This window comes from Achromobacter sp. EG18 (assembly GCF_059759395.1).
The window spans coordinates 3,203,833-3,647,552 of record NZ_CM186213.1 but is presented as its reverse complement, the minus strand read 5'-3'; the positions used below and the strand labels follow the sequence as shown (position 1 = coordinate 3,647,552).

Genomic DNA, 443,720 nt, shown 5'->3' with positions numbered 1-443,720 from the left:
GCCCCTTTGATCGTCTGCGAGCGCACCAACCCGGTGGTCGAGACCACCACGGGCACGGTCTGGCGCAGGCTGCGCCGCCTGCTGTACCCACGCGCCGACATGGTGACGGTGCAGGCGGCCGATACGGCCGGCCCGTTCTCGCGGCAGGTGCCGGGCATCAAGCGCCTGGCGGTGATTCCCAACCCGCTGCCCGCGCCGTTGCTGGACGCGCCGCGGGTCGTCCAGCGCGAAGACGCCGCGCCGCGCACATTGCTGGCGATGGGGCGGCTGGTGACGGACAAGCAATTCGATCTGTTGATCGACGTGTTCGCGCAACTGGCGCCCGAGTTCCCGGATTGGAACCTGCGCATCTGGGGCGAAGGCCCCGAGCGCGGCGCGCTGGAACGCCAGGTCGATAGCCTGGGGCTGCGCGAGCGGGTCAGCCTGCCGGGCCGCACCGAAGCGCCCTGGGAAGAATTGGCTCAGGGCCAGGCCTTCGTGCTCAGTTCGCTGGTGGAGGGTTTTCCCAATGTGCTCCTGGAAGCGATGGCGCTGGGCCTGCCCTGCGCCGCCTTCGACTGCCCCAGTGGTCCGCGCGAGATGACGCGCGATGGCCAGGACGCCTTGCTGGTGCCCGCCGGCAATCGCGATGCCTTGCGCGAGGCGCTGCGTCGCCTGCTGGGCGACGCGGGATTGCGCCGGCAGCTGGGCGAGCGCGGCGCCGATGCGGTGCGCCAGCGCTATGCGCTGGCCAGCGTGCTGGCTGAATGGGACCAGTTGTTCGAGGCCGTGAGGGAAGGGCGATGAGCGCCGCCGCGTTGCGCGTCGTGCACGTGATCACCGGCCTGGGCCAGGGCGGCGCCGAATCCGTGCTGTGGCGGTTGGCCACCTTCCCCGGACAGGACGTCGAACACATCGTCGTGTCGCTGACCGACGGCGGCATCTATGGCGAGCGGCTGCGCGCCGCCGGCATCACCGTGCATACCCTCGGCATGCCGCGCGGCCGCATCACGCTGCGGGGCTTCATGGGCCTGCGCCGCCTCATCGCCGGCGCCAGGCCTGGCGCGGTGCAGACCTGGATGTACCACGCAGACCTGATCGGCGGCCTGGCAGCCCGCCTGGCGGGCGTGCGCGCCGTCGCCTGGGGCATCCGCAATTCCGGCGCCCACCTCGAGCGCAGCAGCCGCTCCGCCCGCATGGTGCTGCGCGCCTGCGCGCTGTTGTCGGGCGTGCTGCCCGGCGCGATCGTGTGCGCGGCGCAGGACGCCGCGGAGCGCCATGCCGCGAAGGGCTATCGCCGCGACCGCATGGTGGTGATTCCGAACGGCTACGACTTGTCGCGCTATGCGCCCGATGCGGCCGCGCGCGCCCGGGTGCGCGCCCAATGGGGCCTGGACGGCGATGTGCCGGTGATCGGCTGCGTAGCGCGCTGGGATCCCTTGAAGGACCACGGCAATCTGTTGCGCGCCGTGGCCGCGCTGGTGCGCGATGGACGCGACGCGGGGCTGCGCTGCGTGCTGGTGGGGCGCGGCATGACGGCCGACAATCCGGAGCTGATGGCGCTGGTCGACAAGCTCGGCCTGCGGGAACGCCTGGTGCTGGCCGGTCCCAGCGATGAGGTGCCCGCCGTGATGAACGGCCTGGACCTGCACGTGCTGTCGAGCTGCGCCGAAGGATTTCCCAACGTCGTAGCCGAGGCCATGGCCTGCGGCGTCTACTGCGTGGCGACGGACGTGGGCGACGCCGCCTATATCATCGGAGACACCGGTGTGGTGGTGCCCCCCGAACAGCCCGAGGCATTGGCGCGCGGCATCGAGACCGCGCTGCGCGACGTGGCCTCGCGCGGCCAGGGCCGCGCCGGCGAGGCGGGCCGCGCCCGGGTGCTGGAGAATTTCGACCTGGGACGCATGGTGCAAAGCTATACCGCGGTGTGGCGCCGCCTTTCCGGAGGCGCGGCATGAGCGCGGCCCGTCGCTTGCTGTTCGTGGTCAACAACCCCGCGTTCTTCATGTCGCACCGGGTGCCCGTGGCGCTGGCCGCGCAGCGCGCCGGATACGACGTGCACGTGGCGACGATGGATGGCCCCGCGGTCGCCGACATCGAGGCGCTGGGCATGACCCATCATGCCATTCCGATGACGCGCAGCGGCAAGCATCCGTTGCAAGAACTGGGCACGTTGCTGGCGCTGCTGCGACTGTTCCGGCACGTGCGGCCACAGGTGGTGCACCTGGTGACCATCAAGCCGGTGTTGTATGGCGGTATCGCCGCGCGGCTGGCGCGTGTGCCGGGCATGGTGGCCGCGATTTCCGGGCTGGGCTTCGTGTTCCTGTCGAACTCGTTGAAGATGCGCCTGGTGCGCGCCGTGGTGGCGCGGTTGTACCGCCTGGCGCTGGGCCATCGCAATAGCCGGGTGATCTTCCAGAATGGCGCCGATCGCGATCTGCTCAAGTCATTGGGCGCGGTGCGCGATGAGCAGGTGGTGCTCATCCGGGGAGCCGGCGTCGATCTGGACTTGTGCCGGGCGCTGCCGGAACCGCCGGCGCCGCCGGTGGTGGTGACGATGGTGGCGCGCTTGTTGCGCGACAAGGGCGTGCAGGAATTCGTGCAGGCCGCGCGCCTGTTGCGCGAGCGTGGCGTGCCGGTGACGATGCGGCTGGTGGGCGGCGTGGATGCCGGCAATCCGGCTTCCGCCACGCCGGCCGAGGTCGAAGCCTGGCAGCGCGAAGGGTGCGTGGAGGCGCTGGGCGAGCGCGCCGACGTGCCGCAACTGTACGCGGACTCGCACATCGCGGTGCTGCCTTCCTATCGCGAAGGGTTGCCCAAATCGCTGATCGAAGCGGCTGCATGCGGCCGGGCCGTGGTCACGACCGACGTGCCTGGCTGCCGCGATGCCATTGACCCCGGCAAGACCGGGTTGCTGGTGCCGGTGCGCGACCCGCAGGCGCTGGCCGACGCCATCGCGCGGTTGGCCGGCGATGCGACGCAGCGCCAGGCCATGGGCGCGGCGGGCCGGGCGCTGGCCGAACGCGAATTCAATATCGAGCGCGTGGCCCGTATCCACGTGGACTTGTATGACACGCTGAGCGCCTGAGTCCGGCTCAATGGCCCAAGGCCGCGCCGTCGCGGCGCGGATCGGCGGCGCCATCGAGGCCTTGCGGCGTCACGCGTATCGCGGCGGCGCCGCTTTTCATGTCGACCTGCTCGAGCTTGTGGCCGCGGGCGGCCAATTGCGCGATGGTATCGGTCGCCACTCGACCCTTTTCCACCTGACTGCGGCCGCTGTTGCCGGCGACGTGCGGCAGCGCCAGCGCGTCGGCGGGGCGCAGCCCCCAGGCCAGGATGCCGACCACGGCCTGGGCGATGTAATCGACGATATAGCCGCCGCCGGCCGATCCGGTCACCAGCGCCAGCCTGCCATCGCCATCGAACACCATGGTGGGCGCCATCGACGTCACTGGCCGCTTGTTCGGCGCCATGGCGTTGGGCGCGCCCTTGCCGTGGGTCGACGAGAAATTGGTCAGGGCGTTGTTCAGGAAGAAGCCGTGCGGCATCAGCCATGAACCGAAGTTCAGGTTGATGGTGGTGGTCATCGACAACGCATTGCCGCGCGCGTCGACGATAGCGACCTGGCTGGTTTCGGTGGTGCCCGGCGCGTCGGCGCCGGCCGGTGCGGGCATGCCGGCGAACACCCCCGGGCGCGGGTCCGTGACCGCCTTGCCGGATAGCAGGGCGGCGCGTTCGCGCACGTAGCCGGGCGCGATCAGCTGGCGCACCGGCGGCTTGACCTGTGCCGGGTCGCCGATATAGGCCAGGCGGTCGGCGCGGGCGATGCGCGCGGTATCGATCAACAGGTGGTCGGCGGCGGCGGAGCCGGGAGCCAGTGTGTCGATGCGGCGGGCGGCCAGCATGCCCAGTTGCTGCAGCACCGATACACCGCCGAAGCTGGGGGGCGGAAAGGTGCAGACCTTCCAGGACAGGAAGGGGCCGCAGATCGGCGTGCGTTCGACCGGGCGGTAGGCCGCCAGGTCGGCGGCCTGGATCAGGCTGGGATACTTGCCTGCGCCGATGGCGGCCAGGACATCGGCGGTGAGCACGCCATGGTTGATTGCATCCGGATCGGCGGCGACCTTGCGCAGCGCGTCCGCCAGCAGCGGATTGCGGACCGTTGCGCCGACCGGCAGCACCTGCCCGCGGGCGTCATAGAACACATTGCGGATCGCGGGGTTCTCGGCCAGTTGCGGCAGCCGCTGCAGGCTGTCGTGCAGGTAGGGCGACATCGGAAAGCCGTCTTCGGCGCTGTGGATGCCGGCCTGGAACAGGCTGGCCCATGGCAGTTTTCCGTGGCGCTGGTGCGCCAGCGCCATGACGCGAACGGTGCCGGGTACGCCGACCGAGCGGCCCAGGCGCGCCACGTCCTTGAGGGGCAGGGTGGCGCCGTCGACGTCGGTGCGCAGGCTGGCGGTGGTGCGCGCCGGCGCCGCGGCCAGCCCGTCCAGGGCGGACAAGGTGCCGTCGTCCTGGTCCCACACCAGCATCAGCGTGCCGCCGCCCAATCCGGACGATTGCGGCTCGACCACGGTCAATACCATCTGTACCGCGATGGCCGCGTCCACCACGCTGCCGCCACGCTTGAGGGCGTCGAGCCCCGCGGCGGCCGCCAGGGGGTTGGCCGCGGCCACCATGCCGGTGGCGATGGTCTCGGCCTGCGCGCCGGCCGCGCCGCACAAGGCGAGGGCGGCCAGGAATCGTGCGGTGCGGCGGACAGGCATGCGCATGGGACGCTCCGGGTAGGACGACGGGCCATTATTCGCCCGTCGCCGAATCCTGTCCAGAGCGGCCCTGGCGGGACAGTGCCCGGCGGTTTTCGTCGACTCGCCAACGGCACACCCGGACACATCGGCGGCACACCCGGCGTGCCGATGGCGTCAGGAACGCCGGGCGATCGTGTCGATCCAGAAGCGGGTGGACGGATCCTGCGGCGCCACCTGCTGTGCCGGCGCGTCCAGTTCGCGGATGATGTTCTTGGCCAAGGCCTTGCCGAACTCGACGCCCCATTGGTCGAACGGGTTGATGCCCCAGATGACGCCCTGCGTGAATACCTTGTGCTCGTACAGCGCCAGCAGGGCGCCCAGGGTGTAGGCCTCGAGGTGCGGCAGCACGATCAGCGAGGATGGCCGTCCGCCGGGGTGCACCTTGTGCTGTGCCAGGAGCCGCGCGCGAGCCGGATCGGCTTCGGTGCGGGAAGTTTCGGCCAGCGCCTCGTCGAACGACTTGCCGCGCAACAGCGCCGCGCGCTGCGCCAGGCAATTGGCGATCAACAGTTCGTGGTGGCGCGCATAGGCGTGGTCGGGCTGCTCGCACAGGATGAAATCGACGGGCGCGCCGGCGGTGTCCTGGTGCAGCCACTGGAAGAAAGTGTGCTGGCAATCGGTGCCCGACATGCCCCAGACGGCGGGGCCGGTCGGCACGCCCGCCGGGCTGCCGTCGGCGGTCGCGACCTTGCCGAGCGATTCCATTTCGAGTTGCTGGGCCCAGGGCACGATGTGGTAAAGCCGCGAATCGTAGGGCGAGATGACCAGCGAGTCGAAGCCCAGCACGCTGCGGTTGACGACGCCGGCCAGGGCCAATTGCAGCGGGGCGTTTTCGGCCAGCGGGGCGTGGCGGAAGTGTTCGTCCATGGCGGCGGCGCCGGCCAGCAACTGGTCGAAGGTATCGTTTCCCATCGCCAGCGCGACCGGCAGGCCAATGGCGGACCACAGCGAATAGCGGCCGCCCACCCAGTCCCAGATCTGGAAAATATGGTCGGGCGAGATGCCCAGATTGAGCGCGGCCTCGACGTTGGCGGTGATCGCCACCACTTGCTTGATCGGATCGGCCACGCCGGCGTCGCGCAGCCAGTTCATGGCGACTTCGGCATTGGCCAGCGGCTCGGTGGTGGTGAAGGACTTGGAGGCGACGATGACCAGCGTGTCGTGGGGATCCAGCCGACTCATGGCGTCGGCGACCGAATGGGAGTCGACGTTCGAGGCGAAGCGCACCTCGCGACGCGCCCCGCCGTAGCGCAGTGCGCGGGTGATCAAGCGGGGCCCCCAGTCGCTACCGCCGATACCCAGGTGCAGGATGCAGCTGTAGCGGTTGGCGGCATCGGCATCGCGCACGAATTGGCGCATGCGCTCGCGTTCGGCCAATACGGCGGCGGCAACCATGGCCGGAGGCTGCGGCGCGCGCAGGGCGGTGTGCCAGGCCGGGCGTTGTTCAGTCCAGTTGGCGTCGCCGCCATCGAACAGCCGCGCGCGCGCGGCATCGAACTCCTGTTGTGCCAGCAAGGCGGCCGCCGCCTCTTGCAGCGCGGGGGAATACGCCTGCGCGCTCAGGTCCAGGCGCAACCCGGGGGCGTTGATCAGGCGCAGTTGCTCGCCGCGCAGGTCGGCGGATTTGGCTGCGGCGGCGAAGCGCCGCCAGGCTGGACTGTTGGGCAAAGACATCGGCGACTAGAAGGGCAGGGTGGCGTCGGGCGCCAGTTTAGCCAGTTCCCGCCGGAAATCGCCCTGGATGCGGGCCAATGCCTCGGCGGTCTGCGCTTCGAAGCGCAGCACCACGACTGGCGTGGTGTTGGACGGCCGCGCCAGGCCGAAGCCGTCGGGATACTCGGCGCGTACGCCGTCGATGGTGACCACGCGCGTGGCGCCGGGAAACTGGCCCTGCTCCTGCAGCGCCTGCACCAGCGTGAAGGGCTGGCCTTCCTCCATTTCAAGCTTCAATTCGGGCGTGGACACGTCCTGCGGCAGGGCCTCCAAGGGCGCGCCGGCATCGCTGAAGCGCGATACGATTTCCAGCAGGCGGGCGCCGGTGTACAGGCCGTCGTCAAAGCCGTACCAGCGCTCCTTGAAGAAGATGTGGCCGCTCATCTCGCCGGCCAGCGGCGCGCCGGTTTCGGCCAGCTTGGCCTTGACCAGCGAGTGGCCGGTCTTCCACATCAGCGGCTCGCCGCCCGCGGCTTCGACCGACAGGCCGACGTGGCGGCTGCACTTGACGTCGTAGATGATGGTGGCGCCAGGGTTGCGCTCAAGCACATCGCGGGCGAACAGCACCAGCTGGCGGTCGGGCCAGATGATCTGGCCGGATTTGGTCACCACGCCGAGGCGGTCGCCATCGCCATCGAACGCCAGGCCGATTTCGCAGTCGGTGGTGGCCAGGCAGTGGATCAGGTCCTGCAGGTTCTTGGGTTCGGCCGGATCGGGATGGTGGTTGGGAAAGGTGCCATCGACCTCGCAGAACAGCTCGGTGACCTCGCAACCCAGGGCGCGGAACAATTGCGGCGCGATCGCACCCGCCACGCCGTTGCCGCAGTCGATCGCGATCTTCATGGGCCGGGCCAGTTTCACCCCGGATGCGATCCGCGCGATGTAGGCCGCCACCAGGTCCAGTTCGCGCCGCACCCCGGGGCGCGGCGCGGGCGCGTCGGTGCCGCCGTTCATGCGGCGCGCCAGGGCCTGCACATCTTCGCCATACAGCGCGCGTCCGCCCATCATCATCTTGAAGCCGTTGTACTTGGGCGGATTGTGGCTGCCCGTGATGGCGACGCCGGAGCCGGTCTGCAGCGTGTGCGCGGCGAAATACACCAGGGGCGTGGGAACCTGTCCGATATCGACAGTGTCGACGCCGCCTTCCAGCATGCCTTCCTGCAGCGCCTGCGACAGCATTTCGCTGCTGAGACGGCCATCACGGCCCACCACCAGCGTCTGCACGCCCTGTTCGCGCGCGGTCGCGGCCAGCGCCGCGCCCAGGGCTCGCGCAAAGCGGGCGTCGATCAGGTCGGGGACGGTGCCGCGGATATCATAGGCCTTGAAGACGGCGGCGGGGAATTGCGAGTTGTCGGCCACGACGGCTCCTTGGGTGACGGGTTGCGCTGGCATGCCCCGGCGCCGGACGAGCCGGCCAAAAAAAAGGGCGCAAAATGGGATTATCCCCTATCGGCGCCGGATGCATCATCCCGCCAGTGGCTTAAGGCGTCCAGGGGCTTGCTCCGCGCCCGCCCCAGCCTGGTGCGCCGCGCTGGCGGCGGCGCGCCGTGGCGGTGCGTCGGCATGGGCCCCGAAGCCGGCGTCGGCGGGGGCATGCCGCTGGCATGGAACTTGCTCGCCATCCGAAGGTGATACGCTAGTCATGCAAGCAGAAAGACCGGAGGGGCCCATGAGAGCCAAAGTATCCACAGTCACGTCATCGGGCGGCGCCAGGCGCAGGCCGCCCACGGACTTCGCCGGCCCGGCGGCCGGGCGGGAACGCCGGCTCGACATTCACGTATTCATCTCACCCGAGGGCGAGCTGGCGACCGGCCGGGCCTGGGAGCGCTGTGTCTGGCGCGATGCCCGCGTGCTGATCGCCGAATGTCCGGCTCCGCATCTGCCGGCCTCGGTCGAGAGCGCCCTGCGCGCGATCGCGGCCAGCGTGGCGCGGGATCGCGCTTGGCAGGGCATGGGGACGGTGGCCTTTTCACTGGACGATCGCACCGGGGTGTTCCGCGTGATCCTTGCGGAATCGCGGCCGCGTTCGGGCGCCGCGGTGGCCGACTTCGAACCGGTCGCGGCGCACGCGCTGGAGGTGCGCATCGACGGTTGCGCCGACCGCCATATGCCTTGCACGCACCTGCTGGTCTGCGGCGCCACCCGCGGCGAAGCCTTGCGGCGCGCCTATCGCGCCCTGTCCGAAATGCCGGGTCCGGCCGGCGTCGATCGCGCGTTCCTGATGAACCGCATCGCCTCGCGCGCCTACTGCACCGGCCTGACCGGCACGCGCCTGGACCAGGCCGTGGGCTAGTGTGCTGTTGGACAGCACACTAGCGCAACCGGCGCGGCCGAGCTGCCTCTACAATAGTCCGCACCTCCCTTGAACAGCGCCCGGGCGCGGCCCGGCGCGCCCCACCGTGCGGCGCCTATGACCTTGCTGAGCGAATTGCAATCCCTCCTGGGCGAGTCCCATGTGCTGACCGGCGCCGATGCCGAGCCGTTCGCGCTGGATTGGCGCCGCCGCTATCGCGGCGTGGCGTTGGCGGTGATCCGTCCCGGTTCGACGCAGGAGGTGGCCGATGCCATCAAGCTGTGCGCGGCCCATGGCGTGCCGGTGGTGCCGCAGGGCGGCAATACCGGCCTCTGTGGCGGCGCCACGCCGGATGGCTCGGGCAGCGCGGTGGTGCTGTCGACCGCCCGCCTGAACCGCGTCCGCGCGCTCGATACCGACAACGACACCATCACGGTGGAAGCGGGCTGCATCCTGCAGGCGGTGCAACAGGCCGCGGCCGACGCCGGCCGGCTGTTCCCGCTCAGCCTTGCCGCCGAAGGCAGCTGCACCATCGGCGGCAACCTCGCCACCAACGCCGGCGGCACCCAGGTGCTGCGTTACGGCAACACGCGCGACCTGGCCCTGGGGCTCGAGGTGGTCACCGCCGAGGGCGAGATCTGGAACGGCCTGCGCGGCCTGCGCAAGGACAACACCGGCTACGATCTGCGCGACCTCTATATCGGCAGCGAGGGCACGCTGGGCGTCATCACCGCCGCCACGCTCAAGCTTTTCCCGCGGCCAGTGGCCTCCTGCACCGCGTTGCTGACGCTGGACAGCATAGACAACGCGGTCGAGCTGCTGTCGCGCGCCCGCGCCGGCTTCGGCGCCGCGCTGACCGGCTTCGAATTGATGAGCGGCCATTGCCTGCAGGCCGTGGTGCGGCTGTTCCCGCAGCAGCGCTTGCCGTTCGAAGGCGACTCCGCCGCTTCGCCCTGGTTCGCGCTGCTGGAACTGTCGGACAGCGAAAGCGAAACGCATGCGCGCGAACGCTTCGAGACGGTGCTGGGCGAGGCGATCGAGGCCGGCCTGGTGAATGACGCGGCCATCGCCGCCAACGTCGCGCAGAGCAAGGCCTTGTGGCACCTGCGCGAAAGCATCCCGCTGGCCGAGGCCGAGCTGGGCAAGTCGGTCAAGCACGACGTGTCGATCCCGATTTCCGCCATCGCCGGCTTCGTGCACCACACCAATGCGCTGCTGCAGGCGCGTTTCCCCGGCGTGCGCCACGTGATCTTCGGCCACCTGGGCGATGGCAACCTGCACTACAACGTGGCCAACGCGCCCGGCCAGACCGAGACCGAGTTGCTGGCGCTGCAAAGCGACATCTACGGCGTGGTGCATGACAGCGTGCACGCGCACGCCGGTTCCATCAGCGCCGAGCACGGCGTGGGCCAGCTCAAGCGCGACGAACTGCCGCGCTACAAGAGCGCGGTCGAACTGGCCCTGATGCGGCGGATCAAGCGCGCGCTGGATCCGCACGGCGTGATGAACCCGGGCAAGGTGCTGCAGGCCTGACCGGAGCGTTCAACCTTTCTTTCGATGGGGGTGCGAATATGGCAGCCAGTCCCGCGGCGGGCGCGAATCAGCGGATCCTGATCGTCGAGGACGATCACATCATCGCCGGCAACCTGTACACCTTCCTGGAAGCCCGCGGATTCCTGCCGGACGTGGCCTATAGCGGCCCCGCGGGCCTGCAGCGCCTGGAGGAACAGCGTTTCGACGCCGTGATCCTGGACATCGGCCTGCCTGGCATGGACGGCCATGCGGTGCTGCACGCGCTGCGCGCCGACAGGCGTCTGCCGGTGCCGGTGCTGGTGTTGACCGCGCGCGACAGCCTGGAAGACAAGCTGGCCGGTTTCTCGCACGGCGCCGACGACTACCTGACCAAGCCGTTCGCCTTGCTGGAAGTCGAGGCCCGCCTGCTCGCGCTGATCCAGCGCGCCAAGGGGTCGACCGTGGACACGGTGCGTGTTTTCGGCGACCTGGCCTACGACACCCGCAGCCGCACGGCGTCGATCGGCGGCAAGCCTGTCCACCTGACGCGCAAGGCGACCCTCATCCTGGAAGCGCTGCTGCGCGACCCGGGGCGGGTGGTCTCGCGCGAGGAACTGGAATCGCAGTTGTGGGGCAGCGAACCGCCGTCTTCCGACGCGCTGCGCAGCCAGGTGCACCTGCTGCGTCGCGCGCTGGCCGACGCCGGCTTCGACGGCATCGAAACCCTGCATGGCACGGGCTGGCGCCTGGTCGCCGACGGGAGCGCCGCATGAGCCGCTTCGCGGGGGGCGGCACCCTCACGCAACGCGTGGTGTGGGCGCTGACCGGCACCGTGGCCTTGTTCGTGACGGCGCTGGCGTTGCTCGCCTACCTGACGTTCGACCAGATGGAGGACGATCTGGTCAACGACATCCTCAATACCGAAATGGACCGCCTGGTGCAGCACGCGCGCACCAGCGACCAGTTCCTGCCGCGCCACGGCGCCCGTGAGCTGGGGGGCTCCATGCGCGCCTGGCTCAGCGCCGACGGCGAGGCGCCGGCCGGCATGCCCGAGGAGATACGCGGCCTGGACAACGGCCTGCACCTGATCGAGCCCGGAGCCTATACCTGGCACGTGATGGTGGCCGAGACCGGCACCGGCAAGGTCTACCTGCTGTACGACGCCACCGACAATGAGGAACGGGTGCACGATTTCGGGTTGATCGTGCTGGGCGTCGGGGCGATCTGCGTGGTGGGCGCGTATGCCCTGTCGCGGCGCGTGGCGGCGGTGGCGGTGGGCCCCTTGCTGGACCTGACCGACCGGCTCTCGACCTGGGCGCCCGGCTCGCCTGACCTGGCGGTGACGCGCGACGACGAGGCCGGCCGGCTGATCGAGGCCTTCAACCGGGTGCAGAACCAGGTCGACCGTTCCATCGCCCGCGAACGCGAGTTCGCCGGCAACCTCAGCCACGAAGTCCGCACGCCCCTGGCGGCGATCCGCTCCGACAGCGAACTGATGCTGCTGACCCAGGACCTGACGGCGGACCAGCGCCAGCGGCTGACGCGGGTCATGGACAACGTCGACGACGTCATCGTCTGTCTTGAAAGCGCGCGCGCCATGGCCCGCGACCAGATGCGTCCGCCGGAGCCGGTCGACCTGGCCGACTGCATGCAGGACGCCTGGCGCGGCTACGAATCCCAGGCCGGCGTGGCCCAGCTGCGTTTCGACAACCGCATCCCGCCCGAGCACATCCGCATTCTGGACCGTTATGCCTTGCTGACGGTGCTGCGCAACCTGGTGCGCAACGCCATCGAACATGCCGCGCCCGCCACGCTGACCGCCAGCCTGGGCGAGGATGGCGTGTTGCAGCTGGGCGACGATGGCAAGGGCATCGACGCCGGCGACCTGCCCTTCCTGTTCCGCCGCTACTACAGCGGGCGGCTGCGGGATTCGGCCGCCGCGGGCCGGGACGAAACCGCGCGCGGCCTGGGGCTGGCCATCGCCAAGCGGGTCTGCGACATGCAGGGCTGGACCTTGACCGTGGATTCTTCCCGCGAAGGCCCCCAACGCGGCACGCGCTTCAGCCTGCGCCTGAACGCGGCGGACGCGACGGCGTAGTCGGGGCGCAACGCCGGGGGCGAGGCTCCCCCCGGGGAGGCGAATTTGACGAATTTTCGACTATCGGCCGCCTAAGCTGTCCGCTTCGGCCGAGCGCCCTCCATCGCGTCCCACATGTCGTCCCTGTCCCCTCCCGCGGCCCCCCGGCCGACGCCCGCCGCCTACCTGGCCACGCACGTGCTGGGCGTGACGTTGTTCCTGGCGTGCCTGGCCTGGTGGGCCAATGCGTCGGGGTGGGACCTGGCCATCGCGCGCGCCCTGTTCAACCCGGCGTTGGACGATTTCCCATTGCACACCAACCGCTGGCTGGAACTGATTGGCCACCGCATGGTGCTGGCCCTGCCGATCGGCATCGGGCTGGGCGCCATCGCCGTCGCGGCGGCCAGCTATCGCATTCCCGCCTGGCGCTCCCTGCGCGGGCCGGCGCTGGCGTTGGCATTGACCTGTATGGCGGGGCAGCTGGCCATCACCCAGCTCAAGCACTACACCACGCTGCCGCGGCCCTACGACCTGGACACGCTGGGCGGCTACACCCCCTATCCGCAGTCGTGGTGGACCTGGGATCGTGGCAAGGCCGGCGGCGCGCTGCCCAGCGGCCATGCCGGCGCCGGCTATTCGCTGCTGGCCCTGTATTTCGCCGGCTGGGCCGTCGGGCGGCCGGGTTGGCGCTGGTGGGGGCTGGCGGCGGGCATCGCCGCCGGGCTGGCGTTTTCAGCCGTGCGCATCCTGCAGGGCGCGCACTTCCTCAGCCAGACGCTGTGGTCGGCCGCCCTGATGTGGCTGCTGGCCGCGCTGTTCTTTTGGCCGGTGCTGCACGGGACGGGCGGTCGCCCCGCCTCCGTATCGATTGCTCAATTGAGCAGCAGGCCTGGCAGCCATAGCGAGAACGCCGGCACGTAGGTGACCAGCGCCAGCGCGGCCAGCAACGCGCCGTAGAACGGCCAGATGGTCCGCATCACCGTGCCGACCGAGACCCCGCCGATGGCGCAGCCCACGAACTGGGTGGTGCCCACCGGCGGCGTGTTCAGGCCCAGCGCGCAGTTCAGCAGCATCACCATGCCGAACTGCACCGGCCCCATGCCGTACTGCATGCAGATCGGCAGGAAGATGGGCGTGCAGATCAGGATGGTCGCCGCCATGTCCAGGAAAGTGCCCAGCACGAACAGGATGATGTTGACCATCAGGAAGATCGCCCACGGGCTGGTGGAGATCGAGGCCATCAGCGCGCCGGTCTTCTCGGCCACGCCGTAGAAACTGATCAGATAGCCGAAGGTAGCCGAAATGCCGATCAGCAGCAGCACCACGCCGGTCGTCTTGACCGCCTTGCTGGCGGCGCGCACGAACTGGTCCCAGGTCAGCGAGCGGTAGACGAAGATCGTCAGCGCCAGCGCGTACAGCACGGCCACCGCGGCCGATTCCGTGGCCGTGAAGACCCCGCTCAGGATGCCGACGATGATCAGCACCACCACGAACAGCCCCGGCAGGGCGGCCACCAGCGAACGCGCCACGATGTGCCAGCCGGGGAAGGTGCCCGCCGGATAGCCGCGGCTGCGCGCCACGAAATACGCCGCGGCCAGGTTGCACAGCGTCAGGATCAGCGCCGGCACCACGCCGGCCGCGATCAGCGCCGCGATCGACACCTTGCCGCCCGCCGCCAGGGTGTAGATGATGATGTTGTGGCTGGTCGGCATCAGCGCGCCCACCAGCGCCGCGTGGGTGGTGACGTTGACCGCGTAGTCGGCGTGGTAGCCCTCGCGCTTCATCATCGGGATCATCACCGAACCCATCGCCGAGACGTCCGCCACCGGCGATCCGGACACGCCGCCGAACAGCGTGCAGGCCACCACGTTGGACATGCCCAGGCCGCCGCGCACGTGGCCCACCAGCGATTTGGCGAACGCCACGATGCGGTCGGCGATGCCGCCGTACAGCATCAGCTCGCCGGTGAAGATGAAGAACGGGATGGCCAGGAACGAAAACGCGTTCATGCCCGAGGTCATCTGCTGGAAGGCCACCGCCAGCGGCAAGTCCTCGTACATGATCGCGGTGATCGACGACAGCCCGATGGCGAACGCCACCGGCACGCCGATCACCAGGAAACCCATGAAGGTGAAGGAGAGTAGGGTCAGCGCCATGCCGGTACCACCTTTTGGTTGCGCAACAGGGCGATGACGTGCTCGACCGAGAACAGCGCGATCAGCACGCCGGACAGGGCCGCGGGCACGTACTTCCAGCCGTTGGAAATACCCAGGTTGGGAATCTTGTAGGCCCACACGGATTCGGCCAGCAGGGCGCAGTTCCACGCCATCAGCGCGCCGAACAGCAGCACCAGCAGGTGGATGAAGATCTTCAGGCGCCGCTGGCCGATCGCCGGCAGCACGTCGACCAGCGATTCGAAGCCGATGTGGCCGGCATCGCGCACGCCGACGGCGGCGCCGAGCATGGTGACGTACAGCACCAGCAGCAACGCCAGGCTCTCGGCCCAGGTGGGGGTGCTGTTCAACACATGGCGGCCGAAGATCTGCAGCGATACCGCGACGATCAGGCAGACCAGGCCGAACACGCTGGTCCACATGCACAGCCGCGCCAGCCGGGCGCAGCCCCGGGTGTAGGCGTCCAGCGGGGCAGCCAGGGCATGCGCCCGGCCCCCCGCCGCGACATCCGGGTCATTGGTGGAGGTAGCCAACATGTGGATTCCTTATTGGACGGCCTGGATCTTGGCGACCAGGTCTTTCATGTCGGGCGTGGTGACGAAGCGGTCGTACACCGGTTTCATCGCCGCCTGGAACGAGGCCTTGTCCACCTCGACGATCTGCGAGCCGGCCTTCTCGACCACGGCGCGCGACTTCTGCTCACGCTCGTCCCACAGCTTGCGCATGTAGGGCACCGACTCGCGCGCGGCCTCGCGCAGGACCTTCTGGTCCTCGGCCGACAGTTTGTCCCACTGGCGCTTGGAAAAGATCAGGATTTCCGGCGTCATGGTGTGCTCGGTCAGCGCGTAGTATTTGGCGACCTCGTAGTGGTGCGCGCTTTCGTAGCTCGGGTAGTTGTTCTCGGCCGCGTCCACCAGCCCGGTCTTGAGCGAGGTGTAGACCTCGCCCATCGGCATCGGCGTGGCGTTGCCGCCCATGGCTTCCACCATCGCCACCGACAGGTCCGACTGCTGCACCCGGATCTTCATGCCCTTGGCGTCGGCCAGCGTCTTGATCGGCTTGTTGCGCGTGTACATCGAGCGCGAGCCGCTGTCGTACCAGGCCAGGCCGACGAAGCCGGCCGACTCGCAGGACTTCAGGATCCGTTCGCCGATCTCGCTGTCCAGCACCTTGTGCAGATGCTCTTTCGAGCGGAACAGGAACGGCAGCGATGGCACGCGCGTGGTCTGGCAGATGTTGTGCATGGCGGCGCTGGAGACGCGCGCCATGGCCAGCGCGCCCAGCTTCACCTGTTCGATCGAGTCGTCTTCGTTGCCGAGCGCGCCGCCCGCATACACCTTGACGGTGATGCGGCCGTTGGTGCGCTGCTTGACCAGCTCGCCGAACTGGCGCACGGCCTGCACGGTGGGGTAATCGTCGGGATGGATGTCCGCCGAGCGCAGCTCGGCGGCATGGGTGGCGGGAATCAGCGTCAGCAAGGCGGCCGCGGCCAGGATGGCGCGGGTCAGGGTCGGGCGCAGCATGTCTACCTCCGGTCGGGAGTACGGCGTTTCGTTGAGGGCCGTTGCGGCCCCGAAGCTCTTTGATGTGTACGGACCTGCTCACTACTCGTGCATGGGCGCTTGGGGCGCCGCGGTCGGGTGCTAACCGGCGCTTGCGGTTTCCTCCAGGCCCCGCGCGCCGGGGCGCAGGATGAAGACGGCGCCGGCGATGGAATCGGGAGCGGCATCGGCGGGGCGGATCGAAGTGACCAGCAGCAGGTCCAGGTCGGGGCCGCCGAACGCGCACATGGCGACGCGGGCGGCCGGCACCTCCAGGCTGCGGTCAAGGCGGCCGTCCGGCGTGTAGCGGTAGATACGGCCGGCCTCGTTGCCGCAGATCCAGTAGCAGCCGTCGGCGTCGACCGCGGCGCCATCGGGGCGGCCGGCCGGTAGTTTCGGGATGAAGACGCGGCGGTTGCGGAGCGGGCCGCCGTCGATGTCGTAGTCGAAGGCCCAGACCACCTGCCGCGTCGGATGGGAGTCGGACAGATACATGGTCCGGCCATCGGGGCTAAAGGCCAGGCCATTGGGCACGATCAGGTCATCGACGATCGCTTCCAGCGGTTGGCCGGGGGCGTAGCGATACAGTTTGCCGGCGTTGCGGGCCAGGCCCATGTCCATGACCATGGTGCCAGCGAGGAAGCGGCCCTGGCGGTCGCAGCGGCCGTCATTGAAGCGCATGCCGGGCGCGCCGTGGCGCACCGGCGCCAGCGGCGCGGGCAGGCAGGGCTGGCCGGCTTGCAGCGGGCCGCAGGCGTACAGCCCGTCCTCCATCGCCAGCAGCCAGCCGTCGCCGCGCGGGGCGATGCAGCCGGCCATCTGCGGCAGCGCCCAATGATCCAGCCGGTCGCTGGCCGGCGTCCAGCGCCACAGCGCGCGGCCGGGAATGTCGGTCCAGTGGAACGACTGGTCGGCGCTGCGCCACACGGGGCTTTCGCCCACGCCGCAGAGCAGGGTTCCGATGCGTTCAGCGTGGGTCGCCATGATGGGCCGGGGACGAAATCAGCGCGGGGGAAAGGGGAAGGGGCCGGCCTTGACGAAGGCGCCGCCCTGGAAGCGTCCGGCGGGATCGTCGGCGGGCAGGGGCGCTTGCGCCTCGACCTGCGCGCGAAAGGCTTCGGAGGAATCCTTGGGCGCGAAACCCAGCGCGGCGGCGCGATGGTTGTCCCACCAGCTGTCGCGGTTGGCCGAGGCGCCATAGGCGATCAGGTGACCGACGTTCGGCGTGAACAGCGATCGCACCACCAGGTCGGTCAGGTCGTCGTAGCTGAGCCAGGTGACCATCATGCGGCGATCCTTGGGCTCGGGAAACGACGAGCCGATGCGCAGGCAGACCGTCTCGATGCCATAGCGGTCGTAGTAGAAGCGCGACAGGTTCTCGCCGTAGGCCTTGCTCAGGCCGTAGTAGCCATCGGGCCGCAACGGCGTGTCGGTGTCCAGCCGCGCGCCCTGTTCATAGAAGCCGATGACGTGGTTGGAGCTGGCGAACACCACGCGCCGCACGCCATGGACGCGGGCGGCTTCGTAGACGTGGTAGACCCCCTGGATATTGGCCGGCAGGATTTCCTCGAAAGAACGCTCCACGGAAACGCCGCCCAGGTGCACAATGGCGTCGGCGCCGCGCACCAGCTCGGAGACGGCGGCGGGGTCGGCCAGGTCGCAGGGCACGACTTCCTCGCCGGGGGCGGCGGGCGCCATGGCCGCGACGTCGGAAACCCGCAGCACGTCGGCGCAGGCCTTCAGGCGCGGTCGCAGTACCCGGCCCAGGTTGCCGGCGGCGCCGGTCAACAATAAGCGATGACAACGGGGGGAGGCAGGCATGCGGTCGACAGCTAGGCTCATGGCGCAACGCTCGGTGGGGTGGACTTGCCTGGTACGTTATCGTACAACTTGTCCAAAGTATAATAAGCACGAATTTTTGCAGTCAAGCGCCACGCAACCGCTTCCGGATAATCCCTGATGAACGCTCCTGTCGATACCCCCGTGCTGCCGCAGCGTCGTCCACGGAACCTGGCGCAAGGCCTGGTGGAAAACATTTCCGAACGCATCCGCGGCGGCGACATCCGCCCCGGCGACAAGCTGCCCACCGAATCCGAGATCATGCGGCAGTTCGGCGTCAGCCGCACCGTGGTGCGCGAAGCGCTGTCGCGGCTGCAGGCCTCCGGCCTGGTCGAAACCCATCATGGCGTGGGCACCTACGCGCTCGAACCTAGCGGTGGCGGCGATTTTCGCGTCGACCCGGCCGACATCGCCACGGTGCGCGATGTGCTGGTGCTGCTGGAACTGCGCATCTGCCTGGAAAGCGAGGCCGCCGGCCTGGCCGCCGTGCGCCGCAGCGAGGCCCAGCTGGCCGAGATGCGCCGCGCGCTGGACGCCTTCAAGGCCGCGCTGGACAGCGGCGGCGACACCATCACGCCGGACTTCCAGTTCCACCTGCTGGTGTCGCAGGCCACCGACAACCGTTATTTCGCCGATCTCATGTCGCACCTGGGTTCGGCCATCATCCCCCGCACCCGCATCAATTCGGCCAAGTTCGCGCACGAGGACCGTGCCGCCTACCTGTCGCGCGTCAACCTGGAGCACGAAGACATCTACAGCGCCATCATGCGCCAGGATGCCGAAGGCGCCCGCGCCGCGATGCGCACCCACCTGAGCAACAGCCGCGAGCGCCTGCGCCGGGTGCAATAGGCCCGCGCGGCCGCCACGCCGGATGCTGAAGAAATGAGATGTCGTACGACATGACAGGGTTGTCATCGGCCTCGTATTCGACATCGCGACTCCACCCGGCGGCGCTGCGGCGCGTCGATCCGCGTTAATCTTGGCCGTTTTCAATCACCGGATGGCAAGGCATGGTTTGGCTCGGTAAGCGTGGCGCGGCAACGGCGCGGGGTTTCGTTGGTAGTCGGAGGGCCGCCGCATGCGCCGGCTGACACTGCGCTTCATCCTGGCCGTGCTGGCGCTGCTGACGCTCAGCCGCCTTGGTCTGTCCTGGTGGATGTGGGACCGGGTCCAGGCGGCCGGCGGCCTGTGGCCGGTGCTGCTGGGCGGCCTGCGCATCGACGTCTGCCTGCTGTCCATGGTGATCGCGCTGCCGGCGGTGTTCTCGCCGTGGCTGGGGCACCGCCCGTGGGCGGCGCGCGTTACCGCCTGGTGGTTCCGCGTCTGGTGGATGCTGTACGTGCTGCTGGAAGTCTCCACGCCGCAGTTCATCGCCGAATACGACACGCGCCCGAACCGCCTGTATTTCATCTACCTGCTCAATCCGAAGGAAGTCGGCTCGATGCTGTGGCAGGGCTACAAGGGCGTGCTGTTCACCGCGCTGGTGGTGCTGCTGGTGGCGGCCTGGCTGGCGGTCAAGCTGTTCCCGGTGCGCGTGCGCGATCCCTTCCTGGCGTGGTGGAAGCGGCCGCTGGCGTCGCTGGCGATCCTGGCGCTGGTGGTGCTGGGCGCGCGCGGCACGCTGGAGCATCGCCCCATCAATCCGGCCAAGGTCGCGTTCAGCTCGGACGCGATGGTCAATTCGCTGGCCCTGAACTCGCTCTACAGCGTGTTCGATGCCGCCTACCGCATGCGCGACGAACGCTCGTCGGCCGCGATGTATCCGAAGATGCCGGTGGACGAGATGAACGCCATCGTGCGCGACAAGGCCGGCCTGACGGGGGCGCCGCTGGATCCGCGCTACCCCAGCCTGCACGAGCAGAAGGCCACGGTGCGCCGCGACAAGCCGCTCAACCTGGTGATCATCCTGCAGGAAAGCCTGGGCGCGCAATATGTCGGCAGCCTGGGGGGCAAGGACTTGACGCCCAACATCGACCGGCTTGGCAAGGAAGGCTGGATGTTCCATCGCGCCTACGCCACCGGCACGCGCTCGGTGCGCGGCATCGAGGCGGTCACCGCGGGCTTCCTGCCCAGCGTGGCCGACGCCGTGGTCAAGCTGCCGCGCTCGCAGACCGGCTTCTTCACCCTGGCGCAGGTGCTGGGCAAACATGGCTACCATTCGCGCTTCGTCTATGGCGGCGAGTCGCACTTCGACAACATGCGCGCCTTCTTCCTGGGCAATGGCTTTGACGAGATCGTCGATCGCCCGAAGTTCGAGAACCCGGTGTTCGAAGGCTCGTGGGGGGCGTCCGACGAGGACATGTTCACCCAGGTCGACCGCCTGCTGCGCGCCGACGGCGACAAGCCGGTGTTCACGCTGGCGTTCTCGGTCAGCAACCATTCGCCGTGGGAGTACCCGGCGGGCCGCATCCAGCCGGTGGGCGATCCGGCCAGCGTCGACAACACCGTGCGCTACGCCGACTGGGCGCTGGGCCAGTTCTTCGACAAGGCGCGCAAGGCGCCGTACTGGGACAACACCGTGTTCCTGGTGATCGCGGACCACGATTCCCGCGTCTACGGCTCGATCCCGGTGCCGGTGCGGCACTTCCAGATCCCGGCCCTGATCCTGGGCGCGGGCATCGCGCCGCGCCAGGACGAGCGCATCGTCAGCCAGATCGACATGGCGCCCACGCTGCTGTCGCTGATCGGACTGGACAACATCAATCCGATGCTGGGCGCCGATCTGACGCAACGCGATCCCAACCGCGCGCTGATGCAGTACGCCGACAACTTCGGCTACCTGCGTGGGGACAAGCTGCTGGTGCTGGAACCGTCCAAGGCGCCGCGCGAATTCCGCTACCGCGCCGCGCCGGTCGGGCAGGACGAGACCTACGATCCGGTCGAACCGGCGGATGACGCCCTGACCAAGGAAGCGCTGGCGCACGCGCTGTGGGCCAGTTGGGTCTATCGCGAAGAAAAATACCGCCTGCCTTGACTTCACCCCGTCCGGGCCTGGGGCCGGTTTGATCCCGCTCAAACCGGCCCCCGGGCAGTCCTCGCACACTCGCGTTCATGACTTTTCCCGATCCGCTGGCCGGCCCGATCCGGCCCCCTGTCGCTGACGCAGGCGACGCGCCCGCGTCCGCCCCGGCCGCGCGCTGGCGCGGTTGGCCCGTGCCACGCGGCCGCCTGGCCTGGCTGACCGGCGTGTTCAGCACGCTCCTGATCGGCGCCAGCACGCTGTTCTGGTGCCTGCTGCTGTTTCCCATGGCGCTGCTGAAACTGGCGCTGCCGTTCGCGGCGGCCAGGCGCCGCATCGACCCCATCCTCAACGGCATCGCCACGGCCTGGATCAGCGTCAACACCGCCTGGTTCACGCGCATCCAGCGCGCGCCCTGGGATGTGCGCGGCAATACCGGCCTGCGCTACGCGGACTGGTACCTGGTCAACTGCAACCACCAGTCCTGGGTCGACATCTTCGTGTTGCAGGGCGCGTTGAACCGCCGCATTCCGCTGCTGAAGTTCTTCCTCAAGCAGCAGCTCATCTACGTGCCGGTGATCGGGCTGGCGTGGTGGGCGCTGGATTTTCCCTTCATGAAGCGCCACGGCAAGGCCGACCTGCGCCGCAATCCCGCCCTGGGACGCCAGGACCAGGAAACCGCGCGCCGCGCCTGCCAGAAATTCTCGCTGGTGCCGACCAGCGTGATGGTGTTTGCCGAGGGCACGCGCTTTTCGCCGGCCAAGCGCGACGCGCAGGGAGCCCCGTATCGTCACCTGCTCAAGCCCAAGGCGGGCGGGCTGGCGGTGTCGCTGAACGCGATGGGCACGCGTTTTCGTTCGATGATCGATGTCACCATCGCCTATCCGGCGGGTGTGCCCAGCTTCTGGGACATGGCCTGCGGCCGCATGGGCACGGTGCGGGTGCGCATGCGCCAAGTGCCGGTGCCGCCGGCCTTCTGCGAAGGCGACTACAGCCGCGACAAGGCCTTCCGCACCGAATTCCACCACTGGCTGGGCCGGCAGTGGCAGGCCAAGGATGACGAGATCGAGGCGTTGACGACCGATGCGGCCGCCACGCCCCGATCCTGACAGACGTCGTTCAGACCCGCGCCGGCAGCACCGTGCCCGAGCATTCGCCGAAACCGATGCGCGGATAGCCCGCCTTGACGCATTCGGCGCGGATGATGACCTGGTCGCCATCCTGCAGGAAGGTGCGCTTCTCGCCCCAGGGCAGCTCGATCGGTTGCTTGCCGCCGTGGTTCAGTTCCAGCAGCGAACCGGCTTCCGACGGTTGCGGGCCCGACAGCGTGCCGGTGCCGAGCATGTCGCCCGGTTGCAGATTGCAGCCGTTCACCGTGTGGTGCGTGATCAGCTGCGCCACGTTCCAGTAGGCATCGCGGAAATTGCTGCGCGACAGGCGGGCCGGCGCCTGCTCGCCGGCGCGCGATTGTTCGGTGGTCAGCAGCACTTCCATCTGCACGTCGTAGGCGCCCTTGGCACGGTTGGCGTCGGAGGCCAGGTACGGCAGCGGCTGCGGCTCGGACGGCCCGCGGTTCCACTGCGTGCGGAACGGCTCCAGCGCTTCCATGGTGACGATCCACGGCGAGATGGTCGAGGCGAAATTCTTGGACAGGAACGGGCCCAGCGGCTGGTATTCCCAGGCCTGGATGTCGCGCGCCGACCAGTCGTTCAGGATGCACAGGCCGAACACGTGCGCATCGGCGTCCGCCAGCTTGATGCGTTCGCCCTGGGCGTTGCCGGCGCCGACGAAGATGCCCAGTTCAAGTTCGTAGTCCAGCCGCGCGCACGGGCCGAACTGCGGCGTCTCGCCTTCGTTGGCGGGGCGGGTCTGGCCGACCGGACGAGGGAACTTCTGGTCCACGCCGATGCTGGAGGCGCGGCCGTGGTAGCCGATCGGCACCCACTTGTAGTTCGGCAGCAGGGGATTGTCGGGTCGGAACTGCTTGCCGATGGCGGTGGCGTGATGCACCGAGATGTAGAAGTCGGTGTAGTCGCCGATGCGGGCGGGCGTGGTGTATTCGGCGTCGGCCTGGGCCACCAGCAGCGGCTCGACCGTGGCGCGCAGCGCGGCGCCTTCCCGCAGCGCGCGCGAGAGCGCCAGGCGCAGCGCGCTCCAGTGGGTATGGCCCAGGGCCATCAGCGCGTTCAGGCTATCGCCCTGGCAGGCGGCCAGCGCCTCGGCGGCCGCGCCTTCGAAGGGCTTGGCGGCGGCCAGCGCGGCCAGGTCGACGATCTGGTCGCCGATGGCCACGCCGGGGCGGAACGATTCCTGCGAGCCCTTGCGGCGGAACGCGGCGTAGGGCAGGTTCTGCACCGGGAAGTCAGAGGTGCCGGTGTTGGCGCTGGCGACCCAGCTCTTGAGGGACGGGTCGTGGGTTTCGTTGATGGCGGTGGTCATGGGGGAGTGTCTCGTTCAATGTGTTTGTAAGGGCGCGGCGGGCGCCGGAAAAATCCAAAGCCAAACGGCGATGCGCTTGCGCGCATCGCCGTGGGCGGGCGTGACGGCGGAAAGGCCGGTCACGCCTTGGCGGGATCGAAATGCTTCTGCAGGCCCTGCCAGCACCGGTAATAGTCGCCCTGCAATTCTACCGAGGCCAGCGCCTGCGCCGTCGGGCGGATCACGCGCCGCGTTTCGAACATGAAGGCCATGGTGTCGCGGATGTAGTGCGCGCTGCTGGTGTCGGCGCGCGAGGCCTTCTCGAAGGTCTCGGCGTCGGGGCCATGGCCGCTCATGCAGTTGTGCAGGCTGGCGCCGCCGGGGGCGAAGCCGTCGGCCTTGGCGTCGTACACGCCCTGGATCAGGCCCATGAATTCGCTGGCGATGTTGCGGTGGAACCAGGGCGGACGGAAGGTGTTTTCCATTGCCAGGATGCGCGGCGGGAAGATGGCGAAGTCCATGTTGGCCGTGCCCGGGGTATCGGACGGGGCGGTCAGCACCGTGAAGATCGACGGGTCCGGATGGTCGTAGCTGATCGAGCCGATGGTGTTGAAGTGGCGCAGGTCGTACTTGTACGGCGCGTGCGTGCCGTGCCAGGCGACCACGTCCAGCGGCGAATGGCCGATCGCGGCGCGCCAGAAGCCGCCGGTGAACTTGGCGATCAGTTCGAAGTCGCCTTCCAGGTCTTCGTACCAGGCCACCGGCGTCTTGAAGTCGCGGGCATTGGCCAGGCAGTTCGAGCCGATCGGGCCCAGTTCGGGCAGGCGCAGCGCGGCGCCGAAGTTCTCCAGCATGTAGCCGCGCGCGCTGTCGTCCAGCAGTTGCACGCTGAAGCGCACGCCGCGCGGGATCACGGCGATCTCCAGCGGCTCCAGGTCGATCAGGCCCAGTTCGGTGGCCAGGCGCAGGCGGCCCTGCTGCGGCACCAACAGCAGCTCGCCGTCGGCGTTGTAGAAATAGCGGCCCTGCATCGAGCGGTTGGCGGCATACAGGTGGATGCCGACGCCGCCTTGTTCATCGGGGCCGCCGTTGCCGCCCCAGGTCTTCACGCCTTCGATGAAGTCGGTGGGCACGGTGGGAATGGGCAAGGGGCTCCAGCGCAGTTGGTTGGGCGTGACCGGGCCGTGACCGAACGCGCTTTCCCAGCCCTTGACGCCGCCAAACGGCTCGAACGGCTTGTGCTGTGCGCCCGGGCGGATGCGGTAGAGCCAGGAGCGGCGGTTCTCGCTGCGCGGCGCGGTGAAGGCGGTGCCGGATAACTGCTCGGCGTACAGGCCATAGGGGCATTGCTGGGGCGAATTGCGGCCCAGGGGCAGCGCGCCGGGCAGGGCTTCGGTGGCACAGTCGTTGCCGAAACCGGTCTGGTAGTGCAGTTCCATGGAATCCTCCTGGGGTGGCGCGCGATGCGTGGCCGCGCGGTCTTGGTCCTGGCGCGCCGGAGCGGATTTCCGGTGCCGATATGCCATTGTCGGAAAAATCCCCCGCTATGGCTACGGGAATGCAAAAATACCAACTATAAATTTCGTGAATAGTAGGGGTGCCTGATGGCGGACTTGCGCGACGTCGACCTGAACCTGCTGATCCTGTTCCAGCACCTGCTGGAGGACCGCAACCTGTCCGCCGTGGCGCGGCGCCTGGACCTGTCGCAGCCAGCGGTCAGCAACGCCCTGCGCCGGCTGCGGCTGGCGTTTGGCGACGAGCTGTTCGTGCGCACCGCGCAGGGCATGTTGCCCACGCCGCGCGCGCAGCGCCTGGCCGGCCCGGTGAGCGAGGCGCTGGCCCTGTTGTCGCAGGCCTTGCAGGACCAGGAGGCGTTCGATGCCGCCACCAGCACGCGGCGCTTTCGCGTGGCCATGACCGATGTCGGCGAGATCCATTTCATGCCACGCCTGATGGAGGTCTGCGTGCAGGTCGCGCCCCAGGTGCGCATCGACTCGGTGCGGGTGCAGGGCCCCGATCTGCCGCGGGAAATGGAGGCGGGCCGCGTCGACCTGGCCATCGGCGCCTTCGACGAGATGGGGGCGGGCACCTTGCAGCGCATGTTGTTCCGGCAGGGGTACGCCACGCTCTTTCGCCAGGCGCATCCCACGGCCCACCCCGGCATGGGATTGAAGGCGTTTCGCGCCGAGCGTCACCTGATCGTGTCGCGCGCGGCGCCCTACGGGCAGGTCAACCAGTCCATGGAACGGGCCGGCGTGCCGCTCGCCGAGCACTTCAGCGTGCCGCATTTTTCGGCGGTTCCGTACATCGTCAGCGCCACCGACCTGCTGGCGACCGTGCCCGAAAAGCTGGCGGCGAGCGCCGCGCAGCCATTCGGCCTGCGCTACATGACGCCGCCGGTGAAGGTGCCGGCGCTGCAGACCAATATGTACTGGCAGCGCCGCTACGATCGCGATGGCGGCAACCAGTGGTTGCGCGCCCTGATCGTCAATGCGTTTGCGGTGGGTTCGACGCCGGCGTGACCGACGCGCGGGCTTGCGCCAGCGCCTCGCGCAGTACCGCCATGTCGCCCAGGTGGTTGGCCAGCAGCAGGATCAGCGCCGCGTTCATTTCCTGGCTCTGCTCGTTGCTCAGGTCGCGATGGGCGTCGATCAGCGCTTCGTAGAAGTCGTCCGGCGCGGCCAGGTTGGTTTCGGTGTTCAGCATGGAAAAGGCCTCCGGGTTCTTCAGGCGCGGCCGATGGCGCGGTTGACGGCCGACGCCACCGCGTCGGGCTGGAAGGCGCGCCAGCGCGCGGCGATGTGCTGGTCGGGACGGATCAGGTAGGCGGTGCCCGCCAGCGCGTCATAGCGCTGGGCCAGCAGGCCTTCGGTGTCGACCACCGCCGCCAGGTCGGACGGCCAGCCCGCGGTATCGCAACCCGGACCCGCGACCAGCACGGGCTTGACCGGCACCGCCGCAAGTCGCAGCGCCCGCAGGGCCTGCAGCGTCTGCGCGTCGGGCGGGGCATCGCCGCAGAAATAGGCCAGCGCGAAACCGGCGTCCAGTTGCGACAGCCACCACGGTGAATCGCCCGGACCCTGCACCGGCGCATCCAGCGCCACCGCGCCGGGCCGCATGCGGCCGGAGAAGGCGTCGGTATCCGGCGTGTTCAGCGGCGAATCGGCGTAGGTGGCCGGCAGCGACAGGCGACCGCTGTTGACCAGCGTGCGCGCGAACGCATGGGTGCGGGCCAGGTTCAGCACCGCATTGCGGAAGCTGCGGCTGATGTCGCTCTTGGGCGTGATGAAATCGGTGGCGCGGGACGAATTCAGGATGTTCTCGTCGGCGGCGTGCTCGCGCTCGGCGGCGTAGCTGTCGATCAGCGATTCGGGCGCGTGGCCGGCCAGCACCAGGCGCAGTTTCCAGGCCAGGTTCTCGGCGTCCTGCACGCCGCTGTTGGCGCCGCGCGCGCCGAACGGCGAGACGCGGTGCGCCGAGTCGCCGGCGAACACCACGCGGCCGTGGCGGAACTTGTCCATGCGTTCGCAGGCGAAGGTGTAGACGCTGACCCATTCCAGGTCGAACTGCGCGTCCGGGCCGAGCAGGGCGCGGATGCGCGGCAGCACGTTCTCGGGCTTGACGGCCTCGACCGGGTCGGCGTTCCAGCCCAGCTGGAAGTCGATGCGCCAGACATTGTCGGGCTGCATGTGCAGCAGCACGGATTGATTCGGGTGGAAGGGCGGGTCGAACCAGAACCAGCGCTCGGCCGGGAAGTCGGCCTTCATCTTGACGTCGGCGATCAGGAAGCGGTCGCGGAAGATGCGGCCATGGCTTTCCTGGCCGATCAGCTTGCGCACCGGCGAGCGCGCGCCGTCACAGGCCACCAGCCAATCGGCGCGCAGCGCGTAGCCGCCTTCGGGGGTGTCGATCGACAGCACCACGCCGTCGCCGGCCTGTTCCAGGCCCACCACCTTGTTCTTCCAGCGCAGGTCGATGTTCGGTTCCTGGCGCGCCTGCTCGTACAGGTAGCCTTCGGCGTAGTACTGCTGCAGGTTGATGAAGGCGGGGCGGCGGTGGCCGGGTTCCGGCAGCAGGTCGAAGCGCCAGACCTCCTGGTCGCGGAAGAAGACCTTGCCCACGTTCCACGACACGCCCTTGTCGACCATGCGCTGGCCGACGCCGAGGCGGTCCCAGATTTCCAGGGTGCGCTTGGAAAAGCAGATGGCGCGCGAGCCGGTGGACAGGCGGTAGTCGTCGTCCAGCACCACCACCCGCACGCCCTGGCGTGCCAGGTCCAACGCCGTGGTCAGGCCGACCGGGCCTGCGCCCACCACCACCACCGGGTGGCGCGCCTGCGTCGCGGCGGCCTGGTCGGCGTGTTTTTCATAGGCGAACTCCATCGCCTGAAAGTCGATGTCTCCCACGGTTGTCTCCTGTGTGGGTCATTTTGTTTTTATGCGCGGCTGCGCGCGTCGCCGGCCGACTTCGGTGGCGGATTGCGTGTAGCCGTTTCGATCTGTGGAACAGCGGCCGGCGCGCCGGCCGCGCGGGATCAGCCCTCCAGCTGGGCCCACATTTCCAGGTCGCGCTTGTCGGTCCAGATGCGCGGATGGACGTGGCCGGTGGCTTCGTCATAGGCGCGCGACACGTCGAACGGCATGCAGTGGTCGAAGATGACCCAGTCGCTGTAGCGCGGCTTCATGAAGTCGTAGACCTCGCGGTAGATCGTCTTCAGGTCCTTGCCCTCGGCCACGCCGCGGTTGACCGCGCCGTACAGGTCGGTCAGGAAGGCGCGCGTGCCGGCCAGGCCCTGGCGCACTTCGGTGGCGTTCTTCAGCGCCGGGCCGCGGCCGGGCACCATCTTCTCGGCCTCGAAGCCCGACAGCGCATCCAGCGTGCTGGGCCAGTCGCGGAAATAGGCGTCGCCGCAGTAGGGGGTGGACTGGTATTCGACCAGGTCGCCGGCGAACAGGATCTTCTGCTCGGGCAGCCAGGCGATGGTGTCGCCCTTGGTGTGGCCGCGGCCGACCTGCAGCAGCTTGACCTCGAGGTTGCCCAGGTTGACGGTCATCTCGCCCTTGAACGTCATGGTGGGCCAGACCAGGCCGGGGGGAATCGATTCGGCGTTGCGGAACAGGCGCGGGAAACGGCCGATCTCGCTGGCCTTGTCCTGCTCGCCGCGTTCGGCGATCAGGTCGTAGGTGTCGCGGCTGGCCAGGATTTCCTGGGCGTTGTAGGCCGAGGCGCCGAACACGCGCACCGCGTGGTAGTGCGACAGCAGGATGTACTTGATCGGCTTGTCGGTGACTTCGCGGATGCGGCGGATGACGTCCTGCGCCATGACCGGCGTGGCCTGGGTATCGACCACCATGACGGCCTCGTCGCCGATGATCACGCCGGTGTTGGGATCGCCTTCGGCGGTGTAGGCGTAGGCGTTGTCGGACAGCTTTTCGAACGACACGACCTTGTCGCTCAGGTCGGCGTGCGAAGCGAATTGCTTGCTCATGGAGGCTCCTTCCACTTTTATAGGAATAGGGTGTGTGGACGGACTATAGCGTGGCGTTAGTGGTTGTGCAATACGTTTGCTATAAACGAATTGACCCTTTTTGGCAGGGATTCCCCTTGGGTTTCCGGGACCGCCCAAATGCATCCGGGCCGCGCAGGGCGGCCCGGGATGGGAACCTTTCGGACCAAAGGAGGCCCCAGGGGCTGGGATGGCGTCAGGCGGGGGCGCTCAGGTCTTCTGGCACTTCGGGCAGTAGTAGGTGGCCCGCTGGCCCTGGACGATGCGCTTGATCGGCGTGCCGCAGACCCGGCAGGGCTGGCCGGCGCGTTCATAGACCGCGGCGTGGATCTCGAAATAGGCGCCCGGCTCGCCGGTGGCGCCGACGTAGTCGCGCAGGGTGCTGCCGCCGGAGGTCAGGGCGTCGGCTAGGGTGGCGCGCACCATGTCCGCCAGGCGGTCGCAGCGGGCGCGCGACAGCTTGTTGGCCGGGGTCTTGGGATTGATGCGCGCGCGGAACAGGCTTTCGGAGGCATAGATATTGCCCACGCCCACCACCGCCATGCCGGCCAGCAGCACTTGCTTGATCGCGGCGCCGTGGTTCTTGAAGTGATGGTGCAGCCAGGCGCCGTCGAAGCGCGGGTCGAACGGCTCGATGCCGAGCCTGGCCAGCAGGGGGTGGTTTTCGACCGGTCCGTCCGCATCGGGATGCCACAACACCGCGCCGAAGCGGCGCGGGTCGTGCAGGCGCAGCACCGCCTGGTCGAAGATCCATTCGACGTGGTCGTGCTTGCGCAGGAATTCACCGGGCGCCACGCTGCGCAGCGAACCGGACATGCCCAGGTGCACGATCTGGGTGCCGTGGTCGAAGCGCAGCAGCAGGTACTTGCCGCGGCGGCCGCATTCGCGCACCGTGTGGCCGCCCACCAGGGCGGGCAGTTCGGCCGGGATGGGCCAGCGCATCCGGGACTCATGGACGACCAGCCGCGTGAGCGGGCGGCCGGTGATGACGGCGTCGATTCCGCGACGCGTGGTTTCAACTTCAGGCAGTTCCGGCATGAGCCAGTGTAAGATCATCAATTGCGTGTACGAAGATTGTGCCACCAACCGGACGGGCCGCGTGAAGTCGTCTTTCAAACAAATGAATATCGGGATTGCCGCGCTGGCGCTTGCGTTGGCCTCCACCCTGGCCCCTCAAGCCCAGGCCGCCGACAGCCGGACGCGGGATGCGACCGGCCCCCGCATGGCGCCCCAGAACCGCCAGCCTGAAACCGAGGTGATCCGCCTGCGTCCCGGCCAGCTGCCCTACGTGTCGCTGACCGCCGACATCTTCTACCGCGTGCTGGCTTCGGAAATCGCCGCCCAGCGCGGCATGTACGGCACCGCCGCCAACACCATGGTCGGCCTGGCGCGCGACACCGGCGATCCCCGCCTGGCGCGCCGCGGCCTGGAATTCCAGCTGGCCGGCGGCAACCTGCCCGGCGCGCTGGACGCGGCCCGTGTCTGGGCCCGTCTGTCGCCGAACGATCTTGAAGCCAGCTCCACTGAACTGGCGCTGGCCGCGGCCAACGGCCAGACCAAGGGCCTGTCGCAGGCGCTGCGCAACCGCATCGAGGCCTCGCGCGACAAGCCGGCCGCCATCGGCCAGGCCCTGGCGGTGCTGAGCCGCCTGAACGACCGCCGCCTGGCGTTGCGCATCCTCGACGAATCCCTGAGCGACAGCGTGCGCAAGCTGCCGGCCGCCCATCTGGCGCTGGCCGACGTGGCCTCGGCCGCCGGCGACTACCCGCGCGCCGCCCAGGAGGCTCGCGCCGCGCTGGCCGCCGATCCCAGGTCCGAGCCCGCCGCCCAGCGCGTGCTGGAGTACGGCGCCAAGGTCGATCCGCAGCGCGCGCAGGCCGAGGCCCAGGCCTATATCGCCCGCAATCCCAACGCCCGCAAGGTGCGCCTGATGCTGGCCGGCCAGATGGCCGATGCCGGCGACTACAACGGCGCCCTCGCCGAACTGCAGGCCATGTCGCGGCGCTCGCCGGAAGACTTCGACCTGCTCTTCATGCAGGCCCAACTGGCCTACAAGGCCGGCCAACTGCCGCAGGCCAAGACCCTGCTGCAGCAGTACCTGGACGTGCAGAACCAGCGCCAGCGCGCCATCGTGCCGGGCGCCACCGACGCCGGCGCCGCCGCGGCCGATGCCCACGTGCTGCTGTCGCGCATCGCCGAAGACCAGGGCCAGTACGATGAAGCCATCGCCGAACTCGGCCGCATCGACGACCCGTCGCTGCGCTTCTCGGCGCGCATGCGCCAGGCCGCCCTGCGCGCCAAGTCCGGCCGTATCGATGACGCCATCAAGATGGTCGACGCCGCCGCGCCCCAGGATGAGGAAGAACGCACGCTGGGCGTGCTGACCAAGGCGCAGATCCTGCGCGACGCCGACCGCGTCGGCCAGGCCGTCTCGGTGCTGGAGGCGGCCGACCAGGCGCTGCCCGATACCGTCGAAATCAAGTACGAACTGGCCATGCTGTACGAACGCCAGGACCGCCTGGCCGACCTCGAGCGCATGCTGCGCCAGGTCATCGCGCTGGATCCCGAGCATGCCCACGCCTACAACGCGCTGGGCTACACGCTTGCCGATCACAACCAGCGCCTGCCTGAAGCCCTGGACCTGATCACGCAGGCGCTGGAGCTCTCGCCCAACGATCCGTTCATCCTGGACAGCATGGGCTGGGTCAAATTCCGCATGGGCGACCAGATCGCCGCCGCCGACTACCTGCGGCGCGCCTACAGCGTGCGGCCCGAGGCCGACATCGCGGCCCACCTGGCCGAAGTGCTCTGGACCCAGGGCAAACGCGACCAGGCGGTCGAGTTGTTGCGCGCCGCGGTGCAGAAGGATCCCAAGAACAGGACCGTGCTTGACGTCATCAAGCGCCTGGGAGTCAGCCTGTGACGGCAGCGTCGCGCGGTCTCGGCCTGGAATGGATGCGCTGGGCGCTGCTGGCCATGCTGGCGTTCGTGCTGGCGGCCTGCACCACCACGCCCAAGCCCATTGAAGGCGCCTCGCCCGACGCGTTCTCGCGCATCGGACGCTTCGCCATCACGGTCAACGAGGAAAACGGCAAGCAGAGCGCCGTGCAAGGCGGCTTTTCCTGGTCGGACGATGGCCGCCGCTACGTGCTCGACCTGACCAATCCGCTCGGCTCGACCGAGGCGCGGGTCGAAGGCCAGCCCGGCGCGGCCAGCCTGACCAAGGCCGACGGCACCCGCCTGGTGGCCGACAACCCCGATGCCCTGGCCGAAGACGCCCTGGGCAGCAGCATGCCGGTATCCGGCATGCGCGACTGGCTGCGCGGCAAGCTGCCGGGCCAGCCCGAGGCCACCGATGTGTCCAACGACGACCTGGGCCGCCCCGTGGCCTTCGAGCAGGGCGGCTGGCGCGCGCGGCTGTCGCGCTACGACACGCTCGGCCCGCAGATGCTGGTGCTGGAGCGCCAGGAGCCGGGGCGCCGCATCATGGTGCGCCTGGTCGTCAACCAGCCCTGATTGCTACCGCTTCGTGACTTCCTCGACGGCCCTGCGGGGCCGTTGTGTCGTCTGGCTGTAGCACGTCCGCCCCGCTTCAATCAGCAAATAAGCGTTGCAAAATCGACTTTGTTACTGATTGATAGATTCTGTTTAACCTGAATAATTCTTCCGACACCCGCGCGCACGACCCCCGCGCGCGGCATGCAAGGCCGGTGGCCGCGGATCGCGCCGCCGCTTTTTTACGGAGAATGCCAATGTTCAGGAATACGCGGATCGCGACGATGCTCTTGGGGATCATCGCGGTGTTTTTCACTTTCCAGCTGCTGGTGGGCGGCATGGGTTTCGTCGCCCTGCGGCAGACCAACCAGGACGTCGGCCAGCTCTATCGCCTTTCCTCGCAGCAGGTCAACGCCGTGAACACGGCCGCGTTGTCCCTGGTGGCGGCGCGCACCGACCTGAGCCGTTATGCCACCCGGGTGGCGCAGGGCAACGCCAGCGACACCACCGCACTGCGCCTGGCGCGCCAGCGCATTGCCGCGGGTGACCGGGCCTTCCAGGGCTTTGCCGGCGGTTTGTCGGCGCAGGAGAAAGCTGAGTCCAAGGACCTGATCGAGGCCTACGGCAATCTCAGCAACAACCTGCAGAACGTCGGCAAGGTGCTAGAGGCCGGTGACATGGACGCCTACTTCAAGCAGGGCACGCAGCAGGTGCAGGAGCTGCTGGTGTCCGAGCGCGACGCCTTCATGCGTCGCGCCGAGACCACCGGGCAGGAGGTGATGGACGAGATCTCGCTGTTTCACACCATCTTCAGTTCGCTGCTGGCCGGCATCCTGGTGCTGGGCCTGTTGATGGCGGTGGGCGCGCACGTGCTGATCCGCCGCATGATCGTGCGGCCGCTGCTGGAAGCCGGCGACATCTTCCGCCGCATCGCCGAGGGCGACCTGACGCGCCGCGTGGCCGATCGCGGCCGCAACGAGATCGGCGCGCTGCTGGGCGCCCTGCGCGCGATGCAGGACAGCCTGGTGCGCACGGTGTCCACGGTGCGCCGCGGCGTCGATGAGATCAACGTCGGCGCGCGCGAGATCTCGTCCGGCAATGCCGACCTGTCCAGCCGCACCGAAGAACAGGCCGCCTCGCTGGAGGAAACCGCCGCCAGCATGGAAGAGCTGGCGACCACGGTGAAGCAGAACGCCGACACCGCCCGTGAAGCCAACCGCATGGTGGCCGCCTCGGCCGCCGTGGCGCAGCGCGGCGGCGAGGCCGTCTCCAGCGTGGTCGAGACCATGCGCGCCATCCAGGGCAGCTCGTCGCGCATTTCCGACATCGTCGGCGTGATCGACGGCATCGCCTTCCAGACCAACATCCTGGCGCTGAACGCCGCGGTCGAGGCCGCGCGCGCCGGCGAGCAGGGCAAGGGCTTTGCCGTGGTCGCCAGCGAGGTGCGCACGCTGGCCCAGCGCAGCGCCGCCGCCGCCAAGGAAATCAAGCAGCTCATCGAGGACTCGGCGCAGAAGGTCGGCGTCGGTTCCGAGCAAGTGGAAACCGCCGGCGCCACCATGCGCGAGATCGTCGATTCGGTGCAGCGCGTGACCAGCCTGATGGGCGAGATCTCGGCCGCGTCGGAGGAACAGGCCACCGGCATCGACCAAGTCAACCGCGCCGTGACGCAGATGGACGGCGTGACCCAGCAGAACGCGGCGCTGGTGGAGCAGGCCGCCGCCGCGGCCGGCGCGCTCGAAGAGCAGGCGCGCCAGCTGGCGGGCGCCGTGGCGGTGTTCAAGCTGCCGGAAGGGCAGGTGATCGAGGCCCCGGCCGACCGCCTGGCCGGCCGCGTCGCGCCGCAGATCGCCTGATCCGCGTCCGAGGGCGGGGTCCAGGTCCGGGCAAGCCGGGGCCTATTCCCGTTGCGCCGTTCCTTGCGGACGATAGGATCGGTCTCCCGCCGGTCCCCCGGGACGCCAGCGGCCCTGTCATGGCGTCCCGGCGCTCGCCACCCCGGGCGGGTCGCTAAAATCGACGCATCCGTCCTTTTTCCCGATCCGCCGTGACCCTCTACGACGTACCCGCGCCCGCCAAGGTGAACCTGTTCCTGCACGTGGTGGGCCGCCGTCCCGACGGCTACCACCTGCTGCAGACGGCTTTTCGCTTCATCGACCTGTGCGACACACTGCACTTCGAGGCGCGCGCCGATGGCGTCATCAGCCGCGCCACGGAATTGGCGGGCGTGTCCGAAGACGACGACCTGACCTTGCGCGCCGCCCGCGCCCTGCAACAGGCCACCGGCACGCGCCAGGGCGCGCAGATCGCGCTGGAAAAGCGCATTCCGCAGGGCGGCGGCCTGGGTGGCGGTTCGAGCGACGCGGCCACCGTGCTGATCGCATTGAACCGCTTGTGGGGCACCGGGCTGTCGCGGCGAGAACTGATGGCGCTGGCCCTGCCGCTGGGCGCCGACGTGCCGGTGTTCGTGTTCGGCCAGTCCGCTTTCGCCGAGGGCGTGGGCGAAAAACTGACCGCGCTGGACCTGCCGGCGCGGGCCTATCTGGTGGCGCAGCCGGACGCGAGCGTGCCGACCGTTGGAATTTTTTCCGCACCCGATTTGACAAGGGATTCTTCTTACATCACAATAGCGGACTTTCTTGCTTCGCCTACATTTTCCTTCGGGAAAAATGATTTGGAGCCGGTGGTCTACCGACTTTATCCTGAGGTTCTCAGGGCATCGCGGTGGCTTGCAGAGCAGGGCGTGTTGAAAAACACGGGAACCCAAGTTCGCATGTCGGGATCTGGCGCGTGTCTATACGCCGAGTTTTCCGAGCTGTCGGAGGCCGTTTTGGCGAAAACGGAAATTACCGCTACAATGCGCGGCGCTGTTGAAGCAAACTGCAAAAACGCAGATGACACAGGCAGCACAACGCATCCACGGTTCCGGTTAGTGCAGGCATGTCCTGGGTTGACTGAACATCCGTTGCGGAATTGGATTGCAAGATAGTTGGGGAGTCGCCAAGCTGGTTAAGGCACCGGATTTTGATTCCGGCATGCGAAGGTTCGAATCCTTCCTCCCCAGCCAACCGAATACATAACAAAGCTGTTGAACACGCCTGTAAGACACTGGCTCGGGTTCAGCAGCTTTTTTATTTTCCGGTTTCAGCAGGTTCTCGCATCACCTCGTTAGTGTCTCGAAACGACCATCGCATCATCCATCATGGCAAACGATAGCTTCATGATCTTCACGGGCACGGCCAACACTCGGCTGGCCGTGGACGTAGTCAACCACCTCGACATGTCCCTGGGCAAGATGACCGTCGGTCGCTTCTCGGACGGCGAGGTGATGGTCGAGATCAACGAGAACGTGCGTGGCAAGGACGTCTTCGTCCTGCAGCCCACCTGTGCGCCTACCAATGACAACCTGATGGAAATCATGGTGATGGTCGATGCCCTGCGCCGCGCCTCGGCCGGCCGCATCACCGCCGCGATTCCCTATTTTGGCTATGCCCGCCAGGACCGCCGCCCGCGCTCGGCGCGCGTCGCGATCTCGGCCAAGGTGGTGGCCAACATGCTGCAAGTGGCTGGCGTCGACCGCGTCCTGACGATGGACCTGCACGCCGACCAGATCCAGGGTTTCTTCGACATTCCCGTGGACAACATCTACGCCGGTCCGATTTTGCTGGGCGACATCTGGCGCCGCAATTTCTCGAACCTGGTCGTCGTGTCCCCGGACATCGGCGGCGTGGTGCGCGCCCGCGCGCTGGCCAAGCAGCTCGAAGCCGACCTGGCCATCATCGACAAGCGTCGTCCGCGCGCCAACGTGTCGGAAGTGATGAACATCATCGGTGAAGTCGACGGCCGCACCTGCATCATCATGGACGACATGGTCGACACCGCCGGCACGCTGTGCAAGGCGGCCCAGGCCCTGAAGGACCGCGGCGCCGGCGCCGTTTACGCCTATTGCACGCACCCCGTGCTGTCGGGCGGCGCCATCGACCGCATCGAGGCGTCGGAACTGGACGAACTGGTCGTCACCGACACCATTCCGCTCTCCGAGCAAGGCCAGGCCAGCGGCAAGATCCGCCAGCTGTCGTGCGCCGCGCTGCTGGGCGAGACCATCCTGCGTATCTCGAACGCGGAATCGGTCAGCTCGCTGTTCGTCGACTGACGTCAGCCTCCCCGTTTTTTGTGTCTTGCTGGTCGCGGCAAGGCGCAAGCAACACGGCGCACCTGTTGTGCGCCGTGTCTTTAACCGGTGAAGTCCGCTTCGCCATTTTTTGTTTTTGGAGTTTTCCATGAAATTTACTGCCACTGCGCGTAGCGTCCAGGGTTCGAGTGCGAGCCGCCGCCTGCGCCGCGCGGGCCGCGTTCCCGCCATTGTTTATGGTGGTTCGGCTGCCCCGTTGAACATCGAACTCGACCACAACGAGATCTACCACGCCCTGCGCAAGGAAGAATTCCACGCTTCGATCCTGCAAATGCAGCTCGAAGGCGCCAAGGACGAACAGGTCCTGCTGCGTTCGGTTCAATGGCACGCCTACAAGCCGCAAGTCCTGCACGTGGACTTCCAGCGCGTCGACGCCAACCAGGCGCTGCGCACCAAGGTGCCGCTGCACTTCGTGAACGCTGAAGTCTCGCCGGCCGTCAAGCTGAGCGGCGCGATCATCAGCCACGTCGCCACCGAACTGGAAATCACGTGCCTGCCGTCGGCGCTGCCCCAGTTCATCGAAGTCAACCTGGCCGACATCCTGGCCGGCGCTTCGATCCACCTGGCCGACATCAAGCTGCCGATGGGCGTGACCTACGTCCCGCACGGTGGTGAAGAGAACCCGCTGCTGGCCGCTGCTGTCGTCAAGGGTGGCGCTGCCGCCGACGACGCCGACGCCGCTCCGGCTGCTCCCGCCGCCTAAGTCCTGCCGGAAAGCTTCGGCTTTCCCGCGGCTTGCGCCCGAAACCCTGCGTGTGCATTTGCATGCGCAGGGTTTTTTGGTTTAAACACCCCCCATCATGTCTATTCCCATACGCCTCATCGTGGGATTGGGTAACCCCGGTCCCGACTACGAAACCACCCGCCACAACGCGGGCTTCTGGCTGGCCGACCACCTGGCGGACGACCTGCGCGCCTCGTTCGCGCTGGAGAAGTCGTTCTTCGGCATGGTGGCCAAATCCCGCCTGGGGGCCGACAACGTCCTGCTGCTCAAGCCCAACACCTACATGAACCGTTCCGGCCAGGCGGTCGGGGCGCTTGCGCGCTTTTACAAGCTGACGCCGGAGCAGGTGTTGGTGCTGCACGACGAACTCGACCTGATGCCGGGCCAGGTGAAACTCAAGCAGGGCGGCGGCCATGCCGGCCACAACGGCCTGAAGGACATCCAGGCCGCGCTCGGCAGCCCGAACTTCTGGCGCCTGCGCATCGGCATCGGCCATCCGCGCACGCTCGGCCTGGCGCAGCAGGTGGCGGACTTCGTGCTGCATCCGCCGCGCCGCGAAGAACAAAAGGAAATCGAGGCGGTCATCGACCGCTGCCGCGCCGTGGTGCCGGCCATGCTGGCGGGCGACTTCGCGCTGGCCACCCGCCAGCTGCACAGCGGCAACGACGCCTGATGGACGGCGCTCCGGCTTTCGCCGAACCGCGCAAGCTGCGCTTCCGCAGCGAGCTGGCCGACTTCTGGCGCTTCGTGCGCCGGCCGCGCCCATTGCGGCGCCTGCCGGGGCGCGCCCCGGCGATCGGCTGGGTGTCGGATTGGTGGCCGGGCGTTGGCCCGGGGCGCCTGCTGGCCTGGGCCGCCTTGCTGTGGCTGATCAACCTGTTCGCCCTGGGGCCGGTGGCGGTCGCCGCGGCCGGCGTCGGCGGCGTCACGCATCGGCTGGACCCGGCCAACATCCCCTGGCTGACGGCGGTGATCTGGGCCCCGCTTGTCGAGGAAATGCTGTTCCGCTATGGCCTGCGACGGCCCAGGCAGGCGCTGTGGCTGTGTCCGGCGCTGCTGCCGGTGGTGCTGTACGGCCCGCGCATTTGGACTGGCCTTTTGTTGGCCGCTTTCGTGTTGCTGGCCTGCTGGTCGCTGCGTCCGCGCCCCGCGCCGCTCAATGGCTGGAACACCGCCTGGCGGCGCCATTACCTGAAACATTTCGGCTGGGTGTTCCACCTGGTGGCGCTGACCTTCGCCGCCGTGCACCTGACCAACTTCGTCTTCAACCACACGCCGTACTGGCTGCTGCCGCTGCTGGTGCTGCCGCAATGGGTCACCGGCCTGGTGCTGGGCTGGATCCGCATCCGCCGCGGCATCGGCGCGGCCATCGCGCTGCACGCCATGTTCAACGCCGGCCCCATTTTGCTGATCTGGGCCGTGATGCGCTGGGCCCCCACGGCGGCGAGTTGAGCCGGCCGTCCCCCTGGGCGCGGTCATCATGATGCGCCGCCTGGCGGGGTAAACTAGAACGTTAACGATCAATACCGTACTTACACAGGATTCCCATGGCTCTGCAATGCGGCATCGTCGGCCTGCCCAACGTTGGCAAATCGACACTCTTCAACGCTCTGACCCGCGCCGGCATCGCCGCCGAGAACTATCCGTTCTGCACCATCGAGCCGAACGTCGGCGTGGTCGAGGTGCCGGATCCGCGTCTGCAGAAGCTGGCCGAGATCGTCAAGCCCGAGCGCATCCTGTCGGCCACGGTCGAATTCGTCGACATCGCCGGCCTGGTGGCGGGCGCCAGCAAGGGTGAAGGCCTGGGCAACCAGTTCCTCTCGCACATCCGCGAAACCGACGCCATCGTCAACGTGGTGCGCTGCTTCGAGGATCCCAACGTGATCCACGTGGCCGGCAAGGTCGATCCGATCGCCGACATCGAAGTCATCGAAACCGAGCTGGCGCTGGCCGACCTGCAGACCGCCGAAAAGGCCCTGCAGCGCCACCAGAAGACCGCCCGTTCCGGCGACAAGGAATCGCAGCGCATCGTCGCCGTGCTGGAAAAGTGCGTGGCCCAGCTGAACGAAGCCAAGCCGATCCGCGCGCTCGACCTGTCCACCGAGGAAAAGGCCGACATCGCCCAGCTCTGCTTCATCACCGCCAAGCGCGCGATGTACGTGGGCAACGTGGCCGACGACGGCTTCACCAACAACCCGCTGCTGGACCGCCTGACCGAATTCGCCGCCGCCCGCAACGCGCCGGTGGTCGCCATCTGCGCCGCCATCGAATCGGAAATCGTCGACCTGGACGACGCCGACCGCCAGGCCTTCCTGTCGGACATGGGCATGGAAGAACCGGGCCTGAACCGCCTGATCCGCGCCGCCTTCAAGCTGCTGGGCCTGCAGACCTACTTCACCGCCGGCGTGAAGGAAGTGCGCGCCTGGACCGTGCCGATCGGCGCCACCGCGCCCCAGGCCGCGGGCGTCATCCACACCGACTTCGAACGCGGCTTCATCCGTGCGCAGACCATTGCGTATGAAGACTACATTGCCTACAAGGGCGAGCAGGGGGCGAAGGAAGCGGGCAAGATGCGGGCGGAAGGCAAGGAATACATCGTGCAGGATGGCGATGTGATGAATTTCTTGTTCAACGTCTGATCGTTTTCAAGCGCGTCAGGTCGCGCTTCATGGAAAGGGCAGGCCCTTGGCATCAAGGGCCTGCCCTTTCCATTTAGAACTTCGCCTGCAAGCTCAACGTCACCCGCCGCGGCTCGCCATAGATCAAGCCGTTGTAGAACCCATACTGCCGGTAGTACGTCTTGTCGAACAGATTGCTGACGTTCAGCATGGCCGACAGATGGCGGTTGATGTCGTAGCGCGCCATCGCGTTGAACAGCGCATAGCCTTTCAGGGGAATCGGCGAGTCGTCGAAGCCGCCGCGGCCGTCCGGCCGGCCGGGGTAGGGCTCGGACACCGTCTTGCCTTGCCAGGTCAGGCCGCCGCCGATGGTCAGCCCCCGCAGCATTCCCTGCAGCCGGTAGGTGGTGTTCAGCCGCAGCAGATGGCGCGGGTCGGGACGCTCGGCGGTGTCCTTGTTGCCGACGTCCAGATAGGTGTAGCCGAGGTAGACGTTCCATGCGGCCGTCACGGCGCCGGCGATCTCGGCGTCGAGGCCCTTGACGGTGACGCCGGTGCCGGGCTGGTAGGCCTGGTCGCCATCGGGCGTCAACCTGTCGCCGTCTTTCAAGGCGACGTTCTTCTGCTGGCTGCGGAATGCCGACACGGCGGCGTTGAGTGCGCCGTTGAACCATTCGCCCTTGATGCCGGCCTCGTAGCTGGCGCCCGTGATGGGCTTGAGGGTGTCGCCGCTTTCGTTCTTGTTGGTCTGCGGCGTGAAGACATCGGTGTAGCTGGCGTAGACCGAGTAGGTCGGTGTCAATCCATAGACCAGGCCGTAGTAGGGCGTCCAGGCGCGAGCGGCGTTTTCGCCGGTGCGCGCGCCGCGGACGCCCGCCGCGTTGTAGTTGTCGCTGTGGATCTGGTAGACGCTGCGGCGCAGCCCGGTGATCAGGGTCAGGTCGTCGGCGAGCTCGAAGCGTCCCGCGACGTAGCCGCCATAGAGTGTTGTCCGGGTGACGCGGCGGGCGTCGGTGCGGAACGCGCGGATGTTGCCGTATTCGTCGCCACGCCAGGCGCGCCAATCCGCGACGGGCAACTCGGTGCGGTATTGGCAGCGGCCCTTGAAGCCGGCGATGCCGTCGATGCTGCAGTTGCTGCTGTTGAAGGTCCAGGAGGGTTCGTCCATGCGCGAGCCGTTCAGGCCGACGAGCAGTTCGTGGCGGCGTCCGAACAGTTCCAGCGGTCCGGACAGATCCAGCGAGAACGCGTCGGTTTCGCCTTCCGTCTCCGAATGGATGGCATTGAGGTAGGCGCCGCTGCCGTCCTGCTTCCAATGGGGCCAGCGGACCTTGCCATTGTTGACCTTGACCGCGCCCTTGTTGTTCAGGTCCGCGCGCGAGGTGTGGGCATAATCGGCGCGCAGCTTCCAGTCGTTGTCGAAACGATGGTCGAGCGAGGCGAACAGCGTCTTCGCTTCCATGTCGCTCTTGCTCCAGTCCGCCGCCAGGTTGAGGCTGCGGCGGAAATGGGTCGGCGAGCCGTCCGCGAACCAGGCGGGCACGTTGGCGCCCCAGGAGGCGCCGTGGAAGATGCTGTGTTCGTACTGGAAGCCCAGGCCGACCTGCGTGCGGTCCGTCACGTCCATGGCGAAGCTGGACAGGAACCCCTGCCGTTCGATGCTCGAGTGGTCGCGGAACCCGTCGGAGTTCTCGCCGCTGAATACCAGGCGCGAGCGGATACGGCCGTCCGCCGCCAGCGGTATGTTGATGTCGCCGACGGCATTCTTCTTGTTCCAGCTTCCGGTGCGCACGGTCAGGCTCGCGCCGAGCGCGCGGCCAGGGCGCTTGCGCACCAGGTCGACGGTGGCGGAGGGATCGCCGGTGCCGCCCAACAATCCGTTCGCGCCGCGCACGATGCTGACGCGGTCGTAGAGATCCATGTTGATCGCGCCGCTGCCGCCGCCGTTGAACGAGGACCCGCCGATGATCGACAGGCCATCGACCTTGTAGTTGGTGATGTTGAATCCGCGGGCCCGGTAGGTGGTGCGCCCGCCGTTGTCCAACTCGACGAAAGTGATGCCCGTGGTGCTGCCCAGGACGTCGCCGATGGACTGCATGCCCTGGTCGTCCATCTGCTGGCGGGTCACCACCGACACGGACTGGGGCGTTTCCTTGGGGCTGAGCGTCAGGCCGGTCGAGGCGCGGGTCGAGGGCACGGTATAGGAGCGTGTCGCCTCGGTGGGCTCGTCGGCTTGCCCGCTCACTTCAATGGCCGGCAGCGTGGCCGGTGCGGACGACGTGTTGCCGGCGGCATCCGGCTGCCGCGCCTGGACCGGGGCGGCAGCGGATGCCAGGGCAAGCGTGATCAGGCCAAGCAATGCGGACGAGCCTGACGAGTGGTGATGCATGACAATTCATCCCTGTTCATATTGGAAAAAGAAGCGCCATTGATTTGCATTTTTATTTATTGAGAATGGCTGCCAGGGAATATGCCGGATATCACCCGGGTTGGATCGCATAACGCGCACAGGGCCGGCAAAAGAAGACTTGTTTAAGGGGCATGGCGAAGCCGCGCGAACGGGAGCGGGCGGGGCGATGGCGAGGAGTGCGGGGCCTCATCGCCATGCCGACGCATCGTTATCGTGTGGGCTCACCACGGTTCCAGCAGCCAACCCCCTTGCGTGGCCCGCAACCTGTCCGTGAGCGCCAGGTTGTCCAGGAACGCCTCGTCGTGCGACACCACGACCAGCGCGCCCGGATAGCCGCGCAGCATGCTTTCCAGGGCAAGCATGGAGGGCAGGTCGAGGTGATTGCCCGGTTCGTCCAGCAGCAACAGGCGCGGCGGCGGATCGGCGTAGAGCGCGCAAGCCAGCGCCGCCTTCAGGCGTTCGCCGCCACTGAGCGAGCCGCTGGGCGCCAGGATCTTGCGCGCATCCAGGCCGAGGTGGGCCAGGCGCGCGCGCAGTTCGCCTTCGGCCAGGTTGGGGTTGGCGGCCTGCAGCTGTTCGAGCACGGGCCGCTCCGATGCCAGGCCGGCCAGCCGCTGGTCGAGGTAGACGCTTTCGGGCGCCGCCTTCCTCTCGCCCGACAAGGGCGCGAGTTGGCCCGCCAGCACCTTGAGCAGGGTCGATTTGCCGCAGCCGTTGGGGCCGGTCACCGCGACGCGTTGCTGTCCGCCCAGCTGCAGGCTGACATGGCGGGTGGGCGCCACGATGAAAGGCAGCGTGACGTGGTCCAGTTGCGCCACGCGCCGCTGCGCCGCTTGCGCGACGGGCAGGGCATGCAGCGAGATTGCGGTGTCCTGTTCGACTTGCTCCGCGGCCTCGCGCACGGCCTGTGCCAAGCGTTCGTGGGCGACTGCGTGTTGCTGCCTCAGCCTGCCGGCCGAATCCTCGCTGCGGCCCTTTTGCCGGTCGAGCAGGATCCTGGCCTGGTTGGCCTGCTTGCCGTGCCGCTGGCCGCGCGCTTGGCGGCGCTCCTGCCGCTCGCGCTGGGCCTGCATCGCCTGCTCCTCGCGCCGGCGTTCGAGCTTGCGGTGTTCCAGCCGTTCCAGCGCGTTGGCGCGTTCATGTTCTTTGCTTGCGGCATAGGCACTGTAGTTGCCGCCGTAGCCGCGCAGGCCCAGCGAGGACAGCTCCACGATGCGCGCCAGGGTGTCGAGCAGTTGCCGATCGTGGCTGATGACCAGCAAGCCGCGCGGCCAATGCCGCAGCTGTTCGATCAGTGCCTCGCGGTTGCGGCGGTCCAGGTGGTTGGTGGGTTCGTCCAGGATGAGGAATTCGGCTTCGGACAGCATGGCGCTGGCCAGCGCCACGCGCATAGCTTCACCGCCGCTGAGGCGGCTGGCCGGCGTCGCGGCGTCGAGATGGCCCAGGCCGTCGCGTTCCAGCGCATGTTGCAGGCGTTGGCGAATGTCCCAGCGGTCGCCGACGCGCTCGAAGTCTTCCGGCGCGCTGCTGCCGGCCTCGATGCGCGCCAGCGCGTCCAGCGTGGCTTGCAGGCCGGCCAGGCTGGCGACGGTGGCGCCGGCGGGCGGGGAAACCTGTTGGGCCAGGTAGAAGACGCTGCCCGATCGCAGGCAGCGTCCGCTCGACGGCGGCAACTGTCCCGCCAGGATGCGCGCGAGCACGGTCTTGCCGACGCCATTGCGTCCGACCAGGCCGGTGGGGCGCCGGTCGAAGGTTTCGTCGAGTCCGGAAAAAAGCGGGCTGCCGTCGGGCAGCAGGTATGACACGCTTTCCAGCGTGAGATAGGGAGTCGTCATGCGTGATGCTTCCAGGGATGCCAGGAACTCCCCCTGCGAACGGGGGCGGGTGGAGACTGGCCGTCATTGCGACGGCGGCATCAATGGCGCATGGGACGAATACCTCGATGAATGTGATCCAGGCCGATACTTTAAAAGCCCTTGGCGGAATTGGCAAAACGCGCGCGGCAAGGCTGTCCGGGCCGACCGGGAGGCGCGCGCCGCTTCAGGCCTCGAGCGCCTTTGCCACGGCCCATCCCGCCAGATACAACCCCACGCCGAACGACGCATGCGCCATCAGGCTGCGCAGCCGTGCCACGCCGGGTTTCGGGGTTCTGGACGCCGCGATGCCGGCGCCCATGCCGGGTTGCAGGATCAGGAAGGGCGCGGCGACCGTGGCGATGCCGACGGTCAGCGCCGGCAGCAGCGTCGGTCGCGCGGCCCAGGTCGGGCCCCAGATTGCCAGCAGCAGGAGCGCGAACAGGATGCCGATGGCGTAGTGGGCGAACCAGCCGATGGCGCGTTCGCCGGTTACGGGCGCCGAGCGGGCGATGCCGGGGTGGGTCAGGCGTCCGCGTGGCAGATGCCCGAGCCAGCGGCCGACCAGGGCGTAATCCAGCGACGGCAGGCCGAACAGGCGCTTGAGCAGCAGCGCCCACAGGTCCATGACGAGCGTGGCGCCGGCGCCGATCAGTACGGCGCGAAGAAATAGGTCGGGCGGCATGTGCGGGTTCCGGGAAAACAAAATAACATTCAATAGATTAATTGAATGTTATTCAATAACCTTTCCGGATGTCAAATGTGGAGGGCGAACGTTGGGGCCGCGTTGGCGCGTCGGGCGCTCAACGAAACGCCTGAATCGGGGGCAACCGTTGGAGAGGGCGGAAAGCCCTGAAGGGGGCGATCGGCGGCTCATCGATGGCGGGACCGGCGCAATTCATCGCAGAGGCGGTCCAGCCCGACGCTGTCGGGTGCGCAGGCGCTCGGCCGCGGTGTTGAAGCGCCGCCATGGGCGCCCCGCGCGCGGTCATTCGCCCTTGTTGCCGCCTGCCGCGCGCAGGAAGTTGGCTTCCAGCACGTTGAGCACGCGGTTCAGCGTGTCGATATCCGAAGCCGACAGCCCCTTGAGCGATTCCTCGAAAAATGCCGCCCGCTTGGGCAGGGCTTCGTCGACCACGGCCTGGCCGGCCGGCGTGAGGCGGGCGTTGGTCAGGCGGTTGTCGTCGGGATCGACGGCGCGCGCGATCCAGCCGAGCTTCTGCATCGCCTGCAACTGGCGGGTGAGCGAAGCGGGGTCGAGGCGGCAACGTTCGGCCAGGTGCTTCTGCGAGCATTGGCCGCATTCATGCAGCGCCAGCAGGATGCGCCAGCGCGGCAGCGCGTGGCCGACCATGCCGCTGAAGGCGCTTTGCATGACCCGGTAGGTCTGGCCCATGTGCTGGATGACCTGCAGGCCCTGTTGTTGTTTGGGCAAAAGCTACTCTCCGACGGCGGCGGGCTCCGTTTTTGCGGGGCGCGCCAATTGCACCAGGGGGACGCGCCGCACGCACCACAGCGCCAGCACCGCGACCGCCAGGGCGATGAGCTGCCCCTCGTGGATGGCGCCGACCAGCGCCACCCGCGCGATCTCGATCAGCGACGTTCCATCCTGGCCTTGATGCGCCAATTGTGCCAGGAACTGTGTCTGGGCCTCGGGGTTGACCAGCATCTGCGGGTCGTCCAGCTGCGGTAGCCAGCGCGCCGAGGCGCCGCGCAGCGTCGATTCGACGCCGCTGAAATAGCTGTGGTTGACCATGGTGCCGACCACGGCCGTGCCCAGCATGCCGCCGATCATGCGCAGCGATTGCAGCAGCGCGGTGGCGATGCCCAGGTGGCTGCGGCCGGCGGTCTGCTGCGCGAACACGGTCAGGTTGGGCATGATGAAGCCCATGCCCAGTCCGGCCATGAGCATGTAGGCGGCGATCAGGCCGTGCGCGGTGTAGTTGTGGGTGGTGACGATGCCCAGACAGGACAGCGCCATCAGGATGAAGCCCGCGTACAGCATGCGGTTGGGATTGCGGATGCGGGTGATGATGCGGCCGTTGATGATGCTGCCCACGGTGATGAAGACCACCATCGGCGTGATCAGCAGCCCGGCATCCTGCGGCGACAGGCCGAAGCCGCCCTGCAGCAGCAGCGGCGCGTAGAACAGCAGCGAATACATGGTCACGCCCACCAGCAGCGCCAGTATGAACAGCATCGCCAGGCCGCGGTTGCGGAACATGTCGAACGGCAGCAGCGGGTGCGGGCAGCGCCGCTCCCACCAGAACAGCAGGCCGAAGGCGGCGATGCTGCCGGCGGCCAGCAGCACGATGGTGGCGCTCAGGCCTTCCTTGGGCAGCAGTTCCACCAGCAGTTGCAGGCTGCCGAGCGCGGCGGCGATCAGCAGCGCCCCTTGCCAATCCAGGCGCACCTTGCCGGAAGTATGGTTGCGCAGGTGCGGCAGGTAGCGCGCCACGAACCAGAGGCCCAGGATGCCGATGGGCAGGTTGACGTAGAACACAGAGCGCCAGCCGTAGTGCTCGGTCAGCGCGCCGCCGAGCGTCGGGCCCACCGCATTGGCGATGCCGAAGGCCGAACTGAGCATGACCTGCCAGCGCAGCCGCACGTGCGGATCGGGGAACAGGTCGGGAATGGAGGCAAACGCCGTGCCCACCAGCATGCCGCCGCCCACGCCCTGCAGCGCCCGCGCCAGCACCAGCGTGAACATGCTGTCGGCCGCGCCGCACAGCACCGAGGCCAGCGTGAACAGCACGATCGCCGCCACCACGAAGGGCTTGCGGCCGTAGTAGTCGCCCAGGCGGCCGAAGATCGGCACGGTGATGACGGAGGTCAGCAGGTAGGAAGTCGCCACCCACGCGTACAGTTCGAAGCCCTTGAGTTCGGCCACGATGGTGGGCAGCGCGGTGCCCACCACGGTCTGGTCGATGGCCACCATCATCATGACGAAGCACATGCCCAGCATGGCGAGCAGGGTCTGCCGGAAGGGAAGCACCTGGCCGGGTGAATAGGGCGTGCTGGGAGCGGGGGCGGGCATTGTTGGATCGATCAATGATTGATGGATCAATAATTCTAGCCCTACAATCCCGAAGACAGAAAACCGTCAGTTTCGGGTCGGACGCGCAGGCTGGCCCGATTTGTTACGATAGCGGTATGTGCACGCTGGTCATGCCGGCGTCTTCAGCAGGTCTTTCCATGGCAGTTCCTCCCCGCTTGGCGCCCCGGCCCCCGGCTTGGCGCACGCGGCGGCACGCGATCGAAGACGGACATATCAGGAAGCCACGCGCGCGGCGCGGCGGCAAAGCACCATTCCCGCGCCCGGCGCGGCGGATGGCATTCAAGGATTACCAGTCGAGGTACCGACGGGGCGGCAATGAAAACGTGGTTCAAGCGCATTCTGATAGGCCTGGTGGTGTTGGTTGTCGTGGCCGTCGTTGGCCTGGCCATCTTTTTGCTGACGTTCGACCCCAACGCGTACAAGTACAAGCTCGAAGAGCTGGTCCAGGAACGCTATCACCGCACGCTCACGATCGACGGCGAGATCGAGTTGTCGCTGTTCCCGCGCATCGGCCTGTCGGTGCAGGGCGTGTCGCTGTCCGAAGCCAATAGCACCGAAACGTTCGCTTCCATCGAGAGCACGCGCCTGGCGGTGGCGGTGTGGCCGCTGCTGTCGAACAGCTTCGTGGTGGATCACGTCGCCATCAGCGGCTTCAAGGCGCGGGTCGTGCGCGACAAGGACGGCCAGTTCAATTTCAGCAACCTGGTGGGCGGCACCGCGCCGGTGGTGGCCACGCCGTCCAATCCCGCCGAAGCGCTCGCGGGCGCGGCGCAGACCGCCGCGCAGGCCCTGACCAGCGGCACCTTGCCGCCATCGCGCAACAACATGCAGATCGACATCGCCGGCCTGGACCTGAAGGACGGCGAAGTCCAGCTGCAGGACCAGATGTCGGGCATGGCGGTGGCGGTGACCAAGATCAACGCCAATACGGGCCGGGTCACCTTCAACCAGCCGTTCGACGTGCGGCTGACGGCCCGCGTCGAAGGCGGCAACCCCCGCATGGACGCCAATCTGAATGGCCAGGCGTTGCTGACGCTCGATCCTTCGGCCAAGCGCTATGCGGCCCAGAAGCTGGACCTGCGCATGGACGGCAAGTTGCCGGGCGCGCAGGCCAAGAGCCTGGCGGTGCGCGGCAACCTGGCGTTCAACGGCCAGAAGTCAGCGCTGGACGTGGCCGGCCTGGAAGTCGTGTTCCAGGGCGATGTCACCGATCCGGCCGCGCCCGCCACGAATGTCGAAGCCAGCGTGGCCATGCCCAAGCTGTCGATCGATCCCCACAAGAGCCAGTTGCAGATCGAGAAGCTGGCGGTGCGTGCCAAGGGCGGCGTGGCCGACGGCCCGTTTGAATTCGCGGTCGATGCCCCGGCGCTCAACATCTCGCCGACGCAGGCGACGGGCGAGGCCTTGACCGGCCGCGTGCGCATCAGCGGCCTGGACGCCAGTTTTGGCCTGAACGGCATCAGCGGCAACGCCACCGAGCTGGATATCAAGGAGGCCAAGCTCGACAGCACCTCCAAGAAAGGCGAGCGCGTCGTCAAGCTGAATTTCGCTTCGCCGCTGTCGCTGAACCTGCTGCAACGCAAGGGCGGCCTGTCCGGCTTGCGGGGCGACGTCAATATCACCGATCCGGGCCTGCCCAAGGGCAGCCTGCAGATCCCGGTGATCGGCAGCCTCAATGTCGATCTGCTCAAGGACACTGCCAACAGCAAGATCAACGCCGTGCTGGAAGGCGGCAAGTTCGACCTGACCGCCGACATCGCCAAGCTGAGCGATGCGCCGCAGGTCAATTTCGCGCTGGCCGTGGATACGCTGGACCTGGACAAGCTGGTGCCGCCGGTCACTGCCACCGCGCCCGCCAAGCCGCCGGCCGAAGGCAAGAAGGACGAGACCAAGCCGGCCCAGCCGGCGCCGGCCGCGCCCGCGGACGATTCGATCAACCTGTCGGCGCTGGTCGGCCCGAGCGTGAATGGCACGCTCAAGGTCGGCAAGCTGGTGGTGCGCGGCCTGAAGGCCGACGACGTCGCCGCCGCCGTCAAGCTGGATCGCGGCAAGCTCGACATTTCCAGCCTGACCGCCGGCCTGTATGGCGGCAAGCTCGCGGGCGCGTTGTCGGTGGATGCGGCGCAAGGCAATCAGCTGGCCACCAAGATGTCGCTGGCTGGCATCGCCATCGAGCCGCTGTTGATGGACCTGGCGCAGCAGAACGTGCTGAGCGGCACGGGCAGCCTGGCGCTGGACCTGAAGACCGCCGGCGCCAACGCCTACGCAATGAAGAGCGGCCTGGGCGGCACGCTGCAGCTGCGCCTGCGCGATGGCGCGGTCAAGGGCATCAACCTGACGCAGACCCTGCGCGAGTTGAGGGCCGCGCTCAAGCCGGAATCGCAGGATGCGACCGTGGCGGCCGATACCAGCAAGCAGACCGCTTTCTCCGAAATGGACGCCGATCTCGCATTTGCCAAGGGTGTGGCCAACGTGAAGCGGCTGAACGTGGTGTCGCCGCTGCTGCGCGTGACGCAGGGCGAGCCGGCCACTATCGATTTCGTCAAGAACGAGCTGGACCTGGTGGCGCGCGCCCGTGTCGTCAATCCGGCGGCCGACCCGGAAGGCAAGGAACTGATCGACCTGAAGGACGTGACCATCCCGGTGCATGTCAAGGGCCCGTTCGACAAGCCTGCCTACACGCTGCTGTGGAAGGACGCGGTTGCCGGTATCCTCAAGCGCAGCCTGGAAAACAAGCTGCGCGAAGCCGTGACCGGCAAGGGCAAGGGCGGCGCGGCGGTGGACAAGGCGCTCAAGGGCCTGCTGGGCAAATGAGCGGCGCCACTTTCCAACCCATTGCCCAATGCGGCGAGACGTCGCAGGCCGAGGCCGCGCCTTATCACCGCCAGTGGCTGGTCGCCAATGATTCAGGCCAGTGGCTCAACCGCGAGCTGTGCCCGCGGCTGGCCGACGTGACGGTGGAACTGCGCCTGGGCTATCTGGTGCTGCGCGCGCCGGGCATGCTGCGCATGGATATTCCGCTGGACGTGATCGAGGACGACGACAGCGTGCGCTACAGCATGAAGGTCGGCGAGCAGATCATCGACGTAATCGACGAAGGCGAACTGGCCGCGGCGTGGATCTCGAATTTCGTGCAGGTGCCGTGCCGCATCATGAAGGTGCATCCGGACACGCCTGTGTCCGCCTGGCCGGACTGAGCCTGGCGGCGGGCCGCGTACGGCCGCGCGACGCGCCCGCGGTCAACGCGGGACGAACGCCGCATCAGGCCGCCGGCTTGCGCCGGTATTCGAACACGGTGTGGGCCAGCAGGCCTGCAACCAGGCCCCAGAAGGCCGAACCGATGCCCCAGAAACTGAAGCCCGACGCCGTTGCCAGCAGCGTGATGAGCGCGGCTTCGCGCCGCTGCGGATTGGCCATGGCGGCGGCCATGCCGCCCATGATGGTGCCCAGCAGCGCCAGCCCGGCCAAGGCTGCCAGCAGCGCGGCGGGTAGCGCCTGGAAGAACACCGCGACCGCGCCGGCCACGATGCTCAGCGCGAAATAGCTCACGCCGTAGGTGGCCGCCGCGATGTAGCGCTTGGACGGCTCGGCATGCGCTTCGGGACCCGTGCAGATGGCCGCGCTGATCGCGCCCAGCGTGACGCTGTGGGCGCCGAACGGAGCCGCCAGCAGGCCGAGCAAACCGGTGGCGGCCACCAGCCGCGAGGCCGGCGGGCGGTAGCCGGCGGCTTGCAGGATGGCCAGGCCGGGCAGGTTCTGCGAGGCCATCGCCACCACGAACAGCGGCACGCCCAGGCTGACCGCGGCCTGCATGCTGAAGACGGGCGTGGTCCAGACGAATTCGGTCAGGTGCCAGTCGAGCTGGTCGACCTGGATCAGGCCCAGGCCGGCGGCCATGGCCACCGCCACCGCCATCACCACCAGCACCGCGTAGCGCGGCGCCCAGCGCCGGCACACCAGGTAGGCGGCGCACATGGCCAGCACCAGCGCCGGCTGCTTGCCGACGTTGGTGAAGATGCCCATGCCGAAGTTGAGCAGCACGCCGGCCAGCATGGCGGCGGCCACCTCGCCGGGAATGCGGCGCAGGATGGGATCGATCCAGCCGAACAGGCCGCAGGCCAGCGTCAGCGCGGCGGCCAATACGAAGGCGCCGATGGCTTCGGGAAAAGGCACGCCGGCCAGCGCGGTGACCAGCAGCGCGGCGCCGGGGGTGGACCAGGCCATGACGATGGGCAGGCCGGTGCGCAGGCTGTAGGCCGCGCCGCCCAGGCCCAGCACCAGGCTGAGCGAGCCGATCCACGAACCGATGCGGGCGGCGTCCAGGCCGGCGGCATGGCCGGCCTGCACCATCAGCACGGCGGTGCCGCCGAAGCTGACCAGCACGGCGACCAGGCCGGCCGCGATCGCCGAGGCGGACAGGTCGCGGCGGGCGTTGGGGCGGGTGGAGGGGGTGTCGAAGCCGGGCTGGACGGTGTCGCTCATGCGGCACCGGTCAGGCGGCGGTACTTGGCCATCAGTTGTTCCTGGCCTTCCTTCCATTGCGGATGCAGTTCGATGCATTCGACCGGACAGACCACCTTGCATTGCGGCTCGTCGTGATGGCCGACGCATTCGGTGCAGCGGTCAGGGTCGATGACGTAGTAGTCCTCGCCCATGGAAATCGCGTCGTTCGGGCACTGGGGCTCGCAAACGTCGCAATTGATGCATTCTTCGGTGATGGTCAGGGCCATGATGGAGGGGCTACGGAATCCGGCAGGGATACTGCAATTGTACTGCCGGGCCCGCGCCGGCCCGGGCAAGCCCCTGGCGCCGACCTGCCCATGGCCCGCCGGATGCGGACAGCCAAAATGCAGGGAGGGCGCGCAAGGCGCCCTCCGGGAGGGTTCGGTGAGGCGGAGAGCGGGACGCTCAGCCCGGCCAGGATTGCTCGCGGCGTTCCTTGGCCTTTTCCTGCAGCCAGCGTTCCACCGACGGGAACACGAACTTGCTGACGTCGCCGCCCAGTTGGGCGATTTCGCGCACGATGGTGCCGGAGATGAACTGGTATTGATCCGACGGCGTCATGAACAGGGTCTCGACGTCGGGCAGCAGGTGGCGGTTCATGCCGGCCATCTGGAATTCGTATTCGAAGTCGGACACGGCGCGCAGGCCGCGCACGATCACGCGCCCGCCCTGGTCGCGCACGAAGTCCTTGAGCAGGCCGCCGAAGCTCTGCACTTCCACGTTGGGATAGTGCCCCAGCACTTCGCGCGCGATGTCCACGCGCTCGTCGATGCTGAAGAAGGGCTTCTTGTTGCGGCTGTGCGCGATGCCGACCACGACTTTGTCGAAAAGCGTGGCGGCGCGGCGGACCAGGTCTTCGTGGCCTCTGGTCAGCGGGTCGAAAGTGCCGGGGTAAACAGCGATGATCATGCGAGCTCCGTACCGTTATTAGTGGTGTACACCATCCTCCGAAGCTCGGATTATTGATCTATTTGCGCAATGCAGCAAATTCCAGCAGATGGTAGTGGACCGCCCCGGCCTTGTCCTGGCGCAGGATCTCGAATCCTTCGGGGGGCTCGATGGGGCTTTCGGCCTCGACGTAGACCAGTCCGCCCTCGGCCAGGATGCCGGGCAGGATCGGCCACAGGCGCGGCAGCCAGCCCTGTCCGAAGGGCGGATCCAGGAGGATGAGGTCAAATCGGGACGCATCCATTCTTTCGGCGACCTGCATCGCATCGCCCACATGGATGCGTATCATGTCGGCTTTGAGCTTGTCGCGCAGTGTCCGCAGCGCGGACGCGGCAGTCTTGTCGCGTTCCACCATCTGCACGTGCGCCACGCCGCGCGAGGCCGCCTCGAAGCCCAGGGCGCCGCTGCCGGCGAACAGATCCAGCACCTGCTTGTCGGCGAATTCGCCGCCCCACAGGTGGTTGAGCCAGTTGAACAGCGTTTCCCGCACCCGGTCGGGCGTCGGGCGGAGCGTCTCCACGTCGGGCACGACGATAGGGGTGCGCCGGTATTGGCCCCCGACGATACGAATATACTTGTTACCCATGTTTAGCCGCTTCTTCAAGAAAAAATCCCCTCCGCCCGCCGCGCCGGCCCAGCCCGCGCCGCCGCCGGAGCAGGTGGACGCCGGGATCGCGCCGCAAGCCGAGGCCGAGGTCCCCGCCCAGCCCGTCGAACCCGCCGTTCCGGCGCGCGAATTCGCGCCCGTCGCGACGCCCGAGGTGACCCTGCCGGTGCCGTCCGCCGAGGTGCCCGCGCCGGCGTCGGCCAGTGTGCCGCAACCGTCGCCGGCCGTGGTGCCGCAGCCGCAGGCCGCGGCACCCTTGGCTGCGCCCGTGTCCGCGCCTGCTGCCCCCGCGACGCCCAGCGCCGCTGCGCCCGTCGTTGGCGCGCCGCCTGTCGCTTCCGCGCAGGTCGCCGCGGCGCCCGTGCCGCAGCAGCCAGTGGCTCCCGCGCCGGCGGTTTCGCAGCCCGCCGCAACGCCGTCGGCGCCGGTCGTCGCCCCGGCTCCCGCCGCCATTGTGCCGGCGCCCGCCGCGCCCGAACCGGAAGCCGCGCCCAAGAAGGCGTCCTGGCTGTCGCGGCTCAAGCAGGGCCTGTCGCGCACCGGCCAGAGCATTGGCGGCATTTTCGTCGGCGTCAAGGTCGACGAGAACCTGTTCGAGGAACTCGAATCGGCGCTCATTATGGCCGATGCCGGCCTGGAAGCCACCGAGAAGCTGCTGGCCGCGCTGCGCGCGCGGGTCAAGAAAGAACGCATCGAGGACCCAGCCAAGGTCAAGGCCGCGCTGCGCCAGCTGCTGGCCGACCACCTGCGTCCGCTGGAGCGCGCCTTCGACCTGAAGCGCGCGCAGCCGCTGGTGGTGATGATCGCGGGCGTCAATGGCGCCGGCAAGACCACGTCCATCGGCAAACTGGCGCACACCTTCCAGCGCCAGGGCGCCAGCGTGCTGCTGGCCGCGGGCGACACCTTCCGCGCCGCCGCGCGCGAGCAGTTGATCGAATGGGGCAGCCGCAACAACGTCACCGTGATCTCGCAGGATGGCGGCGACCCGGCGGCGGTGGCGTTCGACTCGGTCAACGCCGGCCGCGCGCGCGGCATGGGCGTGGTGATGGTGGACACGGCCGGCCGCCTGCCGACCCAGCTGCACCTGATGGAAGAACTGAAGAAGATCCGCCGCGTCATCGGCAAGGCCGACCCGGCCGCGCCGCACGAGGTGCTGCTGGTGGTGGACGGCAACACCGGCCAGAACGCGCTGGCGCAGATCCGCGCGTTCGACGCGGCCATCAACCTGACGGGCCTGGTCGTGACCAAGCTGGACGGCACCGCCAAGGGCGGCACGCTGGCGGCGGTGGCGGCGGGCAGCCAGGGCGTGCGGCCGATCCCGGTGTACTGGATCGGCGTGGGCGAAAGCCTGGAAGACCTGCAGCCGTTCGTGGCCGACGAATTCGCCGGAGCCTTGCTGGCCGACTGATTCCTCCCGCTGATACCCGCACGGGCCTCGCGCCCGGCGCTGAAAACACCGCGCCCCACGTCTGCTGCATCGCAGGCGTGGGGCGCGGTGTTTGTGGCGGGCGCAAATGCGGTCCGCGAGGGACTGCGCCGCCTTATTTCCAGAACGGCTTGCTGCTTGCCAGGTCGTCGAAGGCGCGTTGCGCGTCCACCGCCAGTTCCTCCAGGCGCGCGCTGATCCAGCCCAGCGCGAACCAGGCCTGCGGATGCGTGGCCGTACACGACTCGTAGTAGTCCTTGGCGACGGCCAGGTCGTTGATCTCGCCCAGGATGTCCTGGACCCGCGACAGCAGCTTGCGGTAGCCGCGCAGCTTGCTCGGGGGCAGCAGCGATTCGGCGAAGGCCAGGCTATAGCGCAGGCGCTTGCCGCGCTTGCGCAGTTCGTGGCGCGTGGGGATGTCGAGCGTGGCGAACTGGGTGCCCTGGTCGGCCACCTTGCTGTGCCAGCGATGCAGGCGCCGCGCCAGTTGCTTGTGCAGCTGCTGCGGATCGGGTTCGGGCGCGAGCATGGGAATGATGGTGGGCTTGACGCTGGGGCCGGCGATGCCGCCTTCCAGGCGGATGGCCGGCTCGGGCGCCGCGTCGCTGGGCACGCCGTTGGCGATGGGCTGGCCGTCGCTGGCGGGCAGCGCGGGCGGCACGTCCAGGCTCCATTCCAGCAGTTCCAGCAGCCAGGCCTGGAAGGCCTTGCCGCCGGCGATGGCGCGAGCGTCCTGTTCGGGCGGCGCGGCTTCCATCGGGATGACCGGCATGCCGGCGCGCATCAGCGCGGGCGCCACGGTTTCGTTCAGCACGTCCTGGTCGCGGTTGGCGCCGAAGGCGGCGAAGTGGGTGCGCACGCCCTGCATGATGGCGTCGGGGACTGGCCCGATCCAGCCGTCGAACAGCTTCCAGGCCGAGCGCAGGCGGCGGATGCCGACGCGCAGTTGGTGCACGTGTTCGGAGTTGCCGGCGCGGTACACGCCTTCGGTGTCGACTTCGGCCAGCACGGCCGCGTTGCGGGCGATCTGGTCGAGGCATTCGGCGGCGATGCGGCCCATGGCCTGCGCCGCCGTCATGTCCTCGCGCAGCTTGACGGATGCGGCGCCGCGCGGCGCCCAGAACAGGGCGATGGCCTGGGCGCGGCGGCTGTCGAGGTCGTCGCCCGGGACGGCGTCGACGTCGGCCAGGCGTTGCGCCAATTGCGCGAGCGCGTCGCCGCGCTCGGACTTGCTGCGCGGGTCCAGCACCAGGCTGTGGCGCTGCTGCCAGCCGCGCGCGACCGCGAAGATGGCGGCGGGGCGGCCCGAGACCAGTTCGAATTCAAGTTCGGAGATCGGCAGTTCCAGCGCGCCGGCGCGCAGGATGCCGGTGTCGTAGGCCAGTTCGACGGTGCCGTAGCGCGTGCGCACCTTGCGCAGCATGCGCTGCACGTCGGTCTCATAGCGCAGGCCGAGTTCGCCCTTGATGGAGGCAAGCGCCGCTTCGACCTCGGTGCCGGCATAGACCGACAGGTCGAGCACGGGGCCCGGGCGCGGGTGGTTCAGTTCGATGCGGGTGATGGCGTTGACGCCGGGCATCTTCAGGGTCTGCACCCAATCGCGGCCTTCCTGGCGCAGGCGGATGGCGATGCGTGCCCGCGCCAGTTCGCGCTCGGGCGTGTCGAAGTACATCGCATGCAGGCGGATGCGGGTCGCCTCGCGTTGCTTGATCTCTCGCAGCACGGCCTGGCGCGAAGCCGTGGGCACGTGCAGTTTCAATTCCTGTTCCGACATGGCGGCGGGTGTCCAACGGCAAAAGCCGAGATCTTAATCAAACGGGGAGGGTGGTTTGATGACCGGTCATATTTATTTCACAAACGCTCGCATGGAGCATAGACGCGGTTGCGGTGCATCAACAATCGTTCCCGCGTGGGGCGCGGGATATTTTCCGCTTCGATTGCGTCCGCTCAATGACCCGGACAGGCAGAGACGCGCCGTGGGGGGGCTGTCAGATTGTAAATCCGGGGTGGGGCGTGCCTCGGCGGTCCGGGTGCGCGGGGTGGCATGCAGCCCCGCGCGAGGCGGGCAAAAAAAACCGCCCGTTGCCGGGCGGCGCAAAGGAACGTTCTTGGCGTGCGCGCGCAATGCTTCAGAGAATGCGTTTGCGCGCCTGGGTGATGAGGATTTCGGCCAGCACCACCACCACGAAGATGGCGACCAGCACCAGCGCCACGCGGTCCCACTGGAACAGGTTGAGGGCGGTGTCCAGCGCCATGCCGATGCCGCCGGCGCCGACCAGGCCGAGCACCGCCGATTCGCGCACGTTGATGTCCCAGCGCAGCAGCACGATGGACCAGAACGCCGGACGGATCTGCGGCCAGTAGGCGTACCAGATCACCGATGCCTTGCTGGCGCCGGTGGCGGTGACCGCCTCGATCGGGCCGCGCTGCGCTTCTTCGATGGCTTCGCCTACCAGCTTGCCGACGAAGCCGATGGAGCGGAACGCGATGGCCAGCGTGCCGGCCAGCGCGCCGGGGCCGAAGATGGCGATGAACAGCAGCGCCCACACCAGCGAATTGACCGAGCGGCTTGACACCAGGATCAGGCGCGCGAGCATGTTGATGGTCTTGCTGGGCGTGAGGTTGTTGGCCGCCAGCAGGCCCACCGGCACCGCCATGATCACCGACAGGATGGTGCCGAGCGTGGCGATGTGCAGGGTCTCGATCAGCGCGTCGTGCACGCCGCCGCGATAGTGGGCCCAGTCCACCGGCCACATGCGCTGGAACAGGTCGGCCATCTGCTCGGGCGCGTCGTACAGGAACTCCGGAATCACTTCGACGCCGCGGATGGCCTGCACGATGGCGGCGACCAGCAGCAGGTAGAGAGCGAAGCGCAGCAGCCGCTGGCCCAGGCTGTAGCGGTGCCAGACGCGCGGCGCGTGGTTGGCGGGCAAGGTGGGGGCGTGCGTGTTCATTGGTCCGCCTCCGCCTTGCGCGCGGCCTGGTAGGCCGCCTTCGACGCGCTCGAACCGATGCCGCGCGCGCCGGCGACGCGGCCCTGCAGGATGCGGTCAAAGCCCAGGTTGTCCAGGAAAACGGCGCGCACGAAGCCCGCCAGGATCTCGCCCAGCATGATGATGGCGATGAGCGTCAGCAGGATGGCGCTGACGAAGTCGTAGTCAAAGCGCTGGAAGGCCGAGAACAGCGTGCCGCCCACGCCGCCGGCGCCGACGATGCCGACCATGGTGGAGTTGCGCAGGTTCGAGTCGAACTGGTAGGTGGCAAAGCCGATGAAGCGCGCGAACACCTGCGGCAGCACGCCGAAGGCCAGCACGTTGGCGAACGAGGCGCCGGTGGCGCGCACCGCCTCGACCTGCTTGAGCGAGATTTCCTCGATGGCTTCGGTGAACAGCTTGCCGATGAAGCCGATCGAGGCCACCGTCAGCGCCAGGATGCCGGCCAGCGCGCCAAAGCCCACGGCCTTGACGAACAGGATCGCGACGATCACCGGATGCAGCGCGCGGCACAGCGCGACGATCGAGCGGGCCGGCCACGAGACCCAGGCCGGCATCAGGTTGCGCGCGCCCAAGAGGCCCACGGGCAGCGCGAACAGGATGCCCAGCACCGAGGCCAGCACCGCGATCTCCAGGCTTTCGGCGATGCCCTTCCACAGCGTGGCGGGCTTCTCGAAATTGGGGGGGAACATGCGCGCCAGGAAGGTCGACGCATGGCCCATGCCGCTTTCGAAGCGGGCCCAGCTGAAGTCCAGCTGCGCGGCCGCGTAGATTGTGTACAGCACCAGCAGCAGCACGCCGGCCTTGGCGCGGCCGGACAGCGCGAAGGGACGCGGGTGGGACGGACGAGGAGTCATTACGCCAGCCAAGACTCGCCTCCGTAGATGGTCTTGAGCATGGCGGCGTCCAGGCCATGGCCGTCGCCGTCATAGACCACGTGGCCGCCCGACATGCCGACGATGCGGCCGGCGTAGCGTCGCGCCAGTTCGACGTCGTGGATGTTGACGATCACGGGGATGCCGCTGGCGTCGCCCTGCGCCGCCAGCAGTTCCATGATCTCGACCGAGGTCTTGGGGTCGAGCGACGAGGTCGGCTCATCGGCCAGCAGCAACTGCGGGCGCTGCATCAGCGCGCGGGCGATGCCCACGCGCTGGCGCTGGCCGCCCGACAGGGCGTCGGCGCGCTGGTCGGCGAAGCCCGCCAGGCCGACGGTATCGAGCAGCTGGTAGGCGTGCTCGATGTCGTCGGCCTCGAAGCGGCGGGTCCAGGCCTTGAAGGCGCCGGTGTAGCCCAGCCGTCCGGTCAGCAGGTTTTCCATCACGGTCAGGCGTTCGACCAGGTTGTATTCCTGGAACACCATGCCGATGCGCCGGCGCGCGCGCCGCAGCGACGCGCCGCGCACCCGGGCCAGGTCGACCGCGCCGTCGCCGGCTTCGAGCACGATCTCGCCGCGGGTCGGCTCGATCAGCCGGTTGATGCAGCGCAGGAGCGTGCTCTTGCCGGTGCCTGACGGGCCGATGATGGCCGTCAGGCCGCGTCCCGCGATCTGCAGGTCGATGCCGTTCAATACCGGCCGGCCGGCCCGGTATTCCTTGACCAGGCCGGAAATGCGTAGCGACGTCGTCATGCTGGTTACTTCTTGCTCTTGGCGGATTCGCGGTCGTAGGCGGCGCGGTTGAAGCTTTCGCCTCCGGATTCGGCGACCTGGCGCACGATGGCCCAGTCCTTCTGGTAGGTCACCGGGTAGAAGCGGTCGGCGCCGTCGAAGGCCTTGGACATCTCGGCCGGGAAGCGGTAGTCGTAGAAGCACTTGAGCATCTGGTCGCGGAACTTCGGCTCCAGGTCGTGCGCGTAGGCGAACGACGAGGTCGGGAATTTCTCGCTCTTGTAGATGACGCGGAAGTCGGCTTCCTTGACCTGGCCGCGCTCGACCATGCGCTTGAACACGTCCGACGCCACGGCGGCGGCGTCGTAGTCGCCGGAATTGACGCCCATGACGGACTGGTCGTGCTTGCCCGAGAACACCACCTTGTAGTCCTTGTCGGGCGTCAGGCCTTCCTTGGGAAACAGCGCCACGGGCGCCATGTGGCCGGAGTTCGACGACGGCGCGGTGTGCGCCAGCTTCTTGCCCTTGAGGTCGGTGAGCTTCTGGTACGGGCTGTCCTTCTTGACGATGACGATCAGGTTGTAGCCCTGGAAGCCATCGGCGTAGCCCTTGACGGCGAACGGCACCGCGCCGGCGATGTTCACGGCGAAGGCGGTGGGGCCGGTGGAGAAACCGCCCACGTGCAGGCGGCCCGAGCGCATGGCCTCGATCTCGGCGGCGTTGCTCTGCACCTGGTAGAACACCACGCGCTTGCCGGTGCATTCGGACAGGTGCTTGGTGAACGGCTTGAAGATGTCTTCATAAACCGCCGGGTCTTCCACCGGGGTGTAGGTGAACACCAGGGTCGACGGCGTCTTGAGCTTGGCCGGATCGGTGGGCGTGTCGGCCACCAGGTCCTTGTTGGCGTCGCAGTAGTTCTGGTCCAGGTCGCCCCGGTTCGAGCAGGTGTCGGCGGCGTGGGCGGCGGATGCCCCGAACGCGAGCGCGGCCAGCGAGGCCGCTTGCAGTAGACGCAAGGCGCGCATCGTATGTCTCCTGTTATAGGTTTGAATATGACTGGTAACTGAATTCAAACATACAAGCGCGGGAGGCACACTCGGGAAAGTCCCTGTGTTTCTTTTCGTGTTTTGTTCGTTTTGTTCGCTTTGAGTTCGTTTTTGCGCGAACGGCGCGGCTGCCACGCGATCGGATCGTGAGATCCGTCGCGCGGCTTGCGGGTCAGGCGACAGGGGAGAAGGTCAGGCGCGGTAGCCCAACTTGCGCGAGATCTCGTGCGCGCAGGCCAGCAGCGGACGGGCGATGGCGCCGTCCCAGGATACGTCGAACAGGCCGGTGGGGCCCAGGCTGGTCAGCGCCAGCACGATGTTGCCGGTGTTGTCGAAGACCGGCACCGACAGGGCGTCCACGCCCGGCAGCGGGTTGCCCAGGGCGCGGGCCATGCCGTGCACGCGGATGTCGGCCAGTTGCGCTTCGATGTTGGCGCGGCTGACCTTGCGCGGCGGCGACACGCTGGAGATCACCGCCGTATCGCCTTCCTCGCGTGCGATGTAGTGCTCGCTGACCTTGGGCGGCAGCCAGGCCGCGAACACCAGGCCGGTGGCGGTGTGCAGCATGGACATCACGGTGCCCTTGCGCATGTTCACGTGCACCGGGTAGCTGGCCTCGGTCATGTGGATCATGGTGGGGCCGTGCGAGCCCAGCACCGCGATCCCCAGCGTGTGGCCGATCTCGGATTGCAGCTTGGCGATCTCGGGCATGGCGATGCGCACCGGATCCAGCCGTTGCAGGCTGACCAGGCCCATCTGCAGCGCGAACGGCCCCAGTTCGTACTGGCCGGTGATGCTGTCCTGCTGCACCAGGCCGACGCGGATGAAGCTGACCAGGTAGGGGTGGGCCTTGGCCGAGGTCATGCCGGCGCCGGCGGCCAGGTCGCGCAGGGTCAGCGGCTTGGCGGCGTCGACCAGGGCGGCCAGCAGCGGCACGCCCACTTCGATGGACTGGATGCTGCGGCGGCCGTCGTTGGCGGCGGGGGCGGAAGGTTTGGCGGTGGCCACGGTGCGTGCCTCAGGCGGTGACGGCGCGGGCGGCCAGCAGGCGGTCGGCCATCTCGGTGAAGCCGGCGCCGCCATGGAACGCGGCCACGTAGGCGGGGCGGTGCGTCAGGCGATGCAACTGCGACTGGATGTTGGCCACGCCGACCGAGACCGGGAAGTAGGCGAACATGGGCTCGTCGTTGGGCGAGTCGCCGATGAACAGCGTGCTGTCGAGCACGCCGGCCACGTCGATGCCGAATTCGCGCTGGAACAGGGTGCGCGTCATGGTCAGCTTGTCGTAGTCGCCGAACCAGCCGTTGACGTGGATCGAGCTGACCTTGGCCTGGGCGCCAGCGTCTTCGAAGATGCGCACGATGCGGCCGATATCGGCCTCGGGCAGGGGCGGCACGTCTTCGCAGAAGTCGATGGCCAGGTCGGCCACGCGGTAGTCCTGGTCGCTGGCCACGGCGGCGCCGGGCACCTCGGCCAGCACCCGGTCGCGGATCGCGTCCAGCTGCTTGCGGCTGGCCTGGCGCGAAGCCGCGTCGGTCCAATAGTGCGTGACCATGCGGCGCGCCTGGCGGTCGTACGCGTAATAGAACGCGCCGTTCTCGCCGACCACCGCGCGCACCGGCCACATGCGGGCGATGTGGTCGCACCAGCCGGCCGGGCGGCCGGTGATCGGCACCACCTGGATGCCGGCCTGTTCCAGGCGTTCCAGGGCGGCGTAGGCGTCGGCGGGCAGCCGGCCTTCGGTGGTCAGGGTGTCGTCGATGTCGGTGAGCACGACGCGGATCCCCGCCGCGACGGTCAAAGGCATGGCCGCAAGGGCTTGCATGGCGTTTTTCCTTGGTTTTATGGGGTGTTCTCCGGCCGAAAGTTTAACCGGATGGCCCTGTTTGGGCGGGGGCGGCGCGACCCGGTAGGGGATATGGCGCCGGGGGCGGTAAAATCCGGGCTTTCCCGCCTGGTTTGCGTGCCCGCCATGTCCGTCCAGTTGTCCCCGTTGCCCGGCTCCGAGCCGGAATCCTTCGATATTGCCTCGGTCGCCGAGATCATCGCCGAGCTGCGCGCCGGCCGCATCGTCATCCTGGTTGACGAAGAAGACCGCGAAAATGAAGGCGACCTCGTCATGGCCGCCGAATTCGTCACGCCCGAGGCCATCAACTTCATGGTCACCCACGGCCGCGGCCTGGTGTGCCTGACCCTGACCGAAGAACGCTGCCGCCAGCTGGACCTGCCGCTGATGGCGGCTCGCAACGGCACGCGATACGGCACCAATTTCACCCAGTCGATCGAGGCCGCCGAAGGCGTCGAGACCGGCATTTCGGCCGCCGACCGCGCCCGCACCATCCAGGTGGCGGTGGCGCGCGACGCCAAACCGTCCGACCTGGTCCAGCCCGGCCATATCTTTCCGGTGCGCGCCGTGCCCGGCGGCGTGCTGGTGCGCGCCGGCCACACCGAGGCCGGCTGTGACCTGACCGCCATGGCCGGCCTGACCCCGGCCGCGGTGATCTGCGAAATCCTCAAGCCGGACGGCACCATGGCGCGCCTGCCCGACCTGGTCGAGTTCGCCCGCGAGCACAACCTGAAGATCGGCACCATCGCCGACCTGATCCAATACCGCAGCGAGCACGAATCCATCGTCAAGCGCGTCGGCAAGCGCAGCATGCAGACCGCCTGGGGCACCTTCGAGGCCGTGGCCTACGAAGACGCCGCCACCGGCTCGGCCCACCTGGCGCTGGTGCATGGTACCGTGGCGCCAGAGGTCGAGACCCTGGTGCGCGTGCATGAACCGGCCTCGGTGCTGGACGTGCTGGATACCGGCGCCAGCCCGCACAGCTGGGGCGTGGCGCAGGCCCTGCAGGCCATTTCGCAGGCGCCGGCCGGCGTGCTGGTGCTGATGAACTGCCAGTCCTCCACCGAACACCTGTTCGCCCAGATCGCCGGCTGGAACGACCCCAAGGCCAATGCCAACCCCGCCAACGCCGACCGTTTCGGCCTGCGCACCTACGGCATCGGCGCCCAGATTCTGCGTGATCTGAACGTGGGCCAGATGAAGCTGCTGGCCCGGCCGCGCAAGATGCCCAGCATGGCGGGCTTCTCGCTCACCATTACGGGTTACGATTGCGACCCTCCGAACTCTCCCGCAACACACTGAAGGCCGACACATGAACCCTTACATCCTCACCCCCGACCTGAACGGCGAAGGGCTGCACATCGGCATCGTTCGCGCCCGTTTCAATGAAGAGATCGGCCAGGCCGAACTCGAAGCGTGCCTGAAGGAACTGGCTGAACTCGGCGTGGACGAGCGCGACGTGATGGTCGCCACCGTGCCGGGCGCCCTGGAACTGGGCGTGGCCCTGTCGCACATGGCCGAGACCTTCGAGTTCGACGCCCTCATCGCGCTGGGCGCGGTCATCCGCGGCGAGACCTATCACTTTGAAGTGGTCAGCAATGAAATGGCCACTGCCATCACCCGCATCTCCCTCGAGACCGGCATCCCGGTCGCCAACGGCGTGCTGACCGTGGACACCGACGAGCAGGCACAGGCCCGCGCCGCCGGCAAGGGCCGCGACTGCGCCCAGGTGGCCGTCGAAATGGCCAACCTGGTGGCGGCCCTGGAGCCCGAGGAAGAAGACGAAGACGACGAAGACGAGGACGAAGATTTTGACGACGAAGAAGACGACGACCAGCGCTGATAGCGCGGCGCAAGCCCGCGCCAACGCCCGCAGCGCGCGCCGCCGTGCGCGCGAATTCGCGCTGCAGGGCGTGTACGCGTGGCTGCTGCGCGGCGGCGAAGGCACGCAGGACGCCGGCGAGATCGATGCCCATCTGCGCGACACCGAGGAATTCTCCGAGGCCGACGCGCAGTGGTTCAAGACCTTGCTGCATGGCGTCCTGCGCGAAGCGCCCGCGCTGCGCGAGCGTTTCACGCCCTACGTCGACCGCCCGCTGGCCGAGCTGTCGCCGGTCGAGCACGGCATCCTGCTGATCGGCAGCTTCGAACTGATCCATCATGTCGAAGTGCCGTACAAGGTCGCCATCAACGAGGCCGTGGAACTGGCCAAGTCGTTCGGCGGCACGGATGGCTTCAAGTTCGTCAATGGTGTGCTCGACAAGCTGGCGGCGGACGTGCGCTCGCACGAAATGAAAAAGTAGATCCCCCCCCGAAGCGCTGCGCGCTTCCCCCCAGGGGGCGCCGCTGCGGACCGGCGGAGCCGGATCCGCGCGGCCCGGGTCTTGGGAGGCCCGTTTTTTGGGGGGAGGCGAGCTTCCTTTTGGGGCGTGCCTTCCGTCGCTTTGGTGCGATTTTCCCTTTGGAGCGGGACTCCAGAGGGGAGTCACTACCGGCCTTTGCGCCTGACTGCGGAGTTGTCGTGGCGTCCGAATTCGATCTGATCGCGCGCTATTTCACGCGCTCCGCCCCGGCGGGCCTGCTGGGCGTGGGGGATGACTGCGCGTTGTTTCCGGTGCCACCCGGCGAACAGGTGGCCACCAGCACCGATCTGCTGCTGGAAGGCCGGCATTTCTTTCCCGATGTCGATCCGAAGGCGCTGGGGCACAAGGCCCTGGCGGTGAACCTGTCGGACCTGGCCGCCATGGGCGCGCGGCCCATCGGTTGCGTGCTGGGGCTGGCGCTGCCGCGCCTGGACGAGCCGTGGCTGGCGGCCTTCGCCGACGGGTTCCATGCGCTGGCGGCGGCCCATGGCTGCCCGTTGATCGGCGGCGACACCACCCGCAGCGCCCATGACCTGGCCATCAGCGTGACCGTGTTCGGCGCCGTGCCGGCCGGCGCCGCGTTGCGCCGCGATGGCGCGCGGGCGGACGACGACATCTGGGTGTCGGGCGAACTGGGCGCGGCCGACGTGGCCTATCGCCTGCTCGACGGGCAGTACCCGGCCGACGCGGCGCGGCTGGCCGCGACCCGCGGCGCGCTGGAATGGCCCGAACCGCAGGTGGCGCTGGGGCTGGCGTTGCGCGGCATCGCGCACGCCGCCATCGATATTTCCGACGGTTTGCTGCAGGACCTGGGCCATATCCTTACGGCCAGCCGGGTGGGCGCGGTGCTGCGCGAAGACCGCATGCCCGTGGCCGCCGCGCTGGTCGGCATGCCCGCCGACCAGGCGCGCCGCGCCGTGCTGGGCGGTGGCGACGTCTACCAGCTTTGCTTTACCGCGCCCGCCGCCCGCCGCGACGCCGTGCTGGCCGCCGCGCAGGCGGCGGGCGCGCGCGTGACCCGGGTGGGCAGCGTCTCGGCCCGGCCGGGGCTGGCGGTGCTGGATGCCGGCGGGCAAGCGCTGGCCCGGCTGCCCGCCGGCTTCGACCATTTCCCCGCGGCCTGATTGGTCGTCGGCTTTGCCAAGCGCGCCGCCAAACCCTGGCACAATCGCTGCCACGGGCAGCGCCCGACAAGACCGCCATTTCCGTTGCCATTTTCCCTGCCATTGACGGGCCCGCATCCATGTCGTCCTTCTCTCCTCGCTCTCCCTCCATGCGCGAACGCTCGCGGGCCGTCTATCCCTCGCTGTCCTGGGTCTGCCGCGATCCGGGCCGGCTGATTGCCTTCGGCCTGGGCAGCGCCCTGATCCGGCCCGCCTCGGGCACCTGGGGCACGTTGCTGGCCTGGCTGATCTGGGTCGCGGCCGCGCCGGCCGCGTCCGACCTGGCCATCGGCATCTTCCTGGCGCTGGCCTTCCTGTATGGCTGCTGGGCCTGCGACCGTGTCGGCCGCGAACTCCAGCAACCCGATCATGTCGGAATGGTGTGGGACGAGATGGTGGCGTTCTGGCTGGTGCTGTGGCTGACGCCGACCGGCTGGTTGTCGCAGGCGCTGGCGTTCGTGCTGTTCCGCACGTTCGACATCGTCAAGCCGCCGCCCATCAAGTTCTTCGATGCCCGCCTGAAGGGCGGTTTCGGGGTAATGTGGGACGATATCGTTGCGGCCGGATACGCCTTGCTGATCATGGCGCTGGTCGTGCGCACAGGAGTCTTGGGATGAACCAGCAACACGAAGGCGGCCGGTCCAATCTGTCGGCCGAACAATTGGCGCAGGCCACCGCTTATGGACTGGCCGAGCGGCTGGGCGACACGCTGCGGCGCCAGGGCCTGGTGCTGGGCACCGCCGAGTCCTGCACCGGCGGCCTGCTGGCCGGCGCCGTGACGGCGGTGGCCGGTTCCAGCGAGTGGTTCGATCGCGGCTTCATCACCTACAGCAACGACGCCAAGGTCGCCGAGCTGGACGTGTCGCCGGATGCGCTGCATCACTTCGGCGCGGTCAGCGAGCCGGTGGCGCTGGAAATGGCCAACGGTGTGCTGCTCGCATCGCCGGCGGCGCAGGTGGCGGTGTCCACCACCGGCATCGCCGGCCCGGGCGGCGCCACGCCGGGCAAGCCGGTGGGCATGGTGTGCTTCGGCTTCGCGCAGCGGGTCGGCGACGGCATCAGCAGCCGCGCCGTCACCCATGTCTTCAGCGGCGATCGCGCGCAGGTGCGCCAGCAGGCGGTTGAATTCGCGCTGCGCGGGGTGCTGGAACTGCTGGGGGCGCCGGTCAACCGGCGTTGAGGAAGACCGCGCGCGTCATGGCGCGGTCCAGGGATACCGCGGGAGCCGCCTGGCCCCCGCGAGCGGCGCTCAGCGCACCGCGTTGATCGCGTCGCGCAGGCCGCGCGCGGCCTCGCCCGCGGCCTGGCGCCAGTCATCGCCGCCGCTGGCGTAGATGATGGCGCGCGACGAGTTGATCATCATGCCGCTGCGCGCGGCGTTGGCGCCGGCATTGACGGTGGCGGTGATGTCGCCGCCCTGGGCGCCGATGCCGGGCACCAGCAGCGGCACCGCGTCGCCGATGCGCTGGCGCACCGCGGCCAGCTCGTTCGGGAAGGTCGCGCCCACCACCAGGCCGCATTGGCCGTTGGCATTCCACTTGTCGGCCACCAGCCCCGCCACGTGCAGGTACAGGGGCTCGCCGTTGTCCATCTTGAGGAACTGCAGGTCCGACCCGCCGGGGTTGGAGGTGCGGCACAGCACGATCACGCCGCGGTCGCGCCAGGCCAGGTAGGGCTCGACCGAGTCCAGGCCCATGTACGGGCTGACCGTCAGCGCGTGCGCCTGGTAGCGCTCGTAGGCTTCGCGGGCGTAGTTTTCAGCGGTGGAGCCGATGTCGCCGCGCTTGGCGTCCAGCACGATGGGCAGGTCGGGGTGCTGGTCGCGGATGTGCTGGCACAGCGCTTCGAGCTGGTCTTCGGCGCGGTGCGCGGCGAAGTAGGCGATCTGCGGCTTGAAGCTGCAGGCGTAGGGCGCGGTGGCATCGACGATGTCGCGGCAGAACTGGAAGATCGCGTCCGGCTTGCCCTGCAGTTCACGCGGGAAGCGTTGCGGGTCGGGATCAAGCCCGACTTGCAGGAGCGAGTTGCTGGTGGTCCAGGCGTGTTCGAGTCTTTGGAGGAAATTCATGGGGAGTTCAGTGCAGTTTGACCCGGGGGCGCGTGCGCCGCATGAGCAGGCGCGCCAGGGCCAGGGAGGCGGTGCGTGAGATGCCCAGCACCGCTTTGTGGTGCATCAGGTGCAGGCTCATGTACATCAGGCGCGCCAGTGTACCGCTTACGAACAGTCCCCGTCCGGCCAGCTTGCCCATCAGGCTGCCCACGCCGGCGTCCTGGCCCAGCGAGACCAGCGAGCCGTGGTCTTCGTAGACGTAGGGAGCGGTGGGTTCGGCCGCGCGGCGCAGGCGCGCGGTGAGCTTCTTGCACAGGTAGTCGGCCTGCTGGTGCGCGGCCTGGGCGCGCGCCGGCACGGTGCGGCCGTCGCGCCAGGGCGCGGCGCAGCAGTCGCCCAGCGCCAGGATGTGCGGGTCGGCGGTTTCGAGCCGTTCATTGACCTCGACCTGGCCCAGCTTGTTCAGCGGCAGGTCCAGTTCGGCCAGCAGGGCCGGGCCCTTGATGCCGGCCGCCCACATGCACAGCCGCGCCGGGAATTCGCGGCCGTCGGCGGTCTTGACGGAATCGGCGGTGACTTCCGAGACCCGGCACGCGGTTTCGACGCGGATGCCGAGTTCGGTGAGCCGCGCGGTGGCGGCGGCGGAGATCTTTTCGGGCAGCGCCGACAGGATGCGCGGCGCACCCTCGACCAGCGTGATCGCCAGGTCGCGCTCGGCGCGGAAATTCGGCAGGCCGTAGGCGCTGACGACGTGGCTGGCTTCGGTCAGTTCGACCGCCAGCTCGACGCCGGTGGCGCCGCCGCCGACGATCACCAGGTCCAGCCGCGCCGACGGATCGCGCACCTTGGCCTGGTCGACCAGCGCCATGGCCTTGAGCATGGTCAGGCGGAACTGCTCGGCGTTCTCGGTGGTGTCCAGCGTGACGGCGTGTTCGGCCGCGCCCGGGGTATTGAAGAAATTGGAGGTGCTGCCCAGCGCCAGCACCAGCGTGTCGTAGGCCAGTTCGCGGCGCGGCAGCACTTCCTGGCCTTGCGCGTCGGCCACGGCGTCGACGCTGATCAGCCGGCGTTCGCGGTCGACGCCGACCAACCGGCCCTGGGCGAAGGAAAAGCCGTTCAGGTGCGCCAGCATCAGGTAGGACAGGCCTTCCTGGTGGATGTCCAGTGTGCCGGCCGCCGCTTCGTGCAGCGACGGCTTCCAGATGTGGAACGGCCGGCTGTCGACCAGGGTGATGTGCTGGCGGCCGTGGATGCGGCCGAGCTTGGCCGCCAGTTCGAGGCCGCCGGCACCCCCGCCGACGATGACGATGCGTTCCGAAGGGGCTGGCGTCGAGTTGGGCATCATGGCTCCCAGTATAGAGGCGCGGACCCCGGGGCGGGCAAGCCGGCGCCGGAATTCAGTGCATCACGAACCGGCTCACCGCCACGCCCACCCAGACGGCCACGGTGAACAGCAACAGCAGCATGACGGCCGCGCTGCCCAGGTCCTTGGCCCGTCCCAGCAGGGGATGGGTGTCGACAGACAAGGCGTCGGCCAGCGCTTCGACCGCCGAATTCAGCAGTTCCACCGCCAGCACCAGCACCACGGTGCCGATCAGGAAGAACACCTCGACGGTGGTGCGTCCCAAAAAGAACGCGGCCGGGATCAGCAGCACGGCCAGCGCCAGTTCCTGGCGGAAGGCGGCCTCGTACTTGATGGCGGCCTGCAGGCCCTGCAGCGAGTAGCGCAGCGCATTCAGGATGCGGCGCAGGCCGCCGGTGCTTTTGTAGGGCGAGTGGTGCGGATTGGTCGACATGGGAAGCGTAATAAGGCCGGGTGTGGCGGCTTTTTAACAGATATGGGTTGCCGGCGTGATTCGGCATGAGGCGGGTCAAGGATCCGCGGGTTTTTGCTGGTAATACTACGTTACTTTTTGCCTTCGTCACGACCATGCGATACCCTGGCGGCGCGCGGCATCGCGGCGTCGGCTTCGAGCCCGCCCGCCGTGTGCAATTCCCTACCAACGCGCCTTTTCCGCCTGTCCCGGGGTGGATGCATGACGGCGCCCTGAGACATTGCGATCCATGCTCGAACGCTTGAATACGGAGTCCTTGCCACGCCTGCCCGCGGACGTGGAGAAACCCGCCTATGACCGCAGCCGATTGACGCCGGGCATCGTGCATCTGGGGCTGGGCGCCTTTCACCGCGCGCACCAGGCGCTCGCCACGGACCTGGCCATGGCCGCCAGCCAGGACCTGACCTGGGGCATTCTCGGCGTGTCGCTGCGCAGCCCCGCCACGCGCGACGCGCTGGCGCCGCAGGACGGCCTCTACACTCTGGCGCTGCGCGACAGCGGCCCGGATGGCGCGGCGCGCGAGCAACTGCGCGTGGTCGGCGCGGTGCAGCGCGTGATGGTCGCCGAGGAAGACCCCCACGCGGTGCTCGAACGCATCGCCTATCCGCAGACGCGCATCGTCAGCCTGACCATCACCGAGAAGGGCTATTGCCACGACCCGGCCACCGGCCACCTGCGCTGGGACGATCCCGACATTCTGCACGATCTGGACAATCCGATCCGTCCGCGCAGCGCCATCGGCCTGCTGGTGCACGGCCTGGCGCTGCGCCGCGAGCGCGGCCTGCCTCCCGTGACGCTGCTGTCCTGCGACAACCTGCAGGCCAACGGCGACACCTTGCGCAGCCTGGTGCTGGCCTTCGCGCTGCGGCTGGACGTGGCCCTGACCAGCTGGATCGACACGCACTGCACCTTTCCCAATTCCATGGTGGACCGCATCGTGCCGGCCACGCGTGACGACGACCGCGCGCGCATCGCGCAGCGGCTGGGCGCGGAGGACGCCTGGCCGGTGATCGGCGAGCCCTACATGAACTGGGTGGTCGAGGATAAATTCGCGGCCGGGCGTCCGGCCTGGGAAGCGGTGGGCGCGACCTTCGTGGCCAACGCCGCGCCCTACGAGCGCCTGAAGCTGCGTATGGTCAACGGCCCGCACTCGGTGCTGGCCTACCTGGGCACGTTGCTGGGCGCGGCCACGATGCGCGAGGCCGCGGCGGTGCCGGCGCTGCGCGGCTTCGTCGACGACCTGATGCGCCACGAGATCGCGCCGACGCTCAAGGGCATCCCGGATGCGGGCCTGGAAGGCTATCGCCAGCGATTCCTGGCGCGGGTCGACAACGCGGCGCTGCCGCATCCGACCCGGCAGGTGGCGATGGACGGATCGCAGAAGCTGCCGCCCCGCCTGCTGGCCACGATCCGCGACCGCCTGCGCGGCGGTGACGACATCCGCAGGCTGGCGCTCGCCGTGGCGGCCTGGCTGCACTACCTGCGCGGCGAAGACGAGCACGGCGCGCGCTATCCCATCGAAGATCCGCTGGCCGCGCCGTTGTCCAGGCTGCTGGCGCGCGCCGATGTGGCGGCGCGGGCGGCTGCGCCCAAGCAGGCCGCGTATCGCCGCGCCCTGGTGCTGGCGGGCTATCGGCCGGTGTTCGGCGACCTGGGCGACAAGCCCGTGTTCGTCAACGCGCTGGCCGCGCAGCTGGAAATCCTGCGCGAACACGGGGCGCTGCATGCGCTGGAAGCGGTGGCGCGCGACCCCGCGCCTTCTGGTCCGGCCGATGCCGCGCCAGCGGCGGAGATGGCCGCGGGCGCTGGCGCCGAGGCCGCGCCACGCTCGCGGGAAGCGGCCGGCGTCGGCATGTGAGCCGGCGGCGCGACGGCCCCGGCCGCCGCGCTACACGCCCAGGTATTGCAGCAGGCGCGCTTCGTCGTCGATGAAGGCCTGGGACGTGCCGCTCCAGGCCACCCGGCCTTTCTCGATGATGGCGTGGCGATCGGCCGTGGCCAGCAGCGGCTCCAGGTTCTTGTCGATGCACAGCACCGCCAGCCCGGTGCGCTTGAGGCTTTCCAGCGCCTGCCAGATTTCCTCGCGCACCACCGGCGCCAGGCCTTCCGTGGCTTCGTCCAGGATCAGCAGGCGCGGGTTGGTCAGCAGCGCGCGACCGATGGCCAGCATCTGCTGCTCGCCGCCCGACAGATGGCTGCCCAGGTGGCGCGCGCGTTCGGCCAGCCGCGGGAACAGCGCGTAGACGCGTTCCAGCGTCCAGGGCTGCGCCAGCCCCTGGCGATTGTGCGCGGTGGCCACCAGGTTTTCGCGCACCGACAGGTTGGGAAACACGTGCCGGCCCTCGGGCACCAGGCCGATGCCGCATTGCGCCACCTTGTAGGCCGGCAGGGCGGCGACGTCGCGCCCGCCGAACGTGATGGCGCCCCGGCTGGCGCGGTTCAGGCCCATGATGGCCTTGACCGTGGTCGACTTGCCCATGCCGTTGCGGCCCAGCAGCGTCACGAACTCGCCCGCGGCGATATCCAGGTCGATGCCGAACAGCGCCTGGCTGGCGCCGTAATGCGCGGTCACGCCGCGCAGCGACAGCAGCGCGCTCATGCCGGCGCTCCCTGCGCGCGGCGGCCGGCGTGGCCGCGTTCGCTGCCCAGATAGCATTCGCGCACCTGCGGATCGTTGCGGATCTGGTCGGCATCGCCGCAGGCCAGCGCGCGGCCGTACACCAGCACCGTGATGCGGTCGGACAGCGCGAACACCGCCTGCATGTCGTGTTCCACCAGCAGGATGGTGTAGTGCCCGCGCAGCCGTTGCAGCAGGCGAGTCATGGCCTCGGATTCGTGCTGGCTCATGCCGGCCATGGGTTCGTCCAGCAGCAGCAGGGTGGGCTGGCAGGCCAGCACCATGGCCAGCTCCAGTTGCCGCAATTCGCCATGCGCCAGGGCGGCGGCGGGTGTGTCGGCGCGGCCGTCGAGCCCGGCCTGCGCGAGCGCCTCGCGCGCCGGCTCGCGCAGCGCCGGGGTCGACAGCACCGGCCGCCAGAAGCGGAAGCTGTGGCCGCGCCGCGCCTGCACCGCCATGGCCACGTTCTCCAGCGCGGTGAACGGCTTGAACACCGAGGTGATCTGGTACGAGCGCGCCAGCCCGCGGCGCACGCGCCGCTCGACCGGCAGGCGCGTCACGTCCTCGCCGTCGAGCAGCACGCGGCCGCCGTCGGGCCGCAGCTCGCCGCTCAACTGGCCGATCAGCGTGGTCTTGCCGGCGCCGTTGGGGCCGATCACGGCATGCAGCTCGCCCGGCCGGACGTCCAGCGACAGGTCGTCGGTGACGGTCAGGCCGCCGTAGCGCTTGACCAGGTGTTCGACGCGCAGCGCGCTCATCGCGGTTCTCCGGTGGGATGGGGCAGGGCGCGCGCGGCGCCCAGGCGCAACGGCTTGTCCGACAGGCCGCCATACAGGCCGCGGCGCGACACCAGCACCACACCCACGATCAGCAGGCCCATCACCAGCATCCAATGGTCGGTCAGCAGCTTCAGCCCTTCCTCCAGCAGCAGGAAGGCCAGCGCCCCGGCGAGCGGGCCGACCACCGTGCCCAGGCCGCCCAGCGCCACCATCACGATCAGTTCGCCGGACGTGGTCCAGGCCAGGTACGAAGGCGATACGTACAGCGTCAGGTTGGCCAGCAGCACGCCGGCCACGCCGCACACCATCGCCGACAGCACGTAGGCCGCCAGGCGATAGCGCAGCGTCGCGAACCCCAGCGCGCGCATGCGCCGCTCGTTGGCCTGGCAGCCGCGCAGGACCATGCCGAACGGCGCCTGCACCAGGCGGCGCAGCGCGGCCAGCGCCAGCAGCAGCACGCCGAACGCGGTGTAGTACAGCGCCAGCGGCGTATCCAGCCGGAACAGACCGAAGTCGCTGCCGGCGAACAGCGACATGCCGTCGTCGCCGCCGAAACCTTCCAGCCCGGTGGCCAGGAAATAGAACATCTGCGCGAACGCCAGCGTGATCATGATGAAGGCGATGCCGGACGTGCGCATCACCACGTAGCCGCTCACCAGGCCGACCGCCGCGCAGGCGCCCAGCGCGGCCAGCAGGTGCAGCCAGCCGTTTTCGATGCCGTAGTGGTTCAGCACGCCGACCGCATAGGCCCCCAGGCCCAGGTACAGCGCGTGGCCGAAGCTGACCATGCCGCCGTAGCCCAGCAGCAGGTTCAGCGCCAGCGCGGCGATGCCGTACACCAGCACGCGGCCGAACAGCGCCAGCAGGAAGGGTTCACCCTGCCATTGCGCATACAGCGGCACCAGCGCCAGGAGCAGCAACAGCGCGCCGGCGGCGAACGCGCGGGGAGAGAGTCGAAGCATGTGTTGGCCTCCTTGGGCGCTAGCCGTGCCGCACGGGAAACAGGCCCTGCGGCCGCAGCGCCAGCACCAGCGCCATGACGATGTAGATCAGCATCGAGGCGATCGCCGGCCCGGCCGCGTTGGCGGCGGCCGGCGGCAGCGCGGCGCGCAGCAGGGCGGGCAGCAGCGCCCGGCCCAGCGTGTCCACCAGCCCCACCATCAGCGCCGCCAGGAAGGCGCCGCGCACCGAGCCGATGCCGCCGATAACGATGACCACCAGCGTCAGGATCAGGATCGGTTCGCCCATGCCGGTCTGCGCCGACAGGATCGGCCCTGCCATCAACCCGGCCACGCCGGCCAGCACCGCGCCCAGCACGAACAGCAGCGTGTTCAGGCGCGCGATGTTCACGCCCAGCGCGCCCACCATCATGCGGTCGGTGGAGCCGGCGCGGATCAGCATGCCCAGCCGCGTGCGGTGGATCAGCACGTAGCAGCCCGCCGCCACCGCCAGCCCCGCCACGATGATGAGAAAGCGGTATAGCGGGTAGGTGACGCCCAGCAGGTCGATGGTGCCCGACAGCCACGACGGCAGGCCCATGCTGATGGGCGCAGGGCCCCAGATGATGCGGGTCAGCTCGTTGAAGAACAGGATGAAACCGAAGGTGGCGAGCACCTGGTCCAGGTGCTCGCGCGGATACAGCCGCGCCAGCGCGATGCGGTCCAGCAGCAGGCCTAGCAGCGCCATGCCCGCCACCACGGCGGCGGCCGCCAGCAGGAACGAGCCGCTGTGGCGGAACACGGTGGCCGCGATGAACGCGCCCATCATGTACAGCGAGCCGTGCGCCAGGTTGATGAAGTTCATGATGCCGAACACCAGCGTCAGGCCGGCGGCCAGCAGGAAAAGCAGGATACCCAGTTGCAGGCCGTTCAGGGCCTGCACCAGCAGCAATGTCGCGGACATGGCGCCTTACCTCGTTCTTGCCCGGCAGGCCGGCGTCATTTCATGGCGCACTGGGCGGCGTACTGGTCCGAGACCTTGGACAGGTCGGCGAAGATCGGGCCCTTGTTGACGAAGCCGACCTTGCCGTCCGCGCCCGCCGCCACGTCGGCGCGGAAGAAGCCGGCCGCCGGGAAGTGGTTGGGTTGGTAGCGGAACTCGCCGCGCACCGATGCGAAGTCGGCCGCCTCCAGCGCCTTGCGCAAGGCTTCCTTGTCGTCGGTCTTGCCGCCGGTGCGCTTGAGCGCCGAGCCGATCAGTTGCGCCGCGTCCCACGACTGGGCTGCATAGCTGGACGGCTCGCGGCCGTACTTCTGGCGGAAGGCGGCGGCGAAGGCCTTGTTGGCGGCGTTGTCCAGGTCGGGCGAGTACGGCACGTTGGTGACCGCGCCGAGCGCGTCCTTCTGCAGCGCGGGCAGGGTGGCGCCGTCGATGGTGTCGACCGACAGCAGCGGGATCTTGTCGAACAGGCCGGCCTGGCGGTATTGCTTGATGAAGTTCACGCCCATGCCGCCGGGAAAGAACACATAGGCGGCATCGGGCCTGGCGTCGGCCAGCGCCGCCAGCTCGACCGAGTAGTCGGGCTGGTTGACCTGGGTGAAGACCTCGTTGACCACCTCGCCCTTGAAGAAGCGCTTGAAGCCGGCCATGGCGTCCTTGCCGGCCTGGTAGTTGGGCGCCAGCAGGTAGACCTTCCGGAAGCCCATCTGGTTGGCCATCTCGCCGCTGCCTTCGTGGCGCTGGGTGTTGTTCCACGAGGTCGAGAAAAAGAACGGCGAACAGTCCTTGCCGGCCAGGTTGGTGGGGCCGGCATTCGAGCCCACCAGGAACACGCCGGCGCCCGTCACCGGCCGCGCCACGGCCAGCATCACGTTCGAATACACGATGCCGGTGATGATCGGCACCTTGTCGCTCTGCACCAACTTGCGCGCGGCCTGCACGCCGATCTCGGGCTTGAACTGGTCGTCTTCCTTGATGACCTGCACTGGCACGCCGCCGAGCTTGCCGCCGCCCTGTTCCACGGCCAGCATGAAGCCGTCGAGCTGGTCCTGCCCCAGCACCGAGCCCGGGCCGGTCAACGTGGTCAGCAGGCCGATCTTGACGTCGGCCCAGGCGGCGGCCCCGGGAGCCAGGGCCACGGCCGCCGCGGCGGCCAGCAGATGGATGCGTTTCATGGTGAATCCCCTTGCGTTGCCGTGTGTCACGGTCATGGTTGGCGGGCGGCTCAGCGATCCAGCCCGAAGAACGTCTGCGTGTTGGCCGCCAGGATCTTGTGCTGCACCGCGGGCAGCAGGTCGGAATTCGACACCAGCCGGCCGACCTCCTGTTCGCCCAGCGGGTACGGATAATCGGAGCCCAGCAGCACGCGGTCCTCGCCCATCACGTCGATCAACAGCCGCAGCGAGCGCGGATCGAACACGGCGCTGTCGACGTAGAAGCGGTCGGTGTACGACGAGGGCAGTTGCGGACAGTCCTGGCGCACGATGTCGCGGTGGCGCCAGGCGTTGTCCACGCGTCCCAGCAGGAAGGCGAAGCTGCCGCCGCCGTGGGCGAAGCACAATTTCAGGCTGCGCGGAATGCGCTCGAACGCGCCCGACAGGATCAGCGACAGGATGCCCAGCTGGGTTTCGGCGGGCATGGCGACCAGCCACGGCAGCATCCAGCGCTTCATGCGGCCGTCGGTCATCATGTCCCAAGGGTGCACCAGCACCGGGATGCCTTCGTCGGCGCAATGCACCAGGAACCGCACCAGCGTGTCGTCGTCCAGGTCGCGCGGGCCGACGTGGTTGCCGATCTGCACGCCCAGGTGACCGGCGGCGCGGGCCCGCGAGGCCTCGCGGCAGGCTAGCTCCAGGTCCTGCAGCGGCACCTGCGCCAAGGCCTTGAGGCGGTCGGGCGCGAAGGCGCAGTGCTCCAGCGCCAGGTCGTTCATGCGCGCGGCCCAGTCGGCCGCGGCCCGCGCGGGATAGCTGTAGCCGAACATCACCGGCGTGGCGCACAGGATCTGCAGGTCGACGCCGTGGCGGTCCATCTGTTCGACGCGCAGGGCCGGGTCCCACAACGTGGCATCGACCGGGCGGAAGGGGCGGTCGCCGGCCATGATCTGGCCGGTCGAGCCATCGCCGTCGCGCCGCAGCCAGGGCGCGTCCACCGGGTCCAGCGCCGCTGCTTCCTGCCGCGTGATGGGCGGGAAGAAGTGCGCGTGCATATCGATTTTCAAGGTCATGGAAAGAAAGTTGCGGCGGGTTGGGGAGGGCGTCAGGCGGGCGACGGCTGCGCGGCGGAGGCTTGCGCCTTGCCGGGGTGGAGCGCGCCGCAGCCGGGGCAGGTGCGCTTTTCCTCGCTGGCATAGAAGGCCTGGAACAGCGGCGGCAGGTCGGTCACGATGCTTTTGAGCTGCACCTCGACGCGGTGCACCAGGTGGCCGCAATGCGGGCAATACCATTCGAAGCCGTCCAGCAGCCCCTGTGGGCGCTGGCGCTCGATCACCAGACAGGCGCTGCCGGTCTCGGGGCGCTGCGGCGAATGGCGCACGTGCGGCGGCAACAGGAAGATGTCGCCTTCCTTCAGGTCGACCCGTTCGGGCTTCCCGTCGATCCACAGCGACAGCCAGGCGTTGCCGCGTACCTGGTAGAAGAACTCTTCCAGCGGATCGTCGTGGTAGTCGGTGCGCAGGTTGGGGCCGCCGACCACGGTGACGATGAAATCGGCGTCCTGCCAGATCTGCTGGTTGCCCACCGGCGGTTGCAGCAGGTGGGCATGGTCCTGGATCCAACGCTGGAAATTCAGGGGCGGGCCATAGGCGGGCATGACGGTCTCCGGGAGGCGCTTGCGGACTTCGCTGAAGGCAAGTCTAGGCGGGGGAAGGGGCCGCGGCACAATAGAAATTGCGCGGTTGGATATGCGGGGTATCTATCGCGGGGTTTCCCTGAACGGGATATCCCGGATGCGGTGGCCGGCGCTCAGGCGCTGGCGGGGCGCTGCGCGGCGATCTGCTTCAGGTAGTCGACCAGGCGCAGGCAGGCGGGCGTCAACGGCCGGTCGGCGCGGATCGAATAGCCGACGTCGCCAAACGCGCCGAAGGCGTCGGTGGGCAGGCGTGTCAGCACGCCCATGGCCAGGAACTGGGCTGCGGCGTCATACGGCATCAGCGCCAGCGCGTCGCTGTGCATCAGGATGCCGATATTGGTCAGCAGCGACAGCGATTCGACGTGGCGCGTGGGCAGCCGCACGCCGGCGTCGAAGAAGCTGCGCTCGATCGAGGCGCGCAGCGGCGAGGTGGGCGCGGGCAGGATCCAGATGTGGTCGGCCAGCTCGGCCAGCGTCACGCGCGCCGCGCCCGCCAGCGGATGGCGCGCGCCGGCCACCAGGCACAGATCCTCGCGGTAGAGCTTGTGGTGGTCGACGGCGACGCCCGAGATCGACGCCATGTCGGCGCCCGGCAGGCGGCCCACCACGATGTCGACGTCGCCGGTGGCCAGCGCCGGCAGCAACTGCGCCGACGGCCCCTCGCGCACCGTGACCTGGATGCCGGGGTGCTCGGTCATCAGCCGCGCGATGGCCTCGGGCAGCAGCTTGGCCGAGGCCGCGATCAGTGTGCCCACCACCACGTGGCCGCTGGCGCCGCCCAGCACCGCGTCGATGTCGTCGGCCATGTAGCGGATCTCGGCCATCATGGCGTGCACGCGGCGGCCCAGCACCAGCGCCAGCTCGGTCGGCGTGACGCCGCGGTTGGAGCGCTCGAACAGCGTCGCGCCGAAGAATGCTTCCAGGTCGTGGATGGCCTTGGTGACGGTGGGCTGGGTCAGGTGCATCTCGCTGGCGGCGCGCGACAGCGAGCGGCGCGTCAGCACGCGTTCGAAGATCTGCAGCTGGTGCAGCTTCAGTTTGTGGCTGAGCGCGTTGGGCGTGATGCGGAAGTTCGACATGCGCGCGGCCGTCCCGGCGCGGCGGCCGGGGCGGCGATCCTGTTCCGAAGGAAAAGCCGCAAGGCGGTCGGACGCCATGGCCGCGCGCGCCGCTCAGCGCGCCTGCGGCCTGTAGGCCACCGCCTTGATCTCAATCAGCAATTGCGGGTGCGGCAACTGATGCACCGCCACGGTGGTGCGTGCCGGTCCATCGGCGTCGAAGAACTCGCCGTAGACCTGATTGTAGCCACCGAAGTCGTTCATGTTGACCAGGAAAGTACTGATCTCGACCACGTCCGCCAGGCTGGCGCCGGCGCTGGCCAGGATGTCGCGGATGTTCTCGATCACCGCGCGCGTCTGCACGCGGATGTCGAGCGTGGTGGTGCCCATGGCGTCGACCTCGGCGCCGGCGATGCGGTTGTCGGGCAGGCGCGAGCTGGTGCCGGAGACGAACAGGAAGTCGCCGGCGCGCTTGATGTGGGGATACTTGCCGCGCGGCGTGGCCTTGCCGGCGACGACGGTGGCGCGGGTGGAAGATGAGGTCATGGCGGAGTCCTTGAAAGCGCTGTGGCTCACAGCTTGATGCAGACGTTGGTGGGCTCGGTATAGAAATGCAGCGAATGGCGGCCGCCCTCGCGGCCGATGCCGGACAGGCCGCTGCCGCCGAACGGCGTGCGCAGGTCGCGCAGGAACCAGCAATTGACCCACGCCAGGCCGACCTTCATGGCCTGCGCGACGCGGTGGCCGCGGGTCAGGTCCTGGGTCCAGACGGCGGCGGCCAGGCCGTAGCGGGTGTCGTTGGCCAGGCGGATGGCCTCCTCCTCGGTGTCGAACGGCGCCACGTGGCAGACCGGGCCGAACACTTCTTCCTTGATGCAGCGCGCGCGCTCGGGCAGGCCGGTCCAGATGGTCGGCTGCACGTAGGCGCCGGCGTCGCGCGCATCGCCGAACACCGGCACGCCGCCGCCGGTGACCACGGTGGCGCCTTCCTCGCGCGCCAGCGCAAAGTACGACAGCACCTTGTCGCGGTGCTCGCGCGACACCAGCGGCCCCATGCCGGTGTCCGCGTCATTGGGCCAGCCGATGCGCAACGCCCGCGCGCGCTCGGCCAGCGCGGCGACGAAGCGTTCGTAGATCGGACGCTGCACGTACACGCGTTCGGTGCACAGGCAGACCTGGCCGCAGTTGGCGAACACCGAGCGCGCGGTGCCGTCGACCGCCGCCTCGAAGTCGGCGTCGGCGAACACCAGCGCCGCGTTCTTGCCGCCCAGCTCGAACGACACCGGCTTCACGCCCGGCGCCACGGCGCGCATGATGGCCGCGCCGGTGGCCGATTCGCCGGTGAAGGTGATGCCGTCGATGTCCGGATGCGTGGTGATGAATTCGCCCGCCGAGCCCGGTCCGAAGCCATGCGTCAGGTTCAGCACGCCGGGCGGCAGCCCGGCCTCGTGCGCGACCTCGGCCAGCAGCGTGGCGGTGGAGGGTGTGACTTCCGACGGCTTCATGATGACGGTGTTGCCGAACGCCAGCGCCGGCGCCACCTTCCAGGTCAGCAGCAGCAGCGGCAGGTTCCACGGCGATATCACCCCGACCACGCCCAGCGGCTTGCGGTAGGCGTAGTTCAGCGCCTGGCGGCCGTCGGGCGTGTCGGTCATGTAGCTTTCCATGTCCAGCGTGCGCGCCAGCTCGGCGAAGGTTCGGAAATTGGCGGCGCCGCGCGGAATGTCGATCTGGCTGGCCCAGGAGACCGGCTTGCCGGTGTCGCCGATCTCGGCCTGCAGGAAATCGTCGAAACGGCGGTCGATGCCGTCGGCCAGCGCCAGCAGGTGGTCGGTGCGCTGGCCCACCGGCAGCGCGGCCCACGCCGGCAGGGCGCGGTGCGCGGCGGCGACGGCGCGGTCGACCTGCTCGCGGCTGGCTTCATGGGCCTGCGCGATCAGCGCGTGATCCACCGGGCTGTGTTTGTCGAAGGTGGACGCGCCGTCTTCGAAGCGGCCGTCGATATAGTTGCGCAGCTGGCGGATCGTCATGATCGGGATTCCGGGAAGGATCTCGCCTGGGGTCGGCGATAAAATACGTATACGTACTATTGTGGCGATATTAGGCAGCGCCTGGAGCGAAGTCAATGCAGGGTTTTGCCCAGGATGGCGGCGTCGGCGCCAGGGGCTGCCCGGAGCCGGCCAGCCGCCGTGCCGGACCCGCCGCGTACTGACCGCTGCGGCCTACAATCGCCAGGCCCTTTCCATGGAAAGCCCCATGACCGTTTCCCGTTCGACCTCTCGTCCGGCCCCGCCCCGCGCCTTGCGGGAATTCGACCTGACCCAGGTGGCCTCGCACCTGCTGCGCCGCGCCCACTTCCGCGCCGAGGCGCTGTTCGCGCAGGCCTTTCCCGACGAGGACCTGACGCCACGCCAGAAGGCCCTGCTGATCACGGTCTACCAGAACCCGGGCGCGACCCAGAACCGCATCGCCGAACTGATCGCGCTGGACCGCAATTCCTTCGCCGAGATGATCGCCCGCATGACCGCCAAGGGCTATGTGCGGCGCACGCGCTCGGCCGAGGATGGCCGCGCCTACGCGCTGGAGATCTCCGACGAGGGCATGGCGTTGCTGGCGCGGGTGTTGCCGCGTGATGCCGAGGTGGAGGCCCAGGTGCTGGCGCCGATTCCGGAGGAACTGCGGCCGGTGTTCCTGCGATGCCTGCGCCTGATGGCGGGGTTGGAGTCGCCCGCGGCGTAGTGGGCTACCGGGCGCCGCCGCTTCCAGGCTTGCCGGCGCAAGGCAGGCCGTGAGGCCGTGAAATGGCCGGATGCGGTCTCAGGGCGCGTCCGAAGGCGGAGGCCCTGCCGCAGACGTCGGGGCGGATGCCGCCGTCGCGTCCTTGCCCTTGGCCTCGCGCCCGAAGCGCAGCGCGAACTGCCGCGTGAACACCGCGCCGAAAAAGAAGATCTGCGCCGAATAATAGATCCACAGCAGCAGCGCGATCAGCGACCCGGCCGCGCCGTAGGCCGACACCGCCGCGCCCCGGCTCAGGTACACGCCGATCCCCCACTTGCCCACCAGGAACAGCGCCGCCGTGACGATGGCGCCGGGAATCACGTCGCGCCACGAAATCCGCGCGCTCGGCAGCAGCTTGAAGATCACCGCGAACAGCGCCACCACCACCGAAAACGAAAACAGGCTGGAAAGCCAGTCGGCCACCGTGGCCACCGCCGACGCGGCCCACAGGTCGCCGTAGTACTTGCGCGCGGCCCCCAGCGCCGCGTTCACGGTCAGCGAAATCAACAGGAACAACGCCAGCACCAGCACCAGGCCGAACGACAGCGCCCGGCTGCGGACCATGCCGTGGATTCCGCCCTTCTGGTTGCCGGACACTTCCCACAGGTCGTCGAGGCTGGCCTTCAGTTCGGCGAAGGCCGTGGTGGCGCTGAAGATAAGCACGAAGATCGAGATCAGCGCCGCGATCCAGCCGCCGCCGGATTCATGGGCGCTGGCCAGCACCGTCTGGATCACCTCGGCGCCGCGCTCGCCGGTCAGGTCGCGCAGCGACGAGAACAGCTCCGAGCGCACCGCGTCCTCGCCGAAGAAGGCGCCCGCCACGGCGATGACCAGGATCAGCATCGGCGCCAGCGAAAACACCATGTACAACGCCAGCGCCGCGCCCTTGCTGGAGGCGCGGTGGGTCGACCACTGGTTGGCGGAATCCATCAGCAACCCGCCGATCTCCGACGGACGCAGGACACGCAGGCTGTTGGGAAGGCGCATGGATCTGGGCTCGGGCTAGGGAGCCTTCATTGTAGGGACGCATACGCCGGCGCGAAACCATGAACTTGTTGGCAAACGTTCCGGGATTTGGCGCGACGGCCGGGTCCGTAAAAAGAAAAACCCCCGGGGCGAAGGTCCGGGGGTCTTTCGGGGTACTGCGTGCCCCGGCCGAAGCCGGGGAGGCCATGCAAGGGAAGCGGGACTTAGAAGTCCATGCCGCCCATGCCGCCCATGCCGCCGGGCATGGCCGGGGCAGCGGGCTTGTCTTCGGCCAGTTCCACAACGGCGGCTTCGGCGGTCAGCAGCAGGCTGGCGACGGAGGCGGCGTTCTGCAGGGCGGTGCGGGTCACCTTGGTGGGATCCAGCACGCCTTGTTCGACCAGGTCGGTGTACTCGCCGGTCGCGGCGTTGTAGCCGTAGTTGCCCTTGCCTTGCAGCACGGTGTTGACCACGACGCTGGCTTCTTCGCCGGCGTTGGTGACGATGGTGCGCAGCGGCTCTTCGACAGCGCGCAGGATCAGCTTGATGCCGGCGTTCTGGTCAGGCGTGTCGCCCTTCAGGTCGGTGATGGCTTGCTTGGCACGCAGCAGGGCCACGCCGCCGCCGGCCACAACGCCTTCTTCCACCGCAGCGCGCGTGGCGTGCAGGGCGTCTTCGACGCGAGCCTTCTTTTCCTTCATTTCGACTTCGGTGGCAGCGCCAACGCGAATCACGGCAACGCCGCCGGCCAGCTTGGCCACGCGTTCTTGCAGCTTTTCACGGTCGTAGTCGGAAGTGGCTTCTTCGATCTGGATGCGGATCTGCTTGACGCGCGCTTCGATCGACTTGCTGTCGCCAGCGCCGTCGATGATCGTGGTGTTTTCCTTGCCCACTTCGATGCGCTTGGCTTGACCCAGTTCGGCCAGGGTGGCCTTTTCCAGCGACATGCCGGTTTCTTCGGAGATCACCGTGCCGCCCGTCAGGATGGCGATGTCTTCCAGCATGGCCTTGCGGCGGTCGCCGAAGCCAGGCGCCTTGACGGCGGTGGTCTTCAGGATGCCACGGATGTTGTTGACCACCAGGGTCGCTAGGGCTTCGCCCTCGACGTCTTCGGCGATGATCAGCAGCGGACGGCTCGACTTGGCGACTTGTTCCAGCACCGGCAGCAGGTCACGGATGTTGCTGATCTTCTTGTCGAAGATCAGGACGAACGGATCTTCCAGCGCGGCGACTTGCTTTTCCGGGCTGTTGATGAAGTAGGGCGACAGGTAGCCGCGGTCGAATTGCATGCCTTCGACGACGTCCAGCTCGTTTTCCAGCGACTTGCCGTCTTCGACGGTGATGACGCCTTCCTTGCCGACCTTGTCCATCGCGTCAGCGATGATCTGGCCGATCGAGGAATCGCTGTTGGCCGAGATCGAGCCGACCTGGGCGATTTCCTTGCTGGTCGTGACCGGCTTGGATTGCTTCTTCAGTTCGGCGACGGCGGCGGCGACGGCCTTGTCGATGCCGCGCTTCAGGTCGATCGGGTTGAAACCGGCGGCAACGTACTTCAGGCCTTCCTGAACGATGGCCTGGGCCAGCACGGTGGCGGTGGTGGTGCCGTCACCGGCGTTGTCGGAGGTCTTGGAGGCAACGTCCTTGACCAGCTGGGCGCCGATGTTCTCGAACTTGTCCTTCAGTTCGATTTCCTTGGCGACGGAGACGCCGTCCTTGGTCACGGTCGGGGCGCCGAACGAGCGCTCCAGCACGACGTTGCGACCCTTGGGGCCCAGGGTGGTCTTGACGGCGTTGGCGAGGACATTCACGCCACGGACGATGCGCACGCGGGCGTCGTCACCGAACAGTACTTGCTTGGCAGCCATTTGTTAGCTTCCTTCGAAAATTCGTTTGAGGCAGGGTTTACTGGACCACGGCGAGGATTTCGTCCTCGCGGATGACGAGCAGCTCTTCGCCATCGACCTTGACGGCCTGGCCGGCGTACTTGCCGAACAGAACCTTGTCGCCAGCCTTCAGGTCGACCGGCAGGATCTTGCCGTCTTCGGTCTTCTTGCCGGGGCCGACGGCCACGACTTCACCCTGGTCGGGCTTTTCAGCGGCGCTGTCGGGGATGACGATGCCCGACGCAGTCTTGCGCTCGTTTTCGAGGCGTTTGACGATCACGCGATCGCCCAGGGGACGCAAGGCCATGAGGAACTCCTGTTACTAAAGAAGAAAGTGAATGATCGGTTGGGCCCGGGAGGACTGTTAGCACTCACCGGAGTCGAGTGCTAATTATAGGGATGATGTTCCGGGGTTCAAGGGGGAGAGCGGTGGCTGTTACATATGGGGCGGGCGGCAATGCGCCTTGTGGTGCGTCCCTTTTTTTGCGGATTGAGCTGATGTTGAAGTTCAATGGACTTGGAAATTTGGTCCCTCAATTTTGAAAAGTAACAATTGTGTGGATCTAAGGGTGGTGCGGCCTTCCGCCTCGTTCAGGTGAAGAGGCTATGTCTGTGGGATTGCGCAGGCGGGGAAAGGCGAGGTGAGCTTTCGAGTTCAGAATGAGTGGAAACACAGCTCCTCGCGTCGCTGAAGTTGGAATTCGCACTCGAGAGTTCGCCCAAGTTGGAAAGGCGTCGTTGTCACTATTCTGCGCTTCAACCCCGATTCTATTTGCCTCGCTAAGGCGATGTATTGACCACCACAGGGATGGCGCTGTCTCTGCCGAACGGTAGATATGAGGAGATTCAAGAAAGCGCTGCGAACAGCCGCGCCGGCAGTTTGATTCGACAGCGCAAGCCCCCTTGAGCTGTCTGTCCGCTTCCGACCCGGAAGGGACGTTCGATCTTGCCGGGAGCGGCCGTTCAATGCACCGCGGTCTTAAACGGATTCGTCTCCTTCCTGAAGGCTGTAAGTAACACCGTGCCCTACAGGTAGAAGCCTGATAACGTTTTGTACGGCTTGCTCGGTCTTGGGGCCCCAATCCCGGCGCATGAGATGAGTCATGCCGTCGTGCTCTAGTAGTCGTTTTTGATCTTTGAAATAGTGACGTTCGAGATTTAAACCGGCAGCTGTAGCCCTTGGCCCTTCCTGTCGGAGGAATTCATCTATCGGAAGCGAGCCTTTCGCAGACACGAAGAGGTCCCGCTTCCAGGGTATTGCTTCTTGAATCTGCTGAACCCCAACGTTCAATTCGAGCGCGATCTTCACAACGTTAAAGATTAAATCTCGTTTACTCAAGGAATCGAAGTCTTTGAACGATGTGTGAAGAGAGTACTTTGCGAGATTGCGTGCAACCCGCTCGCTTTCAGCTATTCTTTCAACAGCCACCTTGTTTCTGACAGCGATTTGATACTCCTCCGCTCCTGGTAGCGGTATAAAGCGATCGACGTCGAGGAAGACCTTGCCGTCATTGCTGTATGGCGTCAGTCGGGCGCATGAAATGTTGAGGCCCCTATCGTTGAGCCAAAGGACGGTCGATGTGATCTCCTTGTGGAACGTCGACGCAGCCAAAACTATGCGCACGGATTCGCCGAATTTCGCGTCGATTTCAAGAAAGTCGGCAATCTTCCGTTCGGCTCCGTCGCCAGGAATCCCACGGGAGCTCAGATAGGTCTGGTACGTGTCAATAGCCTGCGCAAGTGTCATTGTTGACACCATCGCAGCGTAGCGGAGCGCTTGTAGTTCCATGTGGCCTGCATCGTCTCGCTTTAGCTCAATAACCACCAGATCGCCCGTCTTGTGGACCCCGAGCAGATCGATTCGCCGGTTGCCTTCAGACCAACTATTGAATTCTTCAGAAATAACCAACGTGTCCGGTGAGATGACGTCGATGCATTCGCGTAAAAGGCGCTGAATGTCGGCCCGCTCATGCAAACCGAGGCTAGAAAACGTGACTTCCTGTAAAGGCCGAATCGTGTCACTGCGCATTTCATAAACTGGCATAGCTTCTCGAGTTAATTTTCGATTGAAACCCCTATTGTCGACGATCGTCGCAGCACGGCCGAACGGCCGGAGTTGGCCGTTGGTGGAAATTCGCCGCCGACCGCGGACGTCAGTATCCGCGAGAACCGGACGCTCCAACGGCGCGTTCATGAGCCACGGGGATATGCGGCCCACGATTCAATGCGATGCAACGATTCTTGCAAGCGTCGCGCAGGCGGTTTCTATGTTGTCGGGGTGCAGGTTCGTCACGCTGAGTAGCAAGCCACGTTGCGCGTGCCCGCGGCTAAGGTGCCAAGCGGAGAGCGCCGAGGGCGCGAGGCCATGTGCGCGGGCGATATGCACTACGGCGATGTCGTCGGCAATCTGCGGCAGCGGTGCGATCACGCCCAGGCCAGCCGCCAGCGTGCCCGGCAGAAGCCTGTTTACATGCGTTAGCGCGAGGTTGCGGCGCTCGGTATAGAGAGCCTTCATCTGCCGCAGGTGCCGCAGGAAGTGCCCGTTGGATAGAAACTCCGTAACAGCCAACTGGGTGATCCGGTTCGGAGCCGGGGCCAATACGGCGGCGACCTCGACCAGACGTTCCGCCAGCGAACGTGGGGCGACGACGAAACCGAGGCCGAGCGCCGGGCTGAGCGTTTTGCTGAACGACCCGATGTGGATCACACGCTCGGCGCCTGGGCCTGAGGCAAGGGCCGGTGCAGCCCTACCGTCGAGCTGAAGTTCCCCAAGATAGTCATCTTCGACGATCCAGGCGCCACTTGACGCCGCCCAGTCGAGCAAGGCGTGTCTTCGTGCGCGCGATAGGGTCACGCCTAGCGGCGCGTGTTGGCCTGGGGTGACCAGTGCCAGCATGGCGTCTGGGGCTCGGGCGATGCCATCGTCCACGCGCAGCCCCTCGGCGTCAACGGCCACAGGTTCGAGCGTGGCGCCGATCAGCTCCAGCCCGCGCCTTCCCAGCGGATAACCTGGTTCTTCGATCCACGCCTTGCGCCCCTGAGCGCGTAGCGCCGTGAGGGCAAGCAGCAGGCCCTGCCGGTATCCACCGGTGACGATGATTTGATCGGGATGGCATTGCATTTGTCGGCTGATGGCAAGGTGGCTCGCGATGTGGGCCCGCAGCACGGGTTCGCCTCGCGGGTCAGCGTAGGCCGTGTCAGTGCTCGCGTCGTCACGTAGGGCACGCGCTCGCATGCGAGCCCACAGCTTGGCTGGAAATGCGTCGTGAGCGGGTACGCCCATTTGGAAAGGCCGTGGGGCGCTCGAAAATGGACGGTTGAATGCCGCCAAAGGTCTGTCGATTGACACGTCGTCGACCGTTTCGATGGTAGGCGGCCGAGCGCATACGCGCGTTCCTGCGGGTCCGGCACCGAATACCAGGTTCTCGGCGATTAGCCGATCGTATGCCACGCGGATGGTGCCGCGCGCGACACCAAGCTGCGCGGCGAGGTCCCGACCGGAAGGCAAACGCTGTCCTGGCGCAAGCCGGCCGTCGAGGATCGCCTGTCGCAGGCTGGCATGGATCTGGTCGCCGATTGGCGCGACGGCGGCTCGGTCCACCTGAATCGACAGCGCATCGAACGTACTTAAGTCAGTCATCTTGGGTCAGTCGTTCCGGCAGTTTTTGGGCCTGTTTCTCCAACAGCAGGTGGAGTAAGGTCTGCTTATGACATGGATCGCGGTCGAAGTCGATAGGCGGCCTTCGGGGCTCGCCGGCCGCAATCCGGCAATCATCAACAACAGCAAAGGACTGTGATGACCCGCTTGAACTGGCAAGAGATTGCACCTGAAGGCGCAAAGGCACTTTTCGGTGTCCACCACTACGTAACGAGGAGGACGAACCTTCCGGAGGAACTCGTGCACCTCGTGTTCCTCCGCATTTCGCAAATCAATGGCTGCGCACACTGCATCGATATGCACAGTCGCGATCTAAGAAAAACCATGTCGATCGACAAGATCAGTTTGGTACCGGTATGGGACGAGGTGCACCATTTGTTCTCTGAGCGGGAGCGCGCCGCGCTGGCCTGGGCTGAAGAGGTGACCCGTGTCAGCGAGACGCACGCGTCTGATGAGGCGTATGCCGCCGCCTCGGCACAATTCGCGCCCAAGGATCTGGTTGACCTCACGATCACGATCGCCGCAATGAACGCGTTCAATCGGCTGGGAGCGCCATTTCGAGTTCCTGTCGCTGCCCAGTCGTGATCTGGTTTCCACACGCAGATTGGAAGTGATGCTTCACGGGCTCGAAGATTGCAGAACCCTAGGCGTCGATGATGCATTTCAGTCTGAGCTGCGCGAAGGGCTGCTTTGGAAAATCGCCTGCGAGCGTCTGCTTCTGGCCGGAAAGCGACCGCTCGCCGGCCGGGATGCATTAAACCTCGGTTTGCTCTGCGATTTCAAGAGCATCGTCGACCGGCCACGACGAGGCCAACCGCGCGGTGTTCCGCGCCCAGCCGGCCGACGACCTGGACCCGGCCGGCATCGCCCTGCGCGGTCCGAAAAAGGCGGTGGACAAGGCGGTCAAGGCGCAGTCGCTGCATCCTTGATGCTGTCGCTCTCGCCGTCGTTGTCGCTGTCGGACGCGGGACGCGCCGGCGCGCCGTCCCGGTAGGCCACCGAGACCATGGCGCCGACGACGAACGTCAAAATGATGAAGAGCGTCAGATAGGCCACGATCCAATACGGTCCGCCGTCCAGGGCGTAGCCCAGGTACTCGTACAGCGCGCTGTGGGCCAGGCCGCCCGCGCTCACCAGGATGCCCAGGGCCAGCATCAGCGGCCAGCGCGGGTAGGGCATGGCGGCACGCACGCCGCGCAAGCCGGTTGCGCCGGTCACGGCGGCGCGCGGCAGGGCGGGCGCCAGCAGCGCCAACCCGTACAGGATCGGCAGCCAGAGCACCAGCACCACGGGCACCAGCGCCGCGAAGAACAGGCCCGAGTCCGGGCCGTTCATCAGCGCGAACAACACGTAGGGCAGGTCGCCGGTGGCGCGCGCCAGCGTCGTCACGACCACCGCCAGCAGGCCCAGCATCACCAGGTGCCAGGCTTGCGCCGTACTGCCGGGGGCATCGATCCGCGTATCGTCCGCGCGCGCGATGACCCGGTGCCAGGCGTACGTCATGCGCGAGAATGCAATCAGGTTGACCAGTGCGAACAGCAGGAACAGGCCGCCCTTAAGCCAGTACAGCGACGCGGCCAGAATGGCGAACGGCAGCGATAATAGGAACACCGCCAGCGACCACGGCGCGGCCGCCAGCATCGCGCGGCCATGGCGCCGGATGGCGCCGGCCGTTGCGTTGAAGAATGAAAGCGCTCCGCGTGCGTTCGACAAGTCGTTCCTCTGTGGGCAATCGACAGGGCCTTGTTTATACCGCAGCCGGGCCGCCCGGACATCATCGTTTGCAAGCCTTTACCATAAGAGAGGAGACCCGATGGAAGTGACCTTGAGCGGCAGGGTGTAGCGCGCTCCGGCGTTTGAGTGGTCTGCTGTTACGCTACGACTGGCCCTGAAGATGCTTTGCGCTTGGTCATTCTCTGGCCGGAAGACACAGCTTGGCGCAGCGCCTTGGCCGAGGCGTTCTGGTGGGAAGCCAGCACTCGCGGGATCTCTGCGATCCCTAGATGTTTGGATGTAGAAATGGTGTTTTTCATCTTAAGTGGACATCTAAGGGAAAAACTCCATTCTTAATGGTTAGGCTGTGGCAACTTGAGTGGTGAAATGCTGCCTAAGTTATTGCTTCTTATAGATCCAGGGTTTTATCTTGAATGGACTTTAACAGTCGGCACGTGGACGAGAGAGAGACTTGCTAGCATGTGCTGTGCTGTACGCAATACATCATCGACATACAACTTGAGAAGATAGGATCATGACCCAGCCGCATTCAAGACGCCCACCCGCTTACGTACTGAAGACACGGTATACACCTGCGATGAAGCTTCTCTTTACGTTGGGCCTCGCAATGCTGGGGACCTACGCCCAAGCCGCCAGTTTTGATTGCAACAAGGCCGCGAGCACGACGGAAAAGTTGATCTGTAGCGATGCCGAGACCTCCGCGCTGGATGGCAAATTGCAGGGGGCCTATAAGGCAGCACTAGCCGCAACCGATGCCTATGGCAAGAAAGCGTTGGCTGAAGAACAGCGCAACTGGATCAAATACGCTCGTGGCATTTGTCAAGACAGCGCCTGCCTGCGGCAAGCATACACAAGCCGCATCGCCCTGCTGGCGCGTAATGAGAAACATATTGCCAATGGCAAGGTGTACTCGGACTGCAAGCTGCCGGGCAACCAAACCTCTAGTGGCGAATGCGTCAATGTTGTGCCGATTCGTGATCCCAACTCCCGCGTGGAATCGTTCAACCAATCGCTGGAGCAGCAGAAGCAAAACGGCCGAATCATCGGTTGTAGCCGGCTGATTGATCTGCCGGTTGGCGTCGCCGGAGGTAATCACAGTTTTGGCGGTTCCTGCATATTGCAGGAGGGTACGCAGCGCAAGGACGTGAGGGTCTGCAACGACGATATGTTCGGTCATTTCCAAGTAGAGCCGTCCACGCCCCAGGATGCCTCGGACAAGCGCCTGGTCGACTTTACTTACGCGCAATGCTATGGCGGTTGATGATAAGCGCCCGCGGCTCCTGGACCTGCTGATCGACCACCGCCGGCCGAACGACCTGAAGAACTGCTACGAGGGCCAGATGTTCAGCATGCGCTTGCCCATCAGGATTTGCGCCCGTTGAACGGCATGGTGCTGTTGGATCTGACGGACAACTACGAGCGACCTGGCCGACAAGAAGTCTGTGCGAAGCTGAGTGAGGTAGATATGGGCTGACGCCCATATATGGGGTACGGCGTCCGATCCGGCAGGGCAAAACGAGTCCCCGACGTACACTATTGATATTGAACAGGCTGGTCCCAGGGGCGGGAGAGTACGCCATGCTATCGACATTGATCTACCGCAGCCGAGTCTGTGAACCCTTGGATGCCGATGCGCTCGGCGTTCTCGTCCGAAAAGCCAGAGCGCGCAATGCGTCGTTGAACGTGACAGGGATACTGCTTTTTGATGGGGTCCACTTTGTTCAACTGCTGGAAGGGGGCGCCCAGGAATTGGCGGTGCTGTTCGATGCCATCCAGCGGGACGCGCGGCACGCGAATGTCGTGCATCTCCTGCGCGACCAGGGGCCATTTCGTCGCTTCGAGGGCGACCAGATGGCGATGGTCGATCTGCGTGAGCTCGACTCCAAGCGCGTGGCAGCGCTGATCCTCGAGAAAATGAAGCGGAAAGCCAGGTTGGCGGCCAGCGACGACCGGGTCATCAAGATTCTCTCGTGGTATGCGCTTGCGCGTGGCACAAGCCATATCGTTGAAGGGGAATGGGCGCGGAACTGGCGATTCGTGACAGAGGGCGAGGCCGCGCCCGGGCAGGGCTTGCTGGCGGAGCAGGCGTACCAGTTTGCCTTGCAGCCGATTGTGGAGCCCATGCGTCGAACGGTCACTTCCTTCGAGTTCCTGATCCGCAGCGGAACCGGCGGGTCGCCCGAACAGTTGTTCTCCACCGTCCCTCCCATCCAGCGCTACCGGATGGACCTGGAGTCCAAAGCATCCGCGTTCCGATTGGCGCGTCGCCTGCGCCTGGAAGACGTCAAGCTGTCGGTGAACCTGTTGCCCATGTCGTTGGTTGCCGATCCCGCGGCGGTGGAGCATCTGCTTGGCCAGATCGCCGCATGCGGCTTGTCGCCCCAACAGGTGATCGTCGAGGTTACCGAGCAGGAGGCCGTCGCCAACCAGGGCGATTTCGGCGCTGCCATCGAACGTTTGCGCAGAGCCGGGATCGGGGTGGCGATCGACGATTTTGGCGCGGGCTTTGCCGGCCTGTCCCTGCTGGCGGAATTCCAGCCCGACAAGCTCAAGATCGACCGCAAGCTCATCCAGAATATCCATTCGGACGGCCCTCGGCAGGCGATTGTGCGCGCGATTCTCGAGGCGTGCACGGCCATGGGCATCATGCCCGTGGCCGAGGGGGTGGAACGGATCGAGGAATGGTGCTGGCTGGAGGCGGCCGGCTTGAAACGCTTCCAAGGCTACCTGTTCGCCAGGCCCGCGCTGAATTGCCAGCCCGAAATCTGGTGGCCTGAACGGGTTGCCCCCAGCCAGATCGCCTGAGGGGAGTGGCGGTCAGCGCGCCACGGCTGCTGCTGCTGCTGCTGCTGCACGCGGTCGATCTCGAAGGCATCTATCTGTACTACGGTCGCCGCCCCGAACAGCCGCTGCGGGTGCGGACGTTCGTGGATTTCATGGTCAGGCAGCTGGAAGGGAACCGGCAGTTCTTCCTCGATCCTGGCGAGCTGGAGCGAGGGGTGGGCTAGCCGCCACGGCCTCGCGGCGGCTTCGCGGAGCCGACAACAATCATTGGCAACGCTGTGGCACCTTGCGCAGGGACTCCGTGTAGCCCAGCGCGGCGACGCGGTCTGCCAGGTGAGCGTAGGCGTCATCGCTCAGGCATGGCGTGCGTGCCATGATCCACACGTAATCGCGCTTGGAGCGGCCGATGATGGTGGTCTGATAGGCGTCGTCCAGGTAGGCGATGACGTATTCCGCCTGGATCGGCCAGATGAACTGCATGCCCCAGACCGCGTTGCCGGTGTCCGGCCGCACCGTGGCCACCGGGTGCATGGTGCTGACCTCGGCGTCGAAACTGCCTTTGCGGTAACGGAAGTCGGTCTGGATCCGGCCGTCCGGCAGCGGCCGGTAGCTCTCGACGGCATCGTAGGCGTTGCGTTCGGGCCAACTGGGGATGTGCGCGATGACATACCAGTCGCCCATGAAACGCGGCAGATCGACATGGGACACGGGCGGCATGGGCGCGGGCCCGGCGCAGCCCGCCAGCAGGCCCATCGCGGCAACACACAGGGCGCGCAACATGGCGGTCTCCTCAGGGACGGGTGAACCGGTAGTGGGTGACGCCCCATTGCTGGCCGTGGTCGTAGCCGAACAATTCGGCGCAGGCCATCCAGAACATGCGCCAGCGCTGATGCCACAGCGGCGCCAGCTGCGGGCCATAGGCCTGTTCCAGCACCGCCCGGGCCTGCGCGGCGCGGGCGTCCTGGTTGGCCAGCCAGTGGTTGGCTGTGCGCGCGTAGTGCGTGCCATCGAGAAACCACTTTTCCTGCAGTTGCAGGTCGCGCTGGAAATGCAGCAGCGTGTCGGCCGCCGGCATGATGCCGCCGGTGAAAAAGTGGCGTCCCATCCAGTTGCCGGCGCCTTCGGTCTCGAACGGATAGGCGCGCTCGCGGTGCGCGAAGATGTGCACGAACAGCTTGCCGCCGGGCCGCAGCCATTGGCCGATGCGCGCCAGCAGGTCCTGGTAGTTGCGCATGTGCTCGAACATTTCCACCGAGACGCAGCGGTCGTAGGCGGAGCCGGGCAACGACAGCGCGTTGACGTCGCGGGTGATGACCCGCACGTGCTCCCAGCCGCGTTCGCGGCAGCGCGCCTCGATATGCTGGCGCTGGGTAGCCGAGTTGGACACGGCGGTGATGCGGGCGTTGGGAAACTGTTCGGCCATCCACAGGGTCAGCGAACCCCAGCCGCACCCCAGCTCCAGGATGTCCTGGCCGTCGGCCAGCTCGGCGCGCTCGCCATACAGGCGCAGCATGGCGGCTTCGGCCTGGTCCAGCGTTTCGGCGCCGGTCGGGTACAGGCAGCCGGAATATTTCATGCGGGCGCCCAGGCAGAGCTGGAAGAACGCGGTGGGCAGCTCGTAGTGCTGCGCGTTGGCGGCGTCGGTGTGGATGGCCACCGGGCTGGTGCGCAGGCGCGCGATCAGGGCCTGGTCGCGGGCGGTCCAGGCCTCGATGCCGCCGGCGTACTCGGCCGTCAGGCGTTCGGCGCACAGGCGCCGGATGCCCAGGCGCAGCAGCGCGTCGGGCACCAGGCCGCGTTCGGCCAGGCCGAGCAGGCCGGGCGCGGGGCGGTCGGTGGCGAGCGGGAGGTCGTTCAGGCTGGCGGTCGTCATGGCGTGCCTCATCAGGATTTGGGGAACCACGGGAAGAAGGCCGAGGTGCGGCGCTGATACTCGCGGTAGTCGTCGCCGCGAGTGCGCAGGGCCTGCTGCTCGGTGAAGGGAATGCCGCTGATCCAGCGCAGGAAGACGTACATCAGCGCGGGGCCCAGCCACGCCAGCCAGGTCAGGGGCGAGCCCCAGGCCAGCGCGACGTAGCCGAACCAATGGCACCATTCGAAGAAATAGTTGGGATGCCGTGAATAGCGCCACAGGCCGTCGCGGCAGGTCCGGCCGCGATGGGCCGGATCGTCGCGAAAGCGGTCGAGCTGGCGGTCGGCGATGACTTCACCGGCCAGCGCCGCCAGCCAGATCGCCAGGCCCAGCGCGACGGGCAGGCCACGCGCGGGACTCGCGCCCACGGCCAGGAAGGGCAGGCTGAACAGCATCACCAGGCCGGCCTGGAACATGAACAGGCCGAAGAACTTGCCTTGATGGCCCGCCCAGTATTCGCGCAGCGCGCGGTAGCGTCCATCCTCGCCATGCCGGACCCTGCGCCACAGGTGCCAGGCCAGCCGCAGCGACCAGACGCCGGCCATCGCGGCCAGGCTGGCCCTGGGCGCCCAGTCGCCTTGGCCGGTGGCGGCGATCAGCAAGGCGCTGGCGCCCAGGCCCGCGGCCCAGACCACGTCAACGATGCCCGCGTTGGCGTGGCGGCGCTGCCAGCTCCAGGCCACCGTCATGGCGATGACCATGACGGCGGCGATGATCAGCCATTGCGACAGGGGATTCATGCGGCCTCCCGCGTCCAGCGGTGCGCCCGGCGCGTCAGCGCCGGCAGGATCAGCCCCCAGCCCAGCGCCAGCGCCGCGGTCGCGCGCCAGGCGGGCGCATCGAACTGCACCGCCTGCCAGCCGCGCGCGGCGCCCCAGTAGGCGAGCGGCCCGCCGATAGCGCCGAAAGCAAAGGCCAGCCAGCGGCGCGGCCGCAGGTAGGCCAGTGAATGGTTCAGTGTCAGCGCGAAGGCCGCCCACAGCGCCAGGATCCAGCGTGGCGCGGGCCAGGCATCGGCGGCGTAGACCGCCCAGCCCAGCGCGGACAGCGCGCCGTCGAGCAGGCAACCGCACAGCAACGCGGCGGCGGCCAGCTTCAGGTCGGCGCGCCACTCGGCCGAGCAGGCCAGTTGCGCGGCAATGAAGACCAGGGCCGAGACCACGCCCGGCCACGCCAGGCCGCGGCCCGCGCCGATGACGGCGCTGAACCAGACAAGCTGGTAGCCGAGCAGGTTGGCCCAGAAGCGCATCACACGCCCGCCTGGACCCAGCGCTCGCCGTCGCCGCGGGCGCCGGGAGGGGTCAGCAACAGGTGCGAGACGCCGATCGAGCGTTCGCGAAAGCCCCCTTCGCAGTAGGCCAGGTAGAACTCCCACAGGCGGCAGAAGCGGCTGTCGAAGCCCTGTTCCCGCGCCTCGGGCAGGCGCGCCAGGAAGCGGTGGCGCCAGGCTTGCAGGGTGCGGGCGTACGACAGGCCGAAATCCTCCAGGTGCACGAGGGCGAGGTCGCAGGCGCGCGTCTTGGCCCGCAGCATCGCCTCGACCGACGGGATGAAGCTGCCTGGAAAGATATGGCGCTTGATGAAATCCACTTCGCCCAGCGCCTGCTGGTAGCGATGGTCTTCGATGGTGATGGCCTGGATCAACGCACGTCCGTGCGGCGCGAGCAGGTCGGCGACCTTGGCGAAATAGGTCTCGAGGTACTGGGCGCCGATGGCCTCGATCATCTCGATCGACACCAGCTTGTCGTAGCGGCCCTGCAGGTCGCGGTAGTCCTGCAGCACCACACTGACGCGATCGTCCAGGCCCGCCGCGCGCACCCGCGTCAGCGCCAGCGCGTGCTGTTCGCGCGAGATGGTGGCGGTGGTGACGTGGCAGCCGTAGTGGCGCGCGGCGTGGATGGCGAATCCGCCCCAGCCGCTGCCGATTTCGACGACACGGTCGCCCGGGCCGAGTTCCAGCTTGCGGCAGATGGTGTCCAGCTTGCGCCGCGAGGCCTCTTCCAGCGTGTCGTCGGCGCCGGCCCAGAGCGCCGACGAGTACATCAGGTCCGGCGACAGGAACAGCGAGAAGAAATCGTTGCCCAGGTCGTAGTGGGCGGCGATGTTGCGGCGGCTGCCTTCGTGGGTGTTGCGGTTGCCGGCATGCCAGCGCTTGAGGGCCCAGCCGGCCACGCGCGCCAGCCCCGATTCCATGCCGTCCAGCGTGTCGCGATTGCGCACCAGCAGGCGCACCAGGGCGACCAGATCGTCGCAGGTCCACAGGCCGTCGCCGTACGCTTCGCCCGCGCCGACGCTGCCCTGGGTGGCCACCAGGCGGTAGAAGGCCATGTCGCGGATGGTCAGGCGCACCACCGGCTCGCCGTCGCCCAGCGTGACGCTGCCCAGGCTGTCCTCTATGGCCAGCCGGCCGCTGGTGAGCGTCGAGAGACGGGCGAACAGGCGTCTGCGCAACAGGCGCTCCAGCGCCCCGGGCGGACGGGTCCCCGCGATGGCGGCATGTTCGGACGGCGTCATGGCTTTCATTGTGGTTCTCCGTTGGGCGTGCGGGGATGGTCGTGGATCGGGTTGCGTTTGAGCCAGAGGCGCAGGGCCTGCCAGTGGATGCCGCCGATGACCTGCAGGGTCATCAAAGGGAAGCGCCACAGCAGGCGCGCCAGCGCAGCGCCGTCGAGTTCGCGGCGCTGCAGGCGCAGGTTGGCATCGAATTGCGGCTGGCCCTGGCGGTTGACGCGCATGTGCACCCGCAGATCCTCGCCCGGGGCGTTGAAGCGCCAGTCATAGATGCAGTCCATGGGCATGAAGGGGGAGACGTGAAAGCGTTTGTCGAAGCGCCAGGCCATGGCGTCGCCACGGCGCTCGGCCTGCGCGACCGGCAGGACGACGCAATGCCGTTGTTTCCATGGGGTGTTCGTGATCTCCGCCAGGATCGCGGCCAGGGTCACGCCGTCGGCTTCGTAGCAGTAGTAGAAGCTGACCGGGTTGAAGACATAGCCGGCGTAGCGCGGATGGGCCAGCAGTCGGATCGGCCCGGCGGGCGCCTCGCCCAGGCGCGCTCGCAGCCTGGCCCGCACCGCCTGCGCCAGCGGCTGCCCCGCCTCGCCGTCCAGATAATCGCTGCGGCGCCATTCGGCCAGGTTGGGCCGGTCCACCGACCACAGCCAGCGGCGCTGGAACACCTGGTCGATTTCGTCCAGGTCCAGGTACAGCTGCGCCATGCGGTAGCTGAAACCATGCGCGTGCGGCACGTGGCGCCTGTGCGTCACGCGGCCTTCGTAGAGGGCGCTGTGGCCGTTCATGCCGCCACCGCGGATAAGGCCGCGGCCTGCGACTGGATGCCCCGGACCACGTCCAGCGCGCTGGCCACGCCGTCCTCGTGAAAGCCCCAGCCCCAATAGGCGCCCGCGTACCAGCAGCGGTGGTGGCCCGAGATCTCGTCGCGGCGCGCCTGGGCGGCCACGGACGCGAGGGTGTAAACCGGATGGTGGTAGCGCATGCGGGCCAGCACCTGCGTCGGATCGATGGCTTCGCTGCGATTGAGCGTGACGATGAAGGGGCGGCGCGATTGCAGGCCTTGCAAGAGGTTCATGCAGTAGCTGACCGAGCACGGCGCCGACGGATCGGCCGGCACGTAGGCATTCCACGCCGCCCAGGCCTTGGGGTGGCGTGGCAGCAGGCGCGCGTCGGTGTGCAGCACGACGTCATTGTGCTGGTATGTGATCGCGCCGAGCACCTCGCGCTCGGCCGCGCTGGGCGCGGCCAGCAGCTTCAGGGCCTGGTCGCTGTGGCAGGCGAACACCACCTGGTCGTAGCGCGGCCGACCCTCGCACGAGGCCAGCGTGACGCCGTCCGCCTGGCGCGTGACCTGGTACACCGGGCAGTTCAGTCGCACCCGCACGTTCCAGCGTTCGCGCAGGGCGCGGATGTAGCTGCTGGACCCACCCTGCACCACGCGCCATTGGGGGCGCGCATCGACTTGCAGCATCTGGTGGTTGGCCATGAACTGCACCAGATAACGCGCCGGGAATTCGAGGATGCGCGCGGCGGGCGATGACCACAGCGCCGACGCCATCGGGATCAGGTGGTCGGCCTGGAATGCCTGGCCGTAGCGGTGCCGCGCCAGGTACTCGCCCAGCGTCGGGCCGGGCTCGTCGCCGGCCAGCAGGGCCGGGGCTTCGCGGTAGAAGCGCAACAGGTCGCGCACCATGCCCAGAAAGCGCGGCGACAGCAGGTTGCGGCGCTGGCAGAACAGGGTGTCGAGCGAGGTCGCGTTGTATTCCAGGCGGCCGGCCTCCTGGTGCACCGAGAAGCTCATGGTGGTGGGCTGCGAGCGCACGCCCAGCTCCTCCAGCATCGTCGTGAAGTGGGGATAGTTGACAGGGTTGTGCACGATGAAGCCGCTGTCCACCGCATAGCGGCGGCCGTCCTGCTCGACGTCGTGGGTGTGCGTGTGGCCGCCCAGGTAGTCGTTGGCCTCGTACAGGGTCACGTCATGGTCCTGGCCCAGCTTCCAGGCGCAGACCAGTCCCGCGATGCCCGAACCGATGATGGCGATGCGCATGGTCATTCCTTGGCGCGCGCCAGCACCCAGGCCGGCACGGGTTTCAGGTCCCAGATCAGGCCAGCGGCCGCCAGCAGGCGCAGGCCGTACCAGGTGAGGTCGATTTCCCGGGCGCGAAAGCCCTGGCGCGCCGAACCGGGATAGAAGTGGTGGTTGTTGTGCCAGCCTTCGCCGAAGGTCAATAGCGCCAGCCAGGCGTTGTTGCGGCTATCGTCGGCGGTGTCGTAGCGGCGCTTGCCGTAGCGGTGCGCCAGTGAATTGATGGTGACGGTCGCATGGAACAGCGCCACCGTCGAGATGAAGAAGCCCCATACCAGCATCTGCGGCCCGCTGGTGCCCAGGCCGGGCGCCAGGCGCGCGAGCGCGGCGCCCAGGGCATAGCACAGCAGCGCCAGCGCGATGGGCACGGCGGCGTCGAAGCGGTCCAGCCAGCGCAGTTCGCGGTAGCGGCGCAGATCCGGCACGCGCGCCAGGTCGGTGGCGAAGGCGCGCGGCGTCAGGAACCAGCCCATGTGGCTCCACCAGAAACCGTGGCGGGCCGGCGAGTGCAGATCCTGTTCGTCATCGGCGTGGCGGTGATGGTGGCGGTGGTGCGCCGCCCACCACAACGGGCCGCGCTGGGCGCACGAAGCGCCGAGAATGGCGAACACCAGCTGCATGGCGCGCGAGGTGCGGAAGGTGCGGTGCGAGAAATAGCGGTGGTAGAAGCCGGTCAGGGCGAACATGCGCACGGCGTAGAGCGCCACCGCCACGGCCACCGCCACCGGCGAAACGCCGGTCCATGCGACGCCCAGGCAGCCAACGTGCAGCAGCGCGAAGGGCAGGGCGCGGGTCCAGTCGATGCGGTCGGGCGGGCCGGCGGGCGCGCCCGCCGCCTGGGTATCGACCCAGCGGCGTATCGAAGTGGTCCAGTGAGAGGGTTCAGGGCGCATCATCGTGTCCTGTTCGAGGCTTGCGGGGATATACGGGCGGGGCGGGCGGACGGATGCGTAAGTGGAAACCCTTAGTCGCACCGTCCCGTCAACGGCGTGGCCGCCGCGGCGTCCATGTCCTGCTGGGTGGGCGGGGCCAGTTCGGCGTCGGCGGGGAATTCGATGCGCACGGTCTGCGTGCCGCCGTTGCCGTCGCGCAGGTTGCTGGGGCCTTCGAAGCGGCGCAGGCGCCGGCTGTCGCGGTCGTAGGTCACGCGCAGCGGCGGCGCGGCGAAACCGTACCAGGCATCCAGCCGCAGCCGGAATACGCGCTCGCGCCGTTCGGGCACGTCGCGCGCCTGGACTTCCAGCGGCATCAGAGCCAACCGGCTGGGCACCAGGAACTGCAAGGGGCGGTCGGGTGAGTCCCAGTGCGCGCGCAGCCAGGCGTCGAAGCCGGCGTCGATCACCGGGTCTTCGGCCTGCGGCAGCGCCTGGCTGCGCGTGGTCGCGCTGGCGCGCGCCTGCACGTAGGCGTGGCGCACGCCGCCGCGGCTGCTGACGCCTTCGCGGTAGCCGTCGCGCTGGTCCAGCAGGGCGAAATCGGGCGCGGGATCATCCACGCCGCCGCGCACCCATTTGCGGGCGAAGGCGGCGCCGTCCGGACAGCGATACAGCACCAGCCGGGTCTGCCGCGCGCCGTCCCTGACGACCCAGTGCTCCTCGCGGTAGCGCTCGGCGCCGCCGCGCTGAGCATAGGCGTAGCCCAGGTAGTGTTCGTTGGCCGCCAGGGCGCCAAGCGGCGCCAGCGGCAGGATCAGGGCGAGCAGCAGCGATGGGCGCATGTCATTCTCCCGGGGCGGAGCAGGGACGGGTCACGAACGCGGCCATGTCGTCCAGCACCGGCGCGCGCCAGCGCAAGGGCCGCGCCAGCGCGCCCACCAGCAGTTTGTGGCCGAGGTCGGGATACTCGACCAGGCGCGCGCAGGCGCCAGCGGCGCGCAGGGCGCGCGCCAGGCCGGCGCTGTTGCGCCGCGGGTCCACCGCGGTGTCGGCGCTGCCGGTCAGCAGCAGGCCCGGCGGGGCGGCGGCGCTGACGTGGCGGATCGGTTGCGAGTCGGCCGGCGTATCGGGAAACCGGAACACCGGCCGCACGTCACGCGCGACGATCGGCAGGAAGTCGTAGGGGCCCGCCAGGCCGATCCAGCCGGCCAGCGAGCCCGGCGCGGAGCCGGCATCGCGCAGCCAGCGCGGATCCAGGGCCAGCATGGCGGCGATGTAGCCGCCGGCGCTGTGGCCGGCCACGAACACCCGGACCGGGTCGCCGCCATAGGCATCGATATGCCGTTGCGTCCACGCCACCGCCAGCGCCGCGTCCTGCAGGAACGCCGGGTAGATAGCCTCGGGATAGAGGCGGTAGTCGGCGATGACGGCAATGATGCCGCGCGAGGCCAGCGCGTCGCCCGCGAAGCGATAGTCGGCGCGTTCGCCGCTGCGCCAGCTGCCGCCGTAGAAGAACACCACCACCGGCGCGCCGGCGGCGTCCAGCGGCGCATGGATGTCCAGGCGCTGGCGCGGCAGCGGGCCATAGGCCAGCCCGGACGTGGCGCGGCTGGCGCCGTCGGGCACGGCGCCGTTGAGCAGGGTCAGGGGCGAGCAGGCGGCCAGCAGGCCTAGCGCCAGGCTGGCCAGCAGCAGTATCTCGAGCAGGCCGCGCTGGCCCGGGCCGATCCAGGAAGACATGGGGTGCTCCGCAACGGGGACACCCCTCTATACGGGCACGGGCCCGCGTTGGATGCGGCTCAGATCTTCAGCACGTCGCCGCTCATGATGACCGGCCCGGTGGGCGCGCCGGTGGGCGAGCCGCCCGGCGGCTCCAGCGTGATGGCCAGTTGCTGGACGCCGGCCAGGCCCTGGGCGCGGCGCAGCGCCGTCAGGCCTTCGGGCGACACCAGCCCGACCGACTGCGGCGCCTGCCCGGGCGGAATGGCCCAGAGTTCCAGGGACTTGCCGCCGGCGCGCGTCGCCAGGTTCTGCAGCGCGTGGATGTGCAGGCCGCCGGCTTCGTCGGCGCGCACCACCAGCATGGCTTGCGCCTCTGGGCTTTGCAGCACGGCCATCAGCTGCGCCCGGGCGGCGCGGTCCACCTGCATGGGATAGATGACGACGCCGGCCACCAGCAAGGCGGCCAGCGCGCCGCTGGCGATGCGCCAGAACGCCAGGCCGCGCCACCAGGGCGCCGCGCCCGGGTGCAGGCGGGATTGGATCGCGCGCCAGACGCGGCGCGGGGGCGTCCTGCCGGGCAGCGACCAGAGCAGGGGGTAGATGTCGTCTTCCCAGCCCCGCACCTGCCGGCGCAGATTGGCGTCGGCGGCCATCAGGCCCTCGAAGCGGCGGCGGGCGCCGCCGCGCATGGCGCCCGAGACATAGTCGGCCGCCAGCCGGGCGCGCAATTGCGGATCGCGGTAGTTCATGACAGGCACCTCTTGAGCCGTTCCATGCCGCGCCGCACCCAGCTCTTGATCGTGCCCAGCGGAGCCTGCAGGCGGCGGGCGATCTCGCCGTGGCTCAGGTCGTCGAAAAAGGACAGCGCGATGGCCGTGCGCTGCTGGCCTTCCAGCTGCTTGAGGCAGTCGGCCAGGCGCCGGGCATCCTGGTCGGACTGCAGGCGCTCGAAGGGGCCGGGCGCGTCATCCGCCCAGGCCAGCGTCAGCTCGCCGTCGGCGTCCGGGCGCTCCAGGTCGGGCCGGCGCAGCAGGTCGATACAGCGGTTGCGCACGATGCGGGTCATCCAGGTCATGACTTGGCTCTGTTCCGAAGAATAGCGGGCGGCGTTGCGCCAGATATTGATGAAGCTGTCCTGGAGGACTTCTTCGGCCCAGTCGCTTCGTCGCAATATACGGACGGCAAGGGCAAACAGATGCGGGGACGTTTGACGATAGAGTTCGGCCAGCGCGGATTCCTGGCCGCGCGCGCAGTCTTGTATCAGGGCCTTCAGACGTACTGGGTCGGGCATGACGGGTATCCGGGGTCACATGGGGTGCGGCCGCAGAATGCGCGGAATGGGCGCCACGGCGGGACGCGCCGCGGCACCATCCGACATACTACCGAAAACTCCGGCCTCGTTGCGCGGCCCGGCCCTTGGCGGGCCGTTCTGACGCGGATCGATATCGTCAGGTCGAGGCGGTCGACGCCTGCCGTGGCAGCGCCACGCGGAAGCGGGTGATGCCGTCGCGCGATTCGGCGCTGATGCGGCCGCCGTGAGATTGCGCCACCTGTTGCGCGATGAACAGTCCCAGCCCCAGGCCGCGATGGCCCCCGGCCGGCCGCGCGCCGCTGCGGAACGGGTTGAACAGTTGCGGCAGCAGTTCCGCGGGAATGCTGCCGCCGTTGCTGACCGTGACCACGACCCGGTCGGCAATGGAACCATCCACCTCGACCCGCACCGGCACGTCGCGGGCGCCGTGGTGCAAGGCGTTGCCGAGCAGATTGGCCAGCACCTGGGCGATGCGCTCGCCGTCCCATTCGCCGACCGGGTCGCCATGGCATTCGGCTTCGATCTGGCGGTCGGCGAAGCCGGCGCGCAATTCATCCAGGGTGCGGTGGACCAGCGTGTCCATGCCGATGCGCGCCGGCGCCAGCGCCAGTCCGCCGGCCTGGCGGATGCGCGTCACGTCGAGCAGGTCTTCGATCAGGTGCTTCATGCGCTCGCTGCTCTGGAGCATCCGTTGCGCCACGCTGACCACGCGCGCGTCGCCGCCCTGGCGCGCCAGCATCGAGGCGCCCATGATGACCGCCTGCAATGGCGTGCGCAGGTCATGGCTGAGCACGGCCATGAACATGTCGTTGACCCGCAACGCCTCGGTGCGCGCCTCCAGTTGCTGCGCCAGCGCGCGCCGGCGCTCGTGCAACTCGAAGAACACGTTCGCCTTGCTGCGCAGCATGTAAGGGTCGACCGGCTTGTACAGAAAGTCCACCGCGCCGCTCTCGTAGCCGCGGAACTGCCAATTCTGTTCGCGCGAGCCGGCGGTGATGAAGATCAGCGGAATGTGGCGGGTGCGCTCGCTGCCGCGGATCAGCTCGGCCAGCTCGAAGCCGTTCATGTCGGGCATCTGCACATCGAGCAGCGCCAGCGCCACGTCGGGATGATTCAGCAGCAGTTCCAGCGCCTGCGGGCCGGATTGCGCTTTCAGCACTTCGACCCGGTCGCTCGCCAGCAGCGCTTCCAGCGCGACCAGATTTTCGGGCACGTCGTCGACCAGCAGGCACTTGATGCGGTCATCCGAGGGTTTGGCAGATGTCAATATCATGGTGTGGTGGAAGTGGGGGGGCAGGGCCGCGGCTGCGCGGGCAACTGCGACAGCAGCGCCGCGATGGCGGCGGGCGCCAGGACCTCCGGGGCATCGATGCGCGCCAGGGCGGCGTCGGGCATGGCGCGCATCGCGGCGGTGTCCGGCGCCTGGACCACGGCGCGGCCGCCCGCGGCGTGGATGGCGGCCAGGCCGGCGGCGCCGTCTTCGTTGGCGCCCGACAGCAGCACCCCCAGCAACCGCTCGCCATAGCCGTCGGCGGCGGACTGGAACAGCACGTCGATTGAAGGCCGCGAGAAATGCACCAACGGGCCGATCGACAGCGCCAGGCGCGGTCCACGGTCGACCAGCAGGTGGTAGTCGGGGGGCGCGAAATAGACGTGCCCCGGCTGGATGGGCTGCTGGTCCTCTGCCTCGCACAGCGGCAGCGCGCAGCGGTCGCGGAAGATGTCGACCAAGAGGCTGCGGCGGTCGCGCGGCAGGTGCAGCAGCACGATCACCGCCGCGCGCAGGCCGGCCGGCAGGGCGGGCATCAGCAGGTTCAGGACCTCGATGGCGCCCGACGAGCCGCCGATGACGATGGCGTCCCAGGCGCCCGCCGCGTCGCCGCGATCCGGTGTCGGGGCGGTCACAGGCCGGCCTTTTTGCGGTAGATGCGGTCTTCGAGCACGAAATCATCGAAGCCGTCGGCCTGGGCGGAAAAGCGCACCGATTCGCGCGAGCCCAGGCCCATGAAGCCGCGATGCACCAGCGCGTCATGGAACAGGCGCAATGCGCGGTTCTGCAGGTCGCGCTCGAAATAGATAAGCACGTTGCGGCACGAGACCAGGTGCACCTCCGCGAACACGCTGTCGGTCGCCAAGCTGTGGTCCGAGAACACCATGTGCTCGCGCAACTGCTTGTCGAACACCACGCGCCCGTAGCGCGCGGTGTAGTAATCGGACAGCGAGCTGCGGCCGCCGGACTGGGCATGGTTGCTGGTGAAGGCGGCCACCCGGTCCAGGTCGAAGACGCCCTGTTCGGCCGAGCGCAGCGCATGCGGATTGATGTCGGTCGCGTAGATCAGGGCGCGGTCCAGCAGGCCTTCCTCATGCAGCAGGATGGCGAGCGAATAGACCTCCTCGCCGGTGCTGCAGCCGGCCACCCACACCTTGATCGAGGGGTAGGTGCGCAGGATGGGCACCACTTCGCGGCGCAGCGCCAGGAAATAGCTGGGGTCGCGGAACATGTCGCTGACCTGGACGGTCAGGAATTGCAGCAGGCTGGTGAACACCGGCGGCTCGTGCAGCACGCGGTCCTGCAACTGCGACAGGGTCTTGCAGCCGAAGTGCGACAAGGCGCTGCGCAGGCGCCGCTTGAGCGAGGCCTGGGCATACTCGCGGAAATCGTAGTGGTACTGGTGATAGATCGCGTCGAGCAGCAGCCGCTGCTCGATATCGTCGGTCTGCGCCTTGTTCGGTGGGGACTGGGGCATGATCGCGGGGCCGCGTTACTTGCGCATCCAGACGCGCACCAGCGACAACAGCCGTTCCACGTCCAGCGGCTTGGCGATGTAGTCGTTGGCGCCGGCGGCCAGGCATTTCTCCTGGTCGTCCTTCATGGCCTTGGCGGTCAGCGCGATGATCGGCAAGCGGCGCCACTCCGGCCGCGTGCGGATCTCGCGCATGGCGGTGTAGCCGTCCATCTCGGGCATCATGATGTCCATCAGCACCAGGTCGATCACCGGGTGGCCGTCCATGCCGACGCGGTCCAGCGCCTGGAGGGCCTCGCGGCCGTTGCGCGCGATCTCCACCCGCAGGCCGGTCGGCTCCAGGATGCTCGACAGCGCGAACACGTTGCGCACATCGTCCTCGACCACCAGCACCGTGCGGCCTTCGAGCGCGCTGTCGCGGCTGCGGGCCAGCTCCAGCATCTGGCGCTGCTGCGGCGGCAGGTCGGCCTCGACCTGGTGCAGGAACAGCGTCACCTCGTCGAGCAGGCGTTCGGGCGAGCGCGCGTCCTTGATGATGATGGACTTGGAGAAGCGGCGCAGTTGCTGCTCCTCGTCGCGCGACAGCGCCCGGCCCGTGTACACGATCACGGGCGGGAACGACACGCTCTCCTGCTCGGCCATCTCGCGCAGCAATTCGTAGCCGCTGATGTCTGGCAGGTTCAGGTCCATGACCACGCAATCGAAGGTGGTTTCGCGCAGCAGCTCCAGGGCGGCGCCGGCGGTCGCGGCCGGCACGATCTCCACATCGTCGCGCGCCAGAAGCTCCCGCACGCTTTCGCGCTGGCGGTCGTCGTCCTCCACCACCAGCACGCGCCGCACGTTCTGGGTGAACTTGGCTTCCAGGCGCAGCAGCGCCTGGGTCAGTTCCTCGCGCTTGACGGGCTTGAGCGCGTAGCCGATCGCGCCGCGGCCCATGGCCTCCTGGGCGTAGTCGGCCACCGACACGATGTGCACCGGGATGTGGCGCGTGTGGGGGTTGCGCTTGAGCTGGTCCAGCACGCCCAGGCCCGAGAAGTCGGGCAGGTTGATGTCGAGCACGATGGCGTCGGGCCGGCGCTGTGCCGCCAGCGCCAGACCGTCGGTCGCGGTGTGCGCGGCCAGACAGCCGAAGCCCATTTCGTGCGCCAGGTCGCCGAGAATGCCGGCGAAGCGTTCATCGTCCTCGATGACCAGGATGGTGCGGCCGGCCTCGCCGGCCGGTTCCGGGTCTGGCTGGACCGGCTCGGCCGCAGGCGCGGCGGCGGGCACCGCCCAGGCGGGAATGGCGGGCGGCGTCGGGATCGGCGCGGGCAGGCTGGGGACGGGCGCCGCGGGCGTGGCCTCCAGGCGCATCGGCAGCAGCAGCGTGAACACGCTGCCTTGCCCCGGCGTGCTGACCAGCGACAGGGATCCACCCAGCAGCTTGGCCAGGTCGCGCGAGATCGACAGCCCCAGACCGGTGCCGCCGTGCTTGCGATGGCTGCTGCCATCGGCCTGGCGGAAGGCCTCGAAGATCAGTTCCTGCTGGTCGGCCGGCACGCCGATGCCGGTGTCCTGCACGGCGAACGACAGCATGTTGCGCGGCGCGCGCGACACCTTGAGAGCAACGCTGCCTTGCTCGGTGAACTTGAGGGCGTTCGACAGCAGGTTCTTCAGCACCTGGCCCAGCCGCTGCGGGTCGGTATGCAAAGACGCCGGCACGTCGGCGGCGATGTCCAGTTCCAGGGTCAGGCGCTTGTCCTGCGCGATCGGGCGCAGCGGATCCAGCAGCCGCTCGAGCGCCGGCGCGATGGCCACGGCCTCGACCTCCACGGTGGCCTGGCCGGCCTCGATCTTGGCCAGGTCCAGAATGTCGTTGATCAGCGCCAGCAGGTCGCTGCCCGCTTCGTAGATGGTCTGCGCATACTTGACCTGGTCGTCGCTCAGGTTGCCCGGCTTGTTCTCGGACAGCAGCTTGGACAGGATCAGCGTCGAATTCAACGGGGTGCGCAGTTCGTGGCTCATGTTGGCCAGGAACTCGCTCTTGTACTGGCTGGCCTGCGTCAGCAGCCGCGCCTTGTCGGTCAGCGCGCCCTGCACCCGCAACAATTGCTCGGTCTGCAGTTCCAGGCTGACGTTGGCCTGCTTGAGCTCGGTCTGCTGCACCTCCATGCGCGCCTGCGATTCCTGCAGGATGCGGCTCTGCTGTTCCAGCTCTTCATTGCTGACGCGCAATTCTTCCTGCTGGGTCTGCAGTTCTTCCGACTGGCGCTGGGTTTCCGCCAGCAGCGCCTCCAGCCGCGTGCGGTCCAGGCCGGCGCGGATAGCCGAGGCCAGCATCTCGGAGGCGCCCTCGAGCAGGCTGCGCTCGCTCTGGCCCACGGCGTGGGTGAAGCCCAGTTCGATCACGGCATAGACACGATCGTTCTGTATGGCGGGCGCGAGGATCAGTTCGGCCGGATTGGACGTGCCCGTGGCCGACGAGACCGGGAGGTGGCCGGGCGGTACGTCGCGCAGGTGCAGCAGCTTGCGCGAGCTGGCCGCCTGCCCGACCAGTCCTTGCGCGGCGGGGATCTTCTGCGCCAGGCGCTCGGCCGGCAGGGCGTAGCCGCCGAAGAGTTCCAGCTCGTCGCCGCCGTGGTTGACGACGTAGCCGGCGCCGACGCTGGCGTGCAGGTAGTCCGCCAGGTAGTCCAGCGCGCGCTTGCCGATTTCGTCCAGGCGATGATCGCCCCGCAAGCGCAGGCTCAGGCCGGAGAGGCCGGTCGTGACCCAGGCCTGGCGCGCCTTGGCGCGGTACTCACGGATGGTCACCGCGGCCGACGCCAGGATCAGCGCCAGAAGCAGCATCGACCCGCCCCATGAGTAATAGGTCGAGGTGGTCGAGGCCGCGGCCCAGGTTTCGCGTTGCTCCTCGACCTGGCCCAGCTGGCGCGTGTACAGATCGGCGACCAGGTCGCGCAACCGGTCCATCGCTTCCTTGCCGGCATCGGTGCGCACCACGGCCATTGCGCCTTCCACGTCGCCGGCCTTGCGCATTTCGATGGTCTCGCGCAGTTCCGTCAGCTTCTGCTGGGTGATGCCCGCGATGTCGTTGACGATGCGGCGCTGCGCCGAATCCGCGGTGGCCGCTTCCTTGACCAGCGCCAGGCGCTGTTCGATCAACGGCACCGAGCGCAGATAAGGTTGCAGGTATGCCGGGTCGCCCGTCAGCAGGTAGCCGCGCTGGCCGATCTCGGCATCCTTGAGCGCCGAGTTGAACAGGCTCAGTTGGCGCACGGTCTCGGTGGCGCGGTCCATGGCCCTGACCGCCTCCGTCCGGGTCTCGGCCGAGCGCACGTTGACGAAGGCGATGACCAGGGTGGCCAGCGCCGCCGTCACGAAACCGGCCATCAAGGTGCGCGGAAGGGTGTGGCGGCTGGCGGATTGTTGCGAATTCGGCATGAGAACGGTTTAAAGTTCGGGGGACAGACCGGTGGACTATACAGGGTATGGGGCACTCGTTGCGCCCGGATACAAATACTTAGCACATGAAGGGCCCGCATGTCCTAGGATTCGACCTCTCCCCTCTGTTTTGCCCGCCGGCGTCTTGAATGCGTGGCACCGACAACCATGACGAAAATCCTTTTGGTCGACGACCAGGCCGTGCTGGTCGCCCTGATGAGTGAATTCCTGAGTGGCGAAGGCTATGACGTCACGACGCACACGGACGGCTTGACCGCGCTGCGGCAAATGCTCGAAGTGCAGCCGGATCTGGTCATCACGGACTTCTCCATGCCCGGCATGGATGGCGGGGCCCTGCTGACCGCCATGCGCGAGAATGCCTACCTGTGCGACACGCCGGTGCTGGTGCTGAGCGGCCGCCCGGAATCCGAGATCGCCGCGGCCTGTGAAGGGCGCGCCACCCTGATGCGCAAGCCCGCCGAGCCGCAGGATGTGCTGGCGGCCGTGCGCCGCCTGGCGCCCGTCCCCACGCGGCGGCCGCGCGTTGATGCGGCGGTCTTCGCGGCTGGCGAGGCCCGCGAACTCGCAGCCCTGGCCGCGTAGCGCCGCCTCATCGCGCGCCCGACCTGGACCTGGCCTGCTTTGGGGGGCGTGTTTCCGTTGGCGTCGCGCGCTTCCCGCGGGCGCCCTGGGCCGGCGGGAGCTGGACCGGCGTGGCGTCGCCCCGTCCAAGGAAACCGACATGACATCGCGACCGCAACGCTTCCTGGATCATCTTGCCGCACAGGGCTGGACCTTGCGGCGGACCGCGTCCGAGCCGACGCCGGCGGTCGCGCCGCCGGGCGACCGGCACGGCTATGGCGCTTTCCTGGCGACGTTCACCGAATTGCACAACGCGGACCAGACACGCTGGTTCCTGAGCGCGGCCGACCATGACGGCACGGCGGACAGCGCTTTTGCCTGGCACACGCTGCGCGACATGAGCCTGGAGGCCGCGCTGGACGAGGCCGGCCGGCAGGCGGTCCTGGACTTCTGGCAGCGGCACACGCTGATCTACATGAGCGTTGCCGGTGAATACGAATTCCTGGCGATAGAGGGCGACTCGGGCCGCATCGTGCACGGCATCGAGCCGGAATTCGAGGACACCCGCGAGGTCGCCCCGAGCCTGGCGGCCCTGTTCGAAGACATGATGGCGGGCCGCGCCGCGGCGGCGCTGCTGGCCTAACGTCGTCTGCAACTCTTTGGCCGCGACGCACGCCAGGACTCAAAACCCGTCAAGCTGGTCGCGCGGGTGGAACTCGGGGTCGTCCTTGCCATCCAGCATCGTTTCCACCATGCGCTCGAATGCGCCGGCGGCATCGCCCTGCTCGTCGGGCGCCGCGAAGCGGGAGCCGCCCTGGCCGGACAGCCCGAGCGCGGCAACCGTTTCCCGCTCGCCTTCCTCGCCCCAGAGATAGTCGTGAACCACCGCAAGGCCATGGCCATCCGCCGCGAAAAAATCGGCCGCGCCACGTGCTACCGTGAAAAAGACGATCAGGTCGTAGAGGTTTTCGGAATAGGTCAGCGAGCCCGCAACGAAGTGCGTCCCCGCGCGATCGTAGGCCGCAATCTTGATGTTTTCCGCCTGCGCGGAGTTCAGGATGGCCTTCAGCGCCGCGCGATTGTCCGGATGGCGCGCCAGCATGGCATCGCATTCCGCAACGAGCCGGCCCAGGTCCTGATCGCTGGAGGCTGCCAGGTCCTTGCCTGCGCAGAGATACCACTGACCGCCGATGGCGCCCCAGTCCGACCATCTCGATGCCGCCGGCACAGGCGCGGCGAGCCATTGGGCGAGATGCCCGCGTGGGATCTGGAGTTTGAGAAAGGCGGAATAGGGTTCGGACATGGCGGCTATCGATTCCCGGGTTCGTTCGGCGGCATTTATCTTAGCGTGGCTCGAAGGCGCCGCGACGGCGTCGAAGCGCTTCCTGTCGACCTCATGCCCTCTCAAAAATCGTAGCGCAGCGTCACGCCGGCGAATCGTGGCGAACCGTAATGTCCATAACTGCCACCGATGCCCTGGTAGTAGGCCTTGTCGAACAGGTTGTTGATGTTCAACGTCGCGGCCAGCTTCTTGTTGAACTGGTAGCGTGCCATCAGGTTGACCACCGTGTACGCGTCCTGCTTGACCGTGCTGTCATAACGGCTGAAGTACAACGAGGTCTTCGACGTCCAGTCGACGCCGCCGCCCACCGTCAGCCTGTTCCACGCCCCGCCCAGCCGGTACGTGGTCCACAGGCGCAGCGTGTCGACCGGCTGCTGGGTCAGCAACTGCGCGCCTTGCGCGTCTTGGGTTTTGGCATGGCTGAATCCCGCATGCATGTTCCAACCCGGCAGGATTTCGCCGGCCACTTCCAGGTCGATGCCGGTGGTTCTCGCGCCTTTGGCCGCGCGGTAAGCCGCGTTGTCCGTGCCCGGCACCGTATAGCCCGCGTCCAGTTCGGCGACGTTGTCTTTCTGGGACCGGTAGATCGCCACGCTGGTGTTCAGGCGACGGTTCAGGAATTCCCCTTTCCAGCCCATCTCGTAGTTCTTGCCCACGATGGGGTCGAGCACGTTGCCATTGCGGTCCTGGGACGATTGCGGCTGGAAGATGTCGGTGTAGCTGGCGTAGACCGATTGCTCGGGCGTCAGGTCGTAGACAATGCCCGCGTAAGGGGTGATTTCGCCGCGCGCGCGCAGGGTGTAGGTTTGCAGGAAGCTGTCGGCCGGGCTTTCATAGTAATAGTCGTAGTGGTAGTCGGACCGTCGGGCGCCCAGGATCAGGTGCACGTCATTGACCGGGTTCAGACGCAGCGCCGCATAGCTGCCATTCTGGCGCGACTTCACATTGAAGATCTCGCCCACGGTTCCGGTGTTGCCCGGCCGCGCCATGTTGTTGCCCCAGGTGCTGAAATCGACCGTGGACACGCCTACGTCCCAGCCTTTGTGCTTGTTCTCGTAGTGCTGGAAATTGAAGCCCGCAATGAAATCATGCGTCCGACCGCCCAGATCGAACGGGCCCTGGATCGTCACGTCCACGCCGGTCTGGGTTTGCGTCGCGCCAGCCCGGTAGGCCAGCATGCCCGCGCGGCCCGTGGCCTGGTCCAGGAAGGAGCGGCCCGACCCCACCCGATACGAGCCGTTCAGGTTGGAGCGTTCCACATCCATGTGGTTGGCGGCGACCTTGAATTGCCAGTCATGCGCCAATGCCTGCTCGAAGTTCAGCGTGTAGTTGGTGGTCTTGAATTCGTCGTACATCCAGCGCGCGCCCGAGCTGGTCGAGCGCGTGAAGTCCGTCCGCTGGCCGTTGGTGTAGAGCAAGGGCACACCTGGCGCGCCCGTCGCCTTGTAGCGTTGGTGGTCGATGCCGAACCGCAGCAGCGTGGTGTCCGTCAGGTCGGCTTCGACCACGCCGTACAACACGTCCTTGTCCTGCGTGTAGGCGTCCATGAACGTGTGGTTGTCCTGCTTGGCGACCACCATCCGGCCCCGCAGCGTTCCGTTGCTGCTCAGTGGGCCGGAGATATCGGCTTCAGCGCGATAAAGGTCCCAAGAGCCCGCTCCCACCTGCGCGTAGGCCTGGAACTCGTGCGTGGGGCGCTTGCGGATCAGGTTGACGGTGCCGCTGGGGCTGCCGGCTCCCGTCATCAGGCCGGTGGCGCCGCGCACCACTTCCACGCGGTCATACAACGCCATGTCGAGCAAGGTGCTCGGCATGGTGCGTGACTGGTTCACCTGCGTGGTGGTCACGCCGTCCAGTTGATAGGTATCCATGGCGCTGCCGCGCGAATAGATGTTGAAGCGTTCGCCGCCATCCTGCGACATGGTGATGCCCGGGGTCTGGTGCAGCACGTCGGTCATGCTGTTGAGCTGCTGATCCTCGATCTGCTGCCGGGTGATGACGCTGATCGATTGCGGCGTTTCCCTGATCGACAGGTTCATCTTCGTCGCGGTGTTGCTGACGGGCACCGTGTAGCTGCCCGTGCCTTCGCTGACGGGCGCGTCGAAGCTGCCGAACACGGCGACCGGTTCCAGGACTGCGGCTGCGTTCGCATCAGCGCTCTCGGCGCGCAGGGTGTACGCGTTGTCGCTTTGCCGGACAGCCCGAAGCCCGGACCCGATGAGCAGGGCCTGGAAGGCTGCCTGCACCGTGTAGCGGCCCTGCAGGCCAGCCGTGGCCTTGCCTTGCGTGAGCGTGCCCGGCGCGGTCAGGAACACGCCGGCGTCCGCGGCCAGCTGGTTGAGGGCGGCGGTCAGGGGGCCGGCCGGGATGGCATAGTCGCGCGCGTCGTTGGCCTGTGCTTGCGCCGTCGGCGCCCACGCCGCCGCGCCGCCGGTCAGGCCGGCAACGGCCAGGTGCAGGGTAAGCGCGAAGGGCCGGATGGCAAAACGCGGGGCGGTGTCGGGCGCGCGGTCGGCGCGCAGGCGGGTACGGCGAAGCATGAGATGAAAGTCCCTCAAGGCGTGGTGGTGAGCAGCGAGAGGGAAACCGTCGGCGGGTAGGCCTGATCTTCTCTCATTCCGTAAATCGGATGAGATTCAAAAACCCGAACTGGTTCTCGGAAAAAATTTCTTGTCAGCGCGCGACGATCGATGTCCACCATGGCAGGGGCCGTTGCACGCGCACGGGCAGATTGCGTTCCAGCAAGTCCAGCGCGCGGTCGGGGTCGTCGGCGGGGAATACGCCCATGACGAGCATGTCGGCGACTTCCGGCGCCACGCCCAGATAACCCTTGCGGTAACGCCCCAGCTCATTGACGAGCGTTTTCAAGGGCAGGTTGTCGGCCAGCACGACGCCCCGGCTCCACGCTTGGCGTGCGGGGTCGGCGCGCGCGGTGGACAGGATCCGTTCGGCATTGAAGCGGGCTTGGCCGCCTGCCATGACGTTCACCGTCGCGCCGGCACGGTTGCGCACCGCCACTTCGCCGTCATAGACGTCCAGTTGAACCTGGTCTTGCGCCAGGCGCACGCTGAAACGCGTGCCCAAGGCCTGCATGCGTCCAAAACGGGATTCGACATAGAACGGCCGCCGCGCAGGGTCGGGCGCCGTAGCGATCAGGATCTCCCCGGCCAGCAGCGTCAAGCGGCGGGCGGCGTCGCGGTAATCCACATCCATTGCGCTTCTGGCGTTGAGCCAGATTCTGGATCCGTCTGTCAGCAGCAGGTCGCGCCGTTCTCCCGTGCCGGTGGCGTGGTCGGCCGCAAGCGCCAGTGCCTGATCACGCAGCGGCGTATGGCGCCACCCCTGCCAGCCCAACAAGCTCGTGCCCAGCACGATGGCGCCGCCGCCCAGCAGTCGACGCCGTTTGAGCACGCCCTTGCGCGCCGCGGCGGCGCCCGCCAGCGCCGCTTCGCCTCCACCCACGCGCAGCGGCTCGAACCGCTGGCTGACGGCTTGGACGTGATGCCATGCCGTGGCGTGCTCGGTTCGCTCGCGCAGCCAGGCCTGCCACGCCTTCCTATCCTGCTCGGTGACGCGATCCGCGCGCAACAGGGCAAACCAGTCGGCGGCCTGTTGCAGGCTGTCGAAATCGGCCGCCTGCAAGCGGCCCGGCGAGGGCGCGGCCCCATTGCCGGGAGGCGGATTTGGCAAGGGCGGCGCCATGCTCCTATCTGCCCAGCCCGGCATCGATCAAGGCGCATTGCAGCATGCCCTGGGCGACGTATTTCTGGACCATGCGTTCCGACACGCCGAGGTCCCGGGCGATGTCGCGGTAGGGCACGCCGTCCACCTGCGCCAGGATGAAGGCGGTGGCGGCCTTGTGCGGCAAGCGGCTCAGCATCGTGCCGATTTCCATCAGCGTTTCGATGACCAACGCCCGTTGCTCGGGCGACGGTTCGAACGATTCAGGGCGCGTGGCCAGTGTGTCCAGCCAGGCTTGTTCGACCTCGCGGCGGCGCCAGAAGTCCGCGCACAGGCCATTGGCCATGGCGCGCAAATAGCCCCGTGCCTCTGGAAAGCTCTTGAATCCTTGCGAGGCGGGCTTGCTGAGCAGGCGAAGGAAGGCGTCATGGGCCAGGTCGGCGGCGTCGGCCGCGTTGCCCAGGCGGCGTCGCAGCCACCCTTGGAGCCATTCGTGGTGATCGCCGTAGATCACGTCCATGGACGGTGCCGCACCGTATCCGTCAGCCTTCATTCCTGTTCAAGCCCGCGGCGCTGGGGCCTCTCCGTCTAGATTTTGCAAACGACTCTAATTCGCATTCGCAAGAATGGAAGCGAATCATACATCATGGCAAAACCCTTGGCATCAGCCTGGCGCGGGATTCCGCCAGGCAGCGCAATGAAGGCATTCGACAGTTGCGCCCAGCATGGCGTTGCGCTCTTGGGTCAATCCCATGCCGCGGTTGTCGCGCCTTATCCCGCGCCGTCCCGATCCAGCGACCGCAATCGTTCCGGAATCTGATAGCGCTGGCCGTCGAACTTCAGCGTGCGCGGCGTCTTGCCTTTGTCGACGACCTTTTCCTCGCAATCGCCGCGCACCACGGCCGCCCGGCTCGACTCGTAAGATTCGCTCGTGATGATGTCGCGGTATTCGTGGGTGACCGTGTCGGCCATGGACAGGGTGACGGCGCGGCTGGAGAACCTGCCTGCGCAGTTGGTGTCCCATTCGCCGCCGGAGCGGTGCACGATCAGGCCGTCCAGCACCATCGCCAGGCCCTTGGGGCCGATGTCGAACAGGCGCAGGCTGGTTTCGCCGAAGGGGTTGGCGCGCGAGGCGCCGACGCGGGAAATCCGCAGGCCGAAGGCGCGGCGGCCGGCCGTCACGTCGTAGCGGGCGGTGTCGAAGGACACGTCGGACAGGCGTACGGCATCATCCGACATCACTCCTTCCAAGCGGAGGTCGTGGCGAATCTTCAGGGTGGCGCGGTCCAGCACCAGGATGCGCAGGTCGCCCTGGTGTCCATCGTCCTGATTCGGCGTGTCCTGCATCAGGGGAATGGCCGCCAGCAGCAGGTCGGGTTTGGCGGGCCATGTCTTGCACGTCACGGCAAAGGGTTCGCCGTAGTCGGCATCGGCGATCCGCAGGACGATGTTGTCCTGTCCCAGGCGGATGTTGCCTTCGTTGTCGGCGCTCGGGGCCCGCGGGTAGGCCGCGCGCACGATGTCCGCGGCCTGCGGGCAGGCGTCGCGGGCCGCCTGGGCGGCGCCGGAGGCGAGCAACGCGGCCAGTGACGTGGCAAGGGCCAGATGACGGATCATGGGGTGAAGCTCTCCGGATTGGATGCGCCTTCGGCCTGCGCCTTCGGCGTCGCAAGCATAGCCCAGTTTATCGGCGCGGCCGCCTGCGCGCGGCCATCGCGGTGGCGCACGGATCCACTGCCGCTCATTGCACGTGCGTGGGCGTGGCGGTGCGCGAGGCCTGGTTGGGCATGGGCTCCTGCGCCAAGGTGCCTGGCTCGGTGGAGGAGGGCCGTATCACGACGGCGTTGTGGCTGTCGTTGGCGCCCAGCTTGGGCAGGTCGGCGGGCCGCGCGGCCTGGGTGGCGAAGGGCCCGCCGCCATTGGACGGCATGCCGTCCAGCGTCAGGTTGGCCGCCCACAAGCCGTCGCGGCGCGACAGCACCTGGTAGCGCTGGGGGCCGCCTGCCATGCGAGCCACTACATATAGCGTGCCATTGACGAGATGGATCGCCGGTGGCGAGGCGGCTTCGGCCTGCAGCCTGGCGGGCTTGCCGTGCTCGACCAGCCAGAGCGGCCCGTCCGCGCGTTCGAGGATCGCCAGCACCACGTTGCCTTGCGCATCGGCATCGACGGCGGGGCGGCCGATGTAGGGCACGCCCAGGTCGACGGGCGCGCTCCAGTCCATTTCCATGTCGGTGGTGTCGCCGGCTTCCTCCAGCCGCGTCAGGTGATTGTTGGCGCGTTGGCGGAAATAGAGTTCGACCCGGTGTTCGTGGTTGCGGATCGCGGCCAGCCCGCCGGCGGCCTCCGGCGCGGCCACGCGGCGCCAGGGCTGCCAATCGGGGCGCTGGCCCTTGGCGGCCGGCAATTGGCGCGTGTAGAACAACTGGCCGCCGCCCGCCGACGCAAACACGATGTAGCGGCCGTCGTCGCCGCGCACGACCGCGGGGGCGCCGGTGGCGCCGTCCAGCGGCGGCAGGCTTTGCCAGTGGCCCCAGCTGCCGTCGATGCCGGACGGCGCGATCCAGTGCAGCAGGCCGTCGTAGCCGAGCGCGACGGCGGCGGCTTCGCCGCGCGGCGCCACCGCCGGGATCTGGCTGACGCGGATCCCGGCCAGCGCCTGCCAGCCCTGCCAGGTGCCGTCGTGGCGCTGTTTGTTGGCCCACACGCCGCCCAGCGGATCGCGCGCCATCAACCCGGCGGTGCCGTCGGCGTGGCCGAAGGTGACCAGCGGACCGCCGGTGCGCCCGCCCAGGCTCTGCCAGCGGCGCTGGCCGGAATCCCAGCGATTGACGGCGGCATTGGTTTCGCCGGCGGCGTACACCACCAGGCCGTCGCGGCCATCGGGGTAGATCTGCGGTGGCATGTCCTGGCGCGAGACGTAGTAGGCGCGCTGCACCCAGGCGGCGGCGGGGCCGGCGGGTTCCTTGCAGCCGGTGGGGCCGGCGCAATAGTGGTAGTCGTTCCAGGCGTAGTGCTGGAAGATCACCGATTTGCTGGCGATCTCGTTTTCGGCGAGGTTGCTGGCGCGTTCCTGGCTGGGGTAGTCGATATAGCCGGTCTCGGCATAGTTGCCGGGTGCGCGCAGCATGGCCGCGCGCACCAGCCGCGCGCTGGCGATATGGTCGGGATGCCCGTGTCCGGCGCAGCGCCAGCACAGTTGCGTGTAGGGCACCGTGATGGTGTCGTCCAGGTGGCGCACGGTGGTCGGCTGGTACTGGCGGATCAGTTCGGCCAGGGTGTCGACCAGTTGCTCGCGCGAGTAGACCTCGGGGTAGGGCCCGAGCGTGTCCACCATCTGCCCGGGTTCCGATTCGGTGCGGCTCAGCGGGGTGAGGCTGCCCCAGCCCTTGCCCAGCCATGGGTCCTTCAGGCGCAGATGCCACAGTTGCACACGCGGGTTGCCGCTCAGGGTGAAGCGGGCTATCTGCCGTTGGCCCGCGTGGCCGGCGCTTTCCTTCCAGAGGTCGGGCTGGCGCGCCATGTAGGCGTAGGCGGCGCGCACGCCGCGCTCGCGGCCCAGCATGTAGGTGTCGCCTTCGCCGGCGTCGCTGGCCGTCAGGTAGACGACGCGCACGCAGCCGCCGGCCGCGATGTTGGACGCGATGTCCGGGTTCATGAACAGCAGGTCGTCATCCAGATGGGCGACGAAGGCCAGGTCCTTGATGCCGTTGCATTGCGCCAGCGTGGGCGGCGCGGCCAGGGTGGGCGAGACCAGGCAGGCGAAAAACAGCGCCTGCGCGGCAAGGGAGAGCAGGGTCGTGCGTATCCGCGTCAAGAGGCTTTGCTCCGGAAGGCTGGGATATGGAATTGCCGGTTGCGGGCATCTTAGCAAGTCATGGCGGCGCTTGCGCGGCACGCGCGGCGCCGGCGGGTCGCCGCTGCGCCGGTGCGCGCCGACGCCGGGCGCCGCCCCTAGCGCGCGCCGGCGGCCTGCAGCATCGTCGCGATGGCTTCCTGGCCGCGCTGGCGCGCATGCCACAACGGGCTGCGGCCGTCGCCGTCCGGCAGGTTCACGTCGGCGCCATTGTCGAGCAGCAGCCTGACGACCGCCTGGTGGGCGGGGCCGCCATCGCTCAGTATGATGGCTTCCAGCAGGCCGGTCCAGCCGAGCCGGTTGACATGATTGGGATCGACGCCGGCGCGCAGCAGCATGCGCACCGTGTCGACCAGGCCGCGCTCGCAGGCCGGGATCAGGGCGGTACCGCCATACCGATTGGTGCTGCGCAGGTCGGCGCCATGGCGCAGCGTCTCGGCCAGGATGCCGTTGTGGCCGCGCGCGCCGGCGTACAGGTAGGCGCTGTCCTGCATGCGGTTCTTGGCGTTGACGTCGGCGCCCGCCGCCATGAGCGCCGTGGCGACGGCTTCCTGGTTGGCCAGCGTTGCCCGCAGAAGGGGCGTATTGCCGTCGGCGTCGCGCGCTTCAAGCGGCGCGCCCCGGGCCAGCAGCGCCTGGACGCGCGCAAGGTCGCCGGCGCCGGCGGCGTGCAGCAGCTCGGCGCCGGCCTCGCCTGCGCTGGCCGCGCCACCCTCCGCGACCGCCAACAGGGCCGCCGCCAGGAACTTGCGCCAGGAACGGATGATGGACATGCCTGAGCCTCCTTGTCGTGGCAGGGAATGTGCCTCGATTATGCCGCCCTGGCGCGGCCGCGACGTGTCGTCGGCCCGCCCGGACGGCCACGCCCCGCGCCGATAGCGCTTGCTCCCGTTGTCCCCTCGCGGGCGATATGGTTTGGCGAATGCGGCGGATCGCTGCAGAATCGCGGGGTTTCCCCGCATCCGTTCCCGCCATGGACACCTTCAACTATATGCGCGCCTTCCGGCGCATCGTGGAACTGGGCAGCCTCGCCAAGGCGGCCGAGGACCTGGATATGTCGTCGGCCGGTCTCAGCAAGCAGCTGCGCGCCCTCGAAGCCCACCTGGGGGCGGTGCTGATCCAGCGCACCACCCGCAAGATGAGCCTGACCGACACCGGCGCCGCCTATTACGCCGAATGCTGCCGGCTGCTCGATGCGCTGGATGCGCTGGAGAAGTCCGTCAAGCGCCAGTCCGGCCGCGTTTCGGGACGGCTGCGCGTGAACGCGCCGGTGTCCTTTGCGCTGAGCGTGCTGTCGCCGTTGCTGGCGCGCTTCCTGCGCCAGTATCCCGAGCTGCGGCTGGATCTGGCCATGGAGGACCGGCTGGTCGACGCGGTGGGGCAGGGCTTCGACGTGTCGATCCGGCTGCGGGCGCAACTGGATGATTCCTCCCTGATCGCGCGTCGCCTGGCGTCGCTGACGCAGGTGCTGTGCGCGGCGCCCTCGTACCTGGAACGCCGCGGCCTTCCGGACAGCGTCGAGGCGTTGCGCGGGCATGACATCCTCAGCTATAGCCTGGCCGACAGCCCCGGTCCGGTTCCCGAGGAAGACGCTGGCCAGCCGGCCGATCCGCTGGCCGGCCCCGCGCTGATCCAGGTCAACAACAGCCTGATGCTGCGCGACCTGCTTGAGGCGGGGCTGGGGATCGGCGCCTTGCCGTCGTTCCTGGCCGGGCCCGCCCTGGCGGCCGGCAGGCTGGCGCGGGTGCTGCCCGAGCTGCCCGGCTCGCCGCGCCAGGTCTACGCCGTCTACCCGACCAGCCGCCACCTGCAACCCAAGGTCAAGGCGTTCGTCGACTTCCTGGCCGAGCACCTGCCCGCCGCCATGCGCGGCGATTCTTGACTGCCAGCGAATAAAGTCCTGCCGGCGAGCGCCTTACTCCCAGACCAGCCCGTCCGTAAGCTGGCGTCCATTGAAACGAGATGGACGCCAACATGTTTTCGACTTCGCCTTTCGCCACTTCCGCCTCCGCTTCCGCTTCCGCCGAAGCCGCCGCGCCCGCCACGCCGCTGACCGTGGATTTCTTCCATGACGTGGTCTGCGGCTGGTGCTACGTGATGTCGCCGCGCCTGCGCCAGGTGGCGGCCGAACTCGGCGTCACGGTGCGCCAGCGCAGCTTCGTGCTGCAGGAATCGCCTGAACAGATGCGCCGTGTGTTCGGCTCGATGGAACGCGCCAAGCGCGTGATCCTGGGCCATTGGGAGGCCTGCGCCCGCCATGATGACACGCCGCGTATCGACATCGAGGGCATGCGCGGCGAGACCTTCGACTATCCCAGCGGCCTGGCCGGCGCGCTGGCCTGCCAGGCCGCTCACCTGCTGGCCGGCGAGGCGGGCCACTGGGACCTGTTCGACGCCATCCAGCGCGCGCACCTGAGCGAGCATCGCAACGTCGGCGATACCGCGGTCCTGCTGGACATCGCGGCGGCGCTGGGATTCGACCGCGCCGACTTTGCCCGCGTGATGCAAGGCGAAGAAGCGCGGCGGCGCGTGCGGGAAGACCGCGCGGCCGCCGCGCGGTTGGGCATTGACTCCATTCCGACGCTGGTCGCGGGACCGCACCAGGCCCGCTTGCAGACCCTGCCGCTGGCCGATCTGCGCGATCGCCTGCTGGCGCTGATGCCGGCGCGCGCCTAGGCCCGCGCCTCGCCGTCAGGCCGGCTCATCCCCCATTTTCCATTCTTCCTGTCCGCCGGACGGGGATTTCACGCATAAGGTGCATCATGAACATCCGCCATACTTCCAGACTGCTCGCCGTGGCGCTGGGCGCTGCCATTGGTTTCAACGCTTTTGCGCATGGCGCGCCGGCGCGCGCGCCCGCCTCCGGGCAGGAGGTCGGCATCAGCCCGTGGGGGCCGGACGACGAGATCGGCCGCCTCAACCTCATCACGCCCGCCTCGCGCGCCGCCGTGATGTCGCGTGTGGCGGGCGACAAGGTCTATGACCTGGCCACGGAATACTACGTGGGCATGCCGAGCTGGCAGGATGCTGGCGATCCCCATTACCAGTTCTGGATGACGCACACGCCGCGGGGCACCGAAGTCGATGATCCGATGGGCGTGGGCAAGGACATGAACGCGATGCGCAGCTACACCGGCACCGCGTTCTCGATGTACAGCCACACCGGCACGCACATCGACGCGCTGAACCACTTCGGCATCCACGGCAGGATCTGGAACGGATTTCGCGCCGACGAACACCTGGGCGACCGCGGCTGGAAGCGCACCGGCATCGAGAAATTCCCGCCGCTGGTGGCGCGCGGGGTGCTGATCGACGTGGCCGCGCTGAAGGGCGTGGATATGCTGCCGGATTCGTATCGCATTACCCGCCAGGACCTGAAGGCGGCGCTGGCGCGGCAGAAGACCGCGCTGCAGCAGGGCGACATCGTGCTGATCCGCACTGGCCGCATGAAGCTGTACGACGACCCGGCCGCCTACATGGCCAAGCCGCCGGGCATGGGGCTGGACGCGGCCCGCTATCTGGTGGAAGAAGGCGGCGCCATGATCCTGGGCGCGGACAACCTCAGCTTCGAGACCTTCCCGTCCGAGGTCGCCGATGACTACGTGCCGCTGCATACCTACCTGCTGGCGCAGCAAGGCGTGCCCATCATCGAACTGGCGGCGCTGGACGAACTGTCGCGCGACAAGGTCTATGAGTTCGCTTTCATTGGCGGCCCGCTGAAGATCCGTGGCGGCGATGCGGCGCCATTGCGCCCGGTGGCGATGCCGTTGCGCTGAGGACGCCGGCACGCGCGGACGGGCCGCGCCTGACCGCCGGCCAGCGCGAAGTTGATTTTCACGCGACAACCCCCTAGGCTGGCCGCTTGCCTGCAACCCTTGCCAGGAGGCGTCGCCCATGAACCCTGTCCGCCATCCCGCGCGCGCACCGCAAGCGCCGGATTTCGAGGCCTTGATCGAGGCCGCCGGCGACCTGATCTACACGCTCGATCTGGAAGGCCGGTTCACCTACCTGAACCAGGCCGCCGAGCGCGTGCTGGGATTTCGCGCCAGGGCGTTGATGGGCCTGCCGTTCACCGAGGTGCTGACCGAGAACTCGGCGCAGATCGCCTCGCGCCACTACCGCCAGGGCGTCCTGGGACAGGACCGCACGCCGTTCTTCGAAGTCGAGGCGCGCCATCGCGACGGCCGTATCGTCCATCTCGAGGTGCGCGCCGGCCCGCTGATGCGGGGCGGGCAAGTGGTCGGGCGCCAGGGCATCGCCCGTGACATCAACGAGATCAAGGCGCTGCAGTCGCTGGTAACCGAGAAGTCGCAGCGCGTGACCCTGTTGGAGGAGCGCACGCGCATTGCGATGGCCATGTACGCGCGCATCGCCGAACTGGTGCACGGGGCGCCTGAGGCCGGCGAGGCGGGGGATGACAAGCTGCGCGAGGCGCAATGCATGCTCAGCCGTCTGGCCGCCGAAAAGCATGGGCTGACCGCCTCGGACCTGAAGATCCTGGGCCTGCTGGCGCAGGGGCGGTCCAATGCGGAGATCGCCGGCATCGTCCACCGCAGTCCCCACACGGTCAAGGACAGCGTCAAGAAGATCATGTCGAGGCTGGGCGCCAGGCGACGCGCCGAGGCGGTGGCCTGCGCCATCAAGGCGGGCCTGATCGCGCCGGGGCCGTGAGGCCCGGCCGGCGATCGCGGCCAGATACCCCGCTTTGGGGGAGCCATACCCCCCGTCGGTGGTCTGCCGCCAGGCGCGGCGCTGCCGCACAATCGCATTCAGTATCGGTAGAACTGGCACAAGATCACCGAAGGAGACAAGCATGAGCAAGTGGAGGAACCTGCGCGGCGTGTGTGGCGCGGTGGGATGCGTCTTGCTGGCGGCTTGCGCGTCCGGGCCGCAGGCTCGCGGCCCGCAGGCCTTGCCGGCGCAAGCCGCTATGAAGGTGGACGGACGCGAATTCCTGCCGCGCGAGCAGGTGCGCCGCTGGCAGGAGGAACTGGACGCCATGGGGCTACGCGACACCGGCTCGCCCGCGCACGAGCGCTACGTCGACCAGTTGCACGAGCGGCTGCTGGCGGCGGGCGTGCGTGACCTGCGCTTCGAATCGCTACCGCTGGCGCGCTGGTCGGCCCGGTACTGGGCCTTGCAGGCCGCGGACGGCGAGCGGATCGCCGTCGCGGGCTACGTGCCTTATTCGGGCAGAACCGGCGCGCAAGGTCGGGAGGCGGGGCTGGTGTACCTGCCGCCGGGCGCGGCGCCGGACCAGCGTGTCGCTGGCAAGATCGTGCTGTTCGACCTGCCGCGCGCCACGCTTACCGGCGATTTCTTCCATCGGTTGGCGCTGCGCGCCTACGACCCGGCCGGTTCGTTGCCGCCAGGCGCGCCGTATGCGCGGCCCTACCAGGTCCTGGAGGTGTTGACCGCGCTGCAGGAAAAACTGCAGGCGGCGGGCGCCGTGGGCGCCATCGCCATCATCGACGCGCCGGCGCAGACCGCCGAGGGACTGTATGCGCCCTACGACCGGGAGTTGCGCGCCGTGCCGGCCTTGTACGTGGACCGTGACGCGGGACGCCGCCTGAAAGCGCTGGCGGCCAAGGGCGCCGCGCTGCGGCTGACGCTGGACGCGCAGGTGGAGCAAGTGCGCACGCGCAACCTGATCGGCGTCATTCCGGGGGCGACGGATGAGTGGATCGTGATCAACAGCCACACGGACGGCACCAACGGCATCGAGGACAATGGCCCCAATGCCATCGTCGATATGGCAGGCTACCTGTCGCGCCTGCCGCGCAGCTCCCTGCCGCGCGGCGTGATGATCATGCTGTCCAGCGGACATTTCGCGGGTGGCGCCGGGGTGCAGGATTTTCTGGCGCGCCATCAGGGCGACGCGCTGGCCTCGCGCATTGCCGCCGTCGTGACCATCGAGCACCTGGGGGCGATGGAGTGGCTGCCGGACGCAACCGGCAAGCTGGCGCCAACCGGAAAATTCGAACCTGTCGGCGTATTCATGCCGCCAATCCCGGCGCTGGTGGACGCCGCCGAAGCGATGGTGCGCCAGGCGGACGCGGGGCCGGCCTTCATCATGCCACCGCTCAACCCCAAGGGGGATGGCGGCCCGAACAACGCTGTCTGGCCAGGAGAAGGGCAGTACTTCTGGGGGCGCGGCCGGATACCAACCATCAACTACATCTCCGGCCCCAACTACCTGCTCAATTACGGCGTGACCACGGCCGACAAGGTCGACTACGCGCGCATGCAACGTGAAACCGTGGCCGCCACGCAGCTGTTGCTGGACCTGTCGCGCGTGCCGTTCGGGCAGTTGCGTCCCGAGCCTGCCGCCGCTCGCTAGCCAGCGCCCGGCGGCGTCGCGCGCAGCAGGCCGCCCAATCTCCGTATATCCGCCGCCTTCGCCGCCGCCCCGCGCGCCGGCGCGGGGTTGGCCGTGCCTGGCCGATGGCGCGTGTTTCGTTTTTCCCTCAAATCCTGGATGGAGCCATGTCGTCGATGCAACCGAATCCCCCGCCGGGCCAGATGATGAACCGCCCCTTGTTGATTTCCAGCCTCCTGCGGCACGCCGACCAATGCTTCGGCAGCACTGAAATCGTATCGCGCCGCGTGGAAGGCGATATCCACCGCTATACCTATCGCGACTGCCACCGGCGATGCCGCCGATTGGCCAATGCGTTGGCCGGACTGGGAGTCGAGCCGGGCCAGCGCGTCGCCACGCTGGCCTGGAACGGCTACCGCCATCTGGAGCTTTACTACGCCGTGTCCGGATCGGGCGCCGTCATCCATACCGTCAATCCGCGCCTGCATCCGGAGCAGATCGCCTATCTGCTGAACCATGCCGAAGATCAATACGTGTTCTTCGACCTGGACCTGCTGGACCTGGTGAGCCGGGTGGCGCCGCGCTGTCCGGGCGTGCGGGGCTATGTGATGCTGTGCGGGCGCGAGCAGATGCCCGCTGCCGCGCCCTTGGCCGGCCTGTCGTGCTACGAGGACTTGCTGGCGGCCGCCGGCGAGGCCTACGACTGGCCCGAGCTCGACGAGAACACGGCCAGCGGCCTTTGCTACACCTCCGGCACCACAGGCCCGCCCAAGGGCGTGCTCTATACGCAGCGCTCCACCGTCCTGCACGCCTACGCCGCGGCGCTGCCGGACGCGCTGAATCTGTCGGCGCGCGAAACCGTGCTGCCGGTGGTGCCGATGTTTCATGTCAACGCCTGGGGGCTGCCATATGCGGCGCCGTTGACCGGGGCAAAGCTGGTGCTGCCCGGCCCCGCGCTCGATGGCGCCTCGCTGCACGCCTTGTTCGAAGCCGAAGGCGTGACCTCGGCGGCTGGCGTGCCGACGGTGTGGCTGGGCCTGCTGGACTACGTCGAGCAGAACGGGTTGGCGTTCAGCGCCTTCCGCCGCACGGTGGTCGGCGGCGCGGCATGCCCGCCGGCATTGATGCGGGCATTGCGCGAACGGCACGGTATCGACGTGGTGCACGCCTGGGGCATGACGGAACTGTCGCCATTGGGCACCAGTTGCACGCTGCGGGCGGCTGAGCTGGCGCTGCCGCAAGCGGCCCGGGACGCCATCCTGGAAAGCCAGGGCAATCCGGTGTTCGGCATCGAGTTGAAGATCATCGATGCTCAAGGCGTCGAGCTCCCGTGGGACGGCCAGGCGCGCGGCGATTTGCTGGCACGCGGGCCATGGGTGGCAGACGGCTATTACCGGGGCGGCGAATCGCAAGCTCATCCCGGTTGGTTCGCAACCGGCGACATCGCGTCCATCGATGTCGACGGCCGGCTGCGGATACGCGATCGCAGCAAGGACGTCATCAAATCGGGCGGCGAATGGATCAGCTCCATCGAACTGGAAAATATCGCGATGTCCCACCCCGCGGTGGCCGAGGCGGCATGCATCGCGGTGCCGCATCCCAAATGGGGCGAGCGGCCGCTGTTGGTGGTTGTGCCGCGCGCCGGCATGAACCTGTCGCGCGATGCCTTGTTGGCCTTGTACGAAGGGCGCATCGCCAAGTGGTGGATTCCCGATGACGTCGTCTGCGTCGAGCGGCTGCCGATGGGCGTGACGGGCAAGGTGCTCAAGCACGTGCTGCGCGAGCGGTTCAACGAGCAAGGCCAGCCCATGGGCTGAGCCGGCCGCCGCCCGCGGGCGGATCGAGGGGAAGACGATGGGCATTCCGGCCTGGAAGCTGGCCGCCTGCGCGCTGCTGTGCGCCATGGGAGCGTGCCGCGCGCAGGCGGCGGTGACGGTGTATGGCATCGTGGACGCTGGCCTGGCATACATCGACAATGGCGCGCGGCACGGCGCCAGCTCGGTGGCGATGCGGTCCGGCATACTCAGCGGCTCGCTGGTCGGGTTGCAAGGATCGGAGGAGCTTGGCGAAGGCCTGCGCGCGGTGTTCCAGCTGGAGACCGATTTCAACCTGGGCAATGGCCAGGCTGCCACGTACTACGGCGATCCCGCCAGCGCCACGGCGGCCGAGCCGCGTGGGCAACCGATAGCGGGCGGTTTCAACCGGCGCGCCTACGTCGGCGTTGAGAGCCGTCATGGCAGCTTGAGCCTGGGGCGTGACTACACGCCGCTGTACTGGTCGATGGTGGAAGTCGACCCGCTGAAGCTGGCGGGTTACGGCAACATGCAGCAGATCGTGCAATTGTCGGGCACCGGCTCCGAGCGCTTCGGCCGCGCCAGCAATGCGCTGTTCTACGCTACGCCTGTCACATCGGACGGCCTGCAACTGCGCCTGATGGGCAGCTTTGGCTCGCAAGGCTGGGGCGGTCCGGACCGACGGCCGGCCGATGCCAATCGCATGTGGGGAGCCTCGGTCGCCTACTACGCCCGCGGCGGGGCCGTGCTGACCACGGCCTACCAGCAGTTGCGCCTGCCGCGCGTGGCAGGGACGCCGCCGTTCTTCACCGGGGCGGCCGGCACCCGTCACGATCTGTTGGTGGGAGGGCGGTATCCCATGGGCAACGTGACCCTGGCTGGCGGATATTTCCGGGCTTGGCACCCCGAGCCGGGGCACGATGGCGGCACGGTTTGGGCGGGCGGAGTGATCCGGTTTGCGCGCGGTGTTCTCGCGGTCAACGTCCAGCGCGCAGTGCTGCAGCAACCGGACGGCCGCGCCCGCGCCACCGTGATCGGCGCGAGTTACGTCTATCCGGTGTCGCCCAAGATCTCGTTTTACCTGTCCTATGGCCTGTTGAACAACACGGCAGCGTCCGCGCTGACGCTGGGCGGTGTGCCGCCCGCCGGCGCGGGCGCTGACGTGCGCGCCTACGGCGCGGGCATGCGTTTCATTTTCTGAAAGGGGGCGCGGCATTCCGCGCGCGCGCCAAGCCGCCGCCACGCGCGCCATCGAGCCCGGCCAGCCGCTCGCGCCAGGCCGGCGCCGCCGAGGGATTGCATGCATGGGGCGGCAGTTCACCGGCGAGTATCGCCTCCACATTGCGCACGCAGGCCGGCGCGAACGAGGCATACAGCTCCTGGGTGTGCCCGGCCATATGCGGGGTCAGGATGGCGTTGTCCAGTTGCCGCAGCGGGCTGTCCGGCGGCAGCGGCTCCACCTCGAACGCGTCCAGCGCCGCGCCGGCGATGAGGCCGTCGCGCAGGGCCTGGTGGACGGCGGCCTCGTCGACACAGGCGCCGCGCGCGGTGTTCAGGAGGAAGGCGCCGGGCTTCATGCGCCGCAATTCGGCCGGCCCGATCAGGTGGCGGCTGCCCGGGGTGAGCGTGGTGTGCAGGCTGACGATGTCGCTGGCCTGGAGCAAGGTATCGAGCGCGACCGCTCGCACGCCGGCCGGGACCTGCGCCGGATCCAGGCGCGGGCTGCAGGCCAGGATCTCGACGTTCCAGCCGCGCAGCCTGTCGGCCACGGCGCGCGCGATGCGGCCGAAGCCCACCAGGCCGATGGTCTTGCCTTGCAGCATCCGCGCCCGCGGCGCGGCCGGGCGGGGCGCATTGCGGCGCAGCAGGTCCTCGGTGCCGCGCAGGTCGTAGCTCAGGTTCAGCATCAGCATGATGGTGGCTTCCGCCATGCTCTGGAAATTCTCCGGCGTGGCGCCGTTGGCCACCATCAGGCCGCGCCGGCCGGCGTCGGCCAGGTCCAGCGATTCGGTGCCGATGGAGGGGAACACGACGCCGCGCAGCCGCGGCGCCGCGTCCAGCACGGCGTCGTCGATCACGACGCGCGAAGTCGCCACGATGACGTCGGCGGCGCCGACGAGTTCGCCCAGGCGATCCGGCGGCAGCACGGTCTTGCGGCCGGGCACGGCGCGCGGGCCGCGCACCACGGTATGGCCCTGCTCGCGCAACCGGTCGGCCACCGAGTCCAGGGCCGGATCGAGCACGAAGTCAGCGGCGATGAAAATGGTGTGGGGGGAGGGCATGGACGCTCGGCCTCATCAAGGGTTGGCCGGCAAGGCGGCGAAAATGCGATAGAGCTCGGGCTGTTCCTCGAAGCCGATGCCGGGCGCGGCGGGCAGCGAGGCATGGCCGTCCGCGATTGCGACTTCGCGGCCGAAGCCGCCGAACGCGCCGAACAGGCCGGGATAGGATTCCGCGCCGCCCAGCCCCAAGCCGGCCGCGACGTGCAGCGACATCAGGTTGCCGCCATGCGGCATGATATGGGCCGCCGGCACGCCGTGGCGCCCGGCCAGGCGCACCATGCGGTGGAATTCGCCAATGCCGTAGGCCAGCGGCGGATCGGGTTGCAGCACCACCCGGTGCGGCGCCGGGCCATAGCGCAGGAAGTTCTCCGCCTCTTCCTTGGAATACAGGTTCTCGCCGCCGGCGAGCATGCCGGGATACTGTTCGCTGACGGCGCGGTAGGTGTCGAAATCGGCCGGGTCGCAGGGTTCTTCCAGCCAGCGCAAGCCGTACGGCGCCACGGCCCGCGCATATGCCAGGGCGCTGTCGCGGCCGAAAGCGCAACTGGCGTCCAGCGCCAGGTGGCTGCCGTCATGCAGCAGCGCCAGCGCGGACTCGATGCGCGCCAGGTCCTGCGCCAGCGGCAGGCCGCCGGCCTTGATCTTGACATCGCGATAGCCGGCGTCGAGATACCCCTGGATTTCGTCGCGCAGCCGGGCGCGGTCGTCGGTCGGTTTGTAGAACCCGCCGCCCGCGTAGCAGGCAATGGCGCGCGGCCGCCCGGCGCCGGCAACGCCGTAGCGGCTGGCCAGAACCTGGTACAGCGGCCGGCCTTCCAGTTTGGCGGCGGCGTCCCAGAGCGCCAGTTCCAGCGTGCCCACCGCCATCGAGCGTTCCGCGTGCGCGCCGGCTTTTTCGCGGCGCAGCAGCGCGGCCGCGACGCGGGGCGGATCGAGCCGCTGCGTATCCGGGTCCAGCAGGTCGGACGGCGGCGCGGCCAGCAGGCGAGGGATGAAGCGCTCGCGCAGCGGACCGCCGCAGGCATAGCGGCCAAAGGAGTTGAAGGCGTAGCCCACCACGCGCCGACCGTCGCGGAACTGATCGGTGGCGACGGCGACGACGGTGGCCGTCATCTCGCTGAAGTCCACCCGCGCGTTGCGCAGGTCGCATTCGATCGGGATGGTCTTTTCGCAGGCATGGACGATTTTCATGGCGTGACGGGCTGGCGGTGCAGGGAGAGTCAATCAAGGGAGGCGCCGGTGCGCCGGACGATATCGCCCCACTTCCGGTGCTCGGCGCGGATGAAGGCGCCGAACTGTTCGGGCGTTCCTTGCACGGCCGGGCTGCCGAGCCGTGCGATCTGCTCGCGCACCTCGGGCTGGTCCATGATGTCGCGCAAGGTCTGGTTGAGACGCGAGATGACCGGCGCCGGCGTCGCCGCGGGCGCCATCAGGCCGTACCAGGCCAGCGACTCGTAGTCCGGCACGCCGGCTTCGTCCAGGGTGGGAACGTCGGGCAGCAGCGCGGAGCGCTGCTTGCTGGTGACGGCCAGGGGACGCAGGCGGCCGCTGGTCAGGTTGGGCATGGCCGAGACCATGCTGTCGATGGCGAAGTCGATCTGGCCACCCATCAGGTCGATGGCCATCGGCGCCTGGCCCTTGTAGGGAACATGCACGGCGCGCGCTCCCGTGGTTGATTCCAACAGCGCGGAAGACAGGTGTTGGGGCGTGCCGTTGCCGGAAGAACCATAGGTGTAGCGGCCGGGGCTGGCCTTCAGTTCGGCCAGCAGCGCCTGCGCGTCGCGCGCCGGATTCGACTGGTTGACCAGCAGGACCAGCGGCACCGCCGCGACTTCAATGACGGGAGCCAGGTCGCGCAGCGGATCGTAGGGCAGCCTGGGGTAGAGCCACGGACTGATGGCCAGCGGGCCGCTGGAGGACAGCAGCAGCGTGTGGCCGTCGGGCTGCGCCTTGGCCACCACGTCGGTGCCGATGTTGCCACCGGCGCCGACACGGGCTTCGATGATGACGGGCTGGCCCAGCCGCGCTTGCAGGCGCGGCGCGAGGATGCGTGCCAGGATGTCGGATGGACCGCCCGCCGGATACTGGATCACGATGGTGATGGGCCGCGACGGATACGCGGACGCGTCGGCGTGGGCCGGCCGCGCCGACGCCGCGCCCAGCAGCAGCACAGCGGCCAGCAAGCGCGGCAACGCGTGCCGTAGGCGGGTGGGGATGAGGGGCATGATGTCTCCTTGGGTCGCACGTCCTGCGTGGGACGCGCTGTTGTGGTGGGCTCGCCGTCGTGGCGGCGCCCGGGGATCAGAGCGCGTCGATGGTGAACGACAGGCCCTGCAAGGCGTCGCCCAATGCTTGCCGTTGGCGCTCGTCCAGCGGCGTCAGCGGCGGGCGCAGGCGGTTCCAGCCGGCGTCGCCGGTGGCCTGCGCGATGGCGGCTTTCATGGCGGCGATCAGCGGATAGGCCGAGAACGCGCCGCGCAGCGCATTGAGCGCGTCCTGGCGGGCCTGGGCGTCGGCGTCGCGCCACGACCGCCACAGTTGCACGATGGGGCCGGGGTTGACGTTGGCGGTGGCGGAGATGCAGCCCGCGCCGCCCAGGCGCAGTGTTTCGAGCAACAGGGTTTCGGTGCCGGCGTAGACGCCGAAGCCCTCGGCGGCGAATTGTTCGAGGGTCCGCGTGGTGTAGGCCCAGTCGCCGCCGGTGTCCTTCATGCCCGCGACGACGACGGGATAACGCGTGAGCAGCCGTTCCACCAGCGCGTGCGAAAAGCCGACGTGCGCCACGGGCGGGATGTGATACAGGTAGACGCGCAGGCGCGCGTCGCCGACGCGCTCGATGAGTTCGCTGAAAAAGGCGAACAGGCCATCGTCGGTGATCGTCTTGTAGTAGAACGGCGGCAGGGCCAGCACGCCGGCGCAGCCGTGCGCCACCGCGGCGCGGCTCAGCCTGACCGCGTCGGGCAGCGCGCAACTGCCGGTGCCGGGCAACATGCGCGCGGCGGGGACGCCGGCCTCGACCGCGGCGTCCAGCAGGTCGAGGCGTTCGTCCACCGACAGCGAATTGCCTTCCGAGTTGGTGCCGAACATCGCCAGGCCGCAGTCCTGCCGCGCCAGCCACAGGCAGAGGCGCGCGAAGCGCCGTGGATCCGGCAGCAGATCGGCGTCGAACGGCGTCAACACGGGGGCGAGGACGCCGGGCGGGCGGGGGGCGGAGGGTTGCGGCATGGACGGTTCCCGGAAAGAAGGCGGATGCCCCATCGTAGTGGCGCCGAGGCCCGCAACGGTTGCCGAATCGCCGTGCTGGTTTGCGAAATCCGCAAATCACTCGTCGGAAAAGACGTCCCTGGAAATAAAGGCCGGAAGTACACTTTCGAGGTGATTCTCTTTGAGGAATACGCAAACATGATCGACCTCGTCGCGCTCAAGGATTTTCTGGTCCTGTGCCAGCTCAGGAGCTTCAGCCGGGCGTCCGAACGCTGCCACGTTTCGGTGTCCGGCTTGAGCCGCCGCATCCAGGGCCTGGAGCAGTGGCTCGGCGTGCCGCTGTTCGACCGTCGCAAGGCGGCGTTGGAACCGACCGACGCGGGCCTGCGCTTGCAGGCGGTGGCGACCGAGGTGGTCTATGCGCTGGAAGGCTTGCGCAAGTCGGTCCGCACCGACGCGCGTGACCGCCAGCAGCGGATCCGCTTTTGCGCGCCCCACATCATGTCGGCGGTGTTCTTCCCCGACTGGATTCCCCGCCTGCACAGCGATTTCCGGGACGCCAAATTCAGTGTCGAGTCCGACAACCTGCCGGAGTGCCTTGCCCTGCTCGACGAAGGCGCGGCCGACTATGCCGTGGCCCTGTTCGACGCCGGCGGGGCGGTGGCGCGGCGCGTCGGCCTGTCCGCCGAGGGCGGCGGACTGCGCTGGCTGGAACTGGGCGGCGAACGCCTGGTGCCGGTCAGCGCGCCCAATGCGGCGGGCCGGCCGCTTTACGACCTGGCGCGGGCCGGCGGCCAGGCCATCTCGTTCCTGGGCTATGCGGACGAATGCCATCTGGGCTGGTCATTGCGCCCCTTGCTGGATGGGCTGGACCTGGACCTGCAACAGAGCCACAACGCCAGCCTTACCGACGGCTTGCGGCTCATGGCGTTGTCGGGACTGGGCGTGGCATGGCTGCCGCTGTCGCTGGTGCGCGGCGACCTGGACGCCCGCAAGCTGGTACGCGCGGGTGGCGCGGCGTTCGAGGTGCCGCTGCGCCTGCGATTGCTGCGCGGGGAGGCCATCCTGGCGGAGCAGGCCGAGCGGTTGTGGCAACACCTGCAGGCGTTGTCGCGGCCGGCGGCGGACGCGCCGCTGGCCGAGCTGGTCGCGGGTTGAAGCGGCATGCTTGACAGTCAACCAACCAACTAGTAGATTGGTTGCCGTATGCAGCCGTCCGGATCCGTCCGATGCGGCTCGGGCGCCAGGGCATCTTGCCCCCCGCCAGTCACCACAGTGAATTCCCATGAGTCTGGAGCTTTCCCCCCGGGCCATCGAGATCGTCGAGCAGACCAAGCTGCTGCTTGCCGCCGGTGGATACCACGGATTCAGCTATGCCGACGTATCCGAGCGGGTGCATATCGGCAAGGCCAGTATCCATCACCATTTTCCGACCAAGGCGGAGCTGGTGCTGGCGGTCGTGGCGCGGCACCGCGCGCAGGCGCGTGAAGGCCTGGCCGGACTCGATCGGCACGTCGAGGATCCGCTGGCGCGGCTTACCGCCTATACCGAGTATTGGGCCCAGTGCATCCGCGAGGGCTCGCTGCCCATGTGCATCTGCGCGATGCTGGCTGCCGAATTGCCGATGATTCCCCCGGAAATCGCCGACGAGGTGCGCGCGTATTTCGGCGAGTTGAGCGGCTGGCTGGCGTCGGTGCTGGAAAAGGGCGTGGCCACGGGCCATTTCCGTCTTCGTGATGGCGTCCAGGCCGAAGCGCAGGCGTTCATGTCCACCGTCCACGGCGCCATGCTGACCGCGCGGGCCGTCGGCGACCCCGACGCGTTCGCCTCGATTACGCGCGCGGCCATCCGCCAACTGACCGCGCCTGCCTGACGATTCCCGCGATGCGCGCCGGCCGGCGCGCATTTTTTTGAACCATTAAATCTACCAACTAGTTGGTTGTTTTTCCTGGAGACTGCATCCATGCCTCATCCCATTTCCCCGCTGGGGGCTGCCCATACCCTCATCAGTCTCGTGCCCGCCATCGCGGGCCTGTACAGCTTCGCGCGTTATCGCGGAATCGACAGCGCGACAGTCGCCGGCAAGGTCTACCTGGGTGGATTGCTGGTGGCCGTGTTCACCGCCTTCGGATTGTCCAGCACCGGCGGATTCAACGCCGGCCATGCGCTGGGCATCCTGGCGCTGCTGTCGATCGCGGGCGCCTTGCTGGCGTCGCGCCTGCCGCCGCGCGTGCGGGCGCGGCCCTATCTGTCCCAGCTTGGGTTCTCGTTCAGTTTTTTCCTGATGTGGATTCCCGGCATTGCCGAAACGTTGACGCGGCTGCCGCTCTCGCATCCGCTTGCCGATGGGCCGCAATCGCCCTTGGTGCGTGGCGCGTTGGCGACGTGGCTGGCGCTGTTCGCGGTGGGCGTGGTGGCGCAGATGCTCTGGATCCGCGCGCAGCGCCGGCGCGAGCCCGCCATCCGAAGGGCGTCGGCATGAGCGCCAAAGCCATTGATCCCATGGGCTCGGTCCGGATCGACGATGTCCGCGATCCCTACCGTGCCGAACGCCTGCGGGCACAGGCTCGGACCGAGCGGGCGGGCTTCGCGCGCACGCAGGCCGCGGCGTTGGCGCTCGCGCAGGCGGGGCGTTCGCAGGCCGCGGCAACGGCGGCATCGCCGCAACGCGGCGCGGGCGCCGGCAGGCCGGCCGTCGGCGTGCCCCTTGACCGGCTGGGCGATCAATACACTGCCCATTGCCTGCGCAATGCGATCCAGGCGTTCCACGACGCGCAGGCCCGCCTGCTGGCGCGGGGCATCGCGAACAACCAGGCTTTGCGCGAGGAACAGGCGGCGTTGCGCGCGCGTGCCGACGCGGCCAATGACCTTGGCACCATCCAGGGCCTGCTGCCGTTGCAGGCGCATCGTATCGCGGCGGGCTTGTCGTTGCTTCTGCCACCACCACCGATGACCGCGGCCGGCGCCGCGCCGGCCGCGGTGGGACCGGTGGGCCGGGCCGCCACGTTGCGCAGCGCGACGGACGACGCCGGTGCGAGCGACCCGGCGGTCCGCGTCCGCGCCCGCCGTCCGCGACAAGCCGGGGCCTGAGGCGGGCATCTCAAAGCGCGATCGCGCTTCGAGATGGATGGGGCAGGATTCGCAGGTCCATCCCGCGGGGGCGTGGTCGGCCGAAAATCGCAGCGACGGTCAGTAGCCCGGCATGAACCAGGCCGCGTCGCGCGGCGCGAGATGCAGGACGTAGCCGCCATCACCAGGCGCAGCCGGCCGCCGTCGGCCGACACGCAATCCAGCCAGGTTTCCCGGGCGGGAATGCCATCATGCACGCAGGGTTGCAGCGTCGCGGATTGCGCCGTCGCCATCAGGCAGCCCCTTGGCCTTGCGGCCGCGATGATTCCCGGCGCGGCGGCGTCATGTCGCCGGACAGGCCTGCGACGTCCGCGCGTTTCACCGTGCCGCGGCGCCGGACAGGCGCTTCCAGGAATCGTTCGTGCAACTGCGTTATGCCGGCTCCGGTTCTGGGCCGCGGCGAATGGCGAAATGCCGGCGCGGTCTGCCATGATGCCATTTCCGGATCGCGCATTGAAGGCCCGCGCCGGGCAGGGGGCCGATGTATATACTCACTCGACATTTCAAGCGGCTCGTCTTCCGGCGGCCGTTCTCGATGCAAGGGGACCGTCGACAATGACAGACAAGGCCGCCAAATCCCTGTCGTTGAAGCAATTGGAACTGTTCATCGCGCTGGCGTCCTCGGACAACATCGCCAGCGCCGGCGCGCGCCTGGGGATGACGCCGTCGGCGACAAGCCATGCGCTCAAGACGCTGGAACTGACGCTGGGCGCGCCGTTGATCGACCGCAATGTCACCGGCGTCCAGCTGACCTACGCGGCGCAACAGATCCTGCCGCACGTGCGCGACGTGTTCGCGTCCCTGCAGGTGGTGCGGGCCACGGTCAGCGCCAGCGCGGGGCTGCGCGCCGGGATGCTGACGCTGGGATCGCTGGGCGCGAGTTCGTCGTTGAATATCCTTCCGCAGTTGCTGGAGATGTTCAAGGCGCGCTATCCGGGCGTCGACGTCTTCGTCACCGAAAAGCCCGATCCGGAAATGGAGCGCGCCCTGATCGAGCGCCGCATCGAGATCGGCGTGGTGGCGCTGCCCAAACCCGACTTCGATACGCTGCCCCTGGTGTCCGACGAACTCATGGTCGTGCTGCCGCAGGGGCATCCGCTGGCCAGGCTGAGCGTGATCGGCGTCAAGGACCTGGCCGCGTATCCGCTCATCATGACGCGCGCCGGCTCGCAGCCGGTGATCACGCGCATGTTCGAGCGCGCCGGCATCACGCCGCGCATCGCCCACGATCTCTCGCAGATCATGTCGATCCTGGAGTTCGTCAGGAGAGGCCAGGGCATTTCCGTGCTGGCGTCGCTGGTGTTGCCCGAGCGCTACGACGGCCTGGTTTATCGGAAGATCGGCCCCGCGGTCAAAAGGCGCATCGGACTGGCCTGTCTGAACGAACGGCGGCTTTCCCCGGCCGCCCACGCATTCTGGACCATGGTGCGCGAGGCCGCGCCCGGCATGACGTTTCCGGTGATGTGACGGCGGCTCACGCGGTTGGCGCGTGTTTTTTCCGGCTGCGCGATTTGGCCAGTTTCCAGAACGCCGCGGCCGCGGGCGACAGCCGGCTTTCGTTGAGACAGGCCAACCCGACCCTGCGGGAAGTGAGGGGCGCGATCGCCTTGTAGACCACGCCGTCGTACCTGGCCGGCAGGGCCAGCGACGCCACCACCGAAATGCCTTCGCCGCGCGCGACGAAGTCGAGGATGGAGAGCATCTGCGACAGCTCGTGGGTCACTTTGAGCGAAACGTCGGCCCGGCTGAACATCCTGGCCACCAGCCCCTGTGAACCCGCATGCGTGAGGATGAAGGGGAACTGTGCCAGCCGCCCGACTTCGATCGTGTCCAGGCTGGCCAGTTCGTGCCGCGCCGGCACCACGGCCACCAGCTCGTCGTTGGCGATCGTCACGGTGTCGAACTGCGGCTTGGGCAGCGTGACGACGCCGATTTCAAGGCGCCGCTCTATCAGGTCCTGCACGATGTCCGCGTCGGCCTTTTCGAAGACCCTCAGGTCGATGCCCGGATACAGCTTGCGAAACTGCTGCAACAGCGGCGGCAACAGCCGCAGCGACGAGCTCAGGCCGAACGAGCCGATCTTCAGCATTCCGCTTTTCAGGCCGACGCTGGCGTTGGCCGTGGCCTGGATCAGTTGCAGGGCCGCGAACACGTCGCGCACATGCGGCAGGATCTGCTCGCCCGCATGGGTCAGTTCGAGCTGCGGCGCATTGCGGTCGATCAGCAGCACGCCCAGAGTCGACTCCAGCGCGCGCAGGGCGTGGCTGGTGGCCGAGGGCGTCATGCCGATCTTGGCGCCGGCACTGGCGATGCCGTCGGCGCTGGCCAGGGACAACAGCAGTTCCAGCTGGCGCAGGGTGGGGACCTCGGGCCCGAGGGGCGAAATCATATTGAATCCAAATTCAATTGAGATTGAATCATGTGAATTCTAGACTGATTCCACCTCGTCAGGGATTCCGCCCATGTTCGCTCCCATCATCTCCGCTCTGCGCCTTTCCCCCATCCAGGTCATGGCGGAACGAACCCGCCAGGCCATCCAGCAGGGCCACAGTGTCATCGACATGACGCTCGGCGAGCCGGATTTCCCCACGCCGCAGCACATCGGCGAGGCGGCGATCCGCGCCATCCGCGATGGTGAAACCCGCTACACCCCCATCAACGGCAGCACGCGGCTGCGTGAGGCCATCGTCGCCAAGTTCAGGCGCGACAACGGCATCGACTGCTCCATCGCCGAGATCAGCGTGGGCTGTGGCGGCAAGCAGGTCATCTACCAGGCGTTCCTGGCGACCCTGAGTCCGGGCGATGAGGTCATCATGCCGGCGCCTTACTGGGCCTCCTACAGCGATATCGTCGCCATGAATGGCGGCGTTTTGCGCCCGATCATGACGTCGCCGCAGCGCGGTTATGCGCTGTCGGCGGCCGATCTGGCGGCGGCGATCGGCCCCCGGACCAAATGGCTGGTCCTGAATTCGCCCAGCAATCCCAGCGGCACCGCCTACGACCGGGCCCAACTGGCTGAATTCGCGCAGGTCATCCGCCAAAGCCCGCACCGGGATTTCTTCATTCTGGTCGACGATATCTACGAGCACATCCTGTACGACGGACGCGCCTTCCACACCCTGGCGCAGGTGGCGCCGGACCTCGCGGATCGCATCCTGACCGTCAACGGCGTGTCGAAAGCCTATGCCATGACGGGATGGCGCCTGGGCTACGCCTGCGGGCCGCGGCACCTGATCGAGGCGATGACCAAGCTGCAGATGCAGATCAATTCACACACCTCGTCCATCTCCCAGGCCGCGGCGGTGGCCGCGCTGGAAGGGCCGCAGGACGAAGTGCGGCGGCGTTGCCAGGCCTTCCAGCGCCGCCGCGACTTCCTGCATGACGCGCTGTCCGGGATCGCCGGGCTCCATACGCCGCGGCCCGAAGGCGCGTTCTACCTGTTTCCCGACGTGCGGGCCTGTCTTGGCCGCCAAGCGCCTGGCGGCGAACGCATCGCCGACGACGTGGCCCTGGCTGCCTATCTGCTCCGAGCCGGCGTCGCGGTGGTGCCCGGCTCCGGCTTCGGCATGCCGGGCTTCCTGCGGCTGTCGTACGCGACCTCGGACGAGAACCTGCGCATCGCCGCCGAACGCATGGCGTATGCCTTGGGCAACCTGACCTGAACGCCTTGCCCGATCGGCGCGGCCGGTCGGCATTCCTGCAACAAGGGGCGCGACGAGCCGACCGCATCGGCCCCGGAACCGCGTCCCGCTTTTTCCTGGATCATCCATGTCTACCGTTTCCCAGATCATCGGCCAGCGTCTTTATGAGGCGGGGTGCCGGCACGCGTTCGGCATCCCGGGAGGGGAGGTGCTGTCGGTCATGCGCGGCCTGGACGAAGCCGGCGTGAAGTTCACGCTGGTCAAGCACGAGAACTCCGGCGGCTTCATGGCCGAAGGCGCGTTTCATCGGTCCGGCGCGCCCGGCGTGCTGATCGCGACGCTGGGGCCGGGCGTCGCCAACGCCGTCAACGTGGTCGCCAACGCGCTGCAGGACCGGGTGCCGATGTTGTTCATCACCGGCTGCGTCGACGAGGACGAGGCCGCCACCTATACGCATCAGGTGTTCGACCACGCGGCATTGATGCGGCCGATCACCAAGGCATCGCTGCGCATGTCCGCCGGCGCCGCGCAGGCCATCATCGACAAGGCGCTCGCCATCGCCATGGACGACCCGCCGGGGCCGGTGCACGTGGATGTGCCGATTTCGGTGGCCCTGCAGGAAGTCATGCCCGCCAGGGGCGCGCGGCGCGTGCCGCCGGCGCCGGTGGCGCCGGCCGATACGGACCGCTTCCAGCAAGCCCGCGCCTGGCTGGCGGCGGCCAGGCGGCCCGTGATCATCGCCGGGGTCGAGGCCCTGCATCATCACGCGCAGGCGCAGGTCGAGGCGCTGGTGCGGGAGTTGAGGATTCCGCTGATCACGACCTACAAGGGCAAGGGCATCGTGGACGAGCGCAGCGACATGGTGATCGGCGGCATGGGGCTGTCGCCATTGGCAGACCAGGTCGTGCTGCCGCTCGTCCGCGAGGCCGACGTGGTCCTGCTGGCGGGCTACGACCCGATCGAGATGCGCGTGGGATGGCGCAATGTCTGGGCCGACGACGCGCGGGTGATCGAGGTGTCCGCGACCCGCAACACCCATTACATGCACCAGTCGGCGATCTCGTTCGTCGGCGATATCAGGCACAGCCTGGCCGCGCTGGGCGCCGGGCTGGCGGGGCAGTCGCAGTGGACCGAAGGCGCCGTCGCCGATATCAAGCGCGCCATCGCCGCCATCTACCGCGCCGACGAGGAATGGGGGCCGGCCGCGATCGTCGATGTGGCGCGGGCGTTGCTGCCCGCGAACACCGTGGCCTCGGTCGACAGCGGCGCGCATCGCATCCTGTTGTCGCAAGTGTGGCAATGCCATGAACCGCGGACCCTGATGCAGTCCTCGGCGCTGTGCACCATGGGCTGCTCGCTGCCGCTGGGCATCGGCGCCAAGCTGGCCGAGCCCGAACGGCCGGTGGCCGTGTTCACCGGCGACGCGTGCCTGGAAATGACGCTGGGCGAACTGGCGACGGCCCGCGACGCGCGGGCGCCGGTGATCGTCTTCGTCTTTGCCGACGAATCCCTGTCGCTGATCGAGATCAAGCAGCGCGCCAACGGCCTGCCCAACCTGGGCGTGGATTTCGCGGGCACCGATTTCGCCGGCGTGGCGCGCGCCATGGGCGGCCTGGGATTCGAGGTCGGCAGCCGCGCCGAACTTGCCGCCGCGATCCGCGAGTCGCTGGCGTCGGATCGCTTTGCATTGATCTCGTGCCGCATCCCGAGAAAGGCCTACGACGGCCGCATCTGACCGCTGTTTCGACGACCAAGCCCCTGCAAGAGGGGCTTTTTCATAACCGGAAGGGGAAAACACATGAAGCGCCGTCATTTCATCCAGGCTTGCGCGTTGTCGCTGGCCGCCGCGTCGCGGGTCCAGGCCCAGGACCGCGTCATCCGTATCGTCGTGCCTTTCGCGCCGGGGGGCTCGGCGGACCTGATCCCGCGCCTCATCGCGGGGGCGCTGGCGGAGCGCCTCGGGCAGAGCGTCATTGTCGAAAACAGGCCGGGCGCCGGCGGCGCGGTGGGCGCCCTGCATGTATCGCGCGCGGCGCCGGACGGGCTGACGCTGGGAGTGGCCACGGTCAGTACGCATGCGATCCAGCCCGCCGTCTCGGCCAGGCCCGGCTACCAGCCCCTGCGCGATTTTTCCCCCATCTCCAATCTGGCCGACGTCCCCAACATCGTGTCGATCAATCCGCGACTGCCTGCCGCCAATCTGGTGGAGTTCGTCGCGCTGGCCAGGCGCAAGGACGGCGAGCTGATGTTCGGATCGCCGGGCGTTGGCTCGCTTGGGCACATGATGGGCGAACTCCTGGCGCAGACGACCGGCGCGCGCCTGCGGCACGTGCCGTACCGCGGCGCGGGGCCGGCCTTGCAGGACGCGATCGCCGGCCACGTCGACGTGCTGTGCGATAACCTGCCGGCCTCGCTGCCGCACGTGCAGGGCGGACGCTTGCGCGCGCTGGCGGTCGCCTGGCCGGGGCGTGTCGCGCAACTGCCCGACGTGCCGACATTTGCCGAGGCCGGCATCCCGGCGCTCAACGATCCCGCGTGGTTCGGCCTGGTCGGTCCGGCGGGCATGCCCCCCGCTTTGGTGGCGGCCTTGCAGGAAGCGGTCATGGCGGCATTGAAACGGCCGGAGGTCGCCGCCCGGATCGTGGAATTGGGCGCCGTGCCGCGCGCCAATGCGCCGGAGGAATTCTCCAGGCAGATCGGCGCCGAACTTGAAAAATGGCGGTCTGTGGCGAAACGCGCCAACATTTCCCTGGAGGCGTGATGGCATCCTCTCTTCCTGATGGCCTGCGCGCGGCCCTGTCGTGGTTGGAGCGGCTGGTGGCATGCGAGACGGTGTCGGGCACGGCATCGAACCTGCCGTTGCTGGGGATGGTCGAGGAGGCCTTGCGCGGGCTGGGGTTCCGCATCCGCTACACCTACAGTCCGGATGGGCGGCGCGCCAACTTGTATGCCAGCCTCGGCGGCGATGTCGGCGGCATCCTGCTGTCCGGGCATACCGACGTCGTGCCGGTGGCCGGCCAGGAATGGTCGCGCCCGCCGTTCGAGCTGTCGCGCGAAGGCGACCGGGTCTACGGCCGCGGCGTGTGCGACATGAAGGGATTTCTCGCCTGCGTGCTGTCGGTGCTGGCGCGGCTCGACCTGAAGGCCTTGAAGCGGCCCGTGCATGTGGCCTTCACCTTCGATGAGGAGATCGGCTGCATCGGCGTGCGCAGTCTGCTGGAGGATCTGCGCGGACTCGGCATCCGGCCCGAGGCCTGCGTGGTGGGCGAGCCGACCGGAATGGCGGTGGTGCGCGCCCACAAGGGGCGGCACGCGCTGCGGTGCCGGGTGCTTGGCCGCGCGGCGCATTCGTCCCTGAGCGGCCTGGGCGTGAACGCGGCGCAAGTGGCCTGCGCCCTGGTGGCGGAAATCACGGAGCAGGCCGGGCAGCTGGCGCAGCGGGAGGTGGACGAGGATTTCTACGTGCCGTTCTCCACCATGGCGGTCTGCCGCGTGCACGCGGGGCAGGCGGCCAACGTCATCCCGGAAAGCGCCGAATTCGACTTCGACCTGCGTTTTCTTCCCGGCGTCGATCCCGATGCCGTGCTGGCGCCGATCCACGCGCGCGCGGCCGAACTACAGCGACGCATGCGCGACAAGGTCGAGGCCTCGCGGGTCGACGTCTTCCGCCGCACCGCGGTGCCGGCGCTGGTATCCCGGCGCGACGAGGACGGCATCGTCGCGCGCCTGTTCCAGGCGGGGGCGGGCAAGGGCGGCCACGTGGCGTTCACCACCGAAGCGGGCCTGTATCAGGCCGCGGGCATCCCGACGGTGGTGTGCGGGCCGGGCGATATCGCCCAGGCCCACACCGCGGACGAGTTCATTGCGGTGGAGCAGCTGGCGTTGTGTGAAGGGGTCCTGGCGCGCCTGCTGGCGCAATGACACCGGCGGACGGAATTCAGGGTTTGCCGCCCGGCGCGCCTTCCCGCGCTGCGCGGGCCAGGCGCTGGCCGCGCAGTTCCGCCCGGCGCCGGCCGACATGCATGAGCGCCATGCCGGAAATGGCCAGGGCGGCGCCGAGGAACAGGCTCTTGCTGGTGGGTTCGTCCAGCCACAGGCTGGAGAACAGCACGCCGAACACGGGCACCAGCGTGATGTAGCCCGAAGCCGCGCCGGCGCCCAGCGCTTTGACGCCCTCGAAGTACCAGGCATAGGCGACGGCCGTGGCGCCGAAGGCCAGGGCCAGCAGGCTGACCCAGGCATCCGCCGGCGCGCCGCGCAGCGCGCCCCAGGCCGCGGTGCCTTCGAATCCGATGCTGGCCAGCAGGAGCAGCAAGGCGCCGATCACGGTGGTGACCGTGGTGGTGGTCAATGCGTCCACGCCCTTGAGCACCAGCCGGCCGATCAGCGTGTACGCGACCCAGCAGGCCACGCAGCCCAGCAGCAACAGCTCGCCGATGCCGACCGAGCCGGGCAGGGCGGCGCTCGGTCCGTTGCCGCTGATCGCGATGTAGGCGCCGATGGCCGACAGGACCATGCCCGCCAGGATCGCCGGGTTCAGGTGCTCCCTGAACAGGATGGCCGCCAGCAGCAGCGTGGCGCCGGGATTGAGCGTCACCACGATGGCGGCCTTGCCGGCCGGCACCAGCTGCAGGCTCAGCATGAAGAAGGTCGAGTAGCCGAATACGCCCGCCATGGCCGCGGCGGCCAGGCCGAGCCACTGGTTGCGCGTCAGTTTCTTCAGGTCGCGCAGCGCGGACGCGCGATGCATCCACAGCACCAGCACCACGCTGGCGAACAGGAACCGCAGGCTGGCCGCGGCCAGCGGGGCCATCGCCTGCGCAACGACCTTGCCCCAGGACCACGACGCGCCCCAGAGCGCCGCCATGCCGACCAGGCGCAAGTGCGTGGCCATCAACGTATTTTTCATTTGTGCTTCGAAGGTGAGGAGGCGGTGGCGGCGAATCGGGACGATGCAAGCGTAGTGCGTCGTGGTGGCGTTGGCAACGTCAATTCGCGCGGGGCGTTCTTGAAAAAAATCTCAATTGAAGGTGAAGGGGCCGAATTCTAGACTGCCTCGACATCAATCGTGGAGACAGGCATGCAGTCGATGATCCCCGGCGCGCTCGACGGCGTGCGCATTCTTGACCTTTCGCGCATTCTGGCCGGTCCCAGCGCCACCCAGCTGCTGGGCGATCTGGGCGCGGACGTGGTCAAGGTGGAGAAGCCCGGGGAGGGCGATGATACGCGCAAATGGGGGCCGCCCTACGTTGTCGGCAAGGATGGCCGCGACACGGACGAGAGCGCCTACTACCTCAGCGCCAATCGCAACAAGCGCTCGATCGCCATCGACATCGCCACCGAGGACGGGCGCGCGCTGCTACACCGCCTGCTGGCCCGGGCCGATGTGCTGGTGGAAAACTACAAGGTCGGCGGATTGGCCAGGCATGGACTGGACTATCCCAGCCTGCGCCAGCGCTATCCCGGCCTGGTGTATTGCTCGGTCACCGGCTTCGGCCAGACCGGCCCCTACGCCCGGCGCGCAGGCTATGACTTCCTGATCCAGGGCATGGGCGGCATCATGAGCCTGACCGGCGAGACCGATGGCACGCCGATGAAGGTGGGCGTCGGCATCGCCGACGTCATGACGGGCATGTACGCGGCGGTCGGCATCCTGGCGGCGTTGCGCCATCGCGACGCGACCGGAGAAGGGCAGCAGATCGACATTTCGCTGCTGGACAGCCAGATCGCCTGGCTGGTGAACGCGGGCACCAATTACCTCGCCAGTGCAGAGGTCCCGAAGCGGCTGGCCAACGGCCATCCGAACATCGTGCCGTACCAGGTGTTCGAGACGGCCGACGGGCCGATGATCTTGGCGGTCGGCAACGATGGGCAATTCCGGCGCTTCTGCGAGGTCGCCGGCATCGAAGCGGTGGCGCGGGACGAGCGCTACGGCACCAACATCGCGCGGGTCCGGCACCGAGAGGCCGTGTGTGAAGCCGTGCAGGCGGCGCTGCGCACCCGCCCGCGCCAATACTGGCTGCAATCGCTGGAGGCCGTGAACGTGCCGTGCGGACCGGTCAACGATCTGCGCGAGGTGTTCGAGGATCCGCATGTGCAGGAACGCGGCGCCCATCTGCGCATGCCCTGCGACTGGGCGCGCGATGGCGCGGTGAGCCTGCTGGCCAATCCCTTGAAGCTGTCGCGCACGCCGGTGTCGTACCGGCGTGCGCCGCCGCGCCTGAACGAGCACGTCGACGAGATCCTGCGCGATTGGGGCGGCGGCGCGCGGGCATAGCGCCCGCGGCCGCGGGCCGGTATCCGAAGCAGAAGCAATCAGGCCCCGATCCGAGGGCCGATCCACCAGAGGAGACAGACATGGACAGGAGACAGTTGTTGTTGCTTGCCGCGGCCGCCCCGTTCGGCAGGGCGCTGGCCGCCAGCGGATACCCCTCGCAGACGATACGGCTGGTCGCGCCGTATGCGCCGGGCGGCACCGTGGACATTCTTTCGCGGCAGCTGGCGGAGCCGCTGCGCGCCGGATTGGGCCAATCGGTGATCGTCGAGAACCGTGGCGGCGCGGGCGGGACCCTGGGCGCGGACGCGGTCGCCAAGGCCAGGCCGGACGGCTACACCATTCTCTTCGGGGCTGTGCACCATGCGATCGCGCAGTCGGTCTATCCGAAGCTGGGCTACGACATCCGCGAGATGTCCGCGGTGGGTTTCCTGGGACGGGTCAATCATGCGCTCATCGTCAACAAGGACCTGCCGGCCGGCAATGTGGCGGAACTGGTCAGGCTGCTGAAGGCGGACCCGGAGAAGTACAGCTACGCCACCCCGGGCGCCGGCACCATGCAGCACCTGATGGCGGAGTACTTCAAGAGCGTGACCGGCACCCGGATGATGCATGTGCCGTATCGCGGCTCGGCGCCGGCCATCGTCGACATCATCGCCGGCAACGTGCACATGATGTTCGAGACCATGCCGTCGGCCATCCAGCACATCCGGGCCGGCAGCGTCCGCGCCATCGCGGTTACGTCCAAGGACAGGTCGGCCAGCCTGCCCGATGTCCCCACCGCCGCGGAGAGCGGCGCCGAAAACTACGACGCGACCAGCTGGTACGGCATCTATGCGCCGCCCGGCACTCCCGCGGATACGGTCGCGTCGCTGAACCGGGCCATCAACGGCGCCTTTGCCGACGCGCCGTTCGCGCGGCGATGGGGGGAGCTGGGCGCGGACGCCGGCGGCGGCACGCCCGCCGAGCTGGCGCGGTTGACCCGGGCCGAGGTCGCGCGTTGGGCGCAAGTCGCGGGCAACGCCAACATCAAAGTGGGCTGAGCGGCGCGCGCTGCGCTTTTTTTCAGCGGCAATCAGGAGAAATCATGGTGGTACTTTCGAAGGAACAAGCGGCGCTGCGGCAGCGCGCCCGGGAGCTGGCCCAGCAGGCGTTCAAGCCGACCGCGGCGCACACCGACCAGAGCGAGCAGTATCCGTGGGACAACGTGCGCCAGTTGTGCGACCAGGGGTTCATGGGGATGACCATCCCCCGCGAATACGGCGGCCAGGGGCTCGGCCACCAGGACACGATCATCGTGGTCGAGGAAATGGCGAAGGCGTGCGCGACCATGGGCCGGATCACGGTCGAGGCCAACATGGGCGCGATCGGCGCCATCATGCGGTACGGCACGCATGAACAGAAGCAGCGGGCCGCGGCCTGCGTGCTGGCGGGCGACAAGCCGGCCATCTGCATCTCGGAGCCGCAGGCGGGCAGCGCCGCCAGCGAGATGGCGACGCGGGCCGTGCGGCATGGCGACGACTATCTCATCAACGGCGAGAAGTACTGGATCACCGGCGGCGGCGTTTCGCGCCTGCATCTGATATTCGCCCGCGTCATCGAGGATGGGGTCGACCAGGGCATCGGCGCGTTCATCCACATCAAGGACGATCCCGCCCTCCAGGACGGGCTGGCGGTCACGCAGCGGTCGTACGCCATGGGGGTCAGGGGCATCCCGGAGACCTATCTGCGCTTCACCGACCTGAAGGTGCCCAGGTCCATGCTGGTCGTGCCGCCCGAAGGACTCAAGCGCGGGTTCGCTGGGTTGATGCAGGCATACAACGCGCAGCGCGTCGGCGCCGGCACCGTGGCGCTGGGCATTGCGCAGGGCGCTTTCGAAGAGGCGGTGGCATACGTGAAGCAACGCCACCAGTTCGGCCGCCCCATTGCCGAATTCCAGGGCTTGCAGTGGATGATCTCGGACATGGCCATCCAGCTCAACTGCGCGCGGCACATGCTGTACGCCGCGGCCAACAGCGGCACGCCGGAGACTTTCGGCTTTCCGGACATCTCGCTGGCCGCGCAGGCCAAGATCGTGGCGGCCGAGACCGCGCAACGCGTCACCAACGACGCCTTGCAGCTGCATGGCTCGTCCGGCTATGGGCGCGACCTGCCGCTGGAACGCCACGTGCGCGACGCGCGCATGTTCACCATCGCGGGCGGCACCGCGCAGATCCTGCGCACCCAGGTGGCGTCATCGATCCTGGGGATGAAGCTGCCACAGACGCGCGACGGCTATATCCGGGGGCGGTGACGGCATCGCGGTCCGGCCCGGGCCTGGCGGGATTTTGTTGCAATTGTCATGGATTGCCGCCCGGCCCCTGGCATAACGGTGTTGAATCTGTCGCGGAACAGGAACTGGGGAGTCTGGCGTGCCGCTAGAGTTCGCTCCGATCGAGTCGGCATTCATGGAGACGCTGCAGCAGGCCGGCCTTGTATGACTGGATGACAGTGCTGTGGGTATCATTGATTCCCTTGGCGTTGGCGCTGGCCGCATTGGCGGCCAGCGTCGCTGGCGCGCGGCGGCCCGGATAGCCCTTCGCGCGGCCGCGCCATCCCCCGATTTCAGCAACAGGAGTCCCCATGATTCGTCCGCATGCGCCCAGCCGCATCCTTTTCGCCCTGGCCGCCATGCTTGCCGCCGCCGGCAGCCAGGCCCAGGATCGGCCCGCCGTGCTCAAGGCGCTGGAGACGCGCGGCCTGCGCGTGGTGCAGGAATTCAAGGTCGACGGCAACCTGCGCGCCTTCGCCGGCGTGGCTGGCGACCAGCCCGTGGCGATCTATGTCACCCCCGATGGCAACGCCATCGTCGGCGCGCGCCTGGATGCCCAGGGCAAGCCGCTTGACGATGCCAGGATCGAGGCCCTGGTCAGCAAGCCGATGGGCGACCAGGCCTGGGCGCAGCTGGAAAAATCGACGTGGGTGCTCGACGGCCGGAAGGACGCGCCGCGCATCATCTACACCTTCAGCGATGCCAATTGCCCCTATTGCCACAAGTTCTGGGAAGCCGCGCGTCCGTGGGTGGATTCCGGCAAGGTGCAATTGCGCCATGTGCTGGTGGGCGTGATCCGGCAGGACAGTCCCGCCAAGGCCGCCGCCATCCTGGGCGCCGCCGATCCGTCTGCCGCGTTGATCGAGAACGAACACAAGTTCGACAAGGGCGGCATCACGCCTGCCAAGAGCGTGCCCGACAACATCGGCAAGATCCTCGACGACAACCAGGCGCTGATGGTGTCGCTGGGCTTTCGCGGCACGCCGGGCATCGTCGTGCGCGACGACAGCGGCGCGCTCAAGAAGTACAACGGCATGCCGCAGGCCGGCAAGCTGGCCGAGGTGTTCGGGCCGCGCTGACGCGGCCGCGCCTGGTTCAGTACGCGCCGGCGGGCAGGACGTCCGCGAGATACGCCCCGGGGTCCGGCGCCGGATTCAGCATATGCCGTACCCAGGCGTCGCGCTCGTGCGTGGTAACCACCAGTTCCCAGACGCAGGCCAGCGCTGGCGCCTGCACCGGCGCGTAATGGCCGGGCCGCGCGAGCGGCGCCGACAGCATGCGCTGGCAGGCGATGCCGCCCGTGATCCACCAGTCCACCAGCAGCCATACGGCTTCCTGGCCCACATGCACCATGCAGAAGCCCAGGCCATGGCTGCGGGCGTCCTGCGCATGTTCAGCCAGCGCCTCGCCCGCGGCCGCGCGCGCCGCGGCGGCGAGCGCGGCATCCAGCAAGGGCGCCGGATGGCGCGCATCGTGATGAATGGCGTAGGCCTTGAGGATATGGCCGGCCAGATTCCAATTGCCCAGTGGTTCGAAGCGCCGCGGCAGATAGGGTTCGGGGGGATGGGTCATGAGAGCCGGCCGGTGGAAGGACGAGGCCATTCTACTTTGCCATCGGCCAAGGACAGTTACCGCTACTCACCACTTCCTGTCTTTTGCGTATAGCCCTGCGATACCATCGAAGCATCCGGCCAAGCCTGGCGGTCGCCGGATCAGGCGGCTCTTTCCTACAGGAGAACCCTTGCAACTCGACCCGAGTTTGAAATTCCTGCCAGATCAGGGCGAGGTCGCGCGGCATCTGCGGCAACTGGATTGGGACTCGACTTCGATCGGGCCGCCCGCCCTGTGGCCGCAGAATCTGCGCACGGCATTGAGCCTGTGCCTGAGTTCCCGCTTTCCCATCCTGCTCTGGTGGGGCGAGGATTTCAGCGTCCTGTACAACGATGCCTATGTTCCGTTCCTGGGCGCCCACAAGCATCCGGCGGCCCTTGGCCGGCCCGGGCAGGAATGCTGGAGCGAGATCTGGCCCGAAATCGGCCCGATGCTTGCGGGTGTCTATCGCAGCGGCCAGGCTACCTGGTCCTACGACGAGGAATACTATTTCGACCGCCACCTGCCGCGCGAAGAAGTCTACGTCACCTTCACCTACGGCCCGATCCTGGCGGCGGATGGCGTCACCGTCCAGGGCGTTTTCTGCCCCTGCACCGAGACCACCGAGAAGATCGTCAGCGCGCGGCGTCTGGAAACCTTGCGCGAGCTCGGTGCGCAGCCGGTGCCGGCCGCCGGGCCGGCCGCCACGGCGGGGCGTATCTGCGATGTGCTGGCGCGCAACCCGCGCGACGTGCCGTTCTGCCTGATCTATCGATGCGGCGACCCGGACTTCGAACTGCTAGCCGCGACCGGCGTGAATGCGCAGTCGCGCCCGGCGGTCCACTGGCCCCTGGCTGCCGTCGCCGGCAATGGCGAACCGCAGACCGTGGCGCTGGCGTCGTTGGGGCTGGCATTGCCAGGCGGGCCCTGGCCCGATCTGGCCGCATGGGCGCGCATCCTGCCGTTGCGCTGGACCGCTGACGGCTCGGTCTCGGGCGTCATGGTGCTGGGCGTCAGTGCGCGGCGGCCGCTGGATAGCGCCTACCGCGACTTCCTCGACCTGGTCGCCCAGCATTCGGCCAGCGCCATCGCCAGCGCCGTCGCCTATGAGCAGGAGGCTCGGCGCGCCGAAGCCCTGGCGGAGCTGGATCGCGCCAAGACCATTTTTTTTTCCAACGTCAGCCACGAGTTCCGGACGCCGCTCACGCTGATTCTCGGACCGCTGCAACAGGCGCTGGCGCAGCCGTCGGCAGGCCTGGAACGCGAGACGCTGGAACTGCTGTTGCGCAATGCGCTGCGCCTGCAGAAGCTGGTGAACTCGCTGCTGGATTTTTCGCGTATCGAAGGGGGCGGCATGGTGGCGCGGCTGCAGCCCACCGACCTGGCCCGCGCCACCCAGGAGCACGCCAGCGCGTTCCGATCGGCGATGGAGAGCGCGGGGCTGGCCTTGTCGGTACAGTGCGACGCGGTGCCCATTGTGCTCATCGATCGCGACTGGTACGAAAGAATCGTGCTGAACCTGTTGTCCAACGCGTTCAAGTACACCTTGCGGGGATCGATCGACGTGGCCTTGCGCGACAGCGGCGATGAGGTGGTCCTGTCCGTGCGGGATACCGGTGTCGGCATCGCCCGCTCGGACCTGGCCAATATCTTCCAGCGCTTTCACCGCGGCCAAAGTCCGGCGGCCCGCAGCCACGAAGGCTCGGGTATCGGGCTGGCGCTGGTGCGTGAATTGGTCAAGCTGTTGGGCGGCGCCATCAGCGTCGATAGCGAGCCGGGCGTGGGCAGCGTGTTCACGGTCACGCTGCCCAAGAAACAGGCGAGCGCGGCCGATGGCAAGGTCGCCCACGAACCCGTCGCGGGCAATGCCACGATGCAGGCCCGGCAGGAAGCGTCGCGCTGGCTGGCCAACGCATCCCCGGCGCTTGCATCCGCGGGCGCCGCCAATCGCCCGCGGATCCTCTGCGCTGACGACAATGCCGATCTGCGCGAGTACCTGCGCAGCCTGCTCGCCGCTGATTACGATGTGCGCATTGCCGCCGATGGCGCGACAGCCCTGCGCAGCGCGCGGCAGGATCCGCCCGACCTGGTGATCACCGACATCATGATGCCGGGCATGGACGGGCTGACCTTGCTGCAGGCCCTGCGCGGCGATGCGCGGACGCGGACCGTGCCGGTGATCCTGCTGTCGGCGCGCGCCGGGCAGGAAGCGCGCGTCGAAGGCCTCGATGCGGGCGCCGACGATTATCTGGTCAAGCCATTCTCGCCCGCCGAATTGCAGGCGCGGGTTGGCGCGCATTTGCGGTTGGCGATGTTGCGCCAAGAAACCCAGGCGGCATTGCGCGACGCCAACGAACGCAAGGACGAGTTCCTGGCCATGCTGGCGCATGAACTGCGCAACCCGCTGGCGCCGCTGCACAATGGACTGCACCTGTTGCGGCATTCGGAGGTGGACGCCGCCGGCACGGTGCGCGTCCATGAGATGCTCGCGCGCCAGGTCAGCCACATCGCGCGGCTGGTGGATGACCTGCTGGACATCGCCCGCATCAACAGTGGCAAGATCCTGCTGCGCAAGGCGCCGGTGGACCTGGCGGAGCTGCTGCGCAACGCGCTGGAGGCAAGCCGCGGACAGATCGAGGCGGCCGGACACACCGTGAGCGTGACCCTGCCGGAGCAACCGGTGATGATGCAGGCCGATGCGGTGCGACTGACGCAAGTGGTCTCCAACCTGCTCAACAACGCAGCCAAATATACCGACCGGGGCGGCCATATCGTCCTGAAGGGCACCCAGGATGCGGCGGGCGAATTCATCCTTTCGGTGCGGGATAACGGACGCGGTATTCCGGTGGATATGCTGACACGTGTCTTCGAGCCTTTCGTGCAGGTCGATGGCCGGCGCGGGTCGGGCGGCCTGGGCGTGGGGCTCACGCTGGTGGCGCGCCTGGTGGCGTTGCACGGAGGCAGCGTGAGGGCGGCGAGCCAGGGACCCGGAACGGGCTGCGAGATCGTCGTGCGCCTGCCGGTGCAGGCCGCGTCGCCGCGCCAAGTGGCGCCGCAAGGCGGCCAGGCCGCGCCCAGGCAGAAACTTGGTCGTATCCTGGTGGTGGACGACAACACCGCTTCCGCGGACACCACCGCCATGGTGCTCCAGGCGTTCGGCGCGCAGGTTGGGGTTGCGCGCGACGGCCGGCAGGCGCTGGCCATGCTGGACGAGTTCGCGCCGGCCGTGATGCTGGTGGACATCGGCATGCCGGGAATGGACGGCCACGAGGTGGCGCGACGGGTGCGCTCGGCGCCGTCGGGCCAGGGCGTCGTGCTGATCGCCATGACGGGGTGGGGCCAGGACGAGGATCGGCGCCATTCCCACGAGGCCGGGTTCGACCATCACCTGGTCAAGCCGGTGGATTTTGCGGCGTTGGAACAACTGCTGGTTTCGCTGGCGCGCCGGCGGCAGCGACGGGGCCCGGCGGGGCTTGATGGCGGCGCGGCCGCTATCCAGGTCGGGAAAATTAGATAATAATAATCGTTCCCATTAAGTTCTATTGCCGCCGTCATGCCGTTGCCAGGCTGGCGGCCTCCTGCCTTGGATACCTCCGACTACGCGATCCCGCCCAGCGTGGAAACCCTTTACGGCGACCATCATTCCTGGCTCCAGGCCTGGCTGCGCCGTCGGCTCGGCAATGCCGCCGACGCGGCCGACCTGGCGCAGGACGCGTTCGTGCGGCTCCTGACCACGCCGCGCCGCTTCGGCAGCCTGCCTGAAGCGCGCGTCTACCTGCGCACCATGGCCGGCGGCCTGTGTGTCGACCTGTGGCGCCGCCGGCGTATCGAACAGGCCTGGCTCGACACGCTCACCGCCCAGCCCGAGGCGCTGGCGCCGTCGGCCGAACATCAGGCGATCGTGCTGGAGGCGCTGCAAGAGATCGACCGCCTGTTGCGCAGCCTGCCCGTGAAGGCGGCTCACGCCTTCGTCATGGCCTCCGGTTGCGGCATGAGCGAAACGGAAGTGGCGGCGGAGCTGGGCGTCAGCACCCGCATGGTGCGCAAGTACATCGCGCAGGCCATGCTGCATTGCCTGAAGACGCTTTGACGACGATGGGCATGCCGCCGCAACGGGGGCACGGGGAGCACGCGGTCCTGGAGCAGGCCGCGCAGTGGTTCGCGCTGCTGCAATCGGAAGAGGCCACCGCCACCGACCGCGAGGCGTGGCGGCGCTGGTGTGATAGCGCCGAGGCGCATCGCGCGGCCTGGGCCCAGGTCGAGCGCGTCGGCCAATTGTTCCGGCCCATCCAGACGGCGCCCGATCCCCATGGCGCGGTCGGCGCCTATCGTGCCGCCACCGCCAATGCAACCCGGCGCCGTGTTGTCCTCGGTCTGGCGCTGGTGGCCGGCGCCGGCCTGACGAGCGGGGTGGCCTGGCGCTACTCGCCGCTGGCCGGCCTGGTCCTGGCCCGCATAGCCGACCATCGCACTGCCACCGGCGAAGTCCGGGAGGTCTTGCTGGCCGATGGCACACGGGTCTGGCTGGGAACGGCAAGCGCCTTCGACACGGACTTCGGCCCGGCGCTGAGGCGCCTGCGGCTGGTCGCGGGCGAAATCCTGGTCAGCACGGCCGGCGGGCAGCAACGGCCGTTCGTGGTGGATACGCCGCAAGGCCGGCTGCGCGCGCTCGGCACGCGCTTCACCGTCAGGCTGGACGCCGGCATCACGCGTATCGCGGTCTACGACGGCGCCGTCCAGGCGCATGGGGCCGATGGCGCCGGCGTGGTCATCCCCGCCGGTTGGCAGGCGCGCCTGACGGCGACGGGACTGTCGCCGATCGAGCCGGTGGACCCGGCCAGCGAAGGCTCGACGCGGGGCTTGTACATTGCCCGCAATGCGCCCCTGGGCGAGGTCTTGCGCGAACTCGGACGCTATCGCGCCGGCCTGCTCAGCGTGTCGCCGGAGGTGGCGGATCTGCCGGTGTTCGGCAGCTACCCGATGACCGAACCCGAACGGGTACTGGCCATGCTGGCTTCGGTCATGCCCATCCGCGTCAGCCATCCCCTGCCGTGGTGGACCCGCGTCACCCCCCGTTGACGGGGCGCCGGCAGGGCGTGGCGGCGGTGGCGCATTTTTTTTGCAAAAGCGGTTCCTGTTTTGGGTGGCTCGTTCGATGAAGCGGGTGAAAGGTCTTCGGACCATCCCCCAATTGCCCATTTGAGGAAGCCCGCATGTCCATCCGAACCCTCCGGCCCCGTCACTTCACCGAGCCGGCGCGCCGCCCCGATGCGGCCCGCCGCGCGCCGCTCGCGCGCAGCCTGGCACAACTGGCCTGCGCCGGGGCGCTGGTGGCGATGGCGGGCGGATTGCCGGTCGCCGCCGCCCAGGAGGCCGGCGCGGTGACGGACGGCGCGGCGCGCCGCTACGACATCCCGGCCGGCCCGCTCGATGCCGTACTGGCGCGCTATGCGGCCGAATCCGGCGTGCTGCTTGCCAGCCCGCCCGGCCTGGTGCAAGGGCGCCACAGCCCCGGGGTGCAAGGCACCTACGATTCACAGGCCGCGCTCATGGCGGCGTTGTCGGGAACCGGCGTGGAAGCGGTCAGGGATGCCCAGGGCCAATACCGGCTGCGCGCGGCTACCAGCGCCGAGGTTGCAACCCTGGCGCCGGTCACCGTGCCGGGTCTGGGCATCGCCACCACCGAAGGCACCGGTTCGTACGCTTCGAACGTGGTGACGATCGCCAAGGGCGACCAATCATTGCGCGAGATCCCGCAGGCGGTCTCGGTGATTACCCGCCAGCGCATGGACGACCAGAACATTACCGATATCCGCGACGCGCTCAATCACGCGCCAGGCGTGTCGATGGTGGCGAACGAGCCGGGCGGGCAGTTTTATTCGCGCGGATTCTTCATCCAGAGCTACCAGTTCGACGGCGTGCCGCTGGAACGGCAGCTCTACGCGCGCGGTTCGGCCTTCAATTCCGATGCGGCTCTCTATGACCGCGTGGAAATCATGCGCGGTCCGCAAGGGCTTTTCGAAGGAGCCGGCGACCCGTCGGGCTCGGTGAACATGGTCCGCAAGCGGCCGACGCCGCAGCGCCAGTTCGTCTTCACCGGCAAGGCCGGCTCGTGGGACCAGTACGGCGCGCAGGCCGACCTGGGCGGCGCGCTCAATGACAGCAAGAGCGTGCGCGGCCGCGTGGTGGTGAACTACGACACCGCCGGTTCGTTCCGCGACTATATCAACTCCCATGACCGCACCTTCTACGGCGCGCTGGACATCGACCTGGGCGCCGCCACCACCGTCGGCATCGGCTACAGCCGCGAGAAGCCCTATGGCGTGATCGACTGGTCGGGCCTGCCCAACTATGCCGACGGGTCCATGCCCGACTATGCGCGTTCCACCAACCTGAGCGCGCCGTGGAACCATGCCTCGAAAACGCAGGACACCTGGTTCGCCGACCTGACCCACCGTTTCGCCAATGGCTGGAAATTCAAGGCCGCCCTGGTGCGCGTGCAAGAGGCCAACGACATCAAGTACCTGCTGCGCACGGGACGGTTGGGACCGCCCAATACCTACCGTGGCGACGCCTATGCGTTCGACATGGAGTCCAGGAACCTGGGCGGCGACACCTATCTGACGGGGGATACCACGCTGTTCGGCCGCAAGCTCGGCCTGACGGTGGGGGCCAACTTTTCGCACCTGCGCAGCAACGACACCTGGGGTTGGCTGCGCAACGTCGAAACCCTGAACCGCAGCCCGTATCAACGATTCACCGTGCCCGCCCTGAACAGCGACGAAATCATCGCGGCCAACCGCATGGACGATGGCTATCGTTCCGACAAAAAGGGCTTGTACGCCAGCGCGCGCTACCAACTGGCCGATCCGCTGCTGCTGGTGCTGGGCGGCCGCTACTCCTGGTACAAGCAGACCTACATTTCCAATGGGGTCTGGGGCTACAGCGAGACCACGGCCGAGGAGTCCGCGGAGTTCACCCCCTTCGTGGGGGCCGTGGTCACGCTCGACGACCAATGGTCGGCGTATGCCAACTACGCCGACATCTTCCGCCCGCAGAGCCAACGCGGCGTTTCCGGAGAATTCCTTGCGCCGGTGACAGGCCGCAACTATGAGCTGGGCCTAAAGGGTGAGTTGCTGGACGGCCGGGTCGATGTGGGTCTTGCGTTGTTCCGCACCGAGCAGAAGAACGTCGCCTTCGAGGATACCGACGTCCCGCAGGCCGTGGCCAACGCCCAGTGCGGCGGCACCTGCTACCGCCCCACGGCGCAGGTGCGCAGCCAGGGTTTCGAGGCCGAGATCAATGGCGAGGTGCTGCCTGGATTGCAGCTGTCCGCCTCATACACCTATACGCAGACGCGTCACCGGAGCGCCGATGTGCCGGCGGTGGGTTACGACATCTCGGCCAACACGGGGATCCCGCGCCATTTGGCGCGCCTGTGGGCCAACTATCGCCTGCCGGGGGAATGGAGCCGCTATTCGGTGGGCGCCGGCCTGACCACCCAGAGCAAATCGTCAGGCTTCGGCTATTACGGCCGCGAGCAGGGTGGCTACACCGTGCTGGACGCGCGCCTGGGCTACCGCGTGGACGAACGTCTGTCGTTCGCGTTGAACCTGGGCAACCTGACCGACAAGAAGTACTACAGCTCCATCAGCTACGACCACAATTACTACGGCGCGCCGCGCAATTACCTGCTGACGGTGCAGTACAGGATGTAGCGTCGGCGGCGCCGCGTTCGCGGTATAACCGACAGATGCAGCGCCGCGGCTCGCGCACCCCGCGCGAGCCGCGCCCGCCAGATCGGGAGACAGTCATGGCCGACATCGTCCAATTGCGTCCGGAAGGCTTGTATTGCGCCGCGGGCGGGTTCTACATCGATCCCTGGCGCCCCGTGGATGTCGCGGTCCTCACGCACGGCCATGGCGACCATGCCCGCGCAGGCATGGGCCGCTATCACACCAGCGTCGAGGGCCTGCCGATCCTGCGGTGGCGGCTGGGGGACCAGGACTATCGCGTCCATGCGTACGGCGAGCCCTTCACGCTGGGCCGCGCGCGCGTCTCGCTGCACCCCGCGGGCCACGTGCTGGGATCCGCGCAGGTGCGCGTCGAAGTCGATGGCCAGGTGTGGGTCGTGTCGGGCGACTACAAGCGCCAGCCGGACCCCACCTGTACGCCGTTCGAGGTGGTGCCTTGCGACACCTTCATCACGGAAGCGACCTTCGGCCTGCCGATATACCGCTGGCCCAGCGCCGCCGACGTGGCGCGCGACATCGTGCAGTGGCGCGACCACTGCGCGGCGCGCGGCGAGGCCGCCATTCTCTACTGCTATGCGCTGGGCAAGGCGCAGCGCGTGCTGGCCGAACTGATGCCTTTCATCGACCGCCCCGTCTACCTGCATGGCGCGATCGCCGCGGGCGTGGACGTCTATCGCGGCGCGGGCGTGGCAATGGCCGATACGCGCCTGGTCATCGACGCGGAAGGGGCGCCAGCGGCCGCGGGCACGGGATTTGCTGGCGAGCTGGTCCTGGCGCCGCCCTCGGCCGCCGGCAGTGCGTGGCTGCGGCGGTTTCGCAAGGCCCAGCATGGCCTTGCATCGGGCTGGATGCGGCTGCGCGGCAACCGGCGCCGGCGCAACATGGACCGTGGCTTCGTCGTGTCGGACCATGCGGACTGGCCCGATCTGCTGCGCACCGTCCGTCAGACCGGTGCGCGGCGCGTCATCGCCACGCACGGCGACACCGACGCGCTGGTGCGCACCCTGAACGAATCAGGCATCGCCGCCGAGACGCTGGCCACGCAGTACGGCGAAGACGACTAGGAGCCGTGCCCATCCGTGCTGGCAGGCCGCGGGACAGGCGCTTTTTTTTGGATCGGCAGGAGAACGGACGCAGGCATGAAGCGATTCGCGGCGTTGTATCAGGAACTGGACCGCAGTACCGCCACCTTGGACAAGCGCGCGGCGCTGGTGGCGTACTTCCGTGATGCGCCGCCCCGCGACGCGGCATGGGCGTTGTATCTGCTGGCCGGCGGCAAGATCACCAGCGCGCGCAGGAAGATCGCGGCGGTCGGCGAACTGCGCGCCTGGGTCGCGAGCGCGTCCGACACCGCGCCCTGGCTGGTGGATGCCTGCTATGACCAGGTCGGCGACCTGGCCGAGACGCTGGCGCTGCTGGTTCCCGACCCCGCCACCGCCGCGCCCGAACGCGGCCTGGCCGATTGGATCGAAGAGATCCTGTTGCCCGTGGCCAATCGCGACGAGGGCGAGCGCCGCGAGGTCATCGTGGCCGCATGGATGGGCCTGCCGTATGCGGAACGCCTGGTCTTCAACAAACTGCTGACCGGCGCCCTGCGCGTCGGCGTGTCGCAGCGGATGGTGCAGCAGGCGCTGGCGGAGATGTCGGGCGTGCCCATCGCGCGCATCGCGCAGCGCATGCTAGGCGCGTGGTCGCCCAGCCCCGCCTTCCTGCGTGACTTGCTGAGCGCCGAGGAATTGCCCGGCGACCGCCAGCAGCCTTACCCCTTCTTTCTGGCCTCGCCGCTGGAGGGCGATCCGGCGCTGCTGGGGCCGATCGGCGACTGGCTGCTCGAATGGAAGTGGGACGGCATTCGCGCGCAATTGATACGGCGGCGCGGCGAGGTGGCATTGTGGTCGCGCGGCGAGGAGCGGCTGGACGGCCGGTTTCCGGAGGTCGAGGCCGCCGCCGCGGCGCTGGATGTGGACTGCGTCATGGACGGGGAGCTGCTGGCCTGGCAGGACGACACAGCCGGTCCCATGCCGTTTTCGGCCTTGCAGACCCGCATCCAGCGTCTCAAGCCCGGGCCCAAGTGGCTGGCCGAGGCGCCGGTGCGCCTGCTGGCCTATGACCTGCTGGAGCTGGAGGGCGCCGATCTGCGCGACCTGCCGCAAACCGAGCGGCGCGCCCGGCTGGAAGTGTTGCTGCGCCGGCATCCGGACCCGCGCCTGCTGCTGTCGCCGATCGTCGCGCCCGAAAGCTGGGACGAGGCCCGCCTGCTGCGCGCGCAATCGCGCGAACGCGGCGTCGAGGGCTTCATGCTCAAGCGCGGCGCCGCGCCGTACCAGAGCGGCCGGCGGCGCGGCGACTGGTGGAAGTGGAAGATCGATCCGCTCACCATCGACGCGGTGCTGCTGTATGCGCAGTCCGGCCACGGCCGCCGCAGCACGCTCTACACCGACTACACCTTCGGCCTGTGGGATGGCGATGCGCTGGTGCCCATCGCCAAGGCCTATTCGGGCCTGGACGACAAGGAGATCCTGGAACTGGACCGTTGGCTGCGCGCCCACACGCGCGAGCGTTTCGGCCCGGTGCGCTCGGTTGATCCGGTACAGGTGTTCGAGCTGGGTTTCGAGGGCGTCAACCTGTCCAAGCGCCACAAGTCGGGCGTGGCGGTGCGTTTTCCGCGCATCCTGCGCTGGCGGCATGACAAGCGCGCCGACCAGGCCGACCAGCTCGACACGCTCAAGGCGCTGGCGCGATGAGCGCCATGCGCCGTGGCCGGGATGCGCCGCTGGCGGCATGGTTCGCGGCCCGCGGCTGGAAGCCCGCCCCGTTTCAGCGCGAGACGTGGCGGCGCTATCTGGATGGCGAATCGGGCCTGCTGCACACGCCCACGGGTAGCGGCAAGACCCTGGCGGCATTCGGTGGCCCGCTGCTGGAGGCCCTGGCCGGTGACGCGCCCATGGCCCCGGGTGAAGGGCCGCGGGTGCTGTGGGTCACGCCGTTGCGGGCGCTCGCCGCCGACACCACCCGCGCGCTGACGCAGACGGCGGCCGACATGGGCCTGGCGTGGACGGTGGCGCTGCGCACGGGCGATGCCAGCGCCCGCGACAAGCGCCTGGCGCGGCAGGGCAAGGCGCAGGCGCTGGTGATCACGCCCGAATCCCTGGCCCTGCTGCTTTCCTACGCCGACGCGTCGTCGCGTTTTCGCGCCCTGCGCTGCATCGTGGTGGACGAATGGCACGAATTGCTGGGCAACAAGCGTGGCGTGCTGCTGCAGCTATGCCTGGCTCGCCTGCGGCGCCTGTCGCCCGGTGTGCGGACCTGGGGCCTGTCCGCCACGCTCGGCAACCTGGAAGAGGCCCGCGCCGTGTTGCTGCCGCACGCGCCGGGCAGCGCCCTGGTGGCGGGCGCGCGGCCGCGGCGGATGCAGATATCGACGCTGCTGCCCGAGCGCAGCCGCGCCCTGCCATGGGCCGGGCACCTGGGCCTGTCGCAGCTGGAGCGGGTGTTCAAGCGCCTCTTCGACGTGCGCGCGACGCTCCTGTTCACCAATACCCGCGCCCAGGCCGAGCTGTGGCATCGCGCCCTGGAATCCATCTGGCCCGAGGCCCCCGCCACACTGGCGCTGCATCATGGATCGCTGGACCCGAAGCTGCGCGCCGCCGTGGAACAGGGCTTGCGCGACGGCACGGTGCGCTGCGTGGTGGCCACATCCAGCCTGGACCTGGGCGTGGATTTTCCGGCCGTGGACCAGGTCTTGCAGATCGGCAGCCCCAAGGGTGTGGCGCGCCTCCTGCAACGCGCCGGACGCGCCCGCCACCGCCCGGGGGAATCGGGCAACGTGGTCTGCGTGCCGGCACAGGCGCTCGAGCTGATCGAGTATGCCGCCGCCCGCCAGGCGATCGCGCGCGGCGAGATCGAGTCCAGGCCGCCACCAGTCGGCAGCCTGGACGTGCTGGCCCAGCATGCCGTCACGCTGGCGCTGGGTGGTGGCTTCGAGGCGGACGAGCTGTACCGGGAAGTCCGCGGCACCCACGCCTACGCCGCGCTCGATGGCGCGACGTGGCGGGCCGTGCTGGACTTCATCGTGCAGGGCGGCCGCGCGCTGGCGAAGTATCCGGATTACCAACGCGTCGTGCGCGATGACGATGGACGTTACCGTGTGCGCGACCGGCGCGTCGCGTTCCGCCATCGGCTGTCCATCGGCACCATCACCGCCGACGGCGCGGTGGCCGTGAAGTATTTGCGCGGGGGCAGCCTCGGATCGGTGGAAGAAGGTTTCCTGGCCCGCCTGCGGCGTGGCGACCGGTTCCAGTTCGCCGGGCGCACGCTGGAACTGGTGCGGCTGGAGGGCATGGTCGCCTACGTGCGGCGCGCCAAGGGCGGCGATGGCCCGGTCGCGACCTGGCAGGGCGGGCGCATGCCCCTGTCGACGCAACTGGCCAGCGAGGTGGAAAGCCTGTATTCGCATCCCGGTCCGCATCCGGAGATGCGCGCGGTCGAACCGCTGCTGCGGATCCAGGCGCAGGCCAGCGCGCTGCCGGATCGCGGCCGGCTGGTGGCCGAGCGGATCGGTTCGCGCCGCGGCATGCATCTGTTCCTGTTCCCGTTCGCCGGCCGAGCCGTGCATGAAGGCATCGCGGCAATGATCGCGCTGCGCTGGGGCCGACGGCAGGCCAACACGATCTCCTATACGGTCAACGACTACGGGCTGATGCTGACGCTGGCCGAGCCGGCCGCGCTGGACGACGCCCTGCTGCGCCAGCTGCTCAGCCCCGACAACATGGCCGATGACCTGCGCGACGGCGTGAACCTGGGCGAAATGGCGCGCCGGCAGTTTCGCGAGATCGCGCGCGTGGCGGGCCTGCTGACCCCGTCGCTCCCCGGCCAGGCGGCGCGTTCGCTGCGCCAGGTGCAGGCATCGAGCGGCCTGCTGTACGACGTCCTGCGCCGCTACGACCCGGACCATCTGCTGTTGGCCCAAGCGGAGCGCGAAGTGTTCGAGCTGCAGCTGGAAGCGCCGCGCCTGCTGGCGGCGTTGCACGACTGCCAGCGGCGCGAGCTGCTGTTGCGCGAACCGCGGGCGCTGACGCCGCTGTCGTTTCCGCTCTGGACGGAGAGCATGCGCGGGCAATTGAGCACCGAGACCTGGCAAGCGCGCGTCAGGCGCGCCGCGGCGCAACTGGAGAAGCGCTATGAACGCATCACCTGACGACGAGCTGGACATCGTGCTGGCGGGCGAGGCCATGGTGCTATCGGGGGCGCGGGCGATGTTCTGGCCCGCCCGGGGGCGCTTGATCATTGCCGACCTGCACCTGGGGAAAAGCCATGTCTTCCGGCGCGCGGGCATCGCGGTGCCCAGTGGCGCCACGCGCGGCGACCTGGACCGCCTGGCCGCCCTGGTTGCGCGCACGGCCGCCCGCGAGCTGTGGATCGTGGGCGACCTGTTGCACGGACCCGCCGCGCAGGCGGCCTGGCGCGACGCGTGGCTGGAATGGCGGCGCCAGCATGCCGGGCTGGACGTCGCCGTGCTGGCGGGCAATCACGACCGCGCGCTGGACGGCGGAGTCCTGGAAGTGCGACAGCTCGGTGATGCCTGCGTGGATGGTCCCTTCCTGTTCAGTCACATCCCGCGGGCGGGAGCGAACGGCCAGCACGTCATCGCGGGGCACGTGCATCCGAAGACGTCGGTGCCGGGAGTGCCGCGCAGTTGGCCGGCGTTCTGGCTGCGTACGGGCCTCACGGTCCTGCCGGCCTTTTCGGACTTCACTGGCGGTCACCTCGTGGATGGCGGTGAAGGCGGGTTGATCGTCGCCTGCGTGGCTGGCACGCCGATCCCCGTGGCGGGGCGCCTGCGGTGAGGGCTTCCACCTTGAGCGGCGCTGTGTGTCGAACGCCGCGGTTTCATGGACAGGTGGCCGCGCGCGGCGGGCGAGGTGTGCCTCAGCCCTGTTGCGCCAGCCACATCTGGCGATAGCGGCCCGGGACAGCCAGCGGTTGCGCGTGCGTGCCGCGCTGCGTGATGCGACCGTCCTCGAACACCAGGATGCGATCCGCCGCGACGATGGTCGACAGGCGGTGGGCGATCACGATGACGCTGCGGTCCGCGACCAGGGTATCGATGGCTGCCTGCACCGCCAGTTCGCTCTCGGTGTCGAGCGCGGCGGTGGGCTCGTCCAGGATCACGATCGGCGCGTTCTTGAGGATGGCGCGCGCGATCGACAGGCGCTGGCGTTCGCCGCCCGACAGCTTGCCGCCAGCCTCGCCCAGGCGGGTCTGCCAGCCTTGCGGCAGGCGCTCGATGAAGTCCAGGCAATGGGCGGCGCGGGCGGCGGCGTGGATGTCAGCCTCGCTGGCATCGGGCCTTGCCATGCCGATGTTGCCGAGCACGGTGTCGTCGAACAGGTGCACATCCTGGAACACGGTCGAGATCAGGCGGTTCAGGTCGGCGGCTGGCAGGCTGCGGATGTCCACGCCGCCGATGCGGACCGCGCCGCGTTGCGGATCGGCGTGCCGCATCAGCAGGCGCGTCAGCGTGGTCTTGCCGGAGCCCGAAGGGCCCACCAGCGCGGTCAGGCCTCGCGCCGGCAGATCCAGATCGATATCGCGCAGGGCTGGCGCACTGCCGCCGGCGTAGCGGAATTCGAGACCGTTGATACGGATGCGCGCCGGTCCGCCAGGGCCGCCCTCTGACGGCCATTGCGGCAGCGGCGCCACCGCCCGTACGTCTTCGATGCGGGCCAGGGCGGCCTCGATCAGCGCCAGGATCGTGGTGAAGTTCACGAAGGTCGCCAGCGGCTCGGCAAAGCGCGCCACCAGCACCAGTACCGCGCCGAGAGCCGCGGGAGCCAGGCTCCCCTGGGTGACCCACAGCATGCCGCAGCCCAGGATTGCCAGCATCCCGGATTCGACGATGGCGGCCACCATCAACGACGGCTTGGCGCCGCGCCGGTGATGCTCGCGCTGCAATCGTTCCACCTGCTCGAACCCGGCGCGCAGGCGTTCATTGGCGGCGCCGGCTCGGCCCGTCGCCAGGCACACGGGCAGCCCTTGCATGTACTCGAGCAGTTCCGCGTTCAAGGCTTCATTGGCGCGGCCCGTGGCCGCATGCCCGCGATCCAGCGCCGGCCGGCGCCAGCGGTAGAGCGGCACGATCACGGGAAACACCAGCATCAGCGCCATGCCCAGTCGCCAGTCCCAGGCCAGCAGCGCCAGCGCGGTCGTGGCCGGCGTAACCGCGGCGCCCAGGATCAGGTTGATCACCGTCAGCGCGTAGTTCATCTGCTCGTCGACGCCGCCCAGCAGCTTGGCGGCGATGCCGCCGGTGCGGTGGGCCTGCAGCGCCTCCAGCGGCATGCGCCGCAGTTGCTCGCCCAGCAGCACGCGCAGCTCGTGCGTGGCGCGCGCCATGTGGCCGCGATAGTCGAAGCCCTGCGCGCGCCAGCGCAGGATGATGGCGGCGGCTGCCAGCAAGGTGAAGCCCGCCAGCCAGCCCAGCGCGGCGCGCCAGGGATCGCCGCGGGTCACGTGGACGAACAGGGGCACGATGCAGGCCAGCGACAGGCCCTGGCACACGGCGGCGGCCAGCAACAGGCACAGGCTGGCGCGCAGGCGGCCGGCCTGGCTGCCTGCGCTGCGGAGAAGGCGGCGATAGGTGTCGCGCCAGGGAGCGGGAGGGGTCGTCATGAGGGTTGCTCGCCCAAGGTCCAGCGGCGGGCGCGTTGATGGTTGTTCCAGAGCTGGGCATAGAGGCCGCCCGCCGCGAGCAGGGTGTCGTGCGTGCCGGATTCGGCGAGCCGGCCACGGTCCAGCACCAGGATCTGGTCGGCGTGACGGATGCTGGCGAGCCGGTGCGCGACCATGATGACGGTGCGGCCGCGCATCAGCGCGGCCAGCGCGGCGCCGACCGCGCGTTCGTTTTCGGGATCGGTGGCGGCGGTGGCTTCGTCCAGCACCAGGATCGGGCGGTCCATCAGCACGGCGCGGGCGATCGTCAGGCGCTGGCGCTGGCCGCCGGACAGGTCCTTGCCGCCTTCGCGCAGCACGGTGGCGTAGCCGTCGGGCAGCGCGAGGATGAAGTCGTGCGCCTGCGCCGCCCGGGCGGCGGCCTCGATCTCGGCGGGGCGGGCATCGGGGCGGCCCATGGCGATGTTCTCGGCCACGCTGCCGGAGAACAGGAAGTTGTCCTGGAACACGAAGGCGACATGCTCGAACAGGGTCTCGCGTTCCAGGTCGCGCACGTCGACGCCGCCCACCAGCAGGCGCCCGGCATCGATGTCCCAGAAGCGGGCGATCAACCGCGCCACGGTGCTCTTGCCGGCGCCTGAACGGCCGACCAGCGCCGTCACCTGGCCGGCATGCGCGGTGAAACTCAGGTTGTCCAGCGCGGTATGGCCACCATAGCCGAAGCGCACATCCTCGAAGCACAAGGTGGCGTCGGCCGGCCGCCGCTGCGGCGCGCGGGCCGGCGGCAGCGGCGCGATCGCCAGCACCTGCTGGATGCGCGCCACGCTCAGCTTGGCCTGGTCGATCATGTGCGCCAGCGACATCATCGGGAACATGGCTTCGGCCATGCCCATGCCGAACAGCAGCAAGGCCAGCCAGATTGGAAAGCCGAGCTGGCCCTGCGCCGTCCACCAGGCGCCCAGCCACAGCAGCACCGCAAGGGTCGGCAGCGGCCCGAGCGCGGCAATCGCGAAGCGGGAACTGAAGCTGGCGCCGCGATACCAGTCGGTCAGCATCGCCAGGTAGCGCTCCAGGGCGCGGTGGTAGCGTCCGAAGGTGCTCTGGCCGGTATCGAAGGTGCGCACCACGGGCATGGCCTGCACGTATTCGATCACCGCGGCGCTGACCTGTTCGCGCGCCTGGTGGTAGCGCCGCGTCATGGCTCCGCGGCCGCGCATCGCCAGCGACAGGACCGCCACGCCTACCGCCAGCACGCCCACGGCGGCCAGTGCCATGCGCCAGTCCAGCGCGAACAGCAGCGCCGCGCTGAACAGCGGCATGGCGTAGGCGCGGGCGAACAGCGGCGTGCTGTCGGCCACGAAAACGTGCAGCGCCTGCACGTCGTTCTGCACCACCTTGGCCAGCGGGCCGCTGCCCAGCGCCTGCAATTCGCCGAAGGAAAGCCGCGCCAGGTGCCGCACCAGGTCGTTGCGCAGGATCACTTCCAGGCGGAAGGCGGCGTAGTGCGACTGGTTGAAGGCCTGCAGCCGCAGGAAGCAGGCCAGCAGGGTGCACGCCAGCGCGCCCAGGAACGCGGGCCAGGGATAGGTGTCCGGGGACAGCAGCAACTCGCGCATGGCCAGCGCCAGGCAGGCCAGGCTCGTCAGGCTGCACAGCACGCCGGCCACGGCCAGCCCCATGGCCAGGCGGATCCGGCCGCGCACCGGCCGCATGATTTCCCAGGACTTGTTCATGTTGCTTCCCGGGGAACCCAGCGCGCGGCGGCCAATAGGCCGCATACCGCCAGCACGACCGCCGCGCCGACCACGCCGCCGTAGCCGATGCGGCCGGCCAGCATGGTGCCGGCCGAGGTCAGCAGCATCGCGAAGAAGTGACTCACGCTCATTTGCAGCGTGTAGTCGGTGGCGGGACTGTGCGGCGACGACTGATCCATGATGAGCGTGCACAGCACCGTGGCGGCCGGCGTGTACAGCATGTAGTACAGCACTACCGCCACGCCCGCGACGGTGTGCGAGCCCCAGGCCATGGCGGGCAGCGCCAGGCCGCCAATGCCCACGGCCTGCAACAGCGCCGCCGCGAGCGTGGCGCCACGCCGCGACCAGCGCTTCAACAGGCGGCCGTAGGCCAGCGCCACGAGCAGGCCGGCGGTGGCGCCCACGACGTTGAGCACCAGGCCTATGTCGGCGAGCGACCATCCGGTATCGAGCAGCGATGGCATGATGACTGCGTAGCCGAGCGATGCGGAGGCGGGATAGAGCAACAGCACCAACAGCCAGTGCTTGCGTTGCGGCCCGCGCCAGAAGGTCAGCAGGCGCGCGTGGCTGGCGGGGCCGGCGTTGCGCGGCCATTGCGGTTCACGATAGCCCAGCAGCTGCAGCCATGACACTGCCGTGAGCGCCGCCAGCAACAGGCAGCAGCCGCGCCAGCCCAACCGCGGATAGAGCATCAACATCATGCCGCCGCCCACCAGGTTGCCGATCAGGCCGCCGGCGATCTGCAGACCGTTGCCGAAACCGCGATCAGCGGGGCGGGTCAGCACGCGGCAGGCCAGGCCGTCGAGCGCCACGTCCTGCGCGCCCGAGAACAGCGCGGTCGCCCAGCACAGCAGGTAGATCGTCGTGAAGTCGGCGCGCAGGTCGAGCAGGCCGATCAGGGCCAGGCACAGCACCAACCCGGCCTGGGTCGCCAGCAGCCAGCCGCGGTAATGGCCGCGCAGGCCAGTCGCGTGGCGGTCGATCCAGGGCGCGTACAGCGCCTTCAGCGGCCAGGCCATGCCCATCAGGTAGACCAGGCCGATGGTGTCCAGGCTGGCCCCGCCTTCGCGCAGGATGGCCACCATGGCGATGACGAAGAACATCAGCCCCAGGAACTGGGTACTGTAGAGACTGGCCAGCAAGGCCCAGGTACGGCGCGATGGCACGGGGAAGCTTCTCCGGAGGGATGAGTAGGCGGATCTCGGAAGTGCCTGGAGCGGCGGCGCGGGCCGCAATCCGGGATCGGATGCCGTGGATACATGGATGATAATGATTTTTATTGTTGTTTCTACCCGAATCCGATCATCTCGGCCTGAATCGGATAGACGGCCCATTCCATGTCCGGCGGCCACGCATGCCGCGCTTGAGGCTAGCGCCGGCGCTGATGCCCGGACGGCTAGCCTTCGTCCGCTTTTTTGGGACGGCGGCAGGGATATCCTCCCTTTGTCGCGGTCTTTATAATATAGTCCCCTACACTATATATTCCATTCCTCCGACCATGGCCCACACCATCCGCCAGAAGGAAAAACTCATCGCCCGCGTGCGGCGCATCCGCGGCCAGCTCGAAGGGCTGGAACGGGCGCTGGAGGCCGAGGCGGCTTGCGGCGAGGTGCTGCGCCAGCTGGCATCCGCGCGCGGCGCGCTCAGTGGCCTGACCGCCGAGGTCATGCAGGGCCATCTGGACGAGCATGTGGTGCACGCGCCATCGCAGGCCGAGCGGGTCGAGGCGGCGCGGGAAATGATGGACGTTATCCGGGCCTACATGAAATAGCGGTCCGCCGGCACGGGCCGCCGGTCACAGGCCCCGCGAGCAGCAGGAACAATCCCATGAATACTTCCCCGTCCCATGACCACGTCTTCCTGGGCCAAGACCACCGGCGCAACGAGCGCCGGGTGTGGTGGGTCATCGCCTTGACCGCCAGCATGATGGCCGTCGAGATCATTGCCGGCAACGTCTATGGGTCAATGGCGCTGGTGGCCGACGGCTGGCACATGTCCACGCACGCCGGCGCCATGCTCATCACCGCGCTCGCCTACGGCTACGCGCGCCGCCAGGCCCGCAACCCGCGCTTCACCTTCGGCACCGGCAAGCTGGGCGAACTGGCGGGATTCGCCAGCGCGGTCGTACTGGCGCTGATCGCCCTGATCATCGGCTGGGAAAGCCTGGTGCGCCTGATCGACCCGGTGCCCATCCGCTTCGACCAGGCCATCGCCATCGCGGTCGTCGGCCTGCTGGTCAACCTGGTGTCGGCCTGGCTGCTGAAGGATGACCATGGCCACGCGCATGGCCATGGCGGGCATGCGCACGGTCACGCGGGGCACGACCGCCACCACGGCCGCGCGCACCGCCACGATCACGATCACGACCACGACCATGACCATGACCACGACCACGACCACGACCATGACCATGACCATGACCATGACCATGACCACGCGTCCGCCGCGGGCCATGGCCATCCGCAGGTCCGCGACAACAACCTGCGATCCGCCTACATCCACGTGCTGGCCGATGCGCTGACTTCGGTGCTGGCCATCGTGGCGCTGCTGGCGGGCCGCAGCTATGGCTGGCTATGGGCCGACGCGGCGATGGGCGTGGTCGGCGCGCTGGTCATCGCGCGTTGGTCATGGGGCCTGATCCGCGACTCGGGCACCGTGCTGCTCGACGCCACGCCGCAAAGCGCCCGGCTGCGCCACGACATCGAGCGGGCGCTGGACGCCGGCGATGGCCAGATCGCCGACCTGCACGTATGGCAGGTCGGGCCCGGCCACTTCGCGGCGATCGTGTCGCTGGTCACGGCGCATCCGCGCGACAGCGCTTTCTACAAGGGCAAGCTGGCGCATATCGCGGGCTTGTCGCATGTGACGGTGGAGACCCAGGCCGTGCCGTGAGCGCGGCGGCCCGCGGGCTCAATCGCAGGCGCCGGCGTCGCGCCGGGCCGGATCGATGCAGCGCTTCCAGGCCTGCGCATCCAGCGCCGTCACGGGCAGGAAGCGGGTCATCTCGTGCACATACAGGAATACCCGCCCCGGGGTCTCGCGCAAGGCCTGGTGGAACGGCGCGATCTGCCCGGCGTCCAGGACCACCTGGCCCCGCGCATTGCTGAGTCCCTTGAGCAATACCGTCTGCACCTTCGGGTCCCAGGACGGCAGGCCATCGCCTTCGACCGTGTCGGCCGGCACCCGCTCGCCATGCAGGCCGAGTAGCACGCGCGGGCCGTCCTCGAACACCAGGAAAGGGTAGACGCCGCGTTCCTGCGTGCCGTCGGCCGGCTGGCGGTACGGCTTGTAGGCCTTTGGGGCGTTGAAAAGACGTTCCAGTTCGCCGCCGCCGTCCACATGCAGCTACCAGGCGCGCAGTGTCAGCGGGGCCTTGCCCGGCGGCGTGTCGGTGTAGGGGCCGCCATCGCCCGCCACCACCGACTGGCATCGACCGGCATGCTTCTACGCTTGGTAACGCACGCGGACCGTTGCCGGCGCTATGCTCGACCGGCAGCATCCCTGGCGCGCGTCCACCGGGCCTTGCGGCGCGTTCGCGTGTTTCCGTTTTTCATCTCAGGAGAGCGAAGATGGTCAGCAAGAATACGGTTTGCCTCTGGTACGACCGCGACGCGCTGGAGGCGGCGCGTTTCTATGCCCAGACCTTTCCCGACAGCGCGGTGGGCCGCGTCATGCACGCGCCCGGCGATTATCCGTCGGGCAAGGAAGGCGATGTCCTGACGGTGGAGTTCACCGTCGCCGGCATTCCCTGTCTCGGCCTGAACGGCGGCCCCGGCACCCCCCACAACCACGCCTTCTCGTTCCAGATCGCCACCGACGACCAGGCCGAGACCGACCGCCTGTGGAACGCGATCGTCGGCAACGGCGGCGCGGAGAACGTCTGCGGCTGGTGCCAGGACAAATGGGGCCTGTCGTGGCAGATCACGCCGCGGGTGCTGACCGAGGCGCTGGTGTCGCCCGATCGCGCCGCCGCCAAGCGCGCCTTCGAGGCCATGATGCAGATGGGCAAGATCGACGTCGCCGGCATCGAGGCGGCGCTGCGCGGCTGAATGAGTCGGTCTGGCGGCTGGCGCGCCCGCCGCCGTGCGGGCGCGCTGACGCGACCCGCGCAAATCCCATCGTTTCCGTTTTCCGGGCGCCGCAAGGCGCCCGTGTCGTTGTTGCCGCCCGTTGTAAAGGCCGCTCACGGCGCGCCGGCGCCGCCGGGTGTTCGTCCCGGGCACGCCAATTGCGCGAGGAGTGATCCGCCTACGCAGACAGAAGGAGCAACGACGTGCAAACCGTATCCGACTTCGTGCTGGACCGCCTCGGCCAGTGGGGCGTGCAACGTGTGTTTGGTTATCCCGGCGACGGCATCAACGGGCTGATCGGCGCCTTCGGCCGCAACGACACACTGGAATTCGTGCAGACCCGGCACGAAGAGGGCGCCGCTTTCATGGCCTGCGCCCATGCCAAGTTCACCGGGCAGGTCGGCGTCTGCATGGCGACGTCCGGCCCGGGCGCCATCCACCTGCTCAATGGCCTGTACGACGCCAAGATGGACCATCAGCCCGTGGTGGCCATCGTCGGCCAGCAGGCGCGCAGCGCCCTGGGCGGCGACTACCAGCAGGAGGTCGACCTCGTGAACCTGTTCAAGGACGTGGCGCACGAGTTTGTGCACATGGTGACCTCGCCCCTGCAGGCGCGGCACATGGTCGACCGCGCCATGCGTATCGCGTTGGAGCGGCGCAGCGTCGTCTGCCTGATCTTCCCGAACGATGTGCAGGACCTGGAGGCCGTGCCCGTGCCGCCGCGCGAGCATGGCACCGTGCACACCGGCATCGGCGTCACGTCGCATGCGGCGGTGCCGCCCGAGGCCGCCCTGGCCAATGCGGCCGACCTGCTCAACCGCGGCGAGCGGGTGGCGATGCTGGTGGGGGCCGGCGCCTTGTCCGCCGGCGCCGAGGTGCGCGCGGTGGCCGAGCGCCTGGGGGCGGGCGTGGCCAAGGCGCTGCTGGGCAAGGCGGTGTTGCCGGACGCGCTGCCGTACGTGACGGGCGCCATCGGTCTGCTGGGCACCCAGCCGAGCTGGGAAATGATGAACGAATGCGACACCTTGCTGATGGTGGGCACTACCTTCCCCTATGCCGAATTCCTGCCCAAGGAGGGCCAGGCCCGCGCCGTGCAGATCGACGTGGACGGCCGCCAACTGAGCCTGCGCTATCCCGTCGAGGTGGGGCTGGTGGGCGATGCCCGGCTGACGCTCGAAGCCTTGTTGCCGCGGCTGGAGCCCAAATCGTCGAATTCCTGGCGCGAGCGCATAGAGAAAAGCGTGCGCCGCTGGCGCGAGACCGTCACGGCGCGTGCCATGGTCCAAGCCAAGCCCGTCAATCCGCAACGCCCGTTCCTGGAGCTGTCCAGTCGACTGCCGCCGCACAGCATCATCACCTGCGACTCGGGCTCGGCCGCCAACTGGTATGCGCGCGACGTCCAGTTGGACGAAGGCATGATGGCGTCGGTCTCGGGCGGCCTGGCAAGCATGGGCTGCGGCGTGCCCTACGCGGTGGCCGCCAAGCTCGCCTATCCCGGGCGTCCGGTGATCGCGCTGGTGGGCGATGGCGCGATGCAGATGCTCGGCATCAACGAACTCATCACCATCGCCCACCGCTGGAAGGACTGGAGCGACCCGACGCTCGTGGTGCTGGTGCTCAACAACGGCGACCTGAACCTGGTGACGTGGGAGCAGCGCGTCATGGGTGGCGATCCGCGCTTTGCCGCGTCGCAGTGGCTGCCGGAGTTTTCCTACGCCGACTACGGCCGCATGCTGGGCCTGGAAGGCATCCGGGTTACGTCGCCCGACGAGGTGGGGCCGGCGTGGGATCGCGCCCTGGCGGCGGGGCGCCCGGCGGTGCTGGAAGTGGTGACCGATCCGGAAATGCCGCCGTTGCCGCCGCATGTGTCGATGAAGCAATTCGGCGCCTACATGACGGCCTTGCGCAAGGAAACCGGGGCGGCGGGCACGGCCGCGCTGCGCGCCACCATCAAGCAATGGTGGGCGAGCTGACCTGGCCGGCGGCACGCCACTTGCTGTAGGACCGGGGTCCGGGCTCGCGGTGAGGTTGGCGCGGACTTTTTTTCAAGGAGGTGTCATGGCTACACACAACGGCAACGGGACGTTGCGCGACCTGATTGCGGGAACCGAAAGCCTGCTGCGCAGCACTGCCAGCTACGGCGGCACGGAGATCGAAGCGGCGCGCGATCGTCTCAAGCAGCAACTCGACGCCGCGCGCGCCGAGGCGCGCGGATGGGAGAAGCATGCATGGCGGCGCGCCCGGGAAGTCTCGGCCGCGACCGATGGCTATGTGCACGAGAACGCCTGGAAGAGCATCGCCGGCGCCGTGCTGGTGGGCGCGCTGGCTGGCGCCTGCCTGATGTCGGAAGCGCGCCGCCGCTGATGCGGCGCAATCCTCGATTCCAAGATATGCAGCGGGTACGCCCGCGGGAGAAACGCGATGGAACAGCAATCGAATATCGTCGGTGGTCCGAAGTCCAAGGCGCTGGGGCCCGGCCCCGAAGTGATGGCCGCCAGTACCCTGGAAGGAAATGACGTCTACAACGCCGCTGGCGAAAGCCTGGGCGACATCAAGGCGATCATGCTCGATGTGCCGCGCGGACGCGTGGCCTATGCGGTGCTGGCGCGCGGCGGCGTGCTGGGGATGGGGGAAAAACTGTTCGCCATTCCGTGGGCGGCGCTGACGCTGGACACCGACCGCAAGTGCTTCGTGCTCAATGTCGACAAGGAAACCCTCAAGGACGCGCCGGGCTTCGACAAGGACAACTGGCCGAGCATGGCCGACGAGACCTGGGCGCGCGACGTGCACAAGTACTACAACCAGGACGTCTACTGGTAAGGGGCGCTTGCCGCGGCCGGCGGCCGGCATATCCGCTTGCGCGGACCTGCCGGCCGGACCCGGCGCGGCGGCGGCGTCAGCCGGCGTCGATCCAGCGGCCGAGGTCTGGCCGCACCTGCTGGCGCGCGCGGCCACGCCGCACCTGCTCATCGTCCAGCCGCGCGGCGCCCGCGGAATCGATATCGAAAGCGATGCCCAGCGCGCCGGCCACGCCGGGACCCTCGATGGGCAACTCCCACGTCAGGAACACCTGCGACAAGTCGCGGCTCTCCGGGAAGTCGGCCTCGTCGAACATGCTGGAACCCCGCGGCACCACGCCATGAGGCTGGCAGGTGTCGAACAGCACCGCGGTGCCGCGCGTCAACGCGATGCGCTGGCCGCTGTTGGCGAACAGCAGGTCCAGTCCCTTGTCCTCGCTCAGGAACAGATTGCAGAAGGCCGCGCCGCCATACTGGTCGCCGTCGTGGTGGTAGCGCGCGCCGCGGCAGGCCATCAAGGCGATATCGCTTTCGGCCAGCGCGTCGCCCAGGCCCAGCGCGCCGGTCCAGTCGCGCATGGCCTGCACGCAGGCGGTGTAACCGGGCCAGCGCGCGATGGTGCGCGCCAGCGCCATCTGTTCGACGTCGCCGGGGCCGAGTTCCAGGCGCGATGCGATGTCGCGCGCCCAGTCCGCCAGCAGGCGGTCGGGCGGCGCGGGCAGGGTGAGCGTGGCGCTGCGCACCACGTCGCTGACGCCGCGGCTGCGCAGGGCATCGCCGCTCCAGAAGTACGAGACCAGGCGGTCGGGGGACAACGGCATGATGCGCGGGGACCGGTTCATCCGCTCTGCACGTTTGCCCAGAGCCGCTGCCACCAGGAGCGCCGCGGCGGCCGCGGCCGGTTGCCGGTGTAGTGCTTCTGCGAGGCCTTGACCACGTCGCCAAAAGGGGACGCGCTACGGTAGTCGTCGAGCCGATGGCCGGCGGCCAACGCTTCCTGGTAGTAGCGGTCGAACAACTCGGTCAGGTCGATGCGCGCATGCGCCACCACTTCGCCGTCGAACCAGTGGCGGCGACCTTCCGCGCGCAGGCGCGGCATGGCGTAACGGTGCGAGAACTGCGTGCCCATGTCGGAGTAATGCAGGATGCGGATATCGTCGCGCGCCAGGCCGTCGCCGTCGATGCTGTTGTAGCGTGGGTCGAGGTACTGGACCAGGTGCGGCCGGCTGGCGAAATAGTGCGTCATGTCGTGGTTGGCGCGACGCATCGCGCGCAGCGCGTCGAGTGGCGGCAGATGGGCGCGGGCGCGCTCGCAGTCCCATAATGCCATGCATGAACGCCAGCCCTCTCCATCGCCTTCGCGGCGGGCTGCGACGATCGCTCCCTCGGCCAGCGGCATGTCCCAGATCTCTGCCAGGTCGCACAGCACCAGCATGTCCGCATCCATATAGAAGGCGCGGCCCTGGAAACCGGCCGCGGCCGGTACCGCCCAGCGCAGCGCGGAGAATGGCGTGGCCCATTTTTCGGTGCGCCAGCCCAGGCCGCGCGCCGGGTCGCAGTACCACGGGCTGGCAGGATCGCGCGACAGGCGCATCCAGGTGATCTCGACCGGCCGCGAAGCATGTTTGCGGGCGCTGTAGTCCAGCACCATCATCTGCTCCAGGTCGCAGTCGTTGGGGTCGCAGCCGACAAAAATCCTTATGGCGTCATTCATTTTGTCTCGTCATCCCGGGCGGCAGGGGCCGGTCCGCGCTGCCGGCTTTCCTGAATTTCCACTGAATTGTAATCGGGTTTTTCAGCGGGAAGGTCCGGCGGCTGCGCAGTCGCGCCGCGGTGTTGCATGCAGCGGACGCTTGCCGCGCGGGCGCCGCCGAGGGCGTGTAAACCGAATACAGTGCGCGACGGAGCCCGCGCCTCGCGGCGAGGGCAGACATCAAAAAAGGGAGACGAGACATGGATACGGCAGGAACGCTGGCCGCCCGCGTGCGCGAGCAGGTCGGCGAAACGGAATGGCAGGTGCGCAAGGATCTGGCGGCGCTCTACCGGCTGGTGGCGCTGTTCGGTTGGGATGACCTGATCTTCACCCACATCACCGCCAAGGTGCCCGGCACCGAGCATTTCCTCATCAACCCCTACGGCATGATGTTTGACGAGATCACCGCGTCCAGCCTGGTCAAGATCGACCTGGACGGGCGCAAGGTGATGGACTCGGCATACGACATCAATCCGGCGGGCTTCACCATCCACAGCTGTATCCACGCGGCCCGCAAGGACGCCATGTGCGTCCTGCACACGCATTCCATCAACGGAGTGGCGGTGTCGGCGCAGAAGGACGGCCTGCTGCCGCTGTCGCAGTTCGCGTTCATCGTGCTGCGTTCGCTGGCATATCACGACTACGAAGGCCTGGCGCTCAACCCCGAGGAACAGCCGCGCCTGGTGCGCGACCTGGGCGCCAGCCAGTACCTGATCCTGCGCAACCATGGCCTGTTGACGGTGGGACAGAGCATGGCCGAGGCATTCCAGGCCATGCACCGGCTGGAAGCGGCCTGCATGGTGCAGGTGCGGGCGCAGGCCGGGGGCGGCGAACTGACCCTCATCCCGCCCGAGGTGCTGGCGCGCGCCGCGGTGGAATCCCCGGCCGACCGCGCCCACAAGGCCGCGCTGGCCTGGCCGGGCCTGTTGCGCCGGCTGGACCGGCGCAATCCGGGCTACGCCGACTGACGACCCCAGCGGTCCGCCGCGTCCCGCCGGTGCGGCGGAGCGGGCGCGGCCAGGGTGGCCAAGGCCCGTGCGTTATTTCTTCCCGGGCTGCGGTTCCAGGAACTCGGCGCAGTCCGGCACCGGCGTGGCCGGCTGGTAGACCGAGCCGTCTTCCTTCCACTTGTAGGTCACCGTGTAGCTGCACTGCTTGTCGGCCTGCGGTTGCAGTTGCGCGGCCGTCGGCGCGGGCCGCTTGCTCGAATCGGCGTAGCGGCTGGCGTCGGCCGGGCTGCGCGTGGCCTGAGTGGTGACCTGCAGGTCCGGGTACGGCTGCTGGCTGGGCAGGGCCTTCACCGTGGCGTCATAGCGGTAATAGTCCATGCAGTTGCCTTCGCGGCGTTTCTCGTCGGCCTCGTTGGCGCAGGCGCGGATGCCGGCCTTGGCGGAGTAGGGCAGCAGGTGGGCCAGGGCCGAGGACTTGTCGCCCAGGTCCACCATGAAAAGGTACAGGTCGCGGCGCGAGAAGCTGCCGCCGGGAAACTGGATCTCTTCCTTGTAGTCCGGCTCGTTGGGGCCGATCACGCCGACCAGCGCGCGTTCCTCGCTCAGGCGGATGAGGTGCGGCCAGACCGTGAAGCGCGTGAAGTTCGGGATGTCGGGCAGGTCCCAGAAGCGGTAGTCGGCGCGCAGGGTGCGGCTGGTGGCGAACGGGCCGTTATCCTCGAAGCCGCCGTCGACCTTGATCCCCACGCACCAGTCGGCCTGCTTGTTGCAGTAAAGCTGGTTTTGCGGGTTGAGCGTCAGGGGCTCGACATCGGGCTGCACCGCGGACGCGGTGGCGGGCAGGACGGCGCAGAGCAGCGTCGCAAGGGCTTTGTTCATCGTGGTTCCTAATGGGTCGGGAAAAGCGCCGGCGCATTGTGGCTCGATTCCTCCGGCAAAGCGTCACCAATTGTATAAGGTGGTGCGAAAGTTCCGCGTCGGGCGGCGCGTCAGCGCGGCCCCTGCGCGCGGTGCCGCAGGATCAGGTCGTGCAAGGCCTGGGCGGCCGGCGACAGGTGCGCGCCCTTGCGGCTGATGAGCGAAAAGGTGCGTCTCACCACCGGCGTGTGCAGCGACACCACGCGCAGCCCCGGATACGAACCGGCCTGCCAGGCCAGCCGCGGCGCCACGGCGATGCCGGCGCCGGCCGCCACCAGTCCGACGGCGGTCGAACTGCGCTGCACTTCATAGAAGGCCGTCAGCCGCGGCGCCAGCTCGGCCAGCGCGTGATCGAGCAGCGGCCGGTTGTTGCTGCTGGCGCCGGGAAAGATCAGCCGATGGCCCTCCAGTTTTTCCCAGGGCAGCGTGCGGCGGCGCGCCAGCGGATGGTCCTCGCGGCAGATCAGCACGAAGTCGTCCTGCAGCAGCGGGATGCTCCGCAGCGTGGGGGCGTGGGTCTCGGCGATGTTGATGCCGAACTCGGCCTCGCGCGTGAGCACCGCCTGCGCCACGGCGCCGGAAGAGTGGTCCAGCACTTTGACGCGGTTCTGCGGATGCTCGGCGCTGTAGCGCTGCAGGATGTGCGGCAGGTAGTGCACGCCGATGGTCGGCACACACGCCAGCGTCACGTCGCCGCGCTGGGCCTTGCCGGTTTCCCGGATCTCGGTAAGCGCCGCGGCCAGGTCGGCCAGCAGGCGCCGCGCCTGCGGCAGGAAGCTGTCGCCCGGCGGCGTCAGCGCCACCGAGCGGGTGGTGCGTTCCACCAGCCGCACGCCCAGGAACGATTCCAGGTTCTGCAGCCGGCGGCTCAGCGCGGTCTGGGTGATGCTGAGCTCGCCGGCGGCGCGGCGAAAGCTCTTGTGATCCGCGATCGCCACGAAGGCCTGCACGCCGAGCACGTCGATTTTCATGAGAAAAACGCATCAATTGACTAATTAATATCATTTTACGGTCGGCAAGGCGGCGCTCACAATGCCCGCATCCTGGCAGGAGACAGACCATGAACATCACGATTCTGGACGACTATTTCGACACGCTGCGGGGCTTGCCCTGTTTCCGCAAACTCGACGGCCATGCCGTCACGGTCTGGAACGACCATGTGCAGGACGTGGACGCGCTGGCCGAGCGCCTGCGCGACACCGAGGCGCTGGTGCTGATCCGCGAACGCACCCAGATCCGCGCGCCGCTCATCGCGCGCCTGCCCAAGCTGCGGCTGATCAGCCAGCGCAGCGTCTACCCCCATATCGATGTCGACGCCTGCACCGCGCACGGTGTCATCCTGTCTTCCAACCAGCATGCCGGCACGCCGTCGTACGCCGCCGCCGAACTGACCTGGGGACTGGTGCTGGCCGGCATGCGGCGGATCCCGCAGCAAGTTGAGGCGCTCAAGAACGGCGTCTGGCAGACCGGCATGGGCCGTACCCTGCGCGGCCGCACTCTCGGTATCTACGGTTATGGCCGGATCGGCGCCGAAGTGGCGCGCTACGGCGCCGCCTTTGGCATGAAGGTGCTGGTGTGGGCGCGCGAGGCCTCGCGCCAACGGGCGCGCGACGACGGCTGGGATGTGGCGCCGGACAAGCAGGCGTTCTTCGAGGCCTGCGACGTGCTCTCGCTGCACATGCGGCTGGTGCCGGATACGCGCGGCATCGTCACGGCGGCCGATCTGGCGCGCATGAAGCCATCGGCGCTGTTGGTGAATACCAGCCGCGCCGGCCTGATCGAGCCGGGCGCGCTGGCGCAGGCGCTGCGCGCGGGCCGCCCCGGCATGGCGGCGGTGGACGTGTTCGAAACCGAACCGCTGCGCGATCCGAAGGACCCGCTGCTGCAACTGCCCAACGCGATCTGCACGCCGCATATCGGCTACGTCACCGAGGACGAATACGAGACCCAGTTTTCGGACGTTTTCGATCAGATCGTCGCCTACGCCGCCGGCAAGCCGATCCATGTGATCAATCCCGCTGTGCTGGCTTGACATCCGCTCGGCCGACGCGCGCCGGGACCGTTGTCCGCGAGCGGCGGCAACAATCGGTGGAATAATAGGGACAATGAACACAACCAAAGCGGAAACAGGCATGGATATCGGATTCATCGGCCTGGGCGTCATGGGCACGCCGATGGCGCTCAACCTGGCCCGGGCCGGCACGCCGCTGGTGGTCTGGAGCCGTTCCCCCGGCGGCTATGACGCGCTGCGCGCCGCGGGCGCGCGCGTGGCCGACAGCGCCAGCCAGGTCTACGCGCAATGCCGCACCGTCATCCTGATGCTGGCCAACGACGCGGCCATCGACACGGTGCTGGCGCGCGGCACGGACGACTTCGCCGCGCGTGTGCGCGACCACGTGATCGTCAACATGGGCACCACCTCGGCCGATTATTCGCGTCAGTTGGGCGCGGACATCGAGGCGGCCGGCGGGCGCTACGTCGAGGCGCCGGTGTCGGGCTCGCGCAAGCCGGCCGAAGCCGGGCAACTGGTGGTGATGCTGGCCGGCCATGACGACGACGTCGCCGCCGTGCGCGAACTGGTGCGGCCGCTGTGCCGCGACAGCTTCGTCTGTGGCGCGGTGCCGTCCGCACTGGTCATGAAGCTGTCGGTCAACCTGTTCCTGATCACCATGGTCACGGGCCTGACCGAGTCGGTGCATTTCGCCGAGCGTCACGGCATCGACCTGGCCCTGTTTGCCGAGGTGCTGAACGCCGGACCGATGGCCAGCGACGTGTCGCGCGTCAAGCTGGGCAAGCTGGTGACGCAGGACTTCTCCGTGCAGGCGGCGATCACCGACGTGCTCAAGAACAGCCGCCTGGTGGCCGAGGCCGCGCGCGGCGCCGGCATCGCTTCGCCGCTGCTGGACGCCAGCCATGCGCTGTACGGCGAGACCGAGGCCCAGGGCCTGGGCGCGTCCGACATGGTGGCGGTGATCCGCGCCATCGAGCGGCGCACGGACGCCGGCTGACGGCCGCCAGCCTTTCTTCTTTTTTTCCGTAGCACCATGATCACCCTGAGAACCTCCACCCCCGCCGACGGCGAACGCGTCGTCGACATCTGGCGCCGCGCCGTCGATGCCACCCACGATTTCCTCTCGCCGCAGGACCGCCACGATATCGAGGCCGAGGTGGTGGGCTTCCTGCCCGCCGCCACGCTCGATCTGGCGGTGGATGCGAACGACCGCGCGCTGGCCTTCATGCTGCTCGACGGCGGCCACATGGAAGCGCTGTTCGTTGACCCCGACGCGCGCGGCACGGGCGTCGGGCGCGCCCTGGTCGAGGATGCGCTGCGGCGCCATCCCGGCCTGAGCACCGACGTCAACGAGCAGAACGCGCAGGCGATCGGCTTCTATGAACGGCTGGGCTTCGAGCGCATCGGGCGTTCGGAGCGCGACGGCCAGGGACGGGCCTATCCGCTGATCCATCTGCGTCATCGCGGCGACGCGCCGGCATGAGCCCGGTCTTCAAGTCCGAGCGCCACGCCGAAGCCGTGCGCCAGGCCTATGCCGCCGCGCTGGCCCATTGGCCGGCCGATGTGCGGCGAGTGACGGTGCCGACGCCGGCCGGCGACACCCACGTGCTGGTGTGCGGCCGCGAGGACGCCCCGCCCCTGGTGCTGCTGCATGGCGCGCAGAGCACGGCCGCCAGTTGGCAGCGGCAGGCCGCGGCCTGGGCGCCGCATTTCCGCATTTACGCGATCGACCTGATCGGCGAGGCAGGCCCGAGCGCGCCGGCGCGGCTGCCGCTGGCGAGCGATGCGCACGCGGCCTGGCTGGAGGCCGTGCTCGACGGACTGGGCGTGGCGCGCGCGGCGTGCTTCGGCATTTCGCTGGGCGCGTGGCTGGCGCTGGACTTCGCCGTGCGGCGGCCGGCGCGGGTCGAGCGGCTGGCGCTGTTGTGCCCGTCCGGCATCGGCCGGCAGAAGCACATCCTGCCGTGGGTCCTGCCATTGCTGCTGCTGGGACCCGCGGGCCGCGCGCTGGTGCGCCGCCGCATCATCGGGCCGCTGGCGGCCGATCCGGCGCCTGCCGATCGGGCTCAGTTTGCGTTGATGCACGCCATCAATCGCGGTTTCCGCTCGCGCTTCGGCGCCATTCCCGTCTTTGACGATGAGGCGTTGCGTCAGTTGGCGCAGCCGCTGTACGTGGCGGTGGGCGGGCGCGATGTGATGCTTGATTCGCGCGAGACCTGCGAACGCCTGCGCCGCCTGGCGCCGCGCGCGCAGGTGACGCTGTTGCCGCGTGAGCGGCATTTCATCCGGGGACAGGACGACGCGGTGCTGGCATTCCTGCGGGCGGGCTAGGGCCTGTTCACACGATAAGGAGCCTCGCACAGGCCGGCAATCGGGCGCCAGGCGCGGTCGCGCCGCAACGGGGGCGAGATTGCGCCGTCAACGTGGCGCGCCCGGCGTCTCGGCCCGCAGCGGCGGCGGCTCGAAGGCCCGCACCGGCGGCGCGTCGCCGTGCCAGCGCTCCACCTGCACCAAGGCCGACAGCGCGCTCGGGCCCTGCGCCAGCCGCGACGTGCCCACGTCCACCGTCAGCACGTTGGGATTGCCGTGGCGTTCGAGCGAGCCGTCCTGCGGGTCGAACCAGGCGCCGGTGGGCATCACCACCACGCCGCGCAGCAGGTCGGCGCTGAGTTGCGCGCCGCCGAGGCAGGCGCCGCGGTCATTGAAGATGCGCACCACATCGCCCTGCGCGATGCCGCGTGCGGCGGCGTCGTCGGGATGCAGCAGCACCGCCTCGCGGCCGGCGACCTTGTGGGCGCGGGTGGCCGGCGCCGGGTCCAGTTGCGAGTGCAGCCGGTCGGCGGGCTGGCAAGTGACCAGGTGCAGCGGCCAGCGCGCCGCGCGTTCGGCGCCCAGCCATTCCACCGGCGGCAGCCAGGCCGGATGCGGCGGGCAGTCGTCATAGCCGAACTCGGCGATCGCCGCGCTGTGCAGTTCGAGACGGCCGGAGCGGGTCTTGAGCGGATGCGCGGCGGGATCCTCGCGGAACTGCTCGAACAGCACGAAGTCGCGCGTGGGCGGCGGCAGCGCCACGTGGCCGCGCTCCCAGAATTCATCGAAGGCCGGCAGCGTCAGTTGCGCCGCTTCCCAGGCCGGCCGCATCTGTTCGTAGATGTGGCGGATCCAGGCCATCTCGTCGCGGCCTTCGGTGAAGGCCCGCTCGAAACCGCCGCGCGCGGCCAGTTCGCGGTAGATGTCGAAGTCGTTGCGGCTGTGGCCCACCGGCGCCAGCGCCTGCCGCATCGCGAGCAGGTAGCGGTCGCGCGACGAGCCACCGATGTCGTTGCGTTCCAGCGTGGTGGTGGCCGGCAGCACGATGTCGGCGCGGCGCGCGGTCGGCGTCCACCATGGCTCGTGCACGATGATGGTCTCGGGCCGCGCCCAGGCCCGCATCAGCCGGTTCAGGTCCTGGTGGTGATGGAACGGATTGCCGCCGGCCCAGTAGACCAGGCGGATGTCCGGATAGATGCCGGTCCTGCCGTTGAACTCGTACGGCTCGCCCGGCCGCAGCAGCATGTCGGTCAGGCGCGCCACCGGGATCGACACGCCGGCAGGATTGAGGCCCGCGCGCATCTCCGGCGCGGGCAGGTCGGGGCGCGGATTGCCGGCGCCGTTCATCGAGCCATGGCCGAAGGCGAAACCGCCGCCAGGCAGGCCGATCTGGCCCAGCAGGGCGGCCAGCGCCACGCTGCCCCAGTACGGCTGTTCGCCGCGATGGCCGCGCTGCAGCGACCACGAGCACGACAGCAGCGTGCGGGTGCCGGCCGCGTCCCGCGCCAGCGCGCGGATGGTATCGGCCGGCACGCCGCAGATGCGCGCGGCCCAGGCAGCGTCCTTGGGCTCGCCGTCGGCGCGGCCCAGCAGGTAGTCGGCGTACTGCTCGAAGCCATTGCAGCAGCGGGCCAGGAAGTCGCGGTCGTGGCGGCCCTCGGCCAGCAGGGTGTGGGCCATGCCCAGCATCATCGCGGCATCGGTGTTGGGACGGATGGGGATCCATTCGGCCGCCAGCGCCGCCGGCGCGTCGCCGCGCGTGGGGCTGACCACCACGGTGCGTATGCCGGCCTGGCGCACCCGCGCCAGCCAGCCGGGGGCGCTGTGGTCGCCCGCGCCGCCCGAGGCGATCTGGGTGTTGCGCAGCGGGATGCCGCCGAACGCGACCAGCAGCCGCGTGTGCCCGACCACGCTGTTCCAGTCGGTGATGCGGCCGGTTACGGGCGCGTAGGTGCCGATGATGTGCGGCAGCAGGAACTGCGCCGCGCCCCAGCTGTAGTTGCCCGACTGGTCGACGCAGCCGCCGCCTGCGTACAGGAAGCGGTGCGTCAGCGTGCGCGCATGGTGCAGCCGGCCGGCCGACGACCAGCCGTACGAGCCGCCGAAGATGGCGGTGGGGCCATGCTGCGCGCGCACCCGTTGCAGTTCGTCGTGCACCAGCGCCAGGGCGGTGTCCCAATCGACCTCCACATAGCCGTCCACGCCGCGCAATTCGGGCGCGCCGCGGTGCCTGAGCCAGCTGGCGCGCACGGCGGGGCGGGCGATGCGCAGCGACGAATGCACCATGTCGGGCATCGCGTGGATAAGCGGGGACGGGGCCTGGTCGTGCGCGAACGGCTCGCAGCCCACGACGCGGCCGTCGCGCACCAGCGCGGTATAGGCGCCCCAATGGGACAGGGACGGATAACGGGAGATCGCTTCGGTCATGCGGGCGCCGCCATGAAAAGCGTATTGTTATGGAAATCCTCATAACTTAACCGCATTGCCTTAGAAAATCTTTGTCTTTCGGGCGCCCTGAAAGTGTGGAAAATAGAAAAATTTTCGGGGCCGCTCTTCCTATACTGCATAAGCAGCAAGGGGAATGGTCAGGTGCAGGCGCCAACCACCGCGCGCCAGCCTGGCTTTTTTTGATTGAGCAGTCCATCCGCATGTGGAGCAGGTCATGAGCAAAATGAAAATCCAGGGGTCCTTCGTCGCCATCGTCACGCCGTTCAATCGCGACGGCAGCGTCGATTTCAGCGCCTTCCGCAGCCTGTTGAAGTTCCAGGAAGACAACGGCACCGCCGCCGTGCTGATCATGGGCTCCACCGGTGAAGTCTCGCTGCTGTCGCCCGAAGAGCGGCGCCAGGTGATCGTCGAGACGGCCAAGATGAAGACCGGCAGGATGAAGCTGTTTTACGGCTGCACCGGCAACAACACCGACTCCACCATCGACTACCTGAAGTTCGCGCGCGCCAACGGCGCCGACGGCGCGATCCTGGCCGCGCCGGCCTATATTTGCGCCTCCGAAGCCGACACCGAAGCCTATTTCCTCGAAGTGGCCGACGCCACCGACCTGCCGCTGGGCATCTACAACAACCCGCCGCGGGTCAAGAGCGACCTGCACTGGGACCAGCTGTTGCGCATCTTCAAGCACCCGAACTACGTGGTGCACAAGGAATCGACCACGCGCGTGGGCCAGGTGGCGCAAGTGCTGCGCGGCCGTCCCGACGTGTCGGTGATGTGCTGCGACTCGCCCAACCTGGGCCTGGTGGTGCCCACCATGAGCCTGGGCGGCCACGGCACCGCCAACATGACCGGCAACATCGCGCCGGCCGAGATGGCCGAGATTTCGCGTCCCTGGGACACGCCGGACGTGTCGGTCAGCTTCCGCGAAGGCTACCTGGGCCTGCTGCCGATGCTGCATTACTCGTACTCCGCCATCAACCCCGTGGCGATCAAGTCGCTGATGAAGGCGGTGGGCCTGCCGGTCGGCGACCTGCGCCGTCCGCTGCGCGGCCTGGAGGGCGACGCCCTGGCCAAGGGCCTGCGCATCGTGCGCGAGCTGGGGCTGGACACCAAGTACGGCTTCAGCTCCGCGCAGCTCAAGGCGGCCTGATTCCCCTGTTCCGGCGGCGATAGCCGCCGGATTCATTTTTGACGACCCACGCCACCGGCCGCGAGCGTCGCGGCCGGTGGCGTGGGCGGCCCCTGCGCGCCCGAAACGGATGCGCCATCGCCAAGAGAGACCCCATCATGTTCCATTGCCCGTCCCGCCCCGCGCCGCTCAAGCGGCTGTTCAGCGCCGCCCTGCTGGCGTTGGGCCTCACCACCACCGCCGCCGCGCTGGCCGCCGACAGCTATCCGCAGCGCCCCATCACGCTGGTGGTGCCGCATCCGCCGGGCGGTTCCGTCGACGGCGTGGCGCGCCTGTACGCCGAGCAGCTGGGCAAGGAACTGGGCCAGTCAGTGGTGGTGGAAAACCGCGCCGGTGCCTCGGGCATGATCGGCGCCGCCTATGTCGCGCGCGCGGCGCCCGATGGCTACACGCTGTACCTGAATGCCTCCATCCACGCGATCAATCCGCTGCTGTACAAAAAGACCATCAAGTTCGATTCGGTCAAGGATTTCACGCCCATCAGCGAACTGGCGCAGGGCGCGCTGATCTTCAGCGTCAACCCCAAGGTGCCGGCCGACAACGTGCGGGACCTGGTCAAGCTGCTCAAGGCCGAGCCACAGAAGTACTCCTTCGCCACCACGGGTTTCGGCTCGGCCGGCCACCTTGCCGCGGCCTCGTTCCTGCATGAAAACGGCCTGGAGCAGATTCCCATCGTGCTGTATCGCGGCGGCGGCCCGGCGCTGTCGGACCTGGTCGGCGGCCAGGTGCAGGGGCTGATCGACCCGATGCTGTCGTCGCTGCCGATGGTGCGCGCCGGCAAGCTCAAGGCGGTGGCGTTGACCGGCGCCGACCGCAGCCCCCTGCTGCCGGACCTTGCCACCATGAAGGAGCAGGGCCAGAAGAACTTCGAGTTCTATTCCTGGTACGGCGTGTGGGGGCCGGCCAACCTGCCTGAACCGGTGCTGCGCAAGCTGGAGGCGGTGTCGGCCAAGGTGATGGCCAGCCCGAAGATCGTCGAACAACTGAACGGGCTGGGCTTCGAGCCGTCGGTGAAGAACTCGGCGGCGTTCGCCAGGTTCATCGATGCCGAGATGAAGCGCTACCAGGTCATCATCGACCAGGCCAACATCCACATCACGGAATGAAGGGCGTCGCACCGCCCCGATACTGCGACGGGCTGAGGCCGTAGCGGCGTTGGAACGCCTTGGCCAGCTGCGTTTCCGAGCGAAACCCGGCAGCCCGCGCCAGGGGCTTGAGCGGCTGGCCCGCGTCCAGCCCCGCGCGCACCGCTTCGAGCCGTAGCGCCTCGAGAAAAGCCCGTGGCGTATAGCCGGTGTCGCGCGTGAAGCCGCGATGGAAGGTGCGTGGCGCCTGGCCGGCCAGTGATGCCATGCGTTCGACATCGATGGCTTCGGCCAGATGGTCGCGCAGCCAATCGACCAGTTCGCCGTAGGCGCCGGCCTGCCCCTCGAGGATCGTCGAGTATTGCGCCTGGTTGCCGCTGCGCCGCAGCGCCAGGTTCAGCTGTCTTGCCACTCGCGCCGCCAGCCAGCGGCCCGCGTCCTGTTCGACCATGGCCAGGCACATGTCGATGCCGGCAGTGACGCCGCCCGAGGTCCAGAATCGGTCGTCCTGAACGTAGAGCGCCTCCGGCTCCACCTGCAAGCCATCGAAGTGGCGCGCCAGCAATTGTGCCGAAGCCCAATGCGTTGCCACCCGCCGGCCGGCCAGCATGCCCCAATGGGCCAGCAGGAAGGCGCCGGTGCACACCGAAGCCAGGCGCCGCGTCCGCGTGCCGGCCTGGCCAACCCACGCGCGCAGGGTTTCGTCAACGGCGGCCTGCATCAGCCCTTCGCGCTCGCCGCCGGCGATGATCAATGTGTCGACCGTGGCCGGGTCGATGCCAGCCACTGCCTCGGTCTGCAGCGTCAGGCCGTTGGACAGCGTGACCGGTCCACCCCGGGCCGACAGGAGGGCGACGCGATACCGTGCGTCCAGGCCCAGCGCGCTGGCCATGGAGAAGACGTCGGCGGGGCCGGCCACGTCCAGGTGCTGCACCGTGGGATAGACGACGATGGCGACCGGGCGGGGCCTGCCGGCGGCGGAGTGTCGCGGCATGGGGAAGGCAAAGTGGCAATGCCGGCATCTTAACGCGGCCGGATGGCAGAAAATGACCGAATTCTGTCATTGCTGCCGAGCGCACGCTATCGCTAGGCTGTCGGAATTGGGGCGTGGCCTCGTTACGGAAAAGGGTGGTTCATGGCGGTCGGATGGTGGCGAGCGGGTCTGGTATGCGTGTTAACGACCGTGGCCGTCGCCGCGGCCTGGTCGGTGTGGCGCGATCCTGGCGGGGTGCCCGCGCCGCCATCACCGCTCGGGCAGGCCGGGCCACTGACCGCTGCGCGGCCTGCCGCGGCGGGCCGCCTGCCGCGTGTCGCGGTGATCGGCCATAACGCCAACACCGAGCTGACCGACTTCGTGGTGCCCTACGCGGTGCTCAAGCGCTCGGGCGCCGCGGAGGTCTGGGCGCTGGCCCTGGATCCCGGACCGATACGGTTCTTTCCCGCCCTGCGGGCACAGCCGGATGCCGACATCGCCGCGTTCGACGCGCATTACCCGGACGGCGCCGACTACGTGATCGTGCCGGCCGTGCACGAAGACGCGGATCCGCGGCTGTCGGCCTGGGTGCGCGCGCAGGCCGGCAAGGGCGCCGTTGTCATCGGCATTTGCGACGGGGTGTGGGTACTGGCGCGGGCCGGCTTGCTGGACGGCCGTCAGGCGGTCTCGCATTGGTATTCGCGCTCGACGCTGGCGCGCGACTTTCCGGCGGTGCGCTGGCGCCAGGATCGCCGCTACATCGCGGACGGCGGGGTGGTGACCACCACGGGCGTCAGTGCTTCGATTCCCGTGTCGTTGGCGCTGGTCGAGACCCTGGCCGGCCGGCCGCGCGCGCAAACGGTGGCGCTCGAACTGGGCCAGGCGCACTGGGACGATGCCCATCCGGGCCGGGACTTTCAGCTCGGGCCGCGCCATATCTACACCGCGACGCGCAATGCAACGGCCTTCTGGCGGCACGAGACGCTGCAGGCGCCGCTGACAGCGGGTACGGACGATCTGCGGCTGGCCCTGACTGCCGATGCCTATGCCCGCAGCTACAGGACCTCGGTGGTCGGGGTGGCCTCCGAGCCGGGCCCCGTGAGGCTGGCCAGCGGCCTGGCCTATCTGCCCGACCAGGTGTCGTCAGCGGACATGCCGTCGCTGCCCATGGACAACACGCTGGCGCCGACTCCCACGCCGTTGCTGGACGGGATTCTGCGCGGCATGAGCGCGCGCTACGGACGCGCCACCGCCGGCTTCGTGGCGCTGCAGTTGGAATATCCCATGAGGGAACCCTGATCAGGGGCTCGCCGTCGGAGGGGGACCGCCATGCGCCGCCTACGGCATCGTCCGGGCCGACAGCGGTTGGCGCGGCTGGACCGCCGCCGCCAGCGCCACCAGCAGCAACAGGCTGGCGGCGACCACGTATGGCATCCATGGGCGCACGCCGTACAGCAACGTGCATACCAGCGGCGCCACCACCATCGCCATGCCCTGCACGGCGATCACCGAGCCGGCGGCGATGCCTTGTTCGTCGGCCGTGACGGCGTTGGCCGCCAGGGTCTGGATCGACGGGAACACCAGCCCCATGCCGGCGGCCATGATGGCATAGCACGCCACCAGGCCCCAGGCGCCGCCCAGCACCGGCACCAGCAGGAAGCCGACGCCGGACAGCAGGGCGCCGCCCGCCAGGCAGCGAGCCGCGTTCATGCGCCGCGCCTTGGCCAGTCCCACCTGCACCAGGATCAGCATGACGCCGACGGTGGTCATGGCCCATCCGGCCGTCCGTGCCGCCGGGCCGGGCTCCTGGCGCAGCGCGTCCATGGCATAGAAGCCGACGATCATCTGCGCCGTGATGACCGCGCTCATGGCCAGCAGCATGGCGGCCAGCGGCAGGCGCAGGCGCCGGTCGCTCAGCTTGAGCGGCGGCGTGACGCGCGGTTCGTGCGCGGCGTCGGACGGCAGTTTCGCGGCCAGCCATAGCGTGCCCAGCAAGGGCAGCACGGCGGCGATGTAGAGCGGCAGCGTCAGGCTGTCCTTGACCAGCAGGCCGCCGATGGCGGGCCCCAGCACCATGCCCAGGCCGTTGGCCGCGCCCAGCCTGGCCATCATGGCGCCGCGCTGCTCCGGCGCGGTGATGTCGGCGATGCGCGCGGCGCTGACGGTGGGCATGGCGGCGTAGAAGGCGCCGAGCAGGGCGCGCAGCGCCATCAGCGCCAACAGCGCCAGCCATGCCGGCGGCGGCTCGCGCAGCATCAGGTCCAGGCCGATGGCCAGCAGCAGGTAGCTGACGATGTAGCCGGCGGCGGCGCGCAGCAGCACGCGGCGGCGGCCGACGCGGTCGCTGCGGCCGCCCCAGTAGCGCGCCATCAGCATCCACAGCACGCCGGCCACGGTGACCACCAGCCCGCCATGCCATTCGGCCAGCCGCAGGCCGCGCACCACCGGGCCGATCACGGGCATGAAGGCCATGATGGCGGTCAGGCACAGGGTATTGAAGACGAACAGGGCGGCGGCCTCGTTCGGGCGGCGGACGGGGTCTGGCGTAGGTGTCATGAAAGACTGGATGAGGATGAAAATTGTTATCATCCAGGCCAGGCGGCGGCCGCGCTAGCGAATCCGCGCCGGAAATTGCGGAATTGGAACAAAATGGCCTCTCAGCCCCGTCTTGCCCCGGACCGCGGCGCGCCGCTCAGCGTGCAGGACCTGCTGCGCCTGCTGCCGCCGGACTGGCTCAGGATCCGCTCCCAGCACGAACTGCCGGGCGGCATCTCGATCGGCTGCCTGGACGGCCGGCCCGAATCGGACTGGGCCGCCAGCGGCGCGGCCGAGTCCAGCGTGGGCGTGGCGATCGTGCTGCAAGGCCAGTTCGGCCTGGGCTTCGAGGGCGGCACGGCCCTGCGCATCCAGCCGGGCAGCGTCATCCTGCACGGCACGGTCGAGCCGGTGCCGGGCTGGGACGAATTCAAGGGCCGGCGCGACATCCGCGTGGTCGATATCCGTTTTTCGAGCGAAGCCATGCGCGCCCTGTGGTGGCGCACCTTGCGCCAGGTGCCGTCCGCCGCGTTCGCGGCCGATGGCAGCGTGCCGGCGCGCGACGCCCAACTGGCGACGCTGCCGCTGTGGCCCGGCCTGGCGCGCGTGGCCGGCGAGATCCTGGCCTGGAGCCAGGATCGTGGCGAGGTCGCCGCGCTGTATCTGCAGGGCAAGGCCCAGGAGGCGCTGGCCCTGACCCTGGCGCACCTGGCCGGCCGCGGCGCGGCCGACCAGCCGCCGCCCGCGGACCGCAGGCGGCTGGCCGAGGCCCATCGCCGCATCCAGCACGAATACGCCGATTGCGGCAGCGTGCGCCAGCTGGCGCAGGCCGTGGGGCTGAGCGAAAAACGGTTGCAGGCAGGCTTCATGTCGCTCTACGGGCAATCGGTGCATGGCTGCCTGCTGCAAGCCAGGATGGACGCGGCCGCCGGCCTGTTGCGGCGCGGCTGCTCGGTTACCGAAACCGCATATAGCATCGGGTTTTCCAGCCTCAGCCACTTCATCAAGGCCTTCAAGGCGCATCGCGGCGCCACGCCCAAGGCCTGGCTGCGCGGCGCCGCGCAATAGGCGCGGCACGGTCGCGCCGCGCCGGCTTGGGGGGTAGCGGCAATACCGGTATCGCGGCTGGCCTTGCTGCGTGGAGCGAGGCTGGCAACAATCCCCGTTCACCGACTTCGCGCCCGACACCCCGAGGCTTTTTTCCATGACATCGTCCAGCTCCCCGGAACGCGCCGACGCCGATGCGGCCGCGTCGGCCGGGAACATCCATTGGCGGCGCAACCTGGCCGTCTGTTTCGCCGGTTCGTTCAGCACCATCGTGGCGATGACGCTGCTGCTGCCGTTCCTGCCGCTGTACGTGGAGGAACTGGGCGTACAGGGTCACGCCGCCATCGTGCAGTGGTCGGGCGTGGCCTATGGCGCCACCTTCTTCGCCGCGGCGCTGGTCGCGCCCCTGTGGGGCCGGCTGGGCGACCGCTACGGGCGCAAGCTGATGCTGGTGCGCGCGTCGTTTGGCATGGCGATCTGTATGTCGCTGACTGGCATGGTGCAGAGCGTGTGGCAGCTGGTGCTGCTGCGGCTGCTGGTGGGCCTGGCCGGCGGCTACGCGTCGGGTTCGACCATCCTGGTGGCGATGCAGGCGCCCAAGGCGCGCTCGGGCTGGGCGCTGGGCGTGCTGTCGGCGGGCATCATGGCGGGCAACCTGGTGGGCCCGCTGATCGGCGGCGGGCTGCCGCCATTGATCGGCATCCGCGCCACCTTCCTTCTGGCCGGCGGCGTGATCTTCCTGGCCTTCCTGGCGACGGTGTTCCTGATCAAGGAGATGCCGCGCCCGGCCAAGCCCGCCAGGCAGGAAGGCAAGCGGCGCGGCGGCTGGGCCCAGATTCCCGACAAGCGGCCGGTGGCCGCGATGCTGGCGACGGGCATGCTGCTGATGTTCGCCACCATGTCGATCGAACCGATCATCACGGTGTACGTGGGCCAGCTGGTGGACGACCCGGCCCGCGTCACGCTGGTGTCGGGCGTGGTGATGTCGGCGGCGGCGCTGGGCGCCATCCTGTCGGCGTCGCGGTTGGGCCGGTTGGCCGACCGGGTCGGCCACTGGACCGTGATCATCGGCGCGCTGGCGGTGGCGGCGTTGCTGCTGGTGCCGCAGGCCTTCGTCACCGCCGGCTGGCAGTTGGTGGCGCTGCGTTTCCTGATGGGTTTGGCGCTGGGCGGGCTGCTGCCGTGCGTGACCAGCGTGATCCGCCACAATGTGCCCGACGGCGTCGGCGGCAACGTGCTCGGCATGTCGATCTCGGCGCAGTACGCGGGCCAGGTGGCGGGCCCCTTGCTCGGCGGATTCATCGGCGGGCATTTCGGCATGCCGGCCGTGTTCCTGGGCACGGCCGTGCTGCTGGCCATGGGGGCGCTGGCCAATGCCGTGCTGCGGGCGCGCCACCAGCGTGTCGCGGCCGGCGCGTAGCGGGGCGCGGACGCCGATGGCGCAAGCAGCCCGGGCGCGGCGGCGTCCTTGCGCGTCGGCGCATCAGAAGCCGGCCGAGCGCGCATCCATGACGTGGTCGATCAGGCCCCATTCGACCGCTTCCTCGGCGGTCATGTAGCGGTCGCGGTCCAGGCTGCGCTCGACGTCCTCGTAGCTGCGGCCGCAGTGTTCGGCATACAGGCGGATGATGCGCTGCTTGGTGCGCTGCATTTCCTCGGCGTGGATCAGCATGTCCGAGGCCTGTCCCTGGAAGCCGCCCAGCGGCTGGTGCACGTGCAGGCTGGCGTTGGCCAGCGCGGCGCGCTTGCCGGGCTCGCCCGCCATCAGCAGGAACGAGCCCATCGATCGCGCCGTGCCCATGCACAGCGTGTGCACCGGCGATTTGATGAACTGCATGGTGTCGTACATGGCCAGGCCGCTGGTGATCACGCCGCCGGGCGAGTTGATGTACATGTGTATCGGCTTGCCGGGGTTCTCGGCTTCCAGGAACAGCAGCTGCGCGCACACCAGGGCCGAGACGGCGTCGTTGACTTCGCCGCTCAGGAAGATGATGCGTTCGCGCAGCAGGCGCGAGTAGATGTCGAACGAACGTTCCCCGCGGCCGGACTGTTCCACCACCATCGGGACGAGCTGCATCGTTTCGCTCATGAGCGAACTCCTGTCTTGCGTGAAAAGGGAGGGGGGCGTCAGGCGGCGAGCTTGAAGCCGGACCAGGAATCGTTGGCCGCCTGCGGCGCCGGTTGCGTCAGGCGGGCGTCATCAGGGGTGTGGACGATGGTGAGGCGCGTGCCGCCATCGGCGGTGGGACTGAGCTGGAACGTCACCACGCTGGCCAGGCAGGGCGGCAGCGTCTCGCGCATGCGGTAGCGGACCTCGACGCCCGGGGTGGCGGCCAGCGGCTCGGCGTCGGCCAGCGCGCCGTCCGGCAGCCATTGCTCGCGCAGCGCCGGGATGCTGATGGCGCGCCAGACTTTCTCGGGCGGCGCGTCCAGCTCGTAATCGAGCACCAGCGCCGTGTCCTGCCGGGTGGGGTCCGCGGGGTTCATTGGTCCATTTCCTTGAGCAGTGTCTTCAGGGCGTCGACGCGCGCCGGCCAGTAGGCACGGTACTTGGACATCCAGCCGGCGAGCAGCGCCAGACCGTCCGGATCGACCTGGTAGTTGACGAAGCGCCCCTGGCGTTCCTCGCGCACCAGGCGCGCCTGGCGCAGCACCGCCAGGTGTTGCGAGACCGCGGGCTGGCTGATGTCCAGGCCCGCGCGCAGCGCGCTGGCGTTCATGGCGCCCGCGGCGAGCTTGTCGAAGATCGCGCGGCGGGTGGGGTCGGCCAGGGCCTTGAAGATGTCGTTTTCCATCATGGCAACACATTAGCAAACACTTATGTGTTGTGCAAGCCCCCGATGAACCTGCGCCCGGGCCGTCCGGTTCAGTGGATGGTGCGGGCGGCCTTGCGGGCGCGCTTGATGTCGTACATGCGGGCATCGGCCAGGCGCACGGCTTCCTCGGCCGACAGGCCGCGCGGATCCAGCGCCACCACGCCGACGCTGGCGCCCTCATACGGCAGGGTGACCTCGCCGAGCTGGTAGCGGCCGACGGTGGCGGCGGCGGCGCGATCTTCCAGCGAGCGGGCGGCTTCCTCGGCGTCGCCGCGTTGGGCCTCGTGCCCCGGCGCCGCGTCGCCGCGCGCCAGGGCCGGGCCGGGGCCGATCAGCACGAATTCGTCGCCGCCCAGCCGGCCCACCATGTCGGAGGCGCGCAGCGTCATTGCCAGGCGGCGCGCGATTTCCTGCAGGAAGACGTCGCCCTGCTGGTGGCCGTGGGTGTCGTTGATGCCCTTGAAGCCGTCCAGGTCGACCACGCCCACCAGCACGCTGCCGCCTTCGCGCAGGGCGCGGCCGCGCAGCCGGTCCAGTTCTTCGTACAGGGCGCGGCGGTTGGGCAGGCCGGTGAGCGGATCGGTCAGCGCAAATGCCAGCAGCCTGGCGTTGGCGTCGCGCAGTTGGGCGACGAGCTGCTCGCGTTCCAGGAAGCTGGCGATCACGTTGGAGAAAAGCCGCAGGATCGATTCGGCCTGTGGCGCGATCGGCCGCTGGCTGGCGCTGGCGCCGCACAGGGTGCCCAGCAGCAGGCCGTCGTCGGTGCGGATGGGCGCGCTGACGTAGGTCTGGATGCCAAGCTGGCGCGCCGCCTCGGAGTCGGGCCAGCAGGCGCCGACGTCGCTGGTGGCCATGCGGCCCTCGTCCAGCGCGCGCTTGCACAGCGTGTCCGACCATGGCACCGACAGGCCTTCCGGAATCTGTAACGTGCCGGCATTGCGCGCGTAGCGTACCTGCTGCCGGTCGGCCTGCGGGTCGATCGACGTGAGGTAGGTGGATTCCAGCCCGGTCACGGCGCCGAGCATATCCAGGATGGGGCGGGTCAACTGTTCGACCGACTTGGCGGCCTGCAGCGACGCCGACAGTTCGGCGAGTATCGGGTCCAACGAAAGCTCCCTGCGTATCACTGGCGTGACCAAACCGGTTCCAAGGCGGCCCGGGCCGTCGACGCATTCCACGCCGCGCACCGCGGTCTTGGCGTCCATTATGCCTTGCCGGGACTGCCGCCCCATGTCGTTTGCGTATGCGCAGGGTTCGACGCACGCCGGGCCTAAAGTCCCTTGCCGCCTTGCCGTAAGCCTGGGTGGCGCGGACCTTTTATCGCGTACCTGGATACCCGTGCCCTCCGGCACGGGCAGTTGCAGTAAGAAGACAAGCATGAAAATCACCTCGTTGCGCAACAGGATCCTGTTGATCACCTGTTTCACCGTCATCGGCGCGCTGGTGCTCTCGGGCATCGCGATCTATCAGATCGTGCGCGACAACATGATGGCGACCATCTCCGCGGACCTGGACGCCATCGCCGCCGGCAACGCCAGCGCCATCGAACGCTGGTCCGCCGACAAGGCCCAGGCCGTGACCGCCACCGCCGCCGTGGTCGAAAAGGGCGATCCGCGCGGCCTGACCAAACTGATGGGCGAAACCAACGGCTTTCCCATCACCAGCATCGGCTGGAGCGACAAGACCTACTTCTCCACCGCGCAGACGCCGCCCGACTACGATCCGACCGCGCGTCCCTGGTACAAGAGCGCGGTGGCCGCCGGCAAGCTGGCCGTGACCAAGCCATATGGCGATTCGGGCACCGGCAAGCCCTACGTGGCCTTCACCGCGCCGATCGTGCGCAACGGCCAGACCACCGGCGCCATCAGCGGCGCGGTGGCGCTGGACGGTATCAAGGACGTCATCAAGGTCATCCGGCCGACGCCGTCCAGCACCGCGTTCGTGCTGGCGACCGATGGCCAGGTGATTTCGCACGTCGATGACAAGCTGGCGCTCAAGCCGTCGACCGACGTGGCGGCCGGCCTCACGCCGGCCGTGCTGGCCGACATGGCGCGCGACGGCGCCGCGCCGCTGGCGTTGAGCCTGAACGACGCGCCCAAGCTGCTCAAGGCGCGCCGCATCCCCGGCACCGATTGGTTCCTGGTGATCGCGCTGGACGAGGCCGAGGCCACCGCGGGCCTGGCGCAGGTGTTCAACGCCACCCTGATCTCGATGGTGGTGCTGACGCTGGTTGCCGTCGTGCTGGCCAGCGTGGTGACGTCGCGCGCCTTCAAGCGCCTGTCCGCGGTGCGCGATGCGATGGACACCATCGGCTCGGGCGAAGGCGACATGACGCACCGGCTGGCCGTGGTGGGCCATGACGAAGTGGCGCAGATCTCCGCTTCGTTCAACGCCTTTGTCGACAAGATCAGCCACGTGATGCTCGACGTGCGCAACGGCGTGCATTCGATGACCTCGGCCACGCGCGAGATCGAGATGGGCAACCGCGACCTGTCGCAGCGCACAGAGGTATCGGCCGGCTCGTTGCAGGAAACCTCGTCGGCGCTGACCGAATTGACTTCCAGCGTGCGCCAGACCGAGGAGGCCGCCGAGCACGCCACGCGCCTGGCGACCGAGGCCAGCCTGGCGGCCGAGCGCGGCGGCCAGGTGGTGACCGATGCCGTCACCACCATGGGCGCCATCGCGCAGTCGTCCGAGCGCATCACCGAGATCATCAGTGTCATCGACGGCATTGCGTTCCAGACCAATATCCTGGCGCTGAACGCGGCGGTGGAAGCGGCGCGCGCCGGCGAGCAGGGCCGCGGCTTTGCCGTGGTGGCCGGCGAGGTCCGCACGTTGGCGCAGCGCAGCGCCGCCTCGGCGCAGGAGATCCGCGCGCTGATCCAGGCTTCGGTACAGAATGTCAAGAGCGGCACCGAGCGGGTGCAGGCGGCCGGCTCGACGATGCAGGAAATCGTCGAAGGCGTGTCGCGCGTGCAGAAGCTGGTCAGCGAAATCCACGGGGCCATGGCCGAGCAGAGCGTGGGCATCAGCCAGATCGACCGCAGCGTTTCCGACATGGACCAGGCCACCCAGCAGAACGCCGCGCTGGTGGAACAGTCGGCGGCGGCGTCCGCCATGTTGAGCGATCAGGCCGGCGCGCTGGCCGGCACGGTGGCCCTGTTCAAGTTGCGGGAAAACTTGCGGGTTGCCGCGCCCGAGCGGATCGCGCTGCCCGCCTGACCGCTTTGCCCGATGTGGCGACGCCTGTCGCCACGCCCCGCGATCGCTATCGCGGCTTGCGCCGGCCCCTGCCGGTGATGCGGGCGGCGGCCTCGGCCGATTGTTGGACGGCCCGGTCGCCGCGCCACCGCAGATCCGCTTCATAGTCCCGCAAGGCCTGCCCCAGCGGCAGGCCTTTGCACACCTGCGCCAGCCGCGTCGCCAGCGATTGCGCATCGGCCAGGGCGGTGTTGGCGCCCAGGCCGCCCGCCGGGCTCATCGCATGCACCGCGTCGCCCAGGAAAGTCAGCCCGGCTTGCGTCCATTGCGGCAGGGGCGGCGCCTGGTAGACGGTCTTGAGCGCGATACCGCGCGGGTCGCTGGCGGCCACCATGGCGGCCAGCGCGGGATGCACCGGCGCCAGCAGGCGCTGCGCGGCCTGTTGCCAGCGGATGCCCGTCGTCGTGTCGTCCTGCCGGTTCGCGCTGATCGCGGCATCTTCCGCGCCCAGCAGCGCGCAGCGCTCGCCGATGATCGCCCAGTACTGGTAGCCCGGCACCGCCGTCAGCGTGCAAGCCGGCGCGAGGCGTTGCGCCAGCGCTGGCAGCGCCGCCAGATTCATGGCGTCCAGCACCAGCGCGTAGCCGGCGCCGAACACCACGCCGGCGCCGTCGCGCAGGTCCGGCGGCAGGCCATCGGGCACGAGGCTGCCGGCCGGCGCCATGCCGAAGATCGTCACCGTGCCGCTGTCCTCGGGCGCCGCTTGCGGCAGATGCTGGCGCCGCAGCGCCGAATGCACGCCGTCGGCGGCCACCACCAGCGTGCCGGGCCGCGCTCGGATGCCTTCCAGGCGCGGGCCGCCGTCATCCACGCCCGCGCAGCCGTGGCCGAAATGCACGCGCCCGTTCAGGCCGGCCAGCAGGATCTCGCGCAGCGTCTGCCGGTGCGCCGAGCGGTCGGGCGGGGCGTCGGCGTCGTCCAGGCGCCAGGTGGCGGAGGCGCGTTGCGGCAACGGCCGCAGTTGCGCGTCGAGCATGGCGCCCGGGCGGTCGTGGGTCGAGCAACTGTGCTGGAACAGGGCGTAAAGGTCCGGCGGCAGGCAGTGCGCCAGCGCCGCCTGGCCGCTGGCGTCGATGCGCAGGCGGTAGCCCTGCACCCGGCTGTCGGTGCGCGCGTCGCGCTCGTAGACGTCGAAGTCGATGCCGGCGCGCGCCAGCCCCTGCGCCAGGCACAGGCCGCCCAGGCCGGCGCCGATGATGGAAACGTGGAGATTCTGCATAATGTCCTCGAAGCAGGCCGGCGTTGCCGGCACCCATACAGCTTGCGCGCAAGCGCGTCCCTGCCGGTAATGCCGGCGCGCCAACAAATCATGCGAACCCGCCAGACCGCAGCCCCCGCGCCCGACTACAGCGAATTGCTCGACGGCCCGGCCGTGTGCGTGTTCCATGGCGCCGACGCGCCGGGCAGCGAATTCCGCCTGGGCTCGCGCGAATACGATTGGCACGCGCATGCCCGCGGACAGTTGTTCGGGGTGGATAGCGGCGCGATGCGGGTGCGCACCGAGGCCGGCTCATGGTTGCTGCCGCCGCAGCGCGCGGGCTGGATCCCGCCGGGGCTGCGGCATCGGGTCAGCGTGGTGGGCGCGGCCAGCGGCTGGGTGGCGCTGGTGCATCCGCGGGCCGCCGCGGCCCTGCCGACGTCGCCCTGTGTGCTGGGGGCGGATGGGGTGTTGCGCGCCATGGTGCTGCGCGCGGCCGATTGGCCGGACAAGCTGGCGCTGGACCCGGCGCGCGCGCGCTTCGCGGCGGTGTTGCTGGACGAGATCGAGGCGGCGCCGCGCGAGCGCCTGCACCTGCCATGGCCGCGCGACCGCCGGCTGGCTCGGCTTGCGCAAGTCCTGGCGGACGACCCGGCCGACAACCGGCCGCTGGAAGCACTGGCCGCGCGGGCCGGGCTGGCGACGCGCACCGCGCAGCGCCTTTTCCGCGAGGAAACGGGATTAGGCTTCGCGCAGTGGCGCCAGCAACTGCGGCTGATCCACGCGCTGGAACGCCTGAGCGCGGGCCAGCCGGTGGCGCAGGTGGCCGACGCGCTGGGCTACGCCACGCCCGGCAATTTCATCGCCATGTTCAAGCGCGCCTTCGGCACGACGCCGGGGCGCTATCTGCGAGCGCCGCTGGACGAGGGCGACGCCGCCGTCGCCTGAGCCGCGCCGGGGCGCGTGGCGTCTCGCTCGCTACCGGCCCCTTACTCCGCCAGCTTGCGCATCTCGGCGATCAGGTCCGCCTTGCCCTCGAAGCCGATGCCGGGCAGTTCGGGCAGGGTGACGTGGCCGTTGTCGACCCGCACGCCGTCGGGGAAGCCGCCGTAGGGCTGGAACAGGTCCGGATAGGATTCATTGCCGCCCAGCCCCAGGCCGGCGGCGATGTTCAGCGACATCTGGTGGCCGCCGTGCGGAATGCAACGGCTGGCCGACCAGCCGTGCTGGCGCAGCATGTCCAGCGTGCGCAGGTATTCCACCAGGCCATAACTCAGGGCGCAGTCGAATTGCAGCCAGTCGCGGTCCGGCCGCATGCCGCCGTAGCGGATCAGGTTGCGCGCGTCCTGCATCGAAAACAGGTTCTCGCCGGTGGCCATCGGCTTGTCGTAGTAGTTGCGCAGCGTGGCCTGCAGTTCGAAGTCGAGCGGGTCGCCGGCTTCCTCGTACCAGAACAGGTCGTACTGCGACAGCGCCTTGGCGTAGCGGATCGCGGTGTCCAGGTCGAAGCGGCCGTTGGCGTCGACCGCCAGTTTCCTGCCGTCGCCCAGCACGCCCAGGATGGCGTCGATGCGGCGCAGGTCTTCGTCCAGCGAGGCGCCGCCGATCTTCTTCTTGACCACGGTATAGCCGCGGTCGACGTAGCCGCGCATCTCGTCCTTGAGCTTGCCCAGGTCCTGGCCCGGGTAGTAGTAGCCGCCCGCCGCATAGACGAACACGCGGCGGTCGGGGCGGCCGTTGCCGTAGCGCTCGGCCAGCAACTGGAACAGCGGCTTGCCGGCGATCTTGGCGACCGCGTCCCACACCGCCATGTCGATGGTGCCGATGGCGACCGAGCGTTCGCCGTGGCCGCCGGGCTTCTCGTTGACGTACATCGCGTTCCAGATGCGGTGCGGATCGAGGTTGTCGCCGCTGTCGTCGAGCAGGCTGGCGGGGTCGGCCTCCAGCACGCGCGGGATGAAGCGTTCGCGCATCAGCGTGCCCTGGCCATAGCGGCCGTTGGAATTGAAGCCGTAGCCGATCACGCGCCGGCCGTCGCGCACCACGTCGGTCACCACCGCCACCAGGCTCAGCGTCATCTTGCTGAAGTCGATGTAGGCGTTGCGGATCGGGGAACTGATCGGGACGGTCTTCTCGCGGATTTCGACGATTTTCATGGTGTCTCCTGGCCGTGCGGCGGATGGGAAAAACCGTAGATTATTGGCTTGAAGGCGCATTATGATTCGCTATCAGGCACTACTTTATTAACTGAAAGTTAAAGATTCCGGCGCTCGTTGCCCGTCGCCGGCCTCGTCCCGATGAGGCGTTCCCCGCCGTGAACCACGATCTGGCATCTTCCCTGGAGTTCTTCGTGCTGCTGGCGCGCCACCGCAACCTGTCGACGGTGGCGCGCCAGCTCGACCTGACGCCGCCGGCGGCCACCAAGCGCCTGGCGCAACTGGAGGCGCGGCTGGGCGTGCGGCTGGTGAACCGCACCACCCGCAGCATCAGCCTGACGCCCGAAGGCGAAACCTACCTGCACTACGCCACGCGCATCCTGGCCGACGTGCGCGAAATGGAAGAGGTGGTGTCGTCGAGCGGCTCGGTGCCCAAGGGCCTGTTGCGCATCAATGCGACGCTCGGCTTCGGCCGCACGGCGATCGCGCCCATCGTGTCGGAGTTCGCCCTGCATCATCCGCAGGTCGAGGTGCAGCTGGACGTGACCGACCGGCCGATCGACCTGGTGGAAAGCGGCGTGGACCTGGGCATTCGCTTCGGCGCCTTGCCCGACCAGCGCCTGGTGGCGCGCCGCGTCCTGTCGAACCGGCGCTTCCTGTGCGCGGCGCCGCGCTACCTGGCGCGCCACGGCACGCCCGCCAGCCTGCGCGACCTGGCCGACCACCAGTGCATCATCCACCGGCAGAACGAGGACGCCTACGGCGTCTGGCGCTTCACGCGCGAGGGCCGCGCCGAGACCGTGAAGGTGCACGGCGCGCTGTCCAGCAACGATGGCGACATCGTGCTGAACTGGGCGCTGGACGGCCATGGCATCCTGGTGCGCTCGGAGTGGGACCTGGCCAAGTACCTGGAAAGCGGGCGCTTGCGCGTGGTGCTGCCCGAGTTCATCCTGCCTTCGGCCGACCTGTTCGTGTACTACCCCAGCAAGCGCGACCTGTCGGCGCGCACACGGGCGTTCATCGATTTCCTGATGGCGCGTTTCGCGTAGGCCAGGCCGGGGGGCGAAGGCGCGCCGGTCGGCGGCATGCGCGGGGCGGACGCTAGGCGAACCGGTAGGCGAGCACTTCGTCGCCGGCCGCGTCGATCTCGCCCGTGGGCGCCCAGCCCAGCCGCCGGTAGAAGCCATGCGAGCGCACGCCCGGATCGGCCGCGCAGCTCAGGAACAACCGTTCATGGCCCAGCGCCCGCAGCGTTCGCATGACCTGCCCGAGCAGTTCGCGGCCGATGCCGCGGCCCTCGTAGGCCGGCAGCAGGGCCAGCACCAGGATCTCGCCGCTGTCGCGATCGCCGAAGCAATAACCCGCCATCACGCCGTCGGCCAGCGCCACCACGCCCGGCAGCGCGCCGTCGCGGATGCCGTCGCGCCAGCTTTCGACGGTGATGCCCAGGGCGCGCAGGTCCTCGGCCGAGAAGGCGTTCTCGCGGGTGCGGCCGCGCAGGTCGATGCAGGCGGCGGCATCGTCGGGATGGGCTGGGCGGTAATGCAGGTTCATGTCGGGTGTCGTCTATCGGAAGAGGGCGCGGCCGGCGCGCCGCGCAAGGCTGGCGCGGGGATCAACCGCCGAGCGCCGCCAGGTTCAGCGTGTGGCTGTGGCCGATCCACAGCGCGCAGTCGCGGTGATCGCGCAGCGATTCGCCGGTGTTCGGATGCAGGAACACGTCCAGCAGGCCATGGTTCAGCGCCAGCCAGGTGAGCACGCGCGGCAGCGCGGCCGGCGCGAAGGCGAGCTGGTAGCTCCATTGTGGATGCGGGCCGACAGGGCGCTCGTGGAAGCGGCCCATCTGGATGCTGTCGCCGAATGCGTCCTGCGCCTGTTCGCGCAGCGCCCAGGCCGCGTCGCGGCTGTCGGCGTTGAAGTAGACGTGGGCGTGCCAGCTGTCGACGATGGCGGGGTCCAGGATCATGGTGGTCAACCTCCGGCGCGCTTGGCGCGATGGCCGAGTTTTTCGAGCGTGGCCAGGATGCGGTCGCAGTGATCGCCCTGCACCTCGATGACGCCGTCCTTGACGGTGCCGCCGGAGCCGCAGGCGGTGCGCAACTGCTTGCCCAGCGCCGCCAGCGCGTCGTCGTCCAGCGGCAGGCCCTTGACGACGGTCACGGCCTTGCCGCCGCGGCCCTTGGTTTCGCGCGAGACGCGCACGCCGCCGGGCGCCGGCACGGGCCGGGCCGCCGCCTTGCACTGGCAATCGGCGAGCGGGCGGCGGCATTGCGGGCACATCCGGCCGCCGTCGGTGGAGTAGACGAGTCCGCCTGGGGAGCTGCTTTTCATGGGTAATGCGTGAGGTTGCGGTTCAGGCAGCCATTATGCCGGAGCCGCCGCCGCGAGCCCGGCGTGGGTGCGCTCACTCGTCGAAGCCGCGAGGCCCCAGCGATTCGACCAGGTAGTCGATGAAGGACTTGATGCGCGAGGAGATCGCGGTATTGCGGTAATAGACCGCATTGACCGGCTGGCGCACGTCCAGCGTCTGGCGCGGGAACAGCTGGCGCAGCGCGCCGGACTGGCGGTCGGCGCGCGTCATGAAGTCGGAAAGGCAGACGATGCCGGCGTCGTTCAGCGCCAGTTGCCGCAGCGTCTCGCCGCTGAACGAGCGGATCGACGGCTGGATGTGCAGCGGCTGGCCGTCGGCGTCCTCCAGCGGCCATTCGTTCAGCGATTCCAGTTGCGAGAACCCCAGCAGCGTGTGCTCGCGCAGATCGGCCGCCCGCTTGGGCGTGCCATGCGCCGCCAGGTAGCCGGGGCTGGCCAGCACCCGCACGCGGCTGCGGCCGATGGGCACCGCGTGCAGCGACGAATCCTTCAGGCTGCCGATGCGCAGCGCCAGGTCGGTGCGGCGTTCCAGCAGGTCGATATTGCCCTCGTTGCTGTTCAGCTCCAGCTCGACCTTGGGATAGCGCTGGCGGTAGCCCGGCACCAGCGGAACGATGACGTGCAGCATGAAGGGCGAGGCGGCGTCGACCCGCAGGCGGCCGGCCGGCTGGTTGCGGCGCGCGCGCATCTGTTCCTCGGTCTCTTCGACCGCGGCGATGATCTTGCGGGCCTGCTCCAGGTAGGCGCTGCCTTCCTCGGTCAGCTCCAGCCGCCGGGTGGTGCGGCGCATCAGCGTGGTCTGCAGCTTTTCCTCCAGCCGCGTCATGGTGCGGCTGGTGGCGGAAATGGTCTGCTGCAGCGCGTCGGCGGCGGCGGTGATCGAACCGCAGTCCACGATGGCGATAAAGACCTGCATTTCGTCGAGTGTCGTCTTCATATTTGACGTTATATCAAAAGTATTTCGCCAATACCGGGCTTATTCCGCAAGGATCGAGCGGGCACACTGGATGCATTCCAACACTTACCCAGGAGTTTTACATGAGCATCCCGTCTTTTGGCGTCGGCACTTTCCGCCTGCAGGGCCAGGTCGTCATCGATTCCGTGCGCAACGCGCTGGACGTTGGCTACCGCGCCGTCGACACCGCCCAGATCTATGAAAACGAAGCCGAAGTGGGCCAGGCCATCGAGGCCAGCGGTGTCGCCCGCGCCGACCTGTTCGTGACCACCAAGATCTGGGTGCCGAACTATGGCCGCGCCAAGCTGGTGCCCAGCCTGAAGGACAGCCTGGCCAAGCTGCGCACCGACTACGTCGACCTGACCCTGATCCACTGGCCCGCGCCCGGCAACGGCGTGGCCATCGCCGAGATGATGGCCGGCCTGATGGACGCCCGCGAGCAGGGCCTGACGCGCCAGATCGGCATTTCCAACTTCCCCATCGCCGAGACCCGCGAAGCCATCGCCGCCGTCGGCAAGGAAGCGATCGCCACCAACCAGATCGAGCTCAGCCCGTATCTGCAGAACCGCAAGCTGGTGGACTTCCTGAACGAACAGGGCATCCACGTCACGTCGTACATGACGCTGGCCTACGGCAAGGTGCTCAAGGACCCCGTGATCGGCCAGATCGCGCGGCGCCACAACGCCACGCCGGCGCAGGTGGCGCTGGCCTGGGCGCTGCAGCGCGGCTTCGCCGTGATCCCGTCGTCCACCAAGCGCGAGAACCTGGCGAGCAACCTGCTGGCCCGCGACCTGCGCCTGACCGACGCCGACATGGCGCAGATCGCCGCGCTGGAACGCAACGGCCGCGAAGTCAGCCCCGACGGCCTGGCCGCGGCCTGGGACTGAGGCGCGCCATGGACAACGCGCTTTCAAGCCTGACCGCGGGCGGTTTCAGCATCGGCCTGGAAGCGCCCCTGGACAACGACTGGACCGCCGCCGGCGAGCAGGCGCGGCGCCAGGCCGGCCGCCTGCCCGGCGAGCCCGACCTGCAACGCCACGCCGACCTGGCCGTGCTGGCCGACCGGCTCGGCTTTCGCGCCCTGTGGGTGCGCGACGTGCCGCTGTACGACCCGGCCTTCGGCGACGCCGGCCAGGTGTTCGAGATATTCACCTACCTGGGTTACCTGGCGGGCGTCACGCGCGACATCCTGCTGGGCACCGCCGCGGTGGTGCTGCCGCTGCGCGAGCCGCTGCTGACGCTCAAGTCCGCCGCCAGCGTGCAGCGGCTGAGCGGCAACCGCCTGCTGCTGGGCGTGGCCAGCGGCGACCGGCCGGTGGAGTATCCGCTGTTCGGCCGCGATTTTCCCAATCGCGGCGCCGCTTTCCGCGAACAGGTGGCGCTGCTGCGCCAAGGCGCCCGCGGCAGCCTGCCCGATGGCCTGGACGTGCTGCCGCGGGCGCCGGCGCCGCCGCTGCTGGTGGCGGGCCTGGCGCAGCAGACGCCGGCCTGGATCGGTGCGCACATGGATGCCTGCCTGGCCTATCCCGGCGCGCCCGACGACCATGCGCGGCGCAGCGCCGCCTGGCGCCAGGTGGCCGGCGACAAGCCCTATGCCAGTTTCATCCACCTGGACCTGGCCGAGGACCCGGACGCGCCGCTGCGGCGCTTTCGCTTCGGCGCGCAGGCGGGCCGCCACGCGCTGGCGCGGGAACTCCATGCGCTGCGCGCCGCGGGCGTGCAGCACATCGGCCTGCACCTGCGGCGCAACCAGCGGCCGCTGGCCGACACGCTGCACGAGATCGCCGAGCACGTGCTGCCGCAGTTCCATGGCGGCGGCGTGCCGGCCCCGCAAGCGGAAACCACGGCCGCCTGAGCCTCTCGCGGCCTATCAACACAAGGAGCAAGCACCATGAAGCTATTCATCACCGGCGCCAGCGGATTCATCGGCGGCGCGGTCGCTACCTCGATGGTCAAGGCCGGCCATGAGGTCCGCGGCCTGATCCGCAACCCCGAGCGCGCCGCCGAGCTGCGCGGTTTCGGCATCGAACCGGTGCTGGGCACATTGGACGACGCGGCGCTGCTGGCGGCCGAGGCGCGCGCCGCCGACGCCGTCATCAACGCGGCCGACAGCGACCACCGTGGCGCCGTCGAGGCCCTGCTGGGCGCGCTGGCCGGCAGCGGCAAGGTGTTCATCCACACCAGCGGCAGCAGCCTGGTCGCCGACGACGCGCTGGGCGAGCCGTCCGACGCGGTGTTCGACGAAACCACGCCGGTGGCGCCGGTGCCGGGCAAGGCCGCGCGCATCGCCATCAACGACCTGATCCTGGCCAGCGCGCCCGGCGTGCGCAGCGTGGTGCTGTGCCACAGCCTGATCTACGGCGCCACCGAGGGGCCGCGCGCCGAAAGCGTGCAGATTCCGCCGCTGGTGGCGCAGGCCCGCGCAAGCGGCATCGCGCGGCACGTCGGCCGGGGCCTGAACCGCTGGTCCAACGTGCACGTCGCCGACGTGGCGGCGCTGTACCGGCTGGCCCTGGACAAGGCGCCGGCCGGCAGCTTCTATTTCGTCGAGAATGGCGAGGCGGCCTTCGTCGACCTGGTTGGCGCCATCGGCCAGGCGCTGGGGTTGGGGCCGGCCCAGGCCTGGGATCCGGCGCAGGCGGTAGCCTATTGGGGCAAGGACCTGGGCGCCTACGCGCTCGGTTCCAACAGCCGGGTGCGGGCGGGCAAGGCGCGCCGCGAGCTGGGCTGGGCGCCGGTCCATGGCGACGTGATCGCCTGGGTGCGCCAGGCCATCGCCTGACGCGGGGGCGGCGCGGGCGGCGTCCACAGGGTGGGCCAAGGGCGCAACGCCGTCAGCAAAACGCCAACCGAGTTGCGGTAAGGTGATCGCTCCCTTCAGAGATTCCGCACGGAGCAGAACTTGAAATACCGCAAACTCGGCCGTACCGACCTGGACGTCAGCCTGATCGGCCTGGGCACCATGACCTGGGGCGAGCAGAACACCGAGGCCGAGGCCCACCAGCAGCTGGACTACGCGCTGGAGCGCGGCGTCAACCTGGTCGACGTGGCCGAAATGTACCCGGTGCCGCCCAAGGCCGAAACCCAGGGCCTGACCGAAACCTACATCGGCACCTGGCTGGCGCGCAGCAAGCGCCGCCAGGACATCGTGCTGGCCAGCAAGGTGGCCGGCCCGGCGCGCGACCCCAAGCGCCCCGGCCACATCCGCGACGGCAAGACCTTCCTGGACCGCAAGAACCTGACCGAGGCGCTGGACGCCAGCCTCAAGCGCCTGCAGACCGACTACCTGGACCTGTACCAGCTGCACTGGCCCGACCGCACCACCGCCACCTTCGGCCAGCTGTCGTATCCGTGGGTCAAGGACGAGCACACCGTGCCGATCGAGGAAACCCTGTCGGTGCTGCAGGACTTCGTTCGCGCCGGCAAGGTGCGCCACGTGGGCGTCTCGAACGAAACGCCGTGGGGCGTATCGCAATTCCTCAAGGCCGCCGACAACCTGGGCCTGCCGCGCATCGCCTCGATCCAGAACGCCTACAGCCTGCTCAACCGCGTCTACGAGATCGGCCTGTCCGAATTCACCCACCACGAAGGCGTGGGCCTGCTGGCCTATTCGCCGCTGGCCATGGGCATGCTCTGCGGCAAGTACCTGGACGGCGCGCGTCCGGCCAACGCCCGCCTGACGCTGTACACGCGCTTCACCCGCTACAGCAACCCGCAGGCCGAGGCCGCCACCCGCGAATACGTGGAGCTGGCGCGCCAGCACGGCATTTCGCCGACGCACCTGGCGCTGGCCTGGATCAATCAGCGTCCGTTCGTCACCAGCAACCTGATCGGCGCGACCAATCTGCAGCAATTGAAGGAGAATATCGACAGCGTCGATGTTGAACTGCCGGCCGACGTGCTGCAGGCCATCGACCAGATCCACGTGCGCCACCCGAACCCGGCGCCCTGATCCCGCCCAACGCGGGCAGGCGCGAAAGGGGGCACGAGCCGGTCACCCAGGGGGCACGGCCGTGCCCTTTTCAATACACGTCGCGCACATAACGCTTGTCCGCCGTCATGCGCGCCACGTAGGCCGCGGCGGCGTCGGCGTCCATGCCGCCGTGTTGCGCCACCAACTGCCTGAGCGTGGCGTCCACGTCCTTGGCCATGCGCTCGGCATCGCCGCAGACATAGAAGTGCGCGCCCTCCTGCAACCATGCCCATAGCTGCGCGCCATGCTCGCGCATGCGGTCCTGCACGTAGACCTTGGCGGCCTGGTCGCGTGAGAACGCCAGGTCCAGCCGCGTCAGCAGGCCGTCGTCGCGCAGCGCCTGCAGTTCGTCGCGATAGTAGAAATCGCTGGCCGCGTGCCGCTCGCCGAAGAACAGCCAGTTGCGGCCGCGGTCGCCGCGCGCCCGCCGTTCCTGCAGAAAGGCGCGGAACGGCGCCACGCCGGTGCCGGGTCCCACCATGATCATCGGCGTGTCGCCCTGGCGCGGCGGACGGAAATGGCTGGCTTCCTGCACGAAGACCGGCACGTCGGCCTCGCCGGCGCGGTCGGCCAGGAAGGTCGACGAGACGCCCTTGCGTTGCCGTCTGCCGTTGTCGTAGCGCACGGCGGACACGGTCAGGTGGACTTCGCCAGGATGCGCCTTGGCGCTGGAGGCGATGGAGTACAGGCGCGGCTGCAAGCGCTTGAGCGCGCCCAGCCACGCCTGCGCCGGTAGTGTCACGGGAAACGCATGCAACACGTCGGCCAGTTGCTTGCCCCACAGCCATTGCCGCAGGTCGGCGCGGCGCTCCTCTGCCAGCAATTGCCGCAGGCCGGGATCGCGGCTGTGCTCGGCGATCAAGGCCAGCGCGGCCGGTGCCGGTCGCGCGATTTCGTAATGGGCGGACAGCGCCCGGGCCAGCGGCATGTCGCCCGCGCCCGGCACGCTGGCCACGGTATCGCCTGACAGGCCGGCCTGCGCCAACAGTTCTTCCACCAGCTCGGGACAGTTCACCGGCCATACGCCGAGGGCGTCGCCGGCCTCGTAGTCCAGTCCCGTGCCGGCGATGTCCAGCGCCAGCGCGCGCGTGTCCTTATCGCCGCAGGCGTTCAGCCGCTGGTTGCCGATCAGGCGCGCGGGGGCCGGACGCGTCCTGGAGGGCGGCGCGGGGCGCGTGCCGGCGGGCGGGGCGAGCGGCGCGGGCGGCGCGACGCGGACCGCCACGGTGGACGGGGCGTCCGCCGCCAGCGCCGCCGCGATGTCGTCCGGCATCAGGCCGGTGGCCGGATCATGTTGTTCCGCCTCGGCCGCATGGATGGCGGCGATGGCATTTTCCAGCCAGGCGTCGGCCGGCGCCTCGTAGTCCGTATCGCAATCGACCCGCGCAAGCAATGGCTGCGCGCCCAGTTGCCCCAGCCGCTGGTCGAGCCGGCGGCCGTGGCCGCAGAAGGCGTCATAGTTGCTGTCGCCCAGCGCCAGCACCGCATAGCGCATCGGCGCCAGCCGCGGCGCATCGGCGGCCGACAGGGCGCGCCACAGGCCCTGGCCGTTGTCCGGCGCGTCGCCGTCGCCGAAGGTGCTGGTGATCAGCAGCAGGTACTGCGTGCGAGCCAGGGCGTCGATCGCATAGTCGGCCATGCATGCGGTGCGCAACTCGAAGCCGGCCGCGGCCAGCGCGCTGGCGCTGCGTTCAACCAGCGATTCCGCATTGCCGGTCTGCGAGGCCCACAGCAGCGTCACGCGCGGGCGCGGGCCGATGATGCGGACGGCGCTTTCTTCCGTCCCGGCCGCCGCCGTGATTGCCGGCGCCGACGGCAATGGCGCGCGGCTGTACAAGCCATGCAGCAGGCCGTTCAACCATAGGCGGGTGGCGTCGTCGAAAGGCGCATGGACGGGCAGTTCGGGTATGCCGGACGCGCCGCCGGCCTGCCGCAATCCGCCAAGAAAGCCCGACAGGTAATGGCGCTGGCGCGCATCCAGCGCGGGTGGCTCGCCGCCATTCGTCAGACCGAGCAGCGCGGCCATGGCCTCGGCGGGGGCGGCGCCGCCGGCTGCCGTCAGTCTCGGAACCGCGTGCGCCCTCAGCAAGCCGGCAACGCTGTCGGCCGCCGTCGCCGCCATGGCCAACGCGGCCGGTTCCGCGTCGTTCGCCGTCCTGTCGGCGGGCGCCGCCACGCGGCACAGCGCCACCGCGCAGAACTTCAGCTCCGGCTGCTGCGACACCGGATCAATCGCGTCGCTGGTGACGGCGTTGATGCAGAGTTCATCGCCATACACGTCGTTCCAATGCATGGGCGCGAAGCAGTTGCCCGGCCGCACCCGGTCGGTGACCACGGCGGGCAGCACCGCGCGGCCGCGACGCGAGCGGATCTCGACGCCGTCGCCGGCGCCGATGCCGAGCGTTGCCGCGTCGTCTGGGTGAATCTCCACGAACGGCGCGGAATTGAGCTTGTTCAGCATCGGCACCTTGCCGGTCTTGGTCAGCGTATGCCATTGATGCTGCAGCCGCCCCGTGTTGAGCACCATGGGATAGTCGGCGTCGGGCAGCTCGGCCGGTTCCACGTGCGGCCGCGCGTGGAACCGCGCGCGGCCGTTGGCGGTGGCGAACACCAGGCGCGGGCGGGCGCCGTCGTCCGCCAGGAGCGATGGCTGGCTGACGCTGTCATTGAGATAGCGGATCGGGTTGCGGTCCGGCCCGTCGGCGCGCGCGCAGGGCCATTGCAGCGGCGTCTCGCGCAGCCGCGCATGGCTGGCGCCGCGCAGGTCGTAGCCGGTGGCGGGGTTGGCGAAGGCGGCGATTTCGTCGAACACCTCGGCCGCGCTGGCGTACTGGAACGCGTGGCCGTAGCCCATCTCGCAGGCCACGCCGGCGATGATGCGCCAGTCGGGCAGCGCGTCCCCGGGCGGTGGCACGGCCTGTGGCATCAGCGTCAGGGTGCGTTCGGAATTGACCATCACGCCCTCGGCCTCGGCCCACAGCGCGCCCGGCAGCAGGATGTCGGCGTAGCGGTTGGTCTCGGTGTCCAGGTAGCCGTCCTGCGCGATCACCAGTTCCGCCGCCCGCAGCCCCGCCACCACATTGGCGCGGTTGGCCACGCTGGCCACCGGGTTGGTGCAGATGATCCAGCAGGCCTTGACCTCGCCCGCGGCCATGCGCTGGAACAGGTCGATGGTGCCTTGCCCGAGCCGCGTATGCAGCGTGCCGGCCGGCACGCCCCAGCGCGCCTCGACAAAGGCGCGGTCGGCGGCCGACAGCACGCTGCGCTGGCCCGGCAGGCCGGGACCCATGTAGCCCATCTCGCGCCCGCCCATGGCGTTGGGTTGGCCGGTCAGCGAGAACGGGCCGCTGCCGGGCCGGCAGATGCGGCCGGTGGCCAGGTGCAGGTTGCACAGCGCGTTGGTGTTCCAGGTGCCGTGGGTGCTCTGGTTCAGCCCCATGGTCCAGCAGCTCATCCATTCGGGCGCCGCGCCGATCCATTCGGCGGCCTGGCGCAGTTGCGCGGCGGGGATGCCGGTCAGCGCCTCGACCCGCTCGGGCGCGTAGTCGCGCAGGAAGTCCGGCATCGCCTCCCAGCCGTCGGTGTGGGCGGCGATGAAGGCCGCGTCGGTCTTGCCGGCCTGGTGCAGCAGGTGCAGCAGGCCGTTGAGCAGCGCCAGGTCGGTGCCCGGCCGGATCGCCAGGTACAGGTGCGCCTTCTCGGCGGTGGTGGTGCGGCGCGGGTCGACCACGATCAGGCGCGCGCCGGCCTTGACCCGCTCCATCATGCGCAGGTACAGGATCGGATGGCAATCGGCCATGTTGGCCCCGATCACCAGGAACAGGTCGGCGCGGTCGATGTCCTGGTACGAGCCGGGCGGTCCGTCGGCGCCCAGCGACAGCTTGTAGCCGCTGGCGGCGCTGGCCATGCACAGCCTCGAATTCGATTCAATGTTGTTGGTGCCGATGAAGCCCTTGGCCAGTTTGTTGGCCAGGTATTGGGCCTCGATCGACATCTGCCCCGACACGTACAGCGACACCGCGTCCGGGCCATGCGCATCGATGATGGCGCGCAAGCGCGTGGCGGTGTCGCGCAGGGTGTCTGCCATCGGCCGCGGCGCCAGGTCCTGCCCGCGGCGGGCGCGCACGTAGGCGTGTTCCAGCCGTCCCGACTGGCGCAGGGCGATGTGGGCCGAGGACCCCTTGGTGCAGAGGCGGCCGAAGTTGCTGGGATGGTCGCGGTTGCCGGTGATCTTCACCACCTGCTCCCGTTCCACGTGCAGGGTCATGCCGCAGCCCACGCCGCAGTAGGGGCAGACGGTGTCCACGGTGCGCGGCGTGCCGCTCATGCTCGGCTCCAAAAAAGAAGGCGCCCTGCCTGCGCGGCCAGCGGGCCGGGCGGGCAGGGCGCCATTGCCCTGGTTCCCGGCGCGGCCGGGTCGATGTCCTGCCGATGCAAGTTCCATGCCAATCGCTTGCCACGGGCGGGCAGCGGGGCGCGGGGACAGGCGGCGTGCGCGGTGGTGCGCGGCCGCACCGGATTGGTGCGGCGCGGAACCGTTTGGGTGCGCGGCGGGTGCGGGGGCGCCGCGCCGCGCGGGCGTCAACGGGATGGCACGCTTATTGCTTTGATCGCCATACCGGGCCCGTGTCCGGCCAGACAACGCAAGCATTGCAGGCAACGGCGCCCGGACTCAACAGTCCCGGGCGCCGTTTGTCTTTTGAAACCCGAACGGCCCAGCCTGGATAGACCCATGAGCACAGCGACCTCCACGACTTCCATGCAGACCCTGATCGTCATCGGCAACGGCATGGTCGGCCATCACTGCGTCGAGCAACTGATCGAGCGCGGCGCGCTGGCGCGCTACCGCATCCTGGTGTTCGGCGAAGAGAGCCGGCGCGCCTACGATCGCGTGCACCTGTCCGAGTACATGGGCGGGCGCGACGCCGAGTCGATGGCCATGAGCGATGCCGCGTTCTATGAACGGCCGGGCCTGTCGCTGCGGCTGGGCGCGCCGGTGCTGCGCATCGACCGTCACGCGCGCCTGGTGGTGACGGCCGACGGCAGCCATGGCTACGACAAGCTGGTGCTGGCCACCGGCTCCTATCCCTTCGTGCCGCCGATCGCCGGCGCCGAGGGCGCGTCGCGCCTGGTGTACCGCACGCTCGACGACCTGGACCAGATCCGCGCGGCGGCCGACGGCGCCCGGCGCGGCGTGGTGGTGGGCGGCGGCCTGCTGGGCCTGGAAGCCGCCAATGCGCTCAAGTCGCTCGGGCTGGAGGCGCACGTGGTCGAGTTCGCGCCGCGCCTGATGCCGGTGCAGCTGGACGAGGCCGGCGGCGCCGCGCTCAAGGCGCGCATCGAGGCGCTGGGCGTGGGCGTGCACCTGTCGCGCGCCACGCAGGAAATCAAGCAAGGCACGCAATACCGCTACCGCATGCGCTTCGCCGAAGGCGCGCCGCTGGAGACCGACCTGATCGTGTTCTCGGCCGGCATCCGCCCGCGCGACGGCCTGGCGCGCCAGGCGGGCCTGACGGTGGCCGAGCGCGGCGGCGTCGCGGTCGACGGCCACTGCCGCAGCAGCGATGCGTCGATCTACGCCATCGGCGAATGCGCCGCGTTCGACGGCGCCATCTTCGGCCTGGTCGCGCCCGGTTACCAGATGGCGCGCGTGGTCGCCGCCGACCTCTGCGGCGAGGCCGGCGCGCCGTTCGCCGGCGCCGACATGTCGACCAAGCTCAAGCTGCTGGGCGTGGACGTGGGCTCGATCGGCGACGCCCACGGCGCCACGCCGGGCGCGCGCAGCTACCGCTACATCGACGAGGCCGGCGCCTCGTACCGCCGCCTGGTGGTGTCGGCCGACGGCAAGCGCGTGCTGGGCGCGGTGCTGGTGGGCGACAACAGCTACTACGACACCCTGCTGCAATACGCGCAGAACGGCATCGCGCCGCCAGCCGATCCGGCCAGCCTGATCCTGCCCGTTGGCCAGGGCGCGCCCGTACTGGGCGCCGGCGCGCTGCCGGCCAGCGCCACCATCTGTTCGTGCCACAACGTCAGCAAGGCCGCCATCTGTGACGCGCTGGACGGCGGCTGCGCCGACGTCGCCGGCGTCAAGGCCTGCACCAAGGCCGCCACCGGCTGCGGCGGCTGCGCGGCCCTGCTCAAGCAGGTGGTGGAACACGAACTGGCGAGCCGCGGCGTCGCGGTGGACAAGAGCCTGTGCGAGCACTTCGCCTACACCCGCCAGGAGCTCTACGCCATCGTGCGGGTGCAGGGCATCGAATCGTTCGAGGAACTGCTGGCGCGCCACGGCCGCGGCCACGTCGGCTGCGACCTGTGCAAGCCGACCGTGGCGTCGATCCTGGCCTCGTGCTGGAATCGCCCGATCCAGGATCCTCACCTGGTGCCGCTGCAGGACACCAACGACACCTTCATGGCCAACATGCAGAAGAACGGCACCTATTCGGTGGTGCCGCGCATCCCGGGCGGCGAGGTCACGCCCGACGGCCTGATCGCGATCGGCGCGGTGGCCAAGAAGTACAAGCTCTACACCAAGATCACCGGCGGCCAGCGCATCGACCTGTTCGGCGCGCAGCTGCACGAGCTGCCGGACATCTGGGCCGAACTGATCGCCGCCGGCTTCGAGACCGGCCACGCCTACGGCAAGTCCACCCGCACCGTGAAGTCCTGCGTCGGCAGCACCTGGTGCCGCTACGGCGTGCAGGACAGCGTCGCCATGGCGCTGCGCATCGAAGACCGCTACAAGGGCCTGCGCGCCCCGCACAAGCTCAAGTTCGCGGTCTCCGGCTGCACCCGCGAATGCGCCGAGGCGCAAAGCAAGGACATCGGCGTCATCGCCACCGAGAACGGCTGGAACCTGTACGTGTGCGGCAACGGCGGCATGCGGCCGCGCCACGCCGAACTGTTCGCCCAGGACCTGGATGACGCCACCCTGATCCGCTACATCGACCGCCTGCTGATGTTCTACATCCGCACCGCCGACAAGCTGCAGCGCACCTCGGTCTGGCGCGAGTCGCTGGAAGGCGGCCTGGATTACCTGAAGGCCGTGGTCATCGACGACAGCCTGGGGCTGGGCGCCGAACTGGAGGCGCAGATGCAGCTGGTGGTGGACCGCTATGAATGCGAATGGGCCAACGCCCTGTCCGACCCGGAAAAGCTCAAGCGTTTCCGCACCTTCGTCAACGACGCCGCGGCGGATCCGGATATCCGCTTCGTGCAGGAGCGCGGCCAGCCGCGCCCGGCGCCGGCCGCGCGCGTGATTCCCATCGCCGAGGAGCTTGCCTGATGCGTTCGAATGCCGTGATTGCCCTGCGCCCGGAGACCGCACGTGACGCCACGCCCGACGCCGCGTCTTGGCGCCCCGTCTGCACCCGCCGAGACCTGGTCGCCGATTCCGGCGTGGTGGCGCTGGTGGACGGCCGCCAGGTGGCCCTGTTCTATCTGCCCGCCGTTGCCGGCGAAACGCTCTACGCCCTCGACAACCGCGACCCGAAATCGGGCGCCAACGTCATCGGCCGCGGCATCGTCGGCCACCTGGCCGGCGAGCTGGTGGTGGCCTCGCCGCTGTACAAGCAGCACTTCCGGCTGCGCGACGGCGCCTGTGTCGAATACCCCGAACAATCGCTGCGGGCCTGGCCTGTGCGCTTCAATGGCGACGCCGTGGAAGTCCGGCCGCCCGCCGCGCAGTGAGGATGCCCGCCATGTCCGAGCACGCCATGCCCTCGACCCTGCGCTTCCTGCTGGCGGCGCGCCGCAGCGAGCTGCACGGGCTCGAGGCCCTGGCGGCCACCTGCGAACTGGCCACCCTGGTCAGCAAGCTGGTGCACGTGCTGCAGAAGGAACGGGGCTCGTCCAACCTGTATCTGTGCGGCGGCCAGGACGCGCTGCGCCAGACGCTGGCAGGCCTCAGTTCCGACGCCTGCGCGGTCGAGGAAGAAGTGCGCCGCTTCCTCGACCGGCTGGAGCCGGATGCCACCCGCAGCGCCGGCAAGGCGCGCCTGCTCAACTGCATCGCGTACACGCTGTACCGCCTGGACGAACTGCCGCGCACGCGCCGCGCCATCCGCGACCGCCGCGTGGCGGCGCAAGACGCTGGCGCGGTCTTCACGCGGCTCATCGGCAGCCTGTTCGCGCTGGTGTTCGAAGCCGCCGATTCGTCGCTGGACGCGGGCGTCACGCGCCTGTTGGTGGCGCTGCTCAATTTCATGCAGGGCAAGGAGCTGTGCGGCCAGGAGCGCGCCTATGGCGTCATGGGCTACACCGCCGGCTACTTCACCGAATCGCAAAAGGCCCGCCTGCTGGAACTGGCGGACCTGCAGAAGCGCTGCTTCGACAGTTTCGCGCAGTACGCCGGCGCGGATGCGCTGGCGGCGTGGGAGCGGCTGGAGCAGGGCGGCGGCCCGGTGCTGCGCTTGCGCGACATGGCGCTGCGCACCTCCGAGACCGAGCGCGTCGACGCCGGCCTGGCCGAGCTGTGGTTCGGCCTTTGCACCGAACGCATCGACGCCATGCGCGCGGTCGAGAGTCTGCTGGCCGAGGCCCTGACCCTGCAATGCCATCGCCGCATCGTCGAGACCCGCGCCGAGCTCGACAACCACCGGCTGCTGCTCAGCCGTTTCGCCGACCACGCCAGCGACGCGGCGCCCGCCATGCTGTTCCAGTTGCAGGGCCGCATTCTCGACGTGCCGCCGCAGGATGGCGTGGGCGAGGCCATGGAACGGTCCATCCTCGACCTGATGCGGGAACAGGCGCAGCGGCTGCGGCAGTCGGACGATGCGCTGGCGCTGGCCCGCGGCGCGCTGGAGGAACGGCGCCGGGTCGAGCGCGCCAAGTGGTTGCTGGTCAGCCGCCACGGCCTGAGCGAGCAGGCCGCGCACGATCAATTGCAGCGCGTGGCGATGGACCGGCGGCGCTCGCTCGACGACGTCGCGCGGCAGGTGCTGGCCGAGCTGGACGAGGCCCCGGGCTGAATGGCAGGAAGGCGCGCTGCGCGGCTACGCCGTCGGCACCTCCCACAGCGCGTCGGGCAGGAAGCCGTCCTGTTCGCCCTTCCTGGCGTAGCCCAGCGGATTGGCCACCACGCGGCAGCCGTCCTTCACGTAGTCCAGCGGACAGTGCAGGTGGCCGTGCATCCAGACGTCCGCCAGCGGCAGCAGGCCGTCCAGCGCATTGCAGAAGCCGGCCGTGCCCGGCGTGACGCCGTAGCGCGGATCGGCGCTGGCCAGGCTGGGCGCGAAGTGGGTGATGGCCAGCGTCGGGCCGTCGAAGGGCGTGCGCAGCGCCTGTTCCAGCCAGGCCTGGCAGGCCAGGCCCTGTTCGCGCATCTGCTCGGCCATGAAGGGCGCGCCATGGCGCCGCATCTGCGCCTTCTCCAGGTAGAAATCGGCGGCCCGGAAGGCCTTGCCGCGCTTGGCCAGCACCTGCGTCAAGGTGTCTCCGGGCGCGGCCAGCGCGTCGAAATCGGTCCACAGCGTGGTGCCCACCAGGCGCACGCCATCGATGACCCGCGTTTCGCGTTCCAGCCACTGGATTTCCAGTTGTTGGCACAGCGTCTGCAGGCGCTGATGGGTCTCGTCGAAATCGAGGTTGTCGTATTCATGGTTGCCGGGCACGTAGACCACGGGCGTGGGCCAGCCATTGCGCGGCGCATAGCGGCCCAGGCCGAAGTCGTCCGTGGTCAGCCGCGAACGCTGCTGGTACGAACCGATGTCGCCAGCCAGCACCAGCAGGTCCGCGCCCGGGATGGGGTGGGCGACGAAGCCGGGGTCGGATTCCAGGTGCAGGTCGGACAGCAATTGAATTTTCATGGGCCGGGGGCTTGTTTTGGTTGCGATTCGCAAGTAAATTGGTTGCGACCCGCAACTTCAGGACGCGTCATCATGGATCTTATCGATTTTCCCACCCGATCCCGGGAACAGACCATCCGCGACCTGCGGGAATTCTCGCGCAAGCTGGTGCGCGAACTGGGTTTCATGCGGCCGTCGCTGGCCGGCAGCGACCTGGCGCCCTCGGCGGTGCACGCCATCATCGAAATCGGCCTGCAGCCCGGCATCCAGGCGCGCGACCTGGCGCTGGTGCTGCGGCTGGACAAGTCCAACACCAGCCGCCAGGTGGCCAAGCTCGAAGCGGCCGGCCTGGTCGCGCGCGAGAGCGACAGCGGCGACGCGCGCGCCTCGCGCCTGTCGCTCACGCCCGCCGGCCTGGACCTGCGCAACCGCATCGACCAGTTCGCCACCGACCAGGTCTCGCGCGCGCTGCGCCAGCTGGCGCCGCCCGACCAGGAAATCCTGGTGCGCTACCTGTCCTTGTATGCCGACGCCCTGTCGCGCGAGAACCCCAACACCCGCGCCGCGCAGGCCAGCGACGCGATCGAGTCGCAGATCCAGGAAGGCTACGCGCCGGGCTGTATCGGCGACGTGGCCGCGCTGCACGCGCGCTACTACGCCCAGGCCGCCGGCTTTGGCGTGGTGTTCGAGCGCCTGGTGGCCACGGGGCTGGCGGCCTTCGCCGAAAGCCTGCCCGCGCCCGGCAAGAACCTGTGGCGCTACACCGACGGCAACCGCACGCAGGCCTCCATCGCCATCGACAGCGACCTCGCGGCGCGCAGCGCGCACCTGCGCTGGTTCATCGTCGACGAGTCGCTGCGCGGCATGGGCGTGGGGCGGGCCTTGCTGGCGCGCGCCATGGCCTTCGTCGACAAGCTAGATATTGACGAAACGTATCTGTGGACCTTCAAGGGCCTGGACGCCGCGCGCCACCTGTATGAGTCGGCCGGCTTCGTGCTGACCCAGGAAGCCGAGGGCACGCAATGGGGCGGCGTGGTGGTCGAACAGCGCTTCAGCCGCGCGGCGCGCTGACCTCGCGCTGACGCATCTGGACACACACTGAGGCCGCGCGCACGCGCCGCGGCCGGCATTGACGCGCCAGCTTTCACGGCGCTGTCACTTCGCATTTCTAGACTCGCTGGGGTCTTGCCGATGCTTCGCGGCAAGGTCGGTCCTCCTCTTTCCCAAGAACCTCCCCATGCCCTCCACGAGTCTCGCAAGAACCCTTGCCGCGGTCCTGCTCGCCGCCGCCACGCTCGTCGCCTGTGGCGGCGACGACGATTCCTCGGATGATCCCGCGCCGCCGCCGGCCACCGAACAACCCAAGCCCGCGCCGCAACTGCGTTGCGCGCCGTAAGCGGCGGTTGCGCCGACCCCACCGATTCCGAGTACAACGATGACTTCCCGCCGCAATTTCCTCCAGACCGCCGCCGGCGCGGGCTTTGCCGCCGCCGCGCTCGCCGCCTTTCCGCCCAGCATCCGCCGCGCCCTGGCCATCCCCGCCAACAACGCCACCGGCACCATCAAGGATGTCGAGCATGTGATCATCCTGATGCAGGAGAATCGCTCGTTCGACCATTACTTCGGCACGCTCAAGGGCGTGCGCGGCTTCGGCGACCGTTTTCCGATTCCGCTCGCCAATGGCCGAAAGGTCTGGCAGCAGCAGCGCGCCAATGGCGCCGTGCTGACGCCGTTCCACATCGATGGCACCAGCCACAACGCGCAGCGCGCCGCCGGCACGCCGCACAGCTGGGACGACAGCCAACGCGCCTGGGACGGCGGCCGCATGGCGCAATGGCCCACGCACAAGAACGACATCTCGATGGGCTACTTCAAGGAACGCGAGATCCCGTTCCAGTTCGCGCTCGCCAATGCCTTCACCCTGTGCGACGCCTATCACTGTTCCATGCACACCGGCACCGACGCCAACCGCGCGTTCCACCTGACTGGCACCAACGGCGCGGTGCCCACCAACACCGCTTTCGTCAACAACGAATGGGACTGGATCGACGGCCTGCCCGCCAACGTCAACACCGGCTACACCTGGATGACCTACGCCGAGCGGCTGGAACAGGCTGGCGTCAGCTGGATCTCGTACCAGAACATGCCCGATGAATGGGGCGACAACATGCTGGGCGCGTTCCGCGCCTTCCGCCAGGCCAACGTGAATTCCGGCTATCCGGTCTCCAGCGGCGGCGAGCCCGGCGTGCCCTACGCCAACACCGGCCAGGCGCTGCCGTACAAGGCCTACGACCCCGCCACCGACAACGCCGCCAATCCGCTCTACAAGGGCATCGCCAACACGCTGCCGGGCACGGCGCCCGAAAACTACCTGGACGCCTTCAAGCGCGATATCCGCGAAGGCAGGCTGCCGCAAGTGTGCTGGATGAACGCGCCCTCGATCTACTGCGAACATCCCGGCCCGTCGAGTCCGGTGCAGGGCGCCTGGTTCCTGCAGGAAGTGCTGGACGCGCTGACCGCCGTGCCCGAGGTCTGGAGCAAGACGGTGCTGCTGGTGAACTTCGACGAGAACGATGGCTACTTCGACCACGTGCCGTCGCCGTCCGCGCCGTCGCGCGATGCCGGCGGCGGCCTGGCCGGCAAGACCACGCTGGCCGACGCCGACATGACGTTCGAGTACTTCACGCACGCCTCGCCCGCCGGCAGCACCACCCAGCCGGCGGCCAAGGACGGCCGCGTCTATGGGCCCGGCCCGCGCGTGCCGATGTACGTGATCTCGCCGTGGAGCCGCGGCGGCTGGGTCAACTCGCAGGTATTCGACCACACCTCGGTGCTGCGTTTCCTGGAAGCGCGCTTCGGCGTGGCCGAGCCCAACATCAGCCCGTTCCGCCGCGCGGTCTGCGGCGACCTGACCAGCGCTTTCAACTTCAAGACGCCCAACACCGAGGCGCTGCCCACGCTGGCCGGACGCGCCACGCGCGCCGCGGCCGATCAGTTGCGCACCGCGCAGGAAGCCCTGCCGCAGATGCCGCTGCCCACCGACATGCAGCTGCCGTTGCAGGCCAGCGGCACGCGCCCGTCGCGGGCCCTGCCGTACGAACTGCACACCAGCGCGCGCTGCGCTGCGGCCGGCACGGTGGAACTGCTGTTCGCCAACGGCGGCACGCAGGGCGCGGTGTTCCACGTCTACGACCGCTATCACCTGGACCGGCTGCCGCGCCGCTACATGGTCGAGGCCGGCAAGACGCTGTCCGACACCTGGAACGCGCTGCAGGACAACCTGGGCATGTACGACCTGTGGGTGTTGGGCCCCAACGGCTATCACCGCCACTTCAAGGGCGACACCAACCGCATCGCCGACAGCGGCTCGCTGCCCGAGATCAGGGTCTGTTACGACATCGCCAATGGCGAGGTCTATGCCGAGTTCCTCAACACCGGCGCCCAGGCCTGCACCTTCACCGTCACGCCGCAGGCCTACCGCCAGGACGCGCCGGTGGCGCTGGAGGTGGCGGGCGGCGGCAAGGCCTCCCGCCACTGGACGCTGGCGGCCAGCGGCCAGTGGTACGACTTTGCCGTCACCTGCTCCAGCGACCCGGCGTTCTATCGTCGCTTCGCCGGTCGCGTCGAGACCGGCGCGCACACGGTAAGCGATCCGGCCATGGGCGTGTCCGGCGCCTGACGCAGGGGCGCGCTCAGACGCGGAAGTCCGCCGCCATGTCCTCGTCGGTGCGCATGGGCAGCCTGCCCGCGCGGCAGGCGTCGCGGAAGTGGCGGTAGTCCTTTTCGTTCTGCCGCGCATAGTCCTGCGCGTAGGTCACCAGCGCTTGCGGAAAGGCGCTGGCGCGCCCCATGTACGCGGCCAGCTCCACCGCATGCCCGCTGGCCTTGGCATGGGCGCGCGCCAGCGCCCGGCCGCACAGCCGGGCGTAGCCGGTCAGGATCTTCAGGTTGAAGCTCTCGACGTCGGCCGACACCTTCATGTCGCGCAGCTGGCGGAAGTAATAATGCTTGCCGCGCGGGCCGGTCGACCAGCCCAGGAAGATGTCGCTGGCCGCCTGCAACAGGCGCTGTCCCGCCACCACGCGGAAACCGCCATGCGCCGGCGCCTTGTCGCGGGCATAACGCGCGATCACGGACTCGCGCGCCTCCTTGGCCTGCAGGAACAGCGGGTTGCCCCAGCTGTCGACCATCAAGGCGACCAGGCACACGGTGCCGACGCTGCCCACGCCCACCACCTTGAACACCACGTCCTGCAGCGCGAAATGCTTGAGCAGTTCGCGCCGGTCCGGCGCCAGGCTGTCGAGATAGCCGCCGAAGCACTTGGCCATCTTCTTCTTCCAGGCGGCGGTGTCGGGCCAATGCTCGTCCTTGCCCAGCAGGGTGACTGGGCCGGACGGATGGAACATCGCCGGCGGCGCGTCGCGGATGCGCCATAGGCCATTGTCCTGGTACGCCATCTTGCGCAGCATGCTTTCGTTGGTGCGGCCGGCGGCCTTCTCCATTGCCTTGGCGATCAGCCGGCGGCCGGCGGGCGTCGTGGCGTCCTGCAGCATGCGCTCGAAGGTGAGGCCGTCGTACCAGACGTCCAGCGTGCTGTTCTGCGCGTATTCGTTCATCCGCGACTGGTACTCGGCCGCAGCCGCCATGACGATGTCGGCGCTGTCGCCGCGGCCATAGCCCATGTGCGTCGCCGCCACTGCCAGGCTGGCTGCCAGGCGCTTGATGTCCCATTCCCATGGGCCGGGGGCGGTCTCGTCGAAGTCGTTCAGGTCGAACAGCAGTTGCCGTTCGGGCGTGGCGAAGCCGCCGAAATTGAGCAGGTGCGCATCGCCGCAAAGCGGAATCGAGATGCCGGTATGCGGCGTGCCCGCCAGGTCGTGCGCCTGCAGGATGGCGGCGCCGCGAAAGAAGGTGAAGGGGGAGGCCGCCATGCGCCCGTAGCGCAGCGGGATCAGGGCCTTGACGCGGCCGTGGCTGTTGCCGCGCAACAACCTGACCGGATCGCGGTCGACGTTGCCGATGGCCGCGTGCGACGAACGCTTGACGTGCTCCCGGGCCTGTTGCCCGGCTGACCTGCGCGCTTGGATGCTGTCTGTCTCGAGCATGGCGGTTCCCTGGTCGCGGACCGGCGCCGATGGCCCGGCCTGTCGGCGGCAGTGTAGCGGGAGGCAGGCGCGGCGGCCAGCCCCCGCCTGGCGCATGCGCAGGGAGCCGGCGTCAGATGACGGTGATGCGCAGTTCCGCCAGCAGTGCCGCCGCCTGGGTCTTGGAGATCACCGCTCCGGCCAGCCTGGCGGCCGCCGACAGGTCGATGCCGCCCAGGTCGGCCTCGCGCAGGTCGGCGCCTTCGAAGCGCACGTTCTTGAGAGTGGCATGGCGCAGGCTGCCGCCGTGGAACACCGTATCGCGCAGGTCGCTGCCGGTCAGGTCGGCATCGGAAAAGTCCAGCTGCCGCAATTCGCTCTTGCGAAACGAGATGCCGCGCACCAGCGCGCCCACCAGCAGGCAGTCCTCCAGCGTCCAGCCCAGGCAGGCGATGCCGTCGAAGTCGGCGCCCGTGAGCTTGCAGCCGGTATAGCGGGCCGCCGCCAGCCGCGCGCGGCGCCAGCTGGCGTTGTTCAAGTCGCAATGCTCGAAAATCGCGTCGCTGGCATCGGCCGAGGCGAAGACGGCGTGCCCGCCACGGCAGCGCCGCCAGACGGTGTCGGCCAGCGTGGCGCCCTGGAACGAGGCGCCGGCGATGGCGCAGGCGGTGAAACGGGCGCCGCGCAGGTCAAGCCGGGAAAAGTCGGCTTGCTGGAAATTGCAATCCTCGAAGGCCAGCGGCCTATCCTGCGCCTGGTCGATCATCGCCTGCATGGCCTGGCGGTCCACCGCCAGGCCGCTGACGACGTCCATGGATTGCTGCATCATGCCCATCTACTCAATCGGGTTGGTCGAACCCTTATTGGAACATGCCGCTTTCGACACAGAAGGCGACCAGTTCCTGGTCGGTCTGCACGTTCAGCTTGCGCATGGCGGAGATCTTCTGGCCGCTGACGGTCTTGACGCTGCGCTTGAGGCTGTCGGCCACCTGCATCATCGATTCGCCGCGGATGAAATGCCGCAGTACCTCGAATTCCTTGGGCGACAGGCTGTTGATGCGCTCGCCGATGAACTTGTGGCGCGCGGCCAGCGAACCCTCGCGCTGGAAGCCGGGAGGATAGTATTTGCGGCCCAGCTGCAGCGCGTGCAGCGCGGTGACGATCTCGCCCAGGTCGTCGCGCTTGAACACCACGGCCTCGACGCCGGCGTCGTACAGCGCCGAGATGATCATGGGATTGGACACCATGGTCAGCACGACGATGCGGGCGCCGGGAAAGTGGCGGATCAGGTACTTGACCAGGCGGATGCCGTCGCCGTAGATCTCGTCACCCGGCATCGAATAATCGGTGATGACGACTTGCGGCAGATCGCGTGTCATGTGCTCCACCAGCGCGGTGGGGCTGGCCAGCGTCGCCACGACGTCGAAGCTCAGGTCCTTGTTCAGCAGGTCGGTCATGCCCATCAGCACGAGCGGATGGTCATCGGCGATGACGATGCGGAGTCTTTGCATGCGAGGCGCAGTCAGGTTGGCCGGGACGGCATACGGATTATTCTGCACCAGGATCCGGACTTGAACCAAAATGTTTCGAAGCCAGGGCGTAAGACGGAATCGTATCGACGTTTGCGGATTCGGACCATAAGAAGAATCTCAAAAATTGGGGACAGCCATTGCCGCTTGATCTGTTCGCTCGGGCGTGAGGCGATCGCCGGGGCCAGCCGCGTCCCAGCCGCTCCCGCGGCGTGCGCGCGCCGCGATTAAGAATATTCTTGTTCAATCGCCGCTGTGCCTTTGGCAACATCGTCCTCGTACCAGATCCTGTCTTCCGCCCGCCGCGCCGCGGCCGGAATCCCGGCGCCACCGCGCTCACACGAGGTTCCATGATGTTTCCCCCCGCGCGCCGTTCCTGGCCGGCATCTGCGGCCAGGCCGCGCCATGCGTGATGCCGCTCGCCGTTGGCCGCCACGCGAGGAATCCCTGTTCCTGCGGTTCCAGCCCGTGTTCACGGCGCAGGGCCAGGTGCACGAGTACGCCGTCGCGGACAGCATCACGCCGTTGCGCAGCGGCAGCCCGGGCCTCATGGCGCAGCGGGCCCGGCTGCGGGCCGCCGTGGCCTTCGCGGCCGCGCTGCCCGCCCCGCTCGACCTGTCCTTCGAACACGCGTTGACCGTGCCGGACGGCACAGACGTGGCGCGGCGGCTGTGCGCCGATCTCGATATCAGCGTTTCGCGCGATCATCTCTGCCTTGGCCCGGCGGCCGGCAACACGCCGCTGCAACTGGCCAGCCGGCGCCTGACCTTCAGCGTGCCGCTGTTCCGGCGTCTGCTGCCGCAGGCGCACGTGCTGGCCTGCCACACCGAATTCCGCGCCAGCCTGCGCGCGCGGCTGCTGCCGGCCAGTTGCGGCGGCAAGCCGGTGGCCAGCGGCGTCATGCGCGTGACCGGCCTGACACTGCGCATTCCTCGCGGCCTTGGTGCCGACCGCACGCTGCAGCGCCGCTTCGACTCCCTCATGGAATGCGCGACGACCGCCAAGCTGCAGGTGACGATCGACGACATTGAAGACATGCACGATTTCGTCTGGCTGCGGCCACGGCCCGGCCTGCTGTTCCGCGGCACGGTCCTGTCGGCGCCGATCAGCTCACAATGCCTGGACGTCTGGTTGCAGGCCGACGGCGATGCCTGGCGAAGTTTCCATGCCTGCACCGCCCGGCCCAACTGGACCGAGCGCTGACCGGCAGCCTGGCGGGGCGCGGCGGCGTCCTCGGCCCGCGCCGGCCCCGGTTGGCACGGCTTATTCGGACTGCAGGCGGCCCAGGATGAAGCCGTCCACCGCGCTGCTGCGGCCACGCCAGAGCGTGGGCTGGCCGGCGATCGGCGTGCCGTCGGCGGTGAAGAACAGCGCATCCACCAGGTGGATGTAGTTGGGCAGGGGCTCGGCCGGCTGCGGCAGGCGGAACACGTCGCCCAGTTCCGCCAGCGACGTGCGCACCGATTGGCGCGCCTGTGTGTCCATGTCGGAGAGCGAGTCGGAGAAGGTTTCGGCGAAGCGGTCGAAGTACTCCGCGCCCGACACGATCGAACCCGACACCAGCATGCCGCCCATCTGCAACGTGACGCCGATGCTCTTGAGCTGGCCGCCGTTGTTCACCAGGTTCACCAGGAATTGCAGGAACACGTCGGCGGGCGGGGCGACGGAGGCGGAAGTGAGGGAAGTGGGGTTCGGGTCGAGACTCATGGCGGCGCGCGCTCCGGTATGTGCGTGGGAGTCACAAGATACTCGAACGGCAGCCGGCGCGCACGGGCCGCAATCTACGGATAAGCAACCGGATCGGCCCTCAGTCCGGCGCTTCGGCGGGCCGCTGGACGGGGTAACTTGCGGACCATCGAGATGACCCGCATAAAGGTTTCCCCATGATCGCCGTGAATGCCAGTAACGCCGCCAACCGGGCCGGCTTCCGTACGTCTGATGCCGCCAGCGGCGATGCGTTCCGCGCGGCGTTCACCGACGCGCAGCAACGCGGCGCTTCGGCCCTGGCCGGTGGCGTCAAGGGAGCGGCGCCGGTCGCGTCGGCCGCCGAGCGCGAGTTCATGGACTACGCTTCCATGTCGCTGCAGGAAAAGATGTTCTACGCCGCGCTGGCATCGCTTGGTATTTCCAAGGCGGAATACGACGCCATGTCCGCGGCCGACAAGCTCAAGGTCGCGGAAAAGGTATCGTTGGTCCTGCAGCAATTGGCCAAGGCCGAACAGGCCAGGCAGGTCGAGCACGCCGGCTGAGCGCGCCCGGCCCGGGCCGTCAGCCGCCGGCAGGGCCGTCCGGCACGCTGCCCGGCGCGGTCTCCCGCCGTTGCAGCATGCGCGCGACGCGCTCCGCCGCGGTGCGCAGGCGCAACGCCAGCGCGGCGGGCGCCAGCACATCGAACTCCACTTCCAAGGCCATCAGCCAGTACGCCAGCGCATCCAGCGACTGGCCCGGGCAGCGTAGCAGGCAGCGATCGTCGTCCAGGGCGTCGATCTCGCCGACGGCTGCCGGAATGCGCGCGGTCATCGCCGCGCGCGTGGCATGAAGGACGATGCGCGCCTCTTCGCCGTTGGCGGCCTGCCCCACCGATCGCGCCACGTAGGCGCGCAGGTCGCCGCCATCGGGCGGCGGGCGTGGCGCAAAATGCGCGCCCGGCGTCACTGCGCCCGCGATACGATCGAGCCGGAAGGTGCGCCAGTCCGCGCGCGCCGGATCCCACGCCACCAGATACCAGCGATAGCCCGTATGGGCCAGCCCCTGCGGCTCGACCTGGCGGCTGGTGGCCTGTCCACGGCCGTCGGTATAGTCGAAATGCACGCGCAGCTGGTCGCGGCAGGCGGCAGCCAGCGCGGCCAGCTGGCTGGCATCGATCAGCGGACCGGCGCGCGGCACCGGCACCAGCGCCGTGCGCAGCGCATCCACCTTGTGGCGCAGCCTGGCAGGCATGACCTGTTCCAGTTTCACCAGCGCGCGCAGCGCCGCTTCCTCGGCGCCACCCACCGAACCGGTGGCCGCGGTGCGCAGCGTGATCGCCACCGTCAGCGCCTCGTCGTCATCCAGCAGCAAGGGCGGCAGGGCGTTGCCCGCGCGAAACGCATAGCCGCCCGCCACGCCGCTGCTGGCCTGGATCGGGTAGCCCAGCTCGCGCAGCCTGTCGATGTCGCGCCGCAATGTGCGGGGGTGGATCTCCAGCGTCTGCGCCAGTTCGCCGCCGGCCCAGTGGCGGCGGGTCTGCAGCAGGGAAAGCAGGCGCAGGAGTCGATTGCTGGAAGCGAGCATGGCAGTGACGATAAAACGAATCGAGGGCGGAAACTGTCCGCAATGGATTCTACAGTTCACGCCATCGCCAGCGGCCATGGGGCCGCGGCGGGAATCCCCTGAAAACCGGAGTTCTTCATGTCCATCGTCTTCTATTGGCACCCCCAGTCCAGCGCCTCCCCGATCGCCGCCGCCCTGGCCGAGCTGCAAGTCCCGCACGAACGCGTGAAGGTCGACATCCGCGCCGGCGAACAGCGCCGGCCCGAGTTCCTGGCGATCAATCCGAACGGCAAGGTGCCGACGCTGACCGTGGACGGCGCGCCGCTGTTCGAGGCGCTGGCGATCCAGCTGTGGCTGGGCGAGCACTGGGGCGTCGAGCGCGGCCTGTGGCCCGCCGCGGGCACGCCGCAACGGCTGGCCGCCATGTCCTGGTGCGCGTGGTCCTATGTGTCGTATGGCGCGGTGCTGTGGCGCCTGTTCCACCTCGGCCATGGCGATGAAGGCCAACGCGATCCGCGCCAGGCGGAGCGGGCGCTGGCAGACCTGGATTCGCTGCTGGCGGTGCTGGAGGGCCACCTGGCGCGCCAGCCGTGGATGCTGGGCGCCGAGTATTCGCTGGCCGACCTGGTGGTGGGGTCGGTGATCGGCTACAGCGCGATGCTGGGGGCGCCGATCGCGGCCCACCCCAAGGTGCAGGCCTGGCTGGGCAAGGTGCAGGCGCGGCCGGCCATGCAGGTCGACCGCTGAGGCGGCCCCGGCGCCTACCAGCCCCAGCAGGTGCCGGCGGTGGGCTTGCCGCAGGCGCGGTAGTTGACCGCGAACCACAGCTTGCCGGCGCCGCGCGGCGAGCCTTCCGGCGACGCGTCGGTCTTGACGTCGTTGCGCGGCAGTTCTTCGAGCGTATCGCGCGCCTTCTTGGTGGGCGAGCCGCTGGAGGCGCCCGCCACCAGCTGGATGCGGCCCAGGCTGGCGGCCGTGCGGTCCTGGAACACGATGTCGCTGTCGGCCAGCGCGCTCATCTTCAGCGCGGCGTTGCGCACCGCGGCGGCGTAGCCATCGTTGGCGCCGGTGGAGGCCAGCGACGCATTCAGCGTGCTCACGGTCAGGATCTGCGCGGGCGTGGACGGCGCCATCATGGCGTACTGGTCCAGGCCCGGCAACTGGCCGCCGGCCACCTGCCGGCGCAGCCAGTCGCCCCACAGGAATTCCGCGAACTCCGGCAGGTTGCCGTTGCTGTAGGCGATGTCGCGGGTGAAGTACACCAGCGAGCGGTAGCGGTCTTCCTGCATGCCGCCGGCTTCCTGCGCATTGGCGATGCCCAGCCGCGTCGGCAGCTGGTCCACCGTGATGGGCTGGTTCTGGCCGTCGCGCAGCCAGGCCTTGCGTTCGTCGACCATGCGTTGCCAGAACGCCGCGGCGCTGCCGACGCCGCTGTAGTTGGCATCGACCTTGACCCACACCGGCAGCTTGGGCCCGCCATCGGCGATCTCGCGCAGCGACGAGAAGGTGTGGTGGCCGTCGGTCAGGTACAGATTGCCGTCCCAGCCGACCACCACGGTCTTCAGGTTGGCGGGATCGGCGCCCATGGCGGCGGTGCAGCTGAAGGTGGCCGGCTGGTCCAGGCGCGCCGCCCGCAATTGCGCAATCGATGTGAAGGCCTGGGAGGTGGTGGCGCCCATGTCCTCGCAATAGTCGCTGAACTTCTTGCCGACCGTGCGGTTCAGGTAGTCCAGTTGCTTGACCGGGTCGGCCGCCCAGGTGGCGCGATTGAAGTCGCCTTGCCAGCGGCCCAGCTTGTAGTAGATCTGGTCGTAGCCGATCGCGGCCTGCGTCGGCCGCAGTTCCTCGATGCGCACCTGGATCACGTCGCCGGCCTTGGCCGCCAGGTAGGCCTGGTTGCGCGTGTCCGCCGGCGGCGCCGGATTCTGCGCCACCGGGGGGCTGGTGTCGTCGTCATCGTCGTCGCCGCCGCCGTTGCAGGCGGCCAGCAGCAGCGGCAGCGTGGCCAGGGCCAGGATCCGCAGCGCGGGGCGCCAGCGAGCGGTGAACGGACGGGGCAGGTCGGAAGCAGGCATGCGGGACATGGATTGGGGGGGTTGATCCGAGAAGTATCCAATGATGACAGCGCCGTGTTTCGCGTTCATTGCATCGTCACGCCGCGGACATGCCGGGGAGGCGTCCAAGGAGCAGACGGGTGCAGGCGCAATGCTAAGATCGCCGCCAATGACCGCGCCTTCCGTCCAGCCCCCTCTTGCCGCCGAATTGGCCGAACTCGCCCGCACCCTGGGCAACGCCCATCGCCTGATCCTGCTGGAGCATATCGCGCAGGGCGAGCGGCCGGTCGAGCGGCTGGCCGAATTGTCGGGACTGTCGGTGGCCAATGCCTCGCAGCACCTGCAACAGTTGCGCCGCGCCGGCTTCGTCGTCACGCGGCGCGAGGGCAAGCACGTGTACTACCGGCTTGGCTCCGCGCCGATCGCCGGCCTGCTCAACGCCTTGGACGCGGTGGCGCAGCACAATCGCGGTGAGATGCGGCGCCTGGTGGCCGACAGCCAGGACCGGCGCGACGGACTCGAAGCCATATCGCGCGACGAACTGCTGAACCGCCTGGGCGAAGGCAGCATGACGCTGCTCGACGTGCGGCCCGCCGACGAATTCGCGCAGGGGCACCTGCCCGGCGCCATCAACATTCCCGCGGACGAACTGCTCAAGCGGCTCGAAGAGCTGCCGGCCGACCATGAGATCGTGGCCTATTGCCGCGGCCCCTTCTGCGTGCTGTCGTCCGATGCCGTCACCGCGCTGCGCGCCCATGGCCTGCGCGCGCGGCGGCTGGACGCCGGTTTTCCCGACTGGCGCGCCGAGGGGCTGGCGGTCGAGGCGCCACCGGCGCGCAAGGGCCGCCAGCGCCCGCAGACGCGGTAAAGGTTGGCTGGCAAGCGGTGGCCGGCCGCCTGGCCGCGCTAATCACGTTCACGCGCCGCCAACAGCCACAATGCGACGGCCAGCCAGGCCGCGCTCAACGGCAGCGGCGTATCGAACGGCAGCCACGACGTGGCCGCCAATCCCAGTCCCAGCAGGCTGTAGTAGGCCAGGCCGAACAATGCGCCGGCGCGGCCCAGGCAATGGCCATAGCGACGCAGCGCCGGTCCCAGCAGATTGGGTATCGCCAGGCCGTAGCCGATGAACACCGGCAAGGCCGCGGCGGCCCACAGCCAGCCGGGCTGCGGCCGCCACGCCATGGCCAGCGCCTGCGCCGCCGCGCCCAGCGCGACGCAGCGCAGGCCATGGCGCACCCGGATCGCGGCGCTCGCCGTCGCGGGCAGGCGGCGGTTGCAGGCCGCGCCCAGGCTGCCGGCCAGCGCCACGCCCAGGCCCACCCAGCCAAAGCCCAGGCCGGGCAGCGAACCCGTCATGAACGGTCCCGCCGCGTAGAACGAAAACACCAGCAGGTTCAGTCCCGCCACCCGCTGCACGGCCAGGCGCAACGCGCCGTCGGCCAGCATCCGGCGCGCCAGCGCGGCCAGCGGCACGGCGCCGGTCGGCGCCGGCCGGGTTTCGCGCCAGCGCCAGGCGACCGATCCCAGCAGCAGCGCCACCACCACCGCGATCGCGGCCAGCACGCCGCCGTAGCCGTGTCCGTCGGCCAGCGCCTGGCCCGTCAGCGGCCCGACTGCCGGCGACCACGCCAGCACCGTGCCCAGCGTGACGAAGCAATGGGTCAGCCGTGGGCCGTCCAGGCAATCGCGCAGCACGGTCTGCGTCACCACCGAACACGCCGCCAGCCCCAGCGCCTGCAGGAAACGGCCTGCCAGCAGCCAGGGATAGGCCGGCGCGGCCAGCGCGCACAAGGTGCCCGCCAGCCCCAGGGCAAGGCCGGCCAGCATCGCCGGGCGGCGCCCGCGAGTATCGGCCAGATGGCCCCACAGCAGCACCCCGGCGGCAAAGCCGACAAAGAAGATGCCCATGACCGGCTGCGTGGCCGCGGCATCCAGGCGCCAGTGGCGCGCCAGGTCAGGCAGCGCGGGCGCGAGTATGGTCTCGGCGACCTGCGGCAGCGCCAGCAGCGCGATGACGAGCCAGGGCGGGGGCAACGCGCGCGCGCCGGATGAGGAGGAGGGGGAAGACATGGTGCCGCCGTCAAGCAAAAAGACGCTAGCGTAGGCGCGCCACGCCGCGCAAAATCACGACATCACGCCATAAAACATCGCCAATCGGACATGCCCATCTATACGCTTCCCGCCGTCGAGGATCCCGATCTTGTCGCCTGCCCCATCGTGGGCATGGCGATCGATACGCGCGAGCACGCCTCGGACTGGCACGCGCACCAGCGCACCCAATTGCTCTATCAAGCCGAAGGCGGGGTGACGCTGTACCTGGCCGACCGGGTCGGGCAGCTGGCGCCGCTGCAGGCCGCCTGGCTGCCGGCCGGTTGCGTGCATCGCACGGCCATGCAGGGCAGCTTCGCCTATCGCAGCCTGTATTTCGATGTGCGCGCCTACCCGAACCTGCCGCGAGAGCCGGCGATCCTGGACGTCAATCCGCTCTTGCGCGAGCTGATCGTGCGCGTGACGCAATGGCCGTCAGACGCGGCCCTGGATGCGCCGCGCCAGCGCCTGGTGGGCGCGTTGCTGGACGAGTTGGCGGCGGCGCCGACGGCGCCGCTGCATCTGCCGATGCCGCGCGACCGGCGGCTGGCGCCCATCGCGCGTGAATTGCTGGAGAATCCGGCCTGCCCGCTGTCGATCGACGAATGGGGCCGGCGGGTGGGGGCCAGCGGCCGCACGCTGGCGCGGGTGTTCCTGGCCGAAACCGGCCTGTCGTTCACCCGCTGGCGCGCGCAATGCCGCCTGTTGATGGCGCGGGCCCGGCTGGCCGAAGGCGCCTCGGTGACCGAGGTGGCGCATGCCGTGGGCTATGCCAGCGACAGCGCCTTCATCGCCATGTACCGGCGCGCCTACGGCGAGCCGCCGGGGCGCCGGCTGCGCCGGCGCGATCCCCCGCCTTAGAACACGTGGCGGATGCCGACGCCGGCCGCGGTGCTCTTGAGGCCATCGATGAACGCGTAGTCCTTGCCGTACGAACCATAGGCATACAGGTTGGTGCGCTTGGACAGGTCGTAGGTGTAGCCCACGCTCCAGACGTTCATGTTGGCGTCGCCGCCGGTCAGGCGATCGTTGGACGGCGACACGTGCTGCCACGACGCGAACAGGCTGCTGGCCCCGCCCACCGGCATCGTCGCGCCCAGCATGTAGGCGTTGGCCTTGAAGCCGTCGACGTAGCGGTTGGTGCCGAACTCGTCGCTGAACGGCGTGCCGGCCGGCAGGTCCTGGCCGACGAACCAGCCGTCGGTGGTGCGTCCATAGGCGGCCGCCAGCTTCACCACTTCCAGGTCGTACGACAGGCCCACCGCGTACTGGCGCGGCGTGGCGTCATGGTCGATCGACGCGCGGTTCGAGCCATTGAGCTGGTCGTAGGTCAGCGTGACGTTGACCGGCCCTTCCACGTAGCGCAGGCCGGCGGTGATGCCACGCGAATTGTCGTTGGTGCGGAAATGGGTTTCGTCGTTGTTGGTATCGTCGACGTTGAACGAATAGCCCGCGGCGAACTGGAAGCCGCTCATCGAGGGGCTGCGGTACATCACCATGTTGTCCCAGCGCATGGTGTTGGCCGCGCTGAAACCCAGGCCCAGGTTCGATTGGGTGTAGCTGGTGTAGAAGGGATCGATGTCGGCCAGGTAGTTCGAGCCGACGGTGGCCTGGCGGCCGAATTCGATCGTGCCCCAGGCGTCGTTGGCCAGTCCGATGGTGGCCTGGCGGCCGAACAGGCGGCCGCTCTGGCCGCGGGTGCCGTTGCCCGAATCGAAACCGCTTTCCAGCGTGAACACGGCGCGCAGGCCATCGCCCAGGTCTTCGGATCCGCGCAGGCCCCAGCGGGAGCCGGCCTGGATGCCGTTGATCATGCCGAGCTTGCTGCCGTCATAGCCATTGCCCTTGATCTTGTTGTAGCCAATGCCGGTGTCGATGACACCATAGAGAGTGACTGACGTTTCTGCCTGAGCGACGCCTGCAAAAGTGGTCAACATTGCGGCTGCGAGCAGCGTCTTTTTCATCCGTGGGACTCCTATAGTGAAGGGAAAAGGAAGAGACAAAAAGAAAGGGAACAGCACGCTGAGCATGACGCCCAGCGGTGTTCCCGGCCGCTATTGTAGGTCAAAAGGTCCTATTTTCTGGCAAAAATCACGAATTTCTGGTTATTTTCGGCGGCGCAACGGGGTTAACCCCGAGTGCGGATGGAGAAAGGGCGCATCCGCATGAAACTGCGCGGATGCGCCCTGGGCGCGGACAAGTTGCCGCGCCGGCCTGGCCGGCGCGGGGAACGGATCAGAACAGGTGACGCACGCCGACGCCGCCTGCGGTGCTCTTGAGGCCGTCGATGAATGCGTAGTTCTTGCCGTACGAGCCATAGGCGTACAGGCTGGTGCGCTTGGACAGGTCGTAGGTGTAGCCCACGCTCCAGATGTTCATCCTGGCATCGTCGCCGGTCAGCAGGGCGTTGGACGGCGAGACGTGCTGCCACGAGCCGAACAAGTTACTGGCGCCGCCCAGGGGAATGGTGGCGCCCAGCATGTAGGAATTGGCCTTGAAGCCGTTGGCGTAGTGGTAGCTGCCCAGCTTGACGTTCGGCAGGTCCTGGCTGACGAACCAGCCGTCGGTGGTGCGGCCGTAGGCGGCAGCCAGCTTCACGACTTCCAGGTCGTACGAGGCCGCTACGGCGTATTGGCGCGGCGTGGCGTCGTGGTCGAATTCGACCGGCTTGCCGCCGCTGACGAGCTGCTCGCCATCGGCGTTGAGCACGCGGGCCTGATTCGAACTGTTGATCTGGTCGTAGGTCAGCGACACGTTCAGCGGACCATTCACATAGCGCAGGCCGGCGGTGATGCCGCGGGCGTTGTCGGCGGTGTGGAAGCCGCTCTGGTTCTTGTCGGTGGTGTCGACATTGAAGGAATACCCCAGCGCGAACTGGAAGCCGTCGGTCCAGGGGCTGCGGTACATGATCATGTTGTCCCAGCGCATGGTGTTGGCCGCGCTGAAGCTCGTGCCGATGTTGGCCTGCGTGAAGCTGGTGTAGAACGGATCGATTTCAGCCAGGAAGGTGCCGCCGACGGTGGTCTGCCGGCCGAACTCCACCGAGCCCCAGGCGTCGTTGGCCAGGCCGACGGTGGCCTGGCGATTGAACAGGCGGTTCTGCTGCTGCGTGCCGTCGCCCGAATCGAAGCCGCTTTCGACCGTGAACATGGCGCGCAGGCCATCGCCCAGGTCTTCGGAGCCTTTCAGGCCCCAGCGCGAACCGGCCTGCACGCCGTTGATCATGCCGATCCTGCTGCCGCTGACATCGACGGCCTGGGTTTTGCCGGTCGCCTGGTCGATGACAGGTACCGTGCCGGAAACCTTGTTGTAGCCGATACCGGTATCAATGATGCCGTAGAGCGTGACTGACGTTTCCGCCTGGGCGACGCCGGCGAAAGTGGCCAGCATGGCGGCTGCGAGCAATGTCTTTTTCATGTGGAAGATTCCTGAAGGGAAGAGGGAAGAAAGGGAGTCGCGCCGTGGGCACGGGACCCCGCGATGCGTCGACTCCGAAAGGGGTCGGGACTTCTATTTCCTGGGGCGAGCCTGCTAGAACCGGTGTTGGATACCGACGCCGCCCGCCGTGCTCTTGAGGCCTTCGATGAACGCATAGTTCTTGCCATACGAGCCGTAGACATACAGGTTGGTGCGCTTGGACAGGTCGTAGGTGTAGCCCAGGCTCCAGATATCCATGTTGGCGTCATCGCCGGTCAGGGCGTCGCTGGAGGCCGAGGCGTGTTGCCACGCGCCGAACACGCTGCCGCCGCCGCCAAGCGGGACGGTGGCGCCCAGCATGTAGGAGTTGGCCCTGAAGCCTTCCTCGTAGCGACTGGTGCCGAACAGCTTTTCACTGCGCCGCGTGGCGCCGGCGGCTTGCTTGCCGCGCACGCCCGCCGGCAGATCCTGGCCGACGAACCAGCCATCGGTGGTGCGCCCATAGGCCGCAGCCAGCTTGACCACTTCCAGGTCGTAGGACATGCCCACGGCGTACTGGCGCGGCGTGGCGTTGTGATCGACCGGATCGCCAAAGGCGTCTACGCTGGCCAGATTGGAGCCATTGAGCTGGTCGAAGGTGAGCACGATGTTCAGCGGGCCATTCGCATAGCGCAGGCCGGCGGTGATGCCGCGGGCGTTGTCGGAGGTGCGGAAACCGCTCTGCTCCTTGTCGGTGCCGTCGACATTGAAGGAGTAGCCCACGGCGAACTGGAAGCCGTCCGTCCAGGGGCTGCGGTACAGGACCATGTTGTCCCAGCGCATGGTGTTGGCGGCGCTGAAGGTCGTGCCGATGCTGGCCTGCGTGAAAGTGGTGCGGAACGGGTTGATGTCTGCGAGAAGGAGGGAGCCGACGGACGTCTGGCGGCCGAAATCCACGGAACCCCAGGCGTCGTCGGCGAGGCCGATGGTGGCCTGGCGACCGAACATCCGGCCTTGTTGCAGGCGGCTGCCGTCGGCCGAGTTGAAGCCATTTTCCAGGCGGAACACGGCGCGCAGGCCGTCGCCCAGATCCTCGGTGCCGCGCAGGCCCCACCGCGAGCCGGCCTGCACGCCATTGATCATGCCGATGCGGCTGCCAGAGTAGTCAGCGCCGTTTGCGTCGCCCGTGATCCTGTTGTAGCCAATGCCGGTGTCGATCAGGCCGTAGAGCGTTACGGACGTCGCCGCCTGGGCGACACTGGCCAGGGCCGTCAACACCGCGGCCGCGAGCAGCTTTTTTTTCATTGTGAGAGTTCCTCGGGTAGGCAATGGGGAAGAACCATCGACGGGCAGGGGAGCGAACTCCCCGGGAATGCCTGCCTTGATTGCATGGGCCCATTCTCGGGTAAGTTCGGCCAAGTGCCGGCTATCCTGAGGTGTTCTAAGACCGATCTGAGACGAGTTCGCCACAACGGTTAGTGCCGGACGCGCGATGACCTGCCAGCCGGGAAAGCGCGCGGCGAGCGTGGGGCAATGCGTGGGCAATCGGCGCGGCGACTGGCCGACAGCCGACGCGCGGACGTGAGAGGTAAGTAGCGGGCTGCCGAAGCGAGAGGCGCCGCGCTCGAGAAGTGGGCCGGGCGGCGCTGCGCTTTAGAAACGTGGCGGGAGGCGCGCCGTTGACGGGCTGGCGGCCGCGAGACCACGGCCGGGATACGCCCGCTCAGGCGGGTGGCGGCGGTCGGGTATTCACCGCCAGGCCCTGGTCCGATCCGGCATGCGCGCCGGATCGGGCATGGATCACTGGCGCGCGCGCAGCCGCCGTTCTTCGCGCGCCACGATGCCGGCGCCGAGGACGATCATGGCGGCCAGGGCGTACCAGGTGATGGCGTAGACCAGGTGGTTGTTGGGGAAGGTCAGCGTCGTCAGGCCGCCCACCGGCGCCTGGGTCGGATCGCGGCCCGCGCCCGGCGCGGCGTCGGCATCGATGAAGTAGGGCGCCACTTCGCCCAGGCCGCGCGCGCTGGCGATGGCCGGCAGGTCGCGCGAATACCAGAGGTTGGCGGCCGGATCGTTGTTGCGCAGGAATCCGTTGCCGGGTTCGCCCATGCGCAGCAGGCCATCGACCTTGACCGGGCCGGCGTCGGCCTCGGCCTGGCCGGCCGCCTGGCGCTTGCGCCACTCGGGCAGCACGAAGCCGCGGTTGACCAGCACCGTGCCGCCGCCATCGGCCAGTTGCAGCGGCGTCATGACCCAGTAGCCGCTGCCCAGTTCGGTGGCGGCCTGGACCAGCGTCTGCTTGTCGTATTGGTAGGCGCCGCTGGCGGACACGCGGCGGTATTCGGCATTGTCCGCGGTCAGCGCGGGCCAGTCGGCGCGCGCGGGAGCGGGGGTGGCCGGGGCGTGGGCCCGCTGTTCCACCTGCGCGATCAGGTTCTGCTTCCAGGCCAGGCGGTGCACCTGCCAGGTACCGAGGGCGCAGAGCCCCGCGAACAGCACGACCGCAACCATGCCCAGGATGACCAGGGTGGTTGCGCTGCGGGGATTGCGGGGGGTGTCGCCGGAATGCGTAGAGTCTTTTGTTGCCGCCATCACGTCAGGGCATATTCCGCATGTCGTGGACCGACATGGGCATCATGTTGGAGTTCAAGTGGTACATGATCCAGATGGATCCGCTGAGCGTGATCACGACCAGCACCAGCGTGAATATTAACGCCAACATGTTCCAGCCGCTTTCGGACTTGGTATCCATGTGCAGGAAGTAGATGATGTGCACCACGATCTGCACCACCGCGAACGCCAGGATCACCAGCGCCGTGGTGCGCGAGCTGGCGAACACCCGGTCCATCACCAGCCAGAACGGGATCGCGGTCAGGATGGCCGCCAGCACGAAGCCGGTGACGTAGCTTTTCAGGGTGCCATGGGCGGCGCCGTCGTCATCGTCGTGATGGCCGTGATCGTGGCCGTGGCCGGCATGGTCGGCATGCGCGTTCATGGCAGCACTCCCATCAGGTAGACAAAGGTGAACACGCCGACCCAGATCAGATCCAGGAAGTGCCAGAACATCGACAGGCACATCAGCCGGCGGCGGTTTTCGGGGATCAGGCCGTGCATGCGCACCTGCACCATCATCGTCACCAGCCAGACGATGCCGAACGTGACGTGCAGCCCGTGCGTGCCCACCAGGGTGAAGAAAGACGACAGGAAGGCGCTGCGCTGCGGCCCGGCGCCGATGTGGATCAGGTGCGCGAACTCATACAGTTCCAGCGACAGGAAGCCCAGCCCCAGCACGCCGGTGACCGCCAGCCAGCCCTGCGTGGCGCCGACCCGGTTGCGCCGCATCTCCAGCATGGCGAAGCCATAGGTGATGGACGACAGCAGCAGCAGCGAGGTGTTGACCGCCACCAGCGGCAGGTCGAACAGGTCGGCGCCGGACGGGCCGGCGGCATAGTTGCGCCCCAGCACGCCGTAGGTGGCGAACAGGCAGGCGAAGATGAGGCAGTCGCTCATCAGGTACACCCAGAAGCCCAGCAGCGTGCCGTTCTTCGGATGGTGTTCGCCGGCCACGTGGAACACGGGCTCGGCGGGCGGCGCGCTGCCGCCGGGCAGGGTGGGGGCCAGGGTATCAGACATGTTTCGCCAACAGGTGGGTGCGGGCGTCCTCCGTGCGCACGACCTCGTCGGCCGGCACGTAGTACTCGCGCTTGTAGTTGAAGGTGTGGACGATGGACACGATGATCAGCGCGGCGAACGACAGCACCGCCAGCGGCCACATGTGCCAGATCAGCGCGAAACCCATCACCACGCTGATCGCCGCCAGCACGATGCCGGCCCAGGTGTTCTTGGGCATGTGGATGGGGATGAAGCCGGCCTGCGGGCGCTGGTAGCCGTGCTGCTTCATCTGCCACCAGGCATCCTGGTCATGGATGCGCGGCGTGAAGGCGAAGTTGTAGTTGGGCGGCGGCGATGACGTCGACCATTCCAGCGTGCGGCCGTCCCACGGATCACCGCTGAAGTCGCGCAGCGATTCGCGGCGGCGGTAGCTCACCACCAGCTGGATCAGGAAGCAGGCGATACCGATGGCGATCAGGAAGGCGCCGAACGCGGCCACCTGGAACCAGATCTGCAGCGACATGTCCTCGAAATGGTTGACGCGGCGCGTCACGCCCATCAGGCCCAGCACGTACAGCGGCATGAAGGCGAAGTAGAAGCCCACCAGCCAGAACCAGAACGAGCACTTGCCCCAGAACGGATCGAGCTTGTAGCCGAAGGCCTTTGGGAACCAGTAGGTGATGCCGGCCATCAGCCCGAACAGCACGCCGCCGATGATGACGTTGTGGAAGTGGGCGATCAGGAACAGGCTGTTGTGCAGGGCGAAGTCGGCCGGCGGCACCGCCAGCAGCACGCCCGTCATGCCGCCGATCACGAAGGTGACCATGAAGCCCAGCGTCCACAGCATCGGCACCTCGAAGCGGATGCGGCCGCGGTACATGGTGAACAGCCAGTTGAAGATCTTGGCCCCGGTAGGGATCGAGATGATCATCGTGGTGATCCCGAAGAACGAGTTCACGCTGGCCCCGGACCCCATGGTGAAGAAGTGGTGCAGCCATACCAGGTACGACAGCACCGTGATCACCACCGTGGCGTACACCATCGATGCGTAGCCGAACAGGCGCTTGCGGCAGAAGGTGGCGACCACCTCCGAGAAGATGCCGAAGGCCGGCAGGATCAGGATGTAGACCTCGGGGTGACCCCAGATCCAGATCAGGTTCACGTACATCATGGCGTTGCCGCCGAAGTCGGCCGTGAAGAAGTTGGTGCCGACGTAGCGGTCCATCGACAGCAGCGCCAGCACCGCGGTCAGCACCGGGAACGCCGCCACGATCAGCACGTTGGTGCACAGCGCGGTCCAGGTGAAGATCGGCATGCGCATCAGCGACATGCCGGGCGCGCGCATCTTGACGATGGTGACCAGCAGGTTCACGCCTGACAGCAGTGTGCCGACCCCCGCTATCTGCAAGGCCCATATGTAGTAGTCGACCCCCACGTCCGGACTGTGCGCGATGCCCGATAACGGGGGATACGCCAGCCAGCCCGTGCGGGCGAATTCGCCCACGAACAGCGACATCATCACCAGCACCACGCCGCCGGTGGTCATCCAGAAGCTGAAGTTGTTCAGGAACGGAAAGGCCACGTCGCGCGCGCCGATCTGCAGCGGCACCACGTAGTTCATCAGCCCCGTGACCAGCGGCATGGCCACGAAGAAGATCATGATGACGCCGTGCGCGGTGAAGATCTGGTCGTAGTGGTGCGGCGGCAGGTAGCCGGTGGAATCACCGAAGGCCACGGCCTGCTGCAGGCGCATCATGATGGCGTCGGCGAAGCCACGCAGCAGCATCACCAGCCCCAGGATCATGTACATGATGCCGATCTTCTTGTGGTCGATGCTGGTGAACCACTCGCGCCACAGGTAGCCCCACTTGCGGTAATAGGTAATGGCGCCCAGCAGCGCGATGCCGCCGATCGCCACCATGGCGAAGGTGGCCAGCAGGATGGGCTCGTGGAAGGGAATGGCGTCCCAGGTCAGGCGACCGAAGATCAGCTTGGTGAGGTCTGGTTGATCAGTCATCTCGGTTTCCAGGGCTCGGTTTCCAGGGGGAACACCTTGATTTCACGCGATGCGCCATGGCGGCGGCCGCTACAGCGCCAGTTCCGCCGCTGACGTGCACATGGCGCCGACATACTTGCGCGGCGGCGCATCGGCCAGGCCCAGGCGTTCGCGCGTGGCCTCGTCCAGGCTGGCGATGTTGCGCGCGCCGGGAATGCCCATGCCGCCGCCGGCGTCGATCGCCATGGCGTCCTTCATGCACATGCGGTTCGGCTCGACGCAGCGGTTGACGATGGCGTCGAACAGGCCGGGCGCGACGCTGGCGTAGCGCTGCACGGGGTTGCGTTCGCTGGGCTGTTCCAGTTTCAGGTAGGTGTCGCGGCCGAGCGTGGCGCCGGAGGCGCGGGCATCGGCGATCCACTTGTCAAAGCCCTGCTGGTCCAGGCCGTGGAAGCGAAAGCGCATGCCGGAAAAGCCCGCGCCGCTGTAGTTGGCCGACAGGCCCTCGTATTCGCCTGGGTGGTTGATGACCGCGTGCAGCGTGGTCTGCATGCCCGGCATGGCATAGATCTGGCCGGCCAGCGCCGGGATGAAGAACGAGTTCATCACCGTGGACGAGGTGATCTTGAACTGGATCGGGCGGTCGACCGGCGCGGCCATTTCGTTGACCGCCGCCACGCCTTGTTCGGGATAGAGGAACAGCCACTTCCAGTCCAGCGCCACCACTTCGACCACCAGCGGCTTGGTGCCGGGAGGAACCTCGCGGCCTTCGGACAGGCGCGCCAGCGGCCGGTAGGGATCTAGCTGGTGGGTGCTGACCCAGGTGAGCGCGCCCAGCGCGATGATGATCAGCAGCGGCGCCGCCCAGATCAGCAGCTCCAGCATGGTGGAGTGGTTCCAATCGGGGTCGTAGTGCGCGTCGCGGTTGCTGGCGCGATAGCGCCACGCGAACAGGAAAGTCAGGAAGATCACCGGCACGATGATCAGCAGCATCAGGCCGGTGGAGATGATGATCAGGTTGCGCTGCTGCAGCGCGATGTCACCGGATGGCGAGAGCAATACCGCATTGCATCCGGAGAGCAACGGCAGGGCGGCGAACAGCAACAATCCGCGGAGCCTTGGGAAAGACGGCATGGCCATACCCCGAAACGTAACCGTGGGAGTTAAACGCAACACTACGCTGGAAGCCGCGAAAAATCTAGGGTAAAAAGAGCAAAAGTACGCACGCGAAGGTGTGCGGGGCAGGGCCTGCCGCCATGGCGCCGCGGCCCGCGGGTCCCGGATGCATGTGCGTACGAGTGTGTTGCAAAAAAGCGTAGACAAGGCGTTTTTCAAACCTCCTTTCAGCGAGCACTCACATGGCGACCACCACGCAGTACCCTGGCCACGCGTCTCCTTTGCCGAGCCCGGGCGCGACAGGCGCAACGGGCAGTCACGCCAAGGTGGCGCCCGGCGAGATCGCGGTGGGCGTCGTGATCGGCCGCGCTTCCGAGTACTTCGACTTCTTCGTCTTCGGCATTGCCTGCGTGCTGGTGTTTCCGCGCGTGTTCTTTCCCTTCGAGCCGCAACTGGAAGGCACGCTGTGGGCCTTCGTGATCTTCTCGTTCGCGTTCATCGCGCGTCCCATCGGCACCGCGGTATCGATGGCGATCCAGCGGCGCTGGGGGCGGGGCACCAAGCTCACCATTGCGCTGTTCCTGCTCGGCACCGCCACGGTGGGGATGGCGTTCCTGCCGGGCTATGAAGCCATCGGCGCGCACGCCATCGTGCTGCTGGCGGTGTTCCGCTGCCTGCAGGGCCTGGCGTTTGGCGGCTCCTGGGACGGCCTGCCATCGCTGCTGGCGCTGAATGCCCCGCCCAAGCGGCGCGGCTGGTACGCGATGCTGGGACAGCTGGGCGCGCCCATCGGCTTCATGATCGCCAGCGCCTTGTTCCTGTTCCTGCACGTGACGCTGACCGAGGCCGACTTCATCGAGTGGGGGTGGCGCTATCCGTTCTTCGTGGCCTTCGCCATCAACGTGGTGGCCCTGTTCGCGCGGCTGCGGCTGGTGGTGACGGAGGAATACACCCAGCTGATGGAAGAAGGGGAGCTGGAGCCCATCAGCACCGGGCAGATGGTGCGCGAGCAGGGCTACAACCTGTTCCTGGGCGCGTTCGCGGCGCTGGCCAGCTATGCGCTGTTCCATCTGGTGACGGTGTTTCCGCTATCGTGGATCGCGGTCAGCGCGACGCAGCAGATTCCCGACGTGCTGATCGTGCAGATCATCGGCGCGGGGCTGGGCATCCTGGGCACCATCGCCTCGGGCTGGATCGCCGATCGCATCGGCCGGCGCACCACGCTCGGCCTGCTGGCCGCGCTGATCGGCGTGTTCGCGTTGTTCACGCCGTGGCTGCTGGGCGGCAGCCCCAAGGCGCAGGACGCCTTCATCCTGATCGGCTTCGCGCTGCTGGGATTGTCGTACGGCCAGGCGTCCGGCACGGTGACGGCCAACTTCAGCAAGCGTTTCCGCTACACCGGGGCGGCGCTGACCACCGACATGGCCTGGCTGGTGGGCGCGGCCTTCGCGCCGCTGGTGGCGCTGGGGCTGTCGGCGCGCTTCGGGCTGGTGGCGGTCAGTATCTATCTGCTGTCCGGCACGGCCTGCACGCTGCTGGCGTTGCGGATCAACAAGGCGCTGGAAACGCGCGACTGAAAAAAAACGCCGCGGGTCGGGGTTCGGACCCCGGCCCGCGGCGCGGCTTGCGCGCGTCAGCGCACCGGCCAACCATACATCTGGCCGCCGTCGCGCCATTGCGCGTTCAGGCCGCGCGGCAGCTTCATGGCGCTGGCCATGCCCAGGTTGCGTTCATAGCTCTCGCCATAATTGCCGACCTGCTTGACGATGTTGTAGGCCCACTTGTCATCCACCCCCAGGTTCTTGCCCATGCCCGGCGTCACGCCCAGGATGCGCTGCACGTTGGGGTTGGTGCTCTTGAGCTGGCTGTCGACGTTGGCCGAGGTCACGCCGAATTCTTCCGCCTCCAGCATGGCGTTGAGCGTCCAGCGCACCACGTTGAACCAGTTGTCGTCGCCCTGGCGCACCATCGGCCCGAGCGGACTCTTGGCGATATTCTCGTCCAGGATCACGTAGTTGTCAGGGTGCTCCAGCGTGGTGCGCGAGGCGGCCAGCTGCGATTTGTCGGAGGTGAAGGCGTCGCAGCGGCCGGCCGAGAAGGCGCGCACGATCTCGTCGTACTTGTCGATCACCACCGGCTTGAATTTCAGGCCGTTGGCGCGGAACCAGTCGGCCAGGTCGAGCTCGGTCACGGTGCCGGGCTGCACGCAGATGGTGGCGCCGTCCAGTTCCTTGAGTTTCCTGACGCCGAGCCTGGCGGACACCATCACGCCCTGGCTGTCGTAGTAGTTCACGCCGGTGCTGATCAGCCCCAGCGTGGTGTCGCGCGCCATCGTCGGCGTGACGTTGCGCGTCAGCACGTCGACCTCGCCCGATTGCAGCGCGGTGAAGCGCGCTTGCGTCGTCAATGGCGTCAGGCGGAACTTGCTGGCGTCGTTGAAGACGGTGGCGGCGATGGCGCGGCACATGTCCACGTCCAGTCCCTGCCAGTTGCCCTTGCTGTCCGGCGAGGAAAAGCCCTGGATGCCGGTGGACACGCCGCACTGCACGTAGCCGCGCTTCTTCACGGTATCGAGGGTGGGGCCGGCGTGGGCCAGGCCGGTGACGGTGGCCAGCGCCAGGGCGCCGGCCGCGGTTCGGAATATCGGCATTGCATTCTCCGGCCGGGCCCGGCCCGGCGCCAGGGTGGGACGGCTCAGGCGCTCAGCGCGCGGGGCTTGGCGATCTGGTCCAGGCTTTCGGTCAGGGCCTGGTCGAGGATGGCGATGGCGCGGTCGATCTCGTCGTTGCTGACGGTCAGCGGCGGCGCGATGCGCCAGACCGAGCCGCGTTCGGGGCGGCGGCGGATGTTCATCGACAGTCCCAGTTCGAAGCAGCGCTGCGTGGTCAGGGCGCCGAGCGCGTGATAGGGCTCGCGCGTGTCGCGGTCCTGCACCAGTTCCACGCCCAGCAGCAGGCCCAGGCCGCGCACGTCGCCGATGGCTTCGTGGCGCTGCTGCAATTCCAGCAGGCCGCGGCGCAGGTAGTCGCCCTGCCGGCGGGCGCGCTCCAGCAGTTGTTCGCGTTGCAGCGTCTCCAGCACCGCCAGTCCGACGGTGGCGGGCAGCGGGTCCGAGACGTGGCTGGTGTAGAAGGTGAAGCCTTTCTCGTGCACGTCCTGTTCGATAGCGGGCGTGGTGATGGTGGCTGCCAGCGGCAGGCCGCCGCCCAGGGTCTTGGAGACGCTGATGATGTCGGGCGTGACGCCGAAGTGTTCCGAGCCGGTGCGGCAGCCGAGGCGGCCGAAGGCGGTCTGCGCCTCGTCGAAGATCAGCAGCATGCCGCGCGCGTCGGCGGCACGGCGCAGCGCCTGCATGTAGGACTTGGGCGGCACCAGCACGCCGCCGGCGCTGATGACCGGTTCGACGATGATGGCCGCGGGCCGGCCGGCCGAGGCCATGTCGAACATCTTCAGGCCGATCTCCAGGCAGGCCAGCGCCGACTGCTCGGCGTCCAGGCCGGCGATGTAGGGGCGATACGAGTTCGGCTCGGGCATGACGAACACGCCGGCCGGCGGCACGCCGTAGCCCTTGCGGTCGCTGGCGTAAGAGACCGAGCCGGCGCCGCTGGTGACGCCATGCCACGAGCCGCCCACCGCCAGGATCTCGAAGCCGCTCTTGTGCATCTTGGCCATGCGCAGCGCGATTTCGTTGCTCTCGGAACCGGTGTTCACGAAGATCGACTTGGTCATGCCGGCCGGCATCCAGTCGCGCGCCATCGTCGCGGCCAGTTGCGCGACGGATTCCGGGATCATGCCGCTGAAAAAGTGGAAGGCGGTTTCTCCGGCGCGGCGCACCGCGTCGACGATGGCCGGGTGGTTGTGGCCGATGGTGGCGCACATCTGGCCCGAGGTGAAGTCCAGGATCTCGCGGCCGGTGTCGTCGCGCACCACCGTGCCCTTGGCCGACTTGAACAGGTTCGGGAAAGTGTCGCCGCCGTAGCGGATGAGGTATTCGCGGGCCGCCGCACGCAGGGTTTGATCCATGTTTACACTCCGGCAAAAGGCAGGTTTCAATGCGGGCAGGTTCCAATGCGGAACCGGCGGACACAGTGTCCGGGGGCGCGGCGCGGACGTCCAATGCGAAGTACGCATGCGCCGCCATGCATGGCGCGCATGGCCCATGCGAATCGCGCAAGGAGTGGTATGGATACCCGGTGGCTGCAGGACTTCATCACCTTGTCGGAGCTGCGCAATTTCACGCGCGCGGCCGAGGCCCGCAATCTGTCGCAGGCGGCGTTCAGCCGCCGCATCCAGAGCCTGGAGAACTGGGCGGGCGCGCGGCTGATCGACCGTTCGGCGTTTCCGACCCAGCTCACCGAGGCGGGCGAGCGCTTCCGCGTCGCGGCGATCGAACTGGTCAACCAGCTGGTCGAGGCGCGCGCGGGCATCGCCGCGGTGCCGGCGCGCAACCAGCTGCGCTTGGCGACCTCCTATGCCTTGGCCACGACCCACCTGCCGGGTTGGTGGCGCGACTGGAGCGCGGGGCAGCAACTCAGCTGCAGCCTGCAGACCGGCAATGTGCACGACACGGTATCGGCCTTCACCTCGGGCGCGGCCGACCTGCTGATCTGTTTCCACCAGGTGGCGCAGCCGCTGCCGCTGGACCTGTCGCGCTACGACTGCCTGACGCTGGGGCGCGAGCTGATCCGGCCGTACGCGGCGCGCGGCCTGGTCGAGCGCGAGGGACTGGACCTGCCGGGCACCATGGACAGACCGGTGCCGTTGTTGATGTATTCCCCCAGCGTCTATTTCGCGCGCCTGATCGATGCGGCGATCGAGAGCGGGCCGGAGCCCCTGCACGGGGTGCGCCTGTTCGAAGCCGAGATGTCGGACGTGCTGGGCGATATGGCCGCGCAGGGCCTGGGCGTGGCCTGGCTGGCGGACAGCGCGCTGCGGCGCCTGGGGGCCGCCGACCTCGCGCCGCTGGCCAACCGCGCCTGGGACATCGAGGTATCGATCCTGGCGTTCAAGGACCGCAGCGACGCGCGCGCCGCGGTCGAGGCCGTGTGGCGGCGGATGGCGGCCGGCGCTCAGCCGGCGTAGCCTTCCAGCACGTTGGCGACGTTGACGCCGACCTCGGCCACCGCGTAGCCGCCTTCCATGGTGAACACCGCGGGCAGGCCCAGCCGGGCCAGGCGCGCGCCCACTTGCAGATAGTCGGCGCTGCGCAGCTTGAATTTCGAGATCGGGTCGCCTTCGTAGGTGTCCACGCCCAGCGCGATCACCAGCGCGTCCGGCTTGAAGCGGTCGATGGCGGCCAGGCCCCGTTCGAGCGCCTCGCTCCAGCCGGCGAAGTCGGTGCCCGCCGCCAGCGGCAGGTTCAGGTTGGCGCCCAGGCCCGCGCCCTGGCCGGATTCGTCGGCATAGCCGAGGAAGAAGGGATATTCGGTGGTCGGATCGCCATGCACCGACACGGTCAGCACGTCGCCGCGTTCGTAGAAGATGCTCTGCGTGCCGTTGCCGTGGTGGTAGTCGATGTCCAGCACCGCCACGCGTTCGGCGCCGGCCTCGCGCAGCGCCTGCGCCGCCAGGGCCGCGTTGTTCAGGAAGCAATAGCCGCCGAAGAAGTCGGCGCCGGCGTGATGGCCGGGCGGGCGCGTCAGCGCCATGGCGGCGCGGGAGCCGTTGCCGCGGGAGACCGCGCGCGCCGCGTCGATGGCGCAGGCCGCGCCGGCGACGGCGGCTTCCCAGGTGCCCGCCGTCAGCGGGCTGCCGCTGTCGAACGAGAACAGGCCGACGCGCGCGGCGAAGTTGCTGGGCGAGATGTCGTGGCGGAAACCGCGCACCGGCCACACCGAGGGCAGGATGTCGAGCTCGGCGTTGGCCGGGTCCAGCGCGACCCAGTCGGCCCAGGCGCCTTGCAGGAAGTCGACGTAGCGCGGGTTGTGCACGCGCCGGATCAGGTCCAGGTCGGGCGCGGCCGGCGTCTGCAGCGTGCCGATGCCGCGCTGGCGCAGGGCGTCCAGCACGTACTCCAGACGCGCCGGGGTTTCGTGACAGGGCACCAGCCTGCCGCGGAACATTTCGTGGCGGCCATCGTGTCTGCCGTGGACGGGGTTGTGGAAGATATGCACGGTAGCGTCGGGGGATGAGGGGAAAGGGAACTATAGCGGCCGCGCCGCGTACCAGGCGATGGCCGGCAGCTCGCGCAGGATCGAATACAGGTCGCGCGCTTCGGCGTAGCGGGGGTATCCCGCGCTGACCTCGGCGACGCCGTGGCGATGCAGCGCCAGCCGGGTGCGCGGCACATGGAAGTATTGCGTGACGGCCATGGCGCGGGTGTAGCCGCGGGTCCGCATGTAGGCGCTGGCGTGGCGGGCGGTGGCCCAGGTGTCTGCGCCGGCGCTGTCGGTGACGATGCGGTCGGCGGGAACGCCGCGTGCTTCCAGGTAGGCGCGCATGGCCGCCGCCTCGTCGCGGCCCGTCGGGTCGATGCCGCCGCTGACGAAGATCTCGCGGCAGCGGGTGGCGGCATAGCAATCGTAGGCCCGGTCCAGCCGCGCCGCCAGGCGCGCCGAGGGGCTGCCGTCGGCCGCGACGGTGTTGCCCAGCACCACGGCGATGTCGGCATCGGCATCGTCGGCCAGCAGGCCGGCCGCCACCAGCGCGGCCGCGGCCGCCAACACGCAGGTGGCCAGCGCGATGGCCGTGCGCGCGATGATCGCGGCCGCGCCGCGATGTGAACGGGAAGGGCGGAATGCGCTCATGCGGAATCGGCGTTCAGGGCCGCTTGGGGAACGGCAGGTCGACCTCGATCTGGTTGGAATAGACCGGTTCCGCCAGCGAGCCCGGGTCGGTCAGCGCCACGGCCAGGCGATAGCGGCCTGGCGCCAGGTCCGGAAAGAAGGGCACATAGCGGCCATTGCCGGCGTTGACCTGGTAGGCCGGCTTGCCGTCTTCGCCCGGACGCCAGACCACCGGGTCGTCGGCCCAGTCGGCAACGTGGCGCGCAGCGGCGGCGGATGGCGCGGGCCGCTGCGCGTCGCCGGCATAGGCGGGGGAGGCCTGCGTGGCGTCGGCCGGATTGGGCGGCGGCGCCAGCGTGACCGGCGCGCGCGGGTACAAGGGCTGCAAGGTGCGGCGCCCCTGCGCATCCGTGAACAGCAGCCAGATGCGCGGCGACGCCAGTGTCGCGGCGTCCGGGCCAAGGTTCGTCACATGCAGCGTGAAGCGGCCGCCGGCTTCGTAGAGCTGCGTGCCCAGGTGGCCGCGCACCGACAACGACAGTCCGCGCATGGGCATGCGTTGTTGCGGCGCGTAGGCATATTTGTCGATTTTCAGGTCCGCGTAGCGCACCCACTTCAGGGGCGCGTCCGCCCCGCCCGCCGGGTAGCGCACCTGCAGCCATTGCGGGCGCAGCGCGACCACGTCGAGACGATCACCGGCCTTGGCGGTTTGGGTCGATAACGCCTTCACGTCGGGCGCGTCGTACAGGTCGATCCGGTCGAAGGGCACCCGGCTGTCACCGTCCAGCGGCGAGCCTTCGCCATCGATCTGGATGCGCGCAACCGTACCGTCTTCGTTGAAGCCGTAGCTCAACTCGAACGGCTTGTCTTCCAGGTCGAACAGCGCCTGCGTGGTCCAGCGTTCCGGCCGCGCCGTTCCGTTGGCGCGCAACACGTATTCCTCGGTGCCCATGCTGTCGGCGCCGTAGCGGCACCCGACCGAGAACGCGGCACGCTGCGCGTCGAACACCGGGTTGACGAACCGGTGGCAGGGGCTGGTCTCGGGCGCCGGATGCTGGATTTCCTGGAAACGGCGTTCCTGGGGACGATACAGGAAGAGGCGGGCATGGACCTGGCCGCCACCGCCGCTCTGGCCGATCGCCAGGTCGCGATAGCCGTCGTGGTCGATGTCCGGGGTTTCGAAATAGTCGACCGCTTCGTCATCCAGGCGGGCGATCTCTTGCGCCGCGCCCTTGCCGACGCGCACGCTGATGCGCTGTTCGGTCGTGCCCTCGATGGTCGCCACCGCCCGCAGCCCGGATTTGATGGCGTATGCATGATCGCGCGCGTGCACGTTGGCGCTGACGCCGATCAGCAAGGCCGCGAGCAGGATCGTCTTCAAGGCACCGTCTCCGAGGTTTCGTCTCGGCGCATTATGCCCGACCGCGCCGGCGATTCAATCGCGGCAGCGGCCCGTTCCTGGGTAGAATCGATGGATAGCATTGCGATGCGCGTCCCATGAATCTCCCGTTCCCCATCCGCCAGGAATGCCCGCCGGGCGCCTGTATGTGCGACCGCGATCGGCTGTTGGCCGACCCCGCGGCGGACGTGCGCATCCTGCGGCTCACCAAGGAAGAGGAAAAGCGCCTGGTGGCGCGGCTCGAGAACATCACCAGCCTGGAAGACCTGCGCGCGATGCAGGGCCGCATGCAGGCGCAACTGGGCATCGTGGTGCGCATCGTTCCCAGCGACAACGAGGTCCGTACCTCGCGCGGCATCGCCATCCAGCTCGATGAACAGCCCGGCCTGTGCCGCAAGACGCGCTCGTCAATCCCGGCCGCCATCCGCCGCGGCTTCGACAACAAACCCGAGATCGTCTACGCGCTGCTGAACGAGCGCGATCTGCTGAACGGCACCTGACCCCCGGGGCGGGGCCTCTTTTCGTGTGGTTCGGCCCCGGGCGGGTCGCGCGCCTGGACGCCGGCGCGTCCCGGCCGACGGGCCGCGGCCTTGGCCCGAGGCGCTATCGGCCGCGCGGCACCACGCAAGGCTTGAGCGGCGTGACTTCGGTCGGGCTGCGGCCCGCCTCAGGCCGGCTGTCGACCGTTTTGCCGCCGCGAGCGGGATAGGCCAGCAGCACGGCGCTGCCCGGCTCCAGCCGGGGCGCGTTGGCGCCACCGTAGGCCACTGTCCAGCCGCGCACGGCGAGCGGCGCCAGCGTGTACTGGAGCGCCGAGCCGGGCGATACGTGAGCGACCTTGCCGGCGAACAATTCCTGTTGGCGGGTTTCGACGCCATCGACGACGCGGTAGGTGGCAATGCTGACGAGCGCGGCCGATTCCCCGTGGCGAGCCAGAATGGCGGTTTCGTATCTGCCGGGGGGGATGGCGGTCAGGCTCACCGCGATGTCGCCCTGCGCCCGGCCCGCGCCGTCCAGCCGCACGCCGGTGATGTCGGCGCGCGCCAGTGGCGCCGAGCCGGTATTGCGTACCCGCACGCTGTACTGGCCCGAGGTGCCGCTCAACGTGCAGACGTCGATGCCATATGGCGCCGTGCCCGCATGGGCGGGCGCCAGCGCCGCGAAGGCGGCGGGCAGGATGGCGGCGCGAAGGAATCGGGACGGCACGGTACGCTCCTGTAAGGAGGCAGCGCGCCGGGATGCCGCGTTGCCCGCCTTATTACACCACTTGGCGGCCGGAGCCGTCGCCCTGCGGGCGCTTGCCCGCCAGCCAGTGCAGGATCAGCGCCAGGATGAGCAGCGCGGCCATGATGAAGCCCCAGAACAGCCAGCCCAGCACCGAGATCCAGGTGCCAAGGCTGCCCGCGGCGGGCAGGATCTGGTTCAGCAGGTCCACCAGCCACACCAGGCCGGACTGCAGCGACTGGATCAGGCCGGCGTCGACCCAGGGCGCGGCCCAGGCGGGCGCTTCCCACTGCGCCGAGCCGATGGCCGTGGCGCCCGGCACCTGGGTCGAGGCGATGGTCGCCAGCACCCAGTCCGCCAGTTGCAGCGTGATGGCGACCAGCCCGGTCCATAGCGCCGCCAGCACGGCGAAAGCGATCCAGATGATTTTCTTCATTGCGGTGGTACTCCGGTGATTCACGAAAGAAACGCCACGATAGAGCGGAAACAGCTTCTGAAAAACCAGCGTCTTTGTGACAATAATTAAGAAAAAACCGAAGTCTTGGCATGCGCCAGGATGCGTTGCACCAGGGGGTGGTGCTGCCCGCGGCGGTTGCGGATGCCGTGGATTTCCTCGTGCACGCTGTCGCAGCGCGCCAGCGGCCGCAGGCCGCGCAGCAGGCCGACGTCGCCGCCGCCCAGGCGGCTGAGCGGAAAGACGCCCAACCCGCGCGCCGCGAATACCGACATGAGCGCGCTGTCCTCGAATTCCCCGACCACGTTGGGACGCACGCCCTGCTCATTGAACCAGCGGTCCAGCGTCTGGCGCAACACCGAATGACCGGTGGGCAACAGGACGGGAAGGCGCTCCAGGCAGCGCGGAAAGTCCAGCGTATCGGCCTTGCGCACCAGCCGCGCCGGGCCGTACCAGTCCACCGGCGAGGACACCAGGCGGTCGCTGGTCAGGCGCAGGTTGGGGTTGGCGGGCGCGCCCTGGCCGGCCAGCACCAGGTCCAGGTGGTGGCGCGCCAGTTCGCCCAGCAGTTCCTCGACCTCGCCCTCGTGGCAGGTCAGGCGCAGGTCCGGGGTGTCGAGCACCGGCCCCAGCAAGGCGTGGGCGGCCAGTTTGGAAATGCCGTCCGACAGGCCCACCGACAACCGTATCACCGGCTTGGTGGCGGCGGCGCGGACCTCCTGGGGCAGTTCCTGGCCGATCTGGAAGATCTCTTCGGCGCGGGCGAAGGCGGCTTGGCCGGCATCGGTCAAGGCCACGCCGCGCCCGGCCGGGCTCAGCAACTGGTGCCCCAGGTTCTTTTCCAGCTCGCGCACCTGGGCGCTGATGGTCTGGATGGCCATGTCGAGCCGCTCGGCGGCGCGCGAGAAGCCGCCTTCCTTGGCGACCATCCAGAAGTAGTACAGATGGCGGTAATTGAGCATGATGGTTTCACTTCGGTTTTTTCGAACCATAACTCACTTTCAGGCTGATTTCTCCGTTTGCCCGGTATCCGGATCATGAGGGCCTTCACACACAAGCGGGAACATCATGGAAGCCTTGCTCTCATTTCTACAAGCCGACTTCGCCGGCACGCCGGCCTGGAGCTGGCTGCTGTTCATCGGCATCGTCATCTCCCTGCTGGTCTTCGACCTGGGCGTGCTGCACAAGGAAGACCGCGAGATCGGCGTGCGCGAAAGCCTGCTGCTGTCGGCCGGCTACATTTCCGCCGCGCTGCTGTTCGGCGGCTGGGTCTGGTGGCAGATGGGCCCGGCCAGCGGCATGGCCTACTACACGGGCTTCCTGATCGAGAAATCGCTGTCGCTGGACAATGTGTTCGTGATCGCGCTGATCTTCAGTTTCTTCGCCATCCCGCGCCAGTTCCAGCACCGCGTGCTGTTCTGGGGCATCCTCGGGGTGATCGTGCTGCGCGCCATCATGATCGGCCTGGGCGCCGCGCTGGTCAGCAACTTCGGCTGGTTGATGTATCTGTTCGGCGCGTTCCTGGTGTTCACCGGCATCAAGATGTGGATGATCGCCGACCAGGAGCCGGACATCGCCACCAACCCGATCCTGAAGTTCCTCAAGCGCCGCATGCGCGTCACGGACGGACTGCGCGGCAACGCCTTCTGGGTGCGCGAGCCGGACACCGCGACGGGCAAGACGGTGCGCTGGGCCACGCCGCTGTTCCTGGCCCTGGTGCTGATCGAGTTCGTGGACCTGTTGTTCGCGGTGGACTCGGTGCCGGCGATCTTCGCCATCACCACCGACCCGTTCATCGTGTACACCAGCAACATCTTCGCGATCCTGGGCCTGCGCGCGCTGTACTTCGCGCTGGCGGCGATGATCCATCGCTTCCACTACCTGAAGTACGCGCTGTCGCTGGTACTGGTGTTCATCGGCACGAAGATCTTCCTGGTCGGCTTCATCGGCAAGATTCCCGCCGTGGTGTCGCTGTCGGTGACCTTCGGCCTGATCGGCGGCGGGGTGTTGTTCTCGCTGTGGAAGACCCGCTCGGGGGCATCGCAGCCTGAGCTGAAGACCGAGTAAGCCCGGCAAGAGCAGAGGGCCCGCCCATGGCGGGCCCTTTTTTTTTGCCGAGCCGTCTCAAGGTGAAACAGCCCCCTCGGAGGGGCGGGATGCCGAAGGCGCGGCGTGGGGGTTCTTTCTCATGCGCCGGCGGCGGGGGCCGGGTCGAGCGTGCGCAGGAAGCCGGCGATGGCCGCGGCGGCGGCCTCGGGCGCGGCCTGCAACAGGCAGTGCGGCGCGTCGATGTCGACCAGGAGTGTCTGCGGCGCCAATTGCCTGACCAGCGTGGCGGCGGCGGGCGGCACCACGCGGTCGTGGCGCGCCTGCAGGTATAACAGCGGCAGGCGCACGCCGGCACATGCCGCGCGTTGGTCGGCGGCCATCACGGCCTGGAGGCGGGCTCGCATGACGGCGGGCGCCACCTGCGCGACGGCCCGGTCCAGCGCGGCGCGCAGCGCCGGCGTGCCATGGGCGCCCAGCAACAGGTGATGCAGGACCGCGCGCGGCAGCAGTGTGACCGGCAGCCAGTTGGCCAGCGGCCGCGCCAGGCCCAGCCGGGGATGCGGCGCGCGCACGAACGAGGCGCACAGGATCAGGCCGCGCAGGTTTGGCGGCGGCGCGGCGGCAATGGCGGCGCCCAGCGGTCCCGAGAAGGATTCGGCCAGCAGCACGAAGGGCGCCTGCGCGGGCAGGGCCTGGCGCACGCGCTGTTCGAGCGCGGGGTAACTGAGCGGCTCGCGGGCGGGATAGCGCAGCACCACGGGCGGCGGCGCGGGGGGCAGCGCGGACAGCAGCGGATCAAACAGATCGCCGGTGCCGTCCATGCCGGGCAACAGGACCAGTTGCGGGGGCATTGATCGGGTTCCGGATGGGGGGAATAGTCGCATTCTGACAGGGTGTAGACATATCCAGTAAATATGAATGTATAGCCCTATATATATTTGTCATATGGAATGACGCGGCGTAGAGTGCGGAACGTACCCAGACCCACGCAAGGAGCCGCCATGACCTGGTCCGCCAGACAGTATTCCGCCTTTGAAAACGAACGCACCCGCCCGGTGCGCGACCTGGTTGCCGCCCTGCCGAACGAACAGGTCGGCCACGCGGTGGATCTGGGCTGCGGCCCCGGCAACTCCACCGAGGTGCTGGCCGCCCGCTACCCGCAGGCCGACGTGACCGGCATGGACAGTTCCGACGACATGGTGCAGGCGGCGCGCAAGCGCCTGCCGTCGATCGCGTTCGAACTGGCCGACATCGAAACCTGGAATCCGCCGCGCCGGTACGACGTGATCCTGGCCAACGCCGCGTTGCAGTGGGTGCCCGATCACGCGACCCTCTATCCGCGCCTGGTGGGCAAGCTGGCGCCGGGCGGCAGCCTGGCGGTGCAGACGCCGGACAACCTGGAAGAGCCGGCGCACAAGCTGGCGCGCCAGGTCGCCGCCGACGGCCCCTGGGCCGGCAAGATAGGCGGGGTCAAGCACCCGCCGCGCCACAGCGCCGCCTGGTACTACGAGCTGCTCAAGCCGCATTGCGGCCGCCTGGATGTGTGGCGCACGACCTACATGCATCCGCTGGCGGATGCGCAGGCGGTGGTGGAATGGTTCAAGGGCACGGCGCTGCGGCCCTACCTGAACAAGCTGGATGCCGATGAGCAGGCGGCCTTCCTGGCGCGTTACCACGACGAGATCGCGCGCGCCTATCCGGCGCTGGCCGATGGCACCGTGCTGCTGCCTTTCCCGCGCCTGTTCCTGGTGGCGGGCCCCCGCAACTGACGCGGTGCGCCGCCAGGCGCGTGCCGCGGGTTCCCGTGCAAACGGAGCCTACGCCTTGTCGGCGAAATAGCGCGCCGGCGTCTGCCCCAGCGTCTTGCGGAACATGGTGATGAAGGCGCTGACCGATTCGTAGCCCAGGTCTTCGGCGGTGCGTTGCACCGATACGCCGGACGACAGCCGCTGCAGCGCCATCACGATATGCATCTGCTGGCGCCAGCGGCCAAAGCTCATGCCGACCTCCTGCTGCACCAGGCGCGCCAGCGTGCGTTCGCTCATGGCCATGCGGCGGCCCCATTCGGCCACCGTGCTGCGGTCGGCCGGATCGGTGCGCAGCGCCGCGGCGATCTCGCGCAGGCGCGGGTGGTCGGACAGGGGCAGGTGCAGCTGTTCCGTGGGCATCAGCGCCAACTGCTCGACCAGCACCCCAGCCAGACGGCGGTTGGCGGGCAGGGCGGTGTCGGCCGGTGCCAGGTCGGCCAGGTGTGCCACCATTTCGCGCACCAGCGGCGTGATCGCCAGCGTGCAGCATTGCGTCGGCAGGCCCGGCGTGTCCGCCGGCACGAACAGGAAGCAGACCCGGCCGTTGTCGGTGACGCGGTTGCTGTGCGGCACGCCGCCGGGGATCCAGACGCCGCAGCGCGGCGGCACCATCCACAGGCCCTGCGGCACGAAGCTCGTCACCCCGCCTTGCAGCGACAGCACCAGCTGCCCCATCCGATGGCGATGGGTGGGCGATTCGTGCTCGTTGGGGGCCGCGTCCACGCGCATGGCGTACGTCCATTGCGCGGGGGTGTCGGGATCGAAGTAGGGGCTGTGAGCTTGCGGCGGATACATAGGCGCGGCGTGGGCTTGGCTGGATTTGAGGATATTTTGTCATTATCTCGAAATTCAGCAGGGCCGGCTTTCTCTAAGCTGGCGCCATGACTCCTTCCGCTTCCTCCCCCGCTTCCCAGCGCCCCGTCCTGTTGATCGTGGGCATCCTCTTCATTGCCATGGCGCTGCGCGCGCCGGTCACGGGCATGCCGCCGCTGGTCGGCCTGATCCGCGAGCAGCTCGGCCTATCCAATACCGCGGCCGGCATGCTGATCACGCTGCCGCTGCTGGCCTTCGCCGTCGTCTCGCTGGTGTCGGCGGGCATGGCGCGCCGCTACGGGCTGGAGCGCACCCTGTTCGCGGCGCTGCTGCTGATCGGCGGCGGCATCGTGCTGCGCAGCCAGGGCCAGGCCTGGGCCCTGTATACGGGCACGGCAGTGATCGGCGCGGGTATCGCCATCGGCAACGTGCTGCTGCCCAGCCTGCTCAAGCGCGACTTTCCGCAGCGCGTGGCGGGGCTGACCTCGGCGTATGTCCTGACCATGAGCATCGCGGCCGGCGCCGCCTCGGCCCTGGCTGTGCCGCTGGCCAGCCTGGCGGGAGGCAGCTGGCGCTTCTCGGCGCTGTGCCTCCTGGTGATCCCCGTGGCCGGCGTGCTGCTGTGGCTGCCGCAGCTGGCCAACCATACGCCGCCGGCTTCGTCCACCGCGCACGCGCCGCACGGCGGCCGGCTGTGGCATTCGGCGCTGGCCTGGCAGGTGACGCTGTACCTGGGCATCAATTCCTTCGTGTTCTACGTCGGCGTGAGCTGGCTGCCGGCGATCCTGCGTGACGCGGGTTATACGGCCGAGCGCGCCGGCTCGCTGCACGGGCTGCTGCAGTTGATGTCGGCCGGGCCGGCGCTGTTCCTGGCGCCGGTGGTGCGACGCATGAGGGACCAGCGCGCCGCCGCGTTCTGCTCGGCGGCGTCCTCGCTGGCGGCGTTCGTTGGTTTGATCGCGGCGCCGGGCTGGGCCACGCTCTGGATCGTGCTGCTCGGATTGGGCACGGGCGGCGGCATCATTCTGGGCCTGATGTTCGTGGGCCTGCGCGCCAGCCATGCCCAGCAGGCGGCGGCGCTGTCGGGCATGGCACAGTGCGTGGGCTACCTGTTCGCCGCCACCGGACCCGCGCTGGTCGGCGCCATGCACGACCGGCTGGGTGGTTGGTCGGCGGCGCTCGGGCTGTGCGCCGCATTGTGCCTGGCGATGGCGGGCTGCGGCCTGCTGGCGGGCCGCGCGATCCAGATCGGCCAGTTCCGGCCCCACCCGGCCAAGGCGACGCAGCGCGCGGCGGAGTGAGGCCGGCGCATGCCGGGCGCGCTGGCGCGTCGTCCTAGCCGCCGGCTTGGGTGCGCCACAGGCGCACCAGGACGTCGGGCGCCTGCGCCTCGGGCACGTCGAACGTGAGGCTGGCGGTATCGCCGCTGGCCGGGTCGCGGAACACCAGTTCCACATGGAAGTAGCGCTGGTCGCCGCCCTGCGCGCGGCAGTCCGGCGTGACCAGCGGGGCGGTGCGGCGCAAGGCTTCGCCGACCTCCTGGCGCAGCCCGGGCGGGCAGTCGGTCAGGTCGATGCTGCGGGTGCGGGCCAGGCCGGGCAGGTAGGCCAGGCCGCCTTCGCGCGTCAGGCTGACACGCAGCGCGAATTCGAGCGGGGGCAGGTCGATCATGGCTGTATGCCCACCGCCGCCCAGGCGCCGGCCACGGCCTTGTGCGCGGCGTCGCCGTGCGCGCCGCGCGCCACGTCCAGCGTCAGGCGCGCGAACGTGACGAAGTCGGCGTCGTGGCGCAACCGCTTGTCGCGCAGGGTGTCGTACCAGATGCGGCCGGCCACTTCCCAGGCCGGTCCCTTCAGCGCGGTCGCGGCCAGGTAGAAGGCGCGGTTCGGAATGCCCGAATTGATGTGCACGCCGCCATTGTCCTGCGGCGTATCGACGTAGCCGCTCATGTGCGCCGGCTGCGGGTCCTTGCCCAGCACCGGATCGTCATAGGCGCTGCCCGGCTCGGCCATCGAGCGCAGCGCGCGGGCCCGCACTTTCGGCAGGAACAGGCCCTGGCCCACCAGCCAGTCGGCGTCGCTGGCGTCCTGGCCCAGGGCGTATTGCTTGACCAGCGCGCCGAACACGTCGCACAGCGATTCGTTGAGCGCGCCGGACTGGCCCTGGTAGGCCAGCGCCGCTTCGCTGTCGATGACGCCATGGGTGAGTTCGTGGCCGATGATGTCGACCGCCACGGTGAAGCGGTTGAACACCTCGCCGTCGCCGTCGCCGAACACCATCTGCGTGCCGTTCCAGAAGGCGTTGTCGTAGTCTTCGCCGTAGTGCACGGTGCCCACCAGCGGCAGGCCGGCGCCATCGATCGAGTCGCGCTGGTAGACGTCGTGGAACAGCTTGTAGGTGGCGCCCAGGTGCTCATAGGCTTCGTCCACCGCCGGGTCGCCGCTGGCCTTCGCGCCTTCGGCGCGCACCAGCTTGCCGGGCAGGGTGGTGGTGTTGGCCGCGTCGTGCACCGCGCGTCGCGGTGTGCCGGCGGCCGATGGCTGGCGCGGCGCCGCGACCTGGGCGCGGGGCGGTGGCACGGCCATTTCACGCAGCCCGCGCTGCTGCTGGTCGATGATGAGCGTCTTGACGGCCGGCATGCTTACGCGCGCATCGGCGTGCTGCGCCAGGCGGTCCAGAACATAAGGCGGGATCACGCCGATCAGGGGCGTGGACGCGGAGGGGCGCGGCATTGTCGATCTCCCTGTGAGGACATGGCGGACGCGGCGCGCGGGCCGGGCCCGGGGCAGGCTTTACGGTAGCAGATAGCCCTGGCGCGGGCGTAACAGTGTGCGGCCTGATGCTAGGAACGATAAACGAGCGCGCCTCGGCTCGACGCCCGCGGCGCGATCCGCTATCTTTCAGCGCGCCCCATCCCTTTCGCTTACGCTTCGAGACACCGCATGTCCGCCGACCACCGCATCCGCCATCTGGCGCTGACCGAGACCCACATCCTGCTGACGCTGGTCGACGGCCGCACGTTGCGCGAGCCGATCCGGCGCCATATCCGGCTGGAGAAGGCCAGCCCGGCCGAGCGCGCGCAATGGCAACTGGTGGACGACGACCATGGCGTGGTGTGGCCCGCGCTGCTGGCGCCTTCGGCCGCGGGCATGCTGAACGTGCGCGACCTGTTGTGGGACGCGCATTACGAGAGTGCGCTGGCGGCGCTGCGGGCGGTGGACTGGAAGCTGGACAGCCTGCCGCAGCGCGAGCAGGAACTGGTTGCGCTGTGGCGCATGGAAGCCGACATCAACAACGGCGGTTTCATGCAGTTCCTGTGCAACTGGGGCGATCCGACCTGCCAACTGGCGCTGCTGGCGCTTGGCAAGATCGGCGCGGCGCGTACGCGCGCCATCCTGGCGGACATGCGTGGCCTGGTCGATCGTTTCGAGGCCGCGCCCGAGATGATCCAGCTGAACGACATCTACGGCGCCATGACCGAGGCCGAGCAGGCTCGCCTGCATGAGCTGGACGAAGCCTACTTCGATTATCCGGACGATCTGGCGCGGCTGGGCCTGGCCTACTACGACTAGCCTGGCGGCCAGCCGGCGCGCTTCAGTCGAACACGTTCGCCAGCACGTCGGCGACGATGCCGGTGGCGATGGCGATCAGGATGAGGTCATTGCCGGCCACGCGCCATTCATAGCCGGGATGCACCGGCAGCCGGGCCAGCATCGGGCCGGGCACCATCTTTTTGGCGATCCCCGGGGGCAACGGCTTGCCGCGCGCCAGGTTCTTGCGGATGCCGGGCGGCAGGGAGCCATAGCCGGTGGCGCCGGCCTGCACCGCATAGCCGCGCGCGGTCGAGATGCTGATGCCGGCGGTGGTCAAGGTGACGCTGACGTTGGTGTCGGCATCCTTGCCGTTGCCCTTGTTCTTGCCGCTGTTGCCATTGCCCTTGCCATTGCCCTTGCCGTTGTCGTTGCCGGCATGATCGGGCTTGCCGCGGTTTTCCGGCGGCGCCGACCAGGCGGGGGCCAGGATGGTGGTACAGGCCAAGGCGGTCACGAAGATGGCGATCGAGCGGCGCATGATGGGAACCCGGAGTTGAGGTCCATGCAGCGTACCGCAACGCTGGAACGCGCGCCATCTCCATTGGCAAGCGGTTTTTCTTATTGCAACAACCGTAACCTTTCGCGCCGCTGACTCGGGCTAGAATCGCTCGCTTCTATTCCGGGGGGGAATGCCAGGTGCGATATTTCCTGATCTTGGTGGGGGCGGCCGTGGTCGCCTATTTGCTCGCGCGCGGCATCGCCGCCGTGCTCTCGGACCGCAAACGCAATAAATCAGAAAGGGACTCCAAGTGAAGCCGACCGACCTTCAGATCGTCAAGTCCGTCAAGCCGCGCAGCCTGAAGCTGGCTATCGGCACGGGCGTGTTGTTCGTGCTCATCCTGTGCCTCGCGTTCGGTTCCTGGTTCCAGGTGGACCAGGGCGAACGCGGCGTGGTGTTGCGCAACGGCAAACTGGTGCGCGTGTCCGAGCCGGGCCTGGACTTCAAGACGCCCTTCATCGACAACGTGATGACGGTGTCGGTGCGCGACCACACTTTCGTGTTCGAGAAGCTGGAAGCCTACAGCTATGACCAGCAACCGGCCACGCTGCGCGTGTCGGTGACCTACCGCGTGCCGCCCGAGCATGTGGCCGAGCTGTATTCCGAATACGGCACCATCAGCAACCTGCAGATGCGCGTGCTCGAACGCAAGACGCCGGACGCGGTCAAGAACGTGTTCGGACAGTACACCGCCGTGCGCGCCATCCAGGAACGCCAGAAGCTGGGCCTGGACGTGAACAACGCCGTGCTCAAGACCATGGAAGGCGCGCCGGTCCAGGTGGTGGGCGTGCAGATCGAGGAAGTCGGCTTCTCGCAGGCCTACGAACATTCGATCGAACAGCGCATGCTGGCCCAGGTGCAGATCGAGACCACGCGCCAGCAGAAGGAAACGGCGATGATCAACGCCGAGATCCAGGTGGTCAAGGCCAAGGCCGAGGCCGACGCGCGCCGCCAGCAGTTCACCGCCGAGGCCGACGGCATCCGCATGCGCGGCGAAGCCGAGGCCGCATCGATCCGCGCCAAGGCCGAGGCCCTGGCCGCCAATACCAACCTGGTCAGCCTGAACGCGGTCGAGAAATGGGACGGCGTACTGCCGGCGACCCAGGTGCCGGGCGCGGCGCTGCCGTTCATCGGCATCAAGTGACGGCGGCGCTGCCGCGGGACGCGGCGGCTGGAGGGCGCCGCCGTGCGAATTCCATCATGTCGTCGCCGGACAGCGCCTTGCTGTAGAACCAGCCTTGCACGATGATCTCGGCGCTCGATTCGAGCGCCGAGATCTGTTCCGGCGTTTCGACGCCCTCGACGATGATCTGCAGGTCCAGCGCTTCGCAGAAGCGCAGCAGGCCGCTCATCACTTGGGCGCCGCGTTCGCTGCCCTGCGCCAGCACGAAGCTGCGGTCGATCTTGACCGCGTCGATTTCGAACTGGTGCAGGTAGCTCAGCGCCGAATAGCCGGTGCCGAAATCGTCGATATAGATTCTGCAGCCGATGCCGTGCAGCCGGTCGAACGCCTTGTGCAGGGCCTGCGCGTCCTCGACCAGCGCGTCCTCGGTGAGTTCCACCGACACCTGCCCGCGGGCCTGTTCCAGCACTTTGACGAGCTTGTCCAGATACGATTCCGACGTCAGCGTGCCGCTCGTGACGTTGACGGTCAGCGGCAGGGCGAAATCCGCCTTGCGCCAGGCGTGGCATTGCAGCACCGCCTGCTTGGCCACCCACAGATCCACCTCGCGCATCAAGTCCGCCTGCGCCAGCCAGCGCAGGAATTCGAGCGGCGCCTGCTGCATGCCTTCCGGGCCGGTGGCGCGCAGCAGCGCCTCGCAACCGGTGCAGCGGCCATCACGCAATGACACCTGCGGCTGGTATTCGAGGTAGAAGTCGTATTCGCTGATGGCGCGGATACGGGAAATCTCGGCGCTGCGGCGCGCGCGGTTGGCATAGGTGGAGACCACCGGGTCGTGCGCGAACAGCAGCGATTCCTCCTGCAGGCGCGGGAATGTGGTGTCCAGCGACTTGAAGTAGACGGTGGCGTCGGCCTTGCGCTGGCGTTCCAGCGCCACCACGAAGGGCGCGTAGATGCAGGTGCCCAGCGCGATCAGCGCCACCTGCAGGATCACGCCGCCCAGGTGCCCGCCGGCGCTGAGATAGGCGTTGAGCAGCACCGGCGAAGTGAGCGGCAGCGTGACGGTGGCTGGCGGCATCCAATCGAGCTGCACCGCCGTCAACGCGATCAGGACGTTGCACACCGGCGCCAGGATGAACGGCAGCAGCAGGCGCGGGTTGAGGATCAGCGGCAGGCCGAACAGCAGGATTTCGTTGACGTTCAACAGCGATACGGGAATGCTCGCCAACGCCAGCAGCCGCAGCGATTCGCTGCGCGAGAACAGCAGGATGGCGGCCACCAGCGACAGTGTCGCGCCGGCGCCGCCGATGAAGGTGAAGGCGCCGAGCAGGCTGCCGTTCAAGGCGTACATGCCCTGGTAGCCGGCCGCGGCGCTGGCGGCATTCAATGCCGTGGCCTGGTCCAGTACGTCGATGACGGGCGACATCGCATGGTAGCCATGGATGCCGAAGAACCAGAAGATCGAGTTGAGCGCGGCGATCGCCGGCCCGATGGTGAAGGGGCTTTCGAGCGAGGCCAGGTCCACCGGAATGTCGAACCGCGCGACGCCGGGAATCCGCAGCAAGGCGCTGATCGCCAGCGCCACGGCGGCGGCGGTCAGCACGCCCGGTATCACCATGTTGAGAGTGCCGCGCACGTTTTCGCCGATCAGGCCGTCGGGCGCCAGGCGGGTCCAGTGGCGCCGGTGCAGCCACGCCAGCAGCGGCACGCAGCCCAGCGGCAGCAGGATGGCGAGGCTCAGGATCAGGGTGGCGGCGGCGTGGGGATGGGGCGCCAGCAGTGCCTCGGCGATCACCACGTACGAAAGGCACAGGAACGCCGCCGGCAGGTTGGGCACGCGATGGCGGATCGACAGCATGTAGCCGACCGAGGTGCCCACCAGCAACGGCATGATCGCGTTCAGCCTGGCGTGCACGGCGGCCAGGCTTTCGACCACGCCCGCGGGCAGGCCGGCCTGCCCGGCTACCACCGACAGCACCAGGAACAGCGCGGACACCAGCAGGCAGGGCATCGTCCAGAGCAGTCCCTCGCGGATGGCGCGTAGCGCGCTGGCGCTGGCCAGGGCCGCCAACCGGTCTTTCGGATAGCGCATGAACCTTGATGTCGACATACCGGTATCGCCCAAAAAAGCCCGCTGCCGAAGGAGGGCCCGCCCCGGGAGCTGGCGCTGCGGCCGTCCCGGGTTTGTAAGAATCCTTTGCCGCATCCTAGCGCCTGAGTTCCCGGCTTAGCAATCGTGTGAGGAAAAAATCCTAGGGATTCCCCTCTGTCAAGAAATGAAAAGCCGGCGCATCGTGCGCATATCAGGAGGACGGCGGCGCGCTACGATCGGACGCAAGCCCGGGTTGGGCGGGCGCCGCGGCTTCATGACAGGCTAGACCCAGAGGGAGACACGATGTCGCAGTTGGAGTGGGTGCCCGGCGACAAGACGCCGGAACGGCAGGGCTATTACGAAACGCGGTTGGACACGGGTGGCACCGCGATCACGCTGTACAGCGTCCTGGGCTGGATGCCGGCCAAGACGCCGGGCAATATGGTGAGCTGGCGGGCCTTGCCACCCGCCGCCGAAAGGCAGGAGGCCGAGCGCCACATCCAGGAATTGCGCGCGGCGCAGAGCCACGTGCCGATGGACTACTAGTGGCAATCGCTCGGCGCCGGCAACAGCGGGAGCGCCAGGCATTCTTGCGGGAATGAGAATTATTTGTAAAATCCGCAGCGTTGCCACACTACGCCACCGGATCGATCCATGTCCCGCCCCGCTTCGTCCCGTCCCGGATGGCTCGCCTGCTATGACGAGCTGATCGGCGCCTGGAGCCGCCGCTCGGGCAACCGGCACGACGCCGAGGACGCCGCGCACGACGCCATCGAGCACCTGCTCAACGCCGACGCCAGCGTGGCGGCCAAGGCGCGCGGCTATCTGTTCCAGGTGGCCGGACACCGCCTGATCGACCGCTGGCGCCGCCAGCATCGCGAGCAGCACGTGCCGTTGGATGAACTGGACGAGCGCGACCAGCCGGTGCAAGCTGATCCCGAGTCACCGGTTCGCGCCGCGCGGCTGGCCGACGACCTGGCGCGGGTGCTGGCCGAACTGCCACCCAAGTGCCGCCAGGCCTTCGTCCTGAACCGCATCGAAGGCTGGACCCAGGCCGAGGTGGCCACCTGCATGGGGCTGTCCAAGAATATGATTGAACGCTACGTCATGCGAGCGATCCAACACGTGCGGGAACGCCTGCGCGAACACAATCCATGACGCCGTTCCTGTTCACTTCATGTCCGCGTTCCGGCGTGGACGGCCACCGACGATGACCGAGTCCTTTTCCCGCGATGCCGATGACCCGCGCCAGCCCGCCAGCGCCGCCTGGTGGTTCGCGCGCTGGCATTCGGGCGACATGACGCGGCGCGAGCGGCGCGCATTCGCGCGCTGGCGGCGCGAGCAGCCGGACGCGGCGCGCGAGTTCGACCGCATGCAGCAGTTGGGACACGCCGCCGCGCAGTTGCCGCCCGACCGCGTGCGCGACCTGCTGGGCGGCGCGGTGCCGCCTCGCCCGGGCCGCCGGCGCATCGCCGCGCCGCTGCGCATCGCCTTAGCCTGCGCGGTGCTGGCGCTGGTGGCGCTGGTCGCTTGGTGGAGCCTGCCGGGCGAGGCGCCGACCTACACCATCGTGGTGGGGGCCGACCGCGGAGAACGCAAGCAGGTGACCCTGCCCGACGGCTCGGTGCTCGAGATCAACGGCAGCACGCTGGCCGAGGTCAAGTTCTATGCCGGCCGCCGCGAGGTCGAACTGCAAGGCGGTGAAATCCTCTTCAGCGTCAGTCCGGAAGCGGAACGGCCCTTCATCGTGCGCGCCGGCAGCGGCGACGTGCGCGTGACCGGCACGGTGTTCGACGTGCGGCGCGACGAGGACGTGGTCACCGTGCTGGTGCGCTCCGGCACGGTGGAAGTGACCGGCGGCCATTGGTGGAACCTGGGGCTGGCGGTATTGCGCGATGGCCACGGCATCCGCGTGCCGGGCAGCGGCGCCATCGGTGTTCCGGCGCCCGCCGACGTCGAGACGGCGCTGGCCTGGCAGACGGGCAGGGTGGTGTTCCGGAATGCGCCGCTGGCCGAAGTGGTGAGCGAGATGAATCGCTACCTGGCCACGCCGCTGCGGGTGGCCGACAGCAAGGCGGGACGCCTGCGGGTATCGGCCTCGTTCAGCCTGGACCGGCCCGAAGCATTGCTTGAGGCGCTACCGGCGGTGGCGCCGGTGAAGCTGACGCCTTCGGCATCCGGCGTCATCGACGTGACCGCGCTAGGCGTTACAAAATAATCGTCCCCGCCATTCAGGTTTTTTCGCCTCGGCATCGTTCTAGGAATGAAGGCGCGCCGCGCCCTGCCTTTGCAAGAAGGCTTTCCTCCTGTTCCTGAACCGAAACCGCCGCTGATCGTGAATGCTTTCTCCAGGCGCCGCGCGCGCGCCACGCCCCGTATCGTTCTTTCTTCCCTGATGCTGTCGCTGGCCCTGGCGACGGGTGTCTGCGGCGCCGCCGGGCCGCGGGCGTCCGCGGTGGCGGTGGACATTGCCGCCATGCCGCTGGACGAGGCGCTGTTGCAGTGGGCCGCGCAGACGCGCCAGCGCGTGTTCTATGCGCCTGAACTGGTGGCCGGCCTGCGCACGTCGGGCCTGCGCATGACCGCCAGCCCGGAGCAATCGCTGGCGCGCCTGCTGCAGGGCTCGGGCGTGGGCTATCGCTGGCAGGGCGACAGCATCGTCCTGACCCGGGAAGGCGAAGTGGCCAGCCTGGCGCCCGTGACGGTGCTGGGTGCGGGCGACCCGGCCGTGACCGAGGGCACCGGCTCGTACACCACACCCGCCACGGCGGCGGCAACCGGATTGTCGTTGTCGCTGCGCGAAACGCCGCAGTCGGTCACCGTGGTGACGCGCCAGCGCATCGAGGACCAGAACCTGCGTTCGCTGGACGAGGTGATGGGCAACGTGGTCGGGGTGCAGGTGGTTTCCGAAGACAGCGACCGCACCGATTTCTGGTCGCGCGGCTTCTACATCGACAGCCTTCAGTACGACGGCGTGCCCACCACGATCGGCCTGTCCATGTATGGCGAGTCCAACAACGATTCCATCATCTATGACCGCATCGAGGTGGTGCGCGGCGCGACCGGCCTGATGACTGGCGCGGGCAACCCCTCGGCTTCGATCAACCTGGTGCGCAAGCACGCCAACAGCCGTGAATTCACCGGCGAGGTCAACGCCGGCATGGGGTCCTGGAACCAGTATCGCGGGTCGGCGGACCTGACCACGCCGCTGAACGCGGCGGGCACCGTGCGCGCGCGCATGGTGACGCTGTACCAGAAGTCCGATTCGTACATCGATCGCTATCGCGCCGACAAGAAGGTGTTCTACGGTGTGGTCGACGCCGATCTGACGTCCGCCACGCAACTGAGCGTGGGCATGGACTACCAGGACAAGCGGCCGCGCGGATCGACCTGGGGCGGCCTGCCGGTGGTGTTCAGCGATGGCACGCCCACCGATTGGCGCCGCTCCAAGAGCAGCGCGGCCGACTGGACCTATTGGCACACGACGCAGCGCACGGCCTTCGCGACGCTGACGCACCGTTTCGACAACGATTGGGAGGCGCGGCTCGCCTGGTCGCAGCGCAAGAGCAAGTACGACGCCAAGCTGCTGTGGTTCAGCGGCAAGCCCGATCGCGCCAGCGGCGCCGGCTGGACCGGTTTCCCGGGGTACTGGAATTCCTATGCGCAGCAGACCGCGCTGGACCTGCAGGTCAAGGGCCCGTTCCAGTTGCTGGGCCGGCGTCACGAACTGGTGCTGGGCGCCTCGCGCAGCCGCTACAGCGAGGACTTCTACAGCTACGCGCGGCCCGCATCGATGGCGGACACCGGCTCGTTCTATGATTGGGACGGTTCCTATCCCGAGCCGGCCTGGGGGGCCTCGACGCTGCGCGACACCGTCACGCACCAGCGTGGCGTGTATGGCGCGGCGCGCTGGTCGCTGACCGACGACGTGACGCTCATCACCGGCGCTCGCCACGCCTCGTGGAAGTCGCGGTCGCCCACCCGCGACCAGCGCGATGCGCGCCTGTTGCCCTATGCCGGCGTGGTGGTCGACCTGGACCGCACCTATTCCGCGTACGCCAGCTACACCGACATCTTCCAGCCGCAGGACTACCGCGACCGCAACGGCAACTACCTGGATCCGGTCGAAGGGCAGAACTACGAAATCGGCGTCAAGGGAGAATACCTGGACGGTCGGCTCAATGCGTCGCTGGCCTTGTTCAAGGTGAAGGAAACCAAGACCGCCGTGCCGGATCCCGGCTATGTGGTGCCGGGATCGACCGATGGCGCCTACCGGACGGCCGACGGCGTCACCACGCGCGGCATCGAAATGGAGCTGACCGGCCAGCTGGCGCCGGGCTGGAACACCACGCTGGGTGGCACCTACTACACCAGCCGCGACGCGCACGGCGTGTCGGTCAATACCGAGCGGCCGCGCGCCTCGGCCACGCTGTTCACCACCTATCGCCTGCCCGGGGCCTGGAACAGGCTGACGCTGGGCGGCGGCGCCAACTGGCAGATCAGCACCTACAGCAAGGTGGAGCTGGACGAGGGCAGCGTCATCGCCAAGCAGAAGGCCTACGCGATCTTCAACCTGATGGCGCGCTACGACTTCAGCGCGCACCTGTCGGCGCAGTTGAACGTGAACAACCTGTTCGACAAGAAGTACTACCTGGGCGGCGTGGCCAACCAGGTGTACTACGGCGAGCCGCGCAACGTGTTCCTGAACCTGAAGGCGACGTTCTAGCATTGAGCAGCGCGCGGCGGCATAGCGTAGCGCGAATGGGATAAAATAGTAACAATTCCCATTTAGATTGCTCGCGAGCTGCGCCGTGTCCTCGACCGATACCCTGCCCACCGACACCGTCACGCAGATCTACCGCGAGCACCATGGCTGGCTGTCGGCCTGGCTGCGCAAGAAGCTCGGCAATTCCTTCGATGCGGCCGACCTCGCCCACGACACGTTCCTGCGCCTGATGGCGGCGCGCGTGAGGGCAGGCGGCGGCGACGAGCCGCGCGCGCTCCTCACGCACATCGCCAAGGGGCTGGTGGTGGATCACTGGCGCCGCCGCGCGCTGGAGGACGCCTATCAAGCCGCTGCGGCGCAGCTGCCGGCGCGCGAGGTGCCGTCGCCCGAGGCGCGGGCGCTGATCCTGGAGACCCTGTACGCGATTGATGCCACCCTGCGCACCCTGCCGGCCAAGACCCGCGAGATCTTCCTGTCGTCGCAGTTCGACGGCATGGCGTATGCCGACATCGCGCGCGCGCAACGCGTATCGCTGGCCACGGTCAAGCGCCACATGCAGAAGGCGCTGACGGCCTGCCTGATCGCCTACCAGGCGGGTCCCGCATGAGTGCGACGCCGGACCCCGCCCTGCTCGAGGAGGCCGCCGGCTGGCTGGTGCGCTTCCAGTCCGAAACCCTGTCGGTCGCGGATCGCGCGGCGTTCGAGCGCTGGCGCGATCGCAGCGCGGCGCATGCCGCCGCCTGGCGCCGGGTCGAAGACATGCTGCGCAGTTTCGGCCAGGTGCCGCCGGCGTTGGGCGCGCATACGCTGCGGCGGCTCGATCGGATCGAGCGGCCCGCGCGCCGGCAGGTCCTGCGCAGCGTGACCGGCCTGCTGCTGGCGGGCCCGGCGGCCTGGCTGGCCTGGCGCGAGATGCCCTGGCGCGAATGGAGCGCCGACGCCCGCACGGCCATCGGCGAGCGGCGGCAGATGCTGCTGGCCGACGGCACGCGGCTGTGGCTGAACACCGCCACCGCGGTGGACATCCAGTACAGCGCGCGGCAACGGCTGGTCTGGCTGCGCGCGGGCGAGATCCTGCTGACCACCGGCAAGGACCCGGCGCCGGCGCCGCGGCCGTTCCTGGTGCAGACCGGGCTCGGCAGCGTGCAAGCGCTGGGCACGCGCTTCATGGTGCGCGACGAGGGCGCCGCCATCCAGGTCGCGGTGTTCGAGGACGCCGTGGAAATCCGCGCTGCCGGCGGCGCGCGCCGGGTGCTGCGCGCGGGGCAGCGGGCCCGCTTCGACGCGGACGTCATCGGGCCGGACCAGGCCGCGGACGCCGCGCAGGTCTCGTGGGAGCACGGCATGCTGGCCGCGCGCAATTGGCGGCTGGCCGATCTGGTGGACGAACTGGCGCGCTACCGGCGCGGCTTTCTGCGTTGCGATCCCGAGGTGGCCGGGTTGCGGGTATCGGGCGCGTTTCCCCTGGCTGACACCGACGCCAGCCTGCGGCTGCTCGAGAAGACGCTGCCGGTGCGGATCCAGCGCGTCACGCCGTATTGGGTCACCGTGGCGGCGCGGCCGGCGGGCGGCGAGACCGTCGTTACAAATTAATCGCCGTCGCGCTGACACTTTTTCCGCCTTCGTCCGGTGTACCGGGTGAATCGTCGCGGCCCGGCCGCGAGGCCCGCCCACGAAGGATCTTCCATGCCCGTCCGCCATTCCCGTCTTCCGTTCCGCCGCGCGCGGCCCCAATCCCGCCCGACGCTGGCCACGGCGCGCGCGCTGGGGCTGGGCCTGGCCCTGCTGCTGTCGAGCGCGGCGCCGACCGCGCGCGCCGCCGACGACGCCAGCGCCGCGCGCGGCAACTCCTATGCGATTGGCGCGGGGGCGCTGGGCGACGTGCTGGCGCAGTTCGCCGCCGCTTCGGGCGTGCCGCTGTCGTTCGACCCGGCCTTGCTGGCCGGGCGCCACAGCGACGGCTTGAACGGCGTCTATACCGTGCGCGATGGCTTTGCGCGGCTGCTGGCCGGTTCCGGCTTCGCCCTTGCCGAGCAGGGCGATGGCGCCTACTCGCTGCGCAGGCTGCCGTCCTCGGGCGAGACCACCACCTTGCCGAACATCGTCGTGGCTGGCGCCGGCGCACCCGCCTCGGCCCTGCCGGCCAGCTATGCCGGCGGCCAGGTCGCGCGGGGCGGCCGGCTGGGCATGCTGGGCAACCGCGACGTGATGGACGCGCCTTTCAGCGTCGCGAACTATACCGCCGACCTGCTGGCCAATCGCCAGGCGGTGACGCTGGCCGATGCGCTCAACGTCGATTCCTCGGTGCGCTTCACCGGCCAGATCGGCGGAGTGACGGATTCGTTCTACATCCGCGGCTTCCCGATAGGCGAAGGCAACCTGGGCGAGATCGCGTTCGACGGGGTCTATGGCGTGGCGCCCAACTACCATGTGTTCACCGACTACATCGAACGCGTCGAAGTGCTCAAGGGCCCGGCCGCGCTGCTGTATGGCATGTCGCCCAACAGCGGCGTGGGCGGCGTCATCAACATGGTGCCCAAGCGTGCCTTGCCGCAAGACCTGACGCGTGTGTCGGCCGACTACGCCGGCACCTCGCAGTTCGGCGGCCGCGTCGACCTGAGCCGGCGCTTCGGCGATGATGGCGCCTGGGGCGTGCGCGTCAATGGCCTGCACCGGCAGGGCGACACGCCGCTGGACAACCTGCATTCGCGCACCGACATCGGCGCGCTGTCGCTGGACTACCAGGGTGAAAAGCTGCGGGCCTCGCTGGACCTGCTGACGCAGGAGGAAAAGGTGGACGCGCCGACGCGGCCGTTCCTGGTGGCCGCCGGACTGCGCACGCCGGACGCGCCCGATGGCCGGCGCAACGCGACCCAGCCTTGGGGCTGGTGGAAATCTTCCGGGCAGTCCGCGCTGTTGCGGGTGGAGTATGACGTCAGCGAGCGCCTGACCGTGTTCGCCGACGCGGGCGGTTCGGATACCTCCATCGACCGGCTGTCCGACCAGACGCCCACCATCGTCAACGCCGCTGGCGACACCGTGGTGACGCCCAACCATTTCAAGTTCCAGGTCGACCGCAGCACCTACAACGCCGGCCTGCGCGCCCGGCTGGATACCGGCCCGGTAAGCCACGCCGTCACCTTCATGGGCACGCTGTACAGCGACCGCAACGCGCAGGCCAGCGTGAATGGAACGCCGCTGTCGTCCAACATCTATCACCCGGTGACGCGGCCGCGGCAGGACATCGCCGCGCCCGCCAGCGTGCCCAAGGTGTCGTCCTCGGACCTGACCGGCTTCGCGCTGGCCGACACCATGAGCGTGCTGGACGAGCGCGTGCAGCTGACGCTGGGAGCGCGCCAGCAGCGCGTCGAGTCGCGCAATTTCAATCCCGTCAGCGGCGCGCGCACGGTCAGCTACGACGAAAGCGCCGTCACGCCGCTGGCTGGACTGGTACTCAAGCCGTGGCACAACGTTTCGTTCTACGCCAACTACATCGAGGGCCTGAGCAAGGGCGACGTGGCGCCGGCCACCGCGTCCAACGCCGGGCAGGTGTTCAAGCCGTACAAGTCCAAGCAGAAGGAAGTGGGCGTCAAGGTCGACTTCGACAGCGCCATGCTGACCCTGAGCGCGTTCGAGATCACCAAGCCCAGCGGCCAGTTGACGGGCACGGTGTATGCCGCGGACAGCGAACAACGCAACCGTGGCCTGGAGCTGAACCTGTCGGGCGAGCCGCTGCGCGGCCTGCGCCTGCTGGGCGGCGTGACCTTCCTGGATGCCGAACTGACGCGCACCAGCAACCCGGCCACGCGCGGCAACCGGCCGGTGGGCGTGCCGCGCTGGACGGCCAACCTGGGCGCGGAGTGGGATACGCCCTGGGTCGCCGGGCTGACCCTGACCGGCGGCATGATCCACACGGGCAAGGAATACGTCAACCAGGCCAACACGCAATCGGTGCCGTCATGGACCACCTTCGACCTGGGCGCGCGCTACGTCACGCGCATGCACGGCAACAACCTGACCTTGCGCGCCAATGTCGTCAACGTGTTCAACCGCGCCTATTGGTCGGGCGTGGCGTCCTACGGCACCATCTCGCAAGGCGTGCCGCGCACGCTGATGCTGTCGGCCTCGATGGACTTCTGACGGCGCCTGGCGCGCGCTACGGCGCCAGGATGCCGCGGATGCGCGCCAGGTTGTCGAGCGTGCTGCGCAGGTGATGCGCCAGCGCCCGGGAGGCTTCTTCGTTGCGTTCGCGTTCGAGCAGGTCGAGGATTTCCAGGTGCTGGTCGCAATGCTGGCGGTAACGGCTGCGATCCTGCATCGAGCGGTACGACAGCAGCCGACGCACGCGGTTGACGCGCTTGATGGTCTCGATGAAGAACGGGTTGCCGGAGGCTTCGACCAGCGACTCGTGAAAGCGCACGCCGCGCTCGTGCAGGCGGTCGGGGCTGTCGTTGTCGATGCCGCCGTCGAGCAGGTGGCGTTCGGCGGCGCGGCAGCGCTGCAGCACGGCGGGGTCCAGGCGGAACGTCGGTTCCAGCAGCGCCGCCGGCTCCAGCGCCAGGCGCAGGCGGTACGACTGCAACAGGCTGTCGGGCGTGGTCATCATCGACGAGAACTCCCAACCGTAGCCGGGGCGCCGCTCGGCCCAGCCCTCCTGCGCCACGCGCGCCAGCAGGGCCTGGGCCTGGGCTTGCGTCAGGCCATAGCGGGCCCGCAGCTGGGCCTCGCTGCATTGCAGCGGCAGCGCGCCGCGCAGCAGCTCGTCGGCCAGGCGGAAATAGCTTTGCGTGACGATGTCGTCGGCGACGGGGGCCAACGCGGCCGGCGCGTGCGCCAGCGCGTCATGATCGAGTTGCAGGAAATAGCCGCGGTTGGGCTGGCGCGCCACGATGCCATGCCGTTCCAGCAGGACCAGCGCGTCGTTCACCGGCGAGCGCGACAGGCGCAGGCGGTCGGCCAGTTTCTGCGCGCTCAGGTGCGCGCCGGGGCTCAGGCGGTCTTGCTGGATCAGTGCCAGGATCTTGTTGGCGGTGTGGGTCTGCGCGCTCATGGGTGGACGGAAATCGGCGGGGGTTCGGCCCGGCGCTCCGGCGTCCGTGCGCGGTCGCCGAGCGTGTCCGCCAGGATAGCCGGAATCACGCCGCCCATCCGTAGCAAGCGCAGTTCCAGCTGGGTCTCCACGGCTGCCGTGGCGCGCAGCGATTGCGTGGCGCCGTTGGCGCGCAGCAGCCGCACGGTGATGGACTGGCGCGGCGCCAGCTCGTGCGCGGGACAATCGATCTCGATGCGGTCGCCGGGCCGCAACGCCAGGCTTTGCGGCCCGGCGTCCGCGGCCAGCCGCAGGGGCAGGATCCCCATGCCGATCAGGTTGGAACGATGGATGCGTTCGAAGCTCAGCGCCAGCACCGCGCGGATGCCGAGCAGCCGCTGGCCCTTGGCGGCCCAGTCGCGCGAGGAGCCGGTGCCGAAGCGTTCCCCGGCCACCAGCACCACCGCGTCGCCGTCGCGGCGATAGCGCTCGGCGGCCTCCCAGATCGGTGCGATGGCGCCGCTGGGCGCATGCACCGTGTGGCCGACCGGGGCGTCGGGACACAGCAGGTTGGCCAGGCTCTTGCTGTAGAACGCGGCTCGCATCATCACCTGCCAATTGCCGCGGCGCGAGGCGAATACGTTCAGGTCGTCGCGGTCATCGCCTTGGGCCACCAGGAAGTCGGCGACCAGGCTGTCGGGTGGAATGGCGCTGGCGGGCGAGAGGTGGTCGGTGGTGACGTCGTCGCCCAGCACCAGCAACGGGTGCGCGGCGTAGCGGCCCAGCTGGCTTGCCGGGCCGGCGGCGGCAAAGGGCGGCCGGCGCAGCGCGGTCGAGGCCGGGTCCCAGGGAAAACAGGGCGTGGCGGGCGACCGCAGGGCCTGCCAGCCCGGATTGGCGCTGGCCGCTTGGAACGCGCGCTGGAAATCGTCGGCGCGCACGCCGCGCGCCAGCGCCGCGTCGATCTCGTGGTCGTCGGGCCAGAGATCGCGCAGGAACACGGCGCGGCCATCGGGCGCGACCTGCACCGGCTCGCGCGCCAGGTCGCGCTCGGCGTCGCCGGCCAGCGCGAAGGCGATGACCAGGGGCGGCGACATCAGGAAACCCAGGTCCAGGTCCGGATGGATGCGGCCGGCGAAATTGCGGTTGCCGGACAGCACCGCCACCGGCCGGACGGCGCCGGCCGCCATGGCCTCGCGCACCACCGGCGGCAAGGGGCCGGCGTTGCCGATGCACGTGGTGCAGCCATAGCCGACGATGCCGAAGCCGACCGCCTCCAGGTCATCGAGCAGGCCGGCGCGCGCCAGATAGTCGGCGGCGGCGGGCGAGCCCGGGCCGAGCGAGGTCTTGACCCAGGCGGGCGCCTTGAGTCCGGCGCGGCGCGCCTTGCGCGCCAGCAGGCCGGCCGCGACCAGCAGGCGCGGGTCCGAGGTGTTGGTACAGCTGGTGATGGCGGCGATGGCGATGGCGTGGCGCGGCAGCGGCGATGCCGTCGCCGGCGTGAACGCCTGGGCGGCGAGAAGGGCGCGGGTATGTTCGTAGGGATGCAGGTCCTGCGGCCGCGTGGGGCCGGCCACCCGGGTGCCGACCTGGTCCAGCGCGATCTCGACCACGCGCGTATAGCGCGGCGTGGCCGCCGGATCCAGCGCCAGGCCCGCGCTGGCCGCGTAGGCGCCGACCCGCGCCACCAGGGCCGCGTCGCGGCCGGTCTGGCGCAGGTAGTCGAGCGTATTGCCGTCGATGGGGAAATAGCCGGTGGTGGCGCCGTACTCCGGCGCCATGTTGGCCACCACGCAGCGGCTGCCGGCCGACAGGGTGGCGACGCCGGGACCGAAGAACTCCACGAACTCGCCGGATACGCCGATGGCGCGCAGGCGCTGGGTCACGGTCAGCGCCAGGTCGGTGGCGGTGATGCCGGCCGGCAGCGCGCCGCTCAGCCGCACGCCGATCACGTCGGGAATGCGCAGCATGGTCGGCATGCCGAACATCACCGTCTGCGCCTCCAGCCCGCCCACCCCCCAGCCCAGCACGCCGATGCCGTTGATCATCGGCGTGTGGCTGTCGGTGCCGATCATCATGTCCGGGTGCAGCATGCCGTCCTGCTCGCACACCACGGTCGCCAGCTGCTCCAGGTTGATGGTGTGCATGATGCCGGTGCCGGGCGGATGGATGCGCACGTTGGACAGCGCCTGCGAGGCCCAGCGCAGGAAGCGGTAGCGCTCGGCGTTGCGGCGCAGTTCCAGCGCAAGGTTGTGCGCGGCCGCATCCGCTTGCGCATAGGCCTGCACCGCCAGCGAGTGATCCACCGACACGTCCACCGGCAGCACCGGATTGAGCGCGCGCGGGTCCATGCCGGCCTCGTCCAGGGCGTCGCGCATGGCGGCGATATCCACCAGCGCGGGCGTGCTGGTGGTGTCGTGCATCAGGACGCGGCCGGGCTGGAATGCGATCTCCGCCTCGCTGGTGCCGTGCGCCAGCCACGCGAACAGGGCCGCCACGGCCGCGTCGCGCTCGGCGCCGCGCATGTTGCGCAAGGCGTTTTCCAGCAACAGCCGCAGCACCACGGGCAGGCGCAGGAAATCCGGACCGTACCGGCCCGCCATGTCGATGTGGGTATAGGCGACGCCGCCCAGCGTGAAGCCGGTGCGGCGGGGTGGGGTGTCGTCAGGGGGCTCCATGGCGGCTAGTTTTGCATATTGATGCGTCAAAATGCAATGTAATTTCGAGCCAGCCCTGCCGGCGACCCGGCGCGGCAGGGTCGGCCGGGCCGGTCAGGGCGGGGCCGACAAGTCGTCCAGCGGCAGCGACAGGCCCACCCGTTCGCCGCTGCGCACCCGGCTGACGGCATGGCGCAGCGTGGCGCGGTAGTCGCCGTTGGCGCCATGGACGGGGCGGTGCGCCACCGCGATCACGGCGGCGTCGCCCCGTTGCAGCGGCAAGACCATGGGACGCGACTGCTGGCGCGGGCGTTGCTCCGTCATGACGAATTCACCGCCGGTGAAGTCCTGGCCGGGCTCGGACAGCAGCGCAATCAGGCCGAACGGGAACGCGGCGTCATCCGCGGCGTGGCGCAGGGGCAGAAAGCCGTCCTGGCGCAATCTGTTCAGGCAGGGCGGGGCCGTTGCCGTGGCGGCGGGGGCGGCGCGTCCCAAGCGCCGCGCCCAGGCATCCGCCAGCGGCGCCAGCCGGGCGCGCAGCGCGCCTTGCAGTGCGTCCAACCCCGACGGCAGCGGTGGGCGCAGCGCGCCCCATGTGTCGCCGTCCACACCGCTTGGCATGGCCCGCGCATCGTCGAAGGCGCGCGCCATGGCAGCGGCCTGGGTGGCGCTGAACAGCGCGGGCAGCAGCGCCCAGCCCTCCGCGTCCAGCTGCCGCTGGATAGGGTTCCAGTCGTAGCGCCGCAGCGACAGGGGCGCGCTCATGGCGCCGCCGGCGACGGGGTGGCGGGCATGCGCCACAGATACCAGGCCGCGATCGTGCGGTACGGGCTGAAGGCCTCGCCGATGGCGCGCATCTGCGCCGGCGAGGGCGCCTTGTCCAGCCGTTTCAGGCGCCGGTAGCCCTCGCGCACGCCGAAGTCGTCCACCGGCAGGATGTCCATGCGTTCCAGCGTGTAGATCAGCAGCATTTCGACGGTCCAGCGGCCCACGCCGCGCAGCGTCACCAGGCGTTCGACCAGGGCTTCGTCGCTCATCGCCAGCGCTTCGTCGCGCGCCGGGATCAGGCCGTCCAGCGCGGCCTGCGCGATGCCGCGGATGGTGGCCAGCTTGGACGCGGAGAAGCCGCAGGCGCGCTGGACCTGCGGATCGGTGTCCAGCAATGTGCGCGGCGCGGGAAAGGCCTGTCCGGGATACAGCGCCAGCAGGCGGCCGAGAATCGCGTCGCCGGCGCGGGCGTGCAGCTGCTGGTAGGCGATGGCGCGCACCAGCGCCTCGTAGGGATCGCGCGCCGGCCGCGAAGCGTGTCGACACGGGCCGATGGCGGCGACATGGCCGGCCCAGTCGGCGTCCAGCGCGGCCAGGTGCCGGGCCGCGCGCGCATAGAGGGCGGCGACGTCATCAGCGGCGGCGGTCGCCTGGCGGGGCGCCGGCCGCGGGTGCTTCGGAAGGGAGGTCGGTGGCGTCATGAGGGGAAAGCAGCGGGTTGGATGGGGGCGCGGCCCGGGTTTGGCCGGCCGCGATACAGCATAGCGAAGCCTGCGGTCCGGCACACTCCGCTGCTTGCTGCCCCCGGCGGCGGCCGGGTTGGCGCGGTGCAGTATGCTCTAGGGCTTCCCCGACCCTCCCCGTAGCCGCAATGACTGATTTTCCCTTTGACGCCGTGTTGTTCGATTGCGACGGCGTCCTGGTCGATTCCGAACCGATCACCGCCCGCGTCCTGACCGAGATGCTCAACGAGCTGGGTTGGGCCATCACCTTCGAAGAAGCCACGCGTATCTTCACCGGCAAGGCGGTGCGCGACGAGCTGCCCTTGATCCAGGCCCGCACCGGCGTGGCGCTGTCGCCGGAGTGGTTCGCACAGTTCCGCGAGCGGCGCAATGCCGCGCTCGACCGTGAACTGCGCGAGATTCCGGGCGCGCCGGATGCGGTGCGCGCCCTGCACCGGACGCTGGCGGGCCGCATCGCGGTCGCCTCGGGCGCCGACCGCCGCAAGGTCGAGCTGCAGCTGGCCAAGGTCGGCATCGCGGACTGTTTCGGCGAACGGGTCTTCAGCGGCCATGAGATGCCGCGCAGCAAGCCGCACCCCGACGTCTACCTGGCCGCGGCCAGCGCGCTGGGCGTCGATCCGCGGCGTTGCGCCGTGGTCGAGGACACCGTCACCGGCGCCACCGCCGGCGTGGCGGCGGGCGCCACGGTGTTCGGCTACAGCCCCGATGCCAACGGCCACAGCAGCGCCGAAGCGCTGCGCGGCGTCGGCGTGACGCACGTATTCACCGACATGGCGCAGCTGCCGGGCCTGCTGGCGGGCTGGGCCGCGGCGCGCTGAGGCGCCGCGCGCGCCGTCAACGGCCGGCGTACTGCTCGCCGCCGTCCAGGTCGATCACCGTGCCGCTGAGATACCCGGCGCGCGGCGACGCGCCGAACACCACCATGTCCGCGACTTCCTCGGGCTCCATCAGGCGGCCGAAGGGCAGGTCGTTCAGGGTTTCCTGCCAGCGCGATTCATCGCCCCAGCGGGCCTGCGCGCGTTGCCTGGCCAGGGTCAGCACCCGGTCGGTGCGGGTGCGCGACGGATTCACGCCGAACACGCGCACGCCGTGGCGCGGCCCGTCGCCGCCCAGGGCGCGGGTGAAAGCGATCAGCGAGGCATTGGCGGCCGCGCCGCAGATGTAGTCGGCCCGCGGCGCCGAGCCTGCCATGCCGATGATGTTGGCGATGACGCCGGCGCCCGCGGCGCGCATCAGCGGATAGTAGTGCCGCGCCAGGTCGATGTAGCCGTGCACTTTCAGGTCCCAGCCGGCGCGCCAGCGTTCGTCCTGCACCTGGTCCAGGGCCCCGCCGGGCACCGCGCCGGCGTTGTTGACCAGGATGTCGATCGCGCCGGTCCGCTCCAGCACCCGGGCCGCGGCGCCCGGCTGCGCCAGGTCCACCGCCACGGTGCGCGGCTGGCGGCCGGTCTGCGCCAGGATCGCCTGCGAGGCGGCCTGCAATGCGGCGTCGTCGCGCGCGGCCAGGATCGGCTCGGCGCCCTCGCGCGCGAAGGCGGTGGCGCAGGCCAGGCCGATCCCCTTGGACGCGCCCGTGATCAGGACGCGCTTGCCAACCAGTTGTAGATCCATCCAAAGCTCCTCGTCGTGCCCGTCTCGATGCGGACCTGCCTGATGTTGTAAACCAGATGGGCGCAGCCACGCCAGCGCGGCCCTGCTATGCTGGCGCAACCACCACGGGGAGACGACGATGGCGGATATCTGGCTGGAGATCTGGAGCACCTTGCGCAGCGAATTCGCCGACATCCCCGACGTCGGCGAGGCGACCCGCATCGTGCTGCGACTGGGCATGGCGGTGCTGCTGGGCGGCCTGCTCGGCTACGAGCGCGAGCGCAGCGGCAAGGCCGCCGGCCTGCGCACCCACATGCTGGTGGCGCTGGGCGCGGCGATCTTCGTGCTGGTGCCGCTGCAGAACGGCATGCAGGTCGACGACCTGAGCCGCGTGCTGCAGGGCGTCATCGCGGGCATCGGTTTCCTGGGCGCGGGCGCCATCATCAAGCTCAGCGACGAACGCGAGATCCGTGGCCTGACCACGTCGGCCAGCATCTGGATGACGGCCGCCATCGGCGTGGCCGCCGGCATGGGCCGCGAGGCCACCGCGGTGGCCAGCACGCTGATGGCGCTGTTCGTGCTGGCGGTGCTGCGGCGGGTCGAGGCGCGCATCGCGGCCAAGGGCGACAAGCGCGTGATCGAGACCGAGCGCCCCTGAATCGACTTCAGATCCAGACGTCGTTGGGCGCGCTGCGCTCGCCTCCCTGGTCGCCGGTGTTGCGCACCCCGCGCGGCTCGATCAGCATGGCATGCACTTCTTGCGGCGCACAGGGCTTGTGTTCCACGCCCCGGGGGACCACGGCCATTTCACCCGGGCCCAGGTCGATGTGGCCGTCGCGCAGGTCGATGCGCAGCTGGCCCGCCAGCACGATGAAGGTCTCGTCGGTGTCGGCATGGGCATGCCAGACGAACTCGCCGTGCAGCTTGACCAGCTTGAACTGGTAGTCGTTCATCTCGGCGATGACCTTGGGCATCCAGGGTTCCTGGATCAGCGACAACTTGCGGGCCAGGTTGATGGCGGTGATGGCGGGCATGGCGACGTCCTCGGTGCGGCAATGAAAACCACAGCTTAGGGAGCGGCGCGCGCGGGGTCTTGTACGTTTGTGCGAAACGCGTCAGCGGCGCAGGGTGCCGCGCCAGTGCGCGGGCGTCATGCCGAAGGCCTCGGCGTGGCGGCGCGTCATGTGGCTCTGGTCGGTGAAGCCGGCGGCCAGCGCGGCCTGCGCCAGGGGCTGGCCCGCGGCGATCAGGCGGCGCGCCAGGTCCAGGCGGCGCAGCAAGGCATAGCGATACGGACTGGTGCCATACAGCGCGCGGAAGTCGCGCGACAGGCTCCAGCGGTCGATTCCGGCGGCGCGTTCCAGGTCGTCCAGCGATACCGCCTGGCCGCGCGCGTCATGGATGTACTGGCGGGCGCGTTCGCAGGCGGCGTAGTCGGGGCGGGGCCGGGCGGGAACCTGGCCGGCCGCGGCGCAAAGCGCCTGCGTCAGGTCGTAGATCGCGTCGTCCTCGCGCAACGGGTCCGCCATGGCGTCGGTGTCGCCCAGCAGGGCGGCGCAGGCGGCGCGCAGCCGCGCATCGCTGGAAATGCCGTCGCGCACGAAGGGCAGCGGGCGGCCGCCCAGGATGCGCTGGATCAGCGCCGGCTGCACATACGCCATGCGGTAGTGGAAGCCGGCCTCGGTGCCGGCCTGGCCGTCGTGGGCCTCGTCGGGGTGCAGCACCAGCACGCCGCCCGGCAGGCTGTGCCGCAGGCCGCGGCGGTAGTGGAAGCTCTGCACCCCCGCCAGCGTACAGCCGATGGCGTAGGTGTCATGCCGGTGCAGCCCATAGCCGCGGCCGCCGAAATAGGCTTCGATGCGCTCGAACCGATCGTCCGGCGCGTGGCGCACGATCCAGTCGCGCGATGCGGTGGCGGCGGCGGAGCGGGCGGCCATGGCGGGGGCGGACTACTTCAACTGCACCAGCACGAACTCGTTGCCGTACAGGTCGATGAAATGCGCATAGACGGCCGCGGTGTCGTCGACGGGCTCTCGGGTGAAGCGCACGCCGCGCGCGGCGAAGCGGGCGTGGTCGCGCGCCACGTCGTCGGTGTAGAACACCCCCACCGGCTGGCCGCCGGTCTGGTCGCCGACGCGGTCGCGCTGGGCCTGGGTCTGCGCCTGCAACAGCCAGACGCCCACCGAGGGTTGCTCGGGCAGGCGCAGGTGCACATAGCGCTGCGGCCCCACCGCCATGTCGACGAACACCTCCATGCCCAGCTTGTCCTGGTAGAAGGCGATGGCGGTGTCGTAATCGTTGACCAGCAGGACGAGGCGGCCCAGCGAATGCATGTCGGACTCTTTTGAAAGTTAGGCTTGCGGCTATGCTAACCGGTCTTCATGGCGCCACTTCGCGCAGCAGCCGGAATCCGACCAGCGGATAGCGCGTTTCGGGAGTATTCCAGTTGCGGTAGGCCGAGCGCGTGTAGAGCGGCCAGGTGTGCCACGAGCCGCCGCGGCGCACCCGCACGTTGCCGCTGGCGGGGCCTTGCGGGTCGTCGCGCGGCGAGTGCGCGTAGTAGTCCTCGCCGTACCAATCGGCCACCCATTCCCAGGCGTTGCCGTGCATGTCGTACAGCCCGAAGGCGTTGGGCGCGTAGCTGGCGACTGGCGCGGTGTAGCGATGGCCGTCGCTGCGCGCCACCGCGTAGGCCTGCCACTTGGGCCAGAGCGGCGCGGCGTCGGCGTCGAAAGTGTTGGCCACTTCCGCCAGGGCCGCCGGATCGTCGCCATGCTGATAGCGGCCCCGGCCGCCGGCGCGCGCCGCGTATTCCCATTCGGCCTCGGTCGGCAGGCGGTAGACGCGGCCTTCGCGCTGGCTCAGCCAGCGCGCCATGGCGACGGCGTCGTTCCAGCTGACGTTGACCACCGGATGGGCGTCGGTCTGGGGGAAGCCGGGATTGCGCCACGAATAGCGGCGATCGCGGCCTTCGAAGGCATCGCCGCGCTCGGACGCGTCGGGATCATAGGCCGCGTTGTAGCCATAACCGCCGGTGCCGTCCGCTTCGGATTCCGGCACGTAGCCGGAGGCTTCCAGGAAGCGGCGGAACTGGCCCACGGTGACCTCGGTGGCCATCAGCTGGAACGGCCGGGTGATGCGCACGGCATGCACCGGCGCTTCGTCGAACAATTGCGTGAAACGCTCCCGAGGGTACTGCGGATAGTCGCGCGCCAGCGTCTCGGGCGCTTCGTCGCTGCCCATCAGGAAGCGGCCCGCCGGCACCGTGACGAACGGCATGCCGAGCGAATTCTCGACGCCGGCGGCCGGTTCGGCGGCGCCGGCGGACGGGAGGGCCGACAGGCACAGAACGGCAAGGGCAAGGCGCGGGCGCATGGGATTCCCAAGGGGCGGAAAGGGTGCTCGATAGTAGGGCCGCTCGCCGCCAGCCGCCAGTTCTGGGGAACCCGCATGCGGGCCAGGCGGCGCTAGCCGGCGGGCTGGTCGAGCCAGCCGCGCGGCGATGAGCCGAGCTTGCGGCTGAAGGCGCGCGACAGCGCCGAGGCGTTGGCGTAGCCCAGCTCGGCGGCGATGACCTTGACTGGCCGGCCCTGGCGCAGCCGGGCCTGGGCCAGGGCCAGGCGCCAGTCCGCCAGGTAGTCGGCGGGCGGTTGGCCGACCGCATCGCGGAACGCGGCGGCGAAGGCGCTGCGCGACATGCCGGCTTCCTGCGCCAGCGCGGCCAGGGTCCAGGACGCGCCCGGCGCCTGGTGCATGGCGACCAGCGCGCGCGCCAGCCGGGGATCGGCCAGGCCCGCCATCAGGCCGGCCTGGATGCCGGCCTCGTCGGGGTGGTCGACCAGCCAGCGCAACAGTTGGATCAGCACGACTTCGAACAGCTTGTCGGCCAGCAGGCGCTGGCCGCAACGCACCGATTCGGTCTCGGCGAACAGCAATGCCAATGACTGTTCCAGCCCGTTGATCCGCGCCAGTGGCAGCGCGATCAGGGGCGGCAGCGCGCGCACCAGCGGATTGCGCGCGCCGCCATCGAAATCCAGCGTGGCGCAGGTGAAGTCGCTGCCGTCGCGCGGCGGGTTGTGGAAGTCGTGCCGCACGGGCCGGGGGTAGAACAGCAAGGTCGGTTCATCCAGCGCCAGGCGGCGCGGCAGGTCCTGACCCGCCGGATGGCGGACCTCCATCCGGCCGCGCCGCAGCACGTGCAGGAATCCGCGTCCGTCCTCGGGCGGGAAGCGGGTCAGCCCGCACATCGGGCCGCTGTGGAACAGGCGCGCGCGGGCGCGGAACTGTTCCAGGAGGGCGGAGAGGCGGTCGACGGGCTGTGGCATGGTGCTTGGACGAATGGGTATGTTTGATGGACGTAAAGTATCCAATGATACTGCCGCAAAGGGAATACTGGATGCCAGGCGACGGACCCTTCCGGTCAGCGCCGCGATGCCCTCCCACTTTCAAAGGAAACCATCATGTCCCGTGTACCCCTGCTCGACACCGCCACCGCTCCGGCCGCCAGCCAGGATCTGCTGCGCCAGATCCACGGGGCGTTCGGCGCCACCCCCAATATGTTCCGCGCGGTGGCCAATTCGCCCGCGGCCCTGGCCAGCATGTGGGCCGCCTTCGGCGCGCTCGGCGGCGGCACGCTGTCGCCGCAACTGGGCGAGAAGATCGCCGTGGCGGTGGCCGACAGCAACCGCTGCGAATATTGCCTGGCCGCGCACACCGCGCTCGGCCGCAAGGCCGGCGCCAGCGCCGAGCAGATGGCCGCCGCCCAGGCCGGACAGGCCGACGATCCGCGCACCGCGGCGGCGCTGGCGTTCGCGCTCAAGCTGGTGCGCGGCCACGGCCAGGTCAATGATGCCGACGTCGTCGCTTTGCGCCAGGCGGGCTTCGACGACGGCGAGATCGTGGAACTGCTGGCGCACGTGGCGCTGAACCTGTTCACCAACTACGTCAACGTCGCCTTCGACGTGCCGGTGGATTTTCCCAAGGTGGCGCTGCGCGCCGCCTGAGGCGGGCCGCTTCAGCCGGCCTGGCGGATGGTGAAGTTGATCCGCACGCTGCCCAGCGTGGGATGGGGGCGGTCCTTGAGCGGCAGCACGCCGTGATAGCGCAGCCGGTCGACGCCGCCCCACACCACCACGTCGCCATGGAACAGCGGCACGTGCACGGCGCGATCGCCGCGCGCGTGGCCGCCGAACAGGAACACCGCCGGCATGCCGAGCGACACCGAGACGATGGGGGCGCCGTAGTCGCGCTCGTCCTTGTCCTGGTGCAGCGACAGCCGCGATCCCGGTTGATAGCGATTGACCAGGCAGGCGTCCGGCGCGAAGCCGGGAAAGCCCGCCGCCAGCGCGGCCGCGCGCGCCAGCGTGTCGAAGGCCTCGGGCATGGCGGGCCAGGGCAATCCCGACAGCGGATCCTCGCGCGTATAGCGGTAACCGTGTTCGTCGCTGGTCCAGCCATGGCGGCCGCAGTTGGTCAGCGCCACCGACATGGGCAGGCCGCCGGGGGTGACCATGTGGCGAAAGGGCGCCTGGCGGCGCACCGTGTCGACGCCGGCCAGCAGCGCCTGCGCCGCCGGCAGCGCGTAGCCGCGCAGCACCATCGACTGCGCGCCGATGCGTTCGCGGCCGGTCTGCGCGATCTCTTCGTCGTCAAACAGGTTCAGGCTGGTTCCCATGTCAGGTCGCGTCGTGGAAGATCACGCCGAGCGTGTGGCGCCGGCCGCCGCGCAAGGCGCTGACGCCGTGGCGCATGGCCACGCGGCGCCAGCCGCGCGCGCCGGCCACCGGTCGCTGGTTGACGGTGAACACCAGCGCATCGCCCTGGCGCAGCGGCAATACCTCGGCGCGTTGGCCGGCGCTGTCGGTTTCGGTCATGACGAATTCGCCGCCGGTGAAGTCTTCGTCCGGCCGCGACAGCAGCACCGCGACCTGCAAGGGGAACACATGTTCGCCATACAGGTCCTGGTGCAGGCAGTTGTAGTCGCCGGCTCCGTACCGAAGAATCAGCGGCGTGGGCCGGCGCTGGCCCGCCTGGTGGCAACGCGCCAGGAAGGCGGCATGCTCGGCCGGATATTGCACCGCGATGCCCATCTGCCGGTTCCAGCGGTTGGCGATCGGCGCCAGCCGCGGATACAGCGCGGTGCGCAAGTTGTGCAGCAGGCGCGGCAAGGGATAGGCGAAGTACTTGTACTCGCCGCGGCCGAAACCGTGGCGGCTCATGACGATGCGGCTGCGGTAGCGGTGCTCGTCGTCGTAGCCGGCCGCCAGCGCCTGGCATTGCGCGGGCGTGAGCAGGCCGGCGACCACGGCGTGGCCGCGCGCGTCCAGGTCGGCGGCGATGCGGGTCCAGTCCAGGGTGTCGAGCTTGCTCATGGGAAAAGCGGGGCGGGAAGTCGGTGGATATCCAGTCTACCGCCGGCGCGGCCGGCGTGAACTCCGTAATTTGCTCCGCCGCCCGCGCCGTGGCCTTTCCGTCAACCTGCGTGTTGGCTTGGACGGCTGCTTGCGGCCGGACTACAGCAGCGACTCGATCGGCAGCAGCGACACGAACCAGACCGAGAACCGCTGCCAGGCGGTGGTGCCGGGCTCGGTGTCGTGCCGGATCGTGCGGCCTTCGCGCTGCTCCAGCCAGTAGAGCCGGTCCTGGTCGTCCTGGCAGACACGATAGGCATTGCGCGGGATGTCCTGGTCGAAGGCCGTGGCGATGTGCCGCGCCAAGGCCGGGCTGTCGATGACGAAGCCCAGTTCGGTGTTCAGGCGGGCCGAGCGCGGATCGAAATTGAACGACCCGACGAATACGCCGCGCCCGTCCACCGCGAAGGTCTTGGCGTGCAGGCTGGAGCCGGAGCTGCCGAACGGCCCCAGGCTCTTGTTGCGCCCGATCTCGCCCGCCTGCCGCTTCATCTCGAACAGCTCGACCCCGGCCGCCAGCAGCTCGCGGCGGCGCGTGGCGTAGCCGGAATGCACCACCGCCACGTCGGTGGCCTCCAGCGCGTTGGTCAGGACCCGCACCTTGACCCCGCGCCGCGCCATCGCCGCGAAGGCGGCGGTGCCGCTGGCGGTGGGCACGAAGTAGGGCGATACCAATTCCACGTCGGTGGCGGGCGTGCCGATGATGTCGTGCAACTGGTGCGACAGCATGGCGTCGGCCGGCGCGGTGCCCAGGGTCTTGCGCGGATCGTCGCTCACCATGCGGGTCGGGGCCCATTCCAGGGCCAGCTCGCCGCGCAGCAGCTGCTGGATGAAGGGCAGCTGGCGCATGGCTTCGGCGTAGGCCGCCGCCGCGGGCGACTGCTCGACGGCGGCCGCCCGCCGGGCCAGCGCAGCGAGCTGGTCAGGGCCGGCGGGCTTGAGCAGGCCGGCCACGGGATAGGCCGACTGGCTGGCCCAATAGCGGTCGAAGTCGCTTGAGACGTCCTGCACTACGGGGCCCACGGCCAGCACGTCCAGGTCGGAGAACAGCACGCCTTCGGCCGCGCCGAAATACTCGTCGCCGATGTTGCGGCCGCCGACGATGGTGGCCTGGTTGTCGGCGGTGAAGGACTTGTTGTGCATGCGCCGGTTCAGGCGGCGGAAGTCGGTCAGGTAACCGATGGCCTTGGGCCAGCGTACCGCGAAGGGGTTGTACAGCCGCACCTCGATGTTCGGGTGCGCGTCCATGGCCGCCAGCACCGTGTCCAGTCCGGAGGTGCCGTTGTCGTCCAGCAGCAGGCGCACCCGCACGCCGCGGTCGGCTGCCGCGTGCAGGGCTTCCATCAGCATGGTGCCGGTCATGTCGTCGTGCCAGATGTAGTACTGCACATCCAGGCTGCGTTGCGCGGTGCGCGCCAGCATCATGCGCGCGGCGAACGCGTCGTGGGCGTCGGCCAGCGCGTGGATGCCGGACTTGCCGGGGTGTTCGGCCGCCAGCGGCGTAATGGCCCGGCCCAGCGGCGTGTCGCGCGCCACGTCCGGCGCCAGCGCCTGGGTCGGGTTGGTCGTCGCCCGGGGCGGCAGCCCGCAGCCGGTGAGAATGCCAAGGCACAGAGCGGTCATGGACAGGAAACGGAGGGTAGGCATGGGCCGTATTGTGCCGAATTGTCGCCATGGCCGTCGAAGGGCTCGGCTGCGTCGCAGGCAGGAACGCATTCGCGTGGCCCGCCAGCGGGCACCGTTGATGTATTTCCATATATGGGATAAATTCCCGAATATGGAAAATTCATTCGCTCCCGAAGCCGACCTGGACCAACGCCTGGCCGATCGCCTGAAAACGCTGCGTGTCGAACGCGGCTGGTCGCTGGACGAACTGGCCGGGCGCGCGGGCGTCAGCCGCGCCACGCTGTCGCGCCTGGAAAATGCCGAGGTCAGTCCCACCGCCAGCGTGCTGGGCAAGCTGTGCGGGGCCTACGGCATGACGATGTCGCGCCTGATGCGCATGGTCGAAGACGACTTCACCCCGCTCGTGCCGAGCGCGGCGCAGGCGCTGTGGGTCGATGGCGGCACGGGCTTCCGGCGCCGCTCGGTCTCGCCGCCCTCGCAGAAGCTGGCCGGCGAAGTGCTGGCCTGCGAACTCCCCGCGGCCACCCACATTGCCTACGAGCATTCGCCGCGCGCCGGACTTGAACATCATCTGGTCATGCTCGAAGGCGAACTGTCGGTCCGCGTCGACGGCCAATCCCATACTCTGGCGCGCGGCGATTGCCTGCGATACCAGCTTTACGGCGCCAGCGCTTTCGATACCCCGCCGCACAGCGGCGCCCGCTACCTGCTGTTCATCATCTGAGTCCGCCATGTCTCCCTGCCTGCCTGCCTTGACTTCCCTGTCCGCCGACCAGGCGCGCGATCGCTTGCCCGAGCTGGGCGCGCTCTTGCATGCTTGTGTTCAGGACGGCGCCAGCATCAGTTTCGTGCTGCCGTATTCGATCGACGAGGCGCAGGCCTTCTGGCGCGACAAGGTGCTGCCGCCGCTGGCGGCCGGCCGCCTGGCCTTGCTGGTGGCGTGGCACGACGGCCGTATCGCCGGTTCGGTGCAGCTCGATTGCGACACGCCGCCGAACCAGCCGCATCGCGCCGAGATCCGCAAGCTGATGGTGCATCCCGATTTCCGGCGCCAGGGCATTGCGCGGGCGCTGATGCGGGCGGCGGAAGCCGCGGCCGTGGCGGCCGGGCGCAGCCTGATCACGCTGGATACGCGGACCGGCGACAATGCCGAGCCGCTCTACGCCTCGCTGGGTTATCACACCGTGGGGGTGATTCCGGGATTCGCCCGCGACGCGCGCGATCCGTCCAGGCTGGACGGCACGACCATCATGTACAAGGCGCTCTAGGAGGGCCCGGAGACGGCCGGGCGGGCAAGGCCGTTCAGGCGAGCGGCTTCAGTCCCACGCTGTAGGGCGGGGCATTGCCGCGCGCGGCGGCCTTGATCTTCAGCATCGAGCCGCCCGGCGTGAATTCGAACTCCTGGAACGGCACTTCGAACCACTGGTGGAAGCTGGTGCGCGAGAATTCCGGCACCCAGACCTTGGGGCGCTTGGCATCGCAGTGGAATTCCACCAGCGTGCGATCGATGCCCAGCGGCCGGGTGTTGCCTATACGGTAGCTGGCGCGCAGTTCGGCGCTCTCGGTGCGGCCGGGCTGCCAGGTCAGTCCGATGGACATCATGAATTGTTCGATCGCTTCAATGCCGCGATACATAGCTGACTCCGAATGCTGCCAGGCGCGGGCGCCGGCGGGAAATAGGCGGATTATCCGCCATTCCCCGTTTTCCTGCGCGGCGCCGGCTCGCCGTGTCAGCCTGGCGCCGCCGGCGCGGCGACGAAGTTCAGGATGGCGGCGGCCACCGCCTGTGGCGCCTCGCGCTGCGGGAAATGTCCCACCCCATCGAGCACCCGGCGTTCGTAGCGGCCGCTGAAATAATGCGCCTTGCCTTCGGACGTGGCGGGTTGGTTGCAGGTGTCGGCGCCGCCATGCAGCACCAGGGTCGGCACGGCCAGCCGCGGCGCCGGCGTGAGCCGCGCGCCATCCTGCGCATAGGCTGGGTCGCCGGCTTCCAGGCCCCAGCGGTGGCGATAGGAGTGCAACACCACCGCCGCCCAGTCGGGGTTGTCGAACGCCTGCGCGGCCTCGGCGAATTCCTGCTCGGTGTACCAGCCAGGCGGCGACCAGGTGTCCCACAGGTAGCGGGTGAAGCCGCGCGCGTCGTCGCGCACGGCGGCTGCGCCGCGCGGGGTGGCCATGAACCAGTGGTACCAGTAGCTGCGCGCCTGGGGCAGCGGCAGGGCCTGCGCGGGATCGTTGGTGCCGTAGCCAACCGACAGCAGCACCAGCCGCGCGGCGACGCCCGCGTCCAGGCCGCAGGCGTTGGCGGCGGCACGCGCGCCCCAGTCGTGGCCCACCAGCAGCGGTTGCTCCAATCCCAGGGCGGCGGTGAAGTCCAGCAGGTCGCGGCCCAGCGCCGCCAGTTCGCCGCTGCGCGGCGTGGCCGGGTCCAGGAAGCGGGTCGGGCCGAACCCGCGCAGCGCCGGGCACAGCACCCGGTAGCCTTCGGCGGCCAGGCGTTGCGCCACCGGGCCCCAGCCGGCCGGGCTGTCGGGCCAACCATGCAGCAGCACCGCGCTGCGGCGGCCGGCGGGATTCCATTCGAGATAGGCGATTTCGAGCAGGGGGGTATGGATCGTGGAGTAAGAGGGCATGGCGCCGTGTCCGGGGATGTCGGGAGTTCCACGATAGCGGCACGGGTAATCATGATTAGTGAATAATCCGGGTTTATTATCAAAGAATCGTGTACTGATTCCGCCCCATGGACACCCTCCCGACTTCCCCCGGCGCCGTGCTGGACCTGACACTGCTGCGCACCTTTCTCGAGGTCGTGGACCACGGCGGTTTCGCGCTGGCGGCGGACGCGCTGGCGCTGACGCCGTCCGCGGTCAGCGGCCACATCAAGCGCCTTGAATCGGCCGCCGGCGCCATCCTGCTGGCACGCACCACGCGCAGTTTCGAACTGACCGCCGCCGGTGAAACGCTGTACGCCTACGCGCGCAACATCGTCGAGCTCGAGCGCGAGGCCCGCGCCCGGCTGAGCGGCGCGGGCCTGAAGGGCCGCTTGCGCATCGGCTCCTCGGAAGACTTCGCCGGCGCCTGGCTCGCCGAGGTGTTGCAGGCATTCCATCGCGCGCATCCGGGGGCGTCCATCGAGCTGAAGGTGGGCGTGACGGCGGACCTGCTGCGCCAGCAGGCGCGCGGCAAGCTCGACGTGGTCTTCGGCAAGCAGTGCTCGCGCGTGCGCGACGAGGGCGAACTGCTGTGGGAAGAGGAACTGGTGTGGGCCTGGGGCGAAGACAAGGCCTGGCTTCCCGGCGAACGCGTGCCGCTGGCGGTGTTCCCCGAACCCTGTGTCTACCGCGAAGCCGCGATCGCGGCGCTGGGCAAGGCGCGGCGGGCGTGGTCGCCGGCGTTCGAAAGCGGCAGCATGGCCGGCTGCCTGGCGGCCGCGCAGGCCGGTTTCGCGGTGGCCCCGGTGGCGCGCAGCCAGCTGCGGCCAGGGCTGCGGGCGCTGTCGCGCGAAGAAGGCATGCCGGCGCTGCCGAATGCGCGCTTCTATGCCTTCGCGCGTTCGGCCGAGCCGGTGGCGCGGGCGCTGGTGGCGGCGGTGCGGCAGACCGGCCAGCGGCGCCGCTTCGCCGGCTGAGCCACGGCCTTGCGTTCCCTCAATCGCCCTGATTGAGTAAACCAAATGGACGCGCGCCATCGCGCCCAGCAATATGAGCCCCATGTCTTATATAAGACCGGCGCAACCGCCGCCGGTCTGGGCATTTGACTCAAAGGAATCATCATGGCGAATCTTCTGCTTGCATTGGTCACCGCTGAACTCTCCCTTTTCGGCGTCGATGCCGCCGCTCCCGCCGTCGTGCCGGCGGCCGATGCCGCGCCGGCCGACAGCGCGCCGAGCTTTGACAGCGAACACTACCGCAGCGCGCTGGGCTGATATCCGGGCCCGGCCGCCGGGGACGGGGCGCCGCGACGGCCCGTCCGGCAAACCCGTAGAAATAGGCAGGTTTCACGCAAGAACGAGCCTGTTCGGCCCGATGCGCGATTCCTACACTTCCTCTCACGCTTGGGGGTGATGTATTCCGCGTGAATCCGTGGCCGCCAGCGGGCCGCCGGCGTGTTGCCGGCCGCCGCAAGCAGAGGGAGATCGCATGAGCACCGAAAAAATCTGGTTTGTGACGGGCGCCTCCGGCGGCCTGGGCCTGGCGCTGGTCCGGATGCTGCTCGACCAGGGCCACAAGGTCGCGGCCACGTCGCGCGACGTCGATGCGCTGATGGACGCGGTGGGCGCCAAGCTTGAAGGCCGCTTCCTGCCGCTGGAAGTGAACCTGGCCGACGAGGGCAATGTGCGCCGCGCGGTGGACACCACCGTGGCAGCGTTCGGCCGCATCGACGTGGTGGTCAACAACGCCGGCCATGGCCTGGCCGGCGCGCTGGAAACCCTGTCGGACGCCGAACTGCGCGACAGCTTCGACATCAATGTCTTCGGCGTGCTGAACGTGGTGCGCGCGGTGATGCCGCGGCTGCGGGCGCAGCGCGGCGGCCATGTGTTCAACATCTCGTCGATCCTGGGGTTCGATGGCGGCAGCGCGGGCTGGGGCGCCTACAGCGCCGCCAAGTTCGCCGTCAGCGGATTGAGCGAAACGCTGGCCCTGGAAGCCGCGCCGCACGGCGTGCGCGTGTCGCTGGTCTACCCCGGCGCGATGCGGGCGCGGGCGGAGGGGGCGCATCCCGAGGCCGGCGCCGGCCTGGGGCATCCCGCCGCCGGCGACCCGTCCAAGGCGGCGCGCGCCTTGATCCAGGCGGCGCAGGCGCAGTACGCCCCGCTGCATCTGTTCCTGGGGCGCGACGCCTTCGACCAGGCGCGCGGCAAGATCCAGTCGGTGCAGCAGGAGCTGGCGCGCTGGCGCGAGATGTCCGTGTCGATCGGCTTCGTCGACGAACGGCGCCTGGCCGCCTGACGCCCGGCCAGGGCGCCTACCCGGCCAGGCCCTGCGCCACCTGGTAGGCGCCCAGCAGCGCCAGGCTGACCATGAAGCACTGCTTGAAGGCGCGCGCCGACAGCCGGCCGCGCAACCACTGGCCCAGGGCCATGCCGGCCAGGGCCGGCAACAGCATCAACACCGAGGCGCCCGCGGCGCCTGGCGTATAGCTGCCGTTCAGCCACAGGCCCGCCGCCAGGGCGACGGTGGACACCGTGAACGAGATGCCCATCGCCTGGATCAGGCCGTCCTTGTCCAGGTTCAACGCTTGCAGGTAGGGCACGGCGGGAATCACGAACACGCCGGTAGCCGCGGTGATGAGGCCGGTGATCGCGCCCACCACGGCGCCCAGCGCGCCCTCGTGCCGCGCAGACACCGCGGGCGGCGTGCCGAACAGCCCCCAGGCCGCATACGCCACCAGGGCGACGCCCAGGCACACGCTGGCCCAATGGCCGGCGGGGGTGCCGAACCATGCGGCGCCGGCCAGGGTGCCAGCGCAGACGCCCGCCTGCAGGGTGGCGATGCGGCGAAATAGCCGCATCAACGTCGGCCACGGCCGCGCCTGCCACAGGTTGGTGATGAGCGACGGCACGATCAGCAGCGCGGCGGCCTGCGCGGGCGCCATGATCAGCGCCAGCATGGCCATGGAAATGGTCGGCAGGCCCAGGCCGACCACGCCCTTGACCACGCCGGCCAGCACGAATACCGCGGCGGTCGCGGCCAGCAACGCGGGCGTGCCCGCGCCCAGCAGGTCGTTGGCGCTCATGCGGCCTCGCAGTGCGCGGTCAGCGCGTCGCGCGGCCGGCCGAACAGGGCGTAGGCGACGTCGTCGCCCGCGCCCTGGCCGGCTGCGCGCAGCAGCCATTGGCGGCCTTCGCAGAGGTCGGCGGGCTGCCCGGCGCCGTACAGGGCCGGACCGCCGATCAATGCAATGCCGAGCATGCGCTGGGCCGGTGCGTGGCCTTCGCGCGCCGCCGCCCGCAACCAGGCCAGCATGGCGGGGTAGTCGCCCTGTGTCTGGGCCTCCAGCGCCAGCGCATACTTCTGCACCGGCGTGGCATAGGCCGACAGGGCATTGTTGGCTTCGGCCCGGCCTGAGGAGTGCAGCGCCAGCGCCGCGAGCAGCGCCGCGCACCAGGCGCTGGCCGCGCGGCCGGTGATGGCATGTGTCATTGGAAAACCCCCGTTTTCGATGATGGATGGCGCCATTCTGCGCCCGTGGCGCGGCGTCTCCCTATCGGGATCTGGCGTAGGCAGCCTATGGAAGCGCCTGAGCCTGGCGTGCTACGCTTTTTGCCATGCGCTTCGACCTTACCGATCTGCGGCTCTTCCTCAATGTGCAGGAAACCGGTTCCATCACCGCCGGCGCGCGGCGTTCGCACATGACGCTGGCGTCGGCCAGCGAGCGTATCCGCGGCATGGAGGAAACGCTGGGCGTGCCGCTGCTGCTGCGCGAGCATCGCGGCGTGCAGGCCACGCCGGCGGGGCGCACGCTGGCGCATCACGCGCGCCTGGTGCTGGCGCAGATGGACCGGATGCGCGGCGAGCTGGATCATTACGGGCAGGGGCTCAAGGGCCATGTGCGGGTGCTGTGCAACACCACCGCCCTCAGCGAATATCTGCCGGCCGTGCTGGGCGACTTCCTCAAGGATCACCCGCGCGTGTCGGTGGATCTGCAAGAGCGCCTCAGCTACGAAATCGCCGACGCCCTGCGCGCCGGCACCTGCGACATCGGCGTGCTGGCCGATTCGACCGACCTGCAGGGTCTGCAGGTGGCGCGTTTTCGCCATGATCCGCTGGCGCTGGTGGTGCCGCCGGACCATCGCCTGGCGGGCCGCGAGACGGCGCTGCTGGCCGACGTCGCGGACGAGGAATTCGTCGGCCTGGTCGAGGGCAGCGCCTTGCAGGAACACATCGCCCACCATGCGCGCCGCGGCGGCAAGGTACTGTCGTACCGGGTGCGCCTGCGCAGCTTCGATGCGGTCTGCCGCCTGGTGGGCCAGGGCGTGGGCATCGCCATCATGCCGCGCGTCGCCGCCGTGCGCCATGGTCGCGCGGCGGGCGTGCGTCGCCTCGCGCTGGCGGACGACTGGGCCAGGCGCGACCTGGTGCTGTGCGTGCGCGGCGAACTGCCGGCCTACGCCCAGCAACTGGTCGCCTACGCGCTGCGCGACGCGCCGCGGTCGTAGCCTGCGCGGCTCAGCGTTGGGACAGCACGCCAGGCCGGCGCAGATGGCCGCGTTCGAACCACGACCCCGATGCCACGGCGGCCAGGATCACCAGCCCGTACACCGCCATGGCCAGCGCCGCGACCGCGAAGAACCCCGCGAGCGACCCTGTCAGGCGCAGCACCGCGCCGCCCAGGCCGATTGCGATGGCCAAGCGCAGCACGCCGGCCCACAGCGGCCACTTCAAGCGTCCCGCGCCCTGCGAGGCGAAATACATCGAGAAGCCCAGCGCGAAGAAGCCGTAGACCGGACCCACGATACGCAGGTACGCGGCGCCCGCGGCCAGCATGTGGTCCTGCGCGCCGAACAGGCGCAGCCACGCTTCCGGAAAGAGCGCCGCCGCCAGGCCGATGACCTCGGCCAGCGCGAACGCCATGGCGCCGCCGGTCAGCGCGATGCGCAGCGCCCGTTCCGGCTGGCCGGCGCCGATGTTGGCGCCGACCATCGCCACCATCGGCGCGCCCAGGCCGAACGCCAGCGGAATCATCAGGTATTCCAGCCGCACCGCGATGCCGTAGCCGGCCACCGCCGCGGTGCCGGCGTAGGCGCCCACCAGCGCCACCGTCAATGCCACCAAGCCGTTGGTGAGCAAGGGGTTGAGCGTGGCCAGCGCGCCCACCCGCAGAATGCTGCGCATCAGGCTCAGGTGCAGGCGGCTGCGCGTCAGCCGCGCGGCATTGCGGCCGCTCAGGCAATAGCCGCCCAGCACCAAGGTGCCCGCCGCGTAGTACGTGACCAATGCCCAGCCGCCTCCCGCCACCCCCAGCGCCGGAAACGGTCCCCAGCCGAAGATCAGGCAGGGCGACAGCGGTACCAGCAGCGCCGCGCCGCCGCAGATCACCGCGCCCGGCACCAGCATGTTGCCGGTGCCGCGGATGACGCTGGCAAAGGCGTTCATCAGCCACATCAGCACGATGCCGCCAAAAATGACGTTGGAGTAGGCCAGCGCCGCGTCCAGCGTTGCGCCATCGGCGCCCAGGGCGCGGTACAACTGCGGCCCGAACGCCAGTAGCAGCGCGCAGAATACGATTCCGAGCGCGGCGTTCAGGACGACCGCGTGCAGCACCAGCTGGTCGGCCTCCCGTTGCCGTCCCGCGCCCAGGGTACGGGCGACGGCCGCCGAAATGCCGCCGCCCATCGCGCCCTGGGACATGTTCTGCATCAGCATCAGTACCGGCACCACCAGCGCCACGCCGGCCAGCACCGGCGTTCCCAGGCGCGCCAGGAACCAGGTTTCGATCAGGCCGGTGGCGGACTGCGCCAGCATCATCAGGATATTGGGCCAGGCCAGCCGGGCCAGCGTCGGCGCGATCGGCGCGTGCAGCATCGCCTGCAGGCGCGCGTTGGCGGGGCGAGGCGTGGCGGCGGAAGTGGCGGACATGATCTGGCGGCCGGAGGGAAGGGTGCGTAAAATTTACGTGCATATGCCAATATATGTCAACATCGGGCTGGACTGGGACGGCACGCGGCAGTAGCGTTATGGACTTGCCGCGCCCGGTTCGTCCGGTGAACCTGCCCGCTGGCGTGCGCCTTTCCCGCGCGCCTTTCCTTTTGCCGTCCGTATCCGCCATGTCCGACGCCGATTCCTCCGCCATTCCCCAGGACCCGCTGGTCTGCAACGGTGCCGCCCTGCGCAAGGCCACCCGGCGCGTTTCGCAGCTGTACGACACGGTGCTGGCGCCCTGCGGCCTGAAGGTATCCCAGCATTCGATCCTGGTTCATATCGCGCGCGCCGGCACGCCTTCGATGACCGACCTGGCGCGCGCCATGGTGCTGGACCGCTCGGCGTTGGCGCACAATCTCAAGCCGCTGGAGCGCGACGGCTACGTGCGCATGGCGCGTGACGAGCGCGACGGGCGCAGCCGGCGCGTGGCATTGACCGATGCCGGGCGCGACAAACTGGCCGAGTCCAAGCGCCTGTGGAAAGACGCGCAGCGCCGCTTCGAAGCCGCCTATGGCGCGGAGCGCGCCGCCGCCTTGCGCCAATCCCTTGCCGACATCTTTTCCGACGACTTCGCGTTGGCCTTCAGTCGCGGCTGACGCGGCGCCGGCGCGGGCCGGTTCATTCCCGTCGCACCTCGAATTCCGGCGCGCGCGCATCCAGCACCGCATGGCGCAGCGGCGCCTGCCACACCTCGGCCAGCGCCGCGCGCAGTTCCCCGGTCAGCCGCGCGATGTCGCGCGCCGCGCCGTCATGCAGGGCCTCGGCCACGATCAGCACCTCGCGCGTGTCGTCATGCACCGCGGACAGGCCGCTCTGGCGATTGGTCCAGCGGCGGGCGTGCGCGCGGCCTTCGGGGTCGGCATAGGTCACTTCGCCTGGTTCCGGATGCTCGGTGTCGCCGCCGAACGTGAGATACCGCTCGGTGCCGTCGGCGTAACGCACCTCCAGCGCCGATCCCAGGCGCTGCGCATCCAGCACCGCGACCGGGATGGCGTAGGCCATGGAGACCGCGTTGCACAGTTCGATCAGCGGATGCAGCGGCGGCATCGAGCCTTCCTTGCGCAGGCGGCGCAGCAGCGCTTCCGAGGCGCAGCGGTACTGGGTGGGCTTGATGCCCATGCTGGCAAAGGCGCGGCGCCAGGCCTGGATTTCCGGCAGGTCGGATTCGCTGGCGCCTGCCAGCCGCAGGCGAGCGCGCTCCAGGAACGGCGCGGCCAGGTCGCCGACCCCGGCGTGCCGATGAATGCCGCGCACGTGCAGGGCGCCGGCGGACAGTTGGGGATAATCGCGCCAGATGGCGCTCGCGTGGCGGAACAGCATGGATTACCTCGCAACGGTGGCCGGTTTGCGGGTCCGGCCCAGGATGAGTACGGCGCCCAGCACGCAGGCCATGCCCGCGAGCTGGCGCGCCGACATGGATTCGTCCAGCAGCAGCGCCGCCAGCAGGACGGCCGATACCGGCGCGATGGCGGTGAACAGGGCGGCTTCCGACCCTGCGACACGCTCGGCGCCGGCGTACCACAGCACGAAGCCGGCCACGGTCGGCACCAGCGCGTAATAGGCTACCGCCAGCAGCGCCTCGGCGGAAAGCGCCAGCGTCCAGGGCGCTTCCGCCAGGCTGGCCGGCAGGCACACGGCCAGGCCGATGGCGCACATCAAGGTCGACAGCGCCAGTGGCGGCACCGGCGCGCGCAACCGCTTCTGCAGCAGGATGAAAAGGCCCTCGCACAGCACCGCGCCCAACACCAGCGCATTGCCGATCCAGGAGCCGGCGCCAGATGCCGCATCGCCGTGCGTCATCAACCAGACGCCGGCCGCCGCCGTGGCGATGGCCAGCAGCGTGGCTTTGCCCGGCCGCTCGCCCAGCACCGCGATGGCGATCGCGGCCGACACCAGCGGCAGGGTGCCCAGGATGACGCCGCCGTCCACCGCCGACGTGCGTCGCAGGCCGGCGATCAGCAGGGTGGTGTAACCGACGCTGCCGGCGATGGCCTGCGCCGCCAGCAGCAGCCAGTCGCGCCGGTCCAGGCGCGGCAGGCGCGCGCCGGCCATCCAGCCCAGCAGCGCGAAACAGGGCAGCGCCAGCGCAAAGCGCATGGCAGTGGCGGTGAAGGGCGGCAGCCCGGCGGCAATGATCTTGCTGGCAACGACGGTGCTGCCCACCAGCGCCATGGCGGCGGCCAGGCAGGCATACCCTTGGGTTCGGTTCATGGAGAGGGACGGAGTCGGGACAAGGCTGCAGCGTAGGCGCGGCCGGCGCTTGCGGTCTTGAACGAAATTGCAGCGCGGTCGCGCTTGCCAAGGCTCTCAGTGCGCAGCGGCCAAAGCGTAGCGGCCGGGCGACAGGCCATAGGCGCGCGAGAACAGCCGCGTCATGTGGCTCTGGTCGGAGAAGCCGGCGGTCGCGGCGGTGTCGGCCAGCGCCATCCCCTGGCGCAGCAGGTGGCGCGCCAGCAGCAGGCGGCGCTGCACCTGGTAGGCGTGCGGCGTCATGCCGGTGGCGCGGTGGAAGGCGCGCAGCACCTGGAAGCGGCTCAGGCCGCAGGCCCGGGCTAGGTCGGCCAGCGACAGCGCGGCGGCGGGCGCGTCATCGATCAGGCCTAGCGCGTGGCGGATGGCGGCGGGAGCGCCGGGCTGGGGCTCGCGGGCGCCCTGGCGGCCGGCGCGCGCCAGTACTCGCAGCAGCAGCGTGTCGCAGGCCAGCGGCTCGGCGGCGGCGGTGACCTGAGCATACAGCGCCAGCAGGTCCGCCGCCAGCGCCGGCGCGTCCAGCACCGGATGCTCGAATTCGAAGCCGGCCCCGGTCGGCAGGCCGTCCACCGCCTCGGCCACCACCGCCGGATCCAGGTACAGCATCTGCCAGGCGCGTTCGCCGCCGATGGGCGCGCCGTCGTGCACCTCGCCGGGGTTCACGGTGATCACCTGGCCCGGGCCGGCCTCGACCTGGCCGCGGCCGCTGTGCGAGGCCTGGCCTCCCAGCCGCAACACCCCGATGCCGAACTGCTCGTGTGTATGCCGCGCAAACGTCCGGGCGCTGCGCGCGGCCACCGCCTGCACGCCGGCCAGGGCGCTGCGCTGCATGACGAATTGGTTGGCGTGCATGGCGGATTCCGTTGTGTGTCGGTATCTTGGCGGGCCGGTTAGGCCCGTCCGTTACGGCTGAAGACCTCGCGCAAGGCCGCCGCGAACAGGGCGTCGACATTGCGGCGCAAGCCGTCGGCGCGGGTGAACAGCGAAATCGGCGGCAGGGTCCAGTCGAAAGAATACGGCACGATCGCCGCGCCGGCGATACGCACCAGTTCATCGGCGATGTCGGCCGGCAGGATAGACACGGCGCGGTCGCTGGCGACGATCATTTCGCCGATCAGCTTGGACGAATCGCTTTGCACCGACGGCGTGGGCGGCGCCAGACCGGCGCGCAGGAAGATGTCGGCCACCTGTTCACGGATCGGGCTGTCCGGCGTGCCCAGGATCCAGTCCAAGTCGGCCAGCATGTTCCATTCCAGCCGCGTGCGTCCCAGCCGCGCGGCCAGGCGCCGGCTGGCGATCAGGCGCGGCGGCTGGTGGTACAGCACTTCGAAGTCGATCTGCCCCAGGTCCACCGACGGAGTCGCCCAGCCCACCACCACGTCCAGGGTGTGGTCGCGCAACTGGCGCAGCAAGGCCGGGCCTTGGCCTTCGTGGATGGTGGCGGTGATGCCGCGTCCTTGCGGCATGGTGCGGGCGATGGCGGCCGACAGCAATTGCCCCGACACGAACGGGATCACCCCGATGTGCAGGTGCGCGGCATGGCCGGCGGCCACGGCTTCCATTTCCTGCACCAGGTGCCCCAGGTCGTGCACCAGCGCGCGGGCGCGCGCCAGCACCACCGCGCCCAGCGGCGTGGGCGTCATGCCGCGCACCGAGCGTTCGAACAGCGGCACGTCGAACATGCTTTCCAGTTCGGCCAGTGCATTGGTCACCGCCGGCTGGCTGGTGGCCATGTGCTCGGCCACCCGGGTGAGCGAGCCGTGCTGCTCGATTTGTAACAGCAGCATGAGGTGGCGCATCTTCAGCCGCGAGGTCAGTTTCCGGATAACCTCGTCCGGGGAAAACGGCGTCATAGACAAGCCATAAGAAAAAGGTGATGTGACAATATTAAATCTGAATGATCACCTTATGTCCGCCGACCTAGAATTTTCCCTGTTCAAGACTAGGAGGCGCCGCCCCATGAATTCGCAATCCGACCGCCAGGCCGCTCTGGATTACCACGAGTTTCCCACCCCGGGAAAGATCTCCGTCGTGGCCTCCAAGCCGCTCGTCAACCAGCGTGACCTGGCCCTGGCGTACTCGCCCGGGGTGGCGGCGGCCTGCGAGGAAATCGTGGCGGACCCGGCCAATGTGTTCCGCTACACCGGCCGCGGCAACCTGGTGGGCGTGATCTCCAACGGCACCGCGGTGCTGGGCCTGGGCAATATCGGTGCCCTGGCCTCCAAGCCGGTGATGGAAGGCAAGGCGGTGCTGTTCAAGAAGTTCGCCGGGCTGGACGTGTTCGACATCGAGATCAACGAGACCGACCCGGACAAGCTGGTCGAGATCATCGCCGGCCTGGAAGCCACCTTCGGCGGCATCAACCTGGAAGACATCAAGGCGCCCGAATGCTTCACGGTCGAGCGCAAGCTGCGCGAGCGCATGAAGATTCCCGTCTTCCATGACGACCAGCACGGCACCGCCATCACCGTTTCCGCCGCCTTCATCAACGGCCTGAAGGTGGTGGGCAAGGACATCGACAAGGTCAAGGTGGTCACGTCGGGCGCCGGCGCGGCCGCGCTGGCCTGCCTGGACCTGATGGTGGACCTGGGGCTGCCGCTGGAGAACATCTGGGTCACCGACATCGAAGGCGTGGTCTACGAAGGCCGCACCGTGCTGATGGACCCGGACAAGGCGCGCTTCACCCAGAAGACCGACGCCCGCAAGCTGGCCGAGGTGATCGAGGGCGCGGACGTGTTCCTGGGCCTGTCGGCCGGCGGCGTGCTCAAGCCCGAGATGGTTGCCAAGATGGGCCCGCGCCCGCTGATCCTGGCGCTGGCCAACCCGACGCCGGAAATCCTGCCGGAAGTGGCGCACGGCGTGCGTGACGACGTCGTCATGGCGACGGGCCGTTCGGACTACCCGAACCAGGTCAACAACGTGCTGTGCTTCCCGTACATCTTCCGCGGCGCGCTGGATGTGGGCGCCACGACGATCACCCGTGAAATGGAAAAGGCGGCGGTGTACGCCATCGCCGAGCTGGCCGAGGAGGAGCAGAACGAGGTGGTGGCCGCGGCTTACGGCACCTACGACATTTCGTTCGGTCCCGAGTACCTGATTCCCAAGCCGTTCGATCCGCGCCTGATCGTGCGCATCGCGCCGGCGGTGGCCAAGGCCGCCATGGAAGGCGGCGTGGCCACGCGTCCGCTGGCCGACCTGGAAGCCTACGAAGAGCAGTTGCAGCAGTTCGTGTACCACTCCGGCGCCTTCATGAAGCCGCTGTTCTCGGCGGCCAAGCGCATCGTGCGGGGCGGCGGCAAATCGCGCATCGTCTTCACCGAAGGCGAGGACGAACGCGTGCTGCGCGCCGTGCAGGTCATCGTCGACGAAGGGCTGGCGCGCCCGATCCTGGTGGGCCGTCCCGCCGTGCTGCTGTCGCGCATCGAGAAATTCGGCCTGCGCCTGCGGCTGGGCGAGGACGTCGAAGTCACCAACCCCGAATACGACGAACGCTTCCACCAGTACTGGACCACGTATTGGGAACTGATGTGCCGCCGCGGCATCACCAAGGAGATGGCGCGCGTGGAAATGCGCCGCCGCCTCACGCTGATCGGCGCGATGATGGTGCACCTGGGCGATGCCGACGGCATGGTCTGCGGCACGGTCGGCGCCTATCACGATCACCTGCGCTTCGTCGACGAGGTGATCGGCCGCCGTCCGGGCGCCAACGTCTACGCCGCCATGAACATCCTGCTGCTCAACGAGCGCACGGTGGTGCTGGTGGACACGCACGTCAACGACGAACCCACGGCCGAGCAGATCGCCGAGTTCACCATCGCCGCGGCCAAGGAAATGCAGCGCATGTTCCTGGCGCCGAAGGTGGCGTTGCTGTCGCGCTCGAACTTCGGTTCGGGCAGCTCGGCCTCGGGCGCCAAGATGCGCCGCGCGCTGGAACTGGTGCGCCAAGCCGAGCCCGAACTGGAGATCGACGGCGAAATGCACGGCGACTGCGCGCTGGACGAAGCGCTGCGCCTGCGCATCCTGCCGTCCTCCACGCTCAAGGGCGAGGCCAACCTGCTGGTGTGCCCGAACGTGGACGCCGGCAACATCGCCTACAACCTGCTCAAGACGGCCGCGGGCGGCAACGTGGCGGTCGGCCCGATCCTGCTGGGCGCCAACGCGCCGGTTCACATCCTGACTTCCAGTTCGACCGTGCGCCGCATCATCAACATGACGGCCATGACGGTGCTGGACGCCAACCGCGTCGAAGGCTGACGCGGCTGCCGGCCCGCGCCACGGGCGCGGCCGGATGGCAAAACGCCCGCTTCATCCTGGGATGTCGCGGGCGTTCTCTTTGGCCGATGCAAGGGCCGCGATGCTCAGTTCGAGCTGGCCTTCCAGGTGCCGTCCGGTTGCTTGCAGAACCAGAACTTCCAGGTTTCGGTGGTGCTGGTGCGGGCGAAATCCCCTTCCAGCAGGCGACAGGTGCGGTCGCCGGACAGCTTGCTGGTCTGCAGCGGGGTGATCTTGGCCGTGATCGGCGCGGCCTTGCGCTTGGGCGTGCTCGACCAGTTGACGCTCTGGCCATCGGCGGCATTGTTCAACGCATCCGCGACGGCCTGGTGGAAGGCGGGCTTGTCGGCCTTGGAAATCTGGGTGATGAGGGCATTGTTCAGCATGACGGCGGGCGCCGCCAGGGCCGGTCCGGCAGTGACGCCGGCGGCGAGCGCGAAAGCGATGAGACGGATGGTTTTCATTGCGGACTCCCTCATTGTTGTCACGGCTGCGCGGACAGCCTTTTGATGGTCAGGTCCGATGGTACGCGAAGCGCCCGTTTCTTGTCTCGATCCGCCGCGGTCGCATGCTTGCCGGGTTGTGCGGGCGCAAAAAAAGCCGCCCGGCAAGGGCGGCCAAGGTACAACAAGGGGAGGGGTAAATCGTCGGCCGATCAGTTGGCGCGATGGTAGGCGCCCGAGAACGGCAGGTCATTCGGTTCGACGTTCGAGACCAGGCCGGCCGCCTTGGCGCTGGCCAGTTCGGCTTCGACCTGGGCGCGTGTCACGCCAGACTGGGGCGCGCCGTACACGCCCTGGAAGGGCACGTCGTTGGGTTCGACGTTCGAAACCTGGCCGGCGGCCTTGGCGGCGGCCAGTTCGGCCTGCACCTGGGCGCGGGTCGGGCCTTCATAAGGGGTGCCGTAGACGCCCTGGAAGGGCACGTTGTTCGGTTCGATGTTCTGCGAGGCGTAGGCACCGGCGCTCAGGGCGGCCAGGGACATCAGCAGGGCGGAAGCAAGGGTCTTTTTCATGGTGAATCTCCGATTTCAGAAGCCTGGGAGCGAATCCGGCGGCCTATCCGTCGTGGTTCGTTGTTGTTTCCCGATGGCTCCATAGTGCGCGCAAACGGCCTACGGATAAACCCTGATATCGGTAAAAGATTTTTCCACCAATGGAAAGAAATGGCGATTATTGGTAGTTAGTCGCCATTTATGGCGACGATAGCTGTCGCCATATTGCCAGCGCGAGAGACGCCCAGCTCAGTAATGGGGCGGCAGTTCGTCGCGCAGGCTGCGGAACGGCGCCGCGCCTTCGGGCGCCTGTTGGCGCAGTTCGGCCACCTCGCGTTGCAGGCGGTCGATCTGTTGCTGCTGGCGCACGATGATCTGGTTCAACTGTTCCAGCAGGTCGTCGGCGAAACTGGCCTTGACTTCCAGGTCCAGCAGCCGGCGTTCGATGTCTTGCGAATTTTCCATGGCGCTATTAGAACCCATTCCCCGCGGCGCCCGGGGCCGTATCGACATCCGCGCAATCCTGTGCGAGGCTGGGGGGCATGGTCACTCAGCGGGGAACTCGATTGGCGCAGCAACGACGCCGGCGCGGCGCCCTGGCCCGCCCCTTTCTGCATGGCCTGCTGGGCATGGCGCCGGCGGTGGCGGCGCTGGCCCAAGCGCAGGCGCCGCAGCAGCTGGCCCCGGTGGCGGTGACCGGCACCCGGATCGGCGCGCCGCCCTGGGAAACCCCGGCCTCGGTCGACATCGTGGAAGGCGCGGCGATGCGTCGCGGCCAGCCCGGGATCAACCTGTCCGAAGGCCTGGCCGGCGTGCCGGGCCTGCAGGTCCAGAACCGCCAGAACTACGCGCAGGACCTGCAGCTATCCAGCCGCGGCTTCGGCGCGCGTTCCACGTTCGGCGTGCGCGGGGTGCGGCTGTACGTGGATGGCATCCCGGCGACCATGCCCGATGGACAGGGCCAGACCTCGAACATCGACATCGGCTCGCTCGACCGGGTGGAGGTGTTGCGCGGGCCGTTCTCGGCGCTGTACGGCAATTCCTCGGGGGGCGTGATCCTGGCCTATACCGAAGACGGCGCGGTGCCCGCCGCAATCGGGGTGTCGGGCTGGGCCGGCAGCGACGGGACCTGGCGCTACGGCGCCAAGGCCTCCGGCGCCTCGGGCGACATGGACTACGTGCTCGCTCTGTCGCGCATGACCACCGACGGCTACCGCGACCACAGCGCCGCGCGCAAGAACCTGGGCAACGCCAGGCTGGGTGTACAGCTGGACGACGCGAGCCGCTTGACGATCGTGGCCAACAGCGTCGACCTGACGGCGCAGGATCCGCTCGGCCTGACCTACGCGCAATTCCAGGACGCGCCGCGCAGCGCCGCGCTGGCCACGCAATACGATACCCGCAAGACCGTGCGCCAGACCCAGGGCGGGCTGGTCTACGAGCGCCACGTCGACGGCGCCAACACCCTGCGCCTGATGCTGTACTACGGCCAGCGCGACACCACGCAATTCCAGGCCATCCCGCCCGCCGCGCAGGCGGCGCCGACCCAGGCGGGCGGCGTGATCGACCTGCGCCGCCGCTATGGCGGCGCCGACCTGCGCTGGACCTCGGAACTGGGGCCGGCGGACCGGCCCTTGACGCTGGTCGGCGGCTTCTCGTACGACACATTGCGCGAACAACGCAAGGGCTACCAGAACTACACCGGCGACGGCGCCGACCGCCAGCTCGGGGTGCAAGGCGCGCTGCGGCGCGACGAAACCAACACCGTCTATAACGCCGATCCCTACCTGCAGGCATCGTGGCGCATGGCGCCGCGCTGGACCCTGGATGCGGGCCTGCGCTACAGCACGGTGGCGTTCCGCTCGCGCGACCACTACATCGCGCCGGGCAACGGCGATGACAGTGGCGATGCCCGCTACCGCCGCGCATTGCCGGTGGCCGCGCTACGCTACCAGCCCGAGGCGCGCACCAGCCTGTACGTGTCCTATGGCCGCGGCTTCGAAACCCCCACGTTCAATGAGTTGTCGTACCGGCCCGGCGGCCTGCCGGGGCTGAACTTCGCGCTGGCGCCCGCGCTCGGCAACAATGCCGAAGCGGGCCTGAAGACCGACCTTGCCGGCGGGCAACTGACCGCCGCGGTGTTCCGCGTATCGACGCACGACGAGATCGTGTCGGCGGGCAGCGCGGGCGGTCGCGCCACCTTCCGCAACGCCGGGCGCACGCGCCGCGATGGCGTCGAGTTGGGCTGGTCGGCGGCCTTTGCCCGCCATGGGCGCGCGCAACTGGCCTACACCTGGCTGGATGCGCGCTATCGCGACGATGGCGCCGGCGGCATCCGCGCCGGCAACCGCATTCCGGGCATCGCGCGTCAATCGGCCTACGCCGCGCTGGGCTGGGCGCCACCACAGGGTTGGCAGGCGGGCATCGAGGCTCGCTACCTGAGCCGCCTGTATGCCGATGACGCCAACGACGCGGCCGCGCCGGGCTATGTGGTGGCCGCGCTGTCGGCGGGCTATGTCAAGCGCCTGGGAGACTGGGATCTGAGCGCCTACGCCCGCGTCGACAACCTGTTCGACCGGCGTTATGCCGGGTCCGTCATCGTCAACGAAAGCAATGGCCGCTACTACGAGCCGGCGCCCGGGCGCAGCGTGGGCATGGGGTTGGGCGTCACGTACCGTTATTGAGGTTGCATGCCCGGCCGGCTCAGGCGGCCCTGGCCGAGCCGTAGCAGAAGCCATGATCCTCGCAGGCGGCGCAGCCCGGCGCGGCGGCGAGAGGCAGGCCGGCGTGTTCACAGGCGGAATACGCCAGGAACTTCTTCCAGCGCAGGTTGGCGGTGTTGCGCGCCACCAGGCCCGGGTAGTGGCGCGTCAGCAGCGAGGTGACGTCCTCGCGGCCGGTCAGGCCGAGGTCGCGCCACAGATGGTCCGGGCGCAGGCAGGCGTGCGCCAGCACGCTGGTGACCCAGGCGGTGGTGGGCGCCGGCCCGCCGCAAGCCTGGAGCAGCATGCGCAGCAGGCGCGTGAAATCCGGTTGCGGACTGGCCAGGCCGCGCGCCGCGTAGGCGAGCAATTGCGCCCGCAGGTCGGCGAGCGCGGCGGCCGTGCCGTCCTGCGCGCCGGGAAACACGCTGGCCAGCACCTCGGCCAGCTCGACGGGCGACAGGCCGGTGCGGGCCAGGTCATGGTGCGCCAGGCTCTTGCCGATCACGGTGGCGAAGAAGCGGGCGTCCGGATGGCCGGGCGACGCGTGGTCCAGCAGGGCGCGGGCCAGGGCATCGATGTCGCCGGTGGCAGGAGGGGCGGTGAGGAGGGCATCCATGGCGGTTGGCGAGAAAGGGGCGAAGAAATCGTTATAAGCCAGAATATATGACGAATGCCGGATGACCCTGCCTGCGCTGGGTCAATCCCGCCGCGGATCGACCACGGGCGGGATCGGCGCGGCAAAAAAGGGAGTGGGGCGGCGTCGGACTCAGGCCAGGCCCGGCCAGCTTGCCAGGGCCACGCCCGCCGCCAGCAGCAGGCACAGCGGCGAATAGACGCGGGTGTCGAGGCGGGCGAAGGGGTCTTCGCCTTTGCGCTTGAAGAAACCGACGTAGCGGAAGTCGCCGATGGCGCGCGCCAGCAGGCCCAGCGCCACCAGCAAGCCCAGCCAGGGCAGCCCGCGCAGCGCCGGCGCCGGCACCAGGCCGGCGTTGGCGGCCGTGAGCCAGGCGCAGCCGATCAGCACGGCGGCCACGGCCAGCGTCCCTTGCGATGATGGCCGGAACAGCGGTTCACCGTCCTGGATCGGCAGCGCCGCGCGGTGCGCCAGGCGGCCGCCGGCGGCCCAGTAGGCGTGCCACAGGCCCAGCACGACGAAGATGAGGGACGTGAGGGCGGCGACGGCTGGCATGCGGAACTCCGGTGAGTTTGCGGGTGGCGCGAGTATGCCAAAGAAAGCGTGGGGCGTCCTGGCCGCAAAGCCGTGGCAATGGCATGGCGCGCGCAGGCCGTCCGGGGCCGCGACGGTCGCCCAAAAAAACAGGCGCCTCGCGGCGCCTGTCTGTCGTCATCGAATGACGGGTCTTACATGGCGTGGCCCATGTTGACGTTCATGTTGTACAGCACCCAGGCCGAACCCCCGACGATGATGGCGATGATCATCACGGTGAAGACGAACGTGGCCAGGTTGTCGCGGGCCGATTTCGATGCGCCCATGTGCAGGAAGTACACCAGCTGCACCAGCAGCTGGAGCACGCACAGCGCCACCACGCCGATGATGGTGATGGTGTGGGACAGCGCGCCGCTCATCACCAGGCCGAACGAGCCGAAGGTGAGCAGGAGCGAGAGCACGAAACCGATGATGTAGGACTTCAGGCTGCCGTGGTCGGCGGCGTGATCGTCGTGGCCGTGTGCGGCCGCAGCGGAGTGCGACATCAGAGGGCTCCCAGAAGATAGACGAAGGTGAACACGCAGATCCAGACGATGTCCAGGAAGTGCCAGAACAGGCTCAGGCACGCCAGGCGACGCTTGTTGATCGAGTCCAGGCCATGGCGGCGGATCATGTCGATCATGACGACGATCCAGATCAGGCCGAACGTCACGTGCAGGCCGTGCGTGCCGATCAGCGTGAAGAACGCCGACAGGTAGGCGCTGCGGCCGGGGCCCGCGCCTTCGGTGATCAGGTGATGGAATTCATAGACTTCCATCGCGATGAAGCCCGCGCCGAACAGGAACGTGACCATCAACCAGCCGATTGCGCGGCTCTTGTTGTTGGCGTGGACGTTCAGGTTGGCCATGCCGAAGGTGAAGCTCGAGAACAGCAGCAACAGGGTTTCGACCAGCACGAACTTCAGGTCGAACAGTTCCTTGCCGGTGGGGCCGCCCGCGGTGGCGTTGGCCAGCACCGCGAACGTCGCGAACAGCACCGAAAAGATCAGCAAGTCGCTCATGAGGTAGACCCAGAAACCGAAAACGGTCTTGGATCCATCGTCATGGTGCGCGTGATCGTCGTGACCCGCGTGGGGGTGAGTGGCTACGGCTTGAATCATGGCTCAGGCGGCCTTCTGCATTTTTTCAAAGTGGGCGTTTTCGATGCGTTCGACTTCCGCGGCCGGGACCCAGTAGTCGACGTCGCGGTCATAGGCGCGGACGATGAACGAACCGATCATGCCGACGAAACCGACGATCGACAGCCACCAGATGTGCCAGATCAGGGCAAAGCACATGACCAGGCCGAACGCGCCGATGAAGACGCCGGCGGCGGTGTTCTTCGGCATGTGGATGTCTTCGTACTTGGCCGGGCGCTTGTAGGCCTTGCCGTTCTGCTTGTCTTCCCAGAACTGGTCCAGTTCATCGACGTGAGGAACATGGGCGAAGTTGTAGAAAGGCGCGGGCGACGAGATCGACCATTCCAGGGTGCGGCCATCCCAGGGATCGCCGGTGATGTCCTGGTTCTGCTTGCGCTGGCGCACCGACACGAACACTTGCTGAAGCAGGAACCAGATGCCCAGCATGATCAGCGCGGCGCCGGCCAGCGCGACCAGCAGGTACGGCTGCCATTCGGGGTTGTCGTAGTGGTTCAGGCGACGCGTCATGCCCTTGAAGCCCAGGATGTACAGGGGCATGAAGGCCAGGAAGAAGCCGACGAACCAGCAGTAGAACGAGTAGCGGCCCAGGCGTTCGTTCAGCTTGAAGCCGAAAGCCTTGGGGAACCAGTAGGTCATGCCGGCGATGCAACCGAACACCACGCCACCGATGATGGTGTTGTGGAAGTGGGCGATCAGGAACAGGCTGTTGTGCAGCACGAACGACACGCCGGGGATGGCCAGCATCACGCCGGTCATGCCGCCGATGACGAACACCAGCATGAAGCCCAGCGTCCACAGCACCGGCGTGGTGATGCGCAGGCGGCCGCGGTAGATGGTGAACAGCCAGTTGAAGATCTTCGCGCCCGTCGGGATCGAGATGATCATCGTGGCGATGCCGAAGAACGCGTTGACGTTGGCCCCCGCGCCCATGGTGAAGAAGTGGTGCAGCCAGACCAGGAACGACAGCACGCCGATGGCGGCCGTGGCGTAGACCATGGACTTGTAGCCGAACAGGGTCTTGCGGGCGAACGTGGCGACCACTTCGGAGTACACGCCGAAGGCCGGCAGCACCAGGATGTAGACCTCGGGGTGGCCCCAGATCCAGATCAGGTTCACGTACATCATGACGTTGCCGCCCATGTCGTTCGTGAAGAAGTGCGTGCCCAGGTAGCGGTCCATCGTCAGCAGCGCCAGCGTGGCGGCCAGCACCGGGAAGGCGGCCACGATCAGGACGTTGGTGACCAGCGAGGTCCAGGTGAAGATCGGCATCTTCATCAGGCTCATGCCCGGCGCGCGCATGCGCAGGATGGTCACGATGAAGTTGATGCCGCTGAGTGTTGTACCCAGCCCGGAGATCTGCAGCGCCCAGATGTAGTAGTCCACCCCGACACTTGGGCTGTAGTCGAGCCCGGACAGCGGCGGATAGGCGAGCCAGCCGGTCGCGGCGAATTCACCGACGAACAGCGAGATCATCATCAGCGCGACGCCGGCGCCGAACAGCCAGAAGCTCAGCGAGTTCAGGAACGGGTAGGCCACGTCGCGGGCGCCGATCTGCAGCGGCACCACGATGTTCATCAGCCCGGTGATGAAAGGCATCGCCATGAAGAAGATCATGATGACGCCGTGGGCGGTGAAGATCTGGTCGTAGTGGTGGGGCGGCAGGAAGCCGGCGGAGTCGGCCGAGGCGACGGCCAACTGGGTACGCATCATGATGGCGTCGGCGAAGCCGCGCAGCAGCATGATCAGCGCGACGATGATGTACATCACGCCGATGCGCTTGTGGTCGACCGAGGTCAGCCATTCGGTCCAGAGGTACTTCCACTTGCGGAAGTAGGTGATGGCGCCGAAGACCGCTAGGCCTCCCAGGCACACGGCGGCCAGCGTGACCATGACGATGGGTTCATGGTACGGAATGGCCTCGAGGGTGAGTTTCCCGAGCATTATTGAGTCAATCCTGCGACAAGATTATTCGACGTGGGGGTGCACGTGGCGTCATCGACGCCGGCCATCTTGGACATGGTGCTGCCCAGGATGTAGTCGAACATGGACGGCGGCACCGAGGCGTACTTGGCGACCGGGTTGTGTTCGCTGCGCTTGGTCAGTTCCTGGTACACCGCCGGAGTCAGCGCGGTGCCGGAAGCCTTGGCTTCCTTGACCCAGTTGTCGAAGCCTTCCTGCGACGTGGCGATGGCCTTGAAGCGCATGCCGGAGAAGCCGGCGCCGCTGTAGTTGGCCGAGATGCCGGCGTAGGTGCCGGGCTCGCGCGCGTTCAGGTGCAGCTTGGTCTCCATGCCCGCCATCGAGTAGATCTGGCTGCCCAGCTGGGGGATGAAGAACGAGTTCATGACCGAGGCCGAGGTGATCCGGAAATTGACCGGGACGTCGACCGGGAAGGCGATCTCGTTGACCGTGGCGATGTCGTACTCGGGGTAGATGAACAGCCACTTCCAATCCAGCGACACCACCTCGATGGTGACCGGCTTGTGCTCGGAGACGAGCGGCTTGTAGGGATCGAGCGCGTGCGTGGAGCGCCAGGTGATCACGGCGAGGATCGCCACGATGATACATGGCACGGTCCAGACCACGACTTCGATCGCCGTGGAGTGGGCCCACTTGGGCTGGTAGTCGGCCTTGGTATTGGATGCGCGGTATTTCCAGGCAAACGTCAGGATCATGATGATGACCGGGATCACCACCAGGAGCATCAGACCGGTTGCCGTGAACAGCAGGGTCTTTTCCTGAGCGCCAATGTCTCCCTTGGGGGAGAGGATTTCCATGTTGCAGCCGCCAAGCAGCATGACCGCGCCGACGCCAAAAATGCGCGTAAGGGTCGCAAGGAGGGGGTGTTTCACGTACAGCCTTGGATGGAAGGTGGGAAATGCTGCGTAGCAGCAGACTGGAATGCTGCTAGGCAGCAACGTCCATCCTATCGGTTTGATTTGGGTCAAGGCTGCGACGAATGGTCGCATTGCCTGGCGGGCTTTTGCCCTCAAGGCTTCCCGTTAAGGGTTTTCCCAGGCGGGGGCGGGCTTTGCTGGAAGGGTGGGGGTGCGACGATATGTCGCACCTGCACAAGACGGGATTGTTGCGATGTGTGGCATCCGCGCCAATCAGTCGACCAGGACCTCGCGTTCCGGCCCCGGTTTTTTGGCCAACTTGCGCTGCAGGGAGCGCCGGTGCATCCCCAGCAGGCGGGCGGCGGCCGACACGTTGCCGCCGGTCTCGTGCAGCGCCTGGTGGATGTGTTCCCATTCTAGGCGGTGCAACGGCGTCATGGTGCTTTCGATCGTAACTGTTTCCGGTTTCACCAGGCCCAGCGTGCGCAGGATCATCGGGGCGGTGGCGGGCTTGGGCAGGTAGTCGTCGGCGCCGCGCTTGATGGCCTCGACCGCGGTGGCCACGCTGGCGTAGCCGGTGACCAGCAGGATGCGCATGTCGGCGCGCAGGGCGCGCAGGGGACGGATCAGGGTCAGGCCGGAGTCCTCGCCCAGGCGCAGGTCGACCAGCGCGAAGGCGGGGCGGATCTCTTCGGCCACGCGCAGCGCTTCGGCGATGCCGGTGGCGGTTCGGGTTTCCAGGCCGCGGCGCGACAGGCTGCGCTGCAGGGTGCGCACGTAGAGCTCGTCGTCGTCGATCAGCAGGCCGAGGTCGGTGGGATTCAACATATCAGGTCCCGGGGCTACCGAGGGGTAAATAAAAACGGATGCGGGTGCCGCCGCCATCGGCGGCCGTCATGGTCATTTCGCCGCCCATCTGCTCGACGGTGGCGTGCGACAGGGCCAGGCCGACGCCAAGCCCTCCCGGTTTGCCGCTGTTGAACAGGCTGGTGGCCGGCAGCAGCGTCTGGTCGGGGTCGAAGCCACGGCCGTAGTCGCGCACTTCGCCACGCAGGGCGCCGTAGCCGTATTCCAGGTGCAGGTCCACGCGCGGCTCGCTGGCGGCTTCGCCGGCGTCGGCCGCGTTGTTCAGCAGCGCCTGCAGCAGGTGGGCGATGGCCGGATCGACCCGCAGGCTGGCCGGCAGGGTGCCCGAGCGTTGCAGGTCGATGGTCGGCCGGATCAGGCGCCATTGCCCCACCACGCGAACCAGGTCCACCGCGGTTGGGACCGCCAGATTGCGGATGCGTTCCCGGCACAGGGCCAGCAGCTGGCTGAGGGTGGCGACATCCTGCTTGAGTTCGGGCTCCTTGACCTCGGCGGCGATCTCGTCGGCCAGCAGGGTCATGGTGGCCAGCGGGGTGTTCAGTTCGTGCGCCATGGCCGCCGCGTGGGTGGCCAGGGCGACAATGCCCTCGTTGCGCGTGAAGCGTTCGCGCAGGCGCGCCAGTTCGCGTTCGCGCGCCCGCAGGTCGGCGGCCAGGCGGGTGGTGAACACCAGCACCACCACCACGGAAATCAGGAAGTTGGCGCCCAGGCCCCACAGCAGCAGGGTGTGGGTGTTGACGTCGCCGCGCAGGGGCTGGCCGAGGATGGCCGCGGCGAAATAGCCGGAGATGCCCGCCAGCGCGGCGGCCAGCGCCCAGTTGCGCGGCAGCGCCAGCGCCGCCAGCGCCGTGAGGATCAGGAACATCATGCCGAACGGATTGCTCAGGCCGCCGCTCCAGCCCACCATCCAGGCCAGCACCGCCATGTCCACCAGCAGGTGGCCGAAGGCGGTGGCGTGCGACAGGTCGCGGCTGTGGCGCAGGCGCAGGCTGGCGTAGACGTTGAAGCCGATCAGCACGCCCACGCCGATCCACAGCGGTTCCAGCGGCAGGGCCAGGCCCAGCACGGCGCTGGCCACCAGGATGGTGGCAGCCTGGCCCGCGATGGCGAGCCAGCGCAGGCTGCAGAGGGTACGCAGGAAGGAAAAGGCGGAACTACCGGGCATATCCAGACACAGGGTTGCCGGTCCATCGCCGGCGGATCAGGCGCCCGGCTGCGCGGAACGCTGGCATCCTGGGCGGCATGGGGCGCCGCGCTGCCGCCGGGCCCCGCGAGGCCGCCGGCGGCGGATGTGTGCTGGCATTGTATGAGGAATCAGCACCGGACGTTTGATGCGATACGTCCCTGTTATCACATCCCGGACGCGCGGCCGCCCGCGGCGTCAGTGCGTGTGGCCCGCGGCGGGCGTGGCGGCCGCCGCCAGCGGGCGCGCCTGCGCCGTCACCGGCACGCGTCGTTGCTTGCCGTCGGCGTCCTGCACCAGCAGCGTCAGGGCCACCGGGTCGCCCACGGAAATCTGCCTGGCCAGGTCGATCAGCATGACGTGGTAGCCGCCCGGCTTGAGTTCCACCGGCTTGCCGGCGGGCAGGTCGATGGCGGGCACCTGGCGCATCTTCATGACGTTGTCCTGCATGGCCATTTCGTGCACTTCGGCGTGCTTGGCGGCGGCGGATTCCACGCCCACCAGGCGGGCCGCGGTCGGCGAGGTCAGGCGCATGAAGACGCCGGTGGCGTGCTGGTTGGGCACCGTGGCGCGCACCCAGGCGTCCTCGACCTTGAGCGTGGCGTCCTGCGCCAGGGCGCCAGGACTGGCCAGCACCAGGGCGCCCAGGGCGAAGGCGGCGGCCAGGGACTTGAAAGCGGTCGGTTTCATCGGGAATTCCTTTGGTTGGTGTGGTGGGTCAGAGCACGGTGCGCAGGTCGGCCGCGCATTCCTCGGCGCTCTGCTGGTGGCGCAGGGCCAGGCGCAACTTGCCCTGGGCGTCGATGATGTAGGTCAGCGCGGTGTGGTCCATGGTGTAGGACGAGCCGGTCGGCACCTTCTGGTAGAACACCTTGAACGACTGCGCGGCGGCGCGGGTCTGTTCGGCGTCGCCGCGCAGGCCGACGAACGCGGGGTCGAAGGCCCGCATGTAGGCCTGCAGGATTTCCGGCGTGTCGCGCTCCGGATCAACGGTGATGAACAGCACCTGCAGCTTGGCGGCGTCGGCGCCGAGCAGGCTCTTTATTTCCAGCGCGCGGGTCAGCGCGGTCGGGCAGATGTCCGGGCACTGGGTGAAGCCGAAGAACAGCATCACGGGCTTGCCGCGATAGTCGGCCAGTTGGCGTTGGCGACCCTCGGTGTCCTTCAGTTGGAAGTCGCCGGTGGGCATGCTGGACAGGTCCATGCCGTTGATCTTGGGGGCTTCGGGGCCGCAGCCGGCCAGGGGCAGCAGGGCCAGGGCCGACAGCAGCCGGCGCCGGTGACGGTCGGGCGCGGGCGGCGCGCCCAGGAGGGCGCGCGGGGATGGGGAGTGCATGAAAACCTCGTTGCTTGACGGTTCGCGTAGGCGCGGCGGGGCCGCGCGGAAAGGCGGAGTCAGGCCAGGCGAGGCGGGGCGCGCGAGCCCAGCGGCGGCCCTTGGGCCGGCTGCACGGGCAGCGCGAGCGGGGCCGGCGCGGGGGGCGCGGCCCGGCCGCTGGACAACGCCAGCGGCGAGCTGTGCGAGGCGGGAGCGGGCGCAACGTGCGCCAGCAGCCCGAAGGGGCATTGCGCCCCGGTATCGGCGTTGGAGTGGGCGCCGGAACCCGCGCCGCCCTTGTCATCGGGGGACAGCGCCAGCCGCAGCGTGGAAATATCGCCTGCCGCCGAGCAGAAGGTGACCTCGAGCCGGCCGTCGTGCAGCGCGCGGGCGTCGGGCATGTAGCCCGCGGGCACCACCGCGCGCAGCAGCAAGGCCAGGAACGCCAGCCACAGCACACCGCGGACGCGCAAGGCGCCACGGCTTCGTGGAGGTCGGGTCAAGGCGGGCATGCGCCGATTGTAGGCCCTGTTGCCGGCCAGGATCAGGTATCGGGATCCAGGCGCCGGATCAGGGCGATGTAGCGGCGCCGGGCCTGGTCGGCGGGCAGGCCCGCAAGCAGGCGCCAGGTGGCCAGCTCGATCTGCTCGCGCACGGTGGCGTCGGCGGGATCCTGCGCGGGCGCGTCGCCGTGCCGGGCCTGCCGTTCATAGGCGTGCAGGCGGATGGCGACGCTGGTGGAGGGCGCTTGCGGCAGGGCGCGCAGTTCGATCACGGCGGCCTCGAACGCGTCTTCCAGGTCCTGCGCCGCGATCGCCAGCGTGGCCGGATCCATGGCGTCGCCCTCGGGCTCCAGTCCGCTGGCCACGGCCAGCCGTCGCCACAGGGCGTCGTCGGCGGCCGGGTCGGCGGCCTGCGCGCTTACCTTGACGATGCTGTTGTTGCGCAGGCGCAGGGTATGGGTGGCGGCGCCGCGGCCGGTGGCGGCGCCGTCCCGCACCTGGAAGGTCAGCGGCACCGCGATGGCGCGGCCGGCCAGGGCCGGCTGGCCCACGCTGTCGACGGTGAAGGTGTTGCGCGAATAGTCCATCACGCGCGAGAACAGGTCGATCAGGCCGCCACGGCCACGGTATTCGCCGCTCAGGGGATTGTCGCCGCCTTCCTGCCACACGACGTCGTCGGCGAACAGCGGGAACAACGTTTCGTATTCGCCCGACAGCAACGCCTCGCGGTACTGCGCGAGCAGGCGCTCGACCTCGTCGCCGGTCATCGCGGCGGCGCGGCCCGGACGCGCGGTGTCGGGGCGCTTGTCCATGAATTGCAGGATGTCGGCGGCGACGCGGTCGCGGTCGTTGTCCACGCAGATCATGTGGTAGCTGTTGTCCAGCAGCACCATCCGGCTGTCGGCAATGGCGTCATTCAGGAATCGCGCCGAGCGCACCGAGGTCAGCTCGTCCTCGTGCGCATGGATGATCAGGCTGGGGCAGGTGATGGCGTTCAGTCCGCGCTGCACGAAGCGGCGCAGGCGGTCCACCTCGCGGACACAGGCCAGCGGCACCCAGCGGTAATGGAAATTCTCGCCGCGCTCGAACTTGGCCTTGACGATGGATCGCACCAGTTCGTTCTTGATGCCGTAGGGTTCTTCTTCCTCGACGCGCATGCGCGCGGCCAGGCCAGGGATGCGGTAGACCAGCTTGCGCAGGCCGCGGTACCAGGGCGTGCTCCAGCCGTCGATGAAGACCGGCGCGGCCAGGCTGACCAGCTTGCCCTTGCGGTGCCCGACGCGCTTGCACAGCTCCACCGCCAGCAGCGCGCCCAGGCACATGCCGACCACGTGCAGCGTGTCGTGGCGTTCGGCCACCTCGCGGTACTTGGCGGTGACGGCGTCGATCCAGTCTTCGGCGCGCACCGGCAGCAGGTCCTCGGGAACCGTGCCGTGCCCGGGCAGCGTCAGCGAGTGGGTCTCGATGCCGGCGCGCTTGAGGATCTTGTGCAGCGACCCCAGGTCGTACTGGGTGCCGCCCAAGCCGTGGATGAGCAGGGCTCCGGTGCTAGTGGACATCTGCCTGCTCGATTTCGCCCAGGCGCCACATGCCGGCGACGACGGCCACGCTGCCGTCGAAATCCTCCAGCGGCGAACCGCGGTCGCTGATCACGCGCCAGCCGCCGCTGGCGTGCGCCATGCGGAACAGCAGCGGCGTGCGGTCGTGGGCGCCGGCGCGGCGCGCGGCCCAGTGCAGCGTCAGGCGCGCGCGGTCGTCCGGGTGGGCCAGGGCCAGCAGCGCGTCCAGGTTGGAAATGGCGGCCGCCTGCACGCCCAGGGCGCCCTGCAGGTCGCCGGCCAGTTCGAGCGAGCCGTCGAACGGGTTGTAGCGGTACATCAGCTGATGGCTGCCGGCCAGCGCCAGATCGAAGCGGCCGCGCCAGCGCTCGGCGTTCTCGAGTTCCTGCGCGCGGGCGGCGCGCAGGGTGTTGACCAGCAGGATCAGCAGCGCGGTGACCACCAGGTAGACCTGCGTGGCCAGCAGCACGTGCCAATGGTCGTTGGCTTCCACGAACGGGCCTTCGCCCTGCGCGCTCTGGTACAGCGCCATCAGGGCCAGCGTGATGACAGCCAGGGTGCCGCCCGGCGGACCCCACACCAGCGCGGTCAACACCGCGAATACCAGCGGCAGGTAGGTCAGTTCGAAGGTGACCACGTACGGCAGGTTCTGGATCATGTCGCCGTCGAAGGTCATGAAGGTCGAGGCGATCAGCGCGACGTAGGCGATGGCGCCCAGCACCAGGTCGCGCTTGCGCGGCCCCCCCGAGCGGCGCGGGCGGAAATGGGCCCACACGGTCAGGGCCGGCGCGACGATCAGGATGCCGGCCAGGTAGGCCGCGACCCAGGTGCGCAGCCGCAGCCAGCCATGCGCTTCCTGCGTCAGCCACAGCCAGCCGCCGCCCAGCAGCGCCGACAGGCCCGCGCCCGCCAGCGCGCCGGCCAGCAGCGCGGCGACCAGCCCGAGTCCGCCCTCGCGCGGGGCCAGGCGCTGCACCGTCCAGGCCGCCAGCAGGTTGGACAGGCTGGCGGCGATGGCGAACACCAGCGCCGTGGCGGGCTGGCCGCGCGTGAAGCTGGTCAAGACCAGTTGCGCGCAGAAGAAGGCGGCCAGGAGCAGCGGCCAATTGCGGCGCTGCGTCAGCAGATAGGCGCCCACCGCCACGCCCGGCGGCAGCCAGACGAAGACCGCGTGGCTGACCGGATCGTTCAGCAGGCGCGAGAAGACCCCGCACAGCAGGTAGGGGATGGCCCACAGCAGGCAGTACAGGTTTCTTCGGGGCGCTCGTGGTGTTGCCATATCGTTCCTTGCAGACGCGGTGATCCATGGCGAGCGCGGGCTCGCGCCAATCAGCGGGGTTATACAACACGGCCCGGCACCGTCCGCGAAAGTTGCCGGGGGCATACCGCCGTTCGAAAATCTTGGTACCCTTGGACGCAGTCGTGTCCCACTCCGTTCCAGGATTCAGTGCTCTCCTTGCCCGCCCAGACCCTGCCAGCCCCCGATTCCATTGCCGTTTCCGGGCTCGCCCGGGCGCGTCCGCCCGCGCGCGATGCCATCCGTTTGGTCCGGCTGGCGCTGCTGGCCGCGTTGCTGGCATTGCTGGCCGCCTGCGGCACCACGACCAAGGTCCAGCCCGGTTATTACCGGGTGCAGTCGGGCGATACGCTGACGCAGATCGCCCGCAAGCAGGGCACCAGCGTATCCAACCTTGCGCGTTGGAACAACCTGTCGAATACCAATGCAATCGAGGTGGGGCAGATGCTGCGGGTGGTGCCGCCTGCGGGGCAGGCCAGCACTTCCGCGCCGTCCAAGTCGCGGCCCAAGGCCTCGGGCGGCTCGCGCGCGGGCGCCTCCAGCATGGGCAAGCGGCGCACCGCGCCGCCGGAGGCGATTTCGCTGGTGTGGCCGGCGCAGGGCAAGGTGACCCGCGGCTACGATGGCTCGGGGTCGAACGGTATCGTCATTTCCAACACCGCCGGCACGCCGGTGGTGGCCGCGGCCGCCGGCACCGTTGCCTATTCCGGCAGCGGCCTGCGTGGCTACGGGCATCTGGTGATCGTCAAGCATAGCGCCAGCTTCCTCAGCATCTACGCCCACAACAGCAAACTGCTGGTCAAGGAAGGCCAGCGGGTGAGCCAGGGGCAGAAAATCGCCGAAATGGGCAATAGCGACAGCAAGCAGGTAGGACTGTACTTCGAATTGCGCTACGACGGCCAGGCGGTCGATCCGGCCGGTTCTCTGCCTGGGAAGTAAGGGCCCCCACGCGGCGCGCGCGTAGCGCGCTTGCTGCCCCCCGAGGGGGCTGCCCGGCCTTCGGGCGGCCGGGCGGCCGGGCGGCTATTTTTTTGTGGCGGTGTTGGTTGGGGAGCGGACGCGCGCGCTCGATGGGGGCGCCGCTCAAAGGGCTGCCCGGTTTTCGGACGGCCGGGCGCCGTCTCAACCGATCTGGCCGGCGTCCTGCGTCAAGGTCGAGATGAACGTCGCGGTGCGCGGATCGCGCGGTCGGGTGAACAGGTCGCGCGAGGCGCCGGCTTCGACCACGTTGCCGTCGAGCAGGAACACCGCTTCACGCGAAACGCTGGCGGCCAGGCGCAGGTCATGGGTGGCCATCAGCATGGTCATGCCCTCGGCGGCCAGCTGGCGCAGCACGTCCACCACTTCGGCGGCCAGGCCGGGGTCGAGCGCCGAGGTCGGTTCGTCGCACAGCAATACCCGCGGCGCGGGCGCCAGGGCGCGGGCGATCGCCACGCGCTGCTGCTGGCCGCCCGACAGATTGGCGGGCCAGGCCTCGGCCTTGTCCAGCATGTTGACCTTGCGCAGCAGTTCCTCGGCCCGCGCGCGGGCGCGGTCGGCGGGCCATTTCTGCACCGTCACCAGGCCTTCCATCACGTTGCCGATCACGGTCTGGTGCGGGAACAGCTGGAAATTCTGGAACACCATGCCGGTCTGCATGCGTACCCGCTGCACCTGGTCGCGCGAGAGCTTTTCGCCGGGCTCGAACTCGACCCGTTCGGGGCCGATCTCGAGCGTGCCGCGGTCGGGCACCTCCAGCAGGTTGACACAGCGCAGCAGGGTGCTCTTGCCGCTGCCGGACGGGCCGATCAGCGCGGTGACGCTGCCTTCGGCGATGGCCACGTCGACCTGCTTGAGCACCAGGTTGCCGCCGAAGGATTTCTCGATCTGTTCCAGGCGGATCATCGGTTCTTCTCGGAAAACACCGCGTGCTGGCCGAAGCGCCGTTCCAGGCGCACCTGGGCGGCGGACAGCACCGAGCTGAACACCAGGTAGATCAGCGCGGCCTCGGTGTACAGGATCAGCGGTTCGTACGTGACGGCGGCGATGCGCTGGGCCGCCTGGAAGATCTCGGGCACTGTCAGCACGGCGGCCAGCGAGGTGTCCTTGACCAGGGCGATGAAGGAATTGGACAGCGGCGGCACCGCCACCCGCGCGGCCTGCGGCAGCACGGTGCGGCGCAGCGCCTGGCCGCGCGTCATGCTCAATGAATAGGCGGCTTCCCACTGGCCCTTGGAGATGGACTCGATGGCGCCACGGATCACTTCGGAGTTGTAGGCGCCGACGTTCAGCGTGAAGCCGATCAGCGCCGCCGGCAATGGGTCGAGCACCACGCCGACGCTGGGCAGGCCGTAGAAGATCACGAACAGCTGCACCAGCAGCGGCGTGCCGCGGATCAGCCAGACGTAAAAACGCACCAGCGCCACCAGCGGCGCCGGCCCGAACAGCCGGATCAGCGCCACCACGAAGGCCAGCGCCAGCCCCAGCGCGAACGACATCAATGTCAGCGGGACGGTGAACACCAGCCCGGCGTGCAGCAAGGGCCAGAACGAGTCGGCCATCAACTGCACCCAGGCCGGCACCGCGAGGGTGTCGACCTGGGACAGGATCCAGTCGGGCAGGACGTTGTGCAGCCAGGCGGGGAGCGTCATGGAGCGGGCCGCTTATTGCTGCGCCGACAGGTCCGTGCCGAAGTACTTGACCGAGATGGTCTTGTAGGTGCCGTCCGCCTTGATGTCGGCCAGCGCCTTGTTGATGGCGGCCACCAGTTCGGGGTTGTTCTTGCGCAGCAGCACGCCGGAGTTGCTGAATTCGGCGGCCTTGTCGGTGGCGGCGATCTTGACCTTGGCGTTGGGCTTCTGCTTCTTGAAGTCCAGGAACGACAGGTTGTCGTTGACCGTGGCCTCGACGCGGCCCGAGGTCAGCAGGTCGATGGCTTCGTTAAAGCCTTGCACGGCAACCACTTCCGCGCCGTGGCTCTGCGCCAGCTTGCCGAAGTTGCTGGTGAGCGTGTTGGCGGACTTCCTGCCCTTCAGGTCGGCGAACGACTTGATGGTGGTGTTGTCATCGCGCACGATCAGCACCGCGGCCGACGAGATGTAGGGATCGGAGAAGTCGTACTTGGCGCGGCGCGCGTCGGTGATGCCGACCTGGTTGATGACGGCGTCGTAGCGCTTGGCGTCGAGCCCGGCGATCAGGCCGTCCCACTTGCCTTCGACGAATTCGGCCTTGACGCCCAGGCGCTGGGCGATGGCGCGCCCAATGTCGACGTCAAAACCGGTAAGCTGGCCGGAGGCGTCGTGGAAGGTGAAGGGAGCGTAGGTGCCTTCGGTGCCGATCTTGAACACGCCGGCGGACTTGATCTGGTCCAGCCCCGACTGGGCGTGGGCGGCGGACAGGGCGGCGACCTGGACCAGGCCGGCGATGAACAACGAGCGCAAGAGTTTCATGGCAATGCTCCACGGATGAGAGATCACTGCGAAAGGGCCGCGCGGATCGCGCCGCCTTCCGGTGTAGCCGCACTCTAACAACGCGCCTATTTTTCCACAAAGCATAAGGAATAGTAAAAATATAGCGGCAAGTCATATGCGGCATTCGCGCCCCGGGCCGCCCGGCCCGGGGTTCATCCAGGTGGTATCCAGATGGAGACAGGCGTGCAACAACAGTGGAACAGGCGGGCTTTCATGATGGCGGCGGCGGGTGTCGCGGCTTGCGCAAGTGTCATGCCGGCGCACGGCGCCAACGGCCTGCGCCGGGTGCCCGGCGGCGGCAGCATCACCGACGTGGCCGGCCTCAAGGTCGGGCACTACACCGACACGCGGCGGCCGACCGGCTGCACGGTCATCATCGCCGAAGCGGGCGCCACCGGCGGCGTGGACGTGCGCGGCGCGGCGCCGGGCACGCGCGAGACCGATCTGCTCAATCCCGTCAACATGGTGGAAAAAGTGCATGCGGTGATGCTGGCCGGCGGCAGCGCCTTCGGCCTGGAGGCGGCCACCGGCGTCATGCGCTACCTGGAAGAACGCAAGATCGGCTTCGACGTGGGCGTGGCGCACGTGCCGATCGTGCCAGCCGCCATCCTGTTCGACCTGGGCGTGGGCGACGCCTCGATCCGGCCCGATGCCGCGGCCGGCTACCAGGCCTGCAAGGCGGCCAGCGCCAAGCCGCCGCAGGAGGGCAACGTCGGCGCCGGCGCCGGGGCGACGGTCGGCAAGCTGTATGGCGCCAAGCGCGCCATGAAGGGCGGCCTGGGCAGCGCCTCGCTGACCGTGGCGGGCGTCACGGTGGGCGCGATCGTCGCGGTCAATGCGGTGGGCGACGTGGTCGATCCGGCCACCGGCCGCGTGCTGGCCGGCGCCCGCAGCGCCGACGGCAGGATGCTGCTGGACACGCGCGCGGCGATCCTGGCCGGCGACCTGCCGACCTCGATGCGCGAGGGCGCGGCCACCACCATCGGCCTGGTGGCGACCGACGTCAAGTTGACCAAGGCGCAGGCGCAGAAGATGGCGCAGACCGCGCACGACGGCCTGGCCCGCACCATCAACCCGATCCACACCATGCTCGACGGCGACACCGTGTTCGCGCTGGGCACGGGCGTCTCCAACAAGCCCGCCAACATGATGCTGCTGGGCGTGATGGCGGCCGAGGCGATGGCGATCGCCGTGCAGCGCGCCATCCTGGCGGCGCGCGCGCTGGAAGGCTATCCGGCGGCGGTGGATTTCATCGCCTGAGCGTCGCCTTCTTCCGGGTAAATGGCGCGCTTGCAAGCAGGAACGCCATTTGCTGCCCCCGCCGTATTCGTGCTGACCCCAAGCTGTCATATCGCGCCGGCATGATGGAAAGCGTCGGCGTCACGCCTGCGCGCGGGGGAGGGACAGCATGTACGAAGGAGAGCGCTTGAACGGAGCCACGCACCTGGCCGGCCTGGCCTTGGCGGTGGCCGCATCCGGGGCCCTGATCGCGCGGGCCGCGGAACTGAAAGTGGAGTGGCGCCAGACCATGGCCTGCGCGGTGTTCGCGGCATCCATGATCGCCGTCTATGCGTCATCGGTGCTGTATCACTGGTCGCGCGGACGCCGCAAGGCGCGCTGGGCCAAGGCCGATCATTGCGCCATCTACCTGCTGATCGCGGGTACCTATACGCCGCTGGCATTCGTGCCGCCGGAGCTGGGCTGGGGCGCCGCCATGGCGGTGGCGATCTGGCTGCTGGCGCTATACGGCATCGGCCGGGAATTGTGGTGGGCGCGTGACGCCGCGCCGGCCTTGCCGCTGTACCTGGCGATGGGATGGCTGGGCGTGATGTGCGCCGCGCCCATCGCCGGCGCGCTGTCGGGCGCCGGCCTGGCCTGGCTGCTGGCCGGGGCCGCGCTCTACACGGTGGGCACGGTGTTCTACGCCAACGACAAGCGCTGGCGACATGCCCACGGCATCTGGCACCTGTTCGTCATGGGCGGCTCGGCCTGCCACTTCGTCACGGTGTTCGGCTTCCTGCGCCACGCCTGAGCGCCGGCCGTCAGCGCCAGGCCGCCAGCGGCAGCATGCCGCCGCGGTTCTTCACTTTGCGCATGACGATATGCGAACACAGGTCGCGCACGCCGGCGATCTTGCTGAGCTTGTCCTCCACGAACTGCGAGAACGCCGCCAGGTTGCGGGTGCGCACCGTCAGGATGTAGTTGGAGGCGCCGGTGACGATGCTGGCCTCGGTGATTTCGTCGTACAGGGCGATGCCGGCCAGGAATTCCTCGTGCCAGCCGGCGCGGGACTGGTCCAGCGACACGTGCACGACGGCTTCCAGCTCGAAGCCCAGCCGCTCGGCGTCGAGCACGGCGCGATAGCCCCGGATCAGCCCGCCTTCCTCCAGCGCCCGCACCCGCCGCAGGCAGGCCGACGGCGACAGCGCCACCTGCTCGGCCAGGTCCTGGTTGCTGAGCTGGCTGTTCTCCTGCAGGCGGTAGAGGATGCGGTGGTCGATGGCGTCCAGTTGCATGATGCAATCCAATTCGAAAAAAATGGCTATGACGCAATTTAATGCGAAATCCTAGGGTTAGCCACGCCTTGTTTTGCAACTATTCGGCTTGGCCGCGCTGCTAGTATGTAGCCAGCATATTGCCCGAAGGAGCTGTGAATGCATACCCGCGAAAGCTGTGTCGCCGCCGACCGGCAGGACCCCCTGGCGCCGCTGAAGGCGCGTTTCGACCTGCCGCCCGGCGTGCTGTACATGGATGGCAATTCGCTCGGCGTGATGCCGCGCGCCGCCGCCGCGCGCGCCGCCGAGGTCATCACCCAGGAATGGGGCACCGGCCTGATCCGCAGCTGGAACACCGCCGGCTGGTTCGAACTGCCGTCGCGGCTGGGCGACAAGCTGGCCGGCCTGCTCGGCGCGAAAGAGGGCGAACTGGTCATCACCGACACCACCTCGCTGAACATCTTCAAGGCCCTGGCGGCCAGCCTGCGCATCCAGCAGAAGCGCCAGCCCGAGCGCCGCGTGATCCTGTCCGAGCGCGACAACTTCCCCACCGACCTCTACATGATCCAGGGCATGATCGACCTGCTGCAGCAGGGCTACGAGATGCGCCTGATCGACGACGGCCTGCCGCTGGAGCGGGCGCTGGACGAGGACGTGGCGGTGGTGCTGCTGTCGCACGTCAACTACCGCAGCGGGCAGATGCACGACATGGCCGCGGTCACGCGCCAGGCGCACGAGCGCGGCGCGCTGGTCATCTGGGACTTGGCGCACGCCGCCGGCGCGGTGCCGGTGGACCTGAACGGCGCCGACGCCGACTACGCCGTGGGCTGCACCTATAAATACCTGAACGGCGGCCCCGGCTCGCCGGCCTTCATCTGGGTGGCGCCGCGCCACATTCCCGATTTCTGGCAGCCGCTGTCGGGCTGGTGGGGCCACCAGCGTCCGTTCGACATGACGGTTGCCTACGAGCCGGCCGGCGGCATCCGCCGCTACCTGTGCGGCACCCAGCCGATCGTGTCGCTGGCCATGGTCGAATGCGGCCTGGACGTGGCGCGCGAGGCCGACATGGCCGAGGTGCGCAGGAAGTCGCTGGCGCTGGGCGACCTGTTCATCGCCTTGGTCGAGGAACGCTGCGCCGGCCATCCGCTGACGCTGGTGACGCCGCGCGACCATGCCCAGCGCGGCAGCCACGTCAGCCTGCGGCATCCCAACGGCTACGAGGTCATGCAGGCGCTGATCGCGCGCGGCCTGATCGGCGACTACCGCGAACCCGAGGTGCTGCGCTTCGGCCTGACGCCGCTGTACTTTGGCTACGCCGACGTGTGGGACGCGGTCGAGATCCTGAAAGACGTGCTCGACAGCAAGGCCTGGGACAAGCCCGAGTTCAAGCAGCGTTCGGCCGTGACCTGAGCGGCCGGCGCACCGGCCCGAGCGACATCCAGCAAGAGAGCGCAGTACCGGAGGAGACAATGACACAACAACAAGGATTCGGCAGGATCGCCGAACGCGAACAGGGGCTCAAGCGCCGCCTGACGTCCGGCCAGATGAGCATGATCGCGATCGGCGGGGCCATCGGCACCGGCCTGTTCCTGGGCAGCAAGTTCGCGATCGGCTTCGCCGGCCCCAGCGTCATCATCAGCTACGCCATCGGCGGGCTCATCACGCTGCTGCTGATGGGCTGCCTGGCCGAGATGACGGTGGCGCATTCGACGTCGGGTTCGTTCGGCGCCTACGCCGAGCACTACATCGGCCCGCTGGCCGGCTTCCTGGTGCGCTACGCGTACTGGTCGTGCGTGGTGCTGGCGGTGGGCACCGAGGTCACCGCGGTGGCCGAGTACATGAAATTCTGGTTCCCGTCGGTGCCCGGCTGGCAATGGGTCTGCCTGTTCTCGGCGGCGCTGATCTTCATCAACGCCATGAGCGTGAAGGCGTTCGGCACCATCGAGTACTGGTTCTCGACCATCAAGATCAGCGCCATCGTGGCCTTCATCATCCTGGGCGCCTATGTGGTCTGGGGCAATCCGCAGTACGGCACGGCGCAGTACACGGCGCACGGCGGCTTCTTCCCCAACGGCGTGTGGGGCATGTGGATCGCGGTGGTCATCTCGATCTTCAGCTACCTGAGCGTGGAGATGATCGCGGTGGCGGCGGGCGAGGCCGAGGACCCCGAGCGCGCGGTGAAGAAGGCGTTCCGCGCCACCATCGTGCGGCTGGTGGTGTTCTACCTGCTGACGCTGGCGCTGATCCTGGCCATCGTGCCGTGGGACCAGGCCGGCAAGGGCGGCAGCCCCTTCGTGACGGTGATGGAGGCGGTGAAGGTGCCGTACGCGGCCGGCGTCATCAACTTCATCGTGCTGGTGGCGGCGCTGTCGGCCATGAACAGCCAGTTGTACATCACCACCCGCATGATGTTCAGCCTGTCGCGCGCGGGGCATGCGCCGGCGGCTCTCGGCAAGCTGACGCGCAGCGGCACGCCGCTGAACGCGCTGCTGCTGTCGACCAGCGGCATCGCCATCGCCACCGTGCTGAACGTGCTGTATCCGGAAACCTCGTTCACGCTGATGATGGCGATCTCGATGTTCGGCGCGCTGTTCACGTGGATGATGATCTTCGTCACGCACTACTTCTTCCGCCGCCGCTGGGCGCGCGAGGGCGGCGCGGCGTTGTCGTTCCGCATGCCGGGTTTCCCGCTGCTGACGCTGCTGGGCGCGGGCGCGATGCTGGCGATCCTGGTGACGACCTATTTCACCGGCGTGTTCAAGATGACGCTGGTGTTCGGCGTGCCGTTCCTGTTGGTGCTGGCGGCGCTGTATCTGCTGCTGTTCCGCAAGTCCGCGGCGGCGGTGGTGCTGCAAGCGCGCCAGCAGCGCTCCTAGCGGTTGCGCCGGCGGACTCGCCCGGTGTTGCCGGCGGCGCGTTTCAAACGGCGCTTGCGTCCGCGCACTGGCGGATCGCCGCCAGCATGGCGCGGGCCCGCGCCGGCAGCGAGCGCGAGGCGTACACGGCGTGCATCTGCGGCGCCACGCCCTGCGCCGAGGTGGCGGTGTAGCCGGGGCATACCCGCACCAACGTGCCGCGGGCGATCTCCGGCGCCGCCGCCCAGTCCGCCAATCTGGCGATGCCCACACCCTGCAGCGCCAGCGCCATCAGGCCGCTGCCGGTGCTGACCCGCACCGCCGGCTCGGCATGCATGCGCACGATGCGCTTGTCGCGCCGCAGGTGCCAGTCCTTCAGCAAGCGCGGTCCGGTGTGCATGATGAGCCGGTGCCGCGCCAGTTCTTCTGGCTCGCGCGGCAGCCCCATGCGCGCCACATAGTCAGGGCTGGCGCACAGCAGCCGTGCATACGGCCACAGGCGCGCGCCCAGCAGCTCGCTCGATGCCGGAAAGCCGCCGCGGATGGCGAAGTCCAGGCCCTCCGCGATGGGGTCGACCCACTTGTCGGTGTAGTTGATGTCCACCGTGACGCCGGGATAGTCCGCCGCGTAGCGCCGCAGCACCGCCGGCAGCAGGGTCACGCCCAGCAGGTCGGGCGCCGAAAAGCGCAGACGGCCCTGATCGCCCGACTGGGTGTCGCGCAGCGCCTCGCGCGCTTCGCTTTCCAGCCGCAGGAGGCCGCGCGCCGACTGGAAGTAGCTTTCGCCCTGCGGCGTCAGCACCACGCTGTTCTTGCTGCGCAGCAGGAGCTGCGCGCCGACCTGGCGTTCCAGCGCCTGCACCGCGCGGGTGACCGCGCTGGGCGAGGCGCCCAGGGCGCGGGCCGCCAGCACGAAGCTCTGGCGTTCCGCGACGGCGCAGAACACCTGGTATTCCCATAGCGCGCCACGTTCCATGGCGGTTCTCCATTGCATTTATCGCAACATGATATTGCAACGCACAGCGCTCGGGCGGACCTAGACTGCGGCCATCCCCGACTTTCTCCAGGTTGATCGCCATGTCAGATCCCCACTATTTCGATCCCGCCACCGGCGCGCGCCATGCGCTGGATGAGGCCCGCTGGTGTTCCGATGCGCGCGCCCCCTTGATGATCTCGCCGCTGCCGGGCATCTCGCGCGACGACATCGACCGGGGCGAGCGTTCGCTGTGGCGCTACCGCGCCGCGCTGCCGGGCGCCGTGGCGCGGCCGGTGTCGATGGGCGAGGGCGGTACGCCGATGGTCGAGCGCGCCTGGGGCGGCCTGCGGCCGCATTTCAAGCTGGAATGGTTCAACCCCACCTGCAGCTTCAAGGACCGTGGCGCGGCGGTGATGCTGTCGTGGCTGCGCCAGATCGGCATCCGCGCCATCGCCGAGGACAGCTCGGGCAACGGCGGCGCCGCCATCGCCGCCTTTGGCGCGGCGGCGGGCATGGACGTCACCATCTTCGCGCCCGCCTATACCTCGACCGCCAAAGTGGCGCAGATCCGCGCATTCGGCGCCGACGTGCAACTGGTGCAAGGGCCGCGCGAAAACGCCGAGACCGCGGCGATCGAGGCGTCCGCGCGCATCTTCTACGCCAGCCACAACTGGCAGCCGTTCTTCCTGCAGGGCACCAAGTCCATCGCCTATGAGATGTGGGAGGACTTCGGCTTCGAGGCGCCGGACAACGTGGTGATTCCGGCGGGCGCGGGCAGCAATGTGCTGGGCTGCGCCATCGGCTTTGCCGAGCTGCTTGCGGCCGGACAGATCCAACGCCTGCCGCGCCTGTTCGTGGCCCAGCCCCTGAACTGCTCGCCGGTGGACGCCAGCTTCCATGCCGGGGTCGACACGCCGGTGCCGCGCGAGGTGCTGCCGACGGTGGCCGAAGGCACCGCGATCAAGCGGCCGGTGCGGCTGCGCGAGGTGTTGCAGGCGATCCGCGCCAGCGGCGGCCAGACCGTCGCGGTGCCGGAGGCGGACATCGTTGCCGCCGTGCGCAGGCTGGCGGCAATGGGGCTCTACGCCGAGCCCACCAGCGCCACCGCGGCGGCGGCGCTGGATATGCTGCGGGCGCGCGGCGCGATCCGCGAGGCCGAGCGCACCGTGGTGCTGCTGACCGGCACCGGCATCAAGGCCACGCAGTTCATGACGGATCTGTATTCGGCGGCGTGATCCGGGCGGCGTCGGCCAGCAGGTGGTCGAGCAGGCGGCGGGCGCGGGCGTTGAGCGTTTCGCGCGCTTGCACGCACAGCAGCAGTTCGCGCGAAGCCCAGGCGTCGGTCAGTGCCACCGACACCACGTCGAGCAGCCGGCACATGCTGTTGGCCGTGGTCTCGGGCACGATGCCGACACCGACGCCGGCCTCGACCAGCCGGCACATGGCGTCGAAGCTGCGCAGCTGCACGCGCAGCTTGATCGGCCCGCCCGCCACCAGCGCCTGGCGCGCCAGGAAGCGTTGCAGCGCGCTGCTGCGGTCGAGGCCGACAAAATCCTCGTCCAGCACGTCGCGGAAGGCGATTTCGGCGGTGCCCGCCAGCGCATGGCCGGCGGGCACGATCAGCACGAAGCGATCGCAATGGTACGGGTAGGTCTGCAGCGCGCCGGTATCGACGGTGCCGGCAACGATGCCGATGTCGGCCGAGCCATCGGCGATGCACTCGACGATCTCGTCGCTCAGCATCTCCTGCAATTCGACGTTGATGCGCGGGTGCGCCGCCAGGAAACCGCCGAGCGCTTCGGGCAGGAAGGCGGTCAGGGCGTTGGTGTTGGACAGCAGGCGCACCGAGCCGCCGAATTCGCCGGAGAAATCGGCCAGATCGTCGCGCAGGCGGTCGGCCTGGGCAAGCATCACGCGGGCGTGCGCGGCCAGTTTCAGGCCCGCCGGGGTGGGGATGACGCCCTGGCGGCGGCGTTCCAGCAGCGGCGTGCCGAGAGAGGCTTCAAGGTTGCGGATGCGGGCGCTGGCGGCGGCCAGCGCCAGGTTGGCGCGGGCGGCGCCGTGGGTGATGCTGCCGGCCTGCACCACGTGCAGGAAAAGCGCCAGATCGGTCAGGTCGAAACGCATGGTGGCGAGCCTACGCGAGGCGCGCAGGCTGCCTCTGCGAATGGCGCATTTTCAGCGGCGGACAGGGTCCGTACACTGCGCCGATTCGTGTTTTTTTGGTGGTTTTTTCATGCATCTGGTCGCCTCCGGTTTTCCGATTCTACCCGCGCTGATCACCGCGATCACGATCGCGTTGTGGGCCTTTTCGCGGCTGCCTGAGTACCTGACGGCGCTGCTGTTCTTCAGCGCCGCGATGATCCTGGCGGTCGCCTCGCGCGACGTGGTGTTTTCGGGGTTCTCGTCGGCGGCGTTCTGGCTGGTGCTGAGCGGCTACGTGTTGGGGCTGGCGCTGAAGTACACGGGCCTGGCCGACCGCATGGCGGGCGCGTTGTCGCGGCGCCTGTCGGGTTCATATCCGAAGGTGGTGGCCGGCGTGGTCGCGCTGACGTACCTGCTGGCTTTCGTGATGCCGTCGAACATGGGCCGCATCGCGCTGCTGATGCCGATCGTGCTGGCGTACGCCGACCGGATCGGGCTGGCGGCGGGACGGCGCGGGCGAATCGGGCTGGCGCTGGCGGTGGGCTTCGGCACTTTCCAGCTGTCCACCTCCATCCTGCCGGCCAACGTGCCCAACCTGGTGATGGCCGGCAGCATCGAATCCAGCTACGGCCTGCAGCTGGGCTATCTGCCATACCTGTGGCAGCATGCGCCGGTGCTGGGCATCCTGAAAGGCGCGGTGCTGGTGGCCTGTATTGCGTGGCTGTTCCGCGACACGCCGGAAGCGGCGCCGCCCGCCGCGCCGGCCCCGCCGCTGACGACGGCTGAAAAGCGCCTGGTGGTGTTGCTGGGGTTGACGCTGCTGGGCTGGGTGACCGACGGATGGCATGGCGTGTCGCCGGCCTGGATCGGGCTGGCTGCGGCCTGCGTGTGCCTGTTGCCCAGGGTGGGGTTCGTCAGCGGCGAGCAGTTCGGCAAGGAAGTGAACTTTCGCACCGCGATCTATGTGGCGGGCATCCTGGGGCTGGCCGCGATGGTGGCGGACAGCGGCCTGGGCGGCATCATCGGCCGCGCCCTGCAGGCCTGGCTGCCGCTGTCGCCCGACGCGCCGATGCAAAGCTTCTTTTCGCTGGTGGGGCTGTCGGCCGCGCTGAACTTCGTGGTCACGGCCAACGGCGTGCCGGCCTTGTACACGCCGCTGGCCGAGACGCTGGCGCAGGCATCGGGCTTTTCGTTGATGACGGTGCTGATGGCGCAGGTGGCCGGCTACGCCACCGTCATCATGCCGTACCAGGCTTCGCCCATCGTGGTGGCGATGGGCATGGGCCAGGTGCCGGCGCGCAGCGGCCTGGCGCTGAGCCTGCTGACCGCGCTGGTGTCGTTCGTGGCGCTGGTGCCGCTGGACTACCTGTGGTTCAGGCTCCTGGGAATGCTGGGATCGTGACCAGTTCCTCCTCGGCGGGCGTGGTGTCGGGCGCCGGGGCGAACACGCGCAGGCGGTGGCCGTCGGGGTCGAGCGCCACGAAGGTGCGGCCGAAGTCCATGTTGGTGGGCGCCTGCAGGATGGGCAGGCCGCGCAGGCTCCAGTCGAGGTGGCGCTGGTCGAGCGCGTCGGCGTCGGACACGGTGAAGGCCAGTTCGGTGCAGCCGCCGCGGCCGGCCGCGGCCGGTTCGACGGTGTGGCGCGACCACAGGCCCAGCATCAGGCCGGAGTCGAGCGCGAACAGGGCGAAGGTGGGCGAGCTTTCGACGGGCGGGCGGTTCAGCAGCGCGCTGTAGAACGCCGCGCTGGCCTCGGGCTTGTCGACGTAGAAAATGACGAAGTTCTTGGCGGACATGATGCGCTCCTGGTTGGATGAGCGCTCATCTTAGAAAGACATGCTGTCAGATTTTGTCAGCAGTCTTTGGCCGGATGTCGCACCGGCCGCCCCGCGTCAGCAGCCGTCGCACGCGGCCGCATTGATGGCGCGCCACTCCTTGAGCAAGGCATGGCGGCGGCGCGGGTAGCGCTGCCCGGGTTCGAGCGTGGCGATGCGGTCGGTGCGGAAATGGCGGAAGTCCTGGCGCAGTTCGCACCAGGCCATCACGATGCGCACGCTGTCGAAAAAACCCAGGGCGAACGGCCAGATGACGCGCTCGGAGTCGGCGCCCTTGTCGTCGCGGTAGGTGATGGCGATCTTCTGTTCGCAGCGGATCGCCTGGCGGATCTGGGACAGGTCGACCCGGTCGACCACCGCCCAGCTGCTGGGACCGACCAGCAGCGGAATGGCGTCGAGTTCGTCGCGCAGTTCCCGCGGCAGCACCGCGCTGATCTTGGCCAGCGCGTTGGCGGCGGCCTGGCCCAGGCGCGGGTCGGAACGGCCGGCCACCCAGCGGGTGCCCAGCACCAGGGCCTCGATCTCCTCGGTGCTGAACATCAGCGGCGGCAGCATGAAACCGGGCCGCAGCACGTAGCCGATGCCCGGCTCGCCCTCGATCTCGGCGCCCTGCGCCTGCAACGTCGCGATGTCGCGATACAGGGTGCGCAGGCTGACGCCCAGGTCGGCCGCCAGGCGGTGGCCGCTGACGGGCAGGCGATGGCGCCGCAGGGTCTGCAGCAGGTCCAGGAGTCGTTCGGCGCGGGACATGTAGGCGGGCAAGGGCGGGACGCCGTAATGCTGCCACGGAATGGCAGCAGCCGGAAGCCTCGGCCCTCAATCATCAAGTGGTTTGCGTTCGAGCCGATGCACGGGCGCGAGACCACCTTCGACCGCCTGCTCAGGCCTTGCGCCACCGCCATACCGGTCAGCATGCCGCGCCGTTGCAGGCGTGGCTGCGCGGCCAGGTGCGCGACGTGCTGCGCGACCGCCTGGCCGCGGATGCTTCCAGCTAGCGGCTGACCGGCTTGCCGCTGGCCACGTCGATGGCCGAACCGTCTTCCAGGCTGACGCGGTAGATCTCGCGCAGCACGTTGCCGGCAAAGCCGATCTCGACGATGGACACGTCCTTGAAGGTGGTGGCGATGCCGTCGGGCAGCGCGGCGTTGACTTCCTTGGGCAGGCGGTACACCACGCCATAGGTGGCCTTGTGATCGCGGAACGCGGGCTGTTCCAGCGCGCTGTTGTCGATGGGGGCGGCGGCCAGGGCGGCCGAGAGGGTGGCGAAGGACAGGCCGAGGGCGGCCAGGGGCAGGATGCGCTTGATCATGGATTTTCCTTTTATGTGGGACCCGCGAGAGTCCGAGCCAGTGTGGCCACGCCGGATGTACGGCGTATTGCACCAGTCCAAAGAAATCCGATAGCCGCCGTGGTCCGGCCGATAGCTGCGCGCGGTCGGGCCGGGCCGGCCCGGCCGTGGGGTGTCAGAGCAGGAAAACGGCCGCGATGATCGCCAGTCCCAGCGCCAGGTTGACGCCGACCCAGCGGCGGATGCCGGCCATCGCCTGGCCGCCGCGCGGCCAGTCGGAGGCGGCCACTGCCGCCCGCAGCCGGGGATAGAGCGCGGCGCGGATGTAGGCGTAGATCACGGCCATGATCAATCCGCCGGTGGCCATCACCGTCCAGCCGCGCGGCATGAAGAAGGCGCCGCCCGTCTGCGCGGCCTGGGACGCCTCCTGGCCGATCATCGCCGCGCCGGTGGCCAGGATCAGCACGATCGCGGCCAGCACGGCGTTCAGGAACGGGCCGAGCACCGCATGCATCAGTCGCAGCCGTTGCGGCGGCTCCAGTTGCGCGGCCGCCGGCCGCAGGAAACAGTGGGCGAACAGCATGCCGCCCACCCAAAGAATGACGGCCAGCAGGTGGATCAGTTTGAACGCGCTGTAGAGCATCGGGTCGGCCTTGGGCAAGAGGGGGAAGGGACGTCGCGCCAGCGCCGGGGCGGCCGGTCGGGCAAGTCCGTCCCCATCATATCGCCACCCTTGCGCGGGCGGGGGTTCTTGACCTGGGCAAGGGTTTTCCATTTAGAATGAGATTGATTTTTATTTGTGATCAAGTGTGTTCGGGAGCCCACCGTGTCCAACCTTGCGCTTGCCTGCGGCGACGCCGTCCACCTGCTTTACCGCGCGCACCACGGATGGCTGCACAACTGGCTGCGGGCCAAGCTGGGCGATTCGTTCGACGCCGCCGACCTGGCGCAGGACACCTTCGTGCGCGTGCTGCGCCACCGGCACGAGCTGGACGCGCTGCGCGAACCCCGCGCCTACCTGACCACCATCGCCAAGCGCCTGGTGCTGAACCTGCACCGGCGCCGCTCGCTTGAACGGGCCTACCTGGACGCGCTGGCCACGCTGCCCGAGGCCCAGGCGCCGTCGCCCGAGCAGCGCCTGCTGATCCTCGAGGCGCTGCAGGAAATCGACGAGATGCTGGCGGGCCTGCCGCTTCCGGCGCGGCAGGCCTTCCTGATGGCGCAGCTCGAGGGCCTCGGCCACGCCGAGATCGCCGCGCGGCTGAACGTGTCGCTGCGCTCGGTGCACCGCTACATCGCCAAGGGGTACGAACAATGCATCATGGCGGTGATGTAAGCGCGCCGTGGGGCGCCGCGGGCGAGCTGCCCGCCGTCGACCGCAAGGTGGCGCGCGAGGCGGCGCGCTGGCTGTTGCGCCTGAGTTCCGAGCGCGCCACCGAGGCCGACGTGCGCGCCTGCGCGCAGTGGCGCGCCAGCAAGGCCGAACACGAACATGCCTGGCAACGGGCGCAGCGCGTCAACCAGCGTCTCGGCCTGGTGCCGTCCTCGCTGGGCATGGCGGCGCTGAACCGGCCCGACCTGGCCGGCCGTCGCGCGGCCCTCAAGACCCTGGCCGCGCTGATCGTGGCCGGCCCCGCCGGCTGGGCCGCGTGGCGCGCCAGCCCGTTCGAGTGGAGCGCCGACTACCGCAGCGCCACGGGCGAGCAGCGCCGCGTCGCGCTGAGCGACGGCTCTTCCATGCACCTGAACACCGCCAGCGCGGTCGACGTGCTGTACGACGCCGACCTGCGGTTGGTGCGCCTGCGCGCCGGCGAGATCGCGGTCCACGCCGTGGAAGAGTCGGGCGCGCATCCGCGCCCGTTCGTGGTGCGCGCCCGGCAGGGCGAGGTGCAGGCGCGGGCGGCGCGGTTCTGCATGCGCCAGGACGGCGCCGCCTGCCTCGTTAGCGTGCAGGAAGGGCGCGTCAACCTGCGCGGCGGCGGCGTGGTCGTGCCGTTGGCGGCCGGCGAGCAGGCATGGCTGCGCGATGACGCGCCCGCGCGCCCCGAGCCGGCCGATCCGCATGCGGCCGACTGGACCCGTGGCGTGCTGCACGTCAACGCCTGGCGCCTGGATGCGTTCGCCGCTGAACTGGGCCGCTACCGGCCGGGCCTGCTGCGGTGCGACCCCGAAGTGGCGGGCCTGCGGCTTTCGGGCGCGTTCCAGTTGCATGACACCGACGCGGTGCTGGCGGCCTTGCCGTCGACGCTGCCGGTGCGGGTGCGCTATCGCAGCGCGTATTGGGTGACGATCGCGCCGCGCGCCGGACAGGCGTGAATCGTCGTTGTTACAAAAAAACCGAGGACACGCTGTCCGGTCCGCGAATGTCGAGGGTCATGGTCAGTAGAGGCACACGAATGCCGATACCCGTTGGATCGAAAGGACGACCATGGCTCATTTCCCCGCCAGCCGCGTGCGCGGCTATCCCATCAACCGAGAGGCCCCATGCCGACTGACCCGCCTGACCCTGGCGTTGCGCCTTGCCACCGCGTTGGCCGCGCCGGCCGCCATGCTGTGGCCGGCCGCCGCCGCGCAGGCGCAGGCCGTGCCGGCGCAGCAGGCGCGCAGCTACCGCATCCCGGCCGGCCCGCTGGCCGAGAACCTGGCACGCTTTGCCGACCATGCCGGCGTCACGGTGCTGTTCGACGCGACGCTGGTGGGCCAGCGTCGCGGCGCGGGCTTGAATGGGGAATACACCGTGGCTGACGGCTTTGCCCGCCTGCTGGCCGGCAGCGGCCTGGCCGCGCGCGAGCGCAGCCCCGGCGTATTCGTGTTGCAGGCCTTGTCGCAGCCGGGCGTCGCGCAACTCGCGCCGGTCACGGTCCAGGGCGAAGGCGCGGTGGCGGCGCCGGCATGGGAAACGCGCACCGACCGCAAGCGCATGGACGATCTGCAGATCAAGAACTGGAGCGACCTGGGCAAGCGCGCCGAACCCGGCGTGAGCTTCAACCGCCAGAACAACAGCATCAACATCCGCGGGCTCGACCAGGACCGCGTGCTGACGCGGGTCGATGGCATCCGGCTGCCGTGGCTCGACGACGGCGCCCGGGGCGTCAAGGGCGGCCTGGAGGCGGTGGACTTCAATACGCTGTCGCGCCTGGACATCGTGCGTGGCGCCGACGCCGGTTCGGGCGGTTCGGGGGCCATTTCCGGACTGGCCGACCTGTACACGCTCAGCCCGGCCGACCTGCTGACCGACGGCAAGACCTTCGGCGCGCTGGCCAAGACCGACTACGACACCGCCGACAGCAGTTGGGGCGCCAACGCCGCGCTGGCCGGGCAGATCCATGACAACACCTTCTGGCTGGTGCAGGCGGGCGTGCGCAACGGCCACGCGCTCGACAACCGTGGCGACGTCGGCGGCTACGGCCCGCGCCGCAGCGAGCCGACGCCCGAAGACTACGACCAGCGCAGTTTCCTGCTCAAGCTGCAACAGCGCGTGGATGGCGGACATCGTTTCGGCCTGACCGGCGAGTACTTCAAGCGCAACGCCACCCAGGACAGCATGTTCGAGCAGGGCCCGGGCACCAGCTACCAGATCGGCGAGAACACCACCAAAAAGGAAACCGAGCGCGAGCGCGTGTCGTTCGACTATGCCTACAAGGCGCCGGGCGAGGGCGGCTGGATCGACAGCGCCACGGCGGTGGTGTATTGGCAGCGCATGCAGCTCGACAGCGCGCTGGATGGCCAGCGCAGCCGCGACGCGCGGGGCAACATTCCCGGCGACCCATTCCGCTACGGTTTTCCCAGTGGCGCCTATGGCCGCAACAACTCCATCCGTCAGACCATGTTCGGCGCCAATGCCGAGCTGACCAAGCGGCTGGCCGGCAACAGCGTTTCACAGCTTTGGACGGTGGGCGGGGAATGGTACGGCAACAAGACCGAGCAGAATTCCAGCGGCTACGACAATTGCCCGGTAGTGCGACCGGGCACACCCGCGCCGATGGGTCCGCGCACCTGCGACATGCTGCACACCAACCAGGCCGACGTGCCGCTGTCCAAGGGCAGCCAGTGGGCCTTGTGGGCCTCCGACGAATTCAGCTTCGCCGACGGCCGCTACACGGTCATGCCGGCGCTGCGCTACGACCATTACGAGCAGAAGCCCAAGTCCACCGAAAGCTACGCCAGCAACCGCAACGGCGGCGCGCTGCCGCCCGACAATGGCGGCGGGCGCTTCTCGCCCAAGCTGCTGGCCACCTGGAAGGCCGCGGATGAACTGAACCTGTACGCGCAGTACGCCTACGGCTTCAAGGCGCCCAGCGCGACGCAGCTCTACACCAACTACGGCGGCCCGGGCACCTACCTGCGGGTCGGCAACCCTTACCTGAAGCCGGAAACCAGCAAGGGCTGGGAACTGGGCGCCAAGCTGGGTTCCGATTCGCTGGGGGGCGCGTTATCGTTCTTCGATAACCGCTACCGGAACTTCATCGACAGCAACGTGCCGCTGGACGCCGGTTCGCCGCAATGGCAGGCGGGTTGGGCCGGGCAGTATCCGCTGGGCATCACCGGCAACGTCAACCGCGCCAAGGTGCGCATCTATGGCGCCGAGGCCAGCGCGCACTGGAAATTCTCGCCGGGCTGGCGCACCTGGGGCTCGCTGGCATGGGCCGTGGGCAAGGACGAGGGCACCGGCCAGTACCTGAATTCGGTGGCGCCGCTCAAGGCCGTGCTGGGCGTCGGCTATGGCCGCGACGCATGGGGCGTGGACGCGATGCTGACCACGGCCCTGCGTCGCAACAAGGTCGAGTATCCGGACGCTTCCGCCAAGGCGCCCAACCGTGATTTCCAGGCGCCTGGCTATGGCGTGGTGGACCTGATGGGCTACTGGCGCCCGGCCTCGGTGAAGGGCCTGCAGGTGCAGGCCGGCGTGTTCAACCTGTTCGACAAGAAGTACTGGGAAGCCATCAACGTGCCGACCGCAGGCGCCACGGCGCTGCCGCGGCCGGTGGACTGGTACACCGAACCGGGACGCAGCCTGCGCGTCTCACTGACGTATCAATACTGACCCGCGCTGCCGCCGCGCGTCAGCGGCGGCAGTCCCGATTTTCCATTCCGGCCGGAGGGCCCGCAATGAGCAACGAAGTGAAGCACCCCGATTTCGACACCCGAGCCGCCGAGCTGCGCGCCCGCAACGAAGCGCTGGCGGCGTCCAAGCCCGGCCTGCGCGCCCGCAACCTGGCCCAGGAACTCGGCGTGTCCGAGGCCGAATGGGTCGCCGCCGGCTGTGGCGGTGTCAAGGCAGTCGAACTGCATGGCCAGCCGCAGGAGATCTTCCGCGAACTGGGCACGCTGGGGCCGGTGATGGCCCTGACGCGCAACGACTGGTGCGTGCACGAACGCCATGGCGCCTACCTCGACATCCAGGCCGACGGCCCGGTCGGCCTGGTGCTGGGGCCGGACATCGACCTGCGGGTGTTCTTCTCGTGCTGGGCCTCCGCCTGGGCGGTCGAGCAGGACGGCCGCCACAGCCTGCAGTTCTTCGACGGCGCGGGCGTGGCGGTGCACAAGGTCTACCGCACCGAGGCCACCGATGCCGCCGCGTACGACGCGCTGGTGGCGAAGTTCGCGGGCGCCTCGCGCTGGCCCGACACCGCGCCTTATGCCGCCGCCACCGACGCGCCGAGCGTCGAGGACAGCGCCCAGTGGCGGCAGGCCTGGCTCGGCATGCAGGACACGCACGAGTTCTTCCCGCTGCTGCGCAAGTTCAAGGTGTCGCGCCTGGCGGCGCTGGCCGCGGCCGGCGAGGACCTGGCGCAGACAGTGCCGGTGGAGTCGATCGAACGCATGCTGGAGTCGGCGGCGGCCAGCGGCCTGTCGATCATGTGCTTCGTGGGCAACCGCGGCATGATCCAGATCCACACCGGCCCGGTGCACCAGTTGCGCCGCACCGGCCCCTGGTTCAACGTGCTGGATCCGACCTTCAACCTGCACCTGGACACCAGCGCCATCGCGTCGGCCTGGGTGGTGAACAAACCCACCAGCGATGGCTGGGTGACGTCGCTGGAGCTGTATTCGTCCAGCGGCGACCTGATCGCGCAGTTCTTTGGCGAGCGCAAGCCGGGCAAGCCGGAACTGACGGGTTGGCGTGAATTGATGTCGGGCCTGTGCCGCGTGCCGCTGGCCGCATGAGGATGATGCAATGAAGAAATGGCTGGCGGTGGCGGCGGGATGGATGCTGGTGGCGGCCGCGCAGGCGGCGCCGCCCGCGCGCGTGGTGACCCTGGGCGGAACCGTGACGGAAATCGTTTACGGCCTGGGGCAGGGCGAGCGGCTGGTCGGCGACGACCAGTCCAGCCTGTATCCGGAGGCAGCGACCCGTCTGCCGCGGGTCGGCTATTACCGCGCCGTGCCGGTCGAAGGCGTGCTGGCGCTCCGGCCCGACCTGGTGCTGGCGTCGGAGCAGGCTGGTCCGCCCGACGCGCTCAAGCGCCTGGGCGAAGTCGGCGTGCGGGTGGTGAGCGTGCCGGACGCGCCGTCGGTCGATTCGCTCAAGGCGCGCATCCGCGCCGTGGCGGCCGCGCTCGACGTGGCGCCGGCCGGCGAACAGATGGTGCGGGACGTGACAGGCGAACTGGCCAAGGCCGAAGCCATGCCGGCAACGCGCGCGCGGGCATTGCTGCTGATCAACCGCAGCGGCGCGCCGCAGGGCGCGGGGCGCGGCACCGCGGCGGCCGAGATCATGCGCCTGGCCGGCCTGGACAACGTGCTGGCGGGACAGCAGGGCTACAAGCCGCTGTCGCCCGAGGCCATCGGCGCGCTGGCGCCCGACCTGATCATCGTCACGCGTGAATCGCTGCAGGCCAGCGGCGGCCTGGAGGGCTTTGCGCGCCTGCCCGGCATCGCGGCGACGCAAGCCGCGGCGAAACAGCGCATCATCGTCATGGACGATCTGCTGATCCTCGGCCTGGGGCCGCGTCTGCCGCAGGCGCTGATCCAGCTCAAGCAGGAGGCGGCGCATGCCATGGCGCGCTAGGGCGCCGCTGGCACTGGCGCTGCTGGCCGCGGCGCTGGTGCTGGCGGTGCTGGCGGCCAGCGCCAGCGGCGCGGTGCCGATCCCGCTGCGTGAACTGCCGTCGCTGTTGTGGGGCGCGCCCACGCCTGAACAGGCGCTGTGGCGCAATGTGCTGATCGACATCCGCCTGCCGCGGGTATTGCTGGCGGTGGTGATGGGCGCGGGCCTGGCGATCTCCGGCGCGGCGTTGCAGGCGCTGTTCCGCAATCCGCTGGCCGAGCCGGGGCTGATCGGCATTTCCGCCGGCGCTTCGCTAGGCGCGGTCATCGCCATCGTCATGACGCACGGCGGCTTCTGGTACACCGCGCCGGGCGCCTTCATCGGCAGCCTGGTCGCGACGCTGTCGGCCTATGTGGTGGGACGGCGCGTGCCGGGCGTGGCCGGGCTGCTGCTGGCGGGGGTGGCCATCACGGCCATCGCCTTCAGCCTGATCGGGCTGTTCACGTTCATGGCGTCCGATGCGCAGCTGCGCGACCTGACCTTCTGGAACATGGGCAGCCTGGCCGGCGCCAGCTGGAAGCTGCTGGCGTTCCTGGGGCCATGGGTGCTGCTGCTGTCGTGCTGGCTGCTGCGCCAATGGCGCGTGATGAACGCGCTGCTGCTGGGCGAGCGCGAGGCCCAGCACCTGGGCTATTCGCTCAAGCAGGCGCGCGCCCGGCTGGTGCTGGCCTGCACCCTCATCGTCGGGCCGCTGGTGGCCGCCAGCGGCACCATCGTGTTCGTCGGCCTGGTGGTGCCGCACCTGGCGCGCATGACGCTGGGCGCCAACCACCGCCTGCTGCTGCCGGCCTGCCTGCTGGGCGGCGGGCTGGTGATGACGCTGGCGGACTGGCTGGCGCGGATCGTGGTGGTGCCGGCCGAACTGCCGATCGGCCTGGTGACCGGGCTGGTGGGCGGTCCCTTCTTCCTGTGGCTGCTGGCGCGCGGCCGGAGGCACGGTTGATGCTGGCCGCCGAGAACCTGACGCTGGCGCGCGACGGCAAGCGCATCCTGGACCGCGTCTCGCTGGCGATCCGGCCGGGCGAGGTGGTGGGCCTGCTGGGCAGCAACGGCGCCGGCAAATCGACCCTGCTGGGCGCATTGGCGGCCGAGCTGGATGCCGATGGCGGCAGCCTGGCGCTGGACGGCCGCCCGCTGCGCGCGCTGCCGCCGCGCGCGCAGGCGCGCAAGCGCGCGGTGCTGCCGCAGAAGCCCGGGCTGACCTTCGACCTGGGCGTGCGCGAGGTGGTGGCGATGGGCGCGTATCCGTTTCCGGAGCTGTCGCCGGCCGAGGTCGATGACCTGGCGCGCCAGGCCCTGGAATGGGCCGACGTCAGCCACCTGGACGGCCGGCGCTATCCGCAGCTGTCGGGCGGCGAGCAGCAGCGGGTGCAATTCGCCCGGGTGCTGGTGCAATGCCGCGCGGCGCGCGTCCCGGGCGAGGCCCGCTACCTGCTGCTGGACGAACCGACCGCCAGCCTCGATCCCAGGCACCAGGCCGACCTGATGCGACGGGCAGCGCAACTGGCGCACGAAGGCAATACCGGCGTGCTGGTGATCCTGCACGACATGAACCTGGCGGCGCGCTGGTGCGACCGGCTGCTGTTGCTGAGCGGCGGCCAGGCGATCGCGCAGGGCACGCCGGCGCAGGTGCTGACGCCGGCCAACCTGTATCTGGCATACGGCATCCAGGCGCAGGTGATGCCGCATCCGTTGCAGCCGGACCGGTTGCTGGTGCTGATGGCTTGAGGGGGGCGAGCCCCGGTAAAATGGGGCAATCGCGGCGGCCGCGGCCGCCTTTTCTTCATCTACCGACAGGACCCAGTGTCATGCCTACTTTCGACGTCGTCTCCGAAGTCGACAAACACGAACTCACCAACGCCATCGACCAGGCCAACCGCGAGCTCGCCACCCGTTTCGATTTCAAGGGCACGGATGCCAAGTTCGAACTGGAAGGCTTCGTGGTGACGCAGGTGGCGTCGAGCGCGTTCCAGCTCAAGCAGATGCTGGACATCCTGCGCGGCCGGCTGTCGGCGCGCGGGATCGACGTGCGCTGCCTGGACGTGGCGGATCCGCTGGAGAACCTGGGCGGGGCGCGGCAGAAGATCACGGTGAAGCAGGGGATCGAGCAGCCGGTGGCCAAGAAGCTGATCGCGGCGATCAAGAACGCCAAGCTCAAGGTCGAAAGCCAGATCAACGGCGACAAGCTGCGGATCAGCGGCAAGAAGCGGGATGACCTGCAGACGGCGATTGCGTTGTTGAAGAAGACTGACGTGGATTTGCCGTTGCAGTTCGAGAATTTTCGGGACTGACTGTTTTGCTTGCGGCTGGGTGGGGTTCGTAGGCCGCCCGTCGCGCGGGGTGTCGGGGGGGCGGGCGCCCACGATTGCGGTCCGGAGCGTTCGCTCCGGACTGCCCCATCCTCAACCTCGTACGCCTTCGGCTTCCTACGGTTTCCGTCGGGCGCATCGAGGTTGCCCACCCCCCCGACACCCCGCGCAACGGGCTACCGGCGTCTAGGTTTGCGGCGCAGTCAGGTCGGACGGGGGCGCGGAGAGGCTTGCGTTGCCCGCAATAACCGGCCGCCCTGCGCGGCCGGTTATTGCATACGCGATTTGTTGCGTCGGAACGGTGTGCGCTGCGCGCTTGCGGAGAGGGGCGCGCTGAAGGTGTTTTTTTGCTGGATAGGCGTGGTCTCGTTCTGCGGGCTCCGTGGAACGCCATTGATTACGGGCTGGCGTCTTCCCAAATTGCGTAACGCCATCCGACTTCCTCAATATTCCGCCCACAAGTGCTGGGCCGCATAGGCGCGCCAGGGCCGCCAGGCTTCGGCGCGGGCCAGGAGCTGGGCGGGGGTGTATTGGCGGTTTTCCAGTTTTTCCAGGGCGCGGATCAGGCCGATGTCGGAGGCGGGGAAGGCGTCGGATTCGCGTAGCTGGCGCAGGGCGATGTATTGGGCGGTCCATTCGCCGACGCCGCGCAGGGTGCGAAGGCGGGTGACGGCGTTGTCGAGGCAGTCGGCGGTGTCGAACAGGCGGGGGTCGGCCAGGGCCGCGGCGGCGACGGCGGAGAGGGTGGCGGCGCGCGTGCGGGGCATGCCGAGCGGGGCGAGGTCGGCGGGGGCGACGGCGGCCGGCGTCGGGAACAGGTGGGTCAGGTCGCCGTCGGGCTGGTCCAGGGGCTGGCCGTAAGCGGCGACGAGTTTGCCGGCGAGCTTGATGGCGGCGGTGACGGTGATCTGCTGGCCGAGGACGGCGCGCAGGGCGAGTTCGAAGCCATCCCAGGCGCCGGGCACGCGCAGGCCGGGACGGGCGGCGGTGAGGGCGGCCATGACGGGGTCGTGGGCCAGTTGCGCGGCGAGCGCGGCGGGGTCGCTGGCCAGGTCGAAGACGCGGCGCAGGCGCGCGATGATGGTGGGCAGGGCATGCAGCTGGGGGAAGCGGACGGTGGCTCGCAGCGCGTTGCCCGGGCCGGGTTCGACCCGCACGGTGCCCTGGCCGCCGTCCAGGCCGATGGTGCGCGTGTAGCTGTCGTCCGTGACCTGTTCGATGCCGGGGATGGCGCGCACGCGCAGGAAGTCCAGCATGGCGGGCCAGTCGTAGGGCGGGCGGTAGCGCAGCAGCAGCTTGATTTCGCCTTGCGGGCCGGCCGGGACATCGGGCTTGCCGGAACGCCGCAGTTCGCCCGGGGCGCGGCCGAACAGGGCCAGGAAGATCTCGTTGAAGCGGCGGATGCTGCCGAAGCCGGCGGCAAACGCGATCTCGGCCATGGGCAGGCGGGTTTCGTGGATCAGCTGCTTGGCCAGCAATACGCGCCGGGTCTGCGCCACGGCCACGGGCGAAGCCCCCAGGTGCTGGCGGAACTGGCGCCGCAACTGGCGTTCGCCGACGCCCAGGCGCGCGGCCAGGGCGTCGACGCCGGCGTCGTCGAGCGCGCCGAGTTCGATCAGGCCGAGGGCGCGCGCGACGCTGTCGGGCAGGTCGCGGCCGCGGCCGGCGGCGGGCGCGGTTTCGGGCCGGCAGCGCAGGCAGGGATGGAAACCCGCTTCCTGGGCGGCGGCCGCCGTCGGGTAGAAGACAACATTGCGCGACAGCGGCGTGCGCGCCGGGCAGACCGGGCGGCAATAGATGCGCGTGGTCTTGACGGCGGTGAAGAAGCGGCCGTCGTAACGGGCGTCGCGCACGCGGATGGCGCTGTAGCAGGCGTCGTGGTCGAGGTTCATGCGATCCATGCTAGCGCCGGAAGCGGCCTGGATCTAGCGGTTTTCGGACACTGTTGTCCGGCTTGCTGTGATGTCCGGAATCCGCCAGCGCCGGCGCCGCGTCCGGCCTATATTGGACGCGTCAATACCGAAGCCGGAGCCCGCCATGCCTGTCCAGATTTTCCAATTCGAACGCGTCGCCACGCCCCTCGGGCAGATGCTGGTCCTGACCGACGCGCAGGAATGCCTGCGCGCGGTCGACTGGCACGACTACGAACCCCGCATGCATGCCTTGCTGCGGCGCCAATATGGCAAGGGCGCGGTGCAGTTGCGCGATGCCGCGCGCGCCTCGGCCGCGAGCCGCCAGCTGCAGGCCTATTTCGAGGGCGAGGTGGATGCGATCGACCGGGTGAAGGTGGCGTCCGGCGGCACCGATTTCCAGCGCAGTGTGTGGCGGGCGTTGCGCGAGATCGCGGCGGGCGAGACCGTCAGCTATGGCGCCCTGGCCACGCGCATCGGCCGGGCTTCGGCGGTGCGCGCGGTGGGCATGGCCAACGGCGCCAACCCCATCGGCATCGTGGTGCCCTGCCACCGGGTGATCGGCGCCAATGCGTCGCTGACCGGCTACGGCGGCGGGCTGCATCGCAAGCGCTGGCTGCTGGAACACGAAGGCCGCTGGCGCGCTGCCCGGGGCGCGCCGGTGGCGCGGGCCGCCTGAGGCGGCCGCACCGGCAAGGAATGCCCGCGTCGCGTCGACGCGCGTGGCGCGCGGTGTGGCGGTCAGGCGCGGATCCAGCCGCGCGCGATGGGCAGCGCCAGCAGCTTGCGGTAAATGGCCTGCAGCACGGCCGTCAGCGGCTCGCCGACGCGGCGCCAGACAGGCACGGCCAGCCCGGCGGCCACGGGCGCCAGCAGCAGGCCGCCGGCGATGTCCAGCGGAAAGTGCACGCCCAGGTAGACGCGCGACAGGCCGACCACGGCCGCCAGCAACAGTAAGGCATAACCCCAGCCGGCCCAGCGCCGGTCGAAGATCAGCGTGAACGCCAGCGTGGCGATGATGATGGTGTGGTTGCTGGGAAAGGACGCGGTGGCCTTGTGCGCGAAGAACGCGTGGCCCAGCCCCAGCACGAACGGCCGCGCATGCGGCCACAGCGCGCCGCACAGGTAGCTGATGCAGAGCGCGGCGCCGATGCCGGCCAGCGCCTTGAGCGCGACGTCACGCTGGGCCTGGCCGCCCCACAGCCACAGCCCCGCGAGCGCGGCCGGCACCAGCAGGATCAGCCGGTTGGCGACGAACAGGGCCGCCTGGATGTGCCAGGCCGGGCTGGCCGGATCGGCGTTGATCAGGAGAAACAGGGACTGATTGATAGGTTCCACGAAATCCATGACGCGTCATTTTGATGAAATATTCTCGACTGGCGCGATGGTAGTCGGGTTTGCCGTCAATTCCCTTGCAAAATGCGCGCCGATCCCCGGGATTTACTTTTGGATGCGGCTGTGGCTTTCCGCGGCATTTGCCGGTTTGCCCGGAAAAGGCGCGCGGCCCAGCTCCTCCTCCTGTCCGGGCCGCGTGGCCCCAGGTAGCGCGCGCGCCGGTGCCGTCGACACGGCTCTTACTTGGCGATGCGCTTGCCCTGCGCGTCGATCACCGCTTCGCCGTCTTCCTTGGTGAAGGCGCCTTGCTGCGGCGCGGGCAGGATGTCCAGCACCAGTTCGGACGGGCGGCACAGGCGCGCGCCCAGTGGCGTGCTGACGAAGGGGCGGTTCAGCAGGATGGGGTGGGCCTCGATGGCGTCCAGCAGGGCCTCGTCGCTCAGCGTGGTGTCATCCAGGCCGAGTTCGGCGTAGGGCGTGCCCTTCTCGCGCAGCGCGTCGCGCACGGTGATGCCGGCGCGCTTGAACAGCGCCTTGAGCTGTGCGCGCGAAGGCGGCGTCTCCAGGTACAGGACGACCTGCGGTTCGATGCCGGCGTTGCGGATCATGGCCAGCGTGTTGCGCGAAGTGCCGCACTTGGGGTTGTGGTAGATGGTGACGTCGGACATGGGCTTTCCTTGCGGTATTGCGGGGACAAGGAGGGAGCATAGTGCATTCCAGCCCCATCCCCCGCGGCCATGGCGGCGTCAGGCGCGCAGCTTGCGGCCCAGCCGGCGCCAGCCGATCACCACGCCGGTCAGGCTCAGCGCCGCGCCGCCCAGGCTGAGGAACACCAGCAGGATGTCCCACAGCGGCCGGCGCGCCAGCAGGCCGGTCCAGTCCCAGCTGTGCAGGAAGGCGAACAACCAGCGGCTGGCGCGGTTGCCGCGGTCCTGCCGGCCCAGCACCTGGCCGGTGCGCGGATCCAGGTAGACCCAGCTGGCCTGCGGGTCGTCAAACACCAGGCGCCACGCCGGCAGCGGCTTCTCGATGTGGCCGAGCATGGCGTGTTCGTCGCGGCCGTAGTAATAAAAATCGTAGCGGTCCAGCACCTGCACGTCGGCCAGGGCCGCGCCGGGCACCAGGCGGGCGGCGGCGGCGCGCAGGGCGGCGGGGTCGAGCGTGACGGGGCGGGCGTCGGCGGCCGCCAGCAGCTGCGGCGCGCCCGGGCCGCTGCGGGCCAGCACCAGGTCCTGGCCGTCCACGCGTTGCCAGCGCAGTTCGCGCGGCGCCGCCGGCAGGGCGCGGATCAGCGCGGCGGGCGGCGCCTGCGGCGCGTCGGCGGCATAGGGGCCGCCGGCGTAGGCCTGTTGCGCCAAGGGCGGCGCGCCGCTGCTGAACAGCTTCCACGGATTCATCGACATCAATCCGCTGAAGATCCAGGTGATGGTGATGCCGGCGAACAGCAGGCCCGCCAGGTGATGCCAGCGCATCATGTTCTCGCGGTAGGGCGAACGGCTGCCGCTGGCGTACGGGCGCGAGAAGCGCCAGCGCAGGATGCCGACTACCGTGCCGGTCAGCGCCAGGGCCACGCCGGCCACCGACAGCCAGACGACGATGTCGTGCCACCACGGATCGAAGGCGTTGCCGCGGAACGGATACAGCCAGTGGATCCAGGCGCCCGCGTAGTTCCACAGCCGTTCGCGGCGGGTGGCGTCCAGCACAACCTCGCCGGTGGCGGACGAGACGTACAGCCGCGTGCGCGCCGGATCGTCCATGTCGATGCGGTGCAGGGGCCGGTGCGGGTCGAGCGCGCCGGAATGGGTGTAGACGTCCTCGCCCACCTCGCCCTGGTAGTGCGCGGCGTACTTGCCGTCGAACCAGGCCATGGCGCTGGCGCTGGCGACCGCGGCGTCGGCGCGCGGCAGCAGCGCGCCGCTGGCGGCATCCAACACCTTGGGCGCGCGGCCGCGGCCCATCGGCACCAGGTAGACCGGCGCGCCGCCGCGCAGCGCGGCCAGGCCCAGGCCCGTCATGTCGCTGGCGCCGGCGGCGGCCAAGGCCTGCGCCGGCGTGGCGGCAACGCGCGCCGGATCGAGCGGCGCGACGTGCGTCATGCGTTCGAGCGGGGTGAGCTTGGGGTAGCCCACGTACATCATCACCACGCCCGAGATGAACCACATGGCGAAGAACAGGCACAGCACGATGCCGGCCCAGCGGTGCGTCAGGTACAGCCAGCGCTTGGCGCGGGTGGACCACGGTACGGGCGCGGCCCGGCGGCGGGGGGAGGGGATGGCGTCCATGGCAGTCCTCAGAACCGCGCCTGCAGCGTCAGTTCGAACGAGCGCGGCGCGCCCAGGTAGAACATCGGCGTGCCGCTGACGTTGGCGGCGTACACCTTGTCGGTCAGGTTGCGGACCCGGCCGGTGACGGTGAAGTGGCGGTCGATGCGGTGCGACAGCGCCGCGTCGAACACGGTGTACGACGGCGCCCAGACGGTGTTGGCGGCATCGGCGTAGGCGCGGCCGACGTAGCGCGCGGCCAGGCTGGCGTTCCAGTCCGGCAGGAAGGCGTAGTCGATCCAGGCGTTGGCCACGCGCCGCGGCGTGTTGGTCGGCACATTGCCGTTGCGCGAGACGCGCACGCCGCCGACCGTTTCCGAGAAGTCGTCGTACTTGGGATCGACGAAGGCCACGTTGGCCTGCAGCGACAGGGTGCGCGTCAGGCGCAGCCCGCCGGCCAGTTCCAGCCCGCGCGCCGACTGCTGGCCCACCGGGATGCTGACCGCCGGGTTGTTGGCGTCGGGCGCCGAGATGTGCTTGCGCGTGATCTCGTAGGCGGCGATGGTGGCCGAGCCGCGGCCGTCCCAGAACTCGAACTTGCCGCCGACCTCCTTCTGCGTGCCGGTGGTCAGCTTGTCGTTGTTGAGCACGTCGGCGAACGACGCGGTGGCCATGATGCCGGACGGCGGATCGGCGGCCGTGGCGTATTGCGCGTACAGCGACGCCTGCGGCGTGACGGCCCAGTTCAGCGCCAGCCGGCCGGTGGTGGGCGAATAGCTGCGCGAGGCCGACGCCGGGGCCGCGGCCGTGACCGCGCGGCGGTTGGTCAGGTCCAGGTCGATGAAGTCCTTGCGCAGGGCCGACACGATGGCCACGCCGGGCAGCACTTCCGTGCGGTTTTCCAGCGTGAAGGCCAGCGTCCGGATGCGGTTGTCGCGGTCCGGGTTGTGGCCGCGCGTCATGCCGGGGATGTCGTAGAAATAGCCCGGCTGGAAATCGTACGGATCGACCGCGTCCACCGTGGCCGGCAGGCTTGTGGGATAGCGGGTCTGCCTGTTCACGCTCAGGTCGGCGCCGAACGACCAACTGGTGGGCAGGCCGGCCAGCGTCGATTCGACCAGTCCCTCGACGCGGTTGCCGACCAGGCTCTGCTCATGGCGCTGCAGCAGCGCGGCTGAGCGCAGCACGCGGCTGTTGCCAGCGTTGTAGCGGTAGGTCTCCAGGTTGCGGAAGTCGCGTTCGGCGCGGTAGTAGTACAGCGTGTTCTTGAACGTGATGCCCGGCGCCGCGCGCCATTCCGTCAGCGAACGGGCCCACAGCACCGACTGCTCGTACAGGCCATCGTCGACGTTGTAGTTCTTGAAACGCGTGCCGCCGCGGATGTGGCCTTCGCCGCTCACCTTGCCGTTCGCGCCCACCGTCAGCGGCGTGCCCCAGTAGGGGCGGTCGACGCGTTCGCGCTGGTACTCGAAGGCCCAGGTCTGCGTGACGTCGTCGCCCAGGTCGGACAGCAGCGAGGCCGCCACCTGGGTGGCGTTCGACCGTTCACCGTCGACCCAGCCGTTGCTGGCGGTGGTGTTGGCGTCGATGCGCAGGTAATGGCCGCGGCCGCCGGGCGAACCGGCCAGTTGCTGGTTGATGCCGGCCGATGCCTGGCGCGTGTCGAACGAACCCAGGCGCAACTGGCCTTCGTAGAAGGTGTCGCGTTCGGGTAGCTTGGTGACGTAGTTGATGGCGCCGCCGACGGCGCCGGCGCCGAACAGGAAGGTCGAGGGGCCGCCGATGGCCTCGACCCGGTCGTAGATCCAGCTGTCGATCGGCCGCGCCGCCGCCGAGTCGTACTGCACCGAGATGCCGTTGAACAACTGCGACACCTGCCCGCCGCTGAAGCCGCGATAGCTGACGGCGCCGGCCATGCCGGGGGGCGAGGCGTTGTTCACGCCCGGGATGCCGCGGGCGATGTCCTGGGTGTTGAGGGCGCCGCGCGCCTCGATCTGCTGGCGCGAGATGACGGTGACGGAGGCCGGCGTGTCCTTGATCCGCAGGCCAAGGCGGCTGCCGGTGCCGTCGATGCGTTCCAGGTTGATCGGGCCGTTGGGGCGGTCCTCGGCGTTGTCGCCTTCGACCACGGTGGGCGCCAGCGTCTCGATGGCGGGCTCGGTCGTCAGCGCGAGCGCCGGATTGGCGGCGCAGGCGCCGGCCAGCAGGGATACTGCGTAGGTTCTTTTCATGGTCCACGCCGGCGGGGCCGGCCTGCACGCCCGCGATGGCGCCGCGCTAGCAGGCGGCACCGGGATGCGGACGAGGGTTCTGCGGGAATCGCCGCCGGTCAGCGGCGACGAATGCTCGGGCGGAAGCGGCGCGTGCGCCGCCCCGGGTGGGGACGGCGGACGGGCCGATCAGGCCGCGGGCGGGGCGCGCGGCTGGGCCGCGCGCCAGGCGTGGAGGGGGTGCGAGGCGCGGTAGAACAGCGCCGGGTAGGTGACGCCGCCGCTGGCGGGCGCCGGCAGCACGGTCAGGGGAGCGGGAGGGAGGCCGAGGTCGGCCTGGGGGTTGCGGCAGAACGGGCAGTGGTTGCTGTCGCCGTGGTGGGCGGCGTGGTCGCCGGCCCCGTCATCGCTTTGCACCTCGATGGTCAGTGACGAGCGGCCCTCGGGGGCGCAGTAGTCCACGCTGACCTGGCGGCTGGCATTGGGCAGGTGATTGCCATGCGCCAGCGACGGAACCAGCGACGCCCACAGGATCGCGATCAGCGCGATCCAGGCGTAGCCGCGGTTCAGGAAGTGGGCGAGGTGCATGACGGCGCATTATATCCAAGCCCTTTCAGACGGAAAGATGGCGCCGCACGTCCTCTCCGTCGATGGCGGCGCGGTCGCCGCTGGCCACCACCTCGCCGCGCGACAGCACCACGAAGCGGTCGGCCAGCTCGCGGGCGAAGTCGAAGTACTGTTCGCACAGCAGGATGGCGATGTCGCCGCGCTGGCGCAGCATGTGGATGACGCGGCCGATGTCCTTGATGATGGACGGCTGGATGCCCTCGGTGGGTTCGTCCAGGATGATCAGCTTGGGCTCGGCCACCAGCGCGCGGGCGATCGCCAGCTGTTGCTGCTGGCCGCCGGACAGGTCGCCGCCGCGCCGCGCCAGCATGCTCTTGAGCACCGGGAACAGCTCGAACACTTCCTCCTTGATGCGGCGCGCGCGCGCCGCCGGCTTGGTGGCCATGCCCATCAGGATGTTTTCCTCGACCGTGAGCCGGGCGAAGATGTCGCGGCCCTGCGGCACGTAGGCCATGCCGCGCGCGGCGCGCTGGTGCGGCGCCAGGCGGGTGACGTCGGCGCCGTCGAAATCGATGGCGCCGCGCGCCACCGGCAGCACGCCCATCACGCACTTGAGCAGGGTGGTCTTGCCGACGCCGTTGCGGCCCAGCAGCGCCAGGCATTCGCCCTGGTTCACGGCCAGCGACACGCCGCGCAGGGTGTGGCTGCCGCCGTAGTACTGGTCGATGGTGTTCACGTTCAGCATGTCAGCGCCCCAGGTAGACTTCGATCACGCGCGGGTCGGCCTGCACCTTGGCCATCGGCCCCTCGGCCAGCACCGAGCCCTCGTGCAGCACGGTCACCTTGCCGTCGCCGGCGATCTGGTTGACGAAATCCATGTCGTGCTCGACCACCATCAGCGAATGGCGGCCGCGCAGTTCGTTGAGCAGTTCGCCGGTGCGCTCGGTCTCGGCGTCGGTCATGCCGGCCACCGGTTCGTCCAGCAGCAGCAACTGCGGTTCCTGCATCAGCAGCATGCCAATCTCCAGCCATTGCTTCTGGCCGTGCGACAGCAGGCCGGCGGGGCGGAAGGCCTCGGGCCGTAGCCGGATCAGGTCGAGCGTTTCGCCGATGCGGTCGGCCTGCTCGCCGGTCAGGCGCGCGAACAGCGTGGGCCGCACGCGCTTGTCGGTCTTCATGGCCAGCTCCAGGTTCTCGAACACCGTGTGCTGCTCGAACACGGTGGGGCGCTGGAATTTGCGGCCGATGCCGGCATGCGCGATCTGCGCCTCGCTCAGCGTGGTCAGGTCGATGCTCTGGCCAAAAAACGCGGTGCCGGCGGTGGGCCGCGTCTTGCCGGTGATGACGTCCATCATGGTGGTCTTGCCGGCGCCGTTGGGGCCGATGATGCAGCGCAGTTCGCCGACGCCGATGTCCAGCGTCAGGTCATTGAGGGCCTTGAAGCCGTCGAAGCTGACGGTGATGCCCTCCAGGTACAGGATGGCGCCGTGGCTGGTGTCCAGGCCCTTGGGGCTGACGCGGCCGTAGCCGGCGTCGCCGCTGGGGCCGCCATCGAGCATGGCGCTTTCGGTATGGGTGCTGGTCATGCGCGTCGCTCCTGGTAGCGGGCGGCCAGGCGCCGGGCCAGGCCGACGATGCCGGTGGGCAGGAAGAGGGTCACCAGCACGAAGATCAGGCCCAGCGCGTACAGCCAGAATTCGGGCAGCACGCTGGTGAACCAGGTCTTCAGGCCGTTCACGGCGCCGGCGCCGATGATGGGGCCGATCAGCGTGCCGCGGCCGCCGGTGGCCACCCAGATCACCATCTCGATGGAGTTCTCGGTGGACATTTCGCTGGGGTTGATGATGCCGACCTGCGGCACGTAAAGCGCCCCGGCGATGCCGCACAGCACCGCCGACAGCGTCCACACGAACAGCTTGAAGCCGAGCGGGTCGTAGCCGATGAAGCGCAGCCGGCTCTCGGCGTCGCGCACCGCCGTCAGCACCCGGCCCAGCTTGGACTGCGTGACGGCGCGCGCCAGCACCAGCGCGCCGGCCAGCGCCGCCAGCGTGATCCAGTACAGCGCGGCGCGGGTGCCGGGCGCGGTGATATCGAAACCCAGGATGCGCTTGAAGTCAGTGAAGCCGTTGTTGCCGCCAAAGCCGGTGTCGTTGCGGAAGAACAGCAGCATGGCGGCGAAGGTCAGCGCCTGCGTGATGATGGAGAAGTACACGCCCTTGATGCGCGAGCGGAAGGCGAAGTAGCCGAACACGAAGGCCAGCACGCCCGGCACCAGCACCACCAGCAGCATGGCGTAGGCGAAGTGGTCGGTGAAGGCCCAGTACCAGGGGTAATCCTTCCAGTCCAGGAACACCATGAAGTCCGGCAGCCGGCTCTGGTAGACCCCGTCCTGGCCGATGGCGCGCATCAGGTACATGCCGTGGGCGTAGCCGCCCAGCGCGAAGAACAGGCCATGGCCCAGCGACAGGATGCCGGCGTAGCCCCACACCAGGTCCAGCGCCAGCGCCGCCAGGGCGTAGCACATGAACTTGCCCAGCAGCGCCACGGCGTAGGCCGAGATGTGCAGCGGATGGCCGGCGGGAAACGCCAGGTTCAGCAGCGGCACCAGCGCCAGCAGCAGCACGCCCGCGCCCAGCGCGGCCCAGGCGCGGCCATTGAACAGGGGCCGGCGCGCCAGCAGGTTGAAATCGGTCAGCGCGGTCTGCTTCATTCGACGCTCCGGCCGCGCGGGGCGAACAGGCCTTGCGGCCGCTTCTGCACGAAAAGCACGATGAGCACCAGGATGGTGATCTTGGCCATGACCGCTCCCGCGTAAGGCTCCAGGAATTTGTTGACGCCGCCCAGGCCGAGCGCGGCGATGACGGTGCCGGCCAGTTGGCCGACGCCGCCCAGCACCACCACCATGAAGGAATCGACGATGTAGCCGCGGCCCAGGTCCGGCCCCACGTTGCCCAACTGCGACAGCGCCACGCCGGCCAGCCCGGCAATGCCAGAGCCCAGCCCGAACGCCAGCATGTCGACGCGGCCGGTGGGCACGCCGACGCAATCGGCCATGCGCCGGTTCTGCGTGATGGCGCGCACAAACAGGCCGAGCCGGGTGTGGTTCAGCAGCGCCCACACCAGGAACACCACGAACAATGCGAAGCCGATGATGACCAGCCGGTTGTAGGTCAGCACCAGGCCGCCCAGCACGGTGAAGCCGCCGGTCATCCAGCTGGGGTTGCCCACTTCCACGTTCTGCGCGCCGAAAAGGGTGCGCACGCCCTGCATCAGCATCAGGCTGATGCCCCAGGTGGCCAGCAGGGTTTCCAGCGGCCGGCCGTAGAGCCAGCGGATCACGGTGCGTTCCAGCGCCATGCCGACCAGCGCGGTGACCACGAAGGCCAGCGGCAGCGCCGCCGCCACGTACCAGTCGAGCCAGCCCGGCAGCCAGGCGCGGAACGCCGTCTGCACCAGGTAGGTGACGTAGGCGCCGATCATCAGCAGCTCGCCGTGCGCCATGTTGATGACGCCCATCAGGCCGAAAGTGATGGCCAGCCCCAGCGCCGCCAGCAGCAGCACGCTGCCCAGGCTGAGGCCGTAGAACAGGTTGCCGGCCCACTCGATGGTGGCCAGGTGGCGGTCGATGCGCTTGAGCGCGTTGGCGGCCGCCTCGCGCACGCCGGCGTCGGGTTCGGCGTAGGCGCCGTCCTGCTGTTGCGTCAGCGCCGCCAGCGTTGGCCGGAAGGCGGCGTTGTCGGTGCGGCCGAGCAGATCGACCGCGTGGCGCCGCACGGCGGGGTCGGCGCTCTTGAGTTCCAGGCTGGCCTGCGCGATCTCCAGCGCGGCGCGCACGGCCGGGTCTTTTTCGGCGGCCAGCGCCTTTTCCAGCAGCGGCAGGCGCGCCGGATCGCCGGTCTGTTGCAGGCGGCGGGCCGCGGCCAGCCGTTCCTGCGGGTTATCGGAGAACAGCCGCGAACCGGCCAGCGCCGCCTCGATCGCGCGCCGCAAGCGGTTGTTGATGCCGATGGAGGAGGCCTCGGGCGGCAGCGCCAGGGCCGTGCCGGTGGCCGGATCGGTGGCCTGGCCCTTGCCGTCGCCGATCAGCACGCGGCCGTCCGGCAGCGCATACAGCTGGTCATTGCCCAGCGCCTGCAACACGGCGGCCGCGCCCGGGCCGGGCTGCTGGCCCAGGGCGGCGATGGCCTGCAGGCGGGCGTCGGTGTCGTCGCCGGCCAGCGGCGCCAGCAGCGCCGGGTCCACGCCGGATGCGGCCGCGTGGGCGGCCAGCGCCGGCGTGGCCAGCAGCCATGCAAGCAGGAGATGACGCAGGAATTTCGCGATGACCGCATTCAGCATGGCTGCGCTTCCGGTTCCGGTTAGAGGCCTTGCTTGCTTTCGTTGCCCGCGATGTACGGGCTCCACGGTTGCGCGCGGATCGGGCCCTTGCTTTTCCAGACCACGTTGAACTGGCCGTCCGCCTTGATCTCGCCGATGTAGACCGGCTTGTGCAGGTGGTGGTTGGTCTTGTCCATTTCGATGGCGAAGCCGCTCGGCGAATTGAACTTCTGGCCGCCCATGGCCGCGATCACCTTGTCGACGTCGGTGGTCTTGGCCTGTTCGACCGCCTGCTTCCACATGTGGATGCCGATGTAGGTGGCTTCCATCGGGTCGTTGGTGACCACGGTGTTGGCGTTGGGCAGGTTCTTGGCCTTGGCGTAGGCCTTCCACTTCTTGATGAATTCCTCGTTGACCGGGTTCTTGATCGACTCGAAGTAGTTCCAGGCGGCCAGGTGGCCCACCAGCGGCTTGGTGTCGACGCCGCGCAGTTCTTCCTCGCCCACCGAGAACGCCACCACCGGCACGTCGGTGGCCTTCAGGCCGGCGTTGCCCAGCTCCTTGTAGAACGGCACGTTGGAGTCGCCGTTGATGGTGGAGATGACGGCGGTCTTGCCGCCGGCGGCGAACTTCTTGATGTTGGCGACGATGGTCTGGTAGTCGGAATGGCCGAACGGGGTGTAGACCTCGTCGATGTCACTGTCCTTGACGCCCTTGGAGTGCAGGAAGGCGCGCAGGATCTTGTTGGTGGTGCGCGGGTAGACGTAGTCGGTGCCCAGCAGCACGAAGCGCTTGGCGCCGCCGCCGTCTTCGCTCATCAGGTATTCCACGGCGGGAATGGCCTGCTGGTTGGGCGCGGCGCCGGTGTAGAACACGTTCTTCTCCAGTTCCTCGCCCTCGTATTGCACCGGGTAGAACAGCAGGCCGTTCAGTTCCTTGAACACCGGCAGCACCGACTTGCGCGACACCGAGGTCCAGCAGCCGAACACCACCGCCACCTTGTCCTGCGCCAGCAGCTGGCGCGATTTCTCGGCGAACAGCGGCCAGTTCGAGGCCGGGTCGACCACCACGGCTTCGAGCTTCTTGCCCATCACGCCGCCGTTGGCGTTGATCTCGTCGATGGTCATCAGGGCCACGTCCTTGAGCGACGTTTCCGAGATGGCCATGGTGCCCGACAGCGAATGCAGGATGCCGACCTTGATGGTGTCTTCGGCGGCGAACAGCTGCGGCATCCAGCCGGACATGGCCAATAGGCTGGCGGCGGTCAATTGCTTGAGGGCTAGTCTGCGTTTCATGGTGACTCCTGGATGGGAAGAGGCCGGCGGCGCCGGTGATGAAAGGACGTGACCAGGACGTCAAAGCAAAAGCCGTGCCAGCCGCGATGCGATGGCGGCGCGCTGTATTGAGCAATGGGTTTGCGCGAGGAGGCGGGGCGGCGGACGGGCGGCGCGCCGCGGTTCAATCTGGTGCCGCGTGCACAAAACCGGTGCGACCGCTGCCCGCTGGGAGTGCGTGCGCGGACTTGTCCGCGAAGGCGGCCAGGCCGTGGCGCGCGGCGTCCAGGGCGAAAACGCCGGGCGCGGCGCACATGGCACGCGTATTGCTTGGGAATCCGTACTTGTATACCAGAAAGGATTCCAGCATGAATGCCGTAGCAACGCAGCAGGGCCCGCTCGGTTGGACGATCGCGCAATGGCTGTCGGCCTATCAGGAAGGGGCCACGCCCGAAGCGCTGTTGATGCCCCTGGCCGCCGCGCCGGACGACCCGGCCGACAACGCCTGGATCACGCGCGCCAGCGCGCCGGTGCTGGCGCGCCAGCTCGACGACCTGCGCCTGCTGCTGGCCGCGGCCGGCGGCGATCGTTCCCGCCTGCCGCTCTACGGCGTGCCGTTCGCCATCAAGGACAACATCGACGCCGCCGGCTGGCCGACCACGGCGGCCTGCCCCGAGTTTGCCTACACGCCGGACGAAGACGCCACCGTGGTGCGGCGCCTGCGCGCGGCCGGCGCCATCCTGATCGGCAAGACCAATCTCGACCAGTTCGCCACGGGCCTGGTCGGCACCCGCTCGCCGCATGGCGCGGTGGCCAACAGCTTCAATCCCGACTACATCAGCGGCGGCTCCAGCTCGGGGTCCGCCTCGGTGGTGGCGCGCGGGCTGGCGGCGTTTTCGCTGGGCACCGACACCGCGGGCTCGGGCCGGGTGCCGGCGGGGTTCAACAATATCGTCGGCCTCAAGCCGACCAAGGGCTGGCTCAGCACCGCCGGCGTGGTGCCGGCCTGCCGCACGCAGGACTGCGTGTCGATCTTCGCGCTGACGGTGGACGATGCCGAGCGCGTGGCCGGCATCGCCGGCGGCTATGACGAACACGATCCCTATTCGCGCGCGCAGCCGGCCGGCGCCGCCGCGCCCTGGCCCGCCGCGCCGCGGCTGGCGGTGCCCGACCGGCTGGAGTTCTTCGGCGACGCCCAGGCCGCCGCCGCGTTCGAGGCCGCGGTGCAGGCGCTCAAGGCCGGCGGCGCCGAGGTCCAGGCCATCGACTTCGCGCCTTATGCCGAACTGGCGGCGCTGCTGTACCAGGGGCCGTGGGTGGCCGAGCGCTTCGCCGCGGTCGAGCCGCTGTGGCGCGACAATCCCGACGCCATCCATCCGGTGGTGCGCGGCATCGTCGAAGGCGCGGTCCACTACGACGCGCTCGACGCCTTCAAGGCCGAGTACCGCCGCGCCGAGCTGACGCGCAGTATCCACCAGTCGCTGCAAGGCTTCGATGCGCTGGTGGTGCCGACCTCGCCGTCGATCTACACCATCGCGCAGTTGCAGGCCGACCCGGTGCGGCTCAATTCACAACTGGGCATCTATACCAACTTCGCCAACCTCGCCGACCTGTCGGCGCTGGCGCTGCCCGCGGGCATGCGCGATGACGGGCTGCCGGCCGGCATCACGCTGATCGGCATGGCCTGGCAGGACCGCGCGCTGGCGCATTTCGGCCGCCAATGGCAGGCGCAGCGCGGACTGCCGCTGGGCGCCACGGGCCGGCCGCTGCCGCCCATGGGGCCGATCGCGGCCGACCCCGGGCTGTTGCGCGTGGCCGTGGTGGGCGCGCACCTGACCGGCATGCCGCTGAACCATCAGCTGACCTCGCGCCGCGCGGTGCTGGTGGAAAAGACCCGCACCGCCGCCGACTACCGGCTCTACGCGCTGGCCAACACCACGCCGCCCAAGCCGGGGCTGGTGAAGTCCGACAGCGGTGCGCCGATCGAGGTGGAGCTGTGGGACATCCCGCTGGCGGCGTTCGGCGCCTTCGTGGCCGAGATCCCCGCGCCGCTGGGCATCGGCACCTTGACGCTGCATGACGGCCGCCAGGTCAAGGGCTTCATCTGCGAGCCGCGAGGCCTGGAGGGCGCGCGCGACATCACCGCCTTCGGCGGCTGGCGCGCCTATCTCGCCAGCCTGAACGCCACCCCCCGCTAAATCCAATCGCCCCTGGGAGCCGAACCGTGTTCGATACCGTCCTCATCGCCAACCGTGGCGAAATCGCCGTCCGCGCCATCCGTACCCTCAAACGCCTGGGCATCCGCAGCGTTGCCGTGTATTCCGATCCCGACCGCAATGCCGCCCATGTGCGCGAGGCCGACGTGGCCGTGGCGCTGGGCGGCGAGAAGGCCGTCGACAGCTATCTGCGCACCGACCTGTTGCTGGCGGCCGCGCGCGAGCACGGCGCGCAGGCCATCTACCCCGGCTACGGCTTCCTGTCGGAGAGCGCCGAGTTCGCCGAAGCCTGCGAGGCCGCGGGCATCGCCTTCGTCGGTCCCACGCCGCTGCAGATCCGCGAGTTCGGCCTGAAGCACCGCTCGCGTGAACTGGCGGCCGAAGCCGGCGTGCCGATGACCCCCGGCACGGGCCTGCTGGCCAGCCTGGGCGAGGCGCTGACGCAGGCCGAGCGCATCGGCTATCCGGTGATGCTCAAGAGCACCGCGGGCGGCGGCGGCATCGGCCTGTCGCGCTGCGACAACGAGGCCGAACTGACGGTGGCGTTCGATAGCGTACAGCGCATGGGCGAGCATTTCTTCCGCGACGGCGGCGCCTTCATCGAGCGTTACGTGGACAACGCCCGCCACGTCGAGGTGCAGATCTTCGGCGACGGCGCCGGCCGCGTGCTGGCGCTGGGCGAGCGCGATTGCTCGGTGCAGCGTCGCAACCAGAAGGTGATCGAGGAAACCCCCGCGCCGCACCTGCCGGCCGCGACCCGCGCGGCGCTGCTGGCGGCGGCCGTCAAGCTGGGCGAGTCGGTGGCTTACCGCTCGGCCGGCACGGTCGAATTCATCTACGATCCGGCGCGCGACAGCTTCTATTTCCTGGAGGTCAACACCCGCCTGCAGGTGGAGCATCCGGTGACCGAGGCGGTGACCGGGCTGGACCTGATCGAATGCATGCTGCGCGTGGCGGCGGGCGAGCCGCTCGACCTGGCCGCGATGTCGCGCGCGCCGCAAGGCGCGTCGATCGAGGTGCGGCTGTACGCCGAAGACCCGCTGCGCCAGTTCCAGCCGTCGCCCGGCGTGCTGACGGAGGTGCATTTTCCCGAAGGCGTGCGCCTGGACGGCTGGGTCGAGACGGGTACCGAGGTGCCGGCGTTCTACGATCCGATGCTGGCCAAGCTGATCGTGCACGCCGACACCCGCGAGGCCGCGCTCGACAAGCTGGCCGATGCGCTGGCGCACACCCGCCTGCACGGCATCGCCACCAACCTGGACTACCTGCGCCAGATCGTGGCCGACGCGCGCTTCCGCGCCGGGCAGCTGTCGACGCGCTTCCTGGAGGGCTTCATCTATCGCCCCGCGGCCATCGAGGTGCTGGAAGCCGGCACCTACACCAGCGTGCAGGATTACCCGGGCCGCACCGGCTATTGGGATATCGGCGTGCCGCCGTCGGGCCCGATGGACGACTACGCCTTCCGCCTGGCCAATCGCATCGTCGGCAACGCGCCCGACGCAGCCGGCATCGAGGCCACGCTGGTCGGGCCGACGCTGCGCTTTCATGGCGATGCCATCGTCGCGCTCACCGGCGCCGAATGCGCCGCCACGCTCGATGGCGAGCCGGTGCCGATGTGGCAGCCGGTCACGGTGCGCTCGGGCCAGGTGCTGGCCACGGGCCGCGCGCTGTCCGGCTGCCGCACGTACCTGGCGGTGCGCAACGGGCTGGACGTGCCGGTCTACCTGGGCAGCCGCTCGACCTTCGCGCTGGGCCAGTTCGGCGGCCACGCCGGCCGCACGCTGCGGGTCGGCGACATGCTGCCGCTGGTGCGCCCCGAGCTGCCGGCCGCGAACGCCCAGGCGCCCGTGAGCGCGCCGCAGGCCGCGCCCGCAGAACTGATTCCCGCCTATGGCAACACCTGGGAGATCGGCGTGCTGTACGGCCCGCATGGCGCGCCGGACTTCTTCCGCCCCGAAGCCATCGAGGCCTTTTTCGCCGCCGATTGGGAGGTGCACTACAACTCCAATCGCCTGGGCGTGCGCCTGACCGGCCCCAAGCCGACCTGGGCGCGCGAGAACGGCGGCGAGGCCGGCCTGCATCCATCCAACATCCATGATTGTGAGTACGCCATCGGCAGCATCAACTTCACCGGCGACAGCCCGGTGATCCTGACGCGCGACGGTCCCAGCCTGGGCGGTTTCGTCTGCCCGGTGACGATCGCGCGCGCCGAGCTGTGGAAGGTGGGGCAGGTCAAGCCGGGCGACCGCATCCGCTTCGTGCGCATCGATTACGCCGAGGCGGTGGCGCGCGAAGCGGCGCAGGACCGCAGCGTCGAGCAGTTGCGCGCCGTCGCGCCGCAGGCCACCACACCCTCGGCGCCGCCCGCCACGGCCTCGGAGACCATCATCGCGTCGCTGCCGGCGACGGGCAGCCGGCCGTCGGTGTCGTACCGCCAGGCGGGCGATGGCTACCTGTTGCTGGAGTATGGCGACAACGTGCTCGACCTGGCGCTGCGCATGCGCATCCACCTGCTGATGGAGGCGCTGGCGGCGCGGCCGATCGACGGCGTGCGAGAACTGTCGCCGGGCGTGCGCTCGCTGCAGATCCGCTACGACAGCCGCGTGATCCTGCAACAGGCGCTGATCGCGCGGCTGCTGGAGATCGAAACGCAGCTGGCCGACGTGTCGACGCTGAAGGTGCCGACCCGCGTGGTCCATCTGCCGATGGCGTTCGAGGATTCGGCCACGCTGGGCGCGGTGCAGCGCTACCAGGAAACGGTGCGCGCCAGCGCGCCGTGGCTGCCGAACAATGTCGACTTCATCCAGCGCATCAACGGCCTGGCCAGCCGCGAGGACGTGCGCCGCATCGTGTTCGACGCGAGTTATCTCATCATGGGCCTGGGCGACGTCTACCTGGGCGCGCCGTGCGCGGTGCCGATCGATCCGCGCCACCGCCTGCTGACGTCCAAGTACAACCCGGCGCGCACCTTCACCGCCGAAGGCACGGTGGGCATCGGCGGCGTCTACATGTGCATCTACGGCATGGATTCGCCCGGCGGCTATCAACTGGTGGGCCGCACGCTGCCGATCTGGAACAAGTTCCTGAAGAACCCGGCGTTCCAGGACGGCAAGCCCTGGCTGCTGCGCTTCTTCGACCAGGTGCGCTTCTATCCGGTGAGCGAGGCCGAGCTGGATGTGCTGCGCGAGGATTTCCGCGAGGGCCGCGCCACGGTGCGCATCGAGGAGGAACTATTCGATTTCGCCGCGCACCAGCGTTTCCTGGCCGACCAGGCGGACAGCATCGGCGCCTTCCAGGCGCGGCAGAAGTCGGCGTTCGATGCCGAAGTCGCGCTGTGGAAGCACGAGGACGTGGCGGCGCCGCCGGCCGAGGCGGCGCCGGAACTGGAGATCGCGCTGCGCGACGGCGAACGGCTGGTCAGCGCCGATATGTGCGGCAACGTCTGGAAGATCCCCGTGCAGGTGGGCCAGAGCGTGGCGGCTGGCGACACGCTGGTGGTGGTCGAGGCGATGAAGATGGAGCTGTCGGTGATCGCGCCGGTGTCGGGCACGGTGGCCGCGATTCGCTGCGTGCCGGGCAAGCCGGTCAACGCGGGCGATGCGCTGGTCGTGCTGGCCGAGGACGCGACTTGCCCGGTGGCCTGACCATGCGCGATTCGGTGCGTGTCGGACCGGCGTTGCGGCAGGCGCCGGCGCTGGCGGGGTCGTTGGCCGAGCAGGTCTACCAGCGCATCAAGGACGAGCTGTTCGACTTCCGCCTGCTGCCGGGCGACCGCTTTACCGAGGCGGAGCTGGCGTTGCGGCTGGGGGTGAGCCGCACGCCGGTGCGGCTGGGGCTGGCGCGGCTGGAGCGCGAGGGCTTCGTGCTGCCCAGTCCGCGCAGCGGCTGGCAGGTGCGGCCGTTCGATTTCGAGCGCTTCGAGGCGCTGTACGACGTGCGCGTGGTGCTGGAACTGGCGGCGGTCGAACGGCTGTGCGCGCGCGAGCGCATGGACGATGGCGGGATGCTGGCGGCGCTGGTGGATGTGTGGCTGGTGCCGCCGGATCAACGCATTCTGGATGGGCGGATGGTGGCGCAGCTGGACGAGGCGTTTCACTGCTCACTGGTGGCGGCTGCCGGGAATGCGGAGATGGCGCTGATTCACCGGGAGGTGACGGAGAAGATCCGGATCGTGCGTCGGCTGGATTTCACCAAGGAGTTCCGGGTGGATGCGACGTATGAGGAGCATGGGGCGATCTTGCGGGCGGTGCTGGCGCGGCGGGGGGAGGCGGCGGGGAGGATGTTGCGGGGGCATGTTGAGATGAGCAAGGCTGAGGTTCGGAAGATTACGCTGCATATGTTGCATGTGGCTCGGGAGGGTTCTTAAGGCGCGGCGGGGGGAGGGTGCCGGGCGGGCGCGGGGCTACGATTGCGGTCCGGAGCGTTCGCTCCGGACTACCCCTTCGTCATCCTCGTCCTCGCCTTCGGCGACTCCTTCGGATTCCCTCGGGCGCATCTACACGCCCCGCACCCGCCCGGCACCCTCCCCCCGCCGCTCGTGCATCTCCATGCGGCGGATGGCGGGGAGAATGGCTTGCTTGGTGTTCTGCTCAGCGTCGTTTGGGGGGCGGAGGAGTTTGCGGGGCCCGCCAAAAACGGCTGCGCGGGCAGCCGTTTTTGGCATACGTCGGGTGGGGCGTCGGGGGTGTGGTCGCTGCGCGCGGTGGCGGCGATGGGGGGGCGCTCTTTGCGGCGCGCTTGTGGGAGGGCAACTGATTCTCGAACGAGAGTGTCCGACCAGGGGCTTTGTTGAAACCTGCGGGCAGATCGGCGCTCGCCGGGCGCGCCCGCGCCCGGCTCAGCCTTGCAGTTGTTTGTAGACTTCTTCGGAGACGCGTTGCAGTTCGTCGCGGCTGATGGCGCCGGAGAGGGCGTAGCCGAATTGGCCTTCGACCCAGTAGAAGACGCGGACGGGGCCTTCCTGGGTGAATTGGAAGGCGGTCTGGCCGCCGGCGGCTTCGCGGGTGACGTAGAGGGTCAGGCGTTGGCCGTCGGGGGCGCCGTACATGAAGAGGGCGACGGGGCCGCTGCCGCCGGGCAGCAGGCGGCCGCCGACGAGGTCGTAGCCGGCATGGGTAAGGGACGGGGCGCGCACGGGGGCGCCGAGGCGCTTGGTGAGCCAGGTGACCAGGGCCTTTTCGTTGTCGCCGCTGACTTCGACGGGGCGGCCCATGTCGGGGGCGTAGACGGCGTGGGCGATGGCGGCGCGCTGGGCGTAGCCGCCGGCGGCGCGGTCGGGTGTGGCGGTGGCCAATACGGTTTGCTGGTGGCGGGCGTCCATGGCGCCGCGCGCCATCCAGGCGCTGCTGGCGCTGATGACGGCGATGGCGGCACAGGCAGCGACGGCGCGCCAGGGCAGGCGGCGCGCGGGGGGCGAGAGCGGCAGGCGCAGGGGCAGGGGTTCGTCCAGCACCGGGTCCAGCAGGGCGTGCAGGGCGCGGCGCTGGGCCTGCCAGGCGTGCACGCGCGCCAGGTCCTGCGGATGGGCCGCTAGGAAGGCGTCGACCTCGGCGTGGCGGCCGGGCGGCAACTGGCCGTCGGCGTAGGCGTGCAGGTCGGCTTCGGTGATGGGGTTGCCGGCGGTGGGAATGGCGTGGAGGCGTTTGTCGTTCATGTCATTTCACGCGATGGAGCCGGCTGGCGGGTTCCTGGCCCTGCATCAGGGCGCCCAGGCGTTCGCGGGCGCGCGACAGGCGCGACATGACCGTGCCGATCGGCACGCCCAGCACCTGCGCGGTTTCCTGGTACGACAGGTCTTCCACGCACACCAGCAGCAATACTTCGCGCTGCTCGGCCGGCAGGCCTTGCAGGCAGCGGTCCAGGTCGCGCACCTCCAGGTGGTCGGTCTGCGTGGCGCGCACCGGCACGTCGGGCAGGTCGCCCGCGCCGGCCTGTTCGGCCTGCCGGTGGCTGGCGCGCACGCCGTCGATGAAATGGTTATGCATGATGCCGAACATCCAGGCCCGCAGCTCGCCGCGGCGCTGCCAGCGCGAGTAGCGGCTCCAGGCCCGTTCGAGCGTGTCCTGCACCAGGTCGTCGGCCCGGTGTGGGTCGCCCGTCAGCCCGCGGGCGTAGCGCCGCAGGCTGGGGATGCAGGCCAGGATCGCGGCTTCGTCGTCGGCGCGCATGGTCGGGCGTGGAGGGACGGCTCAGGCCGGATCAGGGCTTGATGACGTGCCAGACGTCCTTGAAGTTGTCGCCGGTCTTGTCGCCCGGCTTGGCGTCCTTGGCATACAGGTAGACCGGCTTGCCCTTGTAGGCCCACTGCTTGGAGCCGTCGTCGCGGGTGATGATGCTCAGGTCGCCCGAGGCCTTGGCGTCGGCGGCGGCGGTGACCGGGGGCCAGATCTTGGCGCACTGGTCGTTGCAGGCGCTCTTGCCGCCGGCATCCTTGTCGAAGGTGTAGAGGGTCATGCCGGCGCTGTTGACCAGGATGCCGTCCTGGGTCTTGACGGCCTGGGCATGGGCGCCGGCCGAGAACAGGGCGGCGCAGGAGAGGGCCAGGGTTGCCGCGAGTTGAGTGCGCATGTCGTGCCTCGTAGATGGAAGAGTTTGGGGGACTGCCCTCTACAGACGCGGGGCGGAACGGGAATATTCCGCCACCGGACAAAAAAATCGGGAGGGCTGGGGATGAAGATCCAACCGAGCCTCGCGCGGGCCCTTCGCGACGGCCGCCGTCAGGCGTGGCCGCTGGCGGGCGGGGCGGGTTCGTAGCGCATTTCTATTTCCAGGGCGGTCTCCTCGACAGGGGTGAAGCCCAGCGACTCGTAGAGCCGGCGGGCGGGGTTGCCCTTCAGGACGGACAGGGTGACCGGGGCGCCTTCGTCGTCCGCCTGCCGCAGCAGGCCCGCCAGCAGGCGCCTGCCCAGCCCCTGGCCCTGGAAGGCCGGGTCGATCTGGATCTGCACCACGCGCCAGCCGGCCGGATCGCGGAAGGTCTTGAACAGGCCCGCCGGGCGGCCGTGCAGCCAGACGATCTGGGCGTCGTCGAAGTGATAGCGGATGCGCGCCAGGTGATGCGCATCGTCCCGCGGCGCGTCAACGCGCGCCAGGTGTTCGGTCATGGTTGCCTTGCGCAGCGCCAGCAGGAACGGCAGGTCGTCTTCGGTGGCGGCTTGCAACGCCAGGGAATGGGGGCTCATGGTGCGGCTTCAGGGTTGCTTGGGGGGACCACGCTTGGCGCTTTTGCCGGCCTGGTGGATAAGGTTATAGAGCTGTTGCGCCGCCGGCGCCAGGGGGCGGCCCCTGCGCGAGATCAAACCCAGGCTGCGGGTGACGCGCGGATGCTCCAGCTTGACGCCCGCCAGCGTGGCGTGGCCGGCCGGCGGCATCGCCAGCTGCGGCACGGCCGCCACGCCCAGCCCGGCTTCCACCAGCCCCAGCAGCGTCATGACGTGGCTGACCTCGAAGGCGCTGACGGTGCGCTTGCCGCTCTTGGCCAGCGCGTCGTCGATCAGCAGGCGGTTGCCGCTTTCCTTGGCCACGGTCATGAAGCGTTCCTGCGACAGCTCCTCCCACGACACGCTGCGGCGCGCGGCCAGCGGATGGTCGCGCCGCACCGCCAGCACGAAGTCCTCGCGCAGCACCGCCTTGAAATCCACGTCCGGCTCCTGGGTGCCGAAAAAACTGATGCCGAAGTCGGCGCGGCCGGTCACCACGCTGTTGAGCACGGTGTGGGCGGTCTCGTCGATGATGCGCACGCGGATGCGCGGAAAGCGCGCGGCGTAGTCGTGGATGATGGCGGGCAGGAAGTAGTAGGCCACCGACGGCACGCAGGCCACCGTCACCAGCCCGCCGCGCTGCGCCGCCAGGTCGCCGATGCTGAGCACCGCGCGTTCCAGTTCGTCGATGGCGCCGCGCGCCCGTTCCAGGAAGATGCGGCCGACGTGCGTCAGCGCCACGCGGCGCGTGGTGCGTTCCAGCAGGCGCGCGCCCAGCAGGTCCTCCAGCTTGTCGATGCGGCGGCTCAGCGCCGGCTGCGACAGGTTCAGGTCTTCGGCGGCGGCGCGGAAACTGGCGCGTTCGGCCACGGCCACGAAGGCCTGCAATTCCTGTAAATCGAAATTGATGCGTGCCATGCATTAATCCATCCGTAAGTTGCAATTCAAATAATAGCCGCGCCGTCGCAGAATGCACCGCATGGAAACGATCATCCCTTGCGTACTGATGCGCGGCGGCACCTCCCGCGGCCCCTTTTTTCTTGGCGACTGGCTGCCGGCCGATCCCGCCGAGCGTGACCGGCTGCTGTTGCAGGCCATGGGTTCGCCCCACGCGCTGCAGGTCGATGGCCTGGGCGGCGGCAACTCGCTGACCAGCAAGGTCGCGATCGTGTCGCGCTCGACCCGGCCCGACTGCGATATCGACTATCTGTTCGCGCAGGTCTCGGTGGACCGCGCCAGCGTCGACACCCGTCCCAACTGCGGCAACATGCTGTCGGGCGCAGCGCCCTTCGCCATCGACGAGGGCCTGATCGCCGCGGCCGACGGCGAAACCTCGGTGCGGGTGCACAACGTCAACACGGGCGCCGTGATCGAGGCCGTGGTGCAGACGCCGGGCGGCCGCCTGACCTATGAAGGCGAGGCGCGCATCGACGGCGTGCCGGGCGCCGCCGCGCCCGTGCGCCTGAATTTCCTCGACGCCTGGGGGGCGGTCACCGGCCGCCTATTCCCGACCGGCCTGCGGCAGGAAGTGGTCGACGGCGTGGCCGCCACGCTGATCGACGCCGCCATGCCGATGGTGCTGCTGCGCGCCGCCGACTTCGGCCTGCGCGGCGACGAGTCGCCGGCCGAACTGGACGCCAACCCTGCCCTGCTGGCGCGCCTGGAGCGCATCCGCCGCGAGGCCGGCAGCCGCATGGGACTGGGGGACGTCTCGAACAGCGTCATTCCCAAGCCGGTGCTGCTGGCGCCCGGCAGCGATCCCGCCGCGCTGTCGCTGCGTTCGCGCTACTTCACGCCGCACGCCTGCCATCGCGCCCATGCCGCCACCGGCGCGGTGGGCGTGGCCGCCGCCTACCTGATGGCGGGCACCGTGGCGCACGACTGTGGCGGGCCGGCGCCGCGCCCGGGCTACCGTGGCGTGCGCATCGAGCACCCGTCGGGCGGCATGGACATTGACGTCAGGCTGGACGCCGCCAGCGGCGAGGTGCGGGCCGCCGGCCTGGTACGCACCGCGCGCAAGATCATGAAGGGCCTGCTGTACGTGCCGGGGCGCTATGTGCCGGCGCGCGAGGAACGCGCCATCCGACCGGAGTCGGCGCCTGCCGCCATGGCGGCATAGGCTGCGATCAAGAATGCCGTACCCGGAAGCCGCCCTCGGCCGCCGGCACCGAAACATGAAGGTGGCGGCCCGAGCCGCCTCCGACCCGAGACACAGCGGTCCGCAGAGACCGCCAACAGAACCATCAGGAGACATGACATGGTTTTCCCCACTCGCGGCACGCTGGGTGCCGCCGCGCTTTGCCTGGCCCTGGCCAGCCCGGCCGTCCACGCCGAATTCCCCGAACGCGCCATCACCATGGTGGTGCCCACCGCCGCCGGCGGCGGCAATGACACCCTGGCCCGCGTGATCGGGCAGAAGATGGGCGAACTGCTGGGCCAGACCGTCATCGTGGTCAACAAGCCCGGCGCGCAGGGCGCCATCGCCGCCGACTACGTGGCGCGCCAGCCGGCCGACGGCTACACGCTGATGCTTGGCTACATCGGCACGCACGGCATCAATCCGGCGCTGCAGAAGCTCAACTACGATCCGGTGCGCGACTTCACCGCCATCGGCATGGTGGCCGACTCGCCCACACTGATGGTGGTGTCCAGCAGCATCGGCGTGCAGGACGTGCCGGGCCTGCTCAAGTACGGCCAGGCCCACCCCGACGGCCTGAGCTACGCCTCGGCCGGCCCGGGCACGGCGCCGGCGGTGGCGGGCGAGCTGTTCAACCGCGCCACCGGCGCGGCCATGCTGGAGATTCCCTACAAGGGCTCGGCCCCCGCCATGACGGATACGCTGGCCGGCGTTACCCAGGTGATGTTCCCCAGCCTGTTCAGCGCCTATCCGCACCTGAAGTCGGGAAAGATCCGCGCGCTGGGCGTGGCCGGCGCGCGCCGCGCCAAGGTGCTGCCCGACATGCCGACGCTGGCCGAGCTTGGCGTGCCGGGCGTGGACGTGGCGCAGTGGTACGCGGTGTTCGCGCCCGCCAACGCCGATCCGCAGGTGGTCGCCAAGTTGAACACCGCGCTCAATGGCGCGCTCAACGATCCGGCCGTGGCCGCCAAGATCGACGACCAGGGCGCCGAGGTGCGCACCAGCACGCCGGCGGAGCTTGCCGCGTTCGTGCGCGACGAAGCCGTCAAGTGGAAGAAGCTGGCGTCGACGATTCACGCGGCGCTGTAAATAGCGCCAAGGGCGAGGCGTCGAAGTGGCGCAGGTTCGGAAACACCAGCCGCAGGTCGTCGGCGCTGGCGCCGAACCAGCTACCCAGCGCCGCGCCCAACTGCTCCACCGCCAGCGTCGGCAGCAGCCGGCCGTTGTCGACGAAGCCGGGGCCATCGGGCGCGATCTGCGGATGCGTGCCGTAGTAGCGGCCGCCGTTGACGGCGCCGCCCAGCACGAAATGATGGGCGCCCCAGCCATGGTCCGAACCGTTGCCGTTCGATCCCAGCGTGCGGCCGAATTCCGAGGCGGTGAAGGTGGTGACCTGGCGCGCCACGCCCAGGTTTGCCAGCGCCGTCTGGAAGGCGGCCAGCGCCTGGCCCAGTTCCTTGAGCAGGGCCGGGTGGGTGTCGTTCAGGCCGGTGTGGTTGTCGTAGCCGTTCTGCGATACGAAGAATACCTGGCGCCGCGCCCCAAGGGCCTGGCGCGCCGCGATGATGCGGGCCACGATCTTCAACTGCTGCGCCAGCGGCGAGTCGAAATCGCCTGGCACGGCCACGCCAGACAAGGCCGCCCGCAGCCGCGAGTCGGCGTCGATCGACTGCGCCGCGATGCGCGACATTTCCCGTTCCATCAGGTGCTCGCGCGGCTGTGTGATCAGCTGGCGCAGCAAGGCGGTGCAGGCGCTGGAGCCGTACATGTCGCGTGTCAGCAGTTCGATGCGGGTCGAGCCGTTCACGCCGACCCGGTAGCCCGCGACATGGCGGCCGGCCAGCAGCACGGTGCTGCCGCCGGCGGTGATGCCGGTGAAGCTGCGCTGCGCGTTGATGTCGGCGTACAGGTCCGTCAGCCGCCCGGCCCAGCCGGAGGAAGCGCCTTCCGGCGCCAGCGCCTGCCAATACGACTGCTGGTCGTTGTGCGAAAACAGCTTGGGCGGCAGCGGCACCCGCGCGCCGATGTAGTCCGCCTTGCTGGTGGGCACCACCAGCGGGCCGACGTTAAGCACCGCCGCCATCTCGCCGCGCGCGAACAGCGGCGCCAGCGGCGCCAGGGACGGGGCCAGCGCGAATTGGGCGCCATCGGCGGTGGATGCCTTGTCGCGCAGCGCCGTGGATTGGAGGGCGTCACGCGGCAGCGCGATGTCGCTGCGGGCCGCGGCATAGGCGCGGTAGGCGGGCGCGTCGAACGGCACCAGCGTGTTGAACGGATCGTTGCCGCCGTACAAAAACACGCACACCAGCGCCTTGTAGTCGCCGGGCGGCGCGGATTGCGCGGCCGCCGCGCCCAGCGCCGCCAGGTTCAGCGCCAGCGGCGCCGCCGCGTGGCTCGCGCCCAGGGCGCAGGCGCGCAGCAGGAATTCGCGGCGCTCGGCCTTCATTTCTGCACCAGGTATTCGGGGCTGGCCGCCACCAGCGTGATGGCGGCGCGCACGCGGTCGCGCGGCCGCTCGCGCGGCAGGGTATCGACCGCCTGCGCGATGGCCTGCGCCGTCGCCGCGCTGAAGGCGTCGCCCGCCAGCAGCAGCACGATGCGCGCCACCAGCGCATCGGCGTCGGCGGCCAGGGCGATCTCGGCGGTGTAAGGGGTCTGCAGGTCTTCCCAGCCGCGATCGACGTAGATGGCCACGAAGTTCAGGTAGCCGGCGATGCTGGTTTCATCGGTGATCTGCAGTTCCGGCGCCACCAGGCCGCGCCGCGCCAGCTCGGTGACGGGAGGGGCATAGCGCGGCCGGAAGAAGTTGAACACGCTGGCCGAGCGCATCGGGCTCTGCGCCAGCCGGATGGTGTTGTCGGTGGTGTCGGGCATGGCCCAGGCGCCGTTGGTGGAGGTGGCGCCGAACGCCCGAGCCCAGCCGGAAAAGCGCAGGATGGGTTCGCGCACCTTGCCCCAGCCGGGCGCGGCCAGATCAGGGTGGCGCGCCTCGTCGTCCAGCAGGATGGCGCGCACCACCGCCTTGAGGTTGCCGCGCGCGCCGTGGCCGTCGTCGTCGAACACGGTCGCCACCCGCTCGACGTAGGCCGGACTCGGATTGCTGGTGACCAGCCGCTGGATCAGCTGCGTGCCGATGAACGGCCCGACGTTCGGATGCGCGCTGATCACCTCCATCGCGAGCTTGAGCGACAGGTGTCCATCGGTGCCGGGCGGGATCACCGCGCCCAGGAAGCGCTTTTCGGCCAGCGAATGCAGCGCCGGATTGAGCGCCATCGGCCGGCGGTGGAACTGCACGTCGGTCTCCGGCCCATCCAGGTCCCAGCCGGTGAAGACCTTGGCCAGTCCCTGCACGTCGGCATTGTCGTAGGTCTCCACGGGGGCGCCGTTCACCAGCCGCGGCGTGCCGTCGCGGTTCAGTTCGACCAGGCCGATGCTGAACAACTGCATCACTTCGCGCGCATAGTTCTCGTCGGGATGGCGGCCGGTGCGCGGGTCTTCCTTGCGGTTGCCGCGATAGGTCAGCATGCAGCCCATCGACAGGTTGCGGGTGACGGCGGTGAGCAGGTCCTGGTAGCTGCCAAAGGCATGCTCGGCCAGCAGGTCCATGAAGCCGGCGGCGCCGAACAGCGGCCAGTTGGCCGTGATCGACGCCACCCCGACCACGAAGATCTCCGACAGCGCGAACGCCACGCGGGTGCGCACCTGGTCCTCGGCGCTGATGAACTTGCGCCACAGCGTCGATTCGAGCGGCGCGTTGATGCCGTTGCCCTTGTAGGCCTCGGTGTCCTTGCCTTGCTGCAGCAGCCAGTCGAAATGGCTTTGCGACGGCGGCAGCGCCAGTTGCGTGTCGAGCCATCCGGCGTAGCCGTCGCGCACCACCGCGTCGATCAGCGCCGGCGTCGGGCCGAAGGTGGCCTGGGCCAGGAAGCGCGAGGCCTGGCCAGGCGTGGGCGGGCGGGTTTCAGCGGAAGCGGGCGGCGCCGCTCCGAACGGCGACGCGGACATGCAGGCAGCCCCGGGGTCGAATGCGAAAGCCTACGGTAGCGAAGCGCCAGGGGGGCTTCAAGACCGCCATTCGGACGAGGGACTAATCCTTTTGCACGAGGCGCGCACGCGCGGCGCGCCGGCCCGCGCGGGGGCCGGCCGGGCCGCGCGGATCAGACCGAACGTGTGATGCCGCCGTCGATGCGGATGTTCTGTCCGGTGATGTACGAGGAAGCGTCGGAGGCCAGGAAGGCGATCAGGTCGGCCACTTCCTCGGCGGTGCCGTAGCGGCCCATCGGGATGCGCGCGCGCCGGTCTTCCTTCTCCGGCAGGCTGTCGATGAAGCCGGGCAGCACGTTGTTCATGCGCACGTTGTGTTCGGCGTATTCGTCCGCGAACACCTTGGTGAACGCGGCCAGGCCGGCGCGGAACACGCCGGACGTGGGGAACAGCGCTTCCGGTTCGAAGGTGGCGTAGGTCGAGATGTTGACGATGGCGCCGGATTTCTGGCGCTTCATGACCGGCGCCACCAGGCGCGCGATGCGCACCACGTTGAGCAGGTAGAACTCCATGCCCAGGTGCCAGTCGTCGTCGCTGATTTCCAGCAGCGGGCCCTTGGGGCCGTGGCCGGCGCTGTTGACCACGGCGTCGACGCGGCCCCACTTCTGCTGGGTCGCGTCCACCAGCCGCGCCAGGTCCTCGGGGGAGCGGTTCGAACCGGTCACGCCCAGGCCGCCGAGTTCGGCGGCCAGCGCCTCGCCCTTGCCGGACGAGGACAGGATCGCCACGCGGTAGCCGTCGGCCGCCAGTTTGCGCGCCGCCGCCGCGCCCATGCCGCTGCCGCCGGCGGTGATGATTGCCACTTTATCCGTGCTCATGCGTCGTTCCCCAGGGTGTCGGAAAACGGCCATTGTAGGGGCGGGCGCGGCGGCCCCGCGCAGATCCCGCGAGGCCGGCAGGGGCGATCAGTCGACCAGCTTGAGCACGCCCTTCATCAGCGCGAAGTGGCCGGGGAACGAGCAGAAGTAGGCGTAGTCCTGGCCGGCGGCCAGCTTGCTGACGTCGAAGGTGACCGAATCGGTCTCGCCGCCGCCGATCACCTTGGTGTGGGCGATGACGCGGGCATCGTCCTTCTTGACGTAGTTGTTGTCCAGGCCGGCGGCCATGCCGTCGTTGACGGCGCCCTGCATGTCGGCCTGCTTGGTCAGCACCCAGTTGTGGCCCATGACGTTCTTGGCCAGCTTGCCGGGGTGCTTGAGGTTGACGGTGAACTGCTTGCAACTCTTGCTGACCGTGATTTCCTTCTTGTCGAACTGCATCTGGTCATTGCCGGCGATGTCGACCGAGCATTCGGCCGCCAGCACGGGCGCCGAGGCCAGGGCCAGGATGGTTGCGGCGCAGAGATTCTTCAACAGCATGTTCATGCCTCCAGGTGTCGAGGGGAAAGGGCCGCGGAGCCGTTGCACCGGATCCCGCGGGCGACTAAGTGATCCGACCTCAGTCTACGCCTCTTGGGCCGGCCTTGCCCGCCGGCGGTTTGACGCAGCGCAATCGGACGCCAGCGAATTGCGCGGGCGCCGCATCAACGCGCCGCTGGCTGCGCGGTTACGCGCCAGATCACGTTGCCGACGTCGTCGGCCACCAGCAGGCCGCCGCGCCCATCCACGGCCACGCCCACCGGCCGGCCGCGGGCCTGGCCGTCCGCGTCCAGGAATCCCGTCAGCACGTCGCGCGCCTGGCCGTCGGCGCGGTTGCCGGTGAATGGCACGAAGATGACCTTGTAGCCGCTGCGCGGGTCGCGGTTCCAGGAACCATGCTGGCCGACGAACATGCCGTGGGTGAACGGCGCCGGCAGCGTGGCGCCGCCGGACCAGGCCAGCCCCAGCGAGGCGGTGTGCGGCCCCAGCGCGTAATCCGGCACGATCGCCTGCGCCACCAGGTCCGGGCGCGGCGGCTTCACCCGGGTGTCGACGTGCTGGCCGAAGTAGCTGTATGGCCAGCCATAGAAACCGCCGTCGCGCACCGAAGTCATGTAGTCGGGCACCAGGTCGCTGCCCAGCTCGTCGCGTTCGTTCACCGCCGTCCACAGCGTCTTGCCGTCGGGGCCCCAGGCCATGCCCACCGGGTTGCGCAGGCCGCTGGCATACAGGCGCTTGGCGCCGCTGGCGACGTCGATTTCCCAGATGGCGGCGCGGCCTTCCTCTTCCGCCATGCCGTTCTCGGCGACGTTGCTGTTCGAGCCGACCGTCGCATACAGTTTGGCGCCGTCGGCGCTGGCGATGAGGTTCTTGGTCCAATGATGGTTGCGCCCCGCGGGCAGGTCGGTCACCTTGACGCCGGGCGCGTCGATGCGGGTCTGGCCGGCCTGGTACGGAAACCGCAGCAACGCGTCGGCGTTGGCGACATACAGCTGGTCGTCCACCAGCGCCATGCCGAAGGGCGAATTCAGGCCTTCCAGGAACACGCTGCGCGTCTGCGCCGCGCCATCGGGCGTCAGGCCGCGCAGCAGGGTGATGCGGTTGGCGCTGGGCGTGCGCGCGCCGGCGCGCTTCATGACGATGCCGGCGGCCCAGTCCTTGAGGCCGCCGGACATCTCGGGCGGCTTGGGCGGCGCGTTGGTCTCGGCCACCAGCACGTCGCCATTGGGCAGCACGTAGAGCCAGCGCGGATGATCCAGGCCGCGGGCGTAGGCGGTGACCGCCAGGCCGCTGGCCGGCGTCGGCAGGCCGGTCTCGCTCCAGCCCACCGCCCTGGCCGTGTTGACCGTGGGAATGAGGGTGGTATTGGGGGCGGGCAACTCGGGCCGCGGCCCCATGCCGGCCTCGACCGGCAGGCGGGCGACTTCGCCGCAAGCGGCCACCAGGCTGGCGGCCGCGACGAGCGCCGGCAACAGGTATCGAATTCGCATGGCGCGGCTCCAGGCGCGGATGGGCGAACTTCCATCATACGACGGGGCGGCGCGGCCTTGCGCGCCGCCACCGGGCGAGGGGCCGGTGGCGGCGTGGGGGGCTAGCGCATGTCGAAGGCTTCCTGATGCCAGTGGACGTTGCCGCGCCCCAGGCGCCGCAGGCCCTTGCGCAATGCGTTCGCCAGTCCGGCGGGGCCGCAGTACCAGACATCGGCGACGCGGCCGGCGGCCACTTCGCCCTGCGCCAGCGCGGCGGCGTCCAGGCGCTGGCCGGCGGCGGCGCTGTGTACCTGGAGCGTGACGTTGTCCAGCGCGGCGCAGCGTTGCCGCAGCACGTCCACGAACGGGTCGGTTGCGCCGTCGCGCACGCAATAGTGCAGCCAGACGGGCGGCGTGTGGCCGGACGCGTCGCGCGCGGCCTCCAGCCAGGCCAGGAAAGGCGTGACGCCGATGCCGCCCGCCACCCACACCTGCGGGCCGGCGGCGGGACGCTCGAAGCGGCCATAGGGGCCTTCCACCATCACGGGCGCGCCCTCGCGCAACGTGGCGGCCAGCCGCTGGGTGTAGTCGCCCAGCGCCTTGATCTGGAACGTCACGTCGCGGCGTCCGCGATGCGGCGCGCTGGCGATGGTGAACGGGTGCGCGCCTTCGCGCCGGTCGAAGGTGACGAAGGCGAACTGGCCGGCGGCGTGGCCGGGCCAGCGCGCACCGAGTTCACAGGTGACTTCGAGGATGTCGCCGGGCCGTTGCGTCAGCGCCGTCACCCGGCCCGCCACGCGCCGGGCCCGGCCGATGCGGCCGGCCAGCGACAGCAGCGCGGCCCAGGCGCCGCCCGCCATCAACGGCAGCAGCAGCGCGCCGGTCGGCCCGGTCCAGTAATAGGCCGGCGCCAGCGCCAGGGTATGGAACACCAGTATCAGGTAGGCCAGCGGCATGGCGCGGTGGACGATGCGCCAGGCATGGTACGGAAAGCGGCGCCACAGCGTGATGACCAGCACGGCCAGCAGCGCGTAGATCGTCCATTCGCCCAGGTCCTTGGCCAATCCGCGCGAATCCGCCAGCATGGCCAGCACCGCGTCGCGCGCCGGTCGGCCTTCGGTGCCGACCAGGGTTTTGAGGGGCGTGCTGGCCAGCTTGACCAGCCAGTGCGCGGCACCGGCGCCGATGGCCAGGATGCCGGCCCATTTGTGCAGCCGGTAGATCTTGTCCATGCCGCCCAGCGGACCTTCCAGCCAGGCAGGGCGCAAGGCCAGCAGCATGATCAGCGACATCAGTCCGATGGACCAGACGCCTGTCAGGTACAGCGCCTGCTGGCGCAGCACCCAGGGCCAGGCGGCCGTGGCCGCCGGTTGCAGCACCAGGGCGTCGATGGCCCAGGCGCCGGTCAGCGCCAGCAGGAACAGTCCCAGGGCGGTACGGGTTTTCATGGCGTCGGCCTCAATCCTTGATACGGCTGCGCAGCACCGCGCCGGTCTGCGCGTCCACCCGCAGCTTCACGCGCTGGCCTTGCGGGTTGTCGGCCTTGACGTCGTAGCCGCGGTGATGCTCCAGTTCGATCTCGGTGATGTTGCGATAGCCCGCGGCGGTCAGCGTGTCATAGACCTGGCGCACGGTCAGGATCTGCGCGGCGGGGGCGGCCTGGACCGGCGCGGTTGCGGCGGGCGCCGGGGTCACCGGAGCGGGCTGGGGCGCGGTCTGCGCCAGCGCGGCGGTGCCGCCGACGGCGGCGGCGCCGATGGCCAGGGCGGACAGGGTCTTGCGGATCGGGTTCATGCGGTTTTCTCCTGAAGGTCGAGGTAGGGCCGTGGATCGGCCATGACGTCATTATTCGGCGGGGCGCATGAACCCGTTCTGAAGCCCTCGTTCACCCGCCGTTCATGTTCCGCCCGCTATAAATGAGACGCTTGTGCTCCCTGTTTTTCCCCCGCGCGCCGGGTTACCCTGGAACGCGACCGCCCGACGGAATTCCCATGACCGCACGCCTACGTATCGCAATCTGGCTGACCGGCCCCGCGCTGGCCCTGGCGCTGGCCCTCGGGCCGGGCGCGGGCCGCGCCGACGAAAGCGACCATGAACAGGCGCGCCAGGCCCTGCAGGCCGGCAAGGTGTTGCCGTTGCGGTCGGTGCTGGATATCGTCGAGCGTGATTTCCCTGGCCAGGTGGTCAAGGTGGAATTCGAGGAGGATGACGGCATCTTTCTCTACGAAATCCGCCTGCTGCAGCCCGGCGGCAGCCTGGTCAAGCTGAAGATCGATGCGCGCGACGGCACCGTGCTGGGCATGAAGGGGCGCGACATCCAATTCCGGAACCGACACTGATGCGCATACTTGTCGTCGAAGACGAACCGACCCTGGCCGCGCAGCTGGCCGAGGCCCTGCGGCTTGCGGGTTATACCGTCGACACCGCCGCGGACGGCGCCGACGCGCACTACATGGGCGAGGTCGAGACCTACGACGTGGTGGTGCTGGACCTGGGCCTGCCGGTGATGGACGGCCTGACGGTGCTCAAGCAATGGCGCGCGGCCGGCCGCGGCATGCCGGTCCTGATCCTGACCGCGCGTTCCAACTGGCACGAAAAGGTCGCCGGCATCGACGCCGGCGCCGACGACTACCTCACCAAGCCCTTCCACATGGAAGAACTGCTGGCGCGCGTGCGCGCCTTGCTGCGGCGGCACAGCAACCACGCCAGCGCGCAATGGCGCTGCGGTCCGCTGATGCTCGACACGCGGCTGGCCCGCGCCACTGTCGACGGCCAGCCGCTGAACCTCACCAGCCACGAATTCAAGGTGCTGGCGGTGCTGATGCAGCACGCCGGCGAGGTGGTCTCGCGCGGTGACCTGATCGAACACATCTACGCCCAGGACCACGACCGCGACTCCAACACCATCGACGTGTTCATCGGCCGCCTGCGCAAGAAGCTGCCGGCCGACACCATCGAGACCGTGCGCGGGCTGGGTTACCGGCTCGCCTGTCCGTCATGACCGCGTCGCGCGCGCCGGGGTCGCTGCGCTGGCGCATGCTGGCCGGCACGCTCGCCTGGATCGCGGCGATCATCGTGCTGGCCGGATGGGGACTGGGCAGCCTGTTTCGCCAGCACATTTCCGAACAGTTGCGGGCCGAGCTGGCGCTGCACATGAATCAGTTGACGGCGGCGGTCAGCGTGGCGCCGGACGGGCGACCGACCGTGGCCTCTCCCTTGAGCGATCCGCGCCTGGAGCAGCCGCTGTCCGGCCTGTACTGGCAGATCGACCGTCTCGACGACGCCGGCCGCGTGGTGGCCGCGGGCGTGGCGCGTTCGCGCTCGTTGTGGGACCAGGTGCTGGCCCTGCCCGCCACTGACCGCACCGATGGTTTCCATGACATCGCCGGACCCGAGAACCACGACCTGAGCGCGCTGACACGCCTGCTCAAGCCCGAAGACAGCGACGCCGGCGCGCTGCGCCTGGTGGTGGCCGCCGATCGCGCGGTGCTGGCCGAGCCCATCGAACGCTTCGACCACATGTTGTTGCTGTCGCTGGGCGCGCTGGCGGCCGGATTGGTGGCGGCAGCGGTGGTGCAGGTGATGGTTGGGTTGCGGCCGCTGGGACGGCTGCGGCGCCAGCTGGCCGCGCAGCAGGGCCGCAACAGCGTGCGCATCGAGGGCCGTTTTCCCAGCGAGATCCAGCCGCTGGTCGATGATTTCAACCGCGTCCTGGCGGTCAACGCCGACATCGTGCAACGGGCGCGGACCCAGGCCGGCAACCTGGCGCATGCGGTCAAGACGCCGTTGACCATCCTGGGCAACGCGGCGATGCGCGAAGAGGGCGCCTTCGCCCGCCTGGTGCGTGAACAGGTTGCGATGGCGCAGCGCCAGATCGACCACCACCTGGCGCGCGCGCGCGCCGCGGCGGCCTCCGGCACGGCGGGCGGACGCACGCCGCTGCGGGCGCCGCTACAGGCGCTGTTGCGCGTCATGCAGCGCTTGTATGCGGCACGGGAACTGCAACTGGAGATGGACGAATTCGCCGACCGGCTCGAGTTTCGCGGCGAGGAGCAGGACCTGCAGGAAATGGTCGGCAACCTGCTCGACAACGCCTGCAAATGGGCCGCGCGGCGCGTCCGCATCGGCGCCCAGGCGACCGCGCCAGACCGCCTGAGCATCGTGATCGATGACGACGGCCCGGGCATCTCCGAAGACGAGCGCGAACGCATCTTCGAGCGTGGCGTGCGCATGGACGAGCAACGGCCTGGTTCCGGCCTGGGCCTGGACATCGTGCGCGACCTGGCCGGCACCTATGGTGGCGAGGTCAGCGCGGGGCTATCGCCGCTGGGCGGGCTGCGCGTGACGCTGACCTTGCCGGCGTTGCCGACCGGCGCCTAGCGGACCTGCCGCGCCGGCCGCCTCGCGCCCTCGCCGGGGTTCAGCGCACCAGCGTCACCGGCACCTCGGCCAGTTGCACCACCTGGTTGGCGACCGAGCCGATCAGCACGCCGGCCAGCGCGCCATGGCCGCGCGTGCCCATGACGATGCGCGCGCACTGGTGTTCCTGCGCATAGGCGTGGATCTCGATCGCGGGTTTGCCGAATTCGACATGGCTGGTGTAGTCGGTGCCGGTGACGTCGAGCAGCTTGCGCGCTTCATCGGCGGCTTCCTGGCCCTCGCGCACGTAGTACTCGTCGATCATGTCCTGCGTGACCAGCCGCGACAGGCCGGCGCGGCCCTGCGGCGGCGACTGGATGTTGAGCAGGTGGATGCGCGCGTCGGGCGCGCCCTGGGCCAGTTGGCGCGCGTGCAGCACGGCGCGGTTGGCATTGTCGGAACCGTCCACGGGGACGAGGATGTTCAGCATGGCGGCTCCTTACTTGACCAGGGTGACGGGCAATTCCGTCAGGTGCAGGACCTTGGTGGCGACCGAGCCCATGAACAGCGCGGCCACCGAGCCCATGCCGCGCGTGCCCATGTAGATTTCGTCGGCGTCGATCTCGGCGGCGACGCGGGCGATGGTCTCGGCCGCCGCGCCGGTCTCGATGCGCGGGGTGAACGGCACGCCGGCTTGCGCCAGCAAGGCGCTGGCGTCGCGCAGCGCGGCCTCGCCTTCTTCCTGGTGATAGGCGTCGATATCGGCCTGCGACAGGCCGCGGCCGATCTTGCCGGCCTGCAGCGGGATCTGCACGGTCAGCAGCTCCACGCGTTCGACGGGGTCATAGCTGCGCGCATCGAGCATGGCGCGCACGGCGTGGACGGCATGCTGCGAGCCGTCCACCGGGATCAGAATGCGTTTCATCGACGTCTCCTTGTTGTCCGCGAGCCCGCGGCCGCCCCGTCATGGCGGCGCCGCGGCAACTCCACTTTACGCAATTATTCCGCCGGACGGGGGCCGGCGGGATGCGCGCAATCAAAGGAAACGGAATCGGCCCGTCAGCACCAGCCGGGCGGCACCCGCGTGGCGGTCGCCGGCAAACCGAGCAGTTGCGCGGCCAGGCCGGCCAGCGCGGCGGCGTCGCCGGTGGTCACCAGTTCCACCGCGCCGGGGCCCGCGCCCGCCAGCAGTCCGCGTTCCTGCAACTGGTGCCGCAGGCGCCGCGCCACCGGCCCGCCGGTTTCCAGCAATGGCACGGCGGGGCCCGCCGCGGCCTGGATCGCGTCATGCAGGAACGGGAAATGGGTGCAGCCCAGCACCAGCGCGTCGGCGCCCTGGGCCAGCAGTTCATGCACCGGCGCGGCCACGACGCGGGCGGCGGCCTTGCCTTGGATTTCACCGCGTTCCACCTGCAGCACCCATTCGGGGCAGGGGCGGAACAGGATGCGGATCTCCGGCGCCTCGCGCTGCACCAGGGCGGCGAACTTGGGGCTGGCCAGCGTGCCCGTGGTGGCGAAGACGCCCACCACGCCGCTGCGCGTCAGGTGCGCGGCCGGCTTGATGGCTGGTTCCACGCCGATGATCGCCAGGTCCGGATGGCGGGCGCGGAGGGCGGCGATGGCGGCGGCCGTGGCGGTGTTGCAGGCCACCACCATGGCCTTGGCCCGGCGCGACACCAGGTAGTCGGCGATGGCCAGCGCCCTTTGCTGGACGTATTGCTGCGTCTTCTCGCCGTAGGGCACGTGGGCGGAGTCGGCCACGTACAGCAGGTGCTCGTGCGGCAGGGCCTCGCGGATGGCGCGCAGCACGCTCAATCCGCCGACGCCGGAGTCGTATACGCCGATGGGATGGGGGGCGGGCATGGGGATGCGGCTGGGACTGGGGGTGGCCAGTGTAGCGCTATCGCGCCGGGTCCTCGGCTTCGCGGTGTGCCCGCACTTCCTCGATCAGGCGGCGGATGGCGCCGGTCAGCGGCGCGTCGCGCCAGATCAGCGTGAGCGGCGCGCGCATCGCCACCGGGCCGCTGACGTTGACGTACACCACGCCCTCGATATTGACCCGGCGCAGCGAGGCCGGCACCAGCGACACGCCCAGGCCGGCCGCCACCAGGCTGAGGGTGGACAGCATGCGCGGCGCTTCCTGGGCCACCCTGGGGCTGAAGCCGGCGGCGCGGCACGCCGAAATGATGGCGTCGTACAGTCCCGGGCCGTTGTGGCGGCGATACAGGATCAGCGATTCGTCGGCCAGTTCCGACAGGGCGATGCGCTTGCGCGCGCGGCCCTTGACCATCGGGTGGTCGGCCGGAAAGGCGGCCAGCATGCTTTCCTCCAGCACGGTCTCGACCGCCACGCCGCGGTCGACGCCATGGGCGCCGCGGATGAAGGCCACGTCGACGCGGCCGTCGCGCACGTCTTCCATCAGTTCGCCGGTGCTGCTTTCCTCCAGCACCAGGCGCACCTGCGGCGCGTTCTCGCGAAAGCGGCGGATCAGCGATGGCACGAAGGGATGGAAGGCCGCCGAACCGGTGAAACCCACCGTCAGCCTGCCGCTTTCTCCCAGCGACACGCGCCGCACGCCATCGACCGCCTGGTCGACCAGGGCCAGGATGCTGCGCGCGTCGGCCAGCAGGGCGCGGCCGCTTTCGGTCAGCTCCATGCCGCGCGGCAGCCGGTGGAACAGCGTGACGCCCAGCTCCTGTTCCAGCACGCGGATCTGCTGGCTCAGTGGGGGCTGGCGGATGCCGAGCCGGGCGGCGGCCTTGGTCAGGTGGGATTCCTCGGCCACCGCCAGGAAATAGCGCAGCAGACGCAGGTCGACGGATGCCATATGAATAGAATATGAGTGTTTAACCAGTCATATATTAGACATTATCCTGGCGCGGGAGTAGGCTGCGTGCTGTCTCTCCACTCCCGGCGCCTTGCGGACCCGCCGCGACCTCCACGACAATGAACGCAGCAGCACCTGATTCCCCCGAAGCCGCCACGCGGCCGCCGCCCACTTGCGGGCAACTGTTCTACGGATTCCTCATGCTCGGCCTGACCGCCTTCGGCGGCGCGCTGCCCCTGGCGCGCCGCATGGTGGTCGAAAAGCACCGCTGGCTGTCCGGCGCCGAGTTCACCGACCTGCTGGGGCTGTGCCAGTTCCTGCCGGGCGGCAACATCATCAACCTGTCGGTGGCGCTGGGCATGAAGTTCCGCGGCCCGCGCGGCGCCTTCGCGGCGCTGATGGGCCTGATCCTGGCGCCTTCGGCCATCGTGGTGCTGCTGGGCATGGTCTACGACCGCTTCCAGAACGACCCGCACATCCAGCACCTGTTCGCCGGGCTGGCCGCGGCCGCCGCGGGGCTGCTGATTTCGATGGCGGTCAAGATCGGCATGCCGGTCCTGAAGCGCCGCGATTGGCTGGCCGGCCTGGTGGCCACGGCCTGTTTCATCGCCATCGCGGTGCTGCGCATCCCGCTGCTGCCGACCATGGCGGTGCTGACGCCGCTGAGCATCCTGCTGGTCTGGAGGCAACGTCGATGATGCAGACCCTGATCGCCCTGGCCATCATCTTTTCACAGCTGTCGGTGCTGGCCTTCGGCGGCGGCAACACCATCCTGCCCGAAATGCAGCGCCAGGTGGTGGAGGTGCACGGCTGGATGACGGCCGCCGACTTCTCCGCGCTGTTCGCCCTGGGCCAGGCGGCGCCCGGCCCCAACCTGATGGTGGTCACGCTGGTCGGCTGGCACGTGGCCGGCTGGGCCGGCATGCTGGTCACCACGCTGGCCAAGTTCGGGCCGTCGTCCCTCATCACCATCATCGCCCTGGGCCTGTGGGAGCGCTTCAAGGACCGGCCCTGGCGCGGCGTGATCCAGGCCGGCATCTTCCCCATGACGGTGGGGCTGGTGGCCGCCAGCGCCGCCCTGATCACCGAGGCCTCGGTGCATTCCTGGCTGCTGGGCGCCATCACCGCCGTGGTCGCGTTGCTGGGCAGCGCCTCGCGCATCCACCCGCTATGGCTGCTGTTCGGCGGGGCGCTGGTCGGATTGCTCGCTATCGGTTAGCGTTTAGGCTCCTGCCACGCTGGGAGTCCGCCATGACGCTGCCGGTCAAGGATCCGGATATCGAATCGCTGCCCGCCGGGATCGCGCCGCTGCCGTTCTTCCATGCGCACCGGCGGCTGGTGCTGTGCGGCGCGCTGTTCGCCATCCTGGCGGGCGCGCTGTGGCGCGTCGGCCTCACGCCCAGCCGCGCCGGGCTGCTGGCGTTCGACGTGGCAGCGCTGGTGTTCCTGCTGCTGACCGGCGCCGCGTTCGGCAGGGCCACGCCGGACATGATGCGGGTACGCGCGCAGCAGGTCGACGTCGGCCGCAGCGCCGTGCTCTGGAGCAGCGTGGCGCTGTCCTGCCTGGTGATGGCGGCGCTGTGGACCGAAATGCGCGCGGCAGGCGGCGCCGAGGGCGTGGCCGACCTGGTGGCGGCCGCCGTCAGCATCGTGCTGTCGTGGCTCTACCTGAACATGATCTTCGCGCTGCATTATGCGCATGGCTACTACAGCCGTCGCAATGCCATGCACAAGGGCCTGGATTTTCCGGGCAAGGAAGACCCCGACTACTGGGACTTCGCCTATTTCGCCCTGGTGCTGGGCATGACGTTCCAGGTTTCCGACGTGCAGATCGTCAGCCGGCGGATGCGGCGCACGGCGCTGGTGCACAGCGTCATCGCCTTTTTCTTCAACGTCTTCATCATCGCCATCAGCGTCAACGTCGCGGCCGGGCGGGCATAAAACGGGCGGGCATAAAAAACGGCCGTGAGGCCGTTTTTTTACCGTGAGACCGGTTGACCGCTCTCAGGCCGCGGCCAGACGCCACAGCGACGTCACTTCCTTCGAACGCGCCGCGTACAGCGGATCGCCGGGGTCCCTGGCGCGGCCATGCGTGGGCCGCGTATCGATGCGTTCCAGCACGCGCAGGCCGGCCTGCTCGATCATCTCCAGCAATTGCTCGCGGGTGCGCAGCCCCAGGTGCTCGGCCAGGTCCGACAGGATCAGCCAGCCCTCGCCGCTGGGCGTCAGGTGCGCCGCCAGTCCGTTCAGGAAGCCCCGCAGCATGCGGCTGTCGGGGTCGTAGACGGCGTGCTCGACGGGCGAACTGGGGCGGGCCGGCAGCCACGGCGGGTTGCAGACGGCAAGCGACACCCGGCCTTCGGGAAAGAGGTCGGCTTGCACCACCTCGACCTGTTTCGACAGGCCCAGCCGTTCGACGTTTTCGCGGGCGCAGGCCAGCGCCCGCGGGTCCATGTCGGTGGCGATGACGCGCTTGCCGCCGCGGCGCGCCAGCACCGCCGCCAGCACGCCGGTGCCGGTGCCGATATCGAAGGCCACGCTGCCGCGCGGCATCGGGGTGCGCGCCACCAGGTCGATGTACTCGCCGCGCAGCGGCGAAAACACGCCGTAGTGCGGGTGGATGCGGTTGTCCAGCGCGGGAATCTCCACGCCTTTCTTGCGCCATTCGAAGGCGCCGATCAGGCCCAGCAGTTCGCGCAGCGACGCCACGTACGGTTCGTCGGCGGGGCCGTGGGCTTCTTCGCAGGCCTGCCGCGCATCCGGCGCGCGGCGCAGCGAAATGCCGTGGCCGGCGTCGAACGGAATCAGCAGCATGCCCAGGATGCGGGCGCGCTGCGACTGGATCTGGCGATGCTGGTTGAAGGCTTCCAGCATGGTTTCGACCGGCTTGCGCGGGCGCTTGTCGACGCGGCGCGTGATCGCCTGCAACAACTGGCGCGCATTCTGGAAGTCGCCGCGCCACAGCAGGCCCACGCCTTCGCACGCCAGGCGATAGGCCACGTCCGCAGTGGTGCGGTCGTCGGCCAGCACCACGCGCTTGGGCGGCGTGGCGCCGGATTCCGAGCGCCAGCGGGCGGTGTGGTGGGTCTGGTCCGGGGCTTCGCCCTCGGTCCAATGCAGTTCAGGCAGGGTCAACGGGACGCTCCGGACAAGGCGGGCTTCAGGGGCAGGACGGTCATGAAACGGGGAAATCCAGGGGGGAAAAGAAAACAAGGCGCGGGCTGCCAATGTAGCAGCTTCGCGCCGTCGGGGCGGCGGACGGCGCCTGGCGCCGCCCGTCGGGGCGGTATCAGTGGAACAGCACCACGGCCTTCTGCAGCGTGATCCAGATGCCCCAGGCCAGCGGGATGCCGACGCAGGCCCAGGCGAACAGCACCAGCGCGGCCGGCGTGCGGAAGGTCGAGGCGCCCACGCCGTGGGTCTCGGCCGCCGCCGCGCGTTCATGCGCCAGGGCCTTTTCGCGCGCCAGTTCCTCGTCGTTCATGAAGTACTTGGGATTCACCGGGCGGATCGCCAGGTTGCACAGGAAGCCCAGCACCAGCATGCCGGCCAGGATGTACATGGTGATGTCATACACCTGCGCCCGCGGCACGCCGATGGACAGCTGGTATTCGCGGATGTAGTTCACCAGCACCGGCCCGAAGATGCCCGCGGCCGACCACGCCGTCAGCAGGCGGCCGTGGATGGCGCCCACCATCTGCGTGCCGAACAGGTCCGCCAGGTAGGCCGGCACGGTGGAAAAGCCGCCGCCATACATCGACAGGATGACGCAGAAGGCCGCCACGAACAGCGCCAGCGCGCCCATGTGCGCGGTCCAGGGAATCGCCGCGTACAGCGCGAAGCCCAGTACGAAGAAGATCAGGTAGGTCATCTTGCGGCCCAGCTTGTCCGACAGGCTGGCCCAGAAGAAGCGGCCGCCGATATTGAACAGGCTGAGCAGGCCGGTAAAGCCCGCGGCGATGGCGGCGATCGCGGCCAGCTGGCTCTTGTCGAGCTGGCCGTAGCCCAGCTCGGGCTTGTTGATCAGGCCGCCGCCGAACACTTCCTGCAGCAGCGGCGAGGCCATGCCCAGGATGCCGATGCCGGCGGTCACGTTCAGGCACAGCACCAGCCACACCAGCCAGAACTGCGGCACGCCCCAGACCCGCTTCACGTGCACGTGGCCCTTGGTGATCATGACGTTGTTGGCGTGCTTGGCGGGCGCGGTCCAGCCTTGCGGCTTCCAGCCGGTGGGCGGCACGCGGTAGCCGAGCGCGCCCGACATCATGAAGACGAAGTACACCAGCGCCATGGTCAGGAAGGTCTGCCACACGCCCGGCGAGGTGGGCGTGGCGAAGTGGCGCATCAGCACGTCGGCCAGCGGCGCGCCGATCATGGCGCCGCCGCCGAAGCCCATGATGGCCATGCCCGTCGCCATGCCGCGACGGTCCGGGAACCACTTGATCAGCGTGCTGACCGGCGAGATATAGCCCAGCCCAAGCCCGATGCCGCCGATGACGCCCGAGCCCAGCCACAGCATCCACATCTGGTGCAGGTAGACGCCGGCCGCCGAGATCACCAGGCCGCCGCACCAGCACAGCGCCGACACCACGCCGGCCTTGCGCGGTCCGGCGCGTTCCAGCCAGCCGCCCCACAGGGCCGCCGAGCAGCCCAGCAGCACGAAGAACAGCGTGTACATCCACCCCATGGTGGAGATGCGCCAGTCGCAACTGGTGGTGAACAGTTCGGCGGCCAGGCTCATGTCGGCCGGGCATTGCAGCGGCTGGGCGCCGCCGATGGCCTTGGACAGGGGCAGCCAGAACACCGAAAAGCCATAGGCCATGCCGATGCAAAGGTGGATGGCCAGCGCGGCCGGGGGCACCAGCCAGCGCGAGAAGCCCGGCCCGGCGATGGTGCGTTCTTTGTCCAGGAAGCCCGGCTTGGCGCCGGGCAGGTCGAGTGTTGCAGTGCTTTCCATGAGGTCTCCTCGGGGTGCGGCTTTATAGCGGCGTTGGCTGGAGAAATCCAGTCCCGCCGTCTCTTGTTGAACCCTTTGCTGCGGTAAAGCTTGCTGCGCCCGCGCGCCGTCGTGGGCACGCGGATCGGTGTGGACGCGTCGGCCGGTCAGGACACGCGCGCCAGCGGTGTCAGGCGTTCGCGGTTCTGCGCCACCGCCTCCAGCACCAGCGGATGCAATTGGTGTTCGCCGGCATCGCCGTCGGGCTGCCGCGCCAGGAAGTCCAGCAGCTCGGTGCGCATGCGGGGCTCCCAGAATTTGTGGATGTGGTTGGCCACGCCTTCCACCGCTTCCGGCCGCAGCGGCATGGCTTCGAAGAATTGGCCGATGCGGTTGGCCATGCGGATCAGGTTGCCGATTTCCATGCGTGTCAGGTCTGCGAAGTGATGCGTTCAGGGTGGGAATACAGGGTCGCGTCGTCGTCGCGCAAAAAGCCCAGCAGCGCGATGCCGGCGCTGTCAGCCAGGCGCACGGCCAACGCGGTCGGGGCCGATACCGCCGCCAGGATGCCGACGCCGGCCGCTGCGGTCTTCTGCACCATCTCGAAGCTGGCGCGGCTGGACACCAGCACCACGCCGTGCGCGGCGGACAGGGCCTGGCGCGCCAGCGCGCCCACCAGCTTGTCGAGCGCGTTGTGGCGGCCCACGTCCTCGCGCACCAGGGCCACGGCGCCGCTCGCGTCGGCCCAGCCGGCGGCGTGGGTGGCCCCGGTCAGGTCATGCAGCGCCTGGCGCGCGCGCATGTCGCGCATCGCCCGCAGCACCGCGCCCACCGGCAGCGGCGCGCCGGCGGGCACCGGCGCCACCGGCCGCAGCACCTCGGGCAGCGTCTCGACGCCGCACAGCCCGCAGCCGGTGCGTCCGGCCATGGCGCGGCGGCGCGATTTCAAGCGCGCCTCGCAGGCGCTGGAAATCTCGATCTGCACCACGATGCCGTCGCATTGCGGCAGCACGTCGATGCCGCGCACGTCGGTCACGCTGTCGATGATGCCTTCCGACAGCGAAAAACCGACGGCGAAGTCCTCCAGGTCGGCGGGCGTGGCCAGCATGGTGGCGTGGCTGATGCCGTTGAACTCCAGCGCCACTGGCGTTTCCTCGGCCAGGCGGTCGCCCTCGGCGTGCGGCGCGATGGCGCCGGCCCGCACGCGGGTCACCTGGGCCGCCACGGAATCGGAGCGGTCTGCGGGGGAGGAAGGGCTGTGGTCCATGGCGGCTCCGGCCGGCTGTCGGGGTTATTTCCCCGCCAGCGTGGCTTCGCTTTCGCGCGAGCGTTCACGCAGCAGCTTCTGCTGGATGTCCGCGAAGCGCGACCATTGCCGCTGCCATTCCGATGGCTGGGACACGCGCGTGACCTGCACGGCCGTGACCTTGTACTCGGGGCAGTTGGTGGCCCAGTCGGAACTGTCGGTGGTGACGACGTTGGCGCCGGACTCGGGGAAGTGGAAGGTGGTGTATACCACGCCCGGCTGCACCCGGTCGGTCAGGGTCGCGCGCAGCACGGTCTCGCCCGAGCGGCTCTGGATGCCGACCCAGTCGCCTTCGTTGACGCCACGGTCCTCGGCGTCCTGCGGATGGATCTCCAGCACGTCCTCGCTGTGCCACATGACATTGGGCGTGCGGCGCGTCTGCGCGCCCACGTTGTATTGCGACAGGATGCGGCCGGTGGTCAACAGCAGCGGGAAGCGGCGCGTGCTGCGTTCGTCGGTCGGCACGTACTTGGTGATCATGAACTTGCCCTTGCCGCGCACGAAGCTGTCGATGTGCATGGTCGGCGTGCCCTCGGGCGCGTCGTCGTTGCACGGCCACTGCAGGCTGCCCAGCTTGTCCAGCTTCTCGTAGCTGACGCCGCTGAAGGTCGGCGTCAGGCGCGCGATCTCCTGCATGATCTCGCGCGGGTGGCGGTAGTTCATGGGATAGCCCAACGCGTTCGACAGCGCCACGGTCACTTCCCAGTCGGCCTTGCCGTTCTTCGGTTCCATCACCTTGCGCACGCGCGAGATGCGGCGCTCGGCGTTGGTGAAGGTGCCGTCCTTTTCCAGGAACGACGAGCCCGGCAGGAACACGTGGGCGTACTTGGCGGTCTCGTTCAGGAACAGGTCCTGCACCACGATGCATTCCATCGCCGCCAGCGACGCCGCCACGTGCTGCGTGTTGGGGTCGGACTGCACGATGTCCTCGCCCTGGCAGTACAGGCCCTTGAAGGTGCCGCCCAGCGCGGCCTCGAACATGTTGGGAATGCGCAGGCCGGGCTCGGGCTGCAGCGTCACGCCCCAGTCCTGCTCGAACTGCGCCCGCGCCACGTTGTCGGAAATGTGGCGGTAGCCCGGCAGCTCGTGCGGGAACGAACCCATGTCGCAGGAGCCCTGCACGTTGTTCTGGCCGCGCAGCGGGTTCACGCCCACGCCCTCGCGGCCGACATTGCCGGTGGCCATGGCCAGGTTGGCGATGGCCATGACGGTGGTCGATCCCTGGCTGTGCTCGGTCACGCCCAGGCCGTAGTAGATCGAGCCGTTGCCGCCGGTGGCGAACAGGCGCGCCGCGCCGCGCACGGCCTGCGCCGGCACGCCGGTGATCTCGGCCATGGCTTCGGGCGAGTTCTCGGGCAGCGACACGAAGTCGCGCCATTCCTGGAACGCCTTGGCCTCGCAGCGCTCGGCCACGTAGGCCTCGTCGATCAGCCCTTCGGTGGCGATAACGTGGGCCATCGATGACAGCAGCGCGGTGTTGGTGCCGGGCCGCACCTGCAGGTGGAAGTCGGCCTTGATGTGCGGCGAACTCACCAGCTCGATGCGGCGCGGGTCGATCACGATGAGCCGCGCGCCCTGGCGCAGGCGGCGCTTCAGGCGCGAGGCGAACACCGGATGGCCGCTGGACGGGTTGGCGCCCATGACGATGACCACGTCGGTGTGCATCACCGAGTCGAAGGTCTGGGTGCCGGCGGATTCGCCCAGGGTCTGCTTCAGGCCATAGCCGGTGGGCGAATGGCACACGCGGGCGCAGGTGTCGACGTTGTTGGTGCCGAAGGCGGCGCGCACCAGCTTCTGCACCAGCCAGGTTTCCTCGTTGGTGCAGCGCGACGAGGTTATGCCGCCGACCGCGTCGCGGCCGTACTGGCCCTGGATGCGGCGGAATTCGGAAGCCGCGTAGTCGATCGCCTCTTCCCACGACACTTCGCGCCAGGAGTCGGTGATGCGCTTGCGGATCATCGGCTTGAGCACGCGTTCCTTGTGGGTGGCGTAGCCCCAGGCGAAGCGGCCCTTGACGCACGAGTGGCCGCGGTTGGCCTGGCCGTCCTTCCACGGCACCATGCGCACCACTTCCTGGCCCTTCATCTCGGCCTTGAAGCCGCAGCCCACGCCGCAATAGGCGCAGGTGGTGACCACCGAGTGCTCGGCCTGGCCCATCATGATGACGGTCTTTTCCTGCAGGGTCGCGGTCGGACAGGCTTGCACGCAGGCGCCGCAGGACACGCATTCGCTGTCCAGGAACGGCTGGTCCTGCCCCGGCGACACGCGCGACTCGAAGCCCTTGCCCGAGATCGTCAGCGCGAAGGTGCCCTGGGTTTCCTCGCAGGCGCGCACGCAGCGGTTGCAGACGATGCACTTGGAGGCGTCATAGGTGAAGTACGGGTTGGACTCGTCCTTCTCGCTCTTCAAGTGGTTGGCGCCGTCATAGCCGTAGCGCACGTTGCGCAGGCCCACCACGCCGGCCATGTCCTGCAGCTCGCAGTCGCCGTTGGCCGGACAGGTCAGGCAGTCCAGCGGGTGGTCGGAGATGTACAGCTCCATCACGCCGCGTCGCAGGTCGTGCAGCTTGGGCGTTTCGGTGAACACCACCATGCCGTTCTCGGCCGGCGTGGTGCACGAGGCGGGATAGCCGCGGCGGCCCTCGATCTGCACCAGGCACAGGCGGCACGAGCCGAACGGCTCCAGGCTGTCGGTGGCGCACAGCTTGGGGATGTTGATGCCGGCCTCGGCGGCCGCGCGCATCAGCGAGGTGCCTTCGGCCACGGTGATTTCCTGGCCGTCGATGGTCAGGGTGACGGTCTTTTCGGACACCCGCGCCGGGGTGCCCAGATCGCGGTCGCGCTTGATGACGGTTTCTAGCATGGCGGTCTCGGATTCAGGCGGGGTGGGCGGCGGACTGCGCGGACTCGATGCCGAAGTCCTGCGGGAAGTGGTTCAGCGCGGACAGCACCGGGTAGGGCGCCATGCCCCCCAGGGCGCACAGCGATCCGCCCAGCATGGTGTCGCACAGGTCGCGCAGCAGGTGCACCTGCTGTTCGCGCCCCGGGCCGCCGGCGGTGATCTTGTCGATGGTCTCCACGCCACGGGTCGAGCCGATGCGACAGGGCGTGCATTTGCCACAGGACTCGATGGCGCAGAACTCCATCGCATAGCGCGCCATGCGCGCCATGTCGACGCTGTCGTCGAACGCCACCAAGCCGCCGTGGCCGATCATGGCCGAGATCTGGACATAGGCTTCGTAGTCCAGCGGCACGTCCCACTGCGAATCCGGCAGGTAGGCGCCCAGCGGGCCGCCGACCTGCACCGCGCGCAGCGGCCGGCCCGAGGCGCTGCCGCCGCCGAAGGTGTAGAGCAGGTCGCGCAGGCTCAAGCCGAAGGCCTTCTCCACCAGCCCGCCCTGCTTGAGGTTGCCGGCCAGCTGGAACGGCAGCGTGCCGTGCGAGCGGCCCACGCCGTAGTCGCGGTAATAGGCCGCGCCCTTGGCCAGGATGATCGGCACGGTGGCCAGCGAGATCACGTTGTTGATGACCGTGGGCTTGCCGAACAGGCCCGCGATCGCCGGCAGCGGCGGCTTGGCGCGCACCACGCCGCGCTTGCCCTCGATGCTTTCCAGCAGCGAGGTTTCCTCGCCGCAGATGTAGGCGCCGGCGCCCTTGCGCACTTCCAGGTCGAAGCGGCGGCCGCTGCCGTGCACGTCGTCGCCCAGCCAGCCGACGCTGCGCGCCCGCTCGATGGCGGCCTCCAGCGTGGCGATGGCGTGCGGGTATTCGGAACGCACGTAGATGTAGCCGTAGGTGGCGCCCACCGCCAGGCCGGCGATGGTCATGCCCTCGATCAGCACGTAGGGGTCGCCTTCCATCAGCAGGCGGTCGGCGAAGGTGCCCGAATCGCCCTCGTCGGCATTGCAGACGATGTACTTGCGGTCGGCCGGCGACCCCAGCACGGTCTTCCACTTGATGCCGGTGGGAAAGGCCGCGCCGCCGCGTCCGCGCAGGCCGGACGTGACCATCTCTTCGACGATGGCGGCGGGCTCCATGGCCAGCGCGCGCTTCAGGCCCTGCAGGCCGCCGTGCGCGGCGTAGTCCTGCAGCGACAGCGGATCGATCACGCCGACGCGGGCGAAGGTCAGGCGTTCCTGCTGCTTGAGATACGGAATCTCCTCGGTCAGGCCCAACCCCAGCGGATGCGCGCCGCCCGTCAGCCAGCCGGCGTCGAACAGTGCCGGCACGTCCTCGGGCTGCACCGGCCCGTAGGCCAGGCGGCCCTGGGGCGTGTTTATCTCCACCAGCGGTTCCAGCCACAGCAGGCCGCGCGAGCCGTTGCGCACCACCTGCACGGCCAGGCCGCGTTCGTCGGCGGCCAGTTCGATGGCGGCGGCCACGGCGTCGGCGTCCATGGCCAGCGCCGCGGCGTCGCGCGGCACGTAGATCAGGGTGGGGGCGCTCATTGGCCGGCCTCCCGCGCGCGATGCAGCAGGCGGTCGAGCTTGGCCGGCGTGACGCGGGCGTGCGGCTGGCCGTCCAGCATAACCGCCGGCGACTGGGCGCACAGGCCCAGGCAGTACACCGGCTCCAGCGTGAAGTCGCCGTCGCGCGTGCTGGCATGGAAATCACAGCCCAACGCCTGGCGCGCATGGGCGGCCAGTTGTTCGCCGCCCATCGCCTGGCAGGACTCGGCGCGGCACACTTCCAGCGTGTGGCGCCCGGCGGGTTCGCTGCGGAAGTGGGGGTAGAAGGTGATGACGCCATGGACTTCGGCGCGCGACAGGTTCAGGGCCTCGGCGATGGTCTGCACCGCCTCGGCCGGAATACAGCCCAGTTCGTGCTGCACCGCGTGCAGCACCGGCAACAGGGGGCCGGGCTGGTCCTTCAGGCGAGCCAGGATGCGGGCGGTGGCCGCCACCGCCGGGCTGGCGGACGCCTGGGCGGCGTCCAGCGCCAACGCACCGCCACGGGCGCCGCCGGTGGAAGCCAGATCGGATTTTGCCTCGCGCTGGCGCATGGCGGTCTCCTCCAGTAGTGCTGTGCCCCGTAGGGTGGGGGGCTGTTGTGATGGGAGGTCAGGGTGATTTATATGCAGTGAAAAACATATAAATTTCCCTTGCCTCGCGTTATTTGTGTACTCTAAACAGGTAATTAATCGCCTTCAATAAGAAATAAATGACATATAAGTTCCGAATCGGCCTGCGGCCGCAATGGACCTTGGGTGGAGACGACGGCGCCCCCGTGCCGCTGCAGGACATGCTGGCGTTGCTGGCCGCCATCGACGCCACCGGCAACATCGCCGGCGCCTGCCGCGCCTGTGACTTGTCGTACCGCCACGCCTGGGGCGTGCTGCGGCGGTTCGAGGGCATCTTCGGCACCCAGCTGCTGATCACCAACCGGCGCCAGGGCACGCAACTGTCGCCGTTCGCGCAGCGCCTGCTGTGGGCCAATCGCCGCATCGAGGCGCGGCTGATGCCCACGCTCGACAGCCTGGCTTCCGAACTGCAGGAAGAACTGGCGCGGCTGCTGCCGGAAAACGGTCCGCACCTGCGGCTGCACGCCAGCCACGGGTTCGCGGTGGAATCGCTGATGGAACACATGGGCGGGCGCAAGCCCGGCCTGGAACTGCGCTATCGCACCGCGATCGAGGCGCTGGCCTCGCTCGAGCGCGGCGAATGCGATCTGGCGGGCTTCCAGGTGCCGCTGGGCGACTTCGAGACGCCGATCATGGAACGCTACGCTCAGTGGCTGCACGCCGACGAGTATCTGCTGATTCATCTGGCGGTGCGCAACACCGGGCTGTTCGTCGTGGGCGGCAACCCCAAGCGGATCCACGGCATCGCCGACCTGGCGCGCCAGGACGTGCGCTTCGTCAATCGCCAGATCGGCTCCAGCACCCGTTACCTGATCGGCCTGATGCTGCAACGCGCCGGCGTCTCGATCAGTGAAGTGCAGGGTTACGAAACCAACGAATTCACGCATATGGCGATCGCCGCCCACATCGCCAGCGGCATGGCCGACACTGGCGTGGGCGTGGAGACCGCCGCCTGCCGCTTCGGCCTGGATTTCATTCCGCTGGTGCGCGAGCGTTATTTCTTCGCCATCCGCAAGAGCGCGCTGGAAACGCCCGCCATGCGCGACCTGCTGTCCATCATGCGCAGCCCCGACTACGTCGGTTACGTCGGCCAGCTGGTGGGCTACGACGCCCGCGACACCGGCCGCCTGCAGACCCTTGAAGAGGCATTTTCCTAGGCGCGCCGCCGCGTGCGCCGGGCTATGATGTTCCCATGAGCAAAGTGATCCTCCTGGCTGACCACCGCACCGAGCGTCCGGCGCCCCTGGCGCCGCCGCCCGCGGGCCAGCCCGCGCTCGACCGGCGCGCGCGGCCGCTGCGCGACCTGCGCATCTCGGTCACGGACCGCTGCAATTTCCGTTGCACCTACTGCATGCCGCGCGAGGTATTCGATACCAACTACGTCTTCATGCGCCATTCCGACCTGCTGTCGTTCGAGGAAATCGCGCGGCTGGCCGGCGTCTTCACCCGGCTGGGGGTCGAGAAGATCCGCTTGACCGGCGGCGAGCCGCTGCTGCGCAAGCATGTGGAAAACCTGGTCGGCCTGCTGTCCGGGCTGCGCACGCCCGCCGGCCGGCCGCTGGAACTGACGCTCACCACCAACGGCAGCCTGCTCGAACGCAAGGCCGCCGTGCTCAAGCAGGCAGGGCTTAACCGCGTCACGGTCAGCCTGGACGCACTGGACGCGTCCATGTTCCAGGACATGAGCGACAGCGGCTTCACCCCCGACGACGTGCTGCGCGGCATCGACGCCGCCGCCGCGGCCGGGCTGGCGCCCGTCAAGGTCAACATGGTGGTGCGGCGCGGCCTGAACGACGCGCAGATCCTGCCGATGGCCGAGCGCTTTCGCGGCAGCGGCCACATCCTGCGCTTCATCGAATACATGGACGTGGGCAACACCAACGGCTGGAACCTGACCGAAGTGGTGCCCAGCGAGGAAGTGCTGGCGCGCATCGGCGCGGTCCATGCGCTGGAACCGATCTCCACCGACGACATGGGCCGCGTCGCCGAACGCTGGCGCTATCGCGACGGTGGCGGTGAGATCGGTGTCATCTCCAGCGTCACCCACGCCTTCTGCGGCGGCTGTACACGCGCGCGCCTGTCGCCGGAAGGCAAGCTGTTCCTGTGCCTGTTCGGACACGAGGGCCACGACCTGCGCGCGCCCCTGCGCGACGGCGCCAGCGACGATGAACTGGCCGCCATCCTCACGGGTATCTGGGCCGCCCGGGGCGACAACTACTCCGAACAGCGCGGCCGCAACATGGCCGACCCGGCCCGCAAAGTCGAGATGAGCTACATCGGTGGTTGACCCCGCACCCGTTTTCGACCGGCAACAGGTGGCCGGCCTGATCCTGGCCGGCGGCCAGGGCTCGCGCATGCAGGGCAGCGACAAGGGATTGGTCCTGCTGGGTGGCGAGCCGCTGGTGGCGCACGTGGCGCGGCGCCTGGCCCCGCAGGTCGGGCCGCTGCTTCTCAGCGCCAACCGCAATGCCGACAGCTACGCCCGCTATGGCCGGGTGGTGGCCGACGATACCGACGAATTGGGCGCCTGGCAGGGGCCGCTGGCGGGCCTGGCCGCTGGCCTGGCGGCGGCCGCGCCGTGCGAGTGGCTGGTGGTGACGCCATGCGACACCCCGTTCCTGCCGGCCGACCTGGCCCAGCGCCTGATCGCGGCGGCGCAAACGGCGGGCGCGCCCCTGGCCTATGCGGTGGCCGGCGGCCAGCGCCATCCGGCCTGCATGGCGCTGCGCACGTCCATGCTGTCGGTGCTGCGCGACTACCTCGCGGCCGGCGAACGCAAGGTCGGCCTGTGGCAGTCGCGCGTGGGAGGCGTGGGCGCGCCGTTCGATGACGTGCCCGGCGCGTTCATGAACCTGAACACGCCCGAGGAACTGGCGGCGGCCGAGCGCTACGCCAGCCAGTGACGCAGGTCGTAGTAGGGCACGCGGTCGCGGTCCTGCACCCGCACGTCGGCGGGCAGGCGCGCCAGCCCGGTCGACCACGGCAATGAACTGATCACCCCCGAACCCTGGTGGCCGTAAGGCACCAGTTCGGCGCCGCCGTCGTCGGCCGTGCGGCGCTGCACCCGCAGGAATTCCTCGCGGCTGTCCTGGCGCGGATGCTCGGTGCGCAGCGGCAGCCGGCTGACCGGCGGGAACAACTCTTCGCGGCCCTGCATGCGGCGCACCAGCGGCGTCACCAGCATGGCGAACACCGCGTAGGCCGACACCGGATTGCCCGGCAGGCTGACCACCGGCTTGTCGCCGATCATGGCCAGCGCCACCGGCTTGCCCGGCTTCATGCGCACCTTCCACAGCGACAGTTCGCCGCCCAGCGCGGCCAGCGCCGGCTTGACCAGGTCGCGCTCGCCCACCGACACGCCGCCCACGCTCAGCACCAGGTCGCAATCGGCCAGCAGCGTCTTGAACGCGGCCAGCAGGTCGGCTTCGGTGTCGCGCGCATGCAGCACGTGGGTCGGTTCGGCCGCCAGCCCGCGCACCAGCGCGGCCAGCATCGGGCCGTTGGAGTTGTAGATCTGCGCCGGTTCGCGCGCGCCGCCGGGGGCCACCAGCTCGTCGCCGGTGGTCAGGATGCCGACCCGCAGGCGGCCGAACACCGGCACGCTGGCCAGGCCCTGCGAGGCCAGCAGCGCCACGTGGGCGGCCTGCAGCTGCGTGCCGGCGGCCAGCAGCGGGGCGCCGGCCAGGGTGTCCTCGCCGCGCAGGCGAATGTGCTGGCCGGGGCGTGGCTCGCGCGTGATCTCGACCTGCTCGTCGGCCTCGTGCGTGTCTTCCTGCATCACCACCACGTCGGCGCCTGCGGGGATCAGGCTGCCGGTGAACAGGCGGATGGCGTGGCCGGGCTTGAGCGGCTCGGGCGTGTCGCCGGCATAGCAGCGCTGCTGGATCGGCAGGCGCGCGCCCGGCCGCCAGTCGGCCAGGCGCAGCGCGTAGCCGTCCATGGCGCTGTTGTCGGCCGGCGGGATGTCCACCGTGGCGTCAAGGTCGGCCGCCAGCACGCGTCCGGGCGCTTCGTCCAGGCCGACGTGTTCGCGGCGCGCGAGGGGGGCGGCCGCGTTGGCCAGCAGGGTCTGGGCTTGGTCGAAATCCAGCATGGGTATCAGTGGTCTTCTTGGTCGCGGGGTTGGAAGTGCGTGGCGAAATTGCAGGGGCGGTGGCCGCTGTCGAGCTGCTCGCGGATGATGCGGTTCCAGGCGGTCTCGCAGGCGTTGTTCGAACCGGGCAGGCAGAACAGCAGGGTCTGGTTGGCCTCGCCGGCAAAGGCGCGCGACTGGATGGTGGAGCTGCCGATTTCCTCGTAGGAGATCTGGCGGAACAGTTCGCCGAAGCCGGGAATCTCGCGGTCCAGCAGCGGCAGGATGGCCTGCGGCACGTGGTCGCCGTGCGAGAAGCCGGTGCCGCCGGTGGTCAGGATGACCTGCACCTCGGGATCGGCGATCCAGTCGCTGATGACGCGCCGGATCTGGTAGATGTTGTCCTTGGCGATGTCGCGCCGCACGCATTGGTGGCCGGCCTGGGCCAGGCTGTTGGCCAGCAGGTTGCCGGAGGTGTCGTCACCGGCGCTGCGGGTGTCGCTGACCGTCAGCACGGCGCAGGCCAGCGAGACGGGGGAGGCGTCGTTCATGGAGTCTCCTTGGGGGGCGGGGGTTCGGCGTCCCAGGACTGCGTGCGGTCCTGGTCGGATTGGCGCTGTTCCACCCAGAAGCTGTCGCCACCCGCCAGGGTTTCGCGCTTCCAGAAGGGCGCGCGGGTCTTGAGCGCGTCGATGATGAATTCGCAGCCGCGGAAGGCGTCGCCGCGATGCGCGCTGGCCGCGGCCACGAACACGATCTGGGCATTGCGGGCGAGGGCGCCGACCCGGTGCACGATCACGGTGCCGTCCAGGTTCCAGCGCGCGCGGGCGGTGGCGGCGATGTCTTCGAGCTCGCGCTCGCACATGCCGGGGTAGTGTTCCAGGTAGAGCGTGTCGGTGGGCGTGTCCGGCGCGTAGTCGCGCACGTAGCCCACGAAGGTGACGATGCCGCCCACGCCCGGCCCGGCGCTGGCGCGCAGGGCGGCGGTGAGCGCGGCGCCGTCGAAGTCGGCTTCCTGCACGATGACCATGGCGTTCAGCCTCCGGTGACGGGTTCGAACACCGCGACCTCGTCGCCCGCGCGGATCGGCGCCGACGGCTTGGCGTGGGTCTGGTTGATGGCCAGCTTCAGGCGGCCGGCCGGGGCCAGCTGCGGATAGCGCTCGCCGAGCGCGGCCAGCAGCTGCGCGCCGGTGGACTCGCCGTCGACCGGCCAGGCCTCCGAGCGCTTGCCGACCAGTTCGGCCACGCGGGCGAAGTACAGAAGATTAATCGTTGCGCCATTCACCGCTTTTACCTCCCGCCTTGTACTTCAGGCGAACTTGTTCGATCACGATACCTTTGTCGGCCGCTTTGCACATGTCGTAGATGGTGAGCGCGGCGACGCTGCACGCGGTCATGGCTTCCATTTCGACGCCGGTCTTGTAGCTGGTGCGGCAGGTGGCCAGGATGTCGATGCGGTGCGCCGCGTCGTCCAGCGCGAATTCGATGCCGACGAACGACAGCGGCAGGCTGTGGCACAGGGGGATGAGCTCGGCGCAGCGCTTGGCCGCCAGGATGGCTGCGACGCGCGCGGTGTTGAGCACTTCGCCCTTGCCCTGGCCGGGCTGCGTCAGCAGGCCGTAGGCCACCGCGTTCATGCGGACGCTGGCGGTGGCGATGGCGACGCGTTCGGTGTCGGTCTTGCCGATGACGTCGACCATGCGGACCTGGCCGGCTTCATCCAGGTGGCTCAAGGTGGGGGCGGGGGTGGACATGGGAATCGGGATCGAGAATTGTTAATGATTGAAAAGAGCGGTCCCGGCAGGCCGTGGCGGGCCGCTGATGCGCCTATGATAGACGAGCCGCCGCCCGCCGCGCTTTGAGGAAAGATAAGCGCGGCCGCCGTCGCCGTGGCGCCGCGCCCGCCCGCTTCATCCCGGGGTACGCGCCGGTCGCGGCTTGCGCGCCTTCGTGCCCCTGCGGGGGCATTTGCGCTTTTGGCGGCGCGGTCGCGATGGCGCGGCGCAAAAAGCCCCCCAATTTGCTCGAAGGACGCGATAATGGCCTTCGATTCGTACCAGGAGACGCACAATGCCCTTGCGGATGCCCAAGTTCCGGTTTACCCGCCGCTTAGGCAAGATCCTCTTGGGCGTCGTGGCCACGGCGTTGATCCTCTGTGGTATCGCCGCCTGGCAGGTGCCCAAGGTGCTGCACAATGTGCTGACCCAGGACGTCGCAAAGATGCTGGGCCGCGACGTCGCCGTCGGCAAGATCACTTTCAATCCCTTCACGCTGACCGTGCGCGCGCGCGATCTCGCGGTGGCTCAGCCCGGCTCGCAGACGCCGCTGCTCACCGCCGCGGAGGTCGACGTCAGCGCTGCCTGGACCTCGCTGTTCTGGTTCGCGCCGGTGGTCGACCGCTTCACCTTGCGTTCGCCCACCCTGTCGATCGTGCGCGAGGACGTCACCCGCTTCAACTTCTCCGACGTGCAGCAGCGCGTGGCCGAGATGACGGCCGCCAACCCCGACGAGCCGCCCAAGCCCGATGAGGGCCTGCCGCGCTTTTCCCTGAACAACATGGTGATCGAGGGCGGCGTCGTCACCCTGGACGACAAGGTCACCGGCCGCAAGCAGGTGATCGACGAACTGGCCGTGGGCGTGCCGTTCATCTCCACCTTCGGCTACGCCACCGACATCGACGTGCAGCCGCGCCTGCACCTGCGCATCAATGGCAGCCCGTTCGACCTGACCGGCGTGGCGCGGCCCTTCGACAAGGTGCCGTCGTCGACGCTGCGGGTCGCCTTCACCGGGCTGCAACTGGAAAAATGGGCCGACGTCTGGCCCATGCCGCTGCCGTTCAAGCTCGAGCGCGCGCTGCTCGACTCGAACCTGCAGATCGTGTTCGAGCAACCCAAGGACGCGCCGCCCAAGATCCGCGTGGTCGGCGACCTGGGCCTGCGCCAGTTCGACCTGCGCGATAACGCCGGTGAAAGCCTGGCGGCCTGGAGCGCGCTGACCATCAACCGCCTTGAAATCGAACCGATCGCGCGCCAGGTCTACGTGGGCGACGTCGGCCTGTGGGCGCCGCAGGTCTACGCGCGGCGCTACAGCAACCAGCGCCTGAACTGGCAGGACGTGGCCGACAAGCTCAAGCAGCTGGGCGGCCCGGCGCCAGCGACCAGGCCCGCCGCGACGCCTGGCGCGAAGCCGGGCAGCGGCGCCAAGCCGCCCGCGGGCGGCGCGCCCGCCGCCACGGCAAGCGTGGACGCCGGTGCTCCCGCCAAGTCCGGCGCCGCCAAGCCGGCCGCCCCGGATTCCGCCGCCAAGCCAGCGGCGGAGAAGGGCGCGCCCGCCGCGAGTCCCGCCGCCGTGGCAACGGCCAATCCCGCACAAGCCGCCAAGCCCGCGACCGCCCCGGCCGCCGGCCAGGCATCCGCGCCCGCCCTCAGCGACCCGGCATCCACGCCCCAGCCCGCCGCGCCCGCCGCCTCCGCGCCCAACGGCGCCCCGGCCGCCGCCGGCACGCCCCCCGCCGCCGACGCCCCGCCCAAGCCCGCCGCGCCCAAGCCCGCCGCGTCCGCCGAATGGAAGGTGACGCTGGACGCCTTCAACATCCACGAAGGCGAGCTCTACGTCACCGACGCCGTCAGCAAGCTCGACTACACCCTGACCGGCCTGGGTGTCACCGTCGAAGGCGTGGCGCTGCCGCAGGTCAAGGGCGAGCCCATCAATCTCTGGCTGACCGTGGACAACAGCACCGACGGCGGCTGGATCCGCGCCAAGGGCCCGCTGGTGCTGCAGCCGCTGTCGCTGGAACTGGCGCTGCGCATGGGCAACGTCGCGCTGGCGCCGTTCGCGCCGGCCGTGCGCAGCCTGTCGCCGATCCAGCTGCTGGACGGCCGCCTCGGGCTGACGGCGCAGGTGCACGTGCTGGACAACAACGGCGCCATCGACGCCTCCGCCACCGGCGTGCGCGCCGAGCTGGCCCAGTTCAAGGCGCGCGACGAAACGCTGAAGCCGGCGCTCGACATCGCGCTGCAGCAGCTGGTCGTCACCGCCGATCGCCTCGCCATGGGCCCGGGCACCAGCAATTTCACGCTGGCCGCGGCCGGCATCCAGGGCGGCGGCAAGCTCGACCTGAAGGGCGCCTTCACGCCGCAGCCGCTGACCGTCAAGACGTCGGTCGACCTGTCCGGCCTGAACGTCGCCTCGTTCGCGCCGTATTTCGCCTCCAGCCTGAACGCCACCGTGCGCGCCATCACGCTGGGCGCCAAGGGCGACGCCGACTTCGCCGCGGCCAACGGCAACGCGCCGATGAAGGCTGGCTGGAAGGGCGGCGTCGAGATCACCGACGTCGACCTGCAGGACCGCGTCAACAAGGACGACTTCCTCAACTGGAAGCGCCTGGCGTTCTCCGGCATGAACGTCGCCGTGGCGGGCGAGAAGATCGCCGCCGGCCTGGGTGACATCGCGCTCGACGACTTCTACGGCAGCATCCTGCTGAACGCCCAGGGCCGCCTGAACGTCATGGACCTGGTGGCGGCGCCCGGCCAGGCCGGCGGCTCCATCACCCAGGATACGCAGACCCCCGGCCGGCGCGCCGAACCGCCGGCGCCGGCGGCCAAGGGCGGCGGCATGCCCGACATCTCGCTCAACAGCGTCACCTTGACGCGCGGCCGCATGACCTTCACCGACCGCTTCGTCAAGCCCAACTACGTGGCCGAGCTGTCCAATATCGACGGCTCCATCACGGCGGTCTCGTCCACCAACCCGCAGCCCGCCAAGGTCAAGGTCACCGGCCGCGTCTACACCACCGCGCCCCTGTCGATCAGCGGCGTGGTGCAGCCGTTCGCCAAGTACCTGTCGCTCGACCTGAAGGCGTCGGCCAAGGGCGTGGACCTGCCGCGCTTCAACACCTACTCGGCCAAGTACGTCGGCTACCCGATCAAGCGCGGCAAGCTATCGGTCGACCTGGAATACAAGATCAAGGACCGCGCGTTGCTGGCCACCAACCACGTGGTGCTGAACCAGCTCACCTTCGGCGACAAGACCAACAGCCCCGACGCCACCAAGCTGCCGGTGCTGCTGGCCGTGGCCCTGCTGAAGGACTCGCGCGGCAACATCGACATCAACCTGCCGATCTCCGGTTCGCTCGACGACCCCGAGTTCTCGGTCGGCGGCATCGTCGTGCGGGTGCTGCTGAACCTGGTGGTCAAGGCCGTCACCTCGCCGTTCAGCCTGCTGGCGTCCGCCTTCGGCGGCGGCGAGGAACTGTCGTACGTGGAATTCGCGCCCGGCAGCGCCGCGCTCACCGAAGACACGCTGCAGCGCATCGAAACCCTGACCAAGGCCCTGGCCGACCGCCCCGCGCTCAAGATGGACCTGAGCGGCCGCGCCGATCCCAAGACCGACCTGGACGGCCTGCGCCAAGCCTGGGTCGACGCCCAGATCCGCCTGGCCAAGGCCCGCGACGTCGCGCCGCGCGGCAAGAAGCCGAACCCGGCGGGCGTCGAGGTCTCAGGCGCCGAACGCGCCAAGTACCTGGAAGAGGTCTACGACGACACCGACATCAAGGACAAGCCGCGCAATTTCATCGGCATGGCCAAGTCCGTGCCGCCGGAGCAGATGGAGGAGATGCTGCGCAGCGTGGCGCCGGTCGGCGAGGAACAGTTGCGCCAACTGGCCGACGCGCGCGCGCAGGCGGTATACGAAAAGCTGCAAGCCCAGGAAGGACTCGCGGATCGCGTGTTCATCGTTGCCCCGCAACTGGACGCCGATGGCATCAAGGACGAGGGCCTGCCCTCGCGCGTGGACTTCTCCCTGAAGTGAACCCCGGCGGTTCGCCAGGACGCGCCCGCGTCCGGCGGCCGTCCCTTGCCCGGAGATGCATGATGAAAGACCAGGACGCGCATTTCGACAGCCTGCTGCCGCCCCTCAAGCTCGACCGCCGCGGCTTCATCGCCACCACCGTCGCCGCCGGCTTCTCGCTGGCCGCCGGCCCCGCCGTCGCGCAGACCGCCATCAAGACCGACGCCAACGGCCTGACCGCCGGCAAGGTCGACATTCCCGTCGCCGACGGCAAGATGCCCGCCTACCGCGCCGCGCCCGCCGGCAAGAAGAACCTGCCCACGCTGCTGGTGGTGTCCGAGATCTTCGGCGTGCACGAATACATCCAGGACATCTGCCGCCGCCTGGCCCACCTGGGCTACCTGGCCATCGCGCCCGAACTGTTCGCGCGCCAGGGCGACCCGTCCAAGTACACCGAGATCCCCAAGCTGCAGGCCGAGATCATCGGCAAAGTGCCCGACAAGCAGGTGCAGGCCGATCTCGACGCCACCGTCGCCTGGGCCGCCGCCAACGGCGGCAGCGACGACAAGCTCGGCATCCTCGGCTTCTGCTGGGGCGGCCGCCAGGTCTGGCTCTACGCCGCCCACAACCCCAAGCTCAAGGCCGGCGCCGCCTGGTACGGCCAACTGGCCGGCGACTCCACCGAACTCAAGCCCCGATCCGTCCTCAGCCTGGTCAACGACCTCAAGGCCCCGGTCCTCGGCGCCTACGGCGGCAAGGACGCCGGCATCCCCCAGACCGACGTCGACAAGATGCGCATCGAACTCGCCAAAGGCCCCGCCGCCGCCAAGGCCTCCCGCATCGACGTCTACCCCGAAGCCCCCCACGCCTTCCACGCCGACTACCGGCCGAGTTACCGCAAGGCCGAGGCGGAGCAGGCCTGGCAGAGGATGCTGGACTGGTTCAAGCAGAATGGGCTCGGGGCTTGAGGCGAGAAGCTCGTTCTTCGTAGGCCGCCCCTGGCGTCGGCCGGGCAGGCGGAGCGCGCCCACGATTGCGGTCCGGAGCCTTCGCTCCGGACTGCCCCGTTGTCATCTTCGTTGTCGCCTTCGGCGACTGCCTTCAGATTCCCTCGGGCGCATCGAGGTTGCGCCCCGCCTGCCCGGCCGACGCCAGGGGCTACCGACATCTGCATATGTGAGGCCGCTCGGGCGGAGTGAGGGGAGAGATCTTGCGTTGCCCGCCGGGACCGGCTGCGCGGGCAGCCGGTCCCGGCATACGCTTTGGCGGTGCGTCGAAGGGCTGGCGCTGCGCGCGGGTGGCGAGGAGGGACGGTAGCTGCAACGTCGTTGACGGGAAGATCGGTGTGATCGTTGACGGGCGGCCTGCGGCTATCCGTGGGACGTCAATCCTCCGCACTCCAGACTCCGTTCCCAAACGCTCATGCCTCCCGCACGCGCGCAGCGTCATCCGTGACCGCAAGACCCCGCGTAAGCCAAAAAAAGGCCGCCCGCGCGGCCGGTTTTGGCGGGCCCTGCAAACTCCTCCCACCCCCGTAGATGCGGCCAAGCATGCCAAGCACCCACCTCGCCCCAACAATGCGGAAACCAAGACATCCTGAGCCCGGCGGGACGGCGGCAGGCGGGGGCGGGGCGTGTAGATGCGCCCGACGGAATCCGAAGGAGTCGCCGAAGGCGAGGACGAGGATGAGGCAGGGGGGGGCCGCCGAGGGCAGTCCGGAGCGAACGCTCCGGACCGCAATCGTAGCCCCGCCCTCCGCATGCGCCGTCCCGCCGGGCGGCTCAAGAACTCAATCCCCCGCCAGCAAAAAAACCCGCAGAGAATTCACTTCTCCGCACTCTCCCCCGGCAGCCCATCACTAACCTCAGCCAACGCCGCCTTCATATCCTCATAAGAAATCACCCGCTCATTCTGAAAACTCCCCAGCACCCCCCGGCACCCGTCGACGCCCGACCGCTTCATCTCCTCCATCATCCGCGTCCCATCCGCCAGCCCCTTCTGGTACAGCCCGTCATACCCCGCGGCCGAAAACCCATATTCCTTGGCATACCGCTCCAGGTTCTTGCGCGAGGTCGCCTGGTGCTGCGCCAGGTCGGGTTCGGACGCCCCGCAGGAACGGGCCGCGCCGTTGGAGGCGCCCGCCGCCACCACGAACGATTCGAACTGGGCCTGCTCTGCCGCGTCGGGCGCGGCCCAGGCCGGGGCGGCCGCGGCCATCGTAAAGGCCAGGCCGATCAACATCTTGCGCATCGGTTCATCTCCGCAAAGCGCCCGCGCGCGGCCATCGCGCCCGGGCATTGATCACGCCCACATTATGGCAATGATCCCCGCGCCGCCCCGCGTGTGGAGTCGTTTCAGACTGTGCGGGTTTCTTTCCCGATCTGTCCGCCGGGCCAGCAAGCGCAACAGACACGAACTATGATGAGGGCTGTGGGGCACGTCCGCCCCAATGCAACGCCCCAACACTGGAGATCCTCCCATGAGCATCAAAGTCGGCGACCGCGTGCCCGATGGCACCCTGACCGAATTCATCGAAACCGAAAGCGAAGGCTGCTCGCTCGGCCCCAACGCCTTCCAGGTCGCCGACCTGACCCGCGGCAAGACCATCGCCCTGTTCGCGCTGCCCGGCGCCTTCACGCCGACCTGCTCGGCCAAGCACCTGCCGGGCTACGTCGAGCAGGCCGCGGCCCTCAAGGCCAAGGGCGTGGATGAAATCTGGTGCGTGTCCGTCAACGACGCCTTCGTCATGGGCGCCTGGGGCCGCGAACAGAAGACCGGCGGCAAGGTCCGCATGCTGGCCGACGGTTCCGCCCTGTGGACCAAGGCCCTGGGCCTGGAGCTGGACCTGATCCAGCGCGGCATGGGCGTGCGCTCGCAGCGCTACTCGGCCCTGATCGTCGACGGCGTGGTCAAGCAGCTGAACGTCGAAGGCCCCGGCAAGTTCGAAGTCAGCGACGCCGCGACCCTGCTGTCGCAACTCTGATTTCTCGCGCAGTTCCTGTTTCATCGCTCAATGCGCGGGCCGCCCAGGCGGCCCGCGTCGCTCCCCCCGGCAGGGGCAGCCAGACGCCATGCTTGCAACCCTCTCTTCTTTCTCGTCGCTGTATGTCGCGACCCTGCTGATGCTCATCGGCACCGGCCTGTTCAACACCTACATGGGGTTGAGGCTGACCGCGCAGTCCGTCAGCGAGATCTGGATCGGCGCGTTGATCGCCGGTTACTACTTGGGCCTGGTGTGCGGCGCGCGGCTGGGCCACAAACTCATCATCCGCGTTGGCCACATCCGCGCCTTCGTCGCCTGTGCCGCCGTCGCCACCAGCATGATCCTGGCGCAGACGCTGGTCGATTCCATGCCGCTGTGGCTGGTGTTCCGTGTCATCTCGGGCATCGTCATGGTGACCGAATTCATGGTCATCGAGAGCTGGCTCAATGAACAAACCGAAAACCATCAGCGCGGGCGCGTGTTCTCCGTCTACATGGTGGTGTCCGGCCTGGGAACCGTGCTGGGGCAACTGGCCCTGACGGCCTACGCCACGCTCGACCTGCGGCCGCTGACCCTGGTGGCCATGTGCCTGGTGCTGTGCCTGGTGCCGATCGCCGTCACGGCGCGTTCGCACCCGCCCACGCCGCTGCCCGCCGCGCTCGACATCCGCTTCTTCATGCGGCGCGTGCCGCTGTCCATGACGGTGCTGTTTGTCGCCGGCAACCTGTCGGGCGCCTTCTACGGCCTGGCCGCCGTCTACGGTGCCAAGCACGGCATGACCACCTCGCAGGCCGCCATTTTCGTGGCCGCCGCCGTCACCGCCGGGCTGTTGTCGCAATGGCCCATGGGCTGGCTGTCCGATCGCATCAACCGCGCCGGCCTGATCCGCTTCAACGCATTGCTGCTGGTATTGCTGCCGGTCGTCATGTGGGGCTGGCTGACGCTGCCGTTCTGGGCGCTGGTGCTGCTGTCGTGCGCCTTCGGCATCCTGCAGTTCACCCTGTATCCCCTGGGCGCCGCCTTCGCCAACGACCACGTCGAATCCGAGCGCCGCGTCAGCCTGTCGGCCGTGCTGCTCATGACCTATGGCGTGGGCGCCTGTGTCGGCCCGATGATCGCCGGCGTGCTGATGTCGCTGGCCGGCCACAGCATGTATTACGTCTTCATCTCGGCCTGCGCCCTGATCCTGGTCTGGCAGGTGCGGCCCACGCGCGTCACCGGCGCGCACCAGGTCGACGAGGCGCCGGTCCACTTCGTGCCGATGCCGGACACCCTGCAGAGCTCGCCGGCCGCGGCCGTGCTCGATCCGCGGGTCGACGTCGAAAACGATATCAGCATCGAAATGGTGCAGCCCGATCCGGCCGCCGCGCCCGCCACGCCGCCGGTGGAAGGCGCGGGCGCCGTGGACCCGCCTGGCGGGGCGGCCGAGACGCCGCGGGATGAACCCGCCGAGCCTGAGCGCCAGGCCCGCACCGGCACCTGACAGCCGCCGCGATTCACCAGGGCGCCATCAGCACGATGGCCGCCAGCGCCAGGGCCAGGCCGACGCCATTCAGGCGCGTCAGCGGCTCGCGGAACACCAGCGTTCCGACCAGCGTGCCCAGCGTGATCACGCCCATGTTCATGGACGCGAACACCAGCGCGGGGTGCTCCGGCAGCGCCTGGTGCGCGCGGATGTAGGTGATGATGTTGCCGAAATTCACCGCGCCCAGCGCCACGCCGGCCGCCAGGTGGCGCGGCGCCCAGCGCGCGCGGCGCCACAGCAGGTAGGCCAGCATCAGCGCGCTGGACAGCGCGAACGCCAGCAACAGGCCGCCGGCGAACGCGGTGCCGGCGCGCGCCATCTGCTTGAACAGGATATCCACCACGCCGTAGGCCACCCACACCGCCAGCGGCCACAGCCACAGCGCGCGGCGTTGCGCGACGTCCATCGCGCCCGGGGCCGCCGCGCCCGTGGCGGCGGGACGGCGCAGCAGGCAGAACAGCGCGGCGAAGGCCAGCGCGATGGCGCCCAGCTTGCGGCCGCTGACCGGCTCGCCGAACAGCAGGAACGCCGCCAGCAGGGGAATGAACAAGGACAGCCGCTGGGCCGCGTCGCTGCGCACCACGCCGGCATGGCGCACCGCCAGCGCCATCGCCATGAAGCCGCTCGGCAGCAGCAGGCCCAGCGCCAGCAGCACGGCCCACGGCGTCTGCGGCGTCAGCAGCGCGGCCGGATCCGGCCGCAGCACGACCCAGCAGAGCAGGGCGGCGACCGCGTGGTTCACCATGATGGCCTGGCGCACGTCCAGCTGCCAGCGCCGTGCCAGCTTCAGCATCGCCGCCACGGCGACGCTGCAGGCGACGCTGGCCAGCAGGTAGGACAGGCCGGGCGCCAGCGTCACGCCGAGATATCCTGGCGCGCGTGGTGGTGCGCGTGCTGGCCGGCGTCGATGCGCATGCCCAGGCGTTGCAGCAGGCGCTGGTCCGCCTCCATGCGCGGGTTGCCGGTGGTCAGCAGCACGTCGCCGTAGAACATCGAATTGGCGCCGGCCATGAAGCACAGCGCCTGCATGGCGTCGTCCATGGCTTCGCGCCCGGCCGACAGGCGCACCATGGCGCGCGGCATGGTGATACGGGCCACCGCGATGGTGCGCACGAACTCGAACGGATCAAGCGGCTCGGCATCGGCCAGTGGCGTGCCCTCCACCCGCATCAGGTTGTTGATCGGCACCGATTCGGGGTAGGGCTCCATGTTGGCCAATTGCGCGATCAGGCCGGCGCGCTCCTGGCGCGATTCGCCCATGCCGACGATGCCGCCGCAGCAGACGTTGATGCCGGCGCCGCGCACCCGTTCCAGGGTGTCCAGGCGGTCCTGGTAGGTGCGGGTGGTGACGACCTTGCCGTAGAACTCGGGCGCGGTGTCCAGGTTGTGGTTGTAGTAGTCCAGGCCGGCGTCCTTGAGCTGTTCGGCCTGGCCCTCGCGCAGCATGCCCAGCGTGACGCAGGTCTCCAGGCCCAGCGCCTTGACCGCGCTCACCATCTCGGCCACGGCTTCCAGGTGATGCGGCTTGGGGCTGCGCCAGGCCGCGCCCATGCAGAAGCGCTGCGCGCCGCCGGCCTGCGCGGCGCGCGCCGCCGCCAGCACCTCGTCCAGCGGCATCAGCTTTTCGGCTTCCAGGCCGGTGTCGTAGCGCGACGACTGCGAGCAGTAGCCGCAGTCCTCGGGACAGCCGCCGGTCTTGATCGACAGCAGGCTCGACAGCTGGATGCCGTTGGGATCGAAATGGGCGCGGTGCGTCTGCTGGGCGCGATACACCAGGTCCATGAACGGCAAGTCGTAGAGCTCCATCACGGCGGCGCTGCTCCACGCGGACGCGGGTTGCGGCCGGGACGGCTTGGGAACGGGAATGTAGGCGGTCTGCATCAACGGACTCCAGGAAGGCTTGCGGGGATCGCGCCGCGCGCCTTGGCGGGGCGGCTTGATCGGCGGATCGTAAGAAGCTGCGCAGGGTTGGCGCAATCTCGGGCCTGTCCGTGTTTTTGCGGGTGCGTTGGAGGCGATTTCGGAGGATATGGCGTTTTTTAGCGGGGATGCGAATCTAACGCGGCGCCATCTTCGCGCAGCCGTAACCCCGGATTATTTTGATTCAATTTGTAAATACACGCGCCAGGCATCAGCCTTGGCCGGCTTTGCCCCGGGTCCGCGGCTTTTCGTGGCCGGTGATGCCGCGGTCGCGGGCCCACACGATCGCCGCGCTGCGGCGGTGCACGCCGATCTTGCTGTAGATGGTGGCCACGTGGTTGCGCACGGTATTGCGCGACAGGCGCAATTGGCGCGCGATACCGTCGTCGTCGTGCCCCTGGCACAGCAGGCCCAGCACCTCGCGTTCGCGCGCCGTCAGTTGCGCCAGGTCGGCCACGTCGCGTGACGCCGGGGCCGGCGCGCGCAGTTGCGCCAGCTTTTCGATGATGCCGCGGCTGAACCATGACGTGTCCTGCATCACCGCCTCGATCGCGGCCAGCAGTTCGGTCTCGCTGCGCTTGCGTTCGCTGATGTCCTGCATCACCAGCAGCACGCGGCGCTCGCCGCCAATCATGACCGGTTCGGCGGACGCCAGGCAGTCGAGCTGGCCGCCATCGGCCGCGACCAGCATGGCCTCGCGGTTGCGCACGCTCTCGCCGCGCGCCAGGCTCTCGGCCATGCCTTCGGACGGACGCAGGCCCAGCGCGGTCAGTTCGCGGCCGACGGCATCCTCGGGCGAGACGCCCACGGCCTGGGCAAAGGCGTCGTTCAGGTCCAGCGCGCGCAGCGACTCGCCTTCGCACAGCGCCATGGGCACCGGCGCCAGCCGGAAGGCCTTGGAAAAGCGCTCCTCGCTGTGTTGCAGGGCCTCTTCCGCGCGCTTGCGCTTTTCCAGGTCGATGAAGGTGAACAGCATGCACGGCTCGCCCTGCATGTCGATCGGCTGGCCGGCGACGATGACGAACCTGGCGCCACCGTCGCCCAGCCGCAGCACGCCTTCGCGCTGGCTGATGGTCAGGCCGGCGTTCAGCTTGGCCACCGCGTCGTCCTTGTCCTCGCCGCCGTCCAGCACGTCGAGTTCGTAGGCCGACTTGCCCAGCACGGCCTCGCGCGGCAGCCCCGTCATGTCCAGGAAGCCCTGGTTCACTTTCACGTAGCGCAGGTCGGACAGCCGGCAGATCAGTGCCGGCGCGGGATTGGCGGCGAAGGTGCGTTCGAAGCGCTGTTCGGCGTTGAACGCCTCGGTCTGGTCGTCCAGGATCAGCACGCGGTAGTCGGCGTCGTCGTCTTCGAGCAGCAGGCCGCGCGCGCGGATGTTGCGCAGGAAGTCGGGGTCGTCCTTGCGGGTCAGGTCCAGCAGCAGGTCGTCGAAGGCGGCGCCCGCGGCCAGCAGATCCAGCGGATACTGCCGGGCCGGCACGCGGTGGTGGTTGCGGTAGGTCAGCGCATAGCGTTTGCGGTAGCCGGCCGGGGTGTTGCCCAACGCCTCCAGTGTGTCGATGCCATGCAGCGCCAGCGCGCTGGCGTTGGCCCAGGCGATGGCGCCATTGGCTTCGAGCAGGATGATGCCTTCGTTCAAGCCTGCGATGATGCGTTGCAGGTGCTGGCGATGCGCGTGCGGGGCGGCGTTGCTGGGGGTCACGTGGGCCTCTTGGCTTGGCTGGCACAAGCGCACAGGATGCGTTGCGCGGCGCGCCATGTCCAGAGGATAAACGGACGAGACGGGGGAAGGGGGCGGCACGGCGCTTGCTGCCGCGCAAAGCAAAAAAGCCCCGGAATCCGGAGCTTTTGGCGGGCGCCTTCTGGCGCAGTGCAGGAAGACTCCTGCGGAACAACTGGATCTTGCGGCTTGCTGGGATGCACGCAAGTGCTTGGCGGAGCGGACGGGGCTCGAACCCGCGACCCCCGGCGTGACAGGCCGGTATTCTAACCAACTGAACTACCGCTCCGCAGCGGCTTACTTCACTTCTGGCATGTCGTCTTGTCAGGACGATCCTGCAGGTCCGGTCGGCGAGCCAGCGAACTGGCGTCCCCTAGGGGATTCGAACCCCTGTACTCACCGTGAAAGGGTGATGTCCTAGGCCTCTAGACGAAGGGGACCGGAAACTGCAACTGCTCGAACTACTGTACTACTTACTGCTTTACTGGTGGAGGTAAGCGGGATCGAACCGCTGACCTCTTGCATGCCATGCAAGCGCTCTCCCAGCTGAGCTATACCCCCCAGAATCCCTGCCGTTCCAACCTGCAAACAACAAGGCTTACACCCTATAAATGCAAAAAGCCCCGAGGACGGAGCTCTTGAAAGGCACTGCGTAGAGCGCTTTTGGCGGAGCGGACGGGGCTCGAACCCGCGACCCCCGGCGTGACAGGCCGGTATTCTAACCAACTGAACTACCGCTCCGCAGCGGCATACTCAACTACTGTGTCACTTCAACTGCATCTTGTACTGCTGCCAGTAAGACTGGCGTCCCCTAGGGGATTCGAACCCCTGTACTCACCGTGAAAGGGTGATGTCCTAGGCCTCTAGACGAAGGGGACTTGGACTTGCGTCGTGCTTTACTACTGCACTATTTTTACCGCACTATTTACTACTCTTCGCTTTGGACTGGTGGAGGTAAGCGGGATCGAACCGCTGACCTCTTGCATGCCATGCAAGCGCTCTCCCAGCTGAGCTATACCCCCGTTTTTCTAATCAACTCCAGCCACGTTTTACGTTTCTCCGAACGCTTTCACGCTCGTTTTTTCGTATCTCGTTGCCGGTTTTGTTTAGTGCCGTTGGCGAAGAAACGAGATTATGCACGAACTAAATTCGGCGTGCAAGTCGGTTCGATGCAAAAAATGAAAAAGTTGCGTGGAAGTCGCTTTCAAGGGGACGCATGCGCGGGAAGCCGGAGATAAATCAAGGGTTTGCGCGAATGCTATCGTGGGGAAGGTCGCGGGCGCGCACAATGTGTATCCCGCCATGATGTCTTGCCGGCAGGAGAATTCTTTCGCATGAGCACCAGGACTTCCTTTCCGACGCGCCAGTTGGGGCGCAGCGACATGTTCATCACGCGGATTGGCGTGGGCGCCTGGGCCATGGGCGGCAACGCCTGGGCCATCGGCTGGGGCCCGCAGGACGACGGCGATTCGATCGCCGCGATCCGCCTGGCGGTGGACCGCGGCATCAACTGGATCGATACCGCCGCCGTCTACGGGCTGGGCCATGCCGAGGAAGTGGTGGGACGGGCGCTGGCGCAGATGAGCCCCGGCGACCGCCCCTACGTCTTCACCAAGTGCGGCCTGACCTGGTCCCCCGACCAGCCGCGGGCCACGCCGCGACGCAATGGCGCGCCGGCCAGCATCCGCCGTGAAATCGAAGGCTCCTTGCAACGCCTGGGCGTGGAACGGATCGACCTCTACCAGATGCACTGGCCGGCCGGCGACGGCACGCCGCTCGAAGCCTATTGGCAGGAACTGCTCGACCTGAAGCAGGAAGGCAAGGTGCGCGCGGTGGGCCTGTCCAACCACAACCTGGCGCAGTTGCAGGACGCCGAGACACTCGGCCACGTCGACTCGCTGCAGCCGCCGTTCTCGGCGATCCAGCGCGGGGCGGCCAACGACCTGATTCCGTGGTGCGCGCAGAACGGCACCGGTGTCATCGTCTACAGCCCGATGCAGTCGGGCCTGCTCAGCGGCGCCTTTTCCGCCGCGCGGGCGCAGGCCCTGGGCGCGGATGACTGGCGTTCCCGCAACGCCGAATTCCAGGCGCCCAACCTGGCGCGCAACCTGGCCCTGGCCGAAGCGCTCAAGCCCATCGCCGAACGCCACGGCACCACCCAGGCGGCGGTGGCCATTGCCTGGACGCTGGCGTGGCCGGGCGTCACCGGCGCCATCGTCGGCATGCGCAACGCGGCCCAGGTCGATGGCGTGCTGGGCGCGGCCGAACTGGAGCTGGACAGCGACGACATGGCGCGCATCGCCGACGCGATCGAGCTGACGGGCGCGGGCGCGGGACCATTGCGGCCGCTCGACGACAGCGGCGCGCTGCCGGTCAATCTGTTGCGCTAGGGGCGCGCCAGGACAGGCGCTGGCAGTAAAGGCGCGGCCGGTAAAGGCACGGCCGGTAAAGGCACGGCCGGTAAAGGCACGGCCGGTAAAGGCGTGGCCGGCAAGGGGGCGGCCTGCAAAGGCCTGTGAAGTGGAACCGGGCCAGGCAGAACCCGGCCCGTTCATGGTTCAGGGACGACGCGCGCGGCGGCTGCCGAAGGCGGCGATGAGGGCCAGGCCGATCAGCGCCAGCGCCGACTTGTCGCCGAAGCGGGCGTAGGGCGTCAGGCCCGTCATGCCCTGCACCGACACCGGCAGCACGCCCGGCTGCAGCGGCGCCAGTTGCGCCGCCACGCGGCCCTTGGCGTCGATGGCCGCGGTGATGCCGGTGTTGGTCGAGGTCAGCATGGGGCGCGCGGTTTCGATCGTGCGCAGGCGCCCGATCTGCAGATGCTGGCGCAGGGCCCACGTATCGCCGAACCAGCCCAGGTTGCTGACGTTGACCAGGATGGTCGCGCCCGGTTCGCCATTGGCGCCCGGTTGCAGCGCCGGCAGCAGGTCGGGACCGAACAGGTCTTCGTAGCAGATGTTGAAGGCGATGTGCTGGCCGCCCACCGCGAACGGCGTCTGGCGCTCGGGGCCGCGGTCGAAATCGCCCAGCGGGATGTTCAGCATGTCGACGAACCAGTGAAAGCCCGGCGGCACGTATTCGCCCCAAGGCACCAGGTGGCGCTTGTCGTAGCGCATGGCGGTGCTGCCGCCGGTCAGCTGTTTCAGCGGCGTCTGGCCGTCGAAACCCATGACGCTGTTGGTGTAGCGGTCGCGGCCATTGCGCACGTCGTGGATCGGCACGCCCATGGCGATCACGGCGTTCTGCCGCGCCGCCACCTGGCGCCAGACGTCCCAGACGCGGGGATCGAGCTGGTCCTGGAAGATCGGCAGCACGGTTTCCGGCAGGATGATCATCTGTGGCGGCGGCACGCCCGCGGCCGGCGGCAGGGCTGCCAGTTCGAGGTGGCGACGCAGGCTCTGGTCCAGCAGCGCCGGGTCGAACTTCTGCGATTGTTCGATGTTGCCCTGGACCAGCCGCACGTTCAGTGCATCGCCGCTGGGCGTGGACCAGTCGATGCGCGACAGCGGCCAGCCGGCGGCGGCCAGCGCCAGCGCCACGCCGGCGGCCAGCGCCCGCCGGCCGTCGCGCGCTTGTTTCCGGTCGCCCGCCGGGCGCCACAGGCTGGCGATGGCGGCGGCGGCGAAGGCCGCCACCAGCGCCATGCCATGCACGCCCAGCAGCGGCGCCCAGCCGGCGATGGGGCTGTCGACCTGCGCGTAGCCGATGTTGAGCCAGGGGAAGCCGGTCAGCAGCACCGCGCGGACCCATTCGAAGCCGGCCCACAGCGCGCCCCAGGCCAGCGTGCCGGACAGCACGCGACCCGGCGCCGAGTCGGCCGTCAGCGGCACGTAGCGCCGCGCCAGCGCGCCGGCCGTGGCCGGGAACAGCGCCAGGAAGGCGGACAGCGCCAGCACCGCGGCCACCGCCAGCGGCGCGGCCAGGTCGCCGTAGCGGTGCAGGCTGATGAAGATCCAATACAGCCCCAGCGCGTAAGTGGCGAAGCTGAACAGCCAGCCGCGCAGCCAGGCCTGGCGGGCCGAGGGCGCGTACAGGGTGACGCGGGCGGCCACCGCCAGCGCCAGCACCTGGGTGATGGCCAGCGCCCAGCCCGGCAACGGGCCGGGGGCGAAGGTGAGGGCCTGGACGGCGCCGGCCAGCGTCAGGCCGGCCGCGCCCAGCAGGAACGGACCGCGGGGGGCGCGGCTCATGCGTCGGTATCGGGCGGAACGCCGCGGGACGGCGCGACGCGCTTGACGCGCAGCCAGATGGCGCGGCGGGCGTCGCCGCGCGCCACTTCCAGTTTCAGGCCGTCGAATTCGGCGCTGTCGCCGCGGCGCGGGATGCGACCCAGCTGGCCGCCCATCCAGCCGCCGACGCTGTCGTATTCGTCGTCGGGCAACTGGCAGCCGAACACGTCGTTGAAGTGCGAGATGTCGGTGGCGGCCAGGACGCGCCACTGGTTCTCGCCTTCGGGGAAGATCGAGTCTTCCTCGGTTTCGTCGAATTCGTCTTCGATGTCGCCGACGATCTGTTCCAGCACGTCTTCCATCGTGACCAGGCCGGAGATGCCGCCATGCTCGTCGATGACGATGGCCTGGTGGTTGCGGCTGGCGCGGAACTCGTGCAGCAGCACGTTCAGGCGCTTGGATTCGGGGATGAACACGGCCGGGCGCACCAGCGTGCGAACCTCGATGTCGGGTTCCAGCATGCAGCGCAGCAGGTCCTTGGCGAGCAGGATGCCGATGATGTTGTCGCGGTCGCCCTCGTACACCGGGAACCGCGAGTGCGCGGTTTCGATCACGGTGGCCACCAGGTAGGGAATGGGCTGCGTGACGTCGAGCAGGTCCATGCGCGAGCGCGGCACCATGATGTCGCCGACGGTGCCTTCGGACACGGCCAGCGCGCCCTTGATCATCTTGTAGGACTCCGCGTCCAGCAGGTCGCGGTCATGCGCGGCTTCCAGGATGGCCTTGATGCCTTCACGGTCCTCGGGCTCGCGGCGCACGAGGGAAAGCAGGCGGTCTAGAAGGGATTTGGTGGCGGGTTTGGATGAGCGAGAGGGAGTCGCTTCGGGAGCAGGATAAGGGTCAGACATCGTCCGGGAGGACAAGTTATGGAGGGGCCAGCATAACCGAATCTGGCGCGCAATTTGTAACGCGACCCCGGAAAATGGGTCCAACCGACGCGATCTGCGCCTTGCTGGCCGCCATTTCGCGTCGATTGCTCAGGGTTGACCCCAGGCCCGTGAATCAGGCGGCAAGATAGGGATCGGCGATGCCCATGCGCGCCAGCGTGGCGGTTTCCAGCGCTTCCATGCGGCGGGCGTCGCGCGCCTTGATGTGGTCGTAGCCGAGCGAATGCAGCACGCCGTGCAGCGTCAGGTGGGCGGCGTGGTCCAGCAGCGCCTTGCGCTGCTCGCGGGCCTCGCGCACCAGCACCGGCACGCACATCACGATGTCGCCGCGCGCCACGCCCAGCGGATCGACGCCGTACTCGAAGGTCAGCACGTTGGTGGCGTAGTCGCGCTGGCGGAAGTCGCGGTTCAGGCGGCGTCCCTCGGCCGCGCCCACCAGGCGCAGGCTGAGCTCGGCGGCGCTGAATTCCACCAGGCCATCCTCGGCCGCGGCGGCCAGCGCGCGCTCGGCCCAGCGGCGCAGGCGCCAGCGCGGCAGGCGGGGTTCCTCGACGCCGTACTGGACGGACAGGGACAGTTCAGGCGTCATTTTCCGCGGCCCGGTCATAGGCATCGACGATGCGCGCCACCAGCGGATGGCGCACCACGTCGCGGCTGGTGAAGCGGGTGGTGGCAATGCCCTGCACGTCGTGCAGCACCTTGACCGCGTGCGCCAGGCCGCTTTCCTGGCCGCGCGGCAGGTCCACCTGCGACGGGTCGCCGGTGATGACGGCCTTGCTGCCGAAGCCGATGCGCGTCAGGAACATCTTCATCTGTTCCGGCGTGGTGTTCTGCGCCTCGTCCAGGATGACGAAGGCGTGGTTCAGCGTACGGCCGCGCATGTAGGCCAGCGGGGCGATCTCGATGGTCTGCTTCTCGAACAGCCGCTGCACCTTCTCGAAGCCCATCAGGTCGTACAGGGCGTCGTACAGCGGACGCAGGTAAGGGTCGACCTTCTGCGCCAGGTCGCCGGGCAGGAAGCCCAGGCGCTCGCCGGCCTCGACCGCCGGGCGCGTCAGCACCAGGCGCTGCACCGTGTCGCGCTCCATCGCATCGATGGCGCAGGCCACCGCCAGCCAGGTCTTGCCGGTGCCGGCCGGACCCACGCCGAAGGTGATGTCGTGCTTGAGGATGTTGTTCAGGTAGTCGCGCTGGCGCGGCGTGCGCGGCCGCAGGTCGCTGCGCTTGGTGCGTAGGGCGATGGCGTCGCTGTCGTCGTCCAGCGACGGCAGCGGATCGGCCTCGCGGGCCGGCGCGTCCTGCAGCTTTTCTTCCTGGCGGCCGACGCCGATCTCGACCAGCCCCAGCTGGATGTCGTCGACCGACAGGGCGCGGTGCACCGCCTGCTCGTGGAAACGGCGCAGCACGCGGCCGGCCAGTTCGGCCTTGTCGCCTTCGATGGTGACGCGGCTGCCGCGGCGCGAGAGCTTCACGCCCATGCCGTCGGCGAGCTGGCGCAGGTTCTCGTCCAGCGGGCCGCACAGGTTGGCCAGGTGGGTGTTGTCGCCGTCCAGGGTGACGACGACGGGCATGCTGCGGCGGGCGCGGGGGCGGGAAGTGGTCATTCGGCCTCTTGGGGATCGCGGTCGACGTCGGCCACGCGGGCGCGCAACGAGTTGGTGTGCGCCTCGGTGATGATGACGTCGACCATCTGTCCGATGAGCCGCGCGGGCGCGGCGAAATTGACGATGCGGTTGTTCTCGGTGCGGCCCATCAGCTCGTTCGGGTCGCGCCGCGACGGGCCTTCGACCAGCAGGCGCTGGCGGGTGCCGATCATGTTGCGGGCGATGGCGGCGGCCTGCTCGTTGATCAGCGCCTGCAGGCGCTGCAGGCGGCGCAGCTTGACGTCCTGCGGGGTGTCGTCGTGCAGGTCGGCGGCCGGCGTGCCGGGGCGGCGCGAGTAGACGAACGAGAACGAGGTGTCGAAACCGACGTCCTCGATCAGTTTCATGGTCTTTTCGAAGTCTTCCTCGGTTTCGCCGGGGAAGCCGACGATGAAGTCCGACGACAGCGTCAGGTCGGGACGCGCGGCGCGCAGGCGGCGCACCACCGACTTGAATTCCAGCGTGGTGTAGCCGCGCTTCATGGCCGCCAGCACGCGGTCGCTGCCGGCCTGCACCGGCAGGTGCAGGAACGACACCAGCTTGGGCAGGCGGGCGTAGGCTTCCACCATGCGCTGGGTCATTTCCTTGGGGTGCGAGGTGGTGTAGCGGATGCGTTCGATGCCGGGGATCTCGTGCACGTATTCCAGCAGCATGGCGAAATCGGCGATTTCGCCGCTGTCGCTCATGCGGCCGCGGTAGGCGTTGACGTTCTGGCCCAGCAGGGTGACTTCCTTGACGCCCTGGTCGGCCAGGTCGGCCACTTCGACCAGCACGTCGTCGAACGGACGCGAGACTTCCTCGCCGCGCGTGTACGGCACGACGCAGAAGCTGCAGTACTTGCTACAGCCTTCCATGATCGAGACGAAGGCGGTGGCGCCCTCGACCCGCGGCGGCGGCATGTTGTCGAACTTCTCGATCTCCGGGAAGCTGATGTCGACCTGCGAGCGGCCCTCGGCGCGGCGGCGCTGGATCAGGTCGGGCAGGCGGTGCAGGGTCTGCGGGCCGAACACCACGTCCACGTAGGGCGCGCGCTTGACGATGGCCTCGCCTTCCTGGCTGGCGACACAGCCGCCCACGCCGATCACCAGGTTCGGGTTGGTCTTTTTCAGGTGCTGCACGCGGCCCAGGTCGGAAAAGACCTTTTCCTGGGCCTTTTCGCGCACCGAACAGGTGTTGAACAGGATGACGTCGGCGTCTTCCGGGTTGTCGGTCAGTTCCAGCCCCTGGTCGCCGCGCAGCACGTCGGCCATCTTGTCCGAGTCGTACTCGTTCATCTGGCAACCAAAGGTGCGGATGTACAGCTTGCGGGGAGCGCCGGTGGCGGGGGCGGGCGGGACGGCGGCGGCGCCGTCTTGCGCGTGGGGCACGCGCTTGAGGGAAGTTTCTTGCATGTCGGTCGCCGTGACGGGTGTAGATCCCGGGGGCAGTGGAGAGGGGAAAAGCGGAATTTTACCCCTTGCTGCAAATTTCCTTCATGCGGACGCAATGCAGGGTTACGATAGCTGGCCCTCGCCGATTCCCTTTCCGAGAACAATTATCTTTACGCGACCGGTCCGATGACGACGAATCCCTCCCTTCCGCCGGCCGCCACGCTCGCGCCCGGCGCCGCGACCGCCACGACGGACGAGTTCCGCAATCCGCTGTCGACCTCCGCCTGGCTGCTGGCCGGTCTCGGGGTGGCGCTGGTGGCCGCGGTCTGCGCCCTGTGGGTCGACCTGCCGCTGGCGATCTGGATCCGGCAATCGGTCAGCGACGGGGTCAACACCTCGTTCGAGTGGATCGGTGAAATGGGCGAAAGCGGCCGCTACATCGGCGTGGCGCTGGCGTTCTACATCGTCGGCCTGGTCGGCCTGGCGCGCGGCTGGCGCAATCCGGTGCGCATGAGCTACGCCAGCATGGCGCGCGGCAGCCTGCTGATGCTGTCGACCATGGCGGTCGGCGGGCTGGTGGTGCTGGTGCTCAAGCGCTCGGTGGCGCGGGCCCGTCCCGAGCTGTTCTTCGAGAAGGGCATCTACGGGCTGGGCGAGTCGTTCTCGCGCGCCAACCAGTTCAATTCCTTTCCGTCCAGCCACACCTATGCCGCCTTCGCCGTGGCGGTGGTGCTGGGCATCCTGGCGCCGCGCTGGCGCTGGGCCTTCCTGTCGCTGGCCGCGCTGGTGGCGACCAGCCGCCTGGTCAACCTGGACCACTACCTGTCCGACGTGTTGACCGCCGCCGCGATCGCCATCGCCGTGGGTCACCTGCTGGCGCCCCGGGTGCTCTGTAGCAAGTACCAGTGGCCGCTGCGCGCGCCGTGGCGGTGGTGGAAGAAGGGCTGAGCGCGCCGCGAGGCGCCGCCGACGGACTTCAATGAAAATGGCCGCCATGCAGGCGGCCATTTTCATTGGCGGCAAGGTTCAGGCGAACGCCACCACCACGCGGCGGTTGGTGCGGCTTTTCTTTTCGATCTTGGTGACGGTCACCGCGCCGATTTCGCCCGTGTTGGCCACGTGCGTGCCGCCACAGGGCTGGCGATCCACGCCTGGAATCTCGATGATGCGGATGCGTTCCGTGCCGGCCGGAGGCGCCGCGCCGATGGTGCGCACCAGGTCCGGCTGGGCCGCCAGCTCCTCGGGCGTGATGGCGTTGACCGTGACGTCGGTGGCGGCCGTGATCAGCGCGTTCAGGCGCTCGGTCAGGTCGGCCTTGTCCAGCGTCGACTCGGGCAGGTCGAAGTCGATGCGCGCCGAGTCGGGCGAGATGCTGCATCCCGTGACCGGCGCGGGCACCAGCGCGCCGAGCAGGTGCAGGCAGGTGTGCAGCCGCATCAGCCGGTGGCGCCGGGGCCAGTCGATGGCCACGGTGACGCGTTCGCCCACTGGTGGCGGCGCCACGCCTTCGGCCAGCACGTGCACGATGCGGCGACGCTCGTCGGCGTAGACCGTGTCGGTCAGCGCCAGCACCCGGCCGTCGGCCAGGGTCAGCGTGCCGCTGTCGCCCGCCTGGCCGCCGCTGCGGGCGTAGCAGACGGTCTGGTCCAGTTCGACGCCGTCGGCGCCGACGGCGATGACGGTGGCGTCGCACTGCCGTTCATAGGGCGCGTCGTCGAAGCGCTTGCGGGTCACGCTCATGGGGAAGTCTCCGTGTCCATTGTCCGTATCAGGCCAGGGTCTTGATGCCCTGCGGGGTTTCGATGGTGGCGCGCAGGCACGGCGCGCCGTCGGCCTGTTCGACCGTGATGAGATGCTCGGCGCCCAGCCATGCCAGCCCCTGGCGCAGCAGCGCCGCGCGCGGGTGGGTGCCGGCCAGCGCCACCAGGGCCAGCGGCTGGCGCGGCAGGCTGACGCCGGGATAGGCGTCCACATCCCACTGGATCAGCGTCGGCAGCAGGCCGTCGCCGGCCGTTGCGCCCGCTTCGCGCCAGGCCGGCAGGCTGCCGTCGTCGGGCACGGTAAGGCGCCAGCGCAGGTCGCCGCGGGTCATGGGGATGGCGGGCGCGATGCGATCGGGGTGCCGCGCCTGCCATGCGCTCAGGTCAGCGGGCGCCTCGACTCGCGCCGCCCAATGCGCCAGGAACGGCCCTTCGGCCAGGCGCGCCCGCATGGCCGGCTGGTCCAGCCCGAACCAGCGCGGCCGCTGCGGCGCGGGCGCGTCCGGGTCGATGGCGATCACTTCCAGGTACACGCCGCCCGCCATGCCCAGCACGCGGTTGTGGGTGCCCATGCGCGGATGCGCGCCGCCGCCCGTGGGGGCGATGCCCAGCAGGCCGGCCACGTGGCGAGTGCCGCTGTCCAGGTCGGCGGCAGCGACGACGAGATGATCGAGAGCGAGTTTCATGAGGCCTATGGTAGCGAATACGGCGGCAGCCGTACCCGTACACCCAGTGGGCGGAGCGTCTGTACAGTGCGGGGCTGCCTCCCGCTCGTGCTAGGCCGCGACGCTGATCCCGGCAGTGTCGGATTGCCTTGCCTTGCGTACCCGTATCTCCACGTGCTGGTCCAGCGCGACCAGGGCGCGCAGCAGCCGCTCCAGCGAGATGTTCTGCAATTGGTAGCGGCGGATCTGGGAGACCTTGGGCTGGGTCATGCCGGTCAGGGCGGCGACCTGGGCCTGGGTGAGCTGGCGCTGGTCGATCAGATCGTTGAGCTTGATGGCGAGCTGCGCCTGGGTGGTCAGATCGGCGGCGTCGTCAAAGCCGAGGTCATGCAGAACATTCAGGGTGCCGGTAGTACGCGTCATGGTTGTCTCTTGTGGGGCCCATAGCGGGCCTGAACCTGTTTGAGCCGCGGGAGTTCGATAAACATGAATATACCTGTTCGGATATAACGGTCAACCTCCATGGCGACGGTCATGGCCAAGGTATCCGCATGTAGGACGGGCGGCTATTCGTAGTGACCGAGGGCCCTGCGCCAGGCTCGTCCGCCCATAAAAAAACCCGCCACATCGGGCGGGTCTTGCGGGGCGGGAAGCGGCTCAGGCGACTTCGCCTTCCTCGCCTTCCTTCTTGACCGGCTTGACCAGGTCTTCGCGCTTGACGCCCATCCACATGGCCAGCGCGGCGGCGACGAACACCGACGAGTAGATGCCGAACCAGATGCCGATGGTCAGGGCCATGGCGAAGTAGTGCAGGGTGGGGCCGCCGAAGAACAGCATCGCCAGCACCATCATCTGGGTCGAGCCGTGGGTGATGATGGTGCGCGAGATGGTCTGCGTGATGGCGCTGTTGATGACTTCCTGCACGTCCGCCTTGCGGTACTTGCGGAAGTTCTCGCGGATCCGGTCCATGATGACCACGGATTCGTTCACCGAGTAGCCCAGCACCGCCAGCACGCCCGCCAGCACCGACAGCGAGAATTCCCACTGGAAGAAGGCGAAGAAGCCCAGGATGATGACCACGTCGTGCAGGTTGGCGATCACGCCGGCCACGGCGAACTTCCATTCGAAGCGGAAGCCCAGGTAGACCATGATGCCGATGACCACCACCAGCAGCGCCATCAGGCCGTTGTGCAGCAGTTCCTGGCCCACCTGCGGACCGACGAACTCGACGCGGCGCAGTTCCACGCCCTGGTCGGCGGCCTTGAGCGCGGCCATGACGGTCTCGCTCTGGGTGGCGGAAGTTTGGCCTTCCTGCAGCGGCAGGCGGATCATGACGTCGTGCGAGGTGCCGAAGTTCTGCACCTGGAAGTCGGTGTAGCCCAGCTTCGAGACCACGCCGCGCACGTTTTCAAGCTGCGCCGTCTGGGCGTAGTTGACTTCCATGACCGTGCCGCCGGTGAACTCGATCGACAGGTGAAAGCCGCGCGTGAGGATGAAGAAGACTGCCGCCACGAAGGTGACGAGACTGATGATGTTCAGCACCAGCGCGTGGCGCATGAACGGGATGGTGCGGTGAATCCGGAAAAATTCCATGTTTTGCCCTGGCTATTCGGTGGCGGGCGGCATGGCCGCCCGCAAGCATGTTCAGTTGGTCTTCGGCTTCCAGACTTCGCCGATGGAGATCGACGTGAGCTTCTTCTTGCGGCCGTACCAGAGGTTGGCCAGCGCGCGCACGCCCACGACGGACGAGAACATCGAGGTCAGGATGCCCAGGCAATGGACCACCGCGAAACCGCGGATCGGGCCGGAACCGAATGCCAGCAGGGCCAGGCCGACAATCAGCGTAGTGAGGTTGGAGTCGAGAATCGTGCCCCAGGCGCGCTCGAAGCCATGGTGGATGGCCTGCTGTGGCGACGCCCCGTTGCGCAATTCTTCGCGTATCCGCTCGTTGATCAGCACGTTCGAGTCGATCGCCATGCCCAGTGTCAGCGCGATGGCCGCGATGCCCGGCAGCGTCAGCGTGGCCTGCAGCATCGACAGCAGGGCCAGCAGCAGCAGCACGTTCAAGGTCAGGCCGACGGTCGAGAACACGCCGAACAGGTGGTAGTAGATGATGATGAAGACGGCGATGGCCAGGAAGCCGTACAGCGTCGAATGGAAGCCCTTCGAGATGTTGTCGGCGCCCAGGCTCGGGCCGATGGTGCGTTCCTCGATGATCGACATCGGCGCGGCCAGCGCGCCGGCGCGCAGCAGCAGCGCGGTGTCGGCGGCTTCCTCGGAGCTCATGCTGCCCGAGATCTGCACCTGGCCGCCGGCGATTTCGCTGCGGATGACCGGGGCCGTGACCACTTCGCCCTTGCCGTTCTCGAACAGCAGGATGGCCATGCGCTTGCCGATGTTGTCGCGGGTGACGTCGCGGAAGATGCGCGCGCCCTTGGAGTCAAGCGTCAGGTGGACGGCGGCCTGCTGGGTCTGCGAATCGCGGCCGGGCTGGGCGTCCTGCAGGTTCTCACCGGTCAGGACCACCTGGCGGCGCACCAGGATCGGGCGGCCGTCGCGGTCGGAGTAGCGCTCCAGGCCGAACGGCACCGAGCCGCCCAGCAGCGCGGCCTGCGCGGCGGGCGAGTCGTCGACCATGCGGATTTCGAGCGTGGCGGTGCGGCCCAGCAGTTCCTTGGCCTTGGCCACGTCCTGCACGCCGGGCAGCTGCACCACGATGCGGTCCGAACCCTGCTGCTGGATGACCGGTTCGGCCACGCCCAGTTCGTTGATCCGGTTGTGCAGCGTGTTGATGTTCTGCTTGAGCGCCGAGTCCTGCACGCGGGTGACCGCGGCCGGGTTCAGCGCGCCCAGCAGCAGCAGCTTGCCGTTTTCTTCGCTTTCGGTGAATTCCAGGTCGGGCAGGCGGCTGCGCAGCGTCGAGATGGCGCGGTCGCGGTCCTGCGCGTTGGCGAAGCTGGCGGCCACGCTCATGCCCGAGCGCTCGACGCCGGCCACGTTGACCTTCTGGTCGCGCAGCACCGAGCGCACGTCGGCGGCCAGCGAGTCGTAGCGGGCGGTTAGCGCGCCTTGCATGTCGACTTGCAGCAGGAAGTGCACGCCGCCGCGCAGGTCCAGGCCCAGGTACATCGGCTTGGGGGCGAACCAGCCCAGCGCGCGCATCCAGGTGGGCGAGGCCGGCAGCAGGTTCAGCGCCACGGTGTAGTGCGGGTCGCCCTGGACGGTATTGAGGGATTTGTCGATCAGGTCGCGCGCCTGCAGTTGCAGGTCGGTCGAGGTGAAGCGGGCGCGCACGGTGCCGAGCGTGCCGTTCTGTTCGTAGTAGACCCCTTCATTGGGGATCTTGGCGTCGGTCAGGATCTGCTCGACCCGGCTCAGCATGGCCGGATCCACCTTGATGGTGGCCTTGGCGCTGGAAACCTGGACGGCGGGCGACTCGCCGTAGAAATTGGGAAGCGTATACAGCAGGCCGATAAGGACCGCAATCAGGACCGTAATGTACTTCCAGAGGGGATAGCGGTTCATTGCCGGCTACGTCATGTAAGAGTGGAGAAAAGGCCGCCCGGGCGGCTGGCGCGACGGGCGGCGGGGCGGCTGCCGTCGGACCCCGGGGCCCGGCGGCGGAGCTCCTATGGGACGCTTACAGGGCCTTGATGGTTCCCTTGGGCAGAACGGTCGACACCGACGACTTCTGCATGATGATCTCGACCGGCTTGTCGGCCAGTTCCGAGACTTCGACGGTGACGTAGCTGTCGTTCACCTTGGTGACCTTGCCCAGCATGCCGCCGGCGGTGACGACTTCGTCGCCCTTGGCCAGGGCGGCGATCAGGTTGCGGTGTTCCTTCTGGCGCTTCATCTGGGGACGGATCATCAGGAAATAGAGGATCACGAACATCAGGATGATGGGCAGCATGCCCATCAGCGCATTGCCTTCGGGGGCGGCGGCCTGGGCCACGACGAGGCTGGCGGTATCGATAGCGGACATGTAATTCTCCTGCGTTTGGTCTGTTTGGGTTTGTTTATATCGTGCTGTCGACGATCTTGTTCTGCGCCCATCCCCGCGCGAGCCATGGATAGGGCAAGCCGACTATTGTAGCGAGGTTTAGGGGCCCCCACGCCGCGCGCGCGTGGTGCGCTGGCTGCCCCCCGAGGGGGCTGCCCCGCCTTGGGGCGGCCCGGCGGCGGGGCGGCCGTTCTGGCGTAGGGGGTCGTCCTGTGCGCAGTGATGAGGGCGGAAACGCGAAACAAAAGTCCTTATTCGGGTTCTCCCGGTATGGGTGGACGCAAAATGCGCGGTTGGTGGCAGAAAAGTATCTCAATTGAGATACACTGGCCCGACACTATTGCAGGAATCGCCATGCCCCAGACCTCGATGCTCCACGTCCGCGTGGACGACAAGCTCAAAGCCGACGCCACCGAAAAGCTGGCCGAATTCGGCCTGACGATTTCCGACGCCGTGCGCATCCTGCTCACGCGGGTGGCCAAGGAGGGCGGCCTGCCCGCCGGGTTGACCACCGATGCCCAGGCGCACGACGCGTGGTTCCGCGCCAAAGTCCAGGAAGCCCTGGCCGATACGGGGCCGGCGGTGCCGCACCAGCAGGTCATGGATGAAGCCCAGGCGCTGATCGACAGGAAGCGCCGTGCCCGCAGTTGAATGGTCGTCCGCCGCCCGGGCCGACCTGTTGGCCATAGTCGACTACATATCAGATGACAATCCAGACGCTGCCCAGCGTCTGAAAGACGATATTGAAACGAAGGCGGCGCAACTGCCCGCCCGTCCCGCGCTGTACCGCCCCGGAAGGATCGCCGGTACCCGCGAAATGGTCGTTCGCGCGAATTACATCATCGTGTATGCGGCGGATGCGCTGGCCGTGCGGATCCTGCGCATCTTGCATGCCGCGCAGCAATGGCCGCCGCAGTGATTCTCTCGTTGCGCCGCTAAGCGCGAACCGCGAGCGGCACAGCGCCCCGCTACTCCACCCCGCGCGCCCGGTCGGCCGCGAACTGCGCGCGCCAGGCGTCGAAGCGGCCCTCGGCGATGGCCTCGCGCATTTCCTTCATGATGGTCAGGTAGAAATGCAGGTTGTGCAGCGTGTTCAGGCGCGCGCCGGTGATCTCGTTGGCGCGCTGCAGGTGATGCAGGTAGGCGCGCGAGAAGTTGGCGCAGGTGTGGCAGGCGCAGCTCGGGTCCAGCGGGCGGGTGTCGTCGCGGTACTTGGCGTTGCGGATCTTGACGTCGCCGAAACGGGTGAACAGCCAGCCGTTGCGGGCGTTGCGGGTCGGCATGACGCAGTCGAACATGTCGACGCCGCGGCTCACGCCCTCGACCAGGTCTTCCGGCGTGCCCACGCCCATCAGGTAGCGCGGCGCCTGGGCCGGCAGCTTGGGCGTCACATGCGCCAGGATGCGCATCATGTCTTCCTTGGGCTCGCCCACCGACAGGCCGCCGATAGCGTAGCCGTGGAAACCGATGTCCTGCAGGCCGGCCAGGGACTCGTCGCGCAGCGATTCGTACATGCCGCCCTGCACGATGCCGAACAGCGCGTTGGGGTTCTGCAGCCGGTCGAATTCCTCGCGCGAGCGGCGCGCCCAGCGCAGCGACATGCGCATCGAGCGGGCCGCTTCCTCGACGGTCGCGGGGCGGCCGTCGATCTCGTAGGGCGTGCACTCGTCGAACACCATGACGATATCCGAGTTCAGCGAGCGCTGGATGCGCATCGATTCCTCGGGCGTCAGGAACAGGCGGGCGCCGTCGATGGGCGAGGCGAACTTCACGCCTTCCTCGGTGATCTTGCGCATGCCCTGCAGGCTGAACACCTGGAAGCCGCCCGAGTCTGTCAGGATCGGCTTGTCCCACTGCATGAAGCCGTGCAGGCCGCCATGCTTTTCCATGATGTTCGTGCCCGGGCGCAGCCAAAGGTGGAAGGTGTTGCCCAGCACGATCTGCGAACCGATGTCCTTCAGTTCGTGCGGCATCATGGCCTTGACGCTGCCATAGGTGCCCACGGGCATGAAGATGGGCGTTTCCACCACGCCGTGGTTGAGCGTGATGCGGCCGCGGCGGGCGCCGCCGTCGGTGGCAAGCAGTTCGAAATTCAGTCCGGTCATGGGGCGGGGGATTCGATGAACATGGCGTCGCCGTAGCTGAAGAAGCGGTAGCGCTGGGCCACGGCGTGGGCGTAGGCGCGGCGGATCGGCTCGACGCCGGCCAGCGCCGACACCAGCATCAGCAGGGTCGACTGGGGCAGGTGGAAGTTGGTGACCAGCGCGTCGATGACGCGGTACTGGTAGCCGGGGGTGATGAACAGGCGCGTGTCGCCTTGGGCGGCGGCCAGCGGCAGGCCGGGGGCGGTGCGGCCCTCGGTATGGGCGGCGGCCGATTCCAGGGCGCGCACGCTGGTGGTGCCGACCGCGATCACGCGGCCGCCGCGGGCGCGGGCGGCGGCGATGGCGTCCACCGTGGCCTGCGGCACGGTGAACCATTCGGCGTGCATGACGTGGTCGGCCAGGTTGTCCACGCGCACCGGCTGGAAGGTGCCGGCGCCCACGTGCAGGGTGACGAAGGCGCGCTCCACGCCCTGCGCCGCCAGGCGGTCCAGGGTGGGCTGGTCGAAGTGCAGGCCGGCGGTCGGCGCCGCCACGGCGCCCGGTTCGCGGGCGTAGACGGTCTGGTAGCGGTCGTCGTCGCCGGCGTCGGCGGCGTGCGTGATGTAGGGCGGCAGCGGCGTCGCGCCGTGCGCGTCCAGCAATTCCAGCACCGGCCCGGGGAAGCGGATGTCGAACAGCTCGCCCTCGCGGCCCAGCACCGTGGCGTCGAAGGCGTCGGCCAGCCGCAGCACCATGCCGGCGCCGGGCGACTTGCTGGCGCGCACGTGCGCCAGCGCGCGGTCGGTGTCGGTGATGCGCTCGACCAGCACCTCGACCTTGCCGCCGGTGATCTTGTGGCCGGCCAGGCGCGCCTTGATGACGCGGGTGTCGTTGAACACCAGCAGGTCGCCGGGGCGCAACAGCCCCTCCAGGTCGGCGAACTGGCGGTCATGCAGCTGGCTGGCGCCGTCCAGGTGCAGCAGGCGGCTGCCCGTGCGCTGGGCGGCGGGTGTCTGCGCGATGAGCTCGGGAGGCAGCTCGTAGTCGAAATCGGAAACGGTAAGGGCTTGCACGCGGGTATCGGTATCAGGGGCGGGCGCGGCCTGGGCCGGCCGCCGGGCCGCCGGATGGGGCGGCGGCAAAAAAGCGAGCCGGACCTGTCGGCACGGCTCTGGGCAACTGTCTATTGTAAAGGGGCTGGCGAAAAGGGCGGGGCGGCCGGCGACGGCGGCGCCCGCGCAAGCGAGGACGGCAGGACGGGAGCGAGCGATTTTCAGGGGAAGGTGCGCCGGGGGCTGGCGCGGCGACTTAGCGCCCGCCGCGCCAGCCGAGCCGGCGCGAGCAGTCGGCCGCGGCCGCCATCAGCGCCCGCAGCGGCGCGCCGTCCGGCGCCAGGTCGAAGCCGCCGTGCAGTCCCAACCCGGTGATGGCGCCGGCCAGCTGGCCTTGCGCGTCCAGCACCGGCAGGGCGGCCGAGTCGATGCCGTGCAGCAGGTGGCCGCTGACGCTGGCGTAGCCGCGCTGGCGCGCGGCCTGCCAGCGCGCCCGCAGCGCGGCGGCGGGGTCGGCCGGGTCGAGCGGCAGGCCGGTGGCGGCGGGGTCGTCCAGCAACGCCGCGGCGTCGCCGCCCTGGCGCCGCGCCGCGTCCCATTCGGCCAGTGCGCGCGGCAACGCCAGCGGCTCCGGCAGCCAGGCCGCGAAGACGCGCCCGGTGGCGCTGTTGAGCAGCGGCAGCACCGAACCCACGCGCACGTTGACCGTGACCGGCAGCCGCGCGTCGCGCCACTGGACGATGGTGGGACCGTGCTGGCCCCAGACCGAGAGGAAGACGGTCTGGCCGATGGCGGCGCTCAGGTCTTCCAGGCAGCCGGCCGCCACTTTGACGAAATCCACCTCGGCCAGCGCCGCCAGCCCGGTGTGCAGCGCCTGCGGCCCGAGCCGGTAGCGGGCGCTGGCCGGATCCTGCTCGACGTAGCCGCGCCGCTCCAGCGACACCAGGTAGCGGTGCGCCTTGGCGCGCGGCATGTCCAGGCTGCGGCCCAGTTCCGACACCGACACGGCGCCGCCCAGTTCGGCCAGCCGGGTCAGGACGTCCAGGGCGATTTCGGCGGACTGGATCCCAGTGCTGCTTTCTGTTGACATCAGTTCGTCTCTTATTAGAATACGTGTATCACTAAAAAATACATCAGCGTGCCGTGGCGGACAACCATCCGGGCCGGAAGACCGATTCGGGGGCGCGAGCGGACAAAGACGGAGACAAGCAATGAAGATGTCCATCTTCTCGGTGCAGGACCACTACCCCGACCAGCCCCGCAGCCTGGGCCAGCTCTACAGCCAGGTGCTGGAGCAGGCGCGCCGCGCCGAACAGCTGGGCTACGACACCTTCTGGGTGGCCGAGCACCACTTCCATGAATACGGCGCGGTGCCGAACCCGGCGGTGTTCCTGGCGGCGCTGTCGCAGCAGACGACGCGGCTGCGGCTGGGCACCGCGATCTCCATCCTCACCTTCCACAACCCGCTGACGGTGGCGGAAAACTATGCCCTGGTGGACCAGCTTTCGCAAGGCAGGCTGTCGCTGGGCGTGGGCTCGGGCTACCTGAAGCACGAGTTCGAGGGCTACGACGTCGATCCGGCCACCAAGCGCGAGCGCTTCGACGAGAACCTGATGCTGGTCGAGCGCCTGCTGGCCGGCGAGCGCGTCAGCCACGAAGGCAAGTTCAACCGCATCCACGAGGTGCGCCTGAACGTGCAGCCGGTGCAGCAGCCGGTGCCCGTCTACGTGGCGATCCTGCGCCGCGAGGCCGCCTACCACGTCGGCCGCCAGGGCCGCCGCATGCTGTTCGTGCCGTACGCGGCGGTGGACAACTTCGAAGAGATCGGCCTGATGATGCAGGACTACCGCCGCGGCCTGGCCGAGGCCGGCATCGAGGATGCATCCGGCATGGCGGCGGTGGCGCTGCACACCCACGTGGCGGAAACCGACGCGCAGGCCCGTGAACGCGCCGCCCGCGCCTTCGACCTGTACGTGGACACCCGCCTGTATGCGCGCAAGCAGGTCTACGACGACATCATCGCCAGCGGCCTGTCGCTGTTCGGCTCGCCCCGCACCGTGGCCGACAAGCTGGCGCGGCTGGCCGACATGGGCCTGGACCACGTCATGAGCCTGCACAACTTCGGCCTGATGCCGCAGGACCTCGTGCTGGACTCGATGCAGCGGTTGATGGCCGAGGCCATGCCGCTGTCGGGCGTGCGCCCGGCCAGCACGGTGCCGGCCTGAGCGGCGGCCGCGGGGAAGCCGCCATGCCCGCCAATGACGATCTCAGCCCGCTTCGTCTGCGCCGGGCGCTGGGGCGCTACGCCACCGGCGTCACGGTGGTGACCGCCGCGGGCGCCGACGGGCCGATCGGCCTCACGGTCAACTCCTTCGCGCCCGTCTCGCTGGAGCCGCCGCTGGTGCTGTGGAGCCTGCGCCGCGCCAGCATCCACTACGCCGACTTCACCACCCGCGGCGGCTTCGCCATCCATGTGCTGGGGGCGCCGCAGCGCGACCTGGCGCGGGTGTTCTCGCAACCCGTGGCGGACCGCTATGCCGGGCTGGACTGGTATGCCACCGAGGACGGCATCCCCGTGTTCGACGCCTGCGCCGCCCGCTTCGAGTGCGCCACCCGCCAGGTGCTGGAGGTGGGCGACCACGCCGTGCTGATCGGCGAGGTGCGCCGCCTGCACGCGCCGGACGAGCACGGCGGCGCCCTGGTTTTCCATGATGGGTCATTCCTGTCGCACCTGGGGGATCCCGTCGTATAACGCTTTCTACGCCGTAGCGGATCGGCAAGACGCATAACGATATCCGCGCCCCAAAGGAGATACCGCATGACCCCTCGTAGCACTCTGACGGCCGCGTTGGCGGCCCTGCTGGTCGCGGGCGCCGCGCCCGCGCTGGCGCAGGTGAAGATCGGCGCCACCCTGTCCACCACCGGCCCCCAGGCCTCGCTGGGCATTCCCGAACGCAACACCATCGGCCTGCTGCCCACCGAGATCGGCGGCGTCAAGGTCGAATACGTGGTGCTGGACGACGCCTCCGACACGACCCGCGCGGTCAGCAATTCGCACAAGCTGATTTCGGAGAACCAGGCCGACCTCATCATCGGCTCCTCCACCACCCCCAACACCATGGCCATGCTGGACACGGTGGCCAGCGGCGCAACGCCGGTGATCACGCTGGCCTCGTCGGCGCGCCTGATCGATCCGGTGGACGACAAGCGCCGCTGGGTCTTCAAGACGCCGCATTCCGATTCCCTGATGGCCGAGGGCATCGCCCGCCACGCCGCCGCCAACGGCGTCAGGAAGCTGGCCTTCATCGGCTTCAACAACGCCCTGGGCGAGACTTTCTGGGTGGAAGTGGAAAAGGCCGCCAAGCAACATGGCATCGAGATCGTCGGCAAGGAAAGCTTCGCGCCCACCGACACCTCGGCGGTGGCGCAGACGCTGAAGCTGGTCGGCGCCGCCCCGGACGCGGTGGTGGTGGGCGCCTCCGGCACGCCGGCGGCGATGCCGGCGCGCTCGCTGCGCGAACGCGGCTTCAAGGGCAAGATCTACTTCAACCACGGCGTGGCCAACAACGATTTCCTGCGCGTCTGCGGCGCCGCCTGCGACGGCGCCTGGGTGCCGGTGGGGCCGGTGATGGTGGCCGACCTGCTGCCGGACACCCATCCGGTCAAGGCCACGGCCCAGGCCTTCGCCAAAAAGTACGAGGCCGCCAACGGCGCGGGCAGCGTGTCGCTGTTCGCCGCCTACACCTGGGACGTCGGCCTGCTGCTGCAGCAGGCCGTGCCGGTGGCGCTGAAAAAGGCCAAGCCCGGCACCCCGGAATTCCGCGCGGCGCTGCGCGACGCCCTGGAGAACGTCAAGAACCTGCCGACCGCCACCGGCGTGGTCAACATGAGCGCCACCGACCATAACGGCCTGGACGAGCGCGCCCTGGTCATGGCGACCGTGGCCGGCGGCAAGTGGAAATTGCAGCAGTAGTGCCACGGCGAAGGTGGCCGGCGCCGGCGTTCGGCCCGTGTCGCCGCCCGTAACCGTCCCAGGTTTTGTATGCTCACGGTTTTGCAGGACGAGCAACCGGGTGGACAGGGCATGACGGGACTAGGGAAAAAGCGTGTGGGCGGGCCGCGGCAATGGCTGGCCGGTGGACTGCTGGCCCTGGCCGCCGGCGCCGCCTGCGCCCAGGTGCCGGGCCTGCCGCCCAGCGTGGTCAACGCCTGGAAGGCCAGCAAGCTGCCGGACAGTTCGCTGTCGCTGGTGGTGCAGGAAGTCGGCGGCCCGCGCCTGGCGGCCCTGAACGCCAAGGAAGCGCGCAATCCGGCCTCGGTGATGAAGCTGGTCACGACCTGGGCGGCGCTGTCCGAACTGGGCCCCAACTACGTCTGGCGCACCGCCTTCATGACCGAGCCGGGCGCCCGGCCCGACGCCAAGGGCGTGCTGCCGGGGCCGCTCTACCTGCGCGCCGGCGGCGATCCGCAATTCCTGATGCAGGACCTGTGGGTGCTGCTGCGTGAACTGCGCCTGCGCGGCGTCAAGCAGATCAACGACCTGGTGATCGACCGCAGCATCTTCGGCCAGGTCGCCACCGACCCCGGCGCCTTCGACGGCGCGCCCGACCGCGCCTACAACGCCAGCCCCGACGCCCTGATGGTGGGCTTTGGCGCCGTGCGCATCCTGTTCACCCCCGATCCCGCCGCCAACAAGTGGGTGCCGCTGATCGACCCGCCGCTGCCCGGTTTGAAGATCGAGGGCCGGGTCGAATGGAGCGATGCCCGTTGCCCGGGCGCGCCGGTGGTCACCACCGATCCGGTCATTACCCAGCAGGGCGTGACCCTGCGCGTGGGCGGCAAGGTGGCCGGCTCCTGCGGTGAATTCGACCTTTACCGGCTGGCGCTGTCGCAGACCGACTACGCCACCGAGTTGTTCCGCCTGCTGTGGAAGGAACTGGGCGGCACCTTCAAGGGCCAGGTGCGCGCCGGCATGGTGCCTGGCGATGCCGTGGTGCTGGCCTCGCACGATTCGCCGACGCTGGCCGAGGTGATCCGCCAGATCAACAAGCGCAGCAACAACGTCATGGCGCGCACGCTGCTGCTGACCCTGGGCGCCGAGAAGGGCCGTCGGCCGGCCACCGTGGCCAGCAGCGGCGCGGTGGCCAAGGACCTGCTGGCGCGGCAAGGCCTGGACATGCCCGAACTGGTGATCGACAACGGCGCCGGCCTGTCGCGCGACGCGCGGGTCTCGGCCGACAGCCTGGCCTCGATGCTGACCCTGGCCTGGAATTCCCCCGTCATGCCGGAGTACATTTCATCCCTCGCGATCGCGGGCGTCGACGGCACGGTGCGCCGCCGCATGAAAGGCGACGGCACCCTCGGCATGGCCCACCTGAAAACCGGCTCGCTGCGCGACGTGCGCTCGATCGCCGGCTACGTGCTGGGCGCCAGCGGCAAGCGCTACGTGGTGGTCAGCATCGTCAACCACGAGCAGGCCGGCGCCGTGCGGGCCTTCGACGACGCCCTGATCGCCTGGCTGGCCGAACAATAAAGGTTGACGCGGCCCCCTGCATCCTCCTGCTAAACCGATTACGATTCTCGGGCGCGCGCCATGTTTGCGGCGGCGCCTGAGGCGAACCAACCCTGCCTATCAATAATTCTGGAGATTTACGCACATGCCCGTGCACGAAATCCGCCATCCGCTGATCCGCCACAAGCTCGGGATCATGCGCCGCGCCGACCTCAGTACCAAGAGCTTCCGTGAACTGTCGCAGGAAGTGGGCGCGCTGCTCACCTACGAAGCGTCCAAGGACCTGCCGCTCGCGCCGGCCACCGTCGAAGGCTGGTGCGGCCCCGTGCAGGTCGAGAAGATCGCCGGCAAGAAAGTCACCGTGGTGCCCATCCTGCGCGCCGGCATCGGCATGCTGGACGGCGTGCTGAGCCTGATCCCGGGCGCCAAGGTCAGCGTGGTGGGCGTGGCCCGCAACGAAGAGACGCTCGAAGCGCACACCTACCTGGAACGCCTGGTGGGCGAACTGGACCAGCGCCTGGCGCTGATCGTCGACCCGATGCTGGCCACCGGCGGCTCCATGGTCGCCGCCATCGACCTGCTCAAGCGCGCCGGCTGCAAGGAAATCCGCGCGCTGGTGCTGGTGGCCGCGCCGGTCGGCATCGACGCGGTGCTGTCCAAGCACCCGGACGTGCATATCTACACCGCGTCCATCGACGACGGCCTGAACGAGCACGGCTACATCATGCCGGGCCTGGGCGACGCCGGCGACCGCATCTTCGGCACCACCCAGAAGACCGACTGAAGCCGGAGCCAGAGGCGGCGCGGCCCCGGCCCGCCGACGGCAGCCGTGGCCCACGCGGCCGCTACGCCGCCAGCCTTTGCGGCGCGCCTTCCAGGTGCTCGCCGAACCAATGCAGTGATTGCGCCAGTCCCGCGACTTCGCCCACGATCAGCAGGGCGGGGGAGCGGATGGCGTGCGCCCGCGCCAAACGCGGCAGGTCTTCCAGCGGGCCGGACAGCACCCGCTGCTCGGGCCGGCTGCCGTTCTCGATCAGCGCGAACGGCGTGGTCGCGGCGCGGCCATGGCGGATCAGGCGCTGCGTCAGCAATTCCAGCTGGCCCACGCCCATGTAGAACGCCAGCGTCTGGCGTTCTCGCGCCAACGCCGGCCAGTCCAGATTGTCCTCGTCCTCGCGGCAGTGCGCCGTCACCAGGCGCACCGATTGCGCGTGCTCGCGGTGTGTCAGCGGAATGCCGGCATAGGCCGCACAGGCCAGCGCCGCGGTGATGCCGGGCACGACCTCGTAGCGCACGCCATGCGCGCGCAGATGTTCCAGTTCTTCGCCGCCGCGGCCGAAGATGAAGGCGTCGCCGCCCTTCAGGCGCACCACGCGGCGGCCGGCGCCGGCGTGCTCGACCAGCAGGGCGTGGATGCGCGCCTGCGTGGCGTGGTGGTCTTCGCCCGGCAGCTTGCCCACCGCAACGCGCTCGGCGTCGCGGCGCGCCAGCGACATGACCTCGTCGCTGACCAGCCGGTCGTACAGGATCACGTCGGCTTCGTTCAGCGCGCGCAGCGCCTTCAGCGTCAGCAGGCCGGGGTCGCCGGGGCCGGCGCCCACCAGCACCACGCTGCCCTCGGCCGGCCTGAGCGGCTGGGCCAGCGCCGCGTCCAGCGCGGCTTCGGCGGCCTCGGGCCGCTGCTGGCGCAGCAGGCCGGCCACCGGGCCGTCCAGCAGCCAGTCGTAGAAGCGGCGCCGCGCGCCCAGGTCGGGATGGCCGGCGCGGATGCGCGCGCGGTAGCGTTCGGCCAGTGCCGCCAGGCGGCCCAGGCTGTGGTCGAACAGCGATTCGATGCGTTCGCGCAGGCGCCGCGCCAGCACCGGCGCCACCCCTGACGACGAGATGGCGACGATCACGGGCGAACGGTCGACGATGGACGGCACCTGGAACGAGGACAGCTCGGGGTCATCCACCACATTGCTGAAAATGCGGCGGGCCTGGGCGGCGGCGGAGACCGTGGCGTTGACGTCGCGGTCGTCGGTGGCGGCCACCACCAGCCAGGCGCCCTCGAGCCACGCGGGGTCGAAACGGCCGGGCAGGTGGCGGATGCGGCCGTCGGCCAGCAAGGCCTCCAGGGCCGGCGTCAATTCGGGGGCGCCGACGGCGACCGCGGCATGGGCTTCGAGCAGGGCCAGCGTCTTGCGCTCGGCCACCGCGCCACCGCCCACGACCAGCACGGGCCGGTCTTTCAGATCGGCAAAAATCGGGAAAAGCTTCATCACGCAGCCTCGGGCGCACCCGGCAGAAGGTCAAACGATCATAGGGACCGGGTTTCATCCCCACAACTTCTGATTTCTTGAATCCATATAGCCATAACTTATTTGGCGCGGCGCGCATGCGCGTTGCGCCGCCTCAAGCCATGCAAGTTCCATGCCCGCGCCGGGGAAGCGGCGCGATGCAACGCCGGTGTCCGCGGGCGCGCTGCCCGGAAATGCGGAAAAAGGCGGCGGCCGGCAGGGAGCAGGGCAGCCGGGCCATCGAACACAGGAAGTGGCGTGGCGCGCACATCGATGGTGCGCCGCCGCATTCGTTTACGCACCAAGTTGGATCGCGGGTCTCGCCGTCGCCATCGGGCCTGGCCCGCAACCTGCGCCCGCGCCACTGCCGTGGACGCCCGCAAAGCCAGTGGGCACGCGGGCGCAGGGCCGCCGCGCCGGCCATGCGAGGCGCCTTGGCATGCGGATTGCTTAAAGGTTCATGGGCGGGCCGCGAGCGGCTCGACCACGCCAAGCGCCGCGACAGCGGCAGGGAACAACGACGTTCCGCGGCGCCAGCGGGTTGTTCCCGCGCGGCGCGCGGGACGTTTTTTTTTGCCAGGAGCCCCGTATGACGCCAGTGAAACCCCGCCTTCCCGCCTCCGCCGCGGACCCGGATTCGACCACCGACGCCAGCCGCCGCAAGTGGCTGGCCGGCACCGCGCGCGCCGTGGCGGGCGCCGGCCTGCTGTCTCTGGTCGACCCGCTGGTGCGCGCCGGCGCCTGGGCCGCCGGCAGCGACGCGCCCGAACAGGCCGAGGTGAAGATCGGCTTCATTCCGCTGACCGACTGCGCCTCGGTCGTCATGGCCTCGGTGCTGGGCATCGACAAGAAATATGGCGTGACCATCACGCCGTCCAAGGAAGCCTCGTGGGCGGCCGTGCGCGACAAGCTGCTGAACGGCGAACTGGCGATGGCGCACGTGCTCTATGGCCTGATCTACGGCGTGCAGATGGGCATCGGCGGGCCCAGGAAGGACATGGCCGTGCTGATGAACCTGAACCAGAATGGCCAGGCCATCACCCTGTCGAGCAAGCTGTCGCAGGCCGGCGCCCGCGACGGTGAATCGCTCGCCAGGCTGATGGCGTCCGAGAAGCGCGAATACACCTTCGCCCAGACCTTTCCCACCGGCACCCACGCCATGTGGCTGTACTACTGGCTGGCCGCCTATGGCATCGACCCGATGAAGGACGCCAAGGTCATCACCGTGCCGCCGCCGCAGATGGTGGCCAACATGCGCGTGGGCAACATGGACGGTTTCTGCGTCGGCGAACCATGGGGCGCGCGCGCCATCCTCGACAAGATCGGCTTCACCGCGGTGACGACCCAGGCGATCTGGACCGACCATCCAGAGAAGGTGCTGGGCACCAGCGCAGACTTCGTGGCGCGCAACCCCAACACCGCGCGCGCCGTCACCGCCGCGATCCTGGAAGCCGGCAAGTGGATCGACGCCTCGCCGGAGAACCGCCGCAAGACGGCCGAGACCATCGCCGCCAAGTCATACGTCAACACCGACGCCAGCGGCATCGTCGACCGCATGCTGGGCCAGTACGACGACGGCCTGGGCAAGCGCTGGAGCGACGCGCATCCGATGCGCTTTTCGGGCGACGGCGCGGCCAATTTCCCCTACCTGAGCGATGGCATGTGGTTCCTGACGCAGCACAAGCGCTGGGGCCTGCTCAAGGAACATCCCGACTATCTGGCCACCGCGCGCCAGGTCAACCGCATCGACGTCTACAAGCAGGCCGCGCAGGCCGCCGGCATCGCCGTGCCCGCCGGCGAGATGCGCAGTTCCAAGCTGGTCGACGGCGTGGTCTGGGACGGCAGCAATCCGGCGGCCTATGCCGACGCTTTCAAGGTCAAGGCCTGAGCGCCGCCACGCAGAGGAGAGACTCGCCATGTCTACCGTAACGAGTATGGAACGGGCCGCCGCCGCGCCGGCGCCGCAGCCGGCCGCGCCCGCCACGCCCCCCCTGCAATGGGCCGATGCCTGGCGCGAACGGCTGGAAGCGGCGCTGCGCGCCGTGGTCGGCCCGGTGGCCGGTTTCGCGCTGTTCGTGCTGGTCTGGCAGGTGGTCGCCATGCGCATCCCGGAGATCCCCACGCCGGGCGTGACCTGGCAGGCGGCGGTGGCATTGTTCTCGGATCCGTTCTACGACAACGGTCCCAACGACAAGGGCATCGGCTGGAACCTGCTGGCCTCGCTGCAGCGGGTCGGCATCGGCTTCGGCCTGGCCGCGCTGGTGGGCATCCCGGTGGGCTTTGCCATTGGCCGCTACGCGCCGGTGCGGGCGATGTTCTCGCCCATTGTCAGCCTGTTGCGGCCGGTGTCGCCGCTGGCGTGGCTGCCGCTCGGCCTGCTGCTGTTCAAGGCCGCCAACCCGGCCGCGATCTGGGCGATCTTCATCTGTTCGATCTGGCCCATGATCATCAACACGGCGGTCGGCGTGTCGCGCGTGCCGCAGGACTACCTGAACGTGGCGCGCGTGCTCAACCTGTCGGAATGGAAGGTCACCACCAAGGTGCTGCTGCCGGCCGTGCTGCCGTACATGCTGACTGGCGTGCGCCTGTCGATCGGCACCGCCTGGCTGGTGATCGTCGCGGCCGAGATGCTGACCGGCGGCACCGGCATCGGCTTCTGGCTGTGGGACGAGTGGAACAACCTGAAGGTCGAGCACATCGTCATCGCCATTTTCGTGATCGGCATCGTCGGCCTGATCCTGGAAACGCTGCTGGTCGCGCTGGCCCGCCGCTTCACCTACACCGAGGAGTAGCGCCATGAAGAAATTCGTACGCATCGAGCGCGTGGGCCAGACCTTCGCCACCCGCAAGGGCGCCTTCGTCGCGCTGCGCGACATCGACCTGACGGTGGAGCAGGGCGAGTTCATCACCCTCATCGGCCATTCCGGTTGCGGCAAGTCCACCTTGCTGAACCTGATCGCCGGCCTGACCCGTCCGACCAGCGGCGTGCTGCTGTGCGCCGAGCGCGAAATCACCGGCCCCGGCCCGGACCGCGCCGTGGTGTTCCAGAACCATTCGCTGCTGCCCTGGCTGACCTGCTTCCAGAACGTGCACCTGGCGGTGGAACGGGTCTTCGGCGCCTCGGAAAAGCGCGCCCAGCTGGCCGAGCGCACCCGCGCCGCGCTGGACCTGGTGGGCCTGCTGCCGGCGCAGAACAAGCTGCCGCGCGAGATCTCGGGCGGCATGAAGCAGCGCGTCGGCATCGCCCGCGCGCTCGCCATCGAGCCGGGCGTGCTGCTGATGGACGAGCCGTTCGGCGCGCTCGACGCGCTGACCCGCGCGCACCTGCAGGACGAACTGCTCAAGATCGTCGCCAAGACCCGCACCACCACCATCATGGTGACCCACGACGTGGACGAGGCGGTGCTGCTGTCCGACCGCATCGTCATGCTGACCAACGGGCCGGCCGCGACCATCGGCGAAATCCTGCCGGTGCCGCTGCCGCGCCCGCGCGACCGGGTGCGCCTGGCCAACGATCCTGTCTATCTGTCGTGCCGCGCGGCGGTGGTCGATTTCCTGCACCGGCGCCATGGCAACCCGGAACGCGCCCAGGCTGCCGTGGCGCTGGCCGCCGTGCCCGATGAGGATATCGACGCCGAGGCCGGTGCGGCCACCGGCTCGCGGGCCGTGGCCTAGCGAGGGGATCGATAGGCACGGGCGCCGCGCCTACGCCGGCGGGTCGCCCGGTCGCCCGGTCGTGGCGAGCCGTCGCGGGCCATTGGGGCGGTCGGGGGCCGTCGCGGCGCGTCGTCCGGCTGACACGTTCCGTCATGCGCCGGTTTCGCCAACCGGTGTAGTATCAAGCCAGCCGTGCGCGGACCGGCGCGCGGTGCGTTTCCTGGATTTCTGGAGTGGCTTGTGGCGTTGCGAAAATTGGCATCCCTGGTATTTGTGGCCGGCGCGCTGGGCGCGGCCGGCGCGGCGCAGGCCGGCGTCTGCGATGCGCAGTTCATGCATGACGGCGGCGCGGTGCAACTGACCGGCTCCGGCAATATCGCGCTGGGCGCCGACCTGACCTTCGCCGAGGTTACAAAAAGCAATGGCGACAACTGCCGCGCCCGCGTGCAGGGCGTGGCGCGCTTCAGCTACGCGGGCCTGCCGCCTGGCAAGTCCAAGCTCGATTACCTGATGACCGTCAAGGGCGGCCAGGCCACCTTCCTGAAGTACGCCAGCGCGGGCGAAGCGCCCAAGCCGTCCGAAGGCCAGTTCGACCTGCGCATGCTGGGCCTGTTCGCCTACGACGGCAAGCTGAGCGCCGGCCAGAAGCTGCCGGGCAATTCGTTCCGTCTGAAAATCGGCAAGGAAGCGCCGGTTGGCGGCCAGCCCAGCACCACGGTCCGCATCGGCGACAAGACGGTCGGCCGCGCCGCGGCGATCAACACGGCGTTGGGGCAGCAGTCGTGCCACCCCATCACCTACACCCGCAATTCCGATCCCACCATGGCCACGTTCCAGGGGCTGACGATTCCCATCCCCGGCATGAACACCACGGTCACCGACTGGTACTGCCCGGCGGTCAACCTGGTCATGAAGCAGGATATCGACCAGGGCGGCGTCAAGTCCGCCGTTGAGATTACGCAAATCAAGTAGCACACGGTAGCAAGCCGGCCGGGCCCATCGCGGAGCGGCTGGTATGATGGTTTCGTCATAGACACAAACAGGAGCTCAAAACATGGCCACGAGAAAATCCGAAGACGTCGCAAAAGAAAAACTCATCGACAGTGTCAAGACCAGCCTGAACGACGCCGAAAGCCTGCTGCGCGAAGCCGCCAGCAGCACCGGCGACAAGGCCGCTGAATTGCGCGAACGCGCCCTGACCTCGCTCAAGCGCACCCGCGAAGCCCTGTACGAAGCGCAGGACGCGGTGCTCGAACGCGGTCGCAAGGCGGCGCGCGCCACCGACGACTACGTGCACGACAATCCCTGGCAAGCCATCGGCATCGCGGGCGTGACCGGCCTGCTGCTCGGCTTGCTGATCAGCCGCCGCTGACAAGGCAGGACCTCCGGGCGGGCGGCGCCGGCCTTTGGCCGGCTCGCCCGCCCGGTGTCCTTTTGGCCATGGGTCTACGCAAATCTGTGTTTGGCGTGGCGTCCAGCCTGGTCGGGCTGATGCGCACGCGCCTGGAACTGCTGGCGCTGGAGGCGGCGGGCGAGAAGGCGCGCCTGCTCAAGCTGCTGGGCATGGCGTTCGCCGCCTTGCTGTTCCTCACGCTGGCGGTGCTGGTGTTCACCATCACGATCGCGGTGGCGTTCTGGCCCACCGAAGACCGCTACCTGGCCCTGGGCCTGCTGGCGGCCTTGTACCTGGTGGTCGGCGTGGTGCTGCTGCTGGTGGTGCGCCACGGCCTGGTCTACGGCCCGCCGCCGTTCTCGGCCACGCTGGAAGAACTGGGCCGCGACGCCGAATTGCTCGAACGCGTGCGCGACGCGCAGGACGATGACCGCGCGCAGCGGCGCCAGGAGGACTGAATCATGACGAAAAGGTCTCCCGCCGTCGACCGCGCCGTGCGCATCGAACTGTTGCGCGCCCGCGCCGCCATCGAGCGCGAATCGCTGGCGCAGGGCATCGTGTCCGCCGGGCGCAGGCTCGAACCGGCCGCGCTGTTCAAGAGCTTGCTGCCCGGGCTGGCCTCGGGCGGGGCATCGCGCTGGGCCATGCAGGCCATCGGCCTGGCACGGCGCTATCCGCTCATCAGCTCGTCGCTGTCGGCCATGTTCATGCGCGGCGGCGGCAAGTCCAGGCTGCTCAAGCTGGCCGGCGGCGCGCTGGTGGGCTGGCAGGTGTTCAAGCTCTGGCGCGATTCGCGCGACGAACGCAACGACGCGCGCTGATTCCGGTCTTTGCGTCCCCCAAAAGAAAACCCGCCGGATACGGCGGGTTTTCTTTTGGGGCGGGGGATGCGGCCAGGGCGGCAGGCCCGGCTATCGGGCTACAGCCCCAGCTGCCCCCACATGTCGTCCACCCGCTTCTTGACGTCGGCGTCCATGGTGATGGGCGTGCCCCATTCGCGCTGGGTTTCGCCGGGCCATTTGTTGGTGGCGTCCAGGCCCATCTTGCCGCCCAGGCCGGACACCGGCGAGGCGAAGTCCAGGTAGTCGATGGGCGTGTTCTCGACCAGCAGCGTATCGCGCACCGGGTCCATGCGCGTGGTCATGGCCCACACCACTTCCTTCCAGTCGCGCGGATTGATGTCCTCGTCCACCACCACGATGAACTTGGTGTACATGAACTGGCGCAGGATGCTCCACAGCCCGAACATGACGCGCTTGGCGTGGCCGGCGTACTGCTTGCGGATCGACACCACCGCCAGGCGGTAGCTGCAGCCCTCGGGCGGCAGGTAGAAGTCGACGATTTCCGGCAGCTGGCGCCGCAGCAGCGGCACGAACACCTCGTTCAGCGCCACGCCCAGCACCGCGGGTTCATCGGGCGGCTTGCCGGTGTAGGTGGAGTGGTAGATGGGGTTGCGGCGCATGGTGATGCGCTCGACCGTGAACACCGGGAACCAATCCTGTTCGTTGTAGTAGCCGGTGTGGTCGCCGTAGGGGCCTTCCAGCGCCATCTCGTAGTCGCTGTGGGGCGGCGGGTTGACGCCGTCCGGCACCACCGGCGCGATGGCGCGGGGATCCGACGACGGCAGCAGGTGGCCTTCCAGCACGATCTCGGCCCAGGCCGGCACCGAGAGGTTGCTGCCCAGCGCTTGCGCCACCTCGGTGCGCGAGCCACGCAGCAGGCCGGCGAACTGGTATTCGGACAGGCTGTCCGGCACCGGGGTGACCGCGCCCAGCGTGGTGGCCGGGTCGGCGCCCAGCGCCACGGCGATGGGGAAGGGCGTGCCGGGATGCGCCAGCGCGTGGTCGCGGAAATCGAGCGCGCCGCCGCGGTGCGACAGCCAGCGCATGATGAGCTTGTTCGGGCCCAGCAGTTGCTGGCGGTAGATGCCCAGGTTCTGGCGGCGGGCGTTGGGGCCGCGCGTGATCACCAGGCCCCAGGTCAACAGCGGCGCCACGTCGCCGGGCCAGCAGGTCTGGATCGGCAGGCGCGTCAGGTCCACGTCCTTGCCTTCCCAGACAATCTCCTGGCAGGCCGGGCCCTTGACGTTCTTGGGGCTCATGTCCCACAGCGCCGACTTCAGCATCGACACCTTGGCCAGCGCATCGCGCAGGCCCTTGGGCGCCTCGGGCTCGCGCAGCGAGGCCAGCAGTTCGCCGATGTCGCGCAGCGCACTGACGTCGTCGGCGCCCATGCCGCGCGCCACCCGCGACGGCGTGCCGAACAGGTTGGCCAGCACCGGCATCCCGGCCGGCTTGCCGTCGTGCAGGGCCTTTTCGAACAGCAGGGCCGGGCCCTCGGCGCGCAGCACGCGGTCGGAAATCTCGGTCATTTCCAGGCGCGTCGAGACCGGCGCGGCGATGCGTTTGAGCTCGCCCATGCGTTCAAGTTGGGCGAGGAAGTCTCTAAGGTCGCGGTATTTCACTACAGATCCCGGCTATTTGGTTACATCTTGGGTGGAAAGAGAGGTTAACATTGACTCCCTCTTTTTTAACGCAGGAGGTTTTCATGCCCGATGCGTCAGTGGCCAGCCTGTTCAGGAGCATGGCCCAAGGAGTGCACCAATATCTTGCCGAATCACTGCGCATCTGCGCCCTCTACCTGGGCATTGCGGTGATCGTGACGGTAAGCATGGGATTCGCCTTGCCCGGTTTGCGCGACCAGGCATTGCAAGTGCACAAAGCCTTGTTGACCGCCCTCGCGCCTTC

The 443,720-nt window shown here is 68.9% G+C and carries 416 protein-coding genes, 7 tRNA genes and 2 pseudogenes (2 of these 425 only partly in view); 180 read left to right on the top strand and 245 right to left on the bottom strand.

Annotated features, from left to right (window positions below; genetic code table 11):
- The 3 genes in view from AC6CR5_RS16705 to AC6CR5_RS16695 are tightly spaced (each overlapping or abutting the next) and all read left to right on the top strand, a layout consistent with a single transcriptional unit that may run on beyond the window.
- Positions 1 to 786 carry the 3' portion of a glycosyltransferase family 4 protein gene (locus AC6CR5_RS16705; protein ID WP_047991884.1) on the top strand. 330 nt of this gene lie to the left of the window's left edge, so only the last 786 of its 1,116 coding nucleotides appear in the window; the start codon falls outside the window, past its left edge; it ends in the stop codon at positions 784 to 786.
- On the top strand, positions 783 to 1,940 hold the full coding sequence (locus AC6CR5_RS16700) for a glycosyltransferase family 4 protein (RefSeq protein WP_498084737.1): 1,158 nt from the start codon (positions 783 to 785) through the stop codon (positions 1,938 to 1,940). Before AC6CR5_RS16705 ends, AC6CR5_RS16700 begins: the two co-directional genes overlap by 4 nt.
- On the top strand, positions 1,937 to 3,070 hold the full coding sequence (locus tag AC6CR5_RS16695) for a glycosyltransferase family 4 protein (RefSeq protein ID WP_047991882.1): 1,134 nt from the start codon (positions 1,937 to 1,939) through the stop codon (positions 3,068 to 3,070). Before AC6CR5_RS16700 ends, AC6CR5_RS16695 begins: the two co-directional genes overlap by 4 nt.
- Before the next feature lie 7 nt (positions 3,071 to 3,077).
- On the opposite strand, the gene AC6CR5_RS16690 is transcribed toward AC6CR5_RS16695, so the two are convergent.
- From AC6CR5_RS16690 to AC6CR5_RS16680, 3 genes are all read right to left on the bottom strand, one after another.
- Positions 3,078 to 4,754, bottom strand: coding sequence for a gamma-glutamyltransferase family protein (locus tag AC6CR5_RS16690; protein ID WP_233639441.1), 1,677 nt, complete (start codon positions 4,752 to 4,754; stop codon positions 3,078 to 3,080).
- A gap of 150 nt (positions 4,755 to 4,904) precedes the next feature.
- Entirely contained in the window at positions 4,905 to 6,464 is a 1,560-nt protein-coding gene (gene pgi / locus AC6CR5_RS16685; RefSeq protein ID WP_047991881.1) for a glucose-6-phosphate isomerase, read from the bottom strand.
- A 6-nt stretch (positions 6,465 to 6,470) separates the two neighbouring features.
- On the bottom strand, positions 6,471 to 7,895 hold the full coding sequence (locus tag AC6CR5_RS16680) for a phosphomannomutase/phosphoglucomutase (protein ID WP_150101239.1): 1,425 nt from the start codon (positions 7,893 to 7,895) through the stop codon (positions 6,471 to 6,473).
- Between the two features lie 277 nt (positions 7,896 to 8,172).
- Between AC6CR5_RS16680 and AC6CR5_RS16675 the strand changes: the two genes are divergently transcribed.
- The 5 genes from AC6CR5_RS16675 to AC6CR5_RS16655 all read left to right on the top strand — a co-directional run bounded on the left by AC6CR5_RS16675 (position 8,173) and on the right by AC6CR5_RS16655 (position 13,306).
- Positions 8,173 to 8,796: a BPTD_3102 family carboxylase-like protein gene (locus AC6CR5_RS16675; protein WP_006385901.1), complete on the top strand. Its 624-nt coding sequence runs from the start codon at positions 8,173 to 8,175 to the stop codon at positions 8,794 to 8,796.
- Positions 8,797 to 8,913: 117 nt separating this feature from the next.
- Positions 8,914 to 10,329 (top strand): FAD-binding oxidoreductase, encoded by a 1,416-nt coding sequence (locus AC6CR5_RS16670; protein ID WP_047991879.1) that lies wholly within the window; start codon positions 8,914 to 8,916, stop codon positions 10,327 to 10,329.
- 38 nt (positions 10,330 to 10,367) lie between these two features.
- Positions 10,368 to 11,081: a response regulator transcription factor gene (locus tag AC6CR5_RS16665; RefSeq protein WP_006385903.1), complete on the top strand. Its 714-nt coding sequence runs from the start codon at positions 10,368 to 10,370 to the stop codon at positions 11,079 to 11,081.
- Positions 11,078 to 12,406: a sensor histidine kinase gene (locus AC6CR5_RS16660; protein WP_020926312.1), complete on the top strand. Its 1,329-nt coding sequence runs from the start codon at positions 11,078 to 11,080 to the stop codon at positions 12,404 to 12,406. Before AC6CR5_RS16665 ends, AC6CR5_RS16660 begins: the two co-directional genes overlap by 4 nt.
- A 114-nt stretch (positions 12,407 to 12,520) precedes the next feature.
- The gene (locus AC6CR5_RS16655) at positions 12,521 to 13,306 is read left to right on the top strand and encodes a phosphatase PAP2 family protein (RefSeq protein WP_058665719.1); all 786 of its coding nucleotides are present in this window, start codon (positions 12,521 to 12,523) and stop codon (positions 13,304 to 13,306) included.
- Here the strand turns inward: AC6CR5_RS16655 and AC6CR5_RS16650 are convergent.
- The 5 genes from AC6CR5_RS16650 to AC6CR5_RS16630 all read right to left on the bottom strand — a co-directional run bounded on the left by AC6CR5_RS16650 (position 13,258) and on the right by AC6CR5_RS16630 (position 17,942).
- A complete protein-coding gene (locus tag AC6CR5_RS16650; protein ID WP_020926314.1) occupies positions 13,258 to 14,541 on the bottom strand; it encodes a TRAP transporter large permease in 1,284 nt (427 codons plus the stop codon). The two genes, AC6CR5_RS16655 and AC6CR5_RS16650, sit on opposite strands and share 49 nt — an antisense overlap.
- Positions 14,532 to 15,095, bottom strand: coding sequence for a TRAP transporter small permease (locus AC6CR5_RS16645; RefSeq protein ID WP_006385907.1), 564 nt, complete (start codon positions 15,093 to 15,095; stop codon positions 14,532 to 14,534). Before AC6CR5_RS16645 ends, AC6CR5_RS16650 begins: the two co-directional genes overlap by 10 nt.
- A 9-nt stretch (positions 15,096 to 15,104) precedes the next feature.
- A complete protein-coding gene (locus AC6CR5_RS16640; protein WP_006385908.1) occupies positions 15,105 to 16,082 on the bottom strand; it encodes a TRAP transporter substrate-binding protein in 978 nt (325 codons plus the stop codon).
- 120 nt (positions 16,083 to 16,202) lie between these two features.
- The gene (locus tag AC6CR5_RS16635; protein ID WP_054445922.1) at positions 16,203 to 17,084 is read right to left on the bottom strand and encodes an SMP-30/gluconolactonase/LRE family protein; all 882 of its coding nucleotides are present in this window, start codon (positions 17,082 to 17,084) and stop codon (positions 16,203 to 16,205) included.
- A gap of 18 nt (positions 17,085 to 17,102) precedes the next feature.
- Positions 17,103 to 17,942, bottom strand: coding sequence for an NAD-dependent epimerase/dehydratase family protein (locus AC6CR5_RS16630; protein WP_498084736.1), 840 nt, complete (start codon positions 17,940 to 17,942; stop codon positions 17,103 to 17,105).
- Positions 17,943 to 18,059: 117 nt separating this feature from the next.
- On the opposite strand from AC6CR5_RS16630, the gene AC6CR5_RS16625 reads away from it, so the two are divergent.
- The 3 genes from AC6CR5_RS16625 to yihG all read left to right on the top strand — a co-directional run bounded on the left by AC6CR5_RS16625 (position 18,060) and on the right by yihG (position 22,007).
- Positions 18,060 to 18,788: a FadR/GntR family transcriptional regulator gene (locus AC6CR5_RS16625; protein WP_006385911.1), complete on the top strand. Its 729-nt coding sequence runs from the start codon at positions 18,060 to 18,062 to the stop codon at positions 18,786 to 18,788.
- 229 nt (positions 18,789 to 19,017) lie between these two features.
- Positions 19,018 to 20,913: an LTA synthase family protein gene (locus tag AC6CR5_RS16620; protein ID WP_047991873.1), complete on the top strand. Its 1,896-nt coding sequence runs from the start codon at positions 19,018 to 19,020 to the stop codon at positions 20,911 to 20,913.
- A 179-nt stretch (positions 20,914 to 21,092) separates the two neighbouring features.
- Positions 21,093 to 22,007: a 1-acylglycerol-3-phosphate O-acyltransferase, YihG family gene (gene yihG / locus AC6CR5_RS16615; protein ID WP_038505182.1), complete on the top strand. Its 915-nt coding sequence runs from the start codon at positions 21,093 to 21,095 to the stop codon at positions 22,005 to 22,007.
- 10 nt (positions 22,008 to 22,017) lie between these two features.
- Here the strand turns inward: yihG and fahA are convergent, their stop codons facing one another.
- Together fahA and hmgA are read right to left on the bottom strand one after the other, a co-directional pair.
- On the bottom strand, positions 22,018 to 23,337 hold the full coding sequence (gene fahA, locus AC6CR5_RS16610; protein WP_498084735.1) for a fumarylacetoacetase: 1,320 nt from the start codon (positions 23,335 to 23,337) through the stop codon (positions 22,018 to 22,020).
- Positions 23,338 to 23,456: 119 nt separating this feature from the next.
- Positions 23,457 to 24,755, bottom strand: a complete 1,299-nt coding sequence (gene hmgA, locus AC6CR5_RS16605) for a homogentisate 1,2-dioxygenase (RefSeq protein ID WP_498084734.1) — start codon at positions 24,753 to 24,755, stop codon at positions 23,457 to 23,459.
- Positions 24,756 to 24,920: 165 nt separating this feature from the next.
- On the opposite strand from hmgA, the gene AC6CR5_RS16600 reads away from it, so the two are divergent.
- Positions 24,921 to 25,838, top strand: a complete 918-nt coding sequence (locus tag AC6CR5_RS16600; RefSeq protein WP_498084733.1) for a LysR family transcriptional regulator — start codon at positions 24,921 to 24,923, stop codon at positions 25,836 to 25,838.
- Here the strand turns inward: AC6CR5_RS16600 and AC6CR5_RS16595 are convergent.
- From AC6CR5_RS16595 to mutM, 4 genes are all read right to left on the bottom strand, one after another.
- Entirely contained in the window at positions 25,804 to 26,022 is a 219-nt protein-coding gene (locus AC6CR5_RS16595) for a DUF2783 domain-containing protein (RefSeq protein WP_026384824.1), read from the bottom strand. The genes AC6CR5_RS16600 and AC6CR5_RS16595 overlap by 35 nt on opposite strands.
- A 20-nt stretch (positions 26,023 to 26,042) precedes the next feature.
- Positions 26,043 to 27,722: an FAD-dependent oxidoreductase gene (locus tag AC6CR5_RS16590; protein WP_047991870.1), complete on the bottom strand. Its 1,680-nt coding sequence runs from the start codon at positions 27,720 to 27,722 to the stop codon at positions 26,043 to 26,045.
- A gap of 128 nt (positions 27,723 to 27,850) precedes the next feature.
- Positions 27,851 to 28,804: an MBL fold metallo-hydrolase gene (locus tag AC6CR5_RS16585; protein WP_006385919.1), complete on the bottom strand. Its 954-nt coding sequence runs from the start codon at positions 28,802 to 28,804 to the stop codon at positions 27,851 to 27,853.
- A 228-nt stretch (positions 28,805 to 29,032) separates the two neighbouring features.
- Complete coding sequence (mutM, locus tag AC6CR5_RS16580) at positions 29,033 to 29,860, bottom strand: bifunctional DNA-formamidopyrimidine glycosylase/DNA-(apurinic or apyrimidinic site) lyase (RefSeq protein ID WP_026384827.1); 828 nt, start codon at positions 29,858 to 29,860, stop codon at positions 29,033 to 29,035.
- On the opposite strand from mutM, the gene AC6CR5_RS16575 reads away from it, so the two are divergent.
- From AC6CR5_RS16575 to ychF, 10 genes are all read left to right on the top strand, one after another.
- On the top strand, positions 29,859 to 31,745 hold the full coding sequence (locus AC6CR5_RS16575) for a tetratricopeptide repeat protein (RefSeq protein ID WP_006385921.1): 1,887 nt from the start codon (positions 29,859 to 29,861) through the stop codon (positions 31,743 to 31,745). The genes mutM and AC6CR5_RS16575 overlap by 2 nt on opposite strands.
- A 32-nt stretch (positions 31,746 to 31,777) precedes the next feature.
- On the top strand, positions 31,778 to 32,338 hold the full coding sequence (gene lolB, locus AC6CR5_RS16570) for a lipoprotein insertase outer membrane protein LolB (RefSeq protein ID WP_020926327.1): 561 nt from the start codon (positions 31,778 to 31,780) through the stop codon (positions 32,336 to 32,338).
- 236 nt (positions 32,339 to 32,574) lie between these two features.
- Positions 32,575 to 34,173, top strand: a complete 1,599-nt coding sequence (locus AC6CR5_RS16565; protein ID WP_498084732.1) for a methyl-accepting chemotaxis protein — start codon at positions 32,575 to 32,577, stop codon at positions 34,171 to 34,173.
- 191 nt (positions 34,174 to 34,364) lie between these two features.
- Positions 34,365 to 35,306 carry a 4-(cytidine 5'-diphospho)-2-C-methyl-D-erythritol kinase gene (gene ispE / locus AC6CR5_RS16560; protein ID WP_047991867.1) on the top strand — a complete coding sequence of 314 codons (942 nt, stop codon included), beginning with the start codon at positions 34,365 to 34,367 and terminating at the stop codon, positions 35,304 to 35,306.
- Position 35,307: 1 nt separating this feature from the next.
- A tRNA-Gln gene (locus AC6CR5_RS16555) sits at positions 35,308 to 35,384 on the top strand.
- Positions 35,385 to 35,519: 135 nt separating this feature from the next.
- On the top strand, positions 35,520 to 36,470 hold the full coding sequence (locus AC6CR5_RS16550; RefSeq protein WP_006227587.1) for a ribose-phosphate pyrophosphokinase: 951 nt from the start codon (positions 35,520 to 35,522) through the stop codon (positions 36,468 to 36,470).
- Between the two features lie 127 nt (positions 36,471 to 36,597).
- On the top strand, positions 36,598 to 37,212 hold the full coding sequence (locus AC6CR5_RS16545) for a 50S ribosomal protein L25/general stress protein Ctc (protein WP_006385925.1): 615 nt from the start codon (positions 36,598 to 36,600) through the stop codon (positions 37,210 to 37,212).
- A 97-nt stretch (positions 37,213 to 37,309) separates the two neighbouring features.
- Positions 37,310 to 37,906 (top strand): aminoacyl-tRNA hydrolase, encoded by a 597-nt coding sequence (pth, locus tag AC6CR5_RS16540; protein ID WP_026384832.1) that lies wholly within the window; start codon positions 37,310 to 37,312, stop codon positions 37,904 to 37,906.
- Complete coding sequence (locus tag AC6CR5_RS16535) at positions 37,906 to 38,685, top strand: CPBP family glutamic-type intramembrane protease (protein ID WP_054481803.1); 780 nt, start codon at positions 37,906 to 37,908, stop codon at positions 38,683 to 38,685. The genes pth and AC6CR5_RS16535 overlap by 1 nt, the downstream gene beginning before the upstream one ends.
- Positions 38,686 to 38,780: 95 nt before the next feature.
- Entirely contained in the window at positions 38,781 to 39,872 is a 1,092-nt protein-coding gene (ychF, locus tag AC6CR5_RS16530; RefSeq protein ID WP_047991865.1) for a redox-regulated ATPase YchF, read from the top strand.
- A 73-nt stretch (positions 39,873 to 39,945) separates the two neighbouring features.
- On the opposite strand, the gene AC6CR5_RS16525 is transcribed toward ychF, so the two are convergent.
- From AC6CR5_RS16525 to AC6CR5_RS16505, 5 genes are all read right to left on the bottom strand, one after another.
- Positions 39,946 to 42,240, bottom strand: coding sequence for a TonB-dependent siderophore receptor (locus AC6CR5_RS16525; RefSeq protein ID WP_498084731.1), 2,295 nt, complete (start codon positions 42,238 to 42,240; stop codon positions 39,946 to 39,948).
- Positions 42,241 to 42,482: 242 nt separating this feature from the next.
- Positions 42,483 to 44,096, bottom strand: a complete 1,614-nt coding sequence (locus AC6CR5_RS16520; RefSeq protein WP_498084730.1) for an ABC-F family ATP-binding cassette domain-containing protein — start codon at positions 44,094 to 44,096, stop codon at positions 42,483 to 42,485.
- A gap of 205 nt (positions 44,097 to 44,301) precedes the next feature.
- The gene (locus tag AC6CR5_RS16515; protein ID WP_054437793.1) at positions 44,302 to 44,799 is read right to left on the bottom strand and encodes a DUF2938 domain-containing protein; all 498 of its coding nucleotides are present in this window, start codon (positions 44,797 to 44,799) and stop codon (positions 44,302 to 44,304) included.
- A gap of 303 nt (positions 44,800 to 45,102) precedes the next feature.
- Positions 45,103 to 45,549 carry a MarR family winged helix-turn-helix transcriptional regulator gene (locus tag AC6CR5_RS16510; protein WP_053074780.1) on the bottom strand — a complete coding sequence of 149 codons (447 nt, stop codon included), beginning with the start codon at positions 45,547 to 45,549 and terminating at the stop codon, positions 45,103 to 45,105.
- Between the two features lie 3 nt (positions 45,550 to 45,552).
- Entirely contained in the window at positions 45,553 to 47,151 is a 1,599-nt protein-coding gene (locus AC6CR5_RS16505) for an MDR family MFS transporter (protein ID WP_006385937.1), read from the bottom strand.
- Positions 47,152 to 47,487: 336 nt separating this feature from the next.
- On the opposite strand from AC6CR5_RS16505, the gene AC6CR5_RS16500 reads away from it, so the two are divergent.
- Positions 47,488 to 49,986, top strand: a complete 2,499-nt coding sequence (locus tag AC6CR5_RS16500) for an AsmA family protein (RefSeq protein WP_047991862.1) — start codon at positions 47,488 to 47,490, stop codon at positions 49,984 to 49,986.
- Entirely contained in the window at positions 49,983 to 50,369 is a 387-nt protein-coding gene (locus AC6CR5_RS16495; protein WP_006385939.1) for an MOSC N-terminal beta barrel domain-containing protein, read from the top strand. The genes AC6CR5_RS16500 and AC6CR5_RS16495 overlap by 4 nt, the downstream gene beginning before the upstream one ends.
- A gap of 64 nt (positions 50,370 to 50,433) precedes the next feature.
- Here the strand turns inward: AC6CR5_RS16495 and AC6CR5_RS16490 are convergent, their stop codons facing one another.
- From AC6CR5_RS16490 to rsmD, 4 genes are all read right to left on the bottom strand, one after another.
- A complete protein-coding gene (locus AC6CR5_RS16490; RefSeq protein ID WP_047991861.1) occupies positions 50,434 to 51,654 on the bottom strand; it encodes a benzoate/H(+) symporter BenE family transporter in 1,221 nt (406 codons plus the stop codon).
- The gene (locus tag AC6CR5_RS16485; protein WP_006385941.1) at positions 51,651 to 51,902 is read right to left on the bottom strand and encodes a YfhL family 4Fe-4S dicluster ferredoxin; all 252 of its coding nucleotides are present in this window, start codon (positions 51,900 to 51,902) and stop codon (positions 51,651 to 51,653) included. The genes AC6CR5_RS16490 and AC6CR5_RS16485 overlap by 4 nt, the downstream gene beginning before the upstream one ends.
- A 178-nt stretch (positions 51,903 to 52,080) precedes the next feature.
- A complete protein-coding gene (coaD, locus tag AC6CR5_RS16480) occupies positions 52,081 to 52,584 on the bottom strand; it encodes a pantetheine-phosphate adenylyltransferase (protein ID WP_006385942.1) in 504 nt (167 codons plus the stop codon).
- Positions 52,585 to 52,642: 58 nt separating this feature from the next.
- Complete coding sequence (gene rsmD, locus AC6CR5_RS16475) at positions 52,643 to 53,209, bottom strand: 16S rRNA (guanine(966)-N(2))-methyltransferase RsmD (RefSeq protein ID WP_006385943.1); 567 nt, start codon at positions 53,207 to 53,209, stop codon at positions 52,643 to 52,645.
- 382 nt (positions 53,210 to 53,591) lie between these two features.
- Here rsmD and ftsY point away from each other — a divergent pair, with 382 nt between their 5' ends.
- Positions 53,592 to 54,638, top strand: a complete 1,047-nt coding sequence (gene ftsY / locus AC6CR5_RS16470; RefSeq protein ID WP_372493644.1) for a signal recognition particle-docking protein FtsY — start codon at positions 53,592 to 53,594, stop codon at positions 54,636 to 54,638.
- A 133-nt stretch (positions 54,639 to 54,771) separates the two neighbouring features.
- Here ftsY and AC6CR5_RS16465 read toward each other — a convergent pair whose 3' ends face one another.
- From AC6CR5_RS16465 to AC6CR5_RS16435, 7 genes are all read right to left on the bottom strand, one after another.
- Positions 54,772 to 56,430, bottom strand: coding sequence for a CYTH and CHAD domain-containing protein (locus tag AC6CR5_RS16465; protein WP_172999970.1), 1,659 nt, complete (start codon positions 56,428 to 56,430; stop codon positions 54,772 to 54,774).
- Positions 56,431 to 56,785: 355 nt separating this feature from the next.
- Positions 56,786 to 57,610 (bottom strand): phosphonate ABC transporter, permease protein PhnE, encoded by an 825-nt coding sequence (gene phnE, locus AC6CR5_RS16460; RefSeq protein ID WP_006385948.1) that lies wholly within the window; start codon positions 57,608 to 57,610, stop codon positions 56,786 to 56,788.
- Positions 57,607 to 58,506, bottom strand: a complete 900-nt coding sequence (gene phnE, locus AC6CR5_RS16455) for a phosphonate ABC transporter, permease protein PhnE (protein ID WP_070543170.1) — start codon at positions 58,504 to 58,506, stop codon at positions 57,607 to 57,609. The genes phnE (AC6CR5_RS16460) and phnE (AC6CR5_RS16455) overlap by 4 nt, the downstream gene beginning before the upstream one ends.
- A complete protein-coding gene (phnC, locus tag AC6CR5_RS16450; RefSeq protein WP_024070379.1) occupies positions 58,506 to 59,276 on the bottom strand; it encodes a phosphonate ABC transporter ATP-binding protein in 771 nt (256 codons plus the stop codon). The genes phnE (AC6CR5_RS16455) and phnC overlap by 1 nt, the downstream gene beginning before the upstream one ends.
- 5 nt (positions 59,277 to 59,281) lie before the next feature.
- Positions 59,282 to 60,280, bottom strand: a complete 999-nt coding sequence (gene phnD, locus AC6CR5_RS16445; protein WP_006385951.1) for a phosphate/phosphite/phosphonate ABC transporter substrate-binding protein — start codon at positions 60,278 to 60,280, stop codon at positions 59,282 to 59,284.
- Between the two features lie 213 nt (positions 60,281 to 60,493).
- Entirely contained in the window at positions 60,494 to 61,309 is an 816-nt protein-coding gene (locus AC6CR5_RS16440) for an IclR family transcriptional regulator (RefSeq protein ID WP_006385952.1), read from the bottom strand.
- 10 nt (positions 61,310 to 61,319) lie between these two features.
- Positions 61,320 to 62,126: an HAD-IIB family hydrolase gene (locus AC6CR5_RS16435; RefSeq protein WP_006385953.1), complete on the bottom strand. Its 807-nt coding sequence runs from the start codon at positions 62,124 to 62,126 to the stop codon at positions 61,320 to 61,322.
- A gap of 147 nt (positions 62,127 to 62,273) precedes the next feature.
- Here AC6CR5_RS16435 and ribBA point away from each other — a divergent pair, with 147 nt between their 5' ends.
- The 6 genes from ribBA (at position 62,274) to AC6CR5_RS16405 (ending at position 66,853) form a co-directional block, all read left to right on the top strand.
- Complete coding sequence (ribBA, locus tag AC6CR5_RS16430) at positions 62,274 to 63,449, top strand: bifunctional 3,4-dihydroxy-2-butanone-4-phosphate synthase/GTP cyclohydrolase II (protein ID WP_006385954.1); 1,176 nt, start codon at positions 62,274 to 62,276, stop codon at positions 63,447 to 63,449.
- Between the two features lie 10 nt (positions 63,450 to 63,459).
- Positions 63,460 to 63,990 (top strand): 6,7-dimethyl-8-ribityllumazine synthase, encoded by a 531-nt coding sequence (ribH, locus tag AC6CR5_RS16425; RefSeq protein ID WP_006391339.1) that lies wholly within the window; start codon positions 63,460 to 63,462, stop codon positions 63,988 to 63,990.
- Positions 63,959 to 64,450 (top strand): transcription antitermination factor NusB, encoded by a 492-nt coding sequence (gene nusB, locus AC6CR5_RS16420; protein ID WP_006385956.1) that lies wholly within the window; start codon positions 63,959 to 63,961, stop codon positions 64,448 to 64,450. Before ribH ends, nusB begins: the two co-directional genes overlap by 32 nt.
- 218 nt (positions 64,451 to 64,668) lie before the next feature.
- Positions 64,669 to 65,634 (top strand): thiamine-phosphate kinase, encoded by a 966-nt coding sequence (gene thiL, locus AC6CR5_RS16415; RefSeq protein WP_241122412.1) that lies wholly within the window; start codon positions 64,669 to 64,671, stop codon positions 65,632 to 65,634.
- A gap of 149 nt (positions 65,635 to 65,783) precedes the next feature.
- Entirely contained in the window at positions 65,784 to 66,290 is a 507-nt protein-coding gene (locus tag AC6CR5_RS16410) for a phosphatidylglycerophosphatase A family protein (RefSeq protein ID WP_498084729.1), read from the top strand.
- The gene (locus AC6CR5_RS16405) at positions 66,287 to 66,853 is read left to right on the top strand and encodes a CinA family protein (RefSeq protein WP_006385959.1); all 567 of its coding nucleotides are present in this window, start codon (positions 66,287 to 66,289) and stop codon (positions 66,851 to 66,853) included. The genes AC6CR5_RS16410 and AC6CR5_RS16405 overlap by 4 nt, the downstream gene beginning before the upstream one ends.
- A 69-nt stretch (positions 66,854 to 66,922) precedes the next feature.
- Here AC6CR5_RS16405 and pyrF read toward each other — a convergent pair whose 3' ends face one another.
- The 3 genes from pyrF to AC6CR5_RS16390 are packed head-to-tail and all read right to left on the bottom strand — an operon-like array spanning position 66,923 to position 69,519.
- On the bottom strand, positions 66,923 to 67,741 hold the full coding sequence (pyrF, locus tag AC6CR5_RS16400; protein WP_006385960.1) for an orotidine-5'-phosphate decarboxylase: 819 nt from the start codon (positions 67,739 to 67,741) through the stop codon (positions 66,923 to 66,925).
- 7 nt (positions 67,742 to 67,748) lie between these two features.
- A complete protein-coding gene (locus tag AC6CR5_RS16395) occupies positions 67,749 to 69,068 on the bottom strand; it encodes an NAD(P)/FAD-dependent oxidoreductase (RefSeq protein WP_026384731.1) in 1,320 nt (439 codons plus the stop codon).
- A 52-nt stretch (positions 69,069 to 69,120) separates the two neighbouring features.
- Positions 69,121 to 69,519: a diacylglycerol kinase gene (locus AC6CR5_RS16390; protein ID WP_006385962.1), complete on the bottom strand. Its 399-nt coding sequence runs from the start codon at positions 69,517 to 69,519 to the stop codon at positions 69,121 to 69,123.
- A gap of 268 nt (positions 69,520 to 69,787) precedes the next feature.
- Between AC6CR5_RS16390 and AC6CR5_RS16385 the strand changes: the two genes are divergently transcribed.
- Positions 69,788 to 71,416 (top strand): mannitol dehydrogenase family protein, encoded by a 1,629-nt coding sequence (locus tag AC6CR5_RS16385; RefSeq protein ID WP_058665737.1) that lies wholly within the window; start codon positions 69,788 to 69,790, stop codon positions 71,414 to 71,416.
- 30 nt (positions 71,417 to 71,446) lie between these two features.
- Here AC6CR5_RS16385 and AC6CR5_RS16380 read toward each other — a convergent pair whose 3' ends face one another.
- From AC6CR5_RS16380 to AC6CR5_RS16330, 11 genes and pseudogenes are all read right to left on the bottom strand, one after another.
- Positions 71,447 to 72,157: an ABC transporter ATP-binding protein gene (locus tag AC6CR5_RS16380; RefSeq protein ID WP_020926363.1), complete on the bottom strand. Its 711-nt coding sequence runs from the start codon at positions 72,155 to 72,157 to the stop codon at positions 71,447 to 71,449.
- Entirely contained in the window at positions 72,154 to 72,321 is a 168-nt protein-coding gene (locus AC6CR5_RS16375; RefSeq protein ID WP_369817049.1) for an ABC transporter ATP-binding protein C-terminal domain-containing protein, read from the bottom strand. The genes AC6CR5_RS16380 and AC6CR5_RS16375 overlap by 4 nt, the downstream gene beginning before the upstream one ends.
- Positions 72,322 to 72,420: 99 nt before the next feature.
- Positions 72,421 to 72,867: pseudogene (locus AC6CR5_RS16370) on the bottom strand (ABC transporter ATP-binding protein); the annotation flags it as partial.
- Between the two features lie 62 nt (positions 72,868 to 72,929).
- Positions 72,930 to 73,916, bottom strand: a complete 987-nt coding sequence (locus AC6CR5_RS16365; protein ID WP_053498177.1) for a branched-chain amino acid ABC transporter permease — start codon at positions 73,914 to 73,916, stop codon at positions 72,930 to 72,932.
- Between the two features lie 19 nt (positions 73,917 to 73,935).
- The gene (locus AC6CR5_RS16360) at positions 73,936 to 74,856 is read right to left on the bottom strand and encodes a branched-chain amino acid ABC transporter permease (RefSeq protein ID WP_006391326.1); all 921 of its coding nucleotides are present in this window, start codon (positions 74,854 to 74,856) and stop codon (positions 73,936 to 73,938) included.
- Positions 74,857 to 74,891: 35 nt separating this feature from the next.
- A complete protein-coding gene (locus AC6CR5_RS16355) occupies positions 74,892 to 76,067 on the bottom strand; it encodes an ABC transporter substrate-binding protein (RefSeq protein ID WP_054515967.1) in 1,176 nt (391 codons plus the stop codon).
- Between the two features lie 50 nt (positions 76,068 to 76,117).
- Positions 76,118 to 77,119, bottom strand: coding sequence for an amidohydrolase family protein (locus tag AC6CR5_RS16350; protein WP_024070371.1), 1,002 nt, complete (start codon positions 77,117 to 77,119; stop codon positions 76,118 to 76,120).
- 32 nt (positions 77,120 to 77,151) lie between these two features.
- Positions 77,152 to 77,703 (bottom strand): 3-hydroxyanthranilate 3,4-dioxygenase, encoded by a 552-nt coding sequence (locus AC6CR5_RS16345; RefSeq protein ID WP_020926369.1) that lies wholly within the window; start codon positions 77,701 to 77,703, stop codon positions 77,152 to 77,154.
- Between the two features lie 152 nt (positions 77,704 to 77,855).
- Entirely contained in the window at positions 77,856 to 78,821 is a 966-nt protein-coding gene (locus AC6CR5_RS16340; protein ID WP_223308612.1) for a LysR substrate-binding domain-containing protein, read from the bottom strand.
- A gap of 93 nt (positions 78,822 to 78,914) precedes the next feature.
- Positions 78,915 to 79,346 (bottom strand): RidA family protein, encoded by a 432-nt coding sequence (locus tag AC6CR5_RS16335; RefSeq protein WP_060721423.1) that lies wholly within the window; start codon positions 79,344 to 79,346, stop codon positions 78,915 to 78,917.
- 26 nt (positions 79,347 to 79,372) lie between these two features.
- The gene (locus AC6CR5_RS16330; RefSeq protein WP_498084728.1) at positions 79,373 to 80,830 is read right to left on the bottom strand and encodes a 2-hydroxymuconic semialdehyde dehydrogenase; all 1,458 of its coding nucleotides are present in this window, start codon (positions 80,828 to 80,830) and stop codon (positions 79,373 to 79,375) included.
- A 226-nt stretch (positions 80,831 to 81,056) separates the two neighbouring features.
- Between AC6CR5_RS16330 and AC6CR5_RS16325 the strand changes: the two genes are divergently transcribed.
- Entirely contained in the window at positions 81,057 to 81,539 is a 483-nt protein-coding gene (locus tag AC6CR5_RS16325; RefSeq protein ID WP_102949848.1) for a MarR family winged helix-turn-helix transcriptional regulator, read from the top strand.
- Between the two features lie 78 nt (positions 81,540 to 81,617).
- Here AC6CR5_RS16325 and AC6CR5_RS16320 read toward each other — a convergent pair whose 3' ends face one another.
- The 5 genes from AC6CR5_RS16320 to pdxR form a co-directional block, all read right to left on the bottom strand.
- On the bottom strand, positions 81,618 to 82,565 hold the full coding sequence (locus AC6CR5_RS16320; RefSeq protein WP_498084727.1) for a YihY/virulence factor BrkB family protein: 948 nt from the start codon (positions 82,563 to 82,565) through the stop codon (positions 81,618 to 81,620).
- A gap of 203 nt (positions 82,566 to 82,768) precedes the next feature.
- The gene (gene groL / locus AC6CR5_RS16315; protein ID WP_006385976.1) at positions 82,769 to 84,409 is read right to left on the bottom strand and encodes a chaperonin GroEL; all 1,641 of its coding nucleotides are present in this window, start codon (positions 84,407 to 84,409) and stop codon (positions 82,769 to 82,771) included.
- A 37-nt stretch (positions 84,410 to 84,446) separates the two neighbouring features.
- Positions 84,447 to 84,734 carry a co-chaperone GroES gene (gene groES / locus AC6CR5_RS16310; protein ID WP_006385977.1) on the bottom strand — a complete coding sequence of 96 codons (288 nt, stop codon included), beginning with the start codon at positions 84,732 to 84,734 and terminating at the stop codon, positions 84,447 to 84,449.
- 672 nt (positions 84,735 to 85,406) lie between these two features.
- Positions 85,407 to 86,621: a PDDEXK family nuclease gene (locus AC6CR5_RS16305; RefSeq protein WP_223821506.1), complete on the bottom strand. Its 1,215-nt coding sequence runs from the start codon at positions 86,619 to 86,621 to the stop codon at positions 85,407 to 85,409.
- 27 nt (positions 86,622 to 86,648) lie between these two features.
- Entirely contained in the window at positions 86,649 to 88,067 is a 1,419-nt protein-coding gene (pdxR, locus tag AC6CR5_RS16300) for a MocR-like pyridoxine biosynthesis transcription factor PdxR (protein WP_047991846.1), read from the bottom strand.
- 156 nt (positions 88,068 to 88,223) lie between these two features.
- Between pdxR and AC6CR5_RS16295 the strand changes: the two genes are divergently transcribed.
- Entirely contained in the window at positions 88,224 to 88,670 is a 447-nt protein-coding gene (locus AC6CR5_RS16295; protein ID WP_047991845.1) for a carboxymuconolactone decarboxylase family protein, read from the top strand.
- A 206-nt stretch (positions 88,671 to 88,876) separates the two neighbouring features.
- Positions 88,877 to 89,014: pseudogene (locus AC6CR5_RS16290) on the top strand (DUF2000 family protein); the annotation flags it as partial.
- Here AC6CR5_RS16290 and AC6CR5_RS16285 read toward each other — a convergent pair.
- A complete protein-coding gene (locus tag AC6CR5_RS16285) occupies positions 88,989 to 89,798 on the bottom strand; it encodes a hypothetical protein (protein ID WP_200903977.1) in 810 nt (269 codons plus the stop codon). The pseudogene AC6CR5_RS16290 and the gene AC6CR5_RS16285 overlap by 26 nt on opposite strands.
- 535 nt (positions 89,799 to 90,333) lie before the next feature.
- Between AC6CR5_RS16285 and AC6CR5_RS16280 the strand changes: the two genes are divergently transcribed.
- From AC6CR5_RS16280 to AC6CR5_RS16270, 3 genes are all read left to right on the top strand, one after another.
- Positions 90,334 to 91,080 carry a lysozyme inhibitor LprI family protein gene (locus tag AC6CR5_RS16280; protein ID WP_223203244.1) on the top strand — a complete coding sequence of 249 codons (747 nt, stop codon included), beginning with the start codon at positions 90,334 to 90,336 and terminating at the stop codon, positions 91,078 to 91,080.
- A gap of 317 nt (positions 91,081 to 91,397) precedes the next feature.
- Entirely contained in the window at positions 91,398 to 92,624 is a 1,227-nt protein-coding gene (locus AC6CR5_RS16275; protein WP_047991843.1) for a diguanylate phosphodiesterase, read from the top strand.
- A gap of 5 nt (positions 92,625 to 92,629) precedes the next feature.
- Positions 92,630 to 92,827: a hypothetical protein gene (locus tag AC6CR5_RS16270; protein WP_054515956.1), complete on the top strand. Its 198-nt coding sequence runs from the start codon at positions 92,630 to 92,632 to the stop codon at positions 92,825 to 92,827.
- 40 nt (positions 92,828 to 92,867) lie between these two features.
- Here AC6CR5_RS16270 and AC6CR5_RS16265 read toward each other — a convergent pair whose 3' ends face one another.
- From AC6CR5_RS16265 to AC6CR5_RS16190, 16 genes are all read right to left on the bottom strand, one after another.
- Positions 92,868 to 93,383 carry a lipocalin family protein gene (locus AC6CR5_RS16265; RefSeq protein ID WP_498084726.1) on the bottom strand — a complete coding sequence of 172 codons (516 nt, stop codon included), beginning with the start codon at positions 93,381 to 93,383 and terminating at the stop codon, positions 92,868 to 92,870.
- A 10-nt stretch (positions 93,384 to 93,393) separates the two neighbouring features.
- Positions 93,394 to 94,476: an SAM-dependent methyltransferase gene (locus AC6CR5_RS16260; RefSeq protein WP_498084725.1), complete on the bottom strand. Its 1,083-nt coding sequence runs from the start codon at positions 94,474 to 94,476 to the stop codon at positions 93,394 to 93,396.
- A gap of 11 nt (positions 94,477 to 94,487) precedes the next feature.
- Positions 94,488 to 95,255 (bottom strand): DUF1295 domain-containing protein, encoded by a 768-nt coding sequence (locus tag AC6CR5_RS16255; protein ID WP_498084724.1) that lies wholly within the window; start codon positions 95,253 to 95,255, stop codon positions 94,488 to 94,490.
- Positions 95,252 to 95,764 (bottom strand): DUF2878 domain-containing protein, encoded by a 513-nt coding sequence (locus AC6CR5_RS16250; RefSeq protein ID WP_047991838.1) that lies wholly within the window; start codon positions 95,762 to 95,764, stop codon positions 95,252 to 95,254. Before AC6CR5_RS16250 ends, AC6CR5_RS16255 begins: the two co-directional genes overlap by 4 nt.
- Positions 95,764 to 97,038, bottom strand: coding sequence for a class I SAM-dependent methyltransferase (locus tag AC6CR5_RS16245; protein WP_498084723.1), 1,275 nt, complete (start codon positions 97,036 to 97,038; stop codon positions 95,764 to 95,766). The genes AC6CR5_RS16250 and AC6CR5_RS16245 overlap by 1 nt, the downstream gene beginning before the upstream one ends.
- On the bottom strand, positions 97,035 to 97,811 hold the full coding sequence (locus tag AC6CR5_RS16240) for a DUF1365 domain-containing protein (RefSeq protein ID WP_148317147.1): 777 nt from the start codon (positions 97,809 to 97,811) through the stop codon (positions 97,035 to 97,037). Before AC6CR5_RS16240 ends, AC6CR5_RS16245 begins: the two co-directional genes overlap by 4 nt.
- Positions 97,808 to 99,073, bottom strand: coding sequence for an NAD(P)/FAD-dependent oxidoreductase (locus AC6CR5_RS16235; RefSeq protein ID WP_498084722.1), 1,266 nt, complete (start codon positions 99,071 to 99,073; stop codon positions 97,808 to 97,810). Before AC6CR5_RS16235 ends, AC6CR5_RS16240 begins: the two co-directional genes overlap by 4 nt.
- A gap of 2 nt (positions 99,074 to 99,075) precedes the next feature.
- Positions 99,076 to 100,005, bottom strand: coding sequence for an acyl-CoA desaturase (locus AC6CR5_RS16230; protein ID WP_336234846.1), 930 nt, complete (start codon positions 100,003 to 100,005; stop codon positions 99,076 to 99,078).
- Positions 100,006 to 100,076: 71 nt separating this feature from the next.
- Positions 100,077 to 100,829 carry a hypothetical protein gene (locus tag AC6CR5_RS16225; protein WP_035200559.1) on the bottom strand — a complete coding sequence of 251 codons (753 nt, stop codon included), beginning with the start codon at positions 100,827 to 100,829 and terminating at the stop codon, positions 100,077 to 100,079.
- A 1-nt stretch (position 100,830) separates the two neighbouring features.
- A complete protein-coding gene (locus tag AC6CR5_RS16220) occupies positions 100,831 to 101,727 on the bottom strand; it encodes an alpha/beta hydrolase (protein ID WP_498084721.1) in 897 nt (298 codons plus the stop codon).
- Between the two features lie 59 nt (positions 101,728 to 101,786).
- The gene (locus AC6CR5_RS16215) at positions 101,787 to 102,458 is read right to left on the bottom strand and encodes an anti-sigma factor (protein ID WP_026384046.1); all 672 of its coding nucleotides are present in this window, start codon (positions 102,456 to 102,458) and stop codon (positions 101,787 to 101,789) included.
- Positions 102,455 to 103,000 (bottom strand): RNA polymerase sigma factor, encoded by a 546-nt coding sequence (locus AC6CR5_RS16210; protein ID WP_026384047.1) that lies wholly within the window; start codon positions 102,998 to 103,000, stop codon positions 102,455 to 102,457. The genes AC6CR5_RS16215 and AC6CR5_RS16210 overlap by 4 nt, the downstream gene beginning before the upstream one ends.
- Before the next feature lie 157 nt (positions 103,001 to 103,157).
- On the bottom strand, positions 103,158 to 104,294 hold the full coding sequence (locus AC6CR5_RS16205; RefSeq protein ID WP_026384048.1) for a hybrid sensor histidine kinase/response regulator: 1,137 nt from the start codon (positions 104,292 to 104,294) through the stop codon (positions 103,158 to 103,160).
- Positions 104,291 to 104,926: a chemotaxis protein CheB gene (locus AC6CR5_RS16200; protein WP_054445869.1), complete on the bottom strand. Its 636-nt coding sequence runs from the start codon at positions 104,924 to 104,926 to the stop codon at positions 104,291 to 104,293. The genes AC6CR5_RS16205 and AC6CR5_RS16200 overlap by 4 nt, the downstream gene beginning before the upstream one ends.
- Positions 104,923 to 105,768 (bottom strand): CheR family methyltransferase, encoded by an 846-nt coding sequence (locus AC6CR5_RS16195; protein WP_020926417.1) that lies wholly within the window; start codon positions 105,766 to 105,768, stop codon positions 104,923 to 104,925. The genes AC6CR5_RS16200 and AC6CR5_RS16195 overlap by 4 nt, the downstream gene beginning before the upstream one ends.
- A 15-nt stretch (positions 105,769 to 105,783) precedes the next feature.
- The gene (locus AC6CR5_RS16190) at positions 105,784 to 109,188 is read right to left on the bottom strand and encodes a response regulator (protein ID WP_498084720.1); all 3,405 of its coding nucleotides are present in this window, start codon (positions 109,186 to 109,188) and stop codon (positions 105,784 to 105,786) included.
- A gap of 168 nt (positions 109,189 to 109,356) precedes the next feature.
- Between AC6CR5_RS16190 and AC6CR5_RS16185 the strand changes: the two genes are divergently transcribed.
- Together AC6CR5_RS16185 and AC6CR5_RS16180 are read left to right on the top strand one after the other, a co-directional pair.
- Positions 109,357 to 109,791 carry a response regulator gene (locus tag AC6CR5_RS16185; protein ID WP_223308610.1) on the top strand — a complete coding sequence of 145 codons (435 nt, stop codon included), beginning with the start codon at positions 109,357 to 109,359 and terminating at the stop codon, positions 109,789 to 109,791.
- Positions 109,792 to 109,930: 139 nt separating this feature from the next.
- Positions 109,931 to 110,413: a hypothetical protein gene (locus AC6CR5_RS16180; protein ID WP_498084719.1), complete on the top strand. Its 483-nt coding sequence runs from the start codon at positions 109,931 to 109,933 to the stop codon at positions 110,411 to 110,413.
- 39 nt (positions 110,414 to 110,452) lie between these two features.
- Here AC6CR5_RS16180 and AC6CR5_RS16175 read toward each other — a convergent pair whose 3' ends face one another.
- From AC6CR5_RS16175 to AC6CR5_RS16145, 7 genes are all read right to left on the bottom strand, one after another.
- Positions 110,453 to 111,073 carry a hypothetical protein gene (locus AC6CR5_RS16175; protein WP_026384051.1) on the bottom strand — a complete coding sequence of 207 codons (621 nt, stop codon included), beginning with the start codon at positions 111,071 to 111,073 and terminating at the stop codon, positions 110,453 to 110,455.
- 101 nt (positions 111,074 to 111,174) lie between these two features.
- The gene (locus AC6CR5_RS16170) at positions 111,175 to 113,652 is read right to left on the bottom strand and encodes a TonB-dependent siderophore receptor (protein WP_498084718.1); all 2,478 of its coding nucleotides are present in this window, start codon (positions 113,650 to 113,652) and stop codon (positions 111,175 to 111,177) included.
- A 133-nt stretch (positions 113,653 to 113,785) separates the two neighbouring features.
- Positions 113,786 to 114,814: a FecR domain-containing protein gene (locus tag AC6CR5_RS16165; protein ID WP_316312107.1), complete on the bottom strand. Its 1,029-nt coding sequence runs from the start codon at positions 114,812 to 114,814 to the stop codon at positions 113,786 to 113,788.
- A 4-nt stretch (positions 114,815 to 114,818) separates the two neighbouring features.
- Positions 114,819 to 115,346 carry a sigma-70 family RNA polymerase sigma factor gene (locus AC6CR5_RS16160; RefSeq protein ID WP_054497265.1) on the bottom strand — a complete coding sequence of 176 codons (528 nt, stop codon included), beginning with the start codon at positions 115,344 to 115,346 and terminating at the stop codon, positions 114,819 to 114,821.
- A gap of 218 nt (positions 115,347 to 115,564) precedes the next feature.
- Positions 115,565 to 116,410 carry a PA3715 family protein gene (locus tag AC6CR5_RS16155; protein ID WP_006385983.1) on the bottom strand — a complete coding sequence of 282 codons (846 nt, stop codon included), beginning with the start codon at positions 116,408 to 116,410 and terminating at the stop codon, positions 115,565 to 115,567.
- Between the two features lie 124 nt (positions 116,411 to 116,534).
- Entirely contained in the window at positions 116,535 to 118,610 is a 2,076-nt protein-coding gene (locus tag AC6CR5_RS16150; RefSeq protein ID WP_498084717.1) for a DUF8189 domain-containing protein, read from the bottom strand.
- A 137-nt stretch (positions 118,611 to 118,747) separates the two neighbouring features.
- Positions 118,748 to 119,422, bottom strand: coding sequence for an ankyrin repeat domain-containing protein (locus AC6CR5_RS16145; protein ID WP_082395029.1), 675 nt, complete (start codon positions 119,420 to 119,422; stop codon positions 118,748 to 118,750).
- Between the two features lie 200 nt (positions 119,423 to 119,622).
- Between AC6CR5_RS16145 and AC6CR5_RS16140 the strand changes: the two genes are divergently transcribed.
- From AC6CR5_RS16140 to AC6CR5_RS16110, 7 genes are all read left to right on the top strand, one after another.
- Positions 119,623 to 120,531 carry a LysR family transcriptional regulator gene (locus AC6CR5_RS16140; RefSeq protein WP_006385985.1) on the top strand — a complete coding sequence of 303 codons (909 nt, stop codon included), beginning with the start codon at positions 119,623 to 119,625 and terminating at the stop codon, positions 120,529 to 120,531.
- Between the two features lie 92 nt (positions 120,532 to 120,623).
- Positions 120,624 to 121,325 (top strand): DsbA family oxidoreductase, encoded by a 702-nt coding sequence (locus AC6CR5_RS16135; protein ID WP_498084716.1) that lies wholly within the window; start codon positions 120,624 to 120,626, stop codon positions 121,323 to 121,325.
- A gap of 86 nt (positions 121,326 to 121,411) precedes the next feature.
- Complete coding sequence (locus AC6CR5_RS16130; protein ID WP_054445846.1) at positions 121,412 to 122,425, top strand: cyclase family protein; 1,014 nt, start codon at positions 121,412 to 121,414, stop codon at positions 122,423 to 122,425.
- 118 nt (positions 122,426 to 122,543) lie between these two features.
- On the top strand, positions 122,544 to 123,320 hold the full coding sequence (locus AC6CR5_RS16125; protein WP_498084715.1) for a PAS domain S-box protein: 777 nt from the start codon (positions 122,544 to 122,546) through the stop codon (positions 123,318 to 123,320).
- Between the two features lie 142 nt (positions 123,321 to 123,462).
- A complete protein-coding gene (locus AC6CR5_RS16120; protein ID WP_498084714.1) occupies positions 123,463 to 124,989 on the top strand; it encodes a PA domain protein in 1,527 nt (508 codons plus the stop codon).
- Positions 124,990 to 125,135: 146 nt separating this feature from the next.
- Positions 125,136 to 126,785 carry a 3-(methylthio)propionyl-CoA ligase gene (locus AC6CR5_RS16115; RefSeq protein WP_026384059.1) on the top strand — a complete coding sequence of 550 codons (1,650 nt, stop codon included), beginning with the start codon at positions 125,136 to 125,138 and terminating at the stop codon, positions 126,783 to 126,785.
- Positions 126,786 to 126,822: 37 nt separating this feature from the next.
- Positions 126,823 to 127,962, top strand: coding sequence for a porin (locus AC6CR5_RS16110; RefSeq protein ID WP_020926432.1), 1,140 nt, complete (start codon positions 126,823 to 126,825; stop codon positions 127,960 to 127,962).
- On the opposite strand, the gene AC6CR5_RS16105 is transcribed toward AC6CR5_RS16110, so the two are convergent.
- The 4 genes from AC6CR5_RS16105 to AC6CR5_RS16090 form a co-directional block, all read right to left on the bottom strand.
- Entirely contained in the window at positions 127,952 to 129,043 is a 1,092-nt protein-coding gene (locus AC6CR5_RS16105; RefSeq protein WP_047991823.1) for a 2-hydroxyacid dehydrogenase, read from the bottom strand. The two genes, AC6CR5_RS16110 and AC6CR5_RS16105, sit on opposite strands and share 11 nt — an antisense overlap.
- A gap of 15 nt (positions 129,044 to 129,058) precedes the next feature.
- Positions 129,059 to 130,234, bottom strand: a complete 1,176-nt coding sequence (locus AC6CR5_RS16100; protein WP_026384060.1) for an enolase C-terminal domain-like protein — start codon at positions 130,232 to 130,234, stop codon at positions 129,059 to 129,061.
- Between the two features lie 29 nt (positions 130,235 to 130,263).
- The gene (locus tag AC6CR5_RS16095; protein ID WP_498084713.1) at positions 130,264 to 131,268 is read right to left on the bottom strand and encodes a Bug family tripartite tricarboxylate transporter substrate binding protein; all 1,005 of its coding nucleotides are present in this window, start codon (positions 131,266 to 131,268) and stop codon (positions 130,264 to 130,266) included.
- Positions 131,269 to 131,344: 76 nt separating this feature from the next.
- Positions 131,345 to 132,268, bottom strand: a complete 924-nt coding sequence (locus AC6CR5_RS16090) for a dihydrodipicolinate synthase family protein (protein ID WP_498084712.1) — start codon at positions 132,266 to 132,268, stop codon at positions 131,345 to 131,347.
- Positions 132,269 to 132,445: 177 nt separating this feature from the next.
- Here AC6CR5_RS16090 and AC6CR5_RS16085 point away from each other — a divergent pair, with 177 nt between their 5' ends.
- The 5 genes from AC6CR5_RS16085 to AC6CR5_RS16065 all read left to right on the top strand — a co-directional run bounded on the left by AC6CR5_RS16085 (position 132,446) and on the right by AC6CR5_RS16065 (position 136,843).
- Positions 132,446 to 133,405, top strand: a complete 960-nt coding sequence (locus AC6CR5_RS16085; protein WP_054499169.1) for a LysR family transcriptional regulator — start codon at positions 132,446 to 132,448, stop codon at positions 133,403 to 133,405.
- A 127-nt stretch (positions 133,406 to 133,532) separates the two neighbouring features.
- Positions 133,533 to 134,120 carry a TetR/AcrR family transcriptional regulator gene (locus AC6CR5_RS16080; RefSeq protein WP_054513595.1) on the top strand — a complete coding sequence of 196 codons (588 nt, stop codon included), beginning with the start codon at positions 133,533 to 133,535 and terminating at the stop codon, positions 134,118 to 134,120.
- A gap of 90 nt (positions 134,121 to 134,210) precedes the next feature.
- Positions 134,211 to 134,729 (top strand): hypothetical protein, encoded by a 519-nt coding sequence (locus AC6CR5_RS16075; RefSeq protein ID WP_006385998.1) that lies wholly within the window; start codon positions 134,211 to 134,213, stop codon positions 134,727 to 134,729.
- Positions 134,726 to 135,337, top strand: coding sequence for a hypothetical protein (locus AC6CR5_RS16070; RefSeq protein ID WP_150101268.1), 612 nt, complete (start codon positions 134,726 to 134,728; stop codon positions 135,335 to 135,337). The genes AC6CR5_RS16075 and AC6CR5_RS16070 overlap by 4 nt, the downstream gene beginning before the upstream one ends.
- Before the next feature lie 594 nt (positions 135,338 to 135,931).
- The gene (locus AC6CR5_RS16065; RefSeq protein ID WP_026384067.1) at positions 135,932 to 136,843 is read left to right on the top strand and encodes a LysR family transcriptional regulator; all 912 of its coding nucleotides are present in this window, start codon (positions 135,932 to 135,934) and stop codon (positions 136,841 to 136,843) included.
- Positions 136,844 to 136,850: 7 nt separating this feature from the next.
- Here AC6CR5_RS16065 and AC6CR5_RS16060 read toward each other — a convergent pair whose 3' ends face one another.
- Positions 136,851 to 137,765 carry a LysR family transcriptional regulator gene (locus AC6CR5_RS16060; protein WP_026384068.1) on the bottom strand — a complete coding sequence of 305 codons (915 nt, stop codon included), beginning with the start codon at positions 137,763 to 137,765 and terminating at the stop codon, positions 136,851 to 136,853.
- Between the two features lie 73 nt (positions 137,766 to 137,838).
- On the opposite strand from AC6CR5_RS16060, the gene AC6CR5_RS16055 reads away from it, so the two are divergent.
- From AC6CR5_RS16055 to argE, 4 genes are all read left to right on the top strand, one after another.
- On the top strand, positions 137,839 to 139,038 hold the full coding sequence (locus tag AC6CR5_RS16055) for a pyridoxal phosphate-dependent aminotransferase (RefSeq protein ID WP_026384069.1): 1,200 nt from the start codon (positions 137,839 to 137,841) through the stop codon (positions 139,036 to 139,038).
- Positions 139,039 to 139,144: 106 nt separating this feature from the next.
- Positions 139,145 to 140,752 carry a thiamine pyrophosphate-binding protein gene (locus tag AC6CR5_RS16050; RefSeq protein WP_020926441.1) on the top strand — a complete coding sequence of 536 codons (1,608 nt, stop codon included), beginning with the start codon at positions 139,145 to 139,147 and terminating at the stop codon, positions 140,750 to 140,752.
- A gap of 63 nt (positions 140,753 to 140,815) precedes the next feature.
- The gene (locus AC6CR5_RS16045) at positions 140,816 to 141,778 is read left to right on the top strand and encodes a Bug family tripartite tricarboxylate transporter substrate binding protein (protein ID WP_006386005.1); all 963 of its coding nucleotides are present in this window, start codon (positions 140,816 to 140,818) and stop codon (positions 141,776 to 141,778) included.
- A complete protein-coding gene (argE, locus tag AC6CR5_RS16040) occupies positions 141,778 to 142,938 on the top strand; it encodes an acetylornithine deacetylase (RefSeq protein ID WP_498084711.1) in 1,161 nt (386 codons plus the stop codon). Before AC6CR5_RS16045 ends, argE begins: the two co-directional genes overlap by 1 nt.
- A gap of 16 nt (positions 142,939 to 142,954) precedes the next feature.
- On the opposite strand, the gene AC6CR5_RS16035 is transcribed toward argE, so the two are convergent.
- Positions 142,955 to 143,926: a DMT family transporter gene (locus tag AC6CR5_RS16035; protein WP_035182098.1), complete on the bottom strand. Its 972-nt coding sequence runs from the start codon at positions 143,924 to 143,926 to the stop codon at positions 142,955 to 142,957.
- Between the two features lie 171 nt (positions 143,927 to 144,097).
- On the opposite strand from AC6CR5_RS16035, the gene AC6CR5_RS16030 reads away from it, so the two are divergent.
- The 4 genes from AC6CR5_RS16030 (at position 144,098) to dsbG (ending at position 148,681) form a co-directional block, all read left to right on the top strand.
- Positions 144,098 to 145,294 carry a CaiB/BaiF CoA transferase family protein gene (locus AC6CR5_RS16030; protein WP_047991814.1) on the top strand — a complete coding sequence of 399 codons (1,197 nt, stop codon included), beginning with the start codon at positions 144,098 to 144,100 and terminating at the stop codon, positions 145,292 to 145,294.
- 80 nt (positions 145,295 to 145,374) lie between these two features.
- Entirely contained in the window at positions 145,375 to 146,334 is a 960-nt protein-coding gene (locus AC6CR5_RS16025; RefSeq protein WP_172999951.1) for a Bug family tripartite tricarboxylate transporter substrate binding protein, read from the top strand.
- Positions 146,335 to 146,378: 44 nt separating this feature from the next.
- Positions 146,379 to 147,584 carry a 3-sulfinopropanoyl-CoA desulfinase gene (gene acdA, locus AC6CR5_RS16020; protein ID WP_058665770.1) on the top strand — a complete coding sequence of 402 codons (1,206 nt, stop codon included), beginning with the start codon at positions 146,379 to 146,381 and terminating at the stop codon, positions 147,582 to 147,584.
- Positions 147,585 to 147,913: 329 nt separating this feature from the next.
- Positions 147,914 to 148,681, top strand: a complete 768-nt coding sequence (gene dsbG / locus AC6CR5_RS16015) for a thiol:disulfide interchange protein DsbG (RefSeq protein ID WP_020926449.1) — start codon at positions 147,914 to 147,916, stop codon at positions 148,679 to 148,681.
- A 16-nt stretch (positions 148,682 to 148,697) separates the two neighbouring features.
- Here dsbG and AC6CR5_RS16010 read toward each other — a convergent pair whose 3' ends face one another.
- Positions 148,698 to 149,174 carry a hypothetical protein gene (locus AC6CR5_RS16010; protein ID WP_035200608.1) on the bottom strand — a complete coding sequence of 159 codons (477 nt, stop codon included), beginning with the start codon at positions 149,172 to 149,174 and terminating at the stop codon, positions 148,698 to 148,700.
- Positions 149,175 to 149,343: 169 nt separating this feature from the next.
- On the opposite strand from AC6CR5_RS16010, the gene AC6CR5_RS16005 reads away from it, so the two are divergent.
- The 8 genes from AC6CR5_RS16005 to pdeM all read left to right on the top strand — a co-directional run bounded on the left by AC6CR5_RS16005 (position 149,344) and on the right by pdeM (position 162,792).
- On the top strand, positions 149,344 to 152,709 hold the full coding sequence (locus AC6CR5_RS16005; protein WP_223821509.1) for an ATP-binding response regulator: 3,366 nt from the start codon (positions 149,344 to 149,346) through the stop codon (positions 152,707 to 152,709).
- 66 nt (positions 152,710 to 152,775) lie between these two features.
- Positions 152,776 to 153,282: a sigma-70 family RNA polymerase sigma factor gene (locus AC6CR5_RS16000; RefSeq protein ID WP_020926453.1), complete on the top strand. Its 507-nt coding sequence runs from the start codon at positions 152,776 to 152,778 to the stop codon at positions 153,280 to 153,282.
- On the top strand, positions 153,264 to 154,271 hold the full coding sequence (locus AC6CR5_RS15995; protein WP_223821510.1) for a FecR domain-containing protein: 1,008 nt from the start codon (positions 153,264 to 153,266) through the stop codon (positions 154,269 to 154,271). The genes AC6CR5_RS16000 and AC6CR5_RS15995 overlap by 19 nt, the downstream gene beginning before the upstream one ends.
- 134 nt (positions 154,272 to 154,405) lie before the next feature.
- Positions 154,406 to 156,910: a TonB-dependent siderophore receptor gene (locus AC6CR5_RS15990; protein ID WP_498084710.1), complete on the top strand. Its 2,505-nt coding sequence runs from the start codon at positions 154,406 to 154,408 to the stop codon at positions 156,908 to 156,910.
- A 95-nt stretch (positions 156,911 to 157,005) separates the two neighbouring features.
- Positions 157,006 to 158,010 carry a ligase-associated DNA damage response exonuclease gene (locus tag AC6CR5_RS15985; RefSeq protein ID WP_006386018.1) on the top strand — a complete coding sequence of 335 codons (1,005 nt, stop codon included), beginning with the start codon at positions 157,006 to 157,008 and terminating at the stop codon, positions 158,008 to 158,010.
- A gap of 75 nt (positions 158,011 to 158,085) precedes the next feature.
- Positions 158,086 to 159,690 (top strand): ATP-dependent DNA ligase, encoded by a 1,605-nt coding sequence (locus tag AC6CR5_RS15980; RefSeq protein WP_498084709.1) that lies wholly within the window; start codon positions 158,086 to 158,088, stop codon positions 159,688 to 159,690.
- Positions 159,687 to 162,143, top strand: coding sequence for a ligase-associated DNA damage response DEXH box helicase (locus AC6CR5_RS15975; protein WP_498084708.1), 2,457 nt, complete (start codon positions 159,687 to 159,689; stop codon positions 162,141 to 162,143). The genes AC6CR5_RS15980 and AC6CR5_RS15975 overlap by 4 nt, the downstream gene beginning before the upstream one ends.
- Complete coding sequence (pdeM, locus tag AC6CR5_RS15970) at positions 162,127 to 162,792, top strand: ligase-associated DNA damage response endonuclease PdeM (RefSeq protein WP_498084707.1); 666 nt, start codon at positions 162,127 to 162,129, stop codon at positions 162,790 to 162,792. The genes AC6CR5_RS15975 and pdeM overlap by 17 nt, the downstream gene beginning before the upstream one ends.
- 82 nt (positions 162,793 to 162,874) lie before the next feature.
- Here pdeM and AC6CR5_RS15965 read toward each other — a convergent pair whose 3' ends face one another.
- From AC6CR5_RS15965 to AC6CR5_RS15955, 3 genes are read right to left on the bottom strand one after another with little or no spacing between them, the layout of a single operon-like run.
- Positions 162,875 to 164,617, bottom strand: coding sequence for an ABC transporter ATP-binding protein (locus tag AC6CR5_RS15965; RefSeq protein WP_498084706.1), 1,743 nt, complete (start codon positions 164,615 to 164,617; stop codon positions 162,875 to 162,877).
- A complete protein-coding gene (locus AC6CR5_RS15960; protein ID WP_498084705.1) occupies positions 164,614 to 166,350 on the bottom strand; it encodes an ABC transporter ATP-binding protein in 1,737 nt (578 codons plus the stop codon). The genes AC6CR5_RS15965 and AC6CR5_RS15960 overlap by 4 nt, the downstream gene beginning before the upstream one ends.
- Positions 166,347 to 167,537 (bottom strand): MFS transporter, encoded by a 1,191-nt coding sequence (locus AC6CR5_RS15955; protein WP_498084704.1) that lies wholly within the window; start codon positions 167,535 to 167,537, stop codon positions 166,347 to 166,349. The genes AC6CR5_RS15960 and AC6CR5_RS15955 overlap by 4 nt, the downstream gene beginning before the upstream one ends.
- 332 nt (positions 167,538 to 167,869) lie before the next feature.
- On the opposite strand from AC6CR5_RS15955, the gene AC6CR5_RS15950 reads away from it, so the two are divergent.
- Together AC6CR5_RS15950 and dmeF are read left to right on the top strand one after the other, a co-directional pair.
- A complete protein-coding gene (locus AC6CR5_RS15950; RefSeq protein WP_006386026.1) occupies positions 167,870 to 168,142 on the top strand; it encodes a metal/formaldehyde-sensitive transcriptional repressor in 273 nt (90 codons plus the stop codon).
- A gap of 56 nt (positions 168,143 to 168,198) precedes the next feature.
- Positions 168,199 to 169,263: a CDF family Co(II)/Ni(II) efflux transporter DmeF gene (gene dmeF, locus AC6CR5_RS15945; RefSeq protein WP_498084703.1), complete on the top strand. Its 1,065-nt coding sequence runs from the start codon at positions 168,199 to 168,201 to the stop codon at positions 169,261 to 169,263.
- 18 nt (positions 169,264 to 169,281) lie between these two features.
- Here dmeF and AC6CR5_RS15940 read toward each other — a convergent pair whose 3' ends face one another.
- Positions 169,282 to 169,710, bottom strand: a complete 429-nt coding sequence (locus AC6CR5_RS15940; RefSeq protein ID WP_498084702.1) for a hypothetical protein — start codon at positions 169,708 to 169,710, stop codon at positions 169,282 to 169,284.
- Positions 169,711 to 169,940: 230 nt separating this feature from the next.
- Between AC6CR5_RS15940 and AC6CR5_RS15935 the strand changes: the two genes are divergently transcribed.
- The 4 genes from AC6CR5_RS15935 (at position 169,941) to AC6CR5_RS15920 (ending at position 173,261) form a co-directional block, all read left to right on the top strand.
- On the top strand, positions 169,941 to 170,420 hold the full coding sequence (locus tag AC6CR5_RS15935; protein ID WP_020926465.1) for a VOC family protein: 480 nt from the start codon (positions 169,941 to 169,943) through the stop codon (positions 170,418 to 170,420).
- A gap of 224 nt (positions 170,421 to 170,644) precedes the next feature.
- Positions 170,645 to 172,414: a thiamine pyrophosphate-requiring protein gene (locus tag AC6CR5_RS15930; protein WP_498084701.1), complete on the top strand. Its 1,770-nt coding sequence runs from the start codon at positions 170,645 to 170,647 to the stop codon at positions 172,412 to 172,414.
- 85 nt (positions 172,415 to 172,499) lie between these two features.
- Positions 172,500 to 172,805 carry an ElaB/YgaM/YqjD family protein gene (locus tag AC6CR5_RS15925; RefSeq protein ID WP_006386032.1) on the top strand — a complete coding sequence of 102 codons (306 nt, stop codon included), beginning with the start codon at positions 172,500 to 172,502 and terminating at the stop codon, positions 172,803 to 172,805.
- 57 nt (positions 172,806 to 172,862) lie between these two features.
- Entirely contained in the window at positions 172,863 to 173,261 is a 399-nt protein-coding gene (locus AC6CR5_RS15920) for a PRC-barrel domain-containing protein (RefSeq protein WP_006386033.1), read from the top strand.
- A gap of 76 nt (positions 173,262 to 173,337) precedes the next feature.
- Here AC6CR5_RS15920 and AC6CR5_RS15915 read toward each other — a convergent pair whose 3' ends face one another.
- A complete protein-coding gene (locus AC6CR5_RS15915; RefSeq protein ID WP_026384088.1) occupies positions 173,338 to 174,081 on the bottom strand; it encodes a hypothetical protein in 744 nt (247 codons plus the stop codon).
- Positions 174,078 to 174,953 carry a glycosyltransferase family protein gene (locus tag AC6CR5_RS15910; protein WP_047991795.1) on the bottom strand — a complete coding sequence of 292 codons (876 nt, stop codon included), beginning with the start codon at positions 174,951 to 174,953 and terminating at the stop codon, positions 174,078 to 174,080. Before AC6CR5_RS15910 ends, AC6CR5_RS15915 begins: the two co-directional genes overlap by 4 nt.
- A 239-nt stretch (positions 174,954 to 175,192) precedes the next feature.
- On the opposite strand from AC6CR5_RS15910, the gene AC6CR5_RS15905 reads away from it, so the two are divergent.
- Entirely contained in the window at positions 175,193 to 175,960 is a 768-nt protein-coding gene (locus AC6CR5_RS15905) for a class II aldolase/adducin family protein (RefSeq protein ID WP_026384090.1), read from the top strand.
- A 72-nt stretch (positions 175,961 to 176,032) separates the two neighbouring features.
- Here the strand turns inward: AC6CR5_RS15905 and AC6CR5_RS15900 are convergent, their stop codons facing one another.
- Together AC6CR5_RS15900 and AC6CR5_RS15895 are read right to left on the bottom strand one after the other, a co-directional pair.
- Positions 176,033 to 176,821, bottom strand: coding sequence for a hypothetical protein (locus AC6CR5_RS15900; protein WP_150101283.1), 789 nt, complete (start codon positions 176,819 to 176,821; stop codon positions 176,033 to 176,035).
- 110 nt (positions 176,822 to 176,931) lie between these two features.
- Positions 176,932 to 177,831: a LysR family transcriptional regulator gene (locus AC6CR5_RS15895; protein ID WP_006386038.1), complete on the bottom strand. Its 900-nt coding sequence runs from the start codon at positions 177,829 to 177,831 to the stop codon at positions 176,932 to 176,934.
- A gap of 89 nt (positions 177,832 to 177,920) precedes the next feature.
- Here AC6CR5_RS15895 and AC6CR5_RS15890 point away from each other — a divergent pair, with 89 nt between their 5' ends.
- The 4 genes from AC6CR5_RS15890 to AC6CR5_RS15875 all read left to right on the top strand — a co-directional run bounded on the left by AC6CR5_RS15890 (position 177,921) and on the right by AC6CR5_RS15875 (position 181,202).
- Positions 177,921 to 178,892 (top strand): D-2-hydroxyacid dehydrogenase family protein, encoded by a 972-nt coding sequence (locus tag AC6CR5_RS15890; RefSeq protein ID WP_241059848.1) that lies wholly within the window; start codon positions 177,921 to 177,923, stop codon positions 178,890 to 178,892.
- 100 nt (positions 178,893 to 178,992) lie between these two features.
- A complete protein-coding gene (locus AC6CR5_RS15885) occupies positions 178,993 to 179,868 on the top strand; it encodes an NAD(P)-dependent oxidoreductase (RefSeq protein WP_026384092.1) in 876 nt (291 codons plus the stop codon).
- A 36-nt stretch (positions 179,869 to 179,904) separates the two neighbouring features.
- Positions 179,905 to 180,354 (top strand): acetyltransferase, encoded by a 450-nt coding sequence (locus tag AC6CR5_RS15880; protein WP_026384093.1) that lies wholly within the window; start codon positions 179,905 to 179,907, stop codon positions 180,352 to 180,354.
- Complete coding sequence (locus AC6CR5_RS15875) at positions 180,351 to 181,202, top strand: alpha/beta fold hydrolase (protein ID WP_238920032.1); 852 nt, start codon at positions 180,351 to 180,353, stop codon at positions 181,200 to 181,202. Before AC6CR5_RS15880 ends, AC6CR5_RS15875 begins: the two co-directional genes overlap by 4 nt.
- A gap of 87 nt (positions 181,203 to 181,289) precedes the next feature.
- On the opposite strand, the gene AC6CR5_RS15870 is transcribed toward AC6CR5_RS15875, so the two are convergent.
- Positions 181,290 to 183,608, bottom strand: coding sequence for a molybdopterin-dependent oxidoreductase (locus AC6CR5_RS15870; protein ID WP_498084700.1), 2,319 nt, complete (start codon positions 183,606 to 183,608; stop codon positions 181,290 to 181,292).
- A gap of 235 nt (positions 183,609 to 183,843) precedes the next feature.
- Between AC6CR5_RS15870 and AC6CR5_RS15865 the strand changes: the two genes are divergently transcribed.
- Positions 183,844 to 184,779 (top strand): 4-hydroxy-tetrahydrodipicolinate synthase family protein, encoded by a 936-nt coding sequence (locus AC6CR5_RS15865; RefSeq protein WP_047991788.1) that lies wholly within the window; start codon positions 183,844 to 183,846, stop codon positions 184,777 to 184,779.
- A gap of 137 nt (positions 184,780 to 184,916) precedes the next feature.
- Positions 184,917 to 185,924, top strand: a complete 1,008-nt coding sequence (locus AC6CR5_RS15860; protein ID WP_006386046.1) for a Bug family tripartite tricarboxylate transporter substrate binding protein — start codon at positions 184,917 to 184,919, stop codon at positions 185,922 to 185,924.
- Here the strand turns inward: AC6CR5_RS15860 and AC6CR5_RS15855 are convergent.
- Positions 185,914 to 186,897 carry a GlxA family transcriptional regulator gene (locus tag AC6CR5_RS15855; protein ID WP_498084699.1) on the bottom strand — a complete coding sequence of 328 codons (984 nt, stop codon included), beginning with the start codon at positions 186,895 to 186,897 and terminating at the stop codon, positions 185,914 to 185,916. The genes AC6CR5_RS15860 and AC6CR5_RS15855 overlap by 11 nt on opposite strands.
- Positions 186,898 to 187,074: 177 nt before the next feature.
- Between AC6CR5_RS15855 and AC6CR5_RS15850 the strand changes: the two genes are divergently transcribed.
- Positions 187,075 to 188,175: a DJ-1/PfpI family protein gene (locus AC6CR5_RS15850; protein ID WP_235442342.1), complete on the top strand. Its 1,101-nt coding sequence runs from the start codon at positions 187,075 to 187,077 to the stop codon at positions 188,173 to 188,175.
- 39 nt (positions 188,176 to 188,214) lie between these two features.
- Here the strand turns inward: AC6CR5_RS15850 and AC6CR5_RS15845 are convergent, their stop codons facing one another.
- Positions 188,215 to 189,432 carry an MFS transporter gene (locus tag AC6CR5_RS15845; RefSeq protein WP_070542495.1) on the bottom strand — a complete coding sequence of 406 codons (1,218 nt, stop codon included), beginning with the start codon at positions 189,430 to 189,432 and terminating at the stop codon, positions 188,215 to 188,217.
- Between the two features lie 93 nt (positions 189,433 to 189,525).
- On the opposite strand from AC6CR5_RS15845, the gene AC6CR5_RS15840 reads away from it, so the two are divergent.
- Together AC6CR5_RS15840 and AC6CR5_RS15835 are read left to right on the top strand one after the other, a co-directional pair.
- Positions 189,526 to 190,479, top strand: coding sequence for a helix-turn-helix transcriptional regulator (locus AC6CR5_RS15840; RefSeq protein ID WP_026384098.1), 954 nt, complete (start codon positions 189,526 to 189,528; stop codon positions 190,477 to 190,479).
- Positions 190,480 to 190,615: 136 nt separating this feature from the next.
- On the top strand, positions 190,616 to 191,878 hold the full coding sequence (locus AC6CR5_RS15835; protein ID WP_038504371.1) for an MFS transporter: 1,263 nt from the start codon (positions 190,616 to 190,618) through the stop codon (positions 191,876 to 191,878).
- Between the two features lie 63 nt (positions 191,879 to 191,941).
- Here AC6CR5_RS15835 and AC6CR5_RS15830 read toward each other — a convergent pair whose 3' ends face one another.
- The 4 genes from AC6CR5_RS15830 to AC6CR5_RS15815 all read right to left on the bottom strand — a co-directional run bounded on the left by AC6CR5_RS15830 (position 191,942) and on the right by AC6CR5_RS15815 (position 194,380).
- The gene (locus AC6CR5_RS15830; protein ID WP_006384598.1) at positions 191,942 to 192,547 is read right to left on the bottom strand and encodes an ATP-dependent Clp protease proteolytic subunit; all 606 of its coding nucleotides are present in this window, start codon (positions 192,545 to 192,547) and stop codon (positions 191,942 to 191,944) included.
- Positions 192,548 to 192,585: 38 nt separating this feature from the next.
- The gene (locus AC6CR5_RS15825; RefSeq protein WP_006384597.1) at positions 192,586 to 192,945 is read right to left on the bottom strand and encodes an SRPBCC family protein; all 360 of its coding nucleotides are present in this window, start codon (positions 192,943 to 192,945) and stop codon (positions 192,586 to 192,588) included.
- The gene (locus AC6CR5_RS15820; protein WP_006384596.1) at positions 192,942 to 193,256 is read right to left on the bottom strand and encodes an ArsR/SmtB family transcription factor; all 315 of its coding nucleotides are present in this window, start codon (positions 193,254 to 193,256) and stop codon (positions 192,942 to 192,944) included. The genes AC6CR5_RS15825 and AC6CR5_RS15820 overlap by 4 nt, the downstream gene beginning before the upstream one ends.
- A gap of 68 nt (positions 193,257 to 193,324) precedes the next feature.
- Positions 193,325 to 194,380: a GGDEF domain-containing protein gene (locus tag AC6CR5_RS15815; RefSeq protein ID WP_223203238.1), complete on the bottom strand. Its 1,056-nt coding sequence runs from the start codon at positions 194,378 to 194,380 to the stop codon at positions 193,325 to 193,327.
- A 271-nt stretch (positions 194,381 to 194,651) separates the two neighbouring features.
- Between AC6CR5_RS15815 and AC6CR5_RS15810 the strand changes: the two genes are divergently transcribed.
- A complete protein-coding gene (locus AC6CR5_RS15810; RefSeq protein ID WP_053499235.1) occupies positions 194,652 to 196,496 on the top strand; it encodes a methyl-accepting chemotaxis protein in 1,845 nt (614 codons plus the stop codon).
- Between the two features lie 46 nt (positions 196,497 to 196,542).
- Here AC6CR5_RS15810 and AC6CR5_RS15805 read toward each other — a convergent pair whose 3' ends face one another.
- Positions 196,543 to 197,754, bottom strand: coding sequence for an FAD-dependent oxidoreductase (locus AC6CR5_RS15805; RefSeq protein WP_498084698.1), 1,212 nt, complete (start codon positions 197,752 to 197,754; stop codon positions 196,543 to 196,545).
- A 90-nt stretch (positions 197,755 to 197,844) separates the two neighbouring features.
- On the opposite strand from AC6CR5_RS15805, the gene AC6CR5_RS15800 reads away from it, so the two are divergent.
- A complete protein-coding gene (locus AC6CR5_RS15800; RefSeq protein ID WP_148317063.1) occupies positions 197,845 to 198,681 on the top strand; it encodes an AraC family transcriptional regulator in 837 nt (278 codons plus the stop codon).
- 41 nt (positions 198,682 to 198,722) lie between these two features.
- Here AC6CR5_RS15800 and AC6CR5_RS15795 read toward each other — a convergent pair whose 3' ends face one another.
- A complete protein-coding gene (locus AC6CR5_RS15795; RefSeq protein WP_024070314.1) occupies positions 198,723 to 199,889 on the bottom strand; it encodes a mandelate racemase/muconate lactonizing enzyme family protein in 1,167 nt (388 codons plus the stop codon).
- A 158-nt stretch (positions 199,890 to 200,047) separates the two neighbouring features.
- On the opposite strand from AC6CR5_RS15795, the gene AC6CR5_RS15790 reads away from it, so the two are divergent.
- The gene (locus AC6CR5_RS15790; protein WP_026384103.1) at positions 200,048 to 200,938 is read left to right on the top strand and encodes a LysR family transcriptional regulator; all 891 of its coding nucleotides are present in this window, start codon (positions 200,048 to 200,050) and stop codon (positions 200,936 to 200,938) included.
- 52 nt (positions 200,939 to 200,990) lie between these two features.
- On the opposite strand, the gene AC6CR5_RS15785 is transcribed toward AC6CR5_RS15790, so the two are convergent.
- From AC6CR5_RS15785 to AC6CR5_RS15770, 4 genes are all read right to left on the bottom strand, one after another.
- The gene (locus AC6CR5_RS15785) at positions 200,991 to 201,443 is read right to left on the bottom strand and encodes a GNAT family N-acetyltransferase (protein ID WP_024070313.1); all 453 of its coding nucleotides are present in this window, start codon (positions 201,441 to 201,443) and stop codon (positions 200,991 to 200,993) included.
- A gap of 61 nt (positions 201,444 to 201,504) precedes the next feature.
- The gene (locus AC6CR5_RS15780; protein ID WP_498084697.1) at positions 201,505 to 201,855 is read right to left on the bottom strand and encodes a DOPA 4,5-dioxygenase family protein; all 351 of its coding nucleotides are present in this window, start codon (positions 201,853 to 201,855) and stop codon (positions 201,505 to 201,507) included.
- Between the two features lie 5 nt (positions 201,856 to 201,860).
- Complete coding sequence (locus AC6CR5_RS15775) at positions 201,861 to 202,220, bottom strand: translation initiation factor Sui1 (RefSeq protein WP_047991778.1); 360 nt, start codon at positions 202,218 to 202,220, stop codon at positions 201,861 to 201,863.
- 73 nt (positions 202,221 to 202,293) lie between these two features.
- Positions 202,294 to 203,196 carry a LysR substrate-binding domain-containing protein gene (locus AC6CR5_RS15770; RefSeq protein ID WP_006387339.1) on the bottom strand — a complete coding sequence of 301 codons (903 nt, stop codon included), beginning with the start codon at positions 203,194 to 203,196 and terminating at the stop codon, positions 202,294 to 202,296.
- 101 nt (positions 203,197 to 203,297) lie between these two features.
- Here AC6CR5_RS15770 and dkgB point away from each other — a divergent pair, with 101 nt between their 5' ends.
- The 4 genes from dkgB (at position 203,298) to AC6CR5_RS15750 (ending at position 207,166) form a co-directional block, all read left to right on the top strand.
- On the top strand, positions 203,298 to 204,101 hold the full coding sequence (gene dkgB, locus AC6CR5_RS15765; RefSeq protein WP_006387341.1) for a 2,5-didehydrogluconate reductase DkgB: 804 nt from the start codon (positions 203,298 to 203,300) through the stop codon (positions 204,099 to 204,101).
- A gap of 8 nt (positions 204,102 to 204,109) precedes the next feature.
- The gene (locus AC6CR5_RS15760) at positions 204,110 to 205,069 is read left to right on the top strand and encodes a TIGR03571 family LLM class oxidoreductase (RefSeq protein WP_006387342.1); all 960 of its coding nucleotides are present in this window, start codon (positions 204,110 to 204,112) and stop codon (positions 205,067 to 205,069) included.
- Positions 205,070 to 205,105: 36 nt separating this feature from the next.
- Positions 205,106 to 205,996 (top strand): NAD-dependent epimerase/dehydratase family protein, encoded by an 891-nt coding sequence (locus tag AC6CR5_RS15755; RefSeq protein WP_053499227.1) that lies wholly within the window; start codon positions 205,106 to 205,108, stop codon positions 205,994 to 205,996.
- A 120-nt stretch (positions 205,997 to 206,116) separates the two neighbouring features.
- The gene (locus AC6CR5_RS15750) at positions 206,117 to 207,166 is read left to right on the top strand and encodes an NADP(H)-dependent aldo-keto reductase (RefSeq protein WP_498084696.1); all 1,050 of its coding nucleotides are present in this window, start codon (positions 206,117 to 206,119) and stop codon (positions 207,164 to 207,166) included.
- Between the two features lie 70 nt (positions 207,167 to 207,236).
- On the opposite strand, the gene AC6CR5_RS15745 is transcribed toward AC6CR5_RS15750, so the two are convergent.
- Complete coding sequence (locus tag AC6CR5_RS15745) at positions 207,237 to 211,514, bottom strand: bifunctional nitrate reductase/sulfite reductase flavoprotein subunit alpha (RefSeq protein ID WP_498084695.1); 4,278 nt, start codon at positions 211,512 to 211,514, stop codon at positions 207,237 to 207,239.
- Between the two features lie 405 nt (positions 211,515 to 211,919).
- On the opposite strand from AC6CR5_RS15745, the gene nirB reads away from it, so the two are divergent.
- The 3 genes from nirB to AC6CR5_RS15730 are packed head-to-tail and all read left to right on the top strand — an operon-like array spanning position 211,920 to position 216,156.
- Positions 211,920 to 214,472: a nitrite reductase large subunit NirB gene (gene nirB / locus AC6CR5_RS15740; RefSeq protein WP_047991772.1), complete on the top strand. Its 2,553-nt coding sequence runs from the start codon at positions 211,920 to 211,922 to the stop codon at positions 214,470 to 214,472.
- Complete coding sequence (nirD, locus tag AC6CR5_RS15735) at positions 214,472 to 214,876, top strand: nitrite reductase small subunit NirD (protein WP_080969319.1); 405 nt, start codon at positions 214,472 to 214,474, stop codon at positions 214,874 to 214,876. The genes nirB and nirD overlap by 1 nt, the downstream gene beginning before the upstream one ends.
- An 11-nt stretch (positions 214,877 to 214,887) precedes the next feature.
- Positions 214,888 to 216,156: a nitrate- and nitrite sensing domain-containing protein gene (locus tag AC6CR5_RS15730; protein ID WP_498084694.1), complete on the top strand. Its 1,269-nt coding sequence runs from the start codon at positions 214,888 to 214,890 to the stop codon at positions 216,154 to 216,156.
- Between the two features lie 24 nt (positions 216,157 to 216,180).
- Here the strand turns inward: AC6CR5_RS15730 and AC6CR5_RS15725 are convergent, their stop codons facing one another.
- Positions 216,181 to 216,993, bottom strand: coding sequence for a metallophosphoesterase (locus AC6CR5_RS15725; RefSeq protein ID WP_047991771.1), 813 nt, complete (start codon positions 216,991 to 216,993; stop codon positions 216,181 to 216,183).
- Between the two features lie 72 nt (positions 216,994 to 217,065).
- Here AC6CR5_RS15725 and AC6CR5_RS15720 point away from each other — a divergent pair, with 72 nt between their 5' ends.
- From AC6CR5_RS15720 to AC6CR5_RS15710, 3 genes are all read left to right on the top strand, one after another.
- A complete protein-coding gene (locus AC6CR5_RS15720; RefSeq protein ID WP_047991770.1) occupies positions 217,066 to 218,043 on the top strand; it encodes a helix-turn-helix domain-containing GNAT family N-acetyltransferase in 978 nt (325 codons plus the stop codon).
- 166 nt (positions 218,044 to 218,209) lie between these two features.
- The gene (locus AC6CR5_RS15715) at positions 218,210 to 218,368 is read left to right on the top strand and encodes a hypothetical protein (protein ID WP_020926500.1); all 159 of its coding nucleotides are present in this window, start codon (positions 218,210 to 218,212) and stop codon (positions 218,366 to 218,368) included.
- Positions 218,369 to 218,407: 39 nt separating this feature from the next.
- Complete coding sequence (locus tag AC6CR5_RS15710) at positions 218,408 to 220,651, top strand: phosphocholine-specific phospholipase C (protein WP_020926501.1); 2,244 nt, start codon at positions 218,408 to 218,410, stop codon at positions 220,649 to 220,651.
- Between the two features lie 13 nt (positions 220,652 to 220,664).
- On the opposite strand, the gene AC6CR5_RS15705 is transcribed toward AC6CR5_RS15710, so the two are convergent.
- From AC6CR5_RS15705 to AC6CR5_RS15695, 3 genes are all read right to left on the bottom strand, one after another.
- Complete coding sequence (locus AC6CR5_RS15705; RefSeq protein ID WP_047991768.1) at positions 220,665 to 222,077, bottom strand: DUF2252 domain-containing protein; 1,413 nt, start codon at positions 222,075 to 222,077, stop codon at positions 220,665 to 220,667.
- Between the two features lie 112 nt (positions 222,078 to 222,189).
- Positions 222,190 to 222,891, bottom strand: coding sequence for a pentapeptide repeat-containing protein (locus AC6CR5_RS15700; protein WP_411764380.1), 702 nt, complete (start codon positions 222,889 to 222,891; stop codon positions 222,190 to 222,192).
- 25 nt (positions 222,892 to 222,916) lie between these two features.
- Positions 222,917 to 223,567 (bottom strand): response regulator, encoded by a 651-nt coding sequence (locus AC6CR5_RS15695; protein WP_047991767.1) that lies wholly within the window; start codon positions 223,565 to 223,567, stop codon positions 222,917 to 222,919.
- 423 nt (positions 223,568 to 223,990) lie between these two features.
- Between AC6CR5_RS15695 and AC6CR5_RS15690 the strand changes: the two genes are divergently transcribed.
- Positions 223,991 to 224,788 carry a hypothetical protein gene (locus tag AC6CR5_RS15690; protein ID WP_047991766.1) on the top strand — a complete coding sequence of 266 codons (798 nt, stop codon included), beginning with the start codon at positions 223,991 to 223,993 and terminating at the stop codon, positions 224,786 to 224,788.
- Positions 224,789 to 224,848: 60 nt separating this feature from the next.
- Here AC6CR5_RS15690 and gvpU read toward each other — a convergent pair whose 3' ends face one another.
- Complete coding sequence (gene gvpU, locus AC6CR5_RS15685; RefSeq protein WP_207384708.1) at positions 224,849 to 225,292, bottom strand: gas vesicle accessory protein GvpU; 444 nt, start codon at positions 225,290 to 225,292, stop codon at positions 224,849 to 224,851.
- A gap of 176 nt (positions 225,293 to 225,468) precedes the next feature.
- On the opposite strand from gvpU, the gene AC6CR5_RS15680 reads away from it, so the two are divergent.
- The gene (locus AC6CR5_RS15680) at positions 225,469 to 225,834 is read left to right on the top strand and encodes a hypothetical protein (RefSeq protein ID WP_020926507.1); all 366 of its coding nucleotides are present in this window, start codon (positions 225,469 to 225,471) and stop codon (positions 225,832 to 225,834) included.
- Positions 225,835 to 225,853: 19 nt separating this feature from the next.
- On the opposite strand, the gene AC6CR5_RS15675 is transcribed toward AC6CR5_RS15680, so the two are convergent.
- Entirely contained in the window at positions 225,854 to 226,858 is a 1,005-nt protein-coding gene (locus AC6CR5_RS15675) for a helix-turn-helix transcriptional regulator (RefSeq protein ID WP_054484824.1), read from the bottom strand.
- A gap of 117 nt (positions 226,859 to 226,975) precedes the next feature.
- On the opposite strand from AC6CR5_RS15675, the gene AC6CR5_RS15670 reads away from it, so the two are divergent.
- On the top strand, positions 226,976 to 227,584 hold the full coding sequence (locus AC6CR5_RS15670; protein ID WP_006387357.1) for a glutathione S-transferase family protein: 609 nt from the start codon (positions 226,976 to 226,978) through the stop codon (positions 227,582 to 227,584).
- A 14-nt stretch (positions 227,585 to 227,598) separates the two neighbouring features.
- Here AC6CR5_RS15670 and AC6CR5_RS15665 read toward each other — a convergent pair whose 3' ends face one another.
- Positions 227,599 to 228,921, bottom strand: coding sequence for a ParB/Srx family N-terminal domain-containing protein (locus tag AC6CR5_RS15665; protein WP_498084693.1), 1,323 nt, complete (start codon positions 228,919 to 228,921; stop codon positions 227,599 to 227,601).
- Between the two features lie 139 nt (positions 228,922 to 229,060).
- Between AC6CR5_RS15665 and AC6CR5_RS15660 the strand changes: the two genes are divergently transcribed.
- Positions 229,061 to 229,759 carry an ArsR/SmtB family transcription factor gene (locus tag AC6CR5_RS15660; RefSeq protein WP_150101299.1) on the top strand — a complete coding sequence of 233 codons (699 nt, stop codon included), beginning with the start codon at positions 229,061 to 229,063 and terminating at the stop codon, positions 229,757 to 229,759.
- 38 nt (positions 229,760 to 229,797) lie between these two features.
- Here AC6CR5_RS15660 and AC6CR5_RS15655 read toward each other — a convergent pair whose 3' ends face one another.
- Positions 229,798 to 230,964, bottom strand: a complete 1,167-nt coding sequence (locus tag AC6CR5_RS15655) for an MFS transporter (protein ID WP_498084692.1) — start codon at positions 230,962 to 230,964, stop codon at positions 229,798 to 229,800.
- A gap of 90 nt (positions 230,965 to 231,054) precedes the next feature.
- On the opposite strand from AC6CR5_RS15655, the gene AC6CR5_RS15650 reads away from it, so the two are divergent.
- Positions 231,055 to 231,843, top strand: coding sequence for an AraC family transcriptional regulator (locus AC6CR5_RS15650; RefSeq protein WP_020926512.1), 789 nt, complete (start codon positions 231,055 to 231,057; stop codon positions 231,841 to 231,843).
- Here AC6CR5_RS15650 and AC6CR5_RS15645 read toward each other — a convergent pair.
- The 8 genes from AC6CR5_RS15645 to cyoA (AC6CR5_RS15610) all read right to left on the bottom strand — a co-directional run bounded on the left by AC6CR5_RS15645 (position 231,840) and on the right by cyoA (AC6CR5_RS15610) (position 241,120).
- Positions 231,840 to 232,946, bottom strand: a complete 1,107-nt coding sequence (locus AC6CR5_RS15645; protein WP_020926513.1) for a porin — start codon at positions 232,944 to 232,946, stop codon at positions 231,840 to 231,842. The two genes, AC6CR5_RS15650 and AC6CR5_RS15645, sit on opposite strands and share 4 nt — an antisense overlap.
- 271 nt (positions 232,947 to 233,217) lie before the next feature.
- On the bottom strand, positions 233,218 to 234,399 hold the full coding sequence (locus AC6CR5_RS15640; protein WP_172999928.1) for a porin: 1,182 nt from the start codon (positions 234,397 to 234,399) through the stop codon (positions 233,218 to 233,220).
- A gap of 114 nt (positions 234,400 to 234,513) precedes the next feature.
- Positions 234,514 to 235,683, bottom strand: a complete 1,170-nt coding sequence (locus tag AC6CR5_RS15635; RefSeq protein WP_241060110.1) for a porin — start codon at positions 235,681 to 235,683, stop codon at positions 234,514 to 234,516.
- Positions 235,684 to 236,178: 495 nt separating this feature from the next.
- Positions 236,179 to 236,970: an SURF1 family protein gene (locus tag AC6CR5_RS15630; protein WP_047991759.1), complete on the bottom strand. Its 792-nt coding sequence runs from the start codon at positions 236,968 to 236,970 to the stop codon at positions 236,179 to 236,181.
- A 4-nt stretch (positions 236,971 to 236,974) separates the two neighbouring features.
- Complete coding sequence (gene cyoD, locus AC6CR5_RS15625) at positions 236,975 to 237,373, bottom strand: cytochrome o ubiquinol oxidase subunit IV (RefSeq protein ID WP_006387366.1); 399 nt, start codon at positions 237,371 to 237,373, stop codon at positions 236,975 to 236,977.
- Positions 237,370 to 238,011 (bottom strand): cytochrome o ubiquinol oxidase subunit III, encoded by a 642-nt coding sequence (cyoC, locus tag AC6CR5_RS15620; protein ID WP_026384126.1) that lies wholly within the window; start codon positions 238,009 to 238,011, stop codon positions 237,370 to 237,372. The genes cyoD (AC6CR5_RS15625) and cyoC (AC6CR5_RS15620) overlap by 4 nt, the downstream gene beginning before the upstream one ends.
- A complete protein-coding gene (gene cyoB / locus AC6CR5_RS15615) occupies positions 238,004 to 240,007 on the bottom strand; it encodes a cytochrome o ubiquinol oxidase subunit I (RefSeq protein WP_202730365.1) in 2,004 nt (667 codons plus the stop codon). Before cyoB (AC6CR5_RS15615) ends, cyoC (AC6CR5_RS15620) begins: the two co-directional genes overlap by 8 nt.
- Positions 240,008 to 240,076: 69 nt before the next feature.
- Entirely contained in the window at positions 240,077 to 241,120 is a 1,044-nt protein-coding gene (gene cyoA, locus AC6CR5_RS15610; protein ID WP_026384128.1) for a ubiquinol oxidase subunit II, read from the bottom strand.
- Between the two features lie 224 nt (positions 241,121 to 241,344).
- On the opposite strand from cyoA (AC6CR5_RS15610), the gene AC6CR5_RS15605 reads away from it, so the two are divergent.
- The gene (locus AC6CR5_RS15605; RefSeq protein ID WP_150101304.1) at positions 241,345 to 242,679 is read left to right on the top strand and encodes an MFS transporter; all 1,335 of its coding nucleotides are present in this window, start codon (positions 241,345 to 241,347) and stop codon (positions 242,677 to 242,679) included.
- Between the two features lie 56 nt (positions 242,680 to 242,735).
- Here the strand turns inward: AC6CR5_RS15605 and AC6CR5_RS15600 are convergent, their stop codons facing one another.
- Positions 242,736 to 243,752, bottom strand: coding sequence for an amino acid ABC transporter substrate-binding protein (locus AC6CR5_RS15600; RefSeq protein WP_054473058.1), 1,017 nt, complete (start codon positions 243,750 to 243,752; stop codon positions 242,736 to 242,738).
- A 44-nt stretch (positions 243,753 to 243,796) separates the two neighbouring features.
- A complete protein-coding gene (locus tag AC6CR5_RS15595) occupies positions 243,797 to 245,125 on the bottom strand; it encodes an aspartate aminotransferase family protein (RefSeq protein ID WP_054513562.1) in 1,329 nt (442 codons plus the stop codon).
- A gap of 159 nt (positions 245,126 to 245,284) precedes the next feature.
- Here AC6CR5_RS15595 and AC6CR5_RS15590 point away from each other — a divergent pair, with 159 nt between their 5' ends.
- Complete coding sequence (locus AC6CR5_RS15590; protein ID WP_020926523.1) at positions 245,285 to 246,184, top strand: LysR family transcriptional regulator; 900 nt, start codon at positions 245,285 to 245,287, stop codon at positions 246,182 to 246,184.
- Here AC6CR5_RS15590 and AC6CR5_RS15585 read toward each other — a convergent pair.
- The 3 genes from AC6CR5_RS15585 to AC6CR5_RS15575 are packed head-to-tail and all read right to left on the bottom strand — an operon-like array spanning position 246,172 to position 249,208.
- Positions 246,172 to 247,215: a histone deacetylase family protein gene (locus tag AC6CR5_RS15585; RefSeq protein WP_172999924.1), complete on the bottom strand. Its 1,044-nt coding sequence runs from the start codon at positions 247,213 to 247,215 to the stop codon at positions 246,172 to 246,174. The two genes, AC6CR5_RS15590 and AC6CR5_RS15585, sit on opposite strands and share 13 nt — an antisense overlap.
- A 30-nt stretch (positions 247,216 to 247,245) precedes the next feature.
- Positions 247,246 to 247,848 (bottom strand): YdcF family protein, encoded by a 603-nt coding sequence (locus tag AC6CR5_RS15580; RefSeq protein ID WP_172999923.1) that lies wholly within the window; start codon positions 247,846 to 247,848, stop codon positions 247,246 to 247,248.
- A 13-nt stretch (positions 247,849 to 247,861) separates the two neighbouring features.
- Positions 247,862 to 249,208: a hypothetical protein gene (locus AC6CR5_RS15575; protein ID WP_437262598.1), complete on the bottom strand. Its 1,347-nt coding sequence runs from the start codon at positions 249,206 to 249,208 to the stop codon at positions 247,862 to 247,864.
- A gap of 116 nt (positions 249,209 to 249,324) precedes the next feature.
- Between AC6CR5_RS15575 and AC6CR5_RS15570 the strand changes: the two genes are divergently transcribed.
- Positions 249,325 to 249,726 carry a hypothetical protein gene (locus AC6CR5_RS15570; protein WP_006387380.1) on the top strand — a complete coding sequence of 134 codons (402 nt, stop codon included), beginning with the start codon at positions 249,325 to 249,327 and terminating at the stop codon, positions 249,724 to 249,726.
- A gap of 103 nt (positions 249,727 to 249,829) precedes the next feature.
- Here AC6CR5_RS15570 and AC6CR5_RS15565 read toward each other — a convergent pair whose 3' ends face one another.
- From AC6CR5_RS15565 to AC6CR5_RS15555, 3 genes are all read right to left on the bottom strand, one after another.
- Positions 249,830 to 250,432 carry a hypothetical protein gene (locus AC6CR5_RS15565; protein ID WP_006387381.1) on the bottom strand — a complete coding sequence of 201 codons (603 nt, stop codon included), beginning with the start codon at positions 250,430 to 250,432 and terminating at the stop codon, positions 249,830 to 249,832.
- 52 nt (positions 250,433 to 250,484) lie between these two features.
- Positions 250,485 to 250,886, bottom strand: coding sequence for a hypothetical protein (locus AC6CR5_RS15560; RefSeq protein WP_006387382.1), 402 nt, complete (start codon positions 250,884 to 250,886; stop codon positions 250,485 to 250,487).
- An 86-nt stretch (positions 250,887 to 250,972) separates the two neighbouring features.
- Entirely contained in the window at positions 250,973 to 251,866 is an 894-nt protein-coding gene (locus tag AC6CR5_RS15555) for a LysR family transcriptional regulator (protein ID WP_498084691.1), read from the bottom strand.
- Positions 251,867 to 251,972: 106 nt separating this feature from the next.
- On the opposite strand from AC6CR5_RS15555, the gene AC6CR5_RS15550 reads away from it, so the two are divergent.
- On the top strand, positions 251,973 to 252,971 hold the full coding sequence (locus AC6CR5_RS15550) for a TerC family protein (protein ID WP_020926529.1): 999 nt from the start codon (positions 251,973 to 251,975) through the stop codon (positions 252,969 to 252,971).
- Positions 252,972 to 253,090: 119 nt separating this feature from the next.
- Here the strand turns inward: AC6CR5_RS15550 and AC6CR5_RS15545 are convergent, their stop codons facing one another.
- Positions 253,091 to 253,804 (bottom strand): serine aminopeptidase domain-containing protein, encoded by a 714-nt coding sequence (locus tag AC6CR5_RS15545; protein WP_020926530.1) that lies wholly within the window; start codon positions 253,802 to 253,804, stop codon positions 253,091 to 253,093.
- Positions 253,805 to 253,954: 150 nt separating this feature from the next.
- On the opposite strand from AC6CR5_RS15545, the gene tam reads away from it, so the two are divergent.
- Positions 253,955 to 254,722: a trans-aconitate 2-methyltransferase gene (gene tam / locus AC6CR5_RS15540; RefSeq protein WP_238920009.1), complete on the top strand. Its 768-nt coding sequence runs from the start codon at positions 253,955 to 253,957 to the stop codon at positions 254,720 to 254,722.
- Positions 254,723 to 254,770: 48 nt separating this feature from the next.
- On the opposite strand, the gene AC6CR5_RS15535 is transcribed toward tam, so the two are convergent.
- Positions 254,771 to 255,556: an AraC family transcriptional regulator gene (locus tag AC6CR5_RS15535; protein WP_269877524.1), complete on the bottom strand. Its 786-nt coding sequence runs from the start codon at positions 255,554 to 255,556 to the stop codon at positions 254,771 to 254,773.
- Between the two features lie 86 nt (positions 255,557 to 255,642).
- On the opposite strand from AC6CR5_RS15535, the gene AC6CR5_RS15530 reads away from it, so the two are divergent.
- Entirely contained in the window at positions 255,643 to 256,875 is a 1,233-nt protein-coding gene (locus tag AC6CR5_RS15530) for an MFS transporter (RefSeq protein ID WP_269877526.1), read from the top strand.
- A 34-nt stretch (positions 256,876 to 256,909) separates the two neighbouring features.
- Here AC6CR5_RS15530 and AC6CR5_RS15525 read toward each other — a convergent pair whose 3' ends face one another.
- Both AC6CR5_RS15525 and AC6CR5_RS15520 read right to left on the bottom strand, forming a co-directional pair.
- On the bottom strand, positions 256,910 to 257,245 hold the full coding sequence (locus tag AC6CR5_RS15525; RefSeq protein WP_269877528.1) for a protealysin inhibitor emfourin: 336 nt from the start codon (positions 257,243 to 257,245) through the stop codon (positions 256,910 to 256,912).
- On the bottom strand, positions 257,242 to 258,306 hold the full coding sequence (locus AC6CR5_RS15520) for a M4 family metallopeptidase (protein WP_054497223.1): 1,065 nt from the start codon (positions 258,304 to 258,306) through the stop codon (positions 257,242 to 257,244). Before AC6CR5_RS15520 ends, AC6CR5_RS15525 begins: the two co-directional genes overlap by 4 nt.
- Before the next feature lie 210 nt (positions 258,307 to 258,516).
- Here AC6CR5_RS15520 and AC6CR5_RS15515 point away from each other — a divergent pair, with 210 nt between their 5' ends.
- Complete coding sequence (locus AC6CR5_RS15515) at positions 258,517 to 259,146, top strand: DMP19 family protein (protein WP_238920006.1); 630 nt, start codon at positions 258,517 to 258,519, stop codon at positions 259,144 to 259,146.
- Positions 259,147 to 259,168: 22 nt separating this feature from the next.
- Here the strand turns inward: AC6CR5_RS15515 and AC6CR5_RS15510 are convergent, their stop codons facing one another.
- Entirely contained in the window at positions 259,169 to 259,645 is a 477-nt protein-coding gene (locus AC6CR5_RS15510; RefSeq protein ID WP_058665809.1) for an anti-virulence regulator CigR family protein, read from the bottom strand.
- A gap of 271 nt (positions 259,646 to 259,916) precedes the next feature.
- On the opposite strand from AC6CR5_RS15510, the gene AC6CR5_RS15505 reads away from it, so the two are divergent.
- Positions 259,917 to 260,810, top strand: a complete 894-nt coding sequence (locus AC6CR5_RS15505; RefSeq protein ID WP_020926539.1) for a prohibitin family protein — start codon at positions 259,917 to 259,919, stop codon at positions 260,808 to 260,810.
- Here the strand turns inward: AC6CR5_RS15505 and AC6CR5_RS15500 are convergent.
- Positions 260,803 to 262,881 (bottom strand): EAL domain-containing protein, encoded by a 2,079-nt coding sequence (locus tag AC6CR5_RS15500; RefSeq protein ID WP_202730375.1) that lies wholly within the window; start codon positions 262,879 to 262,881, stop codon positions 260,803 to 260,805. The two genes, AC6CR5_RS15505 and AC6CR5_RS15500, sit on opposite strands and share 8 nt — an antisense overlap.
- 303 nt (positions 262,882 to 263,184) lie before the next feature.
- Here AC6CR5_RS15500 and AC6CR5_RS15495 point away from each other — a divergent pair, with 303 nt between their 5' ends.
- From AC6CR5_RS15495 to AC6CR5_RS15465, 7 genes are all read left to right on the top strand, one after another.
- On the top strand, positions 263,185 to 263,427 hold the full coding sequence (locus AC6CR5_RS15495) for a hypothetical protein (protein ID WP_020926541.1): 243 nt from the start codon (positions 263,185 to 263,187) through the stop codon (positions 263,425 to 263,427).
- 108 nt (positions 263,428 to 263,535) lie between these two features.
- Positions 263,536 to 264,039, top strand: coding sequence for an RNA polymerase sigma factor (locus AC6CR5_RS15490; RefSeq protein WP_006387396.1), 504 nt, complete (start codon positions 263,536 to 263,538; stop codon positions 264,037 to 264,039).
- Between the two features lie 52 nt (positions 264,040 to 264,091).
- Entirely contained in the window at positions 264,092 to 265,099 is a 1,008-nt protein-coding gene (locus AC6CR5_RS15485; protein ID WP_498084690.1) for a FecR family protein, read from the top strand.
- A gap of 45 nt (positions 265,100 to 265,144) precedes the next feature.
- Entirely contained in the window at positions 265,145 to 267,607 is a 2,463-nt protein-coding gene (gene fhuE, locus AC6CR5_RS15480; protein ID WP_498084689.1) for a ferric-rhodotorulic acid/ferric-coprogen receptor FhuE, read from the top strand.
- Positions 267,608 to 267,692: 85 nt separating this feature from the next.
- Positions 267,693 to 268,214: a sigma-70 family RNA polymerase sigma factor gene (locus tag AC6CR5_RS15475; protein ID WP_047992092.1), complete on the top strand. Its 522-nt coding sequence runs from the start codon at positions 267,693 to 267,695 to the stop codon at positions 268,212 to 268,214.
- On the top strand, positions 268,211 to 269,200 hold the full coding sequence (locus tag AC6CR5_RS15470; RefSeq protein WP_498084688.1) for a FecR domain-containing protein: 990 nt from the start codon (positions 268,211 to 268,213) through the stop codon (positions 269,198 to 269,200). The genes AC6CR5_RS15475 and AC6CR5_RS15470 overlap by 4 nt, the downstream gene beginning before the upstream one ends.
- A gap of 93 nt (positions 269,201 to 269,293) precedes the next feature.
- Positions 269,294 to 271,747, top strand: coding sequence for a TonB-dependent siderophore receptor (locus AC6CR5_RS15465; protein ID WP_498084687.1), 2,454 nt, complete (start codon positions 269,294 to 269,296; stop codon positions 271,745 to 271,747).
- Positions 271,748 to 271,763: 16 nt separating this feature from the next.
- Here AC6CR5_RS15465 and AC6CR5_RS15460 read toward each other — a convergent pair whose 3' ends face one another.
- The 4 genes from AC6CR5_RS15460 to AC6CR5_RS15445 all read right to left on the bottom strand — a co-directional run bounded on the left by AC6CR5_RS15460 (position 271,764) and on the right by AC6CR5_RS15445 (position 276,762).
- Positions 271,764 to 272,657 carry a GntR family transcriptional regulator gene (locus AC6CR5_RS15460; RefSeq protein ID WP_498084686.1) on the bottom strand — a complete coding sequence of 298 codons (894 nt, stop codon included), beginning with the start codon at positions 272,655 to 272,657 and terminating at the stop codon, positions 271,764 to 271,766.
- Entirely contained in the window at positions 272,654 to 275,314 is a 2,661-nt protein-coding gene (gene acnA / locus AC6CR5_RS15455; protein WP_498084685.1) for an aconitate hydratase AcnA, read from the bottom strand. The genes AC6CR5_RS15460 and acnA overlap by 4 nt, the downstream gene beginning before the upstream one ends.
- A gap of 93 nt (positions 275,315 to 275,407) precedes the next feature.
- Complete coding sequence (locus AC6CR5_RS15450) at positions 275,408 to 276,058, bottom strand: 2OG-Fe(II) oxygenase (protein WP_498084684.1); 651 nt, start codon at positions 276,056 to 276,058, stop codon at positions 275,408 to 275,410.
- The gene (locus AC6CR5_RS15445; protein ID WP_498084683.1) at positions 276,055 to 276,762 is read right to left on the bottom strand and encodes a DNA-3-methyladenine glycosylase family protein; all 708 of its coding nucleotides are present in this window, start codon (positions 276,760 to 276,762) and stop codon (positions 276,055 to 276,057) included. The genes AC6CR5_RS15450 and AC6CR5_RS15445 overlap by 4 nt, the downstream gene beginning before the upstream one ends.
- A 170-nt stretch (positions 276,763 to 276,932) precedes the next feature.
- On the opposite strand from AC6CR5_RS15445, the gene AC6CR5_RS15440 reads away from it, so the two are divergent.
- Positions 276,933 to 277,622 carry an HAD family hydrolase gene (locus AC6CR5_RS15440; protein ID WP_024070265.1) on the top strand — a complete coding sequence of 230 codons (690 nt, stop codon included), beginning with the start codon at positions 276,933 to 276,935 and terminating at the stop codon, positions 277,620 to 277,622.
- A gap of 16 nt (positions 277,623 to 277,638) precedes the next feature.
- Here the strand turns inward: AC6CR5_RS15440 and AC6CR5_RS15435 are convergent, their stop codons facing one another.
- Complete coding sequence (locus tag AC6CR5_RS15435; protein WP_006387405.1) at positions 277,639 to 278,415, bottom strand: SDR family oxidoreductase; 777 nt, start codon at positions 278,413 to 278,415, stop codon at positions 277,639 to 277,641.
- A 118-nt stretch (positions 278,416 to 278,533) separates the two neighbouring features.
- Between AC6CR5_RS15435 and AC6CR5_RS15430 the strand changes: the two genes are divergently transcribed.
- Positions 278,534 to 279,052, top strand: a complete 519-nt coding sequence (locus AC6CR5_RS15430; protein WP_498084682.1) for an MgtC/SapB family protein — start codon at positions 278,534 to 278,536, stop codon at positions 279,050 to 279,052.
- Between the two features lie 7 nt (positions 279,053 to 279,059).
- Here AC6CR5_RS15430 and AC6CR5_RS15425 read toward each other — a convergent pair whose 3' ends face one another.
- The 5 genes from AC6CR5_RS15425 to AC6CR5_RS15405 form a co-directional block, all read right to left on the bottom strand.
- Positions 279,060 to 279,428 carry a cupin domain-containing protein gene (locus AC6CR5_RS15425; protein WP_006387407.1) on the bottom strand — a complete coding sequence of 123 codons (369 nt, stop codon included), beginning with the start codon at positions 279,426 to 279,428 and terminating at the stop codon, positions 279,060 to 279,062.
- Positions 279,429 to 279,509: 81 nt separating this feature from the next.
- The gene (locus AC6CR5_RS15420; RefSeq protein WP_047991737.1) at positions 279,510 to 280,331 is read right to left on the bottom strand and encodes an AraC family transcriptional regulator; all 822 of its coding nucleotides are present in this window, start codon (positions 280,329 to 280,331) and stop codon (positions 279,510 to 279,512) included.
- Between the two features lie 12 nt (positions 280,332 to 280,343).
- Positions 280,344 to 280,727, bottom strand: a complete 384-nt coding sequence (locus AC6CR5_RS15415; protein WP_006387410.1) for a VOC family protein — start codon at positions 280,725 to 280,727, stop codon at positions 280,344 to 280,346.
- Positions 280,728 to 280,773: 46 nt separating this feature from the next.
- Positions 280,774 to 281,769 carry a formylglycine-generating enzyme family protein gene (locus tag AC6CR5_RS15410; protein WP_437257327.1) on the bottom strand — a complete coding sequence of 332 codons (996 nt, stop codon included), beginning with the start codon at positions 281,767 to 281,769 and terminating at the stop codon, positions 280,774 to 280,776.
- A 92-nt stretch (positions 281,770 to 281,861) separates the two neighbouring features.
- The gene (locus AC6CR5_RS15405) at positions 281,862 to 282,719 is read right to left on the bottom strand and encodes an AraC family transcriptional regulator (RefSeq protein WP_437257328.1); all 858 of its coding nucleotides are present in this window, start codon (positions 282,717 to 282,719) and stop codon (positions 281,862 to 281,864) included.
- 135 nt (positions 282,720 to 282,854) lie between these two features.
- On the opposite strand from AC6CR5_RS15405, the gene AC6CR5_RS15400 reads away from it, so the two are divergent.
- Positions 282,855 to 283,397 (top strand): carboxymuconolactone decarboxylase family protein, encoded by a 543-nt coding sequence (locus tag AC6CR5_RS15400; protein ID WP_498084681.1) that lies wholly within the window; start codon positions 282,855 to 282,857, stop codon positions 283,395 to 283,397.
- A gap of 11 nt (positions 283,398 to 283,408) precedes the next feature.
- Here the strand turns inward: AC6CR5_RS15400 and alkB are convergent, their stop codons facing one another.
- The 3 genes from alkB to AC6CR5_RS15385 all read right to left on the bottom strand — a co-directional run bounded on the left by alkB (position 283,409) and on the right by AC6CR5_RS15385 (position 286,451).
- Positions 283,409 to 284,068 carry a DNA oxidative demethylase AlkB gene (gene alkB, locus AC6CR5_RS15395; protein ID WP_026384151.1) on the bottom strand — a complete coding sequence of 220 codons (660 nt, stop codon included), beginning with the start codon at positions 284,066 to 284,068 and terminating at the stop codon, positions 283,409 to 283,411.
- Between the two features lies 1 nt (position 284,069).
- A complete protein-coding gene (locus AC6CR5_RS15390) occupies positions 284,070 to 284,765 on the bottom strand; it encodes a 2OG-Fe(II) oxygenase (RefSeq protein ID WP_006387417.1) in 696 nt (231 codons plus the stop codon).
- 141 nt (positions 284,766 to 284,906) lie between these two features.
- Positions 284,907 to 286,451 (bottom strand): phospholipase D family protein, encoded by a 1,545-nt coding sequence (locus tag AC6CR5_RS15385; RefSeq protein WP_498084680.1) that lies wholly within the window; start codon positions 286,449 to 286,451, stop codon positions 284,907 to 284,909.
- Positions 286,452 to 286,581: 130 nt separating this feature from the next.
- Here AC6CR5_RS15385 and AC6CR5_RS15380 point away from each other — a divergent pair, with 130 nt between their 5' ends.
- Both AC6CR5_RS15380 and AC6CR5_RS15375 read left to right on the top strand, forming a co-directional pair.
- Positions 286,582 to 287,154: a helix-turn-helix domain-containing protein gene (locus AC6CR5_RS15380; protein ID WP_035183043.1), complete on the top strand. Its 573-nt coding sequence runs from the start codon at positions 286,582 to 286,584 to the stop codon at positions 287,152 to 287,154.
- Positions 287,155 to 287,161: 7 nt separating this feature from the next.
- On the top strand, positions 287,162 to 287,698 hold the full coding sequence (locus AC6CR5_RS15375; RefSeq protein WP_026384153.1) for a GNAT family N-acetyltransferase: 537 nt from the start codon (positions 287,162 to 287,164) through the stop codon (positions 287,696 to 287,698).
- A gap of 34 nt (positions 287,699 to 287,732) precedes the next feature.
- Here AC6CR5_RS15375 and AC6CR5_RS15370 read toward each other — a convergent pair whose 3' ends face one another.
- Together AC6CR5_RS15370 and AC6CR5_RS15365 are read right to left on the bottom strand one after the other, a co-directional pair.
- Positions 287,733 to 288,065: a hypothetical protein gene (locus tag AC6CR5_RS15370; protein WP_020926561.1), complete on the bottom strand. Its 333-nt coding sequence runs from the start codon at positions 288,063 to 288,065 to the stop codon at positions 287,733 to 287,735.
- A 95-nt stretch (positions 288,066 to 288,160) separates the two neighbouring features.
- Positions 288,161 to 289,063, bottom strand: coding sequence for an alpha/beta fold hydrolase (locus tag AC6CR5_RS15365; protein WP_107316199.1), 903 nt, complete (start codon positions 289,061 to 289,063; stop codon positions 288,161 to 288,163).
- A 107-nt stretch (positions 289,064 to 289,170) separates the two neighbouring features.
- Between AC6CR5_RS15365 and AC6CR5_RS15360 the strand changes: the two genes are divergently transcribed.
- The 3 genes from AC6CR5_RS15360 to AC6CR5_RS15350 all read left to right on the top strand — a co-directional run bounded on the left by AC6CR5_RS15360 (position 289,171) and on the right by AC6CR5_RS15350 (position 291,379).
- Positions 289,171 to 290,058 carry a LysR family transcriptional regulator gene (locus tag AC6CR5_RS15360; RefSeq protein ID WP_020926563.1) on the top strand — a complete coding sequence of 296 codons (888 nt, stop codon included), beginning with the start codon at positions 289,171 to 289,173 and terminating at the stop codon, positions 290,056 to 290,058.
- A gap of 144 nt (positions 290,059 to 290,202) precedes the next feature.
- Positions 290,203 to 290,355, top strand: a complete 153-nt coding sequence (locus AC6CR5_RS15355) for a hypothetical protein (protein ID WP_024070254.1) — start codon at positions 290,203 to 290,205, stop codon at positions 290,353 to 290,355.
- Between the two features lie 214 nt (positions 290,356 to 290,569).
- Positions 290,570 to 291,379 carry an SDR family oxidoreductase gene (locus AC6CR5_RS15350; RefSeq protein WP_020926565.1) on the top strand — a complete coding sequence of 270 codons (810 nt, stop codon included), beginning with the start codon at positions 290,570 to 290,572 and terminating at the stop codon, positions 291,377 to 291,379.
- A 16-nt stretch (positions 291,380 to 291,395) separates the two neighbouring features.
- Here the strand turns inward: AC6CR5_RS15350 and AC6CR5_RS15345 are convergent, their stop codons facing one another.
- On the bottom strand, positions 291,396 to 292,166 hold the full coding sequence (locus tag AC6CR5_RS15345) for a sulfite exporter TauE/SafE family protein (protein ID WP_498084679.1): 771 nt from the start codon (positions 292,164 to 292,166) through the stop codon (positions 291,396 to 291,398).
- Positions 292,163 to 292,573: an SEL1-like repeat protein gene (locus AC6CR5_RS15340; protein ID WP_024070251.1), complete on the bottom strand. Its 411-nt coding sequence runs from the start codon at positions 292,571 to 292,573 to the stop codon at positions 292,163 to 292,165. The genes AC6CR5_RS15345 and AC6CR5_RS15340 overlap by 4 nt, the downstream gene beginning before the upstream one ends.
- 125 nt (positions 292,574 to 292,698) lie before the next feature.
- On the opposite strand from AC6CR5_RS15340, the gene AC6CR5_RS15335 reads away from it, so the two are divergent.
- Positions 292,699 to 293,589, top strand: coding sequence for a LysR substrate-binding domain-containing protein (locus AC6CR5_RS15335; protein WP_006387427.1), 891 nt, complete (start codon positions 292,699 to 292,701; stop codon positions 293,587 to 293,589).
- 10 nt (positions 293,590 to 293,599) lie between these two features.
- On the opposite strand, the gene AC6CR5_RS15330 is transcribed toward AC6CR5_RS15335, so the two are convergent.
- Entirely contained in the window at positions 293,600 to 295,009 is a 1,410-nt protein-coding gene (locus AC6CR5_RS15330; protein WP_223821515.1) for an MATE family efflux transporter, read from the bottom strand.
- A gap of 188 nt (positions 295,010 to 295,197) precedes the next feature.
- On the opposite strand from AC6CR5_RS15330, the gene AC6CR5_RS15325 reads away from it, so the two are divergent.
- Complete coding sequence (locus tag AC6CR5_RS15325; RefSeq protein WP_006387429.1) at positions 295,198 to 295,668, top strand: MarR family winged helix-turn-helix transcriptional regulator; 471 nt, start codon at positions 295,198 to 295,200, stop codon at positions 295,666 to 295,668.
- A 22-nt stretch (positions 295,669 to 295,690) separates the two neighbouring features.
- Here the strand turns inward: AC6CR5_RS15325 and AC6CR5_RS15320 are convergent, their stop codons facing one another.
- The 4 genes from AC6CR5_RS15320 to AC6CR5_RS15305 all read right to left on the bottom strand — a co-directional run bounded on the left by AC6CR5_RS15320 (position 295,691) and on the right by AC6CR5_RS15305 (position 299,175).
- Positions 295,691 to 296,392 (bottom strand): B3/B4 domain-containing protein, encoded by a 702-nt coding sequence (locus tag AC6CR5_RS15320; protein WP_026384158.1) that lies wholly within the window; start codon positions 296,390 to 296,392, stop codon positions 295,691 to 295,693.
- A gap of 3 nt (positions 296,393 to 296,395) precedes the next feature.
- Positions 296,396 to 297,283, bottom strand: coding sequence for a DMT family transporter (locus AC6CR5_RS15315; protein WP_026384159.1), 888 nt, complete (start codon positions 297,281 to 297,283; stop codon positions 296,396 to 296,398).
- A gap of 96 nt (positions 297,284 to 297,379) precedes the next feature.
- Positions 297,380 to 298,174 (bottom strand): AraC family transcriptional regulator, encoded by a 795-nt coding sequence (locus AC6CR5_RS15310; RefSeq protein ID WP_054504740.1) that lies wholly within the window; start codon positions 298,172 to 298,174, stop codon positions 297,380 to 297,382.
- A 38-nt stretch (positions 298,175 to 298,212) separates the two neighbouring features.
- A complete protein-coding gene (locus tag AC6CR5_RS15305) occupies positions 298,213 to 299,175 on the bottom strand; it encodes a LysR substrate-binding domain-containing protein (protein WP_006387434.1) in 963 nt (320 codons plus the stop codon).
- A 106-nt stretch (positions 299,176 to 299,281) separates the two neighbouring features.
- On the opposite strand from AC6CR5_RS15305, the gene AC6CR5_RS15300 reads away from it, so the two are divergent.
- On the top strand, positions 299,282 to 301,576 hold the full coding sequence (locus AC6CR5_RS15300; RefSeq protein ID WP_024070246.1) for an NADP-dependent malic enzyme: 2,295 nt from the start codon (positions 299,282 to 299,284) through the stop codon (positions 301,574 to 301,576).
- Positions 301,577 to 301,680: 104 nt separating this feature from the next.
- On the opposite strand, the gene AC6CR5_RS15295 is transcribed toward AC6CR5_RS15300, so the two are convergent.
- The 3 genes from AC6CR5_RS15295 to AC6CR5_RS15285 form a co-directional block, all read right to left on the bottom strand.
- Positions 301,681 to 302,058 (bottom strand): hypothetical protein, encoded by a 378-nt coding sequence (locus AC6CR5_RS15295; protein ID WP_006387436.1) that lies wholly within the window; start codon positions 302,056 to 302,058, stop codon positions 301,681 to 301,683.
- Between the two features lie 191 nt (positions 302,059 to 302,249).
- Positions 302,250 to 302,609 carry a DUF4148 domain-containing protein gene (locus AC6CR5_RS15290; RefSeq protein WP_006387437.1) on the bottom strand — a complete coding sequence of 120 codons (360 nt, stop codon included), beginning with the start codon at positions 302,607 to 302,609 and terminating at the stop codon, positions 302,250 to 302,252.
- Between the two features lie 228 nt (positions 302,610 to 302,837).
- Positions 302,838 to 303,053, bottom strand: coding sequence for a SlyX family protein (locus tag AC6CR5_RS15285; RefSeq protein ID WP_054514761.1), 216 nt, complete (start codon positions 303,051 to 303,053; stop codon positions 302,838 to 302,840).
- Positions 303,054 to 303,217: 164 nt separating this feature from the next.
- Between AC6CR5_RS15285 and AC6CR5_RS15280 the strand changes: the two genes are divergently transcribed.
- Positions 303,218 to 305,272, top strand: coding sequence for a TonB-dependent receptor domain-containing protein (locus tag AC6CR5_RS15280; protein WP_498085749.1), 2,055 nt, complete (start codon positions 303,218 to 303,220; stop codon positions 305,270 to 305,272).
- Positions 305,273 to 305,291: 19 nt separating this feature from the next.
- Here AC6CR5_RS15280 and AC6CR5_RS15275 read toward each other — a convergent pair whose 3' ends face one another.
- From AC6CR5_RS15275 to AC6CR5_RS15215, 13 genes are all read right to left on the bottom strand, one after another.
- Complete coding sequence (locus tag AC6CR5_RS15275) at positions 305,292 to 305,909, bottom strand: nitrogen fixation protein NifQ (RefSeq protein ID WP_054445706.1); 618 nt, start codon at positions 305,907 to 305,909, stop codon at positions 305,292 to 305,294.
- Between the two features lie 150 nt (positions 305,910 to 306,059).
- Positions 306,060 to 306,482: a DUF3995 domain-containing protein gene (locus AC6CR5_RS15270; protein WP_150101326.1), complete on the bottom strand. Its 423-nt coding sequence runs from the start codon at positions 306,480 to 306,482 to the stop codon at positions 306,060 to 306,062.
- Between the two features lie 173 nt (positions 306,483 to 306,655).
- Positions 306,656 to 307,006, bottom strand: a complete 351-nt coding sequence (gene cyoD / locus AC6CR5_RS15265) for a cytochrome o ubiquinol oxidase subunit IV (protein WP_006387442.1) — start codon at positions 307,004 to 307,006, stop codon at positions 306,656 to 306,658.
- Entirely contained in the window at positions 307,006 to 307,620 is a 615-nt protein-coding gene (gene cyoC, locus AC6CR5_RS15260) for a cytochrome o ubiquinol oxidase subunit III (protein ID WP_006387443.1), read from the bottom strand. Before cyoC (AC6CR5_RS15260) ends, cyoD (AC6CR5_RS15265) begins: the two co-directional genes overlap by 1 nt.
- Positions 307,621 to 307,623: 3 nt before the next feature.
- Positions 307,624 to 309,600 carry a cytochrome o ubiquinol oxidase subunit I gene (gene cyoB / locus AC6CR5_RS15255; protein WP_006387444.1) on the bottom strand — a complete coding sequence of 659 codons (1,977 nt, stop codon included), beginning with the start codon at positions 309,598 to 309,600 and terminating at the stop codon, positions 307,624 to 307,626.
- Positions 309,600 to 310,511 carry a ubiquinol oxidase subunit II gene (gene cyoA / locus AC6CR5_RS15250; RefSeq protein WP_026384598.1) on the bottom strand — a complete coding sequence of 304 codons (912 nt, stop codon included), beginning with the start codon at positions 310,509 to 310,511 and terminating at the stop codon, positions 309,600 to 309,602. The genes cyoB (AC6CR5_RS15255) and cyoA (AC6CR5_RS15250) overlap by 1 nt, the downstream gene beginning before the upstream one ends.
- 258 nt (positions 310,512 to 310,769) lie before the next feature.
- Positions 310,770 to 311,324, bottom strand: a complete 555-nt coding sequence (locus AC6CR5_RS15245; protein ID WP_372363313.1) for a response regulator transcription factor — start codon at positions 311,322 to 311,324, stop codon at positions 310,770 to 310,772.
- 1 nt (position 311,325) lies between these two features.
- Positions 311,326 to 312,528: an ATP-binding protein gene (locus AC6CR5_RS15240; RefSeq protein WP_006387447.1), complete on the bottom strand. Its 1,203-nt coding sequence runs from the start codon at positions 312,526 to 312,528 to the stop codon at positions 311,326 to 311,328.
- 216 nt (positions 312,529 to 312,744) lie between these two features.
- Complete coding sequence (locus AC6CR5_RS15235) at positions 312,745 to 313,236, bottom strand: copper chaperone PCu(A)C (protein WP_172999902.1); 492 nt, start codon at positions 313,234 to 313,236, stop codon at positions 312,745 to 312,747.
- A 28-nt stretch (positions 313,237 to 313,264) separates the two neighbouring features.
- Positions 313,265 to 313,882, bottom strand: coding sequence for an SCO family protein (locus AC6CR5_RS15230; RefSeq protein WP_155872407.1), 618 nt, complete (start codon positions 313,880 to 313,882; stop codon positions 313,265 to 313,267).
- 59 nt (positions 313,883 to 313,941) lie between these two features.
- Positions 313,942 to 314,337, bottom strand: coding sequence for a DUF2946 family protein (locus AC6CR5_RS15225; protein ID WP_223821516.1), 396 nt, complete (start codon positions 314,335 to 314,337; stop codon positions 313,942 to 313,944).
- Between the two features lie 71 nt (positions 314,338 to 314,408).
- Entirely contained in the window at positions 314,409 to 315,926 is a 1,518-nt protein-coding gene (locus AC6CR5_RS15220) for an acyl-CoA-binding protein (RefSeq protein WP_054473560.1), read from the bottom strand.
- Entirely contained in the window at positions 315,916 to 317,205 is a 1,290-nt protein-coding gene (locus AC6CR5_RS15215; protein WP_049053349.1) for an MASE1 domain-containing protein, read from the bottom strand. Before AC6CR5_RS15215 ends, AC6CR5_RS15220 begins: the two co-directional genes overlap by 11 nt.
- Positions 317,206 to 317,463: 258 nt before the next feature.
- On the opposite strand from AC6CR5_RS15215, the gene AC6CR5_RS15210 reads away from it, so the two are divergent.
- Positions 317,464 to 318,162: a peptidoglycan DD-metalloendopeptidase family protein gene (locus AC6CR5_RS15210; protein WP_498085748.1), complete on the top strand. Its 699-nt coding sequence runs from the start codon at positions 317,464 to 317,466 to the stop codon at positions 318,160 to 318,162.
- Between the two features lie 183 nt (positions 318,163 to 318,345).
- On the opposite strand, the gene AC6CR5_RS15205 is transcribed toward AC6CR5_RS15210, so the two are convergent.
- The 3 genes from AC6CR5_RS15205 to AC6CR5_RS15195 form a co-directional block, all read right to left on the bottom strand.
- A complete protein-coding gene (locus tag AC6CR5_RS15205) occupies positions 318,346 to 319,107 on the bottom strand; it encodes an amino acid ABC transporter ATP-binding protein (RefSeq protein WP_020926582.1) in 762 nt (253 codons plus the stop codon).
- Positions 319,104 to 319,784, bottom strand: coding sequence for an amino acid ABC transporter permease (locus tag AC6CR5_RS15200; protein ID WP_026384606.1), 681 nt, complete (start codon positions 319,782 to 319,784; stop codon positions 319,104 to 319,106). The genes AC6CR5_RS15205 and AC6CR5_RS15200 overlap by 4 nt, the downstream gene beginning before the upstream one ends.
- An 81-nt stretch (positions 319,785 to 319,865) precedes the next feature.
- Positions 319,866 to 320,651, bottom strand: coding sequence for an amino acid ABC transporter substrate-binding protein (locus AC6CR5_RS15195; protein WP_006386703.1), 786 nt, complete (start codon positions 320,649 to 320,651; stop codon positions 319,866 to 319,868).
- 192 nt (positions 320,652 to 320,843) lie between these two features.
- Here AC6CR5_RS15195 and AC6CR5_RS15190 point away from each other — a divergent pair, with 192 nt between their 5' ends.
- Positions 320,844 to 321,932, top strand: coding sequence for a P1 family peptidase (locus AC6CR5_RS15190; RefSeq protein WP_269877547.1), 1,089 nt, complete (start codon positions 320,844 to 320,846; stop codon positions 321,930 to 321,932).
- Between the two features lie 148 nt (positions 321,933 to 322,080).
- On the top strand, positions 322,081 to 322,704 hold the full coding sequence (gene trhA / locus AC6CR5_RS15185; RefSeq protein WP_026384608.1) for a PAQR family membrane homeostasis protein TrhA: 624 nt from the start codon (positions 322,081 to 322,083) through the stop codon (positions 322,702 to 322,704).
- Between the two features lie 10 nt (positions 322,705 to 322,714).
- Here trhA and AC6CR5_RS15180 read toward each other — a convergent pair whose 3' ends face one another.
- Entirely contained in the window at positions 322,715 to 323,188 is a 474-nt protein-coding gene (locus AC6CR5_RS15180; protein ID WP_020926585.1) for an Lrp/AsnC family transcriptional regulator, read from the bottom strand.
- Positions 323,189 to 323,326: 138 nt separating this feature from the next.
- Here AC6CR5_RS15180 and kynU point away from each other — a divergent pair, with 138 nt between their 5' ends.
- Together kynU and AC6CR5_RS15170 are read left to right on the top strand one after the other, a co-directional pair.
- Positions 323,327 to 324,577 carry a kynureninase gene (gene kynU / locus AC6CR5_RS15175; RefSeq protein ID WP_020926586.1) on the top strand — a complete coding sequence of 417 codons (1,251 nt, stop codon included), beginning with the start codon at positions 323,327 to 323,329 and terminating at the stop codon, positions 324,575 to 324,577.
- Between the two features lie 59 nt (positions 324,578 to 324,636).
- Entirely contained in the window at positions 324,637 to 326,043 is a 1,407-nt protein-coding gene (locus AC6CR5_RS15170) for an amino acid permease (RefSeq protein ID WP_047993326.1), read from the top strand.
- A gap of 43 nt (positions 326,044 to 326,086) precedes the next feature.
- Here AC6CR5_RS15170 and AC6CR5_RS15165 read toward each other — a convergent pair whose 3' ends face one another.
- Positions 326,087 to 326,998 carry a LysR family transcriptional regulator gene (locus AC6CR5_RS15165; protein ID WP_498084678.1) on the bottom strand — a complete coding sequence of 304 codons (912 nt, stop codon included), beginning with the start codon at positions 326,996 to 326,998 and terminating at the stop codon, positions 326,087 to 326,089.
- A gap of 101 nt (positions 326,999 to 327,099) precedes the next feature.
- Between AC6CR5_RS15165 and AC6CR5_RS15160 the strand changes: the two genes are divergently transcribed.
- Complete coding sequence (locus AC6CR5_RS15160; protein ID WP_054470854.1) at positions 327,100 to 328,233, top strand: threonine synthase; 1,134 nt, start codon at positions 327,100 to 327,102, stop codon at positions 328,231 to 328,233.
- Here AC6CR5_RS15160 and AC6CR5_RS15155 read toward each other — a convergent pair.
- On the bottom strand, positions 328,205 to 329,125 hold the full coding sequence (locus AC6CR5_RS15155) for a LysR substrate-binding domain-containing protein (protein WP_020926590.1): 921 nt from the start codon (positions 329,123 to 329,125) through the stop codon (positions 328,205 to 328,207). The two genes, AC6CR5_RS15160 and AC6CR5_RS15155, sit on opposite strands and share 29 nt — an antisense overlap.
- A 109-nt stretch (positions 329,126 to 329,234) precedes the next feature.
- On the opposite strand from AC6CR5_RS15155, the gene AC6CR5_RS15150 reads away from it, so the two are divergent.
- A complete protein-coding gene (locus tag AC6CR5_RS15150; protein ID WP_498084677.1) occupies positions 329,235 to 330,545 on the top strand; it encodes an SLC13 family permease in 1,311 nt (436 codons plus the stop codon).
- On the opposite strand, the gene AC6CR5_RS15145 is transcribed toward AC6CR5_RS15150, so the two are convergent.
- The 4 genes from AC6CR5_RS15145 to AC6CR5_RS15130 form a co-directional block, all read right to left on the bottom strand.
- Positions 330,517 to 330,939 (bottom strand): VOC family protein, encoded by a 423-nt coding sequence (locus AC6CR5_RS15145; RefSeq protein WP_054507745.1) that lies wholly within the window; start codon positions 330,937 to 330,939, stop codon positions 330,517 to 330,519. The two genes, AC6CR5_RS15150 and AC6CR5_RS15145, sit on opposite strands and share 29 nt — an antisense overlap.
- Positions 330,940 to 331,035: 96 nt before the next feature.
- Positions 331,036 to 331,728, bottom strand: coding sequence for a helix-turn-helix transcriptional regulator (locus AC6CR5_RS15140; RefSeq protein ID WP_026384615.1), 693 nt, complete (start codon positions 331,726 to 331,728; stop codon positions 331,036 to 331,038).
- Between the two features lie 241 nt (positions 331,729 to 331,969).
- Positions 331,970 to 332,287 carry a hypothetical protein gene (locus AC6CR5_RS15135; RefSeq protein ID WP_498084676.1) on the bottom strand — a complete coding sequence of 106 codons (318 nt, stop codon included), beginning with the start codon at positions 332,285 to 332,287 and terminating at the stop codon, positions 331,970 to 331,972.
- Between the two features lie 154 nt (positions 332,288 to 332,441).
- Entirely contained in the window at positions 332,442 to 332,909 is a 468-nt protein-coding gene (locus tag AC6CR5_RS15130) for a CopD family protein (RefSeq protein ID WP_054439744.1), read from the bottom strand.
- 183 nt (positions 332,910 to 333,092) lie between these two features.
- On the opposite strand from AC6CR5_RS15130, the gene AC6CR5_RS15125 reads away from it, so the two are divergent.
- From AC6CR5_RS15125 to AC6CR5_RS15090, 8 genes are all read left to right on the top strand, one after another.
- On the top strand, positions 333,093 to 333,602 hold the full coding sequence (locus AC6CR5_RS15125; protein WP_020926597.1) for a sigma-70 family RNA polymerase sigma factor: 510 nt from the start codon (positions 333,093 to 333,095) through the stop codon (positions 333,600 to 333,602).
- Positions 333,581 to 334,582: a FecR domain-containing protein gene (locus tag AC6CR5_RS15120; protein ID WP_238880298.1), complete on the top strand. Its 1,002-nt coding sequence runs from the start codon at positions 333,581 to 333,583 to the stop codon at positions 334,580 to 334,582. The genes AC6CR5_RS15125 and AC6CR5_RS15120 overlap by 22 nt, the downstream gene beginning before the upstream one ends.
- Positions 334,583 to 334,694: 112 nt before the next feature.
- Complete coding sequence (locus AC6CR5_RS15115; RefSeq protein WP_498084675.1) at positions 334,695 to 337,310, top strand: TonB-dependent receptor; 2,616 nt, start codon at positions 334,695 to 334,697, stop codon at positions 337,308 to 337,310.
- 77 nt (positions 337,311 to 337,387) lie between these two features.
- A complete protein-coding gene (locus tag AC6CR5_RS15110) occupies positions 337,388 to 338,434 on the top strand; it encodes a hemin-degrading factor (RefSeq protein WP_498085747.1) in 1,047 nt (348 codons plus the stop codon).
- A gap of 10 nt (positions 338,435 to 338,444) precedes the next feature.
- Positions 338,445 to 339,278, top strand: a complete 834-nt coding sequence (locus tag AC6CR5_RS15105; protein WP_241122692.1) for a heme/hemin ABC transporter substrate-binding protein — start codon at positions 338,445 to 338,447, stop codon at positions 339,276 to 339,278.
- Entirely contained in the window at positions 339,262 to 340,260 is a 999-nt protein-coding gene (locus AC6CR5_RS15100) for a FecCD family ABC transporter permease (protein WP_006386721.1), read from the top strand. Before AC6CR5_RS15105 ends, AC6CR5_RS15100 begins: the two co-directional genes overlap by 17 nt.
- Entirely contained in the window at positions 340,257 to 341,045 is a 789-nt protein-coding gene (locus AC6CR5_RS15095) for a heme ABC transporter ATP-binding protein (protein ID WP_054445694.1), read from the top strand. The genes AC6CR5_RS15100 and AC6CR5_RS15095 overlap by 4 nt, the downstream gene beginning before the upstream one ends.
- Before the next feature lie 80 nt (positions 341,046 to 341,125).
- The gene (locus tag AC6CR5_RS15090) at positions 341,126 to 341,608 is read left to right on the top strand and encodes a YajQ family cyclic di-GMP-binding protein (protein ID WP_006386723.1); all 483 of its coding nucleotides are present in this window, start codon (positions 341,126 to 341,128) and stop codon (positions 341,606 to 341,608) included.
- Positions 341,609 to 342,069: 461 nt separating this feature from the next.
- Here the strand turns inward: AC6CR5_RS15090 and AC6CR5_RS15085 are convergent, their stop codons facing one another.
- Positions 342,070 to 343,518: an AlkA N-terminal domain-containing protein gene (locus tag AC6CR5_RS15085; protein ID WP_498085746.1), complete on the bottom strand. Its 1,449-nt coding sequence runs from the start codon at positions 343,516 to 343,518 to the stop codon at positions 342,070 to 342,072.
- 145 nt (positions 343,519 to 343,663) lie between these two features.
- Between AC6CR5_RS15085 and ogt the strand changes: the two genes are divergently transcribed.
- Positions 343,664 to 344,215 (top strand): methylated-DNA--[protein]-cysteine S-methyltransferase, encoded by a 552-nt coding sequence (gene ogt, locus AC6CR5_RS15080; RefSeq protein ID WP_207384653.1) that lies wholly within the window; start codon positions 343,664 to 343,666, stop codon positions 344,213 to 344,215.
- 62 nt (positions 344,216 to 344,277) lie between these two features.
- Here ogt and AC6CR5_RS15075 read toward each other — a convergent pair whose 3' ends face one another.
- The 10 genes from AC6CR5_RS15075 to urtA form a co-directional block, all read right to left on the bottom strand.
- Positions 344,278 to 344,883: a phosphatase PAP2 family protein gene (locus tag AC6CR5_RS15075; protein ID WP_020926607.1), complete on the bottom strand. Its 606-nt coding sequence runs from the start codon at positions 344,881 to 344,883 to the stop codon at positions 344,278 to 344,280.
- 227 nt (positions 344,884 to 345,110) lie between these two features.
- A complete protein-coding gene (gene arsC / locus AC6CR5_RS15070) occupies positions 345,111 to 345,539 on the bottom strand; it encodes an arsenate reductase (glutaredoxin) (protein WP_006386125.1) in 429 nt (142 codons plus the stop codon).
- Positions 345,540 to 345,617: 78 nt separating this feature from the next.
- Positions 345,618 to 347,153: a PepSY domain-containing protein gene (locus AC6CR5_RS15065; protein ID WP_498084674.1), complete on the bottom strand. Its 1,536-nt coding sequence runs from the start codon at positions 347,151 to 347,153 to the stop codon at positions 345,618 to 345,620.
- A gap of 8 nt (positions 347,154 to 347,161) precedes the next feature.
- Positions 347,162 to 349,363 carry a TonB-dependent receptor gene (locus AC6CR5_RS15060; RefSeq protein WP_498084673.1) on the bottom strand — a complete coding sequence of 734 codons (2,202 nt, stop codon included), beginning with the start codon at positions 349,361 to 349,363 and terminating at the stop codon, positions 347,162 to 347,164.
- Positions 349,364 to 349,531: 168 nt separating this feature from the next.
- Positions 349,532 to 349,930, bottom strand: a complete 399-nt coding sequence (locus AC6CR5_RS15055) for a DUF2946 domain-containing protein (RefSeq protein ID WP_020926613.1) — start codon at positions 349,928 to 349,930, stop codon at positions 349,532 to 349,534.
- 25 nt (positions 349,931 to 349,955) lie between these two features.
- Positions 349,956 to 350,654 carry an urea ABC transporter ATP-binding subunit UrtE gene (gene urtE / locus AC6CR5_RS15050; RefSeq protein ID WP_006386129.1) on the bottom strand — a complete coding sequence of 233 codons (699 nt, stop codon included), beginning with the start codon at positions 350,652 to 350,654 and terminating at the stop codon, positions 349,956 to 349,958.
- Position 350,655: 1 nt separating this feature from the next.
- Positions 350,656 to 351,495: an urea ABC transporter ATP-binding protein UrtD gene (gene urtD, locus AC6CR5_RS15045; RefSeq protein WP_006386130.1), complete on the bottom strand. Its 840-nt coding sequence runs from the start codon at positions 351,493 to 351,495 to the stop codon at positions 350,656 to 350,658.
- The gene (urtC, locus tag AC6CR5_RS15040; RefSeq protein WP_020926616.1) at positions 351,492 to 352,619 is read right to left on the bottom strand and encodes an urea ABC transporter permease subunit UrtC; all 1,128 of its coding nucleotides are present in this window, start codon (positions 352,617 to 352,619) and stop codon (positions 351,492 to 351,494) included. Before urtC ends, urtD begins: the two co-directional genes overlap by 4 nt.
- Positions 352,616 to 354,247, bottom strand: coding sequence for an urea ABC transporter permease subunit UrtB (urtB, locus tag AC6CR5_RS15035; protein ID WP_150101763.1), 1,632 nt, complete (start codon positions 354,245 to 354,247; stop codon positions 352,616 to 352,618). Before urtB ends, urtC begins: the two co-directional genes overlap by 4 nt.
- A 20-nt stretch (positions 354,248 to 354,267) precedes the next feature.
- Positions 354,268 to 355,521 (bottom strand): urea ABC transporter substrate-binding protein, encoded by a 1,254-nt coding sequence (gene urtA, locus AC6CR5_RS15030; protein WP_054446960.1) that lies wholly within the window; start codon positions 355,519 to 355,521, stop codon positions 354,268 to 354,270.
- Between the two features lie 347 nt (positions 355,522 to 355,868).
- Between urtA and atzF the strand changes: the two genes are divergently transcribed.
- Genes atzF through AC6CR5_RS15015 form a run of 3 tightly spaced genes read left to right on the top strand, consistent with a single transcriptional unit; the run spans position 355,869 to position 362,082 of the window.
- Positions 355,869 to 357,698, top strand: a complete 1,830-nt coding sequence (gene atzF, locus AC6CR5_RS15025) for an allophanate hydrolase (protein ID WP_498084672.1) — start codon at positions 355,869 to 355,871, stop codon at positions 357,696 to 357,698.
- A gap of 26 nt (positions 357,699 to 357,724) precedes the next feature.
- The gene (uca, locus tag AC6CR5_RS15020; protein WP_498084671.1) at positions 357,725 to 361,360 is read left to right on the top strand and encodes an urea carboxylase; all 3,636 of its coding nucleotides are present in this window, start codon (positions 357,725 to 357,727) and stop codon (positions 361,358 to 361,360) included.
- A gap of 2 nt (positions 361,361 to 361,362) precedes the next feature.
- A complete protein-coding gene (locus AC6CR5_RS15015) occupies positions 361,363 to 362,082 on the top strand; it encodes a GntR family transcriptional regulator (protein WP_006386138.1) in 720 nt (239 codons plus the stop codon).
- Positions 362,083 to 362,553: 471 nt separating this feature from the next.
- Here the strand turns inward: AC6CR5_RS15015 and AC6CR5_RS15010 are convergent, their stop codons facing one another.
- The 5 genes from AC6CR5_RS15010 to AC6CR5_RS14990 all read right to left on the bottom strand — a co-directional run bounded on the left by AC6CR5_RS15010 (position 362,554) and on the right by AC6CR5_RS14990 (position 365,833).
- Entirely contained in the window at positions 362,554 to 363,369 is an 816-nt protein-coding gene (locus AC6CR5_RS15010) for an anti-sigma factor family protein (RefSeq protein WP_054439684.1), read from the bottom strand.
- A gap of 1 nt (position 363,370) precedes the next feature.
- Complete coding sequence (locus AC6CR5_RS15005) at positions 363,371 to 363,883, bottom strand: RNA polymerase sigma factor (RefSeq protein ID WP_006384421.1); 513 nt, start codon at positions 363,881 to 363,883, stop codon at positions 363,371 to 363,373.
- Between the two features lie 31 nt (positions 363,884 to 363,914).
- On the bottom strand, positions 363,915 to 364,283 hold the full coding sequence (locus AC6CR5_RS15000) for a COG4315 family predicted lipoprotein (protein ID WP_006384420.1): 369 nt from the start codon (positions 364,281 to 364,283) through the stop codon (positions 363,915 to 363,917).
- 149 nt (positions 364,284 to 364,432) lie between these two features.
- Positions 364,433 to 364,897, bottom strand: coding sequence for a GNAT family N-acetyltransferase (locus tag AC6CR5_RS14995; RefSeq protein ID WP_150101765.1), 465 nt, complete (start codon positions 364,895 to 364,897; stop codon positions 364,433 to 364,435).
- 9 nt (positions 364,898 to 364,906) lie between these two features.
- Positions 364,907 to 365,833: a LysR family transcriptional regulator gene (locus AC6CR5_RS14990; protein WP_024070208.1), complete on the bottom strand. Its 927-nt coding sequence runs from the start codon at positions 365,831 to 365,833 to the stop codon at positions 364,907 to 364,909.
- Between the two features lie 61 nt (positions 365,834 to 365,894).
- On the opposite strand from AC6CR5_RS14990, the gene AC6CR5_RS14985 reads away from it, so the two are divergent.
- Together AC6CR5_RS14985 and AC6CR5_RS14980 are read left to right on the top strand one after the other, a co-directional pair.
- Positions 365,895 to 367,034 (top strand): 4-oxalomesaconate tautomerase, encoded by a 1,140-nt coding sequence (locus AC6CR5_RS14985; protein WP_498084670.1) that lies wholly within the window; start codon positions 365,895 to 365,897, stop codon positions 367,032 to 367,034.
- A gap of 138 nt (positions 367,035 to 367,172) precedes the next feature.
- On the top strand, positions 367,173 to 368,141 hold the full coding sequence (locus tag AC6CR5_RS14980; RefSeq protein ID WP_238920983.1) for a tripartite tricarboxylate transporter substrate binding protein: 969 nt from the start codon (positions 367,173 to 367,175) through the stop codon (positions 368,139 to 368,141).
- Here AC6CR5_RS14980 and AC6CR5_RS14975 read toward each other — a convergent pair.
- The 7 genes from AC6CR5_RS14975 to AC6CR5_RS14945 all read right to left on the bottom strand — a co-directional run bounded on the left by AC6CR5_RS14975 (position 368,098) and on the right by AC6CR5_RS14945 (position 375,717).
- Complete coding sequence (locus tag AC6CR5_RS14975) at positions 368,098 to 369,498, bottom strand: DUF1501 domain-containing protein (RefSeq protein ID WP_498084669.1); 1,401 nt, start codon at positions 369,496 to 369,498, stop codon at positions 368,098 to 368,100. The genes AC6CR5_RS14980 and AC6CR5_RS14975 overlap by 44 nt on opposite strands.
- Complete coding sequence (locus tag AC6CR5_RS14970) at positions 369,495 to 371,057, bottom strand: DUF1800 domain-containing protein (RefSeq protein ID WP_498084668.1); 1,563 nt, start codon at positions 371,055 to 371,057, stop codon at positions 369,495 to 369,497. The genes AC6CR5_RS14975 and AC6CR5_RS14970 overlap by 4 nt, the downstream gene beginning before the upstream one ends.
- A 152-nt stretch (positions 371,058 to 371,209) precedes the next feature.
- On the bottom strand, positions 371,210 to 371,914 hold the full coding sequence (locus tag AC6CR5_RS14965) for an SDR family oxidoreductase (RefSeq protein ID WP_498084667.1): 705 nt from the start codon (positions 371,912 to 371,914) through the stop codon (positions 371,210 to 371,212).
- 87 nt (positions 371,915 to 372,001) lie between these two features.
- Complete coding sequence (gene azu / locus AC6CR5_RS14960) at positions 372,002 to 372,454, bottom strand: azurin (RefSeq protein ID WP_006384410.1); 453 nt, start codon at positions 372,452 to 372,454, stop codon at positions 372,002 to 372,004.
- 164 nt (positions 372,455 to 372,618) lie between these two features.
- Positions 372,619 to 373,944, bottom strand: coding sequence for a PQQ-dependent sugar dehydrogenase (locus AC6CR5_RS14955; RefSeq protein WP_437262577.1), 1,326 nt, complete (start codon positions 373,942 to 373,944; stop codon positions 372,619 to 372,621).
- Between the two features lie 101 nt (positions 373,945 to 374,045).
- Positions 374,046 to 375,371 carry a ferredoxin reductase family protein gene (locus AC6CR5_RS14950; protein WP_498084666.1) on the bottom strand — a complete coding sequence of 442 codons (1,326 nt, stop codon included), beginning with the start codon at positions 375,369 to 375,371 and terminating at the stop codon, positions 374,046 to 374,048.
- A gap of 10 nt (positions 375,372 to 375,381) precedes the next feature.
- Positions 375,382 to 375,717: a PepSY domain-containing protein gene (locus AC6CR5_RS14945; RefSeq protein ID WP_026384332.1), complete on the bottom strand. Its 336-nt coding sequence runs from the start codon at positions 375,715 to 375,717 to the stop codon at positions 375,382 to 375,384.
- 197 nt (positions 375,718 to 375,914) lie between these two features.
- Here AC6CR5_RS14945 and AC6CR5_RS14940 point away from each other — a divergent pair, with 197 nt between their 5' ends.
- From AC6CR5_RS14940 to AC6CR5_RS14930, 3 genes are read left to right on the top strand one after another with little or no spacing between them, the layout of a single operon-like run.
- A complete protein-coding gene (locus AC6CR5_RS14940; protein WP_020926635.1) occupies positions 375,915 to 376,262 on the top strand; it encodes a PepSY domain-containing protein in 348 nt (115 codons plus the stop codon).
- A complete protein-coding gene (locus tag AC6CR5_RS14935; RefSeq protein ID WP_026384331.1) occupies positions 376,262 to 376,924 on the top strand; it encodes a response regulator transcription factor in 663 nt (220 codons plus the stop codon). Before AC6CR5_RS14940 ends, AC6CR5_RS14935 begins: the two co-directional genes overlap by 1 nt.
- Positions 376,921 to 378,303: a sensor histidine kinase gene (locus tag AC6CR5_RS14930; protein ID WP_498084665.1), complete on the top strand. Its 1,383-nt coding sequence runs from the start codon at positions 376,921 to 376,923 to the stop codon at positions 378,301 to 378,303. Before AC6CR5_RS14935 ends, AC6CR5_RS14930 begins: the two co-directional genes overlap by 4 nt.
- Before the next feature lie 40 nt (positions 378,304 to 378,343).
- Here AC6CR5_RS14930 and AC6CR5_RS14925 read toward each other — a convergent pair whose 3' ends face one another.
- The 4 genes from AC6CR5_RS14925 to AC6CR5_RS14910 form a co-directional block, all read right to left on the bottom strand.
- Entirely contained in the window at positions 378,344 to 378,772 is a 429-nt protein-coding gene (locus tag AC6CR5_RS14925) for a universal stress protein (RefSeq protein ID WP_006384626.1), read from the bottom strand.
- 9 nt (positions 378,773 to 378,781) lie between these two features.
- Positions 378,782 to 379,207, bottom strand: a complete 426-nt coding sequence (locus tag AC6CR5_RS14920) for a universal stress protein (protein ID WP_020926638.1) — start codon at positions 379,205 to 379,207, stop codon at positions 378,782 to 378,784.
- Between the two features lie 134 nt (positions 379,208 to 379,341).
- Positions 379,342 to 380,145 carry a glutamate racemase gene (gene murI / locus AC6CR5_RS14915; protein WP_498084664.1) on the bottom strand — a complete coding sequence of 268 codons (804 nt, stop codon included), beginning with the start codon at positions 380,143 to 380,145 and terminating at the stop codon, positions 379,342 to 379,344.
- A 37-nt stretch (positions 380,146 to 380,182) separates the two neighbouring features.
- Positions 380,183 to 381,109, bottom strand: a complete 927-nt coding sequence (locus tag AC6CR5_RS14910; protein ID WP_053498151.1) for a LysR family transcriptional regulator — start codon at positions 381,107 to 381,109, stop codon at positions 380,183 to 380,185.
- A gap of 119 nt (positions 381,110 to 381,228) precedes the next feature.
- Here AC6CR5_RS14910 and AC6CR5_RS14905 point away from each other — a divergent pair, with 119 nt between their 5' ends.
- From AC6CR5_RS14905 to AC6CR5_RS14895, 3 genes are read left to right on the top strand one after another with little or no spacing between them, the layout of a single operon-like run.
- Positions 381,229 to 381,807, top strand: a complete 579-nt coding sequence (locus AC6CR5_RS14905) for a chromate transporter (protein WP_020926640.1) — start codon at positions 381,229 to 381,231, stop codon at positions 381,805 to 381,807.
- Entirely contained in the window at positions 381,804 to 382,328 is a 525-nt protein-coding gene (locus AC6CR5_RS14900) for a chromate transporter (protein WP_006386689.1), read from the top strand. The genes AC6CR5_RS14905 and AC6CR5_RS14900 overlap by 4 nt, the downstream gene beginning before the upstream one ends.
- 32 nt (positions 382,329 to 382,360) lie before the next feature.
- The gene (locus AC6CR5_RS14895) at positions 382,361 to 383,050 is read left to right on the top strand and encodes a DUF1345 domain-containing protein (RefSeq protein ID WP_498084663.1); all 690 of its coding nucleotides are present in this window, start codon (positions 382,361 to 382,363) and stop codon (positions 383,048 to 383,050) included.
- A 63-nt stretch (positions 383,051 to 383,113) separates the two neighbouring features.
- Here the strand turns inward: AC6CR5_RS14895 and AC6CR5_RS14890 are convergent, their stop codons facing one another.
- The 7 genes from AC6CR5_RS14890 to AC6CR5_RS14860 form a co-directional block, all read right to left on the bottom strand.
- Complete coding sequence (locus tag AC6CR5_RS14890) at positions 383,114 to 384,244, bottom strand: methyltransferase (protein ID WP_498084662.1); 1,131 nt, start codon at positions 384,242 to 384,244, stop codon at positions 383,114 to 383,116.
- A gap of 154 nt (positions 384,245 to 384,398) precedes the next feature.
- Positions 384,399 to 386,066, bottom strand: a complete 1,668-nt coding sequence (locus AC6CR5_RS14885; protein ID WP_498084661.1) for an OFA family MFS transporter — start codon at positions 386,064 to 386,066, stop codon at positions 384,399 to 384,401.
- Positions 386,067 to 386,212: 146 nt separating this feature from the next.
- Positions 386,213 to 386,470: a formate dehydrogenase subunit delta gene (locus AC6CR5_RS14880; protein WP_498084660.1), complete on the bottom strand. Its 258-nt coding sequence runs from the start codon at positions 386,468 to 386,470 to the stop codon at positions 386,213 to 386,215.
- Positions 386,471 to 386,475: 5 nt separating this feature from the next.
- Positions 386,476 to 387,312 (bottom strand): formate dehydrogenase accessory sulfurtransferase FdhD, encoded by an 837-nt coding sequence (fdhD, locus tag AC6CR5_RS14875; protein ID WP_498084659.1) that lies wholly within the window; start codon positions 387,310 to 387,312, stop codon positions 386,476 to 386,478.
- Between the two features lie 24 nt (positions 387,313 to 387,336).
- Entirely contained in the window at positions 387,337 to 390,213 is a 2,877-nt protein-coding gene (gene fdhF / locus AC6CR5_RS14870) for a formate dehydrogenase subunit alpha (RefSeq protein ID WP_498084658.1), read from the bottom strand.
- 13 nt (positions 390,214 to 390,226) lie between these two features.
- A complete protein-coding gene (locus AC6CR5_RS14865) occupies positions 390,227 to 391,798 on the bottom strand; it encodes a formate dehydrogenase beta subunit (protein WP_498084657.1) in 1,572 nt (523 codons plus the stop codon).
- A complete protein-coding gene (locus AC6CR5_RS14860) occupies positions 391,795 to 392,352 on the bottom strand; it encodes a formate dehydrogenase subunit gamma (protein WP_006386680.1) in 558 nt (185 codons plus the stop codon). Before AC6CR5_RS14860 ends, AC6CR5_RS14865 begins: the two co-directional genes overlap by 4 nt.
- Before the next feature lie 158 nt (positions 392,353 to 392,510).
- Here AC6CR5_RS14860 and AC6CR5_RS14855 point away from each other — a divergent pair, with 158 nt between their 5' ends.
- The 3 genes from AC6CR5_RS14855 to mobA are packed head-to-tail and all read left to right on the top strand — an operon-like array spanning position 392,511 to position 395,333.
- The gene (locus AC6CR5_RS14855; RefSeq protein WP_058665843.1) at positions 392,511 to 393,587 is read left to right on the top strand and encodes a substrate-binding domain-containing protein; all 1,077 of its coding nucleotides are present in this window, start codon (positions 392,511 to 392,513) and stop codon (positions 393,585 to 393,587) included.
- 35 nt (positions 393,588 to 393,622) lie between these two features.
- Entirely contained in the window at positions 393,623 to 394,717 is a 1,095-nt protein-coding gene (moaA, locus tag AC6CR5_RS14850; RefSeq protein WP_316312019.1) for a GTP 3',8-cyclase MoaA, read from the top strand.
- Entirely contained in the window at positions 394,710 to 395,333 is a 624-nt protein-coding gene (gene mobA / locus AC6CR5_RS14845; RefSeq protein WP_498084656.1) for a molybdenum cofactor guanylyltransferase MobA, read from the top strand. Before moaA ends, mobA begins: the two co-directional genes overlap by 8 nt.
- On the opposite strand, the gene AC6CR5_RS14840 is transcribed toward mobA, so the two are convergent.
- The 5 genes from AC6CR5_RS14840 to moaC are packed head-to-tail and all read right to left on the bottom strand — an operon-like array spanning position 395,318 to position 398,258.
- Positions 395,318 to 396,523: a molybdopterin molybdotransferase MoeA gene (locus AC6CR5_RS14840; protein WP_148316944.1), complete on the bottom strand. Its 1,206-nt coding sequence runs from the start codon at positions 396,521 to 396,523 to the stop codon at positions 395,318 to 395,320. The two genes, mobA and AC6CR5_RS14840, sit on opposite strands and share 16 nt — an antisense overlap.
- 5 nt (positions 396,524 to 396,528) lie before the next feature.
- Entirely contained in the window at positions 396,529 to 397,053 is a 525-nt protein-coding gene (gene moaB, locus AC6CR5_RS14835; RefSeq protein WP_026384317.1) for a molybdenum cofactor biosynthesis protein B, read from the bottom strand.
- Positions 397,050 to 397,532 carry a molybdenum cofactor biosynthesis protein MoaE gene (locus AC6CR5_RS14830; RefSeq protein ID WP_006386672.1) on the bottom strand — a complete coding sequence of 161 codons (483 nt, stop codon included), beginning with the start codon at positions 397,530 to 397,532 and terminating at the stop codon, positions 397,050 to 397,052. The genes moaB and AC6CR5_RS14830 overlap by 4 nt, the downstream gene beginning before the upstream one ends.
- Before the next feature lie 5 nt (positions 397,533 to 397,537).
- On the bottom strand, positions 397,538 to 397,789 hold the full coding sequence (locus tag AC6CR5_RS14825) for a MoaD/ThiS family protein (RefSeq protein ID WP_006386671.1): 252 nt from the start codon (positions 397,787 to 397,789) through the stop codon (positions 397,538 to 397,540).
- Positions 397,770 to 398,258, bottom strand: a complete 489-nt coding sequence (gene moaC, locus AC6CR5_RS14820; RefSeq protein WP_006386670.1) for a cyclic pyranopterin monophosphate synthase MoaC — start codon at positions 398,256 to 398,258, stop codon at positions 397,770 to 397,772. The genes AC6CR5_RS14825 and moaC overlap by 20 nt, the downstream gene beginning before the upstream one ends.
- A gap of 316 nt (positions 398,259 to 398,574) precedes the next feature.
- Between moaC and AC6CR5_RS14815 the strand changes: the two genes are divergently transcribed.
- A complete protein-coding gene (locus tag AC6CR5_RS14815) occupies positions 398,575 to 402,312 on the top strand; it encodes a DUF748 domain-containing protein (protein ID WP_498084655.1) in 3,738 nt (1,245 codons plus the stop codon).
- A 62-nt stretch (positions 402,313 to 402,374) separates the two neighbouring features.
- Positions 402,375 to 403,259 carry a dienelactone hydrolase family protein gene (locus AC6CR5_RS14810; protein ID WP_241077345.1) on the top strand — a complete coding sequence of 295 codons (885 nt, stop codon included), beginning with the start codon at positions 402,375 to 402,377 and terminating at the stop codon, positions 403,257 to 403,259.
- Positions 403,260 to 404,115: 856 nt separating this feature from the next.
- Here AC6CR5_RS14810 and AC6CR5_RS14805 read toward each other — a convergent pair.
- Positions 404,116 to 404,541: a hypothetical protein gene (locus tag AC6CR5_RS14805; protein WP_006386666.1), complete on the bottom strand. Its 426-nt coding sequence runs from the start codon at positions 404,539 to 404,541 to the stop codon at positions 404,116 to 404,118.
- Between the two features lie 229 nt (positions 404,542 to 404,770).
- Between AC6CR5_RS14805 and AC6CR5_RS14800 the strand changes: the two genes are divergently transcribed.
- Together AC6CR5_RS14800 and AC6CR5_RS14795 are read left to right on the top strand one after the other, a co-directional pair.
- Positions 404,771 to 405,274, top strand: a complete 504-nt coding sequence (locus AC6CR5_RS14800) for a peroxiredoxin (RefSeq protein ID WP_026385101.1) — start codon at positions 404,771 to 404,773, stop codon at positions 405,272 to 405,274.
- A gap of 88 nt (positions 405,275 to 405,362) precedes the next feature.
- A complete protein-coding gene (locus AC6CR5_RS14795; protein WP_020926656.1) occupies positions 405,363 to 406,757 on the top strand; it encodes an MFS transporter in 1,395 nt (464 codons plus the stop codon).
- A 13-nt stretch (positions 406,758 to 406,770) separates the two neighbouring features.
- On the opposite strand, the gene AC6CR5_RS14790 is transcribed toward AC6CR5_RS14795, so the two are convergent.
- The 9 genes from AC6CR5_RS14790 to AC6CR5_RS14750 form a co-directional block, all read right to left on the bottom strand.
- The gene (locus AC6CR5_RS14790; protein ID WP_150101834.1) at positions 406,771 to 407,652 is read right to left on the bottom strand and encodes an EamA family transporter; all 882 of its coding nucleotides are present in this window, start codon (positions 407,650 to 407,652) and stop codon (positions 406,771 to 406,773) included.
- 2 nt (positions 407,653 to 407,654) lie between these two features.
- Positions 407,655 to 408,680, bottom strand: coding sequence for a biotin synthase BioB (gene bioB / locus AC6CR5_RS14785; protein ID WP_006386662.1), 1,026 nt, complete (start codon positions 408,678 to 408,680; stop codon positions 407,655 to 407,657).
- Positions 408,681 to 408,930: 250 nt separating this feature from the next.
- Positions 408,931 to 410,478: a helix-turn-helix transcriptional regulator gene (locus tag AC6CR5_RS14780; RefSeq protein WP_148319252.1), complete on the bottom strand. Its 1,548-nt coding sequence runs from the start codon at positions 410,476 to 410,478 to the stop codon at positions 408,931 to 408,933.
- Positions 410,479 to 410,651: 173 nt separating this feature from the next.
- Positions 410,652 to 410,728 (bottom strand) — tRNA-Asp (locus AC6CR5_RS14775).
- Between the two features lie 75 nt (positions 410,729 to 410,803).
- A tRNA-Glu gene (locus tag AC6CR5_RS14770) sits at positions 410,804 to 410,879 on the bottom strand.
- Positions 410,880 to 410,924: 45 nt separating this feature from the next.
- Positions 410,925 to 411,000, bottom strand: a tRNA-Ala gene (locus tag AC6CR5_RS14765).
- A gap of 103 nt (positions 411,001 to 411,103) precedes the next feature.
- Positions 411,104 to 411,180, bottom strand: a tRNA-Asp gene (locus tag AC6CR5_RS14760).
- Positions 411,181 to 411,241: 61 nt separating this feature from the next.
- A tRNA-Glu gene (locus tag AC6CR5_RS14755) sits at positions 411,242 to 411,317 on the bottom strand.
- A gap of 68 nt (positions 411,318 to 411,385) precedes the next feature.
- Positions 411,386 to 411,461, bottom strand: a tRNA-Ala gene (locus AC6CR5_RS14750).
- A 312-nt stretch (positions 411,462 to 411,773) separates the two neighbouring features.
- Here AC6CR5_RS14750 and AC6CR5_RS14745 point away from each other — a divergent pair.
- Positions 411,774 to 412,829 carry an aldo/keto reductase gene (locus tag AC6CR5_RS14745; protein WP_006386660.1) on the top strand — a complete coding sequence of 352 codons (1,056 nt, stop codon included), beginning with the start codon at positions 411,774 to 411,776 and terminating at the stop codon, positions 412,827 to 412,829.
- 168 nt (positions 412,830 to 412,997) lie between these two features.
- Here AC6CR5_RS14745 and lnt read toward each other — a convergent pair whose 3' ends face one another.
- From lnt to miaB, 5 genes are all read right to left on the bottom strand, one after another.
- A complete protein-coding gene (gene lnt, locus AC6CR5_RS14740; RefSeq protein WP_498084654.1) occupies positions 412,998 to 414,629 on the bottom strand; it encodes an apolipoprotein N-acyltransferase in 1,632 nt (543 codons plus the stop codon).
- Positions 414,626 to 415,516 (bottom strand): CorC family transporter, encoded by an 891-nt coding sequence (locus tag AC6CR5_RS14735; protein WP_026385103.1) that lies wholly within the window; start codon positions 415,514 to 415,516, stop codon positions 414,626 to 414,628. Before AC6CR5_RS14735 ends, lnt begins: the two co-directional genes overlap by 4 nt.
- A 154-nt stretch (positions 415,517 to 415,670) precedes the next feature.
- Positions 415,671 to 416,144, bottom strand: coding sequence for an rRNA maturation RNase YbeY (gene ybeY / locus AC6CR5_RS14730; RefSeq protein ID WP_006386657.1), 474 nt, complete (start codon positions 416,142 to 416,144; stop codon positions 415,671 to 415,673).
- Positions 416,134 to 417,159, bottom strand: coding sequence for a PhoH family protein (locus AC6CR5_RS14725; protein ID WP_026385104.1), 1,026 nt, complete (start codon positions 417,157 to 417,159; stop codon positions 416,134 to 416,136). Before AC6CR5_RS14725 ends, ybeY begins: the two co-directional genes overlap by 11 nt.
- Positions 417,156 to 418,589: a tRNA (N6-isopentenyl adenosine(37)-C2)-methylthiotransferase MiaB gene (gene miaB, locus AC6CR5_RS14720; RefSeq protein ID WP_150101781.1), complete on the bottom strand. Its 1,434-nt coding sequence runs from the start codon at positions 418,587 to 418,589 to the stop codon at positions 417,156 to 417,158. The genes AC6CR5_RS14725 and miaB overlap by 4 nt, the downstream gene beginning before the upstream one ends.
- Before the next feature lie 165 nt (positions 418,590 to 418,754).
- Between miaB and AC6CR5_RS14715 the strand changes: the two genes are divergently transcribed.
- Complete coding sequence (locus AC6CR5_RS14715; RefSeq protein ID WP_080981477.1) at positions 418,755 to 419,516, top strand: phosphatase PAP2 family protein; 762 nt, start codon at positions 418,755 to 418,757, stop codon at positions 419,514 to 419,516.
- A gap of 78 nt (positions 419,517 to 419,594) precedes the next feature.
- On the opposite strand, the gene AC6CR5_RS14710 is transcribed toward AC6CR5_RS14715, so the two are convergent.
- The 6 genes from AC6CR5_RS14710 to yajC form a co-directional block, all read right to left on the bottom strand.
- Positions 419,595 to 420,308, bottom strand: coding sequence for an alanyl-tRNA editing protein (locus AC6CR5_RS14710; RefSeq protein ID WP_020926663.1), 714 nt, complete (start codon positions 420,306 to 420,308; stop codon positions 419,595 to 419,597).
- 28 nt (positions 420,309 to 420,336) lie between these two features.
- Complete coding sequence (locus AC6CR5_RS14705) at positions 420,337 to 421,014, bottom strand: VOC family protein (protein WP_238927599.1); 678 nt, start codon at positions 421,012 to 421,014, stop codon at positions 420,337 to 420,339.
- Positions 421,015 to 421,104: 90 nt separating this feature from the next.
- A complete protein-coding gene (locus AC6CR5_RS14700) occupies positions 421,105 to 421,416 on the bottom strand; it encodes a helix-turn-helix domain-containing protein (RefSeq protein WP_006386651.1) in 312 nt (103 codons plus the stop codon).
- A gap of 234 nt (positions 421,417 to 421,650) precedes the next feature.
- Complete coding sequence (gene secF, locus AC6CR5_RS14695) at positions 421,651 to 422,586, bottom strand: protein translocase subunit SecF (protein ID WP_006386649.1); 936 nt, start codon at positions 422,584 to 422,586, stop codon at positions 421,651 to 421,653.
- 51 nt (positions 422,587 to 422,637) lie between these two features.
- Positions 422,638 to 424,518, bottom strand: coding sequence for a protein translocase subunit SecD (gene secD, locus AC6CR5_RS14690; RefSeq protein WP_006386648.1), 1,881 nt, complete (start codon positions 424,516 to 424,518; stop codon positions 422,638 to 422,640).
- 115 nt (positions 424,519 to 424,633) lie between these two features.
- Positions 424,634 to 424,978 (bottom strand): preprotein translocase subunit YajC, encoded by a 345-nt coding sequence (yajC, locus tag AC6CR5_RS14685; protein WP_006386647.1) that lies wholly within the window; start codon positions 424,976 to 424,978, stop codon positions 424,634 to 424,636.
- A gap of 372 nt (positions 424,979 to 425,350) precedes the next feature.
- Here yajC and relB point away from each other — a divergent pair, with 372 nt between their 5' ends.
- Both relB and AC6CR5_RS14675 read left to right on the top strand, forming a co-directional pair.
- A complete protein-coding gene (relB, locus tag AC6CR5_RS14680; RefSeq protein ID WP_020926666.1) occupies positions 425,351 to 425,647 on the top strand; it encodes a type II toxin-antitoxin system RelB family antitoxin in 297 nt (98 codons plus the stop codon).
- Positions 425,634 to 425,915, top strand: a complete 282-nt coding sequence (locus AC6CR5_RS14675) for a type II toxin-antitoxin system RelE/ParE family toxin (protein WP_020926667.1) — start codon at positions 425,634 to 425,636, stop codon at positions 425,913 to 425,915. The genes relB and AC6CR5_RS14675 overlap by 14 nt, the downstream gene beginning before the upstream one ends.
- 49 nt (positions 425,916 to 425,964) lie before the next feature.
- Here the strand turns inward: AC6CR5_RS14675 and tgt are convergent, their stop codons facing one another.
- The 3 genes from tgt to AC6CR5_RS14660 all read right to left on the bottom strand — a co-directional run bounded on the left by tgt (position 425,965) and on the right by AC6CR5_RS14660 (position 429,222).
- On the bottom strand, positions 425,965 to 427,101 hold the full coding sequence (gene tgt / locus AC6CR5_RS14670) for a tRNA guanosine(34) transglycosylase Tgt (protein WP_498084653.1): 1,137 nt from the start codon (positions 427,099 to 427,101) through the stop codon (positions 425,965 to 425,967).
- The gene (gene queA / locus AC6CR5_RS14665; protein ID WP_179841014.1) at positions 427,098 to 428,153 is read right to left on the bottom strand and encodes a tRNA preQ1(34) S-adenosylmethionine ribosyltransferase-isomerase QueA; all 1,056 of its coding nucleotides are present in this window, start codon (positions 428,151 to 428,153) and stop codon (positions 427,098 to 427,100) included. Before queA ends, tgt begins: the two co-directional genes overlap by 4 nt.
- A gap of 235 nt (positions 428,154 to 428,388) precedes the next feature.
- Entirely contained in the window at positions 428,389 to 429,222 is an 834-nt protein-coding gene (locus tag AC6CR5_RS14660; RefSeq protein WP_498084652.1) for an IclR family transcriptional regulator, read from the bottom strand.
- Between the two features lie 121 nt (positions 429,223 to 429,343).
- Between AC6CR5_RS14660 and AC6CR5_RS14655 the strand changes: the two genes are divergently transcribed.
- From AC6CR5_RS14655 to upp, 5 genes are all read left to right on the top strand, one after another.
- Positions 429,344 to 430,357, top strand: a complete 1,014-nt coding sequence (locus AC6CR5_RS14655) for an LLM class flavin-dependent oxidoreductase (RefSeq protein ID WP_498084651.1) — start codon at positions 429,344 to 429,346, stop codon at positions 430,355 to 430,357.
- Between the two features lie 23 nt (positions 430,358 to 430,380).
- Positions 430,381 to 430,884: a flavin reductase family protein gene (locus AC6CR5_RS14650; RefSeq protein WP_498084650.1), complete on the top strand. Its 504-nt coding sequence runs from the start codon at positions 430,381 to 430,383 to the stop codon at positions 430,882 to 430,884.
- Between the two features lie 66 nt (positions 430,885 to 430,950).
- Positions 430,951 to 432,105 carry an ABC transporter substrate-binding protein gene (locus AC6CR5_RS14645; protein WP_498084649.1) on the top strand — a complete coding sequence of 385 codons (1,155 nt, stop codon included), beginning with the start codon at positions 430,951 to 430,953 and terminating at the stop codon, positions 432,103 to 432,105.
- Between the two features lie 111 nt (positions 432,106 to 432,216).
- Positions 432,217 to 433,665, top strand: a complete 1,449-nt coding sequence (gene dacB, locus AC6CR5_RS14640; protein WP_035182572.1) for a D-alanyl-D-alanine carboxypeptidase/D-alanyl-D-alanine endopeptidase — start codon at positions 432,217 to 432,219, stop codon at positions 433,663 to 433,665.
- Between the two features lie 124 nt (positions 433,666 to 433,789).
- The gene (upp, locus tag AC6CR5_RS14635) at positions 433,790 to 434,428 is read left to right on the top strand and encodes a uracil phosphoribosyltransferase (protein ID WP_020926674.1); all 639 of its coding nucleotides are present in this window, start codon (positions 433,790 to 433,792) and stop codon (positions 434,426 to 434,428) included.
- Between the two features lie 61 nt (positions 434,429 to 434,489).
- On the opposite strand, the gene cysG is transcribed toward upp, so the two are convergent.
- Positions 434,490 to 435,905 (bottom strand): siroheme synthase CysG, encoded by a 1,416-nt coding sequence (cysG, locus tag AC6CR5_RS14630; protein ID WP_327761635.1) that lies wholly within the window; start codon positions 435,903 to 435,905, stop codon positions 434,490 to 434,492.
- A 607-nt stretch (positions 435,906 to 436,512) separates the two neighbouring features.
- Here cysG and AC6CR5_RS14625 point away from each other — a divergent pair.
- From AC6CR5_RS14625 to AC6CR5_RS14595, 7 genes are all read left to right on the top strand, one after another.
- Positions 436,513 to 437,811, top strand: coding sequence for a CmpA/NrtA family ABC transporter substrate-binding protein (locus AC6CR5_RS14625; protein WP_238880541.1), 1,299 nt, complete (start codon positions 436,513 to 436,515; stop codon positions 437,809 to 437,811).
- Positions 437,812 to 437,839: 28 nt separating this feature from the next.
- Complete coding sequence (ntrB, locus tag AC6CR5_RS14620; RefSeq protein WP_026384961.1) at positions 437,840 to 438,715, top strand: nitrate ABC transporter permease; 876 nt, start codon at positions 437,840 to 437,842, stop codon at positions 438,713 to 438,715.
- Between the two features lie 4 nt (positions 438,716 to 438,719).
- Complete coding sequence (locus AC6CR5_RS14615; RefSeq protein WP_020926678.1) at positions 438,720 to 439,598, top strand: ABC transporter ATP-binding protein; 879 nt, start codon at positions 438,720 to 438,722, stop codon at positions 439,596 to 439,598.
- A 228-nt stretch (positions 439,599 to 439,826) separates the two neighbouring features.
- Positions 439,827 to 440,552 (top strand): hypothetical protein, encoded by a 726-nt coding sequence (locus AC6CR5_RS14610; RefSeq protein ID WP_026384962.1) that lies wholly within the window; start codon positions 439,827 to 439,829, stop codon positions 440,550 to 440,552.
- A gap of 82 nt (positions 440,553 to 440,634) precedes the next feature.
- Positions 440,635 to 440,952, top strand: a complete 318-nt coding sequence (locus AC6CR5_RS14605) for an ElaB/YgaM/YqjD family protein (RefSeq protein ID WP_006386633.1) — start codon at positions 440,635 to 440,637, stop codon at positions 440,950 to 440,952.
- 68 nt (positions 440,953 to 441,020) lie between these two features.
- Complete coding sequence (locus AC6CR5_RS14600) at positions 441,021 to 441,431, top strand: phage holin family protein (protein WP_006386632.1); 411 nt, start codon at positions 441,021 to 441,023, stop codon at positions 441,429 to 441,431.
- 3 nt (positions 441,432 to 441,434) lie between these two features.
- Positions 441,435 to 441,794, top strand: a complete 360-nt coding sequence (locus tag AC6CR5_RS14595) for a hypothetical protein (RefSeq protein WP_020926680.1) — start codon at positions 441,435 to 441,437, stop codon at positions 441,792 to 441,794.
- A gap of 98 nt (positions 441,795 to 441,892) precedes the next feature.
- Here the strand turns inward: AC6CR5_RS14595 and ubiD are convergent, their stop codons facing one another.
- Complete coding sequence (ubiD, locus tag AC6CR5_RS14590; protein WP_047993280.1) at positions 441,893 to 443,437, bottom strand: 4-hydroxy-3-polyprenylbenzoate decarboxylase; 1,545 nt, start codon at positions 443,435 to 443,437, stop codon at positions 441,893 to 441,895.
- An 83-nt stretch (positions 443,438 to 443,520) separates the two neighbouring features.
- On the opposite strand from ubiD, the gene AC6CR5_RS14585 reads away from it, so the two are divergent.
- On the top strand, positions 443,521 to 443,720 hold the start of the coding sequence (locus tag AC6CR5_RS14585; RefSeq protein ID WP_150101785.1) for a lytic transglycosylase domain-containing protein. The gene runs 619 nt beyond the window's last position; only the first 200 of its 819 coding nucleotides appear in the window; its start codon is at positions 443,521 to 443,523; its stop codon lies beyond the right edge, outside the window.

Coding starts and splice junctions, on each gene's coding strand:
- AC6CR5_RS16700 (WP_498084737.1), top strand. CDS start 783: ATGAGCGCCGCCGCGTTGCGCGTCGTGCACGTGATCACCGGCCTGGGC.
- AC6CR5_RS16695 (WP_047991882.1), top strand. CDS start 1,937: ATGAGCGCGGCCCGTCGCTTGCTGTTCGTGGTCAACAACCCCGCGTTC.
- AC6CR5_RS16690 (WP_233639441.1), bottom strand. CDS start 4,754: ATGCGCATGCCTGTCCGCCGCACCGCACGATTCCTGGCCGCCCTCGCC.
- pgi (WP_047991881.1), bottom strand. CDS start 6,464: ATGTCTTTGCCCAACAGTCCAGCCTGGCGGCGCTTCGCCGCCGCAGCC.
- AC6CR5_RS16680 (WP_150101239.1), bottom strand. CDS start 7,895: ATGCCAGCGCAACCCGTCACCCAAGGAGCCGTCGTGGCCGACAACTCG.
- AC6CR5_RS16675 (WP_006385901.1), top strand. CDS start 8,173: ATGAGAGCCAAAGTATCCACAGTCACGTCATCGGGCGGCGCCAGGCGC.
- AC6CR5_RS16670 (WP_047991879.1), top strand. CDS start 8,914: ATGACCTTGCTGAGCGAATTGCAATCCCTCCTGGGCGAGTCCCATGTG.
- AC6CR5_RS16665 (WP_006385903.1), top strand. CDS start 10,368: ATGGCAGCCAGTCCCGCGGCGGGCGCGAATCAGCGGATCCTGATCGTC.
- AC6CR5_RS16660 (WP_020926312.1), top strand. CDS start 11,078: ATGAGCCGCTTCGCGGGGGGCGGCACCCTCACGCAACGCGTGGTGTGG.
- AC6CR5_RS16655 (WP_058665719.1), top strand. CDS start 12,521: ATGTCGTCCCTGTCCCCTCCCGCGGCCCCCCGGCCGACGCCCGCCGCC.
- AC6CR5_RS16650 (WP_020926314.1), bottom strand. CDS start 14,541: ATGGCGCTGACCCTACTCTCCTTCACCTTCATGGGTTTCCTGGTGATC.
- AC6CR5_RS16645 (WP_006385907.1), bottom strand. CDS start 15,095: ATGTTGGCTACCTCCACCAATGACCCGGATGTCGCGGCGGGGGGCCGG.
- AC6CR5_RS16640 (WP_006385908.1), bottom strand. CDS start 16,082: ATGCTGCGCCCGACCCTGACCCGCGCCATCCTGGCCGCGGCCGCCTTG.
- AC6CR5_RS16635 (WP_054445922.1), bottom strand. CDS start 17,084: ATGGCGACCCACGCTGAACGCATCGGAACCCTGCTCTGCGGCGTGGGC.
- AC6CR5_RS16630 (WP_498084736.1), bottom strand. CDS start 17,942: ATGAGCCTAGCTGTCGACCGCATGCCTGCCTCCCCCCGTTGTCATCGC.
- AC6CR5_RS16625 (WP_006385911.1), top strand. CDS start 18,060: ATGAACGCTCCTGTCGATACCCCCGTGCTGCCGCAGCGTCGTCCACGG.
- AC6CR5_RS16620 (WP_047991873.1), top strand. CDS start 19,018: ATGCGCCGGCTGACACTGCGCTTCATCCTGGCCGTGCTGGCGCTGCTG.
- fahA (WP_498084735.1), bottom strand. CDS start 23,337: ATGACCACCGCCATCAACGAAACCCACGACCCGTCCCTCAAGAGCTGG.
- hmgA (WP_498084734.1), bottom strand. CDS start 24,755: ATGGAACTGCACTACCAGACCGGTTTCGGCAACGACTGTGCCACCGAA.
- AC6CR5_RS16600 (WP_498084733.1), top strand. CDS start 24,921: ATGGCGGACTTGCGCGACGTCGACCTGAACCTGCTGATCCTGTTCCAG.
- AC6CR5_RS16595 (WP_026384824.1), bottom strand. CDS start 26,022: ATGCTGAACACCGAAACCAACCTGGCCGCGCCGGACGACTTCTACGAA.
- AC6CR5_RS16585 (WP_006385919.1), bottom strand. CDS start 28,804: ATGAGCAAGCAATTCGCTTCGCACGCCGACCTGAGCGACAAGGTCGTG.
- AC6CR5_RS16575 (WP_006385921.1), top strand. CDS start 29,859: ATGAGCCAGTGTAAGATCATCAATTGCGTGTACGAAGATTGTGCCACC.
- mutM (WP_026384827.1), bottom strand. CDS start 29,860: ATGCCGGAACTGCCTGAAGTTGAAACCACGCGTCGCGGAATCGACGCC.
- lolB (WP_020926327.1), top strand. CDS start 31,778: ATGCGCTGGGCGCTGCTGGCCATGCTGGCGTTCGTGCTGGCGGCCTGC.
- AC6CR5_RS16565 (WP_498084732.1), top strand. CDS start 32,575: ATGTTCAGGAATACGCGGATCGCGACGATGCTCTTGGGGATCATCGCG.
- AC6CR5_RS16550 (WP_006227587.1), top strand. CDS start 35,520: ATGGCAAACGATAGCTTCATGATCTTCACGGGCACGGCCAACACTCGG.
- AC6CR5_RS16545 (WP_006385925.1), top strand. CDS start 36,598: ATGAAATTTACTGCCACTGCGCGTAGCGTCCAGGGTTCGAGTGCGAGC.
- pth (WP_026384832.1), top strand. CDS start 37,310: ATGTCTATTCCCATACGCCTCATCGTGGGATTGGGTAACCCCGGTCCC.
- AC6CR5_RS16535 (WP_054481803.1), top strand. CDS start 37,906: ATGGACGGCGCTCCGGCTTTCGCCGAACCGCGCAAGCTGCGCTTCCGC.
- ychF (WP_047991865.1), top strand. CDS start 38,781: ATGGCTCTGCAATGCGGCATCGTCGGCCTGCCCAACGTTGGCAAATCG.
- AC6CR5_RS16525 (WP_498084731.1), bottom strand. CDS start 42,240: ATGCATCACCACTCGTCAGGCTCGTCCGCATTGCTTGGCCTGATCACG.
- AC6CR5_RS16520 (WP_498084730.1), bottom strand. CDS start 44,096: ATGACGACTCCCTATCTCACGCTGGAAAGCGTGTCATACCTGCTGCCC.
- AC6CR5_RS16515 (WP_054437793.1), bottom strand. CDS start 44,799: ATGCCGCCCGACCTATTTCTTCGCGCCGTACTGATCGGCGCCGGCGCC.
- AC6CR5_RS16505 (WP_006385937.1), bottom strand. CDS start 47,151: ATGCCCGCCCCCGCTCCCAGCACGCCCTATTCACCCGGCCAGGTGCTT.
- AC6CR5_RS16500 (WP_047991862.1), top strand. CDS start 47,488: ATGAAAACGTGGTTCAAGCGCATTCTGATAGGCCTGGTGGTGTTGGTT.
- AC6CR5_RS16495 (WP_006385939.1), top strand. CDS start 49,983: ATGAGCGGCGCCACTTTCCAACCCATTGCCCAATGCGGCGAGACGTCG.
- AC6CR5_RS16490 (WP_047991861.1), bottom strand. CDS start 51,654: ATGAGCGACACCGTCCAGCCCGGCTTCGACACCCCCTCCACCCGCCCC.
- AC6CR5_RS16485 (WP_006385941.1), bottom strand. CDS start 51,902: ATGGCCCTGACCATCACCGAAGAATGCATCAATTGCGACGTTTGCGAG.
- coaD (WP_006385942.1), bottom strand. CDS start 52,584: ATGATCATCGCTGTTTACCCCGGCACTTTCGACCCGCTGACCAGAGGC.
- rsmD (WP_006385943.1), bottom strand. CDS start 53,209: ATGGGTAACAAGTATATTCGTATCGTCGGGGGCCAATACCGGCGCACC.
- AC6CR5_RS16465 (WP_172999970.1), bottom strand. CDS start 56,430: ATGTCGGAACAGGAATTGAAACTGCACGTGCCCACGGCTTCGCGCCAG.
- phnE (WP_006385948.1), bottom strand. CDS start 57,610: ATGAACACGCACGCCCCCACCTTGCCCGCCAACCACGCGCCGCGCGTC.
- phnE (WP_070543170.1), bottom strand. CDS start 58,506: ATGACTCCTCGTCCGTCCCACCCGCGTCCCTTCGCGCTGTCCGGCCGC.
- phnC (WP_024070379.1), bottom strand. CDS start 59,276: ATGACGACGTCGCTACGCATTTCCGGCCTGGTCAAGGAATACCGGGCC.
- phnD (WP_006385951.1), bottom strand. CDS start 60,280: ATGCGCGCCTTGCGTCTACTGCAAGCGGCCTCGCTGGCCGCGCTCGCG.
- AC6CR5_RS16435 (WP_006385953.1), bottom strand. CDS start 62,126: ATGCAAGCCCTTGCGGCCATGCCTTTGACCGTCGCGGCGGGGATCCGC.
- ribBA (WP_006385954.1), top strand. CDS start 62,274: ATGTCCGTCCAGTTGTCCCCGTTGCCCGGCTCCGAGCCGGAATCCTTC.
- ribH (WP_006391339.1), top strand. CDS start 63,460: ATGAACCCTTACATCCTCACCCCCGACCTGAACGGCGAAGGGCTGCAC.
- AC6CR5_RS16410 (WP_498084729.1), top strand. CDS start 65,784: ATGCGCGAACGCTCGCGGGCCGTCTATCCCTCGCTGTCCTGGGTCTGC.
- AC6CR5_RS16405 (WP_006385959.1), top strand. CDS start 66,287: ATGAACCAGCAACACGAAGGCGGCCGGTCCAATCTGTCGGCCGAACAA.
- pyrF (WP_006385960.1), bottom strand. CDS start 67,741: ATGAATTTCCTCCAAAGACTCGAACACGCCTGGACCACCAGCAACTCG.
- AC6CR5_RS16395 (WP_026384731.1), bottom strand. CDS start 69,068: ATGATGCCCAACTCGACGCCAGCCCCTTCGGAACGCATCGTCATCGTC.
- AC6CR5_RS16390 (WP_006385962.1), bottom strand. CDS start 69,519: ATGTCGACCAATCCGCACCACTCGCCCTACAAAAGCACCGGCGGCCTG.
- AC6CR5_RS16385 (WP_058665737.1), top strand. CDS start 69,788: ATGCTCGAACGCTTGAATACGGAGTCCTTGCCACGCCTGCCCGCGGAC.
- AC6CR5_RS16380 (WP_020926363.1), bottom strand. CDS start 72,157: ATGAGCGCGCTGCTGTCGCTGCGCGGCGTGACCGCGCATTACGGCGCC.
- AC6CR5_RS16375 (WP_369817049.1), bottom strand. CDS start 72,321: ATGCAGGCGGTGTTCGCGCTGTCCGACCGCATCACGGTGCTGGTGTAC.
- AC6CR5_RS16365 (WP_053498177.1), bottom strand. CDS start 73,916: ATGCTTCGACTCTCTCCCCGCGCGTTCGCCGCCGGCGCGCTGTTGCTG.
- AC6CR5_RS16360 (WP_006391326.1), bottom strand. CDS start 74,856: ATGTCCGCGACATTGCTGCTGGTGCAGGCCCTGAACGGCCTGCAACTG.
- AC6CR5_RS16355 (WP_054515967.1), bottom strand. CDS start 76,067: ATGAAACGCATCCATCTGCTGGCCGCCGCGGCGGCCGTGGCCCTGGCT.
- AC6CR5_RS16350 (WP_024070371.1), bottom strand. CDS start 77,119: ATGACCTTGAAAATCGATATGCACGCGCACTTCTTCCCGCCCATCACG.
- AC6CR5_RS16345 (WP_020926369.1), bottom strand. CDS start 77,703: ATGCCCGCCTATGGCCCGCCCCTGAATTTCCAGCGTTGGATCCAGGAC.
- AC6CR5_RS16340 (WP_223308612.1), bottom strand. CDS start 78,821: ATGTCGAACTTCCGCATCACGCCCAACGCGCTCAGCCACAAACTGAAG.
- AC6CR5_RS16335 (WP_060721423.1), bottom strand. CDS start 79,346: ATGACCTCATCTTCCACCCGCGCCACCGTCGTCGCCGGCAAGGCCACG.
- AC6CR5_RS16330 (WP_498084728.1), bottom strand. CDS start 80,830: ATGACGATCCGCCAGCTGCGCAACTATATCGACGGCCGCTTCGAAGAC.
- AC6CR5_RS16325 (WP_102949848.1), top strand. CDS start 81,057: ATGACCGTTTCCCGTTCGACCTCTCGTCCGGCCCCGCCCCGCGCCTTG.
- AC6CR5_RS16320 (WP_498084727.1), bottom strand. CDS start 82,565: ATGCGCCTTCCCAACAGCCTGCGTGTCCTGCGTCCGTCGGAGATCGGC.
- groL (WP_006385976.1), bottom strand. CDS start 84,409: ATGGCTGCCAAGCAAGTACTGTTCGGTGACGACGCCCGCGTGCGCATC.
- groES (WP_006385977.1), bottom strand. CDS start 84,734: ATGGCCTTGCGTCCCCTGGGCGATCGCGTGATCGTCAAACGCCTCGAA.
- AC6CR5_RS16305 (WP_223821506.1), bottom strand. CDS start 86,621: ATGAACGCGCCGTTGGAGCGTCCGGTTCTCGCGGATACTGACGTCCGC.
- pdxR (WP_047991846.1), bottom strand. CDS start 88,067: ATGACTGACTTAAGTACGTTCGATGCGCTGTCGATTCAGGTGGACCGA.
- AC6CR5_RS16295 (WP_047991845.1), top strand. CDS start 88,224: ATGACCCGCTTGAACTGGCAAGAGATTGCACCTGAAGGCGCAAAGGCA.
- AC6CR5_RS16280 (WP_223203244.1), top strand. CDS start 90,334: ATGACCCAGCCGCATTCAAGACGCCCACCCGCTTACGTACTGAAGACA.
- AC6CR5_RS16275 (WP_047991843.1), top strand. CDS start 91,398: ATGCTATCGACATTGATCTACCGCAGCCGAGTCTGTGAACCCTTGGAT.
- AC6CR5_RS16265 (WP_498084726.1), bottom strand. CDS start 93,383: ATGTTGCGCGCCCTGTGTGTTGCCGCGATGGGCCTGCTGGCGGGCTGC.
- AC6CR5_RS16260 (WP_498084725.1), bottom strand. CDS start 94,476: ATGACGACCGCCAGCCTGAACGACCTCCCGCTCGCCACCGACCGCCCC.
- AC6CR5_RS16255 (WP_498084724.1), bottom strand. CDS start 95,255: ATGAATCCCCTGTCGCAATGGCTGATCATCGCCGCCGTCATGGTCATC.
- AC6CR5_RS16250 (WP_047991838.1), bottom strand. CDS start 95,764: ATGCGCTTCTGGGCCAACCTGCTCGGCTACCAGCTTGTCTGGTTCAGC.
- AC6CR5_RS16245 (WP_498084723.1), bottom strand. CDS start 97,038: ATGAAAGCCATGACGCCGTCCGAACATGCCGCCATCGCGGGGACCCGT.
- AC6CR5_RS16240 (WP_148317147.1), bottom strand. CDS start 97,811: ATGAACGGCCACAGCGCCCTCTACGAAGGCCGCGTGACGCACAGGCGC.
- AC6CR5_RS16235 (WP_498084722.1), bottom strand. CDS start 99,073: ATGCGCATCGCCATCATCGGTTCGGGCATCGCGGGACTGGTCTGCGCC.
- AC6CR5_RS16230 (WP_336234846.1), bottom strand. CDS start 100,005: ATGCGCCCTGAACCCTCTCACTGGACCACTTCGATACGCCGCTGGGTC.
- AC6CR5_RS16225 (WP_035200559.1), bottom strand. CDS start 100,829: ATGCGCCCATCGCTGCTGCTCGCCCTGATCCTGCCGCTGGCGCCGCTT.
- AC6CR5_RS16220 (WP_498084721.1), bottom strand. CDS start 101,727: ATGTCTTCCTGGATCGGCCCGGGCCAGCGCGGCCTGCTCGAGATACTG.
- AC6CR5_RS16215 (WP_026384046.1), bottom strand. CDS start 102,458: ATGAACTACCGCGATCCGCAATTGCGCGCCCGGCTGGCGGCCGACTAT.
- AC6CR5_RS16210 (WP_026384047.1), bottom strand. CDS start 103,000: ATGCCCGACCCAGTACGTCTGAAGGCCCTGATACAAGACTGCGCGCGC.
- AC6CR5_RS16205 (WP_026384048.1), bottom strand. CDS start 104,294: ATGATATTGACATCTGCCAAACCCTCGGATGACCGCATCAAGTGCCTG.
- AC6CR5_RS16195 (WP_020926417.1), bottom strand. CDS start 105,768: ATGCCCCAGTCCCCACCGAACAAGGCGCAGACCGACGATATCGAGCAG.
- AC6CR5_RS16190 (WP_498084720.1), bottom strand. CDS start 109,188: ATGCCGAATTCGCAACAATCCGCCAGCCGCCACACCCTTCCGCGCACC.
- AC6CR5_RS16185 (WP_223308610.1), top strand. CDS start 109,357: ATGACGAAAATCCTTTTGGTCGACGACCAGGCCGTGCTGGTCGCCCTG.
- AC6CR5_RS16180 (WP_498084719.1), top strand. CDS start 109,931: ATGACATCGCGACCGCAACGCTTCCTGGATCATCTTGCCGCACAGGGC.
- AC6CR5_RS16175 (WP_026384051.1), bottom strand. CDS start 111,073: ATGTCCGAACCCTATTCCGCCTTTCTCAAACTCCAGATCCCACGCGGG.
- AC6CR5_RS16170 (WP_498084718.1), bottom strand. CDS start 113,652: ATGCTTCGCCGTACCCGCCTGCGCGCCGACCGCGCGCCCGACACCGCC.
- AC6CR5_RS16165 (WP_316312107.1), bottom strand. CDS start 114,814: ATGGCGCCGCCCTTGCCAAATCCGCCTCCCGGCAATGGGGCCGCGCCC.
- AC6CR5_RS16160 (WP_054497265.1), bottom strand. CDS start 115,346: ATGAAGGCTGACGGATACGGTGCGGCACCGTCCATGGACGTGATCTAC.
- AC6CR5_RS16155 (WP_006385983.1), bottom strand. CDS start 116,410: ATGATCCGTCATCTGGCCCTTGCCACGTCACTGGCCGCGTTGCTCGCC.
- AC6CR5_RS16145 (WP_082395029.1), bottom strand. CDS start 119,422: ATGTCCATCATCCGTTCCTGGCGCAAGTTCCTGGCGGCGGCCCTGTTG.
- AC6CR5_RS16140 (WP_006385985.1), top strand. CDS start 119,623: ATGGACACCTTCAACTATATGCGCGCCTTCCGGCGCATCGTGGAACTG.
- AC6CR5_RS16135 (WP_498084716.1), top strand. CDS start 120,624: ATGTTTTCGACTTCGCCTTTCGCCACTTCCGCCTCCGCTTCCGCTTCC.
- AC6CR5_RS16130 (WP_054445846.1), top strand. CDS start 121,412: ATGAACATCCGCCATACTTCCAGACTGCTCGCCGTGGCGCTGGGCGCT.
- AC6CR5_RS16125 (WP_498084715.1), top strand. CDS start 122,544: ATGAACCCTGTCCGCCATCCCGCGCGCGCACCGCAAGCGCCGGATTTC.
- AC6CR5_RS16120 (WP_498084714.1), top strand. CDS start 123,463: ATGAGCAAGTGGAGGAACCTGCGCGGCGTGTGTGGCGCGGTGGGATGC.
- AC6CR5_RS16115 (WP_026384059.1), top strand. CDS start 125,136: ATGTCGTCGATGCAACCGAATCCCCCGCCGGGCCAGATGATGAACCGC.
- AC6CR5_RS16110 (WP_020926432.1), top strand. CDS start 126,823: ATGGGCATTCCGGCCTGGAAGCTGGCCGCCTGCGCGCTGCTGTGCGCC.
- AC6CR5_RS16105 (WP_047991823.1), bottom strand. CDS start 129,043: ATGCCCTCCCCCCACACCATTTTCATCGCCGCTGACTTCGTGCTCGAT.
- AC6CR5_RS16100 (WP_026384060.1), bottom strand. CDS start 130,234: ATGAAAATCGTCCATGCCTGCGAAAAGACCATCCCGATCGAATGCGAC.
- AC6CR5_RS16095 (WP_498084713.1), bottom strand. CDS start 131,268: ATGCCCCTCATCCCCACCCGCCTACGGCACGCGTTGCCGCGCTTGCTG.
- AC6CR5_RS16090 (WP_498084712.1), bottom strand. CDS start 132,268: ATGCCGCAACCCTCCGCCCCCCGCCCGCCCGGCGTCCTCGCCCCCGTG.
- AC6CR5_RS16085 (WP_054499169.1), top strand. CDS start 132,446: ATGATCGACCTCGTCGCGCTCAAGGATTTTCTGGTCCTGTGCCAGCTC.
- AC6CR5_RS16080 (WP_054513595.1), top strand. CDS start 133,533: ATGAGTCTGGAGCTTTCCCCCCGGGCCATCGAGATCGTCGAGCAGACC.
- AC6CR5_RS16075 (WP_006385998.1), top strand. CDS start 134,211: ATGCCTCATCCCATTTCCCCGCTGGGGGCTGCCCATACCCTCATCAGT.
- AC6CR5_RS16070 (WP_150101268.1), top strand. CDS start 134,726: ATGAGCGCCAAAGCCATTGATCCCATGGGCTCGGTCCGGATCGACGAT.
- AC6CR5_RS16065 (WP_026384067.1), top strand. CDS start 135,932: ATGACAGACAAGGCCGCCAAATCCCTGTCGTTGAAGCAATTGGAACTG.
- AC6CR5_RS16060 (WP_026384068.1), bottom strand. CDS start 137,765: ATGATTTCGCCCCTCGGGCCCGAGGTCCCCACCCTGCGCCAGCTGGAA.
- AC6CR5_RS16055 (WP_026384069.1), top strand. CDS start 137,839: ATGTTCGCTCCCATCATCTCCGCTCTGCGCCTTTCCCCCATCCAGGTC.
- AC6CR5_RS16050 (WP_020926441.1), top strand. CDS start 139,145: ATGTCTACCGTTTCCCAGATCATCGGCCAGCGTCTTTATGAGGCGGGG.
- AC6CR5_RS16045 (WP_006386005.1), top strand. CDS start 140,816: ATGAAGCGCCGTCATTTCATCCAGGCTTGCGCGTTGTCGCTGGCCGCC.
- argE (WP_498084711.1), top strand. CDS start 141,778: ATGGCATCCTCTCTTCCTGATGGCCTGCGCGCGGCCCTGTCGTGGTTG.
- AC6CR5_RS16035 (WP_035182098.1), bottom strand. CDS start 143,926: ATGAAAAATACGTTGATGGCCACGCACTTGCGCCTGGTCGGCATGGCG.
- AC6CR5_RS16030 (WP_047991814.1), top strand. CDS start 144,098: ATGCAGTCGATGATCCCCGGCGCGCTCGACGGCGTGCGCATTCTTGAC.
- AC6CR5_RS16025 (WP_172999951.1), top strand. CDS start 145,375: ATGGACAGGAGACAGTTGTTGTTGCTTGCCGCGGCCGCCCCGTTCGGC.
- acdA (WP_058665770.1), top strand. CDS start 146,379: ATGGTGGTACTTTCGAAGGAACAAGCGGCGCTGCGGCAGCGCGCCCGG.
- dsbG (WP_020926449.1), top strand. CDS start 147,914: ATGATTCGTCCGCATGCGCCCAGCCGCATCCTTTTCGCCCTGGCCGCC.
- AC6CR5_RS16010 (WP_035200608.1), bottom strand. CDS start 149,174: ATGACCCATCCCCCCGAACCCTATCTGCCGCGGCGCTTCGAACCACTG.
- AC6CR5_RS15990 (WP_498084710.1), top strand. CDS start 154,406: ATGTCCATCCGAACCCTCCGGCCCCGTCACTTCACCGAGCCGGCGCGC.
- AC6CR5_RS15985 (WP_006386018.1), top strand. CDS start 157,006: ATGGCCGACATCGTCCAATTGCGTCCGGAAGGCTTGTATTGCGCCGCG.
- AC6CR5_RS15980 (WP_498084709.1), top strand. CDS start 158,086: ATGAAGCGATTCGCGGCGTTGTATCAGGAACTGGACCGCAGTACCGCC.
- AC6CR5_RS15975 (WP_498084708.1), top strand. CDS start 159,687: ATGAGCGCCATGCGCCGTGGCCGGGATGCGCCGCTGGCGGCATGGTTC.
- pdeM (WP_498084707.1), top strand. CDS start 162,127: ATGAACGCATCACCTGACGACGAGCTGGACATCGTGCTGGCGGGCGAG.
- AC6CR5_RS15965 (WP_498084706.1), bottom strand. CDS start 164,617: ATGACGACCCCTCCCGCTCCCTGGCGCGACACCTATCGCCGCCTTCTC.
- AC6CR5_RS15960 (WP_498084705.1), bottom strand. CDS start 166,350: ATGAACAAGTCCTGGGAAATCATGCGGCCGGTGCGCGGCCGGATCCGC.
- AC6CR5_RS15950 (WP_006386026.1), top strand. CDS start 167,870: ATGGCCCACACCATCCGCCAGAAGGAAAAACTCATCGCCCGCGTGCGG.
- dmeF (WP_498084703.1), top strand. CDS start 168,199: ATGAATACTTCCCCGTCCCATGACCACGTCTTCCTGGGCCAAGACCAC.
- AC6CR5_RS15935 (WP_020926465.1), top strand. CDS start 169,941: ATGGTCAGCAAGAATACGGTTTGCCTCTGGTACGACCGCGACGCGCTG.
- AC6CR5_RS15925 (WP_006386032.1), top strand. CDS start 172,500: ATGGCTACACACAACGGCAACGGGACGTTGCGCGACCTGATTGCGGGA.
- AC6CR5_RS15920 (WP_006386033.1), top strand. CDS start 172,863: ATGGAACAGCAATCGAATATCGTCGGTGGTCCGAAGTCCAAGGCGCTG.
- AC6CR5_RS15915 (WP_026384088.1), bottom strand. CDS start 174,081: ATGAACCGGTCCCCGCGCATCATGCCGTTGTCCCCCGACCGCCTGGTC.
- AC6CR5_RS15910 (WP_047991795.1), bottom strand. CDS start 174,953: ATGAATGACGCCATAAGGATTTTTGTCGGCTGCGACCCCAACGACTGC.
- AC6CR5_RS15905 (WP_026384090.1), top strand. CDS start 175,193: ATGGATACGGCAGGAACGCTGGCCGCCCGCGTGCGCGAGCAGGTCGGC.
- AC6CR5_RS15900 (WP_150101283.1), bottom strand. CDS start 176,821: ATGAACAAAGCCCTTGCGACGCTGCTCTGCGCCGTCCTGCCCGCCACC.
- AC6CR5_RS15895 (WP_006386038.1), bottom strand. CDS start 177,831: ATGAAAATCGACGTGCTCGGCGTGCAGGCCTTCGTGGCGATCGCGGAT.
- AC6CR5_RS15890 (WP_241059848.1), top strand. CDS start 177,921: ATGAACATCACGATTCTGGACGACTATTTCGACACGCTGCGGGGCTTG.
- AC6CR5_RS15885 (WP_026384092.1), top strand. CDS start 178,993: ATGGATATCGGATTCATCGGCCTGGGCGTCATGGGCACGCCGATGGCG.
- AC6CR5_RS15880 (WP_026384093.1), top strand. CDS start 179,905: ATGATCACCCTGAGAACCTCCACCCCCGCCGACGGCGAACGCGTCGTC.
- AC6CR5_RS15875 (WP_238920032.1), top strand. CDS start 180,351: ATGAGCCCGGTCTTCAAGTCCGAGCGCCACGCCGAAGCCGTGCGCCAG.
- AC6CR5_RS15870 (WP_498084700.1), bottom strand. CDS start 183,608: ATGACCGAAGCGATCTCCCGTTATCCGTCCCTGTCCCATTGGGGCGCC.
- AC6CR5_RS15865 (WP_047991788.1), top strand. CDS start 183,844: ATGAGCAAAATGAAAATCCAGGGGTCCTTCGTCGCCATCGTCACGCCG.
- AC6CR5_RS15860 (WP_006386046.1), top strand. CDS start 184,917: ATGTTCCATTGCCCGTCCCGCCCCGCGCCGCTCAAGCGGCTGTTCAGC.
- AC6CR5_RS15855 (WP_498084699.1), bottom strand. CDS start 186,897: ATGCCGCGACACTCCGCCGCCGGCAGGCCCCGCCCGGTCGCCATCGTC.
- AC6CR5_RS15845 (WP_070542495.1), bottom strand. CDS start 189,432: ATGACACCTACGCCAGACCCCGTCCGCCGCCCGAACGAGGCCGCCGCC.
- AC6CR5_RS15840 (WP_026384098.1), top strand. CDS start 189,526: ATGGCCTCTCAGCCCCGTCTTGCCCCGGACCGCGGCGCGCCGCTCAGC.
- AC6CR5_RS15835 (WP_038504371.1), top strand. CDS start 190,616: ATGACATCGTCCAGCTCCCCGGAACGCGCCGACGCCGATGCGGCCGCG.
- AC6CR5_RS15830 (WP_006384598.1), bottom strand. CDS start 192,547: ATGAGCGAAACGATGCAGCTCGTCCCGATGGTGGTGGAACAGTCCGGC.
- AC6CR5_RS15825 (WP_006384597.1), bottom strand. CDS start 192,945: ATGAACCCCGCGGACCCCACCCGGCAGGACACGGCGCTGGTGCTCGAT.
- AC6CR5_RS15820 (WP_006384596.1), bottom strand. CDS start 193,256: ATGATGGAAAACGACATCTTCAAGGCCCTGGCCGACCCCACCCGCCGC.
- AC6CR5_RS15810 (WP_053499235.1), top strand. CDS start 194,652: ATGAAAATCACCTCGTTGCGCAACAGGATCCTGTTGATCACCTGTTTC.
- AC6CR5_RS15805 (WP_498084698.1), bottom strand. CDS start 197,754: ATGCAGAATCTCCACGTTTCCATCATCGGCGCCGGCCTGGGCGGCCTG.
- AC6CR5_RS15800 (WP_148317063.1), top strand. CDS start 197,845: ATGCGAACCCGCCAGACCGCAGCCCCCGCGCCCGACTACAGCGAATTG.
- AC6CR5_RS15795 (WP_024070314.1), bottom strand. CDS start 199,889: ATGAAAATCGTCGAAATCCGCGAGAAGACCGTCCCGATCAGTTCCCCG.
- AC6CR5_RS15785 (WP_024070313.1), bottom strand. CDS start 201,443: ATGAACCTGCATTACCGCCCAGCCCATCCCGACGATGCCGCCGCCTGC.
- AC6CR5_RS15780 (WP_498084697.1), bottom strand. CDS start 201,855: ATGATCCTGGACCCCGCCATCGTCGACAGCTGGCACGCCCACGTCTAC.
- AC6CR5_RS15775 (WP_047991778.1), bottom strand. CDS start 202,220: ATGAAAAGCAGCTCCCCAGGCGGACTCGTCTACTCCACCGACGGCGGC.
- AC6CR5_RS15770 (WP_006387339.1), bottom strand. CDS start 203,196: ATGAAGACGACACTCGACGAAATGCAGGTCTTTATCGCCATCGTGGAC.
- dkgB (WP_006387341.1), top strand. CDS start 203,298: ATGAGCATCCCGTCTTTTGGCGTCGGCACTTTCCGCCTGCAGGGCCAG.
- AC6CR5_RS15760 (WP_006387342.1), top strand. CDS start 204,110: ATGGACAACGCGCTTTCAAGCCTGACCGCGGGCGGTTTCAGCATCGGC.
- AC6CR5_RS15755 (WP_053499227.1), top strand. CDS start 205,106: ATGAAGCTATTCATCACCGGCGCCAGCGGATTCATCGGCGGCGCGGTC.
- AC6CR5_RS15745 (WP_498084695.1), bottom strand. CDS start 211,514: ATGAGCGGCACGCCGCGCACCGTGGACACCGTCTGCCCCTACTGCGGC.
- nirB (WP_047991772.1), top strand. CDS start 211,920: ATGAGCACAGCGACCTCCACGACTTCCATGCAGACCCTGATCGTCATC.
- nirD (WP_080969319.1), top strand. CDS start 214,472: ATGCGTTCGAATGCCGTGATTGCCCTGCGCCCGGAGACCGCACGTGAC.
- AC6CR5_RS15730 (WP_498084694.1), top strand. CDS start 214,888: ATGTCCGAGCACGCCATGCCCTCGACCCTGCGCTTCCTGCTGGCGGCG.
- AC6CR5_RS15725 (WP_047991771.1), bottom strand. CDS start 216,993: ATGAAAATTCAATTGCTGTCCGACCTGCACCTGGAATCCGACCCCGGC.
- AC6CR5_RS15720 (WP_047991770.1), top strand. CDS start 217,066: ATGGATCTTATCGATTTTCCCACCCGATCCCGGGAACAGACCATCCGC.
- AC6CR5_RS15715 (WP_020926500.1), top strand. CDS start 218,210: ATGCCCTCCACGAGTCTCGCAAGAACCCTTGCCGCGGTCCTGCTCGCC.
- AC6CR5_RS15710 (WP_020926501.1), top strand. CDS start 218,408: ATGACTTCCCGCCGCAATTTCCTCCAGACCGCCGCCGGCGCGGGCTTT.
- AC6CR5_RS15705 (WP_047991768.1), bottom strand. CDS start 222,077: ATGCTCGAGACAGACAGCATCCAAGCGCGCAGGTCAGCCGGGCAACAG.
- AC6CR5_RS15700 (WP_411764380.1), bottom strand. CDS start 222,891: ATGGGCATGATGCAGCAATCCATGGACGTCGTCAGCGGCCTGGCGGTG.
- AC6CR5_RS15695 (WP_047991767.1), bottom strand. CDS start 223,567: ATGCAAAGACTCCGCATCGTCATCGCCGATGACCATCCGCTCGTGCTG.
- AC6CR5_RS15690 (WP_047991766.1), top strand. CDS start 223,991: ATGCGTGATGCCGCTCGCCGTTGGCCGCCACGCGAGGAATCCCTGTTC.
- gvpU (WP_207384708.1), bottom strand. CDS start 225,292: ATGAGTCTCGACCCGAACCCCACTTCCCTCACTTCCGCCTCCGTCGCC.
- AC6CR5_RS15680 (WP_020926507.1), top strand. CDS start 225,469: ATGATCGCCGTGAATGCCAGTAACGCCGCCAACCGGGCCGGCTTCCGT.
- AC6CR5_RS15675 (WP_054484824.1), bottom strand. CDS start 226,858: ATGCTCGCTTCCAGCAATCGACTCCTGCGCCTGCTTTCCCTGCTGCAG.
- AC6CR5_RS15670 (WP_006387357.1), top strand. CDS start 226,976: ATGTCCATCGTCTTCTATTGGCACCCCCAGTCCAGCGCCTCCCCGATC.
- AC6CR5_RS15665 (WP_498084693.1), bottom strand. CDS start 228,921: ATGTCCCGCATGCCTGCTTCCGACCTGCCCCGTCCGTTCACCGCTCGC.
- AC6CR5_RS15660 (WP_150101299.1), top strand. CDS start 229,061: ATGACCGCGCCTTCCGTCCAGCCCCCTCTTGCCGCCGAATTGGCCGAA.
- AC6CR5_RS15655 (WP_498084692.1), bottom strand. CDS start 230,964: ATGTCTTCCCCCTCCTCCTCATCCGGCGCGCGCGCGTTGCCCCCGCCC.
- AC6CR5_RS15650 (WP_020926512.1), top strand. CDS start 231,055: ATGCCCATCTATACGCTTCCCGCCGTCGAGGATCCCGATCTTGTCGCC.
- AC6CR5_RS15645 (WP_020926513.1), bottom strand. CDS start 232,946: ATGAAAAAGACGCTGCTCGCAGCCGCAATGTTGACCACTTTTGCAGGC.
- AC6CR5_RS15640 (WP_172999928.1), bottom strand. CDS start 234,399: ATGAAAAAGACATTGCTCGCAGCCGCCATGCTGGCCACTTTCGCCGGC.
- AC6CR5_RS15635 (WP_241060110.1), bottom strand. CDS start 235,683: ATGAAAAAAAAGCTGCTCGCGGCCGCGGTGTTGACGGCCCTGGCCAGT.
- AC6CR5_RS15630 (WP_047991759.1), bottom strand. CDS start 236,970: ATGGCGGCAACAAAAGACTCTACGCATTCCGGCGACACCCCCCGCAAT.
- cyoD (WP_006387366.1), bottom strand. CDS start 237,373: ATGAACGCGCATGCCGACCATGCCGGCCACGGCCACGATCACGGCCAT.
- cyoC (WP_026384126.1), bottom strand. CDS start 238,011: ATGTCTGATACCCTGGCCCCCACCCTGCCCGGCGGCAGCGCGCCGCCC.
- cyoB (WP_202730365.1), bottom strand. CDS start 240,007: ATGACTGATCAACCAGACCTCACCAAGCTGATCTTCGGTCGCCTGACC.
- cyoA (WP_026384128.1), bottom strand. CDS start 241,120: ATGCCGTCTTTCCCAAGGCTCCGCGGATTGTTGCTGTTCGCCGCCCTG.
- AC6CR5_RS15605 (WP_150101304.1), top strand. CDS start 241,345: ATGGCGACCACCACGCAGTACCCTGGCCACGCGTCTCCTTTGCCGAGC.
- AC6CR5_RS15600 (WP_054473058.1), bottom strand. CDS start 243,752: ATGCCGATATTCCGAACCGCGGCCGGCGCCCTGGCGCTGGCCACCGTC.
- AC6CR5_RS15595 (WP_054513562.1), bottom strand. CDS start 245,125: ATGGATCAAACCCTGCGTGCGGCGGCCCGCGAATACCTCATCCGCTAC.
- AC6CR5_RS15590 (WP_020926523.1), top strand. CDS start 245,285: ATGGATACCCGGTGGCTGCAGGACTTCATCACCTTGTCGGAGCTGCGC.
- AC6CR5_RS15580 (WP_172999923.1), bottom strand. CDS start 247,848: ATGAGCGCATTCCGCCCTTCCCGTTCACATCGCGGCGCGGCCGCGATC.
- AC6CR5_RS15570 (WP_006387380.1), top strand. CDS start 249,325: ATGAATCTCCCGTTCCCCATCCGCCAGGAATGCCCGCCGGGCGCCTGT.
- AC6CR5_RS15560 (WP_006387382.1), bottom strand. CDS start 250,886: ATGAAGAAAATCATCTGGATCGCTTTCGCCGTGCTGGCGGCGCTATGG.
- AC6CR5_RS15555 (WP_498084691.1), bottom strand. CDS start 251,866: ATGCTCAATTACCGCCATCTGTACTACTTCTGGATGGTCGCCAAGGAA.
- AC6CR5_RS15550 (WP_020926529.1), top strand. CDS start 251,973: ATGGAAGCCTTGCTCTCATTTCTACAAGCCGACTTCGCCGGCACGCCG.
- AC6CR5_RS15545 (WP_020926530.1), bottom strand. CDS start 253,804: ATGCCCCCGCAACTGGTCCTGTTGCCCGGCATGGACGGCACCGGCGAT.
- tam (WP_238920009.1), top strand. CDS start 253,955: ATGACCTGGTCCGCCAGACAGTATTCCGCCTTTGAAAACGAACGCACC.
- AC6CR5_RS15535 (WP_269877524.1), bottom strand. CDS start 255,556: ATGTATCCGCCGCAAGCTCACAGCCCCTACTTCGATCCCGACACCCCC.
- AC6CR5_RS15530 (WP_269877526.1), top strand. CDS start 255,643: ATGACTCCTTCCGCTTCCTCCCCCGCTTCCCAGCGCCCCGTCCTGTTG.
- AC6CR5_RS15525 (WP_269877528.1), bottom strand. CDS start 257,245: ATGATCGACCTGCCCCCGCTCGAATTCGCGCTGCGTGTCAGCCTGACG.
- AC6CR5_RS15520 (WP_054497223.1), bottom strand. CDS start 258,306: ATGCCGCGCCCCTCCGCGTCCACGCCCCTGATCGGCGTGATCCCGCCT.
- AC6CR5_RS15515 (WP_238920006.1), top strand. CDS start 258,517: ATGTCCGCCGACCACCGCATCCGCCATCTGGCGCTGACCGAGACCCAC.
- AC6CR5_RS15510 (WP_058665809.1), bottom strand. CDS start 259,645: ATGCGCCGCTCGATCGCCATCTTCGTGACCGCCTTGGCCTGTACCACC.
- AC6CR5_RS15500 (WP_202730375.1), bottom strand. CDS start 262,881: ATGCGCTATCCGAAAGACCGGTTGGCGGCCCTGGCCAGCGCCAGCGCG.
- AC6CR5_RS15495 (WP_020926541.1), top strand. CDS start 263,185: ATGTCGCAGTTGGAGTGGGTGCCCGGCGACAAGACGCCGGAACGGCAG.
- AC6CR5_RS15490 (WP_006387396.1), top strand. CDS start 263,536: ATGTCCCGCCCCGCTTCGTCCCGTCCCGGATGGCTCGCCTGCTATGAC.
- AC6CR5_RS15485 (WP_498084690.1), top strand. CDS start 264,092: ATGACCGAGTCCTTTTCCCGCGATGCCGATGACCCGCGCCAGCCCGCC.
- fhuE (WP_498084689.1), top strand. CDS start 265,145: ATGAAGGCGCGCCGCGCCCTGCCTTTGCAAGAAGGCTTTCCTCCTGTT.
- AC6CR5_RS15470 (WP_498084688.1), top strand. CDS start 268,211: ATGAGTGCGACGCCGGACCCCGCCCTGCTCGAGGAGGCCGCCGGCTGG.
- AC6CR5_RS15465 (WP_498084687.1), top strand. CDS start 269,294: ATGCCCGTCCGCCATTCCCGTCTTCCGTTCCGCCGCGCGCGGCCCCAA.
- AC6CR5_RS15460 (WP_498084686.1), bottom strand. CDS start 272,657: ATGAGCGCGCAGACCCACACCGCCAACAAGATCCTGGCACTGATCCAG.
- acnA (WP_498084685.1), bottom strand. CDS start 275,314: ATGGAGCCCCCTGACGACACCCCACCCCGCCGCACCGGCTTCACGCTG.
- AC6CR5_RS15450 (WP_498084684.1), bottom strand. CDS start 276,058: ATGAGCGCGCCCCTGTCGCTGCGGCGCTACGACTGGAACCCTATCCAG.
- AC6CR5_RS15445 (WP_498084683.1), bottom strand. CDS start 276,762: ATGACGCCACCGACCTCCCTTCCGAAGCACCCGCGGCCGGCGCCCCGC.
- AC6CR5_RS15440 (WP_024070265.1), top strand. CDS start 276,933: ATGACTGATTTTCCCTTTGACGCCGTGTTGTTCGATTGCGACGGCGTC.
- AC6CR5_RS15435 (WP_006387405.1), bottom strand. CDS start 278,415: ATGGATCTACAACTGGTTGGCAAGCGCGTCCTGATCACGGGCGCGTCC.
- AC6CR5_RS15430 (WP_498084682.1), top strand. CDS start 278,534: ATGGCGGATATCTGGCTGGAGATCTGGAGCACCTTGCGCAGCGAATTC.
- AC6CR5_RS15425 (WP_006387407.1), bottom strand. CDS start 279,428: ATGCCCGCCATCACCGCCATCAACCTGGCCCGCAAGTTGTCGCTGATC.
- AC6CR5_RS15420 (WP_047991737.1), bottom strand. CDS start 280,331: ATGGCCGCCCGCTCCGCCGCCGCCACCGCATCGCGCGACTGGATCGTG.
- AC6CR5_RS15415 (WP_006387410.1), bottom strand. CDS start 280,727: ATGCATTCGCTGGGCCGCCTCGTCCTGCTGGTCAACGATTACGACACC.
- AC6CR5_RS15410 (WP_437257327.1), bottom strand. CDS start 281,769: ATGCGCCCGCGCCTTGCCCTTGCCGTTCTGTGCCTGTCGGCCCTCCCG.
- AC6CR5_RS15405 (WP_437257328.1), bottom strand. CDS start 282,719: ATGCCACAGCCCGTCGACCGCCTCTCCGCCCTCCTGGAACAGTTCCGC.
- AC6CR5_RS15400 (WP_498084681.1), top strand. CDS start 282,855: ATGTCCCGTGTACCCCTGCTCGACACCGCCACCGCTCCGGCCGCCAGC.
- alkB (WP_026384151.1), bottom strand. CDS start 284,068: ATGGGAACCAGCCTGAACCTGTTTGACGACGAAGAGATCGCGCAGACC.
- AC6CR5_RS15390 (WP_006387417.1), bottom strand. CDS start 284,765: ATGAGCAAGCTCGACACCCTGGACTGGACCCGCATCGCCGCCGACCTG.
- AC6CR5_RS15385 (WP_498084680.1), bottom strand. CDS start 286,451: ATGCCTACCCTCCGTTTCCTGTCCATGACCGCTCTGTGCCTTGGCATT.
- AC6CR5_RS15380 (WP_035183043.1), top strand. CDS start 286,582: ATGGAAAATTCATTCGCTCCCGAAGCCGACCTGGACCAACGCCTGGCC.
- AC6CR5_RS15375 (WP_026384153.1), top strand. CDS start 287,162: ATGTCTCCCTGCCTGCCTGCCTTGACTTCCCTGTCCGCCGACCAGGCG.
- AC6CR5_RS15370 (WP_020926561.1), bottom strand. CDS start 288,065: ATGTATCGCGGCATTGAAGCGATCGAACAATTCATGATGTCCATCGGA.
- AC6CR5_RS15365 (WP_107316199.1), bottom strand. CDS start 289,063: ATGCCCTCTTACTCCACGATCCATACCCCCCTGCTCGAAATCGCCTAT.
- AC6CR5_RS15360 (WP_020926563.1), top strand. CDS start 289,171: ATGGACACCCTCCCGACTTCCCCCGGCGCCGTGCTGGACCTGACACTG.
- AC6CR5_RS15355 (WP_024070254.1), top strand. CDS start 290,203: ATGGCGAATCTTCTGCTTGCATTGGTCACCGCTGAACTCTCCCTTTTC.
- AC6CR5_RS15350 (WP_020926565.1), top strand. CDS start 290,570: ATGAGCACCGAAAAAATCTGGTTTGTGACGGGCGCCTCCGGCGGCCTG.
- AC6CR5_RS15345 (WP_498084679.1), bottom strand. CDS start 292,166: ATGAGCGCCAACGACCTGCTGGGCGCGGGCACGCCCGCGTTGCTGGCC.
- AC6CR5_RS15340 (WP_024070251.1), bottom strand. CDS start 292,573: ATGACACATGCCATCACCGGCCGCGCGGCCAGCGCCTGGTGCGCGGCG.
- AC6CR5_RS15335 (WP_006387427.1), top strand. CDS start 292,699: ATGCGCTTCGACCTTACCGATCTGCGGCTCTTCCTCAATGTGCAGGAA.
- AC6CR5_RS15330 (WP_223821515.1), bottom strand. CDS start 295,009: ATGTCCGCCACTTCCGCCGCCACGCCTCGCCCCGCCAACGCGCGCCTG.
- AC6CR5_RS15325 (WP_006387429.1), top strand. CDS start 295,198: ATGTCCGACGCCGATTCCTCCGCCATTCCCCAGGACCCGCTGGTCTGC.
- AC6CR5_RS15320 (WP_026384158.1), bottom strand. CDS start 296,392: ATGCTGTTCCGCCACGCGAGCGCCATCTGGCGCGATTATCCCCAACTG.
- AC6CR5_RS15315 (WP_026384159.1), bottom strand. CDS start 297,283: ATGAACCGAACCCAAGGGTATGCCTGCCTGGCCGCCGCCATGGCGCTG.
- AC6CR5_RS15310 (WP_054504740.1), bottom strand. CDS start 298,174: ATGCACGCCAACCAATTCGTCATGCAGCGCAGCGCCCTGGCCGGCGTG.
- AC6CR5_RS15305 (WP_006387434.1), bottom strand. CDS start 299,175: ATGACGCCGTTTTCCCCGGACGAGGTTATCCGGAAACTGACCTCGCGG.
- AC6CR5_RS15300 (WP_024070246.1), top strand. CDS start 299,282: ATGAATTCGCAATCCGACCGCCAGGCCGCTCTGGATTACCACGAGTTT.
- AC6CR5_RS15295 (WP_006387436.1), bottom strand. CDS start 302,058: ATGAAAACCATCCGTCTCATCGCTTTCGCGCTCGCCGCCGGCGTCACT.
- AC6CR5_RS15290 (WP_006387437.1), bottom strand. CDS start 302,609: ATGAAAAAGACCCTTGCTTCCGCCCTGCTGATGTCCCTGGCCGCCCTG.
- AC6CR5_RS15285 (WP_054514761.1), bottom strand. CDS start 303,053: ATGGAAAATTCGCAAGACATCGAACGCCGGCTGCTGGACCTGGAAGTC.
- AC6CR5_RS15280 (WP_498085749.1), top strand. CDS start 303,218: ATGGCGCCGGCGGTGGCGGCGCTGGCCCAAGCGCAGGCGCCGCAGCAG.
- AC6CR5_RS15275 (WP_054445706.1), bottom strand. CDS start 305,909: ATGGATGCCCTCCTCACCGCCCCTCCTGCCACCGGCGACATCGATGCC.
- AC6CR5_RS15270 (WP_150101326.1), bottom strand. CDS start 306,482: ATGCCAGCCGTCGCCGCCCTCACGTCCCTCATCTTCGTCGTGCTGGGC.
- cyoD (WP_006387442.1), bottom strand. CDS start 307,006: ATGTCGCACTCCGCTGCGGCCGCACACGGCCACGACGATCACGCCGCC.
- cyoC (WP_006387443.1), bottom strand. CDS start 307,620: ATGATTCAAGCCGTAGCCACTCACCCCCACGCGGGTCACGACGATCAC.
- cyoB (WP_006387444.1), bottom strand. CDS start 309,600: ATGCTCGGGAAACTCACCCTCGAGGCCATTCCGTACCATGAACCCATC.
- AC6CR5_RS15245 (WP_372363313.1), bottom strand. CDS start 311,324: ATGTTGAATCCCACCGACCTCGGCCTGCTGATCGACGACGACGAGCTC.
- AC6CR5_RS15240 (WP_006387447.1), bottom strand. CDS start 312,528: ATGCCCGGTAGTTCCGCCTTTTCCTTCCTGCGTACCCTCTGCAGCCTG.
- AC6CR5_RS15235 (WP_172999902.1), bottom strand. CDS start 313,236: ATGAAACCGACCGCTTTCAAGTCCCTGGCCGCCGCCTTCGCCCTGGGC.
- AC6CR5_RS15230 (WP_155872407.1), bottom strand. CDS start 313,882: ATGCACTCCCCATCCCCGCGCGCCCTCCTGGGCGCGCCGCCCGCGCCC.
- AC6CR5_RS15220 (WP_054473560.1), bottom strand. CDS start 315,926: ATGTCCACTAGCACCGGAGCCCTGCTCATCCACGGCTTGGGCGGCACC.
- AC6CR5_RS15215 (WP_049053349.1), bottom strand. CDS start 317,205: ATGGCAACACCACGAGCGCCCCGAAGAAACCTGTACTGCCTGCTGTGG.
- AC6CR5_RS15205 (WP_020926582.1), bottom strand. CDS start 319,107: ATGATCCGCCTGGAACAGATCGAGAAATCCTTCGGCGGCAACCTGGTG.
- AC6CR5_RS15195 (WP_006386703.1), bottom strand. CDS start 320,651: ATGAAACTCTTGCGCTCGTTGTTCATCGCCGGCCTGGTCCAGGTCGCC.
- AC6CR5_RS15190 (WP_269877547.1), top strand. CDS start 320,844: ATGGAGACAGGCGTGCAACAACAGTGGAACAGGCGGGCTTTCATGATG.
- trhA (WP_026384608.1), top strand. CDS start 322,081: ATGTACGAAGGAGAGCGCTTGAACGGAGCCACGCACCTGGCCGGCCTG.
- AC6CR5_RS15180 (WP_020926585.1), bottom strand. CDS start 323,188: ATGCAACTGGACGCCATCGACCACCGCATCCTCTACCGCCTGCAGGAG.
- kynU (WP_020926586.1), top strand. CDS start 323,327: ATGCATACCCGCGAAAGCTGTGTCGCCGCCGACCGGCAGGACCCCCTG.
- AC6CR5_RS15170 (WP_047993326.1), top strand. CDS start 324,637: ATGACACAACAACAAGGATTCGGCAGGATCGCCGAACGCGAACAGGGG.
- AC6CR5_RS15165 (WP_498084678.1), bottom strand. CDS start 326,998: ATGGAACGTGGCGCGCTATGGGAATACCAGGTGTTCTGCGCCGTCGCG.
- AC6CR5_RS15160 (WP_054470854.1), top strand. CDS start 327,100: ATGTCAGATCCCCACTATTTCGATCCCGCCACCGGCGCGCGCCATGCG.
- AC6CR5_RS15155 (WP_020926590.1), bottom strand. CDS start 329,125: ATGCGTTTCGACCTGACCGATCTGGCGCTTTTCCTGCACGTGGTGCAG.
- AC6CR5_RS15150 (WP_498084677.1), top strand. CDS start 329,235: ATGCATCTGGTCGCCTCCGGTTTTCCGATTCTACCCGCGCTGATCACC.
- AC6CR5_RS15145 (WP_054507745.1), bottom strand. CDS start 330,939: ATGTCCGCCAAGAACTTCGTCATTTTCTACGTCGACAAGCCCGAGGCC.
- AC6CR5_RS15140 (WP_026384615.1), bottom strand. CDS start 331,728: ATGTCCCGCGCCGAACGACTCCTGGACCTGCTGCAGACCCTGCGGCGC.
- AC6CR5_RS15135 (WP_498084676.1), bottom strand. CDS start 332,287: ATGATCAAGCGCATCCTGCCCCTGGCCGCCCTCGGCCTGTCCTTCGCC.
- AC6CR5_RS15130 (WP_054439744.1), bottom strand. CDS start 332,909: ATGCTCTACAGCGCGTTCAAACTGATCCACCTGCTGGCCGTCATTCTT.
- AC6CR5_RS15120 (WP_238880298.1), top strand. CDS start 333,581: ATGCATCATGGCGGTGATGTAAGCGCGCCGTGGGGCGCCGCGGGCGAG.
- AC6CR5_RS15115 (WP_498084675.1), top strand. CDS start 334,695: ATGGCTCATTTCCCCGCCAGCCGCGTGCGCGGCTATCCCATCAACCGA.
- AC6CR5_RS15105 (WP_241122692.1), top strand. CDS start 338,445: ATGAAGAAATGGCTGGCGGTGGCGGCGGGATGGATGCTGGTGGCGGCC.
- AC6CR5_RS15100 (WP_006386721.1), top strand. CDS start 339,262: ATGCCATGGCGCGCTAGGGCGCCGCTGGCACTGGCGCTGCTGGCCGCG.
- AC6CR5_RS15090 (WP_006386723.1), top strand. CDS start 341,126: ATGCCTACTTTCGACGTCGTCTCCGAAGTCGACAAACACGAACTCACC.
- AC6CR5_RS15085 (WP_498085746.1), bottom strand. CDS start 343,518: ATGAACCTCGACCACGACGCCTGCTACAGCGCCATCCGCGTGCGCGAC.
- ogt (WP_207384653.1), top strand. CDS start 343,664: ATGCCTGTCCAGATTTTCCAATTCGAACGCGTCGCCACGCCCCTCGGG.
- AC6CR5_RS15075 (WP_020926607.1), bottom strand. CDS start 344,883: ATGGATTTCGTGGAACCTATCAATCAGTCCCTGTTTCTCCTGATCAAC.
- arsC (WP_006386125.1), bottom strand. CDS start 345,539: ATGTCCGACGTCACCATCTACCACAACCCCAAGTGCGGCACTTCGCGC.
- AC6CR5_RS15065 (WP_498084674.1), bottom strand. CDS start 347,153: ATGGACGCCATCCCCTCCCCCCGCCGCCGGGCCGCGCCCGTACCGTGG.
- AC6CR5_RS15060 (WP_498084673.1), bottom strand. CDS start 349,363: ATGAAAAGAACCTACGCAGTATCCCTGCTGGCCGGCGCCTGCGCCGCC.
- AC6CR5_RS15055 (WP_020926613.1), bottom strand. CDS start 349,930: ATGCACCTCGCCCACTTCCTGAACCGCGGCTACGCCTGGATCGCGCTG.
- urtE (WP_006386129.1), bottom strand. CDS start 350,654: ATGCTGAACGTGAACACCATCGACCAGTACTACGGCGGCAGCCACACC.
- urtD (WP_006386130.1), bottom strand. CDS start 351,495: ATGACCAGCACCCATACCGAAAGCGCCATGCTCGATGGCGGCCCCAGC.
- urtC (WP_020926616.1), bottom strand. CDS start 352,619: ATGAAGCAGACCGCGCTGACCGATTTCAACCTGCTGGCGCGCCGGCCC.
- urtB (WP_150101763.1), bottom strand. CDS start 354,247: ATGCTGAATGCGGTCATCGCGAAATTCCTGCGTCATCTCCTGCTTGCA.
- urtA (WP_054446960.1), bottom strand. CDS start 355,521: ATGAAACGCAGACTAGCCCTCAAGCAATTGACCGCCGCCAGCCTATTG.
- atzF (WP_498084672.1), top strand. CDS start 355,869: ATGAATGCCGTAGCAACGCAGCAGGGCCCGCTCGGTTGGACGATCGCG.
- AC6CR5_RS15015 (WP_006386138.1), top strand. CDS start 361,363: ATGCGCGATTCGGTGCGTGTCGGACCGGCGTTGCGGCAGGCGCCGGCG.
- AC6CR5_RS15010 (WP_054439684.1), bottom strand. CDS start 363,369: ATGAACGACAAACGCCTCCACGCCATTCCCACCGCCGGCAACCCCATC.
- AC6CR5_RS15005 (WP_006384421.1), bottom strand. CDS start 363,883: ATGCGCGCCGACGACGAAGCCGCGATCCTGGCCTGCATCCCCAGCCTG.
- AC6CR5_RS15000 (WP_006384420.1), bottom strand. CDS start 364,283: ATGCGCACTCAACTCGCGGCAACCCTGGCCCTCTCCTGCGCCGCCCTG.
- AC6CR5_RS14995 (WP_150101765.1), bottom strand. CDS start 364,897: ATGAGCCCCCATTCCCTGGCGTTGCAAGCCGCCACCGAAGACGACCTG.
- AC6CR5_RS14990 (WP_024070208.1), bottom strand. CDS start 365,833: ATGGCACGCATCAATTTCGATTTACAGGAATTGCAGGCCTTCGTGGCC.
- AC6CR5_RS14985 (WP_498084670.1), top strand. CDS start 365,895: ATGGAAACGATCATCCCTTGCGTACTGATGCGCGGCGGCACCTCCCGC.
- AC6CR5_RS14980 (WP_238920983.1), top strand. CDS start 367,173: ATGGTTTTCCCCACTCGCGGCACGCTGGGTGCCGCCGCGCTTTGCCTG.
- AC6CR5_RS14975 (WP_498084669.1), bottom strand. CDS start 369,498: ATGAAGGCCGAGCGCCGCGAATTCCTGCTGCGCGCCTGCGCCCTGGGC.
- AC6CR5_RS14970 (WP_498084668.1), bottom strand. CDS start 371,057: ATGTCCGCGTCGCCGTTCGGAGCGGCGCCGCCCGCTTCCGCTGAAACC.
- AC6CR5_RS14965 (WP_498084667.1), bottom strand. CDS start 371,914: ATGAGCACGGATAAAGTGGCAATCATCACCGCCGGCGGCAGCGGCATG.
- azu (WP_006384410.1), bottom strand. CDS start 372,454: ATGCTGTTGAAGAATCTCTGCGCCGCAACCATCCTGGCCCTGGCCTCG.
- AC6CR5_RS14955 (WP_437262577.1), bottom strand. CDS start 373,944: ATGCGAATTCGATACCTGTTGCCGGCGCTCGTCGCGGCCGCCAGCCTG.
- AC6CR5_RS14950 (WP_498084666.1), bottom strand. CDS start 375,371: ATGAAAACCCGTACCGCCCTGGGACTGTTCCTGCTGGCGCTGACCGGC.
- AC6CR5_RS14945 (WP_026384332.1), bottom strand. CDS start 375,717: ATGAACCCGATCCGCAAGACCCTGTCCGCCCTGGCCATCGGCGCCGCC.
- AC6CR5_RS14940 (WP_020926635.1), top strand. CDS start 375,915: ATGACCGCACGCCTACGTATCGCAATCTGGCTGACCGGCCCCGCGCTG.
- AC6CR5_RS14935 (WP_026384331.1), top strand. CDS start 376,262: ATGCGCATACTTGTCGTCGAAGACGAACCGACCCTGGCCGCGCAGCTG.
- AC6CR5_RS14930 (WP_498084665.1), top strand. CDS start 376,921: ATGACCGCGTCGCGCGCGCCGGGGTCGCTGCGCTGGCGCATGCTGGCC.
- AC6CR5_RS14925 (WP_006384626.1), bottom strand. CDS start 378,772: ATGCTGAACATCCTCGTCCCCGTGGACGGTTCCGACAATGCCAACCGC.
- AC6CR5_RS14920 (WP_020926638.1), bottom strand. CDS start 379,207: ATGAAACGCATTCTGATCCCGGTGGACGGCTCGCAGCATGCCGTCCAC.
- murI (WP_498084664.1), bottom strand. CDS start 380,145: ATGCCCGCCCCCCATCCCATCGGCGTATACGACTCCGGCGTCGGCGGA.
- AC6CR5_RS14910 (WP_053498151.1), bottom strand. CDS start 381,109: ATGGCATCCGTCGACCTGCGTCTGCTGCGCTATTTCCTGGCGGTGGCC.
- AC6CR5_RS14905 (WP_020926640.1), top strand. CDS start 381,229: ATGAACGCAGCAGCACCTGATTCCCCCGAAGCCGCCACGCGGCCGCCG.
- AC6CR5_RS14900 (WP_006386689.1), top strand. CDS start 381,804: ATGATGCAGACCCTGATCGCCCTGGCCATCATCTTTTCACAGCTGTCG.
- AC6CR5_RS14895 (WP_498084663.1), top strand. CDS start 382,361: ATGACGCTGCCGGTCAAGGATCCGGATATCGAATCGCTGCCCGCCGGG.
- AC6CR5_RS14885 (WP_498084661.1), bottom strand. CDS start 386,066: ATGGAAAGCACTGCAACACTCGACCTGCCCGGCGCCAAGCCGGGCTTC.
- AC6CR5_RS14880 (WP_498084660.1), bottom strand. CDS start 386,470: ATGGAAATCGGCAACCTGATCCGCATGGCCAACCGCATCGGCCAATTC.
- fdhD (WP_498084659.1), bottom strand. CDS start 387,312: ATGGACCACAGCCCTTCCTCCCCCGCAGACCGCTCCGATTCCGTGGCG.
- fdhF (WP_498084658.1), bottom strand. CDS start 390,213: ATGCTAGAAACCGTCATCAAGCGCGACCGCGATCTGGGCACCCCGGCG.
- AC6CR5_RS14865 (WP_498084657.1), bottom strand. CDS start 391,798: ATGAGCGCCCCCACCCTGATCTACGTGCCGCGCGACGCCGCGGCGCTG.
- AC6CR5_RS14860 (WP_006386680.1), bottom strand. CDS start 392,352: ATGCGCCAGCGCGAGGCAAAATCCGATCTGGCTTCCACCGGCGGCGCC.
- AC6CR5_RS14855 (WP_058665843.1), top strand. CDS start 392,511: ATGACATATAAGTTCCGAATCGGCCTGCGGCCGCAATGGACCTTGGGT.
- moaA (WP_316312019.1), top strand. CDS start 393,623: ATGAGCAAAGTGATCCTCCTGGCTGACCACCGCACCGAGCGTCCGGCG.
- AC6CR5_RS14840 (WP_148316944.1), bottom strand. CDS start 396,523: ATGCTGGATTTCGACCAAGCCCAGACCCTGCTGGCCAACGCGGCCGCC.
- moaB (WP_026384317.1), bottom strand. CDS start 397,053: ATGAACGACGCCTCCCCCGTCTCGCTGGCCTGCGCCGTGCTGACGGTC.
- AC6CR5_RS14830 (WP_006386672.1), bottom strand. CDS start 397,532: ATGGTCATCGTGCAGGAAGCCGACTTCGACGGCGCCGCGCTCACCGCC.
- moaC (WP_006386670.1), bottom strand. CDS start 398,258: ATGTCCACCCCCGCCCCCACCTTGAGCCACCTGGATGAAGCCGGCCAG.
- AC6CR5_RS14815 (WP_498084655.1), top strand. CDS start 398,575: ATGCCCTTGCGGATGCCCAAGTTCCGGTTTACCCGCCGCTTAGGCAAG.
- AC6CR5_RS14810 (WP_241077345.1), top strand. CDS start 402,375: ATGAAAGACCAGGACGCGCATTTCGACAGCCTGCTGCCGCCCCTCAAG.
- AC6CR5_RS14805 (WP_006386666.1), bottom strand. CDS start 404,541: ATGCGCAAGATGTTGATCGGCCTGGCCTTTACGATGGCCGCGGCCGCC.
- AC6CR5_RS14800 (WP_026385101.1), top strand. CDS start 404,771: ATGAGCATCAAAGTCGGCGACCGCGTGCCCGATGGCACCCTGACCGAA.
- AC6CR5_RS14795 (WP_020926656.1), top strand. CDS start 405,363: ATGCTTGCAACCCTCTCTTCTTTCTCGTCGCTGTATGTCGCGACCCTG.
- bioB (WP_006386662.1), bottom strand. CDS start 408,680: ATGCAGACCGCCTACATTCCCGTTCCCAAGCCGTCCCGGCCGCAACCC.
- AC6CR5_RS14780 (WP_148319252.1), bottom strand. CDS start 410,478: ATGGCGCGCCGCGCAACGCATCCTGTGCGCTTGTGCCAGCCAAGCCAA.
- AC6CR5_RS14745 (WP_006386660.1), top strand. CDS start 411,774: ATGAGCACCAGGACTTCCTTTCCGACGCGCCAGTTGGGGCGCAGCGAC.
- lnt (WP_498084654.1), bottom strand. CDS start 414,629: ATGAGCCGCGCCCCCCGCGGTCCGTTCCTGCTGGGCGCGGCCGGCCTG.
- AC6CR5_RS14735 (WP_026385103.1), bottom strand. CDS start 415,516: ATGTCTGACCCTTATCCTGCTCCCGAAGCGACTCCCTCTCGCTCATCC.
- ybeY (WP_006386657.1), bottom strand. CDS start 416,144: ATGACGCCTGAACTGTCCCTGTCCGTCCAGTACGGCGTCGAGGAACCC.
- AC6CR5_RS14725 (WP_026385104.1), bottom strand. CDS start 417,159: ATGACCACTTCCCGCCCCCGCGCCCGCCGCAGCATGCCCGTCGTCGTC.
- miaB (WP_150101781.1), bottom strand. CDS start 418,589: ATGCAAGAAACTTCCCTCAAGCGCGTGCCCCACGCGCAAGACGGCGCC.
- AC6CR5_RS14715 (WP_080981477.1), top strand. CDS start 418,755: ATGACGACGAATCCCTCCCTTCCGCCGGCCGCCACGCTCGCGCCCGGC.
- AC6CR5_RS14710 (WP_020926663.1), bottom strand. CDS start 420,308: ATGAGCGTGACCCGCAAGCGCTTCGACGACGCGCCCTATGAACGGCAG.
- AC6CR5_RS14705 (WP_238927599.1), bottom strand. CDS start 421,014: ATGAAACTCGCTCTCGATCATCTCGTCGTCGCTGCCGCCGACCTGGAC.
- AC6CR5_RS14700 (WP_006386651.1), bottom strand. CDS start 421,416: ATGACGCGTACTACCGGCACCCTGAATGTTCTGCATGACCTCGGCTTT.
- secF (WP_006386649.1), bottom strand. CDS start 422,586: ATGGAATTTTTCCGGATTCACCGCACCATCCCGTTCATGCGCCACGCG.
- secD (WP_006386648.1), bottom strand. CDS start 424,518: ATGAACCGCTATCCCCTCTGGAAGTACATTACGGTCCTGATTGCGGTC.
- yajC (WP_006386647.1), bottom strand. CDS start 424,978: ATGTCCGCTATCGATACCGCCAGCCTCGTCGTGGCCCAGGCCGCCGCC.
- relB (WP_020926666.1), top strand. CDS start 425,351: ATGCCCCAGACCTCGATGCTCCACGTCCGCGTGGACGACAAGCTCAAA.
- tgt (WP_498084653.1), bottom strand. CDS start 427,101: ATGACCGGACTGAATTTCGAACTGCTTGCCACCGACGGCGGCGCCCGC.
- AC6CR5_RS14660 (WP_498084652.1), bottom strand. CDS start 429,222: ATGTCAACAGAAAGCAGCACTGGGATCCAGTCCGCCGAAATCGCCCTG.
- AC6CR5_RS14655 (WP_498084651.1), top strand. CDS start 429,344: ATGAAGATGTCCATCTTCTCGGTGCAGGACCACTACCCCGACCAGCCC.
- AC6CR5_RS14650 (WP_498084650.1), top strand. CDS start 430,381: ATGCCCGCCAATGACGATCTCAGCCCGCTTCGTCTGCGCCGGGCGCTG.
- AC6CR5_RS14645 (WP_498084649.1), top strand. CDS start 430,951: ATGACCCCTCGTAGCACTCTGACGGCCGCGTTGGCGGCCCTGCTGGTC.
- dacB (WP_035182572.1), top strand. CDS start 432,217: ATGACGGGACTAGGGAAAAAGCGTGTGGGCGGGCCGCGGCAATGGCTG.
- upp (WP_020926674.1), top strand. CDS start 433,790: ATGCCCGTGCACGAAATCCGCCATCCGCTGATCCGCCACAAGCTCGGG.
- cysG (WP_327761635.1), bottom strand. CDS start 435,905: ATGAAGCTTTTCCCGATTTTTGCCGATCTGAAAGACCGGCCCGTGCTG.
- AC6CR5_RS14625 (WP_238880541.1), top strand. CDS start 436,513: ATGACGCCAGTGAAACCCCGCCTTCCCGCCTCCGCCGCGGACCCGGAT.
- ntrB (WP_026384961.1), top strand. CDS start 437,840: ATGTCTACCGTAACGAGTATGGAACGGGCCGCCGCCGCGCCGGCGCCG.
- AC6CR5_RS14615 (WP_020926678.1), top strand. CDS start 438,720: ATGAAGAAATTCGTACGCATCGAGCGCGTGGGCCAGACCTTCGCCACC.
- AC6CR5_RS14605 (WP_006386633.1), top strand. CDS start 440,635: ATGGCCACGAGAAAATCCGAAGACGTCGCAAAAGAAAAACTCATCGAC.
- AC6CR5_RS14600 (WP_006386632.1), top strand. CDS start 441,021: ATGGGTCTACGCAAATCTGTGTTTGGCGTGGCGTCCAGCCTGGTCGGG.
- AC6CR5_RS14595 (WP_020926680.1), top strand. CDS start 441,435: ATGACGAAAAGGTCTCCCGCCGTCGACCGCGCCGTGCGCATCGAACTG.